Below are 461373 nucleotides of genomic sequence, written 5' to 3'. Positions count from 1 at the left end.
ACCTACTGGACTTTCACCTTCTTTGGTTGGCTTTCCCAAAACCATTCGGTTAAACGTCGAGATACATGCTGCGGTCCTCAACCCCTAAGAACTAAGTTCTTAGGTTTGGGCTCTTCCCTTTTCGCTCGCCGCTACTTAGGGAATCGATTTTTCTTTCTCCTCCTTCGGGTACTTAGATGTTTCAGTTCCCCGAGTTCCCCCTACATGGCTATGTATTCACCATGCAGTAACTGGGCTTTTCCCAGTCAGGTTTCCCCATTCGGATATCTCCGGATCGATGGCTATTTGCGCCTCCCCGAAGCTTTTCGCAGCTTATCACGTCCTTCATCGGCTCCTAGTGCCAAGGCATCCACCCTTTGCTCTTATTAGCTTGACCTTATATGACTTGTTCATCTTCGTGATTCTTAGTCTTACATTTCTTCGTGGTTCTTGAAGAATTGTAAGGCTTAGATGAACGAATTGAACATGTCATTGCCATTAACAGCTTTTCTTGTAAAATTATCATAACATATCGTCACAACAACCTTCCAATCAAGCATGCATTGATCGCTAAGAGCTAAGATTTACAAGTTATTTGTATGCTCCTATTGAAAACAATAGGATACGTAGCTTGTTCTTGGTTACTCTTGGTTCTTTTAAGCATTGCTTTGCCTATGCAAAACAAGTGCTTTCTTTTAAATCATAGGATAATTGATTATATTTGATGTCAGTATTTAACAATGGATAAATCTTTTACACACATTTTATGGCATGACAAAAGGTTCTTTCCTTAGAAGTTATCTCCTGAAAGAATGACTTCTTCTTTGTTAAATATCTTTTCAATGTGAAGTTTTCAATGTTCAATTAAGCATCGGCTTTGCGTATGCAAAACGATGGTTTCCCATTAAGGTTTTTGCATCGGGTTTGCGAAAGCAAAACGATTACTTTTTTCTTAGGCTTGATTTAAGCGCTAGGCTATATTATCATAGCTACTTGCCCTGTGTCAAGCACTTTTTTTAAGTTTCCTTGGCTTTTTCTTTGTTAAGTAAAGCCTTGAAAACTATTGGCAATCTGGCAGCCACCTACTCTCCCAGGTCGTCTCCAACCAAGTACCATCGGCCGTCTGTGGCTTGACCATCGTGTTCGGTATGAGAACGGGTATGTCCCATAGACGCATCACCACCAGAAATCTCTTCTATTCTTAGAATAAACGGTATATGTTTGTTTGTTTTTTCCTTGAATACTCAACAGTGAAACGAACTTTTGGCTATGCTTTACTATTCCATGCAATTCTACTTATCGTTTAAAGCCTCGGCTTTAACGATCTTCCTTAGAAAGGAGGTGATCCAGCCGCACCTTCCGATACGGCTACCTTGTTACGACTTCACCCCAGTCATCGGCTTCACCTTCGACAGCTCCATCCATAAAGGTTTGGTCACTGGCTTCGGGCGCTTCCAACTCCCGTGGTGTGACGGGCGGTGTGTACAAGGCCCGGGAACGTATTCACCGCGACATGCTGATTCGCGATTACTAGCGATTCCAACTTCATGTAGTCGAGTTGCAGACTACAATCCGAACTGGGATAGCTTTTTTGGGGTTGGCTCCATGTCACCACTTCGCTTCCCTTTGTCACTACCATTGTAGCACGTGTGTAGCCCAAATCATAAGGGGCATGATGATTTGACGTCATCCCCACCTTCCTCCGAGTTGTCCCCGGCAGTCTCTCTAGAGTCCCCAACTTTACTTGCTGGCTACTAAAGATAAGGGTTGCGCTCGTTGCGGGACTTAACCCAACATCTCACGACACGAGCTGACGACAACCATGCACCACCTGTCTCTTCTGTCCCGAAGGAAAGTTCCGATTAAGGAACGGTCAGAAGGATGTCAAGATTTGGTAAGGTTCTTCGCGTTGCTTCGAATTAAACCACATGCTCCACCGCTTGTGCGGGCCCCCGTCAATTCCTTTGAGTTTCAATCTTGCGATCGTACTCCCCAGGTGGAATGCTTAATGCGTTTGCTGCGGCACCGAGGTTCGACCCCCGACACCTAGCATTCATCGTTTACGGCGTGGACTACCAGGGTATCTAATCCTGTTCGCTCCCCACGCTTTCGTGCCTCAGCGTCAGTTACAGTCCAGAAAGTCGCCTTCGCCACTGGTGTTCCTCCTAATATCTACGCATTTCACCGCTACACTAGGAATTCCACTTTCCTCTCCTGCACTCTAGCAAAGCAGTTTCAAATGCAGTCCCCAGGTTGAGCCTGGGGCTTTCACATCTGACTTACTCCGCCGCCTACGCACCCTTTACACCCAGTAAATCCGGATAACGCTTGCCCCCTACGTATTACCGCGGCTGCTGGCACGTAGTTAGCCGGGGCTTCTTAGTCAGGTACTGTCACTATCTTCCCTGCTGATAGAAGTTTACGATCCGAAAACCTTCTTCCTTCACGCGGCGTCGCTGCATCAGGGTTTCCCCCATTGTGCAATATTCCCCACTGCTGCCTCCCGTAGGAGTTTGGGCCGTGTCTCAGTCCCAATGTGGCCGATCACCCTCTCAGGTCGGCTACTGATCGTCGCCTAGGTGAGCCGTTACCTCACCTACTAGCTAATCAGACGCGGGTCCATCCTATGCCACCGGAGTTTTTACCACCAGATCATGTAATCCTGTGGTCTTATGCGGTATTAGCGCACTTTTCAGTGCGTTATCCCCCTGCATAGGGCAGGTTACCCACGCGTTACTCACCCGTCCGCCGCTGTCCACTTAAGGAATCACCCGAAGGATCATCCTTAAGTTTCTCGCTCGACTTGCATGTGTTAAGCACGCCGCCAGCGTTCATCCTGAGCCAGGATCAAACTCTCATGTTAAAAAGTTTATTCTGACCAGACTAATCTGGCAATTGTAGTTTATAGACTACCGTCTTCTTTGTTTGAGATTGTTATGTTATACAAAACAATTCTCTGAATTTACAAAGGAATTATTTGGGTAAAGCTTTTATAAGCTTTTGGTTTGTTTCACTGTTCAGTTTTCAAGGTTCTTTTGGTATTACTTGCTGTGCAATATTTTGTATTCTCTCTTGCACCGGCGAAGAAAATTATACCATCTGGTTCATGTAAAGTCAAGGATATATTCGACATTTTTTTAATTAATTTATTATGCTACTTAAAAATGACAATCTACCTTGTTAATGTGTCATTTTTCGCCATATGTCCTATGCCCTCCTTATTATTATATCAAATTATATTTGATTTGTGAAAGATTCTTATGGTTAATTCTTATGGTTAATGGGCTTCCTTAGTACTCCTCCCAAATATTTAAAACATTACCAATAATTCCATATTGAGTGTATTTTAGGATTTTGTTAGAATTTAGATAGAGGTGATTACTATGAAAAAGATACTCGTAACAATGCTTGTCATTTTGCTAGCATGGAGTACCCCTACAGCATTCGCTTCTAGTAACATACCTATTTACGTTAATGGACAACTTCTAACCCCAGATGTTAGTCCATATATTGAAAATGATCGCACTTTTGTGCCCATTCGCTTCATTGGTGAAGCGTTAAGCGCATCTTCTATTGATTGGGATGGTTCAAATCGTGCAGCAATCCTAACGTTTAATAATACCACCATGTATTTACCTATTGACTCAAGACATGTCTCCATCAATGGACAATCGTATACGATTGATGCCCCTATTCGTATTAAATCAAATCGCACTTTTGTTCCAATCCGTCTTATATCTGAAATTTTAGGTTATAATGTTCAATGGGTTAATCACTCAGCTTATATTAGTAACAATGGGTATGCTCCTCCAAAAGAAGAAAAAAAATATTCTTCAGAGGATATATACTGGTTGTCTAGAATAGTCAATGCTGAGGCAGGCAGCGAACCCTATGAGGGTAAATTAGCTGTTGCGAATGTTATTATTAATCGAAAAAACAGTTCCGAATTCCCCAACACGATTAAAGGCGTTGTTTTTGATACCAACTATGGTGTTCAATTTACACCTACATCGGATGGGTCAGTCTATAATACACCATCTGAGGCAAGTATCACTGCTGCAACCCATGCACTAAATGGTCAAAATAATGTGGGCGATGCTCTTTATTTCTTAAATCCAGCTAAATCAACTAATTTCTGGATCATGCATAATCGACCATTCTATACGCAGATTAAGAACCATCATTTTTATGGCTAATATTAACATTAATAAAGGCTTAACTCTCGGTAATTAAAGAGTTAAGCCTTTTATTCATCTTCTATTTCAGTTCATGCAGCTTCGGCACCTTTGCTTTCATTTTTTTCTAATACAATTCGTCTTTTATGCTCACAAATTTTTAATAACTGTTTTCCAATTAACGAGATAACCAAGGTTGATAAAATAAGTATACCTGACCTCATAGGCTTTTCTATAAAATTTTGCAAGTTAAAACCTATAAAACTCAAAGAAAAAATCATAACTAACTTGCCTAATATCAAAGCACTAAAGTAATCCTTATTCCTTGTACCAACTAACGCTGCTAATCCACAAACGATAATAGATGGTGTAAATGGGAATGTGAGTAAGAAAAAAATAGGAGTAAAGCCTTTTTCTTTTATCCAATGAAAGATATTATATATTTTTTCATTCTTTGCGATACGTTGTTGAAATTTCTTTTGGCCAAACTTTTTGATAAGCAAAAATACAATGATTGAGCCAATGGATGAACCTAGCCAAGAATAAAAATAGCCTAACCAAAACCCAAAAGCAGCCACATTAATGCCTACAAATACAACTAAAGGTAGAGGTGGGAAAAAAGCTTCCAACATGGCTAGTCCAACACCAGCAAACATACCTAATGAACGAATTTCATTAAGCATCTGCTCCCAATAACCAAAGGACAAAAATTCATTTATCCAATCTAACATATTCCCACTTCCTTTCAACATTATTTTCTCTTCATCATTAGTATATCCATTATCATTATTATAATTTAACTTTATTAAAATGCAATTAGAATCAAGTAAAAAAAATCTTAAACTAATAAAAATAACCAGATATTAACATCATACATATGTTAATACCTGGCTACTATCTACATAGTAAAACAATTAATTCTTTATATCCAAACCGCCAAAAATGACAAGACCTTTGATAATAAGCACCTTATTATTCTGTGCCGATAAAACTGTTTTATTATCTGCTCCACCAAATAAACTGATACCATGATATTCCACACGCCAATCTATTGGCACTTTTAGTTCAATACCACCAAAAGCAGCAAAAACATCAATAACAATAGGTTCATGGCTTAATATGTTGGCTTGTGTTAAATCAACATCTATACCTCCAAATACTGTGAAAAGATTCCCACCTTTAAAATCAGATGAATTATTGATGACATCCCGACCTGAGAAAATAGATATATGATCTATTACATCTTTGGAGTCCATACGATTTATTTTTTCACGTGATGCCCTTGGGATAATAATCCATAATCCTACTAATATGATAATCGCAGGAAAGATAAATTCATAGATGTTTACATCTTGAAGAACCTCAATGTCCAGTTCTTCTAATTGGAGTACTGCACCTACAATGATTAAGATAGATGCAAACATTTTTGAACCATGACGATCCAGTAGATTAACCAAGCCAATAGCGACGATAACCAGTGGCCAATAGGTTCCGAATATGTCACCTGTATCGATATAATCAAGGTTACCTAATAAAATAATTATACCAACGACAATGATTAATACACCTAATAAGCTACGTCTTTTCATTTTTCTCCCTCCTATAATAAGGTGAGTTACATGCTCACCATCATCCTATGCTTATTTTATCATAACTGGAAGCATTTCAAAAGAAAAACATAGAAAAACTATATTTCATGATGATAACCCTTGCTTTTTTTAAACTAACCGTCTATAATGAATTAGTTACCTATGTAAAATGAATTAAATAATAATTATAAAGCTAACAATTATGGGAACAATGAGCCTTCAAAATATAAGGTACAATGTTGAGTTAACATCCTAGCGATATAAAACGTTTAATTCAACACATATAGAGCAGCAAATAATATTAAGGAAGAGATAACCGAATGAAATTTACTGAATTAGATATATCTGAAAATCTATTAAAAGCCGTTACAGATATGGGATTTGAAGAAGCAACAGAAATCCAAGAAAAATCAATACCGCTTATATTATCTGGCGAAGATATGATTGGGCAATCCCAAACAGGTACAGGAAAAACAGCAGCATTTGCACTCCCCATATTAGAAAAAGTTGACCCTAAGATTCATAAGCCACAAGTCATTGTACTATGTCCAACAAGAGAATTAGCTGTGCAAGTATGTGGTGAGTTTAATAAACTTTCCAAGTATACTGGCATAAAATCTTTCCCTGTATATGGTGGTGAACCCATCTATCGTCAAATATCCGCTTTAAAACGTGGTGTTCAAATCGTCATTGGTACGCCAGGTAGACTCATGGACCATATGAATCGAAAAACCCTCAAGCTTGATCATATAAAATCCATTATATTAGATGAAGCAGATGAAATGTTAAATATGGGATTTCGAGAAGACATTGAAACCATCCTGAAAAACATTCCCACAGATGATATCCAAACCATCTTGTTTTCAGCAACGATGCCTAAGAGTATCATGGATATTACTCACCTCTATCAAAATAATCCTAAACTTGTTAAGATTACACGTAAAGAACTTACAACGGATACCATTGACCAACGATATTATCATGTACTTGAACACCATAAACTAGAAGTACTTAGACGTTTACTGGATGTTTATAACCCAAAATTATCCCTTATCTTCTGTAATACAAAGCGTAAAGTGGATGAAGTCACAGAACTTCTACAAGATAGCGGTTATGCATGTGATAAGATTCACGGTGATATGAATCAAGTGGTACGACTTAGTGTGTTAGGCAAGTTTAATAAAGGTGTTATTAACATTTTAGTTGCCACAGATGTGGCTGCTCGTGGGCTTGATATCCAAAATGTAGAAGCTGTATTTAACTACGATGTACCAGAAAATGAAGAATACTATGTACACCGTATAGGTCGTACAGGTCGTGCTGGCAAAAAAGGCATGTCTTTTACCTTAGTGTCTCGTAGTGAAACAAGACGCATATCCAATATTATCTATTACATTAAGAAAAAGATACCGCGTAAAAAAATACCTTCAATCGATAAAGTAAATGCCGTTAAGATTAATACCTACATTGATAATCTAGCAAGTACCATTGATACATCCCTCGATTTAGGTCGGTATGAACATATCATTGATAAACTTAATGAAAAGGGTTACGATGCCTCTAAGATTGCAGCAGCATTATTAATGTCTAACCTTGAACTAAAGGAAGAAAATAATAAAAATCTTTCATACGAGATCAGCCGAAAACAATTTACAACCAATCGACCTCATCAGTCCAATAGAAGACCTCAAGGACGTGAAAAAGGTATGGCAAGATTATACCTGAACATTGGTAAGAACCACAAAGTGGCTATTCGTGATATTGTCGGTGCTGTGGCAGGAGAATCCAAGATTAAAGGTTCTGTCATTGGTTCCATTGATATGTATGATAAGTACACATTTGTGGAAGTACCTGAGAAGCTTGCTAACCAAGTCATCACCGCCATGAATCGTTCAAGAATCAAAGGTAAAAATGTGACCATGGAATTAGCAAATACAAAGAGAACAAGACGATAGTCTATAATGCATAAGAAAGCCAAGAATGTTGATATTCAATACAAACATTCTTGGCTTTTAATAAATAGGCCTTTCAATAAAAAGGCCTATTCATTACTTCCTTCAAAAACAACATCTTCTCCACCTGACAATGCCATGGACAAATGTCCTTTTGCACCACTTTGAAATCACCAGTTTTAATGTCAGCACCATAATCAATCTTGATTTGGTTATTTTCTTTCGCTTCTATACGCCAAATCGCCTAATCTATCATCCAATATCCCCTTTATAAAACCGCCTCCCTATCACCACTAACCATAAAAGATGTACACCTAATGCGGATACCATATGGAGAGCTTCAGGCTGTATAAGTATTTTTGTTATCCAATAGGTCGGAACGACTTTAGCGATACCTTGTAAGAATGGATTTTCTAATAAATCAGCTAAACTGAATAATAACACGATATTTAGACCTTTTCCATAAGTCAGGCCTTTTACTTTATCATCTGCAACATAGAGTAAAATCAATCCAATCATCATAACTTCTATACTCAATAACATGAGAATCAGCAATAATAGACCTGTGCTGATCTGTATACCATCGTACACGACCCATGTCAACAGGCCATAGATCCATGTCATGACAACTGGCAAACTTAAGCGATTATATAAATAGCCTTCACGACCTAGTGGTGTGATTGACATTAATTCGTAGATTCTAGCATCTTTGTCATCAAGCATCATAAAACCCGTAACAATCCCTAACATACCAGCAACAAGCAGGAACACCATACCTACAATGTAGCCATAGTAATCGATTATGTTAATCCCTGTATAATCCAGCACAATGTGTGGTAAATAAATGATGGCTAATTTACCGATGCTTATTAAGAGTATGGGTAACAGCATAAGAAACAACATCATTGGTTCCCGTCTTAATTGTTTATAGTCCGCTTTCATATGTGCATATTTTATCACTTTACTCACCTCCATAAACAATTTTATCTGTGAAGATCCGAACCACTTTTTGGAATAGCAGCCCATTCCATAGAAGTAGATAGACAAGCAAACAAATCATTTCCAAGGTATTGGATGGGGCAAAAGCACCTCGTAAAATACGAAGACCTGCTACACTTGGTAAAATGGTCCAAACATAGGCATACCCTGAACCAAAAAGGGATAGACAAGGGAGTGTTAACACCAACATAGGGGGGATCATGTAAACAATGTATTGGTTCAATGAGTGACATTTTGTAACAATCATAACGCCAATTAAAATAAAAAATATAGAGGATAAAAATACCCCAAGGCACATAAATGCATAATTGACGTAACCGTTATACCCTGAGCTAAGGGTAATAGCAACTCCAGCCCCTACAGCTAAGACAGAAAGTGATAGAATCTTTGATAAAAGGTATTCTTTTATGTAAAGTGGTGTGATGACTAAATAATTAATAACACCCTGTATCTTTTCTAACATGATGATGCCGCCAATGAAAAATAAACCGACAAATGCAGGGTCTGAATAGATTAACACAGGCAATACGAAATGCTTATAGCTGGCTGGTAGCAGAGATAATACCACCATGTACATGATTATTAACAAAGCATAGATGGTATAAAATCCTTGCTTTAGTTGAAATTTAAAATCCGTTATTAGCGCACCTTTTAACCTCATTGTAAATTCCTCCCTGTCAGCTTTATAAAAACATCCTCTAGGGTTGCTTCACCACTATGCATGGTGAGAATTTTTTTAGATTGTATCACGTTCATAAACGACTGATTATGGTTAATGGAATCCAGATTAAAGGTGGCTTCTTTCACTTGACTGCCATCCATGTACTCTACTTTTACAGCACTTTCTCCATAACGCATGGTAAGATTCTTAGGGGAGTCAATTTCTTTTATTTCACCGTCTACGATAAGTGCAACACGGTCGCATAATTGTTCGGCTACAGTCATGTTATGGGTTGTTAAAAAGATTGTCTTTCCTTGACTTTTTAGTCCTAAAAGAGTATCCTTGATGATTTTCCCATTAATTGGGTCAAGTCCTGAAGTAGGTTCATCAAAAAATAACAACTTGGGTTCATGCATCAAAGCACGAATAAAATTAAGGCGCATTTTCATACCCTTGGAATAACTTTCTACCTTCTTATGTTGATCTTCTAATAATCCAACCCTATCCAATAAAGTGTTAAACCCTGTTGGCTTACGTTTATAATAAGCACTGACTAATTTGAGATTTTCAAGAGCTGTTAATTTGAGATAGAGGTTAGGAAAATCAAAGGCTACCCCTATATCTTCATAAAATCCCTTTCCCCATGCACTTCTTTCCTTCCCCATTACTTGAATATGCCCTGTATACCCTCTTAGCAAACCAATAATCAAGCGTTGGGTAGTTGTCTTACCTGCCCCGCTAGGCCCTAAAAACCCAAAAATTTCACCTTGCTTAATATCAAAATTTACTTGTTTAACAGCTAATTTCCCCGATTTCTTATACACATAATTTAGATCACTAACTTGAATCATCTTATAACCTCCTTCTAATAAATATCAGGTGTTCTTTTTTAATGCAAAAAAAATTATAAGCCACCTATAAGACCCATTGTGCCAACAGCATAGAACAGAACATAGTTCATCAGGTATTCTCTTCTTATTTTAGGGTCACTATATTTTTTGAGTATCGTAATGATGCCTTCAGCCATCTGAATGGCTATGACTTCAGCAAACCCAAGGGGTATATCCTTGTTATCCAGTTTTTCAAGATGTTCGATAAAGTGGTCTTGAATGATTTTAATGACTTTCTCTTTACTTCCCTCGTATTTTGTTCCTTTACTACTATCCAAGATTAAAACCATACCTGTACCAAAGTGAGGTATCATTTCATCCATAAGCTCAGATAGAACTGCCCGCCATAATGTAGGATTAAATTCATGCCATAAATAATCTGGTCGCTCCACATCATTATGATGCTGAATAAAGTGTATAAACTGATGGTATTCTTCATATACAAGCTCATCAAATAAAGCCTCTTTGTTAGCAAAATAATTATAGAAGTTACCAATAGTCGTTCCTGCCTGCTTAACAATTTTACGAATAGAAGCCTTTTCATAGCCTTTTTCTAAAAATTCTTTTTCACCACTTTTTAATAGAGCATTTTTCATTTCATCTTTTTTGACTTGCATAAAATATCACCTGTTATTTTTTAATATAATATAAAATATCACCCTTGTCAATGATTTTCTATGGCTATCTATTAGAAAGTAATTGTATCGTGCTCCAAGGGTGATACTTAGATACTAAAAAACAATTGTAACATTATACTTTATAAGTTCTTCCAAGCTTATGAAAGCTGGTTTTCATGTATTAGCTATCCTTCTTGGTCACTCCTTGCTCTTAGATTCACAACAATGGCTTTAGGACGGCTCATGGCCTCAATACTATACCGTATACCTTGGGTACCCATACCTGACGCTTTTACACCTAAGAATGGGAAGTGGTCTGGTCCTCGTTCAGTTTTATTGTTAATCTGAACGGTTCCAACCTCTAATAACCTGGCAATGTGAAATGCATCATCGATATCATTGGTGAAAATAGATGACTGTAATCCATATTCTGATGCATTGGCTATAGCAATAGCTTCATCAATGGATTGAACACGTATAATGGGGAGAACAGGACCAAAAGGCTCTTCCCATGCAATACGCATATCTGTTGTTACATGGTCAAATACTGTAGGGTATAATAAATTTTTGTCCCGCTTATTACCAAGCTTAAGGGTTGCACCTTTTTCAATGGCATCGTCTATCAGCTCTTGGACAAAATCTGCTGCTTGTTCATTAATTAATGGTGTAATGGTAGCATGATCAAATGGACTCCCTACTTTTAATTGAGAGACGCCCTGTGTGATGAGCTCCACTAACTGATCAGCAATGCTTTCCAAAACCAACACTCTTTTAAGTGCTGTACAGCGTTGACCTGAATAGCTAAATGCTCCTTTTACAATATTATTGGCTGCATGCTCCATGTCTGCATCTTCAAGCACAATAGCAGCGTCTTTACCGCCTAACTCCATAATGGTAGGCACCATGGATGTTACATCGGATATATGTTTCCCTACGCCGCTGCTGCCTGTAAAATTGATTAAATCAATGGCTTCATGTTGAATGATGAAATCACCAATATCAGAACCCTTTCCAGTGACCGTGTTGAGTACCCCATCGGGCAATCCTGCATCTTGAAAAACCTTGGCCAAGTGAAGTGCACTAATGGACCCCTGTGTAGGTGGTTTAAAAACCACACTATTTCCTGCCATGAGAGCCGGTGCAATCTTAGAAGCAGATAAATTAACGGGATAGTTAAAGGGTGAAATAGCAAGCACAACGCCAACGGGTTCTCTTGTAACAAATGCTAACTTATCTTTGGAAAAGCCGTGAAAACCATCACCCTGTAATGTTTCACCTTGAATTCTTTTGCCTTCATCAGCTGTAAACCTCATAAAATCAACCGTCCGAATAACCTCTGACTTAGCACCGCCTAGATCCTTAGCAATTTCATTTGCCAAAACATCTGCGATGGCATCAACTCGTTCTTCTAATAAACCTGCTGCCTTATGCAAGATATCTGCTCTTTCACTTACTGATTTTGCTGCCCATATAGGATAAGCTTTCTTAGCACCTTCTACAGCCTCATTAACCTCTTCTTTGGACATGGCCTGAATTTTGCCTACCTCAGAACCATCTATTGGGGAATGTATGGTGAGTTTGTTATCCGATACAACCCACTGACCATTTATTAAATTCTTATACTGATTATTCTCTTTAATGTCTTGAAACATTGACCATCACCTCTATTAATATTTTATGAATACTATAACCACGTGCAACATACTATTATCCACTTATATTGGCGTATCATCCATGATACATTTTGCATCATGACGATAGGCACCCTCACTTTCATTTATATTCTATAGTATTATTTTCCATTCGTAAAGTTTATATACCCAAATAATAGATAAGTTATAGGTACATTTCTGTTAAGGTTTCAACAGTATTGCTATACGTAAATTTTTCAATTCCTTACGCATCGATCATCTTGTATCTTGCTCATCTTCAGCATACATGCATACCATCTTTTAGCCACATATAAATAGGTGGTATAAGAATGTATAATCTATATCTATAAATTAGAATACTTTTTTCGTGCCACATAAAAAAAGGGTAGAAATCTACCCTTTAAGATGTTCATAATAAATTCATTTCTAACCTATTCTTAGCTAACACTATTCGTTATTAGGTGTGTAATTAGGATTATCTAATATGTACTGAGCTATAGCTAATAGATCTGCTTCGTCGATTACACCGTTTTCTACAATATCTGTATGATACATCTCTAATTCAGGAATTGTAGGATCTTTTGTTAAATGCCGTGCATCAATTCCTAAGTCCAGTAATGTAAATGCTCCACTGTTATCCACATCTTTTAATGCCTCGATGGTTATGCTGCCTTTGCCACATGCCTCAGCCAATAAATCCTTTTCTATGGTGATACCATCTGTTACTCTACCCTTTGTTATATCAATAACAGCTTCTCCCTCACCAATACCTTTGAACTTAAGTTGCAGTAGAACTTCCTTTCCATGAATAATATTGGTTTCACCCATACTTGCTATGATAACCCTTAACTGCCCTTTGCCTGTATCTTCAATGGATTGCACAAGCTTCATACCAGCCACTTCTTCAAAACCTAAGAATTCTAGCTTGTCTTGATCGTATTGGATACGTATATCTTCTGCTACTATATCGGTTATGTTATCAATCACTAAGTCCGCTGTCACCGTATGAAATAGATTGATTTTTTCTTGTTGGGGTTCAATGTCTAAAATAAATGTTGGCTCTGGTGCTGGAGGTGTGTATTCTTCTACAGTGTTAAAACGATGATTATTGTCAGTTCCACCAATGGCATAAACTTTACCATTTAACTGCGCAACACCTAAGTACCTTCTGGGTGTTGGCATACTTGTCATGGTTTTCCACGAATCTGTTATAGGGTCGTACTCTTCTACTGTGTTATAAGTGCCATTATTAGTCCCACCTATAGCATATAACTTACCTTTTACTTCCGTTACACCTAATCCATATCTGGAGGTTGGCATACTTGCTTTTGTTGTCCATATTTTTGTCACTGGGTCATATTCCTCCACTACATTAAATATAGTTGAATCTTCACTACCTCCAATAACATATATCTTTTCATTAGCCACTGCAACCCCAAGGTGTGCCCTTGTGGTTGGTATGGTCGTTACTATTTTCCACGTATTTGTTAATGGATCGTATTCTTCTATTTCCTTGACGTAACCATTACCGTCGTGACCTCCAATGGCATATATTTTACCATTTACTGCTGCTAGTCCTAATCCATTTCTAGCAAACTGCATACTGGTTTTCTTTGTCCATTGATCTGTAATGGGGTTATATTCTTCAACGACATTTGTATATTTATCACTTTGGCCACCTATAGCATATATTTTACCATTTACTTCTACTACACTTAAAGCTGATCTAGGAGTTGGCATATTACTTTTTATTGTCCACTGATTTGTTACTGCATTATATTCTTCAACTGTATTGAAATTACCTCCTAGTCCTCCTAGTCCATGCCCACCAATAACATATATCTTTCCATTTACTCCTACTGTTCCTACTCCATACTTATCTGTTGATATACTCGCCTTAGTTGTCCAAGATCCCAAGTCTGCTTCTGCATAAGCTGTCATGGAGCTTAACATGGATACGAACATCAACAAAACCATTAACCTTACTGTTTTTTTTACCATACATTTTTCTCCTTTATAATATATTCTGTACATTCTTATTATAAATGAAAAAATCAAATTCTTCTATAATAATTAATCGACAACTTACGACCTAATGTTATATAAATATTTTATTTTTATCCATTTAATAAACAACTTATTATATCACACCTTTAATTACAGACTTTCTTAGAAACACATAAAAAACATATGGTTTGATGACAGTTATTCTTGCATCTTACCACCGCTTAAAAAAGCTATAGATACAGAATATCATCAACCCATATGTTTTATCATTAACGCTTACTTATATTTTTCTATTTTTCATCATACTTTGGCTTTACACAATAAACTGGTATATTAACACATCACTATCTTGCTAACCAGCCACCATCAACAGCCAAAGTATAACCATTAACATAATCACTTGCTGAGGATGCTAAGAATACAATAGGCCCTGCTAAATCAGAAGGTAATCCCCAACGGTTAGCTGGAATTCTACCCAGTATCTCTGCACTTCTCGCTGAGTCTTCTCTAAGAGCTTTTGTATTATTGGTACTCATGTAACCTGGAGCAATAGCATTCACATTGATATTTTCTTTCGCCCATTCATTGGCACATAACCTGGTAATGCCCATAACCCCACTCTTACTAGCGGTATAAGATGGTACACGAATACCACCTTGGAAAGATAACATGGATGCAATGTTAATGATCTTCCCACCTGATTGTTGTTTCATATATTGCTTAGCTACAGCCTGACTGAAGAAGAATACGGTTTTTATATTAATATCCATTACATCATCCCAGTCTTTTTCTGTAAAATCAATGGCATCTTCACGGCGAATAATACCTGCATTATTCACTAAAATATCTACATGACCATATGTCTCTACTGCTTGGTCAACGATGCCTTGAATAGGATCAATGGTCAATAGATTGGCCTGAATGGAAAGGTATTGACGCCCTAGTGATTCTACCATTTTTTTTGTTTCAGGTGCTTCTACATAATCCACTCCGACAATATCGGCTCCTGCTTCTGAAAGACCAACAGTCATACCTTGACCAAGTCCCGTACTGCATCCTGTAACGATAGCTACTTTACCTTCTAAAGAAAAATGCGTACCCATTTGCATTACCTCCTATTTCATGTCTACGATTTTAATGTGATCCATATCATCAAATGCTTTATTCTCACCTACCATACCCCATATAAATGAATATGCACATGTACCACAGCCAGAATGAATGGACCAGCTGGGCGATATAACCGCTTGCTCATTCTTCGTGAGGATATGTCTTGTTTCTGTAGGCTCACCCATATAATGAAACACAGCAGCATCTTCTGGTAAATCAAAGTAGAAATAAACTTCCATTCGACGTTCATGGGTATGAGCAGGCATGGTATTCCATACATTACCATCTGCCATCTTCGTTAATCCCATCATCAGTTGACAGCTGTCCACAACTTCTGGATGAATATATTGGAAAATTGTTCGCTTATTACAACTTTCTTGGGAGCCTAAATCAACTTGTTTTGCCTTTGTCATATCAATATGTACATTTTTGTAAGCCGTATGAGCTGGAGCACTTAAAGTATAGAATTTGGCCGGATTACTAGGGTCATCACTAGCAAATGTAACTTCTTTAGCACCTTTTGCAACATATAAACCATCACGCGCATTCAATGTGAACACGTCGCCATCTACAGTAACCGAACCTTTACCACCCACATTAATCATACCTAATTCTCTTCGCTCTAGAAAGTAGGTCGTACCTAAGGTCTTCCATATATCTAAGTTTTCACCTAATCCAAGGCTTTTATCGCTTGGACATATACCCATGGTGATAATACGGTCGATATGGCTATAAACACGTTTAATTTCACCAGGTATAAATAAGTCTTCTATTAAAAATTCTTCTCTCAACCGATCTGTTGTATAATGTTTGGCATCTTTTGAATTGGCTGGTTGTCTAATTTCCATACTCATTTCCTCCTCATTTTTGCGATATAATGTATATCTTTATTATATAAATAGTTTAACACTCTCAGCTTCACCTTGTCAATGTATTTTTCATTTAATAATACTTAGTTTCACTATTTGGAACAATGGGTACATGGGGTATTTTTGCAAATTAAAAAAGATACCCCATATGATGACATGTATGTCATCAATGAAATACCTTTTATCATTACTAATTCTGGAGATGATAGCCCATACGTGCAGAGATATGAGCTGCTGTATCTTTCACTTCACGAATAATGGGGGCATCATGGTCCACAAGAAATTCTTTATTCGTACCTGCTGTACTTATGGCTGCAATGATATCCCCTCGATAATCATAAATGGGTGCAGCTATACAGAATATCCCTTCTTCATGTTCTTCATTATCAATAGCAAATCCAGTTTGTCTAGCTTCATTCACTTCTTTTATCAAACTGTCTATATTTTGTAATGTGGTAGGTGTATAAGCAATCCAACTGGTATCTTGCAGCATCTCCCGTATTGTATCGTCACTCCATTGTACTAACATGGCTTTTCCTACTGAACAGCAATAAGCTGGAATGCGTTTACCTATTTGAGAATATACCCTGATGGAATTAATGGGTTCAATTTTTTCAATAAATACAGCATCACCGTCTCGATAAGTAGCTAACTGTACCGGTTGATTTAGTTTATATGATAATTCACGTAGATAGGGTACTGCTTCTGTTTTTAACTCTATGTTATTTAATCGAATACTGCTAAGTTCCACCATCTTAAGCCCTATAATGTAAGCATTGGTATTTTCTCTTTTTTCAATGAACCCTTTACTTAACAACGTCATTAATAGACGGTGAACAGTACTCTTGTTTAATTGCAATTTTTTTTCAATCTCTGTGGCTGTTAAGCCATTGGCTTCTTCTGACAAAATCTCAAGAATATGAAAAGCCCGCTCAACGGTCTGCAATGTACTTTTTGACATAGTTTCCTCCTGAATCTCCTGTTATTGTTTGCTTTATTATAGCAAATATCTATCTTTATGTAAATATATGGCATGTTGGTGTAGGTTAAGGTTACCCTTATCTCTTACTAACTAATCGATGATTAAATAGGAAGACCCTGAAACATGACAATCTCAGGGTCCTATCTTTAAAACACTTTAAATTTATTCTTATCCACACCACATACAGGGCACTTGTCTGGTGGATGACCTACATGAGTAAAACCACATACCGGGCATATATAGATTTCTTCTATAGGCATGTCTTTTTCTTCTTTGGCATAATGCTGAGCTTCCTGAAATAATTTGGCATGGATTTTCTCAGCTTCTAATGCATAATGAAAAGCTATCTTCGCACCTTTTTCATCTTGGAACTTGGCTGTTTCCAGATATACAGGGTACATTTGATTTATTTCATGAAGTTCACCATCAATAGCCCCTTGAAGATTCTCACTGGTTTTACCAACACCAAAGACTGCACCCGCCGCTACTGTATGGTCCCCTTTTTCATCTCCTAACACACGAAAGTGATTGTCCGCATGGGCATATTCTGCATATGCAATTGCCTCAAATAGCCTGCCAATATTGGGCATCCCTTCTTTTGCTGCTACATGTCCCCATATTAAATAACGCATATGAGCCATACTCTCTCCACCATAAGCAGAGCGCAAGAAATCAGCTGTCATAGCATTCTTTACAGCCATATCATTACCTCCATTTTTTAGTCTTTTATTCTACTTGATACATGCCATGACTTTGCATGTAATCAAACAACATCTGACCATGTCCTTGTTCTTCTTGTTGAATATGTTGAACAGCCTGTCTTACCACTGGGTTAGCGGCTTCAAAAACGGCAACATTATACGTGCTAGCAACATATTTCTCTGTAGCTAATAAATCACTGCATAGCACTTCATCACTTACATTATCCATAGCATTACCAAAACCCTGATCTGTAAATTCTTCTCGGGGTTTTGTTTTATGGGTATTTTGATTCCCTTGCTGTTGTTGTTTTTGCTGTCCTTGTCCACCACTCCCTTGCATATTTGGTGGTTCTTTACCATTTAGCAAATCATCTACCATATCATAATGATGTTGTTCCTGTCCGGCTATTTTAGTAAATAACTGCTTTAATGCGGGGTCTTTTGCTTGTTCTGCATAACTGGTATACTTTTTCACACAAATCTCTTCCATGTGTTTCTCATCTTCTAATATCATACGTTCTTTTTGACTTAATTGAATGCTCATCCTTATCACCTCCCTAGTAGCTTTTGCATCGTTTGTTAAAATTATACAAAAAAGCATCAGCCAATTAGGGCTAATGCTTGTCTTTCAATGCAATATAATTAGAGAATGATGATGAACATCATTTACTTAGGAACGCTTTCCCAGTCTTTCAAAAAACGTTCAATACCACGATCCGTAAGAGGATGCTTTGTTAATTGCATAAGAACTTTAAAAGGAATTGTGGCTATATGGGCTCCAGCAAGAGCTGCTTCGGATACATGGATAGGACCTCTGATACTTGCTGCTATAATTTCCGTCTCTATGTCATGTATAGCAAAGATTTCAGCTATATCTTCCACAACAGGCATTCCACCAGCACCAATATCATCAAGTCTTCCAATAAATGGGCTCACATAAGTTGCACCTGCTCTAGCCGCCAATAATGCTTGAGCTGCTGAGAATACTAACGTCACATTGGTGTCTATACCTTCTTGGCTTAGAATCTTTACTGCTTTTAACCCTTCCACTGTCATGGGAATCTTAATGACGATGTTATCATGAATCTTTGCAAGATCCCTTGCTTCATTCACCATACCCTCAGATTCTAAGCTGATCACTTCTGCACTGATAGGTCCATCGACAATTTCTGTAATCTCGGATACCACTTCTTTAAAATTTCTACCTTCTCTAGCAATAAGTGAAGGATTGGTTGTTACACCACAAATGATACCCATTTCACTGGCTTCACGAATTTCATTTACATTTGCTGTATCAATAAATATTTTCATATGACTGTCTCCTTTCTTTCTCCATCTATATATTAACAAAATTTGGGCAATTTATAAAGCATAAAAAATGAGGCGATAGGCCTCACTTTTAATATTTATTGAGTAGCTCTTGTAATTCTGCTGCTTGTCGGCCTTCTTCTTCTGCATATTTTTTAAAACAGTTACTGATGGCTTCGTCTTCAATGTTTTTGGCATGGGTTTCATAATCTCTAACCTTCTCTTGTGTATCCAGTATCGCTTTCTTTAGACAATCTTTTGGTGATAATTCCATGGATGTACCTCCTATTCATTTTCATAAGTCTTCAAAGTCATCATACTTCATTACAAGTATGATGCTTATTCATCCATTATCTCAGGTTAATTTTTCCATGATTATTATTACCTTTTTTAAAACTATTATTCTCTCTGTACTAAAAAATATTTCATATGCTGATATATATACTTTTTATCGATTTTTATACACACTTATTAAAAAAATCTGTACTGAAGTATTTCCCAAGAAATAATGCCCATTAAGACTTTACCAATGCGTTTTTCTAGAAGTCCTATGAAATACATCCTATCAACTAAGTGTTAATTAACCTGTTAACCCACGTGTAACAAGCTTCTAACTGCTCATCTGTAATACGGTCAGAACGGTGTTCAAAAAGCAACTTATACTGCTTATTGTAATGATTCATTGTAGATAGATAGTGTTCAATATCTGCCCACCCCTTATCACTTGATAATTCCGGCAAAGCAGGATAATGGTTATTGGTGTGATTATCCTCTAAACGTCCGTTAGATAAATGAACAAGCTCCGTATAGGGTGCATACTTTACAACGGTTTCAAAGGGGTTAAATGCTTGGTCCATACATGCTTGTAAATGTAATCTGGAAATATCCAAGCATATCTTTACAACAGAGTATTTATCCAGTAGCTTGATAAAGCCTTCGCGATGAACCATATATGCATTGAGACCGTCTAATTCCAAAATAGGTGTAAAACCATAAATGGTTGCTTGCTGAGTTAAATATTCAAGAAACCTTTCGCTATCGGATAGAAATGTTTCATAGTCATATGCTGCTTCTTCAACAAATTCCCTTTCATCACCAAATCGCCAATGACGCCAATCAACTGCCTTACTAATTATCACAGGTTTGGGATAATGAAACAATATATAGGATGGTTTCATCTTTTCATGGATGTAAGCAATTTCATCCTCAATACAAGCATATGCTTTATCTTTAACATCTTGATTTATGGCTAGAACCAAAGGATCTCTCAATTCCCTTGCTTTTCGCAATGGAAAATGAACCCCTATCTGAAATTGCTGATGTTGTGCCTCTCTAACCAATGCAACAATATCTTCCTCTTTTTCCATCATACAGACCTCAACACCAAAAAAGTAATCCCGATAATCTCTTCCTTGTTTATTTTTATCAAAATGTCCATACTGCCCAATCATCAATCGTTTCATCGTCATTTCCCCTTCATCTAAACGTGATATATAAAATTAAAACCATATAATATGTTAACGTACAACTCTTGCTACTTTATATGCCTCATGGATAGATAGAAGCATCAAATGCAAGGAGATCATTAACATACTATATGGTTCACCATACTTCCGTAAAAAATTTTCCTACATAAATGAATAAGTTACATAATAACCAGCCATTTTAATTAATTTTTTTCAACAGCCATGCCATATTATCAGCTAGGTTCTTCATATTATCAATACCTTCCTGGTCATTGCTCACATCACCTTCGCCTTTACCAAGCCCTACATTCCAATAATTTGCTCCAACGACAATGGCTTCAGATATGGTAAACATATTGTTTATGGAGTTAAATGCTGATATGGCACCATCTCTACGTTGAGCAACAACAGCCGCACATACTTTTCTTTTTAAAAGGCGTTCGGGTCTGGTTACAAAGCCCACACGATCAATAAATGCCTTCATCTGCGCAGCTAATGTACCAAAATAAACAGGCGAACCTAATAGAATGCCATCTGCTTCCACCATCTTACCAATAGCTTCATTAACCACATCGTCTTCAAACACACAACGGTTGTTAGCTTGTTTACGACAGACACCACAAGCGATACACCCATGTATATTTCTGTCACCAACTTGGATAAGCTCCGTTTCAAACCCCTGCTGTTCTAATGACTGTAAAACGACCTGCAATAAGGTATATGTATTCCCATTCTTCCTTGGACTACCATTAAAAGCTACTACTTTCATTCCTAAACCTCCTAATTATCTTTTCAATTCCATGTTATGAGATACACTGTTAATCCATAAAAGCTGTTGGGTTATCTCGCTTTTATAGAAGAACCAATAGTATATCCTATTATTCTTCAATTGAAAATATAATTATTAACCCATTAAATCTTCCAATCGTTTTCTTCCCGCTTGTCCATAGTCCACGCCTTTATTAGGATCTTGGATGAACATTTCAATGGACTTGGATAGGGACATTGTATCATTATAATCCACAAGAAGCCCAGTTTTATTATGCTTAACTAATATTTTATTGCCTTTTACATTCGTCGCTACTACTGGTTTACTTGAAGCCATGGCTTCTACTAAAATTTGTGGAGGCATCCCTTCTTTTTGTGATGTTAAGACAACCACATCCATGATGGATAATAGCTTTTGTATGTCTTTTCGATAGCCTAAAAATTTAATGCTGTCTCCAAGATTTTCACGTCTCACTTGTTCTTTTAATGATTGCTCAAGAGAACCATCACCAACAATGATACATATGGCATTGCTATATTGGTTCAGCAACGCTTTCATACCTCGGATAAAGAACTCATAGCCTTTTATGGGTTCTAGTCGTGCAATCATACCAATGACAAACTTCTGATCAACACCAATGGACTGTTTTAAATCTGTTTTCTGACTGGGTGATATTAAGGATAGGTTTTGATCATAACCAGCCAAATCAAATTGTATATCTGCCCCACCTATTTGTGTATCTGCTAAAGTAGATTTTAACTGCGTTGACATGTTTGATAATTTCTGAGACATATCTGCTATTTCTGACATAGCGTTCGTTTGTACGCCTGTTGCAGAAGCTATTTCCTGACTACCGCTAGCTATCTGTGAACTGGCAGATACGGATTTATTAATGCCTTCTACCATATGCGATATATTTTCTGCAATCACATTAAATGTATTGGAGGTCTCTTTTAGGATAGCGCCACCTTCTACAATGTCTTTATTATTGGAGTCTATTAATTGAACGGTTTTGGATGTTTCATAAGAAAAACTACTGATTAAATCACTGATGTTTTCTAGAGATTCTTGTGTATTACCTGCTAAGATTCTAACTTCATCTGCTACAACGGCAAAACCTTTTCCCATCTCACCTGCTCGTGCCGCTTCAATGGCCGCATTGAGTGCTAATAGATTGGTTTGCTTGGCTATACCTGATATGACGTCGATAATACCTTTCATCTTCTCAGACGCTTTATTTAACTCTTGAATACTTAAGGTTGCTTGATCAGCTTCTTGGACAATATGTGTCATCTTATGGTCTAATTCTTGTAAAGAAGCTATGCCTAAGCTGGTTAAATTCTCAACCTCTTTTGCCCCATCTGCAATACCTTCTATGCTGCCATTTAACTGAACCGTATTCGATGTTAATTCTTCTAGTGTTGCTGTGACTTCTTCCATGACACAAGAGGTACGCTCTGTTATATCTGCGAGATTACGACTTGTATCGGATGATTCTTCTGATAGATCATCTAGCTCTTTTACAAAACCTTTTATGTGGTCCAATAAATAATTAAAAGCTTCTGCAATTTTTCCGATATCATCGTTGGCGATAACAGGTAGCTGTTTGGTGTAACCATCTTTTATAATACCTTCTGCCGATACAGCTATTTGTTTGAGTCGCTCTTGTAAGTCATCTGTTTCTGTCACTTCTGTAAGTACCTCTGTGTCTTCCGTTACATATGTACCATTACCCTTACTCATTAACTTGAGTATGAATAGTGCTGCACCTAATAGAACCACTACAAGAATGCCTCTGATTAAGATATCGGTAACAAAATACATAATAAGCATTGTACCAATAACACTTAAACTTAATATGAGTGCAGTCTTCCAAAAACTTTGTTTCATTCGAAAATCCCTTTGTTTTGTCATCCCATAACCACCTATCATAGTATTGTGTTGAAAATTGACGAAACTTTAATGACATTATATCAAAGTCTAATATTTTTTTCAACTGACGCAGCGAAGCGATTTCTATTAATTTTATAACATGATTAACATAAAGCCTTATGAAGACAAGGTTTATAGGATGAGGGATAGATGGTATAAGATGGAAAAATAGTACTTTACGCCTAGTTCCAATAAAAAAGGAGCCAAAGAATCTGACCAATGATATTACCGGATGATCGTATTTTTCAGCCCTTCCTATTCCTATAATTTCTAAAAGAATTAAATGACACACTAAGTCAAATAAAACTCCATGACATAAGCAACTTATACGTCATTACGTTTTATAGATTGTTTCTTAGCATTTGGATTATGATTCATATTTTCCCTTGTGATGGGGGTTTGATAATTGCTTTTTTCCATACGTGCCTTTTTATTGTCAGGTTGACTGTCTTTTGCCATCATTATTCACCTCATACTATGGATTTCATTATCATGATATGCTTAGTATGTTCTTTTTTTTCACATCTATTCTTGATAAACCCTATGTCATTATGATATGCTGTGAGTACAAGCAGTAACAGCATTTCTATGGCATAAATTTAAGATTGCATATACGCTAAGAACAAAAGAGGCTACGCCTCGTTCCGCAAAGCGGATTTGTCCGTTAGGAAAGTTTCATTAGCACAAATGAGAATGATTCTATCTCATTTGTTAAATTGTGGGCTTTCCTATAAGATAAAATAAAGTATGAGCTAAATAAGATTGGAGGATGTATCAATGTCATTTGAGCAGATTAATAAACAAGATACCCATCGACCTGAAGGTAGACCTTGCCTTATGATTTATGGGTATGATACGACAGAAATCAAACAAATTACAGCATTTGCTAATGGTATGGGCATAGAGGACTGTGTTCTTGTAACAGATACCATGTTAGGTAATAAAATTGAAGATATTCTTAATAACCAGCTTATACCTACACCATACAAAACAGGTGTTAAACCAAAGTCCATTATCTTGAATGCACTTTCTAATGGTGAAGTGCATACATTTATTAGTGATTTTAAGAAATTAGAATTAAAAAAACCACTTTTTGCAGTCGTAACACCTACGTCTAAAAAGTGGCAGTTTGGAGAATTGCTTAAGGAACTTGTACGTGAGAAAATGAGTATGAGTAAGCATTAAGCTTACTCATACATCCACCTGACTACATGATATTACATCCTACTTACTTATTAACGTTTATCATCTTTCTGTTCATCTACTTGCTCTTTCTTTAGGATACTTTGTCTTGATATAAGTTTCTTACAATGGTTACAAAAATAGCTGACCGAACCGCATCCTGTCTCTTCAGATAATTCACCTTTGCAAGATGGGCAATAATATGTCATGGTCATTCCTCCTATTATGCTTAATCATCAATAATAGTATGATTATGACATTTTCAATGAATAAATGCAAGGTACTTCCTATATACCCTTGACCTCTATTTGTTCACCATGATTTATTCACGTTCTTACAGTTGGCATTTTTCACATTGACCTACCATCACAATAGCCAGATCATGGACTTTAACACCATACGTTTTTTCTGTGTAATCTCGAAGATCAATAATATCCAATCCTAACTTAACATCTTGACAGTCGAATACCTCTTTACATGTTTCACATTTAAAATGTACATGTAAACATTTTTCACTGAACATACGTAATTCGTAGTATTTCACTTGATCAATCATGACTTCTTGTATGATACCGATACGTTCTAGAATCTCAAGGGTACGATAGACGGTAGCATAACCAATGCCAGTGTGTTTTAAAAGGTTATGGATATCTTCAGCGCGTAAATGGTCTTCATGCTTGAGGAACAATTCCAGAACAGCACGTCGCCTTGTTGTTAAACGCACATTATTGTCTTCACAGATTTTTTCCAGTTTCATCATTTTATTATCCATACAAACCACCTTTTAAGATAAAATATGTTGCTTATTCACCACAACTATCATGGTGAGCATGCTCCTCACAAACACTTCCTGTGGATTTTAATTGTCCATTTATATATCGCTGAACCACCTCATCAATGGAACCTGTTGCACCTACAACAACTTGAATCTTATTCTGATTAAATAATTCTTGAGCCGTGGCTCCCATACCACCTGAAACAATAACATTCACATTTTGGTCAGCTAGGAATACAGGCAAAAAACCTGGTCGATGACCTGGATTAGGAACAAATGCACTTCCTAGCACCTCTTTATCATTGATGTTATACACTTGAAACCCTTCACAATGTCCAAAATGTCCTGATACTTGTGTACCGTCTTTAGCAACAGCTACTTTCATTTAAAATCCTCCTTATTCTATGATATAACATGTTATCCAATCTTATGTTGAAGGTCATGCCACATGTCTCTTATAGCATGCCCGGCTGCACTTTCTTCATATAAGACAATGGGCTTTAACCCATTGATAGATGTATCAACCCACGTGTCAAATGGTATTTTACCAATCACCTCTATGGATGCTTCTTGACAAAATGCTTCGATTTCTTTGGTTATCCTCTCATTTATATCGTATTTATTGATGCATATATAAGGGTGCACCTTAAAGTGATGGACCACAGATAATACCCTTTTGAAATCACTAAGTCCTGATTGTGTGGGTTCCACAACGATAAGTGCTCCTTGGCATCCTGTAATAGATGCCATGACAGCACAACCAACACCTGGTGTCCCATCTAACAGATAAAGGTCCTCATCTGTACCATATTTTTTTGCTTTTTTTCTTACATCTGTTACGAGCTTTCCTGAACCTTCTGCTCCTGGTATCATATGGGCTCTTGATAATATGCCTCGGGTCGTCTGTGTCACAAGGGTATCGCCAGTTACTTCATCCTTTAGTTCAATAGCATTAGCTGGACAAACCACTGTACATGCTGCACATCCTTCACATTTAAGTGGGTTAATCTTAAAATCGTGGATGGCATCATAACGGCACATACGCTCACACGCTCCACATTGTATGCACTTGTCTGGCATGATAGAAGCAGCTTTTGCACCAATATAAGGTTCTCTTTCTATATCCTCTCCCCCTAAAACAATATGTAGATTAGAAGCATCCACATCACAATCGCACTTAATACTATCTTGGCTTAAGTAAGCAAAAGAGGCTGCAATGGTGGTTTTTCCTGTCCCACCCTTACCGCTTATAATGACGAGCTGCATGCCATCGCCTCCTTTACACCGTCAGCAATCTCATGAAACATGGCTTTATATTGAGACTGTCGCACTAATAACTCCCCATTGGAATACAATGTTGCAATCTGTCTATCATAAGGTATTTCACCTAATAATGTATAGCCCTTGCTTTTACAGTATAAAGACACTTGATTGTGTGATTCATGCACCCGATTGATAACGATACCAAAAGGTATGCTCATCTGCTCCACCAAATCAATGGCTAATAGAAGGTCATGCAATCCAAAAGCCGTTGGTTCTGTTACAAGAATGGCATATGTGGCATCCAATAAGCCTTTCACCACATTACATGATGTGCCTGGTGAACAATCAATCAGGCTTGTTTCTTGACCTAATCTACCTTTTAGCTGGCTAATAATAGGACCTGCCATGGGCTCTGTCAGATTAAGTGTACCACTAAGACATGCCATACCTTCCTCACCATAAGTACCTATCTGAATCCTACCTATGGGACGTTCTTCTTCTGTAATAGCCAATGTAGGACAGACAGCTTGGCAAGCACCACAACCGTGACACAGTTTTTCAAAAACCATCACCTTATCCACATGGATTAAGGCGTTAAACTGGCAGATATCTACACAAGCTTTACAATGGTTACATTTGTCTGTATCAATGGTCGGCACTGGTATGGTGACATCTAAGCTTTCCTTAATATCTGGCTTTAAAAAGATAAAGCCATTAGGTTCTTCTACGTCACAATCCACGTAAGTTGCTTTCATGACAGTAGCCAGATTAGTGGCTACTGTTGTTTTTCCTGTACCACCTTTTCCACTTATGACTGCTATCTTCATCTGCTTTCATCCTATCTTTGATGCCCAAATCCATTTCTACCCTTGCCGCCATGGGGCGCTCCTGGCGTTGTTATTTCTTTTAGTTCACCTGCTTGATAATACTTTATCTGGTCTTCAACCTTATTTCCCTTCATGGCGAAGGTTTTTATATGACCAGCATCTAAAACACGCAAAGCATTCGGTCCCACATTGCCTGTAATAACCACTTGAACCCCTTGGTCAACCATGGTTTGTGCTGCCTTTAAACCCGCACCATGTGCTTCTGCCAATCCTTCATTTTCAATAAAATGATAGTCTTTTGTTGCTTGGTCATAAATGGCATAATAAGGGCACCTTCCGAATCGTTTATCTGCTATGGCTCCTTCTTTATCCATTGTACTTGAAATACATATCTTCATGACGCATTTCCTCCTTGCTTGTTTATTGACCTGTCAATGTGTTTTACACATCTATTATATACCCATTATTGGCAAATGCCAATAACTTTTTTTGGAAATTTTCCTTTTTTCATGAAAATGCTTATATTCTTAAGTTGAAAATGTCATACTAATGAAGAGATATTAGGCCTTTTAAGAAGTAATGCTGGCTATCCAAAAAGGGACACATGACCTTGAAAGTATAGGTCTAATAGGATATAAATTAAACCATGACTTGTTGTTAAGATAGGAATATAATGGTATAATAATTTAGATAAATATACCATTTACTTACGTTTATTAAGCTGTAAAGGAACCACTGATTTTCAGCATTTATGTGCTTTTACATGATATGCCTTACAACTGATAAGACCATATAGGCGTATGACACATTCCTCAGTCATGTTTTCTCACATAATCAAGGGTGGTTATGAAGAAAATAGCAACATATTATTTCATATAGCAAAGGAGAATAAAAATGAGTATACCAACGCCTCACATTGAGTGTAACGACAGTAACATCATTGCTAAAACAGTTTTAATGCCAGGTGATCCATTACGAGCTAAGTTTATTGCGGATACTTATTTAGAAGATGTGGTTCAGTTTAACCATGTGCGTAATATGTTTGGTTTCACGGGTACTTACAAAGGAAAGCGAATTTCTGTAATGGGTTCAGGAATGGGTATGCCAAGTATCGGTATCTATTCTTTCGAACTTTATAAATTCTATGGCGTAGAGAACATCATTCGTATCGGTTCATGTGGTGCTTACACGAACGATTTAAAATTATATGATGTTATTTTAGTAGACGAAGCTTGGTCACAATCAACCTATGCCAAAGTACAGAATGGGTATGACAAAGATGTCATTGAAGCAAATCCAGAAATAAACGACCGTATTGCTAAGCATGCAGAAGAATTGAACATCCCTATTGTTCGTGGACGTATCCATTCTTCCGATGTATTCTATGCTGATGATCCTAATAGCTACAAATCCTATAGAGATAATCATGGTTGTATTGCTGCTGAAATGGAATCTTTTGCACTGTTTGCTAATGCTAAAGTGTTAGGTAAGAAAGCAGCCTGTTTATTAACTGTTTCTGATTCTATTGTGACCCATGAAGAAACAACCAGTGAAGAACGACAAAATGCATTTACAAAAATGATGGAAATTGCTCTTGAGTTTGCAGAGTAAATAATCAAAAGGCAATGACTTAAGGAAAATCTCAGTCATTGCCTTTCTTATTTTATTATGTTCATGATTTAACCATCATGACGATTTTACTTTATGAAGCTCTTTTTAACACATAGTAACTTGGTTTTGAAGATATATAAGAACAATCACCAGTTAACCACTCGATAAAGAGATAAGGCTCACCATTAATCTCTTTTATGACGTATGTTGACCGTGCATGATCAAATATAAATCCAGTGATATACCCTTGTGTCCATCTACCATCATTAATACCACCTCTATAAGAACCATTATCCATAAACGTTATTTGGTCAATGAATAGTTTTAAAACTGTTCTATCCTCAGGTGCGTATGTGGTGTAGTCATCTGTAAAATCCACTGGCTCCCACTTGCCAACAAGTTGAGGGTCGTTCACAGCTTCCATGTTGCGATGCATATATAAATGATGCGCATAGTTGGCTATAATCAATACTAAGCTCAAAAGCGTCAAGCCATGAATAATCCAATTGATTACTTTTTCTTTCTTGTTGGTCACATAGCCGTAGGCATTGGCTATACTGAATATAAACCAGATGGAGAGCATGATACAAAAACCTGTATGCACAAGAAGCCGGGTATGATAATGATTGATACTTAGCATCATGTCTGACAAGAACATTTTTAATATAATCAAAAAGCCAATACAGAAAGGTACCAATATATATTTTTTCTTCTGTCTACCCAGTACCAGATATCCCCATACAAACCATACAAAAATCAGGAATAACTTATGTAAATTGACAATTAGCATTAACATATTACCAAAATCAAGCCGAAAGGCATGGAGCAGTGTCAATATACCAATATACAGAATACTATAAGCAATTAATTCTATATATGCAGCAATCATATAAGCCCCTATGATATGTAATTTACTCTTCGGCACTAAAAAGATGTGTTCATCTTTGTCAAAAGATACACCTCTTATCATGAGCACTATGGGTATGGTCATGATGATAATCCAAATATTGAGTGTAGCAACCATATCGGGTACATTGGGAAGTAAAATAAACCGCATTACCAATTGAATAAGCAGTATACTTATGATAATGCCGAGATGAATAACCCCATTCTTTTTCAGTTCATATTTAATTAATCTCCCCATCGAATAGCCTCCTTAAACGCTTGTTTTATGGACTGCCCTTTCTCAGCTCGCAGGTCTTCGCATGCATGGACACCTACGATAGCACCCTTATCCATGAAAATAACTTGTTCAATAAGCATTTCTATATCTGGTATAAGGTGAGTGGATAATAATATAGTAGCCTCTTCATCCACATAACCAAATAGGATATTCATGACTTGTTCTTTAATAAAAACATCAACGCCCCCTAAAGGTTCATCCAGTAAATAATATTTCGCATCTCTTCCTAATGTTAAAGCCAATCTTAGAAGTTGCTGCATACCTTTTGACAATTGATTAACACGCTTGTCCATATGTAATTGCATATGGGTACTTTTAATAATGTCATGAAACTTTTTTTCATTAAAGTCTTGATACATGGTTTTAAAAAAATGCACTGCATCTTTAACCTTCATTCTCTTGGGTAGTGCATTTCTTTCCGTTAACATGGACACGATAGCTTTACTTTCCTTACCTGGTGGATACTGTTCAATATGTACTTCACCTTTATTAAAAGGAATAATGCCTCCTATAATACCCATTAACGTGGTTTTTCCACTACCACTGGAACCTAAAAGCCCTATAATCTTTCCCGATTCAACCTGAAGACTGATATTGTCCAATACCGTTTGCTTATCATAGAATTTGGAAAGATTTTTTACTTCTATCATACATTATACTCCCTTCACATACTCTTTAATAATCTCTAGCATTTCACTTTTGTTTAGACCAATATTCATCATTCTCTTAGCAAAATCATCTACAATGTCATGAGCCATTTCTTTTTTCAGTTGATACAATTTATCCCTATCCTCTGTGATATAAGACCCCATACCTCTTTTGGAGTAAATAATCCCTTCACTCTCTAGTTGTCGATAAGCTCTTTGAACTGTATTGGGATTCACTTTCAATGCTTTTGCCAATTCACGGACTGATGGCATTTTCTCCCCTTCTTTCCACTCTTGTTTGACAATCTTTTCCTTCAGGTAAGTAAGGATCTGTAAATAAACAGGTACATTCGTATCAAATTCCAAAATTTTACCTCCCTTTAAATTTGACTACTGTATTAATACAATAATACACTAGACATTCATTTCTGTCAATAGGTTAATAACTATCCAGAACGTCCAATTTTTCTTTCCATTCTTAAAACCATTTAGGTTGTTCTTTTATATAAGGTCGAATACCATATTTATCTTCATGTATTTTTAATAACTGCTGTATGTTATCTGCATTACCTTTTATACCATCTATCAGCTTAAGGTCTATGCTCTGACTAAAAGGGCAGGCACTGATGCAAATACCACAATCTGTTCCGATACTCCGCCACATGTTATAACATTTTTCTTGTTCCAAATACCATTTCTTGGAATCATCTTCACTGGATATGGCTTTCCCTGGGCAAGTCCTTACACATTTTCCACAAGCTAAACAAAAAGCTTCCAAACCAAAATCTATGGGTTCATCCGTATCAAGAGACAGCTCCGTCGTCACAACGCCAAGGCGTACTCTAGAACCATACTTCTTCGTTATTAACAATGTATTTCTACCAATCTGTCCAAGCCCAGCACTGGCTGCTACATGTGGTGCAATGACCAAGTAGTTAGCGTCCATATGATTCCTTGCATCATAACCTAATTGCCTAATGTAGTAAGCCAGCTGCATACCAATAATACCTACGTCCACATAAGCTTTAGACGTTTCAATCACTTCCGCTACTTGAGGTGATCGATTAATCATTTCTTTATCCATTTCAACAGCAAAAACAATACCATAGGAGTGTGTCACCTTCACTTCATCCCCATAGTTCTCCTCATGCCTTCCACGATGTGAGTAGTAGTGTTCTTCTTTCATCTTAGTAACACCAACGAGGCAAGCACCATAATGCTCGGCTAATCCTTTTAAGACCCTTGTTATACGCTTAGCATCTGTTTCAACCTTGTTAGGATTAACAGGCCCTTCTGCTAAGTGACGAATGCCCCCTAAGAATGCAAAATTAGCATCCGCAATGGGTGATAAAATTTCATCAAAGGTCGCCGTGCCTTCACTGCATAAATGAGGTTTTTCACGTATCCTATCATCTATTTCTTTTTTATTAGGATGTCGTCTATAATAATCTTCATAAGCCTTGGAGCCTTTCTTATAGCTCATTCGGGCAAACATGGTATCCCGTTCATCTATTCTCTTCATGTTAGCTCCTCCTAAGAACTGTTATGGTCTGTTGATATTGTCTTATTATAGCAAATATAATGGGGTACGTCACGTTGGGGTTGGTTAGATGTTTTTAGGAATGTTGTTTGTGCTAGATGTGGAGGGTGCAAGACGTCCGTAGATGATTAGGGAGTAGAAAATAGACTTTCGTTAAATAATGAAAGAAATACTAAGCTCATGACAAGAAAAATGACTAAAACTTAAAACTCGCAAGCTCAAACACTTAAGTTTCTTAACGTCATTTATCTTGCCATTCGCTAAGTATTTCTAATCATTATTTAAAAGGCGCTATTTTCTACTACCTAACCATCTACTGGTGTATTTGTAGGGCTACGGGTATATCACACGATGTGATGAAATTCATTTCTCTCATTAGCAGAAGTATCTTTTTTATTTACATGACTTACTCAATGAGAAACATGCGTATACAAACCAATGACTGTCCGTGTTGTAAAAAACATCCTCCCCCTCGCTAACCACCTAGTAGATGTATCCATGGATAAAAATACGTGATTTTTAAAGCATTAAATAGAAACGCTTAATGAGTGCTAAGATAAATACCGTTAAGAAACTTGAGTGTCTGAACAAAGTGAGTTCTCAAGTTTTAGGTATTTATCTTACCACGAATTTAGCGATTCTTTAATGCTTTAACATGAACGAATTTTTATCCATGGATACATCTACGAAAACCCAGCTAAAACCCCATATACCTTAACAATCTTACCCAATATATCTCTATCAGTAATCCACTAAATCAAAAAAGGACAGCCCAACTCCCATCAAGCTATCCTTTAACTCCTATATTCATCTAATCACTCACATACCCTATGAAACAGACGTCCATATAACATAAATCCAATGAGCCATAATACCAGCTATTAACCCACCAAACGTATGACTAATAATCGCTTTTCCTGTAAGCTTTCGACACTTCAAACTATCCATCATCGCTACATGGGTACTAAGATAACCACTCCAACACATACCCATTGCCGTAAAAATAGCAATTTCATTACCACCTATCAACCCTTCTTTTAACATTTTAGGTACCATACCAATTGCAGCACCTACTGAACCTAAGGATGTGATGGGTACCGCTATGGCTTCGTTGCTACTAAAACCAAATAAAGGGTCTAATATGAAATTAAGCTTATCAGCTAAATATGTAAACAAACCAACACCTTCATATGCACTTCCTGTATAAACACCACTGGCAGAAGGTCCATTGGTGAGCATCATCACAAAGGTACATATAATGAGAACACCAGGGATGATAGAAAGTCCTAGGTCAACACCTGATTTACCACCTTCAAGTAATGATTCAAGTAATCTTGAACCAAGATTACCTTCTCGTACTTCTCGGTACTTTAATAAATTCAATGAACTACCATTGCTCTCAACTGCCATTTCTTCTACACCGTATTCTTTTTTAGTAAAATACAGCATAATGCGTACACTCACAATACTACCGATTATAGCACCAATATTACCTATAAGCGCTGGCCCTATGAAACTTTCACCAATGGGTGATTGCTGGGCAATCATAAATGAGGTGACAACAAGACCCATACCAAAAGCTGTTCCAACATTGGTCAGAGCTGGTAACTGATACTTTTTAAAATATCTCTTAAAACCTTTATCATTAGCTAATGTAATAATCGCTGGGTTATCCGAGAGATAGGTGGTTACAACCCCCAGAACAGCAGCTCCTGGCATCTTATATAATGGTTTCATAAGAAAAGACAAAATGCGATTCAAAATAGATATAATACCAAATTCAGATAAAACAGAGCCAAAAGCACCTGCTAATACTGTAATACCCATAATGAAAAATACCGTATTGATCAAAAGATCATGTGCTGTACTGATGAGCGTATTGAACATGTTCACAAGACCCATCACACCACATAAATAGCTGAAAAAAATACCAATAATAACAATTGCTGCAAGCCCTTCAATGCTAATAACCTTTTTTACATTTGCATTCTTTTCCACATTGTAATCCTCCTAAAAAGTAATCTCAATATCTTCATTATATGGACTAAATGTCTCCCCGTCAAATACTTTTTTTAATAATTTCAACACCAATATTTTTCACCTCTAAAACCTGCATTTCCATCAAGCAAACCCATCATTTTAGCACGCTACCATGATACGATACCACTGTAACCATCAATACTTCAGACATTTCAAGTCTACTATTAGCAAATCCACAATTTTTGTATAATTATACCGTTAAGTCTTTATCTTTTCAGAATAAAAAGGGGATTTTCTTTTTTGTATTTGTCCTCACCTTGCGCACATCGGTGTTTCCTCATAAAAGGCAATACAATTTATAGATTTTTATCCCACGAACCTTGTTTAATCTATCGATAAATTACCCAGACTATAAACAATAGCATAAAAGTGTGGCGCTATATAACTCACCACACTTTCCTATACTAAAATAAAATCTTAAATAAAAGGAAGTGTTAGTATGTCCACCTTACTGTATATCACTGTCAATTCCAAACCTGAGCACTTATCCACCAGCAAGACTGTTGGACGGGTATTTATTGACAAGTACAAAGAATGCCATCCAGATGATACCATTGAAGAATTAGACCTCTACGAAACAGATATACCCCTTATGAATTATAAGTTATTCTCGTCAAGAGCAGCTCTTGTATGTGGTGAAGACTTAGATGCCTTATCAGAAGAAGACCAGCAACTTGTTCACAAAGCTTCTGATTTATGTGACCAATTCATTAAAGCTGACAAATATGTCATTGCCGCCCCTATGTGGAGTGTGTTTTTTCCATCCATGCTCAAGCAATACTTAGATTGCATCATTCTAGATGGTAAGGTCATTAATATTGATCCTGCTCATGACAAAGTGGAAGGTTTATTGGATAATAAAAAAAGAAAGATGCTCTACATTCAATCATCTGGCGCCAATGTTCCTATCGTCTTAGCTACCAAGATGAACCATGGCGTCCATTATTTAAAAGATATTTTTAAGTTTCTGGGTGTAAGAAAATTTGATAGACTCCTTGTAGAAGGTGTAAACGACCATAAAATTGGAAAAGAAGAAGCCATTAAGCGGGCTATCGTAGATATGGGTGATATTTTACCTTACTTCTAAGGTGCATAACCATTGCATCTTAGAAGAGAACAAAGGGACTACGTGGCGGCTTGCGAAGCAAGTTATTTCGTTTAGAAAGTATAATTCATTACGTATACGGTAGGATACCCTACATGCCTATACCATAACAAAAGAGCATAGCTCCCTAGACATCCATATCTAGCGGATCTATGCTTATTATATCTAATGGAATATAACCATAAGTCTTAAAGGAAATACAATCCTTATCATTAAAAACAATACCTTCCTTTTGTAACATCCTCTTCTGCTCATCATAACTCTTACCTGTCATGGATATCTTGCCTTTTGAATTAACGACACGATGCCAAGGCAGTTCATGTTTTTTAGACATGCTATGTAAAATATAAGATACCCGCCTTGCATAGCGAGGGTTCCCTGCCCATTTAGCAACATCACCATAAGACATAACCTTTCCACTGGGTATTGCTTTTATAATGTTGATAGCATATTGTGTAAATTTTTGCATAATAAACCTCTTTCTTACTTTAGAATATGTATAAATCCATCTCTTTTTTAACTGGATAATGTTGACCAAACTCAGTGAGATACGTATCTATATTATACACATTTTCTATATGAAAGGAAACGGTTAATATATGACACTATTTGGTATGCCGCTTTTAATAACTTTGCCATCACTTAATAGAATCACTTTATCGGCAATCGCTAATGCATCTTCTCTATCATGGGTAACAAATATGGAAGTTAAGTTTGTCTTCTTAAATATTGCTTTCAATTGATTACGTATTCCCTCTTTTAAGCCAGCATCAAGATTACTAAAAGGTTCATCAAGCAGTAATAGATTAGGCATGGGTGCCAACGCTCTTGCAAGTGCTACACGCTGTTGTTGACCCCCACTTAACTCATGAGGATACCTTTTCCCATAATGATCTAGACCAACTAACCCTAGAACTGTATTCACCTTATATGTTTTTTCCTTTCTTGACATTTTACCAAGTCCAAATTGCACATTTTTTTCCACAGTCATATGCGGAAACAGGGCATAATCTTGGAATACCATGCCAACCTCCCTTTTTTCTGGTGGTATGAAAGTTCGCTCATTAACTATTACCCTATTATTTATTGTAATGGACCCTTTATAAGGCATTTCAAGACCTGCAATAAGCCTTAAAATAGTACTTTTACCACTACCGCTATCACCAAGTATGGCTATAATATCCCCTTGCTCCATGGTTATACTGACACCTTTCAAAACATCTTCTTTTGCATTTCTATACTTAAAAAATATAGCCTTCATTACAATACTCATCATGAAACCTCCTTAGTGGATACCTTATTTAATATCAGCATAGCCAGCATACCTATACCAATAATAATCAGTGATGGTATAGCTGCTTCATGAATCATTTCATCATTGGCATATTCATATGTTTTAGTAGCTAAGGTATTAAAATTAAAGGGACGTAACAACAGCGTTAAGGGAAGTTCTTTTAACACATCAACAAAAATAAGAATAAAACCACTGATAATTGCTGGTTGTATCATTTTCATATCCACCTTAAAAAATGTAGTTGTCATACGCTTTCCTAAAACCCTGGATGCTTCATGAAATGTCTTGCCAATTTTATCAAAGCCTGATTCAATTGGATTAAATCCAATAGCTAGAAAACGTATAATATAAGCAAAGATTAACATAACAATGCTCGTAGTTAAAATGAGCTTAGATGTTGTCGGGTTAAACCATGTATACACACCATATAGCGTACGGTCAAGTCCAATGAAAAAAATCATAACACCAATGGCAATAACAGCACCAGGTATCGAATAACCAAGAACTGTTATACGCCCATAGATTTTCGAAAGAAGTCCTTTTGAAATCCGACTGTAATTAGCTATGATGGTAGCTATAACTATAATTATACTGGCTGTGACAAAGGCAACTAAAAATGAAGTAGAACTTAACTTTAGAACTTGTATATTGACATTGTTTTTATAGGAAATAGCCATCCAATAGATAAGTTGTAATAGGGGTATGAAAAAACCCAAGGTAAATATGAGAATACAAACAACCATAGCTAGATGCTTTTTCCAGCCATTTAATTTTAATGGTTGCAAAGGTTGTATTTTCGAGGTAGTATAACTGTATCTTTTCCGTCCTCTTAATAATTTCTCAACATATAGTAAAACAAATATAATCAACATCAGTATTGCGGATAACTTGACAACAGTGTCCAAATCACCCATGCCAAACCAAGTTTTGAAAATAGCAATGCTGAATGTAGGTATACCATAGTAGTTCGCAACGCCGTAATCGTTAAGCACTTCCAATACAACGAGACTCGTACCACCTATAATGGCACCTCTACATATAGGGAGTATCACCTTTATAAAAATGACAAAGTGACTTTTACCTAATAGCCTTGATGTTTCTATAAGGGAGGCTGACTGCTTTTCTAAAAATGATTTTGTTATGATAAATACATATGGATACAAAAAAATCGTGAAAATAAAAATAGCTCCATTTATGGACATCATATTAAAATAGACTTGATTCACCTGTAAGCCTAATTGATTTCTGAGAAACCGTTGAACAAGTCCTGTATAATTCAATAACCCATGATAAGTATAAGCACCAATATACGTGGGAATTGTAAGGGGTAAGACTAGTGCCCACCTAAAAAACCTTTTCATAGGAAAGTCAAACATGGTAACAACCCAAGCCAAAGAAACACCTATGGCAATACTTAATAATCCTGCTCCCATCATGAGTATGGTCGTATTCGACAGATAGTTTTTCAATAAATATTTTTGAATATGTCTAAAATGATCATTAGGTGCATTAAAAATATTAATAAAAATACTCATATTAGGAATGATGATAAGGCAGACAAAACACGTGCTCAATAACCACCATATATTTATATTTGCTTTAAGATTTCTCAATCGGGTCATATTAGCTCTCCTTATAAATATAAGAGCTACCTCATCTAAATACCTAGAATACTAACGTTAACAATACATGTCTTTTAGCATATCGGATAAGATAGCTCCTATTACGATGATTAGATCATAAAATGAATTATTGCCAGTCTACTTCATTGAATAGCCGAGTGGCTTTACTATTGTATTCACCTAATAGGGACAAGTCAATATCTTGAGCCTTAAAATCTCCCCAAGACTTTAATAATGCTGATGGCTCTACATTCACATTAACAGGATACTCATAATTGGCATTAGCATATTGCTCTTGCGCTAACTCACCTGTTAGAAACTTCATAAGCTTAATAGCATTTTCGCTATGTTTACTATGTTTTGTAAGTCCCATACCACTCACATTAATATGGGTACCTTGACCATCTTGGTCAGGAAAAAAAATACCCACTTGCTCTGCCACATTTACTTCTTCCACATCTGAAGAGTTCAACATTTTACCAATGTAATAGGTGTTCATAATAGCCAAATCACCTTCACCAGCTACAACGGCTGTGGCTTGAGCCCTATCATTACCTTGCGGTTTTCTTGCCATATTACCTACAATACCTTTTGCCCACTCTTTAGCTTTCTCTTCTCCTCCAATAGCAATGAAAGAAGCAAGTAAGGATTGATTATAGATGTTGGTAGAAGATCTGACAAGTATCCTATTCTCCCATTTTTCTTGAGTTAAATCAGCATATGTAGACAATTCAGTTGGATCTATGCGGTCTTTTGCATATACAATAACCCTTGCTCTAACCGTTAGTGCAAACCACTGGTTATCATTATCTCTAAGATTTACTGGTACATTTTTTAACAATGCATCATTCTCAACAGTTTGTAACAAACCTTTTGTCTTAGCTCTGTGTAGACGCCCAGCATCTGCTGTAATGAGTAAGTCAGCATGCGTGTCTGCATCTTCCATAACTAAACGCTCTATAAGTTCGTCAGATTTTCCTTTTACAATATTGACCTGAATACCTGTTTCTTCTGTGAACTTATTATATAATGCCTCATCTGTATCATAATGACGGTCCGTATAGAGATTAACAACTTGTTCTTTTATTGTTTTCTCTTGCTCTTTATCGGACTCTTTTTCATCATCATTTTGGGTTTCATCTATAGCTGTATCATCCGTTATCACTTTATCTTGACCAGTAGATTTATCTTCTGTATTTATTTTACAACCAGTTACTAACATAATAAGTCCTAATAATACGCTCACCATCTTAATCATTGAGTTCGTTTTCATGTCATTCTCCTTTTGAAAGTCATTTTTTGTTGATATTGATAATTACTTTCATTAGTTTATTGGATATTCTTTGGCTTGTCAAGATACTTTTCTTCCCTACTATAACTTAGTTCAATTTATTCGTTAATTTATTAACAAAATTATTGACTTTTTTATTATTTTTGTTAATATATAATATGAGTGTTCATGAAGCGTTAATTGGCTATAGCTATATAATTTGTGGCTTACCAAGATAAAATCTACTAAATAAATACATATAAGGAGTGGTTAATTTGTTAACAATTCATGTGTGCATAGGTAGTGCATGTCATCTAAAAGGGTCCTATTCTGTCATCACCCTGCTTCAAGATTTAGTAAAATCTCACAAACTTGATGATCAAATTGAGATCAAAGGCGCTTTTTGCCTTGGTCGTTGTACAGAAGCTGTATCGGTTCAATTGGCCGACACCATACATTCCGTCAATCCAGATAATGCAGAAGCTTTCTTTCACCAGCATGTATTAGCTGGGTTAACCCCATAGAAGGAGGTCGGACCATGAGGATAATGGATTTTTCACCTGCTAACTGTAGAAATTGTTATAAATGTGTGCGCAATTGTCATGTAAAAGCTATTCGTATTGTTGACGATCAGGCTAAGATTATGGAAGATTCTTGTATTGGCTGTGGTAAATGTTTTGTGGTCTGTCCACAAAATGCCCGAAATATTAAAAGTGATTTATCACGGATTAAAGAAGCCATAAAGTCAGGAAAAAAGATGATTGTATCAATGGCACCATCTTATAATGGTATCTATAAAACACCTGGTAAATTAATAACAGCTTTACATAAATTAGGCTTTCATAAGGTTGAGGAAACAGCTGTTGGGGCAGAGATTGTGAGCGATCTCTATAAGGACTATATGAATCAACATAGCCATATGAAACATATGATTACCTCATGTTGTCCATCTGTTAACCTGATGATACAACGATACTACCCTGAATTATTACCATACCTCTTACCTATTGCTTCACCTATGATAGCCCATAGCGCAGTATTAAAAGAAAAATATGGTAACGCCTCTTTCGTCACATTTCTGGGTCCTTGTATATCCAAAAAATGTGAAGCTTTTGGCTATCAGGAAACAGGTGATATGGATGCTGTCTTAACCTTTGAGGAGTTAGACCATTGGTTAGAAGAAGAACACATTCATCTAAATGCATTGGAAGAGACACCGGTCAATACAGTTGCATCAGTCTATGGGCAGAGATATCCTCTAGAAGGAGGCATCATAAAAGGTATTGCAGAGAACATCCATGCAAGTGGTTTTCGTTCAATGAGTGTCACAGGTATTGAAGACTGCAAAACCCTTTTTGAAACCCTTAGCAAGAATCAAGTAAGGGGTTTATTTATTGAAGCAAACATATGTGATGATGGTTGTGTCGGTGGTCCTGCTGTTAGCAAAAACGCCGATAATGTACTGTTACGTAAGCTGCAAATAGATGATCATTTGGATCAAGTAACCGTTGAAAAATCTAAAACCACCATGTCCAATCCTCTGTTGCATAATCGATCATTCACGAATAAACACGTCAAAAAACAGCAAGCATCTCAAAAAGAGATTCTAGCCATTCTAAAATCCATGGGAAAAGTGGATAAGCAAGATGAGCTTAACTGTGGTGCTTGTGGCTATAACACGTGTATTGAAAAAGCGCAAGCGGTTTATGAAGGCATGTCCCAGCCTGAGATGTGTATTCCTTATATGCGCAGTAAAGCAGAGAAACTATCTCACATTATTTTTGAGAATACACCCAATATCATCTTCTTACTGGATGATCACCTGAACATTGTCGATGCTAATCCAGCATGTGAAAAAGCATTTTTGTTGCATGCATCTACTTCAAAGGGTAAAGCGCTGTCGACTTTTATTGACGATCAATCCTACAGACATGTATTAGAAACCAAACGAAACAGCTACAATAAAAAAGTGATTTATAAAAATTATAATCTCATTACCAACGAAACCATTCTGTTTTTGCCCAAGCAAAATATGATCATGGCCATTCTATACGATATGACCAGTTTAGAAAAGAAAAATGAAGAATTAATCAGCCTTAAGAAAAATACCTTGGAAATAGCGGATAAAGTTATTGAAAAGCAAATGCGCGTTGCTCAAGAAATAGCCAGCCTTCTAGGTGAAACAACGGCAGAAACCAAAATTACCCTTATGAAATTACAGCAAATTGTGTTAGGCGAAGAAGGTGTTGTTAAGTGAAGCATTTTATTGATATTTTTCATCATAGCATCAACAAGTTTGGTGAACAATTATGTGGCGATAAAGTAGAGGTTATACGTACAAATGATAGTGTGATTGCTGTACTGTCAGATGGTCTGGGAAGTGGTGTAAAAGCCAATATCTTAGCAACGCTTACAGCCAAAATAGCTGCAACCATGCTTAAGGAAGGTGCTAGTATTAAAGATACGGTGGATACGATTGTCAATACACTTCCTGAGTGTAGCGTACGTAAGTTAGCCTACTCCACTTTTACCATGATTAAAATTGATCAAACAGGAAAAGTGTATATTGCTGAATATGATAATCCACCTATTTTAATCTACCGAAACGGAAGAGACTTACCCCTTAATAAACAAAAGATTGATATTAATGGAAAAACCATATTAGAAAGTCACTTCAAGTTAAAGGTTGGGGATAATATTTCTGTTATAAGTGATGGTGCCGTCCACGCTGGTGTTGGTGCCCTATTAAATCTAGGTTGGCAATGGGATAATATCAACGATTATCTACGTGATTTATCGAAAGTAGAGAAAACATCCCGCAGCGTAAGTGGGCATTTCATCGGTGTTTGTAATAATCTATACGATGACCACCCTGGTGATGATACCACCATCATGAACATCAAAGTGCGTCATATTGAAACCATTGATTTGTTTACTGGACCGCCTGAAGATCGGGATATGGATTCATGGATTATTCGCAAGCTGATCAAGAATGAGGGTAAGAAAATCATCTGTGGTGGTACAACAGCCAATATCGCTTCCCGTGAGCTTGAACGTGATATCTATGTGGATATTGATACCATGTCTAAAGAAGTACCACCTATGGCTTATATGGATGGCATTGATTTAGTAACGGAAGGTGTCCTTACCCTAAAACAAACCCTTGAATTTATTAAGACATATGCTCAAGATGATTTTGTGGCTAATACCAATTATCTCCTCACCAACAATGGTGCCAGTAGACTCGCTAATATGCTGATTAATGAATGTACACATATACATTTTTGGGTTGGAAAAGCTGTTAACCCAGCCCACCAAAACCCAAATTTCCCAACCAGTCTGAACATTAAATTGCAAATCGTAGGTGACTTGGTTCTTGAATTAGAAAATATAGGAAAACAAGTAACCGTTACGTATATATAAATTGTGCATACATATTTTACAATAGATATCGGTATGTATGACTCATTGTAACGTCATCAAAGGAGGATTCATATGCGAAAATTTGAAAACAACGTTCAGTTTTTAAAATATAAAGTTCTAAGAGAAGTTGCCGCTTCGACTTTGAATGGGACCCTTGAAAAAGACATACTGAACATTGGCAGTCACATTATACCCGGTCCAAAAGCTGAAACACGTTGTTGTATTTATAAAGAAAGAGCCATTATTACAGAAAGAATTAAACTGGCTTTAGGAGGCAACCCAAATCATTCAAATATCATTCAAGTGATTGATATTGCTTGTGACGAATGTCCCGTGCAGAAGTATTCCGTTACTGAAGCCTGTCGAGGCTGTCTAGCTCATAAATGTATGGATGTTTGTCCATTTGGCGCCATTGATTTTTCTGGACATAAAGCTCATATTGATATTAACACATGTAAAGAATGTGGAAAATGTACCCATGTCTGTCCCTATAATGCCATCATCGAAATTCAGCGGCCATGTGTGAAGGCATGCGGTGCGGACGCTATTTCCATTGACCCTGAGACAAAAAAAGCATCGATTAATGAGGATGATTGCATTCAATGTGGTGCTTGTGTCTATCAATGCCCCTTTGGTGCTATTATGGATAAATCTTCCATTGTTGATGTCATCAAGCTCATTAAGAACAGCGAAGAAAATAGCAAATACAAAGTCTATGCCATGATTGCCCCTGCTATATCCAGTCAGTTTTCCTACGCAAAAATTGAGCAGGTCATGACAGGTATTAAAAAGCTAGGATTTCATCATGTGGTTGAAGTTGCCTTAGGTGCTGATATTATTGCCTATTACGAAGCTCAACAAGTAGCCCACGAGCTTGCTGAAAAAGAATGGATGACCACTTCCTGCTGCCCTGCATTTGTGACATACATAAAAAAACATTTTCCACATTTAGCGAACCACATCTCTACAGCTGTTTCACCCATGATGGCTACTTCTAAGCTTATTAAGCATATAGAACCCTCTGCCAAAACAGTATTCATTGGGCCTTGCACAGCTAAAAAAGCAGAGATGAATGAACCGGATCTTGTAGGTGAAGTGGATTATGTTCTCACTTTTGAAGAGTTACAAGCCCTCTTAGATGCTCATGATATACAAGTAGAAGATTGTCAAGAAGGGGTCCTTGATAACGCCTCTTACTTTGGAAGAATCTTTGCACGTTCAGGTGGTGTGACAGACGCCATTCAGCATGTGGTAACTGCCAATCAACTGGATGTGGACCTACAACCCGCCGTATGTGATGGACTTGATGCATGTACCAAAGCATTAAAAATGGCTGCATTTAATCGATTAAAGGGAAACTTTATAGAAGGTATGGCTTGCAAAGGTGGTTGTATCTGTGGTCCAACGTCATTATCCCATGGTCCAAAAGATAAGAATGAAGTGGATAAATACGGTAAGCTTGCCATAGAAACCACTGTTAATGATGCTATCCGCATTCTAAATATCGATGCATTGGATTTGGACCGGACATGGAATACATGATAGAACTTTCTTATAAGATAAATAAAGGGGATGTCTTTTTATCAGGCAGCCCCTTGTTTCATTATTTTATACCCATTAACCAACGATTTCCTTCCATGGGGTTTCCCATGATTTAGAAACCTTTTTATTGGGTTCAAAATTTTTGGTCCACCACTTAGCTTCATATAGCTTACCATTATACATCACCCGATCGCCTGCAACATAAATATCTGTGGGACGCCATGTGTTATATTCTCTATCTGGGCTAACTGGTGTTGGTGGTGTTACACCATTAGACGGTTCAGTAGGTGCTCCAAGGATTAATTTCCATGGTGTTTCCCATGGGTTGCTTACGGATTTATCTGGTCGATCCCCCTGGGTCCACCATTTTGCTTGATACGTTTTCCCTCTGTACAGTACCCTGTCACCCCCAACATAAGCCACCCTAGGACTCCACTGTTCCACTTCTTCACCATGTAAACGAGTATTAGCTTGTTGCGGCCTTGTCTCTCTATAGGATTTTGAATAAACGCTTTGTCTGGGGTCATGATAAGGGTCTGGCTGTGGCCTTGGTTCAGGATAGGGTCGATATGGATTCAACATATATTATCCCTCTACTTTTTGATATATTATATGCTTACAGAATGAATAAGTGATAACCCCCTATTCGTATGTACCCATAAGCTCTTTACCATTATCAAAATAATGATTACTTTTAATGATATTATCTTGTCCTACATCGCGAATACCCACTGTGCAGCTGTTGATCAAATTATGCTCGATAACGTTACCATCAGCTACTAAGGTGAGCCCTGCATCTTCACAATGACCAATAATATTTTTTTCTAAGGTATTTTGTCCTTTCATGATGACAATACCGTTCAAGCCGCCTGTTATGGCATTCTCGCGCAATGTGTTGTGTTCACTTCCTATTTGTATACCCACCAGATTACAGTTTGCTAATACATTTTTCTCCAGGTTAAGGTAGGTGCCCATCATATAAATACCCGTAAAAGCCGTTATGTTATTGCATCGCATCATAATATGTTTTGACATGGGATGACCAATCCATATGCCGTATCGCCAATTTTGCCAACTATAATCATCCATACATTTAATAAAATTATCTTCAATCATGGTGTTGGTAAGTGGTCTATAATTATTGACAATGGCTATATCTTTCCCTTGTTTTAACTGATTCCCTCTAATAACATGCCCATTGCCACTCAAAAATATCTCAGCCTCTGATAAAGCATTACCAATCAACTTACAGTTACTGCCTGTTATGACTATTTTGTTACGCATGCATTGGCAACCATTGATGGTTACATGATGTCCAGATACTTTGAAGGCTGTACCTTTATCCCAATCTTTCACCATAAGATTTCTAAGGGTTACATGGTCACTTAACACGTCAAAAAGCACACGTCCTCCTGTGAAACTTTTCCCTACAATGACGTCCTCTCCTTTCCCTTGTATGGTAATGAGAGGTTTATTAATAACAACTGTCCTATCCTCATTATAGGTTCCTGGCAATAGGGTAACTGTATCCCCTTGTTCACATGCTGCTACAGCATCATTAACTGTTGGAAAATCTATGGGTACAATGCGTTCACTCATGGTTATTCACTCCCTCCTTCCTGCATATCCTCATGTGGAATGATTACATCTTGTTCATTGTTATAGAATGCATTGTTTTCAAGTACATTCTCATGACCTTCATTGTGTATAGCTTGGGTATTGCCCGTTAATAAATTGGAGGCAATCCTATTATGATCGGATGCTATTTTTATACCACTTTCTACGGATTTACTAATGACATTTTTTATAATGTGATTCATACCCTTTTGTACATCAATACCTACCTTATCAGCTTTCATGATGACATTATGGTTAACTTGATTGTGGCTACCTGCTAACATACATCCTATTTTATTCTCTGCAAACCTATTTTGATGGATTATATTATGTGGACCAGCAAGTATAACACCCGTATAGCTATATAGATTATTGGCTTTTATATCATTATGACTGGACCTAGGATCCATAATAGCAATATCGCAATTTTTCTTATATTCCCAATCATGTTGGTTCAGACATTTAATACTATTGTGTGCTATTCGTGTCTGATTTAATGGGTAATGACTGTAAATACCATAATCATAGTGGAACATACATAGATTATGATTAATCTTATGATCTTTCCCTTCAAGACAGATACCTGTCCCTTTTATAATCTTAAAACCACTTGAACGAATGGTGTTATTTAAATAAATGCTATTATGTTGAATGATGCTTTCATGACCTGTTATCAACATACCACAGCCACCATTATGACAAATATAGCAGTGCTCTATGATCGCTTTATCGCCTTCAATTAGGATACCTGTATCATCAAACCCTTTCAGTTCAAGGTTTTTGAGTGTCACCTGATTGCCTGTGATGCGTATACCAATAGCTCTTATACCAACCAATGTACTTATTGTTTTACCGGCTAAGGTAATATGATCTTTACAAATCACAATGTCTTTTTCTGTATCAAAATAACGATCTGTTATCAGAATATGATCACCAGGTTGACACGTATCAAGAGCTTCTCCAATGCTAAGGCCTGCTCTTGATACATAATACGTACTCAATATATTTCACTCCTTATATGCGTGTTACTACATTATATGATGGGAATATCGTTAAGTGACAAGCTATAAGGAATAACCCTATATCGCCTATTTTATTATAGTAGAAGCTGTTATAAACAAAAAAACCATATAGGGTTAATGATGTCCTACGATGGACCTTCACTAACGCTATATGGTTTATCATTTTCATACCTTTTCTCTTATATTATATCTTTTGGATACCCTCATCAACAAATTTTATTTTCCCTTGCTTTAACAGGCGACCTACGGCCCTTTTAAATGCATTCTTACTCATACCAAGGGCTGCTTTAATCTTCTCTGGGTCACTCTTATCGTTCAATGGAATACGACCACCTTTTTTGACGATATAGTTCCATATTGTTTCAGAATCTTTATCCATCTGTACATAAGCTTTTTCACGTAAGCTAATATTTAACTTACCATCATCTCTTACCTTTGTTACACGCCCTTCAATCACGTCCCCTACTTGTAATGCTCTGAATAATTCATGTTTAGGTATCAAACCATGATATTTTTCATCCACAGCGATAAAAGCTCCTAAATCATCTTTTACTTGAATAACCCTACCTTTTACATGATCGTTTTGCTGATATGGGGATTGGTGATCAAGATATTTATACACGTCCATGGTGGCACACAGCCGATCACTTTTATCCGTATAAACGGCAACAAGGTAGTCATTATTTACTTTAACCTTCGTTGTTTGTTCTTTGAAAGGCAATAACAAATCCCTTTCTAATCCCCAGTCTAAGAATGCTCCTATTTTTGTGTTTTCAGCTACCCTTAACACCGCCATTTCACCAACTTGAACTTTGGGTCTACGTGTTGTTGCAATGGGTCTATCTTTGGAATCTCTATAAATAAATACTTCTAACTGATGCCCTATTTTAAGTCCTGAGGGCACTTCTTTACCTGGTAAGAGCACTTCCTCCTGCTTATTCCCATCAGCTGTTAAAAATATACCAAATGGTGCTTCTCTTTCAACGGTTAACAATTGTACTTTACCTGTTTTTATCATATGTCACCTACTTTTCTTATGGTAGTGGGCTGTTTAAAACAATCCCTTATTGATAGTTTCTCCATGATTATGCTTCATCAATCATGGTTATTTTTTGCCGTACATTTCTTCCAGTGTCATGCGAACACGGTCATCTTCCAGATATTCATCAAAGGTCATACGTTTATCAAAGATACCTGATGGTGTAATTTCAATCACACGATTGGCAATGGTTTGAATGAATTTATGGTCATGGGATGTAAACAGCATGGTTCCTGTAAATGCAATAAGCCCATTGTTAACAGCTTGGATGGACTCAAGATCTAAATGGTTGGTTGGTTCATCCAGCATCAGCACATTGGCTCCAGATAACATTAACTTAGAGAACATACATCTTACTTTTTCCCCTCCTGATAAAACGTTCGCTTCCTTTAGAGGTTCATCACCTGAGAATAACATTTTACCCAAGAAACCTCGGATAAATGTCTCTGCTTTTTCTTCTGAGAACTGTCGCAGCCAATCCACCAGATTCAAATCAATGCCTTCAAAGAATGCTGAATTATCCTTTGGCAGATAAGACCTTGAAGTGGTTACTCCCCACTTATATGAACCTTCATCGGGTTCCATTTCCCCAGCTAGGATTTTGAATAAAGTGGTTCTTGCAATCTCATCATTACCAAGAACGATAATCTTATCCCCTTTAGCAATGGTGAAGCTAACGTTATGAAGCACTTTTACACCATTAATGGTTTTACTTACATTATCCACCGTCAATATGTCTTTTCCTGCTTCTCTTTCAGGGTTAAATCCTACAAAAGGATAGCGTCTTGATGATGGTTGAATATCATCTATTGTAATTTTCTCTAATGATTTTTTTCTAGATGTGGCTTGCTTTGCCTTGGATGCATTGGAACTAAATCTGGCAATAAACGCTTGTAATTCCTTTATTTTTTCTTCTTTTTTCTTGTTCTGGTCATTCATTAAGCGAAGTGCCAACTGACTGGACTCATACCAGAAATCATAGTTCCCAACAAACAACTTGGCTTTCCCAAAATCAATATCCAGCATATGGGTACAGACCTTATTCAGAAAGTGACGGTCATGGGATACCACAATAACTGTTTTTTCATAAGTAATCAAAAATTCTTCCAGCCAAGTGATGGCTTTAAAATCAATATGGTTAGTAGGTTCATCTAACAGTAGAATGTCAGGTTCACCGAATAAAGCTTGTGCAAGTAGAACCTTAACTTTATCACTGCCTTTTAGGTCTTTCATCACATGATGGTGCAAGTCTTTTTCAACACCTAGACCCATAAGCAAACGTTCCGCATTGGTATCTGCGTCCCACCCATCAAGTTCAGCAAATTCTGCTTCAAGGTCAGAAGCTCTATGTCCATCTTCTTCACTAAAATCTTCTTTCATATATAAAGCATCTTTTTCTAATCGAATATCATAGAGTCTTTTATGCCCCATCACAACAGTATCCAATACCACACATTCGTCAAATTCAAAGTGATCCTGTTTAAGAACAGCTAAGCGTTCACCGGGGGTAATACTTACGTCACCTTTTGTTGGTTCAATATCACCTGACAATATTTTTAGAAAGGTTGATTTCCCTGCTCCATTAGCTCCAATGACGCCATAGCAGTTACCTGGTGTAAATTTTACATTGACATCTTTAAATAATTTTTGTGTACCAAATTGAAGTTCTAATCCTGTAACTGTAATCAATCGCTAGTTCTCCTTCCAATAGTCTATATGCTTCTCGTCACCTATTTTTTTGTTTGTAAACTAATCAACATGTCAGTCTTTACTTAAAGTATTATATTTCCATAAAAGCTGTTTCACTGAACTTTCCTGGAACATGATAAAGAAGCTGTCATCAAATAACTTGAGACAGCCTCACCCATACAACTCGTCTTATTATACACTGTTTACTGGAAAAAGAAAACACTTTTTTTAAAATTTTTTATGCAGTCAAATGTTTCTCATTGATATCTAAAAATTATCTAGCACCTTGTGTTACCAGTTCTTCGATGACACGATTTACATTTAATGACATATCATTCTGTTCCTCTGTAAGATGACCTAACTTATGTATCTGATGATTAATGTTTTCATTTTCACCTGATAAAGCTTTTAATAAACCGGATATTTCATCTGCAAACATCTTCGTATTATCCGATAGTTTCTGTACTTCATTAGCCACAACAGAAAAACCTCTACCATGTTCACCTGCCCGAGCAGCCTCAATATTAGCATTCAACCCTAATATTTTAATTTGCTGCGTTATTTGGTTAACGGATGTAATGATTTTATCGGTCTCTGTGATAAATGCTTCCGATTCTTTTGCAGAATGGACTAAATGCTGGGTTACTTCATTTAATAAATGATTTGAAGTGGCCACCTTTTCCATTTCGTTACCTAACACTTCTGTTGTTTTATGAATGACATTTAACTGGTCATTCAATTGATTGGAGACTGAAACTTGTTGGTCCACTATCCGCATCATCAATTCTGCTAAAGACGAATCTATGATTTGCTTATCTGGAAACTTCTCTTTAATCGCATCTGCAATAACTTGTATACCTGTAGCTTCTACAACCACATCAACACTTGGACTCATACTATCCATGTCTCTACTGTACTCAATACCGTGTTCTTTGGCCCACCTAATGCCTGGCGCATCCACATTCTTATCTACCATTAACCCAATATCCACATGCTCTAAGTCATGAAATAACTTGGCTAATTTCGTTCCACCATTACCTGCACCAATGATTGCTATCTTCATTTCGTCTTATCCCCTTTTAGTATTTTTCATTAGGCATCATTTGAAACTTTCTTCAATAATGATCCATTCATCTTAACTTTTGTGATCACAATTCACGTATACTTCTTATGTGAAGAAGCACCTTATTACCATATCATGTCATTTGATTATTATAACATAGTTTATGTCTTTTCCAAAGGGTTTCAACGAAAGTACTTAAAGGCTTAAGAAAGTTCTATAAAATACGTTAAAAAGAAAACTAAACGTACAGGGGCAGTCAGAAATTAGTTATTTTCCGACTGCCTCTTTGTGGGTTATTCATATTAGTATCTTATGAAATATTATTTAAGTCCATGCATTGTGTATTAGAATATCACGTGGTCATCTCTTTCCGCTGCTTTTTCATTGATGAATGCCTCATAGTCTTCGATACCGCCTTTAATGAGGTATTGCTGATATTCTTCTATAATTTTAATGGCATCTTCTTCCGTTGCTGCAAAAAAGGCTCTTTCCCGGTAATCCCGCCATAGTTCACCATTGAGTAATTCATTGATGTCATCTTTCTTATCGTAATCGTTAATGAAATTACTTGCTCGGTAACCATCAATGATTGTTTCGGGTACGATATTATTGATGATATGTTCATAGGTTTCATCGGGTACATCTGCTTCGCCAGGTGTGAACTCACCCCATTCACTCATATAAGGATAGAGTGATATAAGTTCACGATAGATACCTTGAATGCCTGTTTCTGATTTAAGAATACCTTCTTTGTTCATATCAACGTATTCTTTTTTCATTCTTGGCTTACCATCTACCATATCAAAATGCTCACCTTCAATACCATAGAAAGCCAATAGTCTGCCCTCTTCACTATTTAAGTAATTAATAGCTTTTATAGCTGCTTCTGCTATGTCTGAGTCTGTATCTGCTGATATAAACCAAGCAGGTGAACCCGCTCGCCCTTTTAGGGAAGAAGCTCCAATTTGTCCTTTTGCATTCTTAATAGGTCCAACAGGTACATACCGCATTTCTGGATGATCTTTGTATAATGTCTGCTCATAAAAATCCCGTTGGTGGAAATAATGCACACCATGAACGGCATATTTCCCTAAAGCATGTTTTTCTTTAGCAATGGTATCGTTTTGTCGGAAAGCTTCTGGGTCAAACAACCCTTCTGAAACTAATTTTCGCATGTACAAGACTTCTTCCATCACCAATGGACTTCGTCTATCCACAATGGCTTTGTTTGTATCTGGATCTACCCATAATGAACACATATTACCTGTAATGTATGAACGGTACAATTGATCATAAGCCCATCCATTATGCCAGTTACCTGCAGGTATAACAGGATTGCCATTGGCATCTTTAAAATCGCCTGCTTTTACTTCTTTTAAGAACTCATATATTTTTTCTGAGTGATTAAAATCTTCTTGTTTCCAACCTAATGCGTCCATAATGTCCTTACGCACATAGACACAATAACCCCAGTTTTTATTATCTGCTGGTGTTGCAGGTAATTGATAGGGAATCACATACGTATGACCATTATATTCAGGTGCATAGACATCATTTTCAAGGAAGTCTGTAGCGGCACCCTCTTCAAAACGCTTAATATTAGGACCATGCTTATCCAGTAAATCTTCAAGAGCCATGACCATACCTTGGCTAGCTGCTCTCTTAATGATACCTGTTTCGCCTCCATTTCCACCCCAATAAGGAGCAGTAACCACATCATAAGGTATATCACCTGATGAAAACATCATGTTTAGATTCTCAGACTCTGACGATGTGGCATATTCAATATCAAAAATAACCCCTGTCTCTTCTAAGAGTTTGTTGGCAACAACATTATCAAAATGATCTCTTGGCGCATTTCCACTTGAACCGTTCCAACATGAGAACATCTTAATCACGATAGGTTCTGCATCCGCTTCTTTTTTACCTGTGTTATTACTTTGACCAGCATTATTAGAGTCTTTTGATGTGGGTTCTTTCGTCCTTTGACAGCCTGCAAAAATAGACATGGTTAACATGAGTACCATTGCTGTGCACAATAGTCTTTTGATGCTTTTTTTCATCATAAAAACCTCCCTAATTTTTCACCTTTTATTTGAGAGAATGTCATCCTCATGCATTCTCATTTTTATTTAAACCCTTTCATCTACTTTTCAAAGTATGTTGAAGGGGTATAAACATGATTATCCTTTTATGGATCCAATCATAATACCTTTGATAAAATATTTTTGTAGAAAAGGATAGACACATAAGATTGGCAATGTGGTAATCATGAGAAAGGCCATTCTTAATGCTTCTGGTGTTGTTTTAGCACGATTAATGTTAAAGTTCATCCTATTCGTATCTGTGGCTTGCTCGAAGTTGGTCTCACTAAGAATTTTCTGTAAGATGGTGGCTGCCGGTTTCAAGTTCTTATCGGCTACAAAAAAAGCACCGACGAACCAATCATTCCAATGACCAACGCCATAGAACAGCGTAATGGTAGCTATCATAGGAAGTGACAAAGGAAAGAAAATCTTAAAAAACATCTTTAATTCGCCACATCCGTCAATGACAGCAGATTCCCTTATTTCATTGGGTATGGTCTGAAAATATGTACGCATAATAATAATATTAAAAAACTGGTACAAATATGGCAATACATAGATCCATATACTGCTTGTCAAGCGTAGGCTCCGTAGTAATATAAAAAATGGTATCAAGCCACCCGAAAAAATCGTTGTAAAAAAGAAGAAAAATGTAATAATACCTCGACCAGGCAAATCCTTTCTGGCAAGAGCATAACCTGCCAATGCAGTTAATAAAACACATAAAAATGTGCCTACAACTGTTCGAAAAATAGATATACTAAAAGCATTTAGAATTAAAGGGTCCTCAAAAGCCTTAATATAATTTTGAAGGGTCAATTCCCTTGGCCAGAAATAAAGCCCACCCTTCAACGAGTCAAAACCATCGTTTAAAGACAATATTAAAACATAGAAAAATGGATAAAACGTTAGGAAACCTAAACTGGTAAGAAATGAATAATTAAACACTTTAAATACTTTTTCGCCTGTAGATTCTTTTATGACCATCATCGATTAATCACCCCAATCATTGTTATAACATAAGCTACCATAAGGACGTGTCCGATACTTTTTTAGCTATTTTATTGGTTGTTACAATTAGAATTAAAGACACAATGGATTGGAACAAACCAACAACCGTTGCGTAACTGTATTGCCCCTGTTGCAAGCCGACCTTCACCGAATAGGTTTCCAAAACTTCAGAAACCGGTATGGTTGGTGGTTGTTGAAATAATATAATTTGTTCATAGCCTGCTCTTAACAAGCCACTCATACTTAGAATAAACAAGATACCAACCGTGGGTAATATACTTGGCAGTGTGATATGTATAATCTTCTTCCACTTGCCGGCCCCGTCAATGGATGCTGCCTCGTATAACATGGGACTGATACTACTTAGGGCTGCTAAATAAATAATGGAATTAAACCCTACATTTTTCCATATATCCGATGTGACAATAACAATATAAAAGTATTTTACAATACCTAAGAAAAAGATAGGCTCTTTGTCCATTGCCATTCTTAATTCATTAAATAACCCTTGATGGGGGGATAGAAATTTAGTAAATATGGTAGCTACTACAACCCATGACACAAAATAGGGTAAGTAAGATACGGTTTGAAAAACCCGTTTGAATTTCTTAGCTCTCACTTCATTTAACATAATAGCTAATATAATCGGTGCAGGAAAACCAAATAATAACTTTAGAAAGCTTATAAGAAATGAGTTTCTAATTAATAACCTAAATTGGAAATAAGAGAAAAACTTCTCCACATATTTTAGACCCACCCAAGGGCTCATTAAAATCCCTGTATCAAACCTAAATTCTTTAAATGCAAGGGTTACACCGTACATGGGTATATAGCCGAAAATAAAGAAAAAAACAATGGCAGGTAATAGAAATAAGTATAAAACCTTGTATTTGCGCATTCGTTTCCATATGGATTTTTTATTGTGACTATTGCTTTTCTTGGTCTTTAATCGCATCGTTTTCATGATTCCCTCCTTCAATGTCGTATTGTATAGCATGCTACAAAAACGGACACCCTTCACCTTTATAATTTCTTGTCACCCATGCTGTGTATCCACTTCCTCGGATTCTCATGTTTCTTAGTCATGTTATCCATAATATAAGTATAGTGACAAGGTCTTCATGATTGAATGGATATATCTTTGAATTAATTTGGATAAATCTCTAATGTTTTGAATAGGCATAGCTCTACCACATCAACAATGCCTTGTCCATAGAGAAAAAATAACATAAAGCCTATTCACTAAGCTTTATGTTACCTTTTCTATACGCCACAGGCGTTACATGATATTCTTTTTTAAACACACGATAAAAGTATTGAAGATCTTCATAGCCAACACCTTTAGCTACTTCTTCTACATTGATGTCCGTCTCTTTGAGCATTCTGCATGCATAATTCAACCTTTTGGTGGTTAAGTACTGTGTGCACGTCACCCCTAATTCCTTTTTAAATATGGTTGAAAAATAATTAGCGGTGATACCAAAGTGGTCCGATAAGCTTTTTACATTGATTTTTTCTTCAAAATGGCTATCAATGTAGTTAACCGCCTGCTCAACAAGGGCTTTACAGTCAATGGATACTTTTTTCTTAACCTTAAGTCTTTTCTGAATGAATTTAAACAAATGTGCAGAAACATCTTCTAATTGGGCAGCATGGTTCATAATGTCATCATGAAATAGATCATATTCAATCATTTTTTCAACATTCACATCTGCTGAATACAACATTTCATAGATGGCATTGATGACTTCTGAATAAACAAAATATAAATTTCCAGCACCGGATTGTTTAAAACGCTCTTTGGAAAAAATATCTGCTAACAAGATATCTACGTTTTTCATGTACCTTCTTTCAATATTTTTCTTTAATAGTTTTAACTCTTCCTTTGGAAATACAAAGGCATTGGATAAGGTTTGCTCTTCCCAATATATTTTATTTTGCCCATATATGAGCCTTAAATCAAGGGCTTTCTTAGCCGATTTATAGAGTGACTCATTAATATGATTCAAAACAGAACTGATACCTATGGTGGCAGAAATATGGAGTTTATGAAGACAACCATAGAAGCATCTTTTACTGATTTTATCACTTACTAGCTGTACTTGCTTTTTATCCCCCCATACCAAAATGAATATCTGATTCACCACATCCACGTTATTGAAAGCATAATAATTATCATCCTGGACATTGACAACGAAGTCATTCATTATGTTGCTTTTTATATCTTCCATATCCTCAAAATCACTCTCAGCATCAGCACCATAGCGATAATGGATATTGATAATCAGTAATTGGTAATCCTTATGTAATATGTAAGGGTAATATGTGCCTAGTATGTCACTCTGGGCTGCTTCGTGAACCTTCAGCAGCCGGTTTAACTCTTTTTCATATAATAATTTCTCATGATATATTTTCATATTCACATTTTCTCTGGATAGATCATGATACTGTCTTTTTTCATTTATAAGGTTAATGACTTTATATAAAGCCTCCTGCAAGTCTTCATCTGTTGTGGGTTTTAATAAATAGCTCTTAACCCCCATATTGATAGCTGCTTCCGCATATTTAAATTCAGAATACCCACTGATGATAATACATTCTATGTGTGGCTTATGCGCTTTAACCCTTTTAATCAGCTCAATACCATCCATATCTGGCATGCAAATATCTGTTATAATGATATCTATTTTTTCTTTATTTAAGATATCTAAGGCTTCGTTTCCATCCTTCGCCTCAAACATATGATCAAATAGCATATCACTTTTTTTAAGTTTATGTATAATACCTTTACGAATCCACTTCTCATCCTCGACAACTAATAAAGAAAACATAATCCTCCCCCATCTATGCATAAACAGGCAATCGATAAGTAACTGTTGTTCCACCATCATGATGATTATCTATTTTTATACCGTATTCCTCTCCACAAGTCATCTTGATACGTAAATTCACATTCCTTAGTCCAACACTTTTTTGATAACCATCTAAATTAAAAGACAGATCATTTATCAATACATTCAATTCTTTTAATTTTTCAGGCGCTATTCCTGTTCCATTATCTGAAACACTTATGAGCAAATAATCACTTTGGATAGAGGCATTTATTTGAATAATTCCTGTATCTCTTTTATTAAATCCATAGGTAACAGCATTCTCAACAATAGGTTGTAAAATAAATTTTAAGACTTTGGAATTTTTTACGTCTTCACTTACATGGGATTTCAGTTGATACTTATTTTCAAATCTTATATTTTGTATATCAATATAATTTTTAATATGGTTTTCTTCTTGTTGAAACATGACAAACTCTTCAGAATCCTTATTGAGACTATATCTGAACATCTCTCCTAATTTTTGGCTCATGATGGACACTTCCTTGCAATCATATATCTCCGCAATGTAATTAATGGATTCCAATGTATTATAGAGAAAATGAGGGTTAATTTGAAACTGAAGGGCAACAAGCTCGGCTTCCCTTTTTTCTAATTTTTGAATGTAATTTTCTCGAACAAGGGATTTAATCTTTTCAATTGAACCATTAAAGTAATTATCCAGTTCACCAATTTCATCATTTCCTTCAACCTTTTCTGTTATGTCTAAATCACCACGCTGTACTTTTAGCATCTTTTTATTTAATCGTTGAATACGTTTTGAAAACTTTTTAGAAAAGAGAATGGTAATCAAAATGACTAAAAGTGTAACAATGATACAGTATGTAATAACACCTTTAGTATCATCTCCAATTATTTTATGAATAGACGAATAATGGGAGATAAAGAACACCTTCCATCCATAAGGCTTGATGTCTTTAAAAAACACCACATCTTTATTGTCCAATGTTTCCATGTGGGTAGGTGAATGACGATCTGTTAAGAGACCTTGAATAGCTGCCATCTCATCATCTTGATACTGTAAATCACCTTCAGAATAGACTAGATTTTGATGCTCATCTAAGATATATAAACTGTTCTTATATTGGTTGGTACTCTTTAAGTTCAAACCAAAAAGTGAATCATTTAAGATATCAATTTTTATGAAACCGATTCTGTTCCAATTATTACTTTTCAAATGATTAATCGGTCTTACAATGGATATGACTTTCTTATTGAACGTAGGAATGTTGTAATGAAACGTATTCAAATCTTTACCCTCAAGGTCGATGTGATGGCCCCATATTTCTTCATTAATCCTACTAATGTTGGATACATTGTGACCGTCTCTTGGAAAATTTTCATCATATGAATAGATGACAACATTATAGATGCCTTCAACCCTTTTGATTTTATACATATTATCAATACTCTTGGAAATTTTTTCGTATACTTCATAGGTATCTTTTTGTTGCCATTGGTCCGCTTGAGATAAGATTGTTTGAACACTATTATTACTGATAATGCCCCACATTAAATTTTCATAGATGTTCAATTTAAATTGAACACTTTCGATATAATTGTTAAACAATTGTTCACTACTCTGAAATAACCGCTGTTCAATCTGGTTTTGTGTATATTGATAAGAGGTAACACTAAATGTTATGATGGGTATCATGCCAATACAAATAATATACAACATAAGCTTGTAAAATATTTTCATATTATTGATTGGCTTATACAGCTTATCTAAGAATTTTTTTACCATTTCATCACCAAATTTAATATTTTTACCTATACACTTCAATTTCATTTGTTACATTCATTATAGATAAATATCACAAGAAAATCAATGTGTTTTAAAAGGAATATAGTTACATATACCATAAAATGGATATAACCGTCTCTACCAAACGGCCATATCCATTTTATGGATTGCTCATTATGCCTATCCATTGATACACTTGCTTTTTCCCAAAAACTGCTATCCTTTTAATATCTAAAATCAATGTGCTGTATGTATTTAAGGCTTTTCATTTCTTTATTAACGGTCAATATGCTTTTTCTTGTGAATAAATGTCAGTAGCTGATCAAAGGTTGGTAAACCTTCTACATCACCCTTTACTAGGGTGGCCATAGCCCCTACACCGTTACCGTATTCGCCACAAGTCTTAATAGGATTACCTTTGATTAAGCCGCTTAGAAACCCTGCGGCAAACCCATCGCCTGCTCCTATGCTATCTTCCATGGTCTGAACGGTGTAACCCTTAACGAAATGACTCTCCTTGCCATTGGATACCATACAGCCTTTTTTACCTAGTTTAAGGGCAATGACATCTGGACCCATCTCATGGAATGCTTTTATAATGGCTTCAGGCTCATTTTCACCCAGTAACATCTCTGCTTCATCAATACCTGGAAATAAAATATCCGCTTTTTTACATAGTTCAAGAATAACAGGTCTGGCTTCTTCAATGGACCATAGCTTTAATCGGATATTTGGGTCAAAGGATACTTTAACCCCGTGAGCTTTAGCATAATCCACAGCTTCCATTACCGTTTCTCTTGCACGGTCTGATAAGGCTGGTGTTATCCCTGTAACGTGCAATATTTTAGCGCTTTTAATGTAGTCATAGTCCAAATCACTTGGCGCAATAGAGCTTGCTGCTGAATTTTTTCTATAATAATACACATTGGGATTAACATGGGCAAAATGCTCTTTAAAGAGTAATCCTGTACTCCTCGTCTCATCCTTTATTATTCTTGATATATCTACCCCTTCACCACGAATAAAACATTCAATATACCGACCAAATTCATCATCCCCCAGCTTGGTAAACCAACCTACATCATGACCTAATCTTGCCAAGGCTATTGCTACATTGGATTCTGCGCCAGCGAGGGTTTTAGAAAAGGTATGAATATACCGTAAAGGTCCTTTAGCATCTGGGTTAAACAAAACCATACTTTCTCCAAATGTAATCACATCCATTTGTTTATTCATCATTTCATCCTCCTTCTAATCATAAGTTTACGCATGTCTGTTGTCAGACAACTATATGTATCATTATATATGACCCATGATGGTTTGTGCAAGGTTTTATTTTATAATCTGTTCCATGCCATATTGTATATGTTCTGCCATCCATTTTTTCGATGCTTCTTCATCCCCATTCATGATGGCTTCCATGATGTTTTGATGGTGAATAATGGCTTTGTCACCGCTCTCGGTTATGTGCTTTGTTTCATAACATCCATGGGAAATACCTTCGTGAATAATGGGTAATATCCGATGAATAATGGGGTTATGACTACTCTTAGCTATGACATTATGAAAAGCAATATCATGCTCTGTATGGTCTCGACCATTTTTGATATCGTCTACAATGGCAGTAAAAGCAGCCTTTAACTGGGCTATGTCCTTAGCTGTAGCCCTTCGAGCTGCTAATGCTGCTATTTCTGGTTCCATAATAAGGCGAGATTCATACAGATTATATAGCAAATCCTGTTGATCCATAAAACTTACCCCAAGTGGGTCTTTGGATAATCCTAGTTCTTGTGCAACGAAAGTTCCCTTCCCTCTTCGTACTTCTAAGATATTAGAAGAAACTAAGATTTTGATTGCCTCCCGGACCGTTGAACGACTGACATTTAACGCATCGGTTAAGTGGAGTTCATTGGGTAATTTATCACCGGGTACAAATTTTTTATCCATAATCATCTGCTTAATGGTATCTGCTACTTTTTCTGATAGGATTCCTTTATCATACATCTTGACTACCTCGTCTTGTTTTTTACTAGGTTAACATATTTTATTGGGATAAGCAAGATGTACAGGGCGTCACTCTTTCTTTTCAACTTCATCCGAACGTTCATCACAAATCTCTAGGTGATAATCTAATCTATCGTCACTATAACTTTTATAAAATGAAGGGTTAACGCTCTTCTTCAGTTCTTTAAAGGCCTTCATCTTATCGCTTTCCATAAGTACTTTTCCATTGGATAATGGTTTAATCCATTCAATCTGTAAGCTATCAGGGTATAAGTCATATGTCTTACGCCATTCAAGTTTATAGCTAGCATCATATTTTTCCAATACCGTTTCATGATCGTACCATATCATGGATATATAGGCCGGTTGAGGTATGGTCTTAATGGGTCTTACCATCTTTAGGATAAAGCCCCCATCGTCTGTGGCAATAATTTCTCTCGGTGATATGGATACATCCTCAATGGTTGCCATAAGTTCAAGCTCTTCATTGAAAATCTTTAGATGACATAACCCATAACCCTGTTCATAACCTAATCTTTCTCGATGTCCCACGATCAGATAACCATTGGCTAGTAGAGTCATACCAGGTGCCCATAAACCTTCTGTTGTACTTTTATATTCTTGGATTTTCGCGCCTTCACTGTCTAAAGCTAGTATAGACGTTTTTCTAGTCTGGAATGAAATAGCACTCTCCATCACATAGATTGTCGTACCAGATAACAGAACGCCATCATATCCATTAGGTGTCATACGCACCCATTGTAGTTGAAGTTTTTTATTAATGCAAGCAAGGAAGTGTTGTGATGTATCATCTCCCTTAATGGGAAAATCACCATCATGAGATTGGGTGTGACCCAATAAAACAATACCTAACTGAGGATGATATCGAACCTCGTATAAACTTTCAAAATCACTACCGCCAAATGTTGCTTCTCTTACTATATGTCCATCCTTATTAACGCTTACTATTTTGATATCCCGTGATGCAGCTTTTACATTGGTTGTACCCATTAATAAAATATCTTGTGATTCCGTCACCACCATATCGTTTAATTCTTCAAAACCGTAGTCATAGATGTCCTTTTTCCAAAGTAGCTTCCCATTTTTATCATAAGATAAAAGAAAATCTGGTCTGCCTGAAGGACTGGATACAATGGCTACAATACAACCATTATCCTTCATTGTTCGCATGTATAATCGCTGTATAATACTGGTTACATCTAGAGGTTTTACCCAGAGAATATGACCACTTTCATCGAAGCGTCTCATTCTGTAGATATCGTCATCATCCTTAGTAATGGTCATCAACCCATGGGATATGGACGTAACGTTCTTATCAGAAATGGATGTATCGGTTATAAAATCTATGGCAACCTCTTCAATTTTATCCGAATTAATATCCTCCAATTTCTCATAACCCGTATCCAAATCCACATTCACCATGAGCTCATTCAGATTCACTGTGGTAACATCTTCATCAACCGGTTCTGGTTCTTCAATTTTTTCAATCTCTTCTACTGTGTCAAGCTCTGTATCTGCTTTATTTGTGTCTGCTTTCTCTATATTTCCCTTCTCTTTACGCTTAGCATGGGCTGCATCTTCATACGTACACGCTGTTAACAACATACACATGATGAGCATACACACCATATAACCTACATATGTCTTCCTCATTTATTCTCACTCCTCAGTGATATCTAATCCTTATTAACACGTCTAAAGTCAATACTTTTTATGTCTTATTAAGGGGCTGTCTCAAAAAAGCAAAATAACGTCAATATCGTAGGCAACAAAATTGCTTTTTATGAGACAGCCCCTATTGAAACATAATCAATTGAAAAGGAGAGGTATCTAGCATCACGCTGGATAAAAAGCTATTCATAACATCCTCATAGGTTAATGTGTTATCATCTGTTAAGATGATAACTCCACTATCTTTTTTAGAATTTCCAAACTGTCCTTCTAATGTCAACAAGTACTTAAAGGGTTCTTCTTTTAAGTATTCTGAACTACTATCAAAAAAGTAATAATGCTTATCCTTATAGAACAGATCCTGATAATAAGGCCCCTTAGTCGTTCCTTCCTCCGTAAACAACCTAACCATGCGTATAGCGGTTTCATTTTCACCTGTAGCCGTTTCAATAAATTGATCCCATACTTCTTGGTTGATAACTTCCGAATCTTGTTTTACAAAATAACCTTTTTCCTTATAATCTTCTACCGTATCATCTGTTGGCAGGTTAGAAAAACCTGTATAATTACCCTCATCATCTAATACAAGTTCCAGTTTGTTTTCATCATCCTTAGTATAACAGGATGTTAAAAGCCCTGTTATACAAGTAATAACTAAAAATATCTGCGTTATCTTATTCATTAATTAGGCCTCCATGTTTCACATAGGATTGGTTACCAGCAGGATACTTAAAACAAGGCAAAATACTGTCATCACAACAGCCATTAACAGTGGCAGCCTTTTGTACTTGGTAATATTTACCACACGTTCTTTAACTGCCGTACTTCCAAATGCCGTAAAAGCAACCTGCTGTTTTCTTGCGCATACAGCTAAAGTGGTGGCATACATTTTAAAACGCTCTTTTGGCAAAAGATGCAGTACCTTTTCATCACAAGCCATTTCCATATCCAAGTCAAATGTATACAAAAATAACCAGACCAATGGGTTAAACCAGTGAACACATACGGATACAATGGATAGTAGCTTCCATAAAGGGTCTCGGCGTCTAATATGGGACAACTCGTGCAGTAATATATAATCAATTTCGTCCTTTGATATCCCCCTAGGAATGATTATACGGGGTTTTAAAAATCCTATGGCTACAGGCGTTTTAATAAAATCCACCTCTATCACGGGTATATACCCCTTCATCTGCAATTGACCCATGCATTTTCTACACCTTTTTTCATAGGCTTGATGACGTATACCTGTTCTTGTTCTGTATAAAGTCACACCATAGACAATCAGCACACATAACAAACAGATAATAGCACCCAAGAGCCAAACGTATCCTGCTGTTTCAAAAAAGCTTTCTGCAATATCAGACTTGTGTTCAATGGGAAAATACTGTTTAGCCGACTGTATGGAATTGGTATAACTCAATTGCGGTATGCTTCTATCTGTAAGTGTAACCATTTCACCCTTCAATAGTCCAATAGACTTCACTTTAGATGGATTTAGCCCGTTCATTAAGCTCCATTTACTTGAAATGGATATGGGTATAAGTAATCGGAACAAAACGATAGCCCATAATGGATAGATGAATGTCTTGGGTATGCGTGATTTCATACAATACCTTATGACCATCAGCAAGACAATCATGGCACTACCTACAATACTCATATTGAACACAAAATATATGGTATCCTTTAACATGCCTATCACCTACTCCAATTCATCATCAATAATCTTCTTTAATTCATCCATTTCCTCGTCTGTTAGATTCTCTTTTTTGATAAAAGATGTGAAGAATGCTTTTAATGAGCCATTGTACAATTTATCAATTAACAACCTCGTTTCTTGCAATTGTACTTGTTCCCTGGTTATCTTAGACATACACTGAAACTGTGGTTCTACCCGCTCAATTGCCCCTTTTGCCACAAGCTTCTTAAGGACTGTGTATGTGGTATTCTTATTCCATCCAAATGCATCAGCAGCCAATAAACTAATGTGCTTAGCTGTTTTGTCATCTTCCAGCGTCCAGATAATTTCCATTAAACGTAACTCAGAATCGTATAGTTTGATTGTTTCCATATGTTATCCCTCCAGACTATTGCAATAGTTTGTAGTTCCATACTACCATAGTAGTCTATAGACTGTCAATACTTTCTTTCTCAATCATTCTTCCTTATGATAACAATGTACTGTGACTAATTGTTAGTCTTATGTGTTTCTTTATCTTCACTTGGTATGAATAGCCATCCATTCTCGGTAGGCATGACCCATTGTACAAAAAAATCATTAACCATATTGTATGTTTTCCGCCATTCTAGCTGATAGGTTTTATTGTATTTAGCTATAACTGTTTCTCTATCTAAATCCAGATAAGAACTATAGATGGGTTGAGGTTTGTTCCTAGAACGGGTCATCTTCATGATGAAACCACCGTCATCTGTAGCAACAATCTCTCCAGGATACATGTGTGTATTGGCTAGTATATGAATAGGCTTCAAGTTATGATTAAATCTAATTATACGATGTCTATTCTTATCTGTTTCAATACCTTGTGATACTCCTATACCTACTAATATGTCACCATTTGGTAGTAAGGTTCTGCCCCTAGTCCAGAATCCATTCATCAACAATTCATAAGTCTTGATAACATGTCCCTGTATATCAAGAGCCTGAATGATTCCGTGCTTATAGGCACTTTTAATACTTTGCAATGGCATCCTGTCTAATGGGTGCTTATTAAAAAATACAAAAACCTGATTTTCTGATATGAGCATTGGTTGATCACATAGATCGTCAAAACCTTTAACCATCTTTATCTCCAATGCTTCATTAATATAAGCCACGAATGACGCCTGTTTTTCATTATCTGGAGCAAAATCACCATCTTGTGAATCACTACGACCTAGTAATATAATGCCTATGTCTTTATGGTATTGAACATCACATACATAATCTAAATCTTCCCCTCCATATGTTTCTGTTTGTAAGTGATTACCTGTTTTATTAAGGCTAACAATCTTAATATCTAAACATTCATTTTCTGCCATTGTTTCGCCAACAAATAAAATATTCTCATTAGTTGTCATCAGTACGTCCTTAATATGGTAGAATTGATAGGTCTCTACATCATGCTTCCATAGCATCTGACCCATTTCATCATAATACATGACATAATCTGGCTGGTCGTTATATGCACAAGACACAACCACTATAAAATGATCGTCTTTGAATGTTTTTAGCTGTAATATCCTAGCATTGTCAATGATATGTATAGGTTTTGCCCATAGGAGATTACCTTGTCGATCGATTCTTCTAAGAGTAATTGTATCATACTTGGTATTAACAACGGTTGATGATTCCCTAACAGCTCTATCTTCTTCTACGCTTCTTAAGATGTAACCATCTGACATCTTTTCAGCAAATACCATACACTTCTGACTTATAAAATCAAGGGGTAACTCTATCATTTTCTCTAAATAAACATCCTCCAACTTCTTTATAAACTTTTTATCTTCTTTTTCACCCAATTTTTCTTTTTCTTTTACCAACACTTCTTTTTCAATATGTTCATGCCCCTTATCATGATCTTCACTGTAAGCATACTTCTGATTATGTTGGGTACACCCGACACACAACATACTTATCATCATAAAACCTATCATATAATTCGTTATTTTCTTCCTCATCAAACGCATTCCCTTCTCATTTAATTCAATTTAGGCGTAACTGTTAAAGAAGTTTAAACCTAAATTATTATTTCAATACCAACCCAGACTATTGCAATAGTTTCACCTTCACACTACCACAGTAGTCTATCCTTGTCAATACGTGAAATTGACGATGATTAAGTTTTTTAGTCTACTTACCAAATATTACGAATATATTTTAGTCAGAAGTATATGTTGATTTTATGCGTTGAATACCTTCTATGTATAATGTAATGAAACAATCAAGATGTGATTCAACTTATGCATGCTATTTTATTTTAAGAGAGAAGGTGGATAAGATGGCTTATAAAGCCATTGGAAAATCATTTGATCGGAAAGATGCAATCAATAAGGTAACAGGTACCATCCACTACACGGCCGACATACCAGATGACTATTATTATGTTGAATTAGTGACCAGTCAATACGCTCATGCAATGATACAAGGGATTGATACAAAAGACGCTGAAGAAGTTACGGGTGTCATGGCCGTTATAACGGGTAAGGATTATCCTGTGTATACAGGTCCTATTATAGTGGACCGTCCTGTATTAGCCATTGACCGTGTTCTCTACTTCGGCGAACCCGTTGTAGCTGTTATCGCAGATACCCCTTCCCATGCAAAAGAAGGGGCAACAAAGGTTAAGATTCAATACGAGCCGTTACCTGTTGTTAACAGTATAGAAGATGCTCTAAATCCAAAAGCACCTATTCTACATCCTCAATCTGCCAATTATGAAACAGGTGGTATTGAAACCCGAACCAAAGACGTGTTTCCAATCCCTGATACCAATGTTGCCAACCTACAACGCATTCGCAAAGGTCAACCAGATAAAGTATTTCGTACATGCGATACCGTGGTAGAAAATACCATTAGCTTTGAACAATCCAATTATGCAGCTACAGAAACCCGTTGTTGTACGTGTACCATTAAACGTGATGGTCAAGTCAATATCGACTCCTCCACACAAGGACCTTTTGTGGTTCAAGGGTACATCGCCAAATTTTTTAATATTCCTATTCAAAAAGTGAATGTAACAGCACCACCTGTAGGAGGCGGCTTTGGCGGTAAGACCCCTGTTATTTTTGAATGTATCGCCTACATAGCATCTAAAGCTGTTGGTGGACACCCTGTTAAGCTTCTACTCTCACGTTATGCGGACATGGTTGCTGGCGCTACACACATTGGTTTGAAAGCAACTGTTAAGTTAGGTGCAACAAAGGATGGCATCATTAAGGCCTATCATAGTACCTTTTATTTTGATGGGGGTGCCTATGCGGATAAAGCCATTACCATTATTCGCGCCGCAGCTCAAAACTGTACAGGACCTTACAACATTGAGCATGTCTACTGTGATTCCTATTGTATGTATACGAATCATACCTTTGCCACTGCTTACAGAGGATTTGGACATACGGAAATGACCTTTGCTGTGGAACGTGCTGTGGAATTACTTGCTCAAAAACTTCGTATGGACCCGTTGGAGCTGCGTTACAAGAATGCCATTACGGCCAATGACTATACACCAACAGGTCAGATTCTTACTGGTAAAATTGGAAGCCTCAAAAAATGCATTACCAAATTGGAAGAACAGATGGATTGGGATGGTAGATGTGTTAAGCCCATTGATGATCATACTTTACTAATTAAAGGTGTATGTGCTTTTTGGAAATCCTATTCGATCCCTGTTGATGCGGTAACAGGCGTGATTATTACCTTTAACGAAGATGGTAGTGCTAATCTCAATTGCGGATTAGTGGAAATTGGGCAAGGAGCCAAATCAACCCTTGCGCAGATTATAACGGAAGTATTAACCATACCTTATGATAAAATCAATGTTATCATGCCATCCAATACTTCCTATACGCCCCATGATTGGAAAACAGCCGCTAGCCGAGGTATTTTTATGTGTGGCAACGCTACCTATATGGCCGCTATGAACGTAAAATGCCAACTCTTTGAACGGGCTGCAACAGTTCTTCGAACAGATGTAGAGAATATCTTTTTGGAAGATGGTGTCCTTTATCAAAAAACAAACCTTAGTCGTAACCTGCCTATTAAAGAACTCATCTACGGCTATTCCTATCCAAATGGTAATAAAGTCATGGGGCAAATCATTGGTACAGGTACCTATGTTGCTGGTAATCGAACGCCTCTTAGTAAGGAAACAGGTCAAGGTGCTCCCTCATCGGAGTGGACAGTAGGTGCTCAAGGCGTTGTGGTATCCTTAGACCTGCATACATACGACTATAAAGTTATGGATGTTTTTACTGCCATTGACGCAGGAACCATCATTAACCCTGCTTTGGCAGAAGGTCAAGTTAAAGGCGGTATGAGTATGGGTATCAGCTTTGGGTCTAGAGAAGAATTTGTGAGAAATAAGCAAGGCAAGACCTTGAACCCTGGTTTGAGAACCTATCAAGTATTACGTTATGGCGATATTGAATCCTATAATGTAGCCTTTATAGAGACCCCTCAAGTAGATGGTCCCTATGGAGCAAGAGGTATCGGGGAACATGGTACCATCGGTATGCCTGCTGCATTAGCTAATGCTCTATCCTTGGGATTAGGTGTACAACTGAATCATTTACCATTATTCCCAGAAACTTTATGGCGAGCTAAGGAAGGAGGCCGTTAAATGATAGGATTTGATTTTGATTTTTATGAATGCTTTACACCAAAAGAGGCCATTGATGTCTACTCTCGTCTAGTCTATAATGATCAAAAAGTGTATTATTTTAATGGCGGCACAGAACTGCTTACCTTTGCTGACCGAGCGTCCATAACCTTCAATGCTGCTGTGGGTATTGCTAAAATCCCTGAATTAAATGTGTTCAATATTGAAGATGAAAAGCTCTATATTGGTGCAGCAATCCCCTTAACTTATATTGTAGATGATACGATGGATTACCCCCTATTATCTGAAACTTGTGCCGGGGTAGCTGATCAAACCAGCCGTAATCAAATAACCATAGGCGGTAATCTTTGCAGTCAATTGATATACCGAAACGGCATATTGCCTTTTATGCTGGACAATGCATCCGTTGTGGTTGGTAATACAGATGGTATTCGAATTCTACCATTTGATAAAGTTTACAATAATGGTTTACTGCTTAACAAAGATGATCTGGTTATTCAATTCATTATTGATGTTCATGAATTGTCTAAGCCTTTTTATACAAAAAAAATACGAAAAATAGGCTCTTTTGGCTACCCTGCCCTGGCTTTAGCTGTTGTCAATGATCAAGGCTATTTAAAGGCAGCATTTTCAGGAATCACAGCAAATGCCTTTCATTCACCTCGCGTTGACCATGCCTTAAACAATAAAAACCTACCCATTCATGAACGGGTTAATCAAGCGATTAAAGCTATACCTTATCCTATTATACCCACACTTCAAGGCTCACCACCTTATAAGAAATTTCTCTTAAAAAATCAATTAACCCTAGCTATTAAGAAGATTGGAGGTGAGCATTATTAATATCTATAAAAATCCTTCTGTTATCACCTTACGTGTTAATGGTGTTGACAATGAACTTACTGTTAATCCCAATGAAACACTGCTTCATGTTCTAAGGGATAAACTAGCCAAAACAGGTGCTAGACCTGGTTGTGAACAAGGTAACTGCGGCACTTGTACTGTACTGATTGACGGCTCACCTATAAAATCTTGTATCATGTTAGCCATTGAGGCAGTTGGTCATGAGATTACCACCATTGAAGCTCTTCAAGATACTTATCTGCAACAAGCTTTTGTGAAATATCAAGGCTATCAATGCGGTTACTGCACGCCTGGCTTCATCATGAACATAACTGGCCTTCTTAACAAATATAAGCATCCTACTGAAGAACAGATTAAGCAGTGGATGACATCTAATTATTGCCGTTGTACAGGTTATGAGGAAATTAGGCATGCTATCGAAGATACCATTGCCCATGGTCATGATTAAGTGAAGACATTTTAGGAGATAGATTGACCTCAATCTATCTCCCTTATTGGCACCACCAATTGGATTTTAATTGATAGTACAGCTTATTTTGCATTCTATCATACTTCTTAAAGTATTCTTGTTTCGTATCAATGTGTCTATAACCAGCGTGTTCTAGAGATTTACTGGAGTTAATATTGCCTTCCCATACGTCAGCACATAATAGGTCAACATGTAGTGTATGAAACACATAGTTATATACTAATCGACGCGCTTCTTTCATGTATCCTTTACGCCAATAATTGGAATGCAATCTCTGAGAATCGCCTGCTTTTATACCTTCTTCTGATGCTTCAAAGTTGCTTATGCGCATCATACCAATGACATGATTTGTATTTATATCTTCCATCATCCATATGATGTAAAATGTTTCAAGGTAAATATCGATTAACGCTTTCACTTCTTGTAGATTTTTTGGAACGGTATTACCCACCCACAGATGCATGTTTGGGTCTTGTGACACATGATACCAAGCCTCATAATCCTTGTCATTAAAAGGTCTTAATTTTACTTTATCTCCTGTTAATATAGGTATTGTATCTATCATTCTTATCCTCCCTCGTATACGACGAAATTAAAATTCATCTCTAAACTGTTTTGGTGAAATACCCACAATTTTTTTAAATTGATTGGAAAAGGCGTAGGCATCATAGAACCCTAACTTTATTGCAATTTCTGCAATGGACAAGCTGGGGTCATGCAGCATACTTTGTGCTTCATTAATACGTTTTGTTATGAAATATTGGTGTGGGGAAACCCCTATTTTTTCTTTAAATAACTTACGGAGCTTCTCGTAGCTCATGTTATAGTTTTTTGCTTCTTTTTTCAAATCAATTTTTTTATCAAAACAGTGACTTAGTGACTCACATAAGAGTTCAACGCAACGGTCTTCATGGCTTGTTATGTTAAGCTTTTGATGTAGTGAGTTAACATGAAATAAAAAACTTTGAATGTTAATGAGCAAGTGCTTTACTTCTTTTTCCGTTGCTTGTTTAAAACGGGTTAACAACTGAATACATTGGTGAAGCATCATGGGGCTTAATTTGGTTTTAAGAATCGGATCTGTGGTGTTGATCATACCCATTTTTCCCAAGGTTCTATACATTAAAGGTCCCATACACACGTAGAATTCCAGCCACGGTTCATTCCCTTCCACAATAGTGGTATGTTTCACGCCTGGGCGTCGTTGCACGAAATCACCTGGTGCTAGCTCCCATTCCTGACCATCTTGACTGATATAACGTCCTCTCCCACTCAACACCAAAAAACCCCCATAGTAGATAAAATGATGCAATCGTTTTTCCTTTTTCTTAGTTAAAAAACCACAAGATACCATTCCCTCTATTGATTCATGATTCATATGGTAATACCTTGTATCCGTTACAAATAACCTGCTTGGTATCTTCAAGCCATCACCTCATACCATTTTTTACATTATCTTTACCAACTATCCTATTTTTTTTACTTATTTTAAGTTCTATACTCTATATATATCATACCATATTATACATATATAGGAGGTAAAATCATGACAAAAAAAGAAAATTTAATAAGTCTTATCAAAAAGCAAGGTTTTGAAGAAGCACCTGTGAGCTTTATTTTATGTCCATCATTAGTTGAAACGTATAAGGAAAAAACCGGTTCAGAAGAGGCTTATGAAGCGTATTTCAATATGCCATGGCGTACCATTGAAGACTTGAAACTCATGGATCATGATACTGAAAAATACCGTTCTTATTATACGTTTGAACTCAAAGAAGGTACGGAGATAGACGAATGGGGTGTTGCTCACGAACCAGGAAGCGAAGCGGCAATGCATATGACCTATATGCGTCATCCCATGAAAGAACTTACGTCTATGGAACAGCTTACCAGCTACCCATTTCCTGACTATGAGCATGCTGACGCATCTCATCAAAAAGCACAATGTGATGCCATTCATGCAAAAGGTCTTGTGGCTATGGGTGATATGCAATGTACCATTTGGGAACGTTCATGGTACCTCCGCAGCATGGAACAACTGATGATGGACATGATTACCGATCCTGAAATGGCCACTTTTGTTATTGACAAAGTGACGGATATTTCTATTATGCGAGCAACTTCTTATGTAAAAGCTGGAGCAGATATCCTTTTCTTTGGTGATGATATTGGTATGCAGAACAGTATCATGATGAGTGAAGATATGTATGTGACTTGGTTTAAGCCAAGGCTTAAAAAAATAATTGATGCTGTTAGAGCCATTAACCCAGAAATTATTATATTCTATCATAGCTGTGGTTTTGTAACACCATTTATTCCACATCTTATTGATGTAGGTGTTGATGTTCTGAATCCTATTCAACCAGAATGCATGTCTTTTGAAGATATCCATGCTCAATATGGCGATAAGATAGCTTTCTTTGGCACCATCGGTACACAGACCACCATGCCTTTTGGTACACCTGAGGAAGTAAAGGCGGAAGTTTATAAAAATCTTAACTTAGCTGGAAAAAAAGGTGGTCTCATATGTGCCCCTACCCATATACTGGAACCTGAAGTGCCTTGGGAAAATGTTCTAGCTTACGTTGAAGCATGTGCTGCATTTAAATCCGATCAGCTATAGATTTTACAGCATACACATGAGAAAAGCTAAAAAAGTTTTCATAGGCTTTTTTAGCTTTTTATGATATGACCTTCTATAGATACATATCCATTATTCTTTTAACATCTTGTAAATAACCTTTACGTGTGTCATCATCCACTTTTGGCACAGCACCGAAAAAAGTATGCGTTGCTACCTTCATATCACAAAATTGGAATTTACCTGTATCCGATACCAGCTTTATGGCATCGTGCATGCCCATTTGCTCATACAAATCACTAGGACTGCCTGTTGTATTCAATATAATAACTGTTTTATCGCCTAGTAATCCAACAGGATTCCCACCAACATATTCATAAGCAAATCCGTTAGAAAAAACTTTATCAACGTATCCTTTCATCATGGCTGGCATTGCCGCCCACCATATAGGATAAATAAAGGTTATGGTATCTGCCCATTTAATATGTTCATGTTCTTCTTGAATATCTTTTGGAACGTCTCCTTTATGGAAAGCTTCAAAATCGGACCCTTGAAGGACAGGATTAAAATTCATGGCATACAAATCTCTAACACGGGTTTCATGACCTTTTTTATCTGAAAGGTCTACAACCGTATCCATAATAGCGTGATTAAAACTCCGAGGATTAGGATGGGCATATACGATCAAATGGTTCATCATTATCATCTCCTTTATGCATGCTTGCATTTGCATGGATTAATCATAGGTTTCTTATAATGCTTTTAGTTTATACTGTCTCTACTCTATTATTCTATCTTCTTTCTACCTGAAAGTCTAGCAAAATTAAGTAATCATATGATTCCATTAATTACATCTTATCGCTTAATATACGTATGTTGATATACTTGTTTTCATAATTTTTTAATGGTAAATATCTCCTATATTACTTGTATTTTTTTTAATAATATTTTGTGTACATCAGATACTAATTATATGAGAGAATACAAACCAATAATGATGTCAAAAACCACATTCTCTATTTATTATTGGTGAAGCACAAGCTTCTCATTCATCTTGTATTTGAGTATTCATCTTGTATTTGAGTATTTATCTTATAGGAAAGTTCTCAATTTAACAAATGAGATAGAATCATTCTCATTTGTGCTAATGAAATTTTCCTAACGGACAAATCCGCTTTGCGGAACGAGGCGTAGCCTCTTTTGTTCTATCAAAAAGAGGATTGAATGCTCAAACGAAACACATTTATTCATTTTATAAGGAGGTAACCATGAAAAAAATAAAAGCGCTATTATTGTCATGTATGATGCTCTTGATGGTATTCAATGTAGCATGTACAACAAAAGAAGATGAGCCTGTAAAAGGCGTTGAATCTTCTATTAACGAAACTGGCGAAGTAAAAGCTGTTCAAATTACAGCACCCAAAGCTAATGTGACTGTGGGCTGTGACCCCAATTCACAAGTTTTACAAAGTGCCAACAAAAATACCAATTTAAATGTTTTAAGCAAAGTCAATGATGATTGGTATTGCGTACAACTCCCCAATAATAAAATTGGTTTTGTGCCACAAGCACAATGTACACCTGTAACACCTCAACAACCTAATAAAACCAATATGAATGCACCCCAAGGTACCCCAAATGTAAACATGCCTGGTGGTGGCAAAACCCCACAATTACCTGGTAATATCATGCGTACACCTGGTGCAAATGGAGCACCAACTACACCAGGCAGTACGGCAACGACTCCAGGAAGAGACACAACACCAGCACCTAATAATGCTGCAACACCTAATACAACAGCACCAAATGATAATGCAACAGCTAATGGAAACCAAAACACAACCACTAACCAAAGTATATCCAGTGGCGAGCAACAAATGATTAACCTTGTTAATCAGTCACGTAAACAAAATGGTCTTCCAGCATTACAAGCCGATAATGAATTATCGGAGATAGCAAGAATTAAGTCCAAAGATATGATTGATAAGAATTATTTCAGTCATAACTCACCAACTTATGGTAGCCCCTTTGATATGCTCAAAAACTTTGGCGTAAGTTATATTAAAGCTGGAGAAAACATTGCAGGTAATCAAACTGTTGATAAAGCTCACGAAGCCCTTATGAATTCTCCTGGTCATCGTCAAAATATTCTAAGCTCAGAGTATACACATATTGGTGTGGGTATTCAAAAAGGTGGACAATATGGCAACATGTTTACACAGATTTTTATTCGTAAATAATTGATTAGAGAACATTCCCACTGTAACAACAGTCGTTCCAATAGTAAAAGGGAATATTACGTCAGCAGATTAAACGTCCATGTTTAATAGTGCAACTTGTAAAAGTTGCTTGAACCCATGCTGAACTCGCCGTCCGTGGCTCGTAGCTCCATATTCCCCTTTACTATTTCCACTCGGTAATTTCATAATAACTTGTGTAATTTCATGAGCATTCCTAAAGAAGAAAAACTCGCCCAATGGATAATCAAATCATCATTGAGCGAGTTTTTGTATAACATTTTTTATTATGGCACAATATGGTCATCGGAATGACTTATGCTAACTTCCCCATATTTACCAATATGTATGACTGTACCGGTTTTATTTAAAAAATAACCTTTCATGGATTGCATAGCATCCGTTGCCGTTTCTCCAGTACAATGGGATACACCAATGTAATCGATATCTTGTTTTGTAAAATAATCCATGGTTTTTTTAATGCGTTGGTCACTGGCGTGAATGAGATGTGTTCCACCAATAACCATGTAGATGGATTCACCTGTACGTTTCACAATGGATGTCAACATGGTAACAATACCTGGATGAGAACAGCCAACCATGACAATAAGCCCCTCAAATGTTTTAATGCATAGGGCAATCTCATCTCTAAAACTGTCCCGTACATACTTACCATCCTTTTTGATAAAAAAATGGTTATCTGTTTTTTCGAAATCTATCTGTTCTTGAAAATTACCGACGATAAAAACATCTCTAGCTATGTACTTAATCTTATCACGAACAAGTTCTGTAGGAATATGATGACGGTTTATAGCGTCTTCATGAATACATGTATCCTTTGTTCGGTACTCTCCCTCATTAAGGGCGTATTTTTCGACAAAAAAATGTTTACTAATGTGCAATGTGGGTTGCACTTGCAAACGATCCACTAAATATGGATAACCTCCACCATGGTCATAATGCCGATGACTAATAATGACATCATTCAGTGTTGTCATATCCACACCTAATACCTCTGCATTATGTAAAAACTTATCACTCTGCCCCGTATCAAAGAGGATGTTGTGCTGGTCTACCTGAACATAAAAAGACAAACCGTGTTCTTGGTATAAACCATTACCTCCTCCACTGTTTTCAATTAAAGTTGTAATCGTAATACACATGTTCTTCACCCTTTACTTATTCATTATCTATACGCCCTTATTCATTATATACCCATTATTAGCAAATGCCAATAAGTTTCATGATAATATTGATATCTGTTTAGCATTAAGATTTTATATTGATGAACACAAGGTTAATACTGTATACTATAGAAGTCGAATACTATAGAAAAGAGGATTTCAACATGAATACCATTACCATAGATACTTGTCTGCATATGGACCGAGTCATTTTCATAGATGTTCGATCACCACTAGAATATGCAGAAGATACCATACCCGGTGCTATTAATATACCTGTGTTTGATAACGATGAACGGGCTATGCTAGGTCACACCTATAAAAACATCAGTAAAACCACAGCCAAAGAAAATGGGTTTGACATTGCATGCCATAAACTACCGGATATGTATCAAAAAATTAAAACGGTGTCAAAAGGTTATAGCAAAATCGTTATTTTTTGTTGGCGTGGAGGTATGCGAAGTAAATCCATTGCTACAGTCATGTCCCTTATGCACCTGCCTATTTTCCAATTAGAAGGTGGTTATAAAGCTTATCGCCATTATGTTCTTCGTGATTTTGAAAGGCGTTTGGATACACCATCGCCATATATTGTACTTCATGGTTATACTGGTTGTGGTAAAACCTTACTTCTAAAAGCACTTGAAAAAGCTGGCATGCCTGTTCTGGATCTCGAAGGATTAGCTCATCACCGAGGGTCTGTCTTTGGTGGTGTTGGTCTTGGTGAACAACCCTCCCAAAAAGCTTTTGAAACGGCCATTTATAATAAAAACAAAGCTTTTGGTGACAACATGGTTTTTGTAGAGGCAGAAAGTACAAAAATAGGCAAAAGAACGGTACCTGCCTATGCCATGCATCACATTAAGACTGGTATTCACGTCATGATCCACTTAGATAAAGCGTTACGTATTCAGCTGCTTATTGACGATTATATGCAAAGCCAAGGTATACCTGAGGCAAACTTTAATCAAATCAAGGAAGCTCTTTCATGTATAAAATCTTACCTATCCAATGCGGATTATAATAAAATGGTACATGACTTGGAAACAAGAAACTTACACGCATTTGTTAGCCTGCTACTGGACCATTATTATGATCCTATGTATAAAAAATGGAAGAAATTCTATGGTACATTTGATTATGAAATTAATTCAGCTGATTTAGATACAGCTGTTAAAAACCTCATTGATATTCACAAAAAAGAAAGCAGCAAATAACAACCAAGTTGTTTCCTTAAGAAAGTATCCATGAGGCATATGAAAAAGCTTCTATTTCATATGCTAATTTCAAATAATTTTCTTCATAAGAAAGAAAGCAATCACCCCATGGATGATTGCTTTCTCCATTTCACTTACTCATGATTTATCTTGATTTCACTCATCTCTAATATTTTAAAGCTGTCTCTTATACGGCTTCCAGATACAATGGTACCTTCTGCTTTATAGGTTCCTGGTGTGACAACTCTTGCGTAATAATATAATTCAGGCTTATCTTTATAATTCTTACCAATATGCATGGTTACTTTTTGACCCTCTACATCTTTGTAATAATAGTAATTATCTGTATCTCTAAGTCCAAATTTTCTTGAATTAGCTATGGGTGCCAGGCCAGATGGTACATAGTCTGTAATGGTGTAGTAATTGTCGATCGCCTTTTGATCTATATCCACATCCAAAACAACTTTAACAATATCCGATTCATTAAATGTATTTTGTTGCTTACCTGTTGCATAATCATAATAGGTGCGGTTAATGGTAATATGCTCATCTTGTTTCCGGTCAATTACAGCTGATTTATTGTAAATGGCTACAAGTGCAACGTCACCTTCAACTTTTTGAATGTCCAGTGCCGATAAGTTTTTAGAAGGTATTTTGATGTTTTCATACCATCCGCCTTCTAACACCTTCTCAACGGTTTTACCTTGATAACGATAGGTCACTTTAGCTTTTTCATCGGTCACCTTATCAAACTCTTGCATCACATAGACGAATTCTTCAATATTTGTCAGTACCTCTTCTGAGTATTCACTGGTAACATAAGCATGGAATAGGTCACGATCTTCCATGTTTAGTTTAGAGGCTAATACCATGGTAAGAGCTGAGTATACAAGATAATCATCTGTTGACTTACCATATTTTACACGCTTAACGGCATCATAACTCTCCACATGTTTCGCTACCTTATTATCGTATATGATTTTAGCTTTATAGGTATCTCCCACTTCACTGTATGCTAACGCCAGATATAACTGGTCTTTTAAAGTGTTATTAGATATTGTATCATAACGCTCTAATTCATTTAACACAGGTTCACCTAGAATAGCCAATCCATAAAGGGCTGCTGCATGATTTCTACTGGCTTTGTTTTGAAGTTCATTACGTAAGTATAACGTCATCTTCTGGGTATTAATCTGATCTTTAATGATAGGTAATAGCTTCACGGTTGTTTCAAGATCACTGTCGGCATAAGGTAGTAATGCTATACCGCCTTCAGGTATTTCATAATCTGAAATTTTCACTTCATCTTTAATAATCTCATCTAAGTCAAAGTGCTCTTTTAAGAATGCACTCACCTGATAGCCTAGATATTTCTGATCCACTCTTTTTCCACCGCTATAAGCTAATCCATAAAGGCTTGGTAAAAACTTGGCTTTACCTTGATCAAGCATCATGATGGTGGTCAACCCTTTATCATTGGTCTTAATTTTTAAACCTTTTTTCAAATCGTAGTAATCGGCTACTTGCATTTCATGATACGTTGTAACCACGTTAATGGTTTGTTGAAGACCATCTGTATAACCTGATTCTGACTTGGCTTTTATGACAAGATCGTAAGAACCTTCTTTCATTTCCCATAATGGGATGTTCACACGTTCAAAAGCTTTTCCTGTAGCTGTCGCTTTAAAATCCGTACCTTCTGCTGTCACAAGATAGTCTATCTTCTCGCCTTCTTTTAATGCTTTTCCATATACACTCACACCAACAAATGGTTGGTCCCCTACGAGATAAGTCTTAGCAAGACTTGTGTTTATAAAATATGGTAATGACACAATGACTTCTTCTTTATTGGTTCCTGCTTGTAACGACTTGGAAATACCTGCAAAAGTCATACGCCATGACGTCACATTATCTGGTAATGTAAATGAGAAAGTACCCTCACCTTGCTCATTTAATTTGATGGTTTTGAATAAAGCTGTGTCTTTAAATACAGATCTCACATAGACGGATCCAGATTCTAGGCTATCGTCCATGGCCATATCAAATTTCATATTAGCTGCTTGAGGCATAGCTTCCTTGGTTAATTCTTCAACCACCATGCCATATCCTCGATACATAAACACATTATGATTCCGGTTGCTATGAGACATGTAACTCATACCTAAACCACTGTCAATATGACTATACAATTCTTCTAACGTATTAATCTCTTGATCATTCAACTTTAATAATGCTTCATCTACTAGACTTGCATTGACATAAACATCTTTAGCTGGTATATGCTTGCCTTCTTCTTTTGAATAGATTTTGGCTGTTAATGTAACGGTACATGTCTCCCCTGGTTTGTACGCGTCTTTATCGGTTTTGGCTTCAAATACAAGCTTTTTAGATTCTATATTAAACCTGGCACTAAAATCTTGTTGTACATAGGTTTTACCGTTAAAATACACCCCTCTAATGGTCGCATTCGGTATTAAGCTTGCATCAAATGTTCTTGTATAGGTGGACTGATCACTTACATGGTAATCGTGTATACCATTTTGAGCCGTCATGTAGAGATAATTGCCGCCCTTAAGTGGTTCATCTTTATTCACAAATGTTAATGTCATATCTTCATCCACATCAAAAACATCTTTATCGGATTGAAGTTTATAAGCATCACCTTCATAAGGTGTATAGTGCCATCTTTTACTAAAATGAGCATCAAATGTCATCTTTCTGCCATTACCATCAACGGTGTTTAATTCAGCACTGTAATAACAGCTGGTTATTTGGTCAAATTGAAGGGATGTTGTGGCTTTTCCTTCTTGGTCTGTGGTGAGGGTGATATCTTTAACTTTGGTTTTTTTCTTATCATATTCATAACGCTTACGCACAACCTTGTTAATGAAATCATAGTACTCGCCTACTTCACGTTTGATCCATTCGTTTTTATAGATGGTTCCTGTTATTGTTTGACCAGGCTTCACTGAACCCAAGTAATCATTATCGTGTTCTGCGGTACCATTATTTAATCGGCTAAGATCATATTCATGAACATCTAAGGATAATGTACCTTCTTTATCTTCTCTTTTGGCTTCAATGTTGACATGAATATCATTAACAAATACGCGGACATCTTCATTGCCATAGATTTCACCTGATTCTGGTAACTTGGCAAAGGCACTGATGTTCATATGTTGAATACCCTGTGTATCCTTTACATAATCCGGCTTGTAGTCCACATTCACTTGCCCTTTTGTATCTGATTTCTCTGTACCATTACGATGTTCCATACCATTAAGATTATAGTTCACTTCAAGATTGGCTACAGGAGTGCCTTCAAAAAATAACGTGTTAATATTAAAGGTTACTTTTTCACCAATAAAGATAGCTTCTTTATCTTTATCCATTTCAAGTTTATAAGCAGGTTTGGTATATTGTTCCACTTGAATATATTGACTGGCTACAATTTCATCCTTATGACGAACAGATACTTGATAACTGCCTTCGTCTAAATAAGGTAGTTGAATCTTACCATCAAAAAATCCATGGTCTGCTTTTACTGTTACTTTTTCTAAGGCTAAATCATCACCTGCATAAGGCATATATTTCCAGAAATACCAGTTACTCTGGGTAATCTCAATGGTTAACTCGTTGATTTCTTCATCTTTATAGCGACCTTGTAAGAAACCAAAGAATTCCACTGTATCATCCGGTTGATATAGGCCTCTATCCGTTTGTAGATAACGCCAATGATTGGCTTCATTATAACCTTTCCTACCATAGATACCCATTGACATGAAAACAGCGCTTCGTTCACCGTCATTGATGGTATAGATAGCTGATTGGTCATCTTCTTCTTTTGTAGAAGCCATTTGAACAACCCCTGAAGCATCACTGGTATACTTGTCAGTTGCACCAACTCTTGCCACCTGAGCACCTTCTATGGATTTACCTGTTTTCAAATCATTAATCCATAAAAGATTATCTTTGCCACCTGATGGGTTATTTGTACTCTTTTCTGCAAAGGGAATAGGTGTATTATGACCGCCACCAATATAATAAAAGCTAATATCCGTTACTTGTATAAGAGTTTGGAAGTTAATATCTTTCCAATGACCATCTATGACATAATAACCTGCTGGTAAAGCTTCTGGTAGTTCTATAAAATGTTCATCAAATTCTTGAAGCCTAAGGGGTTGTGTGAATGATTGAACTTTCGACAAACCCTTTACGCTTAATGCTGTCTTTTCTCTGCTCAAATAAGACCATCTGGGAACTTCACTATAGGTTTTTAGAGCGGAGGTGAAATCATCTATGGTTTTATAAGCATAGACATTAATGTCCATGTCATCTTTCGCTTTCTTGGTATCATAAACATAATAATTGATGGGAACACGAGGTACTTCTTTCGTCCCAAATTCATTGACTATATTTAAAAAATTGAATTGTCCTAATGGATTTTGTTGTTCACTATTCCCTTCTGGAGATGTTTCAAATTGGAAGACAAAATCTTCTTTTAATTGTTGCTCAGACCCTTTTAGGCTGGCACCTTTTTTAAGGGTTACGGTGTAGATGGTTCCTGGCTTTAAGCCGCCTTTAGGTGCAAACACAACAGCTTTACCATGGGTTTCAAACTTTCCTGAAACTTTTGGCTCAATTTGAAAGAACTTTTCAATCTCAGCATTTGCCTGGTTAAAATAAAATTCAATCCCTGTATTAACAGGTACATTGGAAGACTCATGTCTTGGTAAAACACCTAGAAGTGCAAATTCTGACCTTGTTTGGAACACCCAAGAAACGTCTTCAAATGAAAATTGATACAAACTGTCTAAGTTCATGGATTTTTCCAATGTAATACGGAATCCTTCTTCCACTTTCGTAACAGCAAATGGTATAGCAGGCTCCATTTGGAGTTTCTTCTGTACGTCATCTGACGTCAGCTTTGTACTGCCTTCAGGTTTTAATAAAAATGTCGTGTCCAAATGAATACCTGTTGAATCAAACTGATCAGGTATCAGTGCATAACCGTTTCGAAATTCTTCCGCATTGACAACAATATCTTGATGTAATGAACGGCTTGTAAAAATCGTTACAACAAGAGCAATCATAATGACTAAACTCACTATTTTTTTCTTCATTTTTCTTTCCCCTTTCCTTGTGGTTCATACGTATAAGGCAACGTGCTTCTTAACATGATTTTAAGCACGCCAAAAGTCTCTTATATGGTGTTATATCTTTTTAGACGGAAAGTATTTTAAAAAGTTCCAAAAAAATGAAATTAATTTATAAATATTTTTCCATACGTATATCTGCACGCCATTTACCATCAAAATAAACGAAATCCTCAATACGAGCAAAGGTCTTGTATCCCAATTTTTCATAAAAGGCCCTGGCTCTTTCATTGTATTCAAAAACACCTAGTTCAATACGCTTCAGTCCCAGTGCTTTACATGTTTCTTCTAAAAAAATCATGGCTTGAAAAGCAACACCTTTTCCACGATAACTGCCTTCACCAATACAGATGCTAATCCATCCTGTATGTTCTTCTTTTTTGTTTAAATGAGGTGGGTCAATGGTAATGGATAAATCACCAATGGGCTCATCTCCATCCAATATTAAATAGATATATTTTTTATGATCCTTATTAGCATTGGTGTGAATCTGTTCCTTGGTCACATCCGGCATCTCTTCTTCTGAAAAATTAGCGCCTATCAGATATTTAATTTCTGGGTCGTTACTCCATTTGGCTATATATTCAAAAGGCTTAATCTGCTTTTTATCAATCTCTTCAAAACGTATCTCCATGCTCAACACTCCTTATGTTTTATATGTTAGTCATCATGCTTATCTCACCTATATCATCGTCATGTTTAAAGGTTTATATTAAAAATTTTACCAGCTGTTTTATAAAAGACATCTTCATGATGTGCTTCTGGAATAAGCCCCTTAATGAAGGCTATGTAAGCATTCAGATCCACAAGGGGCCAATCCGACCCGAATATGAATTTTTTATAGTTATCCGTATATACAAGGGCTCTTTTAAGATGGTCCACAAAATGTTTTTTTCCTGCCATACGCTCTACTTGTTGGCGATCACCTACAATGAGCCCGGATAGATCTGCGTAGACATTAGCGTTTTTATAAACGACTTCTGCACAATCCATGACCCATGGATCACCAATATGAGCAATCACAAAGGTGACATCACGATTAGCAACGGCTAATTCATCTACGTTCAAAGGATGAGCGTATTTCAATATGCCTTGTTCTGAATAGGTATCTCCTGTGTGAATAACGACAGGTACTTGGTATTTGGCTGCTAAACGGTAGATGGGTTGATAGATGTCATCATAGATATGGTAGTGATAATAGCCTGCATAGATTTTTAGGCCAATTGTGTACTGTTCTTTTAATCCAATTTCAATATGATGAAGTTCCTGACTTTTTAAATCACCTGCAAGTCTTGCTGGATTAATGCCTAGACAGGTGTACATGTTTGCTGGCTGCCTACTATCCAGATCACAGACCATTGGATTTGGACAGTCAGAATCAGGGAAGTGATCTTCCCTGATTTCTTGAAGGCCCATAGCAACAGTAGCCACCACATTATTTTTTTTGAAAGTATCCATGTGACCCTTATAGGTATAATTCACACGGGATAAAACATCGGCTGTCTCTCGAAATACTTTAATATTTGAAAAATGAATGTGTGCATCAATTATCTTCATTGCTGCCCCCTTAATTTTAGACTTACGTGGTTACACATGATACGTTAACCATTTATACATCAAATTGAATGCCATAGAGGTCTTCAAGGACCACATCATCTAACATGTCTTTAGAAAATAGGATAAAAGAAGGTTTCGTCGCTTTTTTTGTGCCATGAGGCATGTTTAGTTTATGAAAGTCTTCTGTAAAATTAACACCATTGGTATGGTAGAATTCATGTATGTTCCCTTCTGATAACAGACGTGTCATCAAGTAATCTTGCTTGTTAGAACCATGAATCATGTATTTTTTAACATAAAAGTCAAATTCAGAACCCATGCACCGATACATCTCTTTCTGACCTCTGTTATCACCCCATACATAATTATCTTTTACGTCATCACCTGCTTTGATAAACATCAATCGAATGGCTTTTTCCCCTAGAAGATACTTATCCATATTTTGGGTAATCACTGCATATTGGCAGATAACAGGTACACCTGGTAATAGTAGGAAGTATTCTTCAATGACAATACCTTTCAATTCTTTTTGTTTATCTATGGATAAGGTGGTTTTAATACCCGACCACATGTTCCCCATATTATCCTTCTGATGAACAAATTCTGCATGCTTTACCTCTTCATAAGCAGATGCATAACTTAATTTTTCTGGCTTCGTATGCATACCACCAGTCCAATAGTTCCACCATCCTTTAATAGCAGGTGTTGGAAAACTAGAATCCAGCCACTCATGACCTTTATAGGATAAGGAATAGATACCCGATGCAAAGCTTGGTGCTGATTTCATGGTCACAAGCCCGTTACTTACCTTATATACTTCCACATCATGTTCCATATAGGATTCTGTAACAACCGCATCTGAACCTTTAAAAAAGATTGCTTTCTCACGGCTAATGCACTTGTTAATGGTATCAATGTCCATGTGCAACACATCCATTTCTGGCACCTTATTATAAGACAATGTGAAGGCTGCTTTGTTATCGGTATAGGTTAACTTCTGTTCCATAGGACCAAAGGCACCCATTTGCGATATGGCATTTACTTTTCCTTCTATGGGAATCTTCTTAGCTTCTTCAAAGGTAATGGCTACTTTACTTTCTTCAATAAATGGATTGTTATCATTAACAACACACTGAAAATCTTGTTTTACGGGATCGACAGGCGTGGTATGCCCCATGTAACGTCGAAATGCTTGCCATGTATCAAATGCGTCAACTGCACAAGTAACAGGTTGGGTTACAAAACCTTCACCCGGTTTTAAATCCTTTATCTCCGTTTCAAGAGAAAGAAATACATGATTCAAAGTAACGTTCATACTCGGGTCCCAACCAATGCACCTGGTACCTTCATATTGGCTAAATACCCAAGGTTCATCTAGCTTATTACTATCCCATTTATAGGGCAACATACCATCAGCATTAGGTGTTCGCATAATGCTTCCATCATAAGGCAGATGTGAATTGTAACATAATTGATAGAACTGTTGTGTGACATATAGTGTATCAAAGTTATGGTCATCTGTAACGTTTACTATTTCCACAAAGGTATTTATAATACCCTCTTCAAGTAACTCTATGCATACATCTAATTCAATACCTGATTTCTTTTCTAATGGATAATGTGCTTTCATCATTTCACTGGTCTCTTTTGAAATCAGTTCCACATATTCTGGTTTTTTATTTTCCAACTCATTAAAGTAAGGTTTTCCTAATAGGGGTACGATGATATATAACGCATCCTTTTCATGACCACCTAAACGTTTTAATGAGAGGGCGTTATTTTTCTTAAATAAATTGACACAATAAGAACCGTTATAAATAAAATAATTTTTCTCATCTTCACCATGATACCTACCATGTCGTCCTCGAAAAGCACCTCTTAATTTGGCTTGATGCTCTAATGTTTCATTTTTTGTGTTGATGACCACATCAATCATTTGATTATAAAAACCATAGGTTAATACCTGACATTTAACGGGAATGGATACTTTTTCAGATGCCTTTATTGTGCATGTTATCTCTGGCTCATCAAAGGTCACAACATCTGTGCTGGCTAAGCGACAGGTCATGGTCATCTCTTCATCAAAACCATTCTCAATGTCCACATAACAGGTGTTTTCACCTATAACCCTTGGGTTTTCTTGATCGCCAATAGCCATTTTTATGGGTAATTTGGGGTTAATCCCTACTTTGAAAAGTGCTTTTTGCCCATTAATAGTCACTTGAGCTGTCACACAGGGATGTGTTTTCCATTTATCTTGTGGTTCATCGATGGCATCTAGATGATAATTTGCCACTATCTTTTCTTGGCCTTTTATATCACCAGCATACTCAAAATCAAAGGCAATGTTTTTATCTTCCACACCCTCAATGGCAACATGTAGTGGCTTACCACTGATGTTCACCACTTCATAAGTGATGTCATAATCTCTACCACTGACAAGGTTTTGTTTGGTTACACGTGCACGTATAAGGTAATCATTGGTTTTGATACATGTTAACCCTCTACCTCTTCTTTCAAATTCCATGGCCAGATTAAGACCATCCTTTTCCCATCGATAATCAAAGTAGTCAAAATCACCTTCTAGACGTCCATCGCATTCAACCTTTATATCTCGCTTGTTATCTTTATACCAGTCAAACACCTCAAAAAATTCTTTAACAGCTTCTGTGCGCATCACATAAGGGATAAAGTTCATGAGATGTGTACTATCGTCTCTGTTTTCCCAGAAGAAACCACATTTTTTATATAAAGGTACAGCTTTATCATTGCCTTGCCACGTATAGAGATCTAAACGAGGCCATTTCTCACCCATAGCCTTGTTCACACATTCCAGTACAAGTTTTTTACCTATTTTTTTACCAATGCAGTCTGGTCGTACATTCAGTAAAGGTATATAAGAAGCACCTTCATCCTGTTTGTACTCTGAAAAACTACAGTAACCTACGACTTCCTCCCCATCTAGGGCAAGGTAAGCACAGATGTTACCCATACTTTCATTTTCATTGATGATGTCTTCAGCAGTCTTAATGACATCCTCTCCACCCCAGTTTTCACCACTTTTATTCCACATATCCGCAAGAGGTTGTGCGTAACCATGTTCATACATGACAATCTTAATATCATTCATTGCTTTACTGCCCCCTTCAATCATGTTTCGGCCTAAAAAAAGCATCAAAAAAGCTGTAGCATCTAGCTACAGCCATTGTTCTAACATGTACGTATAGATATGCTGTAGCTATTCCTACAGCTTATAGGTATAAGGATACCTTAATTTTAATAACTTTTCTGTAGGCCATTAGACAATATGTTGTGTGCTTTTATTAATTTGCTTCCTGTTTGGTTAAACATATTATGACCTCCTTTCACGATTTATATCACATAAATAAGGGTTTTAATGATAAAACTCTTATTTAATATAATAGCATGAAAATTATACCATTACAAGTACCAATTTGAACCTTGAAACAAAGCAATTACATGGCGCCTTGGAAAGCCAGTTGTTTTGTTAAGAAGTATCCTTACTACATAGGAAAACCCTTCTATTGCATATGTTAATTTCATGGGCGTTTCCTATAAGATAAAACATATTGCTGAATTAATTGCTGTAACTTATACTGTTCAGAGCATTAACATTGGTTGGAGAACCATAGCCAACAATGCCAATTAAGGCGTACAACTTCGTCATTGGGCTATACTTAAGTTCTTTAACCAGTTGGAAGTTCTCTATTTCTCCTGAATTTTTTAGGTGAATCCTTGGACCCGTACACTCAAATTTTTCTTGACCACCAATGTTGATATGATTATCATCCACATAACATATGTCAAGGTTCTGATTAATTAATGCCAAGGTTTTCTTTTCCAATGCTTCAATATCAATGTTAGGCTTCGTATCAAACTCTAATACAAATCCGTGCTTCACATCATTATGCCCTTCACAATGCTCAAATCCAAATTCTTTTTCCAAAACATAGCCTGTAAGGTCCTCGGCTGTATGGGCCATCCGTCTGTATTTAATGGATTTATGCACAATATTAGCAACGTTTTCAGGACATGGACCAAAAATACTTGGCCTTGTCACAATGACTTCTTCACCAATACCAATGATGATCTCAGCATTCATATTCAAATAAGGGTACACCAACTCAAAATGCTCCACAATAACCCTTTTACCATTTTTAACAGCCTCTTTTATGGCATCCGCTAAGATATACATCTGTGTGAATGCCGACTCAAACCGTACATCTATATGATACGTATGACTGCTAAAAAATCCTGTATCGGAACCATCTAATAATGGCAATGGTCTTACGTTGACACCATCGTCATCATTGGTCAGCTCAAGCCCTGGAAACATACCCTTAATAATTACCGACTTACCTGCTCCAGAATCGCCTACAAAACCGATTAATTTATCTAATGGACTTAAATACCTTTGAGAGATCTGATGCCCTAAATTTAATATCCGCTTACGTCCACGGGGTGCAAAATATACAGAGTACATTAAAGCTTCTTGTAGTAAAGTAATGGCCATACCATTCACATCCTATCTATTTTTTTACACAATCCTATTAGTGTATTCGACATGAAACCCTTAATATCCTTCCTCATATGTTCCTTAAGTTAACCAATTTTTTATGGGTATCTCCGTTATTCCTATAGCTCTCATTATACCGCATATTATACATACAATTCATTAATTTTTCAATCCTATCTATGGAACGCATTATAACGAAAAAAAAGCCTTATCCCATAAGAGACAGGCTTCTTTTAAAATGGTACTAGTATTTAAGACGATCCATAATTTTATAGATCTTATCAACAGTAGGATACTGGTTATGTATAAATTGATTGGAATCGTTATAGGGTGTTTCCAAACCAATAAAATGTGCACCTGAATTCTGAGCAAACATCATATCCGTCACACTATCACCAACGATTAATAAGGCTTCTGGAGATATAGCCATCTGCTGACAGAACGCATGTGCCATCTGAGGTGATGGCTTTGCTTCATATTGACCATCATCAGCACCTATATAATGAAAGTAATCATATATGCCTGCTTTTTTCAAACTATACTCTGCCGATTCTAAGGTATCAGCAGTGGCGATACCAAGATAATAACCTTCACTTTTCAAATCCTGTAATAAACGTTCGACCCCTTCAAGAACTTGAATTGGAATATCTTTTCTTACAGCATGCTTTTCAAATAGTTTCATCAGTTGTTTTCTTGTAATAGACGCTGGTTGTGAATCATTGGTCATGACCTGATACCATTGACGGATGATGTCTGTGGTTGATACATATTGGATCATGCTTTCTTTTTGAAACCCTTCTGGACCATAGCCAGAAAGATGCTTTAACGCTGTAAGTGTATCATTGTCCATATGAAACACATGTTCCAGTTCATCAAATATATAGGTCATCACCTGATGCCACATGACCATAAATTCAATGAGCGTACCATCTTTGTCAAATAATATACCTTTTATCATATTGTTCACCAAACTTTTCTAGTAATTGACTTAACTTTGTTTCGGCTATTTCATTTAACTTGTTATAAATAGGGTTCACATAAGCAATAACATGTCCATCTTCATCGTATAATCCAAATCGTAGCCAAAAGGGGTCTTCAGATAAGATGATGGTCAGCTTCATGGTTGAATTTTTTTTGGAGATCATTTGCTGTTTTATGACTCTGCCGTTACAAATGAATCGCCCCCTATACGTGCTACAACAATTTTTGACCTTTATTTGATAAGTCAGTTCACGTACATCATCACCTATTTGCTGCCCTGGTAAATACGTTTCATGCATAATATTTATATCCAATTGTACAAATCTTGCCACGTAGCAATGACCATGTTTTATGCCATCAATGACATGGTTAATGGATAACCCATGACAATGAACATACGTAGCAGGGTCACCATAGACAGATGGTAAAGAAGCACCTTCATAACGTTCTTCGTACAGGTTATGACTATCACTTCCCCCAATGCCATAGATTTTAAAACCAGCTTCCCATAAAAAGTCCAAGAACCTAGCAGCTTTATCATTGGCTTCTGGAGAAGTGGGATAGGTTGGGTCACAGATGATTTCAAGGGTATGAATACGCCGCATATCAAAATCACCATCTTGAAAGTGCCAAGGTTCTAGAAACATATGGTTCATTGAAATATTTGCGGTAGGGGTATAAGTTTCCAGTGTTTGATGCAATAAATCATATGGATTTTGACTGGATTGCACAAGTTCTGGAAAGGCTAATCGATGGACACCATGTATGTTCATATGCCCCATATCCAATGTCAATTCAAAGGATGGAATAGGTAAACAGCCCAGTTTCTTGTAACCAAAAGGAATGGTGTTATGTTCTGTTAGAGCTATAAAATCAAGTCCTTGCTGCCGCACAATTTTTGCCACTTGTGATGGTTGGTTTTTACCATCCGAATATATACTATGTCCGTGGAAATCGCCTTTATAATACTTGGCTTCATCCTTGATACAGTGATCAAAATCTAATCGCACACCGTTTTCACCATACCATGCTTCTTCTTGAAGATATGCCTTATCAATGGCCTTATCTTCATTGACGGTTATGTTAAAACGGACCATAAGCTCATCTTTTACAAATGCTGCTTCCTCTTCGTAGGTGAAGATAACCACCTTATAGCTACCGCCAATAAGGTCATGGGCTAAGCCGTTCATAGTCGCTTTTACACGGGATATATAGACATAGGGAATAAAATGACTATATCCCATACTCACTTCTCCGATAAATATACCAGTCGGATTATACAGCCATACCCTAATGGGTGCTTTTATGGTTGTTTCACATGCCAATGACAGTGAATGGATGGGGTCAGCTATATCCATATGAAAGACTTCCATACCATGATGAAGACGTTTTTCAAGTGATTGGGTATATCCTTTATTATCCATATTATCTACCTCGTTTACTTAACTTTATCTAATGCCCTCTGTGCTTTTTTAGCCGCTTCATCTAAAGCTTTCTTTGCTGATATATTTTCAATCTGTATCTTATCAACGGCTTCGGACAGAGCATCCATTATTGCGCCACCTGTGGGATCAACAAATTCCGGTACAGCATATAAGTCAATCTGCTTGAGAGCTGCATCAGCATCTGGATTAGATGAAAGGTAGGCTTGATACTCTGGTAAATCAAGTACTGATTTTCGAACAGCTGCATAACCTGTTGCCATGGAGAACATAGCTGTGTTGTTGGTGTTTGTGGCAAAGGTCACAAATTCTGCCGCACCTTTCTTTTGTTCTTCTGTTAACTTATCACTTTTTGGAATGAAATACATAAGGCTTGAGAAGTATGGTGCTGGATCGTTGCCTTTCCATCCTGCTTGGTGTGTCACACCAAACTCATTTTTGTACCCTTCATCAATTGCCTTTCCTACGGCTTCAAGAGCTATGACATAGTCCCCTGGTGATCCTGTATAACCCAAAGATTTACCATATACCCAATCATCCATGGTTTTGTACCAATATTCCCAGCCTTGTCCACCAGAATGAATACGCATGACTTTGTCTTCATGAATCCACTTCCTATATTGTTCAAGTACTTCTACCCAGATGGCGTCGTTAATTGTAACGGTTTGTCCATCATCGGATATAAAATGTCCACCTGCACTTGACACAACATCTGCCATATTACCTGAACCCCACATGGGCTCCCATATGTGCTTAATCTGATCCTTATTGGTATCCATGCCCATCACCTTGTCTGACATAGCCACGATGTCTTGCCAAGATTTCATGTCTTCTTTATCGTACCCTGCTTCTTGTAAAACAGCTTTATTATAGTATAATACCTGAGATGTACCGTAAGCAGGTGCAAAGACCATCTTGCCATCTCTTAGAGCTGCATCCATAAATCCGCCAACAATATCACTTTTATCGTAGTCTTCTGGCATATAGTCTTCAAAGCTCTCCACTAATCCTTTCTTATAAAATGTATCATAAGAACCTCCAGCTACTAATGCGGGCACTGTTTTTGCCACATAGGCTGCTTGTAATTTCTCATCAATTTCACTATAGCTGCCAATGGTCACTGGCTTCACTTGGTAGGTATCTTGTGATTGATTATAGGTATCAATAATCTGTAATAAACCATCACCAAGAGAACCTCCTAATGCATGCCACAGTTCCACAACCACCGTTTCTTTTGTGTTGTCTTTTTTATCTGTTCCTTGCTCTGCTTTTGTTAGAGCATCTGAGTCAGCAGGTACCTTTGTTTCTGAACTTGGTGTACTGGAACAGCCTACCAATAAAGCAATAACGACTAATAAACTCCATATTTTTTTCATTTCTAATCCTCCATTTCATGTCATTGTTATGTTGAATGATTTAACCTTTTATACCACTATCTTGTACAATCCCTGTTACAAACCATTTCTGTCCAATAATGAAGATCAGAATGACTGGCAGTAGGGTTAATGTACTGGCCAGCATAACCTCCGACCAATTCATACCATATGCTCCGTCTTGAATAAAGAATTGGCGCAAACCTTGGGAAACCAAGAATTTTTTATCGTCATTAATCATGATACTTGGCCACATATAACTGTTATAGAGTTGTACAAATGTCAACACACCTACTGTATAGAAGGCTGACTTGTTCATTGGAAAAATCACATGATAGATAATTTTAAAATCGTTGGCCCCATCAATTCTTGCAGCTTCCACAAAATCATAGCTCATCTTAAGAAAGGATTGTCGCAGATAAAATACTGCGAAAACACTGGCTAAACATGAAAATATCATACCATTTAGCTTGTTTAGCAAATCCATTTTTGCAAGAATCACATAAGATGGTACATAGGTAACTGCACTTGGCAGCATATAGGTGGCAAGCACTAATACAAACAAGAAGTTGGTATTTTTATTTTTAAGAAAAACAACCACATAGGTAAACAACAGCGCAACAATCAGTATCGATAAGGTACCGAATATACCCACATAAAAGCTGTTCAACATGTAGCCATTAAAATTGATCTGTCCAAGACTTTCAACCACTTTTGCAATGTCCCAGTGACTAGGCAATAACTTATAAGGTTCCTGCCAAATCTCGTTGTTGGTTTTAAAGACACCAAAGACCATCCATACAAAAGGAAATGCAAAGATAATGGCTATACTAATGAGGAAAATATGCTTGATGGTCAATCTCATTTTTTTCATGTTTAACATCCCTTCTTTTCTATTCATAATGCACCCATTTCTTACTGACATAAGTACTTAGTAGTGACAATAGAATAATGATAGCCAGTATGACCATTGCTACAGCATTTGCAGAACCCATCTGGAAGTTTTGAAAAGCCTTTTTATAATACAAGTAAAGTAAGGTGGTTGTACTGCCTCCTGGGCCACCTTGTGTCATAATCTGTATTTGGTCGTATACTTGTATGGATGAGATTAAATTAATAATAAATAAAAAATAAGTAGTGGGTGATATAAGAGGAACTGTGACATGGATAAATTTGCTTATATCATTAGCACCATCTATCTCAGCTGCTTCGTATGTACTTCTAGGAACTCGTTCCAAAGCACCAATATAAAATAACATGGTCCAACCAATGGACTTCCATATGGTAAAAATAATGATACTCAACATAGCTGTATCTGAGCTATGAAGCCATTCCAATGGCTGTAAACCAAACAATCCAAGGATAAAGTTAGCAAATCCCCTCTCCGGTTCATAGATCCAAGACCATACCAAAGATACGGCAACAGCAGGGGTAACCCAAGGGCTAAAGATAATCATCTGATAGATGCGATGACCCTTGAAATTTTTTTGAAAAATAAAAGCAAAGAGCAGACCTAGTGCAATGGTTGATACAATAGTTCCAAGACCAAACACCAAGGTATTGATTAACGCTTTCATAAAGTCACTATCTGTAAAGATATCCACATAATTGTATAGTCCAACAAAATGAATATCTGCCGATAAATAATCCCAATCGGTGAAACTAATGGCAAATGCTAAGCATAGCGGAATAATCCAAAACAAAAACAAGGGTATTAAAAAAGGTAAAACAAACAGTAATCTAATCGTATGTTTCTTACTCACTTTCACCATTCCCTCCTTTCAAAATCATAATAGCATAAAAAAAGCAAAAAAAAATAAAGCTCAAGTAAAGAGCTCGTTAATATTTGGTTAATATTTTGTTTTTATAGCAAATAATTTTGTTTTATGTTATAAATGCCAAATTTTACATCTGCTTATAGGTGATGTTTTTTTGCTTTAATAGGGATTTCCATTTGTGGTCCAATGCATAGTCTGTAACCAAGTAATCTATGCTGTCCCAGCCAATAACATGGTGGGTTGCAACCCGTCCAAATTTACTTTTATCCATGATGGCAATCTTCTTGTTGGCCTTTTTACTCACGGACTTTATCATCGCATAAGAAGCGTAATCCACGTCTGTACATCCTTTTTTATAATCAATGCCATCTACAGAAAAAATCATTTTATCAAAGTTAAAATCCTCTACTGTTTGATGAAAGAATGTACCATAGGTTGTTAATATGTTGGCATCCACCTCACCCCCTATGAAGATGAAGGTATGTCCTTGATTTAGAAACACTTGCGCATAATTCTCAGTGACATATTTCATCAATAAAGCGATAGAAGGTGTTACAAGGGTGATGTTTCTTCTCCGATTAATATAATGAAGTAAAAAAGTAACCGTTGAACCTGTATCCACATAAATGCAGTCATTATCTTCAATCAGATCCATGGTATGGTAACATATTTTCTTCTTAGCCTCAACATAATTGGTCTGGCGTTCGTGGTATTTATACTGCATATTGAAATGTTCTGTTTCTTCTTTGGTGATACCACCATGTATACGTATATAACCTTCCTGCATACCAATAAAATCTAAATCAGCACGAATGGTCTCAGTGGTTACACCAAACATCTTTGAGAGTTCATTGCCATAAGCCTTACCTTCTATGTTAACAATATTCTTAATCTCTGCTCTTCTTTTTTGGACTTTTGGAATCATCTGCTTGTCTCCTACTTTTTATTATAGGGTTATTATATCAAAAAAATATCCCCTTTAAAAGTTGATTAGCTATTTCATATGTTACATTCAAGGACTTTCTAATAAGTAAAAAAGAGAATTCTATCAGCTATCCCGTGATAAAATTCCCTTGGCTATTCCTTTAAAATGGCACTTCTAAATCCACTAATGGTGCATGTTGTTGCGCACCGTAAACATCTGTTTCTCCTAATTGACCGGATGCCATTGGTCTTACAATCGTAGCTTTGATGGCTTTTGCAGGTTTAAATTCAATGATGTTGATGACATCTGTTATAGGGATATCATAGAGGGATGCAATAACTTGCTTATTAATGATATGATGCTTACATGCTGTCTCAAAAAGCTCCCAATCCTTGAATATAATATCAAAGGTTAGTTCATAGGGACCTGCATTTTTACTTCGGATGACTTCTGCAATGTCTTTTAATCTTCTCTTCATTTATAATGCCTCCCCAACTGTCATATAATCAATAGGGAACAATTCATAAGGGTCCACTTCAACCACATGATATAAGCTGAATGCGTATACTTCACCTGCTTTAAAATCCGATGGAGAATAAGGAAATGCAAGATTACCTGCTGTGGATATACGTCCATTGTACCCATAATGCAACATAGTAGACCTGGCAAAGCTGCAGATGGTGTTAGCAATCTGTTGGGTATCGGCTACAGCTTCAATCACAATACCAATCTCATGACTTGTAATCTCGTTCATTGGCTCTAAAGAACCCATAACTGCATTTTTACCATATATTTTGAAGTCCAGATAGTAGTCAAAATCAGCATCTGAAAAATTATCTTTTACACGTTCTTTCACTTCTTCTACAATAGCATCAATCTGCCCGATCATGATGCTGTCTCTTGTGCCTGCAATGGATACCGTGCGATAGCCCACTTTCTTAGCCCCTTCTAATTTAATGGTGTAGGCATCCGAAGGGATAAATTTGGAACCTGTCACTTTTACCATGCTGTCTGTTTCTTGTTCAAATTTTGCATCATGTAAATCAATGACACCGCCTGGTCCTGGTAATACATAAGGATTGGTTTTTTCATATAACGTATGGGCGGCTACAGATAATGTGGTACATTTTCGAATGGGACTTAAGGGTTCCAGCTTGAAATAATCATCACCTAAATAACCAAACATACAATCACTGCCGCTACCAGGCGTAGCCGCTATACTGGCACATTCTAAAATCTTACCCATATGGAGTGCTAAACCTGTATCATAACCCTCTTTTACAGCTAATGCTGCAAATACAGTAGGATCATAGGCACGACCAGCAACAATGACTTGAGCTCCCTCATCAAGGGCTTTGATTATGGGTTCAAGCCCCATTTGCCCAACGATTCTCTCTGTTTCCTCTAGCTCGCCTTCTGTTAATTCAGGTGCTGGGTGAAGAGGACTTACTTTACCATCTGCCAATTTCTTAGCTACCATCTCTTTATCAATCTCAGCATGGATGACAGCCATTTTAAACGTTAACTTTTTTTCAGCAGCAATAGCCTTAATGATGTCAACAACTTCTTGTAAATGAGGCTCACCGCCTGCCCCGCCTGCCGTTCCGATAATCACAGGAATGTCTTCTTTCATAGCTGCTTCAATCATGATGGATAGATCACGTTTTACTGCTGTGGCATCTGTAAACGATATGCCTGCACCTAGATAATAAGGTCCAGGGTCCGTTGACCCTGCATCCACTGCGATGACATGGGGTTTTCGCTTCATGCCTTCTTCAAAAGATGCCATAGGAAATCCGTATCCCAATATGGCCGTTGGGGATAACACTCTTAATTCTTTCATCCTATTCTATCCTTTCTCTCATTTTACGTACAGCTAAGATGCGCTGCATTTCATTAAACACAATCATATAACCTTCGTCAACACCCATGCCTGGTTTCGCTAGAATCTGTACAGGTTTCGTTGCCATAGCCAAGTGAACACAGACTTGTGAAGAACGGTCTGTCTCGTTACACGTACCGCCTTGGTATGCGCCAATACCTTTTTTGTTACAATAGAGTACAGCTTCTATGGTATTATTGATGCCCCCTAGATCCGGTGTTTTAATCTGAATCATATGGCCTGCTCCATTATCAGCAAAATATTTTATATCATCAAAGGTATTACACCATTCGTCAGCTACAATTTCCACTTGTATGTTTTGAGCATCGAGACGCTGGCACATCTCTCTTAATGCTTCCATCTGAGCTGTCCGCTCTTCCATGTCCATAGGTCCTTCAATACGTAGCTTTAATGGATACGCTGCCTCTTCTAATTCTTTCATATAAGCGACCATTCTATCCATATCGTAATCAAAAATCATACCAATGGTCCCATAGACATCTAAATGCAAGATGGGTTGATAAACAGCATCTTGACTAATTTCACCCACACGATCTCGAAGCCAAGCAATATATTTCTTAAGGAGTTCCCCTTCTTTTCCAAGTTTTAACTCCACGTTGTTAATCAAACCATGGGGTAACACATCCGCTTCTTTTAAAATCATTTTATCCACATTATTATAACGGTCATCACCTGATTGCATGAATATAGGGATTTCTTCTTTTGTCATCGCTGTCCCATATTCTTCTGCAACCACTTCTGCCATGAGTCTTTTTTTACTCTTAGCTACCCCGTCCAAGATAGCCTGTGTCATACCGTAACGAATGGCAGTGTGCAATGGCTTACCTGTTGTTGGCATCACATAGTGGTCAATCTCTTCTGCTAAGTCACGAAAAGAATGGAGCTCTTTCCCAATCAGGATTGGTTTTAAGTACTTTTCGATAATCGGTATGTAATCTTTTGCAAGAAATAACGGGTCTCTTCCTCCTGCTCCTGAATATTGAACGGCAGCACAATCCCCATGGGCAATCTGCCCATCTTCTAATAACAGCATAACTGAAATAGCCTCTCCTGCCTGTCGAATGGATTCAAAGCCTTGTGTAATGGGCATACCGCTATAAGATGCCCCGTTTGGAACAGCATGTTTTTTAATGGCTCTTTGGTCATCGAAGAAAAAACCTGTTTTACCTTTTGATAGGATGACATCAACTATTTTCATATTTTATTCCCTTTCTCTTGTACCATAAGTGATTGTATTTTTTATCTTGGTCGTCCCACTAACTTACCTTTCCCAATCGCATAGATATCATCAATCACCATCTGAAAGCTCATATCCCTTTTTTCATAGTCTGCCCGTTCTTTCATCTTATCATGATGATAAGATTTAATGTCTTGTGTAAAAGGTAAATGCGCGCATTCTAGGAAACGTACCGCTCCTGTGTTATCACGAGCAGGGAACACTTTACCTGCATTCTGTCGGCTAGGTGCAAATGGAATATCAATAACACCTGCTTGAAAAGCCCGAATGGTACCTTCAGCTAAATCACCATCTCCCAATTCAAGGGTTTTATCTACGATACAACGTGTCTCTGCCATAATCATGTCTTTTTCAAGTTTTAAGTCACTGATAGATACCATCTGCTGGTCACGTAACATGGTCACTAATTGTTTTGTTGCTTTAATCCCACTGGCATTGGCTTCTTTTGTTGGCACACCCATGGCTTCATGAGGTGTTTTGACAATCACCTTTGTGGCACCAGCTAATGCCGCCGTAGCTGCTCCCCATGAAATCACGCCAAATGCCTTGGATTCATCTTGTGGGAAACCACCCATCCATTGATGAAGAACGGTTGTTACCACAACGTCTTCATAACCAAACTTATGAAGATACTCTTCCGTAAGACTTTCTAGCGTACGAATAGCTGCTATATCTTGAATCAGGTTACCACATTGTCCATAACCCACTGTTATATTTTTTACACCCTGCTCGGCTGCAAGAAGACTTTCAATAATGGCTACACTATGGGAGATACAAGGCGGCACAAGGGTCCCTGTTAATGGTCCAAAAGGCTCACGGTTAATGGTGATGCCCGCTTCCTCGTACTTACCTATCAAACGGTCCACATACTGCCAGTCATAGATGGTTTTGTCTAGAGGTATATTCTTTGAATAGGGAATATTATAAGAGATACCGCCACCTTCATAGGATGTAAAGCCTCCTGCAATGGTCACTTCTGTCAGTAATCTTGCATCGGGTGTACCGTGTCTTACTTGTACCGGTACATTGACGGATTCATTTACTTTTCGGCATAAAGATATACCATGATTAACGGCTGGAAAACCATTCAATAAAGAGCGACCTGCTTTTCGGCTTTCATTAATACCTTCTTCTGCTTCATGGTATCGGTTGTGCCTTGTATAACTATCAATGGTTGTTGGAAGAAGGTCTGCTTCGCCTTCATTCACCAAGTAGTTCAAAAGCTCAATATGTTTATCCACCAGTGCAACACCTGCCCGGGGTTGAATCAATGTGTTACCTTGTTCTTTGGCTTCTATCAGTTTATCCGAAAAAACCTTATGCTTAGGAATTTCTTTATGATAAGCCACTGCTTCATCAAAATCCACATCGTTGCCTGTTGACCACTGTAATAATACGTCCTGTCTGATGCTGTTAAAAAGTTCATCCTCTAACTTTTTATTCTTCAATTCCATTTTATTCACCTCTAGAAATTAGTTTTATTTCTTTCTTCATGATATTTAATGCTTTATCGGGATAATGTTCAGCTAGTAATCCCATAGCTGCTAAAATATATTTATGATCAATATAATAATCACTTTGCATGGGTCGAAGTACTGTTGGGTCAGTGGGATCAAAAAGAGCCTGTTCAAGTACTTTTTGAATGCAATCACAATGTATAATGGAACCACCTGTTCCAATTATTTTTCGAAGTTCTGTAAGGTCCTTGCCTGTTTGAAGGTATGTGGCACCAAAAGGTGTATAGTGGGTTTCTAACCGCCCTACATGTCGGTGTACAGCATCTCTTACGGCTAGCGATGCAAGACCAAAATCAAAGGTCTTAAAATCGTCATCTTCATCGGAATAATACTCTGGATTATGTTTGATTTTATCCAGATAAGTAATGATTCGTTCTTTGGATAAACCGGTTATCTTCTCCATGTCCTGTATACCACAGGTTTCTATAAGTGCATGTGCACTGTACCGAACACCTAGATCACCCTCAACAGTACGTTTTACCAAAGGCTCTTGCAGACCTTTTAACAAGACCCCACCTTTGCTTGGCAGTCCCTCTGCTATAGAATGTATGTCCGTTGTAGCACCACCCACATCCACCACAATGAGATCGCCCCACCCCTTCTGGTTCTTAGTTCCAAGGCTTAAGGTTTTTGCAGCCTTAAGTACGGCTGAAGGTGTTGGCATAAGTATGCCTTGAATGAGCTCTTGCACACGGGATAAACCTTTTGCATAGACAATTTTTCTTAAAAACACATCTCGGATGGCTAATCTAGCTGATGTAATATTCAGTACATCTAGCTCAGGCATTACATTCTCACATAAGGTTACCTCTTTCTCTTTTAGTATGTCCATCACTTGTTCTTGTACGGATTTGTTGCCAGCTACAATAACAGGAGCATTGGACTGAAGCTCTGCAACAACTTTGGCGTTATGTAGAATAACATCTTTATTTCCACCATCTGTCCCACCTGTTAACAGAATAATGTCTGGTTTCAGTGCATCAATTTCTTTTCTCTCTTGCTCATTCAGTTCATAAGAAAAAACGTTCATCACCTTAGCACCTGCACTAAGTGCTGCTCGCTTGGCAGCTTCTGCAGTCAAATCAGGTACAAGACCAATAGCAATCATACGAAGCCCACCAGCAGCACTGCTGCAAGCAAACATTTCATGTATGTCCATATGACCATATTTTTTCTTTAACTGAGCAATGGCCCCTTCAAGCCCATCATTTATATCCGTCTCAATGGTTGTAAATGCTCTAGCCGAACCTATAATCACTTCTTCATCAAAATCCACAGCTGTTACTTTGGTATATGTACTACCAAAATCAATGAGGAGCACTACCTTCATTCATCACTCACTCCTAAATCCTCGTTCAAGTCGGAAATTGCAACATCTGGAAGTGTTCCTGGAGGATATACTTTATTAAAGCCCATCTCCAAAAACTTTGCCTTGACATCTTCAAAGTCTGCTTTACCAACAACTAAGTTACCACCTACGTATAATAGAATGTCACCAATACCTGATTCTTCACATTTTTCTCGAAGACCACGACAATCCAACTCGCCATGACCATATAATGAGGATACCAAAATAGCATCAGCACCTGTTTCAATAGCTGCCTTAATAAATTCCTCCTGAGCTACCATAACACCTAGATTGATCACTTTAAAACCTGCTTCTTCAAAGGCATAAGCTAGTATTTTATTACCTATAGCATGTACATCTGCCCCTATAACACCTAAGACTATTTTTTTACCATTCATTTTTGACCTCCGGTTACTCTTCAAGAGATTTAAATGGATTATAAAATCCCTTATTGTTTTAGTCACGATTGAAACCAAAATATTACATTGGACTATGCCATTAATATATAATGAATGATCCAATATGTCAATAGCTTTCTTATATATTATATACAATTTTCAAAGAATATTTACCCTGAAATTTTAGTGATTGTATACAATTATTCACGCATTATATCATACCCATCCACATATCTACAGGCATAATGGTATTAGTGAGTTTTCAATATATCTTAAAGCCCGTTATCCTCTAATTTGAGGTTATGGGTTCAATTTTAGAATTGTATACAATAAATTGGATTAGTCCAATTTATATAATTAATAGGCTTATAGAGGTATTTTTTCCAGATGTAGGTGAGATATTCTGATTATGGTAGTTTTTATTTTTTTCTTCGGTTGTTGTAACCTTGTTAAACTCTATAATTAATGCAAAGCAGTGAAGTGACACCATAGTCATTCCACTGCTTTTCATCATTTAAAAACATTATTATAATAAAAATAATACCTTTTAGAGAAGTTTTAGATATCTAATAACGGACTCATAAGCACATTTCTTATTTTTCTTGGCATAAAACCTTAAAGCATCTAAACCTCTTAAAATACTTAAACAAGTGAAACGTTCTAGAAAACAATGCGTATCTATCTTGCTGTCTACATAATTAGAGTGAAACATATCATATATAGGATAATTGGGTAATGTCATTTGTAAGGTGGAAATATCATATACATAGTCACCATATAATGCATTATCCCAATCAATAATACCTGTTATTTTACCATGAATACCTATGACATTACCTAAATGAAAATCCCCATGAACCAGATATCGCTTTCCTTCACAGAACTTAGATAACATCATCATTCTATCATAAAATCCATAAAATATGTCTTTATTGAGCATATCCCCCATGAATAAGTCATACCAGTTTTCCCAGAAGCCATTCTGAACCTCTTGAAAAAAACCTTCTAAAAAAGCATTAAACGATGGATATGTCCCTTGGCCATTGTGCTTAATCCATCCGTAACCAGTAGAATCACTTACATCAACACGATGAATGGTAACAAGATTTCTAAATAACTGAGGAATTAACCTGTTTAAATTGTCATTTCTCCTATAAGGGTCACCTACGAGTTTGGTATGTATCTCATAGTAACACCCTTCATCATAACCACTACTAATAAGTTGCTTTACACCTATATTATTTTGGATTAATCGTCTGTTTAAATACTTATTATGCATATTGTTTGTATGTTCAGTAAATACGCTAAGGACATAATCCTTATTTCTATGCCTAAAAAAATATACATTTTTTATATTGCCGCCTACAACAGGGATATACTCTGTTATATGATTATCAAATACCTTCTGTAATAACTCCAATATTTTATCATTGTGCTCAATCGTGTGACTCATCTTTTAATCCTCTCTTTTAGTGTATGTAAATGATTGTCACTATCCCAAAATATAACCCAATACATGTGAATATCCAATCTCCTTAGAGCTTCATACCTATGATTACCATCATTAAGTTCAAACTTGCCTTTGTTGTGGTTCACTATTAGGGGAGGCACTTCCCAACCATCTCTAATAGATAACTGCATCTTCTTAACCCGCTCTTCAAAATTTAATAATGGCTCATAATATTTTAGTCCATCCTCTGGACCACAACATCTTCCAAACATATTTAAATCACATAATACAGGACCTAACCAATATCGTTTTTGTAGCTTCAATCCATCCGAAAATCCACGATTGTTGCCTATTGTTGTTAAAAAGCTGTGTACCCATTGTTCTATTTTATGATTACTTCCATACCATCTGGCTTCTTCTACACTAAATGTAAACTTTTTATTTTTTCTCATTCCGATTATCTCTCCATTATTTAAATTTTTATTAATCTTATATCTTTTTTCACATATAAAAAAGACCATGAAAAAAACCTTTTTCAATAGTCATCATCTTAATTAAAATATTGCAAATAGAAAGAAGTAATGCTTATGCCTTAACTTCTTACACAAAGTATCCATTTTTATTCTCAGATGATGCTCTCTTTCATATTTGAACACACAAAATAAACCTTAATGCATTCCATTCAATTCCTTTATGAAACTGGAATCTATAGAAAAATTGCAAACATCATCATGAATAATCCTCCTCTTCCTTATTGTCAATAAGTATAGCAAATAAAAAGTTCAATAGCAATATTGGATAACTACAAAATAAAATTATTCCGTTGTATTTCCATATATATTCTTTTAATTCTATAAACAAACTATACCATAGAATTATTTAAAGCTTTCTTAAAGTTTTAGTCATGTATTAGATAATCGTATGGCTGTAGACATATAAAATAGAGGCATGATCGATTATCATAATCAATCATGCCCTATTATTAATAGAACTCACTTATTCAACTTATATCAAGTTTTTATTTAATATGCTCTATATGTAATGCAAGTTTTAACTTCTGTCCATCCTCTACCTGGAAGTTCAAACATACTTCCTTTTGGACTTCTTGCATGAACTTGAACCTTCATTTTGGTAGGATAATAATTCCAACCAATTTGTACATAATCAGATAATTGTACGATATACTTGTTTTCAGATCCATTCATTGACGTTATATATACTTTAAAATAACTGTTATTTGGCAGGTTCTTCACATCTGCTGAATTCTTAAGATCAATTGTATGTGTTACTGTTCCTGTAGGTTTTTCTTCTTCGCCAAAACCAAAAATAACTTTTCCTGCTGGTGCATAAAATGTGGACCAACCAGAATTACTTGAATATCTTGTGCCATCCCATTTAGTAGGTTTTGTTGATGTTTCAGATGATACTTCCTGATCCCAAGTACTAGCCAATACTGTACTATTAAAACCTACGGCCATACATAAAATTAATACGATTGCTACTAACTTCTTACACATAGTGTTTCCTCCTTTGATTAGTAAATTTTTAATAGTTACAAAATTATAATACTATTTATTAAATTATATGTCAATACCTATTTATTTATATATTAAATTTGTTTATTTTAATTTTACTATTTATTATTTATTTATTTTATATTATGTATTAATAGTTTTATTAATAATTTATTTTTATATTTAATATTTTTATTACAATATTATTATTTATAATTTCTGCTTTATTATAGTTGATTAAATAACAATTTAAAGCTTATATATATTCTAATTTTATTTTGTCCGCTATAAATTCTAGTCATTAATCTTGTTTCTATTGTTCATCCATCTTATATATTTTTACAGCTGTTCTTGATATAATAGAATGAAAAACCTCACTTCATCTTATAATAAAAAAGATGTTTCAAACATTTAAAAAAATCTTCAAAAAAACCCTTGACCCTCACATAATGTCATAGTTTACAATAGGTATTGGAGGTGATGTTAATGCGTTATAAGGTTAAGGAAGTTGCAGATATGGTGGGTATAACCATACGTATGCTTCATCATTATGATAAGATTGGTCTTCTTAAACCACAGTCTGTAAATGCAGCCGGCTACAGACTATATAGCGACAGTGACCTTGAAAGATTACAGCAAGTCTTATTCTTCAAGGAACTGGACTTTAGCCTCAATCAAATAAAAGAGCTGTTGGATGACCCAGGTTTTGATCGTCATAAAGCGTTAAAGTCGCACCGTCAGTTACTTCTTGAAAAGAAGAAGCGATTGGAAAGTATTATCAAAACAGTTGACCGAACCATCCAAGCTGTTCAAGGAGGGACAACGATGAAAACAAAAGAAATGTTTGATGGATTTGATATGCGTGACATTGAAGCGCACAAAGAAAAATATGCTAAAGAAGTAGAAGAAAAGTATGGGCATAGCGATGCTTACAAAGAATGTGCTAAAAAAACCGCTTCTTATAAAAGTGAGCAATGGAAAGAAATTAAAGAAAAAAATACCGCAATCTTTGATAAGATTGTATCGCTTATGGATAAAGGACCTGCTGATGCTGAAGTTCAAGAAGCAGTTGGTGCTTATAGACAATATATTACCGATTACTTCTATACATGTACGCCTGAAATTTTCCGAGGACTAGGCGACATGTATATAACGGACCAACGTTTTACCAAGAACCTTAACAAACATGGTGAAGGCTTTGCAGCTTTTATGAAAGAAGCAATGGGCATCTATTGCGACAATCTATAATCGTTTATTGGTGCTATTTCTATAAGCATACCAAAGGGATGACGCTCTCAAAATAATCGTTGAGAAGTCATCCCTTATTTTACGCCATATATGGGATAGCTCTAACCTATACATGCTTATTTTTGCCTATTAATAATATGGTAAATCCGCTCTTCAATATAGATAAGGGTTCCTCGCTGAATCTGATATTCAAAGTAAATGATCTTACCTCCACCACGTTTAAAATCCATGATAACTTGACGATAGCTGTGCTCAATATTAGAATCCGCAGGCAGCAAAAGGTATTTCTTATCCTGTAGAAATTTCTCAATAGCGTGCTCATCTAATCCTTCTACTTGAGCATTGGCAAATTGTTGCTCTCCAATACCAAATGATAACAAGGTCTCTCTAATGATTTCAAAGAATCTATGGGTATAACATAGAATACCAATACGATCACCATGGCCAATTTTTGCAAGATCAATAATGGTTTGTTGACTGGGTGATACGGCTGCTTTTACAATTTTGTCCTTTTGTTCAGGAAGTAATGCTATCAGTTCGTCATAATGATTGGATGTGGTAATGATTAAATGATAAGGCTCAAATACCTTAGGAATATCCGGCAGCTTAATTAAATCCTCTAATAAGAACCTGGTTATTTCTACCTTCGAGATATACCCAATCTGATTTTTAAAGATGGTCAATGCTTCTGGATTACAATCCACTGTAGCAATGGGTATGCCCTCCAATTGTTTTTCTCTTTCCATGACCATTAAATCAAAAAATAACTTCATCTCATGAAATGAAAATTGCATTTTTTCCAATTCTTTTATGGTATGATCAATAAGCGTAATGGCCTGTTCCTTTCGCCCCTTATCAAGAACATCCTGCTCCTTGGCAACAAAACTACCACTTCCCCTAATCACCTCAATGACATCATTACGTTCCAACTCACCATAAGCTTTGGTAATGGTCCCCCTTGATATGTTAAGTTCAGCAGCTAAATCCCTTTCAGCAGGCAGCTTATCACCAGCTTTTAACGCACCTTGATTAATATGGGTCGTCATCTGCTGAATAATCTGGCGGTATATTGGGATAACACTATTCTTATCAATTTCAAATTTCATATGGATTCACCAACATTATATTTAAGATAGTCTATTTCACCTTTATTATAATAACACCCATTTACTGCTGTCAAGCATCGTCTATGAAATTTAACGGATATTTGTAATGGTCAATGACTTATGTTAACTGGGCTTAAAAGCTGGTATATGTTTATGAATGGCTTGTATAAAGATATCCGTACATTGTTCATAACTAAACTTGCTTTCCATTACATGTCTTGCTTGTAACGAAAACTGTTGTCTTAATTCACCATGGGTAATTAAATCTTCAAGCTTCTGGTACCACTCCTCTTCATTTTCTGCAATAAATCCATTAAGCCCATCTTGAATCAATTCTTCATGGACACCTATATTGGATACGACTAAGGGTACACCTAATAACATGGTTCTTTTTAATGCAAACCCTGACTTGCCATAACGGTCTGACCGATTGACATAAGGTACAATGGCTATATCCGATGCTGCAATTTGAGGTACAATGTTTTTCACATAACCTTCATAGGGTTGAAAAGAGACGCATGTTGCAAAAGGCAGTGCTTTCTTGATTACCGATCGTTTGTCGGGTACATGATAATGTTTGCCTTCATGCCAACCATACAGATGTAAATGAATATGGTACTTATGGTGTAAATCAATCAACACATCTTTAATACTTAGTAAATCTTCAATATAGATATCTGCTAGACTTTGCTGCCAGCTAATAATTAAGGGATTGTTATGTTTGGATGCATACCCCATGTATGGATAATTGTGAAAATCCAGTATGGATGTAAATGTCTCCACGGGTACATCCACATAATCTCCCATTAACCCTTGGTGCTGCTTATTACCAACCAGAATGAGGTCTGCATGATTAAGGGTTTGAACATGGTGGGCACTATCCATACCAAGAAAATCATCATCTATGAAGACCAGTTTAACAATGCCTTTGAGGTGCTTGATATCTGGATAGGTATGCCCACGACCTATCTTTTTTTGAAAAATAATCATATCATAATCCGGATTTTTTAATAATGCAAGTTTCTTTTGTGTGTCATTAATTGCCTCTACATCAAGACCTCGCTCTAATAGACATGCTATAATAAGTTTTGCTGAAATAGTCGTAGGAGCCAGCTCATTATCGGATATAAAAAATTTAATCTTCATTGCATTCCCTCACCATCATGATTTGTTTTCTACAAGGTTATTCATTTCTCTTAAATAAGCTTGGCACATTTTTTCTAATGTAAACAGCTTACCACGTTCTAATATCTTCTGTTGATAAAAAGCATAATCATCAAAAGTTTTGATAATCTGTTCATACATGCTCATAGGGTTTATCTTGGGAAATTCTGTGAAAGACGGTTCTGATTCACAACGCAGACCCGCATCTCCAAGGAGTTCTGGCGTACTTCCCAAGTCTAAACCAACAATGGGCTTACCAACATTCATGGCTTCAATTATGAGATTGGAACAGGCATCATTTGGTCTTAAATGCATGATAATATCTGCTGTTCGAATATATGTTGGCATGTCTTCTCGAGGCACTTGTTCATGGAGATTTATTTTGGTTACATTGGGTAAGTCCGCTTCTATAATCTTAGCTTCATTTTCAGGATAAGCTTCCCCTAGTATCCAAAATTCAATATCTTTATGATTGACAAAACACTTAGCAATGTCTATAAATTGCTGAATACTATATTGAGCCAACATAGGAGGCCCCCAATAAGCAATGGACAGCACAATTTTCTTATCTTTTGGCCGTTCAAGTATCGGTCCTTCTGGCTTAAAAAATCGGGTATCAGCCCCATTATAAATGACCGTTCCTGGTATGTTATCAACATCCACAATGTGGCTGGCAACTTCTTTAGAAAATTGGCTTTGATAGACGACTTTATGGGCACTTTCTATTGTAGCAGCGACCAAATCATTAAAGTCTTTCCTCATAAGCTGGGATTCAATAAAATAGTCAAAAAAAATACCATCCATTCGATATATCATTTTTGTTTTTTTCGCTTTCAATGCTTCTAGCATATCAAAAGATGCGAAATTGGCTAAGGATACAAAAACATCTACATCCATACGTTTGCAAAATACTTGATGCCCTTGAGCAATACAGTAATTTTGAAATGCCATCATCCACGTTTTTGTTCCCCCTTTTCCCTCTGCTGGTACAGGGAATCCTATTTTCATGGTTTCAACCCTCATTTCTTCTTCTATCGCTGTTAATGGTTGTCTTGTTATACTATATTGAAAGAGAGGCTATGTTGCTACTAGATGGTGTTTCTTTACTGCAAAAAAGACTAGAGTAAAAATACGCTAGTCTTAATGAAGATTTCTTAAGGTTATTACCTTAACTTTATTTAATTATCCTACTTTTTTCTCCGTATAAACTTGTACTAAATTGAAATCAATTTTTTTCTTGTATTCAAATTCATCGTTTTCAGTATACTTATTATTTCCGTCTTTTTCAATAAGCGTAATATCCAAGATAGTGTCTTTACATGATTCACAATAGGATATATAGCACTTATAATACTCTTTTGCATTTTTGCTAAATTTCTGTTCAAGTTCTTTGAGTGTGGTAACAGGCATCGGCTCAGCCATTAAGGACTCTAATGCAATAAAAAAGCCTTCTCCCTCTTCTTTTGGTATATTAAAAATATGTTTTCGTTTCATGTATTTTTTGCACTTATCACAGTAAATACGATCACCTGTAGCTAAACCAGATACCACCATGCACCCTACGATAAGGCCTAAATAGTCAATAATGGTTAGCACCCAACCAGCAGTTTTGTTAGAAACTTCAGCAACTTCCCTTCTACGGTAACTAAAGGACACAGGTGTTGTTTCAATTAAATAGCGATTAAAATTAACAAATGTCATGGGACCATAATCTGGTAATTCATAGTTACTAATGTGATCCCCATCCAGCGAGTATTCAATATTAAACGTTTCAGGATTAATGCATGTTAATTGATATGTACCGTATTTTATGGCACCAAGGCAAATAATACCTAGGATGAATGCTATCAGGTAGTGATAACCTTTGATGGCTTTATTGGATAGCACAAGACCTTTGAAATAACCATAACCACAGATGCCACCAATGATTAAGGCTCCTATAGGAATGATAAACACAATAGAAAAATGAAGGACCTCAAAATCCAAAAACACAGTTGCAGCAATGGATATGGCTGTAGCTATAACAAGTGATACCAGTCCTAATATTATACTCATAACATCCTCCTTGACTATATTTTTCTTCATAAAAAATTATAGATTATTTAGCTAATACTGTCAATTATTGCCACATAAGTATTTAGATATATGGTATGTATAAGTATTAAGTCCTACTGTATTCTTATTTAATAGTCTATTTTCTCTTTTCTACCTGTTGTTGCTGATTTAAGACATGCACTTAATACAGCTTCAATGGATTGACACGCTTCTAAACTGGGTGCACCTTCTACAGTATCACCTTTTTCAACCTGAGAAATAAACGATCCGAGACAAGCCATATGAGAATCCATAAAAAAGCCTTGTGAAAGCTTAGGTGTAGGATAAAAAGCAGATACATGCTGATAATAAGCATCATCTTGGTAGCAACGTTCATCTAAATGACAGGGTTGCCCTAAAACATTATGATAAATCACGTCATATGGATTATGAAACACATCCACCATAAGAGAACCTTTTGTGCCATACAGACGTACACGAATACCGTCATCACCAGCAGCTATTCGTGATACTTCCACTGTCCCCTTAATCTGATTCCTAGTAGACACATGAATGAATGCCTGATCATCCACTGTGACAGGATGTTCCATACCCTCATGGTCTTTTCTTGTTTTAATAACTGTGTCGGAATAAGATAACACTTCTGCCACAGGTGCTACAAGAAATTGTAATAGATCAATAGCATGACTTCCAAGGTCAAACAAAGCACCGCCGCCACTCATCTGTTTATCTAAACGCCATGCATAAGGTTTATCCGGATTCAGATAAGATGAATGGTAATATTCTATTCTAAAACTGGTGATGTCACCGATAACATGGTTCTTAATGGCGGCTCTGGCTTTTGCAAAAGCTGGCAAATAGCGCAAGGTATAGCATAATTGTATCTTTGATTGGCCTGCCTTATAGTACTTCAAGACATGCTTGGTTTCCTGTCCATTCATGGTCAGTGGTTTTTCGCAATATACGTGGGCTTGGTGCTCTATGGCATGAAGCAATAAATCATGGTGATACACATTAGGACTACATAAATCGACTATATGGATACCTTGTGGATCATATACCATGTCCTCTTGTTGAATAATACGTTTGAACCCTAATGCTTGTTGTTGATTGGCATCTATCTTTTGTGGGTTTCTTGTTATGAGTTGTTGACGTATGAGCTGGCTGTCTATTGGCATGTTTACCATATGAAAATTATTCATAGCCATCAGATGAACTTTGCCGATATAACCAAGTCCTATAAGATGATAATGTATGTACATAATTCCACTCCTTTTTTCAATGTAATTACATTATAGCATAGCCGCTTTATTTTTCTAATGAAATAAAAGCCCAATTTTGTACAAAATAAGGTATAATGAATATAAGATTCATGAAGTTTACACAGAATATAGATATCAATATGGAGAAGCTCTATTTTTTGGACATGCATACAGTGTTTCTCCTCATGACTAAAGAACGACTAAGCGAGGTGACGTTATGATTGGCGCATTTTTTGATATTGATGGCACACTGTACCGTGAAGGATTAATAACAGAAATATTTAAAAAGCTCATTAAATCAGAGATTATTGACCAACAACGTTGGTACAATGAAGTAAGGGAAAAATACATTAAGTGGGATAAACGGATCGGTAACTATGATGATTATCTCCTTAAGATGGCAGAAATCTATACCGATGCCATAAAAGGGCTTCATCGAACCCAAATTGAATTTATTGCCGGTAAAGTTATCGAGCAAAAAGGTGACCGTGTCTATACTTTTACCCGGAATCAAATCAAGTGGCATATTGAACAAGGTCATAAAGTCATTACCATTTCTGGTTCACCTTTTGAGCTGGTCAGGGCCATGTCCATTAAACATGGCTTTCATGATTATATAGGCTCTCACTATATTACTGATGATAAAAACATGTATACAGGAGATGTCAAACCTATGTGGGACAGTAAGAACAAAAAACTTGCCATTGAAGCCCTTGTAAAAAAATACCATATTGATTTATCAAGCTCTTATGCCTATGGGGATACTGCTGGTGACTTTTCTATGTTGAAATCCGTTGCCAATCCTGTAGCCATTAATCCTACTAAAGAACTGGTTACCAAACTCAAAGAGGATCCAGATACCCGTCACAAAGCACAAATTATCGTTGAACGTAAAGATATGATTTATCGTTTAAAACCTTCTGATATTTGTTTATAAGATGAAAAAATGCATAGAATAGAAGGGGCTATCTACTAAAGCAAAATAACGTCAATATCGTAGGCAACAAAATTGCTTTAATAAGACAGCCCCTTCTATTATCTTATGTGATGACATATACTTTACACCCATCACCCTTTTATGTTAACCATCTTCTTGTTCTACTTGTTGATGCTCAATGAACAACTTAACAAATATAGGACATATGAATAACAGGAGGCCGGATATAAAGAAAGTCATCTGTAAATTACCTATTGGTATGTTAAATAACATAAAACTTTGATTTTCCAGTAATTTAATCATCTGTCCACCAATCCATACTGCTACACCACTGGCAATACCGCCAATGGCTGCATTGAGACCAATGTACATGGTCCTACCTTCTTTTTTAGCAAATAGAAACTGCATATTGAATAGGGAAATACCGATTCCTCCCCATGCTATACCTGAACATACATGGAGAATCGGTACAAGCACATGGTAGTTGCCATCTGTGACAAATCCCCATAAAAAGTGTACCACAGCAAGAATACCAACGGACCATTTCGTACTTAAAAACCAAGATTTCTTATCTGCCATTCTACCCCAATAACCCGATATGGCTACCCGAACGAGGGTTGTTATAACGGATAAGCTCATCATATAAGTATACTGTAGTTTAAGGTGTGTTACCATGTACACCGTGATAAAAGGACCACCTATCTGCAAGGCAAAATTCCATATAATAAATAACAGAATGATTCTTTTAAAGGATGGACTTTTTATTGGCGTGGTAACAACCTCTTTTAACTTATAGTGATTCGGTACATGCTCACTTGGTTCTTGAATATGGATTAAGGCATAGATATTCAATATACTAAAAACAATAACGATAAGCCCAACAATGCCAAAACCTATCATGTCATTTCCTGCATCTCTTGTATAATCCAGCACCTTACCCAAACCAATGGTTAACATGGCCGTTACCAAAAGAGAAATCTTTTCTCGATAAGCTAAATACTGCCCTCTTATGGATAGAGGCGTCAATTCAACAAGCCAATTCACGAGAGCTGGTGTATTTAGGGCATTAATGGTATACGCAATAATAAAGCACAGTACAAAGGCTTCAAGACCTAGCCCTAAAGGCATCATTAACATGGGAATAAAATAAACCAATGCCAAGATGCTTCGCAGCCCAATAGCCATTTTGACCATGGTATGCTTACGCTTTGTCATCTTTTCAAAGATTAAAGATGAAAAGATCTGAAATACCCCTGCCATAGCTGGTATAACCGCTATCATCCCATTAATCTGGTCTGAGCCTTTTAACATATGTATAAACCCAGCAAGAAATGCTCCAGATGTCAGAGAAAATTGCCCTATGCCTGTCACACCTTCTAAAATAAAAAATTGTCTACTTCTATGTAATGAATCATTTTTATCTACCATTTGACGAGAACCCTTTTTTTTAAATATGTTTAAAACAAATGAACTCATTATCCTCACCTCTTATGTAACTTATTAGTTACTAGCATTATACGAAGATTAATCCATTTAAAAAATGTTCATAATGGTATTTAATATGTCAAATTTGGTATGGATTTTTTGGGTTAATGTGATACAATATTTAAATCAAACATAAAGGTTAGGATGACTAAAATGAATATTGCTGAAATCGTTTATAACAAGTTCAAACACAATGAATCCCATCATCGCACCTTAAGTGATAACCCTTCATTAGGTATATTATTTAGCGGCTATGTTCGAAAAAATACAGCTTCTGGATCTCACTATAATTACACCCCAAACGAATATCATGGTATTTTCATCTTATCTGGTGAAGGTATTTATCAAACAGATGAGGGTATGGAAATCCCCATTCAACCTGGGGATTTTATTCAACGTTTCCCAGGTAAAACCCATAGTACCATTATTACATCCAATGATTGGAGTGAACTTTATCTATCCATTGGTTCTCATATTTATCGTAGTTTTGCAGAAATCTATGTTTTTGCACCAGATAAGCCTGTCTTATCACCTGGACATGACTTTGAGCTGATTCAGCAAATACTGGATTATCATGCAAGGCTTGGTAATGCAAATCGTATTGAGCTTCCTTTACTGCTTAGTGAAGCCACTGCAATCATTGCCAAGGCTACTTATTTAGATCGGATAAGACGTACCACCACCGATGAAATGAATATTTTAGCCATGAGCATCCAATACATTGAGGCCAATATTACTCACCGCCTTAGTGTGGAGGAGGTTGCTGCTCATGTGAACATGGGATATGAGAAATTCAGAAAACTGTTTACAAAGCAATACCGTATTTCTCCAGGTAATTATATCCTCAATCGTCGTATTAATACAGCACAAAAGATGTTATCGGCAGGCAAGTTATCCATTAAAGAAATTGCTATGGAATTAGGTTATCCCGACTCCTATAGCTTTTCCAAGCAATTTAAAAAACTGACTGGGCACACCCCTTCCCAATTTCGTCATTTTTACTATCATGAATAAATATCATTTTTTTTCATTTGGAAAAACACCTACATCTTGACCCAATCATATGGTATTGTTAGAGATATGTTTTAAGGAGATTTCCATGAGAAATATGTATGATAATCAGAACTCTATGCGTCCTGAACCAGCTGACCGTTACAAGGGAACAAAGGTCATGCCAGAAGAACCATGTCCAGATATACCCTTAGCCACTGCTTACATTCGTAATCAACCATACGTAGGACTAGTACCGTTAGATGAAGGCTTCAAAAGAGGCAGCATGTTTCCTAATCTATACCAACCTGGCCACTATAATCGGAGGTGTTCCTACTAATGTATAATCCAAAACTCATGCGTGACATTCAGAAGCTAGGCTTTGCTGTCCTCGACCTGAATCTTTATCTGGATACACATCCAGATGACAAAAAAGCATTGTCGGATTACAATGCCATTCAATGCCAATATGAAAAGAAACGTGAAATGTATGAAATGAACGTAGGTCCACTTGTTAACTTTGGTATGAGCCCAAGTAAATATCCTTGGCAATGGTTAGAAGGACCTTGGCCTTGGGAGCATGAATAAAAGGGGGAAAGCATAAATGTGGTTATATGAAAAACGATTAGAATTTCCTGTTAATATCAAGCGTAAAGATTTAAGAATGGCAGGTTTATTGGTAACACAATACGGTGGTCCCGATGGCGAGCTAGGGGCAGCTATTCGTTACCTTAACCAAAGATACACCATGCCTACTAACAAAGCTAAAGGATTATTAACAGATATTGGTACAGAGGAATCCGTACCACCTGGTTATAACTGTTAATACTATTATTCTTGTAAATCTATTGTCCAAATGGTCATAAAATCAGGATTTGAGATGACCTCACCTGTTGTTTGCAATGTATACTCACCTTTAGGAGCATGTTGAATGGCTGAATTATCTGGTGGAAGCCAGAATTTATCGCCATCACTATCTTTTTTTATAACTAATCCTTCGTTATCAAGATCTATAATGGTTCCCAAAAATTCAACTCTATGACTTATGCTATTATCGTTATGCACATAAGTAAGTCCAACGAGTATTGACTTATTCTTTAATGCTTTAAATCTCTCATCTGTTATTATCTCCATAACGCATTCTCCTTTATCTATCTTTCACTCTCTGCACCTATCATAAATAATTTATCCTTTCCTTAATCATTCTATACTTAAATCATGGTAATCAGGTTTATTTTAAAAGTATGTACTCATTTAAAAGGTATCTAAAGAAAAATTATATGTTTTTATAATGGTTTCAAGTGCTTCAATGACCTTCTTAGGCAAATTATATCCATGTATATGATATGGTAATAATATGTAAGACTCAATACCATCGTTACTAGAATACAAGTACATACTGTACTTCTTATTATTATTTTTATAAAAATCTATTCGTAAATTAACTAGAAGTTTATAACCCCCAAATGGACGTATCGTTAAAAAGGTATAGTGTCCTGCCAATTCCTTGAATTGTATAAGATCATCATCATTAAGAATTAATGGGTTTTGCTGCTTTTCTGCTTCATTTGTAATGACTATTTTATTTATATTAGAAAAGTTCATCCATTTAATGGGTTTTATAATGAATAGAATAAGAAAGATGATTATTAAACGTATTAATAATTTTCGTTTACTTTTTACATGAATCTGTTCTTCTAACATAACACATAACACTCCTTTAACCTTATCTTATCCTGTTAAACTTTTCCTGTCCACTGTCATATAATGGTATTTATTCTTTGATATGCAATACACAATCAAGGGAAAATAGCAAAAAAGCAAGCCATTGTTTTAATTAAACAAAGTTATGTTATGAAAGTAAACCCACACTATTAACATTAGTATCAGAGGTTGTCCTAATCCGTGAAATCTAAGGTAAACAACGAGATTAAACTATGGTCTTAGTAACCTTTATTAGATCTAGTCTCTTTTTAGCCTAACTTCTCCCTGATAATGACTTATAGCCATATCTTTTATTATCTGAAGCGTTCTTTCTATTTCTTTTGATGTCCTATTTATATAGGCACTATCATATATTTTTACTTTAGTGTGATCCAACATATAGGTTTCAACCAAGTGACCTTTTGGTGTTGTTCTACTCACATGTGCACCCCCTATAACACAATTTATGTACAATCAACATTGTCCTATGACATAGATAAGCCTTGATTAGGGGTATTTAGTATTAGAAAAGAAAATAGGGAATAGGATATAAAGTAGGTGATATATAACATCACTATATTCGTTCCACTGTCTGAATGCTAAATAAGAAGGTGATGAGATGGCATTAGGCTATTGTATCTATCTAAGAAAATCAAGAGCAGATATGGAAGCTGAATCCCGTGGCGAAGGGGAAACCCTTGCTAGGCATGAGAAAATCTTATTGGATTTAGCTAATAAGATGCAAATTGGTATAACCCAAACTTATCGAGAAATCGTATCTGGCGAAACCATATCTTCTCGTCCAGTTATGCAGCAGCTACTAACGGAAGTTGAGCAACGGTTATGGACTGGAGTACTTGTTGTAGAGATTGAACGATTGGCTCGTGGTGACACAGTTGATCAAGGTATTGTTGCTCAAAGCTTTAAATACTCAGATACCAAAATTATTACACCTATGAAGGTATATGACCCTCGTAATGCCTTTGATGAAGAATATTTTGAATTTGGTTTATTCATGTCCAGACGTGAATACAAAACCATTAATAGACGACTACAACGTGGTAGAATTGAATCCGTGAAGGAAGGTAAATATCTAGGCACAACACCTCCTTATGGTTATATAAGAAAGAAGTTAGTCCATGATAAAGGCTACTCCCTTGCTATCCATCCACAACAAGCAGATGTTGTGCGCTTCATATTTAATCTGTATAGTCAAGGTAATATACCATCTAATGGCACATCTACACCACTAGGTGTATCATCTATTGCTAAACAGCTAAATAAGCTTAATATTAAGCCGTTAAGAAGTGATAAATGGGTTGCTTCTACTATTAGAAGTATGCTTAGAAACCCAGTGTATATAGGCAAAATTCGTTGGAACGCTCGTCCTGAAGTTAAAAAAATGATAGATGGTAAGCTGATTAAAATCAGACCTAGGGCTAAGCAAAAGAATTGGATACTTGTGGATGGTTTACATGAAGCCATCATAGACACCCATGTCTATAATCTTGTTCAGCATCGATTATCCAAAAATACACCTGCACCTGTACCCACTGGACTCACCATCAAAAATCCTCTTGCTGGACTTATAGTATGTGGTCTATGCGGTCGAAAGATGGTTAGGCGCCCTTATTCTAACGGCTATCCAGATGCTTTAATATGTCCTGTACCTTCTTGTAAGAACATTAGTTCAAAGTTAACAGTTATTGAAAAGAAATTAATGGACGCTTTACAAAATTGGTTAGCTGCATATCAATTAAATCTTGCATGTAATAGTCATCCTACAATACAACATAACCCTTTTCATCATGATATGGCAAAAAAAAATATTCGTAAGTTAGAACAAGAACTTGTCGTTTTAGAAGGTCAACGTGATAATTTACATGATTTACTTGAACAAGGAATTTATACAGCAGAAAAATTTTCAGAGAGATACAATGTTATTACGGCTAAAATTCAAATAATAAATGATCAGCGAAATGACTTGTTGGGGCTATTCGTTGAACATGAAACCATACATGATAATAGAAAGACACCTATATTTAAAGTAGAAAAAATTCTCCAGATCTATAACAATTTATCAAACGCATCTGCCAAAAACCTCCTTCTCAAAGAGGTATTAGAAAAAGTTGAATATATCAAGACAGTTAATGGGCGATGGCATCATCATGCTGATGACTTTGAATTACTTATTTTCCCTAAATTACCTAAGGAAATAACGATAACATGATGGTACAGAGGAACTTGCTCATGTAGAAATGATATCTGCTATGATTTATCAGTTGTTAAAAGGTGCAAGTATCCAAGAAATAAAAGATGCAGGTTTGGCTCCTCACTATGCCCAACATGACCATGCTTTATTCCCAACAGATGCCAGTGGTATACCCTTTACAGTACAAGGTATTGGTGCATTAGGTGACCCTGTAGCTGACTTAGTAGAAGATTTAGCAGCAGAGCAAAAAGCGCGAGCTACATATGAACATCTAATGGCATTAACAGATGATCCTGATCTCATTGAGCCGCTAAAATTCTTACGTCAAAGAGAAGTCATTCACTTCCAACGTTTTGGAGAAGCTTTAGATGATGTGCAACGTAAGATGAACAGTAAAAAGTATTATTAATATAGAAAGACGAAGCCTATTCTTCAGAATGACTTCGTCTTTTATCTTTATCACAGATTTTTCTTAGACATGCTTTGCAGTAGGCACCTTCTTTGTCCATAATACTATGGCAGATAACACATATTTTGTTGTTTTCTCTTCTCTGTTTAATATAACGTTCTCTGTCTTTGAAACCTATAATTCGCTCACAAAAAACTCTACACTTGTAATACATTCTAATCACCTTACTTTTGTATATATGATTTTGTCAGAAAACTAGTTTTCCCATCCGTGCTATCTATTTCTAAAGTCTCTAATATAGCTTCTTTATATTTTTTTCCAGACCGTCTCCCCTTTAATATGTCTGTAAGATAATTTTCATTCACACCAATCGATCTAGCAAGCTCCCTTTGAGTCATATCCAACTCTATTAAACGTTTTTTAACGATTATGCCAAAGAATGGAATATCTGTCTTGTTAGTCATTATTTATTGCCCCCTTTTTTGGTCATTCTAGTTGTTAACCATTATCGAGGAAATTGCACCGTTCAAGCTATTTTATTCTGAAAAATATGATATTAATTGAATTATTGAATTAATAGTAGCTATTACACTGTTAATAAAACAATAAACTTATACACCAAAATATTTCAATAGGATATATTTTCAACATAATACAAAATATGTATGTTTAATGCATTTCCATAAAATATATATTATATTTTTGAAATAAAATATGATAAAATTATGATGTGAATTCTTATCTTATAAACATTATAAGGTCATTTTGACTCTATGTCAATAGATTGTTGTCCTATTGGACTCCATGAAAAACACCTTAATACTGCATTTATGAGCATATCACTACCATTAGGAGGTTATACCCATGAATAACTTAGAAACATTAGGTCAAAGAATTTCATATTTACGAACTAAATGCGGATTGAGTCAAAGAAGATTGATGGATGAATTGGGTTTCGAAAATTTGAGCAAATACGAAAAAGATAAAAGAGAACCTAAAATTGATGTTTTGAAAGCGCTTGCCAATTATTTTCACATTTCACTAGATTGGTTATTGAATGGTAGCGAATACATTCATCCAAATGGATTAACAGAGAGAGAAATACAAATTATTAAACAATTACGCCAACTGGATAAAAATGAACAGACTAAAATAGAAGGTATGATCGAATTAAAACTTGTGGAAGCGGGTATTCATGCTTATTCTTTACAAAAGGAATTAAATCCAGCGAAACCAAATATAGGTAATTTTCGCCCTAAATGATACGATTTCGTATCCATTTTTTACCATTATCAGACATCATAGTAATAGGGTTTATGCACATGAACCGTTAGATATTACCATAATATCTCTTCTTATGACAAATGTGCTGCCCCTTAGGACAGCACATTTATCATCATTATTATCATTATCATCATTAGCGAGCACTTACTTTTCTTGCTACTTCCATAAACCGTGGTAATGTATAACCATAAAAACGCTTATACGCATCACAGAAGTAATTCCTGCTGTATTGACCATTAACTTTTGGTTCTTTATGTCTTTTACAACCACTTCGACATATGCGATAAAATTCACAAGTACGACACTGGGGGTCTGTGTTAACGGATTCTTGTACAAATTCTTTTGCTAGATCACATCTTAATATGGTGTTAAGATCGGATTGCATAATATTACCTAGTTTCCACTTATCGATGACATAGAAGTCACATGGATAGATTGAACCATCAGCTTCAACAACTGCATTCACCGAACAGTGACCATTCATGTCACAGCTCTCAGGCGGATACCCTAATATCATCTGTAAAATATTATCAAACATACGTATACTAACACCCTTACCATTCATAAAGTCAGCATACCATAGATCAAATATAGTTTTCAAAAAATGTTCATAACCATCCGGTGTTAAAGAGTATTGATTTTGTCCTGGTTCTTGATCCAATTCATCCAAACACGGAATAAACTGTAAAAATTCAAAGCCTTGCTTTCTAAAAAAATTATAAACTTTGCTTGGATGTTTTGCTACATGCTTATTGACTACACAAAGTATATTGTACATGACTTTGTGCTTATCAAAGATTTTGCATGTTTTCATGATACGATTGAAGCTGCCTTCGCCTTTGGCATCAATGCGATAATAGTTGTGTATATCTTTGTGTCCATCTAAGGATAACCCAATAAGGAATTGGTTATCATAAAAGAATTCAGCCCAGGCATCATCTATCACCATACCATTTGTTTGTAAGGCGTTATTAATCTTTATGTTATTGGTGTTATATTTTTCTTGGAAGGCTATAAATTGCTTAAAAAAATCCAGTGAGGCTAAAGTAGGCTCTCCCCCTTGAAAAGCAAAAGTAACGCTGCCCTCTGCATATTCAAAAGCTTTTTTAACTAACGTTTCTAGCGTTTCTTCGGACATCATGCCATAGCTTGGTACTTCTCGCTTATGAATCACATCATAATAAAAACAATATTTACATCTCAGGTTACAATTCCCTGACGCTGGTTTTATCAGTAAGCTTAATGGTGGCATTTATTTTCCCCCTAATCTATTGTAAACATGAATGTACCTTTACATTACAACTTTCTACTTATTATAACAAAAACTCAGCATGAATTAAAGTCATTCTGGTTAAAAGTCCATCTGGCATGTTCATCCATTGTGAACCATCATCATACGGTTCCACAAAATAAACGTATCATACAACCCCCTTAAAATAAAGGGTTTCCATGCTATGGAAACCCTTTACGATGGTGTATATTATTTTATAGACGTACATCCACATAAGTGCCAACAGGTTGACTTTTGTTTTGTTTGTCTAAACTTTCTTCTTGAAGGAGATGACCCTCTATCTTTTTATCTGCTTTCTTTTCCTTATCTTCCGTATCTTCCTTGGTATCACTCACTTCTTTTTTATCCTTCTCGATCTCTTCTATAGCTTTTTTAACCCATTTGTTTGCCTTACCTAATGCTTCATATGCCTCATCTTCAGCAAGCTCTGCTTTGGTTCTACGTTTGATGGATTTTTGAAGTCGGTAATCATCATGGGTTACAGATTGGCCTCGTCCCATATCTGTCTCGTACTCTTTCTCAAGAATTTTCGCTTCCTGTTTTAATTGCCTCGAAATATTTAATTTATGTTGTGCTGTTGATAAAGCTTTTGACGCTTTCATCATATGTTTTGTTGGCATATCATGTATACCAAGTTCTGCTTTTATTTCATCTAAAGGCGTGGCGGGGGTTTGCTCCAATTCTTTTTGCTTTTCAGCTCTTTCTTCCGCCTCTTCTATTTTCTTCTCTGTTTCTCGCATCTTTTCTTGTATCTGTTCTTCTTGAATTTTAATCATTATTTCTTGTTTTTGCTCTTCTAGTTGTTTCAGTCTACTCTTTTTTTCCTCACTTGATAACTGGTCATTCTCTCTTACATCAGCAATTTGCTTCTCTAAACCCATCATCTGTTTCTGTAATTTACCTATGTATGTCTCTTGCTTCTCTTGTTTTTGAAGCATATCATTTCCTAGGCCCACCACACTGGTATTATTGTTCATACTTATATGCATATAACCACCCTTTTACTTCCTAAGTTTATTACTTTATCCCTTATTATATCGACGTGTTTATAGTTTACCATTAGGTACAATGACTCATAGATAACCATTTTTTACAAAAGAGAGTCAGCCATTCCATCCATGCAACGGTTAACTCCCTTATTATTATGGACAACATCTAGATAAATTGTCTAATCACCATCAAAGAGATTACCTAATCCCCCAAGAATACTGCCTTCACCTTTTGAACTGCTCCCTGGCATGCCGCGCATGGATCCTACTACACGTTCTGCCAACCGGCTAAAGGGTAAGGATTGAAGCCATACTTTTCCTGGTCCTGTCACTGTAGCGAAAAATAAGCCTTCACCACCAAAAAAAGCAGTTTTTATTTTACCCACATATTCTATTTCATATTGGACATCTCGTGTTAGCGCTACAAGGCAACCTGTATCCACTTTTAATGTTTCCCCTGGAAGCAATTCCCGTTCTACGATTGTTCCGCCAGCATGTGCAAAGGCTAAGCCGTCCCCTTCTAGCTTCTGCATAATGAATCCTTCACCACCAAAGAAGCCCACACCAAGTTTCTTTTGAAACTCAATGCCAATGGATACACCTTTTGCAGCACATAAAAATGCATCTTTTTGACAAATAATTTTCCCTTGGTACTGGGTAAGGTCTAATGGAATGATTTTACCTGGATAAGGTGCACCAAAAGCAACGTGTTTCTTCTCATTCCATGCATTGGTAAATACGGTCATAAATAGACTTTCACCTGTTAAAACACGCTTACCAGCACCAAATAATTTCCCCATAAACCCACTTTGTTGATTTGAACTGCCATCACCAAAGATAGTTTCCATTTCTATACCTTGCTCCATATATGTCATAGCCCCTGCTTCCGCTACGACACTTTCTTGTGGATCAAGTTCAACCTCAACTAATTGCATATCATCACCGTGAATCTTATACTCAATTTCATGTGCTATACTCATCTTATCACTCCTCTTATTAAAATTCATACCTCTATATTTTACCATAAATGTAATTCAACATAAAGAAAAATACACCAGCCAGGTTTTCATGTTAGTCGGATTTATATATAAGCCCAAAAAAAAGGGACTTCTTATAAAACACCTGTCTCAGACAGCGTTTTATAAGATAGTCCCCTCCCTGCATGTTACTTAGTTACTTGGAACAACTAACTCCATACCTTCATGGATTGTATTTGGATCTTTGAGTTCATTTAACTCTGCAATTTTTTCCCATGTTGTGCTGAATTTTTCAGCAATTTTCCAAAGTACATCATTGGCCTTAACAATATATGTTTTTACTTTTCCAGGTTTTTTTACAGGTTCATTATCAACGGATGTCTCTTCAACGGGTTTATCTTCTACTGTTACCTCTTTAACAGGTTCTACTGCTGGTTTATCAGCATTGACTTTTTTAAGCAAACCATCCATGTCCTCTACAAGACCATTAAAATAGGATAGCGTTGCATCAACTGGTTTAGACGAAGTCATATCAACACCTGTAGCTTTTAAGACTTCTAGTGGATAATCTGATCCTCCAGCGGCTAGGAAGTCCAGATATTGCTCAACACTTCCTTCTTTTTCCGATGTAATGTCATTCACAATTTGATAAGCTGCTGCCATGGATGTTGCATATTTATATACATAAAAATTCATATAGAAATGAGGTATTCTTGACCAACCAATCTTGGCAATATCATCGGTGATATAAGCTTCACCAAAATATTTCTTTAGAAGCTCTAGCCATAGGTTATTAAGAGTATCTTTGGAAACAGGTTCTCCTGCTTCTACTTTTTCATGGATGGTTTTCTCAAATTCTGAGAACATCACTTGCACATACATGGTACCACGAATATTTTCAATTTGTTTGTTTAATAAGAATAACTTTTCTTTATCATCTTTTGCATGGTTGATTAAATAATCCATCACAAGAAATTCATTGGTAATAGAAGCTACCTCAGCCGTAAAGATTGGGTAGGAAGCATTAACAAAGTTCTGCTCCGCGTCAGAATACTTGGAGTTCAGTGCATGACCCATCTCATGTGCTAATGTAAGGACTGAATCTAACGAATTGTTATAATTCATTAAAATGAATGGATGAAGACCATAAGCGCCCCATTGATAGCCACCTGTGTATTTGTTATCATCTTCAAAAGCGTCAACCCATCGTGAAGCAATACCATCTTTAAAATCGTTAACATACTTTTCACCAAGTGGTGCTAATGCTTTTTCAATGAGGTCACAAGCTTCATCGTATGTAAACTCCATGTTATAATTATCAACGAGAGGAATGGACGTATCGTAACCGTGTAACTCCTCATAACCAGATGCATCTTTTCTCATTTGGTAATATTGATGTAAGGGTTCTAGATTAGCATTTACGGCATCCACTAACTGATTATAAACCGTATTGGGTATGAACTCACTTGATAATGCCGCATCTATAGCAGAGTTGTAACCTTTTACTTTTGCTGTTGCTACATTGGCTTTTACTTCTGTCATGTAGATTTCTGCCAATACATTATTAAAACTGTCATAGCTTTTCCATCTGGCTTCATAAGCTCTTTTTCTTAAGTCACGATCAGGAGAATTATCTAATATGTGACCATAAGCACCTGATGATAATTCAATATCCTTACCATCTGCATCTTGAATAATAGGTTTCACATAATCCCCATATAATACCTTATCAAATATGCTTCTTGGAGCATCTAATACTTCTGTAAAACTCGATATTATAGATTCTTCTTTGTCAGATAATACATGTTCCTTTTTCTTAATAAGTTTGTCTAGATACATTTTATATGGTGCCATTGCGTCATCATTAAGGATGCTTGTCAGGGTTTCATCCTTAAGAGCAAGCAACTCTGGCTCTACATATGAAATTGCTTGTACATATTCGCTATAGATTCTACCAGCGATAGCTGACATTTCAGACGCATTACTGTCCGTTTGGTTTAAATCTAAAGATAAGTTGGCATAGACGTAACCTTTTTCTAAGATTAAAGACGCTGCTATATCCGTTTCTAGATAGGCTGCTAATTCCTCTGCTGTGTTTAACTTCCCTTTAAAGGAAGCCAACTGAGGTATGTACTCATTTTCTAATTTATCCATATCCGCCTCAAAATCAGCACGTGTTGCATAAAACTCTGTTAAGTCCCATTTATACTTATCTTCTGCATCCGACCTTTTTACAATATCCTCAGTGGCATAAGTAAACGTTTGAATACATAAAACAAATACGAGTGTTAATGCTGTAATGATAGATACTCTCTTTCTACTCTTCATATAAAACTTTTCTCCTCTCTGGTCCTTTTTAATTTTGTACAATTATAAATTGCATAATAATATTGTATAATCTAACAATATAAATTACAAGTTTTTTCCAGTTACATGTTTCAACATTTTGTAACACTTTATACGAAATAGTCTCACATATTAAAATAATTCACAAAAAAGCGAGGCTTGCATACACAGCAACCTCGCTTTTTTATTTAATGGAAATTTATTTATTTTTGACTCATGCTTTGTCCACTTGAACGTAATACATCACATGCTTCAATGACCCTTTGAGCCATAGCTCCTTGTGCTTTTTTTAAGTAAGCACGTGGATCATAAGCCTTTTTATTACCAACCTCGCCCTCAACCTTCAGTACTTCATCATAATGATTAAACATATGATCGACAATAGGTCTTGTGAATGCATATTGGGTATCTGTATCAATGTTCATCTTAACTGTACCGTACTCGAGTGTTTCTTCAATTTCATCTTTTGTGGAACCAGAACCACCATGGAATACGAGATAATAGTTTTCATCGTCGCCGTACTTAGCTTTTAAAGCATCTTGTCCTTCTTTTAAAATAGAGGGTGTAAGCTTAACATTCCCTGGTTTATACACACCATGAACGTTACCAAATGTAGCCGCTAACATATATTTCCCATCTATGTCTTTTAGTGCCTCTTCAAACATCAGCATATCTTCTGGTGTTGTATAGAGCTTTTCTTTTGATACATGCTCATTACTTACACCATCTTCTTCACCACCAACAACACCTGCTTCTACCTCAAGAATGATTTCATTCTCTGCACATAGTGCCATTAACTCTTTCGATATAGCAATGTTTTCCTCAAGAGGAATATCGGAACCATCAAACATATGACTGTTAAAGAGATTAGGTAAGCCTTGTTCTCTTCTTCTTCTTGTCTCTTCAATAAGGGGTTTCATGAATGTATTGAGGTTTCCAGCTGTACAGTGGTCTGTATGCAAAGCTACGTTTATATCATATTTTGCAGCCATTGTATGGATATGATTGGCTAAAGAAATAGCACCTAGAGCACTATCGCCAAGACTACCAGAAACATGTTTTCCTCCTCCGATAGACACTTGAATAATACCGTCTGACTTTGCTTTTGCAAATCCTTCCAAAACACCATTAGCTGATTCAATTGACGCTACATTCACTGCTGGATAAGCAAACTTATTTTCAAGTGCTCTATCTAGCATTTTACAATATTCTTGATAATTAACAACGGGCATTTCATTCACTCCTTAGATTTATTTTAACCTTAAAAAAGGCTAGCTACCGTGTACGTAAAAAATGCTAGGATAACATCCTAAACTTTATTTAATTTATGTTAAATATTTTACTATAGCATAGTGTTACACATACATCATAAATTATTATGGATTATTCGTCAATGCTTAATAGTGATTTGATATTGACAATCATTATCATTTAATATATAATAGTTTCAAATAACATGCATCAACTTAGGAGGTTTTGCTATGAGTATCGTATTAATTGGTGGACATGATCGCATGCACCGTGAGTATAAAACAGTCTGTAAAAAGGCTGGTCATAAATTAAAAGTATTTACACAAATGACAGCAGGACTAAGCAAAAGTATTGGTAACCCTGATGCTCTCTTGATTTTTACAAGTACTGTGTCACATAAGATGGTTAACATAGCCAACAAAGAGGCCAAACGTAAAAATATTCCTGTTGTAAGATGTCATTCCAGTAGCATTCAAGCCTTAAACAATTCCATTAGAAGTATTGAATCCATACGATAAACAGTATGGTTGTATGCTATAGAATTCAACTAACATAAAAGGACTGTCATGTAAGTTAAAGTCACTACCAAACTTCACTTACCTCAGTCCTTTTTTTATCTAATGATTGATGTTTATCGTTGTTGCTGTATGAATGCCGCCTTCTGAAAAATAATGAATATGACCTACCATACCTACTTCCAAAAACTCCAACGTTTTTTTAGGGGTTTTTGTCATGTTACCAATGTAGGTATTGGGTGTTACCCTAATCTGAAGTGCTTCTCTTTGATTACGAACCATAAGATTAAGATTTCTATGATCTAATTTTTCTAACTTTCCAATCTTACCATGAATAAAGGGGATATCTTCTTCTAAATCGGATGCTTTTCTATTCGATTTATCTGGAAGCTTTTCAACGGAAAACCGTGTCTGCTGTTGATATTCCATAGATTCATCGGCACTCTGTACGACCTGATTATCATGGCTCATATAATGTATAAACAATGCTGTAGCGACACCCAGTGATAAAACCATGGGCATTAATCCTTTTTCTTTCTTCATCAAAAAACCTCCACTCTTAAGTGGTAGCAAATATTATGACGGACTACATGCTTATATTATACAACGTACAAACCAATTAAATCAATATGCTATACAGATGTTTTATGGAATGTTTACCAGCTTTTTACAAAGATTTAACGTAGTTTGGTCCTATTTATCCTGGCCGTATTTATGCTTTACAAAAAGTTTCATAGCTTCAATATTTTTATCAGACAAAGGAATATAAGGTTTGCCTATGGATCGAATTAAATAATAGATTTCAGCTGTTACTTCTAAAACATTGGCAACCTTAAATGCAGCATCCATGGTTTCACCAACACATACTGCACCATGCGATTGAAGTAAACAAGCATTCGCGTCTTTTCCTAACGCATGTACACATGCTTCCGCAAGTTCTTTGGTACCTGGCAGAGCATAATTGGCCGTTTTTACTGTTGCGCCTAAAGCTTGAGCTGCTTCATCAATTAATAAAGGGATATCTTCTCCCATGCAAGAAAATACCGTAGAATATACAGGGTGTGTATGTACCACCGCCTTAACTTCTGGTCTACTCCTGTAAACACTAAGATGTAATTCTGTCTCAATTGTTGGTTTTCTATTTCCTTCAACAATGGTGCCATCAAGATTACACACAACCACATCTTCTGAGACGCAATTGCAATAGTCCATACCACTAGGTGTTAAATAAATTAGACCTGTTTCATCATCTTTCACACTGATGTTTCCCCAGGTTTCAATGGTAAACCCTGAGTCAATTAATTGTTTACCTGATTCTATTATGAGTTTTTTAAAATCCATTTTTTTCATCCTTTACTCTTATGATTAACTGTTTAATCTGCAAATTGCTCACAATACTTCTTGTGTTCTTCGACATTTTCTGATGTAATTAATTTTGCTCCTGTGTCAATATAGGATTCTGACTCTTGACCTTTAATCATTTTCACCATATTATCAACACCTAAAATACCCATTTCAGCTGGATATTGAGCGACTGTTCCGTACATATCTCCTGCTTCCACCATATTTAAGGCTTCACTAATGGCATCAAACCCTATAATGTTAATAGCGTCCTGCTTACCTGCTTCTTCTACTGCACGTAAAGCACCAATAGCCATACCATCATTAGAAGCAAAGATTAAGCCAATATTAGGGTTAGCACTTAGAATGTTTTGCGTGGCTGTATACCCTTGATCTACTTCCCAATTTGCTGATTGTTCTGCAACAACTTTGACATGTGAACCTGCTGCATCAAAGAAACCATTACGTCTGTCTGCTGCATTTTGCTGCCCCTCGATACCTGTTAGTATAGCTGTTTCTACCCCTTTTGCTATGTTAGCTACCACAAACTCGCCTGCAGATTTTGCACCTGCGTAGTTATCCGTTCCATAAAAAGCCACTTCAAGTCCAGCTTCATCCAAAATACTTTGACTTATCTTTGTATCTAAATTAATCACAGGAATCCCTGCTTCTTTACATTTCTTTAAAGCAGTGGACAATCCTTCTGATGAACTGGGTACAATACATATGCCGTCAACACCTGATGTAATCATATTTTCTACAATGGTTAATTGTGCCGCAGCGCTAGCATGTTGGTCCGCTGCTTGTACATCTAATTGAATACCTAATTCTTCTGCTTTTTGTTTAGCACCATTCACCATGGTAATGAAATACTCATTGTTTAATGTCATAGGAACAAATCCTATGGTGATTGCCTCTTTCTCTTTATCCCCGTCTTGCGTTGATGGCTTTGATTCCTTAGTAGAAGTAGAGTCACACCCTGCCAATACCCATGATAATAAAAGCATGCATACAATGACGATTGATAATTTTTTTCTCATAACACATCCTCCTTAAATTTATTTAGAGCATTTATCATTATTCAGCTTTCCTCTCCTTTGCCTTATCAAAGAAGACTGCTGTAATAATCGCTAAGCCAATAATGATGGTTTGAAAATATACAGGAACATTTAAGATTTGAAGCCCACATTTCAACATACCTAGTATTAACGCCCCAACAAGTGTATTGCCTATGTTACCTTTACCACCCGACATAGCAATGCCACCGATGACAACTGCTGCAATGGCATCCAGTTCATATCCTGAACCGGCATTTGGGTCTGCATAAGAAAGTCGAGATAACAGCAGAATACCACCAACAGCTGCAAATAAACCGGACATGGCATAGGCATATAATTCAATTTTTCTTGTCTTAACGCCTGCTAACTTAGCTGCCTTAGCATTGCCACCAATGGCATAAATCCATCTACCTAATCGAGTACGCTTCATAATGGTCATGATGATGGCGTAGAGAATGAAAACGTACAAAATGGATATGGGCATCCCCATAATTTTCGTATTCATAATGGCTCTTAGCCCCTCAGGAAAACCAGATATAGGTTTGCCTGAATTCACAACCATGGTGACTCCTCTAATGATTTGAAGGGAACCTAATGTAACAATAAATGCAGGAATCTTTCCATAACTAATCAAAGCACCGTTGGACATGCCAATCAATATACCCATAATAATAAGTACGACACATACCAATCCAATGGGCATACCTGCTTTCATCAGCAACCCTCCCAGAATACCAACAAAACCTACAATAGAACCAACCGATAAATCAATACCACCTGTTAGAATGACAACAGATTGTCCAATTGCAATGACGGCGATAACAGATGATTGAGTAATGACATTTTGAATGTTGCCGAATGTCAAAAAGTTTTTTCCCGCCAGCTTACTGACAACTGTAAATATAATCAAAATAGCAATGGCACCAATATATAAGGTTAGAGATTGGAAATCAATTTTCTTCTTATTATCTTTTTGTATTGCATTAGCATTCATGATTATTCCCCCCATATAGAGCACAAGCTAAAATGTCCTCTTGTGTCAAGTTATTATCGTTTGGTAATACAGCTGTGATTTCTCCTTCGCGCATAACTGCCACAGAATCACACATTTTTAAAATTTCTACTAAATCGGATGAAATCATTACAATTGAAGCACCTTTTTCTATAAGTGTTCGCATGATTTCATAGATTTCATCACGTGCCCCAACATCAATTCCTCTTGTGGGCTCATCAAATATATAAATATCAGAATCAGAATATAACCATTTGGCTATGACTACTTTTTGCTGATTACCACCTGACAGATTCTCTACTTTAATGAAAGGACTGTATGTCTTGATTTTCAATTTATCAATAAATGCGTGTGTAACTTGTTTCATTTTGTCTTTACTTAATAAAAATCCACCAAACCTTTTTAAATTCGGTAACGCCATATTATCCAGAACAGTATGCATCAGGATTAAGCCCTCATCTTTTCTATCTTCACTGAGATACACCATCCCCTTATCAATGGATTCTTTGATACTGTTTCCTTTTAATGCTTCTCCCTTGAGTATAATACTTCCTATTTTTGTTTTATAAGCACCGATAATGCACTTTGCTAATTCAGTCCGCCCTGCTCCAACAAGACCAGCTATCCCTAAAATCTCACCTTTCTTAAGGCTCAAATTCACATTTTTAATCACATCTTTGTAGCATAAGTTTTTCACTTCCAAAACAACCTCATCGTGTTTAATGGCATGATTCTCAATCTTTTCAAAGCTAACTTTTCTTCCAACCATCAGTTTCGTTAATGCATCACAATCTGTTTCATGTAGATAAACTGTTGACACATATTCACCATCTCGCATAACCGTGCATCGATCCCCTATTTCAAACAACTCACTCATTCTGTGTGAAATGTAAATAATACCTACGCCTTCTGATTTTAATGCATGAATAATTTCAAAGAGTTTAGTTGTTTCTTTATCCGTGATTGCAGCAGTAGGTTCATCTAGAACGAGAACTTTAACATCACTGGATATGGCTTTTGCAATTTCAACCATTTGTTTTTGGGCTACACTTAGTTCCGATACCAATGTGGTTGGGCTCACATCCAGTCCAATTAAGTCCATGTACTTTTTGGATTCTTTTATGGCTGCTTTTGTATCAATAAATCCTTTCTTTGTATATTCTTTTCCCAAATATATGTTTTCATAAATAGGTACACAAGGGTTTAAGTTGAATTCTTGATAAATCACACTGATACCATTATCAATGGCTTCTTTTGGCGATCGAAATTCAACACATTCACCATTAAACTTAATCATACCGCATTCCTTTTTGTAAGCTGCTGACAATATTTTAATTAAAGTGGATTTGCCAGCACCATTTTCTCCCAATAAAACATGTACTTCACCAGGTTTTACATTTAACTGCACATCCTTTAAAACCCGCACACCATAAAAACTTTTTGAGATACCTTTCATTTCAAGTATATATTCATGCATACATACACCTCCTTTTTATACTAAATTAGAATACCTATCCACCATAGAATCGTCTTCCATATCGTCGTCTTGATAGGTTTCCAACGTAATGGATTTCTTAACGATATCTCTCATGTTTTTCAACGATAGATTTTCTTCAAAATGTTTTATTTGAACAATAATATTACCCAGAGACGTACTTTCTTTACTGCAGGCAATGATTTTTTTACCTGACCGTTTTGCCGTTAACCCATTGACCACATCATTTTGGGAGCCCCCACCTACCATGTAAACGTTTTTAAACTGCTTATCAATAACATGTTCTAGATTTCTAATGGTTTGTGCATAACAGCAAGCCATGGATTCCAATACAGCCTTGATCACAATCCCCCAACTAAATGATTCTACAGTTTGATTGGTTTCAACTAAATAATTGTATATTTCTTTCCCCATATGAGGTGGATTGAAAAAACGTTGGTTATTGATATTAATAAGTGGGATGTCACCGTCATAGCTATTGGCTATTTGATTAATATTCTCCCAAGAATTGTGTGTATTTGTTATGTCATCATACTCTTTTTTTATGTTCTGAATTAAGAACATACCTGCACTATTTTTTAACATGGTGATCTTATTAAAAGCACCCAGTTCATTGGTTAATTGACTTTCTAAAACTTCTTTTGTCATCACAGGCTCATCTAATTCTGCACCGATTAATGACCAAGTGCCTGAGCTGATAAAAGCAAAGTTATCTTCTAAGGCAGGTATAGCGGCAACTGCGGCAGCTGTATCATGAGAGGGCACACAGATAACGGGTATATCGTAATCAATTGCTAATTCTTTTTTCAGGCTCGGAAGTAAGTTACCAATGACTTCACCGTGAACACCTATTCTATTGAATAGCTTTGCAGGTATATGAAACTTATCACATACTTTCTGACTTATTTTTTTAGATTGTGTACTTAACATTTGTGTTGTGCTTAGTTCACTGGGTTCATTGAGCATCACACCTGTTAGCATGTAGTTGAGGATATCCGGTATCATTAATAACTTGTCTGCCTTTTCAAAAATATGGGGCATGTTTTCTTTTATACCATTCAGCATATAAAGGGAATTAATTTTGTCACACAAGATGCCTGTCTCATAAAATAAATCATCTTTTTCTCCTTTTGATAATTTATCTAAAGATTTTTTACCCATGGTGTTACGATAACTCAGTGGATTGCTAAGCATGTTAGCATCCTTATCATATAATGCAAAATCAACACCCCATGTACAAACGCCAATGGAATCAACCCGCTCTACTATTTTTAATGTTTTTTTGAGACTTGTCATAAAAAAATTGAATATTTTATGCATATCCCAGTAATAGTATTCTTTTATTTCAATCATATTATTTGGTTCTTGAGCAATAAGTTCTGTTGTTATCTTCTCACCGTCATATCGACCAAGTACAACTCTATATGAAGAATTACCACAATCAAGTGATAGGATATTTTTAACTGTTTTCATATAAGCCTCCTTGTTTTGTCACTGAATTTTTATGGTCATGTTATAATCCTTAAAGATAGGTGTTAAACCTTTCAGATCACTTGGTTTCAAAGATTTCATATCATCCATTTCATATTGTCGTCCCAATCCAAGATACTTTGGCAACCCTAATCTGTGATAAGGCAAGAAAATAACTTCTTCAATATGACTTAAGAGCTGTATAAAATCCAAAAACTTCCTTATAGCCTCCTCCTCATCATTACAGCCAGGTATATAAGGGTATCTCACGGATAATGTTCCTTTATAATGATTGGATAGCCATATCAAATTATGAATAATTAGTTGGTTATCTTTCCCAGTTAATGCTTTATGTTTTTCACCATTGATATGCTTAATATCATAGAAAATATAGTCGATATACGGACAAGCTTCTTTTAGCTTGTATCTCTCCACATAACCACAAGTTTCTACTAATGTAGTAATCCCATATTCCTTCAACCTTAGGCTACATGCTTTAATAAACTTGCTATAGTAAAATGGTTCACCGCCACTGAATGTAACGCCGCCCCCTGACATGTTATAATAGGCTTGGTCTTTCAAAACTTCTTCTACGACTTCTTCCACACGCATATCTTTACCAACCATACTTCTTGCATTATGAAGACAATGATCAACACATTTTTTACAGTGGTTACACTTATCTGCATCCGTTATATAACCATAACCTTCCATGTATGTTACTGCCTTCTGCTCACATGCTAAACACTTCCCACAACCTGTACATAAATTTTGATTAAACAATACCTCTTTTTTAAATGCCTGTGATTCGGGATTGGCACACCATTTACACCGTAATGCGCAACCTTTTAAAAAAACCACTGTCCGAATGCCTTTTCCATCTTCTGTAGCGAACCTTTCAATATTAAAAACCCGTGCTGTCTCCATAGCTTCAGCTCCAATAATCCAATTATTGCAATGATTAGACTTCTAATTCCGTACGGTTAATCACATCTAACTGTACTTCTGGTACCAAAGTGGTAAAAAGAGCACTGTATCCGGATACTCTCACCATTAAATCATTATACTTTTCTGGGTGTTTCATTGCTTCTTTATAGATGTCACCGTTGACAACATTAAATTGTATTTGCTGTCCATAGTTATGAAACAGTACTTTGACCATATCAATAATACGTTTTCTGTTCTCTTGAGTTGCAAGGGCTGATGATGTAAGACGCATGTTAAATATAGCACCTTTTTGAAACCATATACTGGGTAACTTGGCGACGGAGTTACATGCCGCTGTTGCACCATTTTTTTCTGAACCATTAGCAGGTGAAATACCGTTATTTACAGGGTCACCACTCTTCCTTCCATCGGGTGTTGCACCAATGCATTTTCCAAAAGCTATGTTACCTGTAACAGGACTTTGACTATACGAATAAGAACAAGGTATCGGTCCTTTTCCATACTTTGAGCTTTTATAATTATACCTATATGAGGAACCAATAAACTCCTCAAGTTTCACAACCCAATGGTCTGCCCCATTATCATCGTTGCCAAATTTAGGTGCCTTATTGATCAACATGGCTCTGATCTCTTCTCCCGTTGGTACGGTATGCATATCTTCAAAGTTCGTTTTCAAAGCATGCAACAACTGTTCCATTGTCACTAACTCTTTATCAAAAATAATGCTCTCTATGGCAGCAAGGGCATCCCCTGCACTGATTGTTCCTGCTGTAGGTCCTCCATCAGCTGAGTATAATGAACCCCCTTCAATCAGGTCTAATCCTCTGCCAATACAATCTTCAACTAACGAAGCTCGAAACGCATTAATATCATGAAGTACATGTATTTCATCATTAATATGTTCAGTAATAACTTGAAGATCCATAAAATAGGTTAACATTTCTTTGTAAGCGTCAAATAGATCTTCCGTACTTTTACATGTGGCAATATCTTTCGATGTTTTCTTAAACAAGATACCTGTTTGTGGGTCAACACCATTATTCAGTGTGATTTCAAGTACTTTCTCAACATTTAACCAAGGACCCTTTGCAGCAAAATCCCATTTTCCCGGTATGGATGCTTCAATACAACCATCAGGTGACCAGTCCACCAGATCTTCTTTTGCAATGCCCATGTTTTCTAAGGTCCGTATAAAAGCTTTATCATTATAGAAGGCTGGCTGTCCTCCTTGATGCACCATAACGGCTTCTAGAGCCTTCAGCATAAAGGCATCGTCGGTTTTTTCAAACCATTTTACCGAAATGGATGGTGTAAAGAGTGTCACATCTTGACATGCTTCTATACATAGATAGGACACATCATTAACCGCATCTTCACCTTCAACTGTTTGACCACCAATGGCTAAGTTAATAAACATCTGATAGCCTAAGAAGAATACGGAATCTGGCCAAGAGCGCAGCTTATTGAGTTCATTGCATTTAATAAAAAAGGCTTCTATGATTTCTAATCCTTCTTCTCTTGTCAATACACCGTTTTGTATATCCTGCTTATAAAATGGATAGACATATTGATCGAATCGACCTAATGAAATAGCATGACCATTTGACTCTAAATGCACTGCCAATAAAATGATATAAATACTTTGAACAGCTTCATGAAATGTAGTTGCAGGATGTAGTGGTACACGTCTACATATATCCGCTAGTTTTAATAATTCATCTCTTCTTACTTGGTCCTCTGTTTCCCCTGCTTGTTTTTCGCATTGAGCACCAATACGATTTGAAAAATTAATCACAGCCTGATTCCCTTTTAATGCTGCTTCTAAAAACCATTTTTTCTTCACATTCCCTGGTTCTCTTAGGTCCAATTGAGATATACTCTGCTTAATTCTACGGATGACATCTTTCAAACCTTTTTTTAGCACTAAATCATAATCCACGATAATGTTGCCTAAACCGGCTGCTGAAACCCATGTATCATCGATTACACCTGCATCCCAAGCCTCATTAATGTCTTGTGGAAGGGTTTTTCTAAAATTTTCATATAAGGATTTACCTTTCCAGTAATCGACACAAGAAAGAATATCTTGTTTTGTGTATTCATCAGAATAAAATTTATCGCCAGGTCTTTCATGAAAATGGTACGGGTTACCATGAAACTCTTCTACTAACCATTCATAAGAATATTCAGGATAAATGGGCGATGATTTGGGCCATTTAGCTTGATTTCCAACGATAATTTCATCATCGGATACAACAATTGTCATTTTATCCAATACCTGATAGAAAGCTTCAGCCCGTCGAATAGCAATAGGTAAACCCTCAGATTCTTTCATGGCGTTTGTAAAAATCATGCATCGCTCAGAACAAATCTTTGGTTGGGTTTCAAATAGTTTTTTTCTTAATCTGGTTATTCTTTCATTCATACAACCACCACCTTAGTCAAAAATATGTAAATGTAACTTGTTACAATTCATATTATATGCCTTTTCTCAATCCTTGTCAACTTCTTGTTGTGTATTTTTACTTGTTTTATTGTTTTAAAGCATTATTTTTATGCATTTACACGAATTATTTATTACTAAATTTTTATTTCTTCGTGATTTTTATTAAGTTTATTCAATCCAATGAAAACCCTTGCAATAAAATGATTTTTATAGTAAACTTGTTACATACTAAAGCAAATAAGGATGATTACATTGAGTACAGATAACAAAAAGTATTTTGGTATTCGAGACATAGCCAGAATTGCAGGTGTTTCAACTGCAACTGTCTCACGCGTTATTAATTCACCTGATTCAACATCAGAAAATATAAGAAAAAAAGTGATGGCAGTCATAGAAGAATATAATTATGTCCCCAACCAAATGGCAAAAAACTTATTCTCCAAGACATCAAATTCTATTGCCATCTTTGTCTATGATATGGAAAATCCATTTTTCACATCATTGGTAAAAAAGCTTAATAATATCGCTTTTAAAAATAAATATACCCTATTAATTTGTGACACGGAAAATAACATTGATAAAGAAAGGGAGTATTTGAATTACTGTAAAAGCATACGTACATCAGGCATCATACTTACAGAAGGTGTTAATTATGACTTATACTCATCAGATAGTCAACTAACCATTGCCTGTTTAGATCGGTCAGCTGATACCAGGTTTTCAACCGTACGCTCCAATAATGTGAAAGGGATTAAGCTATTAATCGATTACCTCTATAACCTTAATCATAGAAAAATTGCTTTTGCTGGTGCTATGGATGCATTTCAGACAGCAACAGAGCGTAAGAACAGTTATATTGATTCACTGAAATCCCATCATATGACTATCCATGAGTCATATATTTTTACTGGGCATTTCAATTACGAAACCGGTGTTAAAGCTCTTAATTACTTTTGGTCACTTAATGAAAAGCCTACAGCAATTGTATGCGCTAATGATCAAATTGCCAAAGGGCTCATTATGGAAGCTTACAAATTAAACATTTCAGTACCTGATGATTTATCTGTTGTAGGCTTTGATGGCATTGCTTCAACCTATTTTTATCCTAAAATAACAACCATTGAACAAGACATAAAAAAAATAGCAAAGACTTTATTCAAATCCATAACCACTAAATCCTCCACACCTATCCATGAAATAATTGATGTATCCATTATCATAGGGGAATCATGTAAAAAAATAGACCTTGATTAACACCTCTTAATAAAACATAGGAGTTGTCTATCAATCAAGTAGACAACATGCAACATCTACTTGATTGATAGACAACTCCTTTCATAATAGTCACCATGCCTCTTTTGAATATTCTTTACAAAATAATTCAATTAGGACTATCCTATATATCCCCTTTTCAATACTTCTGACATATATTAACTATGAGTACAATTCTATGGAGGTTATGATGTTTCAACAACAAGACATGATGTATCAAAACTTATACCAGCAGAACATGTTTCAACAAAACATGCCTTTTCAACGCATTGATGATAAGGATCACCTTATGGACTATGAGGATAAGTTGATTATGATTCAAGCCAAACCAGGCTTCACCCATTTATTTCGTTTAACAGAATGCCAAAAAGAAAATATCGTTGGTATCATGTTTACAGGCATGGATTTTGAACCTGTCAAAATACCCTTAAATCATATTAGTTGTTTCTTTGTAGCCCAATCGGATTATGACCGCATTGGCAAATCTTAATTACATATAACGTTTACATCGTATGAACCATCCTATGATATAAGTTTCTTTCTGCTGACCTATCTCAACATGTAGGCTTAGTAAAGAACCTTATATCATTTTTTTAGTGCTATAACCCTTTACAACTTTCTAATGGAATCACGTTCTACAATCTGTACGTTCATATAATACCGTTCTCCACTAGCACGGTTGTCATTAATCAAATCTAACAACTTGGCAGCACCTTTCTTACCCATCTCATCAACAGGACGTTTCACCGTTGTTAACCTTGGTGTTAAATACCCTGCGAACATGCTATCATCATAACCCATAATGGATATATCTTCTGGAATACGCAGTCCTTTTCTACTAACGGCATTGATGGCTCCCATGGCCATTTCATCGTTACTGCAAAAAACAGCTGTAGGTAAGACGTCACGTTCAAGAAGCCCCATCATTGCTTCATAACCACTCTCTGTACTATAGTCACCTCTAACTGCAAAGCCATCATATAATGGCAAATCATAGTGATGATGGGCATCCACATAGCCTTGTTTTCTTAACTGGGTTGAACGAAAATCTTCTTTCCCTTCAATGATGCCGATCTTACGATGTCCATTTTGAATAAGGTACTCGGTGGCATGAAACACACCTGTTCTATCATTAATGAGTATATTACATACAGGCATCTCCACTTCTCTATTAAGGACAACCATTGGAATCTGCCGCTCGTGCACTGTTGTTATAAATGCATCATCTGACTTACTCTGACTCATGATCACAATACCATCAAAATTCTTCTTACTAATTAAATGAAAATGACGGTAATCATCAATACCTCTAACCATCAGATTATACTCATCTCGAATCACTTTGTTAACACTTCTTACCACATCATAAAAAAAGGACACTGCTGTACCTTTATCCATGGTTGTAAAGAACAATCCAATATTATAAGACCGGTCCAGAACCAAACTCCTAGCACTGACATTAGGGCTGTACCCTAGTTCCATGGCTATGTCCCGTATTCTGACCTTTGTTTCGTCACTAATGGATTTGCTGTCATTTAAAGCCCTAGATACTGTTGAGTGGGCAACACCTGCTACCTTCGCAATATCTTTGATGGTTACACTCACCATTCATCACCTTATTTCTTCTTAATCATTACCCTACCAAACGCCGTCAACTAGCATTGCCCATTGAGTAGAGCATGTGTAATGGAGCATCAACTATTACGGTTAGCTTTTCATACCCTTTCTTAATTGTTCAAGTGTCTTAACAATCGCTTGATATGCTTCCTCAATGGTATCTATACCATCCACAGATGCCTCAATAGGGCAAGACCCTGTACCTGTTCGATTAACAATATAAGGGACTACTTTTTCATAAAACACATGTATACCATACTGATGGGCTAAATGTAATGCTTTTTCGCTAATAATAGGTGTTATGACTTCATGAGCCATACCTTTAATGGCTAATACCATAGCCCCTTTCCCCATAATCTTATCCTTAACGGTAATGGGCGAATAATCCTTATTTAAGGCTATATAATCCATAAGGGGTTTAACACCCTTATCCTTAGAACGAAAAACAACCTCCCCTTTATATTCAACCATACATGTCAAATCACCATGCTTAATATGCTCAATGATCCCCTTCATTTCTTCTGATAAATTAATTGCTCCCATAGCTGCACCTCGCTTGTCTATCATTATTCAATCTTTTCTTATGTGCTACTGATAAAGATATATTATTTATTGTACCATAACCATACAAGCATTGTAACCCATAAAAGAGCTATATCCCTTAGGAATTCCGAATAAAAAAGATGGATTTCTCTATTGACTTTGCCGCAGGGTCAAGTGATATGATAGACACATAGAACAAAAGAGGCTGTATGGTGTTTTACGAAGCTCGTTGTTTCGTTAAGAAAGTTTCTTAAGCGCCTATGAAAACGCTTCTATTGCATATGCTATGTTCGGAGAAATTTCTTATGAGATGAAGAAAGGAAAAGGTTATGGATTTAATTAAAATCACAGAATTATCAAAAAAGCTCAATATCTCATCCCGTAGCTTGCGTTATTATGAACAAGTGGGACTAATAAAAAGCATAAGACCAGACCATGAAAGATACCGGTATTTTGATAAACAGACAGTCGAACGGCTAAAACAGATTCTCATACTTCGTAAAATGCAAATACCCATAAAACATATTATTCACATTTATGAAAGTGACGATATGCGTACAGTTGTGAAAGTTTTTATGCACAAACTGGATGAAATTGATAACGATGTAAATGCTCTTTATAAGCTTCGTAAAATTGTGAACCGGTTTTTGGAAACCATGCATGAAAACGGCATTGATAAAATATCAGCACTGCCCTTATTATATGAGAAGATGGAAAAACAGCTTGATAGGCTAGAAGAAAACATACATCAACCCATCACTTACAAAGAAATTGATCTTCTATCGAAAGAATTACAAAAAAATATCGACATACGTATTGTCGAACTGCCTAAGATGCGGGTTTTATCCTCTTACTTAAAAGATACACATCTTACAGAATCTAATCCAGACAGTTTCTGGACATGGATCAATGAGCATGAACTTCCATTAGGCAAGGTCGGGAACCATGCCATGTTTGATTTTCAGAGTATGTCTAACCCTGAAGAATACCAAACAGTTACAATGATTGCCCTATCCAACGAATTTCATAATGACAGTCCCTATGAGGATTATCTGTTTGAAGGCGGTTTATTTGCTGTAGCCAGCACTTTTGTATATGACGGTCTAAGTGCTTGTCATGATCAAATCATTGAGCATTTTCATCATAATAAGTTCTATCAGGTTGATTATCAACATGATGGAACATTCCGTCATCCTTCACTTATTGAAACCGTACTATCACCAGATGGCAAAAACGATAAAGTGGATATCTTTGTACCCATTAAGAAACGTGTAGCGGATGATTCTCTTTTTGACCAAGTGATTATGATAGACGCCATCACCGTTGACCAAGTAGAAAAATCCAGCCCAATTCTTAAAAGTTACAACATTAACTTAGAGGATATCACACCTATTTTAAACCCTTCATACACAATCAACGAAGATGGTGAAGCTGAATACATCGCTTATATTGATAAACGTGTATTATCAACCAATATAAAACTTCCCATACCATTTCGAGTAGACATTACGTTTAGAGTTGATACGGCAAGTCTAAGACTATACCATGGCAAAGCAGCCATAGGGGTTAATGATGGTCATATATTTGATATGGGAGGGAATACAAAAGACCTCTATGTCTATACACCCGTGTTTGGCACTGAAGAAATATATAGCGATAAAATAAACATCAACAGGAACGGCTACAATACGTTAACTTGGATCGTCGGTGAACAATATTTTACGGTTATCCTAAACGGTGAAATTGTACATTGTGGCACCAATTATCCCTATATGCAGACAGTTAATAAGAAATTTGAACCCCATCCTGTTATCATCGGTTCCAGCTCTTATGATAAAGTTATTATCCGTTCCGTAAGGGTGTCAAAGGTTAAACAAAAGAAAAAAAATATAATAAAAGAAGGTGAATTGATCATGGCTGCACGACAAAGTAATAATACCCTACCTAACATTTATAATCTTGTCACATGGCACTATGGACAAAATTATGTTCTGAATGGTTGTATGGCCTATCTCATGGCATGTCTTGGTGAAAAAGACTATGATTATTGGTTCTTTTCTGGCGTTACAGGTGATAATCTAACACAGGTTTATGGTTTTAAATACGCTGATATGCATACGTGTTTATCAAAGGTTTTATTTAGCGAACCTTATATTCAAAAAATCTTTGATACATGCGGCTATGAGCAAACGTATGTTACAGAAAAACAGTTAAATGCAAATAAAGAAATGTTTCTTCAAACAGCCATGGCTTATATTGATAAAGGCATCCCTATTATAGCACGCATAAGCAATGAACCAGGATATGCAAGAATCATATGTGGCTATGAAGAATTTGGTAAAACATTACTTTACCTTGACGGTGATGATAAGGAAGCTAAGAAACAAAAGGTAGAAGGTGATATTAAAGAGGATTGGATATTTGTGGGTTCTAAAAAAGAAAATATTGAACTAGCCCAGATTTACAGAAAAGCCATTATGGGTATACCCAATCTCATCACAATGCCTAAGACTAATAATTGTACTTTTGGAGCACAAGCATTTCGTGATTGGGCAATGGATATTGAGCATGGTAGATTTGATGGTGTAACAGAAGATGCCTTCGACCAATGGCGGGATCATACTGTATATGTCTGCAACTATGCAACCAATTGCTGCTGCTATGAATTCCTAAATAGAGCAATAGCACATAATCCTGATATGACATTCATAAAAGATATCCAAGACATCTATGACAATCAAAAACTGGTGATCATGGAAAAAATGAAAAAAGTAGGTGGTGATTTTAACGTAACCCTTCCTACACTCAAAGACCGTGAGAAACGAAAAAAAATAGCTATGGTATTAAGAGAATTTGCCGCTTCGTATGATGATATACTGGCGATTTTCAATCAAATAAATACATGATATACAGCATACCACTTAGAGGGACTATCAAAAAAATATTTTGGTAGCCCCTTTTTATCCTTGATCCACATCCTTCATGTGAGCTACTTGATACGCTTAATAGTTGACTGGTTAACTAATCCATGTTATGATAGATACATGATATAGTTAACCAGCTAACTAATTAAACCTTATAAGAGGAGTGTTTCCCATGAAGCCACCAAAAATGCCAACACTTAATCCTGATGATATTAAGAATTTAGAGGTTATACCTGCTGGAAAAGATGCAAGAATGGGACTGAGTGTTCCAGAAATTGTCATGACCTATGGGGGGCTGAAAGGCATGCCCTCACGTAAAAGCTTAAGCAAGACGACCATGGCCAAATTAATGTATGAAATGAAAAAATCCTATACGTCCATTACCAAAAATCCAAAAAACTATAAAACAACCATGGATGATGCCACCTTACAAGAACTGCAAACATACATCCGAAAATATCCTATCGATGATATAGGTTTTACCACCGTAGACCCTAATTTAATATTTAAAGATCGGGTTATTTTACATCAGCATGCCATTGTGCTTATTATGGAAATGAAAAAAAATAAGATCGACACAGCCCCATCCCCTGATGCCCAGAGAGAAATTATGCGAACCTATTATGAACTGGGAAGAGTGGCTAATAAGATTTGTGACTTTCTAAGAAAAAGAGGTTATAGTGCTCAAGCAGGTCCTGCCCTTGGAGGGGATGTAAATTATCCAAGACTTGCTGAAAAAGCCGGTTTAGGTGCTATTGGTAAACACGGTTTACTGATTCATCCAGTATATGGCCCAAGTCTTCGAATTGGCGCCGTTTACACCAGTATAGAAAATTTACCCATAACAGATGAGAATGAGCATCTATGGCTTCAGTCTTTTTGTTCAACCTGTAAACAATGTGTTAAGAAATGTCCAGCAAATGCCATCTACAATGAAGATATCATCCATCCTGATGGTTCTCGTACAGCAACAGATTATAAGCTATGTGCTGTACCATTTGCTCAACAGTATGGCTGTACGCTCTGTGTTAAAAATTGTATCTTCTATAAAGGGGATTATCATAAGTTAAGGAGTAAACTTCAATGCGAACATTTGACGTAGGAAAAAATATCAGGTTAATGTCAAGAAATATTAAGCATTTTACCAGTCATCTATTACAGGAATACGACCTCAATGAAGGTCAACTGGAGTACTTTCTCATGATTTATAAACATCATGGCATTAATCAAAAAGAACTAGCTGACATCATGTATGTCAGTAAAGCAAGCGTGACAAAAGCCATTAAAAAATTACTTACTATTGGTTTAATTAAGCGCATTAAGAATGAAGATGACCACCGACATTATGGTTTATTTGTATCTGAAAAAGGTACAGAACTGACAAAGCAATTTCATGATTATGAAGCAAGATTGGCCCAGGTGATGTTTAAAAATATCAGCCAAGAAGAAATAGAAACCCTGAATTCTATCATCACCCGCATGACAGAAAATAGTAAGGATTTAAAATCTACTTTTTAAACCTTATGGTCGCTATAATATATAAAATAATAAGGGGCAGTCTCATAAAAGCAAAGCTATTGGTTCCATGGTTTGCAACGATTATTTGCTTTACTGAGACAGCTCCTTTTATCTTATTTAAAAATACCAAATGGTTTACCAACTGGTAAAAATACTTTATTAAAATGATTGTTAAGTACTGCCGCTGCTGAACCATAAAATGATAAGAGCGCCACAATCAATTCGGAATAGGCAGCAAGATAGTGCCCAAAATGTGGAGCAAGACCTAATGTGCTAAGGGATAAACCTAGAAATAAAAAATCAATAAATAGAAAAATAAGAAATAAAACTTTATGTACTTCCATTGCTCCAAGGGTCATAAAGACAGTAAATATAAAATACCCTACAAAAGCAAAACCTAATTGTTTGATATCTGCTGATAAGGCTAATTGCTTCCCTAATACACCTTTTCCAATGAGCCATGTTAAGGCTACTCCAAACCAGAAAAAACCATAGCCTGCAAAAGCAGTTGCCCCAAAAACATTGTTTTTCTTAGCATCTTGTATGGACGCATAGAATTGTGCCAAAGCTCCCAAAAAAATAGCCCAAGGAATCACATAAGATACACCTGTCGTGATGCCTAATTTTTGTGATGAAGCCACCAGTGTTACAATTGCTAATCCAAATAATCCAATTGCTGTTGGATCAGCCACTACCATTTTACGTTCATTCATGACGATGTCCTCCAAAAAGTTTTTTTACAGCTAAATTTGAGTATATCAAATTCACAGCATGAAGTCAATACATGGATTAAGTATATACTATCATAGCTCTCCCCTTTAAAACAGAATATGCCATATTTTCGTAAATACCTTTGCTTTAATCTTTATTTATGGCTAGTAGCTTCAAGGTATTCTAGGTGTTACTTTTCCTTTCTCTTAATCGTCCTGTAGTTGTTGTCTTACTTTTTATCCTTTACTTCCTTGACCACCCTCACTTTTTCCCGATTTGCCACAAACATCCTACTAGCCTAGTAGATAGAAGATAGGTGTCTTAAAGTTGTGATTTTTAAAAGCGTCTTAGTAAAGCTTAGTAAGTGGAAGAAGTCTTTCCGTTAAGAAGCTTATTTGTCTGACCGTAGGGAGTTATAAGCTTTAGGAAATACTTCTGGAACGAACTCTAGCTTTTCTTAGACGCTTTTAACATGAACACCTTTAAGACACCTATCTTCTATCTACGAACGTCTTGTCCTTATAACAAATCCTTTCATAAACTACCACAACCTATTCTTTTATATACCCATTATCCTCAGCCCATTTCTCCTTAGACTCCAATATCGCCATATAATCCCTTGGTACTTCACCATACACTTTTTCCAGATAATATTTCCCCCGATTAAGATCATTATAAGTCACTAATGGATAGTCATCTTTTATAAACCTTCCATCTTCTGTAACACAATAATATAAATCGCCATGGGGTCTTATCCAGCGATCTTTCGTCTCCATAATACTCGTTAAAAATTCCTCTGCCAAATCAAAAGCTTCCTGGTTCTCATATAACAAATGATAGCGATAGAGCACCGTCATTTCTTCCAACATATGATTCAATGAACAATGGGGCTTCACTGTATATTCGCCATTTTCATTCATATAATCTGCTACAAATAGATGACCATCCACATAAAAACCATGATCCTTGACATAATCCATAAAAAAGGCAAAATATTTATCAATAACACCTTTCACTTGATCATCTGGATAGATTTTTTGCATATGCAGCAAGGAACTGATGGTATCCGTATTAAAACGTGTATCATAAAAATTATCCTCTATCCCATAATCGTCATAAAGCCATTCTGACTTAGGCTCCGTTGGTATGTAATGTTTACCGTTAAAGCGTTCCATATAGGTATACATAAGGCTAATCCCATTAGTCTTGAAGATACTGCCTTTACCCATTACCCAATAACAAGCACGCATGTGTAAAGCACTAGGCGTACGATAAAAATCATCGTCTGCCCTAGGCTCATAATTGTCAGGGTTCTCATAATACACCCCATCAGCCCACATAAATTTTTCATTAGCTAAATCCATGACGGATAACGTATCCAAGTTAAGCTTATTGTCCTTATCGTCAACTAAATCTTCAAGAGATACCATACCCTCTACTTTCGTTGCATACCCTTCCTTAACCGGTAACCGATATTGATACAAGGTTTTATCACCAAACATCAGTTGAATACCCTGTGTCATTTTTTGGACAGACACCACTGTCCTGCCAAGAGGTTTTTCTAAGAATACCCGGCCTAATCGTATATGATGACCTTCACCGTCAATGTAATTAACCGTATTTGGTAAGGCCGTATCTTCGTAAATGATTTCATGATTTAAGTGCAGCTTTTTTTCTTCATACACGCCTTTTAAAACCTGTAATTCATCACACCCATCAGCTTCTAACTGAAAAATGATATGGTTACTCTCCTGACTATAGGGTTTGTAAGCTACATAATATATCAAACCGCTGTTATAAACGTGATGCATGGTTAGTTCAATTTCACCATAGTTTTTTGATAAATCATAACGATATGTATAGACGCTCATGTATGTATAAGCTAATTTTTCTTCTCCTACCCTAACGGGGTTAAGTGCTTGTCCGTGGTCACCTCGTAATAATAGCTGGTAATCTATTTGTTTATCTTGATTTAAATCCAGTTCAATGATGCATTGAGTGTCCTCTGTCACTGTAGTGATGGTGGGATCCATGACACGTCTTATGATTTGCTCTTTATCAGGGTCACCATTCGCATCATCTACCACAGAATGACTGGCTGTTATGTTCCTCTTATTCATGGAGATGGTTGCTATATTAAAGATAACAATGATGACGATACATAAAAAAACAACCAAAACTAAGAGGCTTTTTTTGTGAAACATCCTGCTCCTCCTCTTTCTAAATGTGCAACTGTTCAATTTATATCATGATGGACTAACCTCTTTATTATAGCGTATATCAAAGACTTATTTGCACTTGTAACACGGTTGTAATGATAAATTAATATGCCTTACGAATGGTTGATAAGCCGATATTTAGCCATATCAACCCGTCTGAAATAAGTGAAAAATACCGACGTAATGATCACTTCAGGTAATAAAAATCCTATGGCTATGCCATCCACCCGAAACAAATAAATCATCATAAAACTACTAACAGGAATGAGAACTAATGTACGAAGGGCAGCAATAGCAAGTGATTCTAAGGGACGGTTGATGGCTGTGTAGAATAAAATCACCTGTATACCCACACAGGAACCAATAAAAGCTATACCAACACCCACATACATACGAAATGCAACAGGTACAAGGGTTGGGTCATCCATAAGATAGGGTAGCAAAAAGTAGACAACAGGTATTAAGAGTACATACATGATGACACCGTATAATAGGCTTCTTTTCAAGGAGTACGTCAACATTTCTTTTAATTCTTGATAACGTGCTCCACCAAATAGCTGTGACGTTATGGGCTGTAAGCCAACTTGTGAACCCACATAAATTTTGGTGATATAAACCGTAAATAGTGTAACGGCAGCAAATGCTTCCAGATAGTTGTGAGGTAGGAATTTCAAAATGGATTGATTTACCACGTAGACCATAATAGCATCTGTAAAAACAGAAAGAAAATCACTGCTTCCATTATAGATCATTTCAAGAAATGGACGTAAATGAGCCTTAGGCAACACAAAACTTATCACTTTGGCACGATGCAAAAAATAATGGATATCAATACCTAGATGAAAGATATGACTAATCAATGTGGCTAATGCTAATCCACTCACACCCATGGAAAAAACAATAACAAAAAGAACATTTAAACCTAAATTGACAATCATGCTGATAATATTTACATAGAAGGTATACTTGGGTGCGCCATCATTTAACATGAGTTTGTCTAGGACAATGGCAATAATTTGAGGCATGAAGCTGATGCCAAGTATGCGTAAATAGGTGGTTGCCACTTGATGATATTCACCTGTCGCACCAAGTAATGTAGCAAAACCGCTTGCAAAAACAGATGTGACAATGGCAAGAAGGATACCAATGATGGTGATAATGATCACAGTATAGCTTGCAAAATCATTGGCTTTATCCTTATGGCCTTTTCCCAACAAATACCCTATATATGAACCTAAGCCAGAAGAAAATAAAGTAGCTAATGCAATGACAAATATAACCAAAGGCATAAGTAAAGCTAATGATGCTAGCACCACTGAACTAATAAATGCGGCAGCAATGATATTATCAGCATTAGCCGCAACAGATAAAATAACCTTGGTTGTAATCACACGATTGCTATATTCTTTATACCGTTTTTGATAGATTGCTTTACTCATAAGTCACCTCTATATGTTGTCCATTGGCGTTTCTTTAACCATATGATTATCCATTCTTTAGTATGGCATCTTTGGTATAAAATCATGCATTTATTCGCATTTATTTCAGCTACATACCATATATATATTACAAGACTGCTCGTTCGTCTCATCATTTTTTTGAGGGAGGTTTTATCGTGAAAAGACTGAACAAGATTTTTTTCATCATTGTTGTGGTTCTCGGTATTGGATTATCCATGATTGCACCTCATTATGTCGATAATCCAGGAAACGGTTTTCAGGGATGGTCACTTATCCCACCTATCTTTGCTATCTTACTTGCTTTTGTTTCCCGCCAAGTTATTCTATCCTTATTCCTTGGAATTTTTTCAGGGGTTTTGATGGTTCAAGGCGGTAATCTGTTTGACTCATTTTTGCGCACTTTAGACACTTACTTACTTGGCAGTTTAGCTGATAGCTGGAATGCGGCTATTATCTTTTTTACACTTTCTATTGGTGGTATGGCTGGTATTATCGCAAGAGCTGGTGGTACAAAAGCCGTTGCAAACTGGCTGGCTAGAAAAGCAAAATCAGCAAGAACAGCTCAAGTTTCCACCATATTTGCTGGTCTGTTCATCTTCTTTGATGACTACGCCAATACATTAATTGTTGGCCCTACCATGCGTCCTATGACAGATAAGATGAAAGTATCGCGAGAAAAATTAGCCTATATTGTGGATTCAACAGCTGCTCCTATTGTGGGCTTAGCTTGTATTTCCACTTGGGTAGGTTATGAAATTGGTCTGTTCTCTCAAACCTTTACCAAATTAGGTGTAGAAACCAACTTCTTTACCCTCTTTTTAAAAACAGTACCTTATACGTTCTATAATATTTTTGCCATTGTTTTGGTTTTCTCTATTGCACTTTGGCGCAGGGATTACGGTCCTATGTACAAGGCTGAGAGACGTGCCTTTTTAACTGGAAAAGTGCTTTCAAACACAGCATCACCTATGTCTAACCTGGATACGCAAGCTGAGCAAGTAAAAGATGGTGTTAAGTTAAAAGTTTCCACTGCTCTTATACCTATTCTTACACTCATCTTTTCAGCATTTGCCGCCTTATGGTATAACGGGTATACTGCTGTAGCCGTTGATGGTATTGCTTGGTATCAAATGTCGGATTGTTTTGGAGCTGCTGACCCTTCTATTTCACTCATATGGGCAGCTATCTTTGCAAGTATCGTTGCTGGTGTGGTTGCCTTATTTAATAAGTCTATGAATCTGGGAGAAGTCTTTGATTCATGGGTTGAAGGTTGTAAATCACTCTTTATTACTGCTGTCATCTTGGTTCTAGCTTGGTCCATTGGCTCCATTGTTTCAGAACTTGGCACAGCTGATTTCCTTGTTTCCTATGTAACCGAAAGTATTTCATCCATCTTCTTACCAATCATTGTATTCTTTATTTCTTGTTTAGTCGCTTTTGCAACAGGTACATCATGGGGAACCATGGCCATTGTTATCCCCCTTGCTGTCCCTATCGCTGCAAGTTACATCAATGGTGACCCTGCTTCGTCGGTACTTGTACTTTCCACATTAAGTGCTGTATTATCCGGTTCTATTTTCGGTGACCATTGTTCGCCTATCTCCGATACAACAATTATGTCCTCTATGTCATCCGGTGCTGACCATATGGATCATGTGAAGACTCAGATTCCCTATGCACTAACCGGTGCTGCCTTTACAGTTATTGGTTATCTCATTATTGGTTTATCACAATCCTTATGGAGTACTATTCTTGCCTTACTGGTTGGCTTAGTGGGTATTATTGCTGTTGTTCGCTTCCTTGGAAAACCTGTAGAAAAATCATAAGTAGTCCGTTAACCATGCCATAGAAACGGGGCTGTCTCATAAAAGCAACTATTGTTAACTTTTATGAACAGCCCCTATAATATCTTGTCAAATGCTATTACACTTGATGAATATATCCATTAAGGCATCATAAAAAAACCAGAGACATAATAATACTCTTTTTCATCTTTCATTGTATAGATTTCTTTCTCATGAACCTTTTTAAAACTATTATCGCCAATGTTATACGTATACATTTTCTTACCATCTATGGTATAAAGCGTTTCCTCATGAATGGCTATCTGTGCCAACTGATGCCTGAAATCGTAGATTTCGGTGGTGTTTAGAATAGGGTCATAGATGGATAATTGGCTCCCCTCTCCTTGAACCAGATTGTAATGGGATATGTAGAGTTTGTCTTGATGTTCTAGGATTTGGAAAGGATAGGTGCTTAGGAGGGGTATACTTGTCATACGATGTTCTTTCATATGAAATTGACTAAGAGTTGTAGAAGGTATCTCACCTCTTGTTTGATCATATTTCAATGCATTAGTAAAGTATAGATAGTCTTCCACGGTGAGGGAACCTAATTGGTCTTGTCCTTCCTCCGTTAAATCAACTGTCTTTTCCAGTATGAGCTTTATGGGGTCAATGATATAGAGATATGACTGCATTTCCCCCTTAGCATCATCGCCAAACCCAAAAGCGCATAATTTATCTTGATAACAATCAATCTTACCTATAAACACTTTCCCCATATCTAAGGTACGCAGCACCTTGTCAGCCTTACTAACTTGACTAATCAAGGATTGATGGTTCCGTGTATTGGCAGAATATACATAGTCTTCATCCACACAAAAACTATTAATCTGAGGTTGCTTCATATCGTATGTCTTATGCTTACCATCTGATAAATCCACTTCTAGTATAATGGTTAAATCTTTGATACTCGCTATGCCTCTTGGTACCACATATAAATAGCCATCATGAACTTTTGGTAAATCGAAGTAAGACCCCATGGAGCCAAAGGGTAACTCCAACGTATCTTGTTGGACCAACGTTTTACTGTAAAAGGTTATCTTGCTCTTGTTATGTTGTCCTGTTGTTTCAATAACACCTAAAAATGGCTTGCTCTTTAAAGCGTTAGAAGGTGATTTTGCCTGGGAACAACCTGTTAACAGCATGATGACTAGCAAGATTATGAGGAACGTAAGCATTCGAATGGTCATGTGCATCTTCTCCTTTTTCCCTAATCCTCTCATGTTTTTCATGTATGACAACACATCTAATTTTTTTATCCATTATCTGCATGGAAGATGCAGGACTATCCCATGGCAGTTGCTATGTTCTATAAGTATATGCATGACCATTGCGATAATCCTACATTCAATGATGCTTCATGCTATTGAATACGATTTTTTATCTGCTGGTTACTTGGTATAGATTGTGTAGGTCTTACTGGTATTAACCAGCTCCATAGGATGTACTGCTGATAGATAGGCTGTTGTATCCAAATCAATGTTAAACAAATCTTTATAGGCAGCATACACAAGTTGTGAACAGTAAAATCGACTTCGGGTCCACTTATCTGGATAATTAAAATTATAAGGTTTACCTATCTGGTTATAACACCAACTGGCTGCTTGACTGTCTTGAGCCGAGGTTGTTCCATGGGTTGTTACGCCATAACATGTATCTCTGGTTGTTTGCCAGTCATTTCTACCTGTTACAACACCGCCTGTTAAGGATTCTACCACTGTTGTTGATGTCCATACAATCGCTGCATGACCTAGAGGGATTAGATCCTTGTATTTATCTGCTGTTACTAAGATAACCCCTCTTCGTGTAGGATAGGTGTTGGGGTCTGTTTTGCCTCTTACGACACCATTGCTGAGAGGCTTATCTGCATATACCTTTTGAGAACGAGCTAATGCCCATCCTTGTTCTAACTCCTGTTCATCAAATCTGAACACTTGTTTTGCAGTTACTTGTTCATTTTCTGCTGCAAATACCGTTGATGACCATATTAAGCTAAATCCCAAAACGAGCGTTAAGATGACTTTACTACAAGATCTTTTTCTCATTGAATCATCCTCCTAGAATTATCATTGTACGACGTACTTACTCATGAGTTGTAACACGTCATAACCTATAAGGTTACTCACTTTTAACGAGCTTGGTTCAAAAGATAAAATAGTGTCACTTATAAACGAATTCGCTTAATATAATATATTCTCTTTTTATTTAATTAGAAGTCTATTCTAAGTTCACCATATTTTGTTTTTTTATTTTAAATAAGTTCCTTGCTTTTTCTCTTTTTTATATTTATCCTTATCAACAAAATATTACTATAAAAAAAGGCTACCCGAAATTGGACAACCTTTTTGTTAATTGTTATCTATATGTTAATCTTCTGTAAACCGTTTTAAATCCTCTTTGGAAAATGTCCACTCTGGCGTGATAATTTGTTCGCTTTCTTCAATAGGATACCATGGACTATACTCATTATTAGGATTGCATAGTATTTGAATATCCTGTGCTGGCATATAACTCTGAGCTAACATATACAGCTTTTTCCCCTCATCATTACTTGCCATATCCACAACAATAACAGTATGACCAGGACTGCCACCCTGTATCAGCACATCCCCTATTGCCATCTCCGTCATATCCACTGATTCTAACTCTTGTTCAAGGGATAGGGTTCCTGCATAAACAAAAACCAGATTCATATACCGTCTAAAATCTTCATAGGTATTGGACGCTGCATGACTTTTGGTATAACTGGTTTTATTGCCTTCTATACGTACACGATAACCATCCATCCATTTACTATAATCTACCCGAAAACCGTTGGTGAAGTTAAAATGAATCTTGCTATATGCACCCATTCCGTAGAGGTATTCCCCTCGCAGACGCATGACTGCATCTGCACATTGCTGTAAGTTTCTCTCACCAATATCCATATCCACTACAGCTTCATAGACACCTGAAAGATTCTTCGTGCGCCCATCATGATACAATACCTTTGAACCATGCTCTTTCAATGGCAGCTTTCTAAGATAAGCACCAAAGGAATCCTCCTTGACTGTTATACGGGTAAAATCCTTTGGTACATGAAAGCGGTCGAGAATCGTCATCCCTTCTGGTTGTATGATATCCATTTCTTCTTGATTTTCATTGCCCTCTTCACCCAGAATATTGTCATCTTCCATGTTGGATGTATCCGGTTTTACTTCTTGATCTTCTTGTTGATTTAGAAGATCCGGAGCATGATTGCTTATGTTTTCACTTTCATAGCTATCCACGCATGCTGTCAAACATAAAACGCTTACGACTATGACTACAATAATATTTTTCACACAATTCACCCTTATTCTTTTGTTTTATTTACCTGAGATGGATAAGCTCTTAATACGCAATGATGGTGACCCAATATAACCTGATCCTGGCAAAGCAAATATCAAATCCGTCCCCACCTGGGTAATATCTGATAATAGCTCAAGATAATTGCCAGCCATGGTGATTTGATTAATGGGACGACAAATCTTACCTCCTGCCACTTCATAGCCTGAAGCAGAAATAGAAAAATCGCCAGAGATTGTATTAATCCCTGCATGAAGCCCCTGCACATCACTGATAATAATCCCATAATCCATCTCTTTCATCATAGCTTCATAATCCATGGAGCCTTTTTGAATATATAAATTACTTGGAGCAATATTAACAGCACCTTTATATGAACCTCGATAAGCATTACCAGTAGATGCCACACCGTCTTTATGAGCTGTTTTTAGATTATGCAAATAAGTGGTCAATGTACCCTGATCCACAAGTTTTTTGCAAGTTGTTGCAACACCTTCTGCATCAAAAGCACTTGACCATATACCATCTTCCATAAAAGGGTCATCCACGATGGTGATACAGGAATCTGCTATTTGCTCCCTTAACTTACCCTTTAATAAGGATAAATCTTTGTGAACATTATCTGCAGAAAACATGGGTGCATAAGCTTTTAAGATGCTTGCTGATGCTTCTGCTTTTAGTATAACGGGGTAATGTCCCGATTCAATGGACGTAGCTCCTAACATGGATATTCCCTTATCCACAGCTTTTTTTGCAATCTTATGGTAATCCAGCTTGCTATAATCATTGGTCACCATAAAATAAGCCCCTGTTTTGACATCTTCATTTTCCTTTACAATAACCGATAAGTAGGCAATGAACACATTGGATCTATCCGTAAGATTTAAGCCCTTGCTATTAATGATTTGAAGATGGTCCTTAGCGGAATTTAATAGACAGTAATTAACCGTATCCACACGTTTATCATAACCATAAGCCGTCTCTTCCATTTGTTTCGCAAAGGCAATTCTTGCTTCATTAGAAACAGTCTCACAACTTCCATGATAATGGTCAACATCTTGATATATATCCCCTGTCCCGTGTATATATTCTTGGTCATCATGATCCAGAATAATAGCATTGTCTCTCGCTTGATCCACCAGCATGTGTACGGCATTTTCATCCAGTTTCTCTGTATAAGCATACCCTATCTTACCTTGGCATAATCCTCTAAAAGAGAGGCCTTCGTCTTCAGATATAGCATATTTGGTGATGTCACCTTTGAATGTCATGATATCCAGATTTTGAGTACCTTGGGTATAGACTTCCATTTCCTCAAAACCAGCTGACTTACCTTCTTGAAACAACTTCTCTATAAACACTTTTTTATGCATACTATTTACCATCCCTTCCACCAACCGTTATGTCACTAACCCGTATAGTCGGCTGTCCTACATTGGTTGGTATATTGCCACTGATGGAACCACACATGCCTTGACCATGATCCAAATCCTTGCCAACCTTATCAATCTTCTTCAATATTTCAGGTCCGTTTCCAATGATGGTTGCGCCACGAATAGGTTTAATTATTTTACCATTCTTGATCATATAGCCCTCCCGTACAGCGAAGTTAAAATCACCTGTAGCAGTATTCACCGAACCACCACCGAGATGTTTGGCATATAACCCATAGGCTGTATCTGCAATAATCGCTTCTGTTGTGGAATGCCCTTTGGCAATATAGGTATTGGTCATACGTGATGTTGGTGCAAAACGATAGCTCTGTCTTCTACCTGATCCTGTAGGTGACATGTTCATCCGCCGAGCATTTAATTTATCAATCATATAACCTTTTAAAATCCCTTTTTCAATGAGTACATTTTTTTGCATGCTGGCTCCTTCATCATCAATATTCATGGAGCCCCAAGCATTAGGGATTGTGCCGTCATCAATGGCTGTCACCAGTGGGGATGCAACCTGCTCACCTATCTTATCTGTGAAGACAGATGTTTTCTTTGCAACAGATGTTGCTTCTAAACCATGACCACAAGCTTCGTGAAACAATACCCCACCAAAATGATTGCCAATAATAACAGGCATTTTACCACTTGGCGCATAACCAGCTTCTACCATGGTTTTTGCCATACGGGCGCTGTCTTTAGCAATATAGTCGATATCCATATCTTCTAATAACTCACAACCCACATGAGCACCTGGCGAATGCACACCCGTCTGCATCTCTGTACCTTTTGTGGCAATGGCTTGAAAAACTATCCTCGATCTCACACGGGTATCTTCTATGCATACACCTTCCGTATTGGCAATAAGCACATGCTGAGTGCCTTCCAAATAAGTCACTTTACCTTGGGTAATCATTGGGTCATAATTAATCATGGCATCATAACCTTGTCGCATGAACTGTACTTTTCTAAGCTTTGGTACAGAATCAGGCATCAGCCTAATAGGATGAGATGTTATCACTTTATCCTCTCTTAAGTCCAGCACCTGACACACATGGCTGTTGTTTATCGCTAAGGCTGCCTCTCTGGCAACTTTCATTAGATTCTCTCTGGATGCGTTATTTGTATAAGCATACACACTTGCTAAGTCATTGAAAATCCGTATACCAACACCAAAATCCTTACCGGAAAGACTCTGTTCAATCTTTCCTCCAACGAGGGTCATATGACCATTATCCCTTTCTTCAATAAATAGCTCAGCAAAGTCTCCACCTGTTGTTACGGCTGCTGTTAATACATCTGTGATTAAAGCTTTACTCAACACATTCATTCCTCCTCACTAATCTCCATATGATTTTATTAGAACAAAGCGACTACGTCGCGTCTTGCGAAGCAAGTTGTTACATTAGGAAAGTATCTTATATTTTTTTCTCATACCAATGGACATGATACATATACCTATGAAAACACCGTTAATCGTATAAACGATTAAGTTGCCTAACAGTATATGACTTTTTATCATGTGCATGATCAATAAGGTAAGGCAAGTTATAAGTAAAACCCCTCCCCAGTAGATGACTTTCTGCATGCTTGGTACGTAGGTATTCTTATGTGTTAACTGACTATTGTTGATGCCCATGTAATAGACAAACAACACAATTGCAATTAAACCTATCAGTGAGCTGCCTGACTGTAACAGGCTGTATATAGGTATGCCCAGGAAACTACGCTGTAACAAAGGTATTCTCTGGGCAAAATAACTTGTGCCATGGGTAAAAGAGTCCCATAGAAGATGACTAAAACAGCCGGCTATACCTGAGTAGATAACAACCAACCATCGCTTCCATGTGTTCAGTCGCCACCGTTCGATGGTCAATGGATAATACCAATGATTAAGTGGTGCTGGCAGATGGCGAACAAGAGGTCGCTTAATGATGTAATGAAACACCATGGCTAATATCAAGATCACAGGAAGGTTATAATAAAATTGTGCTGCTATAGTATGACCAACAGTGCGTATAATTCTAAACCGATAATAGTATTCAAAATCAGGTGCCATAGCCCCTAAAAAAAGAGCTGTAAAGTCAATGTATGGATTTTTTTTAAAACCAAATGGAAGCACGATTGCTGGATGAGCAAGTGTAAAAGGCATTTTATCCCCTCCGTTCTACATCATGTATAGCTATATCTATATGCCTCATTTATGATGTTATCCCAATGTGTTATCTTTTATCTATTATAGCATAGGGATCGTTATGGTTACATTAAAAGTCCATGAGATTACGTATTCTGTTTTGCTTTCTGAATGATTTTAACAATACCACTGGAGCCATCCACTTCCAGCATATCCCCATCTTGAATAATCTTCTGAGCATTGTACACACCACTGACACAGGGAATGCCATACTCTCGTGCAATGATTGCACCATGCTGAAGGGGTCCTCCAACCTCTAAGACAACACCTGCTGCATTGATAAAGATAGGGGTCCAAGCTGGCTCAGTCGTTTTAGTAACCAGAATTTCTCCTGGCTCAAGAGGTTTTTCATAGGGTTCATGTAATACTTTAGCTCTTCCTTTTATCATACCCGGTGCTATGGGATAACCGATGATATCACCTTTCTTGCCTTTCCTAATAGAACGGTATATTTTTCCTCGGCTATCTAAAATATTAGGCCATTCCTTGACATGCTCAACCAGCTTACAGGGTGCTAGATTTTCTTTTCTGACTGCCATCAAGGGATAGGTTGGATCAGATTGACCTTTTGCTATCTGTGTTATATGCAGATCGAAGATCTGCTCTTTCAGTTGCAAGCGTCCTTCCTGCACAAAACCTTCACCTAGCTTCAAAGCAATATGGCGAAGTTTGGCTACTGCAAATACAAAGTTATACTTTGGTTCTTCTCTGAAGCCAAAACTACCTTGGTAGATATCCGCATACTTTATAAACTTCTTTGCAAAGCCTTTTTCTTTAGCTATAGTCAGCAATTGATTATAGGCTTCTTCACGTCTCTGCTTAACATTTAGCAGCTGATTGGTTTCAATATTAATGGCTTTAAGCTGTTGGAAGAGATCTTCAGGCCTCTCATAGGCTCTAGGGGATGCAATATCAATTTCCTTAAAACCTCTAAAGCCGTAAAGACGCATATAGCGATGGTAATCTTTTAAAAAGGCTTCTGAATATTCTCTGTTCTTGATACGCCTCGAGAATTCTTCACATGATCTAGTACCCTGAATCTCCTCATAAGAAGCTAATTTAAACATATAATGTCCCATGGCACTGGTCTTATTATCATCCAGATCCATACCCAGTGAAATGACTAGATCTTCAATATCTTCTCCTTTAAACAATTTTTTTATTTTATTTAGAGCTACCATCCCCGTCACAATGATACTAAAAGAACGAAGCATTTTAACAAGATAATTCAGTCCTCCATTAACAAAGGCGTCAAAGGGCTTATCACCTTCCAAAAATGCTTCAATCTGCATACGGCTTTCTTCTGAAACAGCCCTATATTCTTGACTCAATTTTTTATAATTAACCAACAGGGCTTTCAAGGTAGATGAGCCTATTTGAAAGAAATATAACATAAGTCCTATCTTGACCTTCTTCATCTTATGTGTTTTTTTCCTAGGTAGATAATCCTTCTGAATATCAATGGAATCAAGAATCGCCCTAGTGGGTCCATCGTAGGAAGCATACATCTTATTAACTGCCTTGATACCAAGCCCCTTAACCAGATTAGATAAGTGAATGTACTGCCTGCCGTGAAGGGCAATAAGACCTCCATCAACACCAATGGGTACCACGTCACCTTTAGCAAGTTCAAAAGTCTTAGCCCATATATCCGCTCCAAGAATAGATAGACAATCCGTAAACCCTTGTGTTAAACCCATCATATCCATATAGAGGTACTTCTCTTTACCTGGCTTTGTCATCATCTCCGGAAACAGGGGGAAATAGGTGGTGATGGGCCTCACCTGAAGCAGATATAGTGTATTTCCCTCATAAGCCCATTCAATATCCATCGGTAGACCATAATGGTTTTCACATTTGGCAATAAGTCCTGTCACTTCCATAACCTGCTGGTCCGATAGAGCCTGCTTAGTGTCAAGACGATTATACCTTTCTACCGTACCACCATTTTCGTTTAACCATAATCCCATGCTTTTCGTACTAATCTTCTTATCCAGTATGATATGCTTGACTTTTTCAACGATATAGGTATCCGGCGTAACCATACCAGATACAATGGTTTCACCTAACCCAAAACTGGCATTAATCATCGCTTCATCATAACAGTTATTTTCTGGGTTTATGGAAAAACCTATACCGCTAATATCCGATGGAATCTGTCTCTGTATGATAATGGCTATATTGGCATGTTCAAGATTCATCTTATTTCGATTTTTATATTCTATGACACGATAATCAAACAAGGATGAAAAAACCTTAGCAACACTTGCTTCAACAGCTTCTGGCTTCATACCTAATATGGTATCATACATACCGGCAAAGCTCGTGTCCTCAAGATCTTCGTCTGGTGATGATGAACGAACAGCATATAGAGGCCCCTTCATATTTGCCATAGCCTTATTTATGGCATTTTGCTGCTTTTTGGTAAAGGTTAATTTGGCGGCGGTTTCCTTCAGGGAATGGCATTTATCTGCTGTAGGCTCTTTCAAGAGGCTCAGCCACATAGAGGAACACTTCATCTTAGTCAACCATGGTGAAAAAAATGAAACAGATAATGCAATACCTTCAGGTACGTTAAAGCCTGCCTTGGTCATTTCTATCAAAGAGCTGGCTTTTCCTCCTACTTCTGACACCTTTGGGACCTTATGAGCTGTAAAATCATAAATCATCCTAATCATCCTCTCCTATCCTATCTACACCTTCATGCACCTTTCTATTTATAGAAAACCTCTTTCAAAAACTCAATATAGTCTTCTAATCGCGTAAACATCTCTTCTAATTGGGGCTGCATATTTCCAACTATTATTTTTTGCTGGTATTCTTCACTATATTTTGCTATGGTCCATCTTATGACATCAATAGCCATATGGATGTCTATTCCTTCTTTGAACACACTAATATCAATGTTCTCATTGTAAAGGGATTTACGAATATCCTTCAGCTGATCAATCATGATCTTCTTCTCACCGGCTATGTTATCGCTCTTGGCATGTTTAACACAAAATTCAAGCATATATGGATACCGTTGAAAGATATCCCATTTAAATCGTACTGTTTGCCGAATTCTGCTCAATATATCAATTTCTTCCCAGTCAACATTTTTATTGAATGCATCCAGCATAACTGTTAATGAGAACGCCATTAAAAAATCAAAAAGCTCCTGTTTATCCTTAAAATGATGATACATTAATCCTCGTGATACTTGTGCTGCTTTGACAATATTATTGGTAGATGCTTTATCAAATGCATTTTTGCTAAACTCTTCAAAGGCACAGTTAATGATACGATTGACTTTATCACTCTGTACATCAATATCTCTAAATTTTTTATGCATAATCATAACTTCCTTTCTTGAAACCGACAGATTCTGTCTGTATCCATTATATGCCAACCGACAGAAGTTGTCAATGCCATACATCCCTTAACTTGGTTTTATTTATAACTACTACTTTACCTTTTATATAGAGATTAAATGGTGTATAGGCTACAGCTACGCTTTATTTGGCTGGCTAGTGACACAAAAAAATCATATATCTTGATGATAAATGATTTTACGGCTTGTTGTCATGTCTTATAAACAGATAAAGGCAACAAACTTAACGAAAGCATCTTATCATGATATATGATTTACTATAGGCCATTGTATTTCCACACCTTTAACAGCCTAAGACTTACACTATCTAGAAGTCTCATGGTACAATTCTGCCATGTCAATACAATGGTATAGATAAATAACGACAAACGTTATATTCTTTTTATAATAGCAACCACATCCGTATGGGGATAATGTACATGATAATTAGATACCGTAGGTTGCCTGTAAAAATCTATGGATTCAATTTCAAGCTTATTTGAAATACTGTTAACCAGATGGCTTGAAAAACTGTTGGGATTGAAGCACCATACAATGCCATCAAGCATCGTGTTATTCATAAAGCCATGATCGGTTGTATCATACAACCCTATGGGATCAATAATGATGATGGTCCCATGAGGCTTTAAGAGTCTTTCACACTCTAATAATGCTCTTTTATGATTCTTAATATGATGAAAACATCTGGCAAATATAATGATATCAACGCTATGGTCTTCTAAAGGCGTGTTGTATATGTTGGCATGCATATAGGTATCAAATCGTTTTTTCCTCTTGCCATATGCCAAAGCTTTTTTATTCAAATCCAAATTAATAAATCTTATATCCGACCTTTTCCTGTATCTTTTGTTCAAAAGCCCAGTCCCACACCCTACCTGCAAGACATTCCCCTTCATGGGAGGAAGTATATCGTATAGCCTGCCAAACATTGGATAATTCCAATATAAAATGGATAGCTCATAGAGTAAAGGATGCTTTTCTAAGAGACCAACCAGGACGCTTTTATAAAGGGGATTCTCCTTGATCTTTTTTTTATAGTCCATTCTATTGAAGAATAAAAAAGGAAGAATAGGCAACAAACATACCATATACACTAAAACTAAAATGGGTAATGCAGCTCTAAACAGTATTCCTTTTGCGTTTATATTCTTGAACATTCAACCACCATCCTCATCCTATTTTATTGTATTAAATCCATCAATCCAGCTGAGAGCTAACTGCTTGCACTTGTGTAGTTTTTTATGGCTTTTTTCCATATTAATCGGGTGATGGTAAAAAATACAAAGGGTGCCACAATGGCCCATAGGATGTGAATGGTCTCCAATCTTCCCAGTAGAAAGAGAGGGGAAAAGTTGGATACAAGAAATATGGGTATAACAAATGTACCAATGTTTTTAATGGTTTTATTGTAAATATCCATGGGCATGTTATTGAAATCCCAAGCTGTTTCTGTAATACGGACTAACCCTGACGTGGATATGAGCCAAAAGGAACATAAAACAGGGATTAAAAAAACCGAGTAGGTAATCAAGATACCAATAATGGTAAAACCAATGAAGCCCAAAATATGCGCCAAAGTAACGGGGATGCCTGTTTTATGCCAACCAATAATAATCAATACAAACCCTCCAATGATGTTCGGTATGGGCATGGCATAGTTGAGATGACGAAGGGTTGCCATAAATTGAAGGGAAACCGGTTTTGTCATCAACAAATCAAGAGAACCATCCCTTACGTAATTGGGTATGAGGACAAAATTGGTGTAAAAAGTCATAAAGATACCCGTCATCATCACATACGTCCCAATGAACATGAGTATGGCATCCGGTGCCATGCCATTAATGGTGACACCTGTTTGATAGACAACAATGGCATATAAAAATTTAGCAAGAAAGTATCCGATTTCAACTAAGATACCTGCTGCAAAGTTGGCTCGATATTCCATTTGTGATATTAATGAATTTTTTGCAAATACAAGATACAAATCCACGTATCTTTTTATGTTTTTGATTATATTACCCATGGCTCACCCTCCAACAGCAATGTACTTTTTTCGTCCTGCTTCCCATAGCTTTATCGCCAACAGGAGCATAAGCACAATCCATATGCACTGGGTTAATAGGCCTGAAAAAGCATTAGCTATATTAAGCTTTTCGTTCAAAATGTTAACAGGAAACTGAATGGTATATTTAAAGGGAAGCACATTCACTACACGGATAAACGTTTCTCCGAATATGTCCAGTGGAAATATACCACCGCTAATAATAATAAAGATGATATTAATCGTACCAAATAATAACGATACTTCACTTAGCCAGAATGCCAGCATACCCATACAGAAGTAAATTAGAAAATTTAAAAAGATGGCAAAGAAAACAGCTAACAAAAATAGGAACACCCGATCAACCTGAGTGCTGAACCCAAACAAATGATTGACCACAAAACAAATGATGGCAATAATAGTGAATAAAATAACCGAGGAAAAAATTTTTGTACCCATAAAACAAGATAATCTGTACGTGAAATAATTGATTGGTTTTACAATGTATTTATTCAAATCACCATTTTTTATATCGCTGTTTATTTCATATTCAAAGCCTGTCCCAACCAGCCTTGTGACAATGCTTGCCAACAACGTGTATAAAATAAGCTGTGTATAAGAGTAGCCATAGACATGATTCCCCCCAGTAGAATTAAAAATGGCTGTCCACATGAATATCTGAATCATGATGGGAAAAACACTACTCAACAAACCTAATAGGAAATCCAATCTGTATTCCATGGCGTTTTGTATACCAAGAATAAATGCATGTTTATATTTAGCGAACATGGTCATCGATCATACACCTTCTTTTCCTTTTTCTAATGTATCGCCATGGTGATAGAGCAAACGAATGCCCTCTTCAATGGGAATATCCTCCATGTTAAAATCAATGACAGGTAAACGGTCCAGTATGGACTTGGAATGGGCTTTCATATGCTCTTTATCAACCTCTATGATCACCTTATAGCCGTCATATTCCTTTATATCACCGTACTGCTCTAATGATGCTCTATCGACGCTCTCTGACAACAGCAGCTTAATCATTTTTTTACTGCCGAATACATCATTCACTGTCGAAAGCTGGCCATCAAATGTAATGTTGCCTTGGTTAATGATAATCGCTCGTTTACACAGGTCTTCTATATCATTCATATAATGACTGGTGAGTATGATTGTCGTCTTATACGCCTCATTATAGCGTTTAAGAAATTCCCTGATTTTCTTTTGTGAGATGATATCCAGCCCAATGGTAGGTTCATCTAGGAATAGAATCTTGGGCTTGTGAATCAGGGCAGCCATAATCTCCATTTTCATTCTCTCACCCAGTGAAAGTCTTCTCACTTGTACTTTCAGTTTGTCTTGCACATCCATAAGATCAGCTAACTCATTGATGATTTCTTTATAGTCTTTATCATTGATTTCATAGATACACTTATTCAGATATAAGGATTCATTTGCAGGTAAATCCCACCACAGCTGGTTTTTCTGTCCCATGATAATGGAAAAATTTTTCTTAAACGCTTTTTTGCGTTCCCAGGGTATGTATGCTCCAATGGTTGCTGAACCACTCGTTGGGTATAGAATGCCTGAAAGCATCTTTAAGGTTGTTGTCTTGCCTGCACCATTAGGCCCCAAAAAGCCGACGATTTCACCTTCATCTATCTGAAATGATATATTTTTTACAGCTTCTTTTACTAACCTTTCCCGCTTGAACATATTACGAATGGAACCCTTTAGTCCCGTCTCTTTTTTGTAGTAGCTAAAGGATCTTGATAAATTGTCTACCTTGATTAAAGCCATGTTGTTCCTCCAATAAAAAAGATATTACATCTTCTTAGCTTCTTTTTTGTCCATATTGTTTTTCTTAGCATCCATGTATATGTTTTCCATGATCCTTATCCTATCAGCCGATTGGCTAAGGGGTATATTCGGCATGGTTCCATCCAGCACATGGGAAAAGAAATCCAACTGATTAACATAGTAATTTTGGGGTTCAAAGCTTACCTTCTCTTTTATCCCCGTTTCCAGTGCTTCTATATCAATGTTTATCTTAAAATTGCCCATACTTGCTCTAAAAAAATTACTAATTCTTACAGTGGCTTTATCGAATACAAGCCAGTGAGTGGCTTCATAAGGCATTTCAAATGAAGTTGTAAAATCCACGTGGATACCACCTTCATAGGCCATAGAAGCTTGAAAAGTCCAATCACATCCATCAGGTCCACTAAAATCAGAATAGCCAGTGTACGTCGTAGGCTGAAGACCTAAGATGAACTGAATAAATTGTATCCAATAAGGACCTTCATCCCAAAAAGCGCCTCCTCCTAGTGCTTTCTTACATCTGTAGTTGTCCGATGAAGCATCTTGCTGAAAGCTTATCTGTGTTTTTACGGTTCTAAGGGCACCATACGTATTGTTTTGTATCATTTGTTTGATGTATGCCTGCCAAGGATGGTGTTGCACCATAATCCCTTCAAGGAGGTACACGTTATGTTGCATACATGCATCTTGTATGTTGCTCATGTCTTCCATGCTTAAGCAAATGGGCTTTTCAACGACTATATGCTTTCCAGCTTTAGCAGCACGAATAGCTAACGCCCCATGAGAATCGTTTGTTGTGGCAATATAGATGCAATCAACCTTGTCATCTTCAATAAGTTGTTCATAGCTGCCATAGTAATTTTTGACCCCATATTTTTCTGCATATGCCTGAGCTCTTCCCAAATCACGAGAGGCAACGGCATACACCTCAAAACCTTCTACCCATTTTATTGCCTTGAAAAGCGATGCATCACCTACTTTTGAGCACCCTAACACACCTATTTTTTTCTTAACCACAAGAAATCCCCCTTTCTCGGTCCTGTGTCGTCATTGGTATCTGGTTTACCCTGCATCTATATACCGTTCAGGTACAATAAAATACATTTTGAACAAACAGGCATTAAACCACTGCTTAATATGGCCCTGACCTTTTTAAATTTCTCTCCATTCCAAACCTCATCAACGTCCATTGTCTTTAAATTCCCTACATTAAATTCCGAAAAAAGCTTACAAGCGCTGACGCTTCCATCGGCTAATACATCCATCCTGTTTGTAATTGCTAAACACTTTTTCTTATGTTGTGCTGTAGCAGTTGTTCCTAAAATATAGTCTTTGACTTGGGTAATTTCCAATGCAGGCTGGTACCTAATCCTTATTTTCCAAGTCCTTTCATTGATCTTACGCATTTCTTCTTCCAAATAGGTCACCAAATCAGGATTAATCCGAAACTTAAACGAATGCCAGCTTTTTTTCTGCTGACTATTTTCTCCTACAAGCCAACTAAATTTTTCTTCAACAAATTGATCCATTGCCAAGGAGACTTCCTTAGGTAAATACCACGGAAAGCAGAAGTAAACCGTATCCACACCTAAATCCTCAAAATAAACCATGAAGTCATAGAGCTTTCCAATCATTGCATCGCTAATGGTGCAATGAACGGACTGTTTACCTTTAAAGATACCTTTCTTTTGAAGGCTCAAAACCTTATCCATGCCTGCCATCACTTTTTTATAGGATCCTGTACCCCGTATGGCATCATTTTCTGCTTCAAAACCTTCGATGCTTGTTAAGATAGCTAGGTTTTCAGATATCCTAAGCAGTGAATCCATTTTTTCCTCAACCATGATACCATTGGTACATAATACACTCCATCGAGGGTCCTGTTCCAACAAGCGGGTAAGCCGATCCCACTCTCTGTAATACATGGGTTCCCCACCCCAAAGGAAAAGGTCGGCCTTCGTTTCACAGGTTTGCTTAAGTATTTTTTCAACAATGTCAAAATCAAGCTCATGGTCCAGTTGTTTTTTTGTTAAGTCATGATTAAACCCCTCTTGATTCCATTCAAAACAGTGCTTACAACGTAGATTACAACGGTTAGTAAGCTGTATACCCACTTCTTTGGGTATTTTGACTGCATAGTTTGGGTCCAATTGTGATAACCGATTACTTTCAGCCATATTCTGCACGGTTTTTTTTAGTCTTTCAAAACTCGCTTTATCCATTTTCATTTCTGTTTTTGGTTGCATAAGCCCTCCCATAATCCAATAATGATCCTCTTATACCCATCAAATTATCATGTAACCCTTCAAGCATATCCATTGAGAAATTTGAACGTTCCCACTCTTCGTAACGGATGCCAAATCCCATGTGTTCCCATAACAGCATGTTTTTATGTTCATACGCACCAAAAGAATCCAGCATAATAATCGGTGTTGCGGATGCCAATGAATCCAGAAGTGTGGCACCTCCAGGTTTACTAATAATTGCTTTATCATAGCGGATAATATCAAATAGTTCGTGGTACGCTTCTCGGTTATTATAAGTTGCTTCTCCTGTCTCTAATACCTGACCAAAGTAGGGAAATTCATGTTCACCTGCATCATTTTTCATCCAAGGTGACCAATCTGGTGAAACCATAAAGTACCTGTTTTGCTCTTTCTTATTTTCTGCTTCACACATGTCATAAATCACAATATCTAAGGGTATTTTTTCCTTTTCAAGCTGGGGAATCTTGGACTGATAGGTACCCATACCCCACCCGCCTCCATGAATGACAAAGCAATTATGTCTTTGCTCATAAGGGACAGGGACCTTATCCGTTATGGCTATTTCACAGTGGACACACTTCTCTTCCCATGAAAAAAGCCATATGTTGTTGTATTTACTGCATATGTTCTTATAATTTTTCCAAGAAGCAGAATAATCTGCGTCCATGTGGCAGAGGTCAATGCAACTGTCTGTATAACCTGTTTTATGTAAATAATCTTCTATAATGGGCAGCCAAAACCCAGAAAAAATAATAAAGTCTTTCCTCTTTTCTCTTTCCCACTGTTCAAAAAGGGATTGAACAATGTCCTCGTCCAGACTAGGACGAATATCTCTTGCCATTTTCTGACCTTTTAGGGCAACAGCAAAGCTGTTGTGAAATGCCTTTTTATTGTCGTTTATCTTGTCCTTTTTTTCCTTCATAATAAGATTTTCTAGAACAACAACATCCGTTAATACCTTTTCTTTTCTTAATGTATGATTCAAAAGCATTGCAGGAATATACACACCCAATGCAACGCCAGAACAAAGAATGGTTGTCATTTTATTCGACATATATTCACCTCCAAATAGATGCAATCATGGATAATAAACTACCTTGTAACCTTTTATTGACGTGTTTCGTGACACATCACTAAATGATTTAATCATAAATCTTAAACCCTAATGACAGAAAAAAATCCTTGTTTTTAGCAATAAGCTCATTTTTCTCACCATGGCTTTTCCCAACGGCAGAGAAATAAAATCGTCCTTTATACATGTCTTTCTCTGTTTTTTTCTTGGATAGATAGCTGTTAATAAAAAGTGTATTGGATGATAGCGGTATAATGCCCTCTTCTTTACCAGGTGTGAATAAGAGGTTATGCTTATCCATTTGCTCAATCAACGTATTACAATTGATCCCATTGGCGTAACCCATATTCATGAACGTCAGATTTCCCGTTAGTGCATAAGTAGCTAAATACCTATCCATGTAATGATTAATTAAACCCATGGATTGACGTGCATTAATTTCTATAATGGGTATGATGTCCCCATTTTTTAAAATCATGGAGTCAATACATACATTGCCAAAATACCCGTCACCATGCAATTGTTTAGCAATTTTTTGGATATCGTCAAAATAATGATTAGCGTCCAAAAAAGCGCAAAAGTCTTCATCTGCTGAATAGGAACCATAAAAACTAAAGGCGTTATTATGGAGCTTTTGAACACTTAAGATGGTGTAATTGCCTTCTTTTTCAATGTATAGCTGACATGAAAAATCCACGTCTTTATCTAAAAATGGTTCCATAACAAATAAGACTTGTTTGCCTTGTTTCTCTTGCTTCTCCATATAAGATACAATTCTATTAAAGATACGTTTTGAACTAATTAGCAAGTTGCCTTTACCAGATACCCCATAGGGGTCTTTAATCAGAAAAGAGCCTGTGGTTAAATAATCATTACCTTTCGTCATGAATTCTTTGCTATTTGTGACAACACTACCTTTATGCTGTAAACCTAATATACGGTTTACTTCATAGGAATACACCTTGGAATTTACCTTTTTCACACATGCCAATGGTGGAAGACTGGTTGTCCAACCATATTTTTCACATAATTCTTTGGTATATGGCAATACGGAATAAGGGGATATGGTTTCCACCGTGGACAGCAACGATGGATGATATGGTTCATCCATCAGTAAATGTTCAAAAATACTTTTTTCCTCTTTTGAATCATGACCATGATCTATAATGTTATTGTCGTTGTTGGTTATGTGAAATCCTAACATGCTTATATAATCTTTCAAGGCATCATCCATCTTATAAGCAGTCACCAACACATCACCATGATGGGTCATGGGAAACAACAACTCATCCATTGCCACAATGATGTTATGCCATGCCTTATTTTCAATGGAAGGTAAAGTTGCATAATGCTCCTCTTTCCAATAGCGTTCTGCATTGAACGATCCCATGTGCACACATTTCGCCATCTTATCAACCCTATGCACACTTATCAATAAAGCAGCACAATTTGTCAATAGAATCTAAGTGGGAATAATCAAATGCTTCAAAATCAATCTCAATGCAGAACTCATCTTCTAGTTTTAAAATAAAATTAATCATTTGTAAGGAATCTAAACCCACATCGTTGACAATATCCGAACTTGCGGATAAACTGCTTAACAAATCATCGTTATTTTTTACTTCCGATAATATTTGAATCACTTTTTTATGCATAGATAAACCTCTCCTTATCCTTTTATATTTGAAAGGGGCTACTGAGACAACCCCATTTCTTTAACATGGATTATTCTTATAAAACGTCTCTATAAATTCAAATAATGCCTGATCGTTTGACACTATTTTATTCTTTAGATCCACCATGGTTTCGGGGCTTAATGTTCTTTTTCGATAGGTATTAATATGTAAGGTGGAAATGATGTTGTTTCTGACATGCATAAACTCGCTAAATAGCTGACTGAAAGCTGCGTATGTATGGGTATTTTCTTCGTTTGGAGGCAATGCCTTTTCAAAACATTCATAGAAAGCCATCAAAGCATTTTTAAAATCCCTTTGGAGCCATACAATAAATGCATGACACTGGACTGTAGCAACGTTTTGATTAAAGCGATCAATGATCTTAAGGAAATTGCAGCTTTTATATAGGAAATGACCCATAAAATCACTAACTAAATCCTGATAACTGGCTATCTGAGGCTGGTCTATTTTGTCAATGACCAATAACTTGTTATTGAAAAAGCCATGCATCTTCTTAAACTGTTGATTTGATTTTTCCCAGATATCCCATAGCATGTCTTCTGTGAGCTGCAGCCTGCATAAGGGGTCACCTCTTTGATTTTCTTGTATCACATCCAACACATGGGATTTGTCTCTGATGACGACGACGGACTTTTCCTCGTCATACTCACTGACAATGACAGCACTTGCCTCATCTGGCTCATCCATATAGGCGGATATGTTATAGAATAAACTGCCATAGGTGACTGGCATGATCACAGGATTATGTTGGTCAATACTTCTTTTTATTTGCGAACGTAATTGCGTAGCATCCTGAATGACATGGACTCGAAGTCTTAAACCCAGTTTGATTAAGATGTCATTGGTTTGCTTCATCCACTGGTCAAAATCAAAGTGACACTCATTCATATAATCATTGGACCAATTGTTAAAAACACTTCGATAACATAAGAAATAAAAGTAATTGTCATAATGATAATAGCCTGTTGCACCGGCAATGGGTATGTCAATGCAACTAAAGTTCTCAGAGCTGAATCCGTCCAAATAATTATCCATAGCCAAAGCTTTTAACAAAAAACACACCTCTTTTTTTATTCTAGTCTTTTTACTTGCCTAAGATATTTTTTTAATGACCACAACTGCGTCTGTATGCCTGTATTGTCTGTTATAGTTCAAAACAGATGGGTTACGTTTGTAATTGACCGAAGAAATCACCAGGTTGTCTGGTAGATACTTTTCAATGGATCGAACAAGAGAATGTTTGTTATAGACACATATGGTGCCATCGAAATACGTATTAGAAAAAACCGCTTGTTCAGAAGTATCATCCAATTTGACTGGATCATAAATAATGATTTCTCCATGGTGATTTAATAAGCGTTCGCATTCGTGAATGGCTCTTTTTGGTTTATGAATGTGGTGAAAACACCTTGAAAAAACAATTTTATCGAAATGTGCATCCTCCATAGGGACATTGTAGATGCTGGCTTGCAGAAAACTTTGGAACCTCTTTTTTTTAAGACCATATTGTAATGATTTCATATTTAAATCAAGATTAACCCATTCCTTTATCTGGGTATTTTTCTTGTATTTCTTACAATACTTATTGAATAGTCCCGTTCCACAACCAACTTGCAGCACGCTCCCAGATAGTGGAGGTATGGTGTCAAATGTTCGTATGCCTATTGGAAAGTGCCAAAGAAAAGCATTGATTTCGTATAAGAATGGATAGTGGTCCACTAATCGAATAATGATGCTCTCATAAAAATAATGTTTCTTTTTTATGTGACGGTTGTAATCCCATTTATTCAAACAGATCAGTGGAAAAAGAAAGATATAAAAGACGATACTTGCTGCTTTTGCTAAATAAATGTTAAGGCTGTTATGTTTCTCATACATTGTTTCTAACCCCCTTTTTATGGTAAATGCTGTTGTTAACAAACGAAATAATCATGAATAGGATGGTTATCTGGCACCCATTATGGGATGCATGTACAACATAATTAATTAGAAATTTCAGTCTTTTTAATGTTTTTCAATGTTATGGATTATATTAACCCTTGTCTTGCATGATATGTTAAATCTTTAACTTGGGTTAATAGGTGATGATCTAATTCTTCTGCTCTTTTAAAGTGGTCATTAGCCTGTTCCAAGTATTTATCCTGTAAGGTTAGACTGTACTTTACATAAAGAGTCCGCCCATTTTGAATAAGATGACATAGGTCCTTAAGTTCATTGGGAAGATCATTACCCATACGTATGTATTGGTGCTGTTCAAGATAATTTAGTCGAAAGAGTAAGCCATTCTTACATTCTAACAACTTGTACATACTATAACAAATATTCACATCTTCTTTTAATAAGTTTTTGTTTTCTTCTTTTAAAACACGTGTTAAGTCACTGTAGTAGCCTTCATAAACAGAAATACCAATTCTTTGAAAAGGCGTATAACCAAAGGACGGTGCATTAACTTCTTGATAGATGCCACCGTTTAATGACCGCCTAACTGCATAATTAATCCTCTCCAGCTTAGGCTCTCTTACAATGGTTGGTTTTTTTAGATACATCATGGAAGCAGGACCATCAATGGTCATGTGCAAATCATATTGCATGGGGTCACCTTTAGCAAATTCGATGTAGGAAGTAAAAGCTCTATCCAATGCATCGAATGAAATTTTTTCAACTGTTGACAGAGGATCATTCCCGACTAGCATGTCAAGGTAGTAGAATTCTTTGCGCTGGTCATCATATCCGTAAATGAGGGCTTCATGACCAACATGCTGTTTCTCATAATAGAGATTATTGGTAATATGAAACAGATCCCAATGGATCACACCATAGCCGTTCTGATTGATGGTTTCTATCAATTGATCGACAATATTCTTTGAGTCCGTTACCCTCTTAAACTCTAGAACTTCATCATAAAGATAATAATACTCTACGCCCCAATCTGCTAGTGACATATCGTAGTAACCTGTATGGAAAAAAGTATTCAGTCTTAATGTAATGAATTTTTCCACAAACCACGGCAGGAAACTGTCATCGGATAATATAGCGGCTAGTCTTAGGGTTGTCCAGCATTCATTCACACGTTCATTGGTTCGATTCAAAGGTAATATTTTTTCCATGGCCACACTCCATTCATGATGATACATTCACTGGTTAAATATCTCTTCTACATAGGATGTTAAATCATCCAGTGATTTAAAATGACTGACTTCCAAAAAATCATGGTCGAATTCAATGCCAAGCTTGGTTTCAATTAAAACCATAAATTCAATAAAATGATAAGAATCAATACCATGTTCTTTAAAGGTCATATTGGATTGTATATCCTTCAAAGGCACCTGATAATGTTCAACCAATATGTCTTGAATAACCTCATTTACATGACTCACCTTAAAACCCCTTTGTATTAATGGATTAGTGTGTTGCTGTACTAATTAAACAAATTAACTACGCCAATATTAGCATATTTTGGAATAATTGTAAACCTTTTATCATTTTTTTACAGTATTTCTAATGTTTATCCACATTATTTGACAGTTAACAATCTTCAGCCAACAAAAATTGCAAACATATAAAAACCTTATTATCCATATAGAAAATGATAAGACTATGGTGTAACGTAAGCCTTATCATTTATGTCGTCTTTTATGACTTGGTGAGTGTATAAACCGCCATTTCACCAACTTGTCGATTGGCTGCTAAAATAACATCTTGTTCCCCCATGTTCACCACTGCAATGTTACTGGGACCTCCTGTGTTATCAATAAGCGTTCCTTTAATTTTACCAGATGCATCCATTTTGAAGCACATAAGCTCCATAGCACCTTTTCTTCCTCCAATGATAAAAGCTGGTTCACCAAGGATCTGACCTCCCCAGATCACATGACCAAATTCAAAGGGGTATTCAAAGATCGGTTTTAGCATGCCGTCAATCTTTTTATAAATGATACCTTTATCACCGTGAAACGCTTCGATAGTGGCTAATTCCGGCTCACCATCACCATCAATATCACATACTGCTACATCACTGACTTCATGGCTTAGAAGCTGCTCTACCTGCCAATCCATATGACCTTTTTCCGGTACATAGATGGCAAATACACCTTCACTGCCAGTGACCATTATGGTTTTTTTATTGTTCCAGTATGTATGACAAAAACCATGATTCTTTGTAATACCTTCTAGAACAGGCTTTAGGTCAAAGGGTTGTGTTAGGTCTTCCGATAATCGACCCACATACACTTTACCGGGTTTCGTCCAGTCATCTTTGAACGTTTTTCCTTCACATAGTGAAGCACCGATGAAATAGTGTTCCCCACTTATATCTAGAATATCAAAACGATGTAAATACGGAATGGTCATAATAGGTGTTATGTTCCAAGTATCATTGTCTTGAAGTTTTGCATGTACAATTCTGGATTCTTTTGCATCAAATGTTGGAAAGAATTGTTGGGTTGCAATGAACTCACCTTCATGTCCAGGCACTGGAATAATATTCATGGTCCCACCTGGTAAATCCCAAACGGTTTCAGGCTCAAACTGTTCATTAAATCTTAGGCATGGTCCTTGACCTTCTGTTGCTATAAAATAGTTATATGCCGAATCTATTTTCATGATGGATGTTGCATAGACTCTTTCTAATTGACCTAATATATTTTTTTTAATCTTCATATATGCCTCCATTATTGGTCTTTACTTCATTTCTGGGCACCAACCATTTAGCTGGTTTTAATGGATAATCTACCATGTTTCTGAAAATTCTCTAGGGCACATTCCAATGACTCCTTTGTTGCGCCAATGGCATCTAAATACCGATATTCCACAGCAATTAACCCTCCCTTAGGCGTGGCCCAATATTTCATGAGATTCTTCACTTCATCTTCTATGGCTTTTTTATCACCTGTTGGTAGTGTGGCTTGTATATCCACTGCCGCTTCAAAGCATATTCTTCCAGCGAATTTCTCACCAATCTCCTTAATACCAAGCAATTGTGGTTGATGAATGTTTACAATATCAAACCCTAACTCAATAAAATCTTCCATAATATCATTGACTTTACCATCTGTATGGAATCTAATGTGCATCCCGCAAGATTTGATCACATCCATCAAACGTTTATAACGCGGCTTAAATATTTGTCGCCAAAGGGCTGGGGATATTAACAAGCTACTCTGTGTACCCCAATCGTCTGTTGTATCAAAACAGTTAATCTTACCTTTAGATAGGCGATGTGCTTCCTTAACAATACCAATTTGATAATCTATAATTTTATCTGCTAATGCCTCTACTTTTTCAGGCTCCGTGTAAATATCCATTAACAAATTTTCAAAACCTCTCATGAAATGCATTCTTTCAAATAAACATTGGGGGCTATTCAATTGTATATACTTGTCTTCTGCTTGACTTAATGCTTCTTCTAATCCGTCAAACCTTCCTTCTGCATAAGGGTCTGGGAATACTATTTCATCAAATTTGGACCAGTCAGATAAGGGATGACCCACGACCATACCCATATCACCACTTCCTGCATTTGCATCTTTATCCCATTGACATCCCCATTCATCCATAAAGTTCTTAAATGGTCGGGGCTTTTTATTCATCTGTATTTGGCCATGTTGCTCCTGGCGTAAGTGACGTGGTATTTGGGTATAGATACGGTATACGTCACTGACACCTAAGCTATTAAATCGTAATCCAATACGATCAGGATTATCAAATTCTATATTCCGTCGCATGATTTCATAACTATTCATATTTACCTCCATCCATTATGTGCGCTGCTTCTCAAAGTATGCTTAACGTGTCGTTAACAAAAAGATTAACCCACAAAAGTCTCAACCAATTCAACCTCTTGTGGGCTATACCTTTATATAATTTTATCTTAAATATCCTTATAACAATGCTAGAATCTTATCGGCTGTATCTGCTTCTTTTATTTTATTAATGTTTTCTTCTGATGATAACATAGTAACCACATCTTGCATCATCTCTAAATGCGTGACATTATCTGTCGCAGCTAAAGATATGACAATGTGTACAGGATCATTATCAGGATTGCCAAAATTCACTGGATTTTTTAATGTCATGATCGAAATACCATTTGCTTTTACACCGGCTTCTGGTCTTGCATGTGGCATGGCAACACCTGGACAGATTACATAGTATGGACCATGTTCTTTCGTATCTTCTATTATGGCATGGCCATATCCATCTTCAACAAAATCTGCAGCTTCTAATAATTGAATACCTTGATTAACAGCTTTCTCCCAATCGTCTACCTCTACCTGTACACGAATCAAATCATGCACTTTACATAAATCTTTTAACATGTCTGCCTCTTTTCCAGCTATTGCATTTCATTAGGAAAATGCTCCTTTACAGCTTCAACTAATTTTTCTGTAAGTAATGCTTCGTCCATTAAATTAACAAGTGTGATTAATGCAACGCCATCTGGACATTTAACCATCTTTCCCCACTCAGGTGTTGTTAGAATGATATCTGTGTTACCTATAAAACCTGCCGCTTCTCCTGCCGAACAAGATTCTACTGCAAGATCAATCCCTAATTTTTTGCAGATACCTTTCACCTTAATTTTAATAATTGTACTAGTTCCCATACCGTTTCCACATATGGCTAATAATCTAAGCATGCTGCCCACCCCATCTCTTTGTTTTGTTTTATTGTGACTTCACTTAATACTTGTTGTATGCACAACTTACACAGGTACTATACCAAATACACTTCCAATTAATTTAAATACGTAAATGATACCTAACCAAATAGTTGCCCAATCAAAACTGCCTTGCCATGCATTGACTCCCATGGCTGTTGCTGCTAGCCCACTGCCGATTACTTGAATAATACCAGAACAGAACGTAATCTTTAATGCCGCTTTCCAACCACCACGTTTATTAGCAAAGACACCTATGGTTGCATTATCAAAAAACATAGGAATAAATCCTGGTATAATTAAAATAGGTGATCCTACTGCAATTAAGCCTACTACCCCAATAATCATACCAACAGCTCCACCTACAAAACCTAATAAAACTGCTTTTGGCGCAAACCCAAATATAGCCGCACAGTCAACAGCTACTACAGCTCCAGGTAATATCTTCTCTGAAATACCTTGGAAAGAGGCCATAAGCTCAGATACAAACATACGTACACCTGTTAATAAAATATAAAGGGATACAGCCAACGTTAAACCTGTTTTTACAATATAAATAACCCAATGTGTACTTCCAGCCATACCTGTAACGGTTTCTTTACCAAGAGAGAACATCATAATACTTACAAAAAACAGTAATACAATGGTTGAAGCTACCACATTATCTTGGAAGATCGATAACCACTTTGGTAGTTTAACTTTTTCGATATCATCGTCTTTATTCCCTAGTTTAGGTGCTACTTTATAGGCAAGTAAACTTCCTAACATTTGTTGATGACCGATGGTAAAATCTGCACCACCACTTATTTCTTTTACTGGTTTTATTAATAGTGTAGACATAATTCCCCAATATAACGCAGTGATAATACTAGCAATTAATACCGTCATGATCATGGATGTGTTAAAAAATCGATAAACAATATAAGTCGCTATTGCCGTTTGTACCAGCATCACGTTACCGGTTAAAAATACAGCTCTAATTTTAGTATACTTTCTCAAAGCAACCAATATAATATTAACAATAAAAGCACCTAACATTGTATAGACAGTCCAAGTGACGAACTCACCCAGTTTACCATTGGTACTTACCATGGTACTATATGTATCGAGTAATACACCAGTCATACCAAATTTTTCACTTAATGGTGTTAAGAGGGCACCGAAAGTCTTAATAAGAGAACCTGCCCCTACACCTAGTACCAACACACCAACTGCTGTCTTAATGGAACCTGCAATTGCTTTTGATAAAGGTTCTTTTAGTGCAAGATAACCGATGAATGTAATTAACGCTAATAAAATATACGCTTGCCCCAATACCTGCTTAAATATAAAATCTAAGAATTCCATATATCTTCTCCTCCACGCTTTATTTCATTTCTTGTATTTTTTATCGTTTGTTATTGTGCAGATGTAACTTCCCCTTATTTTAACGTGCCCCTCATTTATAAAGTACAATATTTGGCCAAATATGTAACTTTTGTGTATCCTATTTATAGCAATGATTTAAATGGTAGATCCGGCTCCATTGCAAATGCATCATGGAAACCTCTATCGTGATGATATTCTATCTTATCTTTATCATTAGGATAGATAAATTTGCCTCCAACTTCCCAAATAAATGGCTTAAATGAATATTGTAAACGATGTTTTCTCATTTCCCATAAGGCTGTAATTTCTTTTGGATCTGCCATAAAGTTGGTCCAGATATCATGGTGGAATGGAATAATCACATCTGTGTTTAGCGATTCTGCCATACGTAAGATATCCGAAGAAGTCATTTTATCGGTCATCCCTCTTGGATTTTCCCCATATGATCCAAGCGCTACATCAATGCGATGGTCGTTACCATGTTTAGCATAATAATTCGAATAATGAGAATCCCCACTATGATAGAGGTGACCTCCTGGCGTCTTAAACAGATAGTTAACCGCTAAACGGTCCATATCTTGAGGCATTTTATCTTTTAGAACCACACCTTTTGGAGCTGTTACAAGTTCTGTTCGATCAAAAGAATCCAATACAACTATCTCTGTGTCTTTTATTTTAACCATATCTCCAGGTTTTACAACCTTACAACGTTCTTTTGGTACACCCCATTTTATCCAGAGATCTACACATGCTTCAGGACCTATAAAAGCAACGTCGTTTTTACAATGTTGCATGACAGCTGCTGCCACATGAATATCAATATGGTCCCCATGATCGTGAGTAGCTAATATGGCATCTACTTCTTTTATAGCAAAAGGATCAATGACACAAGGGGAATTACGGAGATTGGGTTGGAGTGCTTTACATCCAATCATACGTTGATGTTGATGTTGCTCCGTCATCAGTGGATTAGCTTTCGTACGCTTACCGCTTTTAACCCATAAGTCAACGCATAAGTTTGCATTACCTTCTGATTTTAGCCAAATACCCGTACAGCCTAACCACCACATGGCAAAGGTACCAGGTTTCACAACTTCTTGCTCAATTTCTTCATTTAACCATGTTCCCCATTCCGGAAATTGGCTAAGAATCCAAGACTCTCTTGTAATATCTTTTACATGCATTTTACTAACCTTCTTTCTTTATGTGCTTATCAATGTAGTCATCAAGATGATGTTCCAATTCATTGACATAGGCCATATCTAATAACTTATGAGCCATTTCTTTGGCACTACTATAGGTACATCGACGAATCATATCTTTGACTTTCATCATAGAGACAGCACTCATACTTAACTCATCAAGGCCTAAACCAAGTAATAATACTGCTGCTTTCTCATTTCCAGCAAATTCACCACACATCCCTGTCCATTTGCCTTCCTTATGGGATGCATCAATGACTTTTTTAATGAGTCTTAACACCCCAGGGTGAAAGGTACTATACAAGTAATTGATTTTTTCGTTTCCACGATCAACAGCCAGTGTGTATTGGGTTAAATCATTGGTACCAATGCTAAAAAAGTCAACTTCTTTAATGAGTAAATCTGCCATCATCGCGGCTCCTGGTGTTTCAATCATGATACCCACTTCTATGTTTTTATCAAAAGGAATGTGCTGGTCTATTAATTCAGCCTTAGCTTGCTCCAAGATTGTATTGGCTTGCTGAACCTGTTCCATATGTGTAATCATAGGATACATAATACGTATTTTACCATAATGGCTAGCCCTTAATATGGCTTTTAATTGAGTTTTGAATAATTCTTCCCTATCTAGGCACATACGTATAGCACGGTATCCCAAAAAGGGGTTCATCTCATGAGGTAATTTCAAATAATCGACACTTTTATCACCACCGATATCCAGTGTACGTATCACAACAGGTTTAGCACCCATTTTCTCTGCTACTATCTTATAAGCATCAAATTGCTCACTTTCTGTTGGGCATGCAACCTGGTCCATATATAAAAACTCTGTGCGATAAAGACCAATGGCTTGTGCACCATACCGTAAGACACTGTCCATATCTTTGGGCATACCGATATTTGCTGCTATTTCTATCGTTTTACCATCCAGTGTAATGGCTTCTTCATGAATTAATTCTTCTAATGCTTTTTTTTCTTCTTCCAATTGCTGTCTTTTTAATTGGTAGTTTCGAATATCTTCATCCGATGGATGAATGATAACGGTACCTTCTGTCCCATCTAGTATAACCATATCGCCATTTTCTACTTCATGTGTAATGACTTTTAAGCCTACCACAGCTGGTAATTCTAAGGTTCTTGCCATGATGGCTGTATGTGCTGTCTTACCGCCCATATCTGTTGCAAATCCAAGGACTTTTTCAAAATTCATGGAGGCAGTATCGGATGGTGTCAAATCATTGGCTATGACAATCACTTCTTCATCTAAATCTTGAAGATTCATTATTTCCACTTCTGCCAGATTATAGATAAGTCGTGAACAGACATCCACAACATCAACTGCTCTTTCCCTTAAATAAGCATCATCTAATGCTTCAAACATTTCTTTCACATCATTCATGGCATAGTTTGTCGCTGTTTCTGCTACATACAAATGATCTGTTATATAGCCCTTTATTTTGTGTTCAAGAATAGGGTCATCCATGAGCATCATATGTGTATCAAATATAGCCGCTTCCTGTTGACCTACTTTTTCTTTTGTTTCCTCATACAACTTTTCTAACTGTTTTTTTGTCTTTTTCTTCGCATGACATAAACGATCAAGTTCATAGTCAACATACTTCTGATCAATCTTCGTTGGTTTACAATCCAGTTCTATTTTTTCAAAAAGATATGCTTTACCAATGACAATTCCTGGAGATGCTGCAATTCCTATCATAATGTCCCCCTATTCTGTAAAGCTTTTGACAAGATTCACAAGGGTTTCTAGTGCTTGTTGTTCATCTTCTCCATCTGCAATAATATCAACCTGAGACCCTTGATTAAGACCAAGAGAAAGTAAACCTAATATACTCTTACCATTCATCTTCTTCGTATCTTTCTCCAAGAAAATATCACATGCAAAGTCTTTTGATACTTTTACAAAGGCATTAGCTGGTCTTGCATGCAAACCTGTTTTATTAACAATTGTTACGGTTTCTCTTACCATCATTAACACTCCTTTTATTTTTGTCCGTAATAAGCATGCTCTCCATGCTTTCTTAAAAAATGTTTATCTAGCAATGGATCATCTATTGGCTCAATACCTGGTGTTAGTTGATAAGCATAGTAAGCCATTTTTGCTACTTCTTCAAGTACAACGGCATTATGAACGGCTTCACTAGGAGATTTCCCCCAAGTAAAAGGTCCATGCTTCTTAACAATAACCCCTGGTAATCGCAGAGGATTCATATCAGAAAAGGTCTCAACAATGACATTGCCCGTTTCCTCTTCATATGCTCCACCAATTTCTTCTGGTGTTAAACCACGGGTTACAGGTATATGTCCATAGAAATAATCCGCATGTGTTGTACCAAGAGCTGGAATACTTCTTCCTGCTTGTGCCCATATTGTTGCCCAACTGGAATGTGTATGTACAATACCGCCTATTTCTAAAAATTTCTTATACAGTACTAAATGTGTAGGGGTGTCTGACGAGGGATTCAAATGACCTTCTACAAGATTACCATCTAAGTCAATCACCACAAGATCATCCATGGACATGTGCTCATATGCTACGCCACTTGGTTTGATAACAACCAATCCTTTTTCTCGATCAATACCACTGACATTCCCCCATGTATAAGTGACTAAACCCTTTCTAGGCAACTCGAGATTAGCTTCCAAGACTTCTTTTTTCAGTATTTCTAACATATGTTTCCCTCTTTCTATTCATTATACAGTCATACCTGCTTGCTGCATTTTATCCATAATCCACTTTCTAGCATTGGTGATGATTGCCATAAAATCTTCCTTATCATCGTTCCACATCTCAATAAGTATCGGTCCTTTATAAGTCATCTGATTTAATTGCCTGAATCCTTCAATGAAATCAACACAACCTGTTCCAAAATCAACTCTCCTAAATTCACCAGGCATGGTGTCTTTGGCATGAATGGCAACAATATGCCCTTGCCCTGATGCTAAATCTGTAGATAAGGTGTTACCCCAAGCAGAAATATTACCCAAATCAGGGTATATCTGAAAATAAGGCGATTGAAATTTCCTAACATAATGCATAATTTTCTCCACAGAACCCATAAATTCATAATCCATAACTTCCATGGCTAACATCACATTAGCCTGGCTGGCCCACTGTATACTTTGTTCTAGACCATGTTCAAATCGTTCAATGGTATGATCATTACTTTTATCGTAATAGACATCATAGCCTGCAAGCTGAATCACCCGTATACCTAAATCGGATGCCAATATAATAGCTTTCCTCATTATATCCAATGCCCGCTGACGAATACGATCATCTTCACTTCCAAGAGGGTATCGACGATGCCCACTCAGACACATGGTTGGTATCCGAATACCCGTCTTACGTATTGCATCTACAACTTCTTTCCGCTCATGGACTGACCAGTCAAGCCGATATAGGCGTTCATCACTTTCATCGATAGACATCTCAACATAATCATACCCAGCTTTTTTTGCTGCTGATAACTTTTCTTCCCATGTATAATGTGAAGGAAGTGCCTTTTCATAGATGCCAATAAGATTTTTATTTAAATCCAACATGCTGCCAACCTCCATTATTCCCTTGACTATTGTGCCCAAACCTGCCATGTTTTTATTATAAAGCAAGTATATAACAGAAAGATTGAATTGGTCAATATGTACAGCAAAACTTAGACCATTGATTATTTTTTTGTTCTTATTGCACATATGTTCACCATGAACAAAGGTGTTTTTTTGTCCCACAGTGAATAGATGTGCAAAACAATGCTAAAATGAACAAATAAAAAAGCTACCCTCTTTTTAGAAAGCAGCCTACAATAACTCCATTGTCCTATTTATATGGACCCATATGCGTCCATTGTTATAATATTTAAGGCAGTCTTTTCATCGGTAATGAGAACGTTGATTAATTGTCCTCGTAACGCACCCAAAATAGACTTTATTTTAGATGGACCACCTGCTACACCAATCACGTACTCCTTGTGGATAATTTTATTAATATCCAGCCCAATTATACTTTTATGTATCTTAGTATCGATGATTTGTCCATTAAGATCATAATAATACCCACATATATGACCAATTGCACCCTTGGACCGCAAATTAAAAATCTCCTCTTGTTCTAGAAAGCCATTCCATAATAGACTTAAGTCATCTTGTGATAAAAAACCAAGCCCGGTTAAAATCATATCTGCTCGCTCTGATAAAGCCAAGGTCTCCGCAACAGCACCAGTTTTCATCAACACTTCCCGAGCATTCTCATCTTCAAGAAATAGAGGTGTAAATAAATAATAGTAAGTCCCACCATAAGCATTAGCAAATTGTCTCGCTATCTCCGTCCCCTCAATGCTTGGGTCATTACTCCTTGTTGAACCCACTAATTGTACCACCGTAATGGGTATTTTTCGACTAGGCGATATGGCATTGATAACACTTTTCATGGTCTTGCCCCTGGAAATACCAACAATGGTGTTAGGCTTTAACAAGGAATCCACGTATTCATTGGCCAGTGTACCTAAACCACTTAACATCTGATCAAACTGAATATTACAACCTAATAAAACCCTTACATCTTTTAGTCCAAACCGATCTTTCAGTTGTTCTTCCAGATACGTATTACGCTCATTGGGACCATGAATGATGATTTCTACAATCCCACACTCTCTTGCTTCCTGAATCAATCGGGATACTTTGGAACGTGAAATATAGAGTGCTTTGGCAATTTCTGATTGAGTCAGATTTTCGTCATAATACATGTTCGATACTTTTACCAGTAAGTTCGTTTTGTTTTCCATTATTGCCTCCAAGTCATCACGTTATATTCTTGTATGTTATATTACCATAGATAGTATCATGGGTCTAGTGCCCCTTATGCTTTTCTATGATCTAGTCAATCCTTCAGTCTTCGTCATGGGATGACTTTACAACTTGAAATTCAGTGCTGTAATAATCACCATTAACCCCTTTTATCAACCGGTATCGGCCCTGTTTAAGAGGACGGTATAAGGCATCTAACCAAATGCTTTGGCTCATTTCACTTTGGCCTTTAACGGTATAAGCCAGACTGTTAAATGCGATATCTTCTTTAAATGGTACGGTATACCACTGATCACGTATATATATCTCAATATGATACACCGTTCCAAAAACAGCTTCTTCAGAACCATTGTTTTTAATGGTATATACCATGTTATCTCCGATGTTATACGTATTTTGATTGAGGGATAGTTTAATATCATCCGATGGGTTAAGTATATGGTAGATGGCATGGTTATCTTCTATTTGATGTATATCTATATCGTCTTTGTAAAACTTATCAGATAGTTCCAATCTGTTGGAATACCCCATTTCAATGCTTATAAGGTGCCATACCAACCATCCTACACCAATGACCAATACAAGAAATAATAATCTTCTTAAGCGCATATCTTCACCTTCTCATTATAAAGATATCCTCATTATAGCGAATCTATCCATTCTTTGCAAAAAAATAGCCACCTGGTCATGGACTAGGCAGCAAAAAGATACATAAACCGTGTAATAATGCCTGACGTGTAAACACAAATAGTATTGAGGTTCATCTTTATGATAATACACAATCATTTACATCTATAAGACGTAAAAAAGACATAATAAGTTTCATAATTGAAGGTATCAGACCATGGAAATATCTGGTTTTATGAATGGTTTCTTGCATCTGCTTTATACTGTTCAAGCATCATCTGTAATCGGTTATGGATTTCATCTCTTAACCACCCAGGTTCTACTACCTCCACAGAATGCCCAAAGGAAAAGATATACCCAAATATCCACTCATCATAAGGATAACGAACAATGACTTCATAACGGCCATCAGGCAGTTGGGTCATGTTGTTTTCATACTCATCATACAAGCGATAAAGCATGGAAGGATGGAACCTTAATGTCATCTCGATAGGCTGTCGATGTATATCCGTAACGGCATCTTGATACCCTTCTAACACCTGATACTCTTGTCGGTCAAACGTCTCATGAAGACGTTTTACTTGTTTCATTCGGGTTATTTTAAAAATTCGATAAGCCTGTTTATCCACACATACCCCTTTTAAATACCAGGAAGAACTCTTATAAATCAGCTTCATAGGGGCAATTTTTCGGATTGATCGTTGATTCAATGTATTGACATAGTGAAATGATAAGTGCTGGCGTTCTAAAATAGCCTGTTTAATTAACTCAAAACGATTATCACGACTAGGGTTTGTCCCCCAACTGGTGAAATCTACTTCCACCCAATCATTTATAGGCAGCTTATCAAACACAGCTCCTAATTTATGAAAGACTGTGTCAATTTCTGGATACTGAACAGCTTGCAAGGTCCTAAGGGCTAACAGTATACTCTCTTTTTCTTTGGTGGATAAAAGAGTTCGGTTAATGGAAAAATTCTCTAAGAGACTAATCCCGCCCCCCTTACCTTTATTGGTATAGATGGGTATACCAGATAAAGTCAACTCATCAATATCCCTATAAATCGTCCTTGTGGATACACCAAAACGTTCCGCTAAATACCCTGCGGTTACTGTTCCTTTATTTAGTAGAATCATGGTTATTTCTAATAATCGATTAATCTTCATTCCGAATCACCATTATCAGTATACCATATATAACTTGACAATATAATGTCATATTATAACTGATTCATTTTTTCTGCAAATAAACGTACACGCTCTTTCTCTATGCCAAAGATTTTCTGCGGCTTATCCTTATTACTCTTAGATACCATTTTAATGATAAAACGATCAAAAAATTTGGCTTTCTCTGAATCAAATTTACCCCCAAGATAATCCTTCACTGTTGCGTGCTGATATAGTTCGTCATCGAAGTTACTGTGTAACTGTTTCTCTGCTGTCTCACCATCTGAAGCACAGGTTATGAATAAGCCGATTTTTTTATCCAAAATAATACCTTTGTTCTCTTGGCAGAACTTTTTCACATTTTTTCTTAACATACCTGCATAGATGGACCCACCAATAATAATCTTATCAAACCCACTGAGATTAGGCAGGTTATCTGTCTGCAAATTAATTTTTTTAATGTCTTCATCCTGAAGCTCACTGGCTAAAGCATCCACACATTGGGTTGTAAAACCATATTTTGTTCCATATACAATGAGTACACTCACTTTAACGCCTCCTCAATAGCTAATTTTATAACATTACTGCTCATGGTCGCTCCACTAACACCGTCTACCTGCAATGTTTGATGGGCCATAATATCATCCACAATGGCTTCTGCTTTTTTACCTAAACCATGGGTATGATTTTTAATGTCAATGTTTTCTATCTTGTGGTCTTTAACTGTCACAGCAACCGTAACCTTAACAAGATTCGTCTCACTGCTGCCTTCATATGTGCCATCTGCAACTTCCGATAAATTCATACTTGCCTGAACAGGCTCATACGTTGTTGACTTTACCTTAAGAAAAACACCTACCAACACAACACATACCACGATTATTCCAATAATAATTTTCTTTTTCATGATGTCCTCCTATGTTCTGCTATACGGGTAATTAGCTTGCTATTACCCCATTAATCTAGGGGTTACAACTAGGAATATACACTTGTTACATAAACGCTATTTATTTTATAAACAGCGTTCATTATTATTATACCTTCGCATTAATAAATTGTCAACACAGGATGAATTTTTTACATTTTTTAATATAAAATTAATGGTTTAATATTAATTTAAATATGTATTATTTAGTAAAATATGCTATACTACATAGGGGTTAAGCTCCCTTTATCATTGGTAGGCTATAACTTATCTTCCTTCTATTTCTTGGTGATTAGATAAGTTAATTACCTACATATAAGGCTATGGTATCCCTTCCTTCTAATTGAATTAGGGATACCAGTTTCCTTTACATTAGGGAGGGGTTAGATTAATGAACAATCACATTTACTTACGCATGAGAAGTAAAGTATTTGTAGAAGGTGGCACACATGAGTTACCTAATATATACATAGCTACACTATTGAAAAATATAGAAAATTTGGGATATACTTTAGCAAAAGATTTATTATGTGTCATAAAAACATTGACACCGACTGACTTTGAACAATTTTATTTTGAGCTGGTTGAAGCTCTCAAGAGTGCAATAGGAGCAAATGCTATCTATAAACCCATGTATCCTAATTTCCCTAAGCAGGTTATGGGTATGGATGAATACGAGCTCTATTCAAATGCCATCATGCATTATCTTTCCTTTGGTACATTGTTACCAGAATATGAAAAAGATGAACGATTCCCTTTGTTAGACTTGACAAAGTTAAAGGTTATTGCGTTAGGTAATGAACATGAATTTATGCACATATTTACTCATTTGGTTAACGCTAAAACATCTATATCTGAAATCGACAAAAAAACTTTAGAATGGTTTATAGCATATTATGGCAGGGATATCGTCGATTATTTACCAGATAAAATTACTTTAAAAGAAAATATTGCACTGGTTTCTAAATTATTGTTAGAGCATGAAATCTTTAGTCAGAAGCAATTATTCAAATACTTTAATACCTCTACAGATGTATTGAGATTAGCTGTGTGCCTATCAGATGGCGACATTAGCTTAGCAACTAATACAAGGTTTCGTAGTTTTAAGCGAGCTGAGCGAAGATTATTATTGGCATTACTTGAACAATGTAATCATATAGAAGAAGATATGATTACATACAAGGGACAATGGATAAGGCTAGGGGAAAGAATACACCCTGGTGAATACTATAAAAAATATCCAAATACATATAAAAGTTTTCAAATATTAAGAGATAATAAAAAGATTGAAACATTTAATTCAAAAGTAGAAAAGGCATTATTGTATAATAATAGTGAACATGCGGTCCACTTACTTAAAAGAAAGCCTGGCGAATTCGCTAGAAGACTAGACCATTTATTAAGAATAAGTCATACCGATTGTCATATGATTCTGTCTAAATTTAAAAATGTAGCCAATCAAGTATCAAGTACAGTGTTGTTACAAGTGATGGCACATTTTAAAAATAGAAATACCCATAGCGATATTAGAGTCTTTTTCCCTAAAGGGAATGTAGGAAAAGCTTATAGTATTCCTAATGAACTACCTGACATAGATCAAACAACATGTCAAGAAGTTGTAAAGATATGTGAAGGGGTTCTCATCAATAAGTATATGGAAAAAGATACTTTAGGTCATGTTTATATCGATAAGCGATTAAAAAATTATATCGTACCATTCTCTCAAAGGTCCGCAAATAAGTCTCTTAAAACAATCGTACGTGGTTCAAAGATTCATTTGCATGAAGCTGCAAAAACCATTAGGAGTTTTATTTATTGGAAAGAAGCAAAAGATAGCACAACAGATATTGATTTGTCAGCAGTCATGTATGATTCCAAGTGGCATTATATTGAACATATCTCATACACTCATTTAAAATCAGATACTTATAAAGCATGTCATAGTGGAGATATTGTGTCTGCACCTCATGGAGCAAGTGAATTTATTGATTTAGATATTGAATCTGTACGACAATATGGTGGACGTTATATTGTATTATCCGTAAATTCGTTTTCACAACATAAGCTAAGTGAATTACCAGAGTGTTTTATGGGATGGATGACAAGAGAATGCCCTAATTCTGGGGAAATATATGAACCAAAAACAGTTCAAAATAAAATAGATATTACGTCACAAACATTGATTAGTATTCCTATCATCATCGATGTTATTGATAACAAAATAATTTGGACAGATTTATCATTAACGCATCATCCATTTTGGTGTAATAACATTGAAGGTAATCAAAAAGGGATGATACTAATAGGGAAGGCTATGACAAATTTTGCAAAACCATCATTATATGATTTGTTTATGCTTCACGCCATGGCTAGAGGTAAACTATGTTACAATATAGATGAAGCAGACACTATTTTTTCTATTGATAGAGGAGTTACGCCTTTTGATAATGACATCATTATTTCTGAATATTTATAGCATGTATTCATAAGTAAAATATATCCTTCTAGATTGGTAATGGAATCAATCTAGAAGGATTTTTGTATGGCGAGAAAAAATAATTAAACCGCCTTTTCTTTTATACGCGTCGCCACATATAAATTAATAAACGATAACCCAGCAGCAAAAAAGAATATGTATTGGGGCCCCCATGTCCCCCAAACAATACCGCCTGCAAAAGCACACGCAATAGAAACCACATGATCCATACTAATCCCCAATGATAAGGTAGATGTGATATCCGATTGTTCCACGGCTATGGATTTTAAATAAACGGTTCTTATCATACTCATCTGCATGGACATACGGTCAATAATAATCATACCATAAGCCAATAAAACAGGTATGCCAACAAGTTCTAGGTATCCAGTAGCGAAGCCTGCCGTAATAAGCCCATAGGCGGTATAAACCCCAATAAAAGAAATGGCATCAGCGAATAAAAGCTTACGTATACCAAACCTGTCAATCCACCGACCAATGGCAGGAATAAAAAACATCCCAATGAAACTGCCAATAATGGCCAGTACAGCCAGTACATCTGCTTTTTTATTTAGTATTTCAATAAGAACCCATGGTCCATATACAATCATGATCTGCTTTTGAACCCCATTCATAATGGCTAATATGTAATAATATTTATACTCTTTCCGGTATATGGATTTAAATGTTTTTTTCTTAATAAGAGGTTTCTTTAATAACACCATCAGGTAAATAAACAAGCCTATAATCATTAAAAATAAAAGGGCATCGATAACAAAGACATGTTTAATCTTAGTTGTAAAACTAAAAATACCTGTACGAAATCCTATAAATACGATAATACCGCCAATCATGCTAAAAGCTGTAAAGGTGCCTTTGTACTGGCCCATAATCTTACCCACTTGTTTATCATCATCAATGAGCGCTATACCAATGCTGTCTTGCAATGGAAAAAATAAATGCATTCCCATTGAATTAATAAATAGAAAAATAAGCATAACTGAAAAAGTGGGTGTCACAAATCCAAGAACCGCAATACCAATAAAGCTTAGTATCTGAGCAACGATTGATAAACGTATATCACCCATAAAGGATAATGCGGATACCATAAACACGCACAGTATACCTGGTATTTCACGTGGAAATTCAATAAGCCCCCGCTGGAATGGTGTGACTTGATAAGCATCCTTAAAATAATTTCCAAAAATATTATTGGATAATGCTAACGCTAAAGCCGTTAGTGCTAAGATTAAAAAATAGACCCTGACTTCTTTCTTCTTATCTCTAAAAACATTCCCCATTATTCTCGCTTCCTATTCGTTTCAGCTAATTAATATGTTACCGTAACAATTAGTTGATTATAGCATAAAAAGCACCATTAATAAAGAGAATGGTATGGGATTATCTTAGAATAATTAGCATATATGGTTAATCCAGTGGTTGGCAATGCTCGCAGTAATAAATACTACCGCCCATGTAAGCTTTCTTAATAATGGTTCCCCCACATGCTCTACAAGGTTCTTTATAGGCAATTTTACTGAGTTTTGTTTTGTAACCACCTGGACAACCAAACAAATCTTTTTCTGTATCCCGTCCACCATGCATGGTCATTTCATGTAAAGTTGCCTTTATGGCATGAAACAATGTATCGATTTCTTCCTCTGTCAAAGAAGATACTTTTTGTTTAGGATGTATATGGGCATTGAATAAAATATCTTGTAATACCCCATTTCCCAGGCCTGGTATCCTTTGTTCTGTTGCAAGGAGCGCTTTTACACTTTTCTTTTGAACACATGGATCATCCAAAAGACTTGAAAAATACGGTTTATCAAATGCCTCTGTGAGAGGTGATGGCTTTGTTTTTGCAACCTGATAATACATGTTATCATAAGTTCCTTCCTTAAAACACAACATGCCGCCATACATTTGTACAGATGCTATCAATGTGGAATCATCATCAAACTTTATCAGCAGTTGATGCTTTTTAGGGAGCTTCTCCCCTTTCATGATCAACCTTAAGGCAACACCATCCATGAATACGATTCGTATGTCACCTAAACTCACTTCAATAAGACCACCATATGGTTTTGCATTATCAATGACTTTTCCTACTAAACGATGAGCATAATCGTCTGAGTCTTCATAAAACCAAGCGAATTTGTGTGGTGAATGGTTGGCTATGACTTCAGTCACTTCTCTACCCACAAGCCTTTCATTTATTTGATGAGATAATGCAATAACTTCTGGAATTTCAAGCATACATAAAACCTCCCTTTCATATTTGACCATGACTGCCTGTCCTTTTACTAACGTTTATTATACCACATTAATATGACAACTATATGTCATATTTTAACACATTTTTTGAATACTAAGAAATTCTTAAGATAATTACCCGTTCTTTCTTCATATCTACTTGCTATGCTTTTTTTATATCCATGTCATAAGAAGTAGATCACCCACTAGGATCATGCAATAGAATTATAATCTCTATGGGAATAAAGAAGCTTCATTATGTTCAGTATATAAAATAGCACAAGATAAAATGGAGGTATTCAAATTGTCTCGACATATACTTTTAATTGGTTTTTACAACGAAAAAGCTCTTGGCGTCAAATACTTAGCGAATCATTTAATACAACACCATTATTGTGTCCAAACACTATTTTTCAAAAAATTCAATAGTGTTAATCCTAAAAAAGCGACCTCACAAGAACTGGCCTTACTTAAACAATTGATTGATACTTTAAAGCCTTCTTACATTGGCATGAGCGTTATGTCTTCATTGTATCTAGAAACCGTCTATCAAGTGAATGACTGTATACGTGAAGCAACTAAAGCACCTATTATATGGGGAGGTGTCTATCCTACCCTATTCCCTGAAAAATCATTAGACCACGGGGATTATGTTATCCGAGGCGAGGGGGAACAGGCATTGTGCGAACTTCTGGAGGTACTGGAAAATCAAGATAACATCTGTAACGTTATGAACCTTTCCTATAAGCACCATGAACAAGTCGTTCATCATGGGTTAAGACCATTAATTCAGAATCTGGATATTTTAGACTATCCGAAGATAGATCATATACCAACCTACTTTATTGAAGACAATCACTTATCCAAAAAAGACCCTCAGCTCAATGCTTATACTTATGAACTGACTTGCTCCAGGGGCTGTCCCTTTACCTGCTCTTACTGTAGTTCAATTAATTTAAAGCGCTTATATACCGGTAAAGGAGCTTATGTACGTTTTCGCAGCGTTGACAGCATCATCTCCGAGTTAAAAGAGGCTAAAGAAAAAATGCATAATTTAAAAGTGATTCACTTTTGGGATGAAATATTCAATGACCAAGAAGAATGGATTTCAAGCTTTAGTCAACGTTATCGGGAGGAAATTGGTTTACCATTTAATATATGGGGTCATCCCTTAAAAGTAAAGGAAAATGTCATTAAACATCTGGTTGATGCAGGACTACATCAGATTGTGGTGGGTATACAAAGTGGTTCTTACCATATACGTAAAACCATCTTTAATCGTCCAGAAACACAGGAGCAAATCATAACATCCAGCGAGATCCTAGCCCAATATAAAGTACCCGTCGTGATCTATGATTTTATGCTGCAGCATCCTTTTGAATCGCTGAATGATCTCAAAGAAACTTATAAACTCTGTACAAAACTGGCCAAACCTTTTAAACTGCAATTACATGGACTGAATTTCTTACCGGGCACAGATATTGTGGATATGGCTGTACGTGATGGACACCTTACCAAAGACCAATTGGATAAAATCATGTACAGTTCCATCAAAGAGCAATATGACATGTATTGGGGACCTGCTGCCATGAACATCATGCATAATAATCAGGTTTGGATTGCCCTCATCTATTTAACGCAATTTAAAAAACTACGTTATCTGGTGAAACGCCTTATGCATAAAGCCGAAAAGCAAGAAGCTGAAAAATTCATACTAATGGTCTATAAATTTATGAAAAAATATGCGCGAGCTATGGACCTAGCTCATAAAGCTCGTTTAGCTTATAAACATTAAACACATATCTCAATATAAGTATCCTTAATGACATTATTTGACTTTTTTCTTAGTTTACACTATAATTGTAGTCAATTAATAATCATTATCAACTTAAGATATACTAAAAAGAGGTGATTTATATGTTAAAAATAGCATTTTTTGATACAAAACCCTACGATAAGGCTATCTTTGAAGTTTTAAATAAAGATTATCATTTTGACATTACTTTTTTTGAAGTGCGCTTGAATGATAGAACGGTAAAGATGGCTGAAGGTTACGATATTATTTCTATTTTTGTTCAAGACAAAGCTTCCTCAAAAGTCATTGACCAGCTCCATGCCTATGGTGTTAAACTCATTGCCCTTCGATGCGCAGGTTATAATAACGTGAACTTCAAAGCTGCAAAAGATAAAATAAGAGTGGTACATGTGCCTGCTTACTCACCACATGCCATTGCTGAATTCACCATATCCATGATGTTAACCCTTAATCGAAAAATTCATAAAGCCCATAACCGAACAAAAGACCTTAATTTCTCTTTAAGTGGTCTTCTTGGGTTTGATATGTATGGGAAGACCATTGGCATCATTGGTACGGGTAAAATCGCTAAGATTCTCATTAAGATATTACGGGGATTTGATTGTCGCGTCATTGCTTATGACCCTTATCCCGATCATGAAGCAGCTGCATCACTGGACTATACGTACGTGGCCCTTCAGCAACTCTTTAAAGAAAGTGATATTATTTCACTGCATTGTCCTTTAACCAAAGACACAGAATATATTATTAACGCTTCAAGCATTAACCAAATGAAGGATGGGGTTATGATAGTTAATACTGGACGGGGTAAACTCATCCAGTCTAAAGACCTTATTGAGAGCTTAAAATCCCATAAAGTAGGTAGTGCTGCATTGGATGTCTATGAAGAAGAAGACAAGTATTTTTATGAGGATTTCTCTGTTGAAGGGGTACAAGATGATATTCTCTCACGCTTGATTACATTTCCCAATGTACTTGTTACATCCCATCAAGCCTACTTCACAAAAGAAGCTCTAAATAATATTGCTGCAACCACACTTAAAAGCATGAAGCAGTTTGAGGATAGGAAAACCCTTGAACACGAAATTGCGTATGTTTGTGATGAAAATGGTTGTGCCATCAAGCAATTATAGCATAATATAAGGGACTATCTCATAAAAGCATGCTCACGTTAATTGCTTTATGGGACAATCCCTTTTTATTAGAAGATATGGCTATTTAATCCACTTCTTGAACCTTCATCAGGTTGGTGCGACTTCCTTCCGCTAATGGTACACCTGCTGTAATAACAACCAAATCCTTAGACTGAACGATATTAAGTTCTCGAGCCATCATTAGGGACTTGTAAAACAATACATCTGTTGATGTCTCTTTTTTGAGAAATAAAGGTGTCACACCCCATAATATCTGCATCTGCCTTCTTGTTTTTTCACTACTTGTTAAAGCAATGATATCAACTCTTGGTCGATACATGGAGATCATACGGGCAGTATTACCACTGAATGTTGGGCATATGATGGCCTTAGCTCCTAGATGCATTGCTGTGGAATAAGCAGAATAGCTCACAGCATTCGTAATACTTTTTTCACGTTGTTTACAAATTAGCTGTGGCTCGTAGGTTGGTAAATTCTCTGATGCTTTAGCGATCTTAGTCATGACTTTTACCGCTTCTATAGGATAAGCTCCTGCTGCTGTTTCACCAGACAGCATAATAGCATCTGTTCCATCAATAACAGCATTAGCCACATCAGATACTTCTGCTCTGGTTGGTCTTGGGTTCTTAATCATGGAATCCAACATCTGAGTAGCTGTAATAACAGGTAATTCAGCTTTGTTACAATGCTCAATAATCATTTTCTGTGTGATAGGAATCATCTCTGTGGGTGTTTCAACACCTAAATCTCCTCGTGCAATCATGATGGCATCAGAAACTTCAATGATCTCGTCAATGTTGTCCACACCTTGCTGATTCTCAATCTTGGAAATAATTTTTACGTCTTTACCACCATTACTATCAATAAACTTACGAATCTCTAATACATCTTCCTTTTTGCGAATAAATGATGCTGCAATAAAATCAATGTCATGTTTTAACCCATATAAAATATCATCACAATCTTTGTCCGTAATGGCTGGAAGATGGATATCCACATTCGGTACATTAATACCTTTTTTATCCTTCACAACACCGCCATTTTTAACCGTACAATAGATGTTTTTCTTAGCGGCATCTACTCTAAAAACTTCTAATTCAATTAAGCCATCATCAATGAGTACTTTACTACCTGGACGCACATCTTTGTAGAGGGTTGGATATGTAATACAGAATCCTTCGTTGGTTCCTTCATCATCACCTGCTGAAAGGATTAATTCTTGACCAACTTTTAGTGTTGCTTCTCCACCTACAAAATTCTTCGTACGAATCTCAGGTCCTCTTGTATCCATTAATATAGCAACGGGTATGCCTAATTCTTGTCTTACTTCTTCTATGATGTTAATGATTTTTTTGTAGTATTCTTTGTTGCCATGTGATAAGTTAAGACGTGCAATGCTCATGCCATTCTTAACAAGCTCTGTTATGGTCTGCTTGTTCTCACTGGCAGGTCCTATTGTACAAATAATTTTTGTTTTAGCTTTATACATCAAAGGCCTCCTAAACTTTTCAAGTTCTTTACATTCCCCATGAATGTCATAGGAATGTTTGTCGTAATTGTCATCTATCTTTATAGGGAATATAGTCCCCAATAAAAGGCTCATTAATTCTATTTCTATACAATATAAAAGATTTGCCCATCGTATTATAACCGTAAAAATCCATTTTGTAAAGCTAAATATTTTAGCAGCGTTATTATGTTAGTATTTGAATAATATATTTTCTGCGTCTTGGTCCATCAAACTCACAAAAATAAACCCCTTGCCACGTTCCTAACAGTAATTTCCCATCTTTAATGATAATGCTTTCTGAAAATCCCATCATACTGGATTTGATATGAGCAGCAGCATTGCCTTCCATGTGACGATAATTGTCCTCTAATGGCACAATCTTATTCAGTTCCATGAGCATATCTTTGGTCACATCAGGGTCCGCATTTTCATTGATGGTTACACCTGCTGTTGTATGGGGTATAAATATGGTACACAGTCCTTCCTGAATACCTTTTTCACGAATGAACCCTTGGATTTGATGGGTAATGTCTTTCATTTGTGTATGACTGTTGGTCTGAATACTATAAGTTGTTGTAATCATCATCTTTCCTCTTTTCTTTCTCTTATAGGAAAATCCTTTAAGTCAGCATAAGAAATAAACGTATTTTCATATGCCTTAAGGATACTTTCCTTACGAAGCAACTTCCTTCGCAAGACGCCACATAGTCGCTTTGTTCTATAGTATCTACCCTTTCTTGCCTATTTATCTCTATTATAATACAATTTGGCTTTTTTTGTAAATTAATTAACGCATATTTAACACAAAAAAATCGTATTGCTTACATCTGCATATCATATTCATTCATGAAGTCTGTCACGATACACAATCGTTCACGATCTAACTGCTTAATATAATCATCTAAATACCACTGCCATGGCTCTTCTAATTGGAGATGCTCTAGATTCATAATATCCACTTGTTCTAAACGTAGTGCATCATGATAAATAATTTTACCCAGTATAGCTAATTCCATATCCTCAATGGTTTCATATAACTTGGTATATTCATCATCAAACAAACAATCTGCTTTTAACACATCCACAAAATCCACCAGTGACGTCATATTTTCTTTTATGAGCTTTATTTTGTCCTCCCATGTTGCACAATCAATGATGGACTCTACCAACTTTTTAAATGTCTCATCATCCATCTTCTCTTTATTGTCCATCAATACCACTTGTTTTTTGCTTTTTTCTTGTTCCACGATAATAAAGTACGCTAGATTAATTTTACGGTTTTGCAATAATTGATGTATAAACTTTTCTTTATACCGATTTATATACTGAATAACCCTACTCTCACTTATCTCTAATTCTAGAACAAACCGATCAAATAAATCATCCACTAAACGATTCACTTGATGATCCTGAAGCAGGCTGAGTTCTTTTTCAATAACAGCATATTGCATCTTTGTTATCTGAAGTTCTCTATTGGTATTGTCAAGCATTAAGCAAAAAATATATTGATTAACGATAAGCTCAAAGACATTTATTAAAGCCTCTTTATAAGCTATCTTATACATGTCACCATAATTTTCAAGGAGTCTTTCTACATGGTCTAGAGAAAAATACCCACAAACTGTATTTTCTATGTCTAGATGTTCTACATATTGCTTAATGTATAATATGCCTTCAATACCCATATCATCTATTGCCAATGGATAATCAATGTTGCACATGGTATCATGAGCACCAAAAAGGACATTATACAGCTTAAAGAATTGACCTAATCCATCTGTTATGGTATCTTGATAGGCTATCATGTCCAATGCTAAACGATTTTCTTTAACACTTTCATAGTGTGCCTTACAGGTCTCAACCATCTTATGCACATAAGCAAGACCTTCCTCATAGACTTTTTGAACACCCATGTCTTTTAGCTGAGCCACATGTTTGCCTGGTTCTTCTATTTCAGTAAAATAAAGATCCATCACATAGTAGATAGAGCACATAATATTCTCAGCAACTTCTACTTTAACAGATGAACTCTCCCCAAAGGTATATTTCACAAGCAGTTTTTTCAGTATCTCTAATACATCCTGTTGATAGTCCCTAACACGTTGTGGTTGAAGGAGTCCTTCATGAATGCCTTGTGCCATAAGGGATAGGGTATATTGGGATGTGCCTATTTTCTCATTTTCAAGCTTGAGGGATTTCATGATATGGTTGGTTTTCATACAGTCACTTCCCTCCTCTATAGAATTCATCCCATTGATACTGAATACGTTGATGTCGAGTAAAGTTTTCGATTTCCCTGCCTTGTAACAAGTCAATGGAACCTCGGCAATTATTTTCAAAAAAATCTTTGATAATGTCTAACAATTCATCATCGCTGATTTGATCCTCTGTCTCATTCTTCATATAGTAAAATACGTCTTGTAATGCCATTAAGGTTAGCATATAGTCATCTTGTTCAATAAACGGCGACATATAGAAATAATCAATTAATTTTTTCATTACCTCATTTCCCAACTCAATACGCCCATGCCCCTTTAGTAAACGATTTCTCTCTTCTATCAATTGCATCACTTGGTGAGACGAAAGCACTAACCCATATGCCCTTGTCATCTCATTCAATGCTACAATGTCCTGAACTTGCTTTTCTCTTGCACTCTCCTGAATAATAAGTGGTAATTTCATATACTCCCTCCAAACTTTTCAAACTTTTTTCTTAAAAAGCCTTGACACCAATCTTTTTTTATGTTATATTAATAATGGATATTTATGTTTTATTGCATTATACTCTAAAAACATTTATTTGTCAACGCTATAAAGAGGATTATACATTAATGATCATAATAAAAAACCACGCAATCTTCATTAAAGATTTTGTGGTTTTATTGATGTCCTCTAATCATCACATGGTCTAATTGCTTACATTTAATTGTACTGCTCATTATCTCCATCTTTCAAATCACCATTCATTATACGTAATATAAAGTACCCTATCAACATGGCAATACCGGTAAACAGAGCATATTTCATCAGTTTAATAATCATATCCATCATCATTCCCCCTTTGCTTATTATACATATAGTATACGTATATTTATACGCACATACCATTCAATTATCTTACATATTAGAGGACAACCTTACATCATTGTAAGAAAGATATCGACATTTCTACATAATAAGATTATACCATTATATTATTCACGATAGCCGCAATATGGACATGAAACCAATGCGGAATCATATTTTTTATGACAATGATTACATGTATTCAATGCATGACTAACATTTACCGGTCTTTGGTTATTCTCTACAATACGTAAGTCTGCTCTTATATCTTCTTGATTGATTAAGATTTTTCCTAATGCAAAGAAAATAAGCGCTTTTGCAAATCCAGTAGCATTCACTGCTAAGAACGCCGTTAAGGAACCTGTTTGAATGCCCATAATAAAATGAGCCACTATGATAATCCCCCCGACACCATACAACAATATGGCCATTTTAATCCCCCTTAGCTTGTATCTCTGTGATTTTAACATGTTCTGTCTCCACTTCCATCAAGCCTCTAAAAATCTTCTGGATGACTTCAGGTACTTGATCATAGTACCGTTTATAAAAGGCTATGGCATGGATTTCTCTTTTATGTGCTTCTGCTAATAACAATGCGTCGGTATGATGCCTTGAATAATCCGGTAACCTTAACGATGGTAATGCATCAAATCCACCCAGTATTTTATGTACGCTTGCATGCATCCATTCGATTTTACTAAGTTCTTGAAACAACACATGCAAATCCTTGGACTTGGCCTGTTTACTGGCTTCTTCATAGAATTCGCTGTTGAATACTTCTAATTTCATGGCCATATCTAATATTTTTTGAACTTTATAAGAATGACCCTCTGCTGCGTAAACATGTTCATCTTGGCTACCTAAATGTGTTTCCATTGCCCCACAAAATGGGCAGCGCAGAATCAGCTGATCTGTATTTTCATCTGTGAATGTGGAAGCATTCAATTGATAATTCTTGTTGTTAATTGTCATACCACAAATCAAACATTTTGATTTTGTCACGCCATCAACTCCTTAGGTCCTTTTCACATTTTTATTCTATGCCGTTGGCTATTGCTTACAATGTATTCGTATTTTATTGTTTAAGCCATTTTTATAATTGTATCGTTTATGCTATGCATAATGGTTAATCACTTATCCTATGCCATACAGTGAAATGTACTGTTTATTATAATGTATTGAAGGATATTATACCATTAATTTTACATTAAATAATAAACCCAAGTCAACTTTCAAAGTACAATTTAACAATCAAAGCCTTGATAGCTAATCGTTTAAAGAATCATGAAACACATGTGGACTTTATAACATGCATGCTTATTGCCACACATTATCTTGATGACGTGTATTGATAATGTTATCTTTTTCCAACCATCCTTTTCTTGCTACTTGAATACCATAATTCATATAATCCAGCTCTTTTATACTGTGAGCATCTGGCGATATAATAAAGCGAGCACCTTGTTCCTTGGCCCACTTCATGTAACGCCAATCCATATCCAGACGATAAGGGTTCGCATTAATTTCAATGATCACTTCATGGGCTATGCATGCTTCAATGATTTTTTTAACATCTAATTTATAGCCTTCCCTTCTGAGTAATAAACGGCCTGTTGGATGACCCCATATGGTCATATAAGGGTTCTGTACAGCTTCCATCATACGTTTTGTCATCTTTTCTTCTGTCATGTTAAAAGCACTATGGATAGAACCAATGACAAAGTCCAAAGATTCAAGAATGGTGTCCGGATAATCCAATGCACCATCTAATAAAATGTCGGATTCAATACCTTTAAATATTTTAAAATCCCTGTATTGCTCGTTTAAGCGATCAATTTCCTCATGTTGTCTTTTTAATTGTTCTACTGTGAGTCCACCTGCATAAACAGCCGTTTGACTATGGTCCGATATACCAAGGTAGTGATACCCTTTTGACATACAGCCTTTTACTAATTCTTCTATGGTAGCATTTCCATCACTATATTGAGAATGGACATGAATAATGCCTTTTATATCACTTCCCTCAACCAGATGAGGTAACGTATGTGCTTGTGCTGCTTCAAGTTCACCATGGTTCTCTCGAAGCTCTGGGGGAATATAATCCATCTGGAAAACCCTAAAAATTTCCTTTTCATTGGTGCAGGGTATCAGATTTTCTCCTCGAAATATACCGTATTCATTCATTTTTAACCCTTCTTGTTTTGCTATATGTCTGAGGGCAGCATTATGATCTTTACTACCTGTAAAATGATGCAGGGCATAAGGGTATTGTTCATCACTCACAACTCTTAGGTCAGCCTTGATACCATTTTGCAAAAGAACGCTTGTCTTGGTATCCCCTTGTCCAATAATGCCTTCTACATAAGGGTGTGCCACAAATGCTTCCATGGTTTTGGCAGGTTCATGACTGCTTGCAAGGATATCGATATCCTTGATAATTTCATGCTTACGTCTTAAGCTGCCTGCGATATCACATCGTATAACAGACCCCGATTCCTGCATGTGTTTGAGTAAATCCCGTCCAATAAGATGCCCTACTGGATAATGAAACCGTTCATCATAATCTTGCAGACGTTCAATACCTTCTAATATTTTCTCCTGGGTTTTTCGGCTAAAGCCGGGTAATCCTGTTAGCTTATTCTCCTGACAAGCCTTTGTCAGCTCTTCCACTGTAGCAATACCTAATTTATCATACAGTGTCATAATCTTTTTAGGTCCCAACCCATCAATTCGAAGCATCTGAACAAGCCCTTCAGGAATAGAGGCTTTCAAACGGTTATAGTAGGCTAATTCCCCTGTTGTCACTAATTCTGTAATTTTTTGATTAAGGGCTTTACCAATGCCTTTGATGGTTTCTAGGCGTCTTTCCCTAACAAGGTCTTCAATGTCGTCTTCCATTTTTTCCAATGTTCTGGCAGCATCATAGTAGGCTTTTGATTTAAAATAACTTTCACCTTTTACTTCTAACAATAACCCAATCTCTTTCAATACAGCGATTACCTGCTTCTTATTCATCCTTTTCACCTCATTGACTTATTCTCTATTAGCTTCTCCAAAAAGTTCAAAAAAATAAGGTGCAGTCTCATCCTTACAAAGTGGAAGAGATGACACCATCAATAAAGCTGGTCCATTGGTCTTCATTTAATTGTTCAATGATTTCTCTTAGTACTGCATCATAATCCGTTATGATATTATCCACACCCAATAATACCATGGCTTCCATATCACTTTTGTTATTAACGGTCCAAACATGCACCTCACGTCCCAATAGATGAGCATTAGCTATAAATTTTTCATTCACATTGGTCATTTCAACACTATAAAAATCAACATGGATATCTTGCAAATCACCTAACGCAACATACATGATATAGCCTGTTTTAATCTGTGGTTCAAGTGCTTCTACCCGTTGTATCATGTTATAATCTAAAGATGTAACCACACAGGATTCCATTAGGTTATTTTCTTTTATGGTATGAATGACTTGTCTGATGAAATTTTCATCATCACCTTTGCCTTTTAACTCAATGTTTAATCCAATATGACCCTTGGTTAATTCAATGACCTCTTGGAGGGTTGGCACTTTTTCACCTGCATAGGCCTCATCAAACCAACTACCAGCATCCAGCTTCTTAATTTCTTCAAGGGTCATCTCAGCAGGTAAGCCAGCCACACCCGTTGTGCGTTTGAAACTCCGATCATGTAATAAGATTAGTTGATGGTCTTTGGTTCGTTGTACATCGATTTCTACAAAGTCAGCTTCATGTGCCATGGCAACTTTAATAGCTGCTAACGTATTCTCAGGGGCATTCACTGAACTGCCACGATGAGCCGTTACATGTACATCGATTGTTACCTCATCCATATCATATAAAATAACCGTTGTAATAACCGTAGCAATAAGCATACCTGCTATAATCATACTGGTAATAACCTTAGGTTTTGATAACCATGTATCCAGTTTACTGGTATGCATTTTCTTGGATTTAAGATTAAGGGGTTTTGCTGTTCTTTCGGATATACCATAATATAAACGTGTGAATAGGTGCACTTCAATGGGAAGCACGATAAAGCTGACAGCAAAAATATATACCACAATCAACCCTACAAAACCAGCAAATATAACATCAGGGATATCCGCCCGGATATCAAATACTAACAACACACCTACACCAATCATACAGATTACAATAAAAAAAACAACTGCTAATAAAAGGAGCAAAGCATTCACACCAATGGTTAAACCCATTAACTTCTTCCAATGTGTTACCACCATTTGCTTACTTAATTTAATCGCTTTTAAGGCTGGCATATTATGGAACATAATCAAATGTAATGAAAATCCCCATAGAATGGATAACACAATGAGGATCACAAATAAAACACCATGAAAAACCCATAAGAGATCATTTTGACCAATGTAATCCAAGATAAAACCTGGGATTTCAATGGTAGTGATTAAACTGGTCTGATAACCAATATCTAACCATGGTGTTAGGATTAACACATAAAATAGAATCAATAACCCCCCGACCCCCAATAAATTCTTAAAATGCTTAAGGGCAGCCAACACAATGGTATCATAACGACTTTCTTTTTCCTTGTTATACACTTGATGACTGATAATAATTAACCCGCCAAGTTCAATGAGTACCACCGAAATGGCTAATAATAATGTGACAATAATGGATACTACCCCTTGTGGTGTGACAAGGTATTTTAACAATAACCCATTATACACACTAGTCCTCCCTTGACTTCTTAAGATATAACTTAGAATAATTTTGAAAGCAGGCACCATAATAATACCAATAAGAAATTTGGTGATGAGCTGATATTTAATAAAGCGCATATAGCTCCAACGGAAATCGGACAGCATGGCTTTGTATTCCCTAGTTATGGTTTGTAAGTACTTTTTCATCATGATGTATGACTCCCTTATGCTTTGGTGTAGACTTCTAGATAAACATCATGCATAAACAAGCTGTTTATCTGCATTACATTATTTGCTATAATAGTAGGTGAACTCCATGCTGTTAATCCAATAGAAGGAAGGTATGTGTATGTGTGGCCGTTTTGTTCTTACCCTTGATTTTAAAGTATTAATGGATATTCTAAAAGGTCGATTTCATATAGAGGATTTGCCCGATCATCACCAATATGAACCACGTTATAACATTGCACCCAGTCAGCCGGTTCTCTCTGTCATTGACCATCGCCAACAAGCACGTGTTGGCTATTTAAAATGGGGCTATATACCTTCTTGGGCTAAGGATGAAAAAATAGGTTATAAAATGATTAATGCAAGAAGCGAATCCATTGACACAAAGCCAGCTTATCGCTATGGTTTCTTGCAAAGACGTTGTTTAATCTTATCCAATGGTTTCTATGAATGGAAAAAAAATGGACGTCATAAAACACCCATGTTTATCCATTTAAAGGATAAAAAACTCTTCACCATGGCTGGACTATACAGTGTATATTATAATCAAGCCGGTGAAAAAATAAGTACCTGTACCATTATTACAACCCAACCCAATACATTGATGACTTCCATTCATGATCGTATGCCTGTTATCCTAGATGAAGCAAGTGAACAGCAATGGCTGGATTCACAGATTAAAGACCCTGTTTATCTAAAATCCCTTTTGAAACCATTTCCAAGCCATCTGATGAAAGCTTATGGTGTATCGTCTTTGGTTAACTCACCTAAAAATGAGCATCCTGATTGTATTGAGCCTTTCCAAGAAACATTATTCTAATGCTATGCTTGATACATCATACCATGAAAAAGATTGGTGAGGCTATTTTGTGATTTTATTCACAAACCGTCTTTGTTTTCTTTTGCATGCATGACTCCCATGTATTATTCACATGGTTTCATACGATGGGGTAATGTAATGCCTGCTCGCTTCACAATCTCATCCCCATGTTTTCTTGCATCATATAACACTTTTTCTTCATCGATGGTCATTAACTGCTTCTCTTTCATTAACCATTTACCGTTACACATGGAATAGGTGACATTGGATGCATGCATACCATATACCACGTTGGCAACAGGGTCATGAAGGGGTATGGAACCAATGGCATGAGGGTCAAGTATAATTAAATCTGCTTTTTTATTGACTTCTAGACTACCTATTTCATCATCCCATAGAAGGGATTTGGCACCATTCATGGTGGCCATCTCCATGACCTGTTCAGCAGGTACTACCTTGGGGTCAAGGGTTCTGCCTTTGTGAATCAATGAGGTGAGATACATCTCATCCATCATATCCATTCGGTTATTAGAAGGCGCACCATCTGTACCAATGGATACAGGTATCCCTTTTTGCAGCATTTCTGGAATGCGTGCAAAACCTAATACAACCTTCATCGCGGCACCTGGATTATGGGATACTTTTACATCGTACAGTTTAAAGAAGTCAATCTCCCGATCTGTAAGCCATACGGTGTGAACAGCTAATAAATTACGATCTAGAATGCCGAGATTCGCCAAATGTTCCACGGTACTAGCCCCTCTTGAGGCTTTTGCAAACCGAATCTCCTCTTCTATTTCTGCCACATGCATATGAATGCCTACATGATACTTATCTGCCAGTTCCTTGGTTCTGACCATCAGTTCATCACTGGCATTAAACATGGTCCGAATACCAAACCAATAACGGATACGTCCTTCCGCCTGGTTGTGCCATTTGTTATACAAAGCAATCTGTTTATCCAAACTTGTATCCGTGGATTCCTGCCATTTTGTGGGTAAACCTTCACCTTGGTCCATGGTTGAACGACAAAGAATACCTCTCAGCCCTGCTTCAGTAACTGCCCTTCCCATACCATCTACTTCTTGACCACCAGCTTCTGCAAAACATGTAACACCAGAACGAATGAGCTCTGTGCAGCAAGCTAAAGAAGATATATAGGAATCCTCTAGGGTCATTTCACTTTCATAAGGCCAAATACGTTCTCTTAACCAGGTTAAAAGGTCCACATCATCAGCTAAGCCCCTTGCTAACTGCTGTGATAAATGAACATGGGTATTCACAAGTCCAGGCATGACAATTTTACCTGCTGCATCCAGTATATCAGCATCTGGGCTTATCTGACTTCTATCCACATGACCAATTTCTTTAATATGATCATCTTCAATGAGTATATCTGCTTTTGCATAAACATCCTTGTTAGGATTCATGGTTATGATATAACCATTTTGTATCAGCGTATGTTTCATATAACACCACTTCCTTTTGTCAAATTTTTATGTCCTTAGCGTTTAATAACAAATAACTCTACAGGTTCTTGGGAACCATTTCCCAGAATGGAGGGAATACCTTTGGGTACCTCCACAACCTGTCCTGAGTTGTAGGTCATTTTTTCCTGATTGGCTAGTGTTATATCTAAATGACCTTTTATAATAATGATACATACCTCAGCATCTGTTGGGTGTTTTGGGAAATATTTATCTGGCTGAATAATCACATGGTTGAGGCGCATGTCCTCTCGCTCAATAATCTTTTCAAATAAATCTGTAGCTTCTTTTGTGTAGTTGTATACTTTTTCAATCATTCAATCGTTCTCCTTAGACCTGCCATGTTTACCATATGGTGGTTATGTTGACATACCCCTTTACATCTACCTTATCCTACAAATATAATTAATAATATACCATAACTTGTGGTATAATTCGATACAAAATTTATAAAAGATGAGTGCCTAAGCTAATATATCCCCAATCCAAGACCTTATTCTCTCATAAGCTGTTTCTAAACCCTTCTTTTGAGGATCTTGCAGGGCTATTTCACCTATAAAATCATTGCCTTCTAACATTCCCTTCATCTTACCAAAAGTCTTTCCATCACTACCACCTGCCTGGCAACAAAACATCGCAATCTTTTTATTTTTTATCTTTTGTTCCGATAAGAAAGTGTGAAAAACAGGCACATAACGACTTGCCCATACGGGTGTGCCTAAAATGATTGTTTCATATTGGTCAAAGTTATCATCATAGGGCATCAATTCTGGCATACTCCCCATCTTGACTTGTCTTCCACCCCATACAAACTTCATAAAACCCTTTGGCTTCACATCGCTGTTCTTAGGCTTCAATTGTAATACATCACCTCCGGTAATTTTTGCTATCTCTTCAGCCATTAATTTTGTATTGCCTGTTAACGAATAATAAATGATAAGTACTTTACCTTGATTCATATGTGACCCTCCCTTATAGTTCCCAGCTTTAACGGATTTCTTCCAAATGGTAAGATTTGTAAAACTGGCTTATAACTTACTTCTATTTTATAGCATTCCCTTAAATTTGTCATGTATATAGGGCTAAGTCTTAATTTTAATTAAAGAATTATAATCATATATGACAGCATCGCAAGGCACCTTTTACAACTGTATGGCATATAGATAATTAAGTTAAAAAAACACCTTGACAAACATAAAACATTGGCATATAATCATAAGCAACATTTTGAAAAACATCATATTGATGCAAAAACGATGATAAGAAATAGTAAGATTAGCAACGTTTTACAGAGAGTAGCCGGTTGGTGAAAGGCTTCAAACAAGCTAATGTGAATACCTCTTTGAGTTTCCTATCGAAAGACCTATAGGTATGAGTAGACTAGTGACGCTTGGTAGACGTTATCCTACCAGGGCATCCTTTTGAACCATGATTCATCAGCGTGCTTGTTAAGGTTGTTGCCGTAAGGCAGCAATGAATGAAGGTGGTACCACGTGATTGTTACTCTCGTCCTTTTTTATAAGGACGGGAGTTTTTTATTTGTTTAGATGCATTTAACTTTGGCCGAAGTTAAGGACACATTTATTGTATTTTATTATAAGGAGGCTATACCATGAAACATGTATTTGACGTATTAAAAGAAAGAGGTTACATTTACCAAGCAACCCATGAACAAGAGATTATAGAAGCTCTGAATGGTCAACACCCGATTACCTTTTACTTAGGCATAGACCCTACTGCCGATAGTTTGCATATTGGTCACTTTTTTGCACTGATGATGTTTCGTTACTTACAAGATGCAGGTCATCAAGGTATCTTAGTCATTGGCGGGGCAACTGCACTTATTGGTGATCCTAGTGGTAAAAGCGACATGCGTAAAATGCTGACAAAAGAACAGGTAGCTCATAATGTAGAGGAAGTGCGGATTCTAGCCAGTCGCTTTATACGTACAGATGGGGATAATCCTGCCCTTATACTTAATAATGCAGACTGGATTAATCCATACAATTTTGTCGATTTCATGCGTGATATTGGTATTCACTTTAATGTGAACACCATGCTGCAAGCTGACGCTTATGCCAATCGATTAAAAGAAGGTGGTTTAACATTTCTGGAAATGAGTTATATGTTAATGCAATCTTACGATTTTGTACATCTTCATAAAACATATGGGTGTACCTTACAGATTGGTGGTAGTGACCAATGGGGAAATATTGTAGCTGGAACAAACCTAGGGCGGAAGCAGCGTTTCTCCAATGACGAGGCTCATGGACCTATGTTTGGCTTAACCTGCCCTCTGCTTATGACACGAGAAGGCAATAAAATGGGCAAGACAGAATCGGGTACCTTATGGGTAGCTCGAGAGAAAACAACGGTTTTCGATTTTTACCAATACTTTTACAATGTGGATGATTGTGATACCGAAATGCTGTTACGACTGTTCACACATGTACCTCTAGAAGACATCATAGCCATATGTGATAAAGACATTCGTAAAGCGAAGGCTCTTATGGCTTTTGAAATTACAAAATTGGTCCATGGCGAAAAGGAAGCGAACTTAGCCCTACAAACTGCCAAAGAGCTATTTGGGAGAAAATCGTCATCCAAACATATGCCTAAATGTCAACAAGATAAATCCCTTATTATGAACGGTGTGGCACTGATCGACTTATTGTTTACTACAGGTTTTGTACCTTCTAAATCAGAGGCTAGGCGGCTTATTACTCAGGGTGGTATTTCCGTCAATGGGGAGAAAATCCCCCAGGCTGATCACATCCTAACCCTGAATGACCTGCAAGATGACCATCTCATTATTAAACGAGGCAAAAAACATCACCTTAAGGTCATGTTTCATTAGAAAAAGCCCCTCTATCGTGTTAATATCTTAGATAATAAGGCTGTTGGAGCAGAAGGCACTACGTGGCCGTCTTGGCTACTGTAACAGCTCCATTATATCGATAATAACAGGATACAGGGGTTACCCTTTCTGGGTACCAATCACCACGACAATGATTGCAGCATGAAACAAGGTTTCTATATTAATTGACTTTCATCATTAAAAAATGTACTGTGGCTTAACTTCAGCATAATAACCACTGTCAACGCTACTGACCCCAAAATACCCAGCATGATGGCTATTTGATAAGCAATTGCCGTGGTTGGGTCTGCGCCACCTAATATCTGTCCTGTCATCATCCCTGGTAAAAAGATAATGCCCATACCGACCATGGAATTAATGGTAGGAAGAATAGCTGCATCAAAAGCATTGTTAATGACCGTTCTTGAAGCCTTTTGAGGTGTGGCGCCCAAGATTAATGCTTCTTCAATAATAGCCCTTTTAACGGTCATGCCTTCAATTAAAGAATGGATACCTAATGAAATCCCTGTCATGGAATTACCAATCAACATCCCTGCTATGGGTATAAAATAGCGTGGGTCGAACCAAGGGTTAATCCGTATAACAACCAGCAGAAAATATACAATACAGGAAAATGTCCCTATGCTCATAGCCACTGCAATCACTTTTTTTAATGGATGGGATAGTTTGCCCTTAAATTTTTTGAAGATGGTATAAATGGCAAACAGCTCCATTAAGATAATAATACCTATGGTGATGAATGCATTAGGATTATCGAAAACAAACTGTAGAACATACCCTGTTAAGATAAGTTGCAATGTCATGCGAATGGATGACACGATGATTTCCTTTTCTCGATGAATACCACGTCGTTTCACAACAATCAGTACAAAGACGACAAATATATATGCCAATGCTACTTGTATAACTGATAAATCAATAATACCCTTCATTATTCTCCCTCCGATACGCATCTACCGTTTTCAATTCTTATCATTGAATCTGAATACTTGTAGGCTATTTCTTTCGAGTGTGTCACCATAACAAGCGTTTTGTGATTTTCTTTAACAAATCCATAGAACATCTCAATGATTAATTCCTCTGTACTATCATCTAATGCTGACGAAGGCTCATCCAATAAATAGATCGGTGAATCAAGGAGCAAAACCCTCCCTAGGGTTAAACGCTGTTTTTCACCACCTGATAGACGATCTGTTGAATCCGTCAGTTTTTTCTTTAATTGAATGCTATCCAATACCTGTTTTAGCAGAGTATCATCAGGTAACGGTTTTTCTTGAAAACGAAAACCCGCCGTTAGATTTTCCTTAATATTGCCATCAAAGACAATAGGATTCTGAGATAACATGGTGACTTGCTGTCGGTGCGTTATGGTATGAATACGTGTTAGAGGCTTACCATCAAACATAATCTCGCCATGGGTAGGGGAAATCATCTTATTCAGTAATCGTAAGATGGTGGTCTTGCCACCACCGCTTTCACCAATTAATGTTGTTATCTCACCCTTTTTAATGACTAAGGATGGTATATCAATAATATCCTTATACCTGACATCTTTAAATTCAAACATCTTCGCCCCTCCTAGATAATACCTATTTCAGCTACTAATTCGGATACATATTTTTTGGATTCCATCAACTGTTCTTTACCCATTTCTGTAATGGTGTAATACTTTCTGATTTTACCATTCACATTTTTATCAAAGTGCTTGATAAAGCCTTCCTTCTCAAGGCTGTGAAGTATGGGATAGAGTGTTCCAGGGCTCAAGGTATAACCATGCTCCGATAACTCTTCCAACATCCAACTACCATAAAAAGGTTCTTTATTGGCATGGTGCAAGATATGAATGCATATCAACCCCTGAAATAATCGTTTACTGACATAATTTTTCAAAATCAAACCTCCTATCGTATTTCGTTATCGAATTTCGATATCAATGTTAACTTCATTATACTACAGTTTGCAGATGATAGCAACACCTTTTCACCTTTTTATTTTGACTGTTCCTCAAAAAACCACACCACCAAATAGGATTGACTATTTTGCGGTATGGTCCATTGTTGTTTTATTATTTAGTTTTTTTTCAAAGCCCATGATCACCACATGACGGACTAGGTTATTTCTCCCCGTTATCACTTTGGTAGGCTTTTATCTTTTTAGCAAAATTCATTGCATCTATATAATCTCTTTTATTGGGTCTGCCTTTGTTTAACCCTCCAAAGATATACTTCGAAAAGCTATAGTTCATAAAACCCTTACATGAAAACTGTCCAATGATTTTGAACCCTTTTTCTGTGAGTATGTCATTCATTGCTTTATGCATGGTTTTTGCAGGTATCGTTGATGTTGAAAAAACAAAGGCATGTTTATGCTGTTGCTCTTTCATTTGATTAGCTAATGCCAGTATGCTCTTATGGTGTTTTCCGTTATAAATACCTGAGCCAAAACCGATTAACCCATAACGATTCAACATGTCCTCATGAAAGTCTTTTGGTTCAATAATCGTTGCATCCAATACTTCAGCCATTTTTTTACCTATGTTCATTGTATTCTTATGATGGTAAGAAGCACAGATGATGAGAGTCTTCATTTCTTTCAATTGTTTTCCTCCTTAAATCATGCTTTTCTAACCCTACACTATAAAAATATTCATACTGGTATAGAGGTATTACATGGTTACATCATGTATGAACCCTATGAACGGATAATACCTCTCTTGATATAATATTACCAGAAAAAATCCGCTTACACAATATCGAGTAAGCGGATAGGTAGAAACTTATGATTTAAGCATATAATTTATCCTCATGTTTAAACTTATACACGGCAATTAAGAAAAACAATACCGTAAAACTCAGAACCACAAGCAAATGTGGTAGAATTTCTACAAAGTTTTGATTGGCTTGTATCGTGCTAATGGCGTCAAGGGTCCATCGATGAGGTGTGATATAAGCAATCTTTTGCATATATTCCGGCATAAATTCTATAGGCCATAGACATCCAGCTATCATACAGGATGGGGACACGATGATGCCCATAAATGCTCCAGCTGCATTGGTATTTTTTGAATAAGCTGCAATGAACACACCTAGACTAATACCACATAAAGCAAAAAGTATCAGGATCAGGTAGATGATGAATGGGTTAACAAAGAAGACAGCACCCAATACAAATTTCAATGTCAACAGCACCACACCCACTTGGACCATCATCACTAAAACATTAGCAATGATATTAGCAAATATATAGCTTTTAGGATGAATGGGTGACATACCAATTCTTGCAAATGTACCTTGTCTTTTTTCATTTAATATTTGAAAAGGAATGGTAAACGTACTGATTAACAACACAACCATATAATTGCCAAAGGTTCTTACAGTTACAGATTTCTTCTTGGCCTCATCCTGAATAAGGGTCGACTCGTAGTTAACCCTACCATCTTTCAACTGATAGATCTTTTCATACAATGGCTTTTTTTGGAAGTTGCTTGCTTCAGCCATCATCATTAATGTATCCACATGTGCACTTAATATTTCATCTAACCAAATGGTATCTTGGTCACCTACGGATAGGATTTCAAGAGCAGGTTTCTCACCAGCTAAAATAGCTTTTTCAAAGCCACTTGGTATAATATAGGCCAAGGAAGTGCCTGTATCCATCATATGTTCATGAAGATAGCTAAGATGTACATGGCTGATATCGAATCCATCTGTACCTTCAAAGTTTCCAATGAGGGATCGTGACAACATGGTTTGATCAGCATCAACCACCGTTATATTGGTTTTATCATGATCTTCCAGATTAAACAGTAAGTACATGCCAATACTAACGGCAATAGGCAGTATCAAGTACAGAAAAAAACTGGATGGTTTTTTAAACATTCGCTTTAATATGGTTTTAATGACTAATATGATTTTACCCATGAAGCAACCCCTCCTTTTTCGTCATTCTCCATGATGCTAATAGAAGAAAAACCAAGGCAATACCGATGTTGATGCCCATGGCTATATATAGCGTACCTGTATCCCCTTGGTAAATGGTCTCCATTGCCCCTCTAACGCTCCACCAGATAGGCGAGAAGTATTTACCCACCTCACCAAATACACCTAAATCTGTTAATGGCATATAACTTCCGCCAAAAAGTGCAACCATAACAATAAAGACATGAAGAACGGCCATGGCTTTATCTTCACTATTAAACACCACTCCTAGCGCTGTACCAATGGATATAGCCATGATAATGAAGGTGAACATTAATATAAGTGTATAAGCTGGATTGGTGCCCCAATTAACATTAAAGATAAATAATGTGGTAGCTATGACAAAAGCAAACTGTAGGGTTGTAATGGTCACGCCACCCAATACTTTTCCTAATAGAATATCCCGTTTTCGGATGGATGATACAAGTACTCTGTTCATGGCCCCTTTTTTCTTTTCATTAATGTTGCGTGTTACTTGAACAGACATACTATAGAGTACAAACAAAATGCTCATGGCTACGCCATAATAATCCATTGCACTTACAGGCTCTTCTAAATCAAGCTCGTTAATGGTTATGGTGTTATCCCTCTCACCACCATCTAAAGGCATCTCTTCAGGGAGCTCTGTGTCAACGCCTTTGATAGCATAGACAGCATTAATGTGATTCATGTATGTTCTTAATCGTGCTTCAATAATGGAGCCGTTGGTATTATACCTGTTATTTTTATAAAGTGAGATGGATTGATTGGCTTCATTTATTTCAACCAGACATGCAATGGCATTATTTTTAATTCGATTTAATGATGTTTCTCTGTCATCCACTTCTACTAGATGACGATCATCTGTTAACATGCGCCCCATGATGTTTTCAAAACCTGTGGTTAACGCTCCCTTTTCACCTTCTACCAGGTACTCTACATGTACATCTTCCATGGATACCGTGCCGCTATGACTAAATGCTGATGATATGGCCATACCTAATATCAATATACTGGCTATGGGCATGAGTGTCATGAGGGCTATGGTTTTTACATCTCTTATGTTCTGTAAAATTTCTTTTATGGCAACTTTTAATAGCATCATTAATCGCTAAGCCTCCTCCCCGTTAGACTAAGAAATGCAGTTTCAAGACTTACCCCCTGCATCTTAATGTCTCGAATGACTATTTTCTGCTGGGCAAAGTAAGCTAAGACATCTGTTATGCAATCACTTTCTTTTGGACATTCAATAGTAACCACATGCTCATCAATGGTAACATGAAGTACACCTCTTATGCTTTTTAAACTTTCAGGTTTGATGACTTGGTCAATGCCTGTTTGAATGACGATGCTTTTTCGGTCGGTTACAATACTTTGAAGTTCTTCACAGGTTCCCTCTGCTATCACTTTTCCATGATCCATAATACCGATTCTTGTACACAGATGTTCTGCTTCTTCCATGTAATGTGTGGTGTAGATGATTGTGCTTCCCTTACTATTTAATTTCTTCACAGCGTTTAAAATTTGGTTTCTTGATTGCGTATCAATGCCCACTGTTGGTTCATCCATAATGATGAGTTTCGGATGGTGCACAATAGCACAGGCTATATTTAACCTTCTTTTCATACCGCCTGAAAATGTCTTAGGTAATTTTTTTTGCTGATCTAACAGCCCGACAAAAGCCAATGCCTCTAATGTTCTTTCTTTTAACAAGTCACCTTTTAGTCCATATAAAGAGCCAAAAAACATCACATTTTCTTTGGCTGTTAAGTCATCATATATGGCTATATTCTGAGGTACAACACCTATCTCTTCCTTCTCTTTTTTCCCTATTTTATTCACCTTATGCCCAAAAAGCCATAAGTCGCCACTATCTCTTTTAACCATATCACAGAGTATATTGATCATGGTGCTCTTACCTGCTCCATTGGGTCCGAGCAAGCCATATATTTCACCTTCTTGTATGGTTAAGTCCACATGGTCAACCGCCGTAATATCACCAAATCGTTTCACTATTTTTTTGACAGCTACAATAGCCATGATATCCCTCCTTTAGTTGTAATACTTGTTGAAGCTATCTTCTATGGTATTATCATACATGATAAAAACACTCTTCGTTAGTGAAGAGTGTCACGACTTATACCGTTACTAAAGTAACGTTTCATGTTTGATTTAATCTTCCAAATAATAAATAGCGATTTGTGTTCGATGCTTTAGAGCGAGTTTACTTAACACATTACTCACCGTATTTTTGACAGTACCTTCAGAAATAAACAGTTTTTCGGCAATCTCTTTATTGGTTAAACCTTTTGCTATTAATACCACCACTTCTTTTTCCCTGGTTGTGAGTGCATTCAATCTGTCCTCTTTAGGATTTTTATTAGGCGGGTTTTTAATTTTTTCCATGACCACATCTTGTACAACGGCGTTGCCTCCTTGAACAGCAAGGACTGCATTTTTTATCTGTTCTGGCGGATTATTTTTTAAAAGGTAGCCGGATGCACCGTTTAGAAAAGCATTTTTAATATAGTCATCCTCGTCAAAAGTGGTCAATATCAAAACTTTTACCATGGTTTCTGAAACGATTTTTGCTGTGGCTTCCACACCATTTAATATGGGCATGCGCACATCCAATAATGCCACATCAACGGCTTCTTTCTTGCATATATCATAAGCTTCTTTACCATGATGGGCTACATGGACCACGTGAAATCTTTCATCCAAGTCAAAAATAATTTTTAGACTCTCACGAATAAGAGCGTCATCATCTGCAATGATTATATTAATAGGCATACTCTTTTCCTTTCTCATACATCATCGATCATCCATTAAATGGGTAGTAACATAATGACATGAAAGCCATCTGTGCCATCCAAAATAAGCTGTCCACCTATATGGGATAAGCGTTCATTCATGCCTTGAAGACCCATGCCCTGCTTGATATGATTACACCCTATCCCATTATCCTTAATGGCTATTTTATACAGCTTATTTAAGCGTTCAAATTTAATCGTGCATTTTGTAGCCTTTGCATACTTCATCATGTTGGTTAATGCTTCTTTTATATTCACGGTAATCACATGCCACTTGGTGTAATCAATGTCTGCAATATCACTGTTATAGATTAAGTCCATGGTAATACCGCTTTTTTCTTGTGTTTCCATGACTAGCATTTTGATTGTCTGTATGTTCATACTGGCTGTTTCCGGTTTGATGCTCTTTAGAATTTTTCTAATGGACTCTGTACCATCCCTTAAGTTCTCAATAACGGTACCTAGCATATCTCTTGCTTTTTCCTGGTTTTTATCCATCATCAGAAGGGAGGCTTCCAGTTGCATGGTACTGCCTGATAGGGTATGACCAAGTTCATCATGGAGCTTTTGAGCGATGACATGTCGCTCCTCAAGTTTTGATGTATATCTTAAGTGTAAAGCATATTCTTTTGCATTTAACTCGACTTCTTTTATTTTTTCCATCTCTTGTTTCAAGGCTCTATTGTCATGAGATAGTTTCTGTGATTTCTCTGTCATGCTGATGCTAACCCCTATAAACAGCAGCGAAAACATATTGAGCAAGAGAAAATTCTGTAAGTAGATGGATGGAATCAACCATGCATATAATAAAGCAACACTGGATAATAGGATACTTTCTTTCTTAATCGTACCTATACATTTAGCTAGATTAAAGGATAGAAAAAAAGTGATGGGCTGAAAAACACTATACCCAAGACCAATAATCGTTATCACTAACAGCAGTGAAATATACTTATGCACATGTTTATCTAAAAAAATATAATAGACGGTCTTCAAACATAGATAAACAAGTAATACCATAATCATGGCAAATAAATCATGATCTTGATCAACGACGACTTCTTTGATATACCAGAATGATATCAGTATTTCCAGTAGCAATGTATGTCTTATCACATGCATCCCTCCTTGTTGCTCCGAGAATGACTTTATGATGCTTACGTATCACATTTCTACTCCTATCTTATCATTACCAACATTTGATTTCAATATAATATGACATATAGCATCCGTCACCATGTGGTTCAACTGTAACTATTGGATGCCTTGTGATAATCGTTTTCATGATTAATGAATGCCTTGTATAAAAGCTATTTGCTGCTAAAACCACGTATTATCATGTCGATATGTCTATCCAAAAGATCCATGCTGAATTTTTTGTTTGCCTGTTGCTTCATAAGTATTCTCAGCATTAAGGAAGCAATGGACTGAATAATATATTCAACATTTAAGTGCATGTCACTTTTGTCAATTAAAATGGTTTTATCATCAATGCCGATTTCCAAAGCTTTTTTCAAATCCTCTCTGAAATCAGCGTTTATATCTACCGCATAATCTTTTGTATATTTAACAAATGCTTCACTGTCTTTATCCAGCGAATTTAAAAACAAATCAAATTTCATTAAAAACTTGACATTGTCATAATCTGCCTCATTATAATTTTTAGTAATCATTTTTCTTAGTATGTCGATTCCTTTCAAATCCTTGTGAGCCTTAAAATCGAATTTATCATAGACATAGGTATTATTTGAATGATGATAAAAAGCATCAATGATCAGCATATCCTTGTTGCTGTAATATCTATAGAAAGTCCTTGTTGTCACATCACATGCATCTGCAACATCCTGTATCGTCACATGACTGAAGTCATTATTCATAAATAGCTTTATTGCTTCATTAAGAATTTTATATCTCTTTTTCTTTTTAAAGTTCGTGTCATTATAAAAATTCTCCAGTTCCATTCTCATTACCTCATCTCAATTAAATGTATAATCCATTACTTATCGTGTTGATGTTTGCCATCCATTGCCATTGACATCAACTGGGATACGCTCATTCCACTTTTTAATGCTGATTTAAACCTCATGTACTTTTCCTTTGGCAGCTTAGATTTCATCACTGTTAAGAGCATATCTGTTGTAAATCTCTGGTCCGCTTTAAAAGGCACTACATCCGCTGTTCTCTGGAGCCACGTAAGCATCTTATCCTTTAATTCAAGGACAATCTCTTTGTATTCAGGATTATCAATTAGATTATATAAGTTTTCCGTATCATTTTTCAAGTCATAAAGCTCATCTTTTTCATCAAGTCTCTTTACATACTTAAAATCGCTTGTTCTAATCATAGTGGCCTTTGTATGTTCCGGTCCTTCGCTGGCCTGCATCGTGGACCTAGGATAGTAATCGCTTGTTTCTTTTCCAAGCCCTGGATTGTGGAAGGATTCGTAACAATGTCTTTCTTCATGTAGTCTTCCACCTTCGCAGAATACTTCCTGTCGGTGCTCTTTTTCTTCTCCGGATAATACTTTTCTTAGTGATTTGCCAAAATGAGTATGTGTAGGCGTAAGTCCAGTGAAATCTTCCACTGTTGCATAAAAATCAATAAGCTCAACCAATGCTTCGTTTATACCGGGCTCTACATCTACATCTTTAGGAGGTTTAACGATAAATGGTACGTTTGTCAGGCAATCCTCAAAGGTATTTTGATTTTTTTCAATTAAGCCGTAATCCCCTGTAAAATCCCCGTGATCGCTGAAAACGAATATGGCAGAATCATCGTATATGCCTTCCTCTTTTAATGCTTCAAGAACCTGCCCCAACTGATCATCAACTCTGGCACACATAGCAAGATATGTCTTCCTAAGCTCTGTCCAATCATCTTCTGTCCAGTTATCCAGTCCCTGGAGGTCTTTAAGTCCTTTTATTATGCTGGGCTTGTCAGCCCAGCCAGGACACGGAATTCGATTTGGCAATTTATGTTCATCGATTAAATCATAATATTTCTTTACGGATTGATAAGGTGTATGAGGATACATTAATGGAAGAAAAACACAGATAGGTTTATCTTTTGGACGTTTTTTAATAAAATCAACAGCTCCATCCACCCAAGCAGCATCCATGTCGTATACATCATCCTGTCCTTTAGGTGTTGGTATTTTTCCTCTGTATTGAGAGTAGTAATTGTCTGAACCTTTCTCTCCACGCTCTACTTCACCTGAAACCGCCTCAATATTTTTAGGGTTGAAAACTATATGTGCATAATCTTTAAATGGTTGATTGCCGTCTGCGGGAACAAGGTCGTTTCTACCATTTATCCAGACATGATAACCTTCGTCTTTTAATTCCTTTAAAAGAACGGGTTCGTCTTTATGCATCATATAAGAAATAGTCCTATGTCCACGGACATGGGGATACCAACCACTCATAAAACTGCATCTGCTGGGGGTGCACACTGGGTTTTGTACAAAAGCATTTCGAAAGGATACACCTTCATAGGCAAGGGCATCCATATTCGGTGTATAAGCAGCCTCATTGCCTAAGTGGCGCATTGCATCTGCACGCATCTCGTCAGGGTTAAAAATGATGATATGTGGTCTTTTTCTACTCATATACTTGTCCTCCTTCATGATAAGATAAGTATATCAGTCCATTTTATTTTTGTCAATATGTGTGACATTTTTCATCCTATTTGACATTTTTCATCCTATTTGACATTTTTATGATACCCTAATGATGGCATCATTCCTATTACAACCCATTGGCATGTTATTATTATTTGTTTACCCACCCCCTCTTTTACCTACTCATATTCAAATGTGGCTTTCACTTTAGCAACGATTTCCATTGTTCCTGCTTTTACAGGAACACCACCATCAATAACCATGTATTGCCGTTCCCTTGGACTTAGTTGATCCCGATCTGTCTCCTCTGTGAGTTTGATAGGCCGCATATGGATATTCGACTCCAGTGTCATGGCTATGTTATGTGCTTTTTCTTGGGCATTTATAACTGCTAATTCTAAAGCATCTTCATAATATGTTTCTGGTTCACTAATGGTGTAATTTAGACTTCGCTGGTTATTCACACCATTTTTTAAAGCATTTTCAATGATGATACCTACTTTATCCATATCTCTAACTGTCACCTGTATCACATTACTCACCACATAACCATCAAATTCTTGCTGACCATTGATATAGTTATAGCGTGGCATCACTGAGAATTGGGTGGTCTTAATATCCTTTTCATCAACACCATCCCTAAGAAGTCCATCAATCACTTGATTCATAATCCTTTTATTTTCATCTTGAGCTTTTATCACATCTGTATCCCGTGTAATGACGCCCATACGGATAGCGATAATGTCTGGCTCTACCTCTACTTTACCTATACCCTCTACTGTAATTTGGTTCTCCATCCTTTTTAATTTCTTTCCATAGCCATATGGATTATTGTAATAATACATATTTTTCATCTTCTATTCCCTCAATAACTTTAGTCTGTATATAGTATGTGTGCAGCAACTGTTCGTACTATGTCCTTACTAAGATTTTTTCCCAACATAACAACGTTATTTGCTAAAAGCCCATTAGTAAGCAACTGATTATCCCAATGTTTTCGTAGGTAGTTCATTGGGATAATATGACTTCCCACCAAGGCAAAAAATGATAGCATCAAAGATGCTATCATTTTTATTATTGACCTATAAGCCCATTGTAAAGGATGTTGACCAGCTCGCCAACACCACCTTTATTGGTACCTGTTGAAGGTACATAATCCCCTGTCACTTCCCAGAATATAATGCCTCCGTACTGATTATCGTTCACATAGTTAATGCGTTCTTGCAACGATATCGTATCTTCATAGGTATACATCTCACCTTTTGATTCACTATAAAGATAGGGTACTTTTGAAATAGGATCTCGGTATTTCTGGAAGGATGCGTCCTGCTCCATGCCCTTCAAATGATAATAAGGATTAACCCCAGCATATCGGCCTCCATCCCATATACCTTGGCTGCCATAGGTGCCTGTGGCATTTTTAGAAGCACATGTGGCGTATAAGCCAGGCAATTCAGGAATAGGTCCATTATTTTGTACCGTTGACCAGCCTCTTGAATAGAAAGGCGAACCGACAACCAATTTTTCTGATGGTATGCCATAAGCTAAGAATTGCTTCATGGCCTCATCGGTGGTGTATTTTTTCATCAATGCCACATTGGCTTCTACTTCTGCTGGATCTGTATAAAGGGTTTCATAATACGCTCTGTAGGCTTGCTCTGCATCTGGGTTAAAATATAACGGCGACTGATGGCCTGTAATACCTTCAAATGCACCATGCATATCATAAGTCATCACATTGATAAAATCTACATACTGAGCATACAGGTCTGGTTCTGTTTGCTCTATTTTATCTTTACCTGCTCCTACTGCTGTGGTTAAACTATAATACCTGCCATCTTCACTACCTGCTTGGTCCAGAGTAGCTCGAAGGGTCTGCATTAACAAGGTGAAGGTATGTTTTTCATCGGGTGTTGCATAAGGTGTTCCTAGATCATTGGGATTATCCACGGTATCACCCACACGGTAGAATGTTGGGTATTCCCAATCAATATCCACACCGTCAAATCCCCACTGGCGAATAAAGGCAACAACACTCCTGGCAAATTTCTCTCGACTTGCTTGTGTGGCGGCTACGTTATGGAATTCTGCTGACCTTGACCATCCACCAACAGAAATGAGTGTGGTGGTATTTGGGTATTGCTGCTTTAATTTCTTGAACTGGCCTAAACAGCCTTTATAAGGCGAATCCCAAGGTTCACCAAAAGCAATACCTGTAGCTGCCCAATCATCAAATATAGCAATCTCACCATTTTTAATATCAGCAAAGGCGTAATTAATATGGGTTACTTTATCCCATGGGATATCTGCTGGCGCATAGGTATTGTGTGCGGAGTACGCACCCCATTCTGGATAATAAGCCACTATTTTCTTACCTGTTGGCGGCTGGGTTGGTGTAGGCGTTGGGGTTGGCGTCGGCGTGGATGTTGGGGTTGGTGTTGGGCTCACTGTAGGTGTGGGCGTCGGCATTGGAAGACTAAAATAATTGGAATAGAATGTAGAGAACTCATAATTGTTGTGAGCATCCCAATTAATGGACCAGGTCATGATACCTCTAAAATCAGGGTATCCACTGGCTTTTTGAAGCTGATATCTGCCTCCAAAGGACTGACCTTTTATAAGATAGTTGAGTGCTTTTTCCATTTCAGTGGTGGTAATATAGCCCCCTCCAGCAGCATTGGTACTTGCTGGTATGCCTATGGCTACTTGATCTTCTCTTAAGGCCTCAAACATGTTGCTTGGATTATTGGCTATTGGAAAACCATGCAAGAGCATCTCAGCCATAGCCACTTGGAAATCTGCAGTTCCTTGGGAATAGGATTGTCCATCTAAACCTATCATGGAACCGGAATTATAGTGTTGTACATGAATCACATCCAGATCATGTCGTAAGGCATGAATTACAGGCAGATAAGCCCCCCATGCGCCTCCATAAGCGCTCATAGCACCTTGAACATAAGCTGTTTCAGGGGCCATGCTTAATACGAAAGAGCTGCCAAAATGGTTTTTGATGGTCTTTACAGCATCAATCAAGTGAACCACTTTGGGCGTTATGGGGTTTTTATAATCTGTATCCCCTGCATCCAAAGCTAATGAACCGCCTTCCAGGTCAATATCCATGCCATCAAAGCCATACTTTTCAATAATATGGGTCATGGTTGTTATAAATGTCTGTTTCGCTGCACTATTATGTAGTTCAACCCTACCATTTGCTCCTCCAATAGAAATAAGCACTTTGGTGCCTCTTCCTTGTAATGCCTGTATATCGGAAATAAATTCTGCATCTGTGGCATTAAAAGGTGAGAATGCCATGGTATAGGTGTCACCAACTGGTTCAGCAAAAGCCACATTGACCACATTAAAATCTGCTCGGACGTCTCTTAGACGAATGACCGTTGAATGGTTATCAAAATTATGCCAATACCCCACAATGACTTTATCGGAGTCAATGGGTGTTGGAGTTGGTGTAGGTGTGGGTGTAGGCGTTGGTGTGGGTGTGGGTGTTGGGTCATCGGTTTTTAACCAAAGTGCAGGTACATGAGGTGGTTCCCACCCCACCAACGATGTATGGGCTTGCCGACATTTATAAACCACATTGTCATAGGTAACCAAGTCCCCTACTTGATAGCTGGTGTTTGCTTGCCATTCATTACTTGCTTGTGTTATGGTAGGCATGATAGCTATCATACCCAGTAAGACAATCACTAAAGACAGCGCTATACCTTTTGAATATCTTGTACACGACATAACATAACCTCCTTTATTATTGAGAGAATCTCATGATTATCTTCGGTTTAAATTGAGTAATCATCCATTCTCACATGTATTTCAACCCCCTGTTGTCATGCTCACCTCCTAACGGGTGGAGTTAAAATTTTTGAATAATTGTTCCATGTATTAATCCCTTTGCTCTTCTATATAAATATCCATGTATCCATCCACCTTAACCACACTTCTGCAAAAGCCTGTGTAAAGGTAGAACCTGATAAAATGGGATAAAACAAGACAAAAGTAATCAAAATAATAACACCATAGATCATCATAACAAGATTGGTTTTTCTAGACCCCCATGACTTTTCCTCTAATCGACTGAACCCATAGACAATCATTAGCATGATGAATACAAGGGAAGGAAAGTAATGGTATAAAAACATCTGCCTTGGTATGAAAAAACAAGGTACATACTGTGCAAAAAAGGCAACCAAGAGAAACATACCTACTTTACGTTTTGTTCGAATAGTATCATATAAAGTGTATCCTGCTGCAACAATACCAGACCACCAAATGATGGGATTACCCATTAAAACAATACTGCTTTTTGTTCCTTCTGCAAGTCCATAGCGCCCCATATAATACCAAACAGGTTTGATTAACCATGGCCATGTCCATGGTTCAGATGCAAAGGGATGATGGGATACAAGCTGTTGGTGGTAATGAAACATGTCTTTTTGAAGCCTTAGAACATCCCATAAATGACGAATTCTGCTCCCTTCAATCTGTAATTGGGGCACATAAGTAAGGACATATACCGTAGCAGGTATGATGATAAAGCATCCACATGCCCATAGAATCCATTGGATGAAAAAACCTTTTGCTTTTTTATGGCTGGCATTTAACATGCAGTTTTTTTTCATCAAAACATAGAAATAGATTATAGCAAGCCCTATGCCTGCATACAATGCAGACCATTTGGTTGCAACACCCAAACCAAAAAAGAAGCCACTTAAAAATAATGGTTTGAGGGTATGTGTGAGGCTGGTGCTATACTTTAGCTGCTGGGTATACCTATACATAAAATAATACATCAGCATGATAAAACATACCAAAAAGCCATCCACAGTGGCTATACGTGTTTGCACAAAATGCACGCCGTCTAAAGCCATGATAAGAGCAGCTAAAACAGCATATTTGGTTTGACCAAAAAGACCCTTTCCCAATAGATACATAATGCCAACCATGAATATACCAATAACGGTTCCAGCAAACCGCCACCCAAAAGGTGTCATATCAAATAGGGCGATGCCTACGGAAATCAACAATTTACCGAGAGGTGGATGGGTATATTCATAGATGGGTTTATGATTCAAATACTCGTACCCTGAACGTGCAAAATATATTTCATCAAAATAACTGCTATTTTTATAGGATGGTATAGCCACTGCCATGTTTTGTTCATCCTTAACGTTGATAACTTCCTCTTGGTAGTGTTGTTCCATGGCAACCACCTGATGGATGGTTAGCGGTATTGGACTGTTTTTCCCAAAAAAAGCAACCTCTCCAATTACGGAAAGCCCTCTTGGCAGACATTTCACATACCTGGCTTCTTTTCCAATCTGAATTTTTTGCCACAAAAACACACTGTTATGGGTCATATCGCCAACACCTGTCCATTCTTCACCATCCATGGATAATTGGATATGAAGTGTTCCCCCAATATCTGCTCCCGTATAACACGTCATACTGTCGATGTACGCTACTTCCCCAAAATCCAGATAAAATGCGCCGTTGTCATGATGTGTACGATAGAAGGTCTGTGGTGCTGTTCTATCCCCTAAATTGAAAAAGGCGACACAACCATAGACTAGCATGATGCAAATTACAATGACCCAATCTTGAACAGTCATCTTAGATTGCTTACTGGATGTTGGTTGCTTATTGGATGCCATTGGCTTATTTAGTGCCACTGTGGTCAGTTGTCTGCTATGCCCTATCTTCTTTACTCCTTCGCTTAGCTTAAGCATCACGGCATAAATCCCATGCCATTTTTGGGGGTAGATCATCATCATAAAGCCAATCCATACAATCACATGAACCGCTGAAATAATATAGAGGATACCACCCATGTATGAGCCTAGATATAACACAAAAGCAACATTGATAAAATGGGTCACACTTAAGACGCAAAAGATATGATAATAGGCTTTTTTGTGGGTATAAATATAGCTGAATAAAGTCAGTATCAACACGGGAAACAGATATCTTTCATGCATTTTTATACCTGTTACAAAAAAGGCTAAATAGATGAAAGCAGCTATGTAAAATATCTTTACTCTATCTCTTTGTTTGACGTACATGATGCAAGAAACTGTCACTGCCCCAATTAGAAAGACATATCCCCAGATTTCATAAGATAGCCATACAAATGTATCCTGAATAGGTGCCCAGTTGCCACCAAATAGTGTAAAAAGATTCCAAGCATTTAAAGATGCATATGGATAAGAACCTAATGTGTTAAGATACTGGTCCACAATCCATAACGGATGCTGTCCCATAGAAAATGGTAAAATTAAGAGAACAAATACGGCTAGTCCAATAACCAGACTTTGCCATAAACAGCGCCATGATCGTTTATCGATAAAAATAAAGAGGTACAAAGGGGCTATGATTAATGCCTGAGGTTTAAATAACACAGCCAGTACATACCATACTGTGCCCCTTCTAAAACGATGTTGATACATCTCATATAATGAAACCACGAGCATCAGTGTAAAGATAGCATCAACCTGTCCCCAAATAGCCGAGTTCACTAACACAGCCGGATTCATGGCATACAGCACAGCCAGCCCTAACGCCCTACGTGTATGCATATGACGTGAAGCTACCCAATAAAGGATATAAACACTTATCACATCCGCTAAAACAGCAGGCATCTTAATGAGATATAATAAAGCAGTAGCATCTGAGGATAAGCCAAACATGTCCTTTAGTTTCCCAATACACCATAAGATATAAATATAGCCTGGGGGATAATCTGTAAACAAATCACTTGTATAAAAATGGCTTAAGGATTTTGCGGCATGGGTTGACCAAGCTTTAAAACAATTCACATCCGTCTCGTAGCCTTCACTTCCCATGACAAAGAGTCGAAGAAGAAGTGCACCAGCAAGCACCCCATAAATAGCATAGGACTTTACCTCTGTAGGGTCATCTTTAAGGACTTTTTTTTTATAAAAATACTAGCGAGTATAAAGATTATCGTACTTAGATAGACCCATACGGGTATACCATTGACTTTTAGTTCAAAAGCGTGCTTATGGGTTTCTTTAGCATTTACTGGTTGTGCTATCCCTAATTTTTGGATACGGACATCATCAAAAGCAATCATCCCTTTTGTTACATGCCCATAAAAGCCTAATCTTAAGGCAACGGTCACTTCCGTTTGACCTTTATCTGTGTCAAAAGTCTGCTCCAATAACTGCCATTCTCCATCTGTATCACGGATGCTGTTAGGTATGTCTTCATCTTCTAAAATGGCTATACTCCCACCTATATGTTGAGATGGAATATGGGCTGCTTTTACCCATACGGATAGTTTGTAAGTGGTAAGCTCCTGTACTTTCACCTTTTGGATAAGCCGTGAATCATTGTCTTCCAAATGGGTGATGGCTATAAAATAATCCCCCGATTTCGCGTCTCCTTTATGAATGGAATAATTGGCTGTTTCCCTTTGCTGCCAGGCATCGTACGTCCAATGGGTAATTGCTCCTGACTTGACATCCACCTTTTCAAAGTCACTATTTAGAATGCCTGCATCCTGCGCATACACTGTACGAAATATACAAAAGCTCATGAGCAGGATAACTGCCACTCTCCCTATCTTCTTCAAGTGTTTCAATGTATACCCCCCTTTTTTACAACCTGTCACCCCAACATTTTTTCAACAGGTTGATAATACGGTTCAGTCTCATAGCTGTCTACATTCATCTTTTTATCAACAATGTAAAGCGGTCGTCCTCGTGATTCTTTATGGATGCGAAGCACATACTGCCCCATGATGCCAAGTGCCAAAAGAAGTGTACTTCCGAAAAAAAACATGGTGCAAATCAGCCATATGGCCAACGTTCCCGACCATCCGGATATGGATGCAATGATACCAAGAACAAGTAAACATATGGAAATTGTAAAGAAAAGCATACCCATGTAGAGAACCCATTGTAATGGCTTGTCCGAGAATGAGAAAATACCATCCCCTGCCAGTGTCAGCATTTTTTTCAACGGGTATTTGGTTTCTCCTGCAAAACGTTCATCTCTCTCATAGGTAATGGCGGTTTGTCTATATCCTGTCCAACTAACAAGTCCTCGTATAAAACGATGATGTTCTGAAAGTCTTCGTAATTGATCAGCCACTTTTTGATCAATCAACCTAAAATCCCCTGTATCAACGGGTATATGAACACTTGCTAAGCGATTTAAAACACGATAAAAACATGCTGCTGTCATTTTTTTGAACCATGTTTCACCTTGTCTTTTTTTCCTTTTTGCATAAACAACCTCATATCCTTGTTCCCATAAACCTATCATCTGTGGCATGAGCTCAGGCGGGTCTTGCATGTCAGCATCAATAATAATCAACGCATCACCTTGGGCATAATCTATACCAGCCGTTACGGCAATCTGATGACCAAAATTACGTGAAAAACTAACCACTTTTATGTGTTTATCTTTTTCAGCTATTCGTTGCAGCTTTGGTAGTGTTTCATCATGGCTGCCATCGTTGATCATGATCAATTCATAGTTATAAAAGGTCCCTTGCATGATTGTTGTTAAACGATTATAGCACTCTTGAACAACTTCTTCTTCATTGTACATGGGTACAATGACAGAAATCTTTTTCATGAACTCACTCCTCATCTATATTTCGTTGTATCAACGATCTATTGTGACTAATTGTATAGCATAGGAAAAAACGACGCTTACTAGAATACTTATCATCATGTGTTATGCTGGATACCATTCTAGTCATAAGAAATGTAAAAGACATGTGAACTTATCACCATGTGGCTTCTAAGTCATCCTTTTGATATTTTAGTGTTATGATTACACTTATCGTATCACAGGCATTCCATAATTTGTATAAGTCAATCTTGTATTTTATTGCATAATCTTGTCCAAAAACTTCGCCTTTCGGTGGGTCTTACCATAACAAGAGATGCATATATGCTTGTTAACACGCTAAAAAGGATGTAAGTCTTCTCAACTCACACCCTCTTCGGATTACTTGTAAAATATTCTAGAAAGCTTACTTAACATCCTATGCCATGACTACTTATTGCCTGTTAAACTAATACCTTCCACAAATTTTTTCTGGAAAATCAAAAAGACAATAATAACCGGTATCAATGTCACAATCATTCCAGCAGATTTTAATATTTCATCGTATTGGGTTTTAAACGTGGGTTCAAATGTATGTAAAGAAAGTTGCACAGGATATAGTTTTGATTGGGTTAATACAATCTTAGGCCATATGTATTCATTCCACATATTGGTGTACGTAATAATAAAATACGTTGCGATGACTGGTCCTGATAATGGAAAGATAATGTTACGAATAATACGAAGCTCTGATGCACCATCAATATGAGCCGATTCGAGAATGGAATCTGGGATTGTCATAAAAAATTGTTTAGCTAGAAAGATCCCAAAAGTATTCACCAATCCTGGAACAATCAAAGCAGCAAACGTATTCAGCCAGTTAATATCCCGTAAAAACAAATAATTGGGAATAAACAATATTTCTCCTGGCACCATCATGGTTGAAATCAAGACAATAAAAACGAATTTCCTTCCCTTAAATTTCTTTTTAGCAATCACATAACCCACAATAACGATAATAATAGCACTGATGGCGGTATACAATGTGACATAAATTAAACTGTTAAGATAGCCCCTGCCTAGGTTAGCTGTTTTCCACGCAACAGCGTAATTTCCAAAATTTATTTTTTCAGGCCATAGATAAAATTGACCTAGAACAGGAACAAAGTCCTTAGACTGCAATGAATTAACCACCTTTAAATAAAAGGGGAAAATCTGTATAAAGGAATACACGGATAAGAAGATGTAAAAAATAATATGTCGCACACGGATTTTATTATTCATAGCTAATATCCTCCCCCTGTAATCTTAACTGTACAATGGTAATCATCAATATAATACCAAATAACACAAATGCTAAAGCAGATGCGTAACCCATGTTATTCTTCACAAACCCATGTTTATAGATGCTAAGCACGACAGTTTCCGTGGATTTGATTGGACCACCGTTGGTTACAAGCTGCATAGGTGCTAATACACGAAACCCTTCTATGGTTGACATGACAAAATTTAAGATCACCACAGGCTTCAACAATGGAAAGGATATTTTTGTAAATTGCTGCCAAGGCGTAGCACCGTCCAGCTTAGCTGCTTCATAGATTGTTTTGGGAATACCTTTTAGACCTGCTTGGTATATAAGCATTTTGATACCAAATCCTGTAATCATTGGAAAAACAATTAATGACATTAATGCAATCTTTGGGTCCTGATACCAAGCCAGTGGTTCTAGACCTAACTTTATCAAAATACTGTTCATAAATCCAAATGGACTGGGGTTAAAGATGTACTTGATCATCTCTGCCCCAACAATCAATGAAACTAATACAGGCCAATAGAGCAATGCTCTAAACACCTTCTCACCTTTTGGTATATCATTTAACATATAGGCCATGCATAACCCAATAATATTATGTCCGATGGCGATAAAAAGTGTCCATATAACCGTATTTTTAATAATGTTGAGGGTTTCTGAGTCCATAAGTATATCTTTGTAATTAGTGGCACCTATAAAAGAAGCCTCCTTGAGTAAATTCCAATCCGTTAAGCTAATGGAAAAAGCCCGAAAGAGTGCAAAAACAAAAAAAATGCCCCAAATCAAAAGCGGTATACTCAGCAACTTGTATGCCGTTAACTCATTACTGTATTTCACCTTATATCGGTTCCATGTATACATGTCACTACTCCTTTACCTCTACAGGTGCTGATAGCTGTATTACCTGTAGCTTCTGTATGCTCATCAATTCGCTTCTATTATTTTTGTAAACCGGTTCATTATTATGGTAAAATTTTTTGCCTTAAAGGCATACTTCATGGTATATAAAACCGGTTCACATTTCAATATTATCATATATTTCTTTGCCTGTAAAGGATGGTTATATGATCCTTTTAATGGAGTCTGCTATACATAATTCATAGGCATCAATGACTTGATTGGTGCGTGCTTCCTTATCAGACAATAAGGTCACTGCTTGTTTTCCTAGCTTCTCATAGTCCACATAAACGGTACATAGATCAGGCTTAAGTTGTTTATCTGTCCCACCCAAAGCAAAAATAGATAAATCCTTTGGTATGGCTATGCCACACTGCTCAGCTTCCTTGTATAGACCACTTGCAACCTCATCAGATGATGTAATAACTGCCGTCATATCCAATTGATTCAAAATACGTGAACCTAATTGCTGGCCCATTTCCTCCGTATTATCAGAGTTAAAGGTATACTCCGGGTTGTATTCAATATGGTATTCTTTTAGGGCTTTTATATACCCTTTCATCCTGTCAATGCTGATGGTCATGTTGGAATCACTATTAATCAAAGCTATTTTTCGATGCCCCAGCTCCAATAAGTGCTTGGTAACTTCATAGGATATTTGAATATTGTCCACATCCAGACACTTAACTCGGGGTAATAAATGATTGGGTGCTTGGCCAATGATAACAATAGGCTTTCGCATGTCAATGAGCTCATTGATACGAATATCCTTCACCATAGGTGCTATGATAATGGCTTCATCGATGGGTTCAGCAATTAACTTATTATTTATGTCCATAGCATTCACATCGTTATCCTTACCTGCTTGTAAATACAAAATCATATGTTTATTGGTTTTTCTGAGCTCACGTGACACGCCTTCAATTAATTTGTAATCCATATGTCTAAAGCGACTGTTATTGTCAATAAATAGACCCGTTAATCCTGTTCTTTTGGTAGTTAAAGCAGAAGCCAATTTGTTAGGGTAATAGCCCAAATTATCTGCAATATGAAATACTTTCTGCCGTATTTCATCACTGACATTCTTCTTTCCATTAAACACATTGGATACCGTGGATTTTGATACCCCTGCTTTTCTAGCAACGTCATTAATATTCGCCATGTCGTCACACCCTTTCTTATGATACTCATAAACCGTTTTATTCATCTTAGCATATTGCTTCATGAATGTAAAGGTTATGACTTAAATTACATCCTACGTTAAATAATACAATTTTTTCTTTATGATAAGGCATTAAAATCCCGTACCAGAAAAGATACGGGATTTGTTGACCTTGTTTATTCCTGATTATACGTTTATGTATGCTATGGTTTTAAGGTCATAGCAAAGACATGCATATTGTTATTCTGAGGTACCTTGATACTACTTATGGTTTTGTTTGCATTGGCCGTTAAATAGTAAGCAAATATGTAATTTGTAATGGTTTCACCAGTGTTTGCATTTTTATCATGTCGATGATCCATGGTTTGAACGATCTTTTGATTGCTTCCATATTGACACCAATCCTGCATGGTTACATTGACCACTGAACTGGTACCATCGGTATAGTTCAGCGTAAAACTGCCACTTTTATTGCCATAGGTTGAGGAACCTAATAGACGTACTTCCGCAAACTGACCGTCTGGAAGGTCAATGGTTTGTCCAGCACAATACATGGAATTAAGTTGCCCATCGGTAAAAGAGCCTAACTGATATATAATTCTCTCATATTGTTGTTCATTATTAACCAAGTCAGCAGAATAGGCATATCCACCTGCCAAATCGCCATCTGCTAAATTAGCATCATAACTAAAACCATCCGCATTGAAATTGCTTGATAGATTAACCTGTACCTGCCCTTGTATTGGAGGATCAACTGGGTTATTGGGATTTCTAAAATGATTGACCACTTTTATCATTTCTTCTGGTGTGACCACTCGTACGTTGCTATTTAAACGATCAACCACATACTTCACATTATCCATGATATTGGGTTCCCATGCTTGTACATATACAGCCGTGTAAGCACCATCGGTATACACATTGGTTGACCCACTGTTAATGGTGGATACACATTCATTTTTTCGTTCAAATAGTTTGGCCCCGCCTGACATAACAGGCTTATTGTTGGACCATTTGATGGTCCTACCATGGGTATCTAGCCCAAACCCGTACCATTCAAAATAAAACAAGCCATCAATATTGCTTTGCGCGGTATAGCGGTCAAACATGGCCGTATTGTTCCAATCATTATAGCCTAATAACATAACGCTGTTCATATCGGCTATACCCATGAACTCATTCAAACGTTGTAGGTGTAAACTATGTTCTGCTGTTGGATAATCCCCTGGGAAGAAGAAACCGCCTCCAGATGGACCTACTACAAAATTATCCCGTCCTGTCCCCGTTGAAGCTGTATCGTAATGCCAGTTCATGACCGTTGGTGCAAGTCGCATGAGAGAAGGAGGAAATGACCATCCCATGTCAAAATCACCTCGAGCTGTATTTCCCCACCATTTATCTTCCATTCCTCGAGCCAGTGTCCATTGAAGGTTATCACCATCAGACATAATAAAGGTCACATAATGCACGTTTTCTTCATATGCAGGGTCCGTATGTGTATTTTGCGTATAGCTGGTTCTTGGATTAAACCCACTAAGTACCGACAGGTTTTTGCCCCAATCTGCTGGTAGATAATGCACACCATTTTGCCCGCTATTGATAATAAAACCATTTTCTGATCCACTCACCAAACCCCATCCCATGATGACAGCATCATCATTCATGGCTTGCATAAGAGATGTTCGCCATGAAGAATTTTGTGTACCATCATAGAAGACCATACACTTATGCATGGCTGCAAAATCTCGCATGCAAAGTTCATTCTCTTCTTTTTGCTCAATAATGACATCATGATTAAAAAGATGCCAATAATTATCTTTACACCAGGCTTCATCTTTTCCCCTGACATCAATGACTTTTGATAGACCATAACCCATGACAGTACTTTCAAGACTGGCTTCTACGGGTATAGCATTTAACACACCCGCTAAGGATGACGCCACATTAATTGAGCTATCCCCATCTTGATAGAGAATATAGCCATCAATGTATTGCTTATATTGATTAACCAGTGACCATGCATCCGTGGTTGTTGTATAGGAAACGTTATAATTATCTCTCAAATCATTAAGCCATCTTAGATAAGCATCACCATGTTGATAATACCCATCACCATTGGTAGAATCTGTGATGTATATCTGATTGGATGTTTTATTGGCAATAAGGCCTTGTAAAGCAGCTATCATCGGTCTTTGCTTGAGGGTTAAATCCGCTCTGTCTATAACTTTTAAGGTGGTAGCTGTGTAAGCAGGTTGAATAAAATAAGAACCATTAGCATAAGCATAAACTTTTGAAGTTGATTTTCCACTTACCATAGGATAGACGCATAAAACGCCTACAAGTAATACACATAAGATTTTTTTCATGGTATTCAATCTCCTCATTTCATTTGTTTTTCCTAATAATTCCTCTTCTGAACGTCTCTTATTGTAATTTCTCCAGTTCCTTGTTGATTTTTTCTTCAGCATTTTTTAGTGCATCTTCAGGTGATTTTGTGTCTGTCAAAACTTCTTGGATCGCATCGCTAATTGCTTCATCAATTAATGGCCACGCAGGTGATCCAGGTCGAGAAACTGTCTTTTCCAATTGGGTAATAAAGATTTTCCAAACATCATTATCATAGAATTCATCTTTATAAGCTTCTTTTAATGTTGGCATCAGGTTGGTTGTCTTTGAATAAGCAATCTGCATTTTTTCATGAGTTGCTAAGAATTCAATAAACTTATAAGCTTCCTCTGGATGTTTGGATTGCTTGGCAATAGCTAAGCTATAAAGGCCAAGTGGTGCATAGGTATCCACTCCTTCCTTGAGCGATACGACAGGTACAATCCCAAAGTTTGCAGGTGCGTCAGGGCTAGTGATTGTCGGTACATGCCAAGGTCCCATTTCCAGCATACCAATCTTTCCAGCATAAAACTCATTTTCCATAAATGCATTAGCTGGAGCAGCTTTGGTGTCAATTAATGATTTCACTTGTTTTAAAGCCTGAATAACTTCTGGTGAGTTTAATGTAGCTTTTGACCAATCATCGCTTAAAATTGAGCCCCCATTTCTTGCAATCCAACTGGTGAATTGAAAGGATAGGAAACCACTTTTACCTGGATCAAAAGGTATGGTATAACCATATACACCTTCTTCGCCAAGTTCTGAAACCGCTTGGGAAGATGCGATGAGTTGTTCCAGTGTCGTCGGCGGCATTACACCAGCCTTATCTAAGATATCTTTATTGTACATAAGTGCTAGGGTGTTGGCATCAAAAGGCAAAGCATAGACATGCTCCTTATACATGTTTGCATCCCAAGTGGACTGAATAAATTGATCTTTTATTTTGTCTGCACCAAATTCAGCTAAATCAAAAACTTGGCCATTATAGCCCAAGGATTGAACAAAGACATGGTCAATCTTGACAATATCCGGCGCCTGATCCCCTGTCAGTGCAATCTTATACTTATCATAATAATCAAAGTTAGGCATCCATTCGGGTTCAATCTTTATCTGAGGGTTAGCCTCTTCAAATTCTCGAATCGCTTCTAATAAGGGTGCTTTGAACTCATCTTGAGAAGCCCACCATATACCTAATGTTACCTTTTCATCCTGAGTGTCTGCACTTGATGTCTCCTTTTTGTTACAACCTGTAAAGATTACCCCCATCATTATCACAAGACTTAATAGGATTACTATTTTCTTACGCATTTTCCATTCTCCTTCCAAAGCAATTTTGTTATTTTCTGTGTTTTAGTCGTTTGTACACGAACCTTAACAAAGGAAAACTAATTAGTAAATCGGTTTACTAATCCCTAAAAAAATATATACCACACAAGATGTTTTCTATTTTTCCTTATGTACCATCTTTGTATTGATTGGTAAAAAAACCGGTTTACTAACTTTATAGTACCATACTTTTCATAAAATGTAAAGTCTTTTTAAGATATCCCTTATCCATTGCTGACATAAATAATGCAGTAAAACCCTTATCATTTCTGACTTATCATGCATATATATGGGAATTATTACAAAACAAACAATTATCTCTGGCTATGCAAATCAGATTTGTCCTTTAGGTAATCCTTATCACAAATACAACCCTTCTATCTCATTTCTTAAGTTGAGGTCTTGCCTTGTAAAATAAAAAGAACTGTTCATAAAGCATCATCACTGCTCATGCATTTGGCAAATAATACCATACCTTACGCATGAACAAAGTGCTTTAACAACAGTCCTTCTCATATTGATTTATATTTCTAAGTCATGTTTCATTGTGACATCTTAAGATTTATTTTTTTGTAATATAGCCTTCAGCAGTTAGTAATTCTGCAATTAACACAGCGCCGCCTGCTGCTCCTCTTAATGTATTATGAGATAGACAGACGAATTTGTAATCAAATAGATTATCCTCTCTAAAACGCCCAACTGTAACACCCATACCTTTTTCATACTCTCGGTCAAGTTTAGTCTGTGGACGGCTGTCCTCTTCCATGTATTTCATAAATTGCTTTGGTGCTGAAGGTAAGTTTAATGCTTGAGGCTTACCAGCATAGTTGTTTAACAAGTTAATGACTTCTTTTACATCTGGCTTCTTCTCAAAAGATATGGAAACGGCTGCCATATGTCCATCTGCTGCTGGCACACGGATACATTGAGCCGATATGGCTGGCTCACTTGCTTCAACAATCTTACCATTTTCAATGGTTCCCCATAATTTCATGGGCTCTTTTTCGCTTTTTTCTTCTTCACCGCCAATGTACGGAATGATGTTATCCACCATTTCTGGCCAACTATCAAATGTTTTACCTGCTCCAGAAATAGCTTGATAGGTACATACATTAACCTTTGTAGGTTTGTAAGCCATAAGGGCATCCACTACAGGCACATAACTTTGAATGGAACAGTTGGGTTTAACAGCTATAAATCCTCTCGTCGTACCTAGGCGTTTTCTCTGGTCATCAATAACCTTAATGTGTGCATCATTAATCTCAGGAATAACCATGGGCACATCTTCTGTCCAACGATGAGCCGAATTGTTGGATACAACGGGTACATCTGCTTTTGCATAAGCTTCCTCTAAGTCACGAATGGCTTTTTTATCCATGTCCACCGCACAAAATACAAAATCCACTACATCGCTTATAGCCTCTATGTCATCGGCACCCTTAATAACCATATTTCCTACTGTCTCAGGGATGTCTATGGATTGTGCCCAACGTCCATCAACTGCTTCAGCATATGTTTTTCCTGCTGATCGTGGGCTTGCTGCTAAACAAGCAATATCATACCAAGGGTGGTCATGTAACAATGTAATAAATCGCTGGCCTACCATACCAGTAGCACCTATAATACCTACACGTAATTTTGATTCCATTTGCTTACCTCACTTTAATCTTATTCTATCTATTGCTTACCTATCAAGATACAAAACAAACTAAATGCTGTCACCGTGTATCTATCATCATATGTCTTTCAGACATGTACATATGTTTTTCCTTGATATAGTTTAACATGAAATCCATAAAAAATCAATCCTATTTTTTAGTTATTTATCTCTGCGTTCTGTTAAAGTGCTGCAAAGATTATACAACCTTTTACGCATGTGAACAAGCAGAAAATCTGAATGGCTTATTAAAAGTATGGTTTAGATGTCGAAACATGGTCGTCGAATCCTCTTTTTCCAATGCTTTTACAACCATAGATGTTGTATCGATATTCGGTGTAAACAAAAACTCTACCTGTTTCACGTCTTCCGTGGCTATATAAGGCAATAAAGAATCAACAGGTACCTGATTTTCACTGATTACATCAATAAGGACTAACACACCATCCTCAATCTTATACATCACAATGGTATCCTTGTCTTCCAGATAGAAAATATCATCGGTATACACATACAACATATAGAATAATAGCAAAGCCTGTTCATCCTTAATGCCAAATGACTTGTCAATATAAGCTTTATTCTTCGTTAGGCGCATAATAAGAGCTAAATCCTCTGGTTGATTGATATGAAGCTGTCGCATACCACCACTAGGTTTTTCATGGTTATGATAAGCCATTGTAAATGTATGCTCCTGAGAAGGAGAAAAACCAAGTTTACGATAAAAATCATATGCAAAATCATTCCCAAATAAATAATAGAAATCACATCGTTCATCATAATCCCTATAGATGGCTTCCATTAACTGCCTGGCAAGACCTTGTTTTCGATAATCAGGATGGGTCATCACTGTTCCAATCTGTATGGCTTCATAGGTTTTGCCCTCTATACAAATGGATAATTTACTCATTGAAATATTCGCAATCACCCTATCGCCATCCAACATGGAATAACAGATATAACGGTCATTCCAAAATCCTCTCGCATACCATGATTCAAAATCAATACCAAATGTTTCCTTTGCTAACCTATTAAAACTTGTTCTTATATGTTCAATATCTTTATAATCTTTTATCATTCTAAATTGGCTCATATTCACCACTCCTAATCCATTGTATTCTTACATAATAATCTCATGCCCTTTCATGAATTAGCATAACCACTATACATGGTGTTAATGGTTCTTATTGAATACTGTAATCTTATTTCCTCAGATGCCTATATGATTATAAAAAAGACCATAAGAAGTCATCTTCTTATAGCCTAAAATCCATATTTAAACACGAGCATGCTACTTACTCATGCCCATATACCATTATATGCCATTACAACACTAATAGTCATCAATTTTAGTACAATAAGTTATCTTCAATGCTAATCCAATAAGGACAACACAAACAAACCTCTATTAGGTAAGTTCCTTATCCTTCTTTTATTGATTTCTTATCATTAGCAATTGATTGTCATAACTTACAATACCCCTTTCGATTATTAAATAGTATTCTATAGGATTACATGGGTTTTGTCAACTATAAAGACATAAATGCTAAGGTCAATCCGGTGAAAAAATAGGTATGATGATTAGACACTGTGCAAGGTTTCCGTAGGTAGATGGGTATTATAAATCCGTTCAGGTTAAATAATGGAAGAAATACTAAGTTCACTCCAAGCTGAATGCCTAAAACTGAAAACTCACTAGCGTTCAAACACTTCAGTTTCTTAACGTCATTCATCTTTCCTTTCACTAAGGATTTCTAACCATTATTTAAACATCTCGGATTTACAATACCCATCTACCTACTAGGCAATCTGAAAGGGCTACAGGCAATACTTACCAAATGGTCAAAGTAAATTCATAAGTCACAAGAAAACGCCATGGCCTGTGGCTCTTCAACTACCCCAGTAGAGGGGGAATGGGTATGTAAAGTCGGTGATTTTTAAAAGTGTCTTAGAAAAACTTGGTGAGCGAAAGAGGTATTTCCGTTAAGAAGCTTACCTGTCTGACCTTTAGGGAGTTGTAAGCTTTAGGAAATACCTCTTTCGCGAATCTTAGCTTTTCTTAGACACTTTTAACAGGAACCGACTTTACATACCCATTCCCCCTCTACGAACGTCTTGCACATAACTTACCAATAAAAATTCCACAAAAAAACTCAACAAAATTTAAATCCAATTCCATTTCCAATCAAAACCAATCTACCCCCTAATCATCCTACCAACTACCAACCTAACAGTCGTCCCTACACCTGGTTCAGACTGCACCTCAACACCATATCCCTTACCATAATACAACTTAATACGCTTATCAACATTTTGAATACCGACCCCACCTAATTTCACTTTTTCTTCTCCCCTACTATCCTCTTGTTCTTCACCCTGCCTATCAAAACCAACCCCATTATCCATCACCGTAAACACAATACCCTCTGGTACTTTTTCCGCTGTAACCTCAATATAACCCGGCTTATCCATCCCCCGAATACCATGATAAATCGCATTCTCTACTATTGGCTGTAAAATAATCTTCGGTATAAGACAATCCTCAATATCTACATCATAGTTCAAATCATAAGTCAATTGATCCCCATATCTTTCTTTTTGAATAAACAAGTACATCCTCACATGTTCAAATTCATGTTTAACCGTCGTCCGGTCACTTCCTCCACTAAGGGAAAGTCTAAAAAAGCTGGCAAGAGCTTTTGTAATGGCAATAACCTTTTGGCTATCATCAAATTCTGCCATCCACACAATGGTATCCAATGTGTTGTATAAAAAATGAGGATTAATTTGACTATGGAGTACTTTTAATTCATACTCTCGGATATTCTTCTCTTTCACCGTCACATCTTGCATCAGTTCCCTAATACGCACAATCATGCGATTAAATTGAAGGGCTAGGGCATTCACTTCATAGGTACCGTCTTTACGAATATGAACTTCCTTTAACCCATCTTCAATATCCATCATTGCCTGCTCTAACTGTTTGATGGGATTGGTAATCTTGCCAGCAAAATAAGTACCACTAGCAATCACCACAACCGCTATAATGATACCTACAATAATCACCGTTTCAATGAGCTGCCGCTTAACACCTGCTAACTCATCCAATGAAGATATACCAATGAGCGTCCAATTGGCATGCTTTAACGGATAAGGCTCAATAAGACGTTCTATCTTGGCATCGTAACCCATTGCCATATCACGAATAGCATTTAACTCCTCTTTCAATACAGGATCACTAAAATAGGCTGGATTCTTGTGGTACACTACTTGTCCACTATCATTAAGGATAAAAGCACAACCTTTACTGCCCAAATCCAAACTATCCAGATAATCTTCAATGACTTTGTAATGCACGTCCAGTACCATCACACCGATATTTTCACCTTCATTGTTGGTAATCTCCCTACTCATGGATATGACCCATTCTTCTTTATCCATGGAGAACTTCTGCATTCTAGCAGAAGTAAGATGTGGCATACTGCCGCTATGAATGGCCTCTACATACCACTCCTCATTCATCATATCGCTGGACATGGTCATACTAAGGGCTTCTTCATTGGAAATGACTTCACCATTCTTACCAACAATGATGATGGATTTTATGTAAGGATCCGTGTTGATGGTTGTCCTAATCATATCCATCATATCGTTCTGTGAACACAGGGCTGTATCCCTTTTTCCTTCTAAATAGAAGATGGTTCTGGAATCTTCAGCTATCATCTTCGTAATGGCTTTTAACCGTTCAATGTAGAGATCAATATAATCACCGCTTTTTCCAATGGCCATTTCTGTGGACTTAATGGATTGTTGTAGCACAATATGCGACATACTATAATACAAAATAAAGCCAACAAGCAAAACCGCCAATAAGCCTGCTGCTAAAGCATTCATGGATACTTGAACTTGTATTTTTTTGAAAAAATGAGGTCGCTTCATTTTAATCATTCCTTATTTTTTCTTTGTATTTACTGGGAGCTACACCATACTTTTTCTTAAAACACGTACTAAAGTAATTGGGGTCATCAAAACCAATCACGTCTGTTATTTCATAATTTTTCATGTCTGAACTGAGTAGAAGTATCTTAGCACGTTCTAAGCGCCTGGCTAATACATATTCTTTAAAAGATTGCCCAAATAACTTCTTAAACAAACCACTGAGATAACCGACGCTTAGTCCCATTTCTTCTGCTAATAGACTCAAGGTTAGACCTTTATTGCCAATATTCTCTTCCACAAGATTGTATAACCTGCTTTGATACGTGTCCTGCTCATCAATACCGGATTGGTCTTTTAAGTCTTTTACCACATGGTTGATTTCAGATGTCACTTTTTCTTCTCTTAACTTATCCACCAGTTTTTGTAACAATTCAAAGATGTCTTTACGGGATACGGGTTTTAAAATATAGTCATCAATGCCTGTTTTTAAGGCCTTTACTGCATAATCAAAATAATCGTAGCCTGTAATAACGGCTATTTTCACATCGGGTTTCACTTCTTTTGCTAATGCTGCAAAATCCAAACCATTCATCTTTGGCATGTTGATATCTGCTAACACCATATGAGGCAATTCTTTCTTGAAAATGGTTAATGCTTCACTACCATTAGAAGCTTCAAAGACATGATCAATGGATAATGCTTCAAAATCCACAAAAGAACGAATGCCCTTTCTCACAATCGGCTCATCGTCAACAATTAATAATTTATAGATAGACATCACCCTCTCTTTATAGAAATAGATATCTTGCATATAAGTTCTGGTTTTATGGAACATAATAAATGAGATAAGAGCACCTTAGCCATACATGTATGGTTAACAATCACTCTTATCTCCATTATAGCCTTAAGGTTTTAAAACTGCAATGTCTTACTTAAATAAGCTTAATAGATAGCCATAACCTTCAGCTTCCATATCATCTTTTGGAATAAATTTGATGGATGCACTGTTGATACAATAACGTTTTCCGCCTTGATCTTCTGGTCCATCGTCAAACACATGCCCAAGATGACTGTCCCCTGCTCGACTTCTAACTTCTGTTCTCACCATGTTGTATGTGGTATCTTCTTCGTAATGCACCACTTCATCCACAATGGGTTTGGTAAAGCTGGGCCATCCACAGCCGGAATCGTACTTATCAAGGGATGTAAAGAGTGGTTCACCTGTTGCTACATCCACATAGATACCAGCTTCTTTGTTATCCCAATACTCATTACTAAAAGCTCTTTCTGTATCATCTAACTGTGTCACACGATATTGTATATCCGTTAATGTCTCTTTTAACACATCATCACTTGGTTTCTTGTATTTGTTTTCGTCGATAACAATGACCTCCTCATCTAAATGTTTAAAGTCCACATGGCAATAGCCATTGGGATTCTTTTCTAAATAATCTTGGTGATATGTCTCTGCCAGATCATAAGCCTCTAGAGGTTCTACCTCCGTTACAATGGCTTTATCATGATTTTTCTGTTCCTCTGCTATAACCTCTTCAATGATAGACAAGTCTGTCTCATCTTGATAGTATATACCTGAACGGTATTGACTGCCTCGATCATTTCCTTGTTTATTCACACTTGTAGGGTCAACCACTCTGAAAAAATACGTCAATAGTGTTTCTAAATTAACCCGCTCTGGGTCATAGGTGACATGAACGGTTTCTGCATGTCCGGACCCACCAATGACTTCTTCGTAGGTTGGGTTTTCGGTGTTACCATTAGCATACCCTACTGTTACATCTGCTACACCATAAATTCTTGCCATATAGGCTTCAATACCCCAGAAGCATCCACCTGCCAGCCATATTTCTTTTAATGGGGTCTGTGAATAGTCAATGCCTGCATTGGGATTATCTGGTAACCCACTTTCATAGGCTGTATCCATATGTTCCATATTGGCCTTAACACCTCCTGTGGTAGTTCCTGATGTACAACTGGATATTAAGACAACGATTAGTGTCAATAAAGCAATAGCACCTACGTATTTCATCTCATCTACCACCTTTCTTATATAAACTCGTCAAAACTGAATCATGCTATTACATTGGTTCTTTAGTATGTCTCATCAAATAATTCTATAGACTAGCGTTTTTGGAAACATTAAGGGGTCACTTAGTTTTAATGAAACGGGTAAAAGCACCTCGATAGCAGGTGCTCTTATCCTAGGAGAATATTAGTGAATCCTTTAATAGATTGCTTCAAAGCTTTCCGTAATTTTCTCATTACTGTTATGGCCTGGTTGTTGTTTCACTAAAATACCATCTGATCCAATGTATGCCGATGTGGGGTAGCCTCTAACGCCATATGCTTTGGCTATATCCCCGCCTTCATCAAACAACACATTCATGTGTTCTGTACCAAGACCATTAAACCATTCTGTAAAGGCTTCTGCATTCTTTTCACCACTGAACCCTGGAGATACAATGGTCAATACTTCGAAGTCATTGTCAGCACCTGCTAATTCATCCCCTTCACTCAATCCAGCTACACAAATGGAACACCATGATGCCCAGAACTTCAAGTATACTTTCTTGCCTTTATAATCTGAAAGGGTATGTGTCTCCCCGTTGATATCTGTTAATGTAAAATCATTGGCTTCTTTACCTTTATTCTTCACTTCAACTGCCATTGCATCGTCTTCCGCATTGTCTTTCATGTCATCCTTCATGGCGTCATCTGTCATCTCATCATCCATGTCCTTATCATCTGTCATGTCATCATCTGAGTGATTATCTTGCATATCTTCTGTCTGTTGATCCTTATCCATCATGTCGCCATTGTCTTTTGTATCCTCCACTTTGCTGGCACAACCTGTTATGACTAACACAAGAGCTAATACAATACCCATTTGTTTGATATAAGTCATTATTCATCCATCCTTTCCATTCATCATTTATTCAAATAATGTCATAATCACATTAAGATTTTCTGTCATCAGTAGAATACCCATTATGATAATAACAATACCGCCAACGATACGTATGACCGGCATGTATTTATTCAGTTTCTTCACATGTCTCAGAAGACTATCTGAGAAAATACTAATAATTAAGAACGGTATCATCATACCTAGTGAATAAATAAACATGAGCCATGCGCCATATACGCCTTGCCCTTCACTAGCGGATATACCAAGTACTGCTCCAAGAACCGGTCCAATACATGGGGTCCAGCCAAAACTAAATGCAAATCCTAATAAGTAAGTACCAAATAAATCATTCCTTTTACTTCGCTTAATTTGTAATTTCTTTTCCCGTTCAAGGAATTTTACATGAATAAGACCCGTCTGGTGTATACCTAATAGAATGACAATGATACCCAGTATGGTAATAAAAGTCTTACTATAAATCACAGCCCCAAAAGAACCTGCCCCAAATCCAAGAAGAACAAAACTGGTGGCTAATCCAAGAACGAATAAAAATGTCCTAAGTACGATTGTTGGGTTTATCTTCAAAGGTCCTATCTTCCTAAGCTTTGCTTCGCCCTCACCACCAAAATAAGATATATATACAGGTAATAATGGTAATATACACGGTGAGAAAAATGATATAAATCCTGCAATAAATACAGTACTTGTAAATACTTGATCGCCTGCCATATACCCCACCACCTTTCACTCATGATTTCTTTCTTGTTTATCTTATGCTATGATTGTACCCCCAAAAAAAGGCAAAAAGAATAGACTCACTTCATGTGAATCTATAATTTTTTCATATCATGGATAATATTTAATGATTATATAAGATTTGGCTATAACAAAAAAAATAGATGTTGAAGCTTTTTTATTCGATTGTCATGGTGTATCTGGCTGAGAATTCTTCTCCTACTTCTAAGTTTTGAATACCTTTTTTGGTCTTATATTGTTTATCCGTGTCATCAAAATCAGCAACCCCATACCAAGGCTCAAGGCAGACAAAAGGCGAACGATGGGGCATGCCCCATATACCCATATATGGAAACCCTTCATAGGCTATGATAATAGCTTTATCACTCTTGTTGCTTCTAAGAGCCAGTTTATTGGATACAAGGTCTAATAGAATGATGGCTCCTTCATGAAAGATATCCTGTGTCAGATGAAACTGCTGTTCCTCTTGAAGAAACGGTATACACTTAATACCAACGGTGTTATTGGCTGTTAACGCATAACGGCTTACTGTTTCTGGCTGGTCAAATGCGACATAATAATCTTCAAGTGTCTCACCTTGTTCCAAAGGTACATTGAAACCTGGGTGTGCACCGATTGAAAAATAGATGGTATCTGTGTCTAGATTTTTCACCTGATAGCCTATATGTAAATTGTTCCCTTCTAAAGTATACCCAATGGTCAAAACAAATCTATAAGGATACTTCGTCAATGTCTCTTCCGAGTACATCAGTTCATATACCAAGGACTGATTGGATTGTTCCTTCAGGGTAAAAACCATGTCTCTAGCAAAACCATGCTGACTTAATCCATACCGTTTATCATCCACATAATACTCATTATCTTTTAGACCACCAACGATAGGAAATAGAACAGGTGCTTTTCTTTTCCATGATGCTGGATCGCCCTGCCATAGATATTCAGTACCATCTTCTTTCATCATCATGCTTGATAATTCAGCGCCTAAAGCATTTACTTCTATTTTTAGTACGTCATTTTCTAATACGTTTATCATGTTATCCCTGCTTTCAATATGGATTTTTCATAGGTTATCATACTTATTTTATTATAATGGATTAAGCCTCCACAAGCAATGTCCTGTTGTGTAAAAATCATGTTCATAACATGTAAAATGCCTGTTGTATCCATGCTGGTACCTAGATACAACAATAGAGGGCACATACCTGGATGGTAAAGCCCTCTTATGCTTTATGATGTGATGATCCGTTCCATATGCTCTGGATACACCAACCCGTATTCTTTTCTAATGGCATCCATGGTTTCCATAATGGCTACTGTTTCGTCCATGGACATGATATCACTTTGTAAGCGCCCTGTTCGTATACAATCCATGACTTCCATGGCTTCGTAACCCATACCGTTTGATTCAAAAGGTAGTTCATAGTGGATTGTTTTGTCCCCTGCTTTTACCATGAATGTTTGGGCATGGAAGAAGGCAGGTATTTCTATATGACCTTTGGTTCCAGCAATGAGGGCTTGTGTTCTAGCATAATAAGCAAAGGAAGATGTGAGTAATGCTGCTTTTCCATCAGGGTATTCAAAAATATGGGTATTGCGCTCGTCTACGCCTGTTGGGGTCATACAAGCATTGGTTTTAATGGTAGCCGGTTGTCTGCCAAATAGCATACTGGCGTAAGAGACGGTGTAGATGCCCAAGTCCATCAGTGAACCGCCAGCCAATGCTCTATTATAAAAACGTCCTTCTGGGTCCATGGCTGTTTTAAAAGAGAAGTCTGCTTCCATGAACTTCACTTCACCAATTACCCCATCGGCAATTACTTTCATGATTTCTTTTGTTGCTGGTAAAAACCTGGTCCACATGGCTTCCATAAGGAACAGCTTTTTTTCTATGGCTACCTGCTGTAAGTGATGGGCTTGTTTTGCATTAATGGTAAAGACCTTTTCACATAATACATGTTTTCCAGCCAATAAACACTGTAATACATTCTCATAATGAAAATTATGGGTGGTTGCTACATAAACCACATCTACCCTATCATCGGCTAGTAGGTCTTCATAAGAATCATAGCTTGTGCTGACGTTGTATGTATGGGCAAAAGCTTTTGCTTTACCAGGTGTTCTTGAACCAACAGCTATCAACGTTGCGTCTTCAAGACTTGCAAGACCCGTTGTAAATTTAGCAGCTATGCCGCCGCAGCCAATGATTCCCCAATTAATCTTTTTCATGATTTTACCTCCAAATCTCTTTAATCCGCTTAATATCCTTCTTCAAAATCCTTTCATAATCTTGCATACGGCCATAGGCGCTCTCCAACTGAATCCACCCATTATAGCCAGCTGCTGCGTAGAACCTCATAATATCCGTACAGTTAACATCTCCTTCACCAAGCTGTAGTTCAAATGGTCCATTCCTATGACTGTCTTTTGCATGGAGTTCCCCTGTAAAAGGTGCCATATACTTGGCCATCCTTAGACCATCTTGGTTCAACATCCGCCATGGGTTCTGGGTGTCAAAAATGGTGGTTAAATATTCCGAATGGACTTCCTGATAGAACTTTTCATGCTGCTTGATGGTCATGACACTTTCTGAGCCAATGACGATATCATATTGACTGCCTAAATGGCAGGCATACTGAAACATGTCAATGGTATTGTCTAGGTCTTCCTCTGTTCTTATGAGGTTATCATAGAAACTTGGTATTTGAAGTTTAGGTATTCCCATTAATTGAGCAATTTCAATACTTTCGTTAAGCACCTCTTTCACAAAACCATGGTTCTCTTTTTTGGTCATCCCTCTTTGACATAAAAGGTTCAACGCCATGGTGGGTATGTCCATATTATGTTTTTGAATGGCTTCCAGATAAGCAGCCCTTATGGCTTCATCCCTTAACACAAACCCTTTGTTTTCGTCGCCATAATCAATGGTAATACCTTCCAATCCAAAATGTTTCGCTAATGGTATGGCTTCTATTTCTTTTACGGGTAATACCCACGCACATATACCTATTTTCATTGGTTGTTCTCCTTTTTCTTTTAGCATAAAAGCTTAGGTTAAATCACATGCACATGAACTGTTTTTGCTATATCCCGTATATACTTGACCGCTTGTTTATAATCCTCTTGTTGGGACATGTGCTCCACAAAAACTGAAATATCCGTATCCACACCTTCACACCATTGCAGTATCTTCCCAAAATTCAAATCCCCATGACCCGGTTGGCATTCTTCTAGATGGCATGGTATCACTTCTGTAAACTTAATATCCTTCAGGTGTATGCTTTTAATATGGGGCCCAAGCAAATCAAAGCAAGACTTGATAAAAGCGTCTCTCTGGGCATATTTTTTAGGGCTGTTGATCATGTTAACAAAATCTAAATGAACGCCAAAGGCTGAACGGTCTACATCTTTTAAAAGCTTTAGATACTGTTCTGGTGAATCTGGCACCATCCATGGCATACTCTCAATGGTATAACATGTTCTTGTCGGTTTAACAGCGTCAATAATTTCTCTGATGGTGTCTACAACCAGTGCATAGGTGTCATCTGTATAGTTGGCTTCATACAGGCTGGCCCAACCTTCTCCTCTTGCTCCTGCAATGTTGACACAGCAATTGGCACCCAGCGCATCGGCTAAATGTAAGCGTCTGATACAATAGTCAATGGCCTCTTTGCGCACATGTGCATCAAGAGCCATAGGGTTATTCCAGACCCCTACTTCACCTATGGTAATATTGTGTTGACGAGCATGGGTTACATAGGCCTTAATTTCTTCTTCTGTTGCATTTTCTTTTTTAACAGGCGATAAAACGGTACTGTATCCTAAGTCTCTTACAATTTTCAGCCACTCATCAGGATGCTCATAAGGTAATAGTATATTACCGCCAATTCTCATAGCCTTTTCCACCTCTTTCATATAAATTTTTCATTGGACGACTTAGCGTTTTCTTAAGTGGTATTCACCTTGTTCGTTAATGGATGTTTGTCCTTTTTCTGTTTCATAATCATGTAAATATACGGTTATACCTTGGGGTATGGTGATAAGGGTGGTTTTCTCATCATAATACACGTGAATAGCCCCTTTCGGTGTGGGTACGGAGCCTTCTACTTTTTTAAGTGAGCTTTTTAAGGGTTTAAAGCAATAGTCAAAGCCTTCTGTACATTGTGGTTGAATACCCATCACATATTTACTTAATGCAGTGACTGGTGCTGCACCCATAACCCCGTGGCAAAGGCTTTTTCCATACTTGCGACCATAAAAATCAAGTGTTCGAAGACCCTTTGCATGAATATCTTCATAGACCCGCACATCCCCAGAGGCTATTATGCCACCTATATGCCGGCGTATAGATGCTAGTGCCATGTCTGTCTCACCTAATTGACACAAGGCTTGTAACTCAAAATAATAGTTTAAGCTTATGGATGGGTGTCTCTTAACTGTACCATTTTTTATGGCAAGAGCCATTAACGGATACTTATCGTCTGGAACCAAATCATATAAGATCCCAAATACTTGAGAAAAAATTGTAAAACGTCCATCCATTTTGCCATTCTTAAAATATCCGTTACGAAAAACACCTTGCTCCTGATCATAAAAAACATCCTCGATATGCTTTCTTAATCTTTGAGCCTGTTGCGTATAGAGGGCTTGTTGTGTTTCGTCACCCAATATACCGGATGCATATGCGGCGAATTCAAAACAATGCATCAACATCATCTGCACATAACTTGGTGTACCATACACATCCGGACCTATTGCTTCATTGACAGCCCAATCAGGGAAAAAATGAGCCCCTTTAAGGGTTGATGCGCTAATAAAACCGCTTGCATCTTGGAGTGCCATATAGGTTGCCAGCGTATGGTCCATGACATTTTTACATGCTTTTAAGAACGTTTTATTTTTCCTTACAAGATAATTATATTCTATACCTAGGAGTGTATGCAATTGAAAATCCAAATAAATCACACCTAAGTCACTCATATCCGAATGGAGTGGCAACATCTGAGACATGATATGCTGATGAGCTATCTGTTCATCAAAAAATAGATAATCTGAAGCTTCCATGGCGCAGAAACCATCAAGTGCCCAAGGCAAGGCATCTCGATAGATCGCATCTAAGAGGAATTCGTGCATACAGCTATGGACTGTTGCTGCACCCATGGACCAGCAAGCATTGAGTAATGCATCATCAGAAAGAAAACCACCATGATAGGTAACAGGCCAAACCTGGGCATGAAACATCATAGACTTTACCTGAATAGACCCTGTTAATGTGATTTTTGCATAACGGCAAGCTTGTGTGGAAGAGCCATAAGTCTGCCATGTTGATTGAATATTTTCCGAATCTTTTTGTATCTGTTCAAGGAATGTGTCATCCCATTCCTGCACTTCTTCAAGGGATTGACCGACAACCATCTTAAGTGTCCCTTCTCCTTTTGCTTGACAAGTGACCTTGCCTAATTCATAATACCCAAAATCAATGACCATATGACCTGCATCATGGTTGACATAATGTGCACCTTCCTGCAGCAGGTTCCTACTACAGGTGATATGTTTGGGAGCAATTGTCATACTTATCTCCCTGCTTGACATAGGCGACCTGTCTCTCCTATTGTATTCAGGTAAATAAGCTGCTTCTTGCCACACTTGCTTATCTAGGCTGACTAACCAATCGTGGGAGGTATTGGCGTCACCGCCTTCCATATAAAAACAAGGCAAGGTGTCTGCAAAATCAATGGATACAAACAGCTTATAATGCCCTGCTTCTAATGCTGTTTCACGGCGGGTCATGTCAAGTTCCATACCATTAATGGACATGCGCATACGGCAGCTGCCTAACGTATCCCATCTAACAATTTGTTTACTTTCTACTGTCAATGTTTTTTTATAATAGGCCACATAAATAGGCTGCCTAAATGTTCCTGGGTAGCCTAAATATTTGAATCGTTTTTGTGATGTTTTTATCTTATCTTTATGAAGATGGGCAACTCTTTGACCTGGGTACCATATCCAGTAAGCCTTCCCATCTGTCATGTCATGTTCATCGGTTTTGATGGATGTATCCAATATAGGATCATATAACACGATTTGTCCTCCTCACGAAATAGAACTACCCCTTAACACCGCCAGCCATGAGACCACCCACAATGTTTTTCTGCAAGATCAGGTATAAAGCAATAATGGGAATCATGGATAACGTGAAGGCGGCAAAAGCTAGATTCAATTCCACGTTAAACTGACCGAAAAAATAAAATTGGGTTAAGGGTAACGTACGTACCGCATTTTTCTGTGCCACAATAAGGGATATAGGGAACTCATTCCAAGCCGTCAGTGCATTGAGTATAACGGATGTGGATACAATGGGTTTCAACAGAGGAAAGACAATCAACCAGAACCCTGAGAACCGATTGCATCCGTCGATGCGAGCCGCTTCTTCAAATGAAACAGGTACTGTTTTAATGAACCCTGTATAGATAAATATATTATAACCAATCTGAAATCCAGCAACAGCCAAAATCAATCCCAGCCTTGTATTCATCAGACCAAATTCTTTTAACGAGACATACAATGGCAGCATCACCACTTGAAAAGGTATCAATATAGCCCCAAGAGACATATAGAATAGAGCATTATAGATACCGCCTTTGCCTCTAGCAATGACATATGCTGCCATGGAGCAGGTCACGGTTACAATGAGCACAACCGCTAAGGTAAGAATCAAGCTGTTAATGGAAGCCCCAAAGAAATTAGAAACTTCAATGGCTTTTGCATAATTCTCAAAATGGAATACTTTAGGAAAGGCTAATCCTGAAAAAGCAATCTCACTTTTGGTTTTGAAGGAATAGACAATGGCAATATAAAATGGCAGTAAGAAAACCACGGCAATGGCTGAAATAACCACATAGTAGAGAACGTTTAAACCTGTTCTTTTTCGCTTATTATCCATTACATCTCCACCTCTCTTCTTCTAAAAAAGGCAGCTGTTAAGCCCGATAAAATAAAAACTAAAATCATCATATAGATAGCTACTGTTTGGCCATAACCTACTTTGTTGTAGTTGAAGGTATATTTATACACATATAACGCAAGGGTCTCAGAAGATTTCCCAGGTCCGCCACCTGTTGTGGCCATGACATAATCAAAGACTTTAATGCCCCAACCAATGAACAAAGCAAAGTTAATGGTAAAAGCAGGCGTTAACATGGGTATGGTAATTTTAAAGAATTTTTGTATAGGATTAGCCCCATCTACTTTGGCAGACTCGTAGAGTTCTTGGGGTATGGATTGAAGCCCTGCTAAATAAATGACCATCACATAGCCTGCGTCACGCCATAGAGAAATCATGGCAATGGCAGGAATGACCGTTTTTGGATTCCCTAGTAAGCTGTTGATATTGAACAAAGCTCCTATGACATCTGTATACATATAAGACCATAAAAAGCCTGCCAATACAAAACTGATCACGAAAGGCACAAAAAATATGGTTCTGTAAATCTTCGTACCTTTTAATTTATTATTAAGGGCTAATGCCAGTGCCAAACCAACCACATTATTGCATATAACCGTAATGACTGTATATAAGAATGAGTTTCTTATGGGTAAAAAAACCGTTGGGTCTCTAAAAAACTTGACGTAATTTTTAAAGCCTATAAAGTCATAATTCTTGGCTACCCCATCCCAATTGGTAAACGAATAAATAAACCCTCTAACAAATGGCTCAGCAACGATAAATATAAACAGAATCATTGCAGGTGCTAAAAATCCAATTTTCCATCCATTGGCTTTTATTTTTTTCATATATTTTTTCATCTCATTATCACCTTTCTTGCTTTATCACCATGATGCATAACCATGTAATAAAGCGACTTTATAAGGTCGCTTTATTACCAAGGTCCTATGACTTTGTGTAGGGATAAATGATGTGTTAATCTCTAATGGCATCAAACTCTGCATCTAAATCGGAAACAAAACTTTCTACTTCTTTATCACCTTTTGCTGCAAACAGTTCCTGATACTCTCTATAAGTGGCATCCATTTGACCTGCAAGGAATGGTCCATCTTCCTGGCCTACTGTTTTGCCTTCTTCAATATAGGATATGAACTCTAAGATTGCTGGATCAGTGTAAGTAACGCCTGAATCTTTCATAAAGCTCACTTGACCTGCTGTATCTGACCATATGGTCGCACCTTCTGAGGATAAAACAAAATCAAAAAACGCATTAACGTATTCTGGGTGTTTGGTTGAAGCACTCATCATAAAGCCATCGTCACCAAATGCGGATAGCTTGACAAGGTCTGCTTGATTGGTTGCAGGAGGTGCCATGAAACCGATATTTATATCAGGTGCTATTTTTCTAATCTCACCAAGAGCCCACATACCTTGACTAAACATGGCTGCTTGGCCTGTAGCAAACAACTCAATGGATTTTGAGTAATCTGTACCAAAAATATCGTCATTACTATAAGGAAGCGTATCTGCCCACGCTTGTAATGTACTGGTGAATTCTGGATAATCTGAGAATTTTTTTGTACCTTCGGTGATTTCTTGCATCCAGTTAGGATATAAGCCAAACATCTCACCGTGATTAAATGCATTATGTTCAACTTGTGCGGTCCATGCATCTTTATATCCTCTTGAAAAAGCTGTTATGCCTGCTGCATCAAGGGTCTTAGCGATATGCATTAATTCATCAAAAGTTGTAGGAACTTCAAGCCCATGGGCTGCAAAAATATCCTTATTATAGAAGGTACCCATAGCGGTTACGTCAAGTACAATACCGTAAACACCCCCGTCAACTGTTAATGCAGGAAGGGCGGAATCTTGCATATGGTTAATATAATCATTACCTGATAACTCCATGATGTGACCCGCTTGCACCAAGTCCGAATAACCTTTAGGTCGACCAAACATAATGTCAGGTGCATCGTCGGCTGCAATTTTTGTTTTTAGGGTTGACGCATATTGACCAAAATCCATGGCTTGAATATCAAAAGTCACTTCTGGGTTACGTTCTGAAAAGGCAGCGGCAAGTTTTTCAATACCTAACCTTTTAGCTTCCTCACTCATGTGGTGAAAGAATGTCAAGGTGACTTCTTCTTTTTCTAAAGGTTTATCCAGTGCATCCCCATCTTGGTCGTTGGTCTCTGATGGTGTTTGATCAACACCTTCATTCTCTGTTTCTTTTTTACTACACCCCATCATGACAGTGGACATGATGATTATTACCATTAACATGGCTAATATTTTCTTCATACAAAACATCCTCCATTTCGTCCTATAAATTATGTTATCGTGAAACATAACTTAAGTATAGACCCTTCTAAGACGTAAAAATATCGCATATATTTGACTTAACATTATATTTCTTTACATGTTTTTCGGTATTGCATAGGTGTCATGCCTTCATATTTGCTAAACACTTGATAAAAATAAGAATAGTCTTTATACCCTATCTGTACCGCAATTTCATTTAATCTTAGTTTGGGATTTCTCAACATATTTTTAGCGGCTTTCATACGTTCTTCAAGGACAATGTCGCTAAAGTTCCTACCTGTTTCTTTCTTTAACATACGGCTTAGATAACTTGGATTTAGAGCAACTTCTTGGCTGGTACTGTTAAGAGAAATGCCATGCATATAATGCTGTTTAATGTATTTAATCACTTTATTAACAAGAGGTGAGTAATCGGGATCTTTTTCTGGAACATGCAAAGCGGATTTCAAATAATTTTTGATATACGCAAAGGCTTCATCCATGTGGTTTAATTCATTAATATCAAAAAGCACTTTATTAAGGGGTAACAGCTTTTGATTGTTGGCTACGTGACTGGCTGAGTAACGGGCAATGGTAATACATATTTCCGATAATAATGTCTTAGCAACAGAAATATTGCCCCCTGCATAATTTTCTATACCAGCAATAAGCAGTTCCAGTTGTTTTTCTAATGCTTTTTCTTCCCCATTGACCAGTGTATGATAAAAATAATCCAAATCATGAACAATGGAGAACTTGGCATGCCTTTTATTGGTATGTTCTTCATCAACAAACACAATGTCTTTATTACTTGAAAAAAAGTGATTGCCAGCAGCATTAAGGGCTTCTTTATAGGAATGACTTAGACTATCCACGTCATTATACAAGGTGCTTATACCAATATAAATACCCACATCTTCCCATTCTTTCACAAAATCCAATATGGCAATACTTAACCGTTTCGCATATATTTTATAAGCATGAGCACTGGTATTTTTACTAAAGAATAAAACCAAGACAATATCACCATTCATGATGGTCTGCACCATCTGATAATCGACTTTTGCTTTAATGCTGTCGATAAAGTCCAGAATGTATTTCTTGTTAACCACACGGTCACTTTCTTTACTTTGTGATTGTATAACAAGGGTTGCATGTTTTTGAATGTTTTCTGGGAGCATTAAGAGGGATTCATCATAGCTTTGATGATGAATCATGTTATGAATCACTTGACTGCTCAGCAACTGTTTTGTATGTTTAAAATATTCCGTGAGTACTTCCATCTCTTCTTGCATGGTCTTTTCTTCTGTTTTTTTACGTCGTTCCTCATCGATGACTTTTTTGGCACGTATGACAATATCCTTTACTTCACGATTCCTAATGGGCTTTGCAATATAATCAAACACACCTAATTGCAAGGCCTGCTTCACATAATTAAAATCTTGATAGGCTGAAATAATCACTATTTTACATGCCATGTTCTTTTGTACTATTTTTTCCACAATTTCAAGCCCTGACATACCAGGCATATGGATATCTAATAAGATAATATCCGGCTCATGTTTCAGAATGGATGCATAGGCACTTTTTCCTTCCTCTGCTGCAAAAACCAACGAACAATGAAGTCCCTTCCAATCAATGGTATTCACCAACGAGTCCCGAATGTAAGGTTCATCGTCTATGACGGCTACTTTGTACATCTAATGACCACCCCTTTCACTGTCTATGTCTGTTCGATAAGGCATGCGAAGCTTAACAAGGGTTCCCTTACCTTCTTCACTATGAATTTCAACACCATAGGCGTTTCCAAACAAGATTTTCAGTCTTTTATCAATACTCTTAATACCTACTCGAGTCCGTTGCCATCGCCCCTGTTTGTTATCCACTGTCGGTAACTTATCCTGATTAAATCCAAGACCATTATCTTGCACCTCCAGCACCAAATCCCCATTTATTTCACCACATTTAATATAAATTTTCCCTTTTTTAAGCTGCTTGCTAATACCGTGGACAATGGCATTTTCAACAATGGGCTGTAAAATAAACTTTGGCACAACAGCACCTAATAGGATTTCATCAATATCATACACCACTTCAATGTTGTTTTTGCTTGTGATTTGTTTCAGAGCCAAATATTTTTCCGTATATGCCAACTCATCTTCTAAAAAAATATTGGTTCTTTCATCACTAATGCTGTCTCTTAATAATTCACCTAAGAGACATACCACTTCACTGATCTCATGGTTACCTTGAATCTTTGCCATACCGTTGATGGATTCAAGAATATTATATAAGAAGTGGGGATTCATCTTGGCTTGGAGTGCATCATACTCAAACTTAATGGACTCCTTCCTAGCTTTCTCTTTCAACAATTGCTCATGATAGACTTCCGTAATTAAATGGTTGATTTCCTTGGTCATTTTATTAAACTCATGTGAAATAAGACCGATTTCATCATTGCTATTAATCTCAACAGACGTATCAAATTGGCCATCTTTGAAAGAGCGGATGTTATCAACCAGGATTTTAATGTTTTTAGAGAAGCCAGCAGTGGTCACCAGTGCAATGACAAAACTGGAGAGTAAGGCACCCATACAAGCCCATACAATCACCACTAACAGTCGATTAGACGCTCGGGTAACAGAATCCATGGGGATAATATTCATGACCCGTATTTGCTTTTTGGGGGAGGTCACCACATTGACCATATAAGCCTTATTGTTGTAGTCGAATACATGCTGCACCTTACCACTTGATGCAATTTCCTTACTGATGTAGTCGTGAATGGGTCGTATGGCTTCATTTTCTGCAATAATCACTTCGTTCTTATCCAAAATCAGAACTTCCCACTCTTTGTATGTTTGATTCTTTTTAAACTCATTGGTGAAATAGGTTTGCTCCACAACAATAGCGGCATGACCAATTAACTGGGTATTGGATAAATCAAACAAAGGCTTGATGATAACCACATACCGCTCATTAAGATTTCTTAGTACAGCGTAACGTTGGGTATTATCCGATAATACCTTATGGAGTTGTTCAATATCGATACTTACCTGTGGGTCTCTTTGAAAATAGGATTGTTGATAAATGCTTTGTATAAGTATGGCTTTCACCGATACGTTTGAAGCAAGAACTTCCGATACACGACGATTAAAATCAAGACCGAGCAAATCGTTGTTTTGATTGGCTTCATTCATAAAAAGATGTAATATTTTTCTATTTAATAATCCTGTTCTACTCAGACTATTGAACAAATCATCATTCAAATCTTCCAAGGTATTCTCCAGGTTTCTACTTAACTGGGCTAGATACTCATCTGAATAGATTTTTAGATTCTTTTCTAATACATTAGACGTAATTTTATAGCTTAATACACTGATTAATAAGGATGTAAAAATAATAATCAGACTGAATGACATCAATAATTTTGTACCTATCTTCCGATTTCTTATCATAAAATCAGCCACCCTTTTCGTATTCATCATATCCATTATAAAGCCTCTATGTCAAAATAAACATGTGATATTTTTACTTTTTTTAAGATATTTAGACTATATGTTCATAAATACTTTATCAACGCCATAAAAAAATGCTATAATAGACCTAATAAAAATTTAGGAGGTTACATATGAATAGAATGAGTAATTCAACATTTAAAAATACAGGTTTTCACCATATTGCATTAAAAGTACGAGATTTCGACAAAAGTGTGGGTCTATATCAGGATACACTGGGTCTCAATATGGCTTTATCTTGGGGTGAAGGAAAAGAGCGCGCTTGTATGTTGGACATGGGTGATGGCACTTACATTGAAATATTTGACGGAGGGCAATCCAATGGTGCGTTACAGCAAGAACCCATGATTCACTTTGCTTTTTTAACGGATGAATGTGATGCCATGTACAATGCGGCTCTAAAAGCAGGATGTTCCAGCCACATGGCACCTGAAGACCTTACCATTAACGGTCATGAAAAAGATGTACCTATCCGTATTGCCTTTGTTATAGGCTATGATGGGGAACTCATCGAATTTTTCCAATACCGTTAAGCAGTACCAAAAGCAGTACACGCTTTTAGTATACTATCACAGTACATAAAAGGCTGTCTCATAAAAGTGAATGACCTATAACAGATAGAAGTAGCTCCTCTGTTCATAGGCGATCATTTTATGAGACAGCCTTGTTTATTAATAAATAACCTTATGTTAGTCCGTAAACCCGCCTCCAAAAACTTCAATGCTTTCTGTCACATAGACAAAACTGTTATCTTTTAAAGAGGCCACGTAATTTTTCAGTATGACCAGTTCTGCATTGGTGACTACTGCTTTAATCATCATTTTTTTATTTACCTTATATGTACCCACACATGGCACAAAGGTTACACCTCGCTTTAGCTCATTATGGATAAACTCCGTAATATCAAGGAAATTCTCCGATATGATATTGACGCAATAATCTCTTCTGGTACCCAATATAATATAGTCTGTCACTTTTCCCCCAATATAGATGCTAATAAGGGAGTAAATAATAATGGTTATATCACCAAAAATCAGTGAAGAGCCTAAGATAGCACTGTTGAGTACCGTAAAGTAAGTCCCAATGGTAATGCCTTTTTTATCTTTCAGGTACATGCCAATAATAGCTTCTGGTCCATTAGCAGCACCAACCCGAATAATCATACCCGATGCAATACCAAATAAGACACCTGCTACAATAGCGGCAATTATTTTATCCGTTGTAAATTCAGGTATAACATCGGCAATAAAACCAATAAAAAATGTAAAGATAGCAAAACAAAACGCTGCATAGAACACTAGTTTACGGTTGTATTTCAGATAAGCCCATAGAATAACAGGTATACAAAGTATAATCAAGACCAGCTGAATATTCATCCCTGTTAATTTATTGACCACCGTGGCAATACCACCAAAACCTCCAGCTATGAGATCATTGGGTAATAGCACACACCGAAAAGCAAGGGCGGCTATGAATTGTCCAATGATAATCGTGATGTAGCGTCTTGTTGTCTTTAGCATGTTGTTAACTCCTTTTTAGTGTATTATCAATTATTTGTATTAACTTTATGTAATACTCTTGGTCTTCCTGCTCCAGGCACCACATTCTCAATGTCTTTAGTATACTGTCCCGCTTATTACTTTGACCACATGCAGCCAGTAATGGAATCATATTTTGATTAGTAAATTCATCACCACTGTTCACCATGGATTTAATGTGTTTATAACTATCGCTCAATATATCATCTTCGATACCCTCATAAAAAATATCTTCATATAATACATCATGAATATTTTTCTTCATGTCAAACTGCTGTCGATCTTCCAACCATTTATAGTAGACAGTCACCTTGGTACCAATTTTAAGTTCTTCCTCCGATATATTGATGCCAGCATAATAGGTCACTTGATAATCACCTGTTTCTTCACTGTATACTTCATTCAATATGCGATACACGTGAGCATAAGATATATGAGGCGGTGGGACTTCATGACCATTTGTTAAATAATCCATCATGGGAATAAGATTACCCTTATATAATTCAAACCAGCGACCGCCAAACAAGGAAATGCCTGTACCTCTTCCATAGTGTATGGGCGTCACTGAAAAAGCATTTTGTTTTTTTCGATAGACAGCTTGTGGTGGTAATCCCACGTTATCCGACCATGTATGGCCGCTTACAAACTGACCTTGATGGTCGTATAACAACATAAACTTAGATAGACCACAATGCCCAACAGCCAGTCTATAATCTTCTTCATCAACGTGCCAAGGGTAATCTTCATATGACATATAAGGATATTCTTCAATTTCATCTTTGACGATACCCTTTATTTTTGTTTGAAGCTCTTCCCTTGTTAATGATTTAAAATCATAAATTCCTTCAGATATGAACCGTTCATTAAGGTCATCCATCTCACTGTCCAATGTTAATAGCTGGCTCCTATAAGCCCTATCCTTTTCCGTTAAACCATGGTTAAAGGCATAGACATCCACCTGTTCTTGGTGTTCCAATAACCAAGTCATGGATTCACTTGTTGCATCAATTAATTGTTTCCTTGTCATACCAAGTTGAAGTTCTTGTTCCATGGTATCCAGATGCTGTCGAATGACACTTTTATCCAGATCTTTATAATCAAGATGGCTGACCAATTGCTTACCTTCACCATAGTAACCTTCTTTTTCCCACTTGTAGCTTTCATAATAATACATATCATCTATTTTATAATAAGACACTAATTGGTCATCAACCACTGGAAATGCATAGGAATTCCCCGTATAACAGCTTTTTATCCAGTAGTAATTCATGAACTTCATTTCACTTAATTGACCATTATCCATTAATGTATAGAATTTATAATAATAGGCATGTTTATCTTTTACATTTTCATAACCAATATTGAAATCAAGGATACCATCTTGATTATAATCCTTGAAGACAATCTCAAAATTCTTGGGAAACATCAATATTTTATAATCATCCATGGATAATTCTTGAAGAACTTGTCCGCGATCATCGATCATGCGAAGGGCACATTTACCTTCATAACGGTTATCACCTAGGTCTTTCCCCTCCGTTAAAACCACTTGCATCATTTCATCCTTACCATCACCATCAAGGTCTTTTCTGACTTCCGTAATGGTATAAGGTAAGTCGAATACATCTTGTTCAATACCCACATGTAATGTTGTAGCTGCTTGTGATTCTTTTTCTGGCAGCTCTTTTTGAGCACAACCTGTAACACCTAATCCTATACCAACCATTAAGGCTATTATGGTTTTTTTTATCATTTGTTTCTCCCCTGTACCTGCTTAAATATCTCTGCCATCATCTTAGAACCCTGTTCATGTACGAAGAACAATGACCATTCAAAACAGTCCCCATGTCATCTTTTATTAATTACTCCTCTATCATTATAAGGGTTATAAGTAGAAATATGAAGTGTATATTTGTTAACTTTCTATTATATTTGTATGTCTCATTTATTAAGCTTGGTTGCATTTGGTATAATATTGGTATATACTTATAAAAAGCAAATGCTTCTACGGAGGATCCACATGGAAATATTATATAAAAAAATAGCACAAGATATAAAAGAGCACATACAATCCGGCAGGTTAAAGCCTGATGAAAAAATACCCACTGAAAATGAATTGTCCATGGACTATGGCGTCAGCCGTATTACGTCAAAAAAAGCCCTCAACATCTTACAGGAAGAAGGCTTAATCTATAGGGTTCGAGGTAGCGGCAGTTTTGTTAAAAAACAAAAACACCCTCAACACTCCCCCTATGAACAAGGCACCATTGCTGTTGTTTTGCCCTTTAAAGAAGATGATACCTATCATGGGACAACACTGAGTGCCATTCATAGTATCTCTAAACAAGTCATGAAAAAAGGCTATCATACGACACTGTTGTTTAGTGACCATGACACCCATAAGCAAAACGAAATACTGGATAAACTCTATGACGATAACTATGTTGGGGCAATTATCTATCCCATTAAAACCTCTTATAATGAGAGCATCTATCGTCTGTACGCTAAACATTTTCCAATGGTTATGATGAGCAACGCCATTGATCGTTTGGATATACCATCTGCCACTGTGGATAATGTACAAGGCAGTTATCTTGCCACCAAACATCTGATTAATCAAGGCCATCATCATATACTCTTTCTATCCTATCAACATGCAGAAGATAATAACAGCATTAGTGATAGATACTTAGGTTATCTTCACGCACTGCATGAGGCGGATATTGCAAGCAACAACATCCTCTACTTCACAGATTTACATGCTGAAGATCAACTTAATTCTAAGGGGCTCATTTCCATCATTAGAGAAAAAGGGTTTACCGGTATAGTCTGTGTGAATGATGAAACGGCTAGTGCTTTTATTCGTTATGGGAGACAGCATGATTTCATATGTCCAAAGGAATACTCCATTGTGGGATTTGATAATCTCAGCCTATGCCAACATACTTATCCACCTCTTACCACCATTCAACAAGATTATGGCAAGCTGGGTGAGAAAGCTGCTGATTTGCTCATTGAATGCATTGAAAGGGGTGTAACCTCCCTTCCAAGTTGTGTGCTGGAAGTAACCTTGGTTGAGCGTGAATCGACACAATCTATTGTTCAAGACGAATAAAGAAGGGGGCTGTCTCATTAAATATTTTTGGGCTAGAAGTTTCTGGAAACTATAAGAGGTTAAGCTTTTCAGACCCCTATACGTCCGTGTTTAGAGGGTCTGCGCTTCGCCGTCCTTGGCTGCGCTTTTCGCTTAACCTCTTATAGTTTCCTACGATATTGACGTTATTTTGTTTTAATGAGACAGCCCCTTCACATGATTTACAAGATAGAATAGCTATCATAAATATAACATCATTTATTACATGAAAATATAAAATATTAACCTTATTTAAATTTACAAAGTTTTCAAGTTATAAAATTCTATGGTGTAATCGTTCCTTATGCATGTTATTTAATAAAGATGCAACGTTTTAATCTCAAATGGCTGGAAAGTCAGCTTAATCTTACCCTCTTCTATGATGCATGCTTTATCCATACTTTCTTCCATCAGATTCACTTCTTGTACTTGGCTATGGGGTATGTGACATGTGATGTTACCTGTTGCCGAACCACCTGCTGATTCATACATACGTACAATTATGCCGTCACCGTTCTCTGCTCTTTTGATGGTTTCAATGACAATCTGCGGGTTATCTGACTGTATAAAGGATTGTTCCATAGCCAGTGTTCCTTGTGAAGGGTCACAAGGTTTTATCACAAGGGGTACGTTTAGGGCATACGCTTCCTGATTAACGCCGCCTTGGAAGGTATCACCAGCATGTGGGTAGAGGGCATAGGTAAACTGATGCTGTCCTTTATCCATGTCTTTTCCTGGGTAATTCGTACTGCGTATTAAATCAAGGTCTAAGGTAGAGCCATTTACAGCATAACCGTATTTGGAATCATTCATCAAGGCTACACCATAAGTTGCATGGGATAAATCCACCCACTTTTGAGCACAGATTTCAAATTGAGCACCTTCCCAAGTGGTATTGTTGTCGTTGGAACGCTTAATGTGACCAAATTGGATATCGCATGTTGCTTGATTGGTTTGTATGGTCGTTGGGAATGCCACCCGGAGCATTTTGTTGGATTCATGCCATGACATATCCGTAATAAAATCGATTCTGGAACTACCTGCATGCAACACAATATCCTGCGTCATCTTACTATCCCCAAAGCTATACGTTTGGGTAGCTTTTACATAGGTTGCTCCCACCTCTACGGTTGTATGGTCTGGTTGTAACACTTGCTCCACATAAGCAGGATAGTCCATGGATATATCCCATGCATCACCGTGGTCATGATAAAGGGTTAGTTGGTTACCCGTGCCCTCAATCACTTCCTGATGATGCTGCTTGTCGTAGATGCGACTTATGGCACCTGCCTCATTAAACTCAACTTTAACACAGTCATTTTCAATAAAAGATGAATCACCTTGCATGGCACATTCTGGCTGGTTAAGAACCTTTTGGTTATCAATGATCTTATAGCCATATGGGGGTACTGTTACATGATGATGATGCTCCCCTATTGTAACCCATTCAGACCTTGTATAGGATGTAGGATTCATCATAAGGTAAGGTTCTACTAAGTCTTCTGTTTGTATGTCCTTTTGTAATACATCCAGTGTATCATCTATCATATCCATAACTTGCTTGTAACATAATGCATACCGAGCAATGGATTCATCGTATACACGCTTAATGGATGACCCTGGTAAAATGTCATGGAATTGGTATAACAAGACTTCCTTCCATAGGGTTTCAATGGTTTGTTGGTCATAAGATACTGCATCTTGTTGAACAAGGGTGAACAAGTATTCTAATTGACCAAGCGCAAGTTCCATTTTACGATTAAACCATTTACTTTTAGCACTGGTGGTATACGTGCCTTGATGCTTCTCCAGGTATAATTCACCTTTCCAAGTGGCATAGTCCTGTTGGTACTTCTTCAAACGTTCAAAAAAGTCAATAGCAGGTTCTTGTTTTACTGGCGCTATGCCGCTAAGATTTTTCATCCGTTGTAGACGTTCTAAGTGTTCTGCACCTGGTCCTCCACCGCCATCACCAATGCCATAGAGCATCAGGCATTCATCACTAACGCCCTTATCCCTAAAATTATGTTCTGCATCCTTGACAGCTTTTGGTGTGGCTGAACTGTTGTAAGTGCCTTCTGGAGGCATATGGGCCAAGACCGATGTACCGTCAATCCCTTCCCAATTAAAGGTGTGATGTGGAAATTTATTGACTTCGCTCCAAGACAGCTTAATGGTCATAAAATAGTCAATACCTGATTTCTTTAGAATCTGGGGCAAGGCACCGCTATAACCAAATACATCCGGCAGCCAAAGAACCTTCATGTCTTTATTAAATTCCTCTCTAAAGTAAGCTTTACCATAGAGCAGTTGCCGAACAAGGGACTCACCTGAGGGTACATTGGTGTCCGACTCTACCCACATACCGCCCTGTACTTCAAATCTGCCTTCTTCTATGCGGCTTTTCATCTTATCATAGAGTTGTGGATAATCCTCTTTCATCCACTGAAAGAGCTGGGGTTGGCTGGCACCAAAGACGTAATCTGGGTATCGATCCATTAAACCCATGACTGTAGAAAAGGTTCGGGCACCTTTACGTTTGGTTTCACGTATAGGCCAAAGCCAAGCTAAATCAATATGAGCATGACCAATTGCGGATATGGATAATGATGGGTCGCCCCCTTGTTTATCAAGAGATTCTTTCAGTATTTGTCTTGCTTGTTTGACGGTCTCATCATTGAGAGGATTAAGAGCATATGCCGCTCGTTTTAGACTTCTGAAAACTTCATGATAACGTGCTGAGTTCTTCTCTAACACGTCAAGTAAATTTCTAAGGACCTCAAAATCATAATATAATTGACGCATATCATCATGGCATACAGCAATCTGGGCTTGTTCAATGGTGCCTTCTTTGCAGTAACTACCAAACAAGTCATTACAACCTGTTTCCATCCACAAATCAATGGCTTCATTACCTTGGGATTTGTCAAGAAAGTGATAGACTTTCTTCGTGGGTTCTCCCAGAGACCGTTCAAATGTAGAGGACACATTGGTGATGCCTCTTATTGGACAAAGGTGTTCATCGTAGATATTCCCCTCTCCATTAATATCGATTAACAGGACAATCTTTTTGCCTGCTCCTTCTTGTGGTACTTGACCTGTGATATGAAACCAGCCGCAGTCCCATAGCTGTCCCCAGCTATCTCCAGGCTTAAGTTCCTTTTTCTCCCCTTGTAATCTGTCCTCAAAGGGTACAGGTTCTTTGGTGATCCAACCTGTAAGGGAGAGGTCACCTATTGGTGTCATGTATGATTGCCTTAATTTTTCAATGGTACGATGGATGGTACTTTTTGTATGATGGTCTATATGCAGCATCCTATTATTCCTTTCATTATGAATTGGTATAACAATACATACCTTTTATATACCATATTATATCGGGTATCCATGTCAATTACAATACTTCTGATAAAATTTGTTAACCATTTCGGTAGAACTTAGTGTCTACTTGATACATTTTTGTCCTATTCACGTCGTGTTATGCAACCTACTTTCTAAAACTTTGGCTTTTCTAAAAAAAGTATTTGACAAATGCGAAAAAAAGGATTAGAATACAAGACATTCAAAAGAACAAAAGAGGCTATGCCTCGTTCCGCAAAGTGGATTTGTCCGTTAGGAAAGTTTCCTTGACGCATATGAAAACGCTTCTATTTCATATGCTAAGTTTACAGGACTTTCCCTATAAGAAGAACAAAATAAGCTGTGACGAGAAGAAGTACTTGAATGGTGATTCTCAGAGAGGAGTAGGTTGGTGAAATACTCCATGAAAAATTCAAGGAAGTAGTCTCCGAGCTATGAGAAGAAACCATGTAAGAACAGTGGCAAACAGCACCTGCTCCACATAGACATGGCATTAGAACTCATCGGTTTTTCACCGTTATCCGAAAACTCGAGTGCATGATATCATGAATTTAGGTGGTACCGCGGATATAGACTCCGTCCTATTATTATAGGATGGAGTTTTTTGTTTGTTTCCAACAACATTATTTGACAAGGTTAAGAAAATTTTTGTAAGGATGTGATTGCTATGCTAAGTAAAAAGTATAAACCATCAGAAACAGAAGCTAAACTTTCTAAATTTTGGGAAAGTAATCAGATATACACCTTTCATCCAGAGGATTCTGGTGATATTTATTCCATTGATACCCCTCCTCCTACTGTTAGCGGCAAACTACACATTGGGCATATTTTTTCCTATACCCAGGCAGAAATGATTGCTCGCTATAAACGCATGCAGGGATACAACGTATTCTATCCCTTTGGTTTTGACGATAATGGCCTGCCTACTGAACGACTGGTAGAAAATGATCTTAAGATTCAAGCAAAAGATATACCTAGAAGCGTGTTTACACAAAAGTGTTATCAAGTGGTAGAAGCCTATGAACAGGAATTTCAAGCGCTCTGGCATTCCCTTGGGTTCAGTTGCGATTGGAACCTGGTATATCGCACCATTGAACCAAGAACCCAGCGTATTTCACAGAAATCATTTATCGATTTATATAAGCAGAACAAAGCTTATCTTGAGGAGAGTCCTGTCTTATATTGTACTCACTGTCAGACGTCTATTGCTCAAGCAGAACTGGAATCAAAGGAATTGGATACCACGTTTAACCATATACCATTCATGGTTGATGGGCAGGTTCTCGAAATTGCTACAACAAGACCTGAACTGCTCTATGCCTGTCAGGCCATCTTTGTTCATCCAGAAGATACAAAAAATGCCCATTGGATTGGTAAAAAAGCCCAGGTACCTCTCTATGATTTCACCGTACCTATCTTAGCTGACCAAGATGTGGATATGCATAAAGGTTCAGGAATGGTCATGTGTTGTACATTTGGCGATACCAAAGACTTGGAATGGTATAAGACCTATTCCTTTGACTATAAAAAAGCCATAGACATCCACGGTTTTATGGCTGAAGAAGTGCCTTATATTGGTGGTATGCATGTGAAGAAGGCACGTCAGCGTATCATAGAACTGCTTACTGAGCAAAATCTGCTGATTAAAAAATACGCTATTCAACATACAGTATCTGTTCATGAACGTTGCGGTCATCCCATTGAAATTATGCCTTCTAAACAATGGTACATTGATATCCTTACCCATAAAGACACCCTGCTGGCATTAGCGGATCATATTAACTGGTATCCAAGCTATATGAAAACCCGTTATACCACTTGGGTTGAGAATCTTAAGTGGAATTGGTGTATTTCCAGACAACGCTATTTTGGTGTACCTTTTCCTGTATGGTATTGTGAAAAATGTGGTGCAATCATGGTTGCCGACGAAACGGCTTTACCCGTTAACCCATTAGAAACCGCTCCCCCGTCCCCTTGTTCCTGCGGCTCCACCGATTTTCGTCCAGAGTCTGCTGTGTTGGATACCTGGGCTACTTCATCGGTAACCCCACTTATCAATGCCCGTTATGGTGAACCAGACGATATGACCGATCAGCTATTACCCATGAGCATGCGGACACAAGCTCACGAAATTATTCGAACTTGGGCTTTCTATACCATGGCTAAAACATACTTTCATTTTGGTATCATACCTTGGAAAGATATCATGATCTGCGGTTTCGTATTGGCAAGAAAAGGTGAAAAAATAAGTAAGTCCAAAAAAAATGCTAAACTGGAACCTAAAAAACTCATTGAAACCCACTCGGCTGATTGTGTACGGTACTGGGCGGCTTCTGCAAAATTAGGTACCGATACAACCTTCTCAGAAGACGATCTGAAAGTATCAAAACGTTTCATAACAAAATTATGGAATGCGGCTAAGTTCTCCTTGATGCATCTTGAGGATTGGGAGCCTTGTCAAGTGGATCACGTGTTACCTCAAGACCAATGGATCTTGGACAGAAGCAGATTAGCTCGAGATAAAGCTTCTCAACACCTTGACCAATACGAAATAGGCTTGGCGCGACAAGTCTTGGATAGTTTTTTCTGGCATGATTATTGTGATCATTATTTAGAATTGGTAAAAGACCGTTTGTATAAACCCGATGTCCATGGTAAGAAGAACCGACAATCGGCTCAATATGCCATTTACCACACGTTATTAACGGTATTAAAGGCTTATTCTATTTTTACGCCTTTTATCACAGAGGAAATTTATAAGGCTTATTATGAAACCTACGAAAGTACACCTTCTATTCATTTAACAAAATGGCAAAAGGCCACTTCCATGGATACCTTCTCCATCGCTTTTGGAGACTACTTGAAAATGATATTATCCGATGTTCGTAAATACAAATCAGAAAAAGCGTTGTCCATGAAAGATGCTATAGGCTGTTTAACATTGACCATACCTGAGGCTTATACACATGCTTTTGAAGGGGTGTTGCAAGACTTGTATGCGACGACCCATGCAGAACGAATTGTGGTGGAAGTTGGGGATGATTTTGAATTAATCATGTGTTAGCTTATCGTTCTATCACTGACAATAATAGGCTTATTTGCATTTTTAAGAGGTTAGTAAATTATTTCACATAGGGTTGGGGCTGTCACAAGAAAAATAACGTCAATATCATAGGCAACTATAAGAGGTTAAGCGAGAAGCGCAGCCATCGCGGCGAGACCCCTGTTTAAGCAACATTGATATGTTGCACTACTAAACACGGACGTTTAGGGGTCTGAAAAGCTTAGCCTCTTATAATTACCAGAAACTTCTAGCCAACAAAATTGCATTTTATGAGACATTCCAAGTGATTGTTTTTATTAGATGCGTTCTATTAGGCTAATATATTACAAGGTCTATCCTACATGTATCAAACTTCTTGACTCATGATCATGACTTGCTTATCCCCTATGGATACAGTCTTTCTAGCCATGCATTCTGTAGATTTAATGTTAATGGTATCCGCCAATAGCTCTTGTTGAAGATAATCCCTATAACGTGTGATAACTTCTTCTATTTCCTTATCTTCTACTGTGACAGATATATGGATTCTCTGTTCTAGACCATAACCTAACTCTTTTCGAAAGACTTGAAAATGTCTGACCATATCTCGCATATAACCTTCCAGTTTAAGCCCTTCGTCAATTGCTGTTGAGAGACCTACTATCACTTGGTCTTCACTGACTGTTAGGATGTTTTCTAATGGACGATACTGTTTGATAAATAATGTTGACTCATACGCTTTTTGATTAACCATGACTGCTCCATCATGTGTATATGCATGCACCAAGTGTTCCATGGTCTGACCATCTGCATGATCCAAATATTCCTTGACTTGGGGTAATTCTTTCCCTAGCACAGCACCTGCTTTTCTAAAATCCAAGGTTAGATAGGCTTCTTGCAGTTGATCCATGTCTTTGATCCATACAATGGACTTGACATTGGTCTCATCCAAGATTACTTTTTTCATGTGCTCCGTAAGGGCTTTTCCCTTTTTATCCTCTAATAGATACATTGTACTTAATGGCTGCCTTACTTTTATTTGCTTTTCATTTCTTAATCTTAAGGTTAAAGCTATCACTTTACGAGCGTATGCTACTTCTTGTAATACGTCCTCTTGTGGATCATCTTCTGTAACTTTTGGCCAATTAGATAAGTGAACAGATGGAGGTACAGCATTTTCCATCTTTCGTATACCATGCTGCCATATATACTCCGATAAGAATGGAACAATGGGTGCTATCAATTGTACGGTGGTTTTTAGTGCATGGTATAAACAGATATAAGCATGTTTTTTGCTGTTGTCATCGGATGCTTTCCAGAAGCGTCGGCGATTAACCCTTATATACCAATTGGATAAATCATCTATAAATTTCTCATATGACTTGATAACACCTACCGTATTGTACTGTTCATAGGCTTTTATACATTCCTGTATGAACTGACTGGTCTTGGCTAGTAACCATTGATCCAGTACATCCCAAGTGGTTTTATCAAGACCTTGCAAACCAACATCGGGCTGATCTATATCGGCATACATCCTAAAGAACTTATACACTTGATAGAGGCTCATCAACTTTCTTCTGGCTTCATTACCCACATTAAAACCAAATCTGACTTCATTGGTTACATGGGTGCTGGCAAAGAGATACCTTATGACATCTGAACCCATCTTCTCTGCTGCTTCATCAAATTTAATCATATGACCTGTTTTAGAGAACTTTGAACCGTCTTCCGATACAACCATGTTGTAGGCCAAAACTTTCTCATAAGGTGGTCTTTCTTCCAGAACAACACTCATAAAAAGCATGGAATAGAACCATAACCTAACTTGCTCCCGCATCTCTGTTATCCATTCAGCAGGGAAATAGTGCTGCCATTTTTCACGGTCTTCAAAGTAGCCTAACGTACTGAAAGGCACGATACCTGCATCCAACCAGACATCACCTACATCGGGCACTCGCTTAACAACAGCCTCACAATGAGGGCATCGTATCTGTACATTGTCTATCCACGGACGATGGAGTTCTGGTAAATGGGTTTCCCCATGCTGTCTATCTAATAATTCCTTTTTGGACCCTACCACCGTTAATTTGCCACATGCTTCGCATACATAGAAAGGTAAAGGTAAGCCATAGAACCGTTTCCTAGAAATATTCCAATCCCCCATATTCGTCAGCCAATCCACCATCCGTTTACCCATATGCTCAGGCTCCCATGTAACTTTTTTTGCGGCTTCTATGAGTTGAGGCCGTATGGCATCACTTTTGATATACCACTCTTTTACAAGGCGATAAATCACTTCCGTCTTACAGCGCCAACATACGGGATAACTGTGTTCATAATCTAAAACTTTGAATAGTTTTCGGTCCTTTTCTAGTTGTTGGAAAACGAGTGGATTCACATCTTTGACTGATTTCCCTGTTAAAGAACCAAAGCCTTCCATAAACACACCGGATGCATCAACAGGTTGAACCTTGTCTAAACCAAGTACTTTTCCCAGTTCATAGTCTTCTGCTCCACAACCTGGCGCTATGTGTACAATGCCCGTTCCTTCTTGGGCATCCACTTCATCCCATGGTACCACTTGATGACGAATATCTTTTTGTTTTGGCATATGGGGAAAACAGGTGTCATAGGTTTTACCCAGTAAGGCTTCACCTTTTATAATCTTAAGAACTGTCTTCTCATAATCTTTTAACACAGGTAAAGCTTCTTTTGCCAGCACCATAGGACGCTGATCACCCTCTAGTTGAACCATCGCATAATCAATAGCCGGGTTAACAGCAAGGGCTACATTAGCAGCAAGGGTCCATGGTGTGGTGGTCCAGACTAACATATCATAGGTTTCCCCTTGGACAGGCAACCGGAAAAATACCGATTCATGGGTAATCTGCTTATAAGAACCTGACATCTCATGGTCAGATAGGGATGTTCCACACCTTGGACACCATGGCATAGGTTTATGATATTGGATGATCCAACCTCTGTCATGGCACTTCTTTAGAAAATGCCAGATACCTTCAATGTTACCATCCTTATGGGTAAAATAAGAATTCTCCCAATCCATCCACTGCCCAAGACGTTTGGACTGCTCTGTTAGAATACCTGAGAATGTGGTGATTCTCTCAATACATTTCTTCGTAAAGTTCTCTAAACCATATGCCTCAATATCTGCTTTGGATTGAAAGCCTAACTCTTTTTCAACCTCCACTTCCACCCAAAGACCTTGGGTATCAAACCCATTCCGATAGTGGCAGTCATACCCATTCATCCCCTTGTATCTGAGATACGTATCTTTCAGAGTACGTCCCCATGCATGGTGAACACCCATAGGGTTGTTAGCTGTGATTGGACCATCTAAAAATCGGAAAATTGGATTGCCCTCATTTTTAAGCCTTAAAGCTTCAAAGAACTGTTCATCTTCCCATAACTTAAGCATGTCATGTTCCATGGTCACAAAATCAAATGTTTGCTTATCTTTCTTACACATGTTGGTTCCTCCTTTTATTAATGACGAGGAACGCTTCAGGAACAGGGTGGTGAACACCATTACTGCTTAAAAGTGTGTATTAAAAAAGCCCCTACAGATATACTGTAGGGGCGAATACAATCCGCGTTACCACCCTAATTGTCTTTATCAAAAGACCGCTCATTGAAGGTTCCATCAAACCCTGGTCTATAACGGGACCTCCCGTAATCACTTACTCATGTTCAGCAATTCAGCTCAGAAGGGATACGGATCTCACTGCTGTACCGATTCACACCAACCACCGGTTCTCTGAAACAACATACGCAACACCCATGTCTTCATCAACGCCTTTATATAATGAAATTATTCTAACAGATGTTCGTGAAGCTGTCAATAACTTCTGTGTTGTGATAGCTTGTGTATTGTCATGGAGGGCTATTGCATGGAAAAAGTACTATTTATGCTAAACTTAGTAGAGTACAAGACTTTCGTAGATTGAGGGTAGATACCATAAAGTTGTTCAGGTTAAAAGAGTCTAAGAAAAACTAAGGTTTGCTCCAGAGGTGTTTCCTAAAGCTTACCAACTCCCTGCGGTCAGACAGGTAATCTTCTTAACGGAAACACCTCTTCCGCTCACCAAGATTTTCTAAGACTCTTTTAAAAATCACAACTTTATGGTATCTACCCCCAATCTACTAGGCTAAGGCATATTATAGGCTATAGCCAAACTTAATAAGTAAGGATCCTATATACTACCCGTAGCCCCTTTCATTACCTTAGTAGGTAGATGGGTATCATAAATCCGAGATGTTTAAATCATGGTTAGAAATTCTTAGTGAATGAAAAGATAAATGACGTTAAGAAACTGAAGTGTTTGAACGTAGTGAGTTTTCAGTTTTAGACATTTAGCTTTGAGTGAACTTAGTATTTCTGCCATGATTTAACCTGAACGGATTTATGATACCCATCTACCTACGGGCGTCTTACACCGTGTCTTATTATCATACCTTATGCAATTTCTTCCATACGGTAGCCAATATATCATGTGTAATTATTCTTTATCTGGAATAACTAACTTAAGCTGCGTATAATGCCCCTTCTCACTCTGTATTTCCAAAATATTTTTCCCATAATAAAGCATACATCGCCTAATAACATTACTCAATCCTATACTTTGATAACTTTTTATACCATTCTTACCTGGGTCACTCTCTGCATATAACATAATATTATCCATAGTCTCCTGGTCCATCCCCACCCCGTTATCATAAACCGAAACCACCACTTGACCCGGTTCTTTATATATTTCTATTTTCAATACGCCTTGTCCTATCTTAGGCTCTAATCCATGAATCATGGCATTTTCAACCAAAGGCTGTAATATCATACTCGGGACAAGGGTATTCAACGCGTCATCATCCTTGTCCATAATATACTGAATGCGATTACCAAACCGAATCATTTGAATGTAAATATAACTGTCTACAATATCCAGCTCTTCTTTTAACCGGACAATATCATTCATTTTTTTTTGGTTATAACGCATTAAACTGCTCATATGAAACAACATCTTCTCCGTTAACGGCGCTTCCTCAATATCCGCTAAGGTCTGGATTGAATTTAGCGTATTATATAAAAAATGAGGGTTAATCTGAGACTGTAAATAATCCAGCTTAGATTGCTTTAAATGGTTTTCCGTCTCCAATAATTCAATTTCTTGATTTTTCAGCTGTTCTCTTATCTTGGCATTCTCATGCATTAGGTCAATGTTATCGGCCAATTTGACTTTCATTTTATTAAAACGAACAATCATATAATGAAGTTCACCAATACTAGACTGTTGGATAGGGTCACGGTTATAGTCACCGTTGGCAATGTTTTTTAGCTGAACTGATAAGGCATGAATAGGGCGGGAGAGCTTGTTGGTGATACCATGATTAGCCCATAGGGTGAAGGTAATAATAAAGAAAATAATCACATATATTAATTCCTCACGGCTGGCCGTTGCAGCCTCTATGTCCCCGTATTTGTTCTTAATCTCTACTAACTCAACAGCTATCATTTTTTCCAACTGTTCTTTCATGAAATTTTTATTCTTGGATAATTGTAAGACTTGGTGATTGACGTATAGGGGCTCTGCCCCTTCTTCAAATAATGTGAGACTTCTAACGGCTTGTTCTGTAAAGCTTAGAAACATGTTGTAAGCATCATAATAAAGATAATAAGGATTAGAGCCTTTATCCTTTAGTTTATAGCCTTCAAAAAACCGTAATAAATCTTCTTTTTCATCTTCATATTGGGTTAGATACGTCATGTCATCACTTAACGTGTAACTTCTAATCGCATGATATGCTGCTTCAATCTCCTCTGTTTTGGATTGTAGATTAACCAGCTGACTGAGGTCTTGATTCAATTGATTATAGAACACGTGATTGGCTTGCATGACGGAGATCAGCAATAAAGTCATAATCCCTACAATGGAAGAGGAAAACACAATCAGTATGCGTTTTAATGTCCATCTCTCTGTCTTACTGCTCACCCATTTCTTTAATGTCATGTGGGTCACCTGCCTTATTCCACTCTTGAACGTTGTTTCCTGTATTCTTTGGGTGTTATACCGAATTTCTTCTTAAATAACCGGCAAAAATAATTGGAATCCTCATAACCCACTTGATATGCAATTTCCTTGATACGAAGGTGGGTTGTGTTTAATAAATCCTTGGCCTCGTCCATTCGTTTCCCTGTTATATAATCAACAAAATTAGCTTTGAAGATATCTTTAAAAAGCTTTGATGTGTATTGACTTGACTTATTGAGGGCTTCTGCTAAACCATCTAAGGATATGTTTTGCTTATAATGCAGGTTAACATAATCATATATTGTTTTTGTCATCTTTTGGTTACTATCTTCCGTTTCATCTAAAAGTTTATGGAGTATTAGGTCCAATTGGACATCCACAATGGTATTCATTTCATGAATGGATGTACTGTTAAGCAGTTGGCTCACAAAATCGCTTCTTAAACCATGTAAATCATGAAAGGTTTCACACATCAGGTGGCGTATATCATAACAGTACTGGATTACATATTCCTTGAGCAACGTTATGTCCATGCCACTTTGACATATTTCTTTTGAAAGGTTATGGGCCAATGTATAGGATTCCAAAGAGCCTAATTGAATTTTTTCTTTTAAAACTTGTATGTTTTTTTGTGGGTATGGATAAGAAACTGCCTCAGGTATAACATCTAAATCATATGCATGCAACACATATTCATGGGGCTTCATGTATTGAATGGTATGATAAGCTTCAAAAAAAGAATCTCTGAATTTATGGGGTTCTTTGTAGGCATGGCCTATACCAATTTTCACTGTTATTTTTTCCACGAGTTCTAATTTATGTATCACATGATTAGCGATCATATGACTTTCAGCTTGCTGTTCATACACGGTCAAATCCTCACTATAAAGAAACACAACAATGCAATTCCCCAAAGGGCTCCCGATAATGAACTTGGTCATAAAGGGCATGTATTTTTGAATGCCATTGACAATCTTTTTGATGTTTCGTTCTCGAATGATGGAACTGTTATAGATATTTTCTGTTGGCTCGTCAAAAGCAATGCACATAAAATAGCCGTGCACCATGGGGTAGCCTAAAAAATCCATGTACTGCTTCATCATGTCTTCATGGCAATCTTTTTGAACAATCTGATCCACAAAATCCTTTTCCATCATGCGGACAACAGAATCAATATTCTTTTCTAAGGTTTTACGGGCATTTTCTTGTTTTTCCAGAAGTTGTATACGCTGAATGATTGCCTTAATTTTTTTTACAGTTGTCTCTTTACTAATAGGTTTGAGTAAGTACCCCTCAATACCAATTTCCAACGCTTTTTGGATATAATCAAAATGATCATAGGCCGTTAATATGATAATGTGTAGATGAGGTAAATCCATAAGCAGTTTTTCCGATGCTTCTATACCATTTAATCCTGGCATTTTGATATCCATAAAAATGAGTTCAGGTAAACATGTCTTAGCTTTTTCTATGGCTTCTTTGCCATTTTCTGCTTCAGCAATCACCTCGAGTCCATCAATGTGTTGACTGATTATTTTTCTTAAGGCATAACGGGTCAGTGGTTCATCATCAACAATCATCACTTTGTTCATCATAAGCTCCTTTTGACTTTTATTCATCTTTCATGGTTTGAACCATAAAATATTCTTATAGGATAATGCTATTATTGCTCTTTTATGGGATTAATATAAAAAGATTGAGTTTTAGGGTCAAACTTAATGCGGATACATAATTGCTGATAGTTAGATACCTCATCAACAAGTTGCTGTAGCTCATCCATCAGTGCATTCAATAATGAAAAGCGCTGTATTTCAAAAAGCTTATACGCTTCATCGTATTGGAGGGTATATTGAAAGTTACCAAAGCGATAACGGTACAATTCAAGTATAGCTGTCATGGCTTTCATTTCACTTTCTAAGATACCATAGTCGGATTCCCTTAGGGTATATCGTAATACCACTTCAATGAGCTTTAACATCTCATATGTACCATGGGCTTCTTCTATATAAGCAAAATCCTGTACAGAGATTAAACTGGGAAACAATATTTTTCTTACAATTTGTTCCATCCAACCACCCTTTTCATATTGTCATTAAACTTCACCTTATAGATGCTCATCATAAATACCTTCAACCATGCTATTATTATGCTTCATTTATGGGTCTGCTGCAAGGAAATTAGAAGCATCTAGAAATGCGTGGGCATAAATGACAATAAGACTAGCATGTTATGCTAGCCAATTATCATTTATGCTTTATGGTTCATATAGCAATAAAGCTTATTATGCATTAGTACTGACCATAGGTCTGTAAAGCGTCCCACATGGCCATAAAATTCTCTGGTGATACATCTCCTTGAATGTTATGCACAGCAGAAAAGACAAAACCACCATCTTTTGCCAGATGATCAATTCTTCTTTTCACTTCTTCTCTTACTTCATCTGGTTTGCCAAAAGGCAGGATGATTTGGGTGTCTACACCACCACCCCAAAAGGTGATATCTTTGCCAAACTCTCTTTTGAGTACTTTGGTGTCCATATCGCTGGCATTGACTTGTACTGGATTTAATATATCAACGCCTTCTTCAATAAGATAAGGAATAAGGGGTTTACAAGCGCCGCATGTATGATAGAAAATGTAGACTTTACTTTTTGCCTTTTCCTTAATAAATGAAAAGAGTTTCTTATGATAAGGGTGTACGATTTTTTTATAGGCATCCGCAGAGCAAAGTAAGCTGTTCTGGGTGGCTAAATCATCTGCTTCGGACACAATGAGCACATTATCTCCAACTGCATCCAATGCTTTTTCCCAATACTGCATTTTTAAATCTGTAATCTTTTCCATAAGGGCATGCGCATATTTTTCGTTAATGAGCATGTCAATGAAAAATTTTTCAAAACCTGACATCCATAGGGCTGTTTCCCAAATACCCGCATATTGCCTGCCAAGAATGTAAGCTCTTTTTTCTTCATGGACATAGTAATCCGCACGCTGCTTCATGGTCTCAAATCGTTTATCATCCAGTGGATTAGGCCATGGAAATGCCTCCAATTCTTCTTTTGTATTAACCTGATTAAGAGGACCTTCTAGCATATCATAATATAAGCCGTCTTTTACGGGCATTCGCCACTTAATGCCCCATTCGTCTGTTCGCTCATAGTAGTCACCTTTTTGAGCAGGGGGTTTTCTCAAGCCAAGCTCCGATGGTGGTAATGGGTCCACACATCGTACATCAATACCCAATTGCTCAACCAAATCATCTTCAATACGGGCTAATTGCTGCATTTCATCATAAATTTCTATGTTGTCGATGGATAAGCCAAGATGTTGTCGTAAGTTGATGTAACATGTTTTGTTCATACCTGTTAAAACACTACCTCCTAAATCAAAAGGAATCTTATCCGGTTCTTTGTGTTCAAGTGCTCGTTTAACACGTTCATAACTTGTCATTTTCCAAACCTCCTATGCGAATGCTTTTCTTTCTTTTCTAATTTTTCCATACTGGTCAATCAGTACTGCTAATAACAGTGTAGCACCAATGACGAAAGTTTGCCAATACACATCTACACCAAGCAAGGTGAGGGAGTTAATGATCAACGCCATCAAGAGCGATCCTAAAAATGCACCTGTTACCGTACCTTCTCCACCATTCAAACTTGCCCCACCAATAATAACAGCTGTAATAACCCTCAGCTCTAAACCTGTACCAGCGGTCACTGAAGCAGCTCCCAGTCTTGATGTCATCACAATACCTGCCATAGCCGCAAAAGCACCTGTTAACACGTAGTTTAATATTTTCATTTTCATCACGTCAATACCGGATAGTTTAGCCGCTTTTTCATTTCCTCCAATATAATAATTCTGTCTGAAAAAGCGGGATTTCCTTAATAATATATCACCGATAATGACAAAGATAACAGCATACCATATGGGCATTTGTATACCCAGAATCTTAGACTGTCCAATTAATTTAAACGTGCTCCCAAGACCTGTTACATTCTGTCCCTTGGTTAAAATCAGTGTTAATCCTCTATAGATACTAAGGCTGGCAAGTGTGGTAACAAAAGGGTTAATACCCAATTTGGAAACAATAAACCCGTTTATAAAACCAATGGCACTACCAATCATAATACCGATTAAAATAGCCACCATAACAGGTAACCCTGATCTTATGAGCAGACCTACTGCCGCACCTGAAAAGGCAACTACAGAACCTACGGACATATCAAAACCGCCACTCACCATAAGATTAACCATGGCAACTGCAATCATGGTTTCAATGGATAGCCCTAATAACAAAGCTAATATATTTGCTGTGGATAAGAAATAAGGTGATGCAAAACTCATCACAACAAAGATTGTGGTCACAATCATAAAAATCATAAATTCACGCATTTTCGTCATTCTTCTCAACCATTCCATCATTAAGCCTCCTTACTGTTTATTCATCTAACGCTATGCCTGTGGCATAGGCTATGACATTCTCTTCTGTTGCTTCATGTCTATCCATTTCACACACCAGCTCACCTGATTTCATGACCATAATGCGATCGCTGATACCTAAGACTTCCATCAAATCCGATGAAATGACAATGACAGCGACACCTTCCGCTGCAAGATTTCTAAGGTGTTGGTATATCTCTGTTTTTGCACCGATATCAACCCCTCGGGTGGGTTCATCCACAATGAGTACCTTGGGTTTTATATCACACCATTCACCTAGCATAACTTTTTGCTGATTACCACCAGACAAGTTGGCTATGGCACGTGTATGGTCCGGTGTGACAACAGAAAATTTCTCGATAGATGCCTTGGCATAGGCTTCCATCTTATTGTCTTTTAAGAAAAGCCCCCTTGTAAAACGTTCTAATTTGTTGGCAATGAAATTATCTCTAATGGAAAAATTCAAATACAAACCATCGTACTTACGGTCTTCACTCATATAACCTATACCCTGCCTTATAGCGTCTTTAGGAGAACGGATATTGACTTTTTTTCCTTTTATGTATATCTCCCCGGATTCAATAGGTTCAGCGCCAAATATACCTCTACCCACTTCTGTTCTGCCAGCACCTACTAAGCCTGCAAACCCTACAATCTCACCTGCTCGAACAGAAAAACTAATATCTTTAAACATTTTCTTTCTACTGATCTGCTTAACTTCTAATATGGTTTCTCCGATACCTTGGTTTTCTGTTCGCTGTCCATACATGTTCTTAATTTCTCGTCCTACCATGTTTTTTACCAGATATTCTTCATCAATGTCTTTAACCTGAGCATCGCAGACATATTGGCCATCTCTTAAAATGGTTACCCGGTCAGCAATCTGAAATATTTCTTGTAAATGGTGCGAAATATATATAAAGGTTATACCCATATTTTTCATTTTTCGTATGTTCTCAAATAACTTATTGACCTCAACCTCTGTCAGTGATGATGTGGGTTCATCCAAGATTAAAATTTTAGGGTTTAGGGACATGGCTTTTAAAATTTCAATGATTTGCTGATTAGCTACAGACAGCTCTTTCACAAGCATATCAGGTTTTATATTGTCCACATCAAATAATTGCAACATGTGTCGTGTATCTTCATGTAATTGATCCCGATCAATTATATTCCATTTTTTTACGGGTTGACGATTAGCAAAGATGTTCTCTGCAACGGTAAGATTCTGAACCAAACTCAGTTCTTGATAGACGATACTTATCCCTTGGGCATTGGCCTCTTGTGCTGATTGAAATGTAACTTGTTCATCTTCAATATATATATTGCCGGCACAAGGTTTATGAATACCACACAACGTCTGCATTAAAGTGCTTTTTCCTGCACCATTTTCACCGATGAGGGCATGTACTTCACCCTTCTTAAGCTTTAAATTCACTTTATTAAGCGCTTTAACACCTGGAAAGTTTTTTTCTATATCTTTAACTTCCAAAATATACCCTGCCAAATCACTCACCTTCTTTCTTGTTGCTAGAAACCATGGAGGTGGTCCGTAGACCACCTTATGTTATCTTTATCGCATAAAATATTCATTATTGTCTTGATCAACAATAATAACACCTGTATCTACATTTGCAGGAATACCAAGGACATTTGCTTTTGCATTGTCTTTTGTAATCTGTACATTACTGTTATTTAAGTTATATAGAATTTGTACCGCATAGTAAGGCATCAGCGCTGTTTGCTGAGCGACAGAGGCAGTGATGACACCTTCCTCAATGGCTTCCAGCACTTCATTTCCTCTATCCATGGCAATAATTTTAACTTGGTCGGCAACCCCTGCTTCTCTAACGGCTGTTGCCGCTCCTGAACCACCAGCTGCTTCAACACATACAATACCTTTTAAGTCCGGATACTTTTGTAAAAGGGCAGATGCTGCTTGTGCCGCAACAACAGGGTCTGACTGGGTATCCACTATTTGCACTACTTCTATATCTGGATAATTGGTAAATGCTGTTTCATAACCTTTCACACGCTCTTCAAGGTTAGATTGACCAGGCTTTGTCATAATAGCTACTTTACCTTTTTCACCAATGGCTTCAGCCAGATAATTACCACCTGTTATACCTGCATTAATGTTACCTGTGCCTACAAATGCTAAACGATTCGATTCAGGTAAATCTGCATCTACTGTAACCACGGGTATGCCTTCAGCTATGGCTTTGTTCACAATACTGTTAAGAGACGGTTCAAAACCTACCACTACGATACCATTGGGCTTTTTAGAAATGGCTTGTTCAAATGCTGCAACCATAGCGTTCATATCGTATTCTGCTGGGCCTACATATTCTGTTCGGACACCCAGTTCTTCTCCTACTTTTTCCATACCCATTTTATGGTCATAAAAATAATCTAAATTTCCAAGAGCTGATACTTCAATGTATAATTGCTCGTCATGCTTCTCTGCTGCTACTTGATCATTTTTGGTTTCCTTTGTGGTACAACCTACTAAAGATACAATAAGTGAAACAAGCATTATGATTGGTATTATTTTTTTCATTCTTATCCTCCCATGCAACATATAATTTATCGTACTACAGCTGTACTACTTATACATTGATTATAGCATCGATTTTCTTTTAGCATTTCTGTATATTTTCTTTTTTTATAGCAAATATTTAATATAGGTCCACAAAATATTACTATATTTTAGATGTCTAGTAATATTCTAAGTGATGGTATAGCAAAATAATGCTATTTTTAAAAGAGAACACAAAAAAGCCCTTATCATAATAAGATCAGGGCTTTAATTGTTAACTCAATGTATGAAATGAATCTTCCGTGATATCGTTCAATACCTCTCCTGCTTCATCTTCAAAGCTTCTGGCTTGTGATACATCTTTTAATGAAATCATACCTATTAAATTATGGTTTTCCACAACAGGTATTCGCTTGACTTGGTTATCTGACATAAGATGAACAACTTGTTCCACATCCATGTCCGGTGCAACCGTAATGACATCTTTAGACATGATGTCTTTACATTTGGCTTGATTGGCATTCAAATCCTCTGCAACACTTTTTAACACAATATCTCTATCTGTTAAGATACCAACTAATTTATGGTCTTCTTCAACAGGTATTGAACCAACATCTGCATCCCTCATTTTCATCGCCGCTTCTTTAATGGATGTGTCATCCGTTACAGCAATTATATCAGACGTCATTATCTCCTTAGCTTTCATGTATTAACACTCCTTTCTAAAATCTATTACGGACTTATTATTAGAAAAAGGTCCTGTTAATATACAAAAACTTTACCGTCATATGGGGATGTTTAAGCTTGTTTCCACCGCTTTAACGTAGGGAGTGTCTTTTCCATTATTTCTCTGGCTTGGCTCTCTTCCATACCTTCTTTCACCATAAAAGGAACACAGGTTTCAATCATCTGTTCCATGGTCTCATCGGGATTTGTAAAAGCACCATTTGGGTAACAGAATTTGCAATACTCATCATTTGGTGTTCCATCTTGATTTGCTCCATACAGACTAGCATCTTCCATTGGCATACCACAACTTTGACATATTTTACTCATTTTCATTCCTCCTATTTTTGAGGCCTATCATAACAAAGAATCTTACCTATATGATGCACCTCTTCATTGATGAGCTTATTATATAATACTTAATATGACAACTCTATGTCATATTATAAGAGGAAGCACTATTTTTTTATTTGATTCGTTGCAATGAGCAATAGTCCCCTTTACTACTTCAACTGGGTATGTTCATCATACCTTATGTATGCATGCCATGGGTGTTTCCTAATAAAAAGAAAAAATGGTTATGCCTACGTTATTTAGACGTATGCATAACCACCATATCCTTTTTAATGGGTCGAATCTACAATTCCTATTACTGATAAGCTTCTTCCTTTAATATACCGACAAATGGAAGATGTCTATATTTCTCAGCATAATCAATACCATAACCAACGACAAATTCATCGGGAATATTAAAGCCTTTATATTTTACATCAATATGGGCTTTTCTTCTTTCTGGTTTATCCAGTAACGTACATATTTCAATGGCTGCTGCACCTCTTGAACGAAGGTTTTCTGTAAGATAACTAAGTGTCAAACCTGTATCAATGATATCTTCAACCACCAATACATGCAACCCTTTTATATCCTTGTCCAAGTCTTTAAGAATCTTCACAATACCTGAACTCTGGGTGGATGTTCCATAACTGGATATAGCCATAAAATCTAACTCAAGGGGTATAGAAATCTTGCGAATAAGGTCTGCTACAAATACATTAGCACCTTTTAATACACCTATGACCATCAAAGGTTTACCTGCAAAATCCTCTGAAATCAACTGAGCAAGTTCCAATACTTTATCTGCAATCTGTTCTTCTGATAGAAGTACTTCTTTCACATCATTATACATCCTATAACCTCACTTTCTACTTTGACCATCCACTATTATAGCATTTTTGTTGTAAAAAGTGAACATTATTTTATTTTTTTTACGAAACGTTCATTTACTTCCTATTTTCCTCATGAAAACTAAGGTTGGGAACATTTCTTAATACGGTAATAAAACCATCCAGTATCTGGTGGGTCACCTGAAACCCTTTGTTTTGATAGAACTGCAGAGCATCATCATTACCATTGGATACGTAGATAAATATATCTTCAATGGTATCAAAAGATGTCAGCCATGCCATGGCCTTTTCAAATAACACGCTGCCAATACCTGCACCCCGGTATCCCTCTTTTATATAAAATTGGGATAGACATCCTACATGTTCCTTGCTAACGGATGCCATATCAAAAAACGTTGCAAAATCATTATCGTATACCTCTTTCTCAGAAATATTGCAATAGACATAACCAACGATATTCTCCTTATCTCTAACAATCATCAGATAGTTTTCTACAGCACTTTCCATAGAAGGTATCATTCTTGTTTCAAAGGACATGCCATCAAATCGTTCAGGTGTTATGGTAGCTTTTGACTGTTGAAAACGCATCAGTTCATTGCACATATCTTGTATACACTCTACCTTTTCAGGTGATATCACTTCATAACGCATCGTCATGTTATCCCAAGTCCCTTCTTGATTTATTTTTTTAGGTTTGATACCATTATAGCAAGCATCACACTAAAAACAAGTACGCAGTATTTCATGACTAGGAAAGAAAAAACTGAGTATAGGAGATCAACATGAAGGAAAAAGATGTCTACAAAAATAGTTTTGATGAGTGTTCATTAACCTATGCACTGAGTGTCATCGGTGGAAAATGGCGTTTACCCATTCTGTGGGCTTTGAATCAACAAGGTCCTGTCAGGTACAATGAACTGAAAAGGAGCATCCATGGCATCACAAATATGATGCTGACTCAATCACTTAAAGAACTGGAATCCTATCATATCATACATCGTCAACAGTATCTGGAAGTTCCCCCAAGAGTAGAATATTCCTTGACAGAGCATGGAGAAAGTCTTATGCCAACCCTTAAAGCTTTGGCAAAGTGGGGAAAAAACGTAAAAAATAGTCTATCATGACACCATGGGCAAAAAAAGAAAAGAGCCACTAGATATCTATCTTATCCGATTCAATACGTTTTGTTTCATCCAGTAGAATTTCAAAAGGTATGGTTTTTTTCTCGTATACTAAATAACCTTTGAAGGCATAACGTATAAGGGTTTCATCTTCTTTGATTCCCCATCCTTCGGATAAGGTTATCTTTTGATACCCACCAAACTGGGATAATTCTTTATTCCTTTCATCTATAAATGCTTTCATCATGTCTTTGGGGATAATTTTTTGATTGTCATCGGATAACATGTCATAGATTAAATCGTACTGATAGGTATCGTACATGGTATAGATGGCTTCAATAGATGTTTGATAGTCAGAATGATCCAGCTTTATATATGTAAATGCCTCGCCTACATTGTAACCCAACTGATTATATTCTTTGTCATACTCATGATATAAATAGTCTTTTGCAAATGCCAATACGGTATCCTGATGATTGATTCGGTCTTTTACAGATTGTGTCACTTGGTAATGGGGTTGAACGCCTCTTTTGGTTTCTTCACCGTTAGGTCTTACGATGTACTTGGATGATACACACACCTTTAATTGGGAGTGAGGTAGGTTAAAAAAGTAAATATTACCGTACTGAGTAGCTAGACCTCCTGTTTCTTCCCCGATTACAATGCCTAGATGATAGTCTTTAATGGCAGAAGCGAACATACTTGCTGCTGAGAAACTGTTACGATTCGTCAGTAAACATAACCGACCATCAAATGTATTGCTCAGATGTTGATTAAATACCATTTTAGGCTTCTGTGACAGGATATCGCCTATCTTTCCATAAGCTGAGTTCGTTTGCTCGGATACCTTTATATCCACACGACTCACTTGAGAGAATGGCTTATCATATAGATGGGATATGAGTTCTGTCCCCAACCGGTCTACTCCCCCTGGATTATCCCGAATATCTACAATCAAGTTGTCAATGTGCTTGTCTTTCATGGTCTGAAACATGTCCTTTAAGAAGCCTTCAAAGGCATAAGGCTCTTTAAATCGGTTGATATCCAAATAACAAATATCATTATTCAGTATGCGATAGGTATATGTCTTTTGGTCATTGAACTTACTCTTGAAATAACGGTCAACCATGTCTTTTGATACACCTGTTATTTTTTTATGGTTTACTTTTCCTTTCCATTTATAGGTAACATGGAATGTATCTTCCACATGATAGTGCAACCACAATAAATCATATAGGGCTTCCTCTAATTGTCCTTCTCGGTACGCATCTCGGGTGCCTACAACATATTTTTTTAGTGTCGTTATGATCTCTTTCACGTGAATGTCCTCAATGGCTGTTATTTCTGCCCCAAGTGGCAGGATGATGTGATTCTCTAGACAACCAATAACATACATTTTATTATCACGTATTTCGGTGACCAGTGGAAATACTTTGCTGTCCTCTATGGCTTGATTAATCAACGCTTTTGGTCGAACGATACTTGTATGGCCATCTTGAACTAAGCTTATGAAAGGAGCTATTAAGGTGTAATATTCAAGTATGGTCATGGGTTGACTCAACTGTTTTTTTATATTAAGACGTTGACTTTCAAGTTTATTTTTCCCATATGAAGCATATAAATTAGGGTGAACTTCCTCTAAGGTTTTGGTTAAATGCTCAAAGTCTTCATGGAGCTGTTTCACACTAAGACGTTTATTTTCTATTTGTTGGTCATTTTCTTTAGCATATGCAGGTGCATACATGTTCAAGCTCATCATTAAAATGAGCATTAAAGTCATTATTCTTTTCAACGTTAACCTCCTTATTTTATACTCTCATTTAATGTTGGATTGTTTCATTTAAAAGCTCTCTAGAAAGCATGGGTTCAGTATAATACTTCATCCACGTGCAATCCATTGATTTACATGACAATTCATGGATAATTCTTACATTTTTGTTAGATAATCTTCGATACTTCCTTGTGGTATATACATGCTGTTTTTTCATCCATGGAATATGTTTACCAACTGGAATCCTAGAATATCACGTTCAAATTGGAATGGTATCTTTTGCAAATAGTCAACACATTTGTTATAATGATAATGAATTTAGCTAAGGAGGCCATATGATGAATCAAGCCAATGTACAAGAAATACTTCGATTCGCTATTACAATCGAAGAAGAAGGGGTTACCTTCTACAACAAATACAGTGAACTTGCTAAAGGCGATATGAAAAAGCTTCTCTTAACACTTGCATCAGATGAAAAAGCTCATGCTGAAGTTTTCCAGCAGATGCTTGATGAACTGGATACCTCCGTAGATGATTATCTGTTTCAAGAAGAAGTGGATTCTTATTTTCGTTTTTATGCAAACCACGTAGCATTTAATCGTCGAAAAGAAAAGTTAACATCCATAATAGAAGTACTGAAGGTCGCTATTGAAACGGAGAAAATAACCACAGAATTTTATAGAGGTCTTATTCCAAAAACATCGGATGATAAAGTCCTTGCCATTTTAAACCGCTTAGTGGATGAAGAAACGAAGCATCAGCATGTTCTTGAAGATTATCTCAAGACTGTTATGTAGACATTTTACAAACTAAGTGTAAGGACATCTTTACAGAAGCGCCATAATGATGCACATTAAAGGACCGTTATATTCATACGGTCCTTTTGCATAGGCTTAATGGTATACACGCTATATATGCTAATATATTTTTCTATGTTCAAAATCTAATTTACATCTTATACCTCTAATTTGAATTCACCTGTCCTGTAGATGTTCCCATTAATCTGTATGGCTATTTTATAATCACCACTGTATAGTTTTTTAGTGGTCATTTGCTTGAAAAGATGCTTTTTCTCAATGGTTAAAACATCACCTGGATGCATGATGACTTTCTTAATTTTGAATACTTTTTCTGATTTTTTCTGATTGGCCATAGGGTATATTATTTTGTAGTCTATAATAAGCCCTTCTTCTTTTTTGGAAATGATATCAAATGAAAATTCCAGGCATTCTCCCAATGTCAGCTCTTTTTTATGGATGTTTAAGGGTTTAACTTCGATGTCAGGATTTTCACCATAACCTAAAAATGTCAAGGTGTTTATGTGTCCTCTTTTAATGGATGTTCGAAGTGCGTGTCCTATCATATAAGTCATTTCTTTATCTGTTTGCTTACTGGACTTTTGCCACTTATCCAGTAGCCCCACCACATAATCCGCATCTATCTTTGAGATGTCATTCAAATGGTTAGCTACAGATCGGGTGACATATCTTTCCTTGTCATCATAAAGATGTTCCAGTATCTGAGCACCTTTTTTATAATCAAAATCAATGGCAACAGCCCAAGGCAGCTTAGGTCTTAACCCTTCACTGGCTAACCTTCTTTGTTCTACATGGTCACTAAGTGCCCATACCTCCATCTGTTCATAGGTTTCTTCTGGGAACGCATTAATAAATCGCCTAATAGCAAATTCACCTGAGAAAAACTTAGTAAACTCCCCAATGGCTTTTAATGATAACTGCAAATGCGCCCTTGTGCAACCGTTGACCATCACATAGTCTGTATAGGGGGAAAAAGTAAAGTCACCGGCTTCTTTAACATGATGTAAGGATTTCATTAAAAGATCAATGGTTGTCTCATAATCATCTGGTAAATACTTCTCGATTATTTCACGTACCCATGACATACGCTCTTTCAGTTCCCGTTCAGGAAATCCCTTGAGTATATCATCTGCAAAAGACCCTTTATCAAGTGTTGAGTATACTTTGCTAATACAGTCTGTTAATTGGTGGACTACCTTTTCATTAAATAATTGGTCTTTAAGGAGAACAGGCATTTCATCTTTCATTGCTACACCAACTTTCTATGATAAAACGAACGTTTTTTTTATCTTTAATCATCATCATTATACTACCTTACCAAAATTATAGCAATGCTGGCCATGATGGGTATGATAAAAAGAGCGTTCATAAAGTCCCCATACTTTAGAACGCTCTTTTCTCCCTTATTACTCATCTCTAATTTTAGAAAACTAACAATCTACCCAGTAGAACATACTTTATCCCATGGTTGAACCCTCTTTCAACTTATAGGTTGCAATGTTGTTCTTGCTTGCTTATAGCTCCCTCTCATGTTGATAAGATGTTTCTTCCACATCAAATGTGTTATATAACCCTATTAATTCTTCAATAGCCTCTTCATCTACAACATACCATAGTCCATTGACTTTCATTGTATTACCTACTATGACTATGTTATACGTGTTTCCATTGTTAAACTTAATAAGGGTCCTCCATCCCTTAGCTGCTTGAAATAGAATGAATTTCCCATTAAGCTTATTGAAGCACGCTAAAAACTTATGTATATCTTCTTTTTCCGTTACATGTTTCTGTTTTGGAGGAGAAGGAAGTGTCACAAAGGTAATGGCCTGAATATCATGGATGTTGAAAGTAGGTAGATTGCGTGTCGTTAATAGTGCATACGCAACGATCAAAGCGCATAGTATAACCAAGTAAATGTAGTATTTCTTCATCCTATTCAATACCTAAGATAACCTCCTATTAACCGCCCTCATTGTGTTAAATGCATTTAACACAATAAGCATACCATAGCACGTCTACACAAGTCATCACGTTTTGATTACTTTCTATTTAACTTTTTATTACCAAATATGAACAATTTTATTGAACCTATTACGAAAATATGTAATACCATGGCAACATTTGAGATGATACAAGCATGTTTTAGGTATCTATTCCCATAAATAAGTTGTTAATAATTAATGTTGCCGCACCAATAACACCCAAGTCTTCTTCAATGGATGATACGGTTATTTTTGTCTCCACATAATTATCCGATATGCTTGTTGAAGCAGCTGATGCTTTAATGGCATCCATTAAAAATGCTTTAACTTTTAGCATGGGTCCTGTTAAAATCACTTTTTCTGGATTAAGTATGTTAATAAGGGAACCAATACTTCGTCCAATGTAACCGCCTGTTTCGGTTAATAGTTTCACCACCACAGGATTCTTTTGAAAAGCCGCATCATATATTTTATCAATGGTTAAATCATCTAAACGCTCAATATGAAATACCCCATAATCCTTGGTACTTATAAGCTCTTTCAACCGGTCAACCACACCTTCTTCGCTGGCTACAGTTGTTAAACATCCTGTGTTACCACATTTACATGCATAGGGTTGACGGGTTACTTGAATATGCCCAATCTCCCCTGCACCAAATGTATTACCAGAATACAGTTTACCGTTGATGACTAAAGCTCCACCAATACCTTCACTTAGATTTATTAAAATAAAGTTGTCACTTTTCTTAGCTTTTCCAAACCACTTTTCACCTATGGCCATCACACGAACATCGTTATCCACGATGATATCCGTATCAAAGGTTTCACTTAAAATTTGCTTAATGGAGATATGGTGCCAATTAAAAGCAGGTGCAAAGATGGACTCACCTTTTTCAGAGTTGACTAAACCATGCATCCCCAAACCGATACCAATAATTTTATCCGAATCCACATTGGACTTGAACAGGATGTCTTTAATACCACTAATAATGATGGTCATCATATCCTTTTCCGTTAACTCACGACCTGCTTTTGGATAGGGATAAACGTGTTTCACCTGCATGTCACCATCCATGTTAATCATGCCAACATTTACATGTGTAAGCTCTGTATGCACACCAATGATATAATTCTCCTTGCTATTCACACGTAATAAAATAGGTCTTCTTCCACCACTGGAATCACCAATGCCGATTTCTTCAATTAATCTGGTTTGAAGCAAATCATTTACATTACTTGATATGGTTGCTGGATTTAATGCAAGTATTTTTGCAATATCCGCTCTTGAAATGGGCCCTTTTTGTTTAATAACATTTAATATAGCATTGGTATTGATTTTTTTGATTAATTTTTTATCAGCAGTCGTTCGTCTTTTCATGACATCACCCTTCAGTCTTATGCAATGATCCAAATTATGTTATCTCATCTATTATCTGTCTATTATAACCTTATGATAATAGGATTTCAACAAATTTTATTGTACCGTTATAGAGAGTGTTTGTTTATCAAAATGCATGGAAGATACATGGATGTCAATACTTCCTTTTTTATTAACGGTTTCAACCCAAAAAGCAATCGAACCACCTACAAGGGTTAATACTTCAGGTCCAATGATACGTCCTACACCTGTTAGGTCCAAATGAATGCATTCATTATAAAAAGGCATAAGATTGCCGTACTGGTCTAAGGCTTCGATGACAATGCGTGTAGCATCTTTTTCTTCTGCATGGAGTGTACTATCATCTGCTTGTATGCGAAGGTCAGTAGGTAAGGGCGATTTGGCTAATTTTTTTTCTATGACTTTTTTATTATCCACAAAGCCGATTATGTCACAGTCTTCCCATAGCATACCCCACTCCCCTATTTCACTTGGATTGATAATGGTTTCATCAATAATGACCGGTGGATAGGGGAGACTTTCAAACATGCTTTTTGAAGGGTATATTTTCTTAGCTGGGAAGTCGCCATACTTGAATTCAATGTAGTCACAATTTGTTAAAATAACCAAAGGTAATACCCCGCCTATACTTCGCTCACCTCTTGCCCAAAAGGTAACAGGCTGTAACACAGGTTCAACATCAGGAGAAACCTGAGACCCATAAGCATAGGCAGCAAATTTCTTTGTTCGAAACATATCCATGACACCGTGATAACATATTTTATCACCTGAGCCAAAATCTTTGTGGGTATTATAATCAAAGGCACACCAGCCAATAGCACCAGAAACATTGTCCATGGCATAGGATGCATTTTGAACCCTTAAGTGCCGTAACACATGTTCCATTTGACGTTCTTCTTGGTCAAATTTTTTGGTGGGATACATATGCCCATTGTATTCTGTCACAAGGTAAGGCACTTGGTGGTCTAAATGTGTAACATCCTGTTGATTTCGAAGAACCATGTCATGGCCATCGTGTACAAAATCATTCATGGTATACACATCTTCTAATAATGCACTGTTTTCAATACACCTGACACCGCCCGTTTGTCGCGTGGTATCGTATAATTTAGCTGCATCATTTGTTTGTTGATAGAAAGCATCGTTATCCATTGATTCATTAATACGCACGCCCCAGAGAATAATGGAGGGGTGATTCCAGTCCCTTTGAATCATTTCTCCCACATGGTTAATGGCAATCTTTTGCCATGCTTCATCACCAATATGCTGCCATCCAGGTATCTCTTCAAAAACTAATAAACCGATTTCATCACAGCGGTTAAGAAAATGAACGGATTGAGGATAATGAGCTGTTCTCACTAAGTTCACATGACATTCATGTTTCAGTATGTCAGCATCTTTCTCTTGTACCCGCTTTGGCATAGCATAGCCATTATAGGGATAGGATTGATGACGGTTAAGACCCATTAATTTGATTTTTTTGTTGTTTAGGTAAAATCCATCTTCCTTAAACTTACATTCTCTGAAGCCTATTTTTGTTGTAAACGTATCCTCATACGTATCACCAAGAAGTGTTAGACTTACGGTGTATAACTTAGGATTGTGTATATCCCATAATTGAATATCGGTTATGTCTTCAAAAACCAAATGGCCTTTTTGAATATCTTTGCCAATATCCAGTTGCTTATTTCCTTCATATACCACATGATTATGGTCATCGGTCATGACCAACTTGAATTCACCCACTGTTTCCAAAGCTGTTTGGTTATGGGTATACACATCTATTTCAAGCTCTTTCTTGTCCTGGTAGAGCTTATTGGTTTTTATCTGAGCATTTTGTATATAGAGTTTATCGTAGAAGGTTAAGCTGACTTGGCGATAGATACCACCATAGGTTAAGTAGTCAATTTGTCCCCCAAATGGTGGAATATCTTCTCTTTCAGTGGCATCCACGATAACCGTTAACATGTTTTCTTTTCCAAAAACTAAGGCATGACTTATATCGAATTCAAAAGGGGTATAGCCGCCTTTATGTTCACCTATATAATCACCGTTCACAAAGACTTTTGCATAGGCCATCACACCTTCAAATCGAAGGATACCTATCTTATGGGTATATTTCTTATCCACTTGAATGGGTAAACGATAACAGGATATAAATTGATAGAGCTTTTCATCAAAATAATGATAGGGTAGTTCAATATTGCTATGAGGTAAATGAACCAATTCATAGCTCTGCCATTGCTTTACTTTTTCCATACCTTCAATATAGTTAGGGATATATTGCCAGTTATTGTTTAATCGTAGTTTTTCTCTCATGTTTGACTCCTTATATTGCATTATCGTAAAACGCTTATGTCATCTTTATTTAACCGATCCAAGCATACCTTCTACAAATCTCTTTTGTAATAAGAAGAAAATTAATATGGTTGGTAATGTGGCAATAACAATGGCAACCATGATGACACCATACTCAGGAAAATAGGCAGATGATAATGATGATATCACCAAGGTAATGGTTTTTTTACCATCTGTCTGCAAGATAATCAACGGCCATAGGAAATTATTCCAACTTGTCATAAAAGCAATGATGCCGGCAGCTGCATATGTGGATTTCATGGTTGGTACATAGATATAAAAAAACGTTTGGTACTCTTTTAGTCCGTCTACTCTTGCCGCCTGAATCAATTCTCGATTAAAGGATTTGGTATTTTGCCTAAAGAAAAAGATCATAAACACAGTGGCGATGGTGGGTAATATAACAGCTGTGTGGCTATCAAGTAAACCCATCTTTGTAAACATCCTGAATAAAGGGATCATTAAAGCAGCAAAAGGTATCATCATGGTTAACAACAAGCCACCGTATACTTTATCTTTAATCTTAGAACGATAAATTTCAAACCCATAACCTGCTAAGGATGCTATGAGTAACAGTAAAACCGTGGAAATGATAGCGATTTTTGCAGAGTTCCATAAGACCAAAGGCAGGTCAACCATCTCTAACAACATCTTAACATTATTGACGGCTTCTAGGCCTGGTGTCATTTTTCCCTTAATGATATCCGTTGCTGTATTGGTGGCACCTATCACCATCCATATAAAAGGAAAGACGGATATCAGTGAAGCAATGGAAAGAAATATATATTTAAAACTTCCTTTAATTCTTTTCATCGCGATCACCTCCTAATCTAAATTGAATAAAGGCTAAAACAGCTATAATCAATACAATGATATAGGAAACCGTGGCTGCATAACCAAAATTAGGTACATATTTAAAGGATAGGTCGTAAATATATTGGGATAGAGTAAGGGTAGCATTCAGTGAAGACGTGGATGCACCACCACTGGTTAAGTTAACCACCTCATCAAATAATTGTAACGTACCAATGGTGGACATAATGGAAGTAAACAATATGATGGGTTTTAGCATAGGAACCGTAATGGATTTGAATCGCTTAAAACTTCCAGCCCCATCAATTTCTGCTGCCTCATAAATAGCCGGGTCGATGTTCTGTAGGCCGGCTAAGTAAAAGATCATATTGTATCCCGTCCACCGCCATGTAATAGCAATAATAACGGTTACTTTTGCCCATAAAGGGTCCGAAAGCCAAGCTATTGGTTCTCTTATCACATGTAAATTCATCAGTACAACATTAATAATCCCATCATACCCAAACATACTTTTAAATAAAATGGAATAGGCAACTAATGAGGTAACACAGGGTAAAAATATTGCTGTGCGGAAGAATCCTTTAAACTTTAGTTTTTTATCATTCAAAAGTGATGCAATTAACAGTGCCAAACTTAACATAATGGGCACTTGAAAGATAAAGAAAATAAATGTGTTTTTTAAAGCTGTTTGAAAGACGGTATCTGAAAATAATCGCTTAATATTACCTAACCCATTGAATGAATAGACAACACCTTTGCCACTCATTGTAGACAATATCAGTGAATTAATCACCGGGTATATATTGAATAGGCCAACAAGAACCAATGCAATGAGTATAAATAACCACCCGTACATTTGATAGAAATTTTTTCTCCTTTTATGCTGATGCCTCCGATGCATGTCATGCACTCCTTTCTAAAAGAAGGGCTGTATCAAAATACAATTTTTGACTGAACAGCCCTTCTTTTCATATTCATTTATGATGTTAAATCTACTGCATCTGAGATTTAACTTGTTCTTCTGCCTTCTTAAGTGCTTCTTCAATGGAGCCACCATTGTATATTTCTGGCATCACACCAAAAATAGCTGCATCGGCTTCATATGTGTATAAACCATAACTGATGGAAGGAATTTTCTGCATCCATTCGGAAAAATCACTATATACTTTTTGACCACCAAAATATTCATCTTCCTTTGTATAGGCTGAACCGGATTGAGATGGAATGTAGGAACCAACTGCGCCTCGATTCACTAAGATATCTTGGTAGAAATCTACATTTGATCCATAAATGGTATTTAAGAAGTCTACAGCTGTTTTTGTGCTCTTAGAGCTTGATAAAACATACCAGCTTGATCCGCCAAGATTAGATGCATTTACCGCTCCAGGTAAATCTAATCGTGGTGTTGGTGCTACAGCCCATAAGCCAGATTGAGATGCTTCTGCTTTTACAGAACCTGTAATCCATACACCTGTTGTTACAGAAGCTACATCCCCTGTATTCAATGCGCCTACCCATTCACCCCAACCACTTGTTGGTTTAGCGATACCTGAATCAAACAATTCTTTATAGATTCTAGCTGATTCTTGAATGGCTTTGTTATTGGCAACGTTAAGCTTTCCAGATTCATCAAAGTACCATGAACCTGCTGAGTTCATCATCACACGCATAAGACCACCGTCATTGGCATCAAGAGCTAACATATGCTTACCTGTTTTATCTAATACATTTTTACCAATCTCAATATACTGATCCCATGTTATATTTTCTAAATCAGCAGCGGAATAACCTGCTTGCTCTAAATAATCAGTTCGGTAGTAGAAACCTGTTGCACCTGAGTCAAAAGGTACACCATAAACTTTTTCATCAAGAGTCATGAGACCCACTTTATAAGGTGCAAAATCACTGTGCTTTAATTTTCCTGTTAAGTCTTCAAAACTACCAGGATAGGATTGTAAATATTTTTGTGCATTATAGTCTTCAATTAAAACAATATCTGGAAGACCTTCTGTGGTACCTGATGCCAAGTTTGTATGTAATTTTTGCTCCAAGTCACCCTTAGCATAATCTACAATTTCAATTTCAACTTTTGGGTTATCTTTTAGATAGATCTCTTTTGCTTGCTCCATAATTGCAATGTTAAAGTTTGGATCCCATGCCCATATGGTGATTTTACCTTCATCTGCTGCACTGCTATCCACCTTCTTATCTGCACTTTCACCACACCCAACTAAGGCTGTTATTAAAACAATCATCACTAACATTGAACATAATTTTTTCATAATACCCTCCTAGTATTTCTTATTTTTATTTGATCGTGTGCCATTTTTGTCATGTTACCACGAACTAGACTTACTTTATTCAATAAATAAAGTATGTTTTCATCATACCACCCTTTTTATGTAATTGCAATATTTTTTTTAATAGACTTCACTTTTTTTTGGTTATTTTATATAGAATCTTATCTTTCAACTGTTGAACTTGAATAACAATACTAAAAAATTAGGTCATATCCTGGATTTTCATTAGTCACTATACCAGATGAAAGGTGACCACGTCTGTCTTGTGAAGGATGTTTACATCATACCTTGTGTATGCATGTCGCGAGCGTTTCCTAAAAGACAAGAAAAGAGCTTGCTTAGACATTGAAATCTAACCAAGCTCTTATTCTCTTTCCTTGCAGTTAACTTTTTCTACATTATTTAACGATAATATATAGATGCTTGCGCCCACACCTACAAAAAATAACATATAGCACATGAATGCCTTATTGATAACAATCATGGTGATAATAAGGGATAACCACATGGATGATATGGCAATAATCTTCGTATTTTTACTTATGGCTCTTAATTCTAAATAATTATAGACATAAGGTCCCAATGTTTTATGATGAACTAGCCATGTATATAGCCTTTTGGAGCTTTTAATAAAGCAACCGGCAGCTAACAGCAATAAGGGTGTTGTTGGTAGTAGTGGCAACATAATGCCTATAATCCCTAGTGCAAGAGCAATGAAACCAGCCATGATTAAGATTACTTTTTTAATCATATCATCCTTCCTTTCAGTAACGTTAGACTACCTTATTGTTATTCCCTATTTTATATACCCGATTGGGATTACGTGGAAATCTGCCTTCTAATACCCTCTGTTCCTGTTCAATAACTTCTTTTATACTCCAAAAACAACAAAAAGCAAAAGTGGCCAGCACTGTAGAACCGGTAATGTTTTGCACCACTAAGGCTAAACCAAGGGTTATGATGCCTAATACCACAAATAAACCAATACTTTTTCGACCTAAATAATACTCCGCCTTGATAACAATAGGGTGAAATAACCCGATAAGTAAGAATACCATAATACCATGAAACACGCCAGTAAAATTCATATAAAAACCTCCTTTATGACAAGGCATAATCTGACAAGGGGACGTTTCGCGTGTCATCCCCATACCATGAAAACATGACAAGGGAAACGTCCCCCTGTCAGATTAGCCATGAAAACATAACACGCGAAACGTCCCCTTGTCAGATTATGCCCCTTTATATGGTTAAACATTCTATTGATGTTGGATATTTCCTTCTTATTTTATATGTTTTTTATGTGTTGGACGTGTAAAAGGGTAAAGCACCCTAACATGTGTCAGTGTACTTTACCCTCATCCTGTTAATCTTGATGAAAGACTTCTTCCATTACAGCCCACCATTCCCCTTCTTTTCTTGTTTCTAGAGGTTCTTGGCAAGGCTTACAGCATGCCCACCACTTTTGTGTAATAGGGTCAGCTGCCATTTTGGCCATATCTGCTTCGTAGTTGGTTCCTGTGTATTCATAATAACTAAATAAGTAACCATCCTTATAATAAATAGAATAGTTCTGTATGTGACATCTTTTGATCATGTTCAATACATCTGGCCATACTTCCGCATGCAGTTTTTTATAGGTTTCAAGTTTATCGGGTTTAACTTTTATGACTGTGCCATATCGTTTCATCTTATCACCCTCTCATTAAATATCATAATAACCAAGTATAAATGGTCTTACTGGATGGTTAGCTTTTTATCTAAACTAGCTATTTCTTCTTGGATTCTTTCCATGTCAAGGGGATAATGTCCGTATTCTCTTACAACTTGCAATGCATAGCGATAACTTTCTGGTTCCACATCATTACTGATGGAGTGGTCGGATTGGCATATCCAGCCGCCTGCATGTGCTGCCTGCATTTTATAGAGTACTTCTCGTTTTATAGCATCTAGATGACCTGATTCTAATATGCGCATATCGATGTTGCCGCAAAAGCCTAATTGACCGCCGTATGTTTTTTCTATTTGGACAATATCAAGATCAGCCTTGACTTCCAGAGGATTATAATAATCCAGTCCTAATTCAACCAAGTCCTTGTAAATGGCAGATGCATTACCACAACCGTGGTATATAACTGTTAAATCATGTCCATGGCAGATGTCAATGAGCTCTTTTGTTATAGGTTTAAAATACTTACGCCACATGGCTGGACTAAAGAGCATACCATTACGGTAAGCAACATCCCCCCAGATAATCATACCCGACAGTCTTCCTCTTCCTTCTTTAATCTGGGCTTTTGTCAGTTCTACAAGAAAATGGCCTATCCGCTTCATAAAGTCCCCAAAGGCTTCAGGTTCCATGGCCATCCACATTAATGCATTTTCTGTACCCAGTATACGCCATACATATTCGTACCCTTCACACACCGAGCCAAAGACAGGCAATATATTCTTGTATGTATCTACCCTATCTGACCATGCAGGAATATCTCTTAATAAGACATCGGTAACGCAGTTAATTTGATCATCTCCACCATGGTTAAAGCGTCTTGTATCTGTTGGATCATCAAAGGTAAACGTAGCCATTTCCTTTGGCTGTTGAATAGAGAAGCTGTCATAATGAGGCATAACGATGTCTCCTGAACGATGGATAATCGCTTCAAAACCTGTTCGTATATAGATATCATCACCTTTTTGCTTCACGATTTCAAAGGGTTTAATGTGGGGATCCAGATTAGGTGTAATGGGTATATAATCTAAATCAAAAAACACATAGGGGTCAAAATCTTCTCCCCATTTAGAGATACATTTGTCTATAAACCCTGTCCAGAAGAATTCACCAACAGGTATTCGATCACATTGATAATTAAAGGCGGCTGCATCTTTTATTCTTTGTAATTTCTCAGCCACGCAATCTTGGTTTCCCATTTTTTTCATTTCCTTTCATCTACCTACCATTGAGCTGGCATATAATTCTCTACATCCTCTGCTGTAATAATATGTCTTGGTAAATAAGCAACCGGGTCCATGGTTTCTCCATTAAAATAGCGCACAGCTGTAAAAAGAGCAATGGCCCCATCACCTTCTGCAGATTGATAGGTAATCCCTGCACAAACGCCATTCTTCACAGCATCCATACCTGTTTTACTATTACCTGCTGCTACCACAATTATATCTTCTCTTCCAGCATTTTTCAATGCTTCTTCCGTACCTGTCATACTAAAACCGTCACCTGCAAGGATTAAACCTTTTAACTCATCGCCGTATTTTGTAATCCAATCAGAGACCAGTTGCATGGTAGCTTCTGCTTCTAAGTTTGCTGTATCCATGGCTAATAATTCCATATCCGGTGCATAGTTCACTAATTCAGTAACAGGTGCAAATGTTCTTGCAAAGTAAGGGGATGAACCTGGCATATGCCTCACAATGGCATAACCACCCTTTTTACCCATTTCATCTGCAAAGTATCTGGCTAACATTCTAAATTGTCCCCAATCATCTGGTCCAGTCCAAGCTGTACAATATTTCATAGCCGCTTCGGCTGGGATTGTATTGGAAGCTATAATGGGTATGCCTGCTTGATTAATCTTACGCATTAATGGTGCACAAGCCGTTGCATCCACAGGTGCGAAAATAATGGCATCTGGTTGATCATTAATGGCTTGATCCACCTGTTGTGATTGTAAATCCATGTTCCAGTTACCATTGAGTATTTTAACATCAATGGCATAAGCATCTGCTATTTGCTTAAAACCATTCACATATGCTGTCCAATAAGGGTGATCTCCTGCCTTTAATAAAACAACTTTTTTATTGAGCGCGCCGTCTGCTGGGGATTCTGGTAAGTTTTCTTTGACAGTTTTCCATCCTGCATATTCAATATCCCACCAATGTCCCTCATCTTCTTCAGGTAATGCTTTGGGATCTGCTGGACGTTCGGGTACAGGTTTTTTCTCAGTGTTTAAGATTAACGGTTGACCATCACTGCCGATAATGGAATACACATCAATGGCTTTGGATTTTTCTAAATTGGACTTTTCTTCTGTGGTTTCACTGACAGTTGTGGCAGGTTTTGTTTCAGGTTCTTCTTCTTTTTTTGCGGTACATCCTGCACATAAAATCACCAATAATGTCACGATTAATAGGATGCTAAAACTTTTTTTAAACATAGTTTAAACCCTCCATTTTATAATTTATTGTTTTATTTCATTTATAAAAAATAATAATCATACTGTATGTTCCTAGCCATCATTGCCTTCTCATGCCATGATCACATAATAAGCCGTATCATTATCATCTTTTACCCTCTGTTTTGTATTTCTTTTAGTAATTCTGGCCGCTGTCCTTTCAACATCTCATGACGATAGTTGGAATAAGCTTCATAGAAAACAACCACTGCTAGAATCAAGCCGTTAATGAATATTTGTATTTCAAAGCCAAGACTGAAACACCCAATCATGTTAAAAAGCACTTGAAACATTAAGACCCCAAAATAACTTTTTAATAGATGACCTTTCCCACCAGTTAATTGGGTACCACCAATAATAACCGCTGCAAGGGATGTCATCAGCGCCTTCTGAGCAAATATAAAGCGAGCCGTCATGGAACTCAGTCGCATGGCAAATATAGAACCAGCTAAAGCTGCTGTTATACCACAGATGACAAAGCCTAATACGATGTACATATCTTTGTTGATGCCTGCCAGCCATGCTGTTTCTGGATTACCACCTACCACATAAAATCCTTTTCCAAATCGTGTATGATCTAGAAAAAATATACCGATTCCTATGACCATAAAAGTAATAATGACAATGGGTGAGAATAATTTGGTCGTAAGCCACAAGACCACAAATAGAGCAGGCAGCACAACGCTGCTTATACCTTTGACCGATTTCAAATCAGGTTTACTAAGCACAATTAACAATATAATAACGGCAATAACCGTGATGATAAACCAGATGGGAAATTGGCCTGTTTCCAAAAATTCACCAAGGGTATAATCGTCAATACTTTTCGTACCCCCATCACTATAGAGATGAAGAACACCTCGAATAATGGTCATGGTGCCAATGGTTGCAATAAAAGAATGAATCTTGAACTTGGCTACAACAATGCCGTTAAACAAACCGATGACTGCACCTGCTAATACTGCCATGCCTAAGCTTAACCACCAACCCATGGTAGGCTGCAACCCCACACAAAGCATGCCGCAGAATTGGGCTGTAGCTCCTATGGATAAATCAATCTGTGCCAGAATAAAAACAAGGGTAAAGCCTACTGAAATAATAGCTAACATGCATCCCGAAATTAAGATGGTGGTGATATTCATCCGATTAGCAAAGTTGGGAGCAAATAATGCAGAGAAACAAGCCAATAAGATAAGCAAAAGCAATGCTCGATTGTTATCAATCATGGAAACAAGTGTATTTTTTTTATGCAAAGTCTTTACCTGCCTTTCTTAACTTATAGGTATGTAATGCAACAACTGCTATAAATACTAATCCCACAAACACATTTTGAACAGCCGTTGGGATACCAATAAATGTGAGGATGTTATTGAGTAGTCCAATAACCAGTACACCACCAAGCGCGCCCCACACACTGCCTCGACCACCTGATAATGCCATACCACCGATGACAATGGCTGTAACGCTCTTAAAATCGTAGCCCTCCCCCAAGTAAAATACACCTAACTTATTCATGGATGTAATAAATATACCGGCAATGGATGCTGTAAATGAGCTGATTAAAAAAGCGATTAAAACGGTTTTCTTCACATGAATACCTGTACATTTCGCCACCTGATAAGCGGAACCCACCAGTTTTAGCTGATTACCAAATTTTGTTTTCTTCATGACCATATCTGCTATGATGTACAAAACAATCATGACCAGAATGAGTAAGGGTATCGGCCCAATATTGGTTCTAAAAATACTGACAAATAATGCCCCTGATGTACCCGGTTCTAGATCAGGATATAACTGATTACCTGACCAAACATAACGCATGATACCTTCCATACCAAATTGCATGGCTAATGTCCACAAAATCGCATTGGCTCGTATGTAACCTACCACGATACCATTGACGAGTCCTATGAGCATACCAAAGATGATACCTAGAATTAAAGCTGGTACAAGACCTAGGTAAAGAAATTGTACCGTGATAATACCGGAAAATGCCATGGCCGATGGCACACTCATATCTGCCATTTGAGAACTATAGATGACAAAGGATAAGCCGCAGGCGGTGATACCTAACATACCAACACTTCTTAGTATGTTTAATAAATTGTCAGGTGTTAAAAACTTTGACGGTTCCACAAGGATGCCAAAAGCGATTAAGCATAAGGCAATGACATAGACCCCTGCTTTATCGAATAGTTTCCCAACAACTTTCTTATCATCCATGTCCGTAAATCTAGCTTGTAACGACGTTGTGTTCCCTTTGGCAGACATCACATACACTCCCTTCCCCATTAGCTGCTAATAATGCCGTTTCTTCTGTCAACTGATCTTTTTGCATTTCGCCAATGATGTACCCTCCACGAATCACATAAGCTCTATCGGATAAACCAACAAGCTCTGGCAGGTCTGACGTCATGAGCAATATGGTTGTTCCATGATCAGCTAATGCCATGACCACATCATGTATGATTTGCTTGGCGCCAACATCCACACCTCGTGTTGGCTCATCCAGTATAAGAATATCTGGCTTAGTTGCCAGCCATTTTCCCAATAATATTTTCTGCTGGTTGCCCCCTGATAAACTGTTAACGCCTGCTTTTGGATTAGGGGGACTTACTTGTAATTTTTCCAGCTGCTCCATGACAATATTGACCGTATCTTTCTTACGATAAAAACCCCCATGGCAGTACTCGGGAATTAAGGCAGACAAGATATTGTCTTCATTGGTTAATCGTAAAAATAACCCCTGAGATTTTCTGTCTTCGGATAAATAAGCAAACCCATGTCTGATCCCTTCATCATAGTTTTTAGGTGTGACATCCTTTCCATCTTTTATCACCATGCCTTGGTGGGTGGGGTCAATACCTACGATACACCTGGCTAATTCGGTACGACCTGCACCGGATAGACCCATGAACCCTAGAATTTCACCTTTCTTTGCCTTAAAAGACATGTTATGTATAAAGCCCTTTCGTGTTAAATCTTTTACTTCGAGATAGGTATCCCCTACGTGTCCACTACGCTTCATATAAAACTTATCAATGGACTTTCCTACCATCATGTGTACCAATTCTTCAGAGGTGACATCCTGAATAGGACGGGTATCGATTTTTTTCCCATCTCGCATAACCGTTACTTTATCTGCTATTTTAAATATCTCTGGCAAATGATGGGAAATGTAAATGATGGCTAAACCTTGCTTTTTCAGTCCTTTAATGATGTTAAATAACATCTGAGCTTCTTCTCGTGATAATGCAGATGTTGGTTCATCGAAGACAAGAATATTAGGGTTGTTTCCCATAACCTTTGCAATCTCTACCAACTGAGCTTGGTGCTGGCTGATCTCCGATATATGGAGCATGGGATCTAAATCTAGATTCACTGTAGCCAAACATGCTTTCGCTTCTTGTACCATGGCTTTTTTATCCAAGACGAAGCCATATTTTACAGGCAAACGCCCCACTAGTATATTCTCTGCAATGCTAATAGGTCGTGCTAAACTAAGTTCCTGATAGATCATACCAATGCCGTTTTTCTTGGACACGGATGGCGAATGAAGTAATTTCTTTTCTCCATTGATTAAGATGTCACCTGTGTAGTCGTTATAAGAGCCTGCAATCATCTTCATAAGGGTAGATTTTCCAGCGCCATTTTCCCCCATAAGGGCATGCACTTCACCTGCATGAAATGTCACACTGACATCATCTACTGCCAGCGTTCCAGGAAATCTCTTACACACATGTTGCACTTCAAGTACTGCTTTACCTGACAAATTATATCCCCACTTTCTTATATAAACTTTATATTTATTTTATATTTCATAATTTTCTGTATTTTTACAGGAGAGGAACACCACTTTTAATAAGTCTGGTATCCCCGTTATATGATTTTTTACCATTGAGCTGGCATGTATTTATCCACGTTTTCTCGGGTAATGATGTTGCTTGATAAATAATAAATGGGTTGAATATCTTCACCCTTGAACCAATCGGCTGCAACCTTCATAGGCAGTGCGCCATCGGCTTCTGCAGATTGATAGGTGATTGCAAATAAATCCCCGTTTTTAACCGCATCCATACCGTGTTTACCATTTCCTGATGCCACAATGATGATATCCCCTCTTCCCATTTCCTTACATGCATCAATGGCACCGATGGCTTGAATGGAATCGTCACTGCACACAATACCTTTGAGCCCATAGCCATATTGGTCAATCCACTGAAGTACCATGTCTTTGGATTCATCATAATCAAAGGCACAATCTTTTGAAACCAATGTGATGATCTCTGGTGCATAAACCATCAGCTCTGTAATAGGCGCCCATGTTCTGGAATAATAAGGGGAACCTCCTACAGGTGTATGTCTGAGATAACCGACGCCACCTTGTTTGTTCATTTTATCCGCAAGCACACGTGAAAGCTTCTCAAAATTCGCCCAGTCATCCGGTCCAGACCATGCAAGGCAATACTTTAAAGCTTCGGATTCAGGAAGTGTATTAAATAAGATAAGGGGTATGCCTGCATCATTAATTTTTTTGGCTTGTGTGATAGCCTCTTTTGTATCCATTGAAGCCAATAGAATCATATCCACCTTTTCTTCAATGGCCTCATCAATGTATTGGTTTTGTAGCTGAAGATCTTGATTAGCATTTAACATTTTAAAATCGATTTCATAAGCATCTGCCACTTTTTTAGCACCAATACCAACTGCTGTCCAATAAGGATGTCGACTGGTGACAATAACCGATACCTTTTTCCCCTTAGGTCCATCACCAGGTGATACAGGCATGTTTATTTTTTCCGTCACCCATCCTGGATATTCAATATCAAACCAATGGCGTGCATTATCTGGAGGCAATAATTCTGGCTGGGAAGGTCTTGGGGGTATTTCTTTCTTTTCTGTTGGATAGATGAGCAGCTGGCCATCATAAGATTTTAAGTGCGTCATATCAACTTCTGGTTCATTGTAATCCTTATCTTGGGGTAAAAGATTATTTTCTGAAGGATGTAGCCTTTCTCCTATTTCATCTGAACGCCTTGCACAGCCAACTAGTATAAGTGCTATGGTTATCAACAGTGCTAATAATGTTTTCAACATGACACCCTCCTCCAAAGTATTCTATTGTTTAATATTAGCACATTCCCTTCACACCTGTTAATCCCATTATAATTTTTTATTCATGGATTGTTAATTCAATTTTTTAACACATGATGGTCCATTTATTAACAATAAGCCTTACATCATTGATTTTTCAACAATAGGGTGATATGCTTTTTATAGGAATAATGATTATATGAATAAGGTGGGACTTCATATGTACAAACTTTTAATTGTAGATGATGAAAAACTCGTACGTTCTTCCATTAGCCAAATTATTGATTGGCATTCTTTAGGATTTTCGGAGGTTTATGAAGCTGAAGATGGTGAGCAAGCTTTGGACATAGCTTTGAAAATTAAGCCCCATCTTATACTGACGGACATCAAGATGCCCTTTATGGATGGTCTTGCATTAACAAAACACATTAAAAAGCATCTTCCTGCTTCTTACATGGTTATTCTAAGCGGTTACGATGAATTTGAATTAGCTCAAGAAGCCATATGCCTTGGGGTAAAAGATTATATTCTCAAACCCATTGGTGCCAAAACCCTCTATGGTAAAATAAAGGCTATCTGTCAAGAGATGAACGGTGAGTTGAAACAGAGGGATTACCTCACAAAAATGAAAAACCAACTGCATCAGAGCTTACCATTACTAAGAGAAAGACTGCTGCATCAGCTAATCTGTACACCAGGGAACAATGAGCGTATCCTAGAAGGGTTACAAGCCTTAGAGATTTCCTTTGATGTTTCCCCCTATAGTGTATGCGTTGTTGAACCTGATCTAAGTGCCATTCAAGCAAAAGATGATGAATTGTATTGTTTTGCTGTTAAAAATATTATTTCCGATACAATCGGCAAACAGTATGATGTGTTTTCGGATCATGCTAGCCGAATTATCCTTGTTTTTAATAACCATCCTTACTTAACATCCTTGGAAAATCGAAATATATTATCCACTACACTTCAAGTCATTCAGAACAATGTAAACGATCACCTGCACATACCGCTAACATCCGCCATGGGTACAACTGTTAAGGAAATGCACTTGCTTCATAACTCATACACAAAAGCTTTATTAGCTCTTGAATGTAAATACACCCTTGGGAAAAACAATATCTACGATATACATGACTTGGATTACATACAATCTGAGTTTTACTACCCTTTTGATACAAGCAGTTATTTATTGGAAGCCATTAAAGCAGGTGAAATAAAAAATATCAAACATACCTTGCTGAGTATTGCCAGTTTATTAAAAAAACAAGAAACCCTGACGTTTGTTAACATTAAATTAATCTTTATAGAAATCATTACGAATATACTAAAAGTCATGGCAAAAACCAATGGCCTATCCACCACCATATGGGCAGAAGGTATTGCCCTTTATGATACCTTAGAGAAACTGAACACCATTGATGATATGGTAAAACCTGTGGAAGCTTTTTGCATGCATGTTGCCGAAAAGCTCACACTATCAAGAAATAATAGCAACCATAATATTATAGCCAAAGCAAAGCATTACATAGACCACCACTATCACCTTGAAGATTTATCCCTTAATACCGTTGCTGATGCCGCTTGTGTTAGCCCTGTCTACTTAAGTTCTCTCTTTAAAAAAGAAACGGGTATAAACTTCAAAAATTATCTCATCAACAAAAGAATGGAAAAGGCCATGGAGCTCTTGAAAACCACACAATTAAAAACCTATGAGATCGCTCATCTTGTAGGCTTCCCAAATCCCCACTATTTTAGTGTTTCTTTTAGAAAATATACAGGTGAATCCCCAACAGACTATAGAAAAAACGTGGAGGCATCATGATGCATAGAATGAAAAACATGCTCTATAACATCCAGCATATCAGTATACGTACAAAACTACTCCTCTCTTTTTCTCTTGTCATTATTGCCTTAATCAGTTCAACCTTGTTGTTCGCTCTTTCTAAATATAATGCCAAACTTCTCAATAACAACATTGATTATTCCAAAAAAGTAACCTCATCGCTTATGGAAAATGCCGATGAATACCTGAGCCAGCTTAAAAATATCTCCAATGTTATTGCGTATAACCACCATGTGCAGAAATACCTCAACCAACATGATTCTTATTACCCTATGGACTCGTCGGATAGTTTTCAGCGAACCTTAGAGTTGCTTTCTAATATTCTCACATCACGAAGCGATATAGACTCTATTTTAATCTTTGATAATAGCCGCTTATCTGTATTCAAAAGCATGCATCTGGACTTGAATACGGCTTACGATTATAAGAGCCAACCTTGGTATAAGGCTATATCACAATCAGGTGTTACACCCCAAGTTTCTGGTCCTCATCAACAGGATTATTTAGATGACTTAGGTCCTTCTGTCTTTTCCGTTAACCGAACCATCCAACGTTATGATGGCCTGAAAGAAACAGGTGTTATGCATATCAGTGTGAATACGTCTGAAATTAAGACATTCTGTGACTCAGCCAATTTCTATAAAAATGGTCTCATCTTTATTGTCAATCAAGCTGGTGAGATTATTTATCATCCGGACGATGCTGATGATCTGTCTGATGACTATACCTTTAAAAGCCACATGGATGATTTAACCACCCGGTTGATTCATCAGGATCATAACATATTTACCACGTATATTCATGAAGAAAAGTATCAAATCGTTTCAAAAAGCATGTCCAATGCGCCATGGTATATTGTTGCTGCCACTCCTTATAAGAGTATTACAGAAGATGCGGAGCAAATCAAAAAAATTATCCTATCTATGGGTGTATTGGCATTGATTTTTGCACTTGCCATTACTTATGTGCTATCCACAGCCATTACCAACCCCATTCTTAAACTTCGAAAATGTATGGCTCAAGTTCAACAAGGTAACCTTACCATTCGAGCGGATATTAAGTCCCATGATGAGATTGGTATCTTATCATCCCGTTTTAACAGCATGTTAGAACAGATTGAAAAATTAATGGCTCAAGTCATATCCGACCAGGAACAGAAACGAAAACTTGAGTTAAAAACCCTTCAGGCACAGATTAATCCCCACTTTCTATACAATACACTGGACTCGATTATTTGGATGGCAGAGAGTAAAAATGACAACATCGTACCCATGACGGAATCCCTATCTAAGCTTTTTAGACTAAGTCTAAGCCGTGGTCAGGATATTATCCCGTTATCCTCTGAGCTTCAGCATATCAAGCATTATCTTTTTATACAGAGTATGCGCTATGAGGATAAGTTTACATACACCATTACAACTCAAGATCACATAGTAGACTATAAGATCATTAAGCTTATTCTGCAACCACTGGTAGAGAATGCCATTTATCATGGTATTAAAAACAAACGGGAAAAAGGCTGTATTCATATTGATGCTTATACAGAAGGAGATAAAGTCATCATTTCAATTGCTGATGATGGGATTGGTATGGATGCAGAAACATGTGAGGCTATTCTCTCCCATGCCTATGAAACCAATCAGCGTAGCAGCTCAGGCATTGGCGTGCATAATGTGAATGAACGTATTAAATTGTACTTTGGTTGTGGCTTTGGCCTTCAATATAAAAGTACCCTTGGTGTTGGAACAACTGTCTATATTCATCTGCCTATTATTACATCTTAATAAAGAACACCTTTGCCAAGTTAAGCCTTATATACCGCTTATCCATAAATAGATAAAGTAATAAACGCACATTTAACTTGCTGTGTAAGTCAAGTTAAATGTGCGTTTTCAAAACAGATGCATCTTTACTTCATGAAGCTTCGTTAGACTTGTGTGCCTACTATTTAAGTGCTTAACATAACTATCGACTAAATTCTTCCGCTACTCTCATGGCTATTTTCTCCCACTCCCAAAGTCGTTGAGGCTTGTAATTAACAGTGGAGATATCTTTCATAATTAGTTCCACGTGACACTGTCTTTCTGTTTTTTCCATGAAGGATGTTAAGTCTGCCTTTGCTTTCTTTTCAGACCAATTACTGCCAGCAAAAATAGCAGGATTGGGTTTTCTGCTGATGACATAATCATTCTGTATATCATGTATAGCTCTTTCCGTATCGCACCATGGGCTGACGGATATTTTTCTAAGATTAGGAATTTTCCTAAGCAAATGTACTTTTTTATCGAGAGGTTCACAACAGCCATAATAGGTATGCCCCCACCTGCTTAACCATCGTAAATCATGTTCAATAGCAAATTCCCAGTGCATGTCTGGAGACACTTCACTGAATATTTGTGCGTTAGAGCATCCCCACATATTGTGTGGTTTTACATGGTCAGGGTCATAGTCTTTTCCTGGAAGATCAGTGATGTAACCATAGCCACCAGAACCAACCCTGGTATTGTTGCAATCAAGAGACAAGAGGTTCTGTTCAACATATTGATCAAGTTCATGCATCCATGCATCCACCATTTTTTCAACGGCTTGATGCACCATGTCTGGTCGCATAATCAAATCCATCATGGACTCTTGAACGCCCCACCATCGTACTAAAAAATCCCATGGTGTAAACCAGATATGGGATCGCCCTACTTTTTTCACGGGTATAATACCGTCAAAAATATCGCACATCACCTGATACGTGTCATCTGTTTTTTCCTTATCATATGTAATTTTAGGTAGTTTAATTTTTTCGATGTCTTCAGGCTCTTGTATCTGAATGTTAAAGTGTCTTGACACAACACTATTATCACCATCGGTTTTAACCACATCCACATCCTCTGTAATACCAAAGGATGAGTTATGAATGATGAGAGGGCAATCAATGTAGGGATTGACAACCATATCACCAGGCATGTGATTCCACTGGTAAATTGTTTTTCTTAACTTATCCTCTAAGTTTCTTGCCCATTGGTGCTCACATTGCAGCGTCAATTCATCATCTACATTCATCTCATGCCAAGGTATTTCATTAATCCATACCATGGGTCTTACCCCATTAAGGTCATTGAGTCTGGTCCAAAGTACCGCCTTTTCTTTATGAATGGGTAATGCTGCTATATCGGCAATCTGAGCCCCCAATTTTCTCAGAATTTCTTTATCCTTTTTGCTAATCATCATGTCTTCTCTGACAGGTAATGACCTTTGGTGACTTGGTTCATGCAACATGTTGTTACCTCCTTTTTTATGCAAGTACGATAGGGTTCTTATTAACCATTATCAAGGGCATTAGCATATATATAATATTGACACATAAAAAACCACTTGTTATACTAATCATAACGTTTTATTGATGCTTTGTGAATCAATAAAACCAACTATAATATATGTAATATTAACTTTGGGAGTGAATAGGATGGATGATTTAAATGTCAAATTGATATGTGGCGGTTTTAATCGCTGTTTACCAAAGTGGAGTATGAAATACATCACCAATGAACACGATTATAAGCTTTATTTTCCTGTTGAAGGGGAAGCTTCTATTCGGGTTGACGGTACAACCTACACACTGAAGCCTGGGCATGTGTATTTTATTAATGCCCATAAGCTGCAAGCACAATTATGTTCGTCCTATCTATCTGTTTATTGGTTGCATTTTATCCCTCATGGACTTATGTTAAATAAATACTTGGAGCATCTCGCCCCAGTCTATATCTGGGAAAAAGACAAGTCCCTTTTAAGGGATATGGATTATACCTGCATACCTAAGTTATTTCATGGTGATTTAAAACCCCCCTATAATACCCATGAAACGGCTCCTATAGGCTTGACTTGTTATGTGACCTCACTCCTGTTATTATGCATATCGGATATGATAAAAGCACAACAAAAAAAGATAGATAACATGACCTATCATCATTATGACAAATTAAAGCCTGCCATTGATTTTATGCATGATAACTACCATAAAAATCTAAAATTAGAGGAAATAGCAGGCAAGACTTTTCTTAATCCTATCTATTTCCTTCGATTGTTCAAGCAAAATTTTAAAATTACACCCCATCAATATCTTCTAAAGAAGAGATTGGATGAAGCTTGTCGTATGCTCAGAAGAACCCATTATTCCATTAGTGATATTTCTCAAAGGTTAGGCTTCTGTAATCAGTTCTATTTCTCTAAAACCTTTAAACGCCATTTTGGAAAAACACCTTCTGAGTATCGTCAATCAAAACCCATACCTTGATTTTAATGGACATTTTTGAGCGTTGAAAGCTTATATGTCTTCAAAACTTCTAATGGCATACTCTCTTCCTTTTGATGTCAATTTTAGAAATTCTTGTTCCACAACAATGCATTGAAGCCGTAAAGCCTTTTTCATTATTTTATCCAAAAAGCTTTTTTGCCAATGTAGATGCTGATCAATCACATGACGATTGGCTTCTACTTCTTCTTCCTCCGTGCCTTCATGGTTATAGAGATGAACCAATAACGAGTGCATGGCATAGTCTATGCGCTGCATATGTCGTTTATACACCATGGTGATGATGCCTCTTTTTGGAGCGGTTATAAAAACAATCAAGTAGGTGATACCAATCACTGTAGCAATGGAACCTGCAATGGACACATCATAGATAACGGCTACTTGATAACCTAAAAGCGCATTAAAGGTACCTATGACCACACTTAACACAAGCATGGTCTTTAATTTATCCGTTAGCATATAAGCTGTTATGGGAGGTCCAATCATAAATGCGATCACCAATATGGACCCAACGGCTTCAAAAGCACCTACAGCTGTAACAGATACCAGACCCATGAGTGCATAATGCATCAACACAGGTGAAAAACCAATAACGGCTGCTAATGCAGCATCAAAAGTCGCTAACTTGAGTTCCTTATAGAAAAGAAGGATAAACGCAAGATCAATGGTTAAAATGATGCCCATCACGTACAAGGATTTTGGTCCTACATCACGTCCAAATAAAATAAGTCGATCAAAAGGAACGAATGCCAGTTCACCTAATAGTACTGAATCTACATCTAAATGAATGTTACCTGCATATCTTGTAATCAGAATAATCGCTATACTAAATAAAAAGGGGAAAACAAGACCGATGGAACTGTCTTCTGACATTAACTTGGTTCTTTTAAGAAGTTCTGCTAAATAAACGGTCAGTAAGCCTATAAGTGCTGCACCAATAATCAGCAAAGGTGATGTTAAACTCTCTGTTATAAAAAAGCCAATAACGATACCAAGTAAAATCGTATGGGATATAGCATCTGTCATCATGGCCATTTTTCTTAAAATAAGAAAGACACCTAATAGGGCACAAGCTGCTGAAACAATAACGGCAATGAGCATAATTTCTACTTGAGGAGTCATAATTTTTCACCTCCATGGTTAGCCATGATTCTTTTTGCTTTTTCTATACCTAAATCTGTAATGGACCATGTATCAAAATAATCCCTTTTAACGTAACCTTTATCACACAGATAAAGAAGACTTTTGATGACATGTTTATTATCTGTACGCTTATTATTTTTGCCCAGCATAATCACGTTTGTTTTATGGGGATGGTATACCACATCATGATTCATGGCCAATTCGTAGAGATTAACTAACACTTTGCTGTCGTTAATGTCCCGTCTATTCCTCTTCATCCTCATAACACGCCATAGCATACCTCGTTTGGTTGCAAAAAATAAAGAGAAGAAGACAATTAAGCTAATAACCACCACAATAACCGGACCTGTGGGCATGTTGCCAACCAGGGAACTAATGATTGTACCTATAACACCAGCTACTATACCAAAGATAGCGGCTAATAAAACCATGATGGCTAATTTATCCGTCCATTGCCGTGCTGCCACACCAGGTGCGATCAATAATGCACTCATTAATATAACACCAACAGACTGCAAACCAATGATAATGGCAATAACTGTGATACTGGATAACAGCATGTTGATTTTCATATCAGAAAACCCAATACTCTTACCAAATTCTGGATCAAAGGAAAAAATCTTCAACTCTTTCCAAAATACAATGACAACGGTGAGAATCATAATGCCAAGGCCTATCATCCAATACACATCTCTTTTAAGCAAAGTGGATGCTTGACCAAATATAAAATTCTCCAGACCCGCTTGGTTAGCATTAGGGATTTTCTGAATATATGTAAGTAGTACTAATCCTAAACCAAAAAAAGAAGACAATGTTAAGCCAAGAGCACTATCAAATTTGATACGGGTATACCGATCAACACTTACAATCATGAACGTACCCAACAATCCCGATATTAATGCACCTAATAAGAGCATTTCCGTCTGTTTGACACCGGTTATTAAGAATACAAATGCAATACCTGGAAGTGCTGCATGGGATACGGCATCGCCAAGGAGACTCTGTTTCCGAAGGACGGCAAAGCTTCCCAGTATACCACTTACAGCACCAAGGACAGCAGAACCTAAAGCTACGATTTGGAGTGTATAATCTCTTAATAGTAAATCTAAAGTCATACCATCACCCCTCACCTTTCAGGACACTTTCCGTACTGCCATAGGTTATTCTTAGATTGTCATCTGTAAAGACCTCATCAACTTTTCCATATTGGATAAGCTTGGTATTTAAGAGGGCTACCCAGTCAAAATATTCTTTTACTGTCTGTAAATCATGGTGGACCACAATAACTGTTTTTCCTCGTGAACGCAGCTCCTTCAAAATCGCCACAATGGCTTTTTCTGTTTTAGCGTCTACCCCTTGAAAAGGTTCATCCATAAAGTAAATATCCGCTTCTTGAACCAGAGCTCTTGCTAAGAATACTCTTTGCTGTTGCCCTCCAGATAACTGGCTGATTTGTCGGTCAACAAATGCTTCCATACCTACCTTTTTTATGGCATCAAGGGCCTTTTCTTTTTCTTTTTTGCCTGGTCGTTTCACCCAGCCTATTTGCCCGTATGTCCCCATGAGCACCACATCAAAAACACTTGTAGGAAAATCCCAATCCACACTTCCCCGCTGAGGCACATAGCCAATATAACGCCTTTGTGATTCATAATTCAACCCATTAAAAAGGACTTTTCCTGATATGGGTTTAATCAGACTTAACATGGCTTTAATCAGTGTGGATTTCCCTGCACCATTAGGTCCTACAATGGCCATTAACACGCCTTTTGGAATGTTAATATCAATATCCCAAAGAACAGGCTTTTCCTCATAAGCTACTGTCATATCTTCCACTTCAATCACGTATTTCTGCATCTGATCACCTCTCATGTTATTCTATACATGGTTTTTATTTTAAAGCATCTACAATAATATTAATATTATGGGTCATGGTTCCAATAAATGTCTCTTCCTCTGTACCAGCTGAGCCAGTAGAATCGGAAAACAATTCGCCACCAATGGCTACTTCAAATCCTCTTGATGCTACGGCTTCTTTCAGGGCTTCAACATTTTTAACAGGTACTGATGATTCTACGAATACGGCTTTTATCTGTTTCTCGGTGATGTAATCAGCTAATTGACTCACATCTTGTGTACCTGCTTCTGCTGACGTACTAATACCCTGTAGCCCTCTTACTTCAAATCCATAGGCATCTCCAAAGTAATTAAAAGCATCGTGAGCTGTGATTAATATACGCTGATCTTCTTCCAATTCATTAACTCTGTCCGTCACATATTGATCCAGATTTTCTAACTCTTTTAGGTAGTTATCTCTAGCATCTTCATAATAAGTTTGATTCCCTTCATCAATGGCAATCAGCTTATCAGCCAACACACGGGTAACATCCATCCACAACTTCACATTAAACCATATGTGAGGGTCTTGATTGCCTTCAAAATCAGAAGAAGACAGAAGCATGGTTTCATCAAGGGCTTCACCAACAGCTAAGACTTCCTTATCCCTGGTTTGAAGATTTTCAAATATCTCACCCATTTTTCCTTCAAGATGCAACCCATTGTAAACAATCAGGTCTGCTTCTTGCATCTTACTCACATCTCCTGCACTTGCTTTGTAGAGGTGAGGATCAATACCTGCTCCCATTAAGTCCACCACATTGACTTTATCGCCACCTATACGTATGGCTAAATCCTTTAACATGGTTGTTGTAGCAACCACATTCAATGTATCATCTTTTTCTTCTTTTACCTTTTGGTTGCTGGAACACCCAGCCATAACCACTATTAACATTAAACTCACTAAACCAATGATTAATTTTTTCATGCCAATCATCCTTTCTCACGCTTAACAATAATTCCGGAAACAAGTTTTGCAGACTCTTTACTCATATAAAAATCTTGTCCGTCTATGATACCATGAATCATGCCATCATAGGCTAAAATGGATTGAATATACAGTGTCGTTCCAATGTTGACTCCGTTTTGTTTCAAGTACTTAAGTAACGAGGGTTCATCCTTAACCATCTTCACGATAAATGTGGTGTTGGCTGTTACTTGATCAAGGGTCATATAGGTAATGTAGGTTGCCTCGCCATCTTCATCGGGTATGGGATTACCATGTGGACAGTACTCGGGTTTACCTAGATAAGTATATAATTTGCTTTCTAGAAGGGGGGAGGTAGCATGCTCCAATAAATGTGCTTCATCATCAATTTCATCCCATTTCATGCCTAATTCATTGACTAAAAAGATCTCCCACAACCGATGGACCCTTACCATACGGGAACCAATTTTCCTGCCCTCTTCGGTGATATCTACACCTTTGTAGGGTATGTATTTTACATAACCGCGGCTTTCCATTTTCTTTATCATTTCAATAACAGATTGCTTGGTATAGCCAAATACATTGGCGATATCCGTTATTTTAACAAGATGTTCACCTTGTTCTATTCTTGAATAGATGTAGCGTATATAATCCTCTTCATACTTGCTCACTGCAATCATCCTTTTTTAAGGTTAACCTTAACATATTATTAATATATACTTTATGATTAAATTATAGCGCATATTAATTTTTTTGCAAGGGTTTTTTACAAAAAAAATGTTTTTTTCAAAACAAAACATCTCGAAAGTGATACTTCACTTAAGAGATGTATATATGAGAGTGGTTCTACTAATTTTTAATGACGTCTTAGGCACCACGAAGGTTCCAATTTTCTGCTTTTTTCTGTGTATCCCACAAGTTCTTATACAGTCCATTAGCTTCCAGCAGTTCCTTATGATTACCTCTTTCAACGATTTGCCCTTCATTGAACACCACTATCTTGTCGGCACACCTGATGGTTTTTAAGTGGTGAGCTATAACAATGACTGTTCGATTAAGAGATAGGTTACTGATGGCTTTTTGAATTTTCCTCTCGTTTATGGGATCAACGTTACTTGTCATTTCATCCAATATGACAATGGATGCATCTTTTAAGAATGCTCTGGCAATGGAAAGCCTCTGTTTCTGACCACCTGACAACCCTAATCCATTTTCGCCTAATGGCGTATCATAACCCTGAGGTAAACTTACAATAAAATCATGAATCATTGCTTTTTTTGCTGCATGTATCACGTCTTCCATTGTGGCATCCCGTCGACCTACTTTTATATTCTCATAGATGGTATCTGAGAATAGTATCACATTCTGCATGACAATGCTTATATGGGCTAAGAGATCATCATAATCTAATTTTCGTGTGTCAATACCCCCTACACGTATGTGACCTTTTTGAGGATCCCAAAACCGTAGGATTAGATTGGTTATGGTTGTTTTGCCTGAACCAGATGGACCCACTAAGGCCACCATACTTTTTTCCTCAATATCAAGGTTTACATTAACCAAACGAAAGGCATCTTGCTCATAATTGAAGTGTACGTGATCAAATTGAATATGGAACCCTTTTATCCTTTCTGGGTTCCTACATGTATCAACCACTGGTGCTTTTAGTAGGGTCATGATTCTGCCATAGCTGTCTTTCACTTGAATATATTTAAGCCAATAAGACTCTGCATGATAAAAAGGCTTGTAAAATTCTTTGCTGAAGACAATAAAGATGATAAAGGTGCTAACTGTTATGTCCTGGTGAAATACCATATAGGCTCCAACGACTGCCAATATACCAAAACAAATATCTAAAAATAGCATATACCTGCCAATATAGCCGGCAACGGATTTGGAGAGTTTCTTACTACTTTCACCAAATTTGATGGTACTGTCTTTTAGTTTATTTTCAAATGTTGGGCTTTTACTAAAGGCTTTTAATAAAGGTATCCCTTTTGTGTACTCTACAAACAGACTGACCATATCTGCCAAACGATTTTGAGACTCTTTTTCAAGTTGGCTGCTGGACTTAATGCCGAATACAAAGACCAATAAACCAATGGGTATAAAGGATACCATTGCAAGCCCCAACTTCCAATTGATGGCAAATAACCACCCTCCGATAATCAAAGCTGTGATGATATCACTAAACATTCTTGACCACATATGAGCGGCTATACTCTCCATATTATCCACATCCTTATGGATAATCGTGCTTATTTCACCAAGTCTTTCGTTGGTGTAAAATCCTAAAGAAAATTGCTTCAATCGCTTTGTTATTTTTTCTCTTATCTTAGCCACAATTTCAAAACCTGCAAAATGCTTTCCGATATCTGCTATGGCATCCAATGCGCCTTTTATTAAAACGATACCAATAAGTATCAGCCAGTATGTGCCAAGATGGTCTGTTTGCCCAGCTATGATGGTATTCAGCATGTCGAATATGACAAGAATCATGCCTGCTTGAGCAAGTGATTTTAGGATAAAGCATAGGATGGCTAGGCCTAGCATACCTTTTCCTTTTCGCGTCATATAGCCTATAATATTTGATATCATATGTTAACGACCTCCTTAATCTGCCAGTTATCAACACTGCTTTGCTCCTCTACCATTTTTTTATATAAAGAACAACTTTTCATTAAGTGATCATGGGTTCCTTTAGCAAGAATACTGCCATTGTCCATGACAATAATCTGATCTGCTTTTTTAATCGTATGGATATGATGGGCAATGGTTATAATGGTTTTGTGCTGACTTAAATGATCCAGAGCTTTTTGAATCAGATATTCATTAGATGCATCAATGGCTGATGTTGCTTCATCTAGAATAATGATGGGTGTGTCCTTTAACATGGTACGAGCAATGGATAAACGCTGTTTTTCGCCACCAGATAGTTTTGCCCCTGATTCTCCTACCAACGTGTCATACCCTTTTGGCAAGTCCATGATCATGTGGTGAATCTGTGCACGTTTAGCCACTTGTATCACGTGTTCATCACTGGCATCTTTATTGCCAATTTTGATATTGTCTTTGATACTCATATTAAATAAATAGGTTTCTTGCTGAACCATGGACATAAGGTTCGATAGGTCTTGTTCACTGATTGTATCGATGGGTTGTCCATGGATGCTTATTTGACCTTTTTGAGGTTGCCAAAATCCCATAAGTAAATTTGCAAGGGTTGTTTTACCCGAACCAGACGTTCCTACGATGGCATTGACTGAATTTTTTTTGAATACGACATCCACATGATTCAAGATGTACTGATCTTTCTCATAACCAAAGCTGACATCTTTAAGTACAATATCATCACCACTTATATGGTTGTGATGGGGGTGTTTTTTCATGGGTTTAACATCCATAATGGACTGAATGCGACTGGCTGAGTTCTTATAAATAATGCCAATATGATGAAATGTAGGGAGCTTAGAAAGGGTTGTACTGAATAATCCACCTAGTATAATCGCTAATACAAAAGTATGTGCATCTATTTTACCATCACGTAAGAGCATGGACCCTATAATGGCTAAGACCACCAATCCGCCTTCCATTAGCATGTTAGAAAAAACCATAGGAAAAGCTGTGGTCGTCACCATTTTTTTTACCCATTTTATATAGTTGTGCATGCCGTCTAATACCCTGTTCGTCCGCCTCTCTTCTCTGCTAAAAGCTTTAACAACAGGTATAGTAGCTATATATTCAAGCAAATCTTCAGACATCCTTTTCGTACTTTTAGTATAGTGCGTGAACAGACCTGCTATGAGCTTGTTCAGTATGACTTGATAGATGAGAACAAGGGGTACGGTGGATATTAAAGCTAACCCTAAACGCCAATCCATGAAAAGCAAACTGATAGCGATAATACTTGGAATCAAAATAGCAACGGTTATTTCTGGTAATCCATGTGCCAGATACAATTCGATTTGATCCACATCATGATTCATAATATGTGTTAAATCACCAACTTTTCGTTTGTGGAAAAACCCCAACGGCAACTTCTTTAAGTGTTCAATCATATCAAGTCTTATCTTGGCCAAGGATGTGTATGCAAAATCATGTGCCTGCCACATGGACAGTGCATAAAATAAAGCTTTTGTGATTTGACATATGCCAACGATTACCCCTGAGAGTACAATGCCTTTCAGAGTAGCTGACTGAGTAGAAAGCATACGTATGATGTTCATGACTATAAAAATTGGTATAATACCTGCTGTTACGCTAATCATCATCAAAACTCTTGATAATATACTATCTCTTTTATATGCTTTTGCTAAATCTTGTTTTTTTTCTTTCATTGCTGCCTCCTTATCCATTCATGTGATTCATTTGAACTATTTTTAATTACTGACAAGTTTACGTGGATCTAGGAAAAGTACAGTATGTATACGTTAAGCGTAAAAATTTTTATGCGCATATACATCTTACTTTTGTGGTTTACATGCATCACAATACCCATATATTTTAAGATTATAGGACGTATAGTGAAAACCTTCATGTAATAACCGTTCATGAAGATCACTAGGCTCTAACCCTGTTATTTCAATGACCTTACCACATGACTTACAGATTAAATGATGATGTACATCTTTATGAGCATACTCGTAGATCGCCGAATCATTATCGTGAAAATTATGTTTGATAATGATGCCTCTTTTTTCCAATAACTCCAAAGTACGATAAATCGTCGACAAACTGATGGGCATACCCAAATCATCACCCATCCGTTCAATATCCTTCGCTGTAAAATGCTGATCAGCATTTTGAACTACAATATTGCATATAATTTCTCTTTGAGCCGTGGGTTTTATACCTGCTTCATTCATAAGGTCAGTCATCATTTTATCCTTTTGCATCTGCATTACTTGTCCTTCCACGTGCATTCTCCTTTCTTTATTATTGCATATGCTTATACCGCTCTATAACGTATACATGCTATACGTTAAGTCAAAAAAATTAACCCATTACACATGACACACATGGCAGATAGTCATGCTTTGCTTATAAATGTCTATCTACCATGTCACTTGCTTTATTCATAAAGGTAATAATTAGTTTCATTTCATGTTCATTCAAATCTTCAAAAAATGTAAAAAGCTCTTTGTCACATTCTCTATGATGAATTTCATGGTTTATATATGCTTTATTGCCTTTGGTGGTTAATCTTACAATCATTCTTGTATTATTGGTTTCGTCCAGATACTTTTCAACTAACCCCTTTCTTTCTAACCTTTTAATGGTCTGTGAAGCAGCTCCTTTTGTTACACCAAATTTCCTGGCAATTTCAGATATATGCAATCCTGCATAGTCACCAATAAGATTAATGATGTGTATCTCACTTCGATGTATGATAACATCTGTGCCATAATAACGTGAGACTTTACCTATATTAGCAAATTTCTCTGTCATGATAATAAATTTTTCAACTGCTAATTTCATATGATCATCCATAACGGTATCGTATACTAACTATACGTTTTTGTCAATACTTTTTTAATTCACACATCTATCCTCATCTTGACAAGCACGTTCCAAAGCTATCGTTAACTGGCTAGCAAATGATAGGTATGACCACTTGTTACCTTTTTTAGAATATTGTTTTTTGCTTGGTCATATGCATCAAAAAGCTTAACACGCTGCTGAGGTTTATGATACACTTTCCAATAACCACAAAGAAGATATGCTTTCCATTATGTTTGATGAAGCTTTTCACATCCTCTAAAGGCACGCCTAGAAATAATCCAATTTCATGAGGGCATTTACTATGTTTATACCGTTCCTTTAAGCGCTGTAAACAAGCATCTATATCGTCACAATTCCCATAACCCAGCTTCACTAAAAAAGAACTATTATATGGACACCGTATAATATCCATAAAATAACGAGGTATAAAAAACAAAACTAATATGTGGTTGTTTGTACGTTTTAATTTATAAAAAAGCAATGACCCTATTATCATCAGTTTGTTCTTAAATGCATCCCATAAAGTGTGCATGTTCCTTCTTCCCTTACTAAAGGTTAGAATTGATGAAGGTTTTTTACACTTCATAACAGGCGCTAGATGATAAGCGAGTGTTGTCATAAAGTATTGTTCATCATTTAACTTCTCTTTTCCTTTATAAATTGCTTCATTAAATGAACAGACATGTTATCCAAACCCTTTCCGCATGCATAGCAACCTATAAGCATTGACCTCATTCATGATTACCTATTCAACCAAAGCATTACCCAAATCTTTACAACTATTTATGTCATCATCATTTGGTTCGAGATGCACAATAAGACCATCTTGAACCAGAGTCGCACCGTACCCTTTCATACGCTCTTCCCAATAGCGCATCCAATCACCGTCACCCCAATCAAAAGAACCAAATAATACCAGCTTTTTGTTATCCCAATCAAGACCTGATAAAGATTCTACAAAAGGTTCCATACTATCCTCTTCTAGAACTTCCGCTCCCATGGAAGGGCAACCTAAAGCAATAAAATCAGCTTCAACCACATGTTCCTTGGATGCATCATCAACAGGAATAACTGCTACATCTACACCAGCAGCTTTACCACCATCTGCAACTGCATTTGCCATCACTTCCGTATTACCTGTTCCACTCCAATAAATCACAACCATTTTACTCATCTTGTACCTCCTATATAAATGACTTCATAAGTTTTATTTGATAATGATTATCATTATTATTTATTATACCTTATTGGTTCTTTATTGTAAAGAGGTATCTGCATTATTCATCCACTAATTTCTAAACTAACCTGCATGTTCAAAATTGGGTTTGAGGGGAGCCGTATTTCCTCGTAATCGATTAAACTCCTTACTAATGAGAATGATAATGCCGATGGTTAGTATAAAATCAATGGAAAATGTGCCAATATATACCCACTGGATACCAAATAACCTGGGCAATATCATCATGACAGGTACATAGAATATGACCTGCCTAGCAATACCAATGACAGATGCAGGTTTAGCTTTATTTATGGCTGGGAAGAAAGTCATGGACATAAAAAACATGGGCATAATGGGTAATAAAGCCATAAATATCCTGAAATTCATCAGATGACTTGTGTCAAATACTTTCCCAGGCATCATCAGGTTAAGTGCAAGCTGAGGTGTCACCATAATGACCGCCCAAAACGGAAGCATAATCAGCCCACTGGTTATAGCAAATATTTTAAAACTCTTAATGACCCTATCATTTCTCTGTCCACCGTAATTAATGCCAATAACAGGTTGAAGAGCCCGCATTAAACCAAAAATAGGTGTTAACAAAAAGGTGAATATCCGGAATACAACACCATAAAAGGCTAAATCAAATGTGGTACCTACATGACTAATGGCATTTAACACCACAATGGCCTGAATTAAACCCATTACTGTCATAATCAAAGAAGGCATTCCCATTGACATCATGGCTTTAACGATTTTTTTATCACGACGGATGGAAAAAGGATTGGCTTCAAAGGTAGCTTTCCCTTTAACAAAATACATAAGGGATGATAAGGTATAAACCAACATACCAAGATTCGTTCCCCAAGCTGCTCCCTCTACCCCAAGGCCTAAAACACCAATAAGGATATAGTTTGCAATGATATTAACAACAAGACCAATCCCCATCATCACTGCTGCTGATTTCATCTTTCCTTCTGACCTTACAATCATGTTCGTTGCTAATCCAGCAATCCAGAAAATAGCCCCGTACACGGTCACTCTAAAATAATTAGCGCCCAATGTTAAGATCTCACCACTACCGCCCATAATTCTTACTAACGGTACTGCAAAAATAAGTCCAATAATCATAAAGATTACACCTGTTACAATGGATAGATAGTTGGCATTACCAAGTATACGTTTTTGTGTAGGATGGTCTTCTGCTCCTAAAGCAATGCTAAGTGCTGAACCTGCTCCTACGCCAATGAGAGACCCTATTCCCAATGTTAGTTGGGATAATGGATAAGCTAGAGAAACCCCAGCTAGGGCATCTTCCCCTACAAACTGACCTACAAAAATAGCATCAAAAACCGTATTTAAACCATATAAAACCATGGCGACGACTGCCGGCCAGGATAATTTAAACATTACCAGCCATAAATTATCTTTTAAAATCATCTCTTTTTGTTTGTTCTTATCAATGGTTGTACCCATATTGCACATCCTCCTTCTTTTTAATACAAAGGTTTCACATAATTACCTTTTTATGTTATGTAGCATGCTTCCAAATATTTGCATAATGCCTTAGTCTTGCAGCAGCGCTTTTGTCAATGTATTGCCTATTTCTTGCAGCAGATAATGGGTACCTCGTATACCCATCATTGGTGTATAGGGGTATTGCCTTTCTTGATGGAAGCTTGGATGTGATATCTGTATGGCTTTTTTACTGGTAAGGGCTTCAATACCATTGGTCCATACTAGGCAGGCATTGTCCTTATTATCTGTTAATTGAAACCCTAAACTGGATAAGTACGCTTCTAAGGCGCTGGTATCCATGGTATCCTGATTGACATAGATATCAGCATGCTCCAATTGCTTAATGCGTCGTTTTAACATGTTTTCTTTGTAAGCAATCTCTTTTAATTCTTCTTGACATATATCATCAGGTACAGCACGATTTAATTGTTCCCCAATACAGGCAAGCCAGTGCCTGGTATTGGCCACTCCATAGGGACGCATATCCACATAAGGTTGCTTATAAACCACTTCTAGGATCTTAGCTGCTTCTAATCCTTCTTTGTTAACAACCAAGTTAATCATAGCTTTTGAAGCCTGTGCAATTGCCTCAATGGATGTATCCAATGTAAACGTTGTGCCTATATCCAATGAAAAATATTCCCACATTAGCCGTTTAATTTCATAATAATCACTACGATGGTTATAATCATGTATACCTAGTCCAAGTAAATTAAATACAGGTTGTTTGTCCTGAGTAGAATTTTTAAGTGCTATTTCTCTGACCAAGATTGTATTAACTTCTTCTATCCCCTGACGGAAATTCCTTTGAAAATCACAGTCTGGAAGAAGAATAATTTGACTATCAATGTCATCCTGTACTTGTAGCCTAACACCTTCAAGGTCAATTCCAATGATGGATGTTATGGAGGACCCTAATACAAAAATGTAAGCTGGTTTCTCCACTTTATCAACCTCTAAGATGGCATCCACTAGTCGTTCTTCGTTGCCAAAAGTCACGTCATGTTCATCCATATGTGTGGTAAATGTCTTAGCGTGGACGGTGGCCCCAAACTGCATTAACCCTTCAATAGAAAAATGTGTGGTTCCGGCTGGACCAAATTCAATAATGCAAGCATCATGAATACCATTTAGTGCCCATAACATACCCATACGATCTGATGCAATGGGATAATTTTTATATAATTTCATGTTAAGACCTCCTCATCATCATATGCGCACCATGTCCTTGCATCATACTTTCCATAGGCGCATTGTCATCTAATGTAAGCAGCGCTTCTTGCATCGCATCAGGTATGCTTTTCATATTCAGAAGCATTTTTTTCATGGATTCAGGCATGTTGGTCATATGTTTAATTTTGTTTCTAACTTGCTCATCACTGTTATTTTTTTTATGTTCACCCATCAGGCTAAATATACCTTGCTCTTCTTGTATAGCATCTATAACGGCCATGACTTTCTCGAATCCGATTTTTTTAGCACACGTATCAGTAACAATTTGAGTAATATGATGTTTACTAAGCTCCATGGGACTTTCATGGCCAAAGTAATAATCTGGTTTGAGTGTTCCATATATCCTTCTAAGCGGTGCAACATTAGCCATGCGTAGGATATAAGGATTGACATGACGATTAAGCATGCGCATCATGACTTCACCATGGGATGGCAGTAATTCACGACACTGAATAATAAGGGGTTCCATCCCCAGTTCCATTAGAAATTCACTAAAGGCAAAGCAGTCAAAAGGCGTGTTCCCATAAATAAATGTCTTACCTTGAAGCCCATTTTCTACTTTCTCCATACGGTCGGCTACCTCATTGTATTTTTCTTCAATCTTTTTATGTAAGGCTATACCCAGATAATCGCTTATTTCCTTATAACAATTAGCAATACGATCCAGGTCCAATCCCATGCCAAAATCCACATAAGGTATTTGGAATTGCTGTTCCATAGCTTTTGCTAAAGGAAGAGCTGTTGCATCCACCACAATATTCAGCGCACTTGAAGTTGCTTCTGCTATGCTTTCAATGGTTACTTTGGTTGGTATTGTCATGGCTACATCAATACCTTCATCTTCTAATAATACATAAAGTTCCGTCTGCTCGACACCCTCATATTTAAAGCCAAGGATATTAACAGCTTTTTCTTTCTTCCTTTTTGTTTCCATTAAGTATGCCAATTGGGCTAACGTTTTTTCCATGCCGTCAATATGACTATTACACTTGAAATGCTCTGTATGAACAATCAGCAACTTGGTATCTACTTCTTCCCGAAGACTATGCAGTATACTTGCTACATCTTCACCCACCAATTCCACCACACAAGTGGTGATGACCATCAGTGCTTTGGGTCTATCTTCACGGTCAATCTTAAGGATCATTTCTCTAAGATCTGATTCACAGCCAAAGGTAATATCGTGTTGCTCTAAAACAGCAGCATACACCTGGTCTTTTCCATTTTGGCGGGTCATGGCAAAATCTTTTCCATAATAGGTACATTCTTCTGTACCAATAATTAATAACGTAAGGTCTTCTATATAGGAAGCTGTCATAATGGCGCCGAACAAAGGACAGTGAGGTCCAGGAAACTGAGCTTTACTCAGACTTTTGACATCTTTATCTTCTTGAATGTTGGACAAACGATAGTCCTCTTTTAACATGTTATTTTACCTCCTTTAAATACTTTCATGGGGCGTATATGGACTTTTCCTTCTTCATGACTGACAACGGCTTCTACGCGGTAAACATCTCTTATGAGTTTTGAACAGAATATTTCTTGGGGCTTTCCAAGACACTCAATCCGGCCTTCTTTCATGACACATACTCGGTGAGAATATTGGCAGGCTTGATTCAAGTCATGAAGCACCATAATAACCGTCATATTCAGTTCTTTGTTTAACTCATGAATAAGATCCAATATTTCCAGTTGATGACAAATATCCAGATACGTAGTGGGCTCATCTAACAATAGAACCTTAGGGTTTTGTGCTAAAGTCATGGCTATCCATACCCGTTGTCTTTCACCTCCAGATAACGTCATAACCGGCTGGTCTGCTAGTTGTACGACCCCTGTTTTATCCATTGCCCAGTTAATTTGTTGTTGGTCATCATCCCCCAAAGGTTCATACCATTTTTTATGAGGCATACGCCCATAGTGGATTAACTGTCGAACAGTAAAATCAACGGTGGAACCTTGATGCTGACTTAGAGAAGCCATCTTTTTGGCTATTTTTTTAGGGGACAATCCTCGAATGTTTTCTTGTTCAATATAGATAGCCCCTTTAGCATAATCCAGTTTTCTGGTGATGTTTTTCAGTATGGTGGACTTACCAGATCCATTTGGACCAACGATGGACAGTATCTCACCTTTTTTTATATGGAGACTTAGCTCATCTATAAATGGTTTCTCATTATAGGAAAATACAATGTTTTGAAGCCTAATCATCTTCTATTCCCCCTTCTTAACAGATATAAAAAGAATGGACCGCCTAACATGGCCATCATGGTCCCCACAGGCAATTCAATAGGCGCTGCTATCATTCTTGCCAGCGTATCCGCTGCAACCAATACAGCTCCACCCATCAGCATGCTGACAGGCAGTAACCATTTGTAATCCGAACCAAAAAGCAAACGAACAATATGGGGTACAACCAGTCCTACAAAGCCTATAATACCCACAAAAGCCACACTAATGCCCGCTAAAAAAACAGCAACTACCGATATAAATATCCTTGTACGATTCACATTGTAGCCAAGATTCTTGGCCACATCATCCCCCAGCTGCAACACATTTGCAATACGTATGCATACAAGTGCTAGTAAGATGCCTATGATTGTATAGATGGTCATAATCTTTATATCTGGCCAAGATACTTTAGCTAAAGAACCATTGGTCCATAACATAACCCCTTGTATCTTATCGGAATTAAGAAGGGACAATAGACCTGTGGCACCTCCTAATATAGCATTAACTGCCACACCAGCTAAGACAATACGAATAGGCTCTATTTGCCCATTTTTCCAAGCGAGTATGTAGACAATGCCACAAGCTATCATGCCACCTATAAAAGCACCGATTGGTACAAGCACAACATACGTTGGAAACAATAACAGAATAATAATGGCTACTAAACTTGCTCCAGCTGATACGCCTGTTATCCCTGGGTCAGCTAGGGGGTTTCGCATCACTGCTTGCAAAAGCGCTCCACTAGCCGAGAGATTAGCGCCAACCAGAACTGCCATCCATACACGAGGTAGCCGAATATCTAAGATAATGGCTTTTTTCACCGTGTATTCACTTGTGGTTAAGCTTTCCATGATCTCACTTAGGCTAATAGGTACACTTCCAAGACAAATACCTAGCAAAATAGCCAGAATTAGTCCTATTGCTATGATGATAAGCTTTACGGATAACCATTTTTTTGCCATGGCTTATTCACCATAGATCATATCAGCTAATTGACTAAGCGCCTCTGCACAACGTATATTGGCTACAACCCCAAAATAATGAGGGTCAAGGTCATATACCTGTTCCTGTTTAACCGCACTTAGAGCGTTCCACACTGGATTTTCTGAAAACTCTTTTTCAAACATTTTCCGACTTGTTTCTGGATCTGCGTGGGTAAAACGTAAAATGACATCGGGGTCCATGGATACCACGTTCTCAATACTAAATGGTAAAAAAGGACTCTTCCCTTCTAAGGTATCTGTTACATTTTCTAGTCCAAGACGATGAGCTAAATCACCAATGTAAGCACCATCTGTAGCTAACATAAAACTCTCTGGGGTACCAAAGATAATCATGACTTTTTTCTTCTCTTTGTCTTTTATTTTTTCCATCACTTTCAATTCTTTACTTTGCATTTTTTTAATGAGTTCTGCTGCTTCTTCCATCTTTCCAAAAGCGTTACCAATGGAGGTAATGGAGAACATAATATCATCATAACCACTGGCAGCTACAAAGGCAGCCTTAATTTTTTTGTCAGCAAGACTCTTTTCCAAACCACTTTGCAAGCTTGCATCCGTTATAAACATATCTACATCAAGGCTTTTAAGAATCTCCATATCTGGCTGCATGCTCATACCAATGGTTGGTAAATCTGCATAACGCTTAGGCACAGAATAGGACCTTGAAGATGGTACACCTACTAAGTCAATATTAAGGGCGTCAAATAGCTCGGTTAAACCCACTGTACCAACAGCTGTTCTTTCAGGAATTGTATCAAATGTCAATGCTTCTGGCATTTTCTTAGATGCACCTGAATGATCATCCTCTTCTTTTGCCCGGCCTTCTGGATGTTTGTTTTCTTCATCTGGTTGATCATCTTCTGTTTCGGAAGGCTTTTCAGGTTTGTCATTTTCTGTACGGTCCATGGCTTCTTTCGTATCCTCTGCATTTTCATTAACCTTAGAAGATGGTGTATGATCCCCTGAGACGTCTTCTTTATTTTTTACAGAACAACCTGTTGTTATGAGTATCATGATGCATAGTACACTTAATAAACCTTTTAACTTCATGGGTTTAATCCTCCTTTAGAATTTTATCTGCTAATGTCATGTATACATATGTCATCTCATCTTCTGGATAAGCTTCTACTACCGTTTTCCCTTGATGCTCAGCCTTCTGCACGACTGGATTTCTTGGTATATGTTGAATTACACCTGTACCTATTTCTTGACTTAACTTATGTACCAAATGTTCCTCATTCTCAATGTTCTTAGCGTTGAGTATCAAGCCTCCTAAAGAAGCATAATCTCTGTTGGCGAATTGTCGGACAGCCCCAGCAATATTACTGGCTGCATACATACTCATCATCTCGCCACTGGTTACAATATAGACTTCATCGGAATACCCATTACGAAGGGGCATGGCAAAACCACCACAAACCACATCACCTAATACATCATAGATGACAATATCGGGTTGATAGGTGTCATAAGCATGCAATGTCTCTAGGGTCTCAAATGCGGATATAATACCTCGACCAGCGCAGCCAATACCTGGCGTTGGTCCACCTGCTTCCAAGCATAGTACACCGCCATCACCCTCAACAATAATATCTTCTAATTGGACATTCTTCTTTTTTTCTTTTAAGGTTTTTAGAATGGTCGGAATCGGCTGTCCACCTACAAGATTCTTGGTGGAATCGGCTTTGGGGTCACAACCAATCTGCATAACTGTCTTACCTTTTGCCGCAAGGGCTCTTGATAGATTGGATACGGTGGTTGATTTACCAATACCACCTTTTCCATAAATTGCTATTTTCCTCATGATGTCACCGTCTCTAACTTGTTTTTTAGTTTGTTGTATGCCGTATGGATATCACTTTCATTAGGTCTATCTTTTATGGATGCATAGTATTGTAACTTCTCTTCATTGATGGCGTGGGGATGATCAGATGGTAATTGTTTAAACATATGAATCACCTTATAGCTGACACCTCCCTGAACCAAATCAATACCCAAAATGTCACTTTTATTATAGATGTCCTTCATGTGCTGGCGACATGTATCGCCATGTTCTGAATTTGGATTTGCACCAAGTGTTGCAAGAAGATATACCTTTTTATGCTGAAACTTATTAACATATGCCAATGACTTTTCATCCGGTTTTGCTCGATCTATCCAAGAGCATAATACATACACATCGGCTTCTGTATCTTGATATGCTTCAATGGACACAATGCGCGAAGGTCGTTGACACAGTTCCTTCAATGCATACGCCAACTTTTTTGTATTGCCGCTTAACGATGAATAAACAAATAGTATGTTCATGAAATCCCTCCTTACGGATTAAATGATAACAATTATCATTATCATGTGCTTGTAAAATATTTGGATTTTATCTAATTTCTTTTGTTCTTTTAAGGTATTTGTGTTATGATATTAATTATCATTATCATTAAATGGAGGTTCATATGTGTATTTTTTTATCATCAGACAACCAAATCATTTCCCCTCACCTGAATCACTTGCTAAAAAGCTATTACTATACAACTGGCTTTTCAACTTATGCTTATGATGCTATAGGTCAACCTCTGGATATGGTCGTACGTTCGGACCTTAAGAACCTGACACCATGGCTTAACAATGTGTCACGTCACAAAATCCTGCATCATTTTAACTGTCCTTTATCCCGTTTAGACTCTCTCCTTATTGAGCTCACAGATGCTCTCTATACCATAGCTGCTCCAGTATTCGTAGAAGATGAACTTAAAACTTATTTTCTCTTAGAACCGTTTTTTATTGAGCAAATGACAACCATTGATAAAAAAGATTTTTTTCATCGAACCACTTTTCATAACCTAGGCCACTTGTCCTTTCAGACCATACAATCATTGATGCATATACATCGGGATCGTCTTAATTATCTAGGACAATTGTTTTACCATCTCATGTCCCACAGCATCTACATTGGTCAACAGCATTTTCAGCCAACGACTGCCATGCACGATACAAAATGGGCAAAAAGCCTTTCCATGGCTTGTTTTCAGTATACAGATGGCTTCATTAACTTACCTGTTATTGAGCAAATCAGTAAGCACCTTATTAGCAAAGATATAAAAAAAGCACTGAATACTTATAAAACATTACAGACATTTTTTAAGCTTCCATGCTCGAACCAGTGTCCCTTTAAACTGTTGAAATATCAGTTTGTGAGCCTTATCATTATGGTGCAATATCATTTATCCAACCACTTTAAAGCCATGGGTACGGCCCTTCAACAAATAGCTAATCAAAATATACTTGAACTTGAACAATACAATAAATACAGCCATCTACTCTCTTTTGGCGAAAGTATCCTAGAGCGTTTCTACGAGACCATTCGTGATCACCAAACCATGAATCTCTCTCCCAATATCCTATTAGCTCTGGAATACATACATACCCATTACATGAATAACATCCTTTTATCAGACATAGCCGCCAGTATACCCATGAATGAAACTTATCTTTCCACTCAGTTTAAACAGGAATATAAGATGCCTCTAAAACAATACCTGAATCAATACCGGATTGAGCAAGCTACTCAACTGATTAAGCGTACAACGTATACCATTACTGATATAGCCTTGATGGTAGGCTTTGATTCCACCAACTATTTTTCCACTGTTTTTAAAAAATTTACCGGCTATACACCCAGTTTATATGCAAGAAAATATTATACACCATCACCTTCTCAAGAAGCTACTTCATGATATTGACTAAAAAACGCTATATGTTACTTTTGAAGATTTAAATTAAAGAGACTACGCTTCGTTTCATATATGGGCTTTCCGTTAAGAGAGCTATCATTAACAAAATGTGAACGCTTCTATTTCATATGCTAATTCAGAAACGATCTTATTAAAACCAAAAAGAAGTATCTGCCAATCTTTTCGTATGCAGATACTTCTTTTCGTTACCTTTTTGATTCAATCCATGCCATGATGTAATCTAAAGCAAGACCAATATTGCCTACTTGACAATGATGGGAAGCTGATTCACTTTTAGTAAATATTCTACCTGTAACCGATTTTGCATGTGTTAACGCAGCCTTTTGTTCATCAAAAAATGGGGTATAGATATCCTCTTCTCCTGCCAACAGTAGAACATCCTGCTTGATATGTTTGGATAGGTCTCGTGTATGATACAGTTGCATGGTGCTCAGGTACTGCCATATGGAATGGACACCAAACACATGATAGCCTTGAAGGATTAACCAATGTAAAAAAAGATTACCCGATAGCTGAGCTTCTGCTTCTTTCCAAAAAGGACTTTCTTCAGACCCCATGGCGTTAACTAAACTTTCCTGAAAGTGTCTAGGAAACTTACTCAAAAAAGCTTGGTAAAAATCATAAACAATATCATACAACACCACTTGACCAATTCTTTTTTCATAAGCCGCAGCACGAGCAGCCAAGTAGCCACCTAAGGATATGCCAATTAAGATGACACGGTCTAAACGATAGTAATCAAGTACTGCCGAAACAGGTTTTTCCCACTGGTGAGTCAAGACCATACCGTAGGTATTAAGGGCACCACCTTGTCCCGGACCTTCAAACATGATCACATTGTACCCTGCATCCAAAAAAGTCTTGGAAAATGGATAAAGCTCTTGTATGAAAGAATCATATCCCCCATGTAATACAACCCACCCTTTGCTGGGCTGTAGTGTCATCATCCGCATAACAGGCAAATAGCCTTCACCATAGGGAACCTTTTCATAATGAATGGGTTCATCGGCATAAGCTTTTTGATAAGCATTGATACATACAGTATAGAGCTCACTTTTGTCTGGATCATTCCCTAATGAGAAGAATTCAGCAGCCCGAAGATACGTAGCACCTGTCAGCCATTGTCCTCCCTGATTGGCTTCCTCTCCTAATACTTTGAAAACCCTTTTTGAATCCTTAAAATCTGTAATCTCTTGTCCAACTTTTTTAATAGCATCATATCCTAACAAACCTGTTGAAAACCACCTGTTTAATTGAAAATTCAACAGTTTATCCGTATGGAAATCATGATAACCTATAGGAAAATCATGCTTCATGGTATCAACTCCTTTCATATTCACATAACATACCAATGGTATAATTATACCATCGGTATGTTATTCTTGCAACCCATTAAATCTGGTTTTTGGGCCATCAATCTGACAAGGGGACGTTTCGTTTGTCATGTTTTGTGCCTGTTGAGAGATGAGTATGACAAAGGAAACGTCCCCTTGTCAGATTCATTCTTTGAAACGATGGGTTGTTACCGTCCCTTCTCCAGATATAAGTCTTCTTTCTCACTGTACATTTTGAGACCACCTGACTCGTATGTTTGAAAGTGTATTCTTATATTAATTTTCCTTCCACATAGTTCATAATAATGACCGTTGTAACTATTTTTTACATTAAAAAAGGAAACCTATTAAAGATTTCCTTGGGTATAGCATTATAAGCATTTCTAAGTATATTATCAACTCTTTGATTATGAGAAGTAAACATTTAACCATTTTTTCTGGCTACTATGTAATAATTTGGTGGAGAGCTATATAAATTATTAGTTTCTATAATAGAGAAATTTCCTTTTTGAACTTTTTCTTCTAATTCAGATATCTTATACTTTTTCATATATGGTAGTAATCCTATTCTACTTAATAAAGATTGAATTATTATCATAGACGTCTTTTTTTCTCCAAGACAATCGGTTGCTGAAATAAATATTCCATTGGGTTTAAGTAATGCATTAATACGTTGAATCACTTTATCAATATCTTTAATAAAGTGCAAAATATTAAAAGCCAATACAACATCATAATAATTTTTTTCTATTTTTTTATTGAAAATACTTGTAACTTCAAACTGAATATTTGGTATATTTTTTTCCCAAGTTTTGTTATTAGCAACGCCAATCATATTTTCCGATATATCAATCGCATGTATTTTATCTACACAATTGGATAACTCAACTGTGGTTATACCTGTTCCACATCCATAATCAAAAACAATATCTGTATTTGATAAGTATTTTTTTGTAAGTTCAATTGTTTTACTATATGTTTCACCGTATTTATAATCAGCTTGTTTGTCATAATTTTTGGCTATTTTATCCCAAAAATCTTTCACATTTTTCATTTGTATACTCCTTCCTAATCTGAAACTATTAATATTACTTTTGCAAACATCATCTAAACAAAAAATAACCATTTTGCATAACGTTTCTGGAATTGCTAACGTTCACACAGTGACTGTTGTCAACACTTTGTTATGTTACGTAAATTAACATACTATTTCTGGTGGATATCTTTTAAATGATATAATTAGAGCATTATAGAGTCTTTTGATCCTAAGATAAAACTTCTTTAACGATTACTGTGTATTATATAAAGTCTGTTATAATCTTCCCATAACCCCATTATATTATAGCATGATAAAACACATTTGGGTTAATTTACTTTAGAAAAAATCTGACAAGGGGACGTTTCGTTTGTCATGTTTTGTGCGAAGGCATGACACGCGAAACGTCCCCTTGTCAGATTTTTGTGGCATAAGGATGACAAACGAAACGTCCCCTTGTCATAAGGATGACAAACGAAACGTCCCCTTGTCATAAAAAACGTGTTAATGAAAGCGTTCATTAACACGTTTATGTTCATTCTATTAAATTTACACTTGGGTTGTTAGTTTTCTTCCTAATACAACTGTAAGCATTTTTAAAAGGGTTAATACCACTGCCAAGTACATAAATCCACTAAAAATAGTATAGTGGGTAGCCAAGTAACCAAAAGGTAATCCGATAAGGGCTACTGCCAATCGACTCAGTAAAGAGTAGGCTGATTCAATGGTTGCTCGGTATTGTTCAATGGCATGGTCATGTAAATAACCATAAATAAGAGGTTCTATGACAGCGGATGCAAAATAGATAAGCATCACTGCAAAAATACTGAACCAATGATGATATAAGGCTAGCCATAGAAATCCTATGGTAATCATGGTCATTGCAAATCGTATCATTGAATGAAAACCAAACTTTTCTTTTAGTGATGTTGCTCGTATACTACCGATTACCACTGCACCAAATCCAAAGACGTTGATGATGCCAAAATAAATAACAGGTATATCAATGGCTTGCATATAAAGCTGCCAAAACTCATCAAGATATACAATAACACCACCACTCATGATACCAATCAATGTGATGTAACGTATATGCTTCTTGCTTAGCATAAATGTCCATACCTGAGACCAATCTTTTTTAGACCAAGTAGGCTGTGCGGCTTGTTCTTGACTTTTTGGCACTTCTTTTAATGTCAAGGTGATAATAAATGCTACAATCACACTACCTAATGAAATCCAATACGTGGTAACATACTGAAACTTAGCTGCCACCAATGCACCTAATAAGCCACTTATCATGACCCCTAGGTATTCAATGGCTCTCACCCTGCCAAGAACTTTTTCAAAATGACTTATTTTATCGCTTGCTCGTAGTGTATCGTATATAAATGCGTGATGGGCACCACTTTGAAAGGCATGACCAATGGCTGATAAAACAATGGCCAATGCAAAATGCCAAAAATTGGTGGCAAAGATAATGATCACAAATTCCACAATGGCTAGTAACGCATCAATCCTAATAAATGTTGTCCTAGAAAAACGGTCAGCCAGCATGCCTGTTGGTAGCTCAAACACCATCACCACTACGGAATAAATAATCTCAATCCATACCACTTGTTCAATGCTTATACCACGACTTGCCCAAAAAAGCCTTTCGATAACGTAAGCCAAAATAAAGCTATGAAAAAGGGTATACAAATATATTTTTATAATATTATGGTTGTTGTTCATATGTGTCCTCCTTATGTTTATCTCTTATGTTTTAAGACAAATAAAGGTGGACCATTTCCTGGGTAATAAAGTAGGTATTAAGGTCTGCCTCGGGCCATCTATACCATCTCCTTTTATTATTTTTTATAGTATACCATGTAAGCTAGTGCGATACAAGTTGAGAAAGTAATCTATATTTTATGAACTGCTTCATATCATAAACGTATCCAAGAAGAGAATCATTCCATGGTTACTATTATCCTATTCATGAACAGATCATCCGTCTATTTTATCCAATCCTTAGCTGGTTTCCTTCATGCTCTTTATCCGATTAGGCTCAATGTAAGAAACATCGTATAAAACTTTGGCATGATTTTTAGTCAGTAATAGATGACTAACTAGACTACCTGTATTTTTATTAATCTTATTTTGATAGATTTCGTTATGTCGATAATAATCGTCACCTATTTGTTCAAAGTAGCTATTTTCTTCAACGATATGATAACTGTATGCTAATGGTTCATCACATCTTAATTCACCACACAAATAATCATCGGTGGTATGGCATAATAATTGAAACGTGTGTTCCGTTTCATTTAATAATTGGTAATCCAGATAATTATACATAATGGATGTACCTGTACCAAAGGGAACTTGTCTTCCAAAATCTGGAAACATATCCATATGATGGTGATGGTGGTGTTCCACAATGGTTAGTGGACTGTGAAGTGCCATCCAGTGAATCAGATTAGTAAATTGGCACATACCACCTCCAATACCTTGATGCATTTCACCTCCTTTTATAATTAATCCCTCCTGGTAACCTTTTGATTCGGTACAATTACCCACTAACTTCCAAAAAGAAAACTGCTGTCCCGGTTTCAGGATCACCCCATTCACACAAGGTGCTGCCAGCTTTAAATTAATGGCTTTATTATCTTGCAAAACCATATCCACCTGACCCAGTTTTCGTCTTATCAATGATTTGTGCTGATATATTCGTTCTGGTAGTGGTTCTTCCATGAATGTATCCACATACTTCTTTCTGGACATAAACCACTGTAATCGCCTTAACCCTCTTCCCTTTAATACGGATAGTTTATAAGTTAGTGGACATAGTTGACAAAATAACTTTCTTGACATATAATCACCCTCATTAATAACGCCTCATTGTTAACCCTCTGCTCTATTTAAATCTAGACTTATAAAAGTCCTTTTCTAAATACTAGCACAGCTCCATAGCCTATTCAAATTAACGATTATTAAATCTTTATTAAGGATTTATGTCATGGTGTGTTGGCAATTGAATGGTTGCTTTGAATAGATCCCCATCAATATGAATATGAAAGCTTCCTCCTTGAACTTCCATAAGGCTCTTAACAATGGATAAACCAAGTCCCGTTCCTTCTGTGCTCCTTGAAGCATCCCCTCTTTTAAAACGTTCCATCAATTCTTCTGCCGGCACATTAAGACGATAAGCTGATATGTTTTTAAAGCATATGGCGACCCACTGTTCATGATGGGTAATATCAATATACACCCTTGACTGATTAAGGGCATATTTCATGATATTGGAGAAAAGGTTCTCCACAACGCGCCATAGCAAACGTCCATCCCCCATCACCTCTATGGGCTCCATATGTTCTAGAACCATGATAAGGTTTTTCTCCTCAATGCGCTCATGTAATTCCCCCATGGCTTGATTGATAAGTGCCAACATGTTAATATTCGTCCGGTTAACCGTCATATTTCCGCTGGAAGCTTTTGCTGCTTCAAATAAGTCATCTGTCAATTTTTTTAGCTGATGGGCTTTTTTCTCAATGGTAATAATATGTTTTTCTTTGTTCTCTTCATCTTTATCATGTTTTAACAAATCTGTGAATGTAATAATAGACGTTAAAGGCGTCCTAAGATCATGGGATACGTTGGTAATGAGTTCTGTTTTCATCCGTTCACTTTTCATTTCATTTTCCATAGCAAGATTGAACCCTTGACGAATGCTGTTCACATCATCCGCTAGATTTTTCATTTCCCCCCGGGTTTTGATATCAATTTGCCCCGTTGCAGCCCCTTCTTTCAGGGCTTCAATTTCTTGTCGTATATGATTATAGTCTTTTACTCTATTACCAATGATACGTAAACCTATAAAAATGGTTATTGGAAAAATGGGCAGGGTCACAATAAGTAGAAGAGAGTACCCTACTACCATCATGGTTACTTTCTTCCCTACGTTGCCTTGATGATAACTGTTTTGAATAATATGTTGACACCATTTGAAGATCCGATAAATGGCTGTATGTTTAAACAAAGTTTTATGTTTCTTATGACGGCATAATCCTAAAAATAAAGTCAGTAACACAGCACTTATTATCATGGATTCTAGGAAAACTTCAATGGGCATCTTAACCTTCATTTTGAACAATGCAAAAGTAATTCTAACCCACATATACATAGCAACAAACATAATGATAATATTTATATCATTATAGAGTTTGTCCATACCAAATAGTGATCGTTCCTGGTCATCAAAGGTTCTTTTGCCACAGTATTTCATAAGATAGAGGACTGCTAAAACACCCAAAAGCATTAATCCAACTGTATATCCTAAACGCACATATACAGCTTGTCGTACCTTTTCGGAGTCTTCTGTACGGGATTGGATATATTCGTCTTTAAATCCCAGATACAAATGATAGCCGTATTTTGCTTCACTCTTTATCCAGTTTAGAGGGGTAAGGTGCTTCGCTAAAGCTATAGGGTACGCTTCAATACCCGTCCCATCCATTAACACATAAGCTGGATATTTTCTATATGCTTCTTTATCCAACGGTCCTCTTGATAAGATATCGTAGTAACAATAATCAATACCACCATACCCTTTACTGTTTAATTCATTATTTAAGTCTGTATTTAAATCCATGTATAATTCAGGATAAGATTCCATGGCTAATTTAGATGATTGATGTAAAGCCTTAAATCCTTTATTCGGATTATCATGATGATAATATTTAGGAAAGAAGTATTTACCCAAAATATCCTGAAGACCTATCATGTCGTTTTCAAATGCTGGTGTCGTAAAATAATTCTCACTAAACAAGCTGCTGCGTATACGGTTATCATAGGTTATGAATAAATCCACACATATGGTAATGGATGAGGCGGCACAACCAACTGCTAGGACAAACGCAAAGACCTTGGATGCCAAGAATAGAAAGTCTTTATATTTTTTCAACTTTATAGCCAATGCCCCACACCACCTTCAGGTATTTTGGTTCTTTTGGGTTAATTTCAATCTGTTCTCTAATCTTTCTTATATGAACAGCTACTGTATTTTCAGGATTAATGGCTTTCTCTTCCCATACTTGCTCGTAGATTTGTTCAATGGAAAAAACACGACCAGCATTCTCTGTTAACAGCTTCAAAATTTTGTATTGCAGGGGCGTCAACTGAATGTCTTCACCATCAACAGTGATTTGCTTGCAGCCATCATCCACCAATAATCCACCAGTTGTAAAGACATCCTTTTTGGTTTCAATACCACCAAGAGTTGTAAAGCGTCTTAATTGTGATTTAACCCTTGCAATTAGTTCTAATGGGTTAAAAGGCTTGGTGATGTAATCATCTGCCCCCATATTAAGCCCCATGATTTTATCTGTATCTTCCACTTTAGCAGACAACATAATAACAGGTATATTAAGTACTTCTCGAATCCTCTTTGTAGCCCTTATTCCATCCATTTCGGGCATCATAATATCCATAATAACAAGATGTATTTCTTTTTCTTTTATGATCCGAAGAACCTCTATACCATTATAAGCTTTGAAGATGTTGTAGCCTTCATTTTCTAGGTATATTTCTATGGCTTCAACAATTTCTCTATCATCATCGCATACAATTATATTCATCATTTAACTCTCCCCTGAATCAACATCATTATTTTCCTTATCATAAATCTTCACTATTATATCATAACAAAGTAGAATCTTCTATGCCCAATGTTGACATAATAGGATATCATAAGCTCTATATAATAAGCATTTCATACATGATACTTACATAAGCTTACCAATAAAATGTAACGAATTCCTTCATAAACTTCTTAAGAAATTCTTAATTCTTCCACATAAATATGATAGAATAGATACACGTTCTATCTACTTGGCAAATCTGTCCTAAGTGAGCAATTAAGAACAGGAAATAAATCTATATACTGCCTATACTGTTATTATGAAAGGAAGGTGAGCCAATGAATTGGTTCAAAGCTATGAATCATGCTCTAAGCTACATTGAAGACCATATCGAAGATGACTTAAAATCTGAGGACATTGCAGCTATAGCCCTTTGTTCTAAACATCATTTTCTAAGAACATTCACCATGTTAACAGGTATATCGCTAGGTGAATACATTCGACAACGACGGCTGTCACTTGCTGCAAAAGATCTCATATCTACCCATCATAAAATTATTGACATTGCTTATAAGTACGGTTATGAGACGCCTGAAGCTTTCTGTAAAGCCTTCAAAAAGCTCCATGGTATGGCACCTTCACAGGCTAGGAAACATAGCTTGTCATTGAAAGCAATTCCACCACTCTCTTTTCAAATAACGATTAAAGGAGAAACACGTATGGATTATAAGATTATTGAAAAAGATGCTTTTCAACTGGTAGGCTTAACACGTAATGTCACAACCGAACACGAGCAAAATTATCAAATTGTTCCAGCGTTTTGGCAAGAGATATGTAAAAAAGGTATTACGAAAAAAATGGAGGCACAATCGGACACCAAGTACGCTGTATGCTACAACTATGACGCTGAGATAAAAGAATTTAAATACATGGTCGGCATTGAAGGGACACATATTAACGATGTTGAAGGCACTGAAGTCCTAGAGATACCCAAAAGCACTTGGGCGATATTTGAAAGTGTTGGACCTATGCCTCATGCTATACAAAAAGTATGGAAACGTATCTACTCGGAGTGGTTCCCTGCAACCAAATATGAGCATGCCAGCACACCTGAATTAGAAGTTTATCTTCCAGGTGATGCAACAAGTGATGACTACCGTTGTCAGGTCTGGATTCCAATCGTTGAAAAGAAGTAATCACATTCACCATTTCAAGGACTAGTGTAAGAACAGCTAACAGAGAATAAGACAAAATAAAAAAGCTATAAATCGCTGTTTATAATGAAGATAACTCTTCATAGCGTTTTATAGCTTCTTCGATTGTGAGACGCTTATCTTTATGCTCCGACTGAGTTTCTCTTTTGGAAAACAGATGGGGAACGATTTTGTTAATAATTTCCAATACTTGTGCCATCGTGTGCATCAACCTCCTTATATAATGATTATACATCAACAAAATGTTAAATACTTTACACAAATATTTCATTTGTATTACAGATTTCAAAGTAATATGTTTTTATTTGTTTTCATACCTTGTGGCAGTGCCCCATCATCCATTAGAAACAAGATATACTTAACAAAACAATAAAAAACTTCCCTAACTGTAGAGGATTATGATAGTAACCCATCTACTGTCTAAGGAAGCTCAACTGTCTTTAATGTCCTTTTCTTTTTTCTTTCTTTTTCAATTGCTTCTGTTCATAAACCTGGCGCTTACGATGTTCTTTTTCTGCTTTTGTAAGGCTTCTTTTCTCTCTTTTTTTAGTCTCCTGTTGGCGCTTTATGGCTTGTTGTGCTTTTGTACCAATACCTTGGGTATGCATGGCTTTTTTTACTTGTCTTTGAAGACGTTTTGGATTAAGTTTTAACTTCTTCTTCATCTCCACCTGCATAGGTAAACTAAACGTTAACAGATGATAGTCTCTGTTAATCATAGCATAGATGTCATAATCCTTTGGTTCTGCCCCAAAAACCACCTTACATACCTGTATAGTATCTTCATCTGTTCGTTCAAAGACACCAACCCAAAAAGGATTGTCAAAGTAAACCGTTAATTGAATCATCTTACTTCCTCCTGTGACAGCTAATGATTCAAGAAAGGACAACCCCAGGAGGGCAGGTTACTGACAGACATGGTCTGCATTCGGACTACCAACCGAATCGTGTTTTTATCTTGTAGCCTTTATGTTACTTCTATTATATTGTATCACTAACTGCATCAACATGCCACCTTATGTCCTATTTTATCCTTATTGCTTAAGGTCCTACCAGCTTCCACTGGAACCGCCTCCACCAGAAGAACCACCGCCTCCAAAATTACCCCCGCCGGAACCACCGCCAAAGCCTCCACCGCCTCTGCCGCCTCTACCACCACGATTAATAAAAATCATCAGCAATAGAAAACGGGATACACGACCTCGATTGATGGTTAAATCGAGAATAAATAATAAAATAAGAATAAATTTACCTGCACCGTCAAAAAATCTAACGAGAAAAGACTCATTATTGGTTCGAGGCTGTTTTTCAATATCTAGTGACTCTTGATCCAGTTCATACTCTACAGCTATTTTTTCCATGATAGTATTAAAACCCGCAAGGATACCTTCGTTATAATTACCTTCTTTAAATCTAGGCAGGATTTCATCGGATTGTATGTTACTTGCTGTGATATCTGGAATAGCACCTTCTAATCCATAACCGACTTCTATCCTAACAACTCTTTCATTGGGTGCCACCAATAATAATAAACCGTTATTTTTATCTTGACTGCCAATTTGCCATGCTCTAAAAAGTAAGTTGGCATATTCTTCTAACGTTCTATCCTGTAACGAATTAACCGTGGCGACTACTACCTGTGCTCCTGTTTGTCGATACAGATTTTCGTTAACTTCTACGATGTATCTTTCCGTATCCTCTTGGATAATATTTGCTTCATCATAGACATAGAACGCAACACTGGGTTGTGGTAATTCAACATCCGTTGCCTGAACCATCCCACATGGCATGATCAGGCTTATGATAAACAACATCAGTAAACATATTTTTTTTATTGTCATAAAATCATCCTAGAATTCGACGTTGGGTGTCTCTTGATCGGCTTCACTGACTTCAAAATATTCTCTTTGCCCCATACCTAATAGATTCGCAAATATCACTGTAGGAAATCGCTTCGCGCGACTATTAAACGTTCTAACAGATTCATTATAATCTCTTCTTGCTACAGCAATACGGTTCTCCGTTCCCTCCAACTGGGTTTGCAGGTCAAGAAAATTCTGATTGGATTTTAAATTAGGATAGCTTTCAACAACCACATTCAATTGCTTAAGTGCAGCCGTTAACTGTGCATCTGCTTCTGCATATTCGCTAGGTGTTCTAGCATTGGTCACACCAGCTCTTGCTTCTGTTACACCAAGCAATACTTCTCTTTCCTGCTCTGCAAAACCTTTAACCGTATTCACAAGATTAGGAATAAGATCCGTTCTTCTTTTTAGCTGGTTTTCAACTTGTGCCCATTGTGCATCTACAGATTCATTTAACTGAATAAGATTATTGTAAGTACTTATCCCACCAAATATACCTATAATCAAAATACCAACAATAATCAATAATATGATGGTTCCTTTTTTCATGTTATACACTCCTTGTTATTCTGTCATGTTTTATAAGTCACCAGTTACACAATGATTGAATCATTGCGTTATAAGGACCGAATGCTTTATCTATACTATATATATGATCATGGAACATTGAACATGTTTCCTATCCTACTGTATAGTATTTTACATTTCTAGTATTTTTACTAATCCTTACAAGTTGTTTTGTTAAGAAATTAAGTGAACGCTTCTATTTCATTTGTTAAATGGACTTTCCTAGTCAATAAAAAAGCATATAAGCGACAACCCATGCTATGCCGCCTCATATGCCCATAAGTTTTTTGTTTGTTTCATAAACACGTCCATATCCCATACCTGCTGACTATTTTTTGTACTATTGGGATCATTTACCATTATTTTGCCTTCATCTGTCATATGTGTGAGTACAATAAAGTGACCTTTTTCCGTAAAAACACCAGGACCCATTACAGCAATAATTGGTTTTCCGGCCTTTAATGTATTTTGAATAACTTTCTCTGATAGATTTAATTTTTCTACTTTTAATCCAAATACTTTCGCACCCTCTGCCATCAAACTCCAGCTGCTTCCAAAACCTTCTACTGCATAGCCTTCATGGGATGCAAAATCTGCTATGGCTTTTGGATGTTTACTTGTGTCCCCTGTAAGACCAACAATCACCATGGATAGAGCTGTTGGTCCACAACCCGTAAAACCCATGGCACGACCACTATACTTGTAATACCCCCAACGCTTGTCCCACTGTAAAAATAAGGGGAATTCATTTTCTATATAGTCTTCAGATACATCAATGGTTTCGCCTGTATTGTTAGCAGGATACTGTTCCAAATAATCTAAGGCAAATCCAATGGTTTCTGGATTCCGCATAACAAGGTCAAGGACTTCTTTTGGGTATTTCTCTTTCTGCTCCATAAAACGTTCTATAGCTGGGTTATTGCTTAACCGTTCATCTAAATCTGATGTTTCTGTTTCACTTTCCAAGGCTATTGGAGGTGGTGAACCAGCACCCATGTTTGGAACAAATTGTTTAATTTGTGCTAAAATAGGTTCTCTATAAAGATACACACAAAGGAAGAGACATGCTACGGATAGGAAACATAGCATGGACCTTCGTTTTCGACGCTGTCTGGTATCTTTCCAGCGTCTTCTCTCCTGTACTATCTGCCTTCTTTCTATTCTTCTACGTTCATATGCCATTGCTCTTTCATTATTGTTGTGCATGATTTATTCTCCCCTAATTATTTCTGATTCCATTATGCATGCCATGGATTAAAAATAAATAATGAGAACCTTAAATTATGATTAAATTTTAATATCTACTAAAGGTATTCTATAAAAACCGAAAAAATAGCCACATGAATAATTGTTCATTCACGTGACTATCTGAAAACTATTGAATGGTAATGGTATAATCCTCTGCTTCACCATCACCTATATTACCAGAAGAAGTTGGCTGACCATTATACTTCATGACAACCCGCATACGGGTTGAGCCTGTATTGGCTGATGTGGGTATGGTAATGGAACCAGACACAGTAGATTTACCTGACCCACTGAATACCTCTTCGCCAGCATCTGTAAAATCATTATCTTGGTTAAAATCAATCCATATCTTCCAATACTCTGTGTATGTGCCACTTTTAAACCCTGGCATCAGTGATACATTGTACGTATTGCCTTTTGTTGCATTCAAAACTTGGCTTGTAAAATCCCCATAACCCCCGTTATCACCGGATACATGATTAAGGGTACCTATTTCTACACTTGAAATCCACTCATAGTAAGAACGGCCTCCTATGGTTGGATACGTATTTGGTGGTTGGCTACCACCACAACCTACGTTAATGGCCGATGCATAGTCAGCGGTTAAATTAGGACTTGATAACTTTTGAATGTCATCATACAGCCACATAAAGCCGCCTGCTATGTCATAATCATTCTTCCAAGTTGTCATCTGACTCTGTACGGCACTTGCAGTAAGTCCCCCGCCACTATGTAAACACCATAGACCAGGTATCACTTTCATACCGAGTAAGTTCTGCCATGTGCCTGGATTATTTCCAGCGCCACCTGCGTAACATTGTAAGTACACTCTATCCACGTTACTGCCCAATTGATTTTTAACGGACTGCCAATAAGATGTATTGGTATAAGGGCATAGAGTGACTTTTGCTCCCATTTGAACACACATCTGTCCAAAGGCTACAGACGATGCAACATCATATGTTTTTTCGTCATCATAGTTAACTGCATCAGCACCAGTTGCATTAATTAATGCTTGAAAGTTTTTATATAGAACCGTATCCGACCCTGTACCATAGGTGTCAATGTGTTTTTTAATATTATCAAAAGCGCCGCTTCCCCATGCACCTACACTGATTTCTATCCGATTAATGGATGTGTCACCTTGTTTCAAAGACTGCCAATTATCAACCCACGATTGTTCTCCAACATAGGCACCGTCTTTACAAACAAGAAGATCATTTAAATAAAGGTCTCCGTTTTCCCACACATGAACGGCCCAGATCATAATGGTATTGAAACCTGAAGCTTTTAAATCATCCACAACGGATTGTCCCCCATTAACAAAACTACCTCCGCCATATACCGCTGACACAGGTTCTTCTTGTGCCTGTACAATAGGTGTTACTTGAAACATTAAGCCAATCATCATAAAGCAAATAATCATGAAACTAAGTATACCTTTCTTGTTCAATGGATAATACCTCCTCTAAAGATAGACAACGATAGGTTGTCTTCATTTCATTATATTTGCTCCATTTCTGTATTATGCTTAATTCTATCATTTTACAAAATTTTTTTAAGAGACAAAGGACCTGACAGATATATTACCATTTGCACGTCCATTAGAGGCTGACTTTCATATCTGCTTTATTGGTTCCCTTACCCTTAACATGAAGGTAATCCCTTTTTAACATTGATGGCATCATCATTTTCACATAACGGGTTGTATCTTCTCCTTATACTCCACGCCTTCAAATCTTAATGGATTCAGTTGAACATCATCATGACCTAACAAGTATTTTTCAAAAAAATAAGCATGATACTTGGTTATAATATCTCTGAAGTCATACTTCTCTCTTAATCCAACCATTCCTTTTAGAACAGCTTGCCTTGAACCAAATAATACATCGCAGAATCCCCAATGGGAAGTCTTATCAAGAAGTATAAAGTAGGCATCCTTGGAGTTATAACGAAACGTGGTTCTTGCAATGTTACGCATAACAAATGAACCTAAAACCATAAATGGCGTCTTCATATCTTGATACAGATAATCCCCCCAATTGCCACCATCAATATTAATACCACCTATGAATCTTTTATCCCTATAGCACACTTGAGCTGATACTGCACCGCCAAGTGAATGTCCTGTTATCCCAAAACCTCTATCGATTTGTAATTTGTTCTTAAATAGCGATGGTATCTTTCCATCATGTATAGCCTCTAATTGATCTGCAATAAACAGGGTGTCATCAGCCCATATTTTTACAGTATGTGATAGTTCTGCCCCCTCTTTTATAAAAAGAAATTCTGCCAGTTCCATAGCCTTTTTATCGGAATAGTTTTTTCTCTTATCTCTTAATACCTTTATTAACTTTCTTTTATACGTCATGTTTGTAGATTTTTTAAGACGTTTAACATTAGCTTTGTGAACTTTAACAACCCTTCCATCCTTATATTGAATAGCAGATGATTCATATAGATGTCCTACAGAAATGACAATATAGCCTAGACTCGCTAAGTCGGAACATAACACAGTATTTTGCATTTCATAGGCAGGATAGCCATGATTGAAAAAGATGATCGGATACGATTCTTTTTTTTGTGAAATGGCTATGTTTTCATATACCTGTGTCTTCAATTTCACCATGTGCTTCGACCAAAAACCTTGTGTCATTTTGTGAAGGACTTCTAATGCCTCTGGAAAAGCATAAGGTGCCCCTATAAGACCTTCCGAACTATCTGATGGATAGAAAACAGTTATGGGTACGTTCCTGTATGCGTCTTTATCTTCAAATGGGAAAACCTGTTTTCTCGTTTTATCTGTCAGTACCATTTGGGTTATACCAACAGTGTATGTACCCACTGGTTTTGGGAGCTCTTTTACATTACCAAACATATGATTCCTCCTTTTTAAGTGTTAACATTGTTACGTAACAATGTTAACACTTCTTTTTGCCTTTGTCAACAAGGATTATTCGCTTACCCACCATTAAGATACATGTGTTCATCATTTTCATCTCAATACATTGTTATTTTATATGGGCATAAGAAAACGCACATAATGGCATGTCTGATGTGTCAAAATTTCCAGTCCATTAATATAATAAATTAAACATAAACATAAAGGTATGAAAGGATGGCTTATTCAGCTCGAGAATTACTCGCAAGAATAATAAAATGTGAAGCTGGCGGCGAAGGTGAATTAGGTATGAAAGCTGTTGCAACAGTCGTCATGAACAGAGTACATGCAGCTGACGGAGAATACCAAAGAGTGAATCAAGGGGATTTAAGAAATGTTATCTACCAGCCTGGGCAATTTGATTGTGTCAGATCCGTTTTAGGTGGTGTAGCTAATCCCCAAACAATCTGGGCCAGCCCACCTGAACAAATTCATTATGACATAGCCGACTGGGCTTTAGCTGGTAATCAGGTATACAATCTTGGGAGTTCTTTATGGTATATGAACCCATTCCAGCCAGATTGTCCCATTTATTTTCCTTATAATAAAGCTGGTGTGATCAATTCAAGAATAAGAAAACATTGTTTTTACGATCCTACACCCTTATATGAGGATACTTAACATGTGCATATAAAATAAAAAAATAATATGGAGGAGTTATTTTTATGTATAGAAATAATGCAGATTATCCTGGTCTGTCAAAAGGGTACTGTTATAGTAGGCAATCACCAGTTAATCAGTCCAAAGGTAATCTAAACAATTATGTGAAACCAACAGAAACCAATAACGACAACAATGACACAAGACTGCCACCTGTTATAACAAGTCCTTTGTATTTACAAGGCTATCTCAGAACAAAAGTCGGTGAATTCATGCGTGTGAATTTCCTACTTGGCACCAATACCTTTGTTGATAAAGATGGTATTCTTGAACAAGTGGGCGTAGATCATATCGTATTAAAAGACATCAACACAGGTGAAGATGTCATAGCCGATTTATATTCCATTAAATTTGTAGAAATCCCAAACGAACAATAAAACATAGCCTATGGTCTCAACATCATAAGAAGGGGCATCTCATACAAGCAATTGTGTTAGCAGAAGTTTATGACTAACTTGCTTAATGAGACGCCCCTTCTTTTATGGATGCATCATGCTATAATAAGGCTTGATGAGCCTTAAATGTATCTTTTAATTGCGCATACAGCTTTGCATATAACGTATAGAACTGCATATATCGCTGATGATTGGCTGTGTTAGGCTGGATGCCTTCACCATAGTCAATTAACTGTTCACAAGCTTCTTCCACCGAGGAAAAGACGCCAGTGCCTACACCTGCTAAGATGGCAACCCCTAAGGCTGGTCCTTCAGACGCATGGATAGTTGTTACAGGACGATCATAGATATCCGCTTGCATCTGTCGCCATAGGGCACTCTTACTGCCGCCACCTGATACACGTACCGTGTTTGTTTCTATGCCTAAGTCATGAATTAAGGTTAGACAGTCTCTTAAGCTGTAGGTGACACCTTCCATGATGGCACGAATCATATCTCTTTTCGTATGAGATGGTGCAATACCAAAAAATACGCCTTTAGCATAAGGGTCTAGATGAGGTGTTCTTTCTCCCATCAGATAAGGTAAATACATTAACCCTTTTGAGCCAACTTCTGCTTGAGCTGCTTCTTTGGTCATCAATTCATAAGGGTCACAGCCCATATCCTCTGCAACATGCTGCTCATTGGTACAGAAATTATCCCGATACCATCTTAAGGATAGACCTGCACCTTGAGTGACACCCATCACATGCCAAGCACCTGGTAAAGCATGACAAAAAGTCTGGATACGTCCCTTAGGATCTTTTAATGGTTTGTCTGTATGGGCAAATACAACACCTGACGTACCAATGGTTGCCGAGACATGTCCTTTAGCAATAATACCATTACCAATAGCTCCAGCGGCTTGGTCCCCTGCACCACCAACTACAGGTGTTCCCTTAGCAAGCCCCGTTAACTGGCTCACATCAGCTGTTACACCACCCGTTACTTCAACGGATTCATACACCTTGGCTAATAGGTTTCTGTCAATACCCAGTAACTCAAGAAGTTCATCACTCCAATCACGCTTCTCAATATCTAACAACTGCATACCACTAGCATCGGATACTTCTGTGGCATACACACCTGTTAACTTCAATCGTATATAATCTTTTGGTAAAAGAATATGATGGACCCGCTCATAGTTCTTGGGTTCATTGTCCTTAACCCATAGAATTTTACTCGCTGTAAAACCCGTAATGGCAGGGTTACCTGTAATCTCAATCAGTTTATCACGACCTACTATAGCTGTCATGTCATCACATTGCTTCTGGGTTCTCTGATCACACCATATGATGGATGGACGTATGACTTGATTGTGTTCATCTAACAGAACAAGACCATGCATTTGTCCTGACAACCCAATGCCTTTTATCTGATCCGGTTCAATGCCGGATGCATCGATCACTTGTTTGATGGTGTTTGCTACAGCATGCCACCAATCCTCAGGGTTTTGCTCTGCCCACCCAGCTTTTGGTTGGGCCATACCATACTCTTCTAAGGCACTGGCCACTTGCTTACCCTTTGTATCAAAGAGTACTGTTTTGGTGCCTGATGTACCAATATCTATGCCTAATAAATACATATGCTTTCCTCCTAGATAACCTTCTCACTACCGTATAGCAGTTCTTGAAGGGGTAATAATGCCGCACCTAATACAGATGATTTTTCTTTCAGACTGGATAACATGATCTTATGGTCTGAAGGCTTATAGAATATATTGTTGTTGTAGACCTGTTCCTTCAATTGACTCATAAAGTAGTCTCCATAGAGACTTAAGCTGCCACCAATGACGATGTAATGTGGATCAAGACCATTCACGATATTTTTAATACCAATGGCAAGATACTGAATGAGTTGTTCTACAATCCTGACAGCCTCTGGCTCTTTCAATTGAAAACGCTGAAAAAGCTCATCCACGGATATCGCTATACCATAGGCATCATGACACGCCTTTTCCAAAGCTTTTGTGGACACATAGGTTTCAAGACACCCTTTATTGCCACAAGTACATGAAGGACCATGAGGGTTTACCATCATATGACCAAATTCTCCAGCACGATGGTTTTTCCCTCGATAGAGGTAACCTCTAATGACAATACCTGTACCTACCCCTTCATTAATGGACAGATACACTAAGTTACGCATCTGTTTAGCGATACCCAGTGCATTTTCTGCTATAGCTGCTGCATTGGCTTCATTTTCAATATAAATCTTCGTTTCTAAAATAGCCTCATACTGGTTAAAATCAATACTTTTTATATCTGTATTCGGTGCCACTTCAAAAATACGATGCTCTTTATTTACAGTTCCTCTTAGTGAAAAACCAACACCCAACACATGTTCTACGGCTATGGCATGTTCTTTTAACATAGCATGCATCTCTTCTCTAACATGGGTAATAAAGGCATTCATATTTTTATAATGAAAGTCCACTTGTTTTGTAGCTTTTATCTCTGATTTCAGATTAGTTAACACCATATCATACCCATGGGATGTGACATCAATGCCTATACTGTACTTGGCATCGGGTAAAAACTGCAGCACTGCTGGTTTTCTTCCACCTGTAGATGTGGCTACACCTGCTTGCGCTATGTAGCCTTCATCTATAAGGGTGTTAACATTATGGGTAACGGTTGGGATGCTTAATCCCAATGCCTTTGATATCTCCTGCTTTGTTAATTGGTTTTCCTGATAGAGACATTGCAGTATCTTCTTGCTATTGGACATCTTAATGCTTTCTCGATCGATATCTTTTAATAAAAACATGTCTTCACTCATTTCTCCATATTCTTTCGCATTAACACCTATCATAATTTCTTTTCTTATTATAACACATGTCTTGATGATCCAATATATACCTTGTCTTACATAACATCCTAATGATGCTTAGGCATGTATAGCGTTTAATGGCATTCTATCTATTCTATTTACAGATAGGTGTTGATGATACCTTCCAGCATCTCTTGTCTACCTGAATTATTTTTAATTTCTCCAAGTTCTAGAGCATATTGGGATAGTTCATTAAAGTTCACTTGTCCATCCACGATTTTCTTACCTATACCTGATTCAAAACTTGCATAACGCTCATTAAGAGGATTAATCAGCGCTTTATCTTCTAACATTTTATGTGCATTTCTAAGTCCTCTTGCAAAAGCATCCATACCGACAACATGGGCATAGAATATATCTTTTTCATCAAAAGAGCCTCTTCTGCATTTTGCATCAAAGTTAAGACCACCTTTATGCAGTCCTCCATTTTGCAAGATTTCATACATAGCAAGAGTGGTTGTATAGATATCCGTTGGGAACTGATCTGTATCCCATCCTAACAGTAAGTCACCTTGGTTGGCATCTACACTACCAAGGAAGCCATGAACTCTAGCAAGATGCAGTTCATGTTCTAAGGTGTGACCTGCCAGTGTTGCATGATTTGTTTCAATGTTCATCTTAAAATAATCATCCAAACCATAGGTCTTAAGGAAGCCAATAACTGTAGCTGTGTCAAAATCATATTGATGCTTTGTAGGCTCTTTTGGCTTTGGTTCGATTAAGAATTGACCTGTAAATCCAATTTCTTTTGCATAGTCCACAGCCATATGTAAGAATCTGGCTAAATTATCCTGTTCCAATTTCATGTTGGTATTGAGAATGGTTTCATAGCCTTCTCTTCCACCCCAGAACACATAGTTTTCTCCACCAAGTTTATGGGTTAATTCCATGGCTTTTTTCACTTGAGCTGCTGCCATAGCAAATACATCTGCATTACAAGCTGTTGCTGCACCATGCACATATCTTGGATGCGAGAAATTATTAGCCGTTCCCCATAATAGTTTTTTGCCTGTTTGCTTCATGTATTCCCCAATGCTATCAGCTATAGTGTCCAAATTACTTTGGAATTCTCTTAAACTTTTACCTTGTGGAGCTATATCCGCATCATGGAAACAGAAAAATGGTATATTTAACTTGTCAAGTAATTCAAAGGTTGCTTCTACACGTGCTTTTGCTTTATCCATAGGGTCTGTATACGCATTCCATGGACGAATCATGGTGCCTACACCAAAGGGGTCTGCTCCTTCACCTGTAAGTGTATGCCAGTAAGCCATTGAGAATCTCAAATGTTCTTCCATGGTTTTATCACCAATGACTTCTGTTGGGTTATAATACTTAAATGCTAATGGGTTCTTTGAATCTTTTCCTTCATATTGAATATGCTTCATGTCAAACATCTTAATTCCTCCCTATATTTTACCATATGCCCATCATTTGGATGAGCATGATCTGGTAGCTTGTAAGTTCAGTGTAACACATCACCCATACTTTTTCAACACACTTTTTAAAGTTATTTTAATAAGTTAATTCTTTGTATATGCATCATATAACTATACAATAAAAAAGAACCGTGCACCACGCCATATCATCCATGGTTAAAGGTTCTTTCCTTCAATTGAATCGTTTACCTTATAAAATTTGTATACTGCTTATTTTCTGCCTCAGGTTCTGGGGTTTCTTCGGTATGACGATTTTTTTTCAAAGACCATGCAAGGTTTTTACCCAATACACGCATGATTTGAACACCCTCATCATCCTGTAATGCTTCCCCTGGTTTTGTACCATGAATAACATTCCAATAATTAGAATTAGGCATGGTAATCTCTGAATAATTAAGATAATTGTTTAATTGATTAAAGGTTGGTAAACCACCTGAGCGTCGAACAGCAACTACCGATGCCCCTACCTTGTGCCGAAATAAGTTACCGTTCATACTGGATACATAAAAAGCACGATCTAAAAAAGACTTCATGGTACCGCCAATAGCTGCAAAATGTACAGGTGAACCTAAAATCATACCATCTGCTTCTTTCATAACCTGAACCCATTCATTGACGTCATCATGAGCAATGGCACATCGTTCATCTCTATTCTTAATACATTGATTACAGGCTATACATCCTCTAATGGTTTTATTGCCTACATGGATAATCTCCGTTTGGATGCCTTCTTTTTCCAATACATCCGTTACTATTTTTAGAGCATGATAGGTATTGCCCTCCTTTCTAGGACTTCCGTTAAAAGCCACAACTTTCATGTTTTGCCTCCTTTATTTTAAAATAAGGGGCTGTCTTATAAAGCAAGACACCCCATTTTAGTCTATTCCCTTATATCCTACTTCATTTTAATGACTTTTGCAAACATAAATCCTTATTTCTTGCAGCATGTTTTGCACCATGTCTTCTACACTAAGCATCTCGATAGTCTAGAAAGAATACCTGTAGTGCCTTTTGGGCTTATAATTCATCAACACCGTTAATGATTAATTCAACAACATCCCCTTTAACCACTTCCAATGTCATCACATTGAGGATACTCTTACCATTAGCTATCTGATTGTGTAATTTAAGCTCAATGTCTGATTGATACTGGGTTGCTTTGTTAACAAAGAATGTAGCTGGTCGAGCATGAAAATCAAAGGTTAACTTAACGTTCACCTTAACCATATGTTAAGACCCCCATATCTCTAAGATAACGCCACTGGACGTTTTTTCTCTTATTTGACGCCCTTTTAACTTTTTTACTTGTTCCATGTTGGTGATAATCATTGGGCATATGGTTGATTTATGCTGCCCTTTAATATATGCAAGATCCATTTTAATAAGAGGGTCTCCTTGTTTAACCCCTTGTCCCTCTTGTACAAATGCTTCAAAACCCTTGCCCTTTAACTCAACCGTATCAATACCCAGGTGAAGCAATATTTCAAACCCATTAATGTGAAGGGCTATTGCGTGGTTTGTAGGAAATATCTGCATGACAATGCCATCACCAGGAGACTTTATCATGCTGTCATAAGGTAAAAATGCTACCCCATCACCAATCATTTTATTGGAAAATACTTGATCGGGTACGTCTTCCATTGGTATCACTTCACAATGTGTTGGCGCATGTAATGAAGTGACTTTTTTATTAAAAAACTTGAACATCTGAATCCCCCTTATTAAGTCATTCAGGAAAGTTAAACTAACGTCACTCATCTAAATGAAAAGTCCTAAAACACTGGACATTTACAGATAGCTCATGATCACTTATTTAAGTTCCTAAATAATACGTTTCATCTCATCCACAATGAGCTCAGCTTGTGTGCCTACGACAATTTGCATGTTTTTCTTGGTTGGTCTGATCACACCTGATGCACCTAAATTCTTAAGGTCTTCATCATGAATGATGCTTGCATCCTTGATGGTTAATCGTAACCTTGTGATACATGCATCAATTTCTTCAATATTATCACTTCCTCCAAGTGCAACAATGTATTCTGCTGCAAGACCTTCTAACCCTTTTTCTTTTATAATGCTGCTACCTGCATCATTGCCCACTTCATCTAAACGACCAGGTGTTGGCAAGTTAAACTTTTTAATGATGACTACAAAGAAGAAGTAATAGACGACAAAGGTGATGCCTCCAACAACAATAAGTAACAGGGGATTGGTAGCAATATTAAAGTTCAAAAAATAATCCAGGAAACCTGCTGAGAAGCCAAAGCCTAGTTTCATACCTAACATGGCACATACCACCATGGCTATACCTGTGAGTAGAGCATGTCCTATGTAAAGTACTGGTGCTAAGAACATGAATAAGAATTCTAATGGTTCCGTTATACCTGTTAAGAATGCCGTAAACGCAACAGAAAATAATGCCCCTGATATAGCTTTTTTATTAACCTGTTTAGCAGTGGTATACATAGCAAGTGCAGCTGCTGGCAAGCCAAACATCATAATGGGGAAGAATCCTGTCATAAATAGCCCTGCATTAGGGTCACCTGCAAAGAAACGGGAAAGATCCCCTGTGGCACCTTGAAAATCACCAAACACAAACCAAACTAAGTTATTGAGAATATGATGTAAGCCAGTCGGTATAAGTAGTCGGTTAAGTGTACCGTAAACAAATGCACCGGTTTCTCCTGAGTTAACTATCCATTCACCTGTATTACTGATTACCTCTTGAACAGGGGGCCATATCAAGCTAAAGACTAATGCAACCAACATGCTTATAAAAGATGATACGATCGGTACAAATCGTTTTCCACCAAAAAAACCTAGCCATGCTGGTAATTTAGTACCGTGAAAACGATTGTAGCAATTACCTGCTAAAATACCGGATATAATACCTGCTAAAGCACCCATATCTGTTTTCTCACCAATAAGCGAATCAAGCCCAAAAGTAAGTACATAGTAACTAATAGCACCGGCAAGACCTGCTGCTCCATGATTGTTCTTAGCCAGTCCGATGGCGATACCAATAGCAAAAATCATAGGCAGATTGCTAAAAATAGCTTCTCCAATACTAAAGATAAAGGGTATGTCTAATAAATCTGGTGCCCCTAGCCTCAAAAATAATGAAGCGACAGGAAGCACTGCAATGGGAAGCATAAAAGCTTTTCCTAATTTTTGAAGCTTAGTAAATAAGTTGTTCATGTAAAACGCCTCCTATTATTATGATTTCATATATCCCTCTCTTTACTTAAAGGGATTATGTAAAAAGGCATAAATCCTATTCAATAATCGCTCAACTGTTTCATTGAACGTGGAATAAGATTTATGCCTGCTTTACCAGTAACACATCTTGCTATTTAATTAATGGATTCTTTGAGTCTTTCAATATGCAACGCCATAAAAGCTAATTCATCCTCTGGCACATGGATACCATTTTCTTCATGAAGCACGCTGCCAACTTTCAAGGCAATTGTATAGGCCTCTTTTAATTTCACTTTAATGTCATCCAATAAGGGATTAACAATACTTTTTTGAGCATCCACCCGTTCCATACATTGTCTCAAATGTTTGATTAAACGGCTATAGAGAATCTTATCTCTATCAATATTGCCTCCAATATCCTGTTCAACGATAGTCACCATTTTTTGAATAAGTCGTGTGTGTTTTACCGTGTCTTTAACTTTTTTATTTTGCCTTGCCGAATGGATATGAAGGGCGATGAAACCTACCTCATCATCTGGTATTGTGACACCTAAACGCATTTTTATAAGCACTTTGGCTTGACAGCCTACTTGAAACTCTTCCTTGTAAAGTGATTTAATCTCATAGAGAAAAGGATTATGAATGACCATTCCTTGTTTAATGCGTTCTAAGGTAAATCCAATATGGTCCGTAAGTGCCACATAGATATGAGCATTCAACGACTGAAACGTTTTCTTGGCCATCTGTATAATTTCTTCGCCAACAGCTATGATACGATAATCCATATGACGAATCATGCTCATATAATCATCTTTTTCATGGTCGATATGCTGTAAAAATACTTTTTCAATTTTATGTTCATCGATGATGTATTCTTTACCTGTTTTTTTTCCAAAGCCAATACCCTTACCAATCAGAATAACTTCGCCTTGTTCCTGTTGGCGACCGAGAATCACATTATTGTTAAGCACTTTTTGAATAGCATATGCATGACTACTCACCCTAATCCCTCCCCTTGGTATTTACCCCCTTGGTATTTCTCTACTTATCTAACAGATTGATGATTTCTTCACGGGTATTAGCTTGTAATAACTGATCCATATGCAAATTATCTGTATGCATATGGCATATGTGATGTTTTAGCTTTAATAGCCCTGATGGTATGACGCTAAGCTTATGAATGCCCATGTTTAACCATACATTGGTTAGTTTATGGTCACTGGCTATTTCCCCACATATACTCACAGGTATATGATTGGCTATTGCTGCTTTTGCAACTTGATGAATAGCCCTTATAATGGCTGGATAGTAGGGTGAATAGAGCTTTTGTACCTGTGTATTCATCCGATCTGCAACCATGGTATATTGAATTAAATCATTGCTGCCAATACTGAAGAAATCCACTTCCTTAGCAAATTGATCTGCCAGTATAACAGACGCTGGTGTTTCTATCATCATACCGACTTTCATATGATGATTATAGGCAATGCCTGCTCTGTCTAATTCTTCCTTTATTTCTTGAAGCATTGCTTTGGCCTCTATCAGCTCTTCATAGGCTGTAATCATTGGAAACATAATCTGTATATTCCCGTAGGCACTAGCACGTATAAGCGCTCTTAACTGGGTCTTAAACAGTTCTTGATGGTCTAAACAGTATCGAATGGCTCGATAACCAAGAAAAGGATTTTCTTCCTGTTGGATATTAAGGTATGCAATCTGTTTGTCACCACCTACATCCAATGTTCTTATGGTAACTTCTTTACCTTTCATCTGCTCTGCTACTTCTTTATAGATGATGAATTGCTCTTCTTCGCTGGGCGCTTGCTCTTTGCCCATATATAACAGTTCCGTTCTAAAAAGCCCAATCCCTTCAGCATCATAATATAATGCAACGGCTACATCTTCTACAGATCCAATATTGGCATGCAAGGAACATGTCATATGGTTAAGGGTTTTTGCCTTCTTCCCAACATAGGCCCGAAGCATACTTTCTTCTTCTTCAATGGTCTTCATCAACAGATGATAGTGTTCCTTAGCTGCTTCATCTGGATTCAAAATAACCCATCCATCCTGTCCATCTATAATAATGGTCTGACCGTCTTCCATATGATGCGTTGCATCCTGAACACCCATAATGGCTGGTATGCCTAATGTTCGAGCGATAATGGCCGTATGAGACGTCAATCCGCCTCGTTCAATGATGAAACCAATAACCTTTTCTTTTTCCATACGCATGGTATCCGATGGGGTAAGGTCTTTTGCAACGATTATGGTTTCATTGGGTAAATGGGATATATCTTTTTCTTTTAACCCTAAAAGGATACGAATGAGCCTATTGGATACGTCTGCTACATCTAACGCCCGCTCTCTAAAATAAGCATTATCCAACCCTTGGAACATGTTCACAAAATACGCCTTCACTTCTTCTACTGCCTTAGCAGGATGCATATGCTCTTTAATTCTCTTTTCAATGGCTTCTATATATTCCACATCTTCCACCATCATCTTATGAGCACCAAAAATCTCAGACTCTTCATCTGACAAAGTGGCTTTTGCCTTTCTGTATATGGCATCAATTTCTTCAATGGCTTGTCGATGGCCTGATTGGAACTGACTTAATCCATCTTCGATGGATAAAATAGGGTCTTCAGGAATTCTTACCTTTTCATCCTCATAGACACATACAGTACCTATACCAATGCCATCTGATGCTTTTTGCCCTTTTAATATGTTGTAATGACTTAATTTAAACATGAAAATTATCCTCAACCAGTCTTTTTAATTGGGTGATGGCTTTTTCCTCATCTTCGCCTTCCGTCTTTAATGTAATTTCGTCGTTCATGACTACACCTAAACTCAATACAGACAGAAATTTTTTAGCATCCGCGGATTTGCCATCCTTCTCTACAGCTACATCACAATCAAATTCTTTTGCTTTATTAACAAATACGATAACAGGCCTTGCATGTAATCCTGTTTCTGCTTTTACTGTAACCTTAGCGATTTTCATATATACCACCTCTACTATATTTTTTTAATAATTGGTTTAAAATATACTACATTTCCATGTTATTGGCATATAAAAAGGCATAAACCAATAACAAGGTTTATGCCTGCCTATTACAGTAACACACCATATAATCTATTTTCATCTTATCATAGGTTATTTTTATATGTCAAGCACTATTTTGTATCAGCCAATGACAGCAATAGACCCATTTTGGCTTCATGGTGATTGTCTTTATCATGCTATATGGACATGGTCATGGCATCTTTTTTTGACCGGGGTTTGCTAAAATAGTAACCCTGTATCAGGTCACACCCAATAGCTGTAAGCACCTCTAATTGATCTTTTGTTTCAATGCCCTCTGCCACAACTGTTAAACCTTTTTTATGTGCAATCATGATCATGGCTTGAATAAAAAACTGATCGTACTCACTCTGAGCCACATGACTAATAAAAGAACGATCTATTTTCATCACATTAACAGGCAGTTCTTTGAGATATTGCAAGGAGGAATAACCGGAACCAAAATCATCTAGGGCAATATGGATACCATAGTCTCTTAGTTTTTGAATACTGTCTACACTGGACTCCAAAGATTCCAGTAATACCGTCTCTGTCATTTCTAAACAAAGATACTCGGATGGAATACCTACTTCTTGCAAGGTTTGTACGACTTGTTCATAAAAACCATGGTATTTTAATTGAACAGGTGATACATTAACAGATACGGAAAGAGGTACATCCCGCTCACGATTAATTTCCTTAGCAAACTGACAAGCTTCTTTTAACACCCACTGACCAATCTCAACAATAAGTCCCATTTCTTCAGCAAGGGTTATTAACTTGTATGGTGACACTGTCCCATGCTCCTCACTGAACCAACGAATGAGTGCTTCAAACCCTATAATTTCATGGCTATTGGCTTCTACATAAGGTTGATAGTATACTGTAAACTCTTCATTGAGAACAGCTTGTTTAATCGCACCTTGTAATATTAATTTCTCTTCTAACTCTTGGTTCATGCTTTCATCGTACAAGACATGAGTATTCTTCCCTGATCCTTTTGCTTGATAAAGGGCCATATCTGCTTTTTTTATCAATTCACCCCGTTGTAAGCCATGGGTGGGGTATAGGACAACACCCATACTGACGGTGATGTATAACTTGTGGTGATTTATTTTAATTTCAGAATCAAACACGTGATGGATGGCTTCAATTAAATCGTTGATGTCATCCATAGATGAATAGTCATGTATCATCACTAAAAACTCATCACCACCAAAACGTCCAATATGTATATGATCTTTCGTCAGTAGTTTTAATTTTTTACCGATTATTTTAATGACATAGTCCCCCATATCATGACCTAATGTATCATTAATATACTTAAAATCATCAATATCCAAGAACATAATCGCCATCTTACATGCTGCACTTGTCGCAATGATCCTATCAATGGTTTTGGTCATGGCGTATCGATTTTTTAGACCTGTAAGTCTATCTTCATAAACCAATTCGTTAATTTGTCTGCTTTTAATTTCTATTTCTTCAAAGGTAGCACTTAATTCTTCATTGGCTAATGTTAAATCATTATTCGCTACAACACATTGTGTCTGTTTTTCTTTTAATCGTTGTTCAGCTAATTTTCTTTTATAGATGTTTTTTATGAGAGCTATTATAATCATCAACTGAATCACAATAATAAGTATAACAATACCAATATACGCACCATACTTTTGGAATATGGATTCATCTGCATGTATAAGCATACTATTCTTCGGTAACCATTTGGTACTAATCTGATGTTTTTGCATGGTTTTATAATTGAATACATAAGGATTCAAAGTCTCATTGATGGGATTTATGAAAGCAATATCCATACCATTCAAAATATCTTTTGCTATCATTCCGGCTTGTTTTCCCTGTTCATAGTGGGATACAACACGTCCACCAATAAGCCCCTCTTTAATGCCATAATGATATGGGTGAAAGACAGGTTGATCACAGTGATTTAATATAAGATTAACACTTTCTTGAAAGGAAATCCGTCTATTGGTTTTATCATGATAAACGGATAATAATAGTACAATATCTTCTTCATTTAACAAACCCAGTTGCTTCTTAAACTGTTCATAGGTTAAATCTCCTAAAGATAATGTCTCAAAATTAAGGTCAGGAAATTCTGGTGCTAGCCTACCATACGTTTTTCTGTCACTTGCACCTGTAGACGTATTATCAATAAGTGCTACAACATTGACAGCTTTAGGCCTTAACTTCCTAGCAATAGCGATGGTGTCCTCCATTGACACCGTTTCTACAACACCTGTTATATTTGGGTCCTGACTGGCTCGTTCAGCATTGTCCAAATCATTAATTCCCATGAATACAATAGGCGTCTCTGGAAATAGTTTTTCTTTATATGTAAGTATGAATTTTAAAGCATTATCATCGGCTACTATAATCACATCATAAGGCAGTAATTTTTTTATCTTATAAGATAGATTTTCATAAAAGTTAGCTATACTTTCTTCGGTAAAAAAACGTTCAGAATTCATAAATTCAATATCTAACATGATATGCATATTGTCTAATTCGGACCGGATGCCATCTACCTGTCTAAAAAATGTTTGGAAACTCGGTGAATAAGAACTAATAAACAACACCCTATTCATTTTATAACCACTAGCCATCACAACATTTGATGATGTGAGTATATACCATAATACAATTATAAGCATCACAAAATAATACAATTTCCACCTGTGCATAAACAATCTTCTCATGATATTCTCCTGTTATTGTCTAATTTAGTGTGTCTCTAGCTTCATTTATGACATACCTAACTATATCCCAAAGATTTTTATATACACATCAATACATTTCATACACGTTCTGGCAAGACTAGCCCTTTACATACAGGTATATTTTTCTCTCTTTATTCATACCTACTATCTTGCAAAAATTCAATTAAACTTTTTAGTGATTGCTCACTTCCCTCTACAATCTTATTTAAATGTATGTCAAAATTGCCTAATCAGCAATTTAAACATTTTTTAGATGGTTCATATGACCTCAAAATAATGACATAGAGATACAGTGCAATCAGATGCTAAATATAACATTAAATGCCTCTATTATAGATTATACCAATTAAACCCATGTGCTGTAAATGTAATTATTACATTTATAATGTTTTTTTCTTAATTACCTATTAAAAGGGATGCTATTATCATGATGTCAAAATGACCTAATTTTCTTCCTTTTTTCATATATCACGTATTAATACTGTTAAAGAGCTTCATGTTTCCTATTTCTTACTTTCTTCTTAACTAGAGCTTAGACTCTGAAAGATGGATGCCTATGTGTTTCTATTTTTCAATATGTGATTGGACGCCGTTGAGAATTGTGTTATAAAATCTTTATTGTTTTTCATTCTGGTATAAACATCCTTAACCAGGGTTGTTACATCCTTGTGCATGTCTTTGTTGATTAACCATTTAAACAATACGAGTAAATTTTCTACTTGGTACAGCTTGTGGTGGAACAAAAGATCTAACATACGGGGTATATTTTCTTCTTTTTGATAGTATTCCATGATTTCTATTAACGTTTTCTGTTTGGTGTATTCAATTTTGGCCAGTTCCATTGACAGTTCAATGACTTCATCCCATCTATTTTGACTCTTATAAAGTACCATTAAAGATTGAATAGCTTTGAAGCTGCCGCTGCCAATTGAGATGGTATACTTTTTCCAAGAAGCTTCTCCATCCTCTATACATTTTTTCAAAAGAATTTCTGTGTTTTTTACATCATGAAGACCATAGTGACATAACGCCTCTAAGTAAATTAAGTCCGTATAATCAGGATAGTGGACCCTGAATTGTCTTAACTTATGAATGGCTTTCTCATATTGCTTTTGCTGGTATAGAGCGATGGTATAAAATAACGATGTATCTGAAGATACCTTATTGATTAATGGGAAATACTGTTCACTATAGTCAATAACAGCCTCAAAATTCATGCTGAAAAATTCTTCTTTTAATTTAGCCTCCAACTGTAAGACTTCTTGATCTATCTTATGCTCAATAACATCCCATTTCATTTGTCTTTTTTCATGTAACTGATCCATGTTTCGTAAATAATGAACATGTAATATTTCAATCCTAGCATAATCAATCAAACCACCTGACTCATAAATAGACTCTACTATACTTTCATTGATACATCCTCGGAATCTATAGGTCTTGTTTTTAAACAGCCGGCAGCGATAAAGGGATAAACTATTGTTATATGTCATCTGCTGATCAAGGAAGGTAATAATGTTTAGATAATAGGCATCAGCCTGTGGATGCTCTAATAATGCCATTAATTTTTTTTGACTTTGTTGGGTCAGTATTTCATCTGAGTCTATAAAGAGGACCCAATCACCTGTTGCATGTTTTAGAGCATTATTTTTAGCTTCAGCATAATCATTGGACCAATCATAAGTGTGAACAATGGCACCATATTGATTAGCTAATACATCGGACTTATCCTGGGATTTTGTATCAAGAACAATGATTTCATCTGCTATTTCATTGGCACTCAATATGCTCTTCATGAGCAGGTGATAGTCATCTTTTACGATTATGCATATACTTAATGTGACAGAACTTCTCTTAATTGTTCTATCCTTCACCTGTTTAATGAATTGAGGTAATTCCTTTGGCTTTACAAAGGTTTGCGTTGGATAATAAGCCCCCATCCCATCATTAGCTATGTATTTATCTAAGCTTATACTAGCTTGTGAATATCGTCCACACTGAATATGGCAATTAGCTTCTAAAAAATAGAGGTCATTAAACCCTTTAAATACATGTTGATAGTATTTAATCTGTTGTAAAGCATCTTTATACTGCATCAATTCAAGTAAGGTGATGATTAATTTTTTAACAAGCATTGGGCAATAGCCTGAGTCAATAGGTGTCTTCTTAATGGATTTTTGAAATAAGTGAAGTGCCGTTTTTTTATCCTGTTTTCTGAAATATTCTGAGGCTATATTATAGTAATAAAATCCATTTTTTTCATGATCTTCATAGGTATTTAATATGGCCATATTACGATTTATTTTTGCTTGTATATCCGTTATTTCGGATGAATATCCATGGTGATATAGTGTAATCTCCGAATATTTCATACAATCTTTACCACTTAATCTTATAATGGAATCTGAAATATCTTCGTGAATTCTGCCTTTATAATGATAGCCTTTGTTGTTACGAAACAAGCGTAAATTATAGGCTGTTTGCGTCCGTCCATTTTCTAGGTGATTTATGATTTTTACATAATATGCTTCTACCGTTTCATCGCATACTAACTTCTGTAATAATGTAACACTATCACTATCAAGGTATTCATCACAGTCCATGACCAAAATCCAATCACTGGATGAATGCTCAATGCTGCTATTTCTAGCTGTACTAAAATTTTGCTCCCATTTTACATCATATACACTTGCATTATAATGCTTAGCAATGTTTTTAGTATTATCAGTTGAACCTGTATCCACTAGAATAATGTCATCTACATAATTTTTAATGCTGTCTAGGCATTGATTTATATTTTTTTCTTCATTATATGCAATGATACAACAGCTTAACGTTATATTCTTCAATGCTTCTAACCCTTTTTTATTAATTATATGTTTTATTTCTTTGGATATGTTTAAGAGGCTATTTCCCATAGGAAAATAACCTCTTGAATAATGCTGCTATATTATCCTAATATAGGAACGAACTCTCTGAATCTAAATAGATTATCAGGCAAGAATGTACTATTACTTAATGCTACACCTGGTGCTTGGCTTCTTGATTGTGTCCATGGGATGACTCCGGGAACAAGGTCAAGAACCTGTATCTCGTATTGTAGTGGTCCCCCTGGCGCATTCAATGGATAAATTCTAAAATCCGTACAACTTGGCGATAAAGTAATTAATTCTGGTGTAGAGAATACTGCTACCTTTGGACAAACGTCAAGATCAAACATAACAAACCTAATGGTTACTGTGTTTGCTGTATTATTTAAAGCAATAACAACAACACTGCTTGCAAAGTTCTCAGCCACAATAGGTCCTGTCGTTATATCCGATGAAATTAAGAAATCTTCAATTTCTTTTACTTCAGATTTAATCTCTTCTAAACCAAAGCTTGGATTTTCTAGGATGGACTCAATGTTACTTACTTCGCTCTTAATTTCTTCTAATCCAAAGCTGGGGTTTTCTAGTAGAGACTCAATGTTACTTACTTCACTCTTGATTTCTTCCAAACCGAAACTTGGGTTCTCTAATAGTGAAATTATGGCTCCAACACTTATGCTTTCTAGTAAGGATTCAATGTTACTTACTTCACTTTTAATCTCTTCTAAGCCAAAGCTTGGGTTTTCTAGTAGCGATTCAATGTTGAAGACTTCGCTCTTAATCTCTTCCAAACCGAAGCTTGTGTTCTCTAAAATGGATTCAATGTTGAAGACTTCACTCTTAATTTCTTCTAGGCCAAAGCTTGGATTTTCTAATAGTGATTCAATGTTGCTTACCTCACTCTTAATCTCTTCTAATCCAAAGCTTGGGTTCTCAAGTAGGGATTCTATATTACTTACTTCACTCTTAATTTCTTCCAAGCCAAAACTTGGGTTCTCTAGAATGGATTCAATATTGCTTACTTCACTCTTAATTTCTTCTAATCCGAAGCTTGGGTTCTCTAAAATGGATTCTATATTACTTACTTCACTTTTTATTTCTTCTAATCCAAAGCTTGGATTCTCTAATAGTGATTCAATGTTACTAACTTCACTCTTAATTTCTTCTAGACCGAAACTTGGATTCTCTAAGAGGGATTCAATGTTGCTTACCTCACTCTTGATCTCTTCCAAGCCGAAGCTGGTGTTCTCTAGTAGAGATTCTATATTTCTTACTTCACTTTTGATCTCTTCTAATCCAAAGCTAGGATTTTCTAGTAGCGATTCTATATTACTTACTTCGCTTTTTATTTCTTCTAGACCAAAGCTTGGGTTCTCTAATAGTGATTCAATGTTGCTTACCTCACTCTTAATCTCTTCCAAGCCAAAGCTGGTGTTCTCTAGTAGAGATTCTATGTTACTTACTTCACTCTTAATCTCTTCTAATCCGAAGCTTGGGTTCTCTAAAATGGATTCTATATTACTTACTTCACTTTTTATTTCTTCTAATCCAAAGCTTGGATTCTCTAATAGTGATTCAATGTTCGCTACTTCACTCTTAATTTCTTCTAGACCGAAGCTTGGATTCTCTAGTAAGGACTCAATATTGCTTACTTCACTCTTGATTTCTTCTAATCCAAAACTTGGGTTTTCTAAAATGGATTCAATGTTGCTTACCTCACTCTTAATCTCTTCCAAGCCAAAGCTGGTGTTCTCTAGTAGAGATTCTATATTACTTACTTCACTCTTGATTTCTTCTAAACCGAAGCTTGGGTTTTCTATGAGTGACTCTATATTACTTACTTCACTTTTGATCTCTTCTAATCCAAAGCTAGGATTTTCTAATAGGGATTCAATGTTCGCTACTTCACTCTTAATTTCTTCTAAGCCGAAGCTGGTGTTCTCTAGAATGGATTCTATATTACTTACTTCACTTTTAATTTCTTCTAGACCAAAGCTTGGGTTCTCTAAAATGGATTCAATGTTACTTATTTCACTCTTGATTTCTTCTAAACCGAAACTTGGATTCTCTAATAGTGATTCAATGTTGCTTACCTCACTCTTGATCTCTTCCAAGCCAAAACTGGTGTTCTCTAGTAAAGATTCTATATTGCTTACTTCACTCTTGATTTCTTCTAAACCGAAGCTTGGGTTTTCTATGAGTGATTCTATATTACTTACTTCACTTTTAATTTCTTCTAAGCCAAAACTTGGATTCTCTAGTAAGGACTCAATATTGCTTACTTCACTCTTGATTTCTTCTAATCCGAAACTTGGGTTCTCTATGAGTGATTCTATATTACTTACTTCACTCTTAATTTCTTCTAATCCAAAGCTTGGATTTTCTAGGAGCGATTCTATATTTATTATTTCACTCTTAATTTCTTCTAAGCCGAAGCTTGGGTTCTCTAAAATGGATTCTATATTACTTACTTCACTTTTAATCTCTTCTAATCCAAAGCTTTGATTCTCTAGTAGTGATTCAATATTTATTATTTCACTCTTAATTTCTTCTAAGCCGAAGCTTGGGTTCTCTATGAGTGATTCTATATTACTTACTTCACTCTTGATTTCTTCTAAGCCAAAGCTTGGGCTTTCAAGAATAGATTCTATGTTGCTTACTTCGCTTTTAATTTCTTCTAAACCAAAACTTGGATTCTCTAGTAGGGATTCTATATTACTTACTTCACTCTTGATTTCTTCTAAACCAAAGCTTGGGTTTTCTAGTAGTGATTCAATGTTACTTACTTCACTCTTAATCTCTTCTAAGCCAAAACTTGGGTTCTCTAATAGTGATTCAATGTTGCTTACTTCACTTTTTATTTCTTCTAGACCAAAACTTGGATTCTCTAATATTGAAGTTATTGCTCCAACACTTATACTCTCTAGTAAGGATTCAATATTAATTATTTCGCTCTTGATTTCCTCTAGGCCAAAGCTTGGATTCTCTAATATCGACTCAATGTTACTTACTTCACTCTTGATTTCTTCTAAACCAAAATTTGGATTTTCTAGTAGCGATTCTATATTACTTACTTCACTTTTAATTTCTTCTAATCCAAAACTTGGGTTCTCTAGGAGCGATTCAATGTTGCTTACTTCACTTTTGATCTCTTCTAATCCAAAGCTTGGATTTTCTAAAATGGATTCAATGTTACTTACTTCACTTTTAATTTCTTCTAATCCAAAACTTGGGTTCTCTAGTATAGATTCAATGTTGCTTACTTCGCTTTTAATTTCTTCTAAGCCAAAACTTGGATTCTCAAGTAACGATTCAATATTGATTACTTCACTTTTTATTTCCTCTAGCCCAAAGCTTGGGTTCTCTAGTATAGATGTTATATCCCCTATACTTATACTCTCAAGTAAGGATTCAATATTAATTATTTCGCTCTTTATCTCTTCTAAACCGAAACTTGGGTTCTCTAATAGGGATTCAATGTTGGCTACTTCACTTTTGATTTCTTCTAGACCAAAGCTTGGGTTCTCTAGTATGGATGTTATATCTCCTATGCTTATACTTTCTAGTAAGGATTCTATATTCGCTACTTCGCTTTTGATTTCTTCCAAACCAAAGCTTGGATTTTCTAATAAGGATTCTATGTTGCTTACTTCACTTTTAATCTCTTCCAAACCAAAACTAGGATTCTCTAATATTGAAGTTATGGCTCCAATACTTATGCTTTCTAGTAAGGATTCAATGTTGATTATTTCACTCTTTATCTCTTCTAAACCAAAGCTTGGGTTCTCTAGTAACGATTCAATGTTACTTACTTCACTCTTAATTTCTTCCAAACCAAAACTTGGATTCTCTAGCAGTGATTCAATGTTGCTTACTTCACTCTTGATCTCTTCCAAACCAAAGCTTGGATTTTCTAGTAGCGATTCTATATTACTTACTTCACTCTTAATTTCTTCTAAGCCGAAGCTTGGGTTCTCTATGAGTGATTCTATATTACTTACTTCACTCTTAATTTCTTCTAATCCAAAACTTGGATTCTGTAGAATGGATTCTATATTGCTTACTTCACTCTTGATTTCTTCTAATCCAAAGCTTGGATTCTGTAGAATGGATTCTATATTACTTACTTCACTCTTGATTTCTTCTAAACCAAAGCTGGTGTTCTCTAGAATGGATTCAATGTTACTTACTTCACTCTTAATTTCTTCTAAACCAAAGCTTGGGTTTTCTAGGAGCGATTCTATATTACTTACTTCACTTTTAATTTCTTCTAAGCCAAAACTTGGATTCTCTAGTAAAGACTCAATATTGCTTACTTCACTCTTGATTTCTTCTAATCCGAAACTTGGGTTTTCTAGGAGCGATTCTATATTACTTACTTCACTCTTAATTTCTTCTAAACCAAAGCTTGGGTTCTCTAAGAGCGATTCAATATTAGCTACTTCACTTTTAATCTCTTCTAAGCCAAAACTTGGATTCTCTAATATCGACTCAATGTTACTTACTTCACTCTTAATTTCTTCTAGACCAAAACTTGGGTTTTCTAGTATTGAAGTTATTGCTCCAATACTTATGCTTTCTAGTAAGGATTCAATGTTGATTATTTCACTCTTTATCTCTTCTAAACCAAAGCTTGGGTTCTCTAGTAACGATTCAATGTTGCTTACTTCTCTTTTAATTTCTTCTAATCCAAAGCTTGGGTTCTCTAATAATGATTCTATATTACTTACTTCACTCTTAATTTCTTCTAAGCCAAAGCTTGGATTCTCTAATAAGGATTCAATGTTGTTTACTTCGCTTTTAATTTCTTCTAAGCCAAAGCTTGGGTTCTCTAGTATAGATTCTATATTGCTTACTTCACTCTTAATTTCTTCTAATCCGAAACTTGAATTCTCTAGGAGCGATTCAATGTTGCTTACTTCACTCTTGATCTCTTCTAAACCAAAGCTTGGGTTCTCTAGGAGCGATTCAATGTTTGCTACTTCACTTTTTATCTCTTCTAAGCCAAAACTTGGATTCTCTAGTAAGGATTCAATGTTACTTACTTCACTCTTAATTTCTTCTAAGCCAAAGCTTGAGTTTTCTAGAATAGATTCTATATTACTTACTTCACTCTTAATCTCTTCTAATCCAAAGCTTTGATTCTCTAGTAGTGATTCAATATTTATTATTTCACTCTTAATTTCTTCTAAGCCGAAGCTTGGGTTCTCTAATAGTGATTCAATGTTACTTACTTCACTTTTAATCTCTTCCAAGCCAAAGCTGGTGTTCTCTAGAATGGATTCTATATTGCTTACTTCACTTTTTATTTCTTCTAGGCCAAAGCTTGAATTCTCTAGTAGTGATTCAATGTTGATTATTTCACTCTTTATCTCTTCTAAACCAAAGCTTGGGTTCTCTAGTAACGATTCAATGTTGCTTACTTCACTTTTTATCTCTTCTAAGCCAAAACTTGGATTCTCTAGTAAGGATTCAATGTTACTTACTTCACTCTTAATTTCTTCTAAGCCAAAGCTTGAGTTTTCTAGAATAGATTCTATATTACTTACTTCACTCTTAATCTCTTCTAATCCAAAGCTTGGATTCTCTAGGAGCGATTCAATGTTGCTTACTTCGCTCTTGATTTCTTCTAAACCAAAGCTAGGATTCTCTAATATTGAAGTTATGGCTCCAATACTTATGCTTTCTAGTAAGGATTCAATGTTGATTATTTCACTCTTGATTTCTTCCAAACCAAAACTTGGATTCTCAAGTAGCGATTCAATGTTGATTACTTCACTTTTTATTTCCTCTAGACCAAAACTTGGGTTCTCTAATATGGATGTTATATCTCCTATGCTTATACTTTCTAGTAAGGATTCTATATTCGCTACTTCGCTTTTGATTTCTTCCAAACCAAAGCTTGGATTTTCTAATAAGGATTCTATGTTGCTTACTTCACTCTTGATCTCTTCCAAACCAAAACTTGGGTTCTCTAATATTGATGTTATTGCTCCAATACTTATGCTTTCTAGTAAGGATTCAATATTAATTATTTCGCTCTTTATTTCTTCTAAACCGAAACTTGGGTTCTCTAATAGGGATTCAATGTTACTTACTTCACTCTTAATTTCTTCCAAACCAAAACTTGGATTCTCTAGCATGGATTCAATATTCGCTACTTCACTCTTTATCTCCTCTAAGCCAAAACTTGGGTTCTCTAGTATAGATGTTATATCCCCTATACTTATGCTCACTAGTAAAGATTCGATGTTCGCTACTTCGCTTTTTATTTCTTCTAGACCGAAACTAGGGTTTTCTAGTAAGGATTCAATGTTACTTACTTCACTCTTAATTTCTTCCAAACCAAAACTTGGATTCTCTAGTAGCGATTCTATATTGATTACTTCACTTTTTATTTCCTCTAGACCAAAACTTGGGTTCTCTAATATTGATGTTATATCCCCTATGCTTATACTCTCTAGTAAGGATTCAATATTCGCTACTTCGCTTTTTATTTCTTCCAAACCAAAGCTTGGATTCTCTAATAAGGACTCAATGTTGCTTACTTCACTTTTAATCTCTTCCAAACCAAAACTTGGATTCTCTAGTAACGATTCAATATTGATTACTTCACTCTTGATTTCTTCTAGACCAAAGCTTGGGTTCTCTAATATTGATGTTATATCCCCTATGCTTATACTTTCTAGTAAGGATTCAATGTTCGCTACTTCACTTTTTATTTCTTCCAAACCAAAGCTTGGGTTTTCTAACAACGATTCTATATTGATTACTTCACTCTTGATTTCCTCTAGACCAAAACTTGGGTTCTCTAATATTGATGTTATATCCCCTATGCTTATACTTACTAATAAGGACTCAATGTTCGCTACTTCGCTTTTGATCTCTTCTAAGCCAAAGCTTTGATTCTCTAGCAGTGATTCAATATTCGCTACTTCACTCTTAATCTCTTCTAAGCCAAAACTTGGGTTCTCTAGTATAGATGTTATATCTCCTATGCTTATACTTTCTAGTAAGGATTCAATATTCGCTACTTCACTTTTTATTTCTTCCAAACCAAAGCTTGGGTTTTCTAATAATGATTCTATATTGATTACTTCACTCTTGATTTCCTCTAGACCAAAACTTGGGTTCTCTAATATTGATGTTATATCCCCTATGCTTATACTTACTAGTAAGGATTCAATGTTGGCTACTTCGCTTTTGATTTCTTCCAATCCAAAGCTTGGATTCTCAAGTAACGATTCAATATTGATTATTTCACTTTTAATCTCTTCTAGACCAAAGCTTGGGTTCTCTAGTATGGATGTTATATCTCCTATGCTTATACTTTCTAATAAGGATTCAATATTCGCTACTTCGCTTTTTATTTCTTCCAAACCAAAGCTTGGATTTTCTAATAAGGATTCTATGTTGCTTACTTCACTCTTGATTTCCTCTAGACCAAAACTTGGGTTCTCTAATATTGATGTTATATCGCCTATGCTTATACTTTCTAGTAAGGATTCAATGTTCGCTACTTCACTTTTTATTTCTTCCAAACCAAAGCTTGGGTTTTCTAACAACGATTCTATATTGATTACTTCACTCTTGATTTCCTCTAGACCAAAACTTGGGTTCTCTAATATTGATGTTATATCCCCTATGCTTATACTTACTAATAAGGACTCAATGTTCGCTACTTCGCTTTTGATCTCTTCTAAGCCAAAGCTTTGATTCTCTAGCAGTGATTCAATATTCGCTACTTCACTCTTAATCTCTTCTAAGCCAAAACTTGGGTTCTCTAGTATAGATGTTATATCCCCTATACTTATACTCACTAGTAAAGATTCGATGTTCGCTACTTCGCTTTTTATTTCTTCTAGGCCGAAGCTAGGGTTCTCTAGTAAGGATTCAATGTTACTTACTTCACTCTTAATTTCTTCCAAACCAAAACTTGGATTCTCTAGTAGCGATTCTATATTGATTACTTCACTTTTTATTTCCTCTAGACCAAAACTTGGGTTCTCTAATATTGATGTTATATCCCCTATGCTTATACTCTCTAGTAAGGATTCAATATTTGCTACTTCGCTTTTGATTTCTTCCAATCCAAAGCTTGGATTTTCTAACAACGATTCTATATTCGCTACTTCACTCTTTATCTCTTCCAAACCAAAACTTGGGTTTTCTAGTATGGACGTTATATCTCCTATGCTTATACTCACTAGTAAAGATTCAATGTTCGCTACTTCACTCTTAATTTCTTCCAAACCAAAGCTTGGATTCTCTAGTAGCGATTCAATGTTGCTTACTTCACTCTTGATCTCTTCCAACCCAAAACTTGGGTTTTCTAGTATTGAAGTTATAGCTCCAATACTTATACTTTCTAGTAAAGATTCAATATTAATTATTTCGCTCTTTATCTCTTCTAAACCGAAACTTGGGTTCTCTAATATTGATTCAATATTGGCTACTTCACTCTTAATCTCCTCTAAGCCAAAACTTGGATTCTCTAGTATAGATGTTATATCCCCTATACTTATGCTCACTAGTAAGGATTCGATGTTCGCTACTTCGCTTTTTATTTCTTCTAGGCCGAAACTAGGGTTCTCTAGTAAGGATTCAATGTTACTTACTTCACTCTTAATTTCTTCCAAACCAAAACTTGGATTCTCAAGTAACGATTCAATGTTGGCTACTTCACTTTTTATCTCTTCTAAGCCAAAACTTGGATTCTCAAGTATGGATGTTATATCCCCTATGCTTATGCTTACTAATAGGGATTCTATATTAGCTACTTCACTTTTTATTTCTTCCAAACCAAAGCTTGGGTTTTCTAACAACGATTCTATATTGATTACTTCACTCTTGATTTCCTCTAGACCAAAACTTGGGTTCTCTAATATTGATGTTATATCCCCTATGCTTATACTTTCTAGTAAGGATTCAATGTTGGCTACTTCGCTTTTGATTTCTTCCAATCCAAAGCTTGGATTCTCAAGTAACGATTCAATATTTGCTACTTCGCTCTTAATCTCTTCTAAGCCAAAACTTGGGTTCTCTAGTATAGATGTTATATCCCCTATACTTATGCTCACTAATAAGGATTCAATGTTCGCTACTTCACTTTTTATTTCTTCTAAGCCGAAACTTGGATTCTCTAGCATTGATTCAATATTAGCTACTTCACTTTTAATCTCTTCTAAGCCGAAACTCGGGTTATCTAGTATCGAGATTATATCCCCTACGCTTATGCTTACTAGCAGTGATTCGATGTTGGCTACTTCGCTTTTGATCTCTTCTAAGCCAAAGCTTGGATTCTCTAGCAATGATTCTATATTCGCTACTTCACTCTTTATCTCTTCCAAGCCAAAACTGGGGTTATCCAATATGGAGATTATATCCCCTATGCTTATGCTTACTAGTAAGGATTCAATGTTCGCTACTTCACTTTTGATTTCCTCTAGACCAAAGCTTGGATTCTCTAGCATTGATTCGATATTCGCTACTTCACTCTTTATCTCTTCTAGTCCAAAACTTGGGTTATCCAATATGGAAATTATATCACCTATGCTTATGCTTACTAGTAAGGATTCGATGTTGGCTACTTCGCTTTTTATTTCTTCTAAGCCAAAGCTTGGATTTTCTAACAGCGATTCAATATTCGCTACTTCACTCTTTATCTCTTCTAATCCGAAACTTGGGTTATCCAGTATGGAAATAATATCCCCTATGCTTATGCTTACTAGCAGTGATTCGATGTTGGCTACTTCACTTTTTATTTCTTCTAATCCAAAGCTTGGATTTTCTAACAACGATTCAATATTCGCTACTTCACTCTTTATCTCTTCTAGTCCGAAACTTGGGTTATCCAGTATGGAAATTATATCCCCTATGCTTATGCTTACTAGTAAGGATTCAATGTTGGCTACTTCGCTTTTAATCTCTTCCAAACCAAAACTTGGATTCTCTAGCATGGATTCAATATTTGCTACTTCACTCTTTATCTCTTCTAGTCCGAAACTTGGGTTATCCAGTATGGAAATTATATCCCCTACGCTTATACTCACTAGTAAAGATTCAATGTTCGCTACTTCGCTTTTGATCTCTTCTAAGCCAAAGCTTGGATTCTCTAGCAGTGATTCAATATTACTTACTTCACTCTTGATTTCCTCTAGACCAAAACTTGGATTTTCTAAGAACGATTCAATATTCGCTACTTCACTCTTTATCTCTTCTAGTCCAAAACTTGGGTTATCCAATATGGAAATTATATCTCCTATGCTTATGCTTACTAGTAGTGATTCGATGTTCGCTACTTCGCTTTTAATCTCTTCCAAACCAAAACTTGGATTCTCTAGCATGGATTCAATATTTGCTACTTCACTCTTGATCTCTTCTAGTCCGAAACTTGGGTTATCCAGTATGGAAATTATATCTCCTATACTTATGCTTGCTAGCAAAGATTCAATGTTCGCTACTTCACTTTTAATTTCTTCTAATCCGAAACTTGGATTTTCTAGGAAGGATTCGATGTTGGCTACTTCACTTTTTATTTCTTCTAATCCAAAGCTTGGATTTTCTAACAGCGATTCAATGTTGCTTACTTCACTCTTAATCTCTTCTAGTCCGAAACTGGGATTATCCAATATGGAAATTATATCACCTATGCTTATACTTATTAGTAAGGATTCAATGTTGGCTACTTCACTTTTAATCTCTTCTAAGCCAAAGCTTGGATTCTCTAGCAGTGATTCAATATTTGCTACTTCACTCTTGATCTCTTCTAATCCGAAACTGGGGTTATCCAGTATGGAAATTATATCTCCTATACTTATGCTTACTAGTAAGGACTCAATGTTAGCTACTTCGCTTTTTATTTCTTCCAAACCAAAACTTGGATTCTCTAGCAGTGATTCGATATTTGATACTTCACTCTTAATCTCTTCTAGTCCGAAACTTGGGTTATCCAATATGGAAATTATATCCCCTATGCTTATGCTTACTAATAAGGACTCAATGTTCGCTACTTCGCTTTTGATTTCTTCCAATCCAAAGCTTGGATTTTCTAACAACGATTCAATATTTGCTACTTCACTCTTGATCTCTTCTAATCCGAAACTTGGGTTATCCAGTATGGAGATTATATCCCCTATACTTATGCTTACTAGTAAGGATTCGATGTTCGCTACTTCGCTTTTGATTTCTTCCAATCCAAAGCTTGGATTTTCTAACAACGATTCAATATTTGCTACTTCACTCTTGATCTCTTCTAATCCGAAACTTGGGTTATCCAGTATGGAAATTATATCCCCTATGCTTATACTTACTAGTAGTGATTCGATGTTCGCTACTTCGCTTTTGATTTCTTCTAGGCCAAAGCTTGGATTTTCTAACAGTGATTCTATATTACTTACTTCACTCTTGATTTCCTCTAGACCAAAACTTGGATTCTCTAAGAAAGATTCAATATTCGCTACTTCACTCTTGATCTCTTCTAATCCAAAACTTGGGTTGTCCAGTATGGAGATTATATCTCCTATGCTTATACTCACTAGTAAGGATTCAATGTTTGCTACTTCGCTTTTTATTTCTTCCAAACCAAAGCTTGGATTCTCTAAGAGCGATTCGATGTTACTTACTTCACTTTTGATTTCTTCCAAGCCAAAACTTGGGTTCTCTAGTAAGGATATAATTAATCCAAAACTTGAGTTCTCTAAAATGGATTCAATATTTCTTACTTCATTCTTAATTTCTTCCAAACCAAAGCTTGGGTTTTCTACTAAGGATTCTATATTTGCTACTTCTTTTTTAATTTCTTTCAATCCGTATTTGGGGTTTTTGACAATCTTTTCAATGGTTCTTACTTCTTTTTTAATTTCTTTTAATCCAAACTTAGGGTTATTAATCATCTCTTCAATACATGATACAAGGCATAGAATCTTAAGGGACATTCTTTCAATAGCTGATACTTCTACCTTAATCTCTTTCAAGCCAAAGCGTGGATTTGTAAGTATTTTTTTTATTTGCCTTAATTGTCTTTTTATATGTTTAATATTACCTTGTGATTCCTTCGTCCAACATTCAATATTTCTCACTTCTGATTTAATTTCTTTCAGACCAAACATTGGATTTGTTACCCAGCACATGACACAATCAAGTTCTTTTTTTAATGCTTTTAGTAGACGATGTAAATGTTCAATGTCTTTACCGTTGGGACCTTTACTTTTTTTACTATCTGAACTATACCAAATAGTGTCTTTATATTTCTTCTTGATAACCTCACTTCCTTTATAGTTTTTTAAATACAGCTTGTTTAAATTTTCCCCGTATACCTAGTCTGTATATCTGTTTTTCAAATTTACGGCTTGTATTAAATTTAATAACTCCATTACTTCATTATATTTTATTTAATTTTTAGCTGTTACTATATACACAACTCTTTTCAATTTTTTTACATTTCTTTCCATTTTGTTAGTTTAGGCTCATCATCTAATATGGATTCATATTGTTCCTTCCATCCATACTTGGCATCTGGGTCCAAAGCCATATAACGATTGTATTTAAACAATCGGTCCTCATATTTTGCCCATCCATAATGCTTTAACCTTAGTTGAGATTTTGCTGAAGGTAACACATGTATGTTATAAGGCAAACGACCACAATGTTGTGGTTGCTCTAACCATTTATACGGAAAATCTTTTTGATAGCGTATTAAAAATGGTCGATAAGACTTATGTGCACGCCAATATTGATCATCTCTATAATGATCTTCATTCCAAAAATCGTAGAGTCTAAAATAATAAACATCGATTGCTTTTTGATTAATAAGTTGTTTGATTTGGTGTACAATGGCTTCTTCAAATATTTCATCAGCATCTAAGCTCAGTATCCAATCTGGATTAACTTTTATGGTTTCATCCCATTGTTGCTTTCTAAGATTAATTTCATTGTTAAATTTTGATTCTGAGTTTTTAATGATGTGAACAGGTATTCCTTCTAATATTTCATGGCATAGAGCTACGCTGTTATCTTCGCTTCCATCATCAATAATTACCGCTTCATCAATGTATTTCTTGGCATGCATTAGGACTTGTTTTAAATACCTGCTGGCTTCGTTTTTAATAATCATGGACAAAACTACCTTATTCTTATTTTCCTTGTAATATCTTGTGAATGTACATTTCTTTTTGCTGTTTAGTTGTTCTAAAAACACTCTAGCACCTTCGATATCCGATTCCCTATAGATATGATAGGCAGGATTACGGGTATCTACAAAAAGCTTAAGACCAAGAGCTTTCGCACGTACACAAAAATGCCTGTCTTCACCCCAATAAGATAAATTTTCTATTTCTTGAAAACTAACCCCACTTAATAAAGCCTTTCTACTGATTAAAGTACAAGCACCTAAACCACCAACTTCATAAATACCAGGGGTGGCCAATTTTTGTATAAAAGCTCTATATCGCTTTAAAGATTCTTCATTGGATAGGGTTTCTTCTCTTTTTTTATCAATTAAACCATATACACCTGATAACCATACATTAGGCAGTTTAGGCTGATCTGGCTGCCATTTTGTCCAAAAGATGTTGGATATTACATCCTTTTTAGCGCTCATGAGGTCATCTATTGTATGTGGATATATCAGTAAATCCGAGTCTATTAGAAATAAATAATCATATTGTTTGTTGATTGCTTGTTGTATCATATCATTTTTATAGCCTGCAACTTTCCATATTAAGTCCTCTTTCCAATAATGGGACCTCTGGTCACATAAATAAGCTTCTTCTTTGCTACCATCTATAATGTCCACCCTACTACCTTCTGGTTTAAAGGCATGTAGCAGCTTACTTGACTCTTGGTCACTATTGTCATCATAAAAGAGATAATCAAAGTGAACATTTGCCTTGTTAAGTGTTGTTAATGATTCTAAAAACAATTGCAGGATTTGAGGTTTTTGATATACAGGGCTTGCAATAAGCACCTTCATATTAAGGTTTTTGTTGTCTTCCATGTTAGCCTGTTTTATATGTTGGTTAATTTTTGATAATGCTATGTGGCTGAATTGATAATTATGATGTATTTTCTCTAGCTGCAATAAGCCATAGATACCATATTGTCCGGTTAATCCTTCAAGGTTTTTATTGGTTTCCGCATGTATATGGTCCATTCTCATACGTTGAACCAGAGATACATGATACACTCTGGTAGATAATAAGGCCTTTGGTTTCCAATCGTTTCTTGTTCCCATATAATAACGGTATCCAAGAAGAATGGAATCATCTTCATAACCTTGTTTTCCAGTTAAAAACTGTAGATCATAGCCGCCAATTTCTTTTAAGACTGTTGCCTTATGTATAACAGGATGCACGAACCCCTCACTTATGGTATCTTGTGTAAGACTTGCTAATAAGGCTAATAAATCTTCTTGATCAGATGGTATTTCCACACTCTTGATGCCTTTTTTTTCTGGATGCAGTTCACCGTAACCTGTTAGTATGCCTGGTGACAACATGGGTTCATCGCTATTATCCAAGTATTCAATAATCGTCTTGGACCAATCGGGTGTTAATATCATATCCACGTGAATCTCAGAAATGTATTTTACCTCAGGCATATGTTCCCATATATATTCAAAACATCTCTGTCTGCCCATGGGTATGCCTTTATTTTCTCCTTCTCCTAGGATAATGGATTTAATGGCATATTGTTTTAAAAATATGTTTAGTTGTTCGTTATTTAATCGTCCTTGATTATACACAACCAATACTTGGTCCAATGTACTTTTGCAAAGACTTTCAAGGCAAGCATGTGCCATTCTAAGGTCTCCCTTATTCATGATCATCAATGGCATGGTATGAGCAATAATAGGCATATAATCCTCCTTTAAAGGCTGCTAATTAAAAATAATCTATATTGCAGCTATTCATGTTCTTCTGTCTCTTTTTTAGATAGAAGCATTTCAAAAAACTTTTTATTATGGAGATATATTTTATCATTGGGTTTATAAGTTCCAGCCATATCGTTGAATGCTTTAGCTTTTAACACCTGCCCAATTTTGTAGTAGCAGGCACATAATTCCATATGGGGTCTATACCCCCAGCTGTCATGGGTAACACTTCCCCAGGTTGAAGGTTTCTCTAACTTTGTGGCTACTTCATACCAATAAATTGCTCGTTCGTATTGTTTATAATTTTTAAAATGCTCTCCAATCATGCAGCATATTTCTGCTCTAGGTATACCAAACTCGAGACTTCTTAACAAACTTCTGAGTGCTTTTTTATCTTCTTTTCTGATATAATGGCATTTGGCAAGATCCATACAAGCATCCATATAATTGGATATAAAGCCACCTTCTGAATCTAAAAACTTATTATAAAATGTAATAGCTTCATCAAATTTTTTGTTGGCATATAATTCTCGTGCATAGTAGAAGGTATTACGATCATTTAAACCTTCATCATTCAAGATATTCTCAAGTATTTTTAGGTTTCTATCACCACTATTATGTACTTTTCGATGGGTTATGCATATATCACTATTAAAGTATTTTCCATGGATTTTCACATATTCATGGACAGGATTCACCCATTCATACTGCTTGCTTCGCTTAAGCAATCGTTCTCGTGTGAATGTGGTTTTTGGTATCCCCTTTTCATCAACTTTGATATTGTATTTCATCATGACAATATCAATTTCTGGGTTCATGACGCGCTTTAATCGAATTAATTTCTCCCGATCTTCTTCAAGCAATATGTCATCTGCATCTAGCCACATAATATAATCTTTTGTTGCTTTAGAAAAAGAATAATTTCTAGCAACAGCAAAATCATTGACCCACTCAAAATCATAGATATTTGTGGTATACTTGGCTGCAACTTCTTTTGTTTTATCTGTTGATCCTGTATCAATAATGACAATCTCATCAACGATATCTTTTACCGTATCTAAACATCTTGCTAGCGTATCTTCTTCATTTTTTACAATCATGCATAAACTAATCGTTACCATAGCCTCACCTGTGATAAAATATCTCAGAATATTTTATGCTTTTAATAATATACCGTGAGTATTTTTCTAGAAAAGAATGGGTAACTTTTGTTAATGACTAACACTAAAGTTTCAGGACTACCAACTTTTGTATAACCGTTTCTTGGCATAAAAAAAGCCAAGTTCTGTAGCGTATGTTTATATACGCTCATAACTTGACTTTGTAATGGGATAGTTACAAGTAAGGGATTATAATAAAGTATTTTATGTCTATATCAGATAAGATAATAGTTGCTATAAAATCACCATTCTTGAAAAATATAACCAATGATTTTTTTGTAATACATTCATTCAGTATCCTCTATATTCTTAAGAAATAGTGGCAATACAACAACTGTCAATATGAAAGCTAATGACACACCTATAAATAATACTTTTCCTAAACTGGCTATCCCCACATAGCTTGAAAACATTAATGAGCCAAAGCCGCACATGGTGGTTATGGTGGTTAGTAAGATAGCTCTTCCTACACTGGAAAACAGCTTAAAGATATTTCTCTCGCCTGATTTATAGTGATGCAAGATATGCACACCATCATCAATCCCTATACCTATAAGCAGTAAAATAGATAAGAAATTAAGGACATTAAACGGCAAATCGATCAGTACCATCATACCAACTGTATAAACCATGGTGAACATCAGTGGTAGAAATGCTAATAACGTGTATTTTATATGTCTAAAATGCAGGAATAATATTAAAAATAGAATAGCAAACACAACCACACCTGTTAAAGCCATCTCGTCAGAAGCTGATTGATAGAGTACCCTCATAAAGATTGGTGTGCCTGTTATGGTTGCATCAATATCCGTTAATGCCTTAAAAAATGTGTTTCCCTTTTCGCTATCCAAATGATCCCATATACTAAAATCAGGATAAATCGTTAACAAGTACATGCTACCGTCTTCACTTACAAACTGTTTTTTCAAGTCTTGTGGTAGACCTTCTACTGTTAAGGGTTCTGTCACTAACATGTGATGACCGATTGCTTTATATAGGTTATAAAACTCCTCAGATAGTTGATCCACGTTTGTCTTAGGTGCATATTTTAGTGTCTTGATTAAATCATCAATGGTTGTAGCCATCGTTACAAAATCTCCCTCTGTAAGGTTCCGATACCCTGTAGTGGACCAACTTTTTTCATAACTGGCTATTTTTTTCTTTATATTTTCTAGCTGATCAATCAACGTACCATGAGGAATGCTTCTATGGGGCACTTGTTGGCTTAACATTGTTCTTGTCTTGTCAATGGCCTCTAGCTTGGTATGTTGCTGCATTTCCTTGGGTACGATGTCAGCTATACTGCTCACCTTCGCAACACCATTCACTTGTTCATATGCTTCATGAAGCTCATATACGTCAGCCAGTTCACTTACTTCTATACTAAAGGAATCCGTGCTCATATCATACTGTTCGACCAAATGTTCCATTAACGCTATGGATTCTAACCCTTCTGGTTCTAAATGCATTAAATTGGTATCAAAGGTCACATTTTTGGCTTTATAGGCCATAAAACTTGTTAATAGTAGTAAACCAATGATAACGGGTACTTTTACTTGGTTAACTTTTACGGCTATATGACCAATCCAATGATATTGCCCTTTAATTTTGCTGACTTTATGGGGCTTTTCTTTATTTATCATAATGATAGCTGGAAGCACCCAGAATACAGCTATTAGTGTGGTTAAAATACCCGTACCCATGATGGTTCCTAGTTCTTGTAATATCTCTAACGAACTGATATTTAAAGCCAAGAAGGCAACTGCTGTGGTTAACGCACCTGTAATAATGCCCAGTCCTGTTATGGATATAGCACCTTTGATGGCTTCTTGTTTTTCTAGCCCATATGCTCGCTTTTCAGTATAACTACTGTAGAGATGAATGGCGTAATCAATACCCAAACCCAGTAACATGGCAGCAGAAAATGCTGTCATCATATTGAGCCTGCCAATGGTCAGCTTCGTTAAACCAACTGCCCAGATAATACCTAGAACCAGAGGTATAAAGGTAATGATGGGGGCTAAGAAAGACCTAAATGCAAAATACAGAATGGCTAAGATTAAGAGTATGCTTAACAGGGTTGTTAATAAGGAATCGGACTCAATGCTTGCCATTTCATCTCTTACAACCACATGCATACCTGTTGCTCTAACACGAACATCCTTATGGTTTGCATCAATCGCCTTAATGGTTTCCTCTATGGTATTAACCCCAGGTACTACTTGCTCCATATCCATGATATCGAAGTTGGGTTGGACTGTAACAATGACCGCTTTGCCATCAGGTGATACCGCCCGTGTATTCCCAGTAAAAAACTTGGTGATTGCCTGTCTTAATTCTTCCTCACTACTTCCACCCTTTAACCCTTTATTGGTTACTTGAAACAAAGCCATCATTGCATCATAATTAGCTACTTGATAAGCAATATCTTTTGAAGATAACTGACCTTCTTCTATGCCTTTTATGGATTCATCGATAGTCATCTCTAACATGCCATAGAAACTATCCAGATTCGTGTCCATGAGAGCATAACCCATCATCTCAATCTCTTTTGTTGGTACATACAGCAAACCGTTTTCTAGGGCAAATGCTTCATCGATTCCAGCCGATACAGAAGATATGTAGTCGGTTAATTGGCTTAACTCTTTATGAACAATCTCTGTGACTTCTTCTAATTGATGTCTATCGTCACTTTCTATGACAACCATGATGTTGCTGAGTGTTGGAAAATCTTCTACGATTTTCTGGTATTCTTTAACAGCCGAATTTCCTTTTGGTGCTAAAGCTACCCAATTTAATTCCAAATCTAAGAAACTAGCGAAAATACCCATAAATACTGTCAAGCATAAAGCAATGGCTAGAATTGTCTTTGGTCTTTGCGTTACCCACTCTACATTTTTGGCCATTAATTTCTCTACCATATGATCATCCTTTCTATACATATCCCTTTAGGATAAACCCTACCTTTTCACGTATGTTATCAAACATCGTCTCTTTTTTCCTGTCTTTTTCATACACGTACAAAATAAACTCCAACATCATGCCACTGTAAATCACGTCGCTTAAGACTTTTGCATCACAAGGTACAATAAGACCTTTGCCTTGTAAGTCTTCTGTAAGTTCTTTTAGATGATCCAATACTTGAAAATCAAACTCTGCTAATTTTTTTATAAGGGCTGGTTTACTTTTGGCAAGATTGAGACTGGCAATACCCAGTTCTTTCAAAATACCCTTTGGAAAGATCATGATATCTTTTAAATTACACTTGATGAAGTTCATAAAAATATCCAGTACACTTGTACCTTTATCCATGTACTGATTGGTTTCAATCTTTTTTATGGTATGTTCCATTGAAAATACTTCTAAAAAAATATCTGCTTTTGTTTTAAAATAATTAAAAACGGTACCTTCTGCAATGCCTACTTCTCTGGCTATTTCTTTCGTACTTGTCTGGTCATATCCTTTTCCAAAAAATAATTCTTTTGATTTTTCCAAAATGCTTTTTCGGATTTGTTCTTTTTTTTCTTTTCCTATGCGCGCCATACTAATTTCCTCCAACTTTAATATGAGTGCACTCATATGAGCTCACTCATATTGTACGCCAAGTTCTATATTATTTCAAGTCTATTTTTAAAAAAATACTATACATATTAAAAGGACCAAGCACCTATGTGCTTGATCCTCTAGACATCTTATTATCTAATATTTGGTGCAATACCCTTTATCTCTTCGCCACTGAGGAGCTTCACCATTGTCCCCCCAATATTCCGTCATCTCAATAATCTGATCATCTTGGATGACAAAAAATGCTGTAACATAAAAAGAAATCTCATGGTTCGTTATCTCCGTTACAGCGATGACTTCGCGCTCAGCCTCTACAATCCGTTCAACATTCGCATACCATCGACCTGGATAATCTTTACTAAATGCGATATACGCTTCTCGACTATCAAATAACTCTCGCGTATTGGGTAACTTAACCTTAGCCTCTTCTGCCATCACTTGGCGAAGACCATCAAAATCAGCTGAATCAATATAATGATAAAAGTCCAAAATGATTTGTCTCATGTGTCTTGTCATCCTTTCTCCATTATTTATTTCATACATTATTCTTCCAATGCATTTATTAAGTCTAAATCCTTTAATATCTGACGTGCGATATCTTTTGCTTTATATCCGGATGTATCGTTTTTACCTTGTATAAATACAGCAAAATGATGTCGATGACCTTCTCGTTGAACTGTACCCACAAACCACCCGATAAGCTCTTCATCTTTCCCTGTTCTACCAGAGCCAGTTTTACCCGATAACGTGTAATCTTCTGTGTCTTCCAGTACAAGGATATCCCTTACAATGGCCATATTATCAGATGTAAAAGGTAGCTTATCTTGGTATAGGTCACGTAACAAGTCAACCTGCTCACGGGGGCTTATCTTCAGTGATGACATGATCCAAAATTCTGTGAGACCTCCTGATATATCACCATTACCGTACTTCACCAAATCCATATAATGCTGCATCTGTGATAGACCAACTTCTTTAGCTAAACGTTTGTAATACCAGACAACTGAATATTTTATAGCACTTGCCAATGTATGGTCCCCATTCCATGCTTCCATGTTATATGTGGTCCCATCCCACTTATACATATGGTTGGCATCTTGTATAACACCTGTTTCAAGACCTATTAATGCGTTTAGAATCTTGAAAGTTGAGCAAGGCGAGACTTGTGTTTCTATTAATTCCTCGTTATAGATGAGGTAATCATTGGTCTGCTCATCCAGCATAATGAAAGAACCCTCAAAACCATCAAAATAATCTTCAAAGGCTATTTGCTTTTCTTCATCACCTAAAAACTGCTTTTTAATACATCCTGTTAGAATGAGCATAACACCTACAATCAATAACCACTTATGCATAACACCCTCCTGTTTTTATTACTATCAGTATTAGTATAGCATAATCCATTCTAAATACAATGCTATAAAGGATAAATATGTAGTAGGTGTCGTAGTTTAGAAACTTTGAACAATGCGTTTGAAATCATCCCATACACTTCTTATGACGCGTTTTATAACCATTCGATTTCTTAATATTGAATCAATACGCTTATCATTGTCATGGATTAACGCTATAGCCGTACCCACGACAGTATCTTCATGGGATAACTCGCTTTCAATACTCCTAGTAACGATTACATCCGGTATGACCCCTCTTCCATAAGAGATATCTTTTGCTGAGTTGGCGGATATGATTTTAATCATTGGCATATGCAGTATGAGTCCGCTGCTATGACCTAGCATGACTTTGGAAAAATCTAAGCCACACATCATATGATAACCACCAGCACCCTCTTGTCCTATAATTAATCCTCTATCATGCTCATGAAAAAGACTGGCAAGGATACAAGCAGCAGACCCTGTAAGCTCTGAGGTCAGTACATAAACGTTGCCTGTATAAATGCCATTTTCATTAGGCTTATATGTAGGAAAAACTTCTGGATGAGTGTGGGCATCCATATAATAGCAATCGCCGTTTTTATCAGCTTTATAATGACTATAAGGCTGACTATTGGGTATCATATTATCAGTATATTTAAAAAACCCATAGATTCCATTATGTTTAACCTCATGTCCCTTAGCAACTTTAAACTCATCTTCAGCGAAGTATGAAAATAGTTTGTGAATAGTCTCAGCACTACCACCTGGATTTTTTCTTAAATCCAATATAAGATTTTGTGACGTCGTATGAAGGAGGATATCTTCTATTTCCAGTATGGTTTTTTCATCCATACTCATACCATTAATCCTAAGATGCGTGACATCTTGGTCCAGCTCTTGCACTTCATAAGGTACCCATTTCGTAGGCTCTTTAGCAGGCTTGTTTTCTTTTTTAAGTACCCATGGTATATCCTTACCACTTTTTGTGGTTAATACTAAGGGGTCTCCTGCTGATGGCATATAGACCATATCATAAAGTATCTCAAAACCACTGGATAAATGCTTAGCTTCTGTGAACAAAAATTGCTCCTCAAAGCCTTCAATATAGCCGTCACCTGTTCCGGAACCTTGGGATAATTTGCTAATGATCCCTTTCATAGGTTCGTCATTAATCGCTACGATTTCATCACCTACTTGAAGACCCTCTATCTCTGCATAACGAGCCAAGACATAGCATTTTTTATCTATTACACCAAGTTTAACAGGAAAATCATAAGGCTTATTATACAGTTTGGTTTCATCTCGTAAGTATTTCTTGTCAATATAGGTATGGTTATCCTGAATTAAATGAATGATTTCATTAAGGATAAGAAAGAGTTCATTAGCTGTCATTGGACTATTCAACTGGGTTTCAATGTCATCAAAGGCATCTGCTAATGTACTAGGTGTCACATATTCAGTTAATGCTGGATGCCCTTCATATAAGGATTCTTTAAAGACCTTAAAGATATCCTTTAGTTCTTGAACCGTAAGCTTGGTACTGCGATAATCTTTCTCTAGATTGCCGTGACCTTCGTTAACATCCTGAACGGTATTACCATCGTTTTGACTACCTGAAAAAATCTTAGGTACTTTGGTTTTACCCTTATAAGAACCCTTTACAATGAGACAATAATCTTCAATCAGTTTATTGGCATGGCCCATTTTACCTAGACATGTACCAGCCTTCACTTGATCCCCTACATTGACTAAAACTGTATCGGGCTCAATACCTGTATAGGTAACGATCATGCCATCTTCCATCTTTATCCACACTTCCATGGTTAAAAACTTCGTATTGTATTGATGTTTTTTCATAATTTGTCTACCTTCATCCACGTTGTCAAAGCTAAATACCCTATAGAAATCAGGGCTAAATGATACGTTAATACTTTTTACAACACCTGAAGTGATGGCTAGGATTTCTGAATGTTGGTCGCCTGTTATAGCATAACCCAAAAAGGGTTCTTTCTTATCTAGGATTTTGTTATATACCAAATCATCAGGTCCATAGAGTAGATCATCCCCATAATTTTTGCCTTGTATGGGCCAGCAATTTTCTTGAGCATACACGTTAGTTTGCAACAACATACATAGTATAAATATCATCATACATTTTGTTTTCATTTTTGTTTTCATTGTTAATCCCCTTATAGTATGTCAGTTTATAATTTTATTAATCTTCCCGACGTTAGTGCCATGTTTTGTTTTACGTTACCATCTCCACAATTGCTGATTTATCGTTGTTTACTCTTACCATTTAGTCATGGATTGTCCAATGTAAGGCACCCTTATATGACTAAATCCTTTTCCAAGTAATAGGAAGGTATGCCATCATCAATAAATTCTTCTTTGCATGTGAAGCCCACTTTTTCCAATAATCTTTTAGAAGCAACATTATGTTTATATGTAAAGGCACAGATTTTATGAATCGCATATTTCTCTGCAATTTCACCACAGAATTCTTCTAGAACCTTTCCCCCAATTCCCTTATGCCAATAGTGCTTATCAAAAATGACAATGCTTAAGAAACAATGCTTATCTTCTACTTCGTCAATACAATAACACCAAACATCGCCGATATAGTTGTCATCAACACATATAATTTTTCCATAACTTGTTGCATCAGGTTCCAAGGTTTCCTTAAACATATCAATGGCTTCTTCTAATGTATTTTCCATAAATGGAAATAAGCCTTTTAACACTTCATCCTTTGACTCTTGAAAAAATTGCATGACATGTTCTAATTGTCTAGCTTGTAATGTTATATTCATATCTTTAATATCTCCCATCTCTATCAATGCATCATCATCTTGATTTATTCAATACACTTGGTAAATAGTCTTTCGGATCAACAAATTCTCCATTATACACGATTGCTAAGTGTAGATGAGGACCTGTGCCTGTATTCCCTATTACACCAATTATTTCGCCTTTACTTACGGTTTCATGCTCCAATACGCTTAGTGTTTCATAGCCGCCATACCATGATTCATAGCCATCACCATGATCGATTTTAACGACATGGCAATGTTCATCATGACCAATGAACGTTACATACCCATCATCAACAACCTTAATGGGCTCACCTGGATGGGCGAGTATATCTATACCATGATGAGCTTTATCACTTTTAATATAATAGTCTTGCATGATGGTATCTCGAGTAACAGGGTTTTCATATATGGGCTTGGCTGTGGTTACTAATTGCTTAGCTTGTATGTACTTACTATCCCCATTGTCTTTATGCCAATGAACTTTGAATAGATCAATGGGTATAATACTTTCTGTATGCTTTAGAATTAATGGATTGGTACTGAGTGTTAATCCAATACACATGATACACATCCATAAGAGTATTTTTTCATAGCATTTTTTCTCTCTAAACCCAATAATATGTTTAACACGAAGGGTTAAGTTGTTGGCGTTATAAGAGGATTGCCAGCAAGGTATCTTCATTTTCTTACCTACAACACAATCGATTAAAGAATGGGCATATTCTTGTCGATGTTCTTGACCAAGAAGGTGAATAACCTTTTCATCACATGCCATCTCAATGTCTTGATTCATATAATGGATGGCTAGCCATACAATTGGGTTAAACCAATGTAACATACAAATCATATAAGCAAGTGGTTTTATTCTAAAATCCCACCGTTTTATATGGACCAACTCATGGATGAGTACATAGGTTAACGAATGATTTGTATAAGCTACAGGTATATATATTCTAGGATGTAATAACCCTAATACAAAAGGTGTGTCAATCTTATCTGATGTATAAACCTTGATCTGTTTTCTTACCTTTACTAACCCTTTAAGCCCATGAATAGGATTGGGTTTTAGGATTGTAGCTGTTCCAATACGCTTACCCATTTTTATATACTGTATCACATTGTAAAAGAATACGATGAGTACACCTAATGCCCATAAAAAACTAGCGGTCATCATCATGTTTTCTTTTGAGACTAATCCATGGCTAGAAACTAGTCTTGTCGTATCTGTTATATGTCCATGACCATATGTTTCAATACGTGGAAACTCTATACGGCTTAATTCTTCTGTATAAGTCATGGTGATTACATTATGTTCAACGTCTGTTATTACAAGATTAAATACGTTTAATGGATTGGCTATTGAAAATGGACTGATTAAACGAAACATCATGACCATCCAAAGCACATACAAAAGCATACTAGGTATTCGCTTAACAAACACCTTACGGATTAAAAGAATGATAACACCTATAAACGTGGAAACAATACTCATACTTAAAATCATCGTAAATGCGTTCGTTACATACATCATCACCCTTAACGCCTGCTTTCATCAATAATACGTCGTAATTCATCTGCCTCAGAATCGGATATTTTTTTACCATCTAAAAAAGAAACCAGCAAATGTGGCAAGGAATTGTTAAAGGCTTTCTCTAATAATTGTTCCCCTTCATATTTTCTCACATCCTCTAATTTGACGATGGATGTAACTGTTGCTTTTTCGTTTTTTAGTACTTGTCTTTGCTGCAACTTCTTAAGAACCGTATACGTTGTTGACTTTTTCCATCCTAAATGCTCATGGCATAACTTAACCAACTTGGTAGAATTGATAGGCTCATTAGCCCATATAAGTTGCATAAACTTGAATTCAGCATCAAAGAGTTTGTATTGTTCATGATTATCTGGCATTCATCTTACATCCTTTCATCTTAATCCATGACTAATGTCTAGGCATGTCCCCTATGCATAAACAACGTTAAAAAAATGGCTAAAAACACTATTGCATTAGCACAAAATTTGAAACGGAAGAACTTAATAAAAAGAGTCTATCATAATAGACCCTTTCTTGTCAAGTTGCTTTAGATATACATTATATGCTTAAAAAATTAGACTTCGTTCCCACCACATGAAACATTTTAAAATGTCTTTAAGGCAACGCTGTGCAAAGCGTTGAGCCCTTCTTCAACTGTAGCTTTGAAAAAAATCCATTGTCCCTTATTGCATTCATATATAAAATCCTTAAGGCTTTTACTGGTGTAATGGGAAAAATCGCCGATAATCGCTAATCTCATTTGATAGTTGATAAATTTCTGCAATACCTCTCCTGCAAATTTGGTTTTCAGGTCAAAAAACTTCTCGTGGATATTGTCTTTATGGATCAACATGTTCATGCAATCAACACATTGAGCATTACTCATCATATCCAAAGCATCTTGCACCGTATGAAGATTACTTTCTCCTCTATCTATAATGGCTACTTTTACATTATTTTTTTTGTTTATCGTCATCATGACTTGTCACCCTCTCCGAATTTTTTATGGTCTTTCTGTCATCAATAGTCCAAACACAACTTGTATACACTCCACAAACTTCTTTATAATTACTTAAAACTCCTTATTTCATTCTTTTTTACCATTATATTAACGTGTCGTTCATTTGTCAAGACTTTTTTATCTTATTACCTACGCATATGGTTATATATTTTTTTAATATGGATGGCGTTTCTTTTTAAGAACAAAAGAGGCTACGCGGCATTCATAGAAGGAGATTGTCGTTAAGAAAGTATCCTTGACGTATATGAAAATGCTCCTATTTCATATGCCATATTCAGAGAACTTTCTTATAAGATAAAAAAACTAAGCATCTGGTACGTCATAAATACCAAATGCTTAGTGCACTAAAAAAACACGTTTAAACAATTATATACATTAATTAGAGGTGATTTCAACTTTCATTCTATCTGGGTCCTCAAAATAAACAGCATAATAATCTTTACCACCTGCATAAGGATGTTTATCTTCATATAATATGTTAATGCCTTTTGCTTTTAAGTCTTTTGTGATTTCATCAACAAATGCTCTACTTCCACCATGAAAAGCTAAATGATTGAGTCCTGCCCTACACCGGTGATAGGGTACATCTAAAAAACGTTCTTCTACTTGAACAAAAACCAAATAGGTGTCCCCTAATAGATAGCTTATACCATCTTCCCAACTTTGAAATTCTTTGTATCCAAGTTTACCTAGCAACCATCCCCAGAAATCCTTAGTAACTTGTAAATCTTTTGTATAAATCTCCACATGATGAAGCATACCTTTCATTTTAGGTCTCCTATCTTTTTTTATATTTATTTGTATTAACAGTTTTTGAACAACGTATATATAGCAAATTTAGTCATTCTTACACTTTAAAGAAAGCCGTATCTTTACAATAGTATTAGCCAAAAAATATAAACCTTCTATTGTTGTGTCAACACATCTAACGCTCCCAACATTGCTTCCATAAAAGATAATGTCCCCCACAACATGATCCTTGTCTTCTTTTCTTTTTCAATAAATTGGACATTCATTGTGGATGTACCGTACTTGGTATCTTTATTATTCATAACGGCCATCAGCATATTGGCAATACGGGTGCCTTCTTCCATATCTTTAACGTCCATATCAACAACCGTAGAAACAGTTACCCCATGGGTAGAAGTCTGTCCTTTATCTTCCGTAGAAAATGTAATATCCCTTGTCTCATCTATAATCCCCTCTGGGCCTGTCCCCTCGGTAAAAACACTTAAGTCATGACCTGTAATGCGCCACTGTTTGCCCACTTTATTCGCTTTTAATTTACCTTCTCTAATGAACTTCCTGATGGTCTTTGGATGCATATCAATCATGTCAGCCACTTGATCCACGGTATAAAACTTCTCTATCATACCACAACACTCCTTATCTATTCTTAAGAGAAGTATATGCTGTCCTTTTTATTCTGTCAAGTATGCCTTTTACAACCTACCATTCTTAATACGGATCTTGTTTGCTTTTTATGTTCTAATCTGAATTAAACGGTTAAGATTATAAGGCTATGGAAATAAAGTTCATAAAGATAAAGAGGTAAATTGGAATTTCCAGATTTACCTCTTTTAATGCTATAATAGCTAACACTTTCTATCAAAGCCTACTTTGGTTTATTGATTATATTTAGCCTCTGTCACACCATTACTTTCTAACAGATAACTTTTTTTCGTTTCTTTCCTAATCGCCCCATATCCTTTATTTTCATAATGGATTCTGATGCAACAGGTACTTTACAGGATGTCTTACCCATATATACATTGACCTTGCCTATCTCTTCTGCTATGGCAATGGCTTCTTCTGATAATGTAGGTATATATGCACCAACACTTATCACAAAATTATTCATGGTATAGCGAACCCGATTTTCTTCATCATGAATGTTTTCTTTAATGTGGTTAATCAGCTGTCTAATTTCATCCATATCTAACTGTTCATTAGGTGTAACAGATATATAATTGGCATAAGTTGAATAGGCTGCTGCCCTTTTGTACCCATTATCTTCGCCTTCTGCCTTTATCCAATCATGGATACATGGCAATGCTACTGAACTCTCAGCCGCCACATTGCTCACAGCGTATTCATTAATCATATAACCTGTTGTGGCAAATAACCATTCATCTAATAACGCCTTTGTCATTTTTTTAGGTTCTACGATATAATGGGCAAGATACATGGCATCATAATTGCCTGTTTTAAAAAGTTCTAAGCCCAGTTCATGGTCCTTTTTAATTTTTTTTACCAGTTTTTTTAAATCACCTATTTTAACACCAAATAAAGGCCCTTTACAACCATGGTTTCGATATATTTTACGCGTTTGCTCCGTTCCCATTAATTCTAATTCGGTCATAACTTCATGTATCTTCATATGCATGCTCCTCTCCGGAAAAAAGTTATTACTTAACAATTAATCTTATATATATATTATAAGAAACCTGTCCCATCATGTCAACTGAGAAATCATAGAAGATTCCAGAATGTTGATTATTGATAACACAAATGGGTGGAAACATGCATCCTTTCAGATAACCCGTTAGTGAAAGGGGCTGTCTCAGCAAAATTGCTTTCATGAGACAGCCCCTTATATAGGCCAATTAATTAAGACTAATAATTTATCTTCTTATATTCTTGCTATTTCTTTGTAATCTGTTAATATAACGCCATCAACTTCAGCATAATATTCAACTTGGATTATCGCCCAATCTTTAACAAGCCTGTTATACTCTAAATGATCGCTAATGTTTGTGGATGTTGTTTTTATCTCTTTTGTACCATCTTCAAAGTAGACGGTTATTGTCATTTTTACTAAGTCAGGAGTAGTATCATTATCATGCACATCTATGGTAGACTTCATACGGTATGTCTGAGCAGTTAAACTTGTAGAAATATAAGGGGTTTTTGCAGCAAAAGATGTTGATGTTACTCCTATTATTGTTAATACAACACACATTATACTAATCATTTTTTTAATCATAAATAATTCTCCTTCTTACGATTTATTTTACAGCTTTTTTGTTATATATAATTATTATTTAATTTTTTTGTACCAACTTAGTATGTATTAATTAAGTAATAAGTATAGTAAATATAAAATCCATTCTTTGTAAATATAAGTTTTTTAATAGCTCACATGTTAAATCATAATAGGATAAGCTTTTTTGATGAATTAAGAGTAAGAATTCTGCTAATCTAATTGACGATAGGTTGATTGGATCATCAACAAACAAAGCTTTCATAACATCTTATACACTCCTTATTCATATTTATCAACCCATAAACATTATATTATGTTTAGTCTAAATAATCAATATGATTACTTTTATACCTTTATTTTTTTATAAATACCACAATTATACCTATTTAAATTATATTTTTTTGTATATTCATATAAATAAATAATTTTTATTGTAAATATAATGGATTCATATCATTAATACCCATTAGTCATTGTTGTAGGCAAACGAGTTAGTACCATAGCCTGATAAAGAAAAAGACCCGTTATTGGCATATAAATCCAATACTTGGTCTTTTCCAAATTAAGGGTTATCAAAAAATGATACATTTTCCATAACCCTTTTCTACATGGCATTTAGGCAAATCACAATCCAACCTGTTCCCATTTTTTTATCTATAACAATCTAACATACTATTCTTAGCCTATTACCTAGCGCCTAAAACAAATAACACAATACCGACAATTAATACAATCGTACCAAAAACATAGCATACAATGACTGCTGATTGGTCACTCATGGTTTTCTTAATTTTCATTTTCACAATTTTAATAAGTGTGGGTGGCTTTTTAAAACCAATATAATATACAAACATAGCATAAAGCACACATAATACACCGCCAAAAATATACCAATTCATTGTAAAACTCCTTTCCAATACCCCTATTACTTAGGTTAACAGTTTACATAAAATGCTCGTGATTTACCTTTTATCTTACTGTAAGCCTTTCTTAATCTTAGGTGCAAGATAGATATAGACAATAGCACTAAGCCCAAAGGTAATAACCGTATAGAGTATAATCTGCCCCCATGTTGCACTTGCTGCAAGCACGGCATCATTACCTTTATATGCCCAATAGAATGGTATGGGGTAGAATAAAATCTGCCATTGTTCACTTAATAATTCTATAGCTGCTATGGCTGCTGCCAGGGGTAAGAATAACATTTTAACACTGGATGCAGCGGTTATAATATCTTCGCTCTTAATACCTTCAATAAAACCAACCAGCATACTAAGAATAGATGATACAATGACCAATAACAGCATCTGCCCAAAATTAATCGTTGTATAGCCTGTAATGAGTACAATAGCTAATGTACCATAAATGGGTAATGTAATCCCCATAAGGCTTTTACCCAGTATAAATACATTTCTTGAAACAGGTGATAAGTGAATAGCGCGTATGGTTCGATCAACTTTCTCTTCTACAATATTGAAAGCAATGAGCATACCACCTAATACACTTGTAAATAGAATAGCAATATTAACTAGCATTTTTTTAAGTGGTGGTGTAGCACGGTCAAAGTCCTCAATCACAGCTGTTGAATCTTCTATCTGTGCATCTTGTTCATAGAGTGTAATCAACACCTTGGCATAATCCAATATGCCCTCTGCTTCATTACCTTGCTGCAATACATAATAGCCATCATCTTTTGGCAAAATACCAATCATGTTATCACGTTTTGCTACACGGTCCTCCACAGCTTCAACTGTATCAAAGGTTTCAACTTTAGCAAAATCCCTTAGGTAGGTGGCAGCTTCTATATCTTCTTTTAAAAGTGCTAAATTAACCGTCGTATCATTAATACTTGGTGTTAACAGATTAATACCGATAGCAAATAAGATTGGAAATAATATAATATACACAGCTAAGAAATCTCTAGTGTTCACCTTAACATCTCTAAGAAAAATGGTCCATACTTTTTTAAACATTGTCATCCTCCTCCCCGTTATACCGTCATGGTTTTCTTGTATCGCATATTTGAAATCAAGAATAGGATGATACCAGCAATGAAGAAGCCTAATGACGTCATTCCTACATAATGCATATCCCCATTCTGAAGAATTGTCTCTTTAAAACTTTGAATCAAAGGGTATGTGGGAATAACTTTCACCCAAAGAGGTTCCCAACTTGGTATGAAATAAGCTATATTAGGAAGCATCATCACGATCATGACACCATAGATAGCTCCAAAAGCCTGCATCATGTTCTTAAAGCAGCTACCAATCAATAGGCCTACTGCTGATGCAAAAAAGCTAGAGGTTAACAAGACAATGACGAACATGAAGTAGTTCACTTGCAGCCCCATAAGCGGTATGACAATGATCAACGTGGATAGTAGACTGGAGAATAAAAGTACACCCACTTTACTCATTAAGTATTGCCACACGGAGGATGCTGTAATGGCATAGGCCTTAATAATGCCCTCTTGTTTATCTAAGAAGATATAGGCAGCGATGATAAATAGTCCTAAAAAGCTTCCATTAATGGCAATAAGAGCAGGTATGATATTCTGTCTATCCGTCAATGTACCATAATGGGTATCGATAGAACGTACTTCTAAGTTATCCATATGCTCATGTAGGATATCTATATCTTTGTTATGATAGATAAGATATAGATTGCGAAGTCTCTGTGACTCATACCCTTGTAAATAATAGGTATAATGCAATCTATTATCGTCACCTAGGGTTATAATGGCTCCCAATTGTCTTTCGTTTTTAGCTAATGTAACCACATCTTCAGCATTATCAAGAACATATATTTTCTTGCCTTCTGCATGGTATAACTGAGCTTGATAGGTCTGTTTTTTGCTTTTAATCTCAACTTGCTCGATGTGGTTATCCAGGTCACCTTCCATAAGGGTTTCATTCAAGGATTCCTTGGCTGCTTCAGGTAAATCAAGATAAAGATACTCATCTGAGGTACTTGAAAATTCTTCTGGCACTAAAAAAAGTAGAACAACGAGAATAATGGCTGCCATAGCAAATTCAATGTAGAAATAGAATCCTCTTGATGCAAGTTTTAATTCTTTTATAAAACTATGCCATAATTTCATTTTATTCAAGCCCCCTTCCAGTCACTTTAATAAAGATTTCCTCAAGTGTCGCCTCCTTTGTATGCATGGTCTGAATATCGTAATGTGCAATAATATCCTGCAACTGCTTTTTGTCACCTTCACCTACGGTTGATAGGGTATCTTTTACGGATTTATTGGCTTTGATATATTCAACTTCAACTAATTTGTCACCGTATTTTAACTTAAGATTCTTAGGTGAATCAATCAATTTAATTTCACCATCAACAATAAAGGCCACACGATCACATAATTCATCTGCAATGTGCATGTTATGGGTCGTTAAGAAAATCGTTACCCCTTTCTTATTTTCTTCCTTTACAATCCGTTTAATCTGAGCAGCTATAGCTGGGTCAAGTCCTGTTGTTGGTTCATCTAAGAACCATAATTCTGGATTATTAATCATGGATCTGACAAAAGTCAGTCGGTGTTTCATACCTTTAGAGAATTCCCCTGCCCTTATACTGGCTTTATCACCTAACCCAACCAGTTCAAGTAATGCTTGAGGGTCTCTGGTCTTTACATCAAATAGTTTTCGGTAGAACTCAAGGTTCTCTTTGGCCGTCATCTTGCTATAGACATTGGATTGCTCAAAGGACATACCAATCTGATTAAACATTTTATTGGAGATTTTTTTTACATCGTAACCTGCCACACTTACTTGGCCTTTTTGTAGCTGTAACAAACCTGTCAGAATGTTTTGGGTGGTTGATTTACCTGCGCCAGATGGTCCAAGAAAACCAAAAATTTCGCCCTTAGTTACCTCAAAATTTGCGTCATTTACGGCATACTTACCGTCATTGTTGTAAGAATGGTAGAGATTATTAACCTTAATCATTAAAATACGCCTCCCTTATTTGTAGAATGCTTTTTTTAAAGTGCTTAAGTAACTATCAATGAGCAGTCTTAATTCTTCCATGTTAATAGCCTTATCCCTAGCTAAGATATCTTTCATGTAATCGTCCATGATACGTTCAAGGGTCCACTGAACAATCTCTATGGATTTATGAATATCCATATCTTCTTTAAATAAACCAAAATCAATGTTCTTAAAATACATGTTTTCATAGATATTGGGGTATTCAGCCTCCACCTTTTTCTTGATCTCATCAACGGATATTTGTTCGTACATGACTTTTGAAAAGGGTATAATGTAGGGATACTCGGCAGCAACACCTATTTTAATCAATGCAATCTTTCTGATTCTTTCAAATAAGTCTCTTTCCCGAAACCCCATCTCCTTTTGAATAGCTTCCAGCATAACCTCTATGGTGAAGGCTCCTAAATAATCGTAAAGTGCTTGCTTATTGGCAAAATATTGAAATAGAGAGCCTTTTGAAATACCTGCATTTTTTACAATGGCATTGGTGGAAGCTTTCTCGTATTTATTTAAACTAAACTCTTCTAATGCACTATTAATAATGCGCCTTTTCTTTTCATCATCGAGTGTTCTAAATGTATTTTCCAATCCTATCACCTCTTGTATTTTCAACATGACCACCTTGGTCACTTTCATTGTAGCACCTTTGACCCAATGAGTCAATAGTCTTTTGATTTATTTTTTTACAATGATTTTTTATTGCCTTATTGCTTTCACACAACAACTATCGTATAATTTATTCCATTGATAGCAGGGAGGAACAGAGCATGATGAACATAAATATTCGAAGACCATATGATGATGACATAGATGCACTTCATGTTTTTTTTAAGGAAACAATACCACATACTTGGGAAAAAGAAGGTGTTGGGGATTGTGTGGATGAGATACAATCAGAAATTATAGAAAAGATGGCTTACTTGAAAAAAGACCTAGAAACCAATGGTCGTCACCATTTCTTTCTTATTGCATGTATGGAAAATAAAATCGTGGGCACCATTGCCTATGGGTTATGTGGCCCATTGATAAATAATTGTACCGATGGCAGATACAAGGACATGGGCGAGATAGGTTCAGTGTTTATTTTGCCGGATTACCAGAAAAAGGGTATTGGTACACTTCTACTCAACGCTATGCTGATTGTCCTACATGGTCAGCATATTGAAGAATTTGTTTTAGACAGTGGTTATTCACAAGCCCAGAATGTATGGAAGAAGAAATTAGGCGAGCCAACCCATATGCTGAAAGACCATTGGGGTGAGGGAGCTGATCATATGGTATGGCATTGTAAGATAGCTGATTTATCTATAAATTATAGAATTGAGTAAACATCAACAACTAAGCTCATTCTCTTTACTACAAAAAACAGACCCCTATTGCATACATGTCCAATATGGAAACATGTGGTGTTGCATGAACAGGGGTCTGTATTTATTAGTCCATCACTACGCTTAACCTATAACTACTGATAGTTAAGGATGGATATATTTTGTTGTATGAGCAAAGCGATCTGCCTACGTATCGGACTATATAAAACAAGCCGTGATGTCAAAGGATAGTCCTGGGTATTGTTTGGATTCAAAGACTTCTCCCTTATTCAGAGTATCGCATCTATCAATTTGTTTATCTTGGAATAACCAATGAATGACGTTCTCATTCTTAGGGTCAATGATTACATATTCTTTGACCCCTGATTCTAAAAACAGATTAAGCTTTTCAATCATGTCTTTATTACGTGTGGATGGGGACAATATTTCAATGATTAAAGTCGGTACACCGTAATAGCGGCCATTTCGAATATTTTCTGGATCGCACATCACAAATATATCAGGTTGCACGACATCTTTTGATTTGCTCTTTTCAAAGTGGATATCATAAGGTGCCACGTAAGCTTTACATTTCTTGTCTTTAAAGTAAATATAGAATTCACCAATAACAAATGCCACAATATGTTGATGGATATGAACTGGAGATCCCATGGCATATACAACCCCATTAATGTACTCAAATCGTGCGTCCGTTTGTTCATACATCTCCATAAATTCTTCATAGCTCATCTCGACTTTATCATAGGTGTAGTCAGGAGCTCCTTCCCGAATGGCCTCTTCATAACGATAGTACTTTACTAACTTAGCAACGGGTTTAGAATTACGGGTAATAATAATATCTTCATCTTGCACCAACTCCAGGTATTTGCCAAAATTTGTTTTCACATCGGTTGCATTAACCTTCATCAACTCACTCCTTAATCATTTTCATTCGCATAATTAATTATATCACTAAGGATAATATTAATCAATACAACAAAAATATTAATTATAATCAAGTCTATGATTAATCATTTTTTATGTGTGAGGATGTGAGAGGTTTTATAGCTATGTATTTAATGTACTTATAAAACGTATCTCAAACTACGTTTAGACTACAAACCTAATGTTCTTACCTTATCGATCAACTTAGCATATACCAACTTCATATGAGGTTCAGTGGAATGGTCCACCACTTGGTCCATGGGTACCCATTTTACATCACTGTTTTCATCTTCCTTAATGATTAAAGGATCATCCTCATTGGCTTCTATTAAGTATGAAGCATCTAAGTGAAGATGTGCCGATACATATTCCCCTTTTTTGTAATGGCCTATAACCGCTAAGATATCTATCGAAAAAATATCTTCTGTCACAGGCTTATAATGTTCTATACCTGTTTCTTCTTTTACTTCCGCCATAGCTACAGCCAATAGATCACTGTTACCATCTGCATGGCCACCAGGCAATGACCAGGATTGATAGATGTTATGATAGATCATCAACACCTTACTTCGTGCGCTATTCACCACAAAGGCAGAGCATCCCACATGAGCAATGGTATTTTCTCTTACAAGGACATCGTCAAATAAATCAAGGCTTTTTTGAAATAATGCTAAATCTTTTTCTTCTTGTTCGTTATATGGTTGATAATTTCTAATGCTGTTCATGCTTCAATCACCTATCTTTTTATATTAACTATTCTAGGGAAGTATCTATCCATCATATAGACCATGGAAGGTATGATAAGCCATTGAATAAGAAGCCCAGGCAACCCTACGACAATTGCTCCTTTTACATACTCAATGGGGTCAAATTTCAGACCCAGTGTTACCCCCATAATGTAGACCGTTAATCCAGCCATTAATCTCCCCACTAACATGCTGGCTAATAATTTTATGAAAATATTATGAACGCCTGCTTTACTTAGCAAACTAATCACAAGACCATAGGTGCCAAGTTCTACCATCATAATGGGGCATATAGGGTATAATAGAGGCATGGTTGTTAAGAGGCTGCTAATTAACGGTGTCAGCATACCAACACCAACAGCATACACAGGTGATAGTATAAAACCAGCTAAAATGACTGGAATGTGCATGGGTAAAAATACCTTTCCTGCACCTCCTACCGCATGAAAAATCATGGGTAAGATAATACCGATAGTAATTAAAACGCCGCTGTACACAATGGATTCTACATGTAATTTTTTTCTCATTTCTACATTCTCCTTAGGATAAAATTTTCATTTACAGTTTCTTGTTTCAATGCTGTTTATTCTTTTTCTACCAACGCATAGACCACAGGAATAATCACAAGGGTCAATACCGTAGATACCATCAACCCTCCCATTAAAGCAATGGCCATTGGGCTGAAAAATGAACTGCCTGATAATGCTAGGGGTACTAAGCCCATAACCGTCGTTACCGTACTGAGCATAATCGGTCGAAAGCGCTTGTCCACTGACTCCATACAGGCCTCTTCTAAGGCACTACCTGATGCTCTAGCACGATTCATGTATTCGATTAATAGAATAGCATTATTAACCACAATACCGATTAAACTAATGAGTCCTAGTAACACTGTAAAGGTTACCTTAATATCAAATAAAACAAAGATAAGAATAGAACCAATTAACGATAAAGGCACCGTGATCAAAATCACAAAAGGTTGTTTATAGGAATTAAATTGTAATAACAATATGATGTAGATAATAGCTAATGAAAATAGAGCAGCCACATCTAATCCACTTAAATAGTTGTCCATGGTTTCTTTTTGCCCAAAATATTTTACTTGAAGCCCCTCTTTATCAGGATAATCCTCAATTAATGCTTCCACTTCATTGCCTATTTCAAGGACACTGTAACCGGATATCACATTGGTTTCAACGGTAATAGCACGTCTCCCATCTAAACGATTAATGGTTGGAAGGTTGTCTTCTAATCGTGTATGTGCCACTTGTTTTAAAAGGGTTTTATTGCCTGTTATTCTTGATTTTATGCGAAGGTTTTCTATATCCTTGATGGTTGAAGCATTAGTTTTTAACCAAATATCATAGGTCGTGTTGTTAAGTTGCAACGTGGTAGGTGATGAACCATATAAAGATAGATTCAACTGATTCTGAATATCGTATTTCGTTAAGCCAAATGTTGTTGCCATGGCAGAGTCAATGTCAACTTGATAGGCGTAGACTTTGCCGACACTATTGCTCTGAACATTAATGGTACCTGGTGTCTCCAGTAATTTTTTCTCCACCTCATCTGCTAACCCCTTTAAAGTATCCATGTCTTCTCCAGCAATAACCACTTTAAAGTCTGAGCCACTTTCTGTTAGTTCTAACTGATTAACGGTTGCAACCCCTTGATAGAGTGCATGGTTTAACTTATCTTGAAGATAGATCATATAATCATTCTGATTACTAAATACACTCTTTTTTAAATCCACCCGAAATAAAATCTGCCCCATATCTGCAGTAGAAGCCAAAGGGTTGACCGTTATATAGAATTTGGGTAATGAACCACCTATGGATGATGTATATGTTGTGATGGCTTCTTCTTCTGCCAATATACCTTCTACCACCTCTACATAAGTTTTTGTTTTGGCGGTATCACCTTTCACTTCTCCTTGGAGGTCCACATACATTAGGTCTTTATCCGCATAGGGAAACAAATCAATTTCTAAGGTAAGAGCTGCTAAAACGGCTAGTCCAAGCAAAGCAAAACTACTGATTGTCGTTATAATCTTATGTTTAAAACTCCTTATCAAGATATAATGAAAAAAGCGTCGTATCCGATGTCTTTTTTGATGATCTATGGGACCTCGTGCTTTAAAAAATAGGCTTCCAAGAGCTGGTGTTATCAACATGGCGACAACATAGGAAGCAGATAAGGATATAAACACAACTTGTGGCAAACTCTTCACAAATTCCCCTGCTGACCCAGGAAGGGTTGTAATAGCTGCAAAAGCAGCTAAGGTGGTTAAGGTGGAGGTCAGTACGGGTACTAACTGTTCACGAGCCCCTCTAAAAGCTGCCTCTTTCTTCTCTAAGCCTTCGTTTAACTTCACTTGAATGGCATCACTGATGACAATGGAATTATCCACCAGTATACCGAGTGCAACAATCAGTCCCGATATGGACATCTGTTCAATATGGATACCTGTTAGTTTCATAACAATTAAAGTGATGCAAATGGACAAAGGTATGGACATGGCAATAATGAGGGCGTTACGTATACCAACACCTATAAAAACTACGATCAGGACAAAGAGCATACCCTGTAATAAGCTTATGATAAAATCATTAACCGCATTGCCCACTTCTTCTGGTTGAAACAATACGTCATGAAGTGCCGTTTCATCCGCCATGGTGTCTTGATAATCACCGATAGCTTTTTTTACGTCATCACCAATATGAATGACATTTTTGTTTTCTTCAAAGTACCCAGTTATTAATATAGCATCTTGTCCATTATGACGATACTGTCGTTCATCTTCTTTATGCTCCATGCTGATTTTAGCGATATCTTTTAGTTGAACCATAGCGCCTGTGTCTTTTGATACGGTTAGGATTAAGTCTCCAATCTCATCTAGTGATTCAAACTTACCTTTCACGTTTACAGCTACATTGCCAGAATCTTGAAGATAACCGGCAGGTATATTAAGGTTCTGAGCTATAAGGAGATCCCTTATGTCTTCCATGGATAAATCATACTGATTCAGCAGAGAGTAGTCTATGTCAATCATGACTTGTTTTTCTCGCATACCTTGTATGGTTACTTTTCTAACACCTTTAACCATCTGTAATTGTTGCTTTAAATCGATTGCATGTTGTTCTAATTGACTATAGAACCCATCTGATAAGCTTATAATAAATCCTGCTGAGTTAATTAAATCCGTTTCAATGGCGGGCTTCTTTACGCCAAGAGGTAATTGGCTGTCCATGTTACGCATAAGCCGCTCAAGTTCTTCCCACTGCTTGGCACTATCCGCTTCTGTTTTAAGCTTCACAATGACAATGGATACGTTGTTATTGGAAATGGATTCAATACTGTCTACCCCTTCTAAGGCCATGGCTTCTTCTTCTACAATTTTAGTAACCTGTTCCTCCACTTCAACAGCAGAAGCACCTGGAAAAACGGTGGTAATAACAGCTGCTGGTGATGTGGTATCTGGATTTTCCTGTTTGGGTAGTAAATAATAATTATATAACCCATAGACAATGAGCGCAACTGCAATAAGTAACGTTGTTTTTCGCTCTTTTATGGCATATTGAATGATTCTATTCATGGGTGCCCACTCCCTCATCGTCAACTATTTTGACTTGCTGACCTTCCTTTAAAGAGACTCTGCCAGAACGGATGACTTGGTCGCCTTCTTGCAAGCCTTTTACCTTTATATAGTGCTCACCATGACCTTCTATGGTCACAGGTTGAATCTGAACCCGATTCTCAGCATCTACAAGATAAACGAAGGGTGACGCATCAATGGACACATGGTTCATATCAAGATACAATCCCTCTTCTTGACCAAGTATTAACTTCACCTCAGCCATATTACCAACCATGTAATCATCCTGTTCATAGGTGTCTTTCATCTCAATTTGACAAGCAAATGTCCGTGTTGTTTCATCGGGATAGGGGCTTATCAAACAGACCCTGCCCTCGGTCTCTTGTTGGCCTATCTTCATGGTTGCTTGTGTACCCACTTTAATCTTTTTCACGTCATCAGCTGTTATGCCCAAGGTAATACGGTGATTATAAACATTTAAAATACCAACTGGGTCGCCTACATCCACTGTATCCTCTTCATTAACCAAGATCGATTGGATTACCCCCTGGCTATCACTTAAAATCGTACGGTCATCCTCCTCAAGGCTGTTAAGACTTAGGATTTTTTCATCTTTATTAACAGGTTGCCCTACAGGTTTATGAATGGTTGTAACCTTACCTTCTTGTTCAGAAAAGATAAACCGCTCATCATGAATGATTACCACACCAAGATAGCTTAAGCTTATATCTTTTATTTCTTTTTTCATCTGTGTGACTTGGACAGGACGTACTATGGCTTTGGTCTTAGTCGTTTCCTTAGGTATTAGGCTGCATCCCGCCAATAACAGTATAACACTTATGCTGATGATGAACTTATATACGTACTTTTTTATTTTCATCTTATTTCATCTCCTCCAATACCTATTTGTGCCTATTGTGCGCCATGATTAACCAGAATTTTCTTGTTCTTAGTATAAACATCCATGAAAAAAGTATACGATGCCACGTGACCCTATTATTATAAGTAACCCCAACAGACGATTTTTTATAAAACAGGTTACCCTTAACCTAGACTGATTATCTTAAAAAACTATTTACTTTGTAATATTCTAGATGACAATGCATGATACCTTCTATTATACCAAAATTTGATAAAAAAACGAGATTCAAGGAACTAGGTAGCGTCTTATGCAAGTTGTCCATTAGGAAAGTCTCCTTAGCACAAAGGAGAATACTCCTATCTTATTGTGTTAAATTAAGAATTTATTTTAAGACAAAAAATGACCGCCTCATAAATCATGAGACAGCCTCAATGAATTCTATTAATGGTGATTATTCTTTAACGGAACCAATGACCAAGCCCTTTACAAAATGTTTTTGAAGAAATGGATAAACGACCAGAATCGGTACAGCTGCAACAATGGTAATGGCTGCCCGAATGGACATGGGTGTTACCATGTTTTTTGCCGCTTCATTGACGTTCACACCACCCGATGCCATGGATGCATTGGAACTGTTTCTAAGGGATGAGGATAATAGCTTCATCAATTCATATTGCAAGGTGGATAATTCTTGCTTGGAGGATGCGTATAAAAACGTATCAAACCATTGATTCCAAGAACCAACGGCTATAAATAAAGCAATGGTTGCAAGAACCGGCTTACAGAGAGGTATAATAATACTTAAAAAAATCTTGAATTCTGAAGCACCATCTATCCGAGCACTTTCTACCATGGAATCCGGTAAACCTAATATGTACGTACGAATAACAATCATATTAAAGGCATTCACTAACCCAGGAATAACGTAAACGAGGAAATTATTGATTAATCCTAATCCCCTAATAAGAAAGAATACAGGTATTAACCCCGCATTAAAATACATGGTAAAGACAAAGATCATGGTTAAGTGCTTTCTAAATATAAATTCTTTTCGGCTTAACACGTAAGCAATTAACGTGGTGAGAAAAATCCCAAAGCCAACGGACAACACCGTTCTTGCTATGGACACACCAAATGCTCTATAAATGGTGCCTGACGCAAATACAGCGCGATAATTTTCGATGGTCCATACTCTAGGCCATAGGTGAATACCACCTCTTATGGTATCAATACCTGCATTAAAAGATATGGCAATAGTATTGATGAAAGGATACAATGTGACGATACAAAGGAAGAGCATACCTGTGTAGTTGAACACATTAAATACCACATCTCCCATTTTGATTTTTTTATTTCTACCTAATACAACCATGAGATCACCTATATTAACCTTTCCTGCCCAAGTCTTTTGGCCATATTGTTTGCACCAAAAATCAGGATTACGCTCACTAAACTTTTAAATATACCAGCAGCTGTTGCAAGGGAATAGTTGCCGATTTTAATACCATAGTTAAGGGCAAATAAATCAATGGTTTCGGCCCAATCCATGGTCATACCTCTACCCAATAAGTATTGTACTTCCAGGCCTGCCTCTAATATTCGACCAATACTTAAGATGAGTAGTATAACAATGGTTGGCCGAATACCGGGTAATGTAATGTGCCACATTTTTTTAAACCTGCCTGCTCCATCCACTTCAGCCGCTTCATATAGAGCTGGATTAATGGCAGACATGGCTGCTAGGTAGATAATGGTATTCCACCCTAACTCCTTCCATACAGTAGATATCCCTACAATACCCCAAAAATATTTTCCTTCACTTAACCACAGCACAGGCTCTTTTACAATGTTTAGTTCCATTAAGACAACATTAACAATACCCTGTGAACCAAGTACCATGGATACAATCCCTGCCGCAATAACCCAGGATAAGAAATGAGGCAAATAGGATATGGTTTGTACACTGCGCTTGAATAACCGATGCTTAATTTCATTCAGCAACAGAGCCAGAATAATAGCGGTAGTAAAGCCTAATATAAGGTTAATGGTACTCATAGCAAGAGTGTTTCTAAGGACTCTTAAAAACCTTTCATCTAAAAATAATAATCGGAATTGCTTCAAGCCCACCCATACTTGTTCGGTCAGTGCTTTACCTGGTCGGTAATTCTGAAATGCCATGAGCCAGCCCCATAAGGGCAAATAAGAAAATATGATAATGTAGACTAAAAACGGTATGGATATGAGCATAAATTCTTTTTGCTTTTTTATTTGCTTCCAGGTGATGCGATGATGTTTTTTTCTCAGGTGTTTCTTCTTTACTTGATCTTCTACCACCGAACCCATGATTTCATTTTTCATGTCATCTCTCCTAACTCTCCCATTGCCTCTTTCATTTCATCTGTCAATCATGCAAGTGTTACCATTCCTTAAGTCGCTCTTGTATACCTTCATTAATACGACTTTCATAGGCTTTTATATCAATGGACTTGAACTTATCCAGATAATCCTCCCACCCACTATCAAATTTGTCTGGTGATCCTAGGATTAACTGAGGGATGTATCGGAGTTGTGTTTCATGTAATTGCTGTTCTGCCACCGCAGCATCGGTACCATCACCTAGGGGTATCTGCCAAGCTGGGTAGTCTTTTCTATTTTCTGGGGCCCTTCCTAATAGTTCTGAGATATAGTCCACGCCATAAGCGTCTAATAATTCAATATCAATTTCTTTTAGGGCACTACGATATTCATAAGGCTGTGAGCCTGGTGAGAAAGCGTTGCCATCACTAAAGGTTCCTTCTAATTTAGGTAACTGTTCAAAGAATTGTCCCCCCTTATTGGCTAACTTCCAAGCTGTATCCTCTTGATTAAGGCGTTGTTCCTCTGTACGATAGAACATCCCCTTTTCATCTACCATATAGTCTTCTCCTTCAATCCCCCAAGACAGGATTTTCTGCCAATCTTCAGTCAGCAGTGCATCCACCAATTGAATAAAGCGTTCAGGGTCTTTACACTGGTTGGAAATACCAAAACCTCGGTCAATGTTTAATGCACCTCGATCTAAATAATAAGGGGTGATGCTTTCATCATAGGTAATGGCTAAAGGTGCCCATGTTCTTTCAATTTTACCTTGTGCAATGAGGGAATCTCTTGCTGCTGCAAACTGCCATCCCTGATCAAACATACCTAGAACAGCACCTGTTGATAATCGTGCCAAGTACTCATCGTAGTTTTGAATAAATGTGTCTGCTTTGATAATCCCCTTGTTATAGGCTTCGTTTAACTTTTTATAATAAGGCTTTGCTTTATCGGTATTGCAAAACACCTCTGCTACATGGGTTTCAGGATCCACAACAACCCCGCCATCATTTGGGTATCCGGATAATTGAGCAGGAGGATTCTTTAAGCAAAAGGAACGCCAGTCAAAAGAAAGCGCTTCAAAACCTATGGTAGGCTGTCCGTCAATTTCTGGATATTTATCCATATAAGCCTCAATGAGGTCAAAATAGGCGTCCAATGTTTTTACTTCTGGGTAGTTGAATTCCTTTAGCACTTCTTTTTGAATCCAAAAGGCTGGTCCCACATAATCTGTAATAATATAGTCGTTATAGTACCTGCCATAATTAGGTAAAACGTATATATGGCCATCATCCGCTTTTATCTTATTCATATATGGCTCAAAATGACTGTATAAATGAGGTGTTTTATCTTTGGACATATATTCTTCAAGGGGTCTATAGGCACCTGCATTGATAAAATCCTGGGTATTGTTTGAAACAATAATATCCGGGTATTCTCCTGATGCAATCATAACACCTGTTTTTTGGTCTAAGTCACCCACTAAATATTCGAACTCAAAGGTCACACCAAAACGCTCTTCAATCAATGCCATGATCTTATTGTTTTTTGTCAATTGTTGATCCGGTGCACCAATAAAAACGCTATATGTAATGGGTGCTGCGTTCTTAGCAGATGCATCCGTATCACCTGTCTGGTTATCTCCATTTGCATTTCCCAAATGACTTGTATCCACTTCCTTTTTACCACCACAGCCTGTCATGGTTATGGCTAACACCATCATGATTGCTACCATGCTTAATACTCTTTTTTTTACATTCATGGAACTTTCCCTCCTCAACGTTTTCTTGTTTATGTTGGATTACAAGTCCATTATAGATTTCACAACATGTCTCAACAATTGATCAAACCAAAGGTTAACCCCTAAAAATATTAGTTTATGGAACGACGATAAACATATGGTGTTACATGGACAACCTTTTTAAAATAATAAAGATAATGAGCATAATTTTTATACCCTACCTGCTTGGAAATCTCTTGAATACTATCTGTTGTCTCTTTCATAAGTAACATGGATTTTTTAATACGGTATTGATTGAGATATGCCGAGAAGCCCATTCCCCAATGTTTCTTACATTTCTGACCCAAATAATTAGGATGCATATAGAACATACTTGCTAGCTTTTTAAGGGTGATGGTCTCAGATATATGTGCTTCAATGTAGGCTTCAATAGCAGCTATCTCATCATGTTGTGAGGATCTGATCATGTGATGAACTGCATCATAGATGGTATGGATCCCCTGTTCCAAAAATACATATAACCCTTCCATATCCACCTCTTCATGGAGGGATGCTACTTGAAGCTTCGTCATCTTTTGAGCACATATGGCACTTCTTTGCAATAGCATATCGATTAAATCAAAGTAAATATTTAACACCACTTTTTTAGCTGAGATGAGGGATAGATGTTGTTCTTCAAACAGTAAGAAGAGCATGTCTACAACATGGCCCAGCTCCTCATCTCGTTGACCTTCTATCGCCTGTAATAATTGATCCTTTATGATTTGATGGTTAACGGTATTCTCTATTTTGTGGCCTATCTTATCATAAGGGACGCATTTATGAGCACTCTTGTGGTAAATATACTTACAACACTCAACAGCAACATCATAAGATTCCAATATGCTTACCAGCCCCTTGACAGGTTTACCTGATGCCATCTTCACCTTACTGTCTATCTTTTGCAACCATTTACTAAGCCCCTCAAATAATATCATGCTATCTTGTTGGTCATCTAGGGACACACATATACCTCGTGTATGGGGCGATAAATCGACAAGTATACAGGGTTGATGCCATCCCAGATGGTAGATGTATTGAGCTACTACACCAAGTGGCAGAATCTTGTCTTTATGTACTTCTAGGTGAATATATTGCCACATGCCGTTAATGGGATATTGGGCATAAAATCCATTGAGATGTTTAGAAAATGCTATTTCTGTTTTGCTAATCGAAGACAGCAGGTGGTATTTTAATAACTCTTCTATGGAGAGTTCACTTACCTGCCTAGTATTTTTTTTATGTTTAAGTCTCCTGTACACGGCTTGTACAAGGGGGATTAAATCATCATCAAACAATGGTTTTACCAGATATTGCATGACTTTCAATGCCATTGCTTTTCTTGCATAATCAAAGTCTTTGAAACCGCTTAATACGATAATCTCTGCGTCAGGATTAAAACCTTGTATTTTTTCAATAAGCTGTAGACCATTATAAATGGGCATATGAATATCCGTAATAATAAAGTCTGGTTTGTTTTCTTGGATGTACCAAAAAGCCTCTGTCACTTGATGGAATGCACCACCAATTTTAAAACCATAATCTTCCCACTGAATCATTGTCTCAAGTCCTTCTAGAACAAGGGGTTCATCATCAATAAATATCACTGTAAAATAGGTATTATCAACCATTCACAACGCCTCCTTCTATCTCACTTGATGCCCTGTTATGGTCAGGGTTGGGTAAATGAATCATCACCGTGGTTCCTAATTGCAACGCACTCTCAATCTTCATGTGAAAAGCATCCTGATAATTAAGTTTTAACCGCTTGTAAACATTGTTGATGCCAATATTCCCTTGACTGTTATCTTGCAGTAACTCCGCCACCTTTTCCGTTGGCATGCCTACACCATTGTCTTGTATCACCATAACAATCTGTTCCCCAAGACCATAGATACGTACAAGGACTTGACCATTATCCTTACTGGCTTGTATACCATGTTTACAGGCATTTTCAACAAAAGGCTGTATGGTCATTTTGGGGATTTTATAATGCTTAACGGCATCCTCCAGTTCAATGGTATAATCAAACTTGTCTTGAAATCTGAATTTCTCTATTTTAAGGTACATTTCTGTAAAATTAATTTCATCTTCTATGGGCACCATCACATCATCCCATACCAATAACCTTCTTAATGTTTTGGATAAGTACTTAATGATTTCTGTAATGTCTGTGTAGTTTTTACGGTTACAAACCACTAAAATAGCGTTAAGGGTATTGAACAAGAAATGAGGGTCCATTTGGCTCTGTAGATAGTTCAGCTCTGCCTTAACGCTGGCTAATTGATGTTCTTTCTCCCTTAATTCAAAATATAGAACCTTATTGACTAAATCATTGATGCGATGGGTCATTTTATTAAATGAACGCATCAGATACCCAATTTCATCTTTGCCACCATCTTGTCTGATTAAGGAAAAGTCGCTATGCTCCACTTTCTTCATGTGTTTTTGTAGCATATGTATACGTCTGTTATAGGAATTAGAGAAGATATAGATCATGATAATAGAGAGTAGAAAGCTTAACAAACATAAGCCAAAGATTAAGATACCATAATTTTGTATGCGTTTGGATAATCGGCTAGTTGACCCTATACCAATAATGTTCCAATTTTGATTGTCTATTATGGTGATTGTTTTAGTTAACACCTTGTTTTTACCATGATAGATACCCTTGTCAAATACACTTAATTCCTTGCTGTTATTATACAGATAAGCATCATCAGATGTAACCAATATCTGACCCTGTTGATTAACCAGCAAAAATGTCATAAGACTTTCTTTTTGAAGGATATTTTCTATTTTAATCAGATTCACATCTATTTTAATGTATTTTTCATAGGTGTTATATTGGTTAAATTCATCCATTTTTCGTATAAGACTAATTTGCTTATTGCGTTTCTTTTGTATTAACGTGTTTTCTTCAACCCATCCCACAAAAGCACTTTGTTTGTCATATCGTTTGTATTCTTGAAACCATAAACTGTCTTTTGCTTGGTCCAAAGGATAGAAAAAGGCACCAGGATCCATGGTAGGATTATTTGTGAAGACAGATACCTTCACCACATTATTAAAAACGGATTGATATCTCTGAATACTGTCTCTTAGGGTATTATAATAAGCGGCATAATAATCCGATGAAAAGGGATAGGTATAATCCAGTAAAGCATTAAGGCTACGGTCTATGGCTATATCTCTGGCAATGTATAAGCATCCTTCCGATAGAAACATCAAGTCTTTGTGTACCCGATCTAAGGATTGGCTAAGTTCCGTTTCCTCTCTTAGGCGCACTTCTTTTGAAATTCTTGTAAAGAAAACCCCATAGATGATAACCATAGGGATAAGAATAAAGATCATATACACACTAACAAATTTCAGCCGAATAGGAATGTCATCCACTTTTTTGATGAAATTCATCTAATCCCCCCTCTTTGCTCAATGTTTTGATTGCGAAAAACCGTTGGTGAATGTCCTTCTGCCTCTTTAAATTTAAGCACAAAATAATCGGGATTATTAAAGCCTGTTGCATAGGCTACTTCTTTTATGTTCTTATTGGTGTAAAGCAATAATTCTTTTGCTTTTTTCAAGCGTACATGTAGGACATACGCATTGTATTTCATACCAACTTCTTTCTGAAATCGCTGGCCGATATACGTTGAATTGCATTGAAACGTCTTGGATAGCATTTTAAGTTTTATATCTTTGTCATAGTGTTTGTTCACGTATGCTTTTATCCGTTGTATCCTATCGTCTTCGTCCTCATGCTGTTGATGGATCAGATGAATGAGGTGAGATATATCTTTTTTTAAAATCCAATAGCTGGTATAAGCTGTTGGCATGTTACCTGTACGATTACTGATGCTATCTTTAGATTTACATGGCATGGGATGGCTTAAGGTCAGTAATGTTTCTTTGATATGAGCAGCCCAGAGATTCAAAATAGAAGGTTCAATCTTTTCTTCTTTTATTTGGCTAAACATGGCTATCAGTTGATAATCCAATGTTTTCTTAGACATGTAGGGAAGGTCACGTAATAATGGCTGCATGTGAATAGTTGAAATATCTTGACTATACTTTATAGGTATATCCTGATGGCACATGATGATTTTTTGATGTTCCTCATAGAAATGGAGCTTTTTTAACCTTTCTATTTCTTGGTCAATGGATTTGAATGCTGCCAATGTCCTTTTTAAACCGGTTATAAAAGCAATAACCTGATCATCTCTAAGGGACCATCTGTCATAAAACATCTTGTAAATGGACTGAATGGTGTGATTGGTCATACCCATGCCATAGAGAAAAACACCTGCACTCTTGTCATCAAGATCAAAAACCACCAGTTGGATTGGATGACCAACTGATGGTAAGATCTGTTCCAATACTTCTCTTACATCTTCTTTTCTGGAGGTTCTCTTTTCTCCTTGAAACCATAGGAGCGTATAGTGTAACTGTAACGGATGTTGATGATGCAAATTGAGTATCAAGGCTATTCGCTCACATAGAGATGCTTTACACTCTCCCGATACCAAACGCTTCAAACTGGTATGCAGAACAAAATGAATATCCTTTTGTATCCGTTCCTTTTGTGTTCGTTCATCTAAATTACATTGTTTAATGTCTCTAAGAAGAGCATGCATTTCGTCATTGTCGATGGGTTTGAGTAGATATTGAAAGGTTTGAAGTTTCAGGGCTTTTTTGACATATTCAAACTCGCTGTAGCCACTTAATATAACGAATTTTGCTTTCATATTCATAGCATAACATCTTTCAATCAGTTCTAAACCGTTCATAACAGGCATCCTCATATCTGTTATAACCAGATCTGGATTCGTTGTTTGAATAAGCTCATAACCCTCTTCCCCATCAAGTGCCTCACCACATACTTTGAATCCATAGTTCTCCCAGTTCACCATACCCTTTAATCCTTCAAGTACTAGTGGTTCATCATCAATAATAACTACTTTTAACATGAAATCCCCTCCTCTAATCTTAACCCATTATAACAAGCACTTTATGCAGCTTGCCATCTGACATGTTAGGCAGCATGTGTTCATATTGCACCCCATCCATTTCAAGGGTTGCAACACCTTTTGATACATGGTGAGGGTTCTTAACTTCAATGGCATAAGTGGCCTTTCGCCATTTTCTTGTCACATGAAAACCATCCCATGCTTTTGGTATACAAGGGTCAATAATAAGACCTTCGTAGTCTGGTCGTATACCAAGTATGTACTGAGTTGCTGCTTGGTACATCCATGAGGCTGTACCCGATAACCAACTGTTTCGACCCAGACCGAACTGAGGATGTTCATCCCCTAATATGTTTTGAGGGAATACATACGGTTCTACTTCAAATGCATCCATTTCTTCATTCTTATTAACAGGGTTAATACGGTTATAGTAGTCAAATGCCCTATCCCCATGACCCAACATGGTTTCAGCAATAATCACCCAAGGATTAGCATGTAGGAAAATACCACCGTTTTCTTTTGCTCCTGGTGGATAAGTGGAAACACCACCCTTATAGGGGTCGTAACCATCATATCCTGGGTAACTTAATTTGATACCGTGCTCGGTTGCCAGATATGTGTTAACGCTATTCATGGCTTTTTCTGCCCTATCTTTCTCAGCAAAACCAGATAATATGGACCAGGATTGGGCATTGGTATAGATTTTACCCTCATCATTTTTAGAAGAACCCAGAGGATTACCGTCTTTATCGTAATAGCGCAGGTACCATGATCCATCCCAGCAGTGTTGATGATATACTTCTTTCATTTCCCTATAATCCCGTCGATAATGATCAGCAGTCCCTTGTTCTTCTAAAGCTTCCATAAGGGCTATCATCTCCAATAGCAGCTTGCCGTATAAGTTGGCATTAAAGCTTGATTCAGCTCCTTTTGGTAAGTTCACTGTATCGTTCCAATCGGCAAAACCAAGGTAAGGAATACCGTGTGCCCCTACATGTTGTTTTGTAAAAGCTAAACTGCGTTTTAAATGTTCCAAAATCGTACCTGATTCAATGATGCATCCTTCTCTGTCCTTGTCATAGAAAGGCACAACCTTCTTAAGAAATTCAACATCACCTGTTTCTTTTACATAACCGCATACGGTCAAGCCAATCCATAGGTGATCATCACCATAATAATGGTCCCGGTCTTCCATTTCATCTGAATCCCCATTAGTAGCTTCCATGGTTGATGGAAAAAATTGATGCATAGCTGAACCATCTCTTCTCTGAGTGGAAAGTACTTTCACCATCATGTCTATGGTTGTCTCAGGTGCAATACCAACTGCCCCTAAGAGGTCTTGGGATGTATCACGAAAACCAATACCCCGTGCGCCAAGCCCTAATTGATACAGGGATAAGAACCTTGACCAGTTTTTTGTGACCATACACTGTCTGGCGTTGAACACATTTACCAATAGATTCATACTACTATCTGGCGTGATTACTTGAAAGTTATCCAGATAACTGTTCCAATTCTTCTTAACGTCTTCCAATGCTTGTTGGACAAGGTTTTCATCCCGATACTTCTTGATGGATGCTAAGCTCTTCTCGAAATTATCACTTTGTCCAAGCTGCGTTATAAGGGTCACGGTACCATTGGCTTTCACATTGCCCATAACATGAAGTGCTGCCGCCATGTTGTTGCCGCGTTTGGCTTCATAATTACTCAGGTGATCATTTTGTAAGCTCATTGGCTTTTTCCAGCTGCCATAGCCATAGTCGCCAAGAAACCGCTCCCGGTCCGTCTCAAAAGAGTCTATGGGGCAATTGGATGTAAAATAATTCTCCTGTGTACCTTTTCTCATGAAAGCATATTGCTTAATCGTCTTAAGTCCATTGTCTTCTTCTACAACCTCTGATTGCATGGTCTGAGGCACCCAATCAGCATTATTGAACTGTTTCATCGCCTCAAAATGTGAATATTCCACTACAGGAATAATAGCCATCTCAATGGTCTCTGAGCGTTTATTGGTCACTTTGATGCTTCTAATTTCTTGTTCCCCTTGTAAAGGTACAAAGACTGTCACTTCCGTATGGATGCCTTTTATCTCACTCCTATAGGTGGAATAACCAAGACCCACATGACAGGTATACGTGGTATAGTCATCTAAAACAGGGGTATAGAAGGGTGTAATCAACTCATAAGCATCCCCATCTTTGATACGTATGTATAAGGTTGTCCCATTAAAATCTGAAGCAGGTAATTGAGGAATATACTTGGTTATGCGATTAAGAGCAGGGTCCCCTTTACATAAGAGTGCGCCACCTGTTTGATCAATAAAACCTCCAAATTCAAGCCCTCCTATATAATTAATCCATTTCACAGGTGTTTTGGGTGTAGTAATCACATATTCTCTCTGTTTCTCATCAAAATATCCAAATTTCATTTGTAACTCCTTTCTTCTAACACGTGCCATCATTCAATGGTGATAACAGCTATTAAGTGTTTCTTGTATTGCATGTAATAGGCATCCTAAACAAAGCATATATACTATTCCATGACTATTGGTATTTGGGGACTGATTTTATGCCAGTAGATAAGTCAATGTATCGGTCATTATGAGGTGCGAATAAGGTCTATTCCTTGAACATGGTAAGAACCTTTTCATGTAATCGTGATGTCTGGATGGTGTTTAGATATTGCATAAGAACTGTAGATGATTATCTCTTTATTTATTATAACAACAAAGAACCTATAGCAACAGACCTTTTTATATTGTCTCTTGTACAGGTTCTTTCACATTCCCTAACATCTCCTTACCCATGCACATTTAATCTTAATACTTATTATAGTTATTCATCAATGATTATCAAGTCATTAAATCAAAGGTAAACCCCAAAAAAAATGATTCTTTACGATTACTTCTTAATCGGCACTTGAATCTCTGTTAGCCAATCCTCTTTACTCTCTTTATTCCAAATACCATCAATATAAGATTCCCGAGGGTTATCAATGGCTTCATAGCCATTATCTTTAATCCATTGATAGATAAATGTATAGGCTTCACGAAAGGCTTCATAAGGACCTTTGTGTAAGATACATACCGCTGTATCCACTTGGTCAATGACCTTGTATTGAACCATTTCTGACCCTTGACAAAAATCAACGACGGCTTCACACACTTCCACATCAATATCTCTCTCCTTATATTCACCATCATGATAAATACTAAAACAGTATTCAGGTTCTGCACAGACAGCCCCTTGCCGTTTCATTTCTTCTCCCATTTTAGGTATCACATGAAAGTACTCCCCGTAACTGGGTGAACGAAAACGCATGGACGCAACAATGACTTTGGGTAATGTTTTTATGATAGGGTTATAAGCAGCCATATTTTCTCCTTTTAACCGATTCATATAATTTTTAATCTGTAACAATTTCTTTTCTTGTTCTTCTACGGCATCTCTTAGTTCCTTTTCTTTTAATTTAAGGAATACTTGAGCACTAACAGGGTTGTCAACAATTTGCTGTATATCGGTTAAGCCTAGCCCCATTTGTTTAAGGGTCATAATTTTATGCAGGATAGGTAATTGTTCACTGGCATAATAACGATAGCCTGTCAGGTCATCCACATGGGCAGGCTTCAATAAACCTATCTCATCATAATGTCTAAGGGTTTTGGTTGTGATACGATTCATTTTAGAAAACAAGCCAATTTTATACATAATCTCTCCTTAATCGAAGGTATACTTAAAAGTCTTTATGGATATAAGCATACCCATAATTGCTGTAAAAATCAATATGATTATGGATACCGTAAAACTTCCTATTGGTTCACCCAGGGAGACACCTTTTAATAATTTTATACCATGGGTTAAAGGCATTACTTGTGCAAATGCCTGAAGACCTTTTGGCATCACTTCATAGGGTACCGTTGCACCAGATAGAAAAATCATTGGAAAATAGATAATGGTACAGAGCAGATTGACCGTTTTAATGGAGTCGGATATACTGGCTATACACATCCCTAAAGCATAAATTGACGCTGTAACGAGTAAATATGTCAGTATAAATTCAAGCACAGACCCTATCATGGCATACCCAAACGCAAGCTTGGCAATAAGATATACGATGACAGAGGATAGGATTGCAAAAACCAATTGACTTAGGACTTGGGCAAATAGCAGGTTCATGGGTGATGTTGGTGTTACTTGGAAACGTTTGAGAACTTTCTTCTCCCGATAGCTGGTGATGGTTAAAGGAATACCCATTAATCCTGTAGCACATATTCCAATGGTGATGACCCCACCAAAAGCTTGCTGGATTTTTGAGTATGATGCTTGCTCAACCATCTCTCCTTGATAGATAACACCCAGCAGTAATATGAGTCCTGCTGGTAATAAAATACCGAATAATACCCCTGAGAATTCCCTTATGGCTAAGATGCACTCCGTCTTAAATAACACACGAATTGTTTTCATCGCTTCCCTCCTACAGCCCCTATATAATGAAGATAGGCTTCTTCTAGATTCTTAGCATCTGACTTTTGAATAATTTCGTCTGGTGTCCCACTGATAACTTGTGCACCGTTATGGATAATGAGCACTCGATTACAGAGGGCTTCTACTTCATCCATATAATGGGATGTTAAAAATATGGTGACACCTTTTTCTTGTAATAACCTCAAATAATACCATACTTCACGCCTGGCTTGAGGGTCTAGTCCCGTTGTAAGTTCATCCAGAAAGACAATCTTAGGGGAATTGATAAGGGCTAATACAACGGATAATTTCTGTCGTTCACCACCTGATAAGGAGGAAACCAACTGATTAAGCTTACTTTCTAATGAAAACTCCTGTATGAGAACACGCCAATCCACTGTGTGTACATAGAGAGATGCCATCAATTCACACATTTCTTTCACTTTAATACGATCCGGGTAATGGCTGGCTTGAAATTGTACACCGATCTGTTGAAACAGTTCTTTGTTATAGTTGCCCAGCTTTTGGCCTAATAACTCCACCTGCCCTTCGTTTTTTGCTTTGGTGCCTAACACACATTCTATGGTTGTTGATTTCCCTGCCCCATTAGGCCCTAGCAGACCAAATATCTCACCTTTCTCCACCGCTAGGTTAAGTTTATGAACAGCTATTTTATCCTTATATTTTTTCGTTAGGTTCCTTATATGAAGGATATTCTGCATCTTGACTCACCCTTTCTTATCTGTCGTACATCCAAGTCTACACATTGCCGTAAGGGTAAAGTCAAGTTATATTTTTTTTTGTTATATACATTAAGCTTAATAATAGCCCCTAAGCACAATAGATGATTACCATCATAAAGATTTCTTCATCTAAAAAGACCTCAACGATTGATATTTAAATCGTTAAAGCCTTTTCTTATCACTTAACCTTATATTGTAAATAGATACCTACACGACGAGATGTACTTATCATCTCAACACATCTGCTTTTTCTTTTTTATCTCCTGATAGATGTTCTTCATCATCTCTTTTATGTGACTATTGGATTTTTGCTCTTGCTGAAAATTGTTTTCCATCATATCCATCATATCAAAAACAGACGCTACTACTGTTGGGTTAAGAATGTGTTGCTTAATATCTTCTCGGCTAGAAGCTTTTATACTGATGTGATACCGATACTTAATCATATCATTCAGTATATTGTAATAATCTTGATTATCCTTAGCTTTCTTCACACGCTCATAGATGGCTTGTAAGGGTTTATCCCGTTTTCTATTTTTCATTCGCATATAATAGAAGATTGCAAGTATCGTGATTAGCAAGAGTATGATTACTATACCTGTGTAGACATGACTTTTCTTTAATGTAAAGTAAGCCTCATCCAATTGTACTGGATTAATCTGATTAATAATCATCTGTTGGCGTTCTACTACCCCAGCATTACCCGTTTGTGATGCCACTGTTGGCATGGTCCCATTCACTGTAATGGTTTTTCCAGAAATCACAGCATCTTGATAAGTTTCCGTAACCACATCAAAATAGGTGATCTGTATAGGGTTAATGGTTATTTCACCTGTAGCTTTGGGAACAAGAATCATTTCAAATCCTTTTTCTGCCACATAATCGTTGCCTATTACGTCTTCTCTTAGGTCTTTCTCTGTCTCATACACTGTAAAGTTATCCATATCTTTTGGAAAGATGCTATCCACCAATTCTAAGTTACTATTACCGGATAACTTCACATGAAGTGACAGGGATTGTCCATAAGCTACTTCTTCTTGGCTATATGTTGCTTGTACATCCAGTTGTCCAATGAGTCCTGTAAAATCTTTTGGTTGATTCTCTGTTGGTAATGGCTGTATTTGAACATCCAACGCATCCGAGTTCAAATACATGGATTTTCCTTGACTGAAAAAATCACCTGTACTTAAAATGACTTCAAGTTGATAGGACGGAATGTTCATAGCCCCTGAAGTAGTAGGACTAAGAATCATTTTCTTGACTTCATACTTGACATATTTCTTCCCATCAATGGTGACATAATTACTTTTCAATTGTTCTTCCGAAAAATCCTTGGTTATGAAACCATCTAATTGAACCATATCTTTGAATCCATAGTGATCAATTCTATAACGTGAATACAATTCATAGGTCAACACAAGTTTTTCACCAAAATAGGCGTTCTCTTTGGACAAGTTGGTTTTCAGAAAGATATCTTCTGTTTCACCATCTAATTTGCTGCTCTGCTCGCTTACATGAACCTCTAGCGCATTGGTTTCATAAGTCTTCCCTTCATATTCCACATAGCCAATTAAGGTAAAGTCTCCTGTGGTTTTAGGCATAAGAGCATAATTCACTTGTATGGATTGAGTGGTCTTCCCATTAACGATGCTTGTGTTCTGGGATTGCCCACTGGATAAAATCTCAAAATGCTCAATACCTTCAATGGACTTCAGTCTTCCCCCATTGATATTTTCCAAGGTTAACGTCATGTTCGTACTGACGCCAAGTTCAAGGTTAAGGCTATCCATATCCAAACGTATACGGGCTTCCTCCGCTTGAATAGACATGGTTTGCATGATGATGATTAGAAAAAACAGGCTTAATAAAACTGCTTTTCTCAATTGTCGTTTACCAATCATTTGCTTCCTCCTTACCTTGATTTATAACGGCTTGGTTATTCTTAAGGCTTTCTTTTTCTTGTTGTTCCAGCATCCTTAGCACTTGTTCTATAGCTTGACGCTCTTGCTCCGATTCTTCATCTTGTTCACCGGCTTGACCCTGCTGGTCTTGCTGTTGCTGCTCATCTTCTTGTTGGTCTTGGTTGTCGCTACTTTGAGACTTATTTTCTTCATCTTGATTCTCTTGGTCTTGATTGTCGCTATCTTGATTTTCTTGGTTTTCTTCGTTTTCCTGATTTTGGTTCTGGTCGTCCTGATTCTCTTGGCCTTCTTGATTGTCCTGATTCTGATCGTCTTGATTTTCTTGTTGGTCCTGATTTTCATCTTCATTCTGATCGTCTTGATTTTGCTGCTCCTGCTGATCCTCAATCAATTTTTTTAGATATTCATAATTATACTTTAATGGAATATGACCAGGGTCAGCTTTTATGCCCAATAAATATTGCTCAAGGGCTTGTTGATAGGTTTGCATCTGCTGGTTTGGGTCCTGCATCCCACTCCCCAGTCGATAATATGCATTACCTAACATCATGTAGCTATTCTCTGTTTGACTAAAATGCTCGATGGCTTGTTCATAATCCTTCATGGCATAAGCTACTAGGCCTAAATTATACTGTAACAGGGGATGTTTTTCCTCTTTTTCTATAACGCCTTCATAAGCTTCTTTGGCTTTTTCATAGGCTTCTTCCTGATAATATCCATTACCCGTGGCCAGGGCTTGGGATACGTTCTGATTAAGCTTAATTATGCTTGTAATGATTAGCAATGTCATTAAAACCATCACCAAACCCGATACGATAAAAACACGTTTCATATCTTCTGCCTCCTAACGGGTACAAGGTAAGCTATTAAGAATAGGCTTAATCCCATACCGAGAAAGTAAGGATATAATTGTTGATATTGATTAATTTCCTTTGTGGTGTTACCATCCTTTTTTAAGGATGCAATGCTGGACAAAAAGGCATTGACCTCATGAGCATCCATGGTTGAAGCATAATATGCACCATGACCAATCTTGGCCAGCCCTTTCAACGTGGCATCATTCAGCTTCGACATGACAGGATTACCGTTCTTGTCCTTTTTATAATCGGTGACTTGACCTGTCTCATTATATATGGGAATAAGTCCACCTTCACTGGTTCCTACTCCTATAGCATATACTTTTAACTGGTCATCCATGATTGCCTTAAGGGCCTCTTCACTCTCTTTATCATGTTCCTCACCATCACTGATAATGAGAATAACTTTATCACCTAAGGTTGTCCGTTCAAAGGAGTCATACGCTAATTTAATGGCTTTTCCTACATCACTGCCGCCTCCACCGATCATGTCCGTATCCACCACATCTAAAAACATCTTAGCCATGTTGTAATCATCCGTTAGTGGCATCTGAATATAAGCCGAGGAAGAAAAAGGTATAAAACCGATACGATCACCATCCAACGACGCTAGAATATGATGCACAATCTGTTTTTCGCGTTCTAATCGATTGGGCAGAGTATCTTCTACCAACATACTTTTGGATGTATCCAGTAAGACATAGATATCCAAACGCTCACGCTTCACTTCCATGGTACCTGTTAGTTTCTGAGGTCCAAGGAGTGCAATACATAGGAGGACTAAGCTTACGACGATTATCACAATCCGTATTTTTTCGTATTTCATGGTTAGATTTAAACGCATTTTGGTTAAAATGCCCGCTTTTTTTCGCCTGCCCAAAACCAATATGAGCAGAACAATAATGGGAATAACCATGTATATATAATGATTAGGATATTTAAATATCTGGGACACTATTCTCTACTCCTTCTTATCAATCTCTGATTAATCTAAGTTATTAGGGAATCTGAATATAATAATAGCGATCTAAGAATAGGCCAAGGGCAAGTACGATTAACCCTATCTTGATAAGCATATAAGCCAATTCATGATATTCTCTAAAATGATCGTGTTCAAAATTCGTTTTCTCTAACTGATTAATCGTCATAAATATATCTTCTAATGCCTTAGAATCCTTCGCTCGATAATACGCTCCACCTGTTGCCTCTGCTAAATCCTTCAATAGCTCCTCATTAAGACCACCTTCAATCTGCTGATACTGGGTCACACCGAAATAATCCACAGGTATAATCGTCTTATCTGTACCCACACCAATGGTATATATTTTAATACCCAAGTCTTTTGATAACTGGCTTGCTGTTAAGGGGTCTATGGCACCAGCATTATTATCACCATCTGTTACAAGAATCATAATCTTAGAAGCAGAATCACTTTTCTTCAAGCGATTCATACCGACGGATATGGCCATACCAATAGCCGTTCCCTGTTCTTTCACCGATGACACATCCACATCTTTAACGGAGCTCATAACCATGGTATGATCTAGGGTTAGGGGTATGCGGGTATAAGCATTTCCTGCAAAAACAACCAATGCCACTCTATCCTGCCGTCGTTCCTTAATAAAATCATTCATAGTCGACTTGGCGACCTCTAATCGATTGGGTTCAAAATCCACAGACTCCATAGAACCGGATACATCCAGTAACATGGCTATATCAATACCCTTCTCCATGAAAGGGTTCATATGCTTGGGGATTCTTGGTCGAGATAAGGCTATTATGAAAAGAATACTTCCTAGTAAAATCAAATATCGACCAATCTTATACCTGTATGACTTCTTACTACCTTGACGCTTTAAAAGGTTTACATCAGAAAACTTAAGGGATGACTGTTTTTTCTTTCGTAAGAAAAAATAGATAACAATGGGTATAAGCAATAAAACGTACCAATATGCTATTCTCATATAACGACCTCTTCTTTCTCATGAATAGATACCCCTATTTGTATGAGTTCTAAACGTAGTTGCTCTACCTGATCCTCATTCACTTGTACACCACTAAACTTATAGGTATCGCATTGGTTCAACCATTGTTTAACGATTCTTTGGTAGGGCTTAGTACTCTCAATATACTGAATTTCCATCATGATTTCTCCCGATGTTTTCCCTATAATCTTACATTGAAACACAACTTCCATGTATCCTTTAAGGATGGCAGTCATCTCCACTAAAGCTGAAGCTGTCGATATATCTACCGCTTCAAGAGCTGATTTGAATCGCTCATAAGGGGGCAATTCTTTTGCTTGACGGTTCCTAAGTTTACCAATAAGGAGGATACATCCGCTCAGAACAAACACACCAATGATGACCATGTAAAGTATGAACCAAGGAACGCTTTTTCCATCATCTCTTGGTGTCAAGTCGCCTTCAAATATATCATCTCTTGGCATGTCCTCTAGGGTGGAAGCTATGGCTATTGTTATATCTTGATTGCCTATTGCAATGGTGGTATCACCAGGTTCAAATGAACGAATTGTAACCTGATAACCTTCATTTGTTTCTTTGATATCAACAACATCAAACGCTGTGAGCGCCTCACGCAGTGCTTCTTCATCAACAGCCTGAGACTTAATGTCTAGGGTAATTAAATCCCCAATATAGATATTTCGCTCCTCTGCCATAATAGGCTTGGTCATGACACATAGGCAAATGAGGCATATAAGTAACGGGCGTTTAAAGCTTATATTTCTCATCTTAACCCTCTTTTCATAAAAAACATTTTTAATTTTTTGACATAATCTTCATTGGTGTAGATGGATATCATGTTATGTTTATTCAGGCTTTTAGCAGGTTCTAATGCGATTTGATTCTTATGATTATCCACCGTCATAATCTCTCCAGTTTCCAGGTCTTCGAAGGTATAGACTGCTCCTGATGGAATCCGTTCCTCAATAGGATCCATGACACGAATCATAATTAAATCATGCTTTCCAGACATGCTCTTAATGGCATCTTCATAACCTTCATCCATAAAATCGGATATCAGAAAGAGCACACTTCTTCTTTTCATAATGCGGTTATAATAGTCGAGAGCCTCTTTAATCTGGGTTCCTTTTGACCGAGGCGTATAACTTAAGATGGTATCAATGATGGATAACACATGTCGCTTGCCCTTCTGAGACGGAATAAACTTCTCAACTTTATCTGTAAAGAGAATCATGCCCACGCGATCGTTGTTTCGGTTGGCTGAAAAAGATAAAGTGGCACCAATCTCCGCAATTAATTCTTTTTTCCTTCCAAAATCATTGGAATGGGAGACATCAATCATCAGAAACATGTTTAATTCACGTTCTTCACTAAATTGTTTGACATAGGCTTGGTTATGCCTAGCCGTTACATTCCAATCTATATTTCTTACATCATCACCATGATAATATTCTCGAATATCCTCAAATTCCATACCTTTACCTTTAAAACTTGATCGGTATTCACCTGAGAATATTTCATCCACTAATCTTTTGGATTTGATTTCGATATGTCTTATTTTTTTGACTAACGCTGCAGAAAGCACCTAAGTCACCTTCCTTCTCTTACAAAACACTATCTTGTATGTCTCATACCATAATCCCTTAATTTATATGTAATGTTATCCTATCTTCCATTGAGATAAATATTCTATACCTATGGATAAAAACTGCTTATTCCGGTTATGTAACCTAAGGCAAATTTATGGTATCAAGAATATCGCTTATCACATCCTCAACCTGTAAATCTTCTGCTTCCGCTTCATAGGTTAGTAACACACGATGTCTAAGCACATCATAGACCATTGCCTTCACGTCGTCTGGCAAGACATAGTCACGGCCTTCTAAGAATGCTCTGCCTTTTGCTGCTTTTATCAGGTTAATGGATGCTCGAGGTGATGCACCACTTGCTATGTAAGGTGAGGGTTCTCTGGTTTTTAATACAATATCTAAAACATAATTCTTGATATGTTCATCAATAAAGATATCGTTAATCTGCTCTCGTAATCCCATGATCTCCTGTGCGGAGATAATTTTATGCATGGATGGTGTCTTATAATTGCCTGTTGTAAAGCGATCAATAATTTCACTTTCTTCATTTCGTGAAGGGTATTTGATTTTAAGCTTCAACATAAAACGATCTTGTTGTGCTTCTGGTAATGGATAGGTACCCTGCTGTTCCAATGGATTCTGTGTAGCTATGACTAAGAATGGCAGGTCAAGCTGATAGGTGGTGTCGCCAATGGTGACTTGTTTTTCTTGCATGGCTTCCAGTAAAGCCGATTGCACTTTTGCTGGAGCTCGATTAATCTCATCTGCAAGAACCAGATTGGAGAAGATGGCTCCTTGTTTGATAACAAACTCGCCTGTTTTTTGATGGTAAATTTCCGTACCTAATATATCAGCAGGAAGCAGGTCAGGTGTAAACTGAATACGTTGAAAATCAATTCCAACTGCTTCAGCTATTGTACTGGCTGTTAATGTCTTAGCCAGTCCTGGTACCCCTTCCAGTAAAATATGTCCTCCAGTTAATAAACCGATGATGATTCGGTCAACCATATAGGCTTGTCCAATAATCACCTTACCAATTTCTTCTCGCAGATTGGTAATTAAGTGCTCATTTGTTACTGTCATGTTGTTCTCCATCATATACCTCCTAAGTACTTAGAACTGTATCCTCGTTAAACACAGCTTATTTCAATAGTCTATTCTATCATGAAGTCCTTGTTTTTTGCTACATAAAAAAACAATAACACCTATTTTCTGTATAATCAAATCTTTCACAAAAGAAAGGTTAATTATTGTCACGGGTATAATTATAACCAAATAAAGCCATGTATTCAATACATATATTGTATCTAAATTGTAAACAATTAATGAACACTAGACGTTAAAAACTCATTGTTCTTAACAGATAAAGTCTTCTTCTAACGGAATGAGATGTTTCTCCATCTTATTTCTTTTTAGGTTTTGGTGATACGATAGAAAATAATGCCGCTATTGCTGTTAACCCTATCATCATATAGGTAACTTGCTCATAATTGCCAATACGCTCATAGCCTGCTCCAATCATCATGGGACCTATGGCAGATCCGATGACTAATAATGTCATGGTGAGTCCGCTGATGGTGCTTAGGTGCTTCCTACCATAGTATTCTGGCCAGATAAGCCTTCGACATACATTCTGAAAGCCAGTAACAGCACCCGTCATAATGGCATATAGGATGATCATACCCATTGTTTTGGTGGTGGCTAATACATATAAAGCTATGCACTGTATGATGAAACTTACACCATAGATATGATGAACTTTTACCTTCTCAAGTACCATACCCGCAATAAATGTAGCTGGAAATGAACATAATCCTATCACACTAAGGGTCATTGCCGCTACTTCTGGTCCTAACGCTTTTGAAGCCATAATAGAAACTAAGTGAAAGTACAAACCTGTTCCAACGAGAGCAGGTATGGATTGGCTGAATGCCATTCTCCAAAATCCACCTGATACCACCGTTTCCTTAAGAGTCCAACCATCACGATCATCGGATTCCTGTGTGGTTACAGCATTTTCCTGTTCTACATTTGCAGGCTTATCATACAGAAAGAGATAGATTAAAGGTATGAAAATTATGCATAATAATCCTCCCCATACAAACCAAATACGACGCCAAGGCATAAGGGATAATAAGTATGTATTGATGGGTGGTATCACAACCGAACCTACCACACCTCCTAACGTGACAAGACTAAGTGCCATAGCACGCTTACGGGTAAACCAATTAGGAACTAAGGTGGAAGGTAATAACACCATGGAACCCTGTCCAAATAAGCGTAAGCAGAAAAAAGCCAATATCAATAACATGGCTGATGGTAACACCCCCATGGCAAAACATGTAACGCCTAACAAGCTACCTATTATTAATGTCATTCTACGATGTCCCCATCGATCAATCTGTCGTCCTATTAACATCAGTAATAAACCTGCACATAATGTGGCTCCCGAATAGTAAACGGATACGGTGGTACGGCTTAAGTTAAAACTTTCAATAAAATGCTCTGTAAACCCTGATATGAAATATGTTTGTCCTGGTCCTGAGAAAAACACGGTGAGTACAGATAATGCTACGATTACCCATGGATATCGCGTATTCTTCTTATAGGCTTCATGTATTCTGCTTCTAATCATAATGTCTCCTTCTGTATAAGTATCATCATTCAATAGTTATTCTAGTTATTATAACAAATAAATGATAAATGTCTACTTCAATATGTTAACAAGCATTGTGAAAACCTTCTCTTACATTACTACTTTTCAATAATTCTTCAAAATGTATATTATTCTTTGAGACTTGGACTCCAATGATGCATTCCATAATTTTGATTTTCAGGTTGTTTTTTTAACCCAACTAACTCTGCATAATAATCTAGCATATCAAACACCGTAAATCTATGAAACTCTCCGTTTTTATACGAAGGCTCATTTCTTCTTTCCGCTACAATGGGATTCATTATTATTGTTTTATGATTTATTGTGTTTTTATATTCATTAACTGGCACATTAAAATGAATGGTTTCATTATAGCCATCAGCAACAGTTATTACTGTAATCGTTCCTATCTTCCTGTTTTTAAATCTTGGATCTCTGTTAACTGATACAGTGGTTTTCCAGATTCCTTTTTCACTTGTTAAGCCTGATTGCATAATAACTCCAGTATTATCATTAATAAGAATAATTCTAGCATTCTTTATCGGTACATATGACTTATCACTTATAACTACACTCCCTTCAATAAAATATTTAACTTTAAATACCATATCTGAAGTTATCGTATTATTATCTTTGGAAAAGACAGATAGTAAATCTAAAATAGGCATTAAAGACATACCAGCTAATAGTAATAAAAGATATTTGATTATTATTAAAAATATGCGTTTTCTAATCATGAGTATCATCTAATCATCCCCCAGTATTATATATATTTTGAGAAGTATGTATTAATACATCAAACTTCACGGTCTATTTCCTGCCCAATAAACAAAAAAAAGACCATAAGAAAGCTACTTTTCTTATGGCAATTTTGTTCATATTAAACCAAGTATTATACTAAGGTTATGTTGTATTAAACGCTCATTTATTCTTACAGACTTAATACCTTACTGAAAACTCTTCAATCATAACATTGTCTATTACGTCAATAATCTCACGATCATATCCTGATTTTCTTAATCTAAAATATAAGCTTCTTAGAAAGTTTTTTACATTGCCATTCTTAAGACAGACAACATCATAATCTCCTTCTTCCTTTTTAAAGCTTTTTACCCAGTTAATGATATCTACTTTGTTCAACTGGTCATTTCTAAATATGGTTTCTGTTGTTCTTGCCATTCTTTCATCTTCACCATGGATATAACCGTACTTACTGACTCCAATTTTTGCTTGAATTAAAGCTAGTAGTTTCTTTAATTCCATCTCCGTAACTTGTTGATGCTGTGCAAAGCTGTTGAGTGCATCGGATAAATGTGCTGTTGCATGTGCCCATCCTTTACCTTGTACATATCCTCTATAATCCACTTCTTCATAGCCATATCTTATCAGCGGTTCTAATACGGCATGATAGTCAAAATCTTGAAGTTTATACCCCAATACTCCTACGATAAGCACTGAAAACGTTCGAGTAAAGACAGAATCATTATCTTCTTTACCTACACCATAGAAGAGGTATTTTTCTGACATAAGCTGTTCCAATAGCCATTTTTGTTTATCGTCTGAAAGGTAGTCCTTATCAATTAACGTCCATAGACATTCAAGCACTAAATGATCCCTTAATACAGGATCAATATGACCAATATGTGTTAGCAAGTCTTCCAATAATGCGTCGTTGTTGATGTCAGCAGGTATCTTCCATTCGTTATCACGAATAGGTGCCAAGAATTCTTTTAATGCCTTATCATTCATTTTATCACCTTTTCCTTTAAATTACTCAGATAGAATTATCATCTCTTTATATTCTTTGTCTTTTACATTACCTTACACTCTGCTTTTCTTATTTTAACAAAACAACTCTGACAAGGTCATGTCAGAGTTGTTTTATTAATGAAAAAATCCTATTTCTAGTCTTCATCTATTGATTATACTTCTGTAAAGTTTTGTGACAACAGGCTTTAATGCTATCAATACATTCCCTAGGTTCTAAAATTGTTACTTCATCATGATTTTCGATAGCTAATAAGATGTATTCAATCAAATAATCCGTTTCTACAGTTATTTCTACCTTTTCTCTAAGCTTAATCATGTCACCATTATACAGTATCGCATCGTTTTTCATCACTTCATACAGGTGCTTATCCATTTCCAGCCGAACTTTATATTTTTTATGTGATTGTTTTAATTTATGATTATAAGCATCCACAACTCTTTGAGTATAATCCATATGTGATAATGCTATCTCTTTGATTCTATCTAATCGAAAACAGCGGTCACCTTTTCTAAGGTGACAGTAACCATATAAAAACCATCCACCACTATTAAACATCAGGCGATAAGGTGTCACCCTTCTTTTAATCTGCTCATTTCTTAACGGTGTATAGTAAGTCATGATTAAGTCTTTATAAGTCATAAAACTCTCAATGATACCTTCAAATAAACCATCACAGTAACAATCTGGTAATATTCTTTCCATGTTAAGGCCTACCCTGAGGAGTATTTTTTGAAATTGTTCTTTTTTTTGCTCATCCAGCATATTGAGTAGTTTATGTGTCAATGTCTCAGAAGTTTTATCCATATTGGGTACTTTTATAGCTTTACCTGCTTGGATACATAGGAGTAGATATAATATTTCTTTATCATCAAGACGCAGGCTGGGTAGAAAATAGTTATCCTGTATTCGGTAACCACCTTCATAACCTTCATAGGATACAATGGGCACTTTTAGCTGGGCTAAAGCATCCATATCTCTATAAATGGTACGCTCACTAACCTCAAAAAAGTCGGCTAATGCTTTAGCCGTCATTTTTTTATTTTCTTTTAAGGCATAGATAATGCCTGTAAGGCGTTCTAGCTTTTTCATGTACGTTCCTCTTTTTTTAGTTATTTCTCTTCATCATTGTATTTGTTATTGTCATTATTACCTGAACATTATACTTTCAGTAAATACAATGATATAAATCAAGCACATAATCCATGGATTCATTATAAGCCATGCTTATTATAATTTCAATATGACCTTTAAGATAGCAAATTTGATTAAAAAAGTACATAGAAAAGCTGATAAGCTTTATTTTTCTCTTATCAGCTGTTGCATTAACTTACACTTGTACCCTTTATTCCATTTTAATATCCACTTGCCCTTTTAAAGCATCGGGCATCATTTCTTGTATACGTGTGATGAGTTTCGTACCTACATTGGATATAAGTACAATTTTATTATTGTCTTCACTGGGGTCGTTATACTCACATACCTTTAGATGGTCCTGTACCCCATCTATTTTATACGTGATGTGGTCTAAGCTTAATAATCCCTTTATGCGATGACAGAAAGGTTTAATCTGTTCAAATAGCTGCATGACGTCTTCTATCTTCACATTTTCTTGGTTAAACATCAGTGTTAACGTTCTAGGACGGTTACTTTCTGTGTTGGATGTTTCACCTGGTTGTTGACTAAATGCGTGACCAATATTAAGTTCTGTGGCATCCACTTGCCCATAAGTGGTTTCAATAAGCTTTGCTTGATGATTGAGTTCAACAATGATTTTTCTAATCTTATCCTTTGTTGCTTCATCAATCAGATCGGTTTTATTTAAAATAATGGTTTGGCTGTGACGAACCTGATTAGCAACACTTACCATCATCTCATATTCTTTTAGAAAATGCAGACAATCAATGATACATATGGAACCTTCATAAGAAAACTCTTGTGAACACTGGCTTTTTAATAACGCCATAATGGTCAACATGTTGGATGGGTCTGCAAGCCCTGAACTCTCAATATAAATACAATCCAGCTCTTTTGATATAAGCTCCCTTAGACCTTCTATAAAATGGTCTTTTAGACAGCTGCAAAAAATAGAGCCGTTGGTCAATTCAATCATGTCCATGTTATCATCTTGAATCAATGTGCCATCAATGCTGGTTTTACCAAATTCATTCATGAGAACACCCGTTTTATGGGTATTACTTTTCAATTGATTTTGAAGGAATGTTGTTTTCCCAGAACCTAAAAATCCTGTTATCAGATACACCTTTGTCATATCGAGCACCTACCATCTTTTTAACCGATTAATTGTATCGAACACTACTGTTATTTTCTTACTATAAGTTTAACGAATTCTGGCTTCTTTTTCTAGCAGTATCCTGTTCAATTTTGTACTATTTTGTGTATTTTACTAAGGCAAAAAGGCTGTCTTATATAAGGAAATAAGACAACCTCTTCATGTGTTGACATATTTATTTTTTCTACTACCCTAATAAACTATACCCTTCCTTTTGAATCTTTGCTTCATGTTCCATTAACCCTTTGACGATAATGTCCACATGTTCAGCAAATTCAATACCAAGGGGTTCTATAGATGCAACTAATTCTTCACGGTCAACAGCCTTAGCAAACGTCTTGGTTTTCATCTTTTTCTTAACAGACTTTGCTTTTAAACCTTCAAGCCTTGTTGGCCGCATTAAGGCAACGGCTATAATGAAACTTGCCATTTCATCTACGGCATGGAGGCATTGGCGTTGTTTCGTATCTCGGGGTATACTTGAATGAGAACCATGGGATAAAATAGATTGAATAAAATCATCATCTAAATCTGTATCCTTTAACAATTCTGGTGCATGATGAGGATGCTCGTCCGGATATGCTTCAAAATCAATATCATGAAGTAATCCCAATAAACCCCACTCATGCTCATCCTCACCAAATTTTCTCGCATAAGCCATCATAGCTGCCTCAACGGCTAATGAATGTCGCAAAACCCGGTCTGTCTTTACATGTTTTTTTAATAAGAATAACGCTTCTTCACGTGTCATATTAACCTCCTCTATGGCACTAATCTCTCTGAAAATAGTGTTTTAGCAGAAACATATTGATGGCCATCATGTAATACCTCAACAACCCCTATTTCAACGATATGTCCTTTCAATGGTTTAAAATCTTTTAGCAGATAATTTATAACATCGGTTATAGCGTTATTATCTAAACCAAATGCAAAGGTACAATGAGCGTCCCAGTTACCAGGGATATAATATTGACTTTGGTTATGATATTGTTGAAAATTATTGTGATATGCCTTATGAAAATCCAATAGTTCTGTTGTAATGGTCGGCTTTAAAAATACAGTTCCAGTTGTTGGAAACGTCCCGATGATATCAAATTTAAGTTCAATGGTATCACCATATCCTTTATAATACTCAGAAAAATGCTGTTGGAATTCTTGTAAATCCTCTAAATCATTGTATAATGCTAAGGATACATGCGGTCGAGTACCTTCCATGTCATATAAGCTGGATGCTATGTGATTCAACGATATTTCCTTCCACTTTCTTCTCACATAGTCTTCTACCTCTTCTGAAAAGAATAATTCAATTGCATACATGTTAAGCCCTCCTTTTTGTTAATATGATCAATAGCGCTCAAATAATATTTATGTAAGTATAACGAATAAAGAAAATATGTACAATACTTTTTTTATAGAAATAATGCAAAAGCTATGAGGTGCTCCATGGAATGATTCTTCATTAAGAGGATTTTAATCCTATACGCATAAAATTATAATCGCCAATCTGGTCCAAAAAGACTACCAAATCGTACCCAGCCTTCTTTCATAACACCATTCACTTCATAGTCTATTCTATAAACCATACGCCCTCTGCCCACGACATGAAAAGGACCAATGCCCGAAAAAAAGTTGCGTCTTTCATAACTTAATAACCTGCCACCCATGGACTCTATTTGTCTTTTAATCTTTGCTTCGTGTCCCACGACGTTTAGAAAATAGATACCTATTCCTATAACAATAAATATAACAACCATCACTTCCATTATAAGTCCTCCTATCATCATGTCACATATGTTGACTGGGTTCTTACTATGGTATGTATTATATAATTTTTTATCGGCTTTTTCAATTGCAGTATTGTTATGTGGTACATGATTAATAATCAGATATGCTAACTTTTTTATTAGAATCAATCATACTTATCATTTTGCATATCTATTGTAATGGTGCCATTGGACGTATAGCCCTCTAACTCCCCTACAACACCAAGTATCGCATTTTTTAATATCTTTTGAACAAAAGGTACCATGGTGATGACTTGACCATTTATCTTTAAGGTGATGTGTCCCTGTCCTATGACACAGTCCTGTCTTTTCTTCTGACCTTTTAAAATGCGTTTACATAGTTCTCTACAGCTATAACCACAAGCGTTACAACAGGCTTCATCATAATCAGGTAAGAGTTCAAAGGTCTTCTCTTCAATGATATCCACAAGTCTGCTCACATTTTTTATAGCACTTATAGCTTCATAACCTTTATAGTCATCCATGACATCAGCAATTTTTCCAGAAATGAGGAATGTGGTATCATCCCATTTTTCTTCGATGTCACTGACTTTATCAGCTGTTACGATTTTGGGGACAATAGAGTCACTGACCCCCTCAAGAATTAAATAATCCACATCATAAAAGCTGGCTATACGATGAATACCTAACCTTTCTTGAAAAAGTATATCCGTTTCGTGAAAACCTCTTGCTGTAATCAGTTCTGCACCTGCTTGTTTATGCCGATGGGTATTTGACCCTTCTGTATCCATTTCAAATTGTTCATAATGGATATCTTTTACGGTTCCAACGGAATAACGGCGTTTCTTAAGCTCCCTAATTATGCTCTCAATGGTTGTTGTTTTGCCAGACTTGGTATACCCTACAACAGAAAAAACCTTCATCCCTTACCTCCTATGTACATTGATATTTACATCTATCCCCATTACATAAATCCAATATTGACTCACCAAACGTCACTTCAACTACTTCAGTTCAGCTGAATAAGCATATTTACACCAATACTGGCTAAACGCGTCTTTTCTAATAATCATCTGATAGGGACCTTTCCCGCCATCTTCTCTGGTTCCAATTAATTCACCCTCCCGCATGTAAGCTAAATAGACATTATCATCTTCCATGACTTTATCCGTACTAACAGATACTACATACCCATCAATAGCAGAAACAATAACTGATGTCTTCCCTTGGAAACATACCTTAGCCTTTTCAAGGATAGTCTTTAACAGTACACCTGTATACGTATAAGGAATGGGGTCTTTGCCATTTGTTTTTAAATGAGCTTGAAAACGTTCTTCCCCCATGGCTTGAATCTCCACCATATTATAAGCAGCAATCTGTTGCCCATCATCATAAATAGTAAAGATGGCATCATCATTTAGCTTGGTTTTTCTAGCTGCATTTTCTTGGTTTAGATAAGCTGTGATCCCTACAACCAGCACTAAAAAGACCATGATACCTGTTATCATCATCGTACTCTTTTTCATATTCCCTGCACTCCTCTCTCCTTATTGTCCACCATCTAAGATAATATAGGGTACCATTAAATCTTCAACTCTAAACTCACCGTGGCTGCCACCGTCAGCTGTATCGTGCATGCCATGGTCTGATACGATAATCACTTTACCATGCCAATCTTTAACCAATCCTTGAACATAGTGATCGACTACTTGTATTTGTGCCATCACGTCGTCGTGGATATGTCCTACTCGATGGCCCACTTCATCAATACTGTGAAAGTGTATCAGGGCTAAGTCATGGCTCCCATCCAGTAATGTTTTAGCTGCTGTATGATAGATTTCATCATCCGTATAGCCATCCTTGTTGTGATCAATATTAAGTATGGGTTTAACAGAAGTATTTAATATGGAAGCATTCCCTTCTATAAGGACACTTTTTTTATGCAAGGCTTCTGCTTTGTCAAAAATAGATGCCACGTTTAACTCTCTATAACTACGATCGACTACACCATTCACATAGGGCTCTTTCCCAGTAATCATAGCTGCAAATCCAGCATTGGTTACGGGTTTATAAACAGTGCTTGCTTTTTGTACCTCTTCGACCTGAGACAAAAACAAATGTGGCAGATGGTTTTTCATATGGCTATACTGCGCATATGAAAAACCATCTAGAAATAATATCAATACCTTCTCATTATTTTCTAGAAAGTGGAGTGTATCATAATAGGTATCCATAACTGAGTGATTGGGCGGATTCACCATAAGCCCCTTTATATCTCTAACATAAGTACATCCATCTTGTGTCATATAATTCACCTGGTTTTGTCCAATGTCAATGTAGCCTTCAACATCTGTTGCATACCTATGCTGGCCTTCTTCATTCATTATGAGCAGATGATGTCTATCATCTGTAATGATGCTTGTTAATGGGATTACTTTCTTTTCCTGCATCACACGGACACTTACCGTCTCACCATTCATTTCATAGCTGGTGTCTCCATCATGATAAGGGTATACCTGATAAGTCTGAGTAAGTAACTCACCCATGGACAGATGTAATGTTTTATCCTGATGGATAATATTAAGACCCTTGGTATGGTTAGGCGGCTCTGTTTCTTCCTTAACGATAATGATTTCCTTGATATGTTTTATGCTGCTGTTAACAGGATGCTTTTCTGAAACATATACCCATTCATTCTGTGTGGCATAGCCTATGTAAGTATCACGTAGTGTATCCCCATCCAACCGAACCATAAAACCATCTTCTGCTTTTAGTATTACATCAAATGAAGGGTAGATGACATGATATGAGCTAATGAAATCATATAGCTCCACGGCTTCTATGGTTGCATCCTTATAGGAAATGTTTGATTTATCAAGCTTCCCCCATTCCTCATGAAGACTTATCCACTCTTCAAGATCACCTATCACTTGTAATGAAGGCAGCATTGCTTGGTGTTTTTCACATGCCGTTAATACCAATATGCATAATATACTTAAGATACCTATTCTTAGCTGTTTTCTCATCACCCATCTCCAACTCTCATCATTTAACGATTATTTTGCTTACACCTTTCACCCACGTACTTGCATACGTTGTGTTTTGTACCAATTGAACAAGATTATCCGGGTCTATAAGAGGTACTTCATTTTTAGCCACAGCTAATAGGGTCTCTTCATCCACATCCTCTTTGGATAATTCAATTTCGAATCCATCCTTTGCTATAATGACCAAGGTATTAAAATCTTCCACTTTCAAAAAATACAATACATCAAGGACTCTATAGCCTTCCCAGTCCTCTTCATTTTTCTTATCATCTTTTACTCGTTCTGTATGGAGTTGTGCCCTTTCAAGCTTTCTCTCGGCTCGATCCTTTGTCAATTCAAAACTGCCGTCACTTAATCCCTCCACTGTTATTGTCCAAGGTATTTCCTGATTATCCGATGATGTCTCATTCTTCTTCGTATCATCCTTTACTGCTCTATCTACGCCATTGGCATCATCACTCACTTCAATGGATAATATGCCCTTTACTCCTGTTGATTTTGGCAGAGACTTATCAAACATAACGCCATATTGACCGGAATCATCTAAATAAATGATGCCCCGATTAAGATGGTTCTTGCTAATCTCCACTTGATAACCATCACCCGATGTGAAGACGTAATCCTCACCAGTTAAGCCTACTTTATCCATAAAAATATCCAGTGAGGTCCCCACCTTGCCACTCATTGTTCGTTGTTCTAATAAACCAATACCTTGTGAAGCGGAAGCAAACAAGGTATCCCCTATTTTCAAGGTGAAAATATGTTTCACATGCATTCCTTTTGGTAGATCGGGAACTGTAAAAAGAGGTATATCCTTTCCTGTGGTCTTGATATAGCCTTTCATCAGCACATCCATATCTTCTGATTTCTCAAAACCATCCGATGCCATAAAATGACCCAAATCAACGTCTTCCTTGGCATAGGCATTCAAGAGATCCGCTACTTTAAAGGCTTGGTCTTCACTGTCATAATAGGTGTAGATATCTGATTGTAATTGTTCAGCAGCTGTTTCCAGTATAATCACCTTTTTGGGATCCATGGTATTAGATGGTAGGCTTGTATCATTTTTTTTCACAAATACTATTTCATTCAGGTTTGCTACAAAGTACATAGAACGCACACCATCTATTGCAACTCTTAAAGGTTGTTTCTTCTCATCCAAATACGTACCATTATAGGCATAAGCAAGTATAATATCTTTTTCTTGCAGTATCTCTGATGTGACATCAATGGCATAACCATCACCAGCAATAAAGCGAATCACACTAAAATCTTTCTGTGAGATTCCTTTTTCGCTCAAGATGGTATCCAGTATAACACCTGTTACCTTGTCCACGGACTCTTCACCACTGGAGGAAAGATGCTTAACATCTCGTGTCACAGATTCCATGGCATAAATATCATTATAAACGACTGAAAACTCATGGTCTAACCCAGAAAAGAGAAGCTCTCCTTCATAAGATAACCCCTCTTTAGATATCGAACTGCTTCCAGCCTTATCTGCTTGTTGACACCCTGCTAACAGCATACATAACATCAGTATTACCCCTATTTTCACCACACAATTCCCTCTATTCATCGTATCCCTCCATTCTCTTCTAAACATGTATTAATACCTTCTACAACCGCTTTTGATGTCACGGTCGCACCTGTAATAGCTACTACATCCCCCGGACGTTCCTTCTTCATCTTGACTACCTGAAGTTTGTGGGTTACTGGCAGCATAAGCCTCTTTAAAAACCATGCTTCCTCTACATACCCCCCATAATCTTTTGTTTCATTTTGATATAGAATATCTACTTGCTCTATGTCTTCCTCACTAAGCACCACATACATCAAAATAACATCCTCATAACCTTGATTAACAACCATATACCCCGTTTGATTATTTTGAAGATCATATACTCTCAAAATTTCATCACTTTCACTTTTTTCTATCCGTTCATTGTATGTTGCATCATAGTCCTCCAATAGACTAGCGAATCTATTCTCATACGGATTTTGTGGTTCTTTTCTGACAATTTGTCCTATACCTATACCACACAAAATCATGATTAACCCCACTACGAAATATTTTTTCATAAGCCTCTCCTTCACTTTGATTAAGACACATAAAGCATACCGCAAAATGTATTTATCCATTAGGTATGTATTCTTAACGCATATGAAAAATGCTTCTATTCCCTGTCCTATATTCAAGGACTTTTCTATAAAATAAAAAAGCCACCTAACAAAAAAGGAAGCCCGAAATAAACCATAATAGTCTTAAGGTTTCATCATTCCTTTCCACAACGGGAGGCATAACCTTTTCAAATTACACCCTATCGGTTTAAAAATCATGCACGCATGTTTAGATAAATAAACTCGGAATTCCATCTATTATTAAAATTTAAATCCGTCCGTTAACCATGTTAACAAACACGCTAACCTTACTCCTCATTATATAAGACCCAACCTATCCCGTCAACCAATCCACACCTTCATATTGATGATATACATCCTACAAATATTACACCACTCCAACATACAATACCCCTAGCCCCATCTATCACCCTAGTCGATGAATAGGTATTAAAAATCAGTGATGTTTAATCCTGCTTAGAAAACCTTAGCAAATGAAAAGATAGATTCCGTTAAAAAACTTAATTGTCTGAGCTTGCGAGTTTTAAGTTTTAGGAAGCTATCTTGGAATGCGCTCTAGTTGTTCTTAGCAGGATTAATCTGAACAGATTTTTAATACCTATTCATCGACGGATGTCTTGCCCTACACTCATCTAGACCAACAAATAATGAGTAATCCTCTAAAACACAACAAAAAAGGGCCTCATCAGCCCTCTTATAAAACATGAACATTAAGCTTTTTTCGAACGCATATTCCTTGTCTTCACATCAAACACAACCGCAGCCACAAGCACCAATCCACGAATAATATATTGATAAGAAACACCTACATTCATCAAATCCATTCCCTTAGACAAAGATGCCATAACCAACGCACCAATAATGGACCCTGTTACCTTACCAACACCACCAGACGCTGACGAACCACCAACAAAAGCACCTGCAATGGCATCCAATTCAAACCCCATACCAGCTGTAGGTGTTGCCGACTGTAACCTGGCGGTAAACAAAAGACCCGATAAACCCGATAACATCCCCATGGAACCAAACACAACAAACGTGATAAATTTCACACTAATACCGGATAACTCAGCCGCCTCTGGATTACCACCAACAGCATAAATATGCCGACCTAACGTGGTATTCTTAGTCACAAAATTATAAATCACAACCACAATGGCAACGATAACAGCCGTCCAAGAAAAACCTTTAAAACTGGCTAACTTCCATATAAAATACATCACAATGGCGGATACAAACACTAACTTAGCTATAAAAATAGGTAATGTACTTACCCGCAACCTATAAGCTACCTGTTTATGACGATTCCTAATTTCCATGATGACATACAAAAGAACAACTGCTACGCCAATAATAATCGTTAGCACATGCAGATGATCATTGTTAAATAAATCTGGAATATAACCATTTCCTACAGCATTAAAAGCATCACTATCTGTAAAAATCGTGGCACTATTGGTGGTACGAATCAATAATCCTCTAAAAATGGTCATGGCTGCAAGTGTTGCCACAAAAGCTGGAATCTTAATTTTTGCAACCAGAGTTCCTGTCCATACCACCCCTATTAGAGCGCCAAGTATGAGCACCACTGGAAAAATTAAGTAGAGTGGCATGCCAACCTTAGAACTTAATATAGCCGCTACAGCACCTAAAAATCCAGCGATATAGCCTACGGACAAATCAATATGTTGAATAACAATGACCAATGTCATCCCCACCGATAAAACGGCAATATAGCCCGTCATATCAATCAGGTCAGATATGACCCTTGGGGTTATGAATAATCCATTTGTCAGGGTTGTAAATATAAGGATAATGATGGCAAGTGCAATGTACATACCATAATCTCTTATATTGTCTTTTATTGCTGATGTTAAATCCTTAAACATGTTCATCCTCCTATACTGTTGCCAATTCCATGATATTTTCTTGAGTAGCATCTTCAATGCTAAGTTCTCCTGTCATCTTACCTTCTGCCATAACATAAATACGATCACTCATGCCAAGGACTTCTGGTAATTCTGATGAGATCATAATGACACTCAACCCTTTTACAACCAGTTCATTCATAATGGTATAGATCTCATATTTTGCCCCAACATCAATACCTCTTGTAGGCTCATCTAGAATAAGAACATTGGGTTCAACAAATAACCATTTGCCCAAAGCAACCTTTTGTTGGTTGCCGCCACTTAGACTACTCACTTTCTGTTCAATGGAAGGGGTCTTGATATTTAAAGATTGACGATATTGTTCTGCCACTTTAATCTCTTCGTTTTTATTCACAACCCATGCATCAGAAATTTCCTTAAGATTGGCTATCGTAATGTTTTGCTTCACATCTTCAATGAGAATTAAACCATTCCCTTTCCTATCTTCTGATACATAAGCTAATCCATTTTTTATGGCTTGTTTCGGACTTTTAAGCACTTTCTTCTTATGGTTAATCTTCAGTTCTCCTGATAATTGATAATCTCTTGAATTACCAAAGATACTGTGGGCGAATTCTGTTCTACCTGCACCCATCAATCCAGCAATACCTACAATCTCACCTTTTCGAATATTGAAATTCACATCTTTTACCACGTATCTGCCTAATTTCCTGTCAAAGGCGGACCAGTTATTGACCTCCAGCTGGATATCTCCAAAATTCTTGGTTTCTCGTTTAGGAAAAATATCATTGATTTCTCGTCCCACCATGTATTTGATAATATCCCGTTCGTTAACTTCACCTTTTTTCGCATCCAGAGAACAAATGGTCTGTCCATCTCGAAGCACCGTTACTGTATCAGCAATATGGATCACTTCTTTTAATTTATGTGAAATCATGATGGACGTTACCCCTTGCTTTTTCAAGTCTTTCAGCAGTTCCAATAAGTTATCACTATCATCTTCATTAAGAGCCGCTGTAGGCTCATCCAATATGAGTAATTTTACATCTTTGCTCAGGGCTTTAGCTATTTCGATTAATTGTTGTACACCAACACCAAGGTCGATTATTTTTGATGCTGGATGTACAGCAAGCTTTACCTTCTTCAGCATTTTAGCTGCTTCTATTTTTGTATCATGCCAATCAATGACACCATTTCTCTTGATCTCATGGCCAAGAAAAATATTCTCATACACTGTCATTTCTGGTATAAGGGCAAGTTCTTGATAGATAATGGCAATACCTTTGCTTTCACTATCACTGATACCTTGAAAATGCTGTACATCACCATTAAACACAATATCACCCTTATAATTGCCTTTGGGATATACACCACTTAAAACCTTCATAAGTGTTGATTTTCCAGCTCCGTTTTCACCGACAAGGCAATGTATTTCTCCTTCTTTCACTTGGAAATTTACATTATCAAGAGCTTTAACACCTGGAAATTCTTTTGTAATATTTCTCATTTCTAATATATTTGCCATGACATAGCTCCTATCCTATATCTATACAGTATAAAGGGCTGTCTTAAAAAGCAAACAACATCTATATTCCAGTGAAATACCTCTAGATGACGATGGATAGCTTTTTGAGACAGTCCCTTTATGATCATTCAGGGGTTTTTATTTAATCTTATTAAAACTTACAGTCCTTTGAATTCAGAAGCATTGTAATATCCTGATTCAATGATGGTATCTTTTACGTTATCCCCCGTCACCGTGATGACTTTAATATCTTTTGCTTTAACGTCAACTTTACCATTATCATAAGAACCATTGGTTTCAATTGTTTTACCATCTAATACACTTGTTGCAGTTTCAATAGCACCTGCTACAAGGCTTCTCACATCTTTTAGAACAGTCATGCTTTGTTTCCCATCAATGACATATTGAATGGATGGAATCTCTGCATCTTGACCTGTTATATAGATCTCAACGCCATCTTCTTTTGCAAATTGGTCATAGATGGCACGTGATGTACCGTCATTTGGTGCTAAGATGAAGGTCTTACCTTCTGGTGGAGCCGCTGTAATGTGTGACTCTGCTTTTGACTTAGCAACTTCTGGTTTCCAATCTGTCGTAATCTGCTCGATAATTGCGCCCATCTCTTCACGTGTTAAAGTGGCTTTGTCTTTATACTCAACCGCCTTGGAAGAGTTTTGTACCACAAATGTACCGTCTGCAATCTTTGGTTGTAAAGCGTTCCATGCACCTTCAAAGAATAAGAATGCATTGTTGTCTGTAGCTGCACCTGCGTATAAGTATAATTTTTCACCTGTTCCACTGGCTTGTTCCACAAGGTATTGCCCTTGTGCTCCACCAACAGATACAGAGTTAAACGTTACATAGTAATCCACAGCATCTGTATTCGTTACAAGTCTATCGTAAGAGATAACCGTAATGCCTTCTTCTTTTGCTGCTTCAACCGCCGCAGCTGCTGCTGCACCATCGTGCGGTGTGATAATAAGTACTTTAATACCTTTGGAGATTAATGTTTCAACATTTTGCTTTTCTCTTGCTGAATCACCTTGGCTAAAAAGTATTTCAACGGATTTATCTGTACCATCTAAAGCAGCTTTGAATCTTGCCTCATCTTGTACCCAACGTGGTTCTTCTTTTGTTGGAAGTACAATACCAATATCCACCGTGCCGTCCTGTTTTTTATCCCCATTGTTATCATTTGTTGCAGAAGTGCCTTCTGATTGTTTATCATCTGTTTGACCACATCCTGTAATGGTACTAACTGATAATGCTAGTATTAAGCATAACACCAATAACTTTTTCATTTTTAAATCCTCCATTTTTTGAAATAATAAAGTTGAAGTACATCAACAAGTATAGCGCCAAGACAGGTTGAATACCATGACTGTGAGGAGGAGAAATCTGTACATTTTTAATTTTTTTATATTGATTGTAATGTCCACCACTAAGAATTTAATCTTAAGTTTGTTCAGAGAAAATTTTAACCTTAAATCTGTGCTAATGCTCAAAGTATCATAAACCAAAAAGGGTGTCCCATAAGAACATGTTGATATGTTCTCATAGGACACCCCTTTATGGCTCTACTAAGTATCGTTAATTTTCTCTATAAATATCTTCTCTTTGATGAAAGGCATCATTTATAACTGTTTCTTCTAGTGTGTCAATGGTCACGGATAATACATCCAATTTAATATACGGTACATCGTATGAACCATTGTTAATGGATTCATCTGTTTCTATTGGTTTCCCATTGACTAAATCGATGGCCAGCTCAACAGCTGATTCTGCTAATAATCGAATAGGTTTATAGACTGTCATATATTGGGTACCTTCAACAATACGTTGACAGGCACTAATATCGGCATCGTGACCAGCCACGTAGATGCTGCCACCTAGGCCCTTCTCGGATAAGGCTCTAATTGCGGCTTCTGCCAGACGGTCATTGGCACCAATGATGGCATCTATCTGCATCTTGTCATTTAATGCTTTCTGTACAATATCGTAAGCATATTCTTCTCGCCACATATTCGCCCACTTGTCTTCAACGATGTTAATAGCCCCTGATGCAATAAATGGTTCAAGAACACCCATGTAACCGTCTCTGAACATGAATGAATTATTATCATCTGGTGAGCCATTAATGATGATATAATTCCCCTTTGGTACAACTTTTGTCAATTCTATTGCTTGGAGTGCACCTACTTTGTTATTGTCGAAGGATATATAGGCATCCACATCTGCATGATTAATCAGCCGGTCGTATGCAATGACTTTAATGCCTGCCTTTTTGGCTTCCCCAATGACTTCCTTCAACCCATTTTTATCATAGGGAATAACAACCATCACATCCACCTGTTTCTCAATAAGTAAACGAATCTGTTTGATTTGCGTTGCATTGTCTTCATTAGCGTTATAGACGATAACGTCCACATCTTGTTCTTTTGCTTTGGCCTGGAAAATTTCTTGATCTCTTTGCCAACGCTCGATGACCAAATTATCGGCACAAAAACCAATGGTGATTTTGCCATCATCTTCTATGCTGTCTTTTTTTCGAAAACCATAGACCAGCATGGCAATAAGACTCAGGCATAGGATTACAGTTATAAACACCCCATACATATGCAACTGTTTTTTACCTATTTTCATGATTACCCCACCTTCTTACGATTATAAGCGCATGTACCATGTCTGGCTCTATCATGATTTTATTTATATTCCGTTGGTGATACACCAACAAGCTTCTTAAATAAGCGGCTAAAATAATTAGGATCATTATAACCAATTTGATAACAGATTTCTTTAACAGAGTATTTATGGGTTCTAAGCATTTCTTTAGCGATATCAATTCTTTTTTTACGTACGTATTCTACAAAACTAAGTCCTATTTCATCTTTAAATATCTTGCTAAAATATTGCGGACTTACCGATACCTCTTTGGAGATGTCAATGAGGTTAAGGTCTTCCCGTAGATGTGCATCGATATAGTTCCTGGCATGTAATACCACTTTTGATATATGCTTACCTTTTTTACTTTGTACCTGTTCTGATATAAAACTGACTTTTCTCAGACACCAATTTTGCAGTGCTACCATTGATTCCAGTCGATTTAGTTCATTCAGATAACTGGAATAGCCAACAATTTCTTCTTGCAGGTCGTTCCGATAAGAGCAGCTAAGAACCATTACCATGAGTTCAAGAATGGTATTGCGAACATCTACCATATCACCATGAAATTTTTTATTGATTTTATTGAAAAACGATTTCATAGCATTAACCAGCTGCTCTTCATCACCTAACTCAAGAAGTTTGATGATACGATTTTGATCTTCTTTAATATCAATATACGTGTAATCGTCACTGGAACTATCCTTTTCTGATATATCATTAATATGAACAATGTGCTCATCGGTAATCCTGTTGAGACTAAACATAGCCTCTTCTAGGGAATTTTTACTCTTTTCAAGTGCGTAACAGGAACCAATACCAATGTAGATATTACTATCCACTAGCTGTTTGATAGCGTTGTAGATGGCATCGGCTAATTCGAATGCTTTTATTCTCTGCTCATATTCAGAGTCCATATGATTTTCATAGACCAAAACCGTCATTTGATTCACTATCATGGGGCCTACAATACATTTGCATTTGTATTTGATGGCGCTTTGGACTTTCGGGTAAAAGGATTGTCCTTTGATGCCTGTACCAATCTTATTTTGAAGCTCCGAATGTTTGCCTTCCCCAAACTCGATGACCATGACATAACCCTTTTCATTCTTGACCTCAAACAAGTCTTGGTATTTGGTTAATTCATCGCGATAATCCGTGTTGAGTAATAAGGAATAGATAAAGCCGTGCTCTAAAACAGGAATGATCTTCTCTATTTTTTCTCTGTTTTCAATCTCACGGAGACGTTGTTTCCGTTCCACCGTAATCTCATGGATAATCTTATGCAATACTTCTGTTACCTTGTCTGGGCGAATGGGTTTTAGAATATAGTCACTGACACCAAGCTCAACAGCTTGTTTGGCATATTCAAATTGCTCATAAGCAGAAATAATCACGAATCTTGTATCGATATGCCGCTTCTTAATGGCTTCTATAGCTTCTATGCCATTAATACCCGGCATCTTAATATCCATGAATACGATGTCTGGATAATGTTGTTCACAAGCAGCTATGGCTTCACGACCTGAACTGGCTGTTGCAACCACTTCTATGTCTTCAACGGTATCGTGAATCAAAAATTTTAACCCATCTAAAACAATTTGCTCATCATCTACTATGATTAATCGGTACATCATTTGCCTCCATTACATTTCATGTGGCAGGCGGATGGTTATTTTAACACCTTCGTTTAATCTGCCTTCCATGGTCAATATATCAGTTCTATGAAAATACAATGCTAATCGGTCCCGGACATTACGGATACCAATGCCTTCCTCTTTATCTTGACTGATATCATGGGCACTATGGGTACCCAATATTTTTTCAATTAAGGCATCATCCATTCCTCTCCCATTATCTTCTACGGTAATAAGTACTTCATGAGCTAGATGCTTTGTTGCCACCTTAATGGTACCGCCTTCTTCAAGACCACTAAGCCCATGTATATACGCATTTTCTACCAGTGGTTGAAGAATCAGAGGAGGGACTTTCCTATGAAGGGTCAAAGGGTCTATTTCTAGTTCAAATTGTATCCGATGACCAAACCTTACCTTCAGTAAATCATAATAATCCGATATGTTTGTCACTTCCTCTTCTAACGTACAGGTAGAATCCATTTTTTGAATGTTATACCGAAACAGTCTGGACATGCTCTCTAAAAATTGCCCTGTTCGGGTTGCTCTTTCCATAATGGACAGTTGAACACCTGCATTAATGGTATTGAAAAGAAAATGGGGATTAATCTGAGACTGAAGGGCATATAATCTAGCATTATCTAGAAGGTGCTCCATCTTCACATTTTTTAACTGCTCATCTTTCAGTTTGGATTCTGTTTCAGCAATAATCTTCACTTCAGCTACATATTCTCGAATATTATGCTTCATCTTATCGAATGCAATGGCCAACAACTGAAACTCATCTTCCATTTCCAAGTGAATGTCCTCTGTATCAAAATTTCCTTTTGAAATTTCCTCTGCAACGTGGGATAGCTGACGAAATGGTTTGACCATTCTTGACGTAATTAAGTAGACAATCAATAAGGATATAATAATTAAGTTGATGACAATAATATACGTAATGGTCTGTAGTAGATGGGTCTGGTTTACAAGTTCAAGATAAGATTTTGAATTTCTGGACAGTTGTATAGCGTTAAGCCCATCAATGTATTCAAAAATAAAGGTCTTTATGTGTTTACTTTTTTCGTAACTTTCATCATATCTGGTTACATTTCTCTGCCGTTTGTATGAGATGGCATCTCGTCCTTGATCAATATATTCCATGGAGAGATTTCTAATGTTTTTCATCAGCACATCTTCCATACTATAGAGATGCTCATAATCCCCTTCTAATAAATGGGTAAGTTGTTGTTGATTGATGTTAAAATCATTTAACCTTGTTGAACTTTTGGAACTTAAAAAACCCAGTAAATCATCATCCAGCTCTGAGATGACAGATTGTATGTCCGATAAGTAAATATGCCTTTCAAACATGGTTTCAATTTGTCCTCTGTATCTTTCCATGATGAACAAGGCATAGACACTGAGTATTGTCATAAGCAAAATAACGCCTAATGAATAAACGATTAAATGATTCTTAATTGAACTGGCTCTATTCCTTCTCGTCAAGTGTATCACTCATTTCACTGATATAGTCAAGGACATTTGTTTCATCAATCAAACGTATATCTGTATTGATGTAACTGGACACAAATTGATTGGTTCTGTATTCAATAAATGCCTCAATGGCTTGTCGTCCTATATCTTCATGGTCGGTGACAATTGAAGCTTCAATAATATTACCCTTTTCAATATACGCCATGATTTCTGCATCATTACCATACCCTACAAGAACAACATCGTTCACCAGATTATTATCAATTAAGACTTGCACAACCCCTAATGTATTTTCACCATCTGTACAAAAAATACCATTGATATCGTTACGACCTAATAAAATTTTTGTCGCTGCTGTTTCAGCACTTAGAACGCCCTGCTCTGTGTATTCTATTTTTTCCAGAGAAAGATTGGGTTGGGATTTGAGTACTTCTCTTAATCCAAGCAACATCATTTCCTCGTTAATGGTTCTGTCCTTGCTATAACTTTTTTGATCAATGACGGCTATTTTACCCCCATCATGGAGTAATCGCGCAAAACTTTCACCTGCTAATTGTCCAATATCGTAGCGGTTAACGCCAACATAACATATTCTTGAGCTTTTAGGTACATCTTCATCAAGGGTGATAACTGGAATACCCAAGTCACTGATTTCTTGAATTTTGCTTGCCATTTTCTCGTCATTAAAAGCATGAACAATGATACCATTCACCTTCGCATATTTGGCTTTGTCCAAAGCAGCGATAACATCGTCATCATAATTCGTTCGATCAATCTTGTTAATCTCTACAGCAATTCTATAAGTAGCAGCTGTCTCCAACAATCCTTTTTCAAATGCTTCGTCATAGGTCTGATTGGCATCATCAATGATAACCATGATATGCTCCTTGGCTCTCTCTTTAGAATCCCACAAATAGTCCCCTTTTGATGATTTCGTTATTTCATTTGATATAGCAATACCAGCTATTAATGAACCCATTAGTATAACAACCAATATAAGAATAAGACCATAAATAAGTCTTTTATTATCCATGTAAACACTCCTATTCTATCATACCTTTTATTGTACATGGGTTTATCCCTAAAATGAAAACAATTTTATAGACAAATTTAATAAACATTAGCATTAATTTATCATGAGACATAACATGGCTATTATGTGTACATTTTAGTGTTTTGTTGGACCTTTATACTGTTTAAAAGGCTTATCGTTATTAGCACTCATCATTCTTATGGCATAGACTGGACATTGATTAACACATCTTAAGCAAGCGGTACATTTTTCATGTGTTTGGACTGCTTTACCATTGTCTGGTAAAATCAGGTTGTTGGTAGGACATAGCTTAACACATTTGCTACATTTTATACATAGCTCTGAATTGATTTTAACATCATATTTTTGTATCATACCTTTACTGGATTTTCTTTGAAGACTACCCATCATGGTATTAAGGATATCCGAACCTTCTAACTTATTATGACCTTCATCCATTGCTTTTATAATTCTATCCAGCTTACGGTCTGCCTTTGCTTTAATTTTTCTAATTTTATCAGCAGATGGTACTTTGAGTCCGGGTAGTGCTGTATTAAAATTACAGGGCATGTGCACGTTGTACCCCCATACCAGATTCAGATTCATTTTATGACAGTACTCCTTGACCACTAAAGCGCCATCACCACTATAAATGGCTACTGATGTAATGCAAAATGCTTTTTTTCTTCTGGGCATGTTGTGATGGGTAAGTGCTTCCATATATGCTCTAAATACCTTTGGCATATCTGAAGCATAAATAGGATATAAAAAACCGACTATATCTGCTTCTTGACATATCTTGGCCGTTTCACTGACGGTATAGTCTTCAATGGATAACATGTTAACATCATGTCCTTGAACCCTTAATTTTTCCTCTAACTTTTGAGCAACCCATTGGGTATTACCGGTACCGCTAAAATATACACCTGCGATTTTCATGATCATCCTCCATATTTTAAGAATTTATTTTTTTCTTTAAATCTATGCAAGCATATTAACATTAACGGTTAATGCATTCTTGATAATCATTGCTCTTTTTTAATGGGTATCCAAATTGACATGTCTCCTTTTTCATTCAGAATGGAAAAATCTTTACTATACTTTTCAATGACGTAGCCATCACCCAGTTCATAGCCTGATGTCTTAAACCATGTAAAGTAGATATAGCTGTATAGCCTAAAGACGAAGCTAAAGCTATCTTTCATATGAAAAACAGCATAAAGACCTTTTCCAATATCCAGCGTATTAAGTATTTCATCTTCTATATCAACAGATGTTTTGGGAAATCCTATAAATAAATCATAATGCTGTTGGTATGCCAGTTGTTTTATCTCTTCTTTATGCTGTAACCACACTGTATAAGCATCCCTATTTGTTTGAATAGCATGCTGCCTGCATTGTTGTTTGAAATTATCCCATAGGTTACCCAACTGGTTATCTTTAAAATTTGCTGCTGCTCTTTTGCCAATAAGCGATAAAGGGCCAATTGTTTTAATGTTGGGTACCAGCTCCAATCGGGTCTTAGCACATTCCAAAAATGCCCGATCGATTCGATCTAATCGAAGAAGTGGATTGTCTCTGTTACTTTTACGAAATGCACGAGGGGATTCATAGAAATAACGTTTGAATGCTCTGGTAAAAGCCTCATGACTATCATATTGGCAGTCAAGCGCCACATCAATAACCTTATCATCCGTTTGACGCAAGCGCTCCCCTATTTGTGTTAACCGTCGTTTTTTTATATAGTTGCCAACTGTTTCATGGGTCCCTGCAAGAAAAATGCGATGAAAATGATATTTGGACATCTTCACATGAGGAAAAACATCTTCGTAGACCGATGCATCAAACATATGCTCTTCAATAAAAGCTATTGCTTTAAGTATGACATCCATATAATCCATAGAAACCTCCAAAAAACCGCCTGTTTTTCTTATAGCTCATAACAACTGATTCAAGTATTTCTTCTATTATATACGAATTTTTCTGGAACAACAAAGAAATTAATAAATTGTCGGGCTAAAACATGAACTCTTGTATAACATCGTATGCGTTTGTTGAGATGAAAGAGGCGGTTTTCTTGATTTTTTTCCAGTTTCTCCATGTTCTTTATTTCTTGCAGCAATTCATCATAGATATCTTTTGGCGCATAGGCTATAGGGTTGTTATGGTAGATGTTTTTGGCTTTTTCCATGAGTTCCTGAGCTAATAATTGGGCCTGATTCACCATGCTTTCTGGTGTATCTCCTAGTTGAATATCCCAAAAAGCATTTCTTTCATTGTATATGGTAATGGCTAAATCAGGACTAATGGGAGCTGCTCCTCTAATGGCTGGTCCGGTACATAAAGAGTAGAGTCCCTCATCGGGTTTCATGGACACCACCAAAGCATTTGACGCATGAGCGGCTGATATTAAACCCCACTTACCTGAATGGACGTATGCTTTTTTTAGTTTCTTCATAGGACCATCTGGCATGGTACCTGCTGTCCGATACACTTTCTTCATAATATCCACATCAAATGTACCATGGTGGGTGTTTCCCATGTGATTAAGAAACAGATTTCTATTATAGCTGTTCCAATAAGCAAACATCATGCCACGTGACATTAATTCATCGGTCTTCAACCTGCCTGTAAACCACTTAAAAATCATACCAAGTGACTTTGTCATCCCCTGAGGTTTTTTAGGTCGCCAACCGCCAACATTATCCCATGTCCATAGCTCTTTTATGTTAGACATCCACCCTGATTCAATGGCATCAGGATGCATGGTGCTATTGTTTGAGAACAAATAATCCCGCTCGCCGAGTAAGCCTGCTTCACGAATGCACAAAGGCTGTTTTCTGGATTCAATAATATAACCGTAGTCACTGTCAGCATAGAATCCCCCTACTGTCGCTTGGTCACCATAGCCTATATCACCAATAGGCCAATGGATTTCTTGTTCCAGTGCTTCTTTTGCTGTTCTTTTGTAGCGTAACATATGCAGTACAGATGCACCTCTTCGGATACCGTATCCCCACTGGGATATGGGTTCAAGGAGCTTGGGTCCTCCTCCATGATGCACATATGCAAGTCCTGCTTTGTTCATACCTGGATGTCCAAAGAACCAGTTTGGGCCAACAGTCGGGAGTGTGCCTGTTGCCTCAAATGGTGTGAAGATAAGCGGTATACCATCATCTGGGTACATGACAATGGTGATTTGATAACTCATATCATGGTCACCTGTTGCCCCTACAACCAATTTTTTATCACGAGATGCTTCGTTCCACGCTGCCAATGCTGTACATGCTAAAGGGGGTAATTCTGGAATACCTGACTCCGCGTTCAAATAGGAAGATGCTGGGGGTTTATGGCCAACCCATAAATCCAACACCTGGTCATAATCTAATGAATAATGGTTTGCAGCTGCATAACTTGCCCACCCTTTAGCAAAGTCAATGATTTCTGGTGTATGCTCCCTATGCATATCTTCCCATTTTCTCAAGGTTTCCTCTTCCTCTTTGGAAAATTCATGGGTACTGTGTCTTGTGAGCATCCAGTCGCCATAGATTGCCACTAACTGTTGTGCATATTGGTAACCCATATCAAAGCTACTGCCTTGTAGAATCACTACTGGTGTAATATCTGGCACCAGGGGCACGTCATTGCATACCATAATTTCCTGCTTTTTCTGTAAGACAGGTTTCACATACGTAACGTCATGATTACTGCCACAAGTTAGATAGGTATTCAGTTCATTGGCAATCTTAATGGCTGATTGAAATGATTGAAAAGCTTTCTTCCAAGTGGCCTTAGACTTTGTTTTAATGGCCTCCGTAGCATACCATTTACCTAAATAATGATAGATCATGCCATCATTCAGCTCTTGCACTCTTTTTTGGTAGATAGATGATCTGTTATCCAGCTTTCCTATCTTCATGTTAGCAAGGGTTAGATGCGTCCTTGATCGATCCCTTAGGGGATATGCTTTGAATGCCTTACCATTTTCTTTATAAAATTTAATAAATGCCATTAAACCAACCTTTTTTTTCGCCATGACCCCACCTCACTTTTTTATTGTTCACTAAGAACCTGTGTAAATACATCCATTAACTTATCAAAAAAAGCAATCTCATCTTCCAGACTAACGCCAGCATAGTCATTGTCTTTTTTAAAGGCTTCAATTTTCATTAAATAAGCCTTCATTTTGGTGATGTAATTTAAGAAATTTTTGGAACTATCCCGCCCTGGAAATGTCTTCACACGATAGTATTTTTTTCGTATACCTGGTTTGGTGAACATGTCTACCCTTTCTATGGCTGTTAAAGCGTGCAATGCTTTACTTGTAGCTCCCTTACTGAGATTAAGTATTTTTTGTATGTCATCAAAATGCAATGCTGGGTCTTTCCATATCATCAGCAAGGCATATACTCTTGCAGCAGATGGTAAATAACCCGTTTTTTCTAAAAACAGCCCAATCTCTTCAACCAATTCTAATGCCTGTTCTGTTATAGGATTCTTATAATTCATTTTGTTCACTCCTTCATGAACATAATAGCATAATTTTTATTAAGCTGCAAGTTGTTTCGTTAAGAAAGTATCCTCGACCATATGAAACACTTCTAAGAACTCTACGAATATAAAAAACTGCCCTATTGGCAGTTTTTTATATTCATCTGTTGTCCGATACACCAGAAGTACCATCATTCATTGTACCTACTTAGTTGGACATTTTCTGTTGTCTTACAAATGTTTCTTGTACTTCATAATAACCATCTGCAACAATTTTTTTGGGAGAAAATATAAAATGCAAAGCCATTTTCCATTTTTGGTGGACCAAAGAAGGCTTCAAGATGGCATGGTCACTTTCTGGAAACCATGCAACTTGCAGCCATTTCTCAGGTATTTCTGCTTCGTAAACCATCCGTGTTTCCTTAGCATCCACATTGATATCTTTACCACCAAGTACAAGCAAAACAGGGGTATTGAAATTCTTCAGTTCTTCTGTGGCATCACTTAAATAATTGGCTTTTACAAACTGCCAACGCTTCTCTGACATGCTATCTTTATCATCTGTCATCATTACATACTGTTCGTAACCCACATCTTCTTCCAGATATGTCAATCCCTCATGAAATGCAGCTAATTTTTCTTGGATTTCTTTTTCTGCCTTTCCTTGAACAAGCATTTTTTGATGGGTGTGATAAGCACCTTGTGTGACCCAATTAATGGCTGGTGATATTAGAATGGTAAATGCGATGTCTGTTTTCCCTACTACTTTGGGAACAACCCATCCTGCTTGACTAGCACCCCATAGACCAATGTTGTTGGCATCAATGCGATGGTCTTTTTTCACCCAATCAATCACCTGAATCACTTCATCGGCACGATCGGTCATGGTTTGGTGAAGCCAATGACCTTCCGATTTGCCTACACCAGGCTTATCCCAAGATATCACAGCATATCCTTTATTAACGAGTCTTTCCCACGTTGCCTTATAAGCATCACGAGCAGAAGCAGTCTGAGGTCCATCACCATGAACAACGATGATGGCACCTAATAACCCCTCATGACGCTTAGGTGTTACAAATAGAGCGTTTAGCTTACCATGTTCTGTGGGAATGGTGACACGCTCTTCCTTAAAGTCATAAGTATTATTTTTCATAGCAATGCCACCAATAACCACTACCATACCTAATAGTATCCATAAAACGATTTTCAGTGTCTTGTTTTCTATTATAGGCTTCATCATTAACCTCCAATTTAGTTCATTTAATAGTCATGATACATAATCATAGTAAAGTGTACTTTTTATCATCTTAAAAATATACCCCATTCATAGGATAAGGGTACACCTTCTAGTAACTATAAGGTCAAGTAAAAAAATATATAACAAAACTTGAAATATAGGATGGGTTATGCTAGAGTACATGTAAAGAAACGTTAGATTACACACATGGTCGTATTTTTAGTCGTGTTATCGGGAAGCAACTATTTAGTCACATAACGCATGTATATGTCGGTTGTAAAGGGTTATTAAAATGATTAAAAGGAGGTAATCATGAACAAGAAGAAAATAATTTTAGGCTGGATTGGTGTCGGCATAACCATCTTATTTTCAAGTTTTTGGGCTTATTGGGGGGCTTTTGAAAATTTCCATGAGGGCTGGTATTCAACATCTATCTGGGAAAACCTTTTTCTACTCCTGTTTCAGTACTTACTATTTACCACACTATTTGTTTTATTGGCTTTAATCTCGTTAAAATGGAAAAAACCAGGTTTAATACTTCATATTCTATTGGGTATTTTGGGTTTTGTTTTTTTCTCAGGCTCACATATGACGCTACGAATACTTATCATAACCCCTACGATTTTATTAGGTTTGCTCTATTATTTGGGGAACCCTCAACCCAAGAAATGGGCGTATCGCTTAATTATAAGTGTACCCCTAATTATTATTCTAGCCATATCCATACCATTAGGATATAAAGTGTCCCAAAGGACCAATGATGGCAATTTTAATCTTCGAATCGTTGAAGGCAATCAGGTGACACTTGCCTGGGCACCTAGAGGACCAGGTTGGCCAGATGAAGGCAAATCATGGCAGGAAGCTCAAGACATCTGTGACTACTTATCCGAAGATGGTTTAGTCATGATGGAAGAAAAGCAGCATATTTGGCGCCTGCCAACAGTTGATGAAATCGTTCGTTCCATGGCGATTCATGGTAACAATTCAGGCGGTACTTGGTCACCTGAAACAGAAAAAGCTACATATGTAAAAAAACCGGATAAGGAGACCCCCTTATGGGATATGCATTCCAAAGTAATCTACTATTGGACAGCAGATACGGCCATAAAAGATGACCAAAAGGCTTATATCATGACTTATCATGGTGGCGTATTTACCAAAAAAAAGACCAGCCGTCAAGTTTATCAAAGTTTTAGAGCAGTAAAAAATATTAACTAACTGCCATTGAGTGTTTTTTATTTAGACTTTGTGGATCGTAAAACAAGAGCCTCTTTACGAGGCTCTTGCTACTAGTTAATTTCTATATTAAACGAATTGTCAGGTTTTTCCTCCTTGGGAATAACGATTTTCAATACGCCATCCTTTAATTGAGCATTAATATTGCCAGGCATGATGTCCTTCAAATAGATGCAGCGTTGCATAGCTGTTCTTTTCCGTTCTCTGTGAATATAATTGTCTTTTTCTTCATTGATTTCTTCTTCATGATTAACGTTAATCGTTAATCGCTCCCTATCATAATCGAGTTTGATATCTTCTTTCTGAATACCTGGCAGCTCTGCTTCAACAAGATAACCTTCTTGTGTTTCTTTCACATCTACCTTAAAGGTATCATTTCTTAAATTTCTGATAGGTGATAAACTTGTGTTAAAGAAGTCATCAACCATGTCATAAATATTCATAAAATCATTTCTTGTGTTTCTTTTAATAGGATTGTCATTAAAAGGTGTTAATCCAAACATATCAATTCCTCCTTTTGAATTTGAATTGTTAGCACTCTCACGAGGTGAGTGCTAATTACATGTTTAACATACACCCTTTTTAATCTTTTGTCAAGGTTTTTATTTTATTTTTTTATGACAGTTATTGCAAGTCTAGATGGCTTAAAAATCACCACCGCTCATACCACAATCTTCACAATAAGTGTATCCAAGAGCATTGGTTACAAAGTTATGGGGTTCTAATGCAATAATTTTAGCACAATCCGTGCAGATAATTGCATGGTAAAAATTAGTCGCTCCCATTACAGTAAAGGATAGATGGTCACATTCCTTTTCACCACATTTTGTGCATATGCCGTTTTCCCATGTATGATCCTGTGGTGATTCTTTGTAGTCGCATGTAATACAATAGTGCTCATGCTGTCTTTTATTTAGTGACCGAACTGCCATTGCATGGGATTCATTGATACTATAATTACATGAATCACAAAAAAGACGATGCCCTTGACCAGGTACATTTTCTACTTTCATATTATGTTTTTCATATCCAGCAAAATAGCCACAAAAACATTCTTTTTTATGTGTTGTAGCATTATAAGATGTTTTTTTAATGGAATGAGGAAATTCACTAAGCCTTCTTGAACATGAAAGGCAATTATACCAATGATTATGGTCATCATAGTAGTGTTGTGAACTATCTATATGATGAAATTTCTCAATTTCATGCTCACATTGTAAACACTTTTTTTTGAAGCAGTAATGGTCATCGGATATGGTATTACCCCAAGTGTGATTTTCATAAATGAAATCTAAACACTCTGAACAGGATTTACAATGAGTCTCATCATCAAAGCTTGAATACTCCCATATGTGGTCACATGTTAATGCTTTAGTAGCCGTATCCATGTCATTGTTGTTTCCGGCGTGAATCATGTTAGGATGCCATACCATCAGTAGTAACGTTAAAACCAGTATCCATTTGTTTTTTTTCATATAAACCTCCTAAAAATTAATTGATAAAAACAGTACATTAATCTATATGTCCTAACATATAAAAACATGATACTATTTCATTTATAGTCATATATATTATTATTTTATTATATTTAAAATAGTTTATTTTTATTTAATGCTCTATTTTTTATTTAATAGACACATTATTATATTTAAAAGCATGCATGCACTACTTTTTATACCTTTCATGAAAAATTCATTTTAATACCATATATCTCCTTATAAATGGGTATTGATACCATAATTTAAGGGCTACAACATCACGACAAGATGCTGCTTAATATCCCATGAAAAAACGCTTTTCGTGTTAAATTTACTTTAACTGGGACAATTACCTTGCATAAAAATTTCTTATCATGCTATAATTAACTTAGGATGATTATACTATAGACCATGGAGGAGATTATGAAGTTATTTAAAAGAAAGCCATGTAAAGAAGCAAATTGTGTTCTAAATTATGTAAACAATAGATTTAATGGTACAGAAGAGACCATTGCAGACCCCAAATATCCCATCCATAAGAAAATGCTTCAGTATTTTAATCGCTTGTTTGATAATCAAAAGCGTTTATCCAATGTTGCAAAAGACACACTAGACATAGCTGTATCACTTAGTGAGTTTGACGTTCTAATGAAGCATTCTTCTGACAAATTAATTTCTTTTTCAGAAGATATTGCCACGTTAAGTGAGTCCAACCTTGCCATTGTTGAAGAGACAACTGCCAGTATGAACCAAGTAAATCAAACCATTTCCAATGTTTCCGATTCGTTGACCATACTCTCTAATGAATCCAATGATTTGGTGGAAAATAATCAACAAGGTATTCATGATCTCGAAAATGTTATACATATAAAAGAAACGGTTATCGTTAATGCTGAAAAAATGAAAACAGAGGTGGACCAACTTATAGAGCTAAGTGAAAAAATAGAAGATATTGTGACCAGTGTTGGTCAAATAGCCGATCAAACCAATCTACTTGCATTAAATGCATCCATAGAAGCTTCAAGAGCTGGTGAAAACGGCAAAGGCTTTGCTGTTGTTGCCGATGAAATCAAGAAGCTTGCTGAGAATACCAAGCTTAATTTAGACGGTATGCATACCTTTGTATCCGATATTCGTGCCTCTGCATCAAGAGGAAAGGATAGCATGGAAAACACCATTACATCCACGCTAAAAATGAGTGATAAAATCGACGATGTATCCAATACAATCACCGAAAACATCGGTAAATTAAATCAATCCATTGATAACATCAAGGATATTTCCGTATCCATTAATCAAATAAGTATTGCAGCTGATGAAATCAATAATGCCATGGAAGCTTCTGGCAGCGATGCTGAAAAATTAAGTGACATGACGAAATCCATACATAACGATGCCATTGAATCAAAAGAAATTGCTAATCAATTTATAGAAGTGGATCATAAACTGGCTCAAGTGAATCAAGATACATTACACGCATTAAAAGGGACAGCCAATGCACTAAAAAATGACGATATTATCACCATCATTCATCAGGCTAAAACTTCCCATGAACAATGGTTAGAAAAATTAAGATCCATGGTCAACACCCATACCATACTCCCATTACAAACCGATGATCATAAATGCAAGTTCGGTCACTATTATCATAGTA

General features: G+C 36.8%; 389 protein-coding genes, 3 rRNA genes, 3 pseudogenes, 1 riboswitch and 3 other annotated features (2 of these 399 running past the window's edge). Of the genes and pseudogenes, 51 read left to right on the top strand and 344 right to left on the bottom strand.

Translation table 11 applies throughout. The annotated features are described in order from the left end of the window. From HZI73_RS10385 to HZI73_RS10375, 4 genes are all read right to left on the bottom strand, one after another. Nucleotides 1-376: ribosomal RNA gene (locus HZI73_RS10385) — 23S ribosomal RNA — on the bottom strand; it reaches 2529 nt to the left of the window's first position. Continuing rightward, the gene (locus HZI73_RS26665) at nt 377-505 is read right to left on the bottom strand and encodes a hypothetical protein (protein WP_281418874.1); all 129 of its coding nucleotides are present in this window, start codon (nt 503-505) and stop codon (nt 377-379) included. It lies immediately after the preceding rRNA gene. A gap of 543 nt (nt 506-1048) precedes the next feature. Further along, a 5S ribosomal RNA gene (rrf, locus tag HZI73_RS10380) occupies nt 1049-1166 on the bottom strand. 147 nt (nt 1167-1313) lie between these two features. Further along, a 16S ribosomal RNA gene (locus HZI73_RS10375) occupies nt 1314-2842 on the bottom strand. The 16S, 23S and 5S rRNA genes sit together here, the layout of an rRNA operon. A gap of 520 nt (nt 2843-3362) precedes the next feature. Between HZI73_RS10375 and HZI73_RS10370 the strand changes: the two genes are divergently transcribed. Continuing rightward, nucleotides 3363-4175: a stalk domain-containing protein gene (locus HZI73_RS10370; protein ID WP_212698170.1), complete on the top strand. Its 813-nt coding sequence runs from the start codon at nt 3363-3365 to the stop codon at nt 4173-4175. A 71-nt stretch (nt 4176-4246) separates the two neighbouring features. Here the strand turns inward: HZI73_RS10370 and HZI73_RS10365 are convergent, their stop codons facing one another. Continuing rightward, on the bottom strand, nt 4247-4885 hold the full coding sequence (locus HZI73_RS10365; RefSeq protein ID WP_212698169.1) for a TVP38/TMEM64 family protein: 639 nt from the start codon (nt 4883-4885) through the stop codon (nt 4247-4249). Between the two features lie 183 nt (nt 4886-5068). Then, nucleotides 5069-5743, bottom strand: a complete 675-nt coding sequence (locus tag HZI73_RS10360; protein WP_212698168.1) for a LiaF transmembrane domain-containing protein — start codon at nt 5741-5743, stop codon at nt 5069-5071. A gap of 320 nt (nt 5744-6063) precedes the next feature. On the opposite strand from HZI73_RS10360, the gene HZI73_RS10355 reads away from it, so the two are divergent. Next, nucleotides 6064-7698: a DEAD/DEAH box helicase gene (locus HZI73_RS10355; RefSeq protein WP_212698167.1), complete on the top strand. Its 1635-nt coding sequence runs from the start codon at nt 6064-6066 to the stop codon at nt 7696-7698. Between the two features lie 249 nt (nt 7699-7947). Here the strand turns inward: HZI73_RS10355 and HZI73_RS10350 are convergent, their stop codons facing one another. The 17 genes from HZI73_RS10350 to HZI73_RS10270 form a co-directional block, all read right to left on the bottom strand. After that, a complete protein-coding gene (locus tag HZI73_RS10350) occupies nt 7948-8655 on the bottom strand; it encodes a hypothetical protein (RefSeq protein WP_212698166.1) in 708 nt (235 codons plus the stop codon). A gap of 1 nt (nt 8656) precedes the next feature. Beyond that, a complete protein-coding gene (locus HZI73_RS10345; RefSeq protein WP_212698165.1) occupies nt 8657-9355 on the bottom strand; it encodes a fluoroquinolone export ABC transporter permease subunit in 699 nt (232 codons plus the stop codon). Next, nucleotides 9352-10206 carry an ABC transporter ATP-binding protein gene (locus tag HZI73_RS10340; RefSeq protein ID WP_212698164.1) on the bottom strand — a complete coding sequence of 285 codons (855 nt, stop codon included), beginning with the start codon at nt 10204-10206 and terminating at the stop codon, nt 9352-9354. Before HZI73_RS10340 ends, HZI73_RS10345 begins: the two co-directional genes overlap by 4 nt. Before the next feature lie 53 nt (nt 10207-10259). Continuing rightward, nucleotides 10260-10862: a TetR/AcrR family transcriptional regulator gene (locus HZI73_RS10335; protein ID WP_212698163.1), complete on the bottom strand. Its 603-nt coding sequence runs from the start codon at nt 10860-10862 to the stop codon at nt 10260-10262. Between the two features lie 185 nt (nt 10863-11047). Next, nucleotides 11048-12514, bottom strand: a complete 1467-nt coding sequence (locus tag HZI73_RS10330; protein WP_212698162.1) for an NADP-dependent glyceraldehyde-3-phosphate dehydrogenase — start codon at nt 12512-12514, stop codon at nt 11048-11050. 447 nt (nt 12515-12961) lie between these two features. Then, on the bottom strand, nt 12962-14515 hold the full coding sequence (locus HZI73_RS10325) for a Kelch repeat-containing protein (RefSeq protein WP_212698161.1): 1554 nt from the start codon (nt 14513-14515) through the stop codon (nt 12962-12964). A 350-nt stretch (nt 14516-14865) separates the two neighbouring features. Then, nucleotides 14866-15624, bottom strand: coding sequence for a 2-dehydro-3-deoxy-D-gluconate 5-dehydrogenase KduD (kduD, locus tag HZI73_RS10320; protein ID WP_212698160.1), 759 nt, complete (start codon nt 15622-15624; stop codon nt 14866-14868). 12 nt (nt 15625-15636) lie between these two features. Then, complete coding sequence (gene kduI, locus HZI73_RS10315; RefSeq protein ID WP_212698159.1) at nt 15637-16479, bottom strand: 5-dehydro-4-deoxy-D-glucuronate isomerase; 843 nt, start codon at nt 16477-16479, stop codon at nt 15637-15639. Between the two features lie 211 nt (nt 16480-16690). Continuing rightward, nucleotides 16691-17461 (bottom strand): IclR family transcriptional regulator, encoded by a 771-nt coding sequence (locus HZI73_RS10310; RefSeq protein ID WP_212698158.1) that lies wholly within the window; start codon nt 17459-17461, stop codon nt 16691-16693. 167 nt (nt 17462-17628) lie between these two features. After that, entirely contained in the window at nt 17629-18183 is a 555-nt protein-coding gene (locus HZI73_RS10305; RefSeq protein ID WP_212698157.1) for a rubrerythrin family protein, read from the bottom strand. Between the two features lie 25 nt (nt 18184-18208). Further along, on the bottom strand, nt 18209-18727 hold the full coding sequence (locus HZI73_RS10300; RefSeq protein ID WP_212698156.1) for a spore coat protein: 519 nt from the start codon (nt 18725-18727) through the stop codon (nt 18209-18211). Between the two features lie 122 nt (nt 18728-18849). Beyond that, nucleotides 18850-19494 carry a fructose-6-phosphate aldolase gene (gene fsa / locus HZI73_RS10295; RefSeq protein ID WP_212698155.1) on the bottom strand — a complete coding sequence of 215 codons (645 nt, stop codon included), beginning with the start codon at nt 19492-19494 and terminating at the stop codon, nt 18850-18852. An 88-nt stretch (nt 19495-19582) separates the two neighbouring features. Beyond that, a complete protein-coding gene (locus HZI73_RS10290) occupies nt 19583-19765 on the bottom strand; it encodes a hypothetical protein (protein ID WP_212698154.1) in 183 nt (60 codons plus the stop codon). Nucleotides 19766-20060: 295 nt separating this feature from the next. Then, complete coding sequence (locus HZI73_RS10285) at nt 20061-20954, bottom strand: sugar phosphate isomerase/epimerase (protein WP_212698153.1); 894 nt, start codon at nt 20952-20954, stop codon at nt 20061-20063. Nucleotides 20955-21156: 202 nt separating this feature from the next. Beyond that, nucleotides 21157-21726 carry a flavodoxin family protein gene (locus HZI73_RS10280; RefSeq protein ID WP_212698152.1) on the bottom strand — a complete coding sequence of 190 codons (570 nt, stop codon included), beginning with the start codon at nt 21724-21726 and terminating at the stop codon, nt 21157-21159. Nucleotides 21727-21861: 135 nt separating this feature from the next. Continuing rightward, on the bottom strand, nt 21862-23640 hold the full coding sequence (locus tag HZI73_RS10275; RefSeq protein WP_212698151.1) for a methyl-accepting chemotaxis protein: 1779 nt from the start codon (nt 23638-23640) through the stop codon (nt 21862-21864). A gap of 342 nt (nt 23641-23982) precedes the next feature. Next, nucleotides 23983-24120 (bottom strand): hypothetical protein, encoded by a 138-nt coding sequence (locus tag HZI73_RS10270; protein ID WP_212698942.1) that lies wholly within the window; start codon nt 24118-24120, stop codon nt 23983-23985. A 315-nt stretch (nt 24121-24435) separates the two neighbouring features. On the opposite strand from HZI73_RS10270, the gene HZI73_RS10265 reads away from it, so the two are divergent. Beyond that, the gene (locus tag HZI73_RS10265) at nt 24436-24843 is read left to right on the top strand and encodes a DUF3783 domain-containing protein (RefSeq protein ID WP_212698150.1); all 408 of its coding nucleotides are present in this window, start codon (nt 24436-24438) and stop codon (nt 24841-24843) included. 50 nt (nt 24844-24893) lie between these two features. On the opposite strand, the gene HZI73_RS10260 is transcribed toward HZI73_RS10265, so the two are convergent. From HZI73_RS10260 to HZI73_RS10235, 6 genes are all read right to left on the bottom strand, one after another. Next, nucleotides 24894-25049 carry a YfgJ family double zinc ribbon protein gene (locus tag HZI73_RS10260; protein WP_212698149.1) on the bottom strand — a complete coding sequence of 52 codons (156 nt, stop codon included), beginning with the start codon at nt 25047-25049 and terminating at the stop codon, nt 24894-24896. A gap of 125 nt (nt 25050-25174) precedes the next feature. Next, nucleotides 25175-25612: a Fur family transcriptional regulator gene (locus tag HZI73_RS10255; protein ID WP_212698148.1), complete on the bottom strand. Its 438-nt coding sequence runs from the start codon at nt 25610-25612 to the stop codon at nt 25175-25177. Between the two features lie 31 nt (nt 25613-25643). Next, nucleotides 25644-26000: a NifB/NifX family molybdenum-iron cluster-binding protein gene (locus tag HZI73_RS10250; protein ID WP_212698147.1), complete on the bottom strand. Its 357-nt coding sequence runs from the start codon at nt 25998-26000 to the stop codon at nt 25644-25646. Between the two features lie 32 nt (nt 26001-26032). Further along, nucleotides 26033-26881, bottom strand: coding sequence for an ATP-binding protein (locus tag HZI73_RS10245; protein WP_212698146.1), 849 nt, complete (start codon nt 26879-26881; stop codon nt 26033-26035). Then, entirely contained in the window at nt 26863-27705 is an 843-nt protein-coding gene (locus HZI73_RS10240) for a nucleotide-binding protein (RefSeq protein WP_212698145.1), read from the bottom strand. The genes HZI73_RS10245 and HZI73_RS10240 overlap by 19 nt, the downstream gene beginning before the upstream one ends. An 11-nt stretch (nt 27706-27716) precedes the next feature. After that, nucleotides 27717-28103, bottom strand: a complete 387-nt coding sequence (locus tag HZI73_RS10235; RefSeq protein ID WP_212698144.1) for a NifB/NifX family molybdenum-iron cluster-binding protein — start codon at nt 28101-28103, stop codon at nt 27717-27719. A gap of 496 nt (nt 28104-28599) precedes the next feature. On the opposite strand from HZI73_RS10235, the gene deoD reads away from it, so the two are divergent. Continuing rightward, nucleotides 28600-29316 (top strand): purine-nucleoside phosphorylase, encoded by a 717-nt coding sequence (gene deoD / locus HZI73_RS10230; protein WP_212698143.1) that lies wholly within the window; start codon nt 28600-28602, stop codon nt 29314-29316. Between the two features lie 91 nt (nt 29317-29407). Here deoD and HZI73_RS10225 read toward each other — a convergent pair whose 3' ends face one another. The 5 genes from HZI73_RS10225 to HZI73_RS10205 all read right to left on the bottom strand — a co-directional run bounded on the left by HZI73_RS10225 (nt 29408) and on the right by HZI73_RS10205 (nt 34684). Beyond that, nucleotides 29408-30460 carry a hypothetical protein gene (locus HZI73_RS10225; protein WP_212698142.1) on the bottom strand — a complete coding sequence of 351 codons (1053 nt, stop codon included), beginning with the start codon at nt 30458-30460 and terminating at the stop codon, nt 29408-29410. Beyond that, nucleotides 30448-31149, bottom strand: a complete 702-nt coding sequence (locus HZI73_RS10220; RefSeq protein ID WP_212698141.1) for an ABC transporter ATP-binding protein — start codon at nt 31147-31149, stop codon at nt 30448-30450. The genes HZI73_RS10225 and HZI73_RS10220 overlap by 13 nt, the downstream gene beginning before the upstream one ends. A gap of 3 nt (nt 31150-31152) precedes the next feature. Next, nucleotides 31153-31512: a GntR family transcriptional regulator gene (locus tag HZI73_RS10215; protein WP_212698140.1), complete on the bottom strand. Its 360-nt coding sequence runs from the start codon at nt 31510-31512 to the stop codon at nt 31153-31155. Nucleotides 31513-31624: 112 nt separating this feature from the next. Then, complete coding sequence (locus HZI73_RS10210) at nt 31625-32668, bottom strand: 4Fe-4S dicluster domain-containing protein (RefSeq protein ID WP_212698139.1); 1044 nt, start codon at nt 32666-32668, stop codon at nt 31625-31627. Nucleotides 32669-33514: 846 nt separating this feature from the next. Then, nucleotides 33515-34684 carry a CD0519/CD1768 family membrane protein gene (locus tag HZI73_RS10205; protein WP_212698138.1) on the bottom strand — a complete coding sequence of 390 codons (1170 nt, stop codon included), beginning with the start codon at nt 34682-34684 and terminating at the stop codon, nt 33515-33517. 481 nt (nt 34685-35165) lie between these two features. Here HZI73_RS10205 and HZI73_RS10200 point away from each other — a divergent pair, with 481 nt between their 5' ends. Then, entirely contained in the window at nt 35166-35813 is a 648-nt protein-coding gene (locus tag HZI73_RS10200) for an FMN-dependent NADH-azoreductase (RefSeq protein ID WP_212698137.1), read from the top strand. Nucleotides 35814-35958: 145 nt separating this feature from the next. Here HZI73_RS10200 and HZI73_RS10195 read toward each other — a convergent pair whose 3' ends face one another. From HZI73_RS10195 to HZI73_RS10180, 4 genes are all read right to left on the bottom strand, one after another. Continuing rightward, entirely contained in the window at nt 35959-36300 is a 342-nt protein-coding gene (locus tag HZI73_RS10195; RefSeq protein WP_212698136.1) for an MGMT family protein, read from the bottom strand. Between the two features lie 123 nt (nt 36301-36423). Next, a complete protein-coding gene (locus HZI73_RS10190) occupies nt 36424-37107 on the bottom strand; it encodes an ABC transporter ATP-binding protein (RefSeq protein WP_330619723.1) in 684 nt (227 codons plus the stop codon). Beyond that, entirely contained in the window at nt 37104-38747 is a 1644-nt protein-coding gene (locus HZI73_RS10185) for an ABC transporter permease (RefSeq protein WP_212698135.1), read from the bottom strand. Before HZI73_RS10185 ends, HZI73_RS10190 begins: the two co-directional genes overlap by 4 nt. 127 nt (nt 38748-38874) lie before the next feature. Beyond that, nucleotides 38875-40020, bottom strand: a complete 1146-nt coding sequence (locus HZI73_RS10180; protein WP_246552446.1) for a Fe(3+) ABC transporter substrate-binding protein — start codon at nt 40018-40020, stop codon at nt 38875-38877. Between the two features lie 272 nt (nt 40021-40292). On the opposite strand from HZI73_RS10180, the gene HZI73_RS10175 reads away from it, so the two are divergent. From HZI73_RS10175 to HZI73_RS10160, 4 genes are all read left to right on the top strand, one after another. Continuing rightward, the gene (locus HZI73_RS10175) at nt 40293-40541 is read left to right on the top strand and encodes a (2Fe-2S) ferredoxin domain-containing protein (RefSeq protein ID WP_212698134.1); all 249 of its coding nucleotides are present in this window, start codon (nt 40293-40295) and stop codon (nt 40539-40541) included. Between the two features lie 14 nt (nt 40542-40555). Next, nucleotides 40556-42274, top strand: coding sequence for a [Fe-Fe] hydrogenase large subunit C-terminal domain-containing protein (locus HZI73_RS10170; protein WP_212698133.1), 1719 nt, complete (start codon nt 40556-40558; stop codon nt 42272-42274). Continuing rightward, a complete protein-coding gene (locus tag HZI73_RS10165; protein ID WP_212698132.1) occupies nt 42271-43440 on the top strand; it encodes a SpoIIE family protein phosphatase in 1170 nt (389 codons plus the stop codon). Before HZI73_RS10170 ends, HZI73_RS10165 begins: the two co-directional genes overlap by 4 nt. A 72-nt stretch (nt 43441-43512) precedes the next feature. After that, the gene (locus HZI73_RS10160; RefSeq protein ID WP_212698131.1) at nt 43513-44982 is read left to right on the top strand and encodes a 4Fe-4S dicluster domain-containing protein; all 1470 of its coding nucleotides are present in this window, start codon (nt 43513-43515) and stop codon (nt 44980-44982) included. A gap of 75 nt (nt 44983-45057) precedes the next feature. Here HZI73_RS10160 and HZI73_RS10155 read toward each other — a convergent pair whose 3' ends face one another. The 18 genes from HZI73_RS10155 to HZI73_RS10070 all read right to left on the bottom strand — a co-directional run bounded on the left by HZI73_RS10155 (nt 45058) and on the right by HZI73_RS10070 (nt 66489). Then, the gene (locus tag HZI73_RS10155) at nt 45058-45564 is read right to left on the bottom strand and encodes a carbohydrate-binding protein (protein ID WP_212698130.1); all 507 of its coding nucleotides are present in this window, start codon (nt 45562-45564) and stop codon (nt 45058-45060) included. Between the two features lie 60 nt (nt 45565-45624). Then, a complete protein-coding gene (locus HZI73_RS10150) occupies nt 45625-46581 on the bottom strand; it encodes a right-handed parallel beta-helix repeat-containing protein (protein WP_212698129.1) in 957 nt (318 codons plus the stop codon). Nucleotides 46582-46583: 2 nt separating this feature from the next. Then, a complete protein-coding gene (locus tag HZI73_RS10145; RefSeq protein ID WP_212698128.1) occupies nt 46584-47600 on the bottom strand; it encodes a NosD domain-containing protein in 1017 nt (338 codons plus the stop codon). A 205-nt stretch (nt 47601-47805) separates the two neighbouring features. Further along, a complete protein-coding gene (locus tag HZI73_RS10140) occupies nt 47806-48639 on the bottom strand; it encodes a CvfB family protein (RefSeq protein ID WP_212698127.1) in 834 nt (277 codons plus the stop codon). An 87-nt stretch (nt 48640-48726) separates the two neighbouring features. Then, nucleotides 48727-50349, bottom strand: a complete 1623-nt coding sequence (locus HZI73_RS10135) for an ABC-F family ATP-binding cassette domain-containing protein (protein WP_212698126.1) — start codon at nt 50347-50349, stop codon at nt 48727-48729. Between the two features lie 274 nt (nt 50350-50623). Further along, nucleotides 50624-51412 (bottom strand): methyl-accepting chemotaxis protein, encoded by a 789-nt coding sequence (locus tag HZI73_RS26660; RefSeq protein WP_212698125.1) that lies wholly within the window; start codon nt 51410-51412, stop codon nt 50624-50626. A gap of 344 nt (nt 51413-51756) precedes the next feature. Beyond that, nucleotides 51757-53478, bottom strand: a complete 1722-nt coding sequence (locus tag HZI73_RS10125; protein ID WP_212698124.1) for a type 2 periplasmic-binding domain-containing protein — start codon at nt 53476-53478, stop codon at nt 51757-51759. A gap of 117 nt (nt 53479-53595) precedes the next feature. Then, nucleotides 53596-54489 (bottom strand): carbohydrate ABC transporter permease, encoded by an 894-nt coding sequence (locus HZI73_RS10120; protein WP_246552445.1) that lies wholly within the window; start codon nt 54487-54489, stop codon nt 53596-53598. A gap of 34 nt (nt 54490-54523) precedes the next feature. Next, nucleotides 54524-55474 (bottom strand): ABC transporter permease, encoded by a 951-nt coding sequence (locus HZI73_RS10115; RefSeq protein WP_212698123.1) that lies wholly within the window; start codon nt 55472-55474, stop codon nt 54524-54526. Between the two features lie 271 nt (nt 55475-55745). Next, on the bottom strand, nt 55746-57341 hold the full coding sequence (locus HZI73_RS10110; protein WP_212698122.1) for a response regulator transcription factor: 1596 nt from the start codon (nt 57339-57341) through the stop codon (nt 55746-55748). A 13-nt stretch (nt 57342-57354) separates the two neighbouring features. After that, entirely contained in the window at nt 57355-59193 is a 1839-nt protein-coding gene (locus tag HZI73_RS10105; protein ID WP_212698121.1) for a sensor histidine kinase, read from the bottom strand. A gap of 231 nt (nt 59194-59424) precedes the next feature. Further along, a complete protein-coding gene (locus HZI73_RS10100; RefSeq protein WP_330619722.1) occupies nt 59425-60387 on the bottom strand; it encodes a sugar kinase in 963 nt (320 codons plus the stop codon). A gap of 93 nt (nt 60388-60480) precedes the next feature. Next, on the bottom strand, nt 60481-61152 hold the full coding sequence (locus tag HZI73_RS10095) for a FadR/GntR family transcriptional regulator (RefSeq protein ID WP_212698120.1): 672 nt from the start codon (nt 61150-61152) through the stop codon (nt 60481-60483). A gap of 69 nt (nt 61153-61221) precedes the next feature. Continuing rightward, entirely contained in the window at nt 61222-62826 is a 1605-nt protein-coding gene (locus HZI73_RS10090) for a hypothetical protein (RefSeq protein WP_212698119.1), read from the bottom strand. A 142-nt stretch (nt 62827-62968) separates the two neighbouring features. Next, entirely contained in the window at nt 62969-63526 is a 558-nt protein-coding gene (locus HZI73_RS10085; protein ID WP_212698118.1) for a hypothetical protein, read from the bottom strand. Nucleotides 63527-63544: 18 nt separating this feature from the next. Further along, on the bottom strand, nt 63545-64507 hold the full coding sequence (locus HZI73_RS10080; RefSeq protein WP_212698117.1) for a M56 family metallopeptidase: 963 nt from the start codon (nt 64505-64507) through the stop codon (nt 63545-63547). A 42-nt stretch (nt 64508-64549) separates the two neighbouring features. Next, nucleotides 64550-64918, bottom strand: coding sequence for a BlaI/MecI/CopY family transcriptional regulator (locus HZI73_RS10075; RefSeq protein ID WP_212698116.1), 369 nt, complete (start codon nt 64916-64918; stop codon nt 64550-64552). Between the two features lie 116 nt (nt 64919-65034). Next, nucleotides 65035-66489, bottom strand: coding sequence for a hypothetical protein (locus HZI73_RS10070; RefSeq protein WP_212698115.1), 1455 nt, complete (start codon nt 66487-66489; stop codon nt 65035-65037). Nucleotides 66490-66767: 278 nt separating this feature from the next. On the opposite strand from HZI73_RS10070, the gene HZI73_RS10065 reads away from it, so the two are divergent. Genes HZI73_RS10065 through HZI73_RS10055 form a run of 3 tightly spaced genes read left to right on the top strand, consistent with a single transcriptional unit; the run spans nt 66768 to nt 70497 of the window. Then, nucleotides 66768-69185 carry a xanthine dehydrogenase family protein molybdopterin-binding subunit gene (locus HZI73_RS10065; protein ID WP_212698114.1) on the top strand — a complete coding sequence of 806 codons (2418 nt, stop codon included), beginning with the start codon at nt 66768-66770 and terminating at the stop codon, nt 69183-69185. Then, complete coding sequence (locus tag HZI73_RS10060; RefSeq protein WP_212698113.1) at nt 69186-70028, top strand: FAD binding domain-containing protein; 843 nt, start codon at nt 69186-69188, stop codon at nt 70026-70028. It begins immediately after the preceding gene. After that, nucleotides 70015-70497 carry a (2Fe-2S)-binding protein gene (locus HZI73_RS10055; RefSeq protein WP_330619721.1) on the top strand — a complete coding sequence of 161 codons (483 nt, stop codon included), beginning with the start codon at nt 70015-70017 and terminating at the stop codon, nt 70495-70497. The genes HZI73_RS10060 and HZI73_RS10055 overlap by 14 nt, the downstream gene beginning before the upstream one ends. Nucleotides 70498-70540: 43 nt before the next feature. On the opposite strand, the gene HZI73_RS10050 is transcribed toward HZI73_RS10055, so the two are convergent. Both HZI73_RS10050 and HZI73_RS10045 read right to left on the bottom strand, forming a co-directional pair. Beyond that, entirely contained in the window at nt 70541-71083 is a 543-nt protein-coding gene (locus HZI73_RS10050) for a GNAT family N-acetyltransferase (protein WP_212698112.1), read from the bottom strand. A gap of 27 nt (nt 71084-71110) precedes the next feature. Next, nucleotides 71111-71944 carry an AraC family transcriptional regulator gene (locus HZI73_RS10045; RefSeq protein WP_212698111.1) on the bottom strand — a complete coding sequence of 278 codons (834 nt, stop codon included), beginning with the start codon at nt 71942-71944 and terminating at the stop codon, nt 71111-71113. 120 nt (nt 71945-72064) lie between these two features. Between HZI73_RS10045 and HZI73_RS10040 the strand changes: the two genes are divergently transcribed. Then, complete coding sequence (locus tag HZI73_RS10040) at nt 72065-73141, top strand: uroporphyrinogen decarboxylase family protein (protein ID WP_212698110.1); 1077 nt, start codon at nt 72065-72067, stop codon at nt 73139-73141. A 73-nt stretch (nt 73142-73214) separates the two neighbouring features. Here the strand turns inward: HZI73_RS10040 and HZI73_RS10035 are convergent, their stop codons facing one another. Further along, nucleotides 73215-73799, bottom strand: a complete 585-nt coding sequence (locus tag HZI73_RS10035; protein WP_330619720.1) for an NAD(P)H-dependent oxidoreductase — start codon at nt 73797-73799, stop codon at nt 73215-73217. A gap of 568 nt (nt 73800-74367) precedes the next feature. Between HZI73_RS10035 and HZI73_RS26520 the strand changes: the two genes are divergently transcribed. Further along, nucleotides 74368-75339 (top strand): CAP domain-containing protein, encoded by a 972-nt coding sequence (locus tag HZI73_RS26520; RefSeq protein WP_246552444.1) that lies wholly within the window; start codon nt 74368-74370, stop codon nt 75337-75339. A gap of 284 nt (nt 75340-75623) precedes the next feature. On the opposite strand, the gene HZI73_RS10025 is transcribed toward HZI73_RS26520, so the two are convergent. Then, nucleotides 75624-76499: an MBL fold metallo-hydrolase gene (locus tag HZI73_RS10025; RefSeq protein ID WP_212698109.1), complete on the bottom strand. Its 876-nt coding sequence runs from the start codon at nt 76497-76499 to the stop codon at nt 75624-75626. Nucleotides 76500-76621: 122 nt separating this feature from the next. Here HZI73_RS10025 and mnmH point away from each other — a divergent pair, with 122 nt between their 5' ends. After that, entirely contained in the window at nt 76622-77737 is a 1116-nt protein-coding gene (mnmH, locus tag HZI73_RS10020; RefSeq protein ID WP_212698108.1) for a tRNA 2-selenouridine(34) synthase MnmH, read from the top strand. Between the two features lie 134 nt (nt 77738-77871). Here the strand turns inward: mnmH and HZI73_RS10015 are convergent, their stop codons facing one another. The 20 genes from HZI73_RS10015 to HZI73_RS09920 all read right to left on the bottom strand — a co-directional run bounded on the left by HZI73_RS10015 (nt 77872) and on the right by HZI73_RS09920 (nt 104856). Next, nucleotides 77872-82860, bottom strand: a complete 4989-nt coding sequence (locus HZI73_RS10015; protein ID WP_212698107.1) for an Ig-like domain-containing alpha-2-macroglobulin family protein — start codon at nt 82858-82860, stop codon at nt 77872-77874. Between the two features lie 145 nt (nt 82861-83005). After that, nucleotides 83006-83527, bottom strand: a complete 522-nt coding sequence (locus tag HZI73_RS10010; protein WP_212698106.1) for a GNAT family N-acetyltransferase — start codon at nt 83525-83527, stop codon at nt 83006-83008. Between the two features lie 65 nt (nt 83528-83592). Then, complete coding sequence (locus tag HZI73_RS10005; RefSeq protein WP_212698105.1) at nt 83593-84450, bottom strand: amidohydrolase family protein; 858 nt, start codon at nt 84448-84450, stop codon at nt 83593-83595. A 52-nt stretch (nt 84451-84502) separates the two neighbouring features. Then, nucleotides 84503-87580: a GNAT family N-acetyltransferase gene (locus tag HZI73_RS10000; RefSeq protein WP_212698104.1), complete on the bottom strand. Its 3078-nt coding sequence runs from the start codon at nt 87578-87580 to the stop codon at nt 84503-84505. Between the two features lie 468 nt (nt 87581-88048). Beyond that, entirely contained in the window at nt 88049-88984 is a 936-nt protein-coding gene (locus HZI73_RS09995) for an alanine-tRNA synthetase second additional domain-containing protein (protein WP_212698103.1), read from the bottom strand. Between the two features lie 247 nt (nt 88985-89231). Then, nucleotides 89232-89945, bottom strand: coding sequence for an HAD family hydrolase (locus HZI73_RS09990; protein ID WP_212698102.1), 714 nt, complete (start codon nt 89943-89945; stop codon nt 89232-89234). Continuing rightward, nucleotides 89923-91392, bottom strand: coding sequence for a CehA/McbA family metallohydrolase (locus tag HZI73_RS09985; protein ID WP_212698101.1), 1470 nt, complete (start codon nt 91390-91392; stop codon nt 89923-89925). The genes HZI73_RS09990 and HZI73_RS09985 overlap by 23 nt, the downstream gene beginning before the upstream one ends. Nucleotides 91393-91406: 14 nt before the next feature. Further along, on the bottom strand, nt 91407-92786 hold the full coding sequence (locus HZI73_RS09980) for an extracellular solute-binding protein (protein WP_212698100.1): 1380 nt from the start codon (nt 92784-92786) through the stop codon (nt 91407-91409). A gap of 40 nt (nt 92787-92826) precedes the next feature. After that, nucleotides 92827-93657 carry a carbohydrate ABC transporter permease gene (locus tag HZI73_RS09975; protein ID WP_212698099.1) on the bottom strand — a complete coding sequence of 277 codons (831 nt, stop codon included), beginning with the start codon at nt 93655-93657 and terminating at the stop codon, nt 92827-92829. Nucleotides 93658-93676: 19 nt separating this feature from the next. Further along, on the bottom strand, nt 93677-94555 hold the full coding sequence (locus HZI73_RS09970; RefSeq protein ID WP_212698098.1) for a carbohydrate ABC transporter permease: 879 nt from the start codon (nt 94553-94555) through the stop codon (nt 93677-93679). Between the two features lie 133 nt (nt 94556-94688). Beyond that, nucleotides 94689-95486: a DeoR/GlpR family DNA-binding transcription regulator gene (locus tag HZI73_RS09965; protein ID WP_212698097.1), complete on the bottom strand. Its 798-nt coding sequence runs from the start codon at nt 95484-95486 to the stop codon at nt 94689-94691. 160 nt (nt 95487-95646) lie between these two features. Then, a complete protein-coding gene (locus HZI73_RS09960) occupies nt 95647-95964 on the bottom strand; it encodes a DUF4387 domain-containing protein (protein WP_212698096.1) in 318 nt (105 codons plus the stop codon). Further along, nucleotides 95965-97329: an acyclic terpene utilization AtuA family protein gene (locus tag HZI73_RS09955; protein WP_212698095.1), complete on the bottom strand. Its 1365-nt coding sequence runs from the start codon at nt 97327-97329 to the stop codon at nt 95965-95967. A 1-nt stretch (nt 97330) separates the two neighbouring features. After that, entirely contained in the window at nt 97331-98587 is a 1257-nt protein-coding gene (locus HZI73_RS09950; RefSeq protein WP_212698094.1) for a methylaspartate ammonia-lyase, read from the bottom strand. Between the two features lie 41 nt (nt 98588-98628). Next, nucleotides 98629-100080, bottom strand: a complete 1452-nt coding sequence (locus tag HZI73_RS09945; RefSeq protein ID WP_212698093.1) for a methylaspartate mutase subunit E — start codon at nt 100078-100080, stop codon at nt 98629-98631. Between the two features lies 1 nt (nt 100081). Beyond that, a complete protein-coding gene (gene glmL, locus HZI73_RS09940; protein ID WP_212698092.1) occupies nt 100082-101473 on the bottom strand; it encodes a methylaspartate mutase accessory protein GlmL in 1392 nt (463 codons plus the stop codon). Next, the gene (gene glmS, locus HZI73_RS09935) at nt 101470-101889 is read right to left on the bottom strand and encodes a methylaspartate mutase subunit S (protein ID WP_212698091.1); all 420 of its coding nucleotides are present in this window, start codon (nt 101887-101889) and stop codon (nt 101470-101472) included. Before glmS ends, glmL begins: the two co-directional genes overlap by 4 nt. A 547-nt stretch (nt 101890-102436) precedes the next feature. Continuing rightward, complete coding sequence (locus tag HZI73_RS09930) at nt 102437-103342, bottom strand: aminoglycoside phosphotransferase family protein (RefSeq protein WP_212698090.1); 906 nt, start codon at nt 103340-103342, stop codon at nt 102437-102439. Further along, a complete protein-coding gene (locus tag HZI73_RS09925; protein WP_212698089.1) occupies nt 103339-103791 on the bottom strand; it encodes a ParB/RepB/Spo0J family partition protein in 453 nt (150 codons plus the stop codon). The genes HZI73_RS09930 and HZI73_RS09925 overlap by 4 nt, the downstream gene beginning before the upstream one ends. A 570-nt stretch (nt 103792-104361) precedes the next feature. Further along, nucleotides 104362-104856, bottom strand: a complete 495-nt coding sequence (locus HZI73_RS09920; protein WP_212698088.1) for a hypothetical protein — start codon at nt 104854-104856, stop codon at nt 104362-104364. Between the two features lie 483 nt (nt 104857-105339). Here HZI73_RS09920 and HZI73_RS09915 point away from each other — a divergent pair, with 483 nt between their 5' ends. Continuing rightward, on the top strand, nt 105340-106101 hold the full coding sequence (locus HZI73_RS09915; RefSeq protein WP_212698087.1) for a MerR family transcriptional regulator: 762 nt from the start codon (nt 105340-105342) through the stop codon (nt 106099-106101). A 116-nt stretch (nt 106102-106217) separates the two neighbouring features. Here HZI73_RS09915 and HZI73_RS09910 read toward each other — a convergent pair whose 3' ends face one another. The 5 genes from HZI73_RS09910 to HZI73_RS09890 form a co-directional block, all read right to left on the bottom strand. Further along, nucleotides 106218-107207: a GntR family transcriptional regulator gene (locus HZI73_RS09910; protein ID WP_212698086.1), complete on the bottom strand. Its 990-nt coding sequence runs from the start codon at nt 107205-107207 to the stop codon at nt 106218-106220. A gap of 123 nt (nt 107208-107330) precedes the next feature. Then, nucleotides 107331-108353: a glycosyltransferase gene (locus HZI73_RS09905; protein ID WP_212698085.1), complete on the bottom strand. Its 1023-nt coding sequence runs from the start codon at nt 108351-108353 to the stop codon at nt 107331-107333. 15 nt (nt 108354-108368) lie between these two features. After that, a complete protein-coding gene (locus HZI73_RS09900) occupies nt 108369-109379 on the bottom strand; it encodes a glycosyltransferase family 4 protein (RefSeq protein WP_212698084.1) in 1011 nt (336 codons plus the stop codon). Between the two features lie 174 nt (nt 109380-109553). After that, nucleotides 109554-110426, bottom strand: a complete 873-nt coding sequence (locus HZI73_RS09895; protein ID WP_212698083.1) for a hypothetical protein — start codon at nt 110424-110426, stop codon at nt 109554-109556. 128 nt (nt 110427-110554) lie between these two features. Beyond that, nucleotides 110555-111688 (bottom strand): Gfo/Idh/MocA family protein, encoded by a 1134-nt coding sequence (locus tag HZI73_RS09890; RefSeq protein ID WP_212698082.1) that lies wholly within the window; start codon nt 111686-111688, stop codon nt 110555-110557. Between the two features lie 217 nt (nt 111689-111905). Here HZI73_RS09890 and HZI73_RS09885 point away from each other — a divergent pair, with 217 nt between their 5' ends. Next, complete coding sequence (locus HZI73_RS09885; protein ID WP_212698081.1) at nt 111906-112625, top strand: HAD-IB family hydrolase; 720 nt, start codon at nt 111906-111908, stop codon at nt 112623-112625. Nucleotides 112626-112769: 144 nt separating this feature from the next. Here HZI73_RS09885 and HZI73_RS09880 read toward each other — a convergent pair whose 3' ends face one another. Beyond that, nucleotides 112770-114101 carry an MFS transporter gene (locus HZI73_RS09880; RefSeq protein WP_212698080.1) on the bottom strand — a complete coding sequence of 444 codons (1332 nt, stop codon included), beginning with the start codon at nt 114099-114101 and terminating at the stop codon, nt 112770-112772. Between the two features lie 153 nt (nt 114102-114254). Here HZI73_RS09880 and HZI73_RS09875 point away from each other — a divergent pair, with 153 nt between their 5' ends. The 4 genes and pseudogenes from HZI73_RS09875 to HZI73_RS09860 all read left to right on the top strand — a co-directional run. After that, nucleotides 114255-115124 (top strand): helix-turn-helix domain-containing protein, encoded by an 870-nt coding sequence (locus HZI73_RS09875; RefSeq protein WP_212698079.1) that lies wholly within the window; start codon nt 114255-114257, stop codon nt 115122-115124. A gap of 85 nt (nt 115125-115209) precedes the next feature. Beyond that, entirely contained in the window at nt 115210-115440 is a 231-nt protein-coding gene (locus HZI73_RS09870; protein ID WP_246552443.1) for a spore coat associated protein CotJA, read from the top strand. After that, nucleotides 115440-115688, top strand: a complete 249-nt coding sequence (locus tag HZI73_RS09865; protein WP_212698077.1) for a spore coat protein CotJB — start codon at nt 115440-115442, stop codon at nt 115686-115688. The genes HZI73_RS09870 and HZI73_RS09865 overlap by 1 nt, the downstream gene beginning before the upstream one ends. Nucleotides 115689-115704: 16 nt before the next feature. Next, nucleotides 115705-115899: pseudogene (locus HZI73_RS09860) on the top strand (manganese catalase family protein); the annotation flags it as partial. 32 nt (nt 115900-115931) lie between these two features. On the opposite strand, the gene HZI73_RS09855 reads toward HZI73_RS09860, so the two are convergent. The 3 genes from HZI73_RS09855 to HZI73_RS09845 form a co-directional block, all read right to left on the bottom strand. Beyond that, the gene (locus HZI73_RS09855) at nt 115932-116234 is read right to left on the bottom strand and encodes a hypothetical protein (RefSeq protein WP_212698076.1); all 303 of its coding nucleotides are present in this window, start codon (nt 116232-116234) and stop codon (nt 115932-115934) included. Between the two features lie 120 nt (nt 116235-116354). Next, the gene (locus tag HZI73_RS09850) at nt 116355-116804 is read right to left on the bottom strand and encodes a hypothetical protein (RefSeq protein ID WP_212698075.1); all 450 of its coding nucleotides are present in this window, start codon (nt 116802-116804) and stop codon (nt 116355-116357) included. A gap of 258 nt (nt 116805-117062) precedes the next feature. Further along, complete coding sequence (locus HZI73_RS09845; protein WP_212698074.1) at nt 117063-117245, bottom strand: hypothetical protein; 183 nt, start codon at nt 117243-117245, stop codon at nt 117063-117065. A gap of 178 nt (nt 117246-117423) precedes the next feature. On the opposite strand from HZI73_RS09845, the gene HZI73_RS09840 reads away from it, so the two are divergent. Together HZI73_RS09840 and HZI73_RS09835 are read left to right on the top strand one after the other, a co-directional pair. Further along, nucleotides 117424-119034, top strand: a complete 1611-nt coding sequence (locus HZI73_RS09840; RefSeq protein ID WP_212698073.1) for a recombinase family protein — start codon at nt 117424-117426, stop codon at nt 119032-119034. 13 nt (nt 119035-119047) lie between these two features. Continuing rightward, nucleotides 119048-119425 (top strand): annotated as a pseudogene (locus tag HZI73_RS09835) (manganese catalase family protein); the annotation flags it as partial. A gap of 16 nt (nt 119426-119441) precedes the next feature. On the opposite strand, the gene HZI73_RS09830 reads toward HZI73_RS09835, so the two are convergent. Beyond that, on the bottom strand, nt 119442-119639 hold the full coding sequence (locus HZI73_RS09830) for a hypothetical protein (RefSeq protein ID WP_212698071.1): 198 nt from the start codon (nt 119637-119639) through the stop codon (nt 119442-119444). Nucleotides 119640-119649: 10 nt separating this feature from the next. After that, nucleotides 119650-119889 carry a helix-turn-helix domain-containing protein gene (locus HZI73_RS09825; protein WP_212698070.1) on the bottom strand — a complete coding sequence of 80 codons (240 nt, stop codon included), beginning with the start codon at nt 119887-119889 and terminating at the stop codon, nt 119650-119652. A gap of 400 nt (nt 119890-120289) precedes the next feature. On the opposite strand from HZI73_RS09825, the gene HZI73_RS09820 reads away from it, so the two are divergent. After that, nucleotides 120290-120688 (top strand): helix-turn-helix domain-containing protein, encoded by a 399-nt coding sequence (locus HZI73_RS09820; protein WP_212698069.1) that lies wholly within the window; start codon nt 120290-120292, stop codon nt 120686-120688. A 154-nt stretch (nt 120689-120842) separates the two neighbouring features. On the opposite strand, the gene HZI73_RS09815 is transcribed toward HZI73_RS09820, so the two are convergent. From HZI73_RS09815 to fbaA, 5 genes are all read right to left on the bottom strand, one after another. After that, nucleotides 120843-121961: an anaerobic sulfatase maturase gene (locus HZI73_RS09815; protein ID WP_212698068.1), complete on the bottom strand. Its 1119-nt coding sequence runs from the start codon at nt 121959-121961 to the stop codon at nt 120843-120845. Between the two features lie 233 nt (nt 121962-122194). Then, nucleotides 122195-122989, bottom strand: a complete 795-nt coding sequence (locus tag HZI73_RS09810; RefSeq protein ID WP_212698067.1) for a FlxA-like family protein — start codon at nt 122987-122989, stop codon at nt 122195-122197. 179 nt (nt 122990-123168) lie between these two features. Further along, complete coding sequence (locus HZI73_RS09805) at nt 123169-123969, bottom strand: TIGR00266 family protein (RefSeq protein ID WP_212698066.1); 801 nt, start codon at nt 123967-123969, stop codon at nt 123169-123171. Between the two features lie 189 nt (nt 123970-124158). Further along, nucleotides 124159-126294 (bottom strand): oligoendopeptidase F, encoded by a 2136-nt coding sequence (pepF, locus tag HZI73_RS09800; RefSeq protein WP_212698065.1) that lies wholly within the window; start codon nt 126292-126294, stop codon nt 124159-124161. Between the two features lie 221 nt (nt 126295-126515). Beyond that, nucleotides 126516-127544 carry a class II fructose-bisphosphate aldolase gene (fbaA, locus tag HZI73_RS09795; protein WP_212698064.1) on the bottom strand — a complete coding sequence of 343 codons (1029 nt, stop codon included), beginning with the start codon at nt 127542-127544 and terminating at the stop codon, nt 126516-126518. 249 nt (nt 127545-127793) lie between these two features. On the opposite strand from fbaA, the gene HZI73_RS09790 reads away from it, so the two are divergent. Further along, nucleotides 127794-128081, top strand: coding sequence for a DUF2325 domain-containing protein (locus HZI73_RS09790; protein WP_212698063.1), 288 nt, complete (start codon nt 127794-127796; stop codon nt 128079-128081). Between the two features lie 99 nt (nt 128082-128180). On the opposite strand, the gene HZI73_RS09785 is transcribed toward HZI73_RS09790, so the two are convergent. From HZI73_RS09785 to HZI73_RS09750, 8 genes are all read right to left on the bottom strand, one after another. Then, entirely contained in the window at nt 128181-128621 is a 441-nt protein-coding gene (locus HZI73_RS09785; RefSeq protein ID WP_212698062.1) for a hypothetical protein, read from the bottom strand. 150 nt (nt 128622-128771) lie between these two features. Next, nucleotides 128772-129419 carry a class II aldolase/adducin family protein gene (locus tag HZI73_RS09780; RefSeq protein ID WP_212698061.1) on the bottom strand — a complete coding sequence of 216 codons (648 nt, stop codon included), beginning with the start codon at nt 129417-129419 and terminating at the stop codon, nt 128772-128774. A 32-nt stretch (nt 129420-129451) separates the two neighbouring features. Further along, nucleotides 129452-130459, bottom strand: coding sequence for a sugar ABC transporter substrate-binding protein (locus HZI73_RS09775; RefSeq protein WP_212698060.1), 1008 nt, complete (start codon nt 130457-130459; stop codon nt 129452-129454). 37 nt (nt 130460-130496) lie between these two features. Beyond that, a complete protein-coding gene (locus tag HZI73_RS09770; protein WP_212698059.1) occupies nt 130497-131471 on the bottom strand; it encodes an ABC transporter permease in 975 nt (324 codons plus the stop codon). Then, on the bottom strand, nt 131461-132966 hold the full coding sequence (locus HZI73_RS09765; RefSeq protein ID WP_212698058.1) for a sugar ABC transporter ATP-binding protein: 1506 nt from the start codon (nt 132964-132966) through the stop codon (nt 131461-131463). The genes HZI73_RS09770 and HZI73_RS09765 overlap by 11 nt, the downstream gene beginning before the upstream one ends. A 15-nt stretch (nt 132967-132981) precedes the next feature. Continuing rightward, nucleotides 132982-134457: a rhamnulokinase gene (locus tag HZI73_RS09760; RefSeq protein WP_212698057.1), complete on the bottom strand. Its 1476-nt coding sequence runs from the start codon at nt 134455-134457 to the stop codon at nt 132982-132984. A gap of 18 nt (nt 134458-134475) precedes the next feature. Next, nucleotides 134476-135381 (bottom strand): glycyl-radical enzyme activating protein, encoded by a 906-nt coding sequence (locus tag HZI73_RS09755; protein WP_212698056.1) that lies wholly within the window; start codon nt 135379-135381, stop codon nt 134476-134478. A gap of 34 nt (nt 135382-135415) precedes the next feature. Continuing rightward, on the bottom strand, nt 135416-137827 hold the full coding sequence (locus tag HZI73_RS09750; RefSeq protein WP_212698055.1) for a glycyl radical protein: 2412 nt from the start codon (nt 137825-137827) through the stop codon (nt 135416-135418). Nucleotides 137828-138100: 273 nt separating this feature from the next. Between HZI73_RS09750 and HZI73_RS09745 the strand changes: the two genes are divergently transcribed. Further along, nucleotides 138101-139102 (top strand): LacI family DNA-binding transcriptional regulator, encoded by a 1002-nt coding sequence (locus HZI73_RS09745; protein ID WP_212698054.1) that lies wholly within the window; start codon nt 138101-138103, stop codon nt 139100-139102. A gap of 205 nt (nt 139103-139307) precedes the next feature. Continuing rightward, entirely contained in the window at nt 139308-139610 is a 303-nt protein-coding gene (locus HZI73_RS09740; protein ID WP_212698053.1) for a hypothetical protein, read from the top strand. Between the two features lie 119 nt (nt 139611-139729). Here the strand turns inward: HZI73_RS09740 and HZI73_RS09735 are convergent, their stop codons facing one another. Both HZI73_RS09735 and HZI73_RS09730 read right to left on the bottom strand, forming a co-directional pair. Further along, nucleotides 139730-140728, bottom strand: a complete 999-nt coding sequence (locus HZI73_RS09735; RefSeq protein ID WP_246552442.1) for a LacI family DNA-binding transcriptional regulator — start codon at nt 140726-140728, stop codon at nt 139730-139732. A 99-nt stretch (nt 140729-140827) separates the two neighbouring features. Further along, the gene (locus HZI73_RS09730; protein WP_212698052.1) at nt 140828-141304 is read right to left on the bottom strand and encodes a DUF1893 domain-containing protein; all 477 of its coding nucleotides are present in this window, start codon (nt 141302-141304) and stop codon (nt 140828-140830) included. Nucleotides 141305-141609: 305 nt separating this feature from the next. On the opposite strand from HZI73_RS09730, the gene HZI73_RS09725 reads away from it, so the two are divergent. From HZI73_RS09725 to HZI73_RS09715, 3 genes are all read left to right on the top strand, one after another. Beyond that, a complete protein-coding gene (locus HZI73_RS09725) occupies nt 141610-144186 on the top strand; it encodes a MerR family transcriptional regulator (RefSeq protein WP_212698051.1) in 2577 nt (858 codons plus the stop codon). Between the two features lie 190 nt (nt 144187-144376). Next, complete coding sequence (locus HZI73_RS09720; protein WP_212698050.1) at nt 144377-145306, top strand: 4Fe-4S binding protein; 930 nt, start codon at nt 144377-144379, stop codon at nt 145304-145306. Further along, nucleotides 145288-145722 carry a MarR family winged helix-turn-helix transcriptional regulator gene (locus tag HZI73_RS09715; protein WP_212698049.1) on the top strand — a complete coding sequence of 145 codons (435 nt, stop codon included), beginning with the start codon at nt 145288-145290 and terminating at the stop codon, nt 145720-145722. The genes HZI73_RS09720 and HZI73_RS09715 overlap by 19 nt, the downstream gene beginning before the upstream one ends. Nucleotides 145723-145835: 113 nt before the next feature. On the opposite strand, the gene HZI73_RS09710 is transcribed toward HZI73_RS09715, so the two are convergent. From HZI73_RS09710 to HZI73_RS09700, 3 genes are all read right to left on the bottom strand, one after another. Beyond that, the gene (locus tag HZI73_RS09710; RefSeq protein ID WP_212698048.1) at nt 145836-146435 is read right to left on the bottom strand and encodes an acetate uptake transporter; all 600 of its coding nucleotides are present in this window, start codon (nt 146433-146435) and stop codon (nt 145836-145838) included. 549 nt (nt 146436-146984) lie between these two features. Further along, nucleotides 146985-148637 (bottom strand): hypothetical protein, encoded by a 1653-nt coding sequence (locus HZI73_RS09705; RefSeq protein ID WP_212698047.1) that lies wholly within the window; start codon nt 148635-148637, stop codon nt 146985-146987. Between the two features lie 128 nt (nt 148638-148765). Continuing rightward, nucleotides 148766-150091: an MATE family efflux transporter gene (locus HZI73_RS09700; RefSeq protein ID WP_212698046.1), complete on the bottom strand. Its 1326-nt coding sequence runs from the start codon at nt 150089-150091 to the stop codon at nt 148766-148768. A 176-nt stretch (nt 150092-150267) separates the two neighbouring features. Between HZI73_RS09700 and HZI73_RS09695 the strand changes: the two genes are divergently transcribed. Next, nucleotides 150268-151938, top strand: coding sequence for a Na+/H+ antiporter NhaC family protein (locus HZI73_RS09695; protein ID WP_246552441.1), 1671 nt, complete (start codon nt 150268-150270; stop codon nt 151936-151938). Nucleotides 151939-152057: 119 nt separating this feature from the next. Here the strand turns inward: HZI73_RS09695 and HZI73_RS09690 are convergent, their stop codons facing one another. The 36 genes from HZI73_RS09690 to HZI73_RS09515 form a co-directional block, all read right to left on the bottom strand. Then, the gene (locus tag HZI73_RS09690; protein WP_212698045.1) at nt 152058-153188 is read right to left on the bottom strand and encodes a hypothetical protein; all 1131 of its coding nucleotides are present in this window, start codon (nt 153186-153188) and stop codon (nt 152058-152060) included. A 159-nt stretch (nt 153189-153347) separates the two neighbouring features. Next, entirely contained in the window at nt 153348-154001 is a 654-nt protein-coding gene (locus HZI73_RS09685; RefSeq protein ID WP_212698044.1) for a YiiX/YebB-like N1pC/P60 family cysteine hydrolase, read from the bottom strand. A gap of 321 nt (nt 154002-154322) precedes the next feature. Then, the gene (locus tag HZI73_RS09680) at nt 154323-155279 is read right to left on the bottom strand and encodes a DUF4846 domain-containing protein (protein ID WP_246552440.1); all 957 of its coding nucleotides are present in this window, start codon (nt 155277-155279) and stop codon (nt 154323-154325) included. A 24-nt stretch (nt 155280-155303) separates the two neighbouring features. Further along, nucleotides 155304-156656, bottom strand: a complete 1353-nt coding sequence (locus HZI73_RS09675; RefSeq protein WP_212698043.1) for a TldD/PmbA family protein — start codon at nt 156654-156656, stop codon at nt 155304-155306. A 1-nt stretch (nt 156657) separates the two neighbouring features. Then, nucleotides 156658-158046: a TldD/PmbA family protein gene (locus HZI73_RS09670; protein WP_212698042.1), complete on the bottom strand. Its 1389-nt coding sequence runs from the start codon at nt 158044-158046 to the stop codon at nt 156658-156660. Between the two features lie 81 nt (nt 158047-158127). Continuing rightward, the gene (locus HZI73_RS09665) at nt 158128-158874 is read right to left on the bottom strand and encodes a DUF4184 family protein (protein WP_212698041.1); all 747 of its coding nucleotides are present in this window, start codon (nt 158872-158874) and stop codon (nt 158128-158130) included. Nucleotides 158875-159002: 128 nt separating this feature from the next. Continuing rightward, on the bottom strand, nt 159003-161594 hold the full coding sequence (locus HZI73_RS09660; protein WP_212698040.1) for a PEP/pyruvate-binding domain-containing protein: 2592 nt from the start codon (nt 161592-161594) through the stop codon (nt 159003-159005). 35 nt (nt 161595-161629) lie between these two features. Beyond that, a complete protein-coding gene (locus HZI73_RS09655; protein WP_212698039.1) occupies nt 161630-162250 on the bottom strand; it encodes a TetR/AcrR family transcriptional regulator in 621 nt (206 codons plus the stop codon). Nucleotides 162251-162660: 410 nt separating this feature from the next. Continuing rightward, nucleotides 162661-163446 (bottom strand): class I SAM-dependent methyltransferase, encoded by a 786-nt coding sequence (locus tag HZI73_RS09650; RefSeq protein WP_212698038.1) that lies wholly within the window; start codon nt 163444-163446, stop codon nt 162661-162663. A gap of 56 nt (nt 163447-163502) precedes the next feature. Beyond that, complete coding sequence (locus tag HZI73_RS09645) at nt 163503-164312, bottom strand: ABC transporter permease (RefSeq protein WP_212698037.1); 810 nt, start codon at nt 164310-164312, stop codon at nt 163503-163505. Between the two features lie 3 nt (nt 164313-164315). Continuing rightward, a complete protein-coding gene (locus HZI73_RS09640; RefSeq protein WP_212698036.1) occupies nt 164316-165125 on the bottom strand; it encodes an ABC transporter permease in 810 nt (269 codons plus the stop codon). Nucleotides 165126-165128: 3 nt separating this feature from the next. Beyond that, nucleotides 165129-166133 (bottom strand): ABC transporter ATP-binding protein, encoded by a 1005-nt coding sequence (locus tag HZI73_RS09635; protein ID WP_212698035.1) that lies wholly within the window; start codon nt 166131-166133, stop codon nt 165129-165131. 24 nt (nt 166134-166157) lie between these two features. Beyond that, entirely contained in the window at nt 166158-167171 is a 1014-nt protein-coding gene (locus HZI73_RS09630) for a Gfo/Idh/MocA family protein (RefSeq protein WP_212698034.1), read from the bottom strand. A 56-nt stretch (nt 167172-167227) separates the two neighbouring features. After that, nucleotides 167228-168400, bottom strand: a complete 1173-nt coding sequence (locus HZI73_RS09625; protein WP_212698033.1) for a radical SAM protein — start codon at nt 168398-168400, stop codon at nt 167228-167230. Beyond that, nucleotides 168369-169475: a UDP-glucuronosyltransferase gene (locus tag HZI73_RS09620; RefSeq protein ID WP_212698032.1), complete on the bottom strand. Its 1107-nt coding sequence runs from the start codon at nt 169473-169475 to the stop codon at nt 168369-168371. Before HZI73_RS09620 ends, HZI73_RS09625 begins: the two co-directional genes overlap by 32 nt. Before the next feature lie 88 nt (nt 169476-169563). Further along, complete coding sequence (locus tag HZI73_RS09615) at nt 169564-170883, bottom strand: hypothetical protein (RefSeq protein WP_212698031.1); 1320 nt, start codon at nt 170881-170883, stop codon at nt 169564-169566. A 28-nt stretch (nt 170884-170911) separates the two neighbouring features. After that, complete coding sequence (locus HZI73_RS09610) at nt 170912-171148, bottom strand: acyl carrier protein (protein ID WP_212698030.1); 237 nt, start codon at nt 171146-171148, stop codon at nt 170912-170914. Between the two features lie 60 nt (nt 171149-171208). Continuing rightward, a complete protein-coding gene (locus tag HZI73_RS09605; protein ID WP_212698029.1) occupies nt 171209-172243 on the bottom strand; it encodes a hypothetical protein in 1035 nt (344 codons plus the stop codon). Between the two features lie 39 nt (nt 172244-172282). Continuing rightward, on the bottom strand, nt 172283-173068 hold the full coding sequence (locus HZI73_RS09600) for a class I SAM-dependent methyltransferase (protein WP_212698028.1): 786 nt from the start codon (nt 173066-173068) through the stop codon (nt 172283-172285). 149 nt (nt 173069-173217) lie between these two features. Further along, nucleotides 173218-174297 (bottom strand): hypothetical protein, encoded by a 1080-nt coding sequence (locus tag HZI73_RS09595; protein WP_212698027.1) that lies wholly within the window; start codon nt 174295-174297, stop codon nt 173218-173220. 27 nt (nt 174298-174324) lie between these two features. Further along, complete coding sequence (locus HZI73_RS09590; RefSeq protein ID WP_212698026.1) at nt 174325-174567, bottom strand: acyl carrier protein; 243 nt, start codon at nt 174565-174567, stop codon at nt 174325-174327. Between the two features lie 256 nt (nt 174568-174823). Beyond that, a complete protein-coding gene (locus HZI73_RS09585) occupies nt 174824-175849 on the bottom strand; it encodes a hypothetical protein (RefSeq protein WP_212698025.1) in 1026 nt (341 codons plus the stop codon). A 47-nt stretch (nt 175850-175896) separates the two neighbouring features. After that, complete coding sequence (locus HZI73_RS09580; protein WP_212698024.1) at nt 175897-176931, bottom strand: uroporphyrinogen decarboxylase family protein; 1035 nt, start codon at nt 176929-176931, stop codon at nt 175897-175899. A 138-nt stretch (nt 176932-177069) separates the two neighbouring features. After that, complete coding sequence (locus HZI73_RS09575; RefSeq protein WP_212698023.1) at nt 177070-177507, bottom strand: PTS sugar transporter subunit IIA; 438 nt, start codon at nt 177505-177507, stop codon at nt 177070-177072. 17 nt (nt 177508-177524) lie between these two features. After that, a complete protein-coding gene (locus HZI73_RS09570; protein ID WP_212698022.1) occupies nt 177525-177827 on the bottom strand; it encodes a PTS sugar transporter subunit IIB in 303 nt (100 codons plus the stop codon). A gap of 66 nt (nt 177828-177893) precedes the next feature. Next, nucleotides 177894-179195 (bottom strand): PTS ascorbate transporter subunit IIC, encoded by a 1302-nt coding sequence (locus tag HZI73_RS09565; RefSeq protein ID WP_212698021.1) that lies wholly within the window; start codon nt 179193-179195, stop codon nt 177894-177896. A 143-nt stretch (nt 179196-179338) separates the two neighbouring features. Next, nucleotides 179339-180400 (bottom strand): L-ascorbate 6-phosphate lactonase, encoded by a 1062-nt coding sequence (ulaG, locus tag HZI73_RS09560; protein WP_212698020.1) that lies wholly within the window; start codon nt 180398-180400, stop codon nt 179339-179341. Nucleotides 180401-180404: 4 nt separating this feature from the next. Beyond that, the gene (gene ptsP, locus HZI73_RS09555) at nt 180405-182135 is read right to left on the bottom strand and encodes a phosphoenolpyruvate--protein phosphotransferase (protein WP_212698019.1); all 1731 of its coding nucleotides are present in this window, start codon (nt 182133-182135) and stop codon (nt 180405-180407) included. A 9-nt stretch (nt 182136-182144) separates the two neighbouring features. Beyond that, complete coding sequence (locus tag HZI73_RS09550) at nt 182145-182408, bottom strand: HPr family phosphocarrier protein (RefSeq protein ID WP_246552438.1); 264 nt, start codon at nt 182406-182408, stop codon at nt 182145-182147. A gap of 11 nt (nt 182409-182419) precedes the next feature. Then, a complete protein-coding gene (araD, locus tag HZI73_RS09545) occupies nt 182420-183109 on the bottom strand; it encodes an L-ribulose-5-phosphate 4-epimerase (RefSeq protein WP_212698018.1) in 690 nt (229 codons plus the stop codon). A gap of 21 nt (nt 183110-183130) precedes the next feature. Further along, on the bottom strand, nt 183131-183982 hold the full coding sequence (locus tag HZI73_RS09540; RefSeq protein WP_212698017.1) for an L-ribulose-5-phosphate 3-epimerase: 852 nt from the start codon (nt 183980-183982) through the stop codon (nt 183131-183133). A 275-nt stretch (nt 183983-184257) separates the two neighbouring features. Continuing rightward, nucleotides 184258-185217 (bottom strand): sugar-binding transcriptional regulator, encoded by a 960-nt coding sequence (locus HZI73_RS09535; RefSeq protein WP_212698016.1) that lies wholly within the window; start codon nt 185215-185217, stop codon nt 184258-184260. A gap of 103 nt (nt 185218-185320) precedes the next feature. Beyond that, on the bottom strand, nt 185321-185848 hold the full coding sequence (locus HZI73_RS09530) for an immunoglobulin-like domain-containing protein (protein WP_212698015.1): 528 nt from the start codon (nt 185846-185848) through the stop codon (nt 185321-185323). 251 nt (nt 185849-186099) lie between these two features. Further along, nucleotides 186100-187032 carry a helix-turn-helix transcriptional regulator gene (locus HZI73_RS09525; protein WP_212698014.1) on the bottom strand — a complete coding sequence of 311 codons (933 nt, stop codon included), beginning with the start codon at nt 187030-187032 and terminating at the stop codon, nt 186100-186102. A gap of 53 nt (nt 187033-187085) precedes the next feature. Beyond that, entirely contained in the window at nt 187086-187580 is a 495-nt protein-coding gene (locus HZI73_RS09520) for a flavodoxin domain-containing protein (protein ID WP_212698013.1), read from the bottom strand. Beyond that, nucleotides 187577-187939: an FMN-binding protein gene (locus HZI73_RS09515; protein WP_212698012.1), complete on the bottom strand. Its 363-nt coding sequence runs from the start codon at nt 187937-187939 to the stop codon at nt 187577-187579. The genes HZI73_RS09520 and HZI73_RS09515 overlap by 4 nt, the downstream gene beginning before the upstream one ends. A 433-nt stretch (nt 187940-188372) precedes the next feature. On the opposite strand from HZI73_RS09515, the gene HZI73_RS09510 reads away from it, so the two are divergent. Then, a complete protein-coding gene (locus HZI73_RS09510) occupies nt 188373-190433 on the top strand; it encodes a TerD family protein (RefSeq protein WP_246552436.1) in 2061 nt (686 codons plus the stop codon). Between the two features lie 83 nt (nt 190434-190516). Here HZI73_RS09510 and HZI73_RS09505 read toward each other — a convergent pair whose 3' ends face one another. Together HZI73_RS09505 and HZI73_RS09500 are read right to left on the bottom strand one after the other, a co-directional pair. Continuing rightward, entirely contained in the window at nt 190517-191734 is a 1218-nt protein-coding gene (locus HZI73_RS09505) for an MFS transporter (RefSeq protein ID WP_212698010.1), read from the bottom strand. Between the two features lie 127 nt (nt 191735-191861). Further along, a complete protein-coding gene (locus tag HZI73_RS09500) occupies nt 191862-192692 on the bottom strand; it encodes a DNA-formamidopyrimidine glycosylase family protein (RefSeq protein WP_212698009.1) in 831 nt (276 codons plus the stop codon). A gap of 301 nt (nt 192693-192993) precedes the next feature. Between HZI73_RS09500 and HZI73_RS09495 the strand changes: the two genes are divergently transcribed. Both HZI73_RS09495 and HZI73_RS09490 read left to right on the top strand, forming a co-directional pair. After that, a complete protein-coding gene (locus tag HZI73_RS09495) occupies nt 192994-194484 on the top strand; it encodes a B12-binding domain-containing radical SAM protein (RefSeq protein WP_212698008.1) in 1491 nt (496 codons plus the stop codon). A gap of 122 nt (nt 194485-194606) precedes the next feature. Then, nucleotides 194607-195638, top strand: a complete 1032-nt coding sequence (locus tag HZI73_RS09490) for a 2-hydroxyacid dehydrogenase (RefSeq protein ID WP_212698007.1) — start codon at nt 194607-194609, stop codon at nt 195636-195638. 85 nt (nt 195639-195723) lie between these two features. Here HZI73_RS09490 and pyk read toward each other — a convergent pair whose 3' ends face one another. The 8 genes from pyk to HZI73_RS09450 all read right to left on the bottom strand — a co-directional run bounded on the left by pyk (nt 195724) and on the right by HZI73_RS09450 (nt 205159). Further along, entirely contained in the window at nt 195724-197148 is a 1425-nt protein-coding gene (gene pyk / locus HZI73_RS09485) for a pyruvate kinase (protein ID WP_212698006.1), read from the bottom strand. Nucleotides 197149-197353: 205 nt separating this feature from the next. Next, on the bottom strand, nt 197354-197755 hold the full coding sequence (locus HZI73_RS09480) for a secondary thiamine-phosphate synthase enzyme YjbQ (protein WP_330619715.1): 402 nt from the start codon (nt 197753-197755) through the stop codon (nt 197354-197356). 235 nt (nt 197756-197990) lie between these two features. Then, nucleotides 197991-199388 (bottom strand): DUF6179 domain-containing protein, encoded by a 1398-nt coding sequence (locus HZI73_RS09475; protein WP_212698005.1) that lies wholly within the window; start codon nt 199386-199388, stop codon nt 197991-197993. 4 nt (nt 199389-199392) lie between these two features. Continuing rightward, a complete protein-coding gene (locus tag HZI73_RS09470; protein ID WP_212698004.1) occupies nt 199393-199851 on the bottom strand; it encodes a DUF6323 family protein in 459 nt (152 codons plus the stop codon). A 512-nt stretch (nt 199852-200363) separates the two neighbouring features. Further along, nucleotides 200364-200666 (bottom strand): hypothetical protein, encoded by a 303-nt coding sequence (locus HZI73_RS09465; RefSeq protein WP_212698003.1) that lies wholly within the window; start codon nt 200664-200666, stop codon nt 200364-200366. Nucleotide 200667: 1 nt separating this feature from the next. Beyond that, nucleotides 200668-201237 (bottom strand): ferritin family protein, encoded by a 570-nt coding sequence (locus HZI73_RS09460; RefSeq protein WP_246552435.1) that lies wholly within the window; start codon nt 201235-201237, stop codon nt 200668-200670. A 315-nt stretch (nt 201238-201552) separates the two neighbouring features. After that, nucleotides 201553-203250 (bottom strand): DNA polymerase/3'-5' exonuclease PolX, encoded by a 1698-nt coding sequence (gene polX / locus HZI73_RS09455; RefSeq protein WP_212698002.1) that lies wholly within the window; start codon nt 203248-203250, stop codon nt 201553-201555. Between the two features lie 73 nt (nt 203251-203323). After that, a complete protein-coding gene (locus HZI73_RS09450) occupies nt 203324-205159 on the bottom strand; it encodes a glycerophosphodiester phosphodiesterase (RefSeq protein ID WP_212698001.1) in 1836 nt (611 codons plus the stop codon). A 139-nt stretch (nt 205160-205298) separates the two neighbouring features. Here HZI73_RS09450 and HZI73_RS09445 point away from each other — a divergent pair, with 139 nt between their 5' ends. Then, a complete protein-coding gene (locus HZI73_RS09445; protein WP_212698000.1) occupies nt 205299-205997 on the top strand; it encodes an SOS response-associated peptidase in 699 nt (232 codons plus the stop codon). Between the two features lie 104 nt (nt 205998-206101). Here the strand turns inward: HZI73_RS09445 and HZI73_RS09440 are convergent, their stop codons facing one another. From HZI73_RS09440 to HZI73_RS09430, 3 genes are all read right to left on the bottom strand, one after another. After that, nucleotides 206102-207466 carry an amidohydrolase gene (locus HZI73_RS09440; protein ID WP_212697999.1) on the bottom strand — a complete coding sequence of 455 codons (1365 nt, stop codon included), beginning with the start codon at nt 207464-207466 and terminating at the stop codon, nt 206102-206104. 35 nt (nt 207467-207501) lie between these two features. Continuing rightward, nucleotides 207502-207801, bottom strand: coding sequence for a cupin domain-containing protein (locus tag HZI73_RS09435; protein WP_212697998.1), 300 nt, complete (start codon nt 207799-207801; stop codon nt 207502-207504). Nucleotides 207802-207948: 147 nt separating this feature from the next. Continuing rightward, the gene (locus HZI73_RS09430; protein WP_212697997.1) at nt 207949-208443 is read right to left on the bottom strand and encodes a flavodoxin family protein; all 495 of its coding nucleotides are present in this window, start codon (nt 208441-208443) and stop codon (nt 207949-207951) included. Nucleotides 208444-208731: 288 nt separating this feature from the next. Then, nucleotides 208732-209001: a binding site (T-box leader), on the top strand. A gap of 95 nt (nt 209002-209096) precedes the next feature. On the opposite strand from HZI73_RS09430, the gene tyrS reads away from it, so the two are divergent. After that, nucleotides 209097-210341: a tyrosine--tRNA ligase gene (gene tyrS / locus HZI73_RS09425; protein WP_212697996.1), complete on the top strand. Its 1245-nt coding sequence runs from the start codon at nt 209097-209099 to the stop codon at nt 210339-210341. Between the two features lie 176 nt (nt 210342-210517). On the opposite strand, the gene HZI73_RS09420 is transcribed toward tyrS, so the two are convergent. From HZI73_RS09420 to HZI73_RS09235, 38 genes are all read right to left on the bottom strand, one after another. Then, nucleotides 210518-211294 (bottom strand): ABC transporter permease, encoded by a 777-nt coding sequence (locus HZI73_RS09420; protein ID WP_212697995.1) that lies wholly within the window; start codon nt 211292-211294, stop codon nt 210518-210520. Continuing rightward, nucleotides 211294-211929, bottom strand: a complete 636-nt coding sequence (locus HZI73_RS09415; protein WP_212697994.1) for an ABC transporter ATP-binding protein — start codon at nt 211927-211929, stop codon at nt 211294-211296. Before HZI73_RS09415 ends, HZI73_RS09420 begins: the two co-directional genes overlap by 1 nt. An 11-nt stretch (nt 211930-211940) precedes the next feature. Then, nucleotides 211941-212252 (bottom strand): PadR family transcriptional regulator, encoded by a 312-nt coding sequence (locus tag HZI73_RS09410; protein WP_212697993.1) that lies wholly within the window; start codon nt 212250-212252, stop codon nt 211941-211943. A 223-nt stretch (nt 212253-212475) separates the two neighbouring features. Beyond that, a complete protein-coding gene (locus HZI73_RS09405; protein WP_212698743.1) occupies nt 212476-212949 on the bottom strand; it encodes a flavodoxin family protein in 474 nt (157 codons plus the stop codon). Nucleotides 212950-213145: 196 nt separating this feature from the next. Beyond that, the gene (locus HZI73_RS09400) at nt 213146-214282 is read right to left on the bottom strand and encodes an ABC transporter permease (RefSeq protein WP_212697992.1); all 1137 of its coding nucleotides are present in this window, start codon (nt 214280-214282) and stop codon (nt 213146-213148) included. Continuing rightward, nucleotides 214275-215423 carry an ABC transporter permease gene (locus tag HZI73_RS09395; protein WP_212697991.1) on the bottom strand — a complete coding sequence of 383 codons (1149 nt, stop codon included), beginning with the start codon at nt 215421-215423 and terminating at the stop codon, nt 214275-214277. The genes HZI73_RS09400 and HZI73_RS09395 overlap by 8 nt, the downstream gene beginning before the upstream one ends. Continuing rightward, a complete protein-coding gene (locus tag HZI73_RS09390; protein ID WP_212697990.1) occupies nt 215423-216358 on the bottom strand; it encodes an ABC transporter ATP-binding protein in 936 nt (311 codons plus the stop codon). Before HZI73_RS09390 ends, HZI73_RS09395 begins: the two co-directional genes overlap by 1 nt. A 132-nt stretch (nt 216359-216490) precedes the next feature. Next, the gene (locus HZI73_RS09385) at nt 216491-217111 is read right to left on the bottom strand and encodes a response regulator transcription factor (RefSeq protein WP_212697989.1); all 621 of its coding nucleotides are present in this window, start codon (nt 217109-217111) and stop codon (nt 216491-216493) included. A 35-nt stretch (nt 217112-217146) separates the two neighbouring features. After that, on the bottom strand, nt 217147-218247 hold the full coding sequence (locus tag HZI73_RS09380) for a sensor histidine kinase (protein WP_212697988.1): 1101 nt from the start codon (nt 218245-218247) through the stop codon (nt 217147-217149). Between the two features lie 194 nt (nt 218248-218441). Further along, the gene (locus HZI73_RS09375; protein ID WP_212697987.1) at nt 218442-219098 is read right to left on the bottom strand and encodes a TetR/AcrR family transcriptional regulator; all 657 of its coding nucleotides are present in this window, start codon (nt 219096-219098) and stop codon (nt 218442-218444) included. Nucleotides 219099-219127: 29 nt separating this feature from the next. Next, nucleotides 219128-220738 carry a sulfatase-like hydrolase/transferase gene (locus HZI73_RS09370; protein ID WP_212697986.1) on the bottom strand — a complete coding sequence of 537 codons (1611 nt, stop codon included), beginning with the start codon at nt 220736-220738 and terminating at the stop codon, nt 219128-219130. Nucleotides 220739-220929: 191 nt separating this feature from the next. Next, the gene (locus tag HZI73_RS09365) at nt 220930-221604 is read right to left on the bottom strand and encodes an SIMPL domain-containing protein (RefSeq protein ID WP_212697985.1); all 675 of its coding nucleotides are present in this window, start codon (nt 221602-221604) and stop codon (nt 220930-220932) included. 220 nt (nt 221605-221824) lie between these two features. Further along, a complete protein-coding gene (locus HZI73_RS09360) occupies nt 221825-224497 on the bottom strand; it encodes a glycosyl hydrolase family 18 protein (protein ID WP_212697984.1) in 2673 nt (890 codons plus the stop codon). Between the two features lie 167 nt (nt 224498-224664). Continuing rightward, complete coding sequence (locus HZI73_RS09355) at nt 224665-227577, bottom strand: glycosyltransferase family 39 protein (protein WP_212697983.1); 2913 nt, start codon at nt 227575-227577, stop codon at nt 224665-224667. Between the two features lie 83 nt (nt 227578-227660). Further along, complete coding sequence (locus HZI73_RS09350; protein ID WP_212697982.1) at nt 227661-228365, bottom strand: carbohydrate binding domain-containing protein; 705 nt, start codon at nt 228363-228365, stop codon at nt 227661-227663. 26 nt (nt 228366-228391) lie between these two features. Then, nucleotides 228392-229366, bottom strand: a complete 975-nt coding sequence (locus tag HZI73_RS09345) for a glycosyltransferase family 2 protein (RefSeq protein WP_212697981.1) — start codon at nt 229364-229366, stop codon at nt 228392-228394. 426 nt (nt 229367-229792) lie between these two features. Beyond that, the gene (locus HZI73_RS09340) at nt 229793-230626 is read right to left on the bottom strand and encodes a carbohydrate ABC transporter permease (protein ID WP_212697980.1); all 834 of its coding nucleotides are present in this window, start codon (nt 230624-230626) and stop codon (nt 229793-229795) included. Then, on the bottom strand, nt 230619-231515 hold the full coding sequence (locus tag HZI73_RS09335; RefSeq protein WP_212697979.1) for a carbohydrate ABC transporter permease: 897 nt from the start codon (nt 231513-231515) through the stop codon (nt 230619-230621). Before HZI73_RS09335 ends, HZI73_RS09340 begins: the two co-directional genes overlap by 8 nt. Nucleotides 231516-231714: 199 nt before the next feature. Continuing rightward, nucleotides 231715-232776, bottom strand: a complete 1062-nt coding sequence (locus HZI73_RS09330) for a LacI family DNA-binding transcriptional regulator (protein WP_212697978.1) — start codon at nt 232774-232776, stop codon at nt 231715-231717. A gap of 140 nt (nt 232777-232916) precedes the next feature. Further along, nucleotides 232917-235079 carry a GxGYxYP domain-containing protein gene (locus HZI73_RS09325; protein ID WP_212697977.1) on the bottom strand — a complete coding sequence of 721 codons (2163 nt, stop codon included), beginning with the start codon at nt 235077-235079 and terminating at the stop codon, nt 232917-232919. A gap of 58 nt (nt 235080-235137) precedes the next feature. Next, the gene (locus HZI73_RS09320; protein WP_212697976.1) at nt 235138-236406 is read right to left on the bottom strand and encodes a sugar ABC transporter substrate-binding protein; all 1269 of its coding nucleotides are present in this window, start codon (nt 236404-236406) and stop codon (nt 235138-235140) included. 580 nt (nt 236407-236986) lie between these two features. Beyond that, a complete protein-coding gene (gene asd, locus HZI73_RS09315; protein ID WP_212697975.1) occupies nt 236987-238072 on the bottom strand; it encodes an aspartate-semialdehyde dehydrogenase in 1086 nt (361 codons plus the stop codon). A gap of 220 nt (nt 238073-238292) precedes the next feature. Continuing rightward, nucleotides 238293-239174, bottom strand: coding sequence for a GNAT family N-acetyltransferase (locus tag HZI73_RS09310; protein WP_212697974.1), 882 nt, complete (start codon nt 239172-239174; stop codon nt 238293-238295). Nucleotides 239175-240277: 1103 nt separating this feature from the next. Beyond that, on the bottom strand, nt 240278-242029 hold the full coding sequence (locus HZI73_RS09305; protein ID WP_212697973.1) for a cache domain-containing sensor histidine kinase: 1752 nt from the start codon (nt 242027-242029) through the stop codon (nt 240278-240280). After that, entirely contained in the window at nt 242022-242798 is a 777-nt protein-coding gene (locus HZI73_RS09300) for a response regulator transcription factor (RefSeq protein WP_246552433.1), read from the bottom strand. Before HZI73_RS09300 ends, HZI73_RS09305 begins: the two co-directional genes overlap by 8 nt. Before the next feature lie 150 nt (nt 242799-242948). Continuing rightward, the gene (gene msrB, locus HZI73_RS09295) at nt 242949-244067 is read right to left on the bottom strand and encodes a peptide-methionine (R)-S-oxide reductase MsrB (RefSeq protein ID WP_212697972.1); all 1119 of its coding nucleotides are present in this window, start codon (nt 244065-244067) and stop codon (nt 242949-242951) included. A gap of 195 nt (nt 244068-244262) precedes the next feature. Continuing rightward, entirely contained in the window at nt 244263-244943 is a 681-nt protein-coding gene (locus HZI73_RS09290) for a TlpA family protein disulfide reductase (RefSeq protein WP_212697971.1), read from the bottom strand. Nucleotides 244944-244970: 27 nt separating this feature from the next. Further along, a complete protein-coding gene (locus tag HZI73_RS09285; protein WP_212697970.1) occupies nt 244971-245675 on the bottom strand; it encodes a cytochrome c biogenesis CcdA family protein in 705 nt (234 codons plus the stop codon). A gap of 184 nt (nt 245676-245859) precedes the next feature. After that, entirely contained in the window at nt 245860-246735 is an 876-nt protein-coding gene (locus tag HZI73_RS09280) for an aldose 1-epimerase family protein (protein WP_212697969.1), read from the bottom strand. Nucleotides 246736-246929: 194 nt separating this feature from the next. Next, a complete protein-coding gene (locus HZI73_RS09275; RefSeq protein ID WP_212697968.1) occupies nt 246930-247928 on the bottom strand; it encodes a Gfo/Idh/MocA family protein in 999 nt (332 codons plus the stop codon). A 4-nt stretch (nt 247929-247932) separates the two neighbouring features. Then, nucleotides 247933-248715 carry a sugar phosphate isomerase/epimerase family protein gene (locus HZI73_RS09270; protein ID WP_212697967.1) on the bottom strand — a complete coding sequence of 261 codons (783 nt, stop codon included), beginning with the start codon at nt 248713-248715 and terminating at the stop codon, nt 247933-247935. A gap of 38 nt (nt 248716-248753) precedes the next feature. Next, complete coding sequence (locus tag HZI73_RS09265) at nt 248754-249593, bottom strand: sugar phosphate isomerase/epimerase family protein (protein WP_212697966.1); 840 nt, start codon at nt 249591-249593, stop codon at nt 248754-248756. A 42-nt stretch (nt 249594-249635) separates the two neighbouring features. Beyond that, nucleotides 249636-251783, bottom strand: a complete 2148-nt coding sequence (locus tag HZI73_RS09260) for a hypothetical protein (protein WP_212697965.1) — start codon at nt 251781-251783, stop codon at nt 249636-249638. A 25-nt stretch (nt 251784-251808) separates the two neighbouring features. Beyond that, nucleotides 251809-252645, bottom strand: a complete 837-nt coding sequence (locus HZI73_RS09255) for a carbohydrate ABC transporter permease (RefSeq protein WP_212697964.1) — start codon at nt 252643-252645, stop codon at nt 251809-251811. Next, entirely contained in the window at nt 252645-253508 is an 864-nt protein-coding gene (locus HZI73_RS09250; protein WP_212697963.1) for a carbohydrate ABC transporter permease, read from the bottom strand. The genes HZI73_RS09255 and HZI73_RS09250 overlap by 1 nt, the downstream gene beginning before the upstream one ends. Before the next feature lie 115 nt (nt 253509-253623). Next, on the bottom strand, nt 253624-254952 hold the full coding sequence (locus HZI73_RS09245) for an ABC transporter substrate-binding protein (protein ID WP_212697962.1): 1329 nt from the start codon (nt 254950-254952) through the stop codon (nt 253624-253626). Nucleotides 254953-255056: 104 nt separating this feature from the next. Continuing rightward, nucleotides 255057-256652 (bottom strand): response regulator, encoded by a 1596-nt coding sequence (locus HZI73_RS09240; RefSeq protein WP_212697961.1) that lies wholly within the window; start codon nt 256650-256652, stop codon nt 255057-255059. Further along, nucleotides 256653-258410, bottom strand: a complete 1758-nt coding sequence (locus tag HZI73_RS09235) for a sensor histidine kinase (protein ID WP_212697960.1) — start codon at nt 258408-258410, stop codon at nt 256653-256655. A 173-nt stretch (nt 258411-258583) separates the two neighbouring features. On the opposite strand from HZI73_RS09235, the gene HZI73_RS09230 reads away from it, so the two are divergent. Beyond that, the gene (locus HZI73_RS09230) at nt 258584-259003 is read left to right on the top strand and encodes a VOC family protein (RefSeq protein WP_212697959.1); all 420 of its coding nucleotides are present in this window, start codon (nt 258584-258586) and stop codon (nt 259001-259003) included. Between the two features lie 156 nt (nt 259004-259159). Here HZI73_RS09230 and HZI73_RS09225 read toward each other — a convergent pair whose 3' ends face one another. Both HZI73_RS09225 and HZI73_RS09220 read right to left on the bottom strand, forming a co-directional pair. After that, nucleotides 259160-259990, bottom strand: coding sequence for a YitT family protein (locus tag HZI73_RS09225; RefSeq protein WP_212697958.1), 831 nt, complete (start codon nt 259988-259990; stop codon nt 259160-259162). A 4-nt stretch (nt 259991-259994) separates the two neighbouring features. Continuing rightward, nucleotides 259995-261761: a hypothetical protein gene (locus HZI73_RS09220; protein WP_212697957.1), complete on the bottom strand. Its 1767-nt coding sequence runs from the start codon at nt 261759-261761 to the stop codon at nt 259995-259997. Between the two features lie 267 nt (nt 261762-262028). Here HZI73_RS09220 and HZI73_RS09215 point away from each other — a divergent pair, with 267 nt between their 5' ends. After that, complete coding sequence (locus tag HZI73_RS09215) at nt 262029-263123, top strand: GntR family transcriptional regulator (protein ID WP_212697956.1); 1095 nt, start codon at nt 262029-262031, stop codon at nt 263121-263123. A 333-nt stretch (nt 263124-263456) separates the two neighbouring features. On the opposite strand, the gene HZI73_RS09210 is transcribed toward HZI73_RS09215, so the two are convergent. Continuing rightward, nucleotides 263457-266456, bottom strand: coding sequence for an alpha-mannosidase (locus HZI73_RS09210; RefSeq protein WP_212697955.1), 3000 nt, complete (start codon nt 266454-266456; stop codon nt 263457-263459). Nucleotides 266457-266834: 378 nt separating this feature from the next. Next, nucleotides 266835-267088, top strand: a binding site (T-box leader). Between the two features lie 80 nt (nt 267089-267168). Between HZI73_RS09210 and HZI73_RS09205 the strand changes: the two genes are divergently transcribed. Further along, nucleotides 267169-269565 carry a valine--tRNA ligase gene (locus HZI73_RS09205; protein ID WP_212697954.1) on the top strand — a complete coding sequence of 799 codons (2397 nt, stop codon included), beginning with the start codon at nt 267169-267171 and terminating at the stop codon, nt 269563-269565. Between the two features lie 346 nt (nt 269566-269911). Here HZI73_RS09205 and ileS read toward each other — a convergent pair whose 3' ends face one another. From ileS to HZI73_RS09145, 12 genes are all read right to left on the bottom strand, one after another. Further along, nucleotides 269912-273034, bottom strand: coding sequence for an isoleucine--tRNA ligase (gene ileS, locus HZI73_RS09200; protein WP_212697953.1), 3123 nt, complete (start codon nt 273032-273034; stop codon nt 269912-269914). Between the two features lie 103 nt (nt 273035-273137). Further along, nucleotides 273138-273367, bottom strand: a binding site (T-box leader). Between the two features lie 697 nt (nt 273368-274064). Next, nucleotides 274065-275570 (bottom strand): sensor histidine kinase, encoded by a 1506-nt coding sequence (locus HZI73_RS09195; protein WP_212697952.1) that lies wholly within the window; start codon nt 275568-275570, stop codon nt 274065-274067. Nucleotides 275571-275584: 14 nt separating this feature from the next. After that, nucleotides 275585-277210, bottom strand: a complete 1626-nt coding sequence (locus HZI73_RS09190; RefSeq protein WP_212697951.1) for a response regulator transcription factor — start codon at nt 277208-277210, stop codon at nt 275585-275587. A gap of 44 nt (nt 277211-277254) precedes the next feature. After that, nucleotides 277255-277659 carry a sensor histidine kinase gene (locus tag HZI73_RS09185; protein WP_212697950.1) on the bottom strand — a complete coding sequence of 135 codons (405 nt, stop codon included), beginning with the start codon at nt 277657-277659 and terminating at the stop codon, nt 277255-277257. 220 nt (nt 277660-277879) lie between these two features. Continuing rightward, entirely contained in the window at nt 277880-279040 is a 1161-nt protein-coding gene (locus tag HZI73_RS09180; protein ID WP_212697949.1) for a uroporphyrinogen decarboxylase family protein, read from the bottom strand. Nucleotides 279041-279052: 12 nt separating this feature from the next. Continuing rightward, a complete protein-coding gene (locus HZI73_RS09175; RefSeq protein WP_212697948.1) occupies nt 279053-280015 on the bottom strand; it encodes an ABC transporter permease in 963 nt (320 codons plus the stop codon). A 16-nt stretch (nt 280016-280031) separates the two neighbouring features. Next, nucleotides 280032-281540, bottom strand: a complete 1509-nt coding sequence (locus HZI73_RS09170; RefSeq protein WP_212697947.1) for a sugar ABC transporter ATP-binding protein — start codon at nt 281538-281540, stop codon at nt 280032-280034. 66 nt (nt 281541-281606) lie between these two features. Then, on the bottom strand, nt 281607-282593 hold the full coding sequence (locus HZI73_RS09165; protein WP_212697946.1) for a substrate-binding domain-containing protein: 987 nt from the start codon (nt 282591-282593) through the stop codon (nt 281607-281609). Nucleotides 282594-282846: 253 nt separating this feature from the next. Then, complete coding sequence (locus HZI73_RS09160) at nt 282847-283278, bottom strand: CBS domain-containing protein (protein ID WP_212697945.1); 432 nt, start codon at nt 283276-283278, stop codon at nt 282847-282849. A 92-nt stretch (nt 283279-283370) separates the two neighbouring features. Further along, nucleotides 283371-283628 (bottom strand): zinc ribbon domain-containing protein, encoded by a 258-nt coding sequence (locus HZI73_RS09155; RefSeq protein WP_212697944.1) that lies wholly within the window; start codon nt 283626-283628, stop codon nt 283371-283373. A 319-nt stretch (nt 283629-283947) separates the two neighbouring features. After that, complete coding sequence (hpt, locus tag HZI73_RS09150; protein ID WP_212697943.1) at nt 283948-284484, bottom strand: hypoxanthine phosphoribosyltransferase; 537 nt, start codon at nt 284482-284484, stop codon at nt 283948-283950. A 94-nt stretch (nt 284485-284578) separates the two neighbouring features. Beyond that, nucleotides 284579-285085, bottom strand: coding sequence for a GNAT family N-acetyltransferase (locus tag HZI73_RS09145; RefSeq protein WP_212697942.1), 507 nt, complete (start codon nt 285083-285085; stop codon nt 284579-284581). A 179-nt stretch (nt 285086-285264) separates the two neighbouring features. Here HZI73_RS09145 and HZI73_RS09140 point away from each other — a divergent pair, with 179 nt between their 5' ends. Beyond that, on the top strand, nt 285265-285606 hold the full coding sequence (locus HZI73_RS09140; protein ID WP_212697941.1) for a winged helix-turn-helix transcriptional regulator: 342 nt from the start codon (nt 285265-285267) through the stop codon (nt 285604-285606). 28 nt (nt 285607-285634) lie between these two features. Here the strand turns inward: HZI73_RS09140 and HZI73_RS09135 are convergent, their stop codons facing one another. Continuing rightward, entirely contained in the window at nt 285635-287395 is a 1761-nt protein-coding gene (locus HZI73_RS09135) for a S41 family peptidase (RefSeq protein WP_212697940.1), read from the bottom strand. Nucleotides 287396-287709: 314 nt separating this feature from the next. On the opposite strand from HZI73_RS09135, the gene HZI73_RS09130 reads away from it, so the two are divergent. Next, entirely contained in the window at nt 287710-288171 is a 462-nt protein-coding gene (locus HZI73_RS09130) for a ferritin family protein (RefSeq protein ID WP_212697939.1), read from the top strand. A 158-nt stretch (nt 288172-288329) separates the two neighbouring features. Here HZI73_RS09130 and HZI73_RS09125 read toward each other — a convergent pair whose 3' ends face one another. From HZI73_RS09125 to HZI73_RS09050, 16 genes are all read right to left on the bottom strand, one after another. Then, a complete protein-coding gene (locus HZI73_RS09125; protein WP_212697938.1) occupies nt 288330-289439 on the bottom strand; it encodes a hypothetical protein in 1110 nt (369 codons plus the stop codon). 267 nt (nt 289440-289706) lie between these two features. Continuing rightward, nucleotides 289707-290123, bottom strand: a complete 417-nt coding sequence (locus HZI73_RS09120; protein WP_212697937.1) for a hypothetical protein — start codon at nt 290121-290123, stop codon at nt 289707-289709. A gap of 211 nt (nt 290124-290334) precedes the next feature. Further along, nucleotides 290335-291552, bottom strand: coding sequence for an ROK family transcriptional regulator (locus HZI73_RS09115; RefSeq protein WP_212697936.1), 1218 nt, complete (start codon nt 291550-291552; stop codon nt 290335-290337). A gap of 96 nt (nt 291553-291648) precedes the next feature. Then, nucleotides 291649-293892, bottom strand: coding sequence for a glycoside hydrolase family 2 protein (locus HZI73_RS09110; protein WP_212697935.1), 2244 nt, complete (start codon nt 293890-293892; stop codon nt 291649-291651). Nucleotides 293893-293937: 45 nt separating this feature from the next. Continuing rightward, nucleotides 293938-294744, bottom strand: coding sequence for a carbohydrate ABC transporter permease (locus HZI73_RS09105; RefSeq protein WP_212697934.1), 807 nt, complete (start codon nt 294742-294744; stop codon nt 293938-293940). Further along, entirely contained in the window at nt 294731-295645 is a 915-nt protein-coding gene (locus tag HZI73_RS09100) for a carbohydrate ABC transporter permease (protein WP_212697933.1), read from the bottom strand. The genes HZI73_RS09105 and HZI73_RS09100 overlap by 14 nt, the downstream gene beginning before the upstream one ends. A gap of 91 nt (nt 295646-295736) precedes the next feature. Continuing rightward, on the bottom strand, nt 295737-297026 hold the full coding sequence (locus HZI73_RS09095; RefSeq protein WP_212697932.1) for an ABC transporter substrate-binding protein: 1290 nt from the start codon (nt 297024-297026) through the stop codon (nt 295737-295739). Nucleotides 297027-297408: 382 nt separating this feature from the next. Then, entirely contained in the window at nt 297409-297795 is a 387-nt protein-coding gene (locus tag HZI73_RS09090; protein ID WP_212697931.1) for a YbaN family protein, read from the bottom strand. Between the two features lie 22 nt (nt 297796-297817). Beyond that, on the bottom strand, nt 297818-298132 hold the full coding sequence (locus HZI73_RS09085; RefSeq protein ID WP_212697930.1) for a DUF4491 family protein: 315 nt from the start codon (nt 298130-298132) through the stop codon (nt 297818-297820). Nucleotides 298133-298410: 278 nt separating this feature from the next. Continuing rightward, nucleotides 298411-298734 carry an L-rhamnose mutarotase gene (locus HZI73_RS09080; RefSeq protein ID WP_212697929.1) on the bottom strand — a complete coding sequence of 108 codons (324 nt, stop codon included), beginning with the start codon at nt 298732-298734 and terminating at the stop codon, nt 298411-298413. A 47-nt stretch (nt 298735-298781) separates the two neighbouring features. Then, nucleotides 298782-299981, bottom strand: coding sequence for a uroporphyrinogen decarboxylase family protein (locus HZI73_RS09075; RefSeq protein ID WP_212697928.1), 1200 nt, complete (start codon nt 299979-299981; stop codon nt 298782-298784). A gap of 14 nt (nt 299982-299995) precedes the next feature. Next, nucleotides 299996-301213, bottom strand: a complete 1218-nt coding sequence (locus HZI73_RS09070; protein WP_212697927.1) for a sugar ABC transporter substrate-binding protein — start codon at nt 301211-301213, stop codon at nt 299996-299998. A gap of 131 nt (nt 301214-301344) precedes the next feature. Beyond that, nucleotides 301345-302457 (bottom strand): ABC transporter permease, encoded by a 1113-nt coding sequence (locus HZI73_RS09065; protein ID WP_212697926.1) that lies wholly within the window; start codon nt 302455-302457, stop codon nt 301345-301347. 19 nt (nt 302458-302476) lie between these two features. Then, on the bottom strand, nt 302477-303502 hold the full coding sequence (locus HZI73_RS09060; protein ID WP_212697925.1) for an ABC transporter permease: 1026 nt from the start codon (nt 303500-303502) through the stop codon (nt 302477-302479). After that, nucleotides 303465-305003, bottom strand: coding sequence for a sugar ABC transporter ATP-binding protein (locus tag HZI73_RS09055; protein WP_246552431.1), 1539 nt, complete (start codon nt 305001-305003; stop codon nt 303465-303467). Before HZI73_RS09055 ends, HZI73_RS09060 begins: the two co-directional genes overlap by 38 nt. Before the next feature lie 119 nt (nt 305004-305122). Then, nucleotides 305123-306328: a sugar ABC transporter substrate-binding protein gene (locus HZI73_RS09050; protein ID WP_212697924.1), complete on the bottom strand. Its 1206-nt coding sequence runs from the start codon at nt 306326-306328 to the stop codon at nt 305123-305125. A gap of 217 nt (nt 306329-306545) precedes the next feature. On the opposite strand from HZI73_RS09050, the gene HZI73_RS09045 reads away from it, so the two are divergent. After that, complete coding sequence (locus tag HZI73_RS09045; RefSeq protein WP_212697923.1) at nt 306546-308150, top strand: response regulator transcription factor; 1605 nt, start codon at nt 306546-306548, stop codon at nt 308148-308150. Further along, on the top strand, nt 308147-309955 hold the full coding sequence (locus HZI73_RS09040) for a cache domain-containing sensor histidine kinase (RefSeq protein ID WP_212697922.1): 1809 nt from the start codon (nt 308147-308149) through the stop codon (nt 309953-309955). Before HZI73_RS09045 ends, HZI73_RS09040 begins: the two co-directional genes overlap by 4 nt. A gap of 181 nt (nt 309956-310136) precedes the next feature. On the opposite strand, the gene HZI73_RS09035 is transcribed toward HZI73_RS09040, so the two are convergent. Continuing rightward, entirely contained in the window at nt 310137-311441 is a 1305-nt protein-coding gene (locus tag HZI73_RS09035; protein WP_212697921.1) for a hypothetical protein, read from the bottom strand. A gap of 187 nt (nt 311442-311628) precedes the next feature. Between HZI73_RS09035 and HZI73_RS09030 the strand changes: the two genes are divergently transcribed. Then, complete coding sequence (locus tag HZI73_RS09030; protein WP_212697920.1) at nt 311629-312456, top strand: AraC family transcriptional regulator; 828 nt, start codon at nt 311629-311631, stop codon at nt 312454-312456. A 30-nt stretch (nt 312457-312486) separates the two neighbouring features. Here HZI73_RS09030 and HZI73_RS09025 read toward each other — a convergent pair whose 3' ends face one another. The 19 genes and pseudogenes from HZI73_RS09025 to HZI73_RS08935 form a co-directional block, all read right to left on the bottom strand. Then, nucleotides 312487-313596: a metal ABC transporter permease gene (locus HZI73_RS09025; RefSeq protein ID WP_212697919.1), complete on the bottom strand. Its 1110-nt coding sequence runs from the start codon at nt 313594-313596 to the stop codon at nt 312487-312489. Continuing rightward, nucleotides 313593-314732 (bottom strand): metal ABC transporter permease, encoded by a 1140-nt coding sequence (locus HZI73_RS09020; RefSeq protein ID WP_212697918.1) that lies wholly within the window; start codon nt 314730-314732, stop codon nt 313593-313595. The genes HZI73_RS09025 and HZI73_RS09020 overlap by 4 nt, the downstream gene beginning before the upstream one ends. A 4-nt stretch (nt 314733-314736) precedes the next feature. Next, entirely contained in the window at nt 314737-315474 is a 738-nt protein-coding gene (locus tag HZI73_RS09015) for a metal ABC transporter ATP-binding protein (RefSeq protein ID WP_246552430.1), read from the bottom strand. A 34-nt stretch (nt 315475-315508) separates the two neighbouring features. Beyond that, on the bottom strand, nt 315509-316441 hold the full coding sequence (locus HZI73_RS09010; protein WP_246552427.1) for a metal ABC transporter solute-binding protein, Zn/Mn family: 933 nt from the start codon (nt 316439-316441) through the stop codon (nt 315509-315511). A gap of 5 nt (nt 316442-316446) precedes the next feature. After that, nucleotides 316447-317112: a metal-dependent transcriptional regulator gene (locus HZI73_RS09005; protein ID WP_212697915.1), complete on the bottom strand. Its 666-nt coding sequence runs from the start codon at nt 317110-317112 to the stop codon at nt 316447-316449. A gap of 196 nt (nt 317113-317308) precedes the next feature. Beyond that, nucleotides 317309-319039, bottom strand: a complete 1731-nt coding sequence (locus HZI73_RS09000) for an ABC transporter ATP-binding protein (RefSeq protein ID WP_212697914.1) — start codon at nt 319037-319039, stop codon at nt 317309-317311. Further along, complete coding sequence (locus HZI73_RS08995) at nt 319036-320778, bottom strand: ABC transporter ATP-binding protein (protein ID WP_246552425.1); 1743 nt, start codon at nt 320776-320778, stop codon at nt 319036-319038. Before HZI73_RS08995 ends, HZI73_RS09000 begins: the two co-directional genes overlap by 4 nt. Before the next feature lie 126 nt (nt 320779-320904). Beyond that, nucleotides 320905-321357, bottom strand: a complete 453-nt coding sequence (locus HZI73_RS08990) for a Fur family transcriptional regulator (protein WP_212697913.1) — start codon at nt 321355-321357, stop codon at nt 320905-320907. Between the two features lie 124 nt (nt 321358-321481). Then, entirely contained in the window at nt 321482-321931 is a 450-nt protein-coding gene (locus HZI73_RS08985) for a MarR family winged helix-turn-helix transcriptional regulator (protein WP_212697912.1), read from the bottom strand. A 92-nt stretch (nt 321932-322023) separates the two neighbouring features. Beyond that, a pseudogene (locus HZI73_RS08980) lies at nt 322024-322529 on the bottom strand (DUF3793 family protein). 159 nt (nt 322530-322688) lie between these two features. Further along, entirely contained in the window at nt 322689-323117 is a 429-nt protein-coding gene (locus HZI73_RS08975) for a flavodoxin (protein ID WP_212697910.1), read from the bottom strand. 126 nt (nt 323118-323243) lie between these two features. Then, nucleotides 323244-324638, bottom strand: coding sequence for an MATE family efflux transporter (locus tag HZI73_RS08970; protein WP_212697909.1), 1395 nt, complete (start codon nt 324636-324638; stop codon nt 323244-323246). A gap of 90 nt (nt 324639-324728) precedes the next feature. Then, on the bottom strand, nt 324729-325871 hold the full coding sequence (locus HZI73_RS08965; RefSeq protein WP_212697908.1) for a nitrogenase component 1: 1143 nt from the start codon (nt 325869-325871) through the stop codon (nt 324729-324731). Between the two features lies 1 nt (nt 325872). Continuing rightward, nucleotides 325873-327339, bottom strand: a complete 1467-nt coding sequence (locus tag HZI73_RS08960) for a nitrogenase component 1 (RefSeq protein ID WP_212697907.1) — start codon at nt 327337-327339, stop codon at nt 325873-325875. Beyond that, complete coding sequence (locus tag HZI73_RS08955; RefSeq protein WP_212697906.1) at nt 327333-328124, bottom strand: ABC transporter ATP-binding protein; 792 nt, start codon at nt 328122-328124, stop codon at nt 327333-327335. Before HZI73_RS08955 ends, HZI73_RS08960 begins: the two co-directional genes overlap by 7 nt. After that, nucleotides 328121-329107 carry a FecCD family ABC transporter permease gene (locus tag HZI73_RS08950; RefSeq protein ID WP_212697905.1) on the bottom strand — a complete coding sequence of 329 codons (987 nt, stop codon included), beginning with the start codon at nt 329105-329107 and terminating at the stop codon, nt 328121-328123. Before HZI73_RS08950 ends, HZI73_RS08955 begins: the two co-directional genes overlap by 4 nt. A gap of 3 nt (nt 329108-329110) precedes the next feature. Then, nucleotides 329111-330196: an ABC transporter substrate-binding protein gene (locus HZI73_RS08945; protein ID WP_212697904.1), complete on the bottom strand. Its 1086-nt coding sequence runs from the start codon at nt 330194-330196 to the stop codon at nt 329111-329113. A gap of 4 nt (nt 330197-330200) precedes the next feature. Continuing rightward, the gene (locus HZI73_RS08940; RefSeq protein ID WP_212697903.1) at nt 330201-330950 is read right to left on the bottom strand and encodes a nucleotide-binding protein; all 750 of its coding nucleotides are present in this window, start codon (nt 330948-330950) and stop codon (nt 330201-330203) included. Continuing rightward, complete coding sequence (locus HZI73_RS08935; protein WP_212697902.1) at nt 330947-331453, bottom strand: flavodoxin family protein; 507 nt, start codon at nt 331451-331453, stop codon at nt 330947-330949. The genes HZI73_RS08940 and HZI73_RS08935 overlap by 4 nt, the downstream gene beginning before the upstream one ends. A gap of 143 nt (nt 331454-331596) precedes the next feature. Between HZI73_RS08935 and HZI73_RS08930 the strand changes: the two genes are divergently transcribed. Then, nucleotides 331597-332877 carry a helix-turn-helix transcriptional regulator gene (locus HZI73_RS08930; RefSeq protein ID WP_212697901.1) on the top strand — a complete coding sequence of 427 codons (1281 nt, stop codon included), beginning with the start codon at nt 331597-331599 and terminating at the stop codon, nt 332875-332877. A gap of 203 nt (nt 332878-333080) precedes the next feature. Here HZI73_RS08930 and HZI73_RS08925 read toward each other — a convergent pair whose 3' ends face one another. From HZI73_RS08925 to HZI73_RS08900, 6 genes are all read right to left on the bottom strand, one after another. Further along, complete coding sequence (locus HZI73_RS08925) at nt 333081-334211, bottom strand: alpha/beta hydrolase (RefSeq protein ID WP_212697900.1); 1131 nt, start codon at nt 334209-334211, stop codon at nt 333081-333083. 442 nt (nt 334212-334653) lie between these two features. Further along, nucleotides 334654-335283 carry a class I SAM-dependent methyltransferase gene (locus tag HZI73_RS08920; protein WP_212697899.1) on the bottom strand — a complete coding sequence of 210 codons (630 nt, stop codon included), beginning with the start codon at nt 335281-335283 and terminating at the stop codon, nt 334654-334656. Nucleotides 335284-335814: 531 nt separating this feature from the next. Then, complete coding sequence (locus HZI73_RS08915; protein WP_212697898.1) at nt 335815-336996, bottom strand: MFS transporter; 1182 nt, start codon at nt 336994-336996, stop codon at nt 335815-335817. A 279-nt stretch (nt 336997-337275) separates the two neighbouring features. Beyond that, nucleotides 337276-338118: a VanW family protein gene (locus tag HZI73_RS08910; protein ID WP_212697897.1), complete on the bottom strand. Its 843-nt coding sequence runs from the start codon at nt 338116-338118 to the stop codon at nt 337276-337278. Nucleotides 338119-338248: 130 nt separating this feature from the next. Next, nucleotides 338249-340219, bottom strand: coding sequence for a sensor histidine kinase (locus HZI73_RS08905; protein ID WP_212697896.1), 1971 nt, complete (start codon nt 340217-340219; stop codon nt 338249-338251). Next, complete coding sequence (locus HZI73_RS08900) at nt 340194-340883, bottom strand: response regulator transcription factor (RefSeq protein ID WP_330619712.1); 690 nt, start codon at nt 340881-340883, stop codon at nt 340194-340196. The genes HZI73_RS08905 and HZI73_RS08900 overlap by 26 nt, the downstream gene beginning before the upstream one ends. 338 nt (nt 340884-341221) lie before the next feature. Between HZI73_RS08900 and HZI73_RS08895 the strand changes: the two genes are divergently transcribed. Next, a complete protein-coding gene (locus tag HZI73_RS08895) occupies nt 341222-342079 on the top strand; it encodes an AraC family transcriptional regulator (protein WP_212697895.1) in 858 nt (285 codons plus the stop codon). A 79-nt stretch (nt 342080-342158) separates the two neighbouring features. On the opposite strand, the gene HZI73_RS08890 is transcribed toward HZI73_RS08895, so the two are convergent. From HZI73_RS08890 to HZI73_RS08860, 7 genes are all read right to left on the bottom strand, one after another. After that, the gene (locus HZI73_RS08890) at nt 342159-342305 is read right to left on the bottom strand and encodes a hypothetical protein (protein WP_212697894.1); all 147 of its coding nucleotides are present in this window, start codon (nt 342303-342305) and stop codon (nt 342159-342161) included. A 232-nt stretch (nt 342306-342537) separates the two neighbouring features. Further along, nucleotides 342538-342945 (bottom strand): YjdF family protein, encoded by a 408-nt coding sequence (locus tag HZI73_RS08885; RefSeq protein WP_212697893.1) that lies wholly within the window; start codon nt 342943-342945, stop codon nt 342538-342540. Between the two features lie 201 nt (nt 342946-343146). Beyond that, on the bottom strand, nt 343147-343938 hold the full coding sequence (locus HZI73_RS08880) for a TPM domain-containing protein (protein WP_212697892.1): 792 nt from the start codon (nt 343936-343938) through the stop codon (nt 343147-343149). A 9-nt stretch (nt 343939-343947) separates the two neighbouring features. Continuing rightward, complete coding sequence (locus HZI73_RS08875; protein WP_212697891.1) at nt 343948-344511, bottom strand: LemA family protein; 564 nt, start codon at nt 344509-344511, stop codon at nt 343948-343950. A 276-nt stretch (nt 344512-344787) separates the two neighbouring features. After that, on the bottom strand, nt 344788-345735 hold the full coding sequence (locus HZI73_RS08870; protein ID WP_212697890.1) for a C39 family peptidase: 948 nt from the start codon (nt 345733-345735) through the stop codon (nt 344788-344790). Nucleotides 345736-345904: 169 nt separating this feature from the next. Further along, complete coding sequence (locus tag HZI73_RS08865) at nt 345905-347230, bottom strand: GEVED domain-containing protein (RefSeq protein WP_212697889.1); 1326 nt, start codon at nt 347228-347230, stop codon at nt 345905-345907. A 240-nt stretch (nt 347231-347470) separates the two neighbouring features. Further along, nucleotides 347471-348655 carry an alpha/beta hydrolase gene (locus HZI73_RS08860; RefSeq protein WP_212697888.1) on the bottom strand — a complete coding sequence of 395 codons (1185 nt, stop codon included), beginning with the start codon at nt 348653-348655 and terminating at the stop codon, nt 347471-347473. Nucleotides 348656-348895: 240 nt separating this feature from the next. Here HZI73_RS08860 and HZI73_RS08855 point away from each other — a divergent pair, with 240 nt between their 5' ends. Further along, nucleotides 348896-349339: a cell wall hydrolase gene (locus tag HZI73_RS08855; RefSeq protein ID WP_212697887.1), complete on the top strand. Its 444-nt coding sequence runs from the start codon at nt 348896-348898 to the stop codon at nt 349337-349339. Between the two features lie 44 nt (nt 349340-349383). Next, the gene (locus HZI73_RS08850; RefSeq protein ID WP_212697886.1) at nt 349384-349755 is read left to right on the top strand and encodes a hypothetical protein; all 372 of its coding nucleotides are present in this window, start codon (nt 349384-349386) and stop codon (nt 349753-349755) included. 118 nt (nt 349756-349873) lie between these two features. On the opposite strand, the gene xylB is transcribed toward HZI73_RS08850, so the two are convergent. The 33 genes from xylB to HZI73_RS08685 form a co-directional block, all read right to left on the bottom strand. Further along, on the bottom strand, nt 349874-351397 hold the full coding sequence (xylB, locus tag HZI73_RS08845; protein ID WP_212697885.1) for a xylulokinase: 1524 nt from the start codon (nt 351395-351397) through the stop codon (nt 349874-349876). 11 nt (nt 351398-351408) lie between these two features. Next, nucleotides 351409-352626, bottom strand: coding sequence for an ROK family transcriptional regulator (locus tag HZI73_RS08840; protein WP_212697884.1), 1218 nt, complete (start codon nt 352624-352626; stop codon nt 351409-351411). A gap of 116 nt (nt 352627-352742) precedes the next feature. Beyond that, a complete protein-coding gene (gene xylA / locus HZI73_RS08835) occupies nt 352743-354041 on the bottom strand; it encodes a xylose isomerase (RefSeq protein ID WP_212697883.1) in 1299 nt (432 codons plus the stop codon). 227 nt (nt 354042-354268) lie between these two features. Then, nucleotides 354269-354901, bottom strand: a complete 633-nt coding sequence (locus HZI73_RS08830; RefSeq protein WP_212697882.1) for a flavodoxin family protein — start codon at nt 354899-354901, stop codon at nt 354269-354271. Nucleotides 354902-355100: 199 nt separating this feature from the next. Continuing rightward, the gene (locus HZI73_RS08825; RefSeq protein WP_212697881.1) at nt 355101-355310 is read right to left on the bottom strand and encodes an HPr family phosphocarrier protein; all 210 of its coding nucleotides are present in this window, start codon (nt 355308-355310) and stop codon (nt 355101-355103) included. 3 nt (nt 355311-355313) lie between these two features. After that, nucleotides 355314-355790, bottom strand: coding sequence for a PTS sugar transporter subunit IIA (locus tag HZI73_RS08820; protein ID WP_212697880.1), 477 nt, complete (start codon nt 355788-355790; stop codon nt 355314-355316). A 114-nt stretch (nt 355791-355904) separates the two neighbouring features. After that, nucleotides 355905-357281: an N-acetylglucosamine-specific PTS transporter subunit IIBC gene (gene nagE / locus HZI73_RS08815; RefSeq protein ID WP_212697879.1), complete on the bottom strand. Its 1377-nt coding sequence runs from the start codon at nt 357279-357281 to the stop codon at nt 355905-355907. Nucleotides 357282-357436: 155 nt separating this feature from the next. Continuing rightward, nucleotides 357437-358282 (bottom strand): PRD domain-containing protein, encoded by an 846-nt coding sequence (locus HZI73_RS08810; protein ID WP_212697878.1) that lies wholly within the window; start codon nt 358280-358282, stop codon nt 357437-357439. Nucleotides 358283-358322: 40 nt separating this feature from the next. Continuing rightward, nucleotides 358323-360035, bottom strand: coding sequence for a phosphoenolpyruvate--protein phosphotransferase (ptsP, locus tag HZI73_RS08805; RefSeq protein WP_212697877.1), 1713 nt, complete (start codon nt 360033-360035; stop codon nt 358323-358325). Beyond that, nucleotides 360028-360291 carry an HPr family phosphocarrier protein gene (locus tag HZI73_RS08800; protein WP_212697876.1) on the bottom strand — a complete coding sequence of 88 codons (264 nt, stop codon included), beginning with the start codon at nt 360289-360291 and terminating at the stop codon, nt 360028-360030. Before HZI73_RS08800 ends, ptsP (HZI73_RS08805) begins: the two co-directional genes overlap by 8 nt. A gap of 239 nt (nt 360292-360530) precedes the next feature. Beyond that, the gene (locus tag HZI73_RS08795) at nt 360531-363071 is read right to left on the bottom strand and encodes an ABC transporter substrate binding protein (RefSeq protein ID WP_212697875.1); all 2541 of its coding nucleotides are present in this window, start codon (nt 363069-363071) and stop codon (nt 360531-360533) included. A gap of 575 nt (nt 363072-363646) precedes the next feature. Beyond that, nucleotides 363647-366010 (bottom strand): glycosyltransferase family 2 protein, encoded by a 2364-nt coding sequence (locus HZI73_RS08790; RefSeq protein ID WP_212697874.1) that lies wholly within the window; start codon nt 366008-366010, stop codon nt 363647-363649. A 32-nt stretch (nt 366011-366042) separates the two neighbouring features. Further along, a complete protein-coding gene (locus tag HZI73_RS08785; protein WP_212697873.1) occupies nt 366043-378072 on the bottom strand; it encodes a hypothetical protein in 12030 nt (4009 codons plus the stop codon). A gap of 326 nt (nt 378073-378398) precedes the next feature. Next, nucleotides 378399-380819 (bottom strand): glycosyltransferase family 2 protein, encoded by a 2421-nt coding sequence (locus HZI73_RS26755; protein ID WP_330619711.1) that lies wholly within the window; start codon nt 380817-380819, stop codon nt 378399-378401. A gap of 47 nt (nt 380820-380866) precedes the next feature. Beyond that, on the bottom strand, nt 380867-381934 hold the full coding sequence (locus HZI73_RS08775) for a tetratricopeptide repeat-containing glycosyltransferase family 2 protein (protein WP_330619710.1): 1068 nt from the start codon (nt 381932-381934) through the stop codon (nt 380867-380869). A gap of 347 nt (nt 381935-382281) precedes the next feature. Next, complete coding sequence (locus HZI73_RS08770; protein WP_212697871.1) at nt 382282-384915, bottom strand: MMPL family transporter; 2634 nt, start codon at nt 384913-384915, stop codon at nt 382282-382284. A gap of 13 nt (nt 384916-384928) precedes the next feature. Then, nucleotides 384929-385537, bottom strand: coding sequence for a TetR/AcrR family transcriptional regulator (locus HZI73_RS08765; RefSeq protein WP_212697870.1), 609 nt, complete (start codon nt 385535-385537; stop codon nt 384929-384931). Nucleotides 385538-385693: 156 nt separating this feature from the next. Continuing rightward, the gene (locus tag HZI73_RS08760; protein WP_212697869.1) at nt 385694-386062 is read right to left on the bottom strand and encodes a nuclear transport factor 2 family protein; all 369 of its coding nucleotides are present in this window, start codon (nt 386060-386062) and stop codon (nt 385694-385696) included. Nucleotides 386063-386100: 38 nt separating this feature from the next. Continuing rightward, nucleotides 386101-386913 carry a class D beta-lactamase gene (locus HZI73_RS08755; protein WP_212697868.1) on the bottom strand — a complete coding sequence of 271 codons (813 nt, stop codon included), beginning with the start codon at nt 386911-386913 and terminating at the stop codon, nt 386101-386103. A 96-nt stretch (nt 386914-387009) separates the two neighbouring features. Beyond that, nucleotides 387010-389112 (bottom strand): S41 family peptidase, encoded by a 2103-nt coding sequence (locus HZI73_RS08750; RefSeq protein WP_212697867.1) that lies wholly within the window; start codon nt 389110-389112, stop codon nt 387010-387012. A 152-nt stretch (nt 389113-389264) separates the two neighbouring features. After that, nucleotides 389265-389747 carry a GNAT family N-acetyltransferase gene (locus HZI73_RS08745; protein WP_212697866.1) on the bottom strand — a complete coding sequence of 161 codons (483 nt, stop codon included), beginning with the start codon at nt 389745-389747 and terminating at the stop codon, nt 389265-389267. Between the two features lie 34 nt (nt 389748-389781). Beyond that, nucleotides 389782-391281, bottom strand: a complete 1500-nt coding sequence (locus HZI73_RS08740; RefSeq protein WP_246552530.1) for a M23/M56 family metallopeptidase — start codon at nt 391279-391281, stop codon at nt 389782-389784. 5 nt (nt 391282-391286) lie between these two features. Beyond that, nucleotides 391287-391658: a BlaI/MecI/CopY family transcriptional regulator gene (locus HZI73_RS08735; protein WP_212697864.1), complete on the bottom strand. Its 372-nt coding sequence runs from the start codon at nt 391656-391658 to the stop codon at nt 391287-391289. A gap of 227 nt (nt 391659-391885) precedes the next feature. Beyond that, nucleotides 391886-392260: a DUF4180 domain-containing protein gene (locus HZI73_RS08730; RefSeq protein WP_246552420.1), complete on the bottom strand. Its 375-nt coding sequence runs from the start codon at nt 392258-392260 to the stop codon at nt 391886-391888. Between the two features lie 417 nt (nt 392261-392677). Then, nucleotides 392678-393070, bottom strand: coding sequence for a VOC family protein (locus HZI73_RS08725; protein ID WP_212697863.1), 393 nt, complete (start codon nt 393068-393070; stop codon nt 392678-392680). A 137-nt stretch (nt 393071-393207) separates the two neighbouring features. Then, nucleotides 393208-393675 carry a helix-turn-helix domain-containing protein gene (locus tag HZI73_RS08720; protein WP_212697862.1) on the bottom strand — a complete coding sequence of 156 codons (468 nt, stop codon included), beginning with the start codon at nt 393673-393675 and terminating at the stop codon, nt 393208-393210. A gap of 290 nt (nt 393676-393965) precedes the next feature. Further along, nucleotides 393966-394682: a DNA alkylation repair protein gene (locus HZI73_RS08715; RefSeq protein WP_212697861.1), complete on the bottom strand. Its 717-nt coding sequence runs from the start codon at nt 394680-394682 to the stop codon at nt 393966-393968. A gap of 252 nt (nt 394683-394934) precedes the next feature. Further along, nucleotides 394935-395288, bottom strand: a complete 354-nt coding sequence (locus HZI73_RS08710) for a hypothetical protein (protein WP_212697860.1) — start codon at nt 395286-395288, stop codon at nt 394935-394937. 686 nt (nt 395289-395974) lie between these two features. Continuing rightward, nucleotides 395975-396187 carry a hypothetical protein gene (locus HZI73_RS08705; RefSeq protein ID WP_212697859.1) on the bottom strand — a complete coding sequence of 71 codons (213 nt, stop codon included), beginning with the start codon at nt 396185-396187 and terminating at the stop codon, nt 395975-395977. Nucleotides 396188-396262: 75 nt separating this feature from the next. Further along, entirely contained in the window at nt 396263-397261 is a 999-nt protein-coding gene (locus tag HZI73_RS08700) for an ABC transporter permease (protein ID WP_212697858.1), read from the bottom strand. Nucleotides 397262-397278: 17 nt separating this feature from the next. Next, nucleotides 397279-398388, bottom strand: a complete 1110-nt coding sequence (locus HZI73_RS08695; RefSeq protein ID WP_212697857.1) for an ABC transporter permease — start codon at nt 398386-398388, stop codon at nt 397279-397281. 1 nt (nt 398389) lies between these two features. Next, nucleotides 398390-399244: an ABC transporter ATP-binding protein gene (locus HZI73_RS08690; RefSeq protein ID WP_212697856.1), complete on the bottom strand. Its 855-nt coding sequence runs from the start codon at nt 399242-399244 to the stop codon at nt 398390-398392. A 15-nt stretch (nt 399245-399259) separates the two neighbouring features. Then, nucleotides 399260-399922 carry a TetR/AcrR family transcriptional regulator gene (locus HZI73_RS08685; protein WP_212697855.1) on the bottom strand — a complete coding sequence of 221 codons (663 nt, stop codon included), beginning with the start codon at nt 399920-399922 and terminating at the stop codon, nt 399260-399262. 131 nt (nt 399923-400053) lie between these two features. Between HZI73_RS08685 and HZI73_RS08680 the strand changes: the two genes are divergently transcribed. Then, nucleotides 400054-400614 carry a GNAT family N-acetyltransferase gene (locus HZI73_RS08680; protein WP_212697854.1) on the top strand — a complete coding sequence of 187 codons (561 nt, stop codon included), beginning with the start codon at nt 400054-400056 and terminating at the stop codon, nt 400612-400614. A 198-nt stretch (nt 400615-400812) separates the two neighbouring features. On the opposite strand, the gene HZI73_RS08675 is transcribed toward HZI73_RS08680, so the two are convergent. The 48 genes from HZI73_RS08675 to HZI73_RS08440 all read right to left on the bottom strand — a co-directional run bounded on the left by HZI73_RS08675 (nt 400813) and on the right by HZI73_RS08440 (nt 457008). Beyond that, nucleotides 400813-401520, bottom strand: a complete 708-nt coding sequence (locus tag HZI73_RS08675; protein WP_212697853.1) for a type II toxin-antitoxin system Phd/YefM family antitoxin — start codon at nt 401518-401520, stop codon at nt 400813-400815. A gap of 188 nt (nt 401521-401708) precedes the next feature. After that, nucleotides 401709-402263 (bottom strand): NUDIX hydrolase, encoded by a 555-nt coding sequence (locus HZI73_RS08670; protein ID WP_212697852.1) that lies wholly within the window; start codon nt 402261-402263, stop codon nt 401709-401711. Between the two features lie 11 nt (nt 402264-402274). Then, nucleotides 402275-402811: an ECF transporter S component gene (locus HZI73_RS08665; protein WP_212697851.1), complete on the bottom strand. Its 537-nt coding sequence runs from the start codon at nt 402809-402811 to the stop codon at nt 402275-402277. 56 nt (nt 402812-402867) lie between these two features. Further along, nucleotides 402868-405879 carry an efflux RND transporter permease subunit gene (locus HZI73_RS08660; RefSeq protein ID WP_212697850.1) on the bottom strand — a complete coding sequence of 1004 codons (3012 nt, stop codon included), beginning with the start codon at nt 405877-405879 and terminating at the stop codon, nt 402868-402870. Further along, nucleotides 405872-406759: an efflux RND transporter periplasmic adaptor subunit gene (locus HZI73_RS08655; protein WP_212697849.1), complete on the bottom strand. Its 888-nt coding sequence runs from the start codon at nt 406757-406759 to the stop codon at nt 405872-405874. Before HZI73_RS08655 ends, HZI73_RS08660 begins: the two co-directional genes overlap by 8 nt. Nucleotides 406760-407192: 433 nt before the next feature. Then, nucleotides 407193-408113, bottom strand: a complete 921-nt coding sequence (locus HZI73_RS08650; RefSeq protein WP_212697848.1) for a carbohydrate ABC transporter permease — start codon at nt 408111-408113, stop codon at nt 407193-407195. 8 nt (nt 408114-408121) lie between these two features. Continuing rightward, on the bottom strand, nt 408122-409099 hold the full coding sequence (locus HZI73_RS08645) for an ABC transporter permease (protein WP_212697847.1): 978 nt from the start codon (nt 409097-409099) through the stop codon (nt 408122-408124). Between the two features lie 58 nt (nt 409100-409157). Next, nucleotides 409158-410858: an extracellular solute-binding protein gene (locus HZI73_RS08640; protein WP_212697846.1), complete on the bottom strand. Its 1701-nt coding sequence runs from the start codon at nt 410856-410858 to the stop codon at nt 409158-409160. 110 nt (nt 410859-410968) lie between these two features. Then, nucleotides 410969-412507 carry a response regulator transcription factor gene (locus tag HZI73_RS08635; RefSeq protein WP_212697845.1) on the bottom strand — a complete coding sequence of 513 codons (1539 nt, stop codon included), beginning with the start codon at nt 412505-412507 and terminating at the stop codon, nt 410969-410971. Next, nucleotides 412500-414290 carry a sensor histidine kinase gene (locus HZI73_RS08630; protein WP_212697844.1) on the bottom strand — a complete coding sequence of 597 codons (1791 nt, stop codon included), beginning with the start codon at nt 414288-414290 and terminating at the stop codon, nt 412500-412502. Before HZI73_RS08630 ends, HZI73_RS08635 begins: the two co-directional genes overlap by 8 nt. Next, the gene (locus tag HZI73_RS08625) at nt 414287-415843 is read right to left on the bottom strand and encodes a response regulator (protein WP_212697843.1); all 1557 of its coding nucleotides are present in this window, start codon (nt 415841-415843) and stop codon (nt 414287-414289) included. Before HZI73_RS08625 ends, HZI73_RS08630 begins: the two co-directional genes overlap by 4 nt. Nucleotides 415844-415862: 19 nt before the next feature. Continuing rightward, nucleotides 415863-418271 (bottom strand): GH36-type glycosyl hydrolase domain-containing protein, encoded by a 2409-nt coding sequence (locus HZI73_RS08620; RefSeq protein WP_212697842.1) that lies wholly within the window; start codon nt 418269-418271, stop codon nt 415863-415865. Between the two features lie 472 nt (nt 418272-418743). Further along, the gene (locus HZI73_RS08615; RefSeq protein WP_212697841.1) at nt 418744-419550 is read right to left on the bottom strand and encodes a MerR family transcriptional regulator; all 807 of its coding nucleotides are present in this window, start codon (nt 419548-419550) and stop codon (nt 418744-418746) included. 9 nt (nt 419551-419559) lie between these two features. Next, complete coding sequence (locus tag HZI73_RS08610; RefSeq protein ID WP_212697840.1) at nt 419560-420306, bottom strand: ABC transporter permease; 747 nt, start codon at nt 420304-420306, stop codon at nt 419560-419562. Then, on the bottom strand, nt 420303-421028 hold the full coding sequence (locus tag HZI73_RS08605; RefSeq protein ID WP_212697839.1) for an ABC transporter ATP-binding protein: 726 nt from the start codon (nt 421026-421028) through the stop codon (nt 420303-420305). The genes HZI73_RS08610 and HZI73_RS08605 overlap by 4 nt, the downstream gene beginning before the upstream one ends. Before the next feature lie 254 nt (nt 421029-421282). Then, entirely contained in the window at nt 421283-422950 is a 1668-nt protein-coding gene (locus HZI73_RS08600; protein ID WP_212697838.1) for a BatD family protein, read from the bottom strand. Next, a complete protein-coding gene (locus HZI73_RS08595; RefSeq protein WP_212697837.1) occupies nt 422940-423803 on the bottom strand; it encodes a hypothetical protein in 864 nt (287 codons plus the stop codon). Before HZI73_RS08595 ends, HZI73_RS08600 begins: the two co-directional genes overlap by 11 nt. Further along, nucleotides 423800-424783, bottom strand: a complete 984-nt coding sequence (locus HZI73_RS08590; RefSeq protein ID WP_246552418.1) for a vWA domain-containing protein — start codon at nt 424781-424783, stop codon at nt 423800-423802. The genes HZI73_RS08595 and HZI73_RS08590 overlap by 4 nt, the downstream gene beginning before the upstream one ends. Before the next feature lie 43 nt (nt 424784-424826). Continuing rightward, complete coding sequence (locus tag HZI73_RS08585; protein WP_212697836.1) at nt 424827-425792, bottom strand: vWA domain-containing protein; 966 nt, start codon at nt 425790-425792, stop codon at nt 424827-424829. Then, nucleotides 425789-426580, bottom strand: coding sequence for a hypothetical protein (locus tag HZI73_RS08580; RefSeq protein ID WP_212697835.1), 792 nt, complete (start codon nt 426578-426580; stop codon nt 425789-425791). Before HZI73_RS08580 ends, HZI73_RS08585 begins: the two co-directional genes overlap by 4 nt. Further along, the gene (locus tag HZI73_RS08575) at nt 426577-427398 is read right to left on the bottom strand and encodes a DUF58 domain-containing protein (protein WP_212697834.1); all 822 of its coding nucleotides are present in this window, start codon (nt 427396-427398) and stop codon (nt 426577-426579) included. Before HZI73_RS08575 ends, HZI73_RS08580 begins: the two co-directional genes overlap by 4 nt. 145 nt (nt 427399-427543) lie before the next feature. Next, on the bottom strand, nt 427544-428500 hold the full coding sequence (locus HZI73_RS08570) for an AAA family ATPase (protein ID WP_246552416.1): 957 nt from the start codon (nt 428498-428500) through the stop codon (nt 427544-427546). A 304-nt stretch (nt 428501-428804) separates the two neighbouring features. Beyond that, the gene (locus tag HZI73_RS08565; protein ID WP_212697833.1) at nt 428805-430037 is read right to left on the bottom strand and encodes an MFS transporter; all 1233 of its coding nucleotides are present in this window, start codon (nt 430035-430037) and stop codon (nt 428805-428807) included. A 149-nt stretch (nt 430038-430186) separates the two neighbouring features. Beyond that, nucleotides 430187-430804: a carboxypeptidase regulatory-like domain-containing protein gene (locus HZI73_RS08560; RefSeq protein WP_212697832.1), complete on the bottom strand. Its 618-nt coding sequence runs from the start codon at nt 430802-430804 to the stop codon at nt 430187-430189. Nucleotides 430805-430997: 193 nt separating this feature from the next. Then, a complete protein-coding gene (locus tag HZI73_RS08555) occupies nt 430998-431807 on the bottom strand; it encodes a DUF2785 domain-containing protein (protein WP_212697831.1) in 810 nt (269 codons plus the stop codon). 166 nt (nt 431808-431973) lie between these two features. After that, complete coding sequence (locus tag HZI73_RS08550) at nt 431974-432918, bottom strand: helix-turn-helix transcriptional regulator (RefSeq protein WP_212697830.1); 945 nt, start codon at nt 432916-432918, stop codon at nt 431974-431976. A gap of 253 nt (nt 432919-433171) precedes the next feature. Then, complete coding sequence (locus tag HZI73_RS08545; protein ID WP_212697829.1) at nt 433172-434098, bottom strand: GTP-binding protein; 927 nt, start codon at nt 434096-434098, stop codon at nt 433172-433174. 208 nt (nt 434099-434306) lie between these two features. Continuing rightward, nucleotides 434307-434870: an HD domain-containing protein gene (locus HZI73_RS08540; protein WP_212697828.1), complete on the bottom strand. Its 564-nt coding sequence runs from the start codon at nt 434868-434870 to the stop codon at nt 434307-434309. Nucleotides 434871-434881: 11 nt separating this feature from the next. Continuing rightward, a complete protein-coding gene (locus HZI73_RS08535; protein WP_212697827.1) occupies nt 434882-435436 on the bottom strand; it encodes a 2'-5' RNA ligase family protein in 555 nt (184 codons plus the stop codon). Between the two features lie 173 nt (nt 435437-435609). Next, on the bottom strand, nt 435610-435882 hold the full coding sequence (locus HZI73_RS08530) for a hypothetical protein (RefSeq protein WP_212697826.1): 273 nt from the start codon (nt 435880-435882) through the stop codon (nt 435610-435612). A 146-nt stretch (nt 435883-436028) separates the two neighbouring features. Beyond that, entirely contained in the window at nt 436029-436787 is a 759-nt protein-coding gene (locus tag HZI73_RS08525; RefSeq protein ID WP_212697825.1) for a molybdopterin-guanine dinucleotide biosynthesis protein MobB, read from the bottom strand. Nucleotides 436788-436868: 81 nt separating this feature from the next. Beyond that, the gene (locus HZI73_RS08520; protein ID WP_212697824.1) at nt 436869-437390 is read right to left on the bottom strand and encodes a molybdopterin-dependent oxidoreductase; all 522 of its coding nucleotides are present in this window, start codon (nt 437388-437390) and stop codon (nt 436869-436871) included. Between the two features lie 21 nt (nt 437391-437411). Next, on the bottom strand, nt 437412-438890 hold the full coding sequence (locus HZI73_RS08515; protein ID WP_212697823.1) for an alkaline phosphatase family protein: 1479 nt from the start codon (nt 438888-438890) through the stop codon (nt 437412-437414). A 19-nt stretch (nt 438891-438909) separates the two neighbouring features. Further along, nucleotides 438910-440490 (bottom strand): molybdopterin-dependent oxidoreductase, encoded by a 1581-nt coding sequence (locus tag HZI73_RS08510; RefSeq protein WP_212697822.1) that lies wholly within the window; start codon nt 440488-440490, stop codon nt 438910-438912. Next, nucleotides 440487-440993, bottom strand: a complete 507-nt coding sequence (locus tag HZI73_RS08505) for an FMN-binding protein (protein ID WP_212697821.1) — start codon at nt 440991-440993, stop codon at nt 440487-440489. Before HZI73_RS08505 ends, HZI73_RS08510 begins: the two co-directional genes overlap by 4 nt. Before the next feature lie 181 nt (nt 440994-441174). Then, nucleotides 441175-441293, bottom strand: a riboswitch (molybdenum cofactor riboswitch). Nucleotides 441294-441763: 470 nt separating this feature from the next. Then, nucleotides 441764-442942: a sugar ABC transporter permease gene (locus tag HZI73_RS08500; RefSeq protein WP_246552414.1), complete on the bottom strand. Its 1179-nt coding sequence runs from the start codon at nt 442940-442942 to the stop codon at nt 441764-441766. A 10-nt stretch (nt 442943-442952) separates the two neighbouring features. Then, on the bottom strand, nt 442953-444470 hold the full coding sequence (locus tag HZI73_RS08495; protein ID WP_212697819.1) for a sugar ABC transporter ATP-binding protein: 1518 nt from the start codon (nt 444468-444470) through the stop codon (nt 442953-442955). Nucleotides 444471-444628: 158 nt separating this feature from the next. Continuing rightward, complete coding sequence (locus tag HZI73_RS08490; protein WP_246552413.1) at nt 444629-445771, bottom strand: sugar ABC transporter substrate-binding protein; 1143 nt, start codon at nt 445769-445771, stop codon at nt 444629-444631. A gap of 289 nt (nt 445772-446060) precedes the next feature. Further along, entirely contained in the window at nt 446061-447113 is a 1053-nt protein-coding gene (locus HZI73_RS08485) for a sugar ABC transporter substrate-binding protein (protein ID WP_212697817.1), read from the bottom strand. Nucleotides 447114-447172: 59 nt separating this feature from the next. Then, entirely contained in the window at nt 447173-448768 is a 1596-nt protein-coding gene (locus HZI73_RS08480; RefSeq protein ID WP_212697816.1) for a response regulator transcription factor, read from the bottom strand. A gap of 9 nt (nt 448769-448777) precedes the next feature. Further along, nucleotides 448778-450256 (bottom strand): sensor histidine kinase, encoded by a 1479-nt coding sequence (locus HZI73_RS08475; RefSeq protein WP_212697815.1) that lies wholly within the window; start codon nt 450254-450256, stop codon nt 448778-448780. Then, entirely contained in the window at nt 450240-451277 is a 1038-nt protein-coding gene (locus tag HZI73_RS08470) for a sugar ABC transporter substrate-binding protein (RefSeq protein ID WP_212697814.1), read from the bottom strand. Before HZI73_RS08470 ends, HZI73_RS08475 begins: the two co-directional genes overlap by 17 nt. 135 nt (nt 451278-451412) lie before the next feature. Further along, nucleotides 451413-452216 carry an EFR1 family ferrodoxin gene (locus tag HZI73_RS08465; RefSeq protein ID WP_212697813.1) on the bottom strand — a complete coding sequence of 268 codons (804 nt, stop codon included), beginning with the start codon at nt 452214-452216 and terminating at the stop codon, nt 451413-451415. Between the two features lie 86 nt (nt 452217-452302). Continuing rightward, entirely contained in the window at nt 452303-453178 is an 876-nt protein-coding gene (locus HZI73_RS08460; RefSeq protein ID WP_212697812.1) for an AraC family transcriptional regulator, read from the bottom strand. Nucleotides 453179-453228: 50 nt separating this feature from the next. After that, nucleotides 453229-455313 carry a C45 family peptidase gene (locus HZI73_RS08455; RefSeq protein WP_212697811.1) on the bottom strand — a complete coding sequence of 695 codons (2085 nt, stop codon included), beginning with the start codon at nt 455311-455313 and terminating at the stop codon, nt 453229-453231. A 17-nt stretch (nt 455314-455330) separates the two neighbouring features. Next, a complete protein-coding gene (locus tag HZI73_RS08450; protein ID WP_212697810.1) occupies nt 455331-455786 on the bottom strand; it encodes a GbsR/MarR family transcriptional regulator in 456 nt (151 codons plus the stop codon). Between the two features lie 39 nt (nt 455787-455825). Continuing rightward, entirely contained in the window at nt 455826-455963 is a 138-nt protein-coding gene (locus HZI73_RS08445; RefSeq protein ID WP_212697809.1) for a hypothetical protein, read from the bottom strand. Between the two features lie 13 nt (nt 455964-455976). Continuing rightward, nucleotides 455977-457008, bottom strand: a complete 1032-nt coding sequence (locus tag HZI73_RS08440; RefSeq protein WP_212697808.1) for an alpha/beta hydrolase family protein — start codon at nt 457006-457008, stop codon at nt 455977-455979. Nucleotides 457009-457317: 309 nt separating this feature from the next. Here HZI73_RS08440 and HZI73_RS08435 point away from each other — a divergent pair, with 309 nt between their 5' ends. After that, complete coding sequence (locus tag HZI73_RS08435; protein WP_246552410.1) at nt 457318-458223, top strand: DUF1566 domain-containing protein; 906 nt, start codon at nt 457318-457320, stop codon at nt 458221-458223. Nucleotides 458224-458294: 71 nt separating this feature from the next. Here HZI73_RS08435 and HZI73_RS08430 read toward each other — a convergent pair whose 3' ends face one another. Both HZI73_RS08430 and HZI73_RS08425 read right to left on the bottom strand, forming a co-directional pair. Beyond that, nucleotides 458295-458744, bottom strand: a complete 450-nt coding sequence (locus HZI73_RS08430; protein WP_212697807.1) for an Hsp20/alpha crystallin family protein — start codon at nt 458742-458744, stop codon at nt 458295-458297. A gap of 141 nt (nt 458745-458885) precedes the next feature. After that, a complete protein-coding gene (locus HZI73_RS08425; RefSeq protein WP_212697806.1) occupies nt 458886-459716 on the bottom strand; it encodes a hypothetical protein in 831 nt (276 codons plus the stop codon). Between the two features lie 426 nt (nt 459717-460142). On the opposite strand from HZI73_RS08425, the gene HZI73_RS08420 reads away from it, so the two are divergent. Next, on the top strand, nt 460143-461373 hold the 5' portion of the coding sequence (locus HZI73_RS08420) for a methyl-accepting chemotaxis protein (protein ID WP_212697805.1). It continues 233 nt past the right edge of the window; the window shows 1231 of its 1464 coding nt (coding positions 1-1231); its start codon is at nt 460143-460145; the stop codon falls past the right edge of the window.

It is taken from the genome of Vallitalea pronyensis (genome assembly GCF_018141445.1).
GTDB classification, from domain to species: domain Bacteria; phylum Bacillota; class Clostridia; order Lachnospirales; family Vallitaleaceae; genus Vallitalea; species Vallitalea pronyensis.
Note: the sequence above shows the minus strand (reverse complement) of the source record. Positions and strands in the feature narration are given on the sequence as shown.

Bases quoted from the DNA above. Each gene is read 5' to 3' on its own strand.
- HZI73_RS10115 (WP_212698123.1), bottom strand. From the start codon at position 55,474: ATGAAAACGATGCGATTAAAGACCAAGAAAAGCAATAGTCACAATAAA.
- HZI73_RS08680 (WP_212697854.1), top strand. From the start codon at position 400,054: ATGATGAACATAAATATTCGAAGACCATATGATGATGACATAGATGCA.
- HZI73_RS08985 (WP_212697912.1), bottom strand. From the start codon at position 321,931: ATGGATGATCATATGAAATTAGCAGTTGAAAAATTTATTATCATGACA.
- HZI73_RS08490 (WP_246552413.1), bottom strand. From the start codon at position 445,771: ATGAAAAAGTTATTGGTGTTATGCTTAATACTAGCATTATCAGTTAGT.
- HZI73_RS10085 (WP_212698118.1), bottom strand. From the start codon at position 63,526: ATGAATAAGATAACGCAGATATTTTTAGTTATTACTTGTATAACAGGG.
- HZI73_RS09450 (WP_212698001.1), bottom strand. From the start codon at position 205,159: ATGATGAAAAAGTACTTACAAACCATAACTAGGGAATACAAAGCCATG.
- HZI73_RS09395 (WP_212697991.1), bottom strand. From the start codon at position 215,423: ATGATGCTATTAAAAGTTGCCATAAAAGAAATTTTACAGAACATAAGA.
- HZI73_RS08520 (WP_212697824.1), bottom strand. From the start codon at position 437,390: ATGAAAAAGAGTACGATGATGATAACAGGTATCATGGTCTTTTTAGTG.
- HZI73_RS10285 (WP_212698153.1), bottom strand. From the start codon at position 20,954: ATGAAACGATTGATGATTGGGCAGTATGGACATTTTGATAAAAATAAA.
- HZI73_RS08640 (WP_212697846.1), bottom strand. From the start codon at position 410,858: ATGAATGTAAAAAAAAGAGTATTAAGCATGGTAGCAATCATGATGGTG.
- HZI73_RS09250 (WP_212697963.1), bottom strand. From the start codon at position 253,508: ATGAAAAAATATATGAAAAAAATAAAAGCCAATGGATGGAAAATTGGA.
- glmS (WP_212698091.1), bottom strand. From the start codon at position 101,889: ATGAATGGTAAAAAAATAGTCTTAGGTGTTATAGGGGCAGATGTACAT.
- HZI73_RS10290 (WP_212698154.1), bottom strand. From the start codon at position 19,765: ATGGAATTATCACCAAAAGATTGTCTAAAGAAAGCGATACTGGATACA.
- HZI73_RS09850 (WP_212698075.1), bottom strand. From the start codon at position 116,804: ATGTTAGAAGAACAGATTCATGTAAAAAGTAAACGAAAATTATTAATA.
- HZI73_RS09915 (WP_212698087.1), top strand. From the start codon at position 105,340: ATGCGTTATAAGGTTAAGGAAGTTGCAGATATGGTGGGTATAACCATA.
- ileS (WP_212697953.1), bottom strand. From the start codon at position 273,034: ATGTGTAAGAAAGATAAGCAAACATTTGATTTTGTGACCATGGAACAT.
- HZI73_RS09030 (WP_212697920.1), top strand. From the start codon at position 311,629: ATGGATGATTTAAATGTCAAATTGATATGTGGCGGTTTTAATCGCTGT.
- HZI73_RS09755 (WP_212698056.1), bottom strand. From the start codon at position 135,381: ATGGAGACAGCACGGGTTTTTAATATTGAAAGGTTCGCTACAGAAGAT.
- HZI73_RS09830 (WP_212698071.1), bottom strand. From the start codon at position 119,639: ATGTATTACAAGTGTAGAGTTTTTTGTGAGCGAATTATAGGTTTCAAA.
- araD (WP_212698018.1), bottom strand. From the start codon at position 183,109: ATGTTAGAAATACTGAAAAAAGAAGTCTTGGAAGCTAATCTCGAGTTG.
- HZI73_RS09415 (WP_212697994.1), bottom strand. From the start codon at position 211,929: ATGTTTGAATTTAAAGATGTCAGGTATAAGGATATTATTGATATACCA.
- HZI73_RS09385 (WP_212697989.1), bottom strand. From the start codon at position 217,111: ATGCCTATTAATATAATCATTGCAGATGATGACGCTCTTATTCGTGAG.
- HZI73_RS10280 (WP_212698152.1), bottom strand. From the start codon at position 21,726: ATGAAAGTAGTAGCTTTTAATGGTAGTCCAAGGAAGAATGGGAATACA.
- HZI73_RS09750 (WP_212698055.1), bottom strand. From the start codon at position 137,827: ATGAATGAAAGAATAACCAGATTAAGAAAAAAACTATTTGAAACCCAA.
- HZI73_RS09660 (WP_212698040.1), bottom strand. From the start codon at position 161,594: ATGATTAGGATGATTTATGATTTTACAGCTCATAAGGTCCCAAAGGTG.
- ptsP (WP_212698019.1), bottom strand. From the start codon at position 182,135: ATGATAGGAATTGCAGCATCTCCAGGAATTGTCATTGGTAAAGCATAT.
- HZI73_RS09770 (WP_212698059.1), bottom strand. From the start codon at position 131,471: ATGAATGCTAATGCAATACAAAAAGATAATAAGAAGAAAATTGATTTC.
- HZI73_RS10200 (WP_212698137.1), top strand. From the start codon at position 35,166: ATGTCCACCTTACTGTATATCACTGTCAATTCCAAACCTGAGCACTTA.
- HZI73_RS09880 (WP_212698080.1), bottom strand. From the start codon at position 114,101: ATGAGTTCATTTGTTTTAAACATATTTAAAAAAAAGGGTTCTCGTCAA.
- HZI73_RS10065 (WP_212698114.1), top strand. From the start codon at position 66,768: ATGTATAATGTAATGAAACAATCAAGATGTGATTCAACTTATGCATGC.
- HZI73_RS08655 (WP_212697849.1), bottom strand. From the start codon at position 406,759: ATGAAAATAAAAAAGTACGTATATAAGTTCATCATCAGCATAAGTGTT.
- HZI73_RS08785 (WP_212697873.1), bottom strand. From the start codon at position 378,072: ATGTTTGGTCTGAAAGAAATTAAATCAGAAGTGAGAAATATTGAATGT.
- HZI73_RS09110 (WP_212697935.1), bottom strand. From the start codon at position 293,892: ATGAGAGAAAAACTACGATTAAACAATAACTGGCAATATATCCCTAAC.
- HZI73_RS10180 (WP_246552446.1), bottom strand. From the start codon at position 40,020: ATGAAAACGAACTCAATGATTAAGATGGTGAGCGTATTATTAGGACTT.
- HZI73_RS09490 (WP_212698007.1), top strand. From the start codon at position 194,607: ATGTTAAAAATAGCATTTTTTGATACAAAACCCTACGATAAGGCTATC.
- HZI73_RS08445 (WP_212697809.1), bottom strand. From the start codon at position 455,963: ATGATGGTACTTCTGGTGTATCGGACAACAGATGAATATAAAAAACTG.
- HZI73_RS09615 (WP_212698031.1), bottom strand. From the start codon at position 170,883: ATGGGATCGTTCAATGCAGAACGCTATTGGAAAGAGGAGCATTATGCA.
- HZI73_RS10155 (WP_212698130.1), bottom strand. From the start codon at position 45,564: ATGTTGAATCCATATCGACCCTATCCTGAACCAAGGCCACAGCCAGAC.
- HZI73_RS08765 (WP_212697870.1), bottom strand. From the start codon at position 385,537: ATGGCGCGCATAGGAAAAGAAAAAAAAGAACAAATCCGAAAAAGCATT.
- HZI73_RS08645 (WP_212697847.1), bottom strand. From the start codon at position 409,099: ATGAAAAATGAAATCATGGGTTCGGTGGTAGAAGATCAAGTAAAGAAG.
- HZI73_RS09675 (WP_212698043.1), bottom strand. From the start codon at position 156,656: ATGCATAAAAAAGTGTTTATAGAGAAGTTGTTTCAAGAAGGTAAGTCA.
- HZI73_RS09575 (WP_212698023.1), bottom strand. From the start codon at position 177,507: ATGTTAAAAGATTTATGTAAAGTGCATGATTTGATTCGTGTACAGGTA.
- HZI73_RS10305 (WP_212698157.1), bottom strand. From the start codon at position 18,183: ATGGCTGTAAAGAATGCTATGACAGCTGATTTCTTGCGCTCTGCTTAT.
- HZI73_RS09370 (WP_212697986.1), bottom strand. From the start codon at position 220,738: ATGAGTAGAAAAAGACCACATATCATCATTTTTAACCCTGACGAGATG.
- HZI73_RS08525 (WP_212697825.1), bottom strand. From the start codon at position 436,787: ATGAAGGTTTTTTCTGTTGTAGGGTATACCAAGTCTGGCAAAACAACA.
- HZI73_RS08895 (WP_212697895.1), top strand. From the start codon at position 341,222: ATGAATTGGTTCAAAGCTATGAATCATGCTCTAAGCTACATTGAAGAC.
- HZI73_RS09465 (WP_212698003.1), bottom strand. From the start codon at position 200,666: ATGGCCATATTGTTGTATGGTGTCGGGGGGATTATCATAGTGGCTCAT.
- HZI73_RS08675 (WP_212697853.1), bottom strand. From the start codon at position 401,520: ATGAAGGTTAATGCAACCGATGTGAAAACAAATTTTGGCAAATACCTG.
- HZI73_RS08760 (WP_212697869.1), bottom strand. From the start codon at position 386,062: ATGAGACAAATCATTTTGGACTTTTATCATTATATTGATTCAGCTGAT.
- HZI73_RS08455 (WP_212697811.1), bottom strand. From the start codon at position 455,313: ATGGCGAAAAAAAAGGTTGGTTTAATGGCATTTATTAAATTTTATAAA.
- HZI73_RS09075 (WP_212697928.1), bottom strand. From the start codon at position 299,981: ATGAAAAAAATGGGAAACCAAGATTGCGTGGCTGAGAAATTACAAAGA.
- HZI73_RS10340 (WP_212698164.1), bottom strand. From the start codon at position 10,206: ATGATTCAAGTTAGTGATCTAAATTATGTGTATAAGAAATCGGGGAAA.
- HZI73_RS09895 (WP_212698083.1), bottom strand. From the start codon at position 110,426: ATGAGTATAATATTAGGACTGGTATCACTTGTTATAGCTACAGCCATA.
- xylB (WP_212697885.1), bottom strand. From the start codon at position 351,397: ATGTATTTATTAGGCATAGATATTGGTACATCAGGCACCAAAACAGTA.
- HZI73_RS09875 (WP_212698079.1), top strand. From the start codon at position 114,255: ATGACTAAAATGAATATTGCTGAAATCGTTTATAACAAGTTCAAACAC.
- HZI73_RS08630 (WP_212697844.1), bottom strand. From the start codon at position 414,290: ATGAATTTCATCAAAAAAGTGGATGACATTCCTATTCGGCTGAAATTT.
- HZI73_RS09060 (WP_212697925.1), bottom strand. From the start codon at position 303,502: ATGTCTGCCAAAGGGAACACAACGTCGTTACAAGCTAGATTTACGGAC.
- HZI73_RS09700 (WP_212698046.1), bottom strand. From the start codon at position 150,091: ATGAGTAAAGCAATCTATCAAAAACGGTATAAAGAATATAGCAATCGT.
- HZI73_RS08945 (WP_212697904.1), bottom strand. From the start codon at position 330,196: ATGAAGTTAAAAGGTTTATTAAGTGTACTATGCATCATGATACTCATA.
- HZI73_RS09300 (WP_246552433.1), bottom strand. From the start codon at position 242,798: ATGTCTATCTATAAATTATTAATTGTTGACGATGAGCCGATTGTGAGA.
- HZI73_RS09530 (WP_212698015.1), bottom strand. From the start codon at position 185,848: ATGCGCTTAAGAAGATTATTATTTCTTGTATTGGTCATTGGTGTAGGA.
- HZI73_RS09390 (WP_212697990.1), bottom strand. From the start codon at position 216,358: ATGGCTATTGTAGCTGTCAAAAAAATAGTGAAACGATTTGGTGATATT.
- HZI73_RS08910 (WP_212697897.1), bottom strand. From the start codon at position 338,118: ATGTCAAGAAAGTTATTTTGTCAACTATGTCCACTAACTTATAAACTA.
- HZI73_RS08960 (WP_212697907.1), bottom strand. From the start codon at position 327,339: ATGTTAAAAGAGGACTATCGTTTGTCCAACATTCAAGAAGATAAAGAT.
- HZI73_RS09025 (WP_212697919.1), bottom strand. From the start codon at position 313,596: ATGACTCCTCAAGTAGAAATTATGCTCATTGCCGTTATTGTTTCAGCA.
- HZI73_RS09330 (WP_212697978.1), bottom strand. From the start codon at position 232,776: ATGAAGCAATATGCTAAGATGAATAAAACGGTTTATGAGTATCATAAG.
- HZI73_RS09285 (WP_212697970.1), bottom strand. From the start codon at position 245,675: ATGGCAGGCGATCAAGTATTTACAAGTACTGTATTTATTGCAGGATTT.
- pepF (WP_212698065.1), bottom strand. From the start codon at position 126,294: ATGAAGAGTAGAAAGAGAGTATCTATCATTACAGCATTAACACTCGTA.
- HZI73_RS10220 (WP_212698141.1), bottom strand. From the start codon at position 31,149: ATGATAGAAGTAAAAAATCTTTCCAAATTCTATGATAAGCAAACGGTA.
- HZI73_RS08800 (WP_212697876.1), bottom strand. From the start codon at position 360,291: ATGAAAATCGCTAAGGTTACAGTAAAAGCAGAAACAGGATTACATGCA.
- HZI73_RS09735 (WP_246552442.1), bottom strand. From the start codon at position 140,728: ATGGTGAGTGTAACCATCAAAGATATTGCGAAGGTAGCAGGTGTTGCC.
- HZI73_RS08495 (WP_212697819.1), bottom strand. From the start codon at position 444,470: ATGGCAAATATATTAGAAATGAGAAATATTACAAAAGAATTTCCAGGT.
- HZI73_RS10040 (WP_212698110.1), top strand. From the start codon at position 72,065: ATGACAAAAAAAGAAAATTTAATAAGTCTTATCAAAAAGCAAGGTTTT.
- HZI73_RS09995 (WP_212698103.1), bottom strand. From the start codon at position 88,984: ATGGCCATTACTTTACTACAAGAAGCTTTAATGTACTCTGTATATTTT.
- HZI73_RS10070 (WP_212698115.1), bottom strand. From the start codon at position 66,489: ATGATGATAAGTATGTTGTGTGTCGGGTGTACCCAACATAATCAGAAG.
- HZI73_RS09815 (WP_212698068.1), bottom strand. From the start codon at position 121,961: ATGCCACCATTAAGCTTACTGATAAAACCAGCGTCAGGGAATTGTAAC.
- HZI73_RS10050 (WP_212698112.1), bottom strand. From the start codon at position 71,083: ATGATAGATACAATACCTATATTAACAGGAGATAAAGTAAAATTAAGA.
- HZI73_RS08920 (WP_212697899.1), bottom strand. From the start codon at position 335,283: ATGAAAAATGTGAAAGATTTTTGGGATAAAATAGCCAAAAATTATGAC.
- HZI73_RS10000 (WP_212698104.1), bottom strand. From the start codon at position 87,580: ATGAATGATATTAAGATTGTCATGTATGAACATGGTTACGCACAACCT.
- HZI73_RS09625 (WP_212698033.1), bottom strand. From the start codon at position 168,400: ATGCAACCAAAAACAGAAATGAAAATGGATAAAGCGAGTTTTGAAAGA.
- HZI73_RS09225 (WP_212697958.1), bottom strand. From the start codon at position 259,990: ATGCTAAAGACAACAAGACGCTACATCACGATTATCATTGGACAATTC.
- HZI73_RS08735 (WP_212697864.1), bottom strand. From the start codon at position 391,658: ATGCCAGATAATCATGAACAATACAAACTCTTTGATGCTGAATTCAAG.
- msrB (WP_212697972.1), bottom strand. From the start codon at position 244,067: ATGAAATACGTAGGTGCTATTGCTTTATTGACACTAATCGTTGTCTTA.
- HZI73_RS10010 (WP_212698106.1), bottom strand. From the start codon at position 83,527: ATGGAGATACGTTTTGAAGAGATTGATAAAAAGCAGATTAAGCCTTTT.
- HZI73_RS09185 (WP_212697950.1), bottom strand. From the start codon at position 277,659: ATGGAACAAATTGTAAGAAAAATATTGTTTCCCAGTTTAATCTCTGTA.
- HZI73_RS08875 (WP_212697891.1), bottom strand. From the start codon at position 344,511: ATGAAAAAAGGAACCATCATATTATTGATTATTGTTGGTATTTTGATT.
- HZI73_RS10035 (WP_330619720.1), bottom strand. From the start codon at position 73,799: ATGATGAACCATTTGATCGTATATGCCCATCCTAATCCTCGGAGTTTT.
- HZI73_RS09015 (WP_246552430.1), bottom strand. From the start codon at position 315,474: ATGCAGAAATACGTGATTGAAGTGGAAGATATGACAGTAGCTTATGAG.
- HZI73_RS08725 (WP_212697863.1), bottom strand. From the start codon at position 393,070: ATGAAAGGTATGCTTCATCATGTGGAGATTTATACAAAAGATTTACAA.
- mnmH (WP_212698108.1), top strand. From the start codon at position 76,622: ATGAACACAAGGTTAATACTGTATACTATAGAAGTCGAATACTATAGA.
- HZI73_RS08580 (WP_212697835.1), bottom strand. From the start codon at position 426,580: ATGAGAAATATAAGCTTTAAACGCCCGTTACTTATATGCCTCATTTGC.
- HZI73_RS09145 (WP_212697942.1), bottom strand. From the start codon at position 285,085: ATGTGCAATGAACTGATGCGTTTTCAACAGTCAAAAGCTACCATAACA.
- HZI73_RS09010 (WP_246552427.1), bottom strand. From the start codon at position 316,441: ATGAAAAAATTAATCATTGGTTTAGTGAGTTTAATGTTAATAGTGGTT.
- HZI73_RS09440 (WP_212697999.1), bottom strand. From the start codon at position 207,466: ATGAAACATACGCTGATACAAAATGGTTATATCATAACCATGAATCCT.
- HZI73_RS09775 (WP_212698060.1), bottom strand. From the start codon at position 130,459: ATGAGAAAAAAATTATCAATCGTCATTGTATGCATGCTTTTATTATCA.
- HZI73_RS09990 (WP_212698102.1), bottom strand. From the start codon at position 89,945: ATGATAAAAGGTATATTATTTGACAAAGATGGTACGCTCATTGAATTT.
- HZI73_RS10265 (WP_212698150.1), top strand. From the start codon at position 24,436: ATGTCATTTGAGCAGATTAATAAACAAGATACCCATCGACCTGAAGGT.
- HZI73_RS08850 (WP_212697886.1), top strand. From the start codon at position 349,384: ATGTATAGAAATAATGCAGATTATCCTGGTCTGTCAAAAGGGTACTGT.
- HZI73_RS09365 (WP_212697985.1), bottom strand. From the start codon at position 221,604: ATGAAAAATATGTATTATTACAATAATCCATATGGCTATGGAAAGAAA.
- HZI73_RS08600 (WP_212697838.1), bottom strand. From the start codon at position 422,950: ATGATTGGTAAACGACAATTGAGAAAAGCAGTTTTATTAAGCCTGTTT.
- HZI73_RS09345 (WP_212697981.1), bottom strand. From the start codon at position 229,366: ATGAAAAAGATTTCTGTCATTGTACCCATGTACAATGAAGAAGAAGTT.
- HZI73_RS08460 (WP_212697812.1), bottom strand. From the start codon at position 453,178: ATGGATTATATGGATGTCATACTTAAAGCAATAGCTTTTATTGAAGAG.
- HZI73_RS09985 (WP_212698101.1), bottom strand. From the start codon at position 91,392: ATGGATAATAAAGGATATACCCAATCACTTGAAAAACGTCTTCATCAT.
- HZI73_RS09475 (WP_212698005.1), bottom strand. From the start codon at position 199,388: ATGAAAACCAACCATATCATGAAATCCCTCAAGCTTGAAAATGAGAAA.
- HZI73_RS08585 (WP_212697836.1), bottom strand. From the start codon at position 425,792: ATGAGAATAGCATATTGGTACGTTTTATTGCTTATACCCATTGTTATC.
- HZI73_RS08870 (WP_212697890.1), bottom strand. From the start codon at position 345,735: ATGCACAACAATAATGAAAGAGCAATGGCATATGAACGTAGAAGAATA.
- HZI73_RS09245 (WP_212697962.1), bottom strand. From the start codon at position 254,952: ATGAAGAAAATATTAGCCATGTTAATGGTAATAATCATCATGTCCACT.
- HZI73_RS09340 (WP_212697980.1), bottom strand. From the start codon at position 230,626: ATGAATAATAAAATCCGTGTGCGACATATTATTTTTTACATCTTCTTA.
- HZI73_RS08650 (WP_212697848.1), bottom strand. From the start codon at position 408,113: ATGGTTGTATTAGGTAGAAATAAAAAAATCAAAATGGGAGATGTGGTA.
- HZI73_RS09820 (WP_212698069.1), top strand. From the start codon at position 120,290: ATGAATAACTTAGAAACATTAGGTCAAAGAATTTCATATTTACGAACT.
- HZI73_RS08425 (WP_212697806.1), bottom strand. From the start codon at position 459,716: ATGAAAAAAAACAAATGGATACTGGTTTTAACGTTACTACTGATGGTA.
- HZI73_RS08545 (WP_212697829.1), bottom strand. From the start codon at position 434,098: ATGACAAAGGTGTATCTGATAACAGGATTTTTAGGTTCTGGGAAAACA.
- HZI73_RS09950 (WP_212698094.1), bottom strand. From the start codon at position 98,587: ATGAAAATAGTTGATGTCATCCTATCAAAAGGTAAAACAGGTTTTTTC.
- HZI73_RS09540 (WP_212698017.1), bottom strand. From the start codon at position 183,982: ATGTTGGATTTAAATAAAAATCTTATTGGCATCTATGAAAAGGCACTT.
- HZI73_RS09760 (WP_212698057.1), bottom strand. From the start codon at position 134,457: ATGAAAACAGTTAAAAATATCCTATCACTTGATTGTGGTAATTCTTCA.
- HZI73_RS08705 (WP_212697859.1), bottom strand. From the start codon at position 396,187: ATGAATTGGTATATTTTTGGCGGTGTATTATGTGTGCTTTATGCTATG.
- HZI73_RS09405 (WP_212698743.1), bottom strand. From the start codon at position 212,949: ATGAAGACTCTCATCATCTGTGCTTCTTACCATCATAAGAATACAATG.
- HZI73_RS10240 (WP_212698145.1), bottom strand. From the start codon at position 27,705: ATGAAGATAGCAGTCATAAGTGGAAAAGGTGGTACAGGAAAAACAACA.
- HZI73_RS10120 (WP_246552445.1), bottom strand. From the start codon at position 54,489: ATGATGGTCATAAAAGAATCTACAGGCGAAAAAGTATTTAAAGTGTTT.
- HZI73_RS26665 (WP_281418874.1), bottom strand. From the start codon at position 505: ATGATAATTTTACAAGAAAAGCTGTTAATGGCAATGACATGTTCAATT.
- HZI73_RS09780 (WP_212698061.1), bottom strand. From the start codon at position 129,419: ATGGATTTTAAAAAACTCATAATAGAATCAGGTAAACAATTAATTGAC.
- HZI73_RS09070 (WP_212697927.1), bottom strand. From the start codon at position 301,213: ATGTTTAAAAAAAGTTTTAGCATCCTATTAATCGTGACATTATTGGTG.
- HZI73_RS08975 (WP_212697910.1), bottom strand. From the start codon at position 323,117: ATGAGTAAAATGGTTGTGATTTATTGGAGTGGAACAGGTAATACGGAA.
- HZI73_RS09580 (WP_212698024.1), bottom strand. From the start codon at position 176,931: ATGAATAGTTATGAAATCATGCGACGGAATATAGAATTTGATAATCCT.
- HZI73_RS08515 (WP_212697823.1), bottom strand. From the start codon at position 438,890: ATGAGAAAACAGCTAAGAATAGGTATCTTAAGTATATTATGCATATTG.
- HZI73_RS09140 (WP_212697941.1), top strand. From the start codon at position 285,265: ATGAAGGAAAAAGATGTCTACAAAAATAGTTTTGATGAGTGTTCATTA.
- HZI73_RS09235 (WP_212697960.1), bottom strand. From the start codon at position 258,410: ATGATAAGAAATCGGAAGATAGGTACAAAATTATTGATGTCATTCAGT.
- HZI73_RS10170 (WP_212698133.1), top strand. From the start codon at position 40,556: ATGAGGATAATGGATTTTTCACCTGCTAACTGTAGAAATTGTTATAAA.
- HZI73_RS09290 (WP_212697971.1), bottom strand. From the start codon at position 244,943: ATGACTTATATCAAACAAATGGGTATTGTATTAGCTCTTGTGTTAGTC.
- HZI73_RS08730 (WP_246552420.1), bottom strand. From the start codon at position 392,260: ATGATGACGATAAACAAAAAAAATAATGTAAAAGTAGCCATTATAGAT.
- HZI73_RS09705 (WP_212698047.1), bottom strand. From the start codon at position 148,637: ATGTTTCACAAAAAAAGCCTCTTAGTTTTGGTTGTTTTTTTATGTATC.
- HZI73_RS09900 (WP_212698084.1), bottom strand. From the start codon at position 109,379: ATGAAAATAGGATTCCCTGTACCAGCAGAGGGAAAAGGGGGAACAAAA.
- HZI73_RS09155 (WP_212697944.1), bottom strand. From the start codon at position 283,628: ATGAGTAAAATATGTCAAAGTTGTGGTATGCCAATGGAAGATGCTAGT.
- HZI73_RS09885 (WP_212698081.1), top strand. From the start codon at position 111,906: ATGATTGGCGCATTTTTTGATATTGATGGCACACTGTACCGTGAAGGA.
- HZI73_RS09920 (WP_212698088.1), bottom strand. From the start codon at position 104,856: ATGTGTAAGAAGTTAGTAGCAATCGTATTAATTTTATGTATGGCCGTA.
- HZI73_RS09890 (WP_212698082.1), bottom strand. From the start codon at position 111,688: ATGTACATACATTATCATCTTATAGGACTTGGTTATATCGGCAAAGTT.
- HZI73_RS09125 (WP_212697938.1), bottom strand. From the start codon at position 289,439: ATGAAAGATGAAATGCCTGTTCTCCTTAAAGACCAATTATTTAATGAA.
- xylA (WP_212697883.1), bottom strand. From the start codon at position 354,041: ATGTTTGACATGAAGCATATTCAATATGAAGGAAAAGATTCAAAGAAC.
- HZI73_RS09255 (WP_212697964.1), bottom strand. From the start codon at position 252,645: ATGGATAATAAGCGAAAAAGAACAGGTTTAAACGTTCTCTACTATGTG.
- HZI73_RS10080 (WP_212698117.1), bottom strand. From the start codon at position 64,507: ATGAGTATTGTAGGTAGTGCCATGATTGTCTTGCTGATGGTCATAAGG.
- HZI73_RS08690 (WP_212697856.1), bottom strand. From the start codon at position 399,244: ATGATTAAGGTTAATAATCTCTACCATTCTTACAACAATGACGGTAAG.
- HZI73_RS09000 (WP_212697914.1), bottom strand. From the start codon at position 319,039: ATGATATCAAATATTATAGGCTATATGACGCGAAAAGGAAAAGGTATG.
- HZI73_RS09620 (WP_212698032.1), bottom strand. From the start codon at position 169,475: ATGTCGAATAAAATGACAACCATTCTTTGTTCTGGCGTTGCATTGGGT.
- deoD (WP_212698143.1), top strand. From the start codon at position 28,600: ATGAGTATACCAACGCCTCACATTGAGTGTAACGACAGTAACATCATT.
- HZI73_RS10360 (WP_212698168.1), bottom strand. From the start codon at position 5,743: ATGAAAAGACGTAGCTTATTAGGTGTATTAATCATTGTCGTTGGTATA.
- HZI73_RS10160 (WP_212698131.1), top strand. From the start codon at position 43,513: ATGCGAAAATTTGAAAACAACGTTCAGTTTTTAAAATATAAAGTTCTA.
- HZI73_RS09655 (WP_212698039.1), bottom strand. From the start codon at position 162,250: ATGCATAAAAAATTTAGAGATATTGATGTACAGAGTGATAAAGTCAAT.
- HZI73_RS10300 (WP_212698156.1), bottom strand. From the start codon at position 18,727: ATGAGCATTCAATTAAGTCAAAAAGAACGTATGATATTAGAAGATGAG.
- HZI73_RS08615 (WP_212697841.1), bottom strand. From the start codon at position 419,550: ATGTATAAAATTGGCTTGTTTTCTAAAATGAATCGTATCACAACCAAA.
- HZI73_RS08720 (WP_212697862.1), bottom strand. From the start codon at position 393,675: ATGATAGAGAAGTTTTATACCGTGGATCAAGTGGCTGACATGATTGAT.
- HZI73_RS08900 (WP_330619712.1), bottom strand. From the start codon at position 340,883: ATGATGAATATAATTGTATGCGATGATGATAGAGAAATTGTTGAAGCC.
- HZI73_RS10325 (WP_212698161.1), bottom strand. From the start codon at position 14,515: ATGGTAAAAAAAACAGTAAGGTTAATGGTTTTGTTGATGTTCGTATCC.
- HZI73_RS08880 (WP_212697892.1), bottom strand. From the start codon at position 343,938: ATGACAATAAAAAAAATATGTTTACTGATGTTGTTTATCATAAGCCTG.
- HZI73_RS10250 (WP_212698147.1), bottom strand. From the start codon at position 26,000: ATGAAAGTAGCTGTTGCTAAAGACGGTACACAAGTATCAGGACATTTT.
- HZI73_RS10105 (WP_212698121.1), bottom strand. From the start codon at position 59,193: ATGAAATTGAAGTGTATAGGTAAAAATATTAAATTTGGTGATGAAATG.
- HZI73_RS08700 (WP_212697858.1), bottom strand. From the start codon at position 397,261: ATGTTTAAAAAAGTATGGACCATTTTTCTTAGAGATGTTAAGGTGAAC.
- HZI73_RS09925 (WP_212698089.1), bottom strand. From the start codon at position 103,791: ATGAGAAAAAATAAAAAGTTTACATTTAGTGTAGAAGAAGCCAGATGG.
- HZI73_RS08885 (WP_212697893.1), bottom strand. From the start codon at position 342,945: ATGATTCAATTAACGGTTTACTTTGACAATCCTTTTTGGGTTGGTGTC.
- HZI73_RS10075 (WP_212698116.1), bottom strand. From the start codon at position 64,918: ATGGAAACAATCAAACTATACGATTCTGAGTTACGTTTAATGGAAATT.
- HZI73_RS08955 (WP_212697906.1), bottom strand. From the start codon at position 328,124: ATGATTAGGCTTCAAAACATTGTATTTTCCTATAATGAGAAACCATTT.
- nagE (WP_212697879.1), bottom strand. From the start codon at position 357,281: ATGAACAACTTATTTACTAAGCTTCAAAAATTAGGAAAAGCTTTTATG.
- HZI73_RS08435 (WP_246552410.1), top strand. From the start codon at position 457,318: ATGAACAAGAAGAAAATAATTTTAGGCTGGATTGGTGTCGGCATAACC.
- HZI73_RS08860 (WP_212697888.1), bottom strand. From the start codon at position 348,655: ATGTTTGGTAATGTAAAAGAGCTCCCAAAACCAGTGGGTACATACACT.
- HZI73_RS10225 (WP_212698142.1), bottom strand. From the start codon at position 30,460: ATGGGGAGATTAATTAAATATGAACTGAAAAAGAATGGGGTTATTCAT.
- ptsP (WP_212697877.1), bottom strand. From the start codon at position 360,035: ATGTTTAAATTAAGTCATTACAACATATTAAAAGGGCAAAAAGCATCA.
- HZI73_RS09505 (WP_212698010.1), bottom strand. From the start codon at position 191,734: ATGGGGAATGTTTTTAGAGATAAGAAGAAAGAAGTCAGGGTCTATTTT.
- HZI73_RS09965 (WP_212698097.1), bottom strand. From the start codon at position 95,486: ATGATTCCAAAAGTCCAAAAAAGAAGAGCAGAGATTAAGAATATTGTT.
- HZI73_RS09585 (WP_212698025.1), bottom strand. From the start codon at position 175,849: ATGAAGATTAAAAAAAATATATTAGGTCAATTAGAAAGAGTCTATGCA.
- HZI73_RS08485 (WP_212697817.1), bottom strand. From the start codon at position 447,113: ATGAAAATAGGTAAAAAACAGTTGCATATGTATGGGGTGTTTATAACT.
- HZI73_RS09085 (WP_212697930.1), bottom strand. From the start codon at position 298,132: ATGAATTTTACTGGCGTGTTTCATGGTATTATGGTATTCTTACTTATC.
- HZI73_RS09515 (WP_212698012.1), bottom strand. From the start codon at position 187,939: ATGAAAAAGAAAATTATTATTGGAATAATCGTGGTATGTGTTGTGTTG.
- HZI73_RS09960 (WP_212698096.1), bottom strand. From the start codon at position 95,964: ATGAAGAGAAGATTAAAAGACATTGCAGAAGTCATCCGAAGTAAAAAT.
- HZI73_RS09870 (WP_246552443.1), top strand. From the start codon at position 115,210: ATGAGAAATATGTATGATAATCAGAACTCTATGCGTCCTGAACCAGCT.
- HZI73_RS08820 (WP_212697880.1), bottom strand. From the start codon at position 355,790: ATGTTCAAGTTTTTTAATAAAAAAGTCACTTCATTACATGCGCCAACA.
- HZI73_RS09325 (WP_212697977.1), bottom strand. From the start codon at position 235,079: ATGAAAAAAATCTTATGTGTATTACTTGTAGGCGTTTTATGCGTCTAT.
- HZI73_RS08890 (WP_212697894.1), bottom strand. From the start codon at position 342,305: ATGCACACGATGGCACAAGTATTGGAAATTATTAACAAAATCGTTCCC.
- HZI73_RS09095 (WP_212697932.1), bottom strand. From the start codon at position 297,026: ATGAAAAAATTATGTTCAATGTTAGTGATGATTGTTTTAATAACAGCC.
- HZI73_RS09445 (WP_212698000.1), top strand. From the start codon at position 205,299: ATGTGTGGCCGTTTTGTTCTTACCCTTGATTTTAAAGTATTAATGGAT.
- kduD (WP_212698160.1), bottom strand. From the start codon at position 15,624: ATGGGTACGCATTTTTCTTTAGAAGGTAAAGTAGCTATCGTTACAGGA.
- HZI73_RS08825 (WP_212697881.1), bottom strand. From the start codon at position 355,310: ATGGTTAAGGTGAACGTTAAGTTAACCTTTGATTTTCATGCTCGACCA.
- HZI73_RS09310 (WP_212697974.1), bottom strand. From the start codon at position 239,174: ATGAGCCAATTTAGAATGATAAAAGATTATAAAGATATTGAACATATA.
- HZI73_RS09065 (WP_212697926.1), bottom strand. From the start codon at position 302,457: ATGATTGATAACAATCGAGCATTGCTTTTGCTTATCTTATTGGCTTGT.
- HZI73_RS09865 (WP_212698077.1), top strand. From the start codon at position 115,440: ATGTATAATCCAAAACTCATGCGTGACATTCAGAAGCTAGGCTTTGCT.
- HZI73_RS09730 (WP_212698052.1), bottom strand. From the start codon at position 141,304: ATGATAGACAAGCGAGGTGCAGCTATGGGAGCAATTAATTTATCAGAA.
- HZI73_RS09040 (WP_212697922.1), top strand. From the start codon at position 308,147: ATGATGCATAGAATGAAAAACATGCTCTATAACATCCAGCATATCAGT.
- HZI73_RS10335 (WP_212698163.1), bottom strand. From the start codon at position 10,862: ATGCAAGTCAAAAAAGATGAAATGAAAAATGCTCTATTAAAAAGTGGT.
- HZI73_RS09785 (WP_212698062.1), bottom strand. From the start codon at position 128,621: ATGAAGAAAGAAAAAGGATTAATGCCCATGGTTTTATCACTGGGTGTC.
- HZI73_RS08430 (WP_212697807.1), bottom strand. From the start codon at position 458,744: ATGTTTGGATTAACACCTTTTAATGACAATCCTATTAAAAGAAACACA.
- HZI73_RS09120 (WP_212697937.1), bottom strand. From the start codon at position 290,123: ATGAAGAAATACTACATTTACTTGGTTATACTATGCGCTTTGATCGTT.
- HZI73_RS08830 (WP_212697882.1), bottom strand. From the start codon at position 354,901: ATGAAAGTTGTGGCTTTTAACGGAAGTCCTAGAAAGGAGGGCAATACC.
- HZI73_RS09945 (WP_212698093.1), bottom strand. From the start codon at position 100,080: ATGGAATTGAAGAATAAAAAGTTAGAGGATGAACTTTTTAACAGCATC.
- HZI73_RS09635 (WP_212698035.1), bottom strand. From the start codon at position 166,133: ATGGCTTTAATCAAGGTAGACAATTTATCAAGATCCTTTAGCTACTAC.
- HZI73_RS09360 (WP_212697984.1), bottom strand. From the start codon at position 224,497: ATGTCGTGTACAAGATATTCAAAAGGTATAGCGCTGTCTTTAGTGATT.
- HZI73_RS08500 (WP_246552414.1), bottom strand. From the start codon at position 442,942: ATGTTTAAGGATTTAACATCAGCAATAAAAGACAATATAAGAGATTAT.
- asd (WP_212697975.1), bottom strand. From the start codon at position 238,072: ATGGAATCAAAATTACGTGTAGGTATTATAGGTGCTACTGGTATGGTA.
- HZI73_RS09205 (WP_212697954.1), top strand. From the start codon at position 267,169: ATGCTAAGTAAAAAGTATAAACCATCAGAAACAGAAGCTAAACTTTCT.
- HZI73_RS10090 (WP_212698119.1), bottom strand. From the start codon at position 62,826: ATGAGGAAGACATATGTAGGTTATATGGTGTGTATGCTCATCATGTGT.
- HZI73_RS09050 (WP_212697924.1), bottom strand. From the start codon at position 306,328: ATGTTGAAAACATTATTAGCACTGTTGATAACCATAGCACTTATACTA.
- HZI73_RS09270 (WP_212697967.1), bottom strand. From the start codon at position 248,715: ATGAAAATAGGTATATGTGCGTGGGTATTACCCGTAAAAGAAATAGAA.
- HZI73_RS10005 (WP_212698105.1), bottom strand. From the start codon at position 84,450: ATGAAGATAATTGATGCACACATTCATTTTTCAAATATTAAAGTATTT.
- HZI73_RS08635 (WP_212697845.1), bottom strand. From the start codon at position 412,507: ATGGTTGATAATACCTATTTTACAGTGATATTTATTGATGATGAACCC.
- HZI73_RS09480 (WP_330619715.1), bottom strand. From the start codon at position 197,755: ATGATGATTACAACAACTTATAGTATTCAGACCAACAGTCATACACAA.
- HZI73_RS09280 (WP_212697969.1), bottom strand. From the start codon at position 246,735: ATGATAAACGTATTAGAAAATGACGTACTAAAAATAGAAGTAAATGCT.
- HZI73_RS09955 (WP_212698095.1), bottom strand. From the start codon at position 97,329: ATGAAAGAATTAAGAGTGTTATCCCCAACGGCCATATTGGGATACGGA.
- HZI73_RS10025 (WP_212698109.1), bottom strand. From the start codon at position 76,499: ATGTGTATTACGATTACAACTTTAATTGAAAACAGTGGAGGAGGTAAT.
- HZI73_RS09720 (WP_212698050.1), top strand. From the start codon at position 144,377: ATGAAGCCACCAAAAATGCCAACACTTAATCCTGATGATATTAAGAAT.
- HZI73_RS08620 (WP_212697842.1), bottom strand. From the start codon at position 418,271: ATGAAATTTGGATATTTTGATGAGAAACAGAGAGAATATGTGATTACT.
- HZI73_RS09220 (WP_212697957.1), bottom strand. From the start codon at position 261,761: ATGATAAAAAAAACCATAATAGCCTTAATGGTTGGTATAGGATTAGGT.
- HZI73_RS08695 (WP_212697857.1), bottom strand. From the start codon at position 398,388: ATGAAATTATGGCATAGTTTTATAAAAGAATTAAAACTTGCATCAAGA.
- HZI73_RS09570 (WP_212698022.1), bottom strand. From the start codon at position 177,827: ATGCTTAGATTATTAGCCATATGTGGAAACGGTATGGGAACTAGTACA.
- HZI73_RS08470 (WP_212697814.1), bottom strand. From the start codon at position 451,277: ATGGATAATAAAAGACTTATTTATGGTCTTATTCTTATATTGGTTGTT.
- HZI73_RS08775 (WP_330619710.1), bottom strand. From the start codon at position 381,934: ATGATTGTAAAAAATGAAGAAGATACGCTAGCAAGATGTTTAGATACG.
- HZI73_RS09525 (WP_212698014.1), bottom strand. From the start codon at position 187,032: ATGAAGATTAATCGATTATTAGAAATAACCATGATTCTACTAAATAAA.
- HZI73_RS10310 (WP_212698158.1), bottom strand. From the start codon at position 17,461: ATGTCAAAAAGTACATTGCAGACCGTTGAGCGGGCTTTTCATATTCTT.
- HZI73_RS10125 (WP_212698124.1), bottom strand. From the start codon at position 53,478: ATGATGAAAAAAAGCATCAAAAGACTATTGTGCACAGCAATGGTACTC.
- HZI73_RS09905 (WP_212698085.1), bottom strand. From the start codon at position 108,353: ATGAAGATTAAATTTTTTATATCCGATAATGAGCTGGCTCCTACGACT.
- hpt (WP_212697943.1), bottom strand. From the start codon at position 284,484: ATGTATAATGATGTGAAAGAAGTACTTCTATCAGAAGAACAGATTGCA.
- HZI73_RS09275 (WP_212697968.1), bottom strand. From the start codon at position 247,928: ATGAAAAAGATTAATTGGGGAATCATTGGCTGCGGCGGCATAGCTGCT.
- HZI73_RS09435 (WP_212697998.1), bottom strand. From the start codon at position 207,801: ATGATTGAAAAAGTATACAACTACACAAAAGAAGCTACAGATTTATTT.
- HZI73_RS08840 (WP_212697884.1), bottom strand. From the start codon at position 352,626: ATGATAGGTGTTAATGCGAAAGAATATGGAGAAATGAGTGAAGACATG.
- HZI73_RS09375 (WP_212697987.1), bottom strand. From the start codon at position 219,098: ATGAGAATGGAACTGGAGAATTTTTATAATGACACGAACTTTAAAAAG.
- HZI73_RS09805 (WP_212698066.1), bottom strand. From the start codon at position 123,969: ATGAGTATAGCACATGAAATTGAGTATAAGATTCACGGTGATGATATG.
- HZI73_RS08965 (WP_212697908.1), bottom strand. From the start codon at position 325,871: ATGAAATTATATAAAAATTATCCCATTGCATCAGATCGTATGGGTATG.
- HZI73_RS08685 (WP_212697855.1), bottom strand. From the start codon at position 399,922: ATGAAAGTGACCAAGGTGGTCATGTTGAAAATACAAGAGGTGATAGGA.
- HZI73_RS09265 (WP_212697966.1), bottom strand. From the start codon at position 249,593: ATGAGAATTGGCGGTAATATACTATTACCTTATGAGCATCCTGATGAG.
- HZI73_RS09975 (WP_212698099.1), bottom strand. From the start codon at position 93,657: ATGAAAAAAATGAGATTGACCATCAAGCATATTTTCCTCATTAGTATA.
- HZI73_RS08530 (WP_212697826.1), bottom strand. From the start codon at position 435,882: ATGGAAGTGATGGTTGTTATATTTATTGTTATAGGAATAGGTATCTAT.
- HZI73_RS10275 (WP_212698151.1), bottom strand. From the start codon at position 23,640: ATGACAAAACAAAGGGATTTTCGAATGAAACAAAGTTTTTGGAAGACT.
- HZI73_RS09230 (WP_212697959.1), top strand. From the start codon at position 258,584: ATGAATAGAATGAGTAATTCAACATTTAAAAATACAGGTTTTCACCAT.
- polX (WP_212698002.1), bottom strand. From the start codon at position 203,250: ATGAATAAGAAGCAGGTAATCGCTGTATTGAAAGAGATTGGGTTATTG.
- HZI73_RS09710 (WP_212698048.1), bottom strand. From the start codon at position 146,435: ATGAATGAACGTAAAATGGTAGTGGCTGATCCAACAGCAATTGGATTA.
- HZI73_RS10210 (WP_212698139.1), bottom strand. From the start codon at position 32,668: ATGAAGAGAATAGATGAACGGGATACCATGTTTGCCCGAATGAGCTAT.
- HZI73_RS09645 (WP_212698037.1), bottom strand. From the start codon at position 164,312: ATGGGTAATATAATCAAAAACATAAAAAGATACGTGGATTTGTATCTT.
- HZI73_RS08970 (WP_212697909.1), bottom strand. From the start codon at position 324,638: ATGGGTACAACCATTGATAAGAACAAACAAAAAGAGATGATTTTAAAA.
- HZI73_RS09740 (WP_212698053.1), top strand. From the start codon at position 139,308: ATGATGTTTCAACAACAAGACATGATGTATCAAAACTTATACCAGCAG.
- HZI73_RS09420 (WP_212697995.1), bottom strand. From the start codon at position 211,294: ATGAAGGGTATTATTGATTTATCAGTTATACAAGTAGCATTGGCATAT.
- HZI73_RS10245 (WP_212698146.1), bottom strand. From the start codon at position 26,881: ATGCAGCTCGTCATTATAAGCGGTAAGGGTGGGACAGGAAAAACCACC.
- HZI73_RS09565 (WP_212698021.1), bottom strand. From the start codon at position 179,195: ATGGAATTCTTAGATTTTATATTTAAGCAGGTATTGGGGCAAGCGTAT.
- HZI73_RS10060 (WP_212698113.1), top strand. From the start codon at position 69,186: ATGATAGGATTTGATTTTGATTTTTATGAATGCTTTACACCAAAAGAG.
- HZI73_RS09130 (WP_212697939.1), top strand. From the start codon at position 287,710: ATGATGAATCAAGCCAATGTACAAGAAATACTTCGATTCGCTATTACA.
- HZI73_RS10190 (WP_330619723.1), bottom strand. From the start codon at position 37,107: ATGATGAGTATTGTAATGAAGGCTATATTTTTTAAGTATAGAAATGCA.
- HZI73_RS10185 (WP_212698135.1), bottom strand. From the start codon at position 38,747: ATGACCCGATTGAGAAATCTTAAAGCAAATATAAATATATGGTGGTTA.
- HZI73_RS09320 (WP_212697976.1), bottom strand. From the start codon at position 236,406: ATGCGTAAGAAAATAGTAATCCTATTAAGTCTTGTGATAATGATGGGG.
- ulaG (WP_212698020.1), bottom strand. From the start codon at position 180,400: ATGCATGTAAAAGATATTACAAGAGAGTCTTGGATTCTTAGCCAATTT.
- HZI73_RS09500 (WP_212698009.1), bottom strand. From the start codon at position 192,692: ATGCTTGAAATTCCAGAAGTTATTGCATTATCTCATCAAATAAATGAA.
- HZI73_RS09115 (WP_212697936.1), bottom strand. From the start codon at position 291,552: ATGAAAAGACGAACGACTGCTGATAAAAAATTAATCAAAAAAATCAAT.
- HZI73_RS10100 (WP_330619722.1), bottom strand. From the start codon at position 60,387: ATGATGAATAAACAAATGGATGTGATTACATTTGGAGAAAGTATGGTT.
- HZI73_RS08670 (WP_212697852.1), bottom strand. From the start codon at position 402,263: ATGAACAGCATTAGAAATTATCAACCATATAACGAACAAGAAGAAAAA.
- HZI73_RS09600 (WP_212698028.1), bottom strand. From the start codon at position 173,068: ATGTATGAGAAACATAACAGCCTTAACATTTATTTAGCAAAAGCAGCA.
- HZI73_RS09080 (WP_212697929.1), bottom strand. From the start codon at position 298,734: ATGAAACGATATGGCACAGTCATAAAAGTTAAACCCGATAAACTTGAA.
- HZI73_RS10345 (WP_212698165.1), bottom strand. From the start codon at position 9,355: ATGAGGTTAAAAGGTGCGCTAATAACGGATTTTAAATTTCAACTAAAG.
- HZI73_RS10140 (WP_212698127.1), bottom strand. From the start codon at position 48,639: ATGATAAAAACAGGTAAAGTACAATTGTTAACCGTTGAAAGAGAAGCA.
- HZI73_RS09725 (WP_212698051.1), top strand. From the start codon at position 141,610: ATGGATTTAATTAAAATCACAGAATTATCAAAAAAGCTCAATATCTCA.
- HZI73_RS10095 (WP_212698120.1), bottom strand. From the start codon at position 61,152: ATGTATGATAAAGGAATCCTATCAGAAAAAGTAGCAGATACCATTAAG.
- HZI73_RS08750 (WP_212697867.1), bottom strand. From the start codon at position 389,112: ATGAAAACAAAAATGAAAACAAAATGTATGATGATATTTATACTATGT.
- HZI73_RS10260 (WP_212698149.1), bottom strand. From the start codon at position 25,049: ATGACATATTATTGCCCATCTTGCAAAGGTGAATTATCTGAAGAGACA.
- HZI73_RS09825 (WP_212698070.1), bottom strand. From the start codon at position 119,889: ATGACTAACAAGACAGATATTCCATTCTTTGGCATAATCGTTAAAAAA.
- HZI73_RS09690 (WP_212698045.1), bottom strand. From the start codon at position 153,188: ATGAAAAACATGAGAGGATTAGGGAAAAAGGAGAAGATGCACATGACC.
- HZI73_RS09195 (WP_212697952.1), bottom strand. From the start codon at position 275,570: ATGACATTAAAGAAATGGGTGAGCAGTAAGACAGAGAGATGGACATTA.
- HZI73_RS10195 (WP_212698136.1), bottom strand. From the start codon at position 36,300: ATGCAAAAATTTACACAATATGCTATCAACATTATAAAAGCAATACCC.
- HZI73_RS08770 (WP_212697871.1), bottom strand. From the start codon at position 384,915: ATGGTAGAGAAATTAATGGCCAAAAATGTAGAGTGGGTAACGCAAAGA.
- HZI73_RS08480 (WP_212697816.1), bottom strand. From the start codon at position 448,768: ATGATGTACCGATTAATCATAGTAGATGATGAGCAAATTGTTTTAGAT.
- HZI73_RS10270 (WP_212698942.1), bottom strand. From the start codon at position 24,120: ATGATGGCAAAAGACAGTCAACCTGACAATAAAAAGGCACGTATGGAA.
- HZI73_RS09400 (WP_212697992.1), bottom strand. From the start codon at position 214,282: ATGGGTAAAATCATATTAGTCATTAAAACCATATTAAAGCGAATGTTT.
- fbaA (WP_212698064.1), bottom strand. From the start codon at position 127,544: ATGCCCGTTGTTAATTATCAAGAATATTGTAAAATGCTAGATAGAGCA.
- HZI73_RS08915 (WP_212697898.1), bottom strand. From the start codon at position 336,996: ATGAACAACAACCATAATATTATAAAAATATATTTGTATACCCTTTTT.
- HZI73_RS08935 (WP_212697902.1), bottom strand. From the start codon at position 331,453: ATGAACATACTATTTGTTTATTCATCGTTAAGCGGCAATACAAAAAAG.
- HZI73_RS09305 (WP_212697973.1), bottom strand. From the start codon at position 242,029: ATGATTAAAATGAAGCGACCTCATTTTTTCAAAAAAATACAAGTTCAA.
- HZI73_RS08560 (WP_212697832.1), bottom strand. From the start codon at position 430,804: ATGATACTCATGATTAGAAAACGCATATTTTTAATAATAATCAAATAT.
- HZI73_RS08755 (WP_212697868.1), bottom strand. From the start codon at position 386,913: ATGCATAAGTGGTTATTGATTGTAGGTGTTATGCTCATTCTAACAGGA.
- HZI73_RS09970 (WP_212698098.1), bottom strand. From the start codon at position 94,555: ATGGTGAAAGTGAGTAAGAAACATACGATTAGATTACTGTTTGTTTTA.
- HZI73_RS26660 (WP_212698125.1), bottom strand. From the start codon at position 51,412: ATGAAGATAGCAATCATTGGTGCAGGTAATGGTGGAACGAAATTAGCC.
- HZI73_RS08665 (WP_212697851.1), bottom strand. From the start codon at position 402,811: ATGAGAAAAAAATTACATGTAGAATCCATTGTGTACAGCGGCGTTTTA.
- fsa (WP_212698155.1), bottom strand. From the start codon at position 19,494: ATGAAAATATTTATTGATACAGCAAATGTAAATGAAATTCGTGAAGCC.
- HZI73_RS09510 (WP_246552436.1), top strand. From the start codon at position 188,373: ATGAGAAGTAAAGTATTTGTAGAAGGTGGCACACATGAGTTACCTAAT.
- HZI73_RS09715 (WP_212698049.1), top strand. From the start codon at position 145,288: ATGCGAACATTTGACGTAGGAAAAAATATCAGGTTAATGTCAAGAAAT.
- HZI73_RS09165 (WP_212697946.1), bottom strand. From the start codon at position 282,593: ATGAAAAAAATAATACCAATCATAATGCTTGTTTCACTTATTGTATCT.
- HZI73_RS09930 (WP_212698090.1), bottom strand. From the start codon at position 103,342: ATGAGTCACACGATTGAGCACAATGATAAAATATTGGAGTTATTACAG.
- HZI73_RS08555 (WP_212697831.1), bottom strand. From the start codon at position 431,807: ATGAATGATAAGGCATTAAAAGAATTCTTGGCACCTATTCGTGATAAC.
- HZI73_RS09610 (WP_212698030.1), bottom strand. From the start codon at position 171,148: ATGCATAAAAAAGTGATTCAAATATTATCGGAAGTAAAAAATAACGAT.
- HZI73_RS10235 (WP_212698144.1), bottom strand. From the start codon at position 28,103: ATGAAGATATGTATTTCAAGTACAATGGATAAAGAAGGAGCCATAGCA.
- HZI73_RS09640 (WP_212698036.1), bottom strand. From the start codon at position 165,125: ATGACCATGTTCGCTAAATATAAACATGCATTTATTCTTGGTATACAA.
- HZI73_RS09430 (WP_212697997.1), bottom strand. From the start codon at position 208,443: ATGAATCAAGGTAAAGTACTTATCATTTATTATTCGTTAACAGGCAAT.
- HZI73_RS09175 (WP_212697948.1), bottom strand. From the start codon at position 280,015: ATGATGGAATGGTTGAGAAGAATGACGAAAATGCGTGAATTTATGATT.
- HZI73_RS09180 (WP_212697949.1), bottom strand. From the start codon at position 279,040: ATGACAAGTTATGAACGTGTTAAACGAGCACTTGAACACAAAGAACCG.
- HZI73_RS09550 (WP_246552438.1), bottom strand. From the start codon at position 182,408: ATGATGGTAAGAGAAACCGTAACAATTGTTAATAAAACAGGTTTGCAT.
- HZI73_RS08790 (WP_212697874.1), bottom strand. From the start codon at position 366,010: ATGGGAAATAGCCTCTTAAACATATCCAAAGAAATAAAACATATAATT.
- HZI73_RS09650 (WP_212698038.1), bottom strand. From the start codon at position 163,446: ATGTTCAAGAATATAAACGCAAAAGGAATACTGTTTAGAGCTGCATTA.
- HZI73_RS08995 (WP_246552425.1), bottom strand. From the start codon at position 320,778: ATGAAAGAAAAAAAACAAGATTTAGCAAAAGCATATAAAAGAGATAGT.
- HZI73_RS08710 (WP_212697860.1), bottom strand. From the start codon at position 395,288: ATGATTAAAAAAATGATTAGTATAATGTGTGTTGTATTAACAATAATA.
- HZI73_RS08660 (WP_212697850.1), bottom strand. From the start codon at position 405,879: ATGAATAGAATCATTCAATATGCCATAAAAGAGCGAAAAACAACGTTA.
- kduI (WP_212698159.1), bottom strand. From the start codon at position 16,479: ATGGAAATTAGACAACCAGCCAATTCAAAAGATGCCAAACATTATACA.
- HZI73_RS08510 (WP_212697822.1), bottom strand. From the start codon at position 440,490: ATGAATAGAGGGAATTGTGTGGTGAAAATAGGGGTAATACTGATGTTA.
- HZI73_RS26755 (WP_330619711.1), bottom strand. From the start codon at position 380,819: ATGCCTATTATTGCTCATACCATGCCATTGATGATCATGAATAAGGGA.
- HZI73_RS09160 (WP_212697945.1), bottom strand. From the start codon at position 283,278: ATGAAAGCTAAGGAGATAATGACGTCTGATATAATTGCTGTAACGGAT.
- HZI73_RS09855 (WP_212698076.1), bottom strand. From the start codon at position 116,234: ATGGAGATAATAACAGATGAGAGATTTAAAGCATTAAAGAATAAGTCA.
- HZI73_RS09685 (WP_212698044.1), bottom strand. From the start codon at position 154,001: ATGAGAAAAAGATCTTGTAGTAAAGTCATCTTAACGCTCGTTTTGGGA.
- HZI73_RS08570 (WP_246552416.1), bottom strand. From the start codon at position 428,500: ATGATGGAGAACAACATGACAGTAACAAATGAGCACTTAATTACCAAT.
- HZI73_RS08450 (WP_212697810.1), bottom strand. From the start codon at position 455,786: ATGAATTATAAGAATCCTATAACAGAACAGGCATTAGAATTGGTTGAA.
- HZI73_RS09595 (WP_212698027.1), bottom strand. From the start codon at position 174,297: ATGGAAAAAATATTACCTTTGAATCGAACCAATGAACGTGTGAATGAA.
- HZI73_RS08550 (WP_212697830.1), bottom strand. From the start codon at position 432,918: ATGAAAAAGCTAGAACGCCTTACAGGCATTATCTATGCCTTAAAAGAA.
- HZI73_RS09980 (WP_212698100.1), bottom strand. From the start codon at position 92,786: ATGAAAAAAATATGGAGTTTATTAGTCGTTATTGCTTTATTGGTAGGC.
- HZI73_RS09045 (WP_212697923.1), top strand. From the start codon at position 306,546: ATGTACAAACTTTTAATTGTAGATGATGAAAAACTCGTACGTTCTTCC.
- HZI73_RS10355 (WP_212698167.1), top strand. From the start codon at position 6,064: ATGAAATTTACTGAATTAGATATATCTGAAAATCTATTAAAAGCCGTT.
- HZI73_RS10150 (WP_212698129.1), bottom strand. From the start codon at position 46,581: ATGAGTGAACGCATTGTACCCATAGATTTTCCAACAGTTAATGATGCT.
- HZI73_RS09840 (WP_212698073.1), top strand. From the start codon at position 117,424: ATGGCATTAGGCTATTGTATCTATCTAAGAAAATCAAGAGCAGATATG.
- glmL (WP_212698092.1), bottom strand. From the start codon at position 101,473: ATGAAGGTAGTGCTCCTCATTGATTTTGGTAGTACATATACCAAAGTA.
- HZI73_RS09810 (WP_212698067.1), bottom strand. From the start codon at position 122,989: ATGCATATAAGTATGAACAATAATACCAGTGTGGTGGGCCTAGGAAAT.
- HZI73_RS08505 (WP_212697821.1), bottom strand. From the start codon at position 440,993: ATGAAAAAATATTTCGTAGTGGGGTTAATCATGATTTTGTGTGGTATA.
- HZI73_RS08925 (WP_212697900.1), bottom strand. From the start codon at position 334,211: ATGAAGCATGATTTTCCTATAGGTTATCATGATTTCCATACGGATAAA.
- HZI73_RS10110 (WP_212698122.1), bottom strand. From the start codon at position 57,341: ATGTTTTCTTTATTAGTTGTCGAGGATGAGAAGTGGATTCGTAAAGGT.
- HZI73_RS09100 (WP_212697933.1), bottom strand. From the start codon at position 295,645: ATGCATCGGAGGCATCAGCATAAAAGGAGAAAAAATTTCTATCAAATG.
- HZI73_RS26520 (WP_246552444.1), top strand. From the start codon at position 74,368: ATGAAAAAAATAAAAGCGCTATTATTGTCATGTATGATGCTCTTGATG.
- HZI73_RS09020 (WP_212697918.1), bottom strand. From the start codon at position 314,732: ATGACTTTAGATTTACTATTAAGAGATTATACACTCCAAATCGTAGCT.
- HZI73_RS08940 (WP_212697903.1), bottom strand. From the start codon at position 330,950: ATGAGGAAAATAGCAATTTATGGAAAAGGTGGTATTGGTAAATCAACC.
- HZI73_RS09535 (WP_212698016.1), bottom strand. From the start codon at position 185,217: ATGGAAAACAAAACGAACTTACTGGTAAAAGTATCGAACATGTATTAT.
- HZI73_RS08715 (WP_212697861.1), bottom strand. From the start codon at position 394,682: ATGAAGATACATGAAGTTATGACCGAATTAGAATTAATGGGAACGGAG.
- HZI73_RS08745 (WP_212697866.1), bottom strand. From the start codon at position 389,747: ATGAATATAACATTACAAGCTAGACAATTAGAACATGTCATGCAATTT.
- HZI73_RS09790 (WP_212698063.1), top strand. From the start codon at position 127,794: ATGAGTATCGTATTAATTGGTGGACATGATCGCATGCACCGTGAGTAT.
- HZI73_RS09035 (WP_212697921.1), bottom strand. From the start codon at position 311,441: ATGTTGCATGAACCAAGTCACCAAAGGTCATTACCTGTCAGAGAAGAC.
- HZI73_RS08605 (WP_212697839.1), bottom strand. From the start codon at position 421,028: ATGCAGAATATCCTTCATATAAGGAACCTAACGAAAAAATATAAGGAT.
- HZI73_RS08465 (WP_212697813.1), bottom strand. From the start codon at position 452,216: ATGAAAATCGCAGGTGTATATTTTAGCGGTACCGGTAATACCCAATGG.
- HZI73_RS09090 (WP_212697931.1), bottom strand. From the start codon at position 297,795: ATGATTAAAAAAGTAATCTTAATCATGGCTGGTTTCATTGCTCTTGCA.
- HZI73_RS09665 (WP_212698041.1), bottom strand. From the start codon at position 158,874: ATGCCTTTTACACTTGCTCATCCAGCAATCGTGCTTCCATTTGGTTTT.
- HZI73_RS09240 (WP_212697961.1), bottom strand. From the start codon at position 256,652: ATGTACAAAGTAGCCGTCATAGACGATGAACCTTACATTCGGGACTCG.
- HZI73_RS08930 (WP_212697901.1), top strand. From the start codon at position 331,597: ATGTGTATTTTTTTATCATCAGACAACCAAATCATTTCCCCTCACCTG.
- HZI73_RS10370 (WP_212698170.1), top strand. From the start codon at position 3,363: ATGAAAAAGATACTCGTAACAATGCTTGTCATTTTGCTAGCATGGAGT.
- pyk (WP_212698006.1), bottom strand. From the start codon at position 197,148: ATGTATAAAGCTAAAACAAAAATTATTTGTACAATAGGACCTGCCAGT.
- HZI73_RS08795 (WP_212697875.1), bottom strand. From the start codon at position 363,071: ATGAGAAGATTGTTTATGCACAGGTGGAAATTGTATTATTTTGTGATG.
- HZI73_RS08855 (WP_212697887.1), top strand. From the start codon at position 348,896: ATGGCTTATTCAGCTCGAGAATTACTCGCAAGAATAATAAAATGTGAA.
- HZI73_RS08595 (WP_212697837.1), bottom strand. From the start codon at position 423,803: ATGAAACGTGTTTTTATCGTATCGGGTTTGGTGATGGTTTTAATGACA.
- HZI73_RS09190 (WP_212697951.1), bottom strand. From the start codon at position 277,210: ATGAATAAAAGTCAAAAGGAGCTTATGATGAACAAAGTGATGATTGTT.
- tyrS (WP_212697996.1), top strand. From the start codon at position 209,097: ATGAAACATGTATTTGACGTATTAAAAGAAAGAGGTTACATTTACCAA.
- HZI73_RS09335 (WP_212697979.1), bottom strand. From the start codon at position 231,515: ATGTATACATGGAACCGATATAAGGTGAAATACAGTAATGAGTTAACG.
- HZI73_RS10255 (WP_212698148.1), bottom strand. From the start codon at position 25,612: ATGGATAATAAAATGATGAAACTGGAAAAAATCTGTGAAGACAATAAT.
- HZI73_RS10330 (WP_212698162.1), bottom strand. From the start codon at position 12,514: ATGTTTCAAGACATTAAAGAGAATAATCAGTATAAGAATTTAATAAAT.
- HZI73_RS08540 (WP_212697828.1), bottom strand. From the start codon at position 434,870: ATGACACGTGAAGAAGCGTTATTCTTATTAAAAAAACATGTAAAGACA.
- HZI73_RS09215 (WP_212697956.1), top strand. From the start codon at position 262,029: ATGGAAATATTATATAAAAAAATAGCACAAGATATAAAAGAGCACATA.
- HZI73_RS08950 (WP_212697905.1), bottom strand. From the start codon at position 329,107: ATGGCAAAAAAATGGTTATCCGTAAAGCTTATCATCATAGCAATAGGA.
- HZI73_RS09105 (WP_212697934.1), bottom strand. From the start codon at position 294,744: ATGAAAAGAATTAAAGGAAGTTTTAAATATATATTTCTTTCCATTGCT.
- HZI73_RS09910 (WP_212698086.1), bottom strand. From the start codon at position 107,207: ATGAAATTTGAAATTGATAAGAATAGTGTTATCCCAATATACCGCCAG.
- HZI73_RS10015 (WP_212698107.1), bottom strand. From the start codon at position 82,860: ATGAAGAAAAAAATAGTGAGTTTAGTCATTATGATTGCTCTTGTTGTA.
- HZI73_RS08535 (WP_212697827.1), bottom strand. From the start codon at position 435,436: ATGTATGCAATTGAATTATTCTTTTCAGAAGAGGTAGAAGACTATGTG.
- HZI73_RS09765 (WP_212698058.1), bottom strand. From the start codon at position 132,966: ATGCATGAATATATACTTGAAATGAAAGGTATCTCAAAAAGTTTTTAT.
- HZI73_RS09210 (WP_212697955.1), bottom strand. From the start codon at position 266,456: ATGCTGCATATAGACCATCATACAAAAAGTACCATCCATCGTACCATT.
- HZI73_RS08610 (WP_212697840.1), bottom strand. From the start codon at position 420,306: ATGAAAACAATTCGTGTGTTATTTAAGACGGAGTGCATCTTAGCCATA.
- HZI73_RS08565 (WP_212697833.1), bottom strand. From the start codon at position 430,037: ATGATTAGAAGCAGAATACATGAAGCCTATAAGAAGAATACGCGATAT.
- HZI73_RS10365 (WP_212698169.1), bottom strand. From the start codon at position 4,885: ATGTTAGATTGGATAAATGAATTTTTGTCCTTTGGTTATTGGGAGCAG.
- HZI73_RS08440 (WP_212697808.1), bottom strand. From the start codon at position 457,008: ATGATGAAGCCTATAATAGAAAACAAGACACTGAAAATCGTTTTATGG.
- HZI73_RS09470 (WP_212698004.1), bottom strand. From the start codon at position 199,851: ATGAAATTACCACTTATTATTCAGGAGAGTGCAAGAGAAAAGCAAGTT.
- HZI73_RS08625 (WP_212697843.1), bottom strand. From the start codon at position 415,843: ATGTTAAAAGTAGTTATTATTGATGATGAACCACTAGTACTTGAAGGA.
- HZI73_RS08740 (WP_246552530.1), bottom strand. From the start codon at position 391,281: ATGATGTATGTAACGAACGCATTTACGATGATTTTAAGTATGAGTATT.